Annotated in this window: 406 protein-coding genes, 11 tRNA genes, 3 rRNA genes and 1 riboswitch (2 of these 421 only partly in view); of the genes, 199 read left to right on the top strand and 221 right to left on the bottom strand. The window is 33.0% G+C overall.

Features of this window, described 5'->3' with window-relative positions:
* From H1R17_RS07540 to H1R17_RS07520, 5 genes are all read left to right on the top strand, one after another.
* A protein-coding gene (locus tag H1R17_RS07540; protein ID WP_163430136.1) for a Crp/Fnr family transcriptional regulator crosses the window boundary here: on the top strand, positions 1-155 show its end. It extends 427 nt beyond the left edge of the window; only the last 155 of its 582 coding nucleotides appear in the window; its start codon lies off the left edge, out of view; the stop codon is at positions 153-155.
* Positions 156-270: 115 nt separating this feature from the next.
* Positions 271-987: a pirin family protein gene (locus H1R17_RS07535; protein WP_163430137.1), complete on the top strand. Its 717-nt coding sequence runs from the start codon at positions 271-273 to the stop codon at positions 985-987.
* A gap of 16 nt (positions 988-1003) precedes the next feature.
* Positions 1004-1525 carry a YceI family protein gene (locus tag H1R17_RS07530; protein WP_163430138.1) on the top strand — a complete coding sequence of 174 codons (522 nt, stop codon included), beginning with the start codon at positions 1004-1006 and terminating at the stop codon, positions 1523-1525.
* Between the two features lie 97 nt (positions 1526-1622).
* Positions 1623-3761, top strand: coding sequence for a M3 family metallopeptidase (locus H1R17_RS07525; RefSeq protein ID WP_163430139.1), 2139 nt, complete (start codon positions 1623-1625; stop codon positions 3759-3761).
* 33 nt (positions 3762-3794) lie between these two features.
* On the top strand, positions 3795-4808 hold the full coding sequence (locus H1R17_RS07520) for a DUF4421 family protein (protein WP_370520199.1): 1014 nt from the start codon (positions 3795-3797) through the stop codon (positions 4806-4808).
* Between the two features lie 31 nt (positions 4809-4839).
* Here the strand turns inward: H1R17_RS07520 and H1R17_RS07515 are convergent, their stop codons facing one another.
* The gene (locus tag H1R17_RS07515; RefSeq protein ID WP_163430141.1) at positions 4840-5757 is read right to left on the bottom strand and encodes a pseudouridine synthase; all 918 of its coding nucleotides are present in this window, start codon (positions 5755-5757) and stop codon (positions 4840-4842) included.
* A 70-nt stretch (positions 5758-5827) separates the two neighbouring features.
* Here H1R17_RS07515 and H1R17_RS07510 point away from each other — a divergent pair, with 70 nt between their 5' ends.
* Complete coding sequence (locus H1R17_RS07510) at positions 5828-6298, top strand: hypothetical protein (RefSeq protein ID WP_163430142.1); 471 nt, start codon at positions 5828-5830, stop codon at positions 6296-6298.
* A 34-nt stretch (positions 6299-6332) separates the two neighbouring features.
* Here H1R17_RS07510 and H1R17_RS07505 read toward each other — a convergent pair whose 3' ends face one another.
* From H1R17_RS07505 to H1R17_RS07445, 13 genes are all read right to left on the bottom strand, one after another.
* On the bottom strand, positions 6333-7262 hold the full coding sequence (locus H1R17_RS07505) for a geranylgeranylglycerol-phosphate geranylgeranyltransferase (protein ID WP_163430143.1): 930 nt from the start codon (positions 7260-7262) through the stop codon (positions 6333-6335).
* 1 nt (position 7263) lies between these two features.
* The gene (locus H1R17_RS07500) at positions 7264-8202 is read right to left on the bottom strand and encodes a mevalonate kinase (protein ID WP_163430144.1); all 939 of its coding nucleotides are present in this window, start codon (positions 8200-8202) and stop codon (positions 7264-7266) included.
* Between the two features lie 142 nt (positions 8203-8344).
* On the bottom strand, positions 8345-10333 hold the full coding sequence (locus H1R17_RS07495) for a dynamin family protein (protein WP_163430145.1): 1989 nt from the start codon (positions 10331-10333) through the stop codon (positions 8345-8347).
* 6 nt (positions 10334-10339) lie between these two features.
* The gene (locus H1R17_RS07490; protein ID WP_163430146.1) at positions 10340-10486 is read right to left on the bottom strand and encodes a hypothetical protein; all 147 of its coding nucleotides are present in this window, start codon (positions 10484-10486) and stop codon (positions 10340-10342) included.
* Between the two features lie 90 nt (positions 10487-10576).
* Positions 10577-12097 carry a dynamin family protein gene (locus tag H1R17_RS07485; protein ID WP_163430147.1) on the bottom strand — a complete coding sequence of 507 codons (1521 nt, stop codon included), beginning with the start codon at positions 12095-12097 and terminating at the stop codon, positions 10577-10579.
* Position 12098: 1 nt separating this feature from the next.
* Positions 12099-12494: a hypothetical protein gene (locus tag H1R17_RS07480; RefSeq protein ID WP_163430148.1), complete on the bottom strand. Its 396-nt coding sequence runs from the start codon at positions 12492-12494 to the stop codon at positions 12099-12101.
* A gap of 2 nt (positions 12495-12496) precedes the next feature.
* The gene (locus H1R17_RS07475) at positions 12497-14353 is read right to left on the bottom strand and encodes a dynamin family protein (protein ID WP_163430149.1); all 1857 of its coding nucleotides are present in this window, start codon (positions 14351-14353) and stop codon (positions 12497-12499) included.
* 28 nt (positions 14354-14381) lie between these two features.
* A complete protein-coding gene (locus H1R17_RS07470; protein ID WP_163430150.1) occupies positions 14382-14609 on the bottom strand; it encodes a DUF6140 family protein in 228 nt (75 codons plus the stop codon).
* 170 nt (positions 14610-14779) lie between these two features.
* The gene (locus H1R17_RS07465) at positions 14780-15151 is read right to left on the bottom strand and encodes a hypothetical protein (RefSeq protein ID WP_163430151.1); all 372 of its coding nucleotides are present in this window, start codon (positions 15149-15151) and stop codon (positions 14780-14782) included.
* A gap of 190 nt (positions 15152-15341) precedes the next feature.
* The gene (locus tag H1R17_RS07460; RefSeq protein WP_163430152.1) at positions 15342-18320 is read right to left on the bottom strand and encodes a histidine kinase; all 2979 of its coding nucleotides are present in this window, start codon (positions 18318-18320) and stop codon (positions 15342-15344) included.
* Positions 18317-19033 carry a LytTR family DNA-binding domain-containing protein gene (locus tag H1R17_RS07455; RefSeq protein ID WP_163430153.1) on the bottom strand — a complete coding sequence of 239 codons (717 nt, stop codon included), beginning with the start codon at positions 19031-19033 and terminating at the stop codon, positions 18317-18319. Before H1R17_RS07455 ends, H1R17_RS07460 begins: the two co-directional genes overlap by 4 nt.
* Positions 19034-19060: 27 nt before the next feature.
* Positions 19061-19405, bottom strand: coding sequence for a cysteine-rich CWC family protein (locus H1R17_RS07450; protein WP_163430154.1), 345 nt, complete (start codon positions 19403-19405; stop codon positions 19061-19063).
* Positions 19406-19438: 33 nt separating this feature from the next.
* Positions 19439-20338 (bottom strand): helix-turn-helix domain-containing protein, encoded by a 900-nt coding sequence (locus H1R17_RS07445; RefSeq protein WP_163430155.1) that lies wholly within the window; start codon positions 20336-20338, stop codon positions 19439-19441.
* A gap of 135 nt (positions 20339-20473) precedes the next feature.
* On the opposite strand from H1R17_RS07445, the gene H1R17_RS07440 reads away from it, so the two are divergent.
* Complete coding sequence (locus H1R17_RS07440; RefSeq protein ID WP_163430156.1) at positions 20474-20875, top strand: heme-binding protein; 402 nt, start codon at positions 20474-20476, stop codon at positions 20873-20875.
* Between the two features lie 72 nt (positions 20876-20947).
* Here the strand turns inward: H1R17_RS07440 and H1R17_RS07435 are convergent, their stop codons facing one another.
* Both H1R17_RS07435 and H1R17_RS07430 read right to left on the bottom strand, forming a co-directional pair.
* A complete protein-coding gene (locus tag H1R17_RS07435) occupies positions 20948-22027 on the bottom strand; it encodes a diphosphomevalonate/mevalonate 3,5-bisphosphate decarboxylase family protein (protein WP_163430157.1) in 1080 nt (359 codons plus the stop codon).
* A gap of 3 nt (positions 22028-22030) precedes the next feature.
* Entirely contained in the window at positions 22031-23251 is a 1221-nt protein-coding gene (locus H1R17_RS07430) for an NAD(P)/FAD-dependent oxidoreductase (protein ID WP_163430158.1), read from the bottom strand.
* A 161-nt stretch (positions 23252-23412) separates the two neighbouring features.
* Here H1R17_RS07430 and H1R17_RS07425 point away from each other — a divergent pair, with 161 nt between their 5' ends.
* Complete coding sequence (locus tag H1R17_RS07425) at positions 23413-23946, top strand: hypothetical protein (protein WP_163430159.1); 534 nt, start codon at positions 23413-23415, stop codon at positions 23944-23946.
* A 73-nt stretch (positions 23947-24019) separates the two neighbouring features.
* Here the strand turns inward: H1R17_RS07425 and H1R17_RS07420 are convergent, their stop codons facing one another.
* The 4 genes from H1R17_RS07420 to H1R17_RS07405 form a co-directional block, all read right to left on the bottom strand.
* On the bottom strand, positions 24020-24922 hold the full coding sequence (locus H1R17_RS07420; RefSeq protein ID WP_220458664.1) for a GYDIA family GHMP kinase: 903 nt from the start codon (positions 24920-24922) through the stop codon (positions 24020-24022).
* Positions 24923-24986: 64 nt separating this feature from the next.
* Positions 24987-25241, bottom strand: a complete 255-nt coding sequence (locus H1R17_RS07415) for an immunity 17 family protein (protein ID WP_163430160.1) — start codon at positions 25239-25241, stop codon at positions 24987-24989.
* Positions 25241-25834, bottom strand: coding sequence for a hypothetical protein (locus H1R17_RS07410; RefSeq protein ID WP_163430161.1), 594 nt, complete (start codon positions 25832-25834; stop codon positions 25241-25243). Before H1R17_RS07410 ends, H1R17_RS07415 begins: the two co-directional genes overlap by 1 nt.
* A gap of 57 nt (positions 25835-25891) precedes the next feature.
* Positions 25892-27211 carry a hydroxymethylglutaryl-CoA reductase, degradative gene (locus tag H1R17_RS07405; protein WP_163430354.1) on the bottom strand — a complete coding sequence of 440 codons (1320 nt, stop codon included), beginning with the start codon at positions 27209-27211 and terminating at the stop codon, positions 25892-25894.
* 162 nt (positions 27212-27373) lie between these two features.
* On the opposite strand from H1R17_RS07405, the gene H1R17_RS07400 reads away from it, so the two are divergent.
* Positions 27374-29569 (top strand): S9 family peptidase, encoded by a 2196-nt coding sequence (locus H1R17_RS07400; protein ID WP_163430162.1) that lies wholly within the window; start codon positions 27374-27376, stop codon positions 29567-29569.
* A gap of 55 nt (positions 29570-29624) precedes the next feature.
* Positions 29625-31115, top strand: coding sequence for a peptide MFS transporter (locus H1R17_RS07395; protein WP_163430163.1), 1491 nt, complete (start codon positions 29625-29627; stop codon positions 31113-31115).
* 44 nt (positions 31116-31159) lie between these two features.
* On the opposite strand, the gene clpX is transcribed toward H1R17_RS07395, so the two are convergent.
* From clpX to H1R17_RS07365, 6 genes are all read right to left on the bottom strand, one after another.
* The gene (gene clpX, locus H1R17_RS07390; protein ID WP_163430164.1) at positions 31160-32389 is read right to left on the bottom strand and encodes an ATP-dependent Clp protease ATP-binding subunit ClpX; all 1230 of its coding nucleotides are present in this window, start codon (positions 32387-32389) and stop codon (positions 31160-31162) included.
* Positions 32390-32406: 17 nt separating this feature from the next.
* Entirely contained in the window at positions 32407-33084 is a 678-nt protein-coding gene (gene clpP, locus H1R17_RS07385; RefSeq protein WP_163430165.1) for an ATP-dependent Clp endopeptidase proteolytic subunit ClpP, read from the bottom strand.
* 86 nt (positions 33085-33170) lie between these two features.
* Positions 33171-34493, bottom strand: coding sequence for a trigger factor (gene tig / locus H1R17_RS07380; RefSeq protein WP_163430166.1), 1323 nt, complete (start codon positions 34491-34493; stop codon positions 33171-33173).
* Between the two features lie 100 nt (positions 34494-34593).
* Positions 34594-34941 (bottom strand): phage holin family protein, encoded by a 348-nt coding sequence (locus H1R17_RS07375; protein WP_163430167.1) that lies wholly within the window; start codon positions 34939-34941, stop codon positions 34594-34596.
* A gap of 11 nt (positions 34942-34952) precedes the next feature.
* Positions 34953-35195 carry a hypothetical protein gene (locus H1R17_RS07370; protein WP_181729213.1) on the bottom strand — a complete coding sequence of 81 codons (243 nt, stop codon included), beginning with the start codon at positions 35193-35195 and terminating at the stop codon, positions 34953-34955.
* Between the two features lie 116 nt (positions 35196-35311).
* Positions 35312-35908, bottom strand: a complete 597-nt coding sequence (locus tag H1R17_RS07365) for a hypothetical protein (RefSeq protein WP_240453299.1) — start codon at positions 35906-35908, stop codon at positions 35312-35314.
* 144 nt (positions 35909-36052) lie between these two features.
* On the opposite strand from H1R17_RS07365, the gene H1R17_RS07360 reads away from it, so the two are divergent.
* Positions 36053-37612, top strand: a complete 1560-nt coding sequence (locus H1R17_RS07360; RefSeq protein ID WP_163430317.1) for an AraC family transcriptional regulator — start codon at positions 36053-36055, stop codon at positions 37610-37612.
* A gap of 125 nt (positions 37613-37737) precedes the next feature.
* Here H1R17_RS07360 and H1R17_RS07355 read toward each other — a convergent pair whose 3' ends face one another.
* The 11 genes from H1R17_RS07355 to H1R17_RS07305 all read right to left on the bottom strand — a co-directional run bounded on the left by H1R17_RS07355 (position 37738) and on the right by H1R17_RS07305 (position 47290).
* Entirely contained in the window at positions 37738-38304 is a 567-nt protein-coding gene (locus H1R17_RS07355; RefSeq protein ID WP_163430318.1) for a hypothetical protein, read from the bottom strand.
* A gap of 195 nt (positions 38305-38499) precedes the next feature.
* Entirely contained in the window at positions 38500-38979 is a 480-nt protein-coding gene (locus H1R17_RS07350; RefSeq protein ID WP_163430319.1) for a hypothetical protein, read from the bottom strand.
* A gap of 165 nt (positions 38980-39144) precedes the next feature.
* Positions 39145-39867 carry a hypothetical protein gene (locus H1R17_RS07345; protein ID WP_163430320.1) on the bottom strand — a complete coding sequence of 241 codons (723 nt, stop codon included), beginning with the start codon at positions 39865-39867 and terminating at the stop codon, positions 39145-39147.
* A gap of 219 nt (positions 39868-40086) precedes the next feature.
* A complete protein-coding gene (locus H1R17_RS07340; RefSeq protein WP_163430321.1) occupies positions 40087-40674 on the bottom strand; it encodes a hypothetical protein in 588 nt (195 codons plus the stop codon).
* Between the two features lie 741 nt (positions 40675-41415).
* Complete coding sequence (locus H1R17_RS07335) at positions 41416-42081, bottom strand: hypothetical protein (RefSeq protein WP_163430322.1); 666 nt, start codon at positions 42079-42081, stop codon at positions 41416-41418.
* Between the two features lie 566 nt (positions 42082-42647).
* Positions 42648-43901: a type II toxin-antitoxin system HipA family toxin gene (locus H1R17_RS07330; protein ID WP_163430323.1), complete on the bottom strand. Its 1254-nt coding sequence runs from the start codon at positions 43899-43901 to the stop codon at positions 42648-42650.
* A 1-nt stretch (position 43902) separates the two neighbouring features.
* Positions 43903-44184 (bottom strand): helix-turn-helix domain-containing protein, encoded by a 282-nt coding sequence (locus H1R17_RS07325; protein WP_163430324.1) that lies wholly within the window; start codon positions 44182-44184, stop codon positions 43903-43905.
* Between the two features lie 94 nt (positions 44185-44278).
* Positions 44279-44824, bottom strand: a complete 546-nt coding sequence (locus H1R17_RS07320; protein ID WP_240453300.1) for a hypothetical protein — start codon at positions 44822-44824, stop codon at positions 44279-44281.
* Entirely contained in the window at positions 44808-45353 is a 546-nt protein-coding gene (locus H1R17_RS07315) for a hypothetical protein (RefSeq protein ID WP_163430325.1), read from the bottom strand. The genes H1R17_RS07320 and H1R17_RS07315 overlap by 17 nt, the downstream gene beginning before the upstream one ends.
* A gap of 5 nt (positions 45354-45358) precedes the next feature.
* On the bottom strand, positions 45359-45673 hold the full coding sequence (locus H1R17_RS07310; RefSeq protein ID WP_163430326.1) for a hypothetical protein: 315 nt from the start codon (positions 45671-45673) through the stop codon (positions 45359-45361).
* Between the two features lie 12 nt (positions 45674-45685).
* Positions 45686-47290 carry a hypothetical protein gene (locus tag H1R17_RS07305; protein WP_163430327.1) on the bottom strand — a complete coding sequence of 535 codons (1605 nt, stop codon included), beginning with the start codon at positions 47288-47290 and terminating at the stop codon, positions 45686-45688.
* Positions 47291-47545: 255 nt separating this feature from the next.
* Here H1R17_RS07305 and H1R17_RS07300 point away from each other — a divergent pair, with 255 nt between their 5' ends.
* The 6 genes from H1R17_RS07300 to cas2 all read left to right on the top strand — a co-directional run bounded on the left by H1R17_RS07300 (position 47546) and on the right by cas2 (position 54694).
* Positions 47546-47956 (top strand): helix-turn-helix domain-containing protein, encoded by a 411-nt coding sequence (locus H1R17_RS07300; protein WP_163430329.1) that lies wholly within the window; start codon positions 47546-47548, stop codon positions 47954-47956.
* 353 nt (positions 47957-48309) lie between these two features.
* The gene (locus H1R17_RS07295) at positions 48310-48534 is read left to right on the top strand and encodes a CDGSH iron-sulfur domain-containing protein (protein ID WP_163430330.1); all 225 of its coding nucleotides are present in this window, start codon (positions 48310-48312) and stop codon (positions 48532-48534) included.
* A gap of 377 nt (positions 48535-48911) precedes the next feature.
* A tRNA-Phe gene (locus tag H1R17_RS07290) sits at positions 48912-48986 on the top strand.
* Between the two features lie 175 nt (positions 48987-49161).
* Positions 49162-53460 (top strand): type II CRISPR RNA-guided endonuclease Cas9, encoded by a 4299-nt coding sequence (gene cas9, locus H1R17_RS07285; protein ID WP_163430331.1) that lies wholly within the window; start codon positions 49162-49164, stop codon positions 53458-53460.
* An 11-nt stretch (positions 53461-53471) separates the two neighbouring features.
* Positions 53472-54359, top strand: a complete 888-nt coding sequence (cas1, locus tag H1R17_RS07280; RefSeq protein ID WP_163430332.1) for a type II CRISPR-associated endonuclease Cas1 — start codon at positions 53472-53474, stop codon at positions 54357-54359.
* Positions 54356-54694 carry a CRISPR-associated endonuclease Cas2 gene (gene cas2, locus H1R17_RS07275; RefSeq protein ID WP_163430333.1) on the top strand — a complete coding sequence of 113 codons (339 nt, stop codon included), beginning with the start codon at positions 54356-54358 and terminating at the stop codon, positions 54692-54694. The genes cas1 and cas2 overlap by 4 nt, the downstream gene beginning before the upstream one ends.
* Positions 54695-58009: 3315 nt before the next feature.
* Here cas2 and H1R17_RS07270 read toward each other — a convergent pair.
* From H1R17_RS07270 to H1R17_RS07250, 5 genes are all read right to left on the bottom strand, one after another.
* A complete protein-coding gene (locus H1R17_RS07270) occupies positions 58010-59017 on the bottom strand; it encodes a nucleotidyl transferase AbiEii/AbiGii toxin family protein (RefSeq protein ID WP_163430334.1) in 1008 nt (335 codons plus the stop codon).
* Positions 59018-59021: 4 nt separating this feature from the next.
* Positions 59022-59615, bottom strand: coding sequence for a DUF6088 family protein (locus H1R17_RS07265; RefSeq protein WP_163430335.1), 594 nt, complete (start codon positions 59613-59615; stop codon positions 59022-59024).
* A 253-nt stretch (positions 59616-59868) separates the two neighbouring features.
* Positions 59869-61116, bottom strand: coding sequence for an efflux RND transporter periplasmic adaptor subunit (locus H1R17_RS07260; RefSeq protein ID WP_163430336.1), 1248 nt, complete (start codon positions 61114-61116; stop codon positions 59869-59871).
* A 1-nt stretch (position 61117) separates the two neighbouring features.
* Positions 61118-65479, bottom strand: a complete 4362-nt coding sequence (locus H1R17_RS07255) for a CusA/CzcA family heavy metal efflux RND transporter (RefSeq protein WP_163430337.1) — start codon at positions 65477-65479, stop codon at positions 61118-61120.
* 102 nt (positions 65480-65581) lie between these two features.
* On the bottom strand, positions 65582-65896 hold the full coding sequence (locus H1R17_RS07250) for a DUF6660 family protein (RefSeq protein WP_163430338.1): 315 nt from the start codon (positions 65894-65896) through the stop codon (positions 65582-65584).
* A 621-nt stretch (positions 65897-66517) separates the two neighbouring features.
* Between H1R17_RS07250 and H1R17_RS07245 the strand changes: the two genes are divergently transcribed.
* Positions 66518-67714: an MFS transporter gene (locus H1R17_RS07245; RefSeq protein ID WP_163430339.1), complete on the top strand. Its 1197-nt coding sequence runs from the start codon at positions 66518-66520 to the stop codon at positions 67712-67714.
* A gap of 102 nt (positions 67715-67816) precedes the next feature.
* On the opposite strand, the gene H1R17_RS07240 is transcribed toward H1R17_RS07245, so the two are convergent.
* Both H1R17_RS07240 and H1R17_RS07235 read right to left on the bottom strand, forming a co-directional pair.
* Positions 67817-69742, bottom strand: a complete 1926-nt coding sequence (locus tag H1R17_RS07240) for a hypothetical protein (RefSeq protein WP_163430340.1) — start codon at positions 69740-69742, stop codon at positions 67817-67819.
* An 11-nt stretch (positions 69743-69753) separates the two neighbouring features.
* The gene (locus tag H1R17_RS07235) at positions 69754-70908 is read right to left on the bottom strand and encodes an ATP-binding cassette domain-containing protein (protein ID WP_163430341.1); all 1155 of its coding nucleotides are present in this window, start codon (positions 70906-70908) and stop codon (positions 69754-69756) included.
* 119 nt (positions 70909-71027) lie between these two features.
* Between H1R17_RS07235 and H1R17_RS07230 the strand changes: the two genes are divergently transcribed.
* The 4 genes from H1R17_RS07230 to H1R17_RS07215 are packed head-to-tail and all read left to right on the top strand — an operon-like array spanning position 71028 to position 74942.
* Complete coding sequence (locus tag H1R17_RS07230) at positions 71028-72332, top strand: hypothetical protein (RefSeq protein WP_163430342.1); 1305 nt, start codon at positions 71028-71030, stop codon at positions 72330-72332.
* 2 nt (positions 72333-72334) lie between these two features.
* Positions 72335-73657: a hypothetical protein gene (locus tag H1R17_RS07225; RefSeq protein ID WP_163430343.1), complete on the top strand. Its 1323-nt coding sequence runs from the start codon at positions 72335-72337 to the stop codon at positions 73655-73657.
* A gap of 27 nt (positions 73658-73684) precedes the next feature.
* Positions 73685-74698 carry an SPFH domain-containing protein gene (locus H1R17_RS07220; RefSeq protein WP_163430344.1) on the top strand — a complete coding sequence of 338 codons (1014 nt, stop codon included), beginning with the start codon at positions 73685-73687 and terminating at the stop codon, positions 74696-74698.
* A 4-nt stretch (positions 74699-74702) separates the two neighbouring features.
* Positions 74703-74942, top strand: coding sequence for a hypothetical protein (locus H1R17_RS07215; RefSeq protein ID WP_163430345.1), 240 nt, complete (start codon positions 74703-74705; stop codon positions 74940-74942).
* A 49-nt stretch (positions 74943-74991) separates the two neighbouring features.
* Here the strand turns inward: H1R17_RS07215 and H1R17_RS07210 are convergent, their stop codons facing one another.
* Positions 74992-75573: a TMEM175 family protein gene (locus tag H1R17_RS07210; protein ID WP_163430346.1), complete on the bottom strand. Its 582-nt coding sequence runs from the start codon at positions 75571-75573 to the stop codon at positions 74992-74994.
* A 398-nt stretch (positions 75574-75971) separates the two neighbouring features.
* Between H1R17_RS07210 and H1R17_RS07205 the strand changes: the two genes are divergently transcribed.
* On the top strand, positions 75972-83981 hold the full coding sequence (locus H1R17_RS07205) for a T9SS type A sorting domain-containing protein (protein ID WP_181729212.1): 8010 nt from the start codon (positions 75972-75974) through the stop codon (positions 83979-83981).
* 139 nt (positions 83982-84120) lie between these two features.
* On the opposite strand, the gene H1R17_RS07200 is transcribed toward H1R17_RS07205, so the two are convergent.
* The 3 genes from H1R17_RS07200 to H1R17_RS07190 form a co-directional block, all read right to left on the bottom strand.
* Complete coding sequence (locus H1R17_RS07200; RefSeq protein WP_163430371.1) at positions 84121-87537, bottom strand: methylmalonyl-CoA mutase family protein; 3417 nt, start codon at positions 87535-87537, stop codon at positions 84121-84123.
* Between the two features lie 138 nt (positions 87538-87675).
* A complete protein-coding gene (locus H1R17_RS07195) occupies positions 87676-93090 on the bottom strand; it encodes a T9SS type B sorting domain-containing protein (RefSeq protein WP_163430372.1) in 5415 nt (1804 codons plus the stop codon).
* Between the two features lie 178 nt (positions 93091-93268).
* A complete protein-coding gene (locus tag H1R17_RS07190; RefSeq protein ID WP_163430373.1) occupies positions 93269-98644 on the bottom strand; it encodes a T9SS type B sorting domain-containing protein in 5376 nt (1791 codons plus the stop codon).
* Between the two features lie 258 nt (positions 98645-98902).
* Between H1R17_RS07190 and folE the strand changes: the two genes are divergently transcribed.
* The 5 genes from folE to H1R17_RS07165 all read left to right on the top strand — a co-directional run bounded on the left by folE (position 98903) and on the right by H1R17_RS07165 (position 103244).
* Positions 98903-99574, top strand: a complete 672-nt coding sequence (gene folE, locus H1R17_RS07185; protein ID WP_163430374.1) for a GTP cyclohydrolase I FolE — start codon at positions 98903-98905, stop codon at positions 99572-99574.
* A 13-nt stretch (positions 99575-99587) separates the two neighbouring features.
* A complete protein-coding gene (gene cysS, locus H1R17_RS07180) occupies positions 99588-101069 on the top strand; it encodes a cysteine--tRNA ligase (RefSeq protein WP_163430375.1) in 1482 nt (493 codons plus the stop codon).
* Positions 101070-101121: 52 nt separating this feature from the next.
* On the top strand, positions 101122-101352 hold the full coding sequence (yidD, locus tag H1R17_RS07175; protein ID WP_163430376.1) for a membrane protein insertion efficiency factor YidD: 231 nt from the start codon (positions 101122-101124) through the stop codon (positions 101350-101352).
* A gap of 22 nt (positions 101353-101374) precedes the next feature.
* Positions 101375-102301 carry a prolipoprotein diacylglyceryl transferase gene (lgt, locus tag H1R17_RS07170; RefSeq protein WP_163430377.1) on the top strand — a complete coding sequence of 309 codons (927 nt, stop codon included), beginning with the start codon at positions 101375-101377 and terminating at the stop codon, positions 102299-102301.
* A gap of 79 nt (positions 102302-102380) precedes the next feature.
* Positions 102381-103244, top strand: coding sequence for an OmpA family protein (locus H1R17_RS07165; RefSeq protein WP_163430378.1), 864 nt, complete (start codon positions 102381-102383; stop codon positions 103242-103244).
* A gap of 35 nt (positions 103245-103279) precedes the next feature.
* Here the strand turns inward: H1R17_RS07165 and H1R17_RS07160 are convergent, their stop codons facing one another.
* Positions 103280-103798 (bottom strand): hypothetical protein, encoded by a 519-nt coding sequence (locus H1R17_RS07160; RefSeq protein WP_163430379.1) that lies wholly within the window; start codon positions 103796-103798, stop codon positions 103280-103282.
* Between the two features lie 113 nt (positions 103799-103911).
* Here H1R17_RS07160 and H1R17_RS07155 point away from each other — a divergent pair, with 113 nt between their 5' ends.
* Positions 103912-105012, top strand: coding sequence for an MBL fold metallo-hydrolase (locus tag H1R17_RS07155; protein ID WP_163430380.1), 1101 nt, complete (start codon positions 103912-103914; stop codon positions 105010-105012).
* A 48-nt stretch (positions 105013-105060) separates the two neighbouring features.
* Here H1R17_RS07155 and H1R17_RS07150 read toward each other — a convergent pair whose 3' ends face one another.
* Positions 105061-106170 (bottom strand): inorganic phosphate transporter, encoded by a 1110-nt coding sequence (locus tag H1R17_RS07150; protein ID WP_163430381.1) that lies wholly within the window; start codon positions 106168-106170, stop codon positions 105061-105063.
* A gap of 17 nt (positions 106171-106187) precedes the next feature.
* On the bottom strand, positions 106188-106832 hold the full coding sequence (locus tag H1R17_RS07145) for a DUF47 domain-containing protein (protein ID WP_163430382.1): 645 nt from the start codon (positions 106830-106832) through the stop codon (positions 106188-106190).
* 167 nt (positions 106833-106999) lie between these two features.
* Between H1R17_RS07145 and H1R17_RS07140 the strand changes: the two genes are divergently transcribed.
* The gene (locus H1R17_RS07140) at positions 107000-108643 is read left to right on the top strand and encodes an acyl-CoA carboxylase subunit beta (protein WP_163430383.1); all 1644 of its coding nucleotides are present in this window, start codon (positions 107000-107002) and stop codon (positions 108641-108643) included.
* A gap of 46 nt (positions 108644-108689) precedes the next feature.
* A complete protein-coding gene (locus H1R17_RS07135) occupies positions 108690-110084 on the top strand; it encodes a DHA2 family efflux MFS transporter permease subunit (RefSeq protein WP_163430384.1) in 1395 nt (464 codons plus the stop codon).
* A 4-nt stretch (positions 110085-110088) separates the two neighbouring features.
* On the opposite strand, the gene H1R17_RS07130 is transcribed toward H1R17_RS07135, so the two are convergent.
* The 7 genes from H1R17_RS07130 to H1R17_RS07100 form a co-directional block, all read right to left on the bottom strand.
* Positions 110089-111291, bottom strand: a complete 1203-nt coding sequence (locus H1R17_RS07130) for an ABC transporter permease (RefSeq protein WP_163430385.1) — start codon at positions 111289-111291, stop codon at positions 110089-110091.
* Between the two features lie 3 nt (positions 111292-111294).
* Positions 111295-112251: an HlyD family secretion protein gene (locus tag H1R17_RS07125; RefSeq protein ID WP_163430386.1), complete on the bottom strand. Its 957-nt coding sequence runs from the start codon at positions 112249-112251 to the stop codon at positions 111295-111297.
* 4 nt (positions 112252-112255) lie between these two features.
* Complete coding sequence (locus tag H1R17_RS07120; protein ID WP_163430387.1) at positions 112256-113632, bottom strand: TolC family protein; 1377 nt, start codon at positions 113630-113632, stop codon at positions 112256-112258.
* The gene (locus H1R17_RS07115; protein ID WP_163430388.1) at positions 113629-114084 is read right to left on the bottom strand and encodes a MarR family winged helix-turn-helix transcriptional regulator; all 456 of its coding nucleotides are present in this window, start codon (positions 114082-114084) and stop codon (positions 113629-113631) included. The genes H1R17_RS07120 and H1R17_RS07115 overlap by 4 nt, the downstream gene beginning before the upstream one ends.
* A 75-nt stretch (positions 114085-114159) precedes the next feature.
* Positions 114160-114603: a hypothetical protein gene (locus H1R17_RS07110; protein WP_163430389.1), complete on the bottom strand. Its 444-nt coding sequence runs from the start codon at positions 114601-114603 to the stop codon at positions 114160-114162.
* A 492-nt stretch (positions 114604-115095) separates the two neighbouring features.
* The gene (locus tag H1R17_RS07105) at positions 115096-116568 is read right to left on the bottom strand and encodes an ATP-dependent endonuclease (RefSeq protein ID WP_163430390.1); all 1473 of its coding nucleotides are present in this window, start codon (positions 116566-116568) and stop codon (positions 115096-115098) included.
* 534 nt (positions 116569-117102) lie between these two features.
* Positions 117103-117303, bottom strand: coding sequence for a hypothetical protein (locus H1R17_RS07100; protein WP_181729257.1), 201 nt, complete (start codon positions 117301-117303; stop codon positions 117103-117105).
* Positions 117304-117441: 138 nt separating this feature from the next.
* Between H1R17_RS07100 and H1R17_RS07095 the strand changes: the two genes are divergently transcribed.
* Positions 117442-118056, top strand: a complete 615-nt coding sequence (locus tag H1R17_RS07095) for a hypothetical protein (protein ID WP_163430392.1) — start codon at positions 117442-117444, stop codon at positions 118054-118056.
* A 224-nt stretch (positions 118057-118280) separates the two neighbouring features.
* Here the strand turns inward: H1R17_RS07095 and H1R17_RS07090 are convergent, their stop codons facing one another.
* The 9 genes from H1R17_RS07090 to H1R17_RS07050 all read right to left on the bottom strand — a co-directional run bounded on the left by H1R17_RS07090 (position 118281) and on the right by H1R17_RS07050 (position 128023).
* A complete protein-coding gene (locus H1R17_RS07090) occupies positions 118281-119717 on the bottom strand; it encodes a TolC family protein (protein ID WP_163430393.1) in 1437 nt (478 codons plus the stop codon).
* Entirely contained in the window at positions 119710-122874 is a 3165-nt protein-coding gene (locus H1R17_RS07085; RefSeq protein WP_163430394.1) for an efflux RND transporter permease subunit, read from the bottom strand. The genes H1R17_RS07090 and H1R17_RS07085 overlap by 8 nt, the downstream gene beginning before the upstream one ends.
* Positions 122875-122895: 21 nt before the next feature.
* Positions 122896-123978 (bottom strand): efflux RND transporter periplasmic adaptor subunit, encoded by a 1083-nt coding sequence (locus H1R17_RS07080; RefSeq protein ID WP_163430395.1) that lies wholly within the window; start codon positions 123976-123978, stop codon positions 122896-122898.
* A gap of 101 nt (positions 123979-124079) precedes the next feature.
* A complete protein-coding gene (locus tag H1R17_RS07075) occupies positions 124080-124475 on the bottom strand; it encodes a hypothetical protein (protein WP_163430396.1) in 396 nt (131 codons plus the stop codon).
* Between the two features lie 97 nt (positions 124476-124572).
* Positions 124573-125142 carry an OmpA family protein gene (locus tag H1R17_RS07070; protein WP_163430397.1) on the bottom strand — a complete coding sequence of 190 codons (570 nt, stop codon included), beginning with the start codon at positions 125140-125142 and terminating at the stop codon, positions 124573-124575.
* A gap of 3 nt (positions 125143-125145) precedes the next feature.
* Positions 125146-125679, bottom strand: coding sequence for a hypothetical protein (locus tag H1R17_RS07065; protein ID WP_163430398.1), 534 nt, complete (start codon positions 125677-125679; stop codon positions 125146-125148).
* A gap of 107 nt (positions 125680-125786) precedes the next feature.
* On the bottom strand, positions 125787-126251 hold the full coding sequence (locus H1R17_RS07060; RefSeq protein ID WP_163430399.1) for a hypothetical protein: 465 nt from the start codon (positions 126249-126251) through the stop codon (positions 125787-125789).
* A gap of 186 nt (positions 126252-126437) precedes the next feature.
* Positions 126438-126950 (bottom strand): hypothetical protein, encoded by a 513-nt coding sequence (locus H1R17_RS07055; protein WP_163430400.1) that lies wholly within the window; start codon positions 126948-126950, stop codon positions 126438-126440.
* 14 nt (positions 126951-126964) lie between these two features.
* Positions 126965-128023 (bottom strand): acyl-CoA reductase, encoded by a 1059-nt coding sequence (locus H1R17_RS07050; protein WP_163430401.1) that lies wholly within the window; start codon positions 128021-128023, stop codon positions 126965-126967.
* Positions 128024-128094: 71 nt separating this feature from the next.
* Here H1R17_RS07050 and H1R17_RS07045 point away from each other — a divergent pair, with 71 nt between their 5' ends.
* Together H1R17_RS07045 and H1R17_RS07040 are read left to right on the top strand one after the other, a co-directional pair.
* Positions 128095-128445, top strand: coding sequence for a 4Fe-4S dicluster domain-containing protein (locus tag H1R17_RS07045; RefSeq protein WP_163430402.1), 351 nt, complete (start codon positions 128095-128097; stop codon positions 128443-128445).
* 54 nt (positions 128446-128499) lie between these two features.
* Positions 128500-129255: an META domain-containing protein gene (locus H1R17_RS07040; protein ID WP_163430403.1), complete on the top strand. Its 756-nt coding sequence runs from the start codon at positions 128500-128502 to the stop codon at positions 129253-129255.
* Between the two features lie 144 nt (positions 129256-129399).
* On the opposite strand, the gene H1R17_RS07035 is transcribed toward H1R17_RS07040, so the two are convergent.
* The 4 genes from H1R17_RS07035 to ruvB form a co-directional block, all read right to left on the bottom strand.
* Complete coding sequence (locus H1R17_RS07035) at positions 129400-129999, bottom strand: hypothetical protein (protein WP_163430404.1); 600 nt, start codon at positions 129997-129999, stop codon at positions 129400-129402.
* Between the two features lie 402 nt (positions 130000-130401).
* Positions 130402-131316, bottom strand: a complete 915-nt coding sequence (locus tag H1R17_RS07030; protein WP_163430405.1) for a DMT family transporter — start codon at positions 131314-131316, stop codon at positions 130402-130404.
* A gap of 152 nt (positions 131317-131468) precedes the next feature.
* Positions 131469-132398, bottom strand: a complete 930-nt coding sequence (queG, locus tag H1R17_RS07025) for a tRNA epoxyqueuosine(34) reductase QueG (RefSeq protein WP_163430406.1) — start codon at positions 132396-132398, stop codon at positions 131469-131471.
* Positions 132391-133425, bottom strand: coding sequence for a Holliday junction branch migration DNA helicase RuvB (ruvB, locus tag H1R17_RS07020; protein ID WP_163430407.1), 1035 nt, complete (start codon positions 133423-133425; stop codon positions 132391-132393). Before ruvB ends, queG begins: the two co-directional genes overlap by 8 nt.
* A gap of 85 nt (positions 133426-133510) precedes the next feature.
* On the opposite strand from ruvB, the gene H1R17_RS07015 reads away from it, so the two are divergent.
* The gene (locus H1R17_RS07015; protein WP_163430408.1) at positions 133511-134131 is read left to right on the top strand and encodes a class I SAM-dependent methyltransferase; all 621 of its coding nucleotides are present in this window, start codon (positions 133511-133513) and stop codon (positions 134129-134131) included.
* 31 nt (positions 134132-134162) lie between these two features.
* Here H1R17_RS07015 and H1R17_RS07010 read toward each other — a convergent pair whose 3' ends face one another.
* The 11 genes from H1R17_RS07010 to H1R17_RS06960 form a co-directional block, all read right to left on the bottom strand.
* Entirely contained in the window at positions 134163-134657 is a 495-nt protein-coding gene (locus tag H1R17_RS07010) for a hypothetical protein (RefSeq protein WP_163430409.1), read from the bottom strand.
* Between the two features lie 12 nt (positions 134658-134669).
* On the bottom strand, positions 134670-135140 hold the full coding sequence (locus tag H1R17_RS07005; RefSeq protein ID WP_163430410.1) for a hypothetical protein: 471 nt from the start codon (positions 135138-135140) through the stop codon (positions 134670-134672).
* 53 nt (positions 135141-135193) lie between these two features.
* Positions 135194-136231: a WG repeat-containing protein gene (locus H1R17_RS07000; protein WP_163430411.1), complete on the bottom strand. Its 1038-nt coding sequence runs from the start codon at positions 136229-136231 to the stop codon at positions 135194-135196.
* A 72-nt stretch (positions 136232-136303) separates the two neighbouring features.
* The gene (locus tag H1R17_RS06995) at positions 136304-138103 is read right to left on the bottom strand and encodes a cbb3-type cytochrome c oxidase subunit I (RefSeq protein ID WP_163430412.1); all 1800 of its coding nucleotides are present in this window, start codon (positions 138101-138103) and stop codon (positions 136304-136306) included.
* A gap of 29 nt (positions 138104-138132) precedes the next feature.
* Positions 138133-139323, bottom strand: a complete 1191-nt coding sequence (locus H1R17_RS06990; protein ID WP_163430413.1) for a cytochrome c oxidase subunit II — start codon at positions 139321-139323, stop codon at positions 138133-138135.
* 19 nt (positions 139324-139342) lie between these two features.
* Positions 139343-140707: a quinol:cytochrome C oxidoreductase gene (locus tag H1R17_RS06985; RefSeq protein ID WP_163430414.1), complete on the bottom strand. Its 1365-nt coding sequence runs from the start codon at positions 140705-140707 to the stop codon at positions 139343-139345.
* 27 nt (positions 140708-140734) lie between these two features.
* On the bottom strand, positions 140735-141283 hold the full coding sequence (locus H1R17_RS06980) for a cytochrome c (protein ID WP_163430415.1): 549 nt from the start codon (positions 141281-141283) through the stop codon (positions 140735-140737).
* A 7-nt stretch (positions 141284-141290) separates the two neighbouring features.
* A complete protein-coding gene (locus H1R17_RS06975; protein ID WP_163430416.1) occupies positions 141291-141815 on the bottom strand; it encodes a DUF3341 domain-containing protein in 525 nt (174 codons plus the stop codon).
* 6 nt (positions 141816-141821) lie between these two features.
* Positions 141822-143225, bottom strand: coding sequence for an NrfD/PsrC family molybdoenzyme membrane anchor subunit (nrfD, locus tag H1R17_RS06970; RefSeq protein ID WP_163430417.1), 1404 nt, complete (start codon positions 143223-143225; stop codon positions 141822-141824).
* Positions 143226-143258: 33 nt separating this feature from the next.
* On the bottom strand, positions 143259-146297 hold the full coding sequence (locus H1R17_RS06965; protein WP_163430418.1) for a TAT-variant-translocated molybdopterin oxidoreductase: 3039 nt from the start codon (positions 146295-146297) through the stop codon (positions 143259-143261).
* Positions 146298-146328: 31 nt separating this feature from the next.
* On the bottom strand, positions 146329-147603 hold the full coding sequence (locus H1R17_RS06960; protein WP_163430419.1) for a c-type cytochrome: 1275 nt from the start codon (positions 147601-147603) through the stop codon (positions 146329-146331).
* 220 nt (positions 147604-147823) lie between these two features.
* On the opposite strand from H1R17_RS06960, the gene H1R17_RS06955 reads away from it, so the two are divergent.
* Positions 147824-148213: an SPOR domain-containing protein gene (locus tag H1R17_RS06955; protein ID WP_163430420.1), complete on the top strand. Its 390-nt coding sequence runs from the start codon at positions 147824-147826 to the stop codon at positions 148211-148213.
* Positions 148214-148258: 45 nt separating this feature from the next.
* Here H1R17_RS06955 and H1R17_RS06950 read toward each other — a convergent pair whose 3' ends face one another.
* The 6 genes from H1R17_RS06950 to leuS all read right to left on the bottom strand — a co-directional run bounded on the left by H1R17_RS06950 (position 148259) and on the right by leuS (position 156041).
* Entirely contained in the window at positions 148259-150517 is a 2259-nt protein-coding gene (locus tag H1R17_RS06950) for a cation:proton antiporter (RefSeq protein ID WP_163430421.1), read from the bottom strand.
* Between the two features lie 113 nt (positions 150518-150630).
* Positions 150631-151332 carry a LytTR family DNA-binding domain-containing protein gene (locus H1R17_RS06945; protein WP_163430422.1) on the bottom strand — a complete coding sequence of 234 codons (702 nt, stop codon included), beginning with the start codon at positions 151330-151332 and terminating at the stop codon, positions 150631-150633.
* Positions 151332-152042, bottom strand: coding sequence for a sensor histidine kinase (locus tag H1R17_RS06940; RefSeq protein WP_163430423.1), 711 nt, complete (start codon positions 152040-152042; stop codon positions 151332-151334). The genes H1R17_RS06945 and H1R17_RS06940 overlap by 1 nt, the downstream gene beginning before the upstream one ends.
* Positions 152042-152458 carry a hypothetical protein gene (locus H1R17_RS06935; protein ID WP_163430424.1) on the bottom strand — a complete coding sequence of 139 codons (417 nt, stop codon included), beginning with the start codon at positions 152456-152458 and terminating at the stop codon, positions 152042-152044. The genes H1R17_RS06940 and H1R17_RS06935 overlap by 1 nt, the downstream gene beginning before the upstream one ends.
* Position 152459: 1 nt before the next feature.
* Positions 152460-153098 (bottom strand): hypothetical protein, encoded by a 639-nt coding sequence (locus tag H1R17_RS06930; protein ID WP_163430425.1) that lies wholly within the window; start codon positions 153096-153098, stop codon positions 152460-152462.
* 99 nt (positions 153099-153197) lie between these two features.
* Positions 153198-156041, bottom strand: coding sequence for a leucine--tRNA ligase (gene leuS, locus H1R17_RS06925; RefSeq protein ID WP_163430426.1), 2844 nt, complete (start codon positions 156039-156041; stop codon positions 153198-153200).
* A gap of 212 nt (positions 156042-156253) precedes the next feature.
* Between leuS and H1R17_RS06920 the strand changes: the two genes are divergently transcribed.
* The 13 genes from H1R17_RS06920 (at position 156254) to H1R17_RS06860 (ending at position 168672) form a co-directional block, all read left to right on the top strand.
* The gene (locus H1R17_RS06920) at positions 156254-156535 is read left to right on the top strand and encodes a hypothetical protein (RefSeq protein ID WP_163430427.1); all 282 of its coding nucleotides are present in this window, start codon (positions 156254-156256) and stop codon (positions 156533-156535) included.
* A 142-nt stretch (positions 156536-156677) separates the two neighbouring features.
* Entirely contained in the window at positions 156678-157556 is an 879-nt protein-coding gene (locus tag H1R17_RS06915; RefSeq protein ID WP_163430428.1) for an ABC transporter permease, read from the top strand.
* A 2-nt stretch (positions 157557-157558) separates the two neighbouring features.
* Positions 157559-157801, top strand: a complete 243-nt coding sequence (locus H1R17_RS06910; RefSeq protein WP_163430429.1) for a DUF3098 domain-containing protein — start codon at positions 157559-157561, stop codon at positions 157799-157801.
* 11 nt (positions 157802-157812) lie between these two features.
* Positions 157813-158631: an undecaprenyl-diphosphate phosphatase gene (locus H1R17_RS06905; protein ID WP_163430430.1), complete on the top strand. Its 819-nt coding sequence runs from the start codon at positions 157813-157815 to the stop codon at positions 158629-158631.
* A gap of 3 nt (positions 158632-158634) precedes the next feature.
* Positions 158635-159354, top strand: a complete 720-nt coding sequence (gene truB, locus H1R17_RS06900) for a tRNA pseudouridine(55) synthase TruB (protein WP_163430431.1) — start codon at positions 158635-158637, stop codon at positions 159352-159354.
* Positions 159355-159369: 15 nt separating this feature from the next.
* The gene (locus H1R17_RS06895; protein WP_163430432.1) at positions 159370-159927 is read left to right on the top strand and encodes a hypothetical protein; all 558 of its coding nucleotides are present in this window, start codon (positions 159370-159372) and stop codon (positions 159925-159927) included.
* 6 nt (positions 159928-159933) lie between these two features.
* Entirely contained in the window at positions 159934-160557 is a 624-nt protein-coding gene (locus tag H1R17_RS06890) for a YiiX/YebB-like N1pC/P60 family cysteine hydrolase (protein ID WP_163430433.1), read from the top strand.
* A gap of 129 nt (positions 160558-160686) precedes the next feature.
* Positions 160687-163080, top strand: a complete 2394-nt coding sequence (locus tag H1R17_RS06885; RefSeq protein WP_163430434.1) for a TonB-dependent siderophore receptor — start codon at positions 160687-160689, stop codon at positions 163078-163080.
* Positions 163081-163184: 104 nt separating this feature from the next.
* Positions 163185-163943, top strand: coding sequence for an isocitrate lyase/phosphoenolpyruvate mutase family protein (locus H1R17_RS06880; protein ID WP_163430435.1), 759 nt, complete (start codon positions 163185-163187; stop codon positions 163941-163943).
* Between the two features lie 123 nt (positions 163944-164066).
* Positions 164067-164930, top strand: a complete 864-nt coding sequence (locus tag H1R17_RS06875; protein ID WP_163430436.1) for a cupin-like domain-containing protein — start codon at positions 164067-164069, stop codon at positions 164928-164930.
* A 198-nt stretch (positions 164931-165128) separates the two neighbouring features.
* Positions 165129-165497 (top strand): hypothetical protein, encoded by a 369-nt coding sequence (locus tag H1R17_RS06870; protein ID WP_163430369.1) that lies wholly within the window; start codon positions 165129-165131, stop codon positions 165495-165497.
* A gap of 103 nt (positions 165498-165600) precedes the next feature.
* Entirely contained in the window at positions 165601-166440 is an 840-nt protein-coding gene (locus H1R17_RS06865; RefSeq protein ID WP_163430437.1) for a hypothetical protein, read from the top strand.
* Positions 166441-166668: 228 nt separating this feature from the next.
* Positions 166669-168672, top strand: a complete 2004-nt coding sequence (locus H1R17_RS06860) for a TonB-dependent receptor domain-containing protein (protein WP_163430438.1) — start codon at positions 166669-166671, stop codon at positions 168670-168672.
* Between the two features lie 38 nt (positions 168673-168710).
* On the opposite strand, the gene H1R17_RS06855 is transcribed toward H1R17_RS06860, so the two are convergent.
* Positions 168711-169310, bottom strand: coding sequence for a thioredoxin family protein (locus H1R17_RS06855; protein ID WP_163430439.1), 600 nt, complete (start codon positions 169308-169310; stop codon positions 168711-168713).
* Between the two features lie 46 nt (positions 169311-169356).
* On the opposite strand from H1R17_RS06855, the gene H1R17_RS06850 reads away from it, so the two are divergent.
* The 6 genes from H1R17_RS06850 (at position 169357) to H1R17_RS06825 (ending at position 173457) form a co-directional block, all read left to right on the top strand.
* Positions 169357-170145, top strand: coding sequence for a patatin-like phospholipase family protein (locus tag H1R17_RS06850; RefSeq protein WP_163430440.1), 789 nt, complete (start codon positions 169357-169359; stop codon positions 170143-170145).
* 52 nt (positions 170146-170197) lie between these two features.
* The gene (pyrH, locus tag H1R17_RS06845) at positions 170198-170902 is read left to right on the top strand and encodes a UMP kinase (protein WP_163430441.1); all 705 of its coding nucleotides are present in this window, start codon (positions 170198-170200) and stop codon (positions 170900-170902) included.
* A gap of 15 nt (positions 170903-170917) precedes the next feature.
* Positions 170918-171481 carry a ribosome recycling factor gene (frr, locus tag H1R17_RS06840; RefSeq protein ID WP_163430442.1) on the top strand — a complete coding sequence of 188 codons (564 nt, stop codon included), beginning with the start codon at positions 170918-170920 and terminating at the stop codon, positions 171479-171481.
* A 324-nt stretch (positions 171482-171805) separates the two neighbouring features.
* Complete coding sequence (locus H1R17_RS06835) at positions 171806-172372, top strand: DUF6642 family protein (RefSeq protein WP_163430443.1); 567 nt, start codon at positions 171806-171808, stop codon at positions 172370-172372.
* A gap of 63 nt (positions 172373-172435) precedes the next feature.
* Positions 172436-172813: a DUF3060 domain-containing protein gene (locus H1R17_RS06830; protein WP_163430444.1), complete on the top strand. Its 378-nt coding sequence runs from the start codon at positions 172436-172438 to the stop codon at positions 172811-172813.
* 98 nt (positions 172814-172911) lie between these two features.
* Positions 172912-173457, top strand: coding sequence for a YqiA/YcfP family alpha/beta fold hydrolase (locus tag H1R17_RS06825; protein WP_163430445.1), 546 nt, complete (start codon positions 172912-172914; stop codon positions 173455-173457).
* Positions 173458-173464: 7 nt separating this feature from the next.
* Here the strand turns inward: H1R17_RS06825 and H1R17_RS06820 are convergent, their stop codons facing one another.
* Both H1R17_RS06820 and H1R17_RS06815 read right to left on the bottom strand, forming a co-directional pair.
* Entirely contained in the window at positions 173465-174010 is a 546-nt protein-coding gene (locus H1R17_RS06820; RefSeq protein WP_163430446.1) for a hypothetical protein, read from the bottom strand.
* A 2-nt stretch (positions 174011-174012) separates the two neighbouring features.
* Positions 174013-174342, bottom strand: a complete 330-nt coding sequence (locus H1R17_RS06815) for a multidrug efflux SMR transporter (protein WP_163430447.1) — start codon at positions 174340-174342, stop codon at positions 174013-174015.
* A gap of 135 nt (positions 174343-174477) precedes the next feature.
* On the opposite strand from H1R17_RS06815, the gene asnS reads away from it, so the two are divergent.
* The 3 genes from asnS (at position 174478) to H1R17_RS06800 (ending at position 178106) form a co-directional block, all read left to right on the top strand.
* Positions 174478-175914, top strand: coding sequence for an asparagine--tRNA ligase (asnS, locus tag H1R17_RS06810; protein ID WP_163430448.1), 1437 nt, complete (start codon positions 174478-174480; stop codon positions 175912-175914).
* Between the two features lie 123 nt (positions 175915-176037).
* Complete coding sequence (gene rpoN / locus H1R17_RS06805; protein ID WP_163430449.1) at positions 176038-177501, top strand: RNA polymerase factor sigma-54; 1464 nt, start codon at positions 176038-176040, stop codon at positions 177499-177501.
* Complete coding sequence (locus tag H1R17_RS06800; RefSeq protein WP_163430450.1) at positions 177501-178106, top strand: hypothetical protein; 606 nt, start codon at positions 177501-177503, stop codon at positions 178104-178106. Before rpoN ends, H1R17_RS06800 begins: the two co-directional genes overlap by 1 nt.
* On the opposite strand, the gene H1R17_RS06795 is transcribed toward H1R17_RS06800, so the two are convergent.
* From H1R17_RS06795 to H1R17_RS06785, 3 genes are read right to left on the bottom strand one after another with little or no spacing between them, the layout of a single operon-like run.
* Positions 178094-178789 carry a porin family protein gene (locus tag H1R17_RS06795; protein WP_163430451.1) on the bottom strand — a complete coding sequence of 232 codons (696 nt, stop codon included), beginning with the start codon at positions 178787-178789 and terminating at the stop codon, positions 178094-178096. The genes H1R17_RS06800 and H1R17_RS06795 overlap by 13 nt on opposite strands.
* 4 nt (positions 178790-178793) lie before the next feature.
* Positions 178794-180041 carry a DUF3078 domain-containing protein gene (locus tag H1R17_RS06790; RefSeq protein WP_163430452.1) on the bottom strand — a complete coding sequence of 416 codons (1248 nt, stop codon included), beginning with the start codon at positions 180039-180041 and terminating at the stop codon, positions 178794-178796.
* Entirely contained in the window at positions 180034-181800 is a 1767-nt protein-coding gene (locus tag H1R17_RS06785) for a 1-deoxy-D-xylulose-5-phosphate synthase (RefSeq protein WP_163430453.1), read from the bottom strand. Before H1R17_RS06785 ends, H1R17_RS06790 begins: the two co-directional genes overlap by 8 nt.
* Before the next feature lie 69 nt (positions 181801-181869).
* Between H1R17_RS06785 and H1R17_RS06780 the strand changes: the two genes are divergently transcribed.
* Positions 181870-182304, top strand: coding sequence for a nucleoside deaminase (locus H1R17_RS06780; RefSeq protein ID WP_163430454.1), 435 nt, complete (start codon positions 181870-181872; stop codon positions 182302-182304).
* 46 nt (positions 182305-182350) lie between these two features.
* Here H1R17_RS06780 and H1R17_RS06775 read toward each other — a convergent pair whose 3' ends face one another.
* The 5 genes from H1R17_RS06775 to H1R17_RS06755 form a co-directional block, all read right to left on the bottom strand.
* A complete protein-coding gene (locus tag H1R17_RS06775) occupies positions 182351-184342 on the bottom strand; it encodes a M4 family metallopeptidase (protein WP_163430455.1) in 1992 nt (663 codons plus the stop codon).
* Between the two features lie 78 nt (positions 184343-184420).
* A complete protein-coding gene (locus tag H1R17_RS06770; RefSeq protein ID WP_163430456.1) occupies positions 184421-185014 on the bottom strand; it encodes a porin family protein in 594 nt (197 codons plus the stop codon).
* 149 nt (positions 185015-185163) lie between these two features.
* Positions 185164-185820, bottom strand: a complete 657-nt coding sequence (locus H1R17_RS06765) for a porin family protein (protein WP_163430457.1) — start codon at positions 185818-185820, stop codon at positions 185164-185166.
* Between the two features lie 99 nt (positions 185821-185919).
* Positions 185920-187467, bottom strand: a complete 1548-nt coding sequence (locus tag H1R17_RS06760; protein WP_163430458.1) for an Rne/Rng family ribonuclease — start codon at positions 187465-187467, stop codon at positions 185920-185922.
* Positions 187468-187776: 309 nt separating this feature from the next.
* Positions 187777-188067, bottom strand: a complete 291-nt coding sequence (locus H1R17_RS06755; RefSeq protein ID WP_163430459.1) for an HU family DNA-binding protein — start codon at positions 188065-188067, stop codon at positions 187777-187779.
* Between the two features lie 133 nt (positions 188068-188200).
* On the opposite strand from H1R17_RS06755, the gene mutY reads away from it, so the two are divergent.
* From mutY to gldD, 4 genes are read left to right on the top strand one after another with little or no spacing between them, the layout of a single operon-like run.
* Entirely contained in the window at positions 188201-189241 is a 1041-nt protein-coding gene (mutY, locus tag H1R17_RS06750; protein ID WP_163430460.1) for an A/G-specific adenine glycosylase, read from the top strand.
* Positions 189242-189269: 28 nt separating this feature from the next.
* Complete coding sequence (locus H1R17_RS06745; RefSeq protein WP_163430461.1) at positions 189270-189719, top strand: single-stranded DNA-binding protein; 450 nt, start codon at positions 189270-189272, stop codon at positions 189717-189719.
* Positions 189720-189740: 21 nt separating this feature from the next.
* Complete coding sequence (gldE, locus tag H1R17_RS06740; RefSeq protein ID WP_163430462.1) at positions 189741-191024, top strand: gliding motility-associated protein GldE; 1284 nt, start codon at positions 189741-189743, stop codon at positions 191022-191024.
* The gene (gene gldD, locus H1R17_RS06735; protein WP_163430463.1) at positions 191011-191577 is read left to right on the top strand and encodes a gliding motility lipoprotein GldD; all 567 of its coding nucleotides are present in this window, start codon (positions 191011-191013) and stop codon (positions 191575-191577) included. The genes gldE and gldD overlap by 14 nt, the downstream gene beginning before the upstream one ends.
* Positions 191578-191609: 32 nt before the next feature.
* Here the strand turns inward: gldD and H1R17_RS06730 are convergent, their stop codons facing one another.
* Together H1R17_RS06730 and H1R17_RS06725 are read right to left on the bottom strand one after the other, a co-directional pair.
* Complete coding sequence (locus tag H1R17_RS06730; protein ID WP_163430464.1) at positions 191610-192161, bottom strand: heavy-metal-associated domain-containing protein; 552 nt, start codon at positions 192159-192161, stop codon at positions 191610-191612.
* Between the two features lie 196 nt (positions 192162-192357).
* Positions 192358-197760, bottom strand: a complete 5403-nt coding sequence (locus tag H1R17_RS06725) for a T9SS type A sorting domain-containing protein (RefSeq protein ID WP_181729256.1) — start codon at positions 197758-197760, stop codon at positions 192358-192360.
* Positions 197761-198122: 362 nt separating this feature from the next.
* On the opposite strand from H1R17_RS06725, the gene H1R17_RS06720 reads away from it, so the two are divergent.
* Both H1R17_RS06720 and H1R17_RS06715 read left to right on the top strand, forming a co-directional pair.
* Complete coding sequence (locus tag H1R17_RS06720) at positions 198123-198707, top strand: hypothetical protein (protein WP_163432219.1); 585 nt, start codon at positions 198123-198125, stop codon at positions 198705-198707.
* A 125-nt stretch (positions 198708-198832) separates the two neighbouring features.
* A complete protein-coding gene (locus tag H1R17_RS06715; protein ID WP_163432218.1) occupies positions 198833-201538 on the top strand; it encodes a choice-of-anchor I family protein in 2706 nt (901 codons plus the stop codon).
* A 102-nt stretch (positions 201539-201640) separates the two neighbouring features.
* Here H1R17_RS06715 and H1R17_RS06710 read toward each other — a convergent pair.
* Positions 201641-201722: transfer RNA gene (locus tag H1R17_RS06710), tRNA-Leu, on the bottom strand.
* A gap of 131 nt (positions 201723-201853) precedes the next feature.
* Between H1R17_RS06710 and H1R17_RS06705 the strand changes: the two genes are divergently transcribed.
* The 3 genes from H1R17_RS06705 to H1R17_RS06695 all read left to right on the top strand — a co-directional run bounded on the left by H1R17_RS06705 (position 201854) and on the right by H1R17_RS06695 (position 206936).
* Entirely contained in the window at positions 201854-203242 is a 1389-nt protein-coding gene (locus tag H1R17_RS06705; RefSeq protein ID WP_163432217.1) for a dipeptidase, read from the top strand.
* Positions 203243-203374: 132 nt separating this feature from the next.
* Entirely contained in the window at positions 203375-205711 is a 2337-nt protein-coding gene (locus H1R17_RS06700) for a DUF2339 domain-containing protein (protein ID WP_163432216.1), read from the top strand.
* A complete protein-coding gene (locus H1R17_RS06695; protein ID WP_163432215.1) occupies positions 205695-206936 on the top strand; it encodes a DUF3999 family protein in 1242 nt (413 codons plus the stop codon). Before H1R17_RS06700 ends, H1R17_RS06695 begins: the two co-directional genes overlap by 17 nt.
* Before the next feature lie 52 nt (positions 206937-206988).
* Here H1R17_RS06695 and H1R17_RS06690 read toward each other — a convergent pair whose 3' ends face one another.
* From H1R17_RS06690 to H1R17_RS06680, 3 genes are all read right to left on the bottom strand, one after another.
* Positions 206989-207264 (bottom strand): hypothetical protein, encoded by a 276-nt coding sequence (locus H1R17_RS06690; RefSeq protein ID WP_163432214.1) that lies wholly within the window; start codon positions 207262-207264, stop codon positions 206989-206991.
* Positions 207265-207420: 156 nt separating this feature from the next.
* Complete coding sequence (locus tag H1R17_RS06685) at positions 207421-208701, bottom strand: OmpA family protein (protein WP_163432213.1); 1281 nt, start codon at positions 208699-208701, stop codon at positions 207421-207423.
* A 55-nt stretch (positions 208702-208756) separates the two neighbouring features.
* Positions 208757-209980 (bottom strand): glycosyltransferase, encoded by a 1224-nt coding sequence (locus H1R17_RS06680; RefSeq protein WP_163432212.1) that lies wholly within the window; start codon positions 209978-209980, stop codon positions 208757-208759.
* A 77-nt stretch (positions 209981-210057) separates the two neighbouring features.
* Here H1R17_RS06680 and H1R17_RS06675 point away from each other — a divergent pair, with 77 nt between their 5' ends.
* Positions 210058-210639 carry a tRNA-(ms[2]io[6]A)-hydroxylase gene (locus H1R17_RS06675; RefSeq protein WP_163432211.1) on the top strand — a complete coding sequence of 194 codons (582 nt, stop codon included), beginning with the start codon at positions 210058-210060 and terminating at the stop codon, positions 210637-210639.
* A gap of 9 nt (positions 210640-210648) precedes the next feature.
* Here the strand turns inward: H1R17_RS06675 and H1R17_RS06670 are convergent, their stop codons facing one another.
* The 4 genes from H1R17_RS06670 to H1R17_RS06655 form a co-directional block, all read right to left on the bottom strand.
* The gene (locus H1R17_RS06670) at positions 210649-211035 is read right to left on the bottom strand and encodes a hypothetical protein (protein ID WP_163432210.1); all 387 of its coding nucleotides are present in this window, start codon (positions 211033-211035) and stop codon (positions 210649-210651) included.
* Positions 211036-212637, bottom strand: coding sequence for a M56 family metallopeptidase (locus H1R17_RS06665; RefSeq protein WP_163432209.1), 1602 nt, complete (start codon positions 212635-212637; stop codon positions 211036-211038).
* A gap of 3 nt (positions 212638-212640) precedes the next feature.
* Positions 212641-213006 carry a BlaI/MecI/CopY family transcriptional regulator gene (locus H1R17_RS06660; protein ID WP_163432208.1) on the bottom strand — a complete coding sequence of 122 codons (366 nt, stop codon included), beginning with the start codon at positions 213004-213006 and terminating at the stop codon, positions 212641-212643.
* 75 nt (positions 213007-213081) lie between these two features.
* Entirely contained in the window at positions 213082-213534 is a 453-nt protein-coding gene (locus tag H1R17_RS06655; RefSeq protein WP_163432207.1) for an energy transducer TonB, read from the bottom strand.
* Positions 213535-213630: 96 nt separating this feature from the next.
* On the opposite strand from H1R17_RS06655, the gene H1R17_RS06650 reads away from it, so the two are divergent.
* Positions 213631-214416 (top strand): alpha/beta fold hydrolase, encoded by a 786-nt coding sequence (locus H1R17_RS06650; protein ID WP_163432206.1) that lies wholly within the window; start codon positions 213631-213633, stop codon positions 214414-214416.
* On the opposite strand, the gene H1R17_RS06645 is transcribed toward H1R17_RS06650, so the two are convergent.
* The 4 genes from H1R17_RS06645 to H1R17_RS06630 all read right to left on the bottom strand — a co-directional run bounded on the left by H1R17_RS06645 (position 214413) and on the right by H1R17_RS06630 (position 223123).
* Positions 214413-217160: a PD-(D/E)XK nuclease family protein gene (locus H1R17_RS06645; protein ID WP_163432205.1), complete on the bottom strand. Its 2748-nt coding sequence runs from the start codon at positions 217158-217160 to the stop codon at positions 214413-214415. The two genes, H1R17_RS06650 and H1R17_RS06645, sit on opposite strands and share 4 nt — an antisense overlap.
* A 64-nt stretch (positions 217161-217224) precedes the next feature.
* Positions 217225-218646, bottom strand: coding sequence for an OmpA family protein (locus H1R17_RS06640; RefSeq protein ID WP_163432204.1), 1422 nt, complete (start codon positions 218644-218646; stop codon positions 217225-217227).
* 98 nt (positions 218647-218744) lie between these two features.
* Complete coding sequence (kbl, locus tag H1R17_RS06635) at positions 218745-219941, bottom strand: glycine C-acetyltransferase (RefSeq protein WP_163432203.1); 1197 nt, start codon at positions 219939-219941, stop codon at positions 218745-218747.
* Positions 219942-219976: 35 nt separating this feature from the next.
* Positions 219977-223123 carry an exodeoxyribonuclease V subunit beta gene (locus H1R17_RS06630; RefSeq protein WP_181729260.1) on the bottom strand — a complete coding sequence of 1049 codons (3147 nt, stop codon included), beginning with the start codon at positions 223121-223123 and terminating at the stop codon, positions 219977-219979.
* A 105-nt stretch (positions 223124-223228) separates the two neighbouring features.
* Here H1R17_RS06630 and H1R17_RS06625 point away from each other — a divergent pair, with 105 nt between their 5' ends.
* Complete coding sequence (locus H1R17_RS06625) at positions 223229-223834, top strand: superoxide dismutase (protein ID WP_163432201.1); 606 nt, start codon at positions 223229-223231, stop codon at positions 223832-223834.
* A gap of 119 nt (positions 223835-223953) precedes the next feature.
* Complete coding sequence (locus tag H1R17_RS06620; protein ID WP_163432200.1) at positions 223954-224721, top strand: DUF3050 domain-containing protein; 768 nt, start codon at positions 223954-223956, stop codon at positions 224719-224721.
* 31 nt (positions 224722-224752) lie between these two features.
* Here the strand turns inward: H1R17_RS06620 and H1R17_RS06615 are convergent, their stop codons facing one another.
* Both H1R17_RS06615 and H1R17_RS06610 read right to left on the bottom strand, forming a co-directional pair.
* Positions 224753-225367, bottom strand: coding sequence for a hypothetical protein (locus tag H1R17_RS06615; RefSeq protein WP_163432199.1), 615 nt, complete (start codon positions 225365-225367; stop codon positions 224753-224755).
* Between the two features lie 13 nt (positions 225368-225380).
* Positions 225381-225938 carry a hypothetical protein gene (locus H1R17_RS06610; RefSeq protein WP_163432198.1) on the bottom strand — a complete coding sequence of 186 codons (558 nt, stop codon included), beginning with the start codon at positions 225936-225938 and terminating at the stop codon, positions 225381-225383.
* A gap of 29 nt (positions 225939-225967) precedes the next feature.
* On the opposite strand from H1R17_RS06610, the gene H1R17_RS06605 reads away from it, so the two are divergent.
* The 8 genes from H1R17_RS06605 (at position 225968) to H1R17_RS06570 (ending at position 233871) form a co-directional block, all read left to right on the top strand.
* Entirely contained in the window at positions 225968-226666 is a 699-nt protein-coding gene (locus H1R17_RS06605; RefSeq protein WP_163432197.1) for a pseudouridine synthase, read from the top strand.
* Between the two features lie 9 nt (positions 226667-226675).
* On the top strand, positions 226676-227758 hold the full coding sequence (locus H1R17_RS06600; protein ID WP_163432196.1) for an endonuclease/exonuclease/phosphatase family protein: 1083 nt from the start codon (positions 226676-226678) through the stop codon (positions 227756-227758).
* Between the two features lie 47 nt (positions 227759-227805).
* Positions 227806-228210 carry a hypothetical protein gene (locus H1R17_RS06595; RefSeq protein WP_163432195.1) on the top strand — a complete coding sequence of 135 codons (405 nt, stop codon included), beginning with the start codon at positions 227806-227808 and terminating at the stop codon, positions 228208-228210.
* 176 nt (positions 228211-228386) lie between these two features.
* Positions 228387-230354, top strand: coding sequence for a dihydrofolate reductase (locus H1R17_RS06590; protein ID WP_370520253.1), 1968 nt, complete (start codon positions 228387-228389; stop codon positions 230352-230354).
* A 46-nt stretch (positions 230355-230400) separates the two neighbouring features.
* Positions 230401-231006: a bifunctional nicotinamidase/pyrazinamidase gene (gene pncA / locus H1R17_RS06585; protein ID WP_163432193.1), complete on the top strand. Its 606-nt coding sequence runs from the start codon at positions 230401-230403 to the stop codon at positions 231004-231006.
* Between the two features lie 31 nt (positions 231007-231037).
* Entirely contained in the window at positions 231038-231595 is a 558-nt protein-coding gene (locus tag H1R17_RS06580) for a hypothetical protein (protein ID WP_163432192.1), read from the top strand.
* Positions 231558-231725 (top strand): energy transducer TonB, encoded by a 168-nt coding sequence (locus H1R17_RS06575; RefSeq protein ID WP_163432191.1) that lies wholly within the window; start codon positions 231558-231560, stop codon positions 231723-231725. The genes H1R17_RS06580 and H1R17_RS06575 overlap by 38 nt, the downstream gene beginning before the upstream one ends.
* 76 nt (positions 231726-231801) lie before the next feature.
* The gene (locus H1R17_RS06570) at positions 231802-233871 is read left to right on the top strand and encodes an O-antigen ligase family protein (RefSeq protein WP_163432190.1); all 2070 of its coding nucleotides are present in this window, start codon (positions 231802-231804) and stop codon (positions 233869-233871) included.
* 27 nt (positions 233872-233898) lie between these two features.
* Here the strand turns inward: H1R17_RS06570 and H1R17_RS06565 are convergent, their stop codons facing one another.
* The 4 genes from H1R17_RS06565 to ruvC all read right to left on the bottom strand — a co-directional run bounded on the left by H1R17_RS06565 (position 233899) and on the right by ruvC (position 237139).
* Positions 233899-234264, bottom strand: a complete 366-nt coding sequence (locus H1R17_RS06565) for an MmcQ/YjbR family DNA-binding protein (protein WP_163432189.1) — start codon at positions 234262-234264, stop codon at positions 233899-233901.
* Between the two features lie 7 nt (positions 234265-234271).
* Entirely contained in the window at positions 234272-235039 is a 768-nt protein-coding gene (locus H1R17_RS06560) for a cyclase family protein (RefSeq protein ID WP_163432188.1), read from the bottom strand.
* 418 nt (positions 235040-235457) lie between these two features.
* A complete protein-coding gene (gene hemW / locus H1R17_RS06555) occupies positions 235458-236582 on the bottom strand; it encodes a radical SAM family heme chaperone HemW (protein WP_163432187.1) in 1125 nt (374 codons plus the stop codon).
* The gene (ruvC, locus tag H1R17_RS06550) at positions 236582-237139 is read right to left on the bottom strand and encodes a crossover junction endodeoxyribonuclease RuvC (RefSeq protein WP_163432186.1); all 558 of its coding nucleotides are present in this window, start codon (positions 237137-237139) and stop codon (positions 236582-236584) included. Before ruvC ends, hemW begins: the two co-directional genes overlap by 1 nt.
* Before the next feature lie 55 nt (positions 237140-237194).
* On the opposite strand from ruvC, the gene H1R17_RS06545 reads away from it, so the two are divergent.
* Positions 237195-238163, top strand: a complete 969-nt coding sequence (locus H1R17_RS06545; RefSeq protein WP_163432185.1) for a lysylphosphatidylglycerol synthase domain-containing protein — start codon at positions 237195-237197, stop codon at positions 238161-238163.
* On the opposite strand, the gene H1R17_RS06540 is transcribed toward H1R17_RS06545, so the two are convergent.
* On the bottom strand, positions 238114-238593 hold the full coding sequence (locus H1R17_RS06540) for a hypothetical protein (RefSeq protein WP_163432184.1): 480 nt from the start codon (positions 238591-238593) through the stop codon (positions 238114-238116). The genes H1R17_RS06545 and H1R17_RS06540 overlap by 50 nt on opposite strands.
* Before the next feature lie 47 nt (positions 238594-238640).
* On the opposite strand from H1R17_RS06540, the gene H1R17_RS06535 reads away from it, so the two are divergent.
* Positions 238641-239141 (top strand): DUF456 domain-containing protein, encoded by a 501-nt coding sequence (locus tag H1R17_RS06535; RefSeq protein WP_163432183.1) that lies wholly within the window; start codon positions 238641-238643, stop codon positions 239139-239141.
* On the opposite strand, the gene H1R17_RS06530 is transcribed toward H1R17_RS06535, so the two are convergent.
* The 10 genes from H1R17_RS06530 to H1R17_RS06485 form a co-directional block, all read right to left on the bottom strand.
* Complete coding sequence (locus H1R17_RS06530) at positions 239138-239539, bottom strand: hypothetical protein (protein WP_163432182.1); 402 nt, start codon at positions 239537-239539, stop codon at positions 239138-239140. The two genes, H1R17_RS06535 and H1R17_RS06530, sit on opposite strands and share 4 nt — an antisense overlap.
* A gap of 12 nt (positions 239540-239551) precedes the next feature.
* Complete coding sequence (locus tag H1R17_RS06525; RefSeq protein WP_163432181.1) at positions 239552-240427, bottom strand: energy transducer TonB; 876 nt, start codon at positions 240425-240427, stop codon at positions 239552-239554.
* Positions 240428-240431: 4 nt separating this feature from the next.
* Positions 240432-241286: an energy transducer TonB gene (locus tag H1R17_RS06520; RefSeq protein ID WP_163432180.1), complete on the bottom strand. Its 855-nt coding sequence runs from the start codon at positions 241284-241286 to the stop codon at positions 240432-240434.
* Positions 241287-241290: 4 nt separating this feature from the next.
* Positions 241291-242166 carry an energy transducer TonB gene (locus tag H1R17_RS06515; RefSeq protein ID WP_163432179.1) on the bottom strand — a complete coding sequence of 292 codons (876 nt, stop codon included), beginning with the start codon at positions 242164-242166 and terminating at the stop codon, positions 241291-241293.
* 215 nt (positions 242167-242381) lie between these two features.
* Positions 242382-242455: transfer RNA gene (locus H1R17_RS06510), tRNA-Asp, on the bottom strand.
* A gap of 52 nt (positions 242456-242507) precedes the next feature.
* Positions 242508-242584: transfer RNA gene (locus tag H1R17_RS06505), tRNA-Asp, on the bottom strand.
* 58 nt (positions 242585-242642) lie between these two features.
* Positions 242643-242716 (bottom strand) — tRNA-Asp (locus tag H1R17_RS06500).
* A gap of 194 nt (positions 242717-242910) precedes the next feature.
* Positions 242911-243228, bottom strand: a complete 318-nt coding sequence (trxA, locus tag H1R17_RS06495) for a thioredoxin (RefSeq protein WP_163432178.1) — start codon at positions 243226-243228, stop codon at positions 242911-242913.
* A 102-nt stretch (positions 243229-243330) separates the two neighbouring features.
* A complete protein-coding gene (gene dnaE / locus H1R17_RS06490; protein ID WP_163432177.1) occupies positions 243331-247857 on the bottom strand; it encodes a DNA polymerase III subunit alpha in 4527 nt (1508 codons plus the stop codon).
* A gap of 100 nt (positions 247858-247957) precedes the next feature.
* The gene (locus H1R17_RS06485; protein ID WP_163432176.1) at positions 247958-248476 is read right to left on the bottom strand and encodes a DUF6252 family protein; all 519 of its coding nucleotides are present in this window, start codon (positions 248474-248476) and stop codon (positions 247958-247960) included.
* Positions 248477-248690: 214 nt separating this feature from the next.
* Between H1R17_RS06485 and H1R17_RS06480 the strand changes: the two genes are divergently transcribed.
* From H1R17_RS06480 to H1R17_RS06430, 11 genes are all read left to right on the top strand, one after another.
* The gene (locus H1R17_RS06480; RefSeq protein WP_163432175.1) at positions 248691-249218 is read left to right on the top strand and encodes a 30S ribosomal protein S16; all 528 of its coding nucleotides are present in this window, start codon (positions 248691-248693) and stop codon (positions 249216-249218) included.
* 17 nt (positions 249219-249235) lie between these two features.
* Positions 249236-249760, top strand: coding sequence for a ribosome maturation factor RimM (gene rimM, locus H1R17_RS06475; protein WP_163432174.1), 525 nt, complete (start codon positions 249236-249238; stop codon positions 249758-249760).
* 46 nt (positions 249761-249806) lie between these two features.
* On the top strand, positions 249807-250886 hold the full coding sequence (locus tag H1R17_RS06470) for a hypothetical protein (RefSeq protein WP_163432173.1): 1080 nt from the start codon (positions 249807-249809) through the stop codon (positions 250884-250886).
* A gap of 2 nt (positions 250887-250888) precedes the next feature.
* Positions 250889-251602 (top strand): tRNA1(Val) (adenine(37)-N6)-methyltransferase, encoded by a 714-nt coding sequence (locus tag H1R17_RS06465; RefSeq protein ID WP_163432172.1) that lies wholly within the window; start codon positions 250889-250891, stop codon positions 251600-251602.
* Between the two features lie 358 nt (positions 251603-251960).
* The gene (locus tag H1R17_RS06460; protein WP_163432171.1) at positions 251961-253253 is read left to right on the top strand and encodes an O-acetylhomoserine aminocarboxypropyltransferase/cysteine synthase family protein; all 1293 of its coding nucleotides are present in this window, start codon (positions 251961-251963) and stop codon (positions 253251-253253) included.
* Positions 253254-253255: 2 nt separating this feature from the next.
* The gene (locus tag H1R17_RS06455) at positions 253256-254218 is read left to right on the top strand and encodes an alpha/beta fold hydrolase (protein WP_163432170.1); all 963 of its coding nucleotides are present in this window, start codon (positions 253256-253258) and stop codon (positions 254216-254218) included.
* A gap of 10 nt (positions 254219-254228) precedes the next feature.
* Positions 254229-256631 (top strand): bifunctional aspartate kinase/homoserine dehydrogenase I, encoded by a 2403-nt coding sequence (thrA, locus tag H1R17_RS06450; RefSeq protein ID WP_163432169.1) that lies wholly within the window; start codon positions 254229-254231, stop codon positions 256629-256631.
* 3 nt (positions 256632-256634) lie between these two features.
* A complete protein-coding gene (locus H1R17_RS06445) occupies positions 256635-257792 on the top strand; it encodes a PLP-dependent aspartate aminotransferase family protein (RefSeq protein WP_163432168.1) in 1158 nt (385 codons plus the stop codon).
* Positions 257792-261499 carry a methionine synthase gene (metH, locus tag H1R17_RS06440; RefSeq protein ID WP_163432167.1) on the top strand — a complete coding sequence of 1236 codons (3708 nt, stop codon included), beginning with the start codon at positions 257792-257794 and terminating at the stop codon, positions 261497-261499. The genes H1R17_RS06445 and metH overlap by 1 nt, the downstream gene beginning before the upstream one ends.
* A gap of 142 nt (positions 261500-261641) precedes the next feature.
* On the top strand, positions 261642-262598 hold the full coding sequence (metF, locus tag H1R17_RS06435; protein WP_163432166.1) for a methylenetetrahydrofolate reductase [NAD(P)H]: 957 nt from the start codon (positions 261642-261644) through the stop codon (positions 262596-262598).
* A gap of 56 nt (positions 262599-262654) precedes the next feature.
* Positions 262655-263707 (top strand): PA0069 family radical SAM protein, encoded by a 1053-nt coding sequence (locus H1R17_RS06430; RefSeq protein ID WP_163432165.1) that lies wholly within the window; start codon positions 262655-262657, stop codon positions 263705-263707.
* A gap of 297 nt (positions 263708-264004) precedes the next feature.
* Here H1R17_RS06430 and H1R17_RS06425 read toward each other — a convergent pair whose 3' ends face one another.
* Complete coding sequence (locus tag H1R17_RS06425; RefSeq protein ID WP_163432164.1) at positions 264005-264718, bottom strand: carboxypeptidase-like regulatory domain-containing protein; 714 nt, start codon at positions 264716-264718, stop codon at positions 264005-264007.
* A gap of 174 nt (positions 264719-264892) precedes the next feature.
* Between H1R17_RS06425 and H1R17_RS06420 the strand changes: the two genes are divergently transcribed.
* Complete coding sequence (locus H1R17_RS06420) at positions 264893-266071, top strand: acyl-CoA dehydrogenase family protein (protein WP_163432163.1); 1179 nt, start codon at positions 264893-264895, stop codon at positions 266069-266071.
* Between the two features lie 46 nt (positions 266072-266117).
* Here H1R17_RS06420 and H1R17_RS06415 read toward each other — a convergent pair whose 3' ends face one another.
* The 7 genes from H1R17_RS06415 to H1R17_RS06385 form a co-directional block, all read right to left on the bottom strand.
* The gene (locus H1R17_RS06415; RefSeq protein WP_163432162.1) at positions 266118-266444 is read right to left on the bottom strand and encodes a hypothetical protein; all 327 of its coding nucleotides are present in this window, start codon (positions 266442-266444) and stop codon (positions 266118-266120) included.
* Positions 266445-266749: 305 nt separating this feature from the next.
* A complete protein-coding gene (locus H1R17_RS06410; RefSeq protein WP_163432161.1) occupies positions 266750-267085 on the bottom strand; it encodes a 2Fe-2S iron-sulfur cluster-binding protein in 336 nt (111 codons plus the stop codon).
* 103 nt (positions 267086-267188) lie between these two features.
* Entirely contained in the window at positions 267189-267893 is a 705-nt protein-coding gene (locus H1R17_RS06405; RefSeq protein ID WP_163432160.1) for an ABC transporter ATP-binding protein, read from the bottom strand.
* A gap of 1 nt (position 267894) precedes the next feature.
* The gene (locus H1R17_RS06400) at positions 267895-269355 is read right to left on the bottom strand and encodes a DUF5687 family protein (RefSeq protein ID WP_163432159.1); all 1461 of its coding nucleotides are present in this window, start codon (positions 269353-269355) and stop codon (positions 267895-267897) included.
* A 94-nt stretch (positions 269356-269449) separates the two neighbouring features.
* On the bottom strand, positions 269450-270508 hold the full coding sequence (locus tag H1R17_RS06395; protein WP_163432158.1) for an NAD(P)/FAD-dependent oxidoreductase: 1059 nt from the start codon (positions 270506-270508) through the stop codon (positions 269450-269452).
* Between the two features lie 98 nt (positions 270509-270606).
* Positions 270607-270849 carry a NifU family protein gene (locus H1R17_RS06390; protein WP_163432157.1) on the bottom strand — a complete coding sequence of 81 codons (243 nt, stop codon included), beginning with the start codon at positions 270847-270849 and terminating at the stop codon, positions 270607-270609.
* A gap of 38 nt (positions 270850-270887) precedes the next feature.
* Positions 270888-272015 (bottom strand): Mrp/NBP35 family ATP-binding protein, encoded by a 1128-nt coding sequence (locus H1R17_RS06385; protein WP_163432156.1) that lies wholly within the window; start codon positions 272013-272015, stop codon positions 270888-270890.
* Positions 272016-272232: 217 nt separating this feature from the next.
* Here H1R17_RS06385 and tpx point away from each other — a divergent pair, with 217 nt between their 5' ends.
* Positions 272233-272733 (top strand): thiol peroxidase, encoded by a 501-nt coding sequence (gene tpx / locus H1R17_RS06380; RefSeq protein WP_163432155.1) that lies wholly within the window; start codon positions 272233-272235, stop codon positions 272731-272733.
* A 119-nt stretch (positions 272734-272852) separates the two neighbouring features.
* The gene (locus H1R17_RS06375) at positions 272853-274280 is read left to right on the top strand and encodes a T9SS type A sorting domain-containing protein (protein WP_163432154.1); all 1428 of its coding nucleotides are present in this window, start codon (positions 272853-272855) and stop codon (positions 274278-274280) included.
* A gap of 39 nt (positions 274281-274319) precedes the next feature.
* On the opposite strand, the gene H1R17_RS06370 is transcribed toward H1R17_RS06375, so the two are convergent.
* The 5 genes from H1R17_RS06370 to H1R17_RS06350 form a co-directional block, all read right to left on the bottom strand.
* Positions 274320-274634 (bottom strand): MGMT family protein, encoded by a 315-nt coding sequence (locus H1R17_RS06370; RefSeq protein WP_163432153.1) that lies wholly within the window; start codon positions 274632-274634, stop codon positions 274320-274322.
* Positions 274634-275254 (bottom strand): LysE family transporter, encoded by a 621-nt coding sequence (locus H1R17_RS06365; RefSeq protein WP_163432152.1) that lies wholly within the window; start codon positions 275252-275254, stop codon positions 274634-274636. Before H1R17_RS06365 ends, H1R17_RS06370 begins: the two co-directional genes overlap by 1 nt.
* The gene (gene trmB, locus H1R17_RS06360; RefSeq protein ID WP_163432151.1) at positions 275254-275928 is read right to left on the bottom strand and encodes a tRNA (guanosine(46)-N7)-methyltransferase TrmB; all 675 of its coding nucleotides are present in this window, start codon (positions 275926-275928) and stop codon (positions 275254-275256) included. Before trmB ends, H1R17_RS06365 begins: the two co-directional genes overlap by 1 nt.
* Before the next feature lie 65 nt (positions 275929-275993).
* Positions 275994-277043: a cell wall metabolism sensor histidine kinase WalK gene (locus H1R17_RS06355; RefSeq protein WP_163432150.1), complete on the bottom strand. Its 1050-nt coding sequence runs from the start codon at positions 277041-277043 to the stop codon at positions 275994-275996.
* The gene (locus H1R17_RS06350; protein ID WP_163432149.1) at positions 277043-277726 is read right to left on the bottom strand and encodes a response regulator; all 684 of its coding nucleotides are present in this window, start codon (positions 277724-277726) and stop codon (positions 277043-277045) included. Before H1R17_RS06350 ends, H1R17_RS06355 begins: the two co-directional genes overlap by 1 nt.
* Positions 277727-277907: 181 nt before the next feature.
* Here H1R17_RS06350 and H1R17_RS06345 point away from each other — a divergent pair, with 181 nt between their 5' ends.
* From H1R17_RS06345 to H1R17_RS06325, 5 genes are all read left to right on the top strand, one after another.
* The gene (locus H1R17_RS06345) at positions 277908-280649 is read left to right on the top strand and encodes a TonB-dependent receptor (RefSeq protein WP_163432148.1); all 2742 of its coding nucleotides are present in this window, start codon (positions 277908-277910) and stop codon (positions 280647-280649) included.
* Positions 280650-280818: 169 nt separating this feature from the next.
* The gene (locus tag H1R17_RS06340) at positions 280819-281988 is read left to right on the top strand and encodes a hypothetical protein (protein ID WP_163432147.1); all 1170 of its coding nucleotides are present in this window, start codon (positions 280819-280821) and stop codon (positions 281986-281988) included.
* A gap of 106 nt (positions 281989-282094) precedes the next feature.
* Positions 282095-282445 carry a T9SS type A sorting domain-containing protein gene (locus H1R17_RS06335; protein WP_163432146.1) on the top strand — a complete coding sequence of 117 codons (351 nt, stop codon included), beginning with the start codon at positions 282095-282097 and terminating at the stop codon, positions 282443-282445.
* Positions 282446-282566: 121 nt separating this feature from the next.
* A complete protein-coding gene (locus H1R17_RS06330; protein ID WP_163432145.1) occupies positions 282567-283364 on the top strand; it encodes a T9SS type A sorting domain-containing protein in 798 nt (265 codons plus the stop codon).
* A gap of 89 nt (positions 283365-283453) precedes the next feature.
* Entirely contained in the window at positions 283454-284434 is a 981-nt protein-coding gene (locus H1R17_RS06325; protein ID WP_163432144.1) for an acyl transferase, read from the top strand.
* A 2-nt stretch (positions 284435-284436) separates the two neighbouring features.
* On the opposite strand, the gene H1R17_RS06320 is transcribed toward H1R17_RS06325, so the two are convergent.
* From H1R17_RS06320 to H1R17_RS06300, 5 genes are all read right to left on the bottom strand, one after another.
* Positions 284437-285240, bottom strand: a complete 804-nt coding sequence (locus H1R17_RS06320) for an energy transducer TonB (RefSeq protein ID WP_163432143.1) — start codon at positions 285238-285240, stop codon at positions 284437-284439.
* Positions 285241-285299: 59 nt separating this feature from the next.
* Positions 285300-286592, bottom strand: coding sequence for a tyrosine--tRNA ligase (tyrS, locus tag H1R17_RS06315; RefSeq protein WP_163432142.1), 1293 nt, complete (start codon positions 286590-286592; stop codon positions 285300-285302).
* A 71-nt stretch (positions 286593-286663) separates the two neighbouring features.
* Positions 286664-287065, bottom strand: a complete 402-nt coding sequence (locus H1R17_RS06310; RefSeq protein WP_163432141.1) for a DUF4296 domain-containing protein — start codon at positions 287063-287065, stop codon at positions 286664-286666.
* A gap of 1 nt (position 287066) precedes the next feature.
* A complete protein-coding gene (locus H1R17_RS06305) occupies positions 287067-288404 on the bottom strand; it encodes a dihydroorotase (protein WP_163432140.1) in 1338 nt (445 codons plus the stop codon).
* Positions 288405-289127: a polyprenol monophosphomannose synthase gene (locus tag H1R17_RS06300; protein ID WP_163432139.1), complete on the bottom strand. Its 723-nt coding sequence runs from the start codon at positions 289125-289127 to the stop codon at positions 288405-288407.
* A gap of 98 nt (positions 289128-289225) precedes the next feature.
* Here H1R17_RS06300 and H1R17_RS06295 point away from each other — a divergent pair, with 98 nt between their 5' ends.
* From H1R17_RS06295 to H1R17_RS06280, 4 genes are all read left to right on the top strand, one after another.
* A complete protein-coding gene (locus H1R17_RS06295; protein WP_163432138.1) occupies positions 289226-289894 on the top strand; it encodes a DUF4271 domain-containing protein in 669 nt (222 codons plus the stop codon).
* Between the two features lie 14 nt (positions 289895-289908).
* Complete coding sequence (locus H1R17_RS06290) at positions 289909-290652, top strand: uroporphyrinogen-III synthase (protein WP_163432137.1); 744 nt, start codon at positions 289909-289911, stop codon at positions 290650-290652.
* A 91-nt stretch (positions 290653-290743) separates the two neighbouring features.
* Complete coding sequence (locus H1R17_RS06285; protein ID WP_163432135.1) at positions 290744-291610, top strand: DUF4476 domain-containing protein; 867 nt, start codon at positions 290744-290746, stop codon at positions 291608-291610.
* A gap of 110 nt (positions 291611-291720) precedes the next feature.
* Positions 291721-293322 (top strand): fumarate hydratase, encoded by a 1602-nt coding sequence (locus tag H1R17_RS06280; protein WP_305038445.1) that lies wholly within the window; start codon positions 291721-291723, stop codon positions 293320-293322.
* A gap of 250 nt (positions 293323-293572) precedes the next feature.
* On the opposite strand, the gene H1R17_RS06275 is transcribed toward H1R17_RS06280, so the two are convergent.
* The 3 genes from H1R17_RS06275 to H1R17_RS06265 all read right to left on the bottom strand — a co-directional run bounded on the left by H1R17_RS06275 (position 293573) and on the right by H1R17_RS06265 (position 295241).
* Positions 293573-294082 carry a hypothetical protein gene (locus H1R17_RS06275; protein ID WP_163432131.1) on the bottom strand — a complete coding sequence of 170 codons (510 nt, stop codon included), beginning with the start codon at positions 294080-294082 and terminating at the stop codon, positions 293573-293575.
* Between the two features lie 167 nt (positions 294083-294249).
* Positions 294250-294570: a hypothetical protein gene (locus tag H1R17_RS06270; RefSeq protein ID WP_163432129.1), complete on the bottom strand. Its 321-nt coding sequence runs from the start codon at positions 294568-294570 to the stop codon at positions 294250-294252.
* A gap of 263 nt (positions 294571-294833) precedes the next feature.
* Entirely contained in the window at positions 294834-295241 is a 408-nt protein-coding gene (locus H1R17_RS06265; protein ID WP_163432127.1) for a hypothetical protein, read from the bottom strand.
* 240 nt (positions 295242-295481) lie between these two features.
* Here H1R17_RS06265 and H1R17_RS06260 point away from each other — a divergent pair, with 240 nt between their 5' ends.
* From H1R17_RS06260 to H1R17_RS06220, 9 genes are all read left to right on the top strand, one after another.
* Positions 295482-295877 (top strand): DUF4279 domain-containing protein, encoded by a 396-nt coding sequence (locus tag H1R17_RS06260; RefSeq protein ID WP_163432125.1) that lies wholly within the window; start codon positions 295482-295484, stop codon positions 295875-295877.
* Positions 295878-295880: 3 nt separating this feature from the next.
* The gene (locus tag H1R17_RS06255; protein WP_163432123.1) at positions 295881-296117 is read left to right on the top strand and encodes a hypothetical protein; all 237 of its coding nucleotides are present in this window, start codon (positions 295881-295883) and stop codon (positions 296115-296117) included.
* Positions 296118-296428: 311 nt separating this feature from the next.
* Positions 296429-296923 (top strand): hypothetical protein, encoded by a 495-nt coding sequence (locus H1R17_RS06250; RefSeq protein WP_163432121.1) that lies wholly within the window; start codon positions 296429-296431, stop codon positions 296921-296923.
* Positions 296907-297104 (top strand): helix-turn-helix transcriptional regulator, encoded by a 198-nt coding sequence (locus H1R17_RS06245; RefSeq protein ID WP_163432119.1) that lies wholly within the window; start codon positions 296907-296909, stop codon positions 297102-297104. Before H1R17_RS06250 ends, H1R17_RS06245 begins: the two co-directional genes overlap by 17 nt.
* 35 nt (positions 297105-297139) lie before the next feature.
* The gene (locus tag H1R17_RS06240) at positions 297140-298297 is read left to right on the top strand and encodes a serine hydrolase (protein ID WP_163432117.1); all 1158 of its coding nucleotides are present in this window, start codon (positions 297140-297142) and stop codon (positions 298295-298297) included.
* Positions 298294-299013 carry a 3'-5' exonuclease gene (locus H1R17_RS06235; protein WP_163432114.1) on the top strand — a complete coding sequence of 240 codons (720 nt, stop codon included), beginning with the start codon at positions 298294-298296 and terminating at the stop codon, positions 299011-299013. Before H1R17_RS06240 ends, H1R17_RS06235 begins: the two co-directional genes overlap by 4 nt.
* Positions 299014-299279: 266 nt before the next feature.
* Positions 299280-299705: an OsmC family protein gene (locus H1R17_RS06230; RefSeq protein WP_163432112.1), complete on the top strand. Its 426-nt coding sequence runs from the start codon at positions 299280-299282 to the stop codon at positions 299703-299705.
* Between the two features lie 142 nt (positions 299706-299847).
* Positions 299848-301536: an ABC transporter ATP-binding protein gene (locus H1R17_RS06225; protein ID WP_163432110.1), complete on the top strand. Its 1689-nt coding sequence runs from the start codon at positions 299848-299850 to the stop codon at positions 301534-301536.
* Between the two features lie 52 nt (positions 301537-301588).
* Positions 301589-302941: a TlpA disulfide reductase family protein gene (locus H1R17_RS06220; protein ID WP_163432109.1), complete on the top strand. Its 1353-nt coding sequence runs from the start codon at positions 301589-301591 to the stop codon at positions 302939-302941.
* 43 nt (positions 302942-302984) lie between these two features.
* On the opposite strand, the gene H1R17_RS06215 is transcribed toward H1R17_RS06220, so the two are convergent.
* Positions 302985-304343, bottom strand: coding sequence for a saccharopine dehydrogenase family protein (locus tag H1R17_RS06215; RefSeq protein WP_163432107.1), 1359 nt, complete (start codon positions 304341-304343; stop codon positions 302985-302987).
* Positions 304344-304451: 108 nt separating this feature from the next.
* Between H1R17_RS06215 and H1R17_RS06210 the strand changes: the two genes are divergently transcribed.
* The 9 genes from H1R17_RS06210 (at position 304452) to H1R17_RS06170 (ending at position 313350) form a co-directional block, all read left to right on the top strand.
* The gene (locus H1R17_RS06210; protein WP_163432105.1) at positions 304452-304841 is read left to right on the top strand and encodes a DUF423 domain-containing protein; all 390 of its coding nucleotides are present in this window, start codon (positions 304452-304454) and stop codon (positions 304839-304841) included.
* 33 nt (positions 304842-304874) lie between these two features.
* Positions 304875-306518: a phosphoenolpyruvate carboxykinase (ATP) gene (gene pckA / locus H1R17_RS06205; protein ID WP_370520238.1), complete on the top strand. Its 1644-nt coding sequence runs from the start codon at positions 304875-304877 to the stop codon at positions 306516-306518.
* An 86-nt stretch (positions 306519-306604) separates the two neighbouring features.
* Positions 306605-306982 (top strand): S-adenosylmethionine decarboxylase family protein, encoded by a 378-nt coding sequence (locus H1R17_RS06200; RefSeq protein ID WP_163432103.1) that lies wholly within the window; start codon positions 306605-306607, stop codon positions 306980-306982.
* The gene (locus H1R17_RS06195) at positions 306982-308379 is read left to right on the top strand and encodes a DUF4178 domain-containing protein (RefSeq protein ID WP_163432101.1); all 1398 of its coding nucleotides are present in this window, start codon (positions 306982-306984) and stop codon (positions 308377-308379) included. Before H1R17_RS06200 ends, H1R17_RS06195 begins: the two co-directional genes overlap by 1 nt.
* An 8-nt stretch (positions 308380-308387) precedes the next feature.
* Complete coding sequence (locus H1R17_RS06190; RefSeq protein ID WP_181729255.1) at positions 308388-308600, top strand: DUF350 domain-containing protein; 213 nt, start codon at positions 308388-308390, stop codon at positions 308598-308600.
* Complete coding sequence (locus H1R17_RS06185) at positions 308593-310107, top strand: polyamine aminopropyltransferase (protein ID WP_163432099.1); 1515 nt, start codon at positions 308593-308595, stop codon at positions 310105-310107. The genes H1R17_RS06190 and H1R17_RS06185 overlap by 8 nt, the downstream gene beginning before the upstream one ends.
* Positions 310085-311701, top strand: a complete 1617-nt coding sequence (locus H1R17_RS06180) for an FAD/NAD(P)-binding protein (RefSeq protein WP_163432097.1) — start codon at positions 310085-310087, stop codon at positions 311699-311701. The genes H1R17_RS06185 and H1R17_RS06180 overlap by 23 nt, the downstream gene beginning before the upstream one ends.
* Complete coding sequence (locus H1R17_RS06175) at positions 311679-312710, top strand: hypothetical protein (protein WP_163432095.1); 1032 nt, start codon at positions 311679-311681, stop codon at positions 312708-312710. The genes H1R17_RS06180 and H1R17_RS06175 overlap by 23 nt, the downstream gene beginning before the upstream one ends.
* A gap of 67 nt (positions 312711-312777) precedes the next feature.
* A complete protein-coding gene (locus H1R17_RS06170; protein WP_163432093.1) occupies positions 312778-313350 on the top strand; it encodes a YceI family protein in 573 nt (190 codons plus the stop codon).
* Positions 313351-313416: 66 nt separating this feature from the next.
* Here H1R17_RS06170 and H1R17_RS06165 read toward each other — a convergent pair whose 3' ends face one another.
* Positions 313417-314469 carry a hypothetical protein gene (locus tag H1R17_RS06165; RefSeq protein WP_163432092.1) on the bottom strand — a complete coding sequence of 351 codons (1053 nt, stop codon included), beginning with the start codon at positions 314467-314469 and terminating at the stop codon, positions 313417-313419.
* A 97-nt stretch (positions 314470-314566) separates the two neighbouring features.
* A complete protein-coding gene (lepA, locus tag H1R17_RS06160; RefSeq protein ID WP_163432090.1) occupies positions 314567-316363 on the bottom strand; it encodes a translation elongation factor 4 in 1797 nt (598 codons plus the stop codon).
* A 249-nt stretch (positions 316364-316612) separates the two neighbouring features.
* Here lepA and H1R17_RS06155 point away from each other — a divergent pair, with 249 nt between their 5' ends.
* On the top strand, positions 316613-317314 hold the full coding sequence (locus tag H1R17_RS06155; protein ID WP_163432088.1) for a hypothetical protein: 702 nt from the start codon (positions 316613-316615) through the stop codon (positions 317312-317314).
* 49 nt (positions 317315-317363) lie between these two features.
* On the opposite strand, the gene H1R17_RS06150 is transcribed toward H1R17_RS06155, so the two are convergent.
* The gene (locus H1R17_RS06150; protein WP_163432086.1) at positions 317364-317744 is read right to left on the bottom strand and encodes an OsmC family protein; all 381 of its coding nucleotides are present in this window, start codon (positions 317742-317744) and stop codon (positions 317364-317366) included.
* 2 nt (positions 317745-317746) lie between these two features.
* A complete protein-coding gene (locus H1R17_RS06145) occupies positions 317747-318634 on the bottom strand; it encodes a pirin family protein (RefSeq protein ID WP_163432084.1) in 888 nt (295 codons plus the stop codon).
* Between the two features lie 122 nt (positions 318635-318756).
* Between H1R17_RS06145 and dusB the strand changes: the two genes are divergently transcribed.
* Both dusB and H1R17_RS06135 read left to right on the top strand, forming a co-directional pair.
* Positions 318757-319755 carry a tRNA dihydrouridine synthase DusB gene (dusB, locus tag H1R17_RS06140; RefSeq protein ID WP_163432082.1) on the top strand — a complete coding sequence of 333 codons (999 nt, stop codon included), beginning with the start codon at positions 318757-318759 and terminating at the stop codon, positions 319753-319755.
* Positions 319756-319813: 58 nt separating this feature from the next.
* A complete protein-coding gene (locus H1R17_RS06135; protein WP_240453352.1) occupies positions 319814-321163 on the top strand; it encodes a DEAD/DEAH box helicase in 1350 nt (449 codons plus the stop codon).
* A 35-nt stretch (positions 321164-321198) separates the two neighbouring features.
* Here H1R17_RS06135 and H1R17_RS06130 read toward each other — a convergent pair whose 3' ends face one another.
* The 3 genes from H1R17_RS06130 to H1R17_RS06120 all read right to left on the bottom strand — a co-directional run bounded on the left by H1R17_RS06130 (position 321199) and on the right by H1R17_RS06120 (position 324673).
* Positions 321199-322149: a mechanosensitive ion channel family protein gene (locus tag H1R17_RS06130; RefSeq protein ID WP_240453351.1), complete on the bottom strand. Its 951-nt coding sequence runs from the start codon at positions 322147-322149 to the stop codon at positions 321199-321201.
* A 79-nt stretch (positions 322150-322228) separates the two neighbouring features.
* Entirely contained in the window at positions 322229-323287 is a 1059-nt protein-coding gene (locus H1R17_RS06125) for a M20 family metallo-hydrolase (protein ID WP_163432080.1), read from the bottom strand.
* A gap of 192 nt (positions 323288-323479) precedes the next feature.
* Positions 323480-324673: an aminopeptidase C gene (locus tag H1R17_RS06120; RefSeq protein ID WP_163432078.1), complete on the bottom strand. Its 1194-nt coding sequence runs from the start codon at positions 324671-324673 to the stop codon at positions 323480-323482.
* A gap of 142 nt (positions 324674-324815) precedes the next feature.
* Between H1R17_RS06120 and H1R17_RS06115 the strand changes: the two genes are divergently transcribed.
* The 4 genes from H1R17_RS06115 to H1R17_RS06100 all read left to right on the top strand — a co-directional run bounded on the left by H1R17_RS06115 (position 324816) and on the right by H1R17_RS06100 (position 329423).
* The gene (locus H1R17_RS06115; protein WP_163432076.1) at positions 324816-325994 is read left to right on the top strand and encodes an MFS transporter; all 1179 of its coding nucleotides are present in this window, start codon (positions 324816-324818) and stop codon (positions 325992-325994) included.
* A 53-nt stretch (positions 325995-326047) separates the two neighbouring features.
* Complete coding sequence (locus H1R17_RS06110) at positions 326048-326575, top strand: hypothetical protein (RefSeq protein ID WP_163432075.1); 528 nt, start codon at positions 326048-326050, stop codon at positions 326573-326575.
* Complete coding sequence (locus tag H1R17_RS06105) at positions 326536-328299, top strand: S41 family peptidase (RefSeq protein WP_163432073.1); 1764 nt, start codon at positions 326536-326538, stop codon at positions 328297-328299. Before H1R17_RS06110 ends, H1R17_RS06105 begins: the two co-directional genes overlap by 40 nt.
* Positions 328300-328385: 86 nt before the next feature.
* Positions 328386-329423, top strand: coding sequence for an META domain-containing protein (locus H1R17_RS06100; protein ID WP_163432071.1), 1038 nt, complete (start codon positions 328386-328388; stop codon positions 329421-329423).
* Positions 329424-329436: 13 nt separating this feature from the next.
* Here the strand turns inward: H1R17_RS06100 and H1R17_RS06095 are convergent, their stop codons facing one another.
* Positions 329437-329733, bottom strand: coding sequence for a co-chaperone YbbN (locus H1R17_RS06095; RefSeq protein WP_163432069.1), 297 nt, complete (start codon positions 329731-329733; stop codon positions 329437-329439).
* Positions 329734-329789: 56 nt separating this feature from the next.
* Complete coding sequence (locus H1R17_RS06090; RefSeq protein WP_240453350.1) at positions 329790-331043, bottom strand: metallophosphoesterase; 1254 nt, start codon at positions 331041-331043, stop codon at positions 329790-329792.
* 105 nt (positions 331044-331148) lie between these two features.
* Between H1R17_RS06090 and polA the strand changes: the two genes are divergently transcribed.
* The 9 genes from polA to H1R17_RS06045 all read left to right on the top strand — a co-directional run bounded on the left by polA (position 331149) and on the right by H1R17_RS06045 (position 341728).
* A complete protein-coding gene (gene polA / locus H1R17_RS06085; RefSeq protein ID WP_163432067.1) occupies positions 331149-333962 on the top strand; it encodes a DNA polymerase I in 2814 nt (937 codons plus the stop codon).
* Positions 333963-334121: 159 nt separating this feature from the next.
* Complete coding sequence (gene rplM, locus H1R17_RS06080) at positions 334122-334577, top strand: 50S ribosomal protein L13 (RefSeq protein WP_163432065.1); 456 nt, start codon at positions 334122-334124, stop codon at positions 334575-334577.
* On the top strand, positions 334577-334963 hold the full coding sequence (rpsI, locus tag H1R17_RS06075) for a 30S ribosomal protein S9 (protein ID WP_163432063.1): 387 nt from the start codon (positions 334577-334579) through the stop codon (positions 334961-334963). Before rplM ends, rpsI begins: the two co-directional genes overlap by 1 nt.
* A 139-nt stretch (positions 334964-335102) precedes the next feature.
* Positions 335103-335846, top strand: a complete 744-nt coding sequence (gene rpsB, locus H1R17_RS06070; protein ID WP_163432061.1) for a 30S ribosomal protein S2 — start codon at positions 335103-335105, stop codon at positions 335844-335846.
* Between the two features lie 108 nt (positions 335847-335954).
* Complete coding sequence (gene tsf, locus H1R17_RS06065) at positions 335955-336920, top strand: translation elongation factor Ts (RefSeq protein WP_163432060.1); 966 nt, start codon at positions 335955-335957, stop codon at positions 336918-336920.
* 116 nt (positions 336921-337036) lie between these two features.
* The gene (locus H1R17_RS06060; RefSeq protein WP_163432058.1) at positions 337037-339418 is read left to right on the top strand and encodes a TonB-dependent receptor domain-containing protein; all 2382 of its coding nucleotides are present in this window, start codon (positions 337037-337039) and stop codon (positions 339416-339418) included.
* Positions 339419-339420: 2 nt separating this feature from the next.
* On the top strand, positions 339421-339984 hold the full coding sequence (locus H1R17_RS06055; protein WP_163432055.1) for a DNA-3-methyladenine glycosylase I: 564 nt from the start codon (positions 339421-339423) through the stop codon (positions 339982-339984).
* Between the two features lies 1 nt (position 339985).
* On the top strand, positions 339986-340627 hold the full coding sequence (locus H1R17_RS06050) for a queuosine precursor transporter (protein WP_163432054.1): 642 nt from the start codon (positions 339986-339988) through the stop codon (positions 340625-340627).
* Positions 340628-340681: 54 nt separating this feature from the next.
* Positions 340682-341728, top strand: coding sequence for a hypothetical protein (locus H1R17_RS06045; protein ID WP_163432052.1), 1047 nt, complete (start codon positions 340682-340684; stop codon positions 341726-341728).
* On the opposite strand, the gene aat is transcribed toward H1R17_RS06045, so the two are convergent.
* From aat to H1R17_RS06030, 3 genes are read right to left on the bottom strand one after another with little or no spacing between them, the layout of a single operon-like run.
* Positions 341725-342384 carry a leucyl/phenylalanyl-tRNA--protein transferase gene (gene aat, locus H1R17_RS06040; protein ID WP_163432050.1) on the bottom strand — a complete coding sequence of 220 codons (660 nt, stop codon included), beginning with the start codon at positions 342382-342384 and terminating at the stop codon, positions 341725-341727. The two genes, H1R17_RS06045 and aat, sit on opposite strands and share 4 nt — an antisense overlap.
* 56 nt (positions 342385-342440) lie before the next feature.
* On the bottom strand, positions 342441-342983 hold the full coding sequence (locus H1R17_RS06035; RefSeq protein ID WP_163432048.1) for a DUF3127 domain-containing protein: 543 nt from the start codon (positions 342981-342983) through the stop codon (positions 342441-342443).
* 3 nt (positions 342984-342986) lie between these two features.
* Positions 342987-343859, bottom strand: coding sequence for a flavin reductase family protein (locus H1R17_RS06030; protein ID WP_163432046.1), 873 nt, complete (start codon positions 343857-343859; stop codon positions 342987-342989).
* A gap of 124 nt (positions 343860-343983) precedes the next feature.
* Between H1R17_RS06030 and H1R17_RS06025 the strand changes: the two genes are divergently transcribed.
* On the top strand, positions 343984-345135 hold the full coding sequence (locus H1R17_RS06025; RefSeq protein ID WP_163432044.1) for a PAS domain-containing sensor histidine kinase: 1152 nt from the start codon (positions 343984-343986) through the stop codon (positions 345133-345135).
* Positions 345136-345157: 22 nt separating this feature from the next.
* On the opposite strand, the gene H1R17_RS06020 is transcribed toward H1R17_RS06025, so the two are convergent.
* Both H1R17_RS06020 and greA read right to left on the bottom strand, forming a co-directional pair.
* Positions 345158-345544, bottom strand: a complete 387-nt coding sequence (locus H1R17_RS06020) for an HIT family protein (RefSeq protein ID WP_163432043.1) — start codon at positions 345542-345544, stop codon at positions 345158-345160.
* Positions 345545-345554: 10 nt separating this feature from the next.
* Positions 345555-346031: a transcription elongation factor GreA gene (greA, locus tag H1R17_RS06015; RefSeq protein WP_163432041.1), complete on the bottom strand. Its 477-nt coding sequence runs from the start codon at positions 346029-346031 to the stop codon at positions 345555-345557.
* Positions 346032-346169: 138 nt separating this feature from the next.
* Between greA and H1R17_RS06010 the strand changes: the two genes are divergently transcribed.
* Positions 346170-346595 (top strand): hypothetical protein, encoded by a 426-nt coding sequence (locus H1R17_RS06010; protein ID WP_163432040.1) that lies wholly within the window; start codon positions 346170-346172, stop codon positions 346593-346595.
* Positions 346596-346653: 58 nt separating this feature from the next.
* Here the strand turns inward: H1R17_RS06010 and H1R17_RS06005 are convergent, their stop codons facing one another.
* Together H1R17_RS06005 and H1R17_RS06000 are read right to left on the bottom strand one after the other, a co-directional pair.
* Positions 346654-348831, bottom strand: a complete 2178-nt coding sequence (locus H1R17_RS06005) for a TonB-dependent receptor (protein WP_163432038.1) — start codon at positions 348829-348831, stop codon at positions 346654-346656.
* 92 nt (positions 348832-348923) lie between these two features.
* A riboswitch (TPP riboswitch) is annotated at positions 348924-349012 on the bottom strand.
* 78 nt (positions 349013-349090) lie between these two features.
* Positions 349091-349237 (bottom strand): hypothetical protein, encoded by a 147-nt coding sequence (locus H1R17_RS06000; RefSeq protein WP_163432037.1) that lies wholly within the window; start codon positions 349235-349237, stop codon positions 349091-349093.
* Positions 349238-349528: 291 nt separating this feature from the next.
* Between H1R17_RS06000 and H1R17_RS05995 the strand changes: the two genes are divergently transcribed.
* The gene (locus H1R17_RS05995) at positions 349529-350098 is read left to right on the top strand and encodes a DUF4468 domain-containing protein (protein ID WP_163432035.1); all 570 of its coding nucleotides are present in this window, start codon (positions 349529-349531) and stop codon (positions 350096-350098) included.
* 433 nt (positions 350099-350531) lie between these two features.
* Here H1R17_RS05995 and arfB read toward each other — a convergent pair whose 3' ends face one another.
* Positions 350532-350930, bottom strand: coding sequence for an alternative ribosome rescue aminoacyl-tRNA hydrolase ArfB (gene arfB / locus H1R17_RS05990; RefSeq protein WP_163432034.1), 399 nt, complete (start codon positions 350928-350930; stop codon positions 350532-350534).
* Positions 350931-351118: 188 nt separating this feature from the next.
* On the bottom strand, positions 351119-351754 hold the full coding sequence (locus tag H1R17_RS05985) for a 4'-phosphopantetheinyl transferase superfamily protein (RefSeq protein ID WP_163432032.1): 636 nt from the start codon (positions 351752-351754) through the stop codon (positions 351119-351121).
* A gap of 87 nt (positions 351755-351841) precedes the next feature.
* Here H1R17_RS05985 and ahcY point away from each other — a divergent pair, with 87 nt between their 5' ends.
* Positions 351842-353158: an adenosylhomocysteinase gene (ahcY, locus tag H1R17_RS05980; protein WP_163432031.1), complete on the top strand. Its 1317-nt coding sequence runs from the start codon at positions 351842-351844 to the stop codon at positions 353156-353158.
* A 95-nt stretch (positions 353159-353253) separates the two neighbouring features.
* Here ahcY and H1R17_RS05975 read toward each other — a convergent pair whose 3' ends face one another.
* From H1R17_RS05975 to H1R17_RS05960, 4 genes are read right to left on the bottom strand one after another with little or no spacing between them, the layout of a single operon-like run.
* On the bottom strand, positions 353254-354252 hold the full coding sequence (locus H1R17_RS05975) for an FAD:protein FMN transferase (protein WP_240453349.1): 999 nt from the start codon (positions 354250-354252) through the stop codon (positions 353254-353256).
* Positions 354253-356448 carry a PepSY domain-containing protein gene (locus H1R17_RS05970; RefSeq protein WP_163432029.1) on the bottom strand — a complete coding sequence of 732 codons (2196 nt, stop codon included), beginning with the start codon at positions 356446-356448 and terminating at the stop codon, positions 354253-354255.
* 13 nt (positions 356449-356461) lie between these two features.
* Complete coding sequence (locus H1R17_RS05965; RefSeq protein ID WP_163432027.1) at positions 356462-356941, bottom strand: DUF2271 domain-containing protein; 480 nt, start codon at positions 356939-356941, stop codon at positions 356462-356464.
* A 20-nt stretch (positions 356942-356961) separates the two neighbouring features.
* On the bottom strand, positions 356962-358437 hold the full coding sequence (locus H1R17_RS05960; RefSeq protein WP_163432026.1) for an ankyrin repeat domain-containing protein: 1476 nt from the start codon (positions 358435-358437) through the stop codon (positions 356962-356964).
* A 164-nt stretch (positions 358438-358601) separates the two neighbouring features.
* On the opposite strand from H1R17_RS05960, the gene rpe reads away from it, so the two are divergent.
* A complete protein-coding gene (rpe, locus tag H1R17_RS05955; RefSeq protein ID WP_163432024.1) occupies positions 358602-359264 on the top strand; it encodes a ribulose-phosphate 3-epimerase in 663 nt (220 codons plus the stop codon).
* Between the two features lie 28 nt (positions 359265-359292).
* On the opposite strand, the gene H1R17_RS05950 is transcribed toward rpe, so the two are convergent.
* Together H1R17_RS05950 and H1R17_RS05945 are read right to left on the bottom strand one after the other, a co-directional pair.
* Entirely contained in the window at positions 359293-360570 is a 1278-nt protein-coding gene (locus tag H1R17_RS05950) for a DUF4026 domain-containing protein (protein WP_163432023.1), read from the bottom strand.
* Between the two features lie 91 nt (positions 360571-360661).
* Positions 360662-363982 (bottom strand): DUF2723 domain-containing protein, encoded by a 3321-nt coding sequence (locus H1R17_RS05945; RefSeq protein ID WP_163432021.1) that lies wholly within the window; start codon positions 363980-363982, stop codon positions 360662-360664.
* 429 nt (positions 363983-364411) lie between these two features.
* Between H1R17_RS05945 and H1R17_RS05940 the strand changes: the two genes are divergently transcribed.
* From H1R17_RS05940 to H1R17_RS05915, 6 genes are all read left to right on the top strand, one after another.
* Positions 364412-364482: transfer RNA gene (locus H1R17_RS05940), tRNA-Gln, on the top strand.
* Positions 364483-364512: 30 nt separating this feature from the next.
* Positions 364513-364583: transfer RNA gene (locus H1R17_RS05935), tRNA-Gln, on the top strand.
* A gap of 114 nt (positions 364584-364697) precedes the next feature.
* A complete protein-coding gene (locus H1R17_RS05930) occupies positions 364698-365027 on the top strand; it encodes a hypothetical protein (RefSeq protein WP_163432020.1) in 330 nt (109 codons plus the stop codon).
* Positions 365028-365096: 69 nt separating this feature from the next.
* A complete protein-coding gene (locus H1R17_RS05925; RefSeq protein ID WP_163432019.1) occupies positions 365097-366686 on the top strand; it encodes a SulP family inorganic anion transporter in 1590 nt (529 codons plus the stop codon).
* Between the two features lie 27 nt (positions 366687-366713).
* Positions 366714-367349, top strand: coding sequence for a carbonic anhydrase family protein (locus H1R17_RS05920; RefSeq protein ID WP_163432017.1), 636 nt, complete (start codon positions 366714-366716; stop codon positions 367347-367349).
* A gap of 122 nt (positions 367350-367471) precedes the next feature.
* A complete protein-coding gene (locus H1R17_RS05915; protein WP_205600669.1) occupies positions 367472-368116 on the top strand; it encodes a carbonic anhydrase in 645 nt (214 codons plus the stop codon).
* A 29-nt stretch (positions 368117-368145) separates the two neighbouring features.
* Here the strand turns inward: H1R17_RS05915 and H1R17_RS05910 are convergent, their stop codons facing one another.
* On the bottom strand, positions 368146-368736 hold the full coding sequence (locus tag H1R17_RS05910; protein ID WP_163432016.1) for a riboflavin synthase: 591 nt from the start codon (positions 368734-368736) through the stop codon (positions 368146-368148).
* A 55-nt stretch (positions 368737-368791) separates the two neighbouring features.
* Here H1R17_RS05910 and pdxA point away from each other — a divergent pair, with 55 nt between their 5' ends.
* The 8 genes from pdxA (at position 368792) to H1R17_RS05870 (ending at position 375182) form a co-directional block, all read left to right on the top strand.
* On the top strand, positions 368792-369835 hold the full coding sequence (gene pdxA, locus H1R17_RS05905; protein WP_163432015.1) for a 4-hydroxythreonine-4-phosphate dehydrogenase PdxA: 1044 nt from the start codon (positions 368792-368794) through the stop codon (positions 369833-369835).
* A 71-nt stretch (positions 369836-369906) separates the two neighbouring features.
* A complete protein-coding gene (locus tag H1R17_RS05900) occupies positions 369907-370512 on the top strand; it encodes a DUF177 domain-containing protein (protein ID WP_163432014.1) in 606 nt (201 codons plus the stop codon).
* Between the two features lie 9 nt (positions 370513-370521).
* Positions 370522-370716 (top strand): 50S ribosomal protein L32, encoded by a 195-nt coding sequence (gene rpmF / locus H1R17_RS05895; protein WP_091522482.1) that lies wholly within the window; start codon positions 370522-370524, stop codon positions 370714-370716.
* 172 nt (positions 370717-370888) lie between these two features.
* Positions 370889-371890: a beta-ketoacyl-ACP synthase III gene (locus tag H1R17_RS05890; protein ID WP_163432012.1), complete on the top strand. Its 1002-nt coding sequence runs from the start codon at positions 370889-370891 to the stop codon at positions 371888-371890.
* A 41-nt stretch (positions 371891-371931) separates the two neighbouring features.
* Positions 371932-372417: an acetyl-CoA carboxylase biotin carboxyl carrier protein gene (gene accB, locus H1R17_RS05885; protein WP_163432010.1), complete on the top strand. Its 486-nt coding sequence runs from the start codon at positions 371932-371934 to the stop codon at positions 372415-372417.
* A 47-nt stretch (positions 372418-372464) separates the two neighbouring features.
* Positions 372465-373817 (top strand): acetyl-CoA carboxylase biotin carboxylase subunit, encoded by a 1353-nt coding sequence (accC, locus tag H1R17_RS05880; RefSeq protein ID WP_163432009.1) that lies wholly within the window; start codon positions 372465-372467, stop codon positions 373815-373817.
* A gap of 165 nt (positions 373818-373982) precedes the next feature.
* Positions 373983-374759, top strand: a complete 777-nt coding sequence (locus tag H1R17_RS05875; protein ID WP_163432007.1) for a zinc-dependent peptidase — start codon at positions 373983-373985, stop codon at positions 374757-374759.
* A gap of 228 nt (positions 374760-374987) precedes the next feature.
* Entirely contained in the window at positions 374988-375182 is a 195-nt protein-coding gene (locus H1R17_RS05870) for a cold-shock protein (RefSeq protein ID WP_163432006.1), read from the top strand.
* 228 nt (positions 375183-375410) lie between these two features.
* On the opposite strand, the gene H1R17_RS05865 is transcribed toward H1R17_RS05870, so the two are convergent.
* Positions 375411-377162, bottom strand: a complete 1752-nt coding sequence (locus H1R17_RS05865; protein WP_163432005.1) for a helix-turn-helix domain-containing protein — start codon at positions 377160-377162, stop codon at positions 375411-375413.
* Positions 377163-377442: 280 nt separating this feature from the next.
* On the opposite strand from H1R17_RS05865, the gene H1R17_RS05860 reads away from it, so the two are divergent.
* The 21 genes from H1R17_RS05860 (at position 377443) to H1R17_RS05760 (ending at position 397890) form a co-directional block, all read left to right on the top strand.
* Positions 377443-378033, top strand: a complete 591-nt coding sequence (locus H1R17_RS05860; protein WP_163432004.1) for a hypothetical protein — start codon at positions 377443-377445, stop codon at positions 378031-378033.
* A gap of 280 nt (positions 378034-378313) precedes the next feature.
* Positions 378314-379504, top strand: a complete 1191-nt coding sequence (locus tag H1R17_RS05855) for a hypothetical protein (RefSeq protein ID WP_163432003.1) — start codon at positions 378314-378316, stop codon at positions 379502-379504.
* Between the two features lie 8 nt (positions 379505-379512).
* Positions 379513-379929: a hypothetical protein gene (locus tag H1R17_RS05850; protein WP_163432001.1), complete on the top strand. Its 417-nt coding sequence runs from the start codon at positions 379513-379515 to the stop codon at positions 379927-379929.
* Positions 379930-379983: 54 nt separating this feature from the next.
* Positions 379984-380961 (top strand): T9SS type A sorting domain-containing protein, encoded by a 978-nt coding sequence (locus H1R17_RS05845; RefSeq protein WP_163431999.1) that lies wholly within the window; start codon positions 379984-379986, stop codon positions 380959-380961.
* A 440-nt stretch (positions 380962-381401) separates the two neighbouring features.
* Positions 381402-382142, top strand: coding sequence for a DNA-binding domain-containing protein (locus H1R17_RS05840; protein ID WP_163431998.1), 741 nt, complete (start codon positions 381402-381404; stop codon positions 382140-382142).
* A gap of 392 nt (positions 382143-382534) precedes the next feature.
* Entirely contained in the window at positions 382535-383302 is a 768-nt protein-coding gene (locus H1R17_RS05835; protein WP_163431997.1) for a hypothetical protein, read from the top strand.
* A 572-nt stretch (positions 383303-383874) separates the two neighbouring features.
* A complete protein-coding gene (locus H1R17_RS05830; protein ID WP_163431996.1) occupies positions 383875-384240 on the top strand; it encodes an NADH-quinone oxidoreductase subunit A in 366 nt (121 codons plus the stop codon).
* Between the two features lie 9 nt (positions 384241-384249).
* Positions 384250-384801, top strand: coding sequence for an NADH-quinone oxidoreductase subunit B (locus tag H1R17_RS05825; RefSeq protein ID WP_163431994.1), 552 nt, complete (start codon positions 384250-384252; stop codon positions 384799-384801).
* Position 384802: 1 nt separating this feature from the next.
* Complete coding sequence (locus tag H1R17_RS05820) at positions 384803-385324, top strand: NADH-quinone oxidoreductase subunit C (protein ID WP_163431992.1); 522 nt, start codon at positions 384803-384805, stop codon at positions 385322-385324.
* A 10-nt stretch (positions 385325-385334) separates the two neighbouring features.
* Positions 385335-386570 carry an NADH-quinone oxidoreductase subunit D gene (locus H1R17_RS05815; RefSeq protein ID WP_163431991.1) on the top strand — a complete coding sequence of 412 codons (1236 nt, stop codon included), beginning with the start codon at positions 385335-385337 and terminating at the stop codon, positions 386568-386570.
* Positions 386571-386573: 3 nt separating this feature from the next.
* The gene (gene nuoE, locus H1R17_RS05810; protein ID WP_163431990.1) at positions 386574-387113 is read left to right on the top strand and encodes an NAD(P)H-dependent oxidoreductase subunit E; all 540 of its coding nucleotides are present in this window, start codon (positions 386574-386576) and stop codon (positions 387111-387113) included.
* A gap of 4 nt (positions 387114-387117) precedes the next feature.
* Positions 387118-388482, top strand: coding sequence for an NADH-quinone oxidoreductase subunit NuoF (gene nuoF, locus H1R17_RS05805; RefSeq protein WP_163431988.1), 1365 nt, complete (start codon positions 387118-387120; stop codon positions 388480-388482).
* A gap of 10 nt (positions 388483-388492) precedes the next feature.
* On the top strand, positions 388493-389515 hold the full coding sequence (locus H1R17_RS05800; protein ID WP_163431987.1) for a 2Fe-2S iron-sulfur cluster-binding protein: 1023 nt from the start codon (positions 388493-388495) through the stop codon (positions 389513-389515).
* Between the two features lie 2 nt (positions 389516-389517).
* The gene (gene nuoH / locus H1R17_RS05795; protein ID WP_163431985.1) at positions 389518-390549 is read left to right on the top strand and encodes an NADH-quinone oxidoreductase subunit NuoH; all 1032 of its coding nucleotides are present in this window, start codon (positions 389518-389520) and stop codon (positions 390547-390549) included.
* Between the two features lie 12 nt (positions 390550-390561).
* Complete coding sequence (locus H1R17_RS05790) at positions 390562-391101, top strand: NADH-quinone oxidoreductase subunit I (protein WP_163431984.1); 540 nt, start codon at positions 390562-390564, stop codon at positions 391099-391101.
* A 2-nt stretch (positions 391102-391103) separates the two neighbouring features.
* Complete coding sequence (locus H1R17_RS05785) at positions 391104-391610, top strand: NADH-quinone oxidoreductase subunit J (RefSeq protein WP_163431983.1); 507 nt, start codon at positions 391104-391106, stop codon at positions 391608-391610.
* 1 nt (position 391611) lies between these two features.
* A complete protein-coding gene (gene nuoK / locus H1R17_RS05780; protein WP_163431982.1) occupies positions 391612-391932 on the top strand; it encodes an NADH-quinone oxidoreductase subunit NuoK in 321 nt (106 codons plus the stop codon).
* A 1-nt stretch (position 391933) separates the two neighbouring features.
* Positions 391934-393805 carry an NADH-quinone oxidoreductase subunit L gene (gene nuoL, locus H1R17_RS05775; protein WP_163431980.1) on the top strand — a complete coding sequence of 624 codons (1872 nt, stop codon included), beginning with the start codon at positions 391934-391936 and terminating at the stop codon, positions 393803-393805.
* 10 nt (positions 393806-393815) lie between these two features.
* Positions 393816-395216: a NuoM family protein gene (locus H1R17_RS05770; protein ID WP_163431978.1), complete on the top strand. Its 1401-nt coding sequence runs from the start codon at positions 393816-393818 to the stop codon at positions 395214-395216.
* Between the two features lie 24 nt (positions 395217-395240).
* Entirely contained in the window at positions 395241-396614 is a 1374-nt protein-coding gene (locus H1R17_RS05765; RefSeq protein ID WP_163431976.1) for an NADH-quinone oxidoreductase subunit N, read from the top strand.
* 79 nt (positions 396615-396693) lie between these two features.
* Positions 396694-397890: an oxygenase MpaB family protein gene (locus H1R17_RS05760; RefSeq protein ID WP_163431975.1), complete on the top strand. Its 1197-nt coding sequence runs from the start codon at positions 396694-396696 to the stop codon at positions 397888-397890.
* Between the two features lie 389 nt (positions 397891-398279).
* On the opposite strand, the gene H1R17_RS05755 is transcribed toward H1R17_RS05760, so the two are convergent.
* Positions 398280-399821, bottom strand: coding sequence for a glycine--tRNA ligase (locus tag H1R17_RS05755; RefSeq protein ID WP_163431974.1), 1542 nt, complete (start codon positions 399819-399821; stop codon positions 398280-398282).
* Between the two features lie 107 nt (positions 399822-399928).
* Between H1R17_RS05755 and H1R17_RS05750 the strand changes: the two genes are divergently transcribed.
* Positions 399929-400615, top strand: a complete 687-nt coding sequence (locus H1R17_RS05750) for a ComF family protein (RefSeq protein ID WP_163431973.1) — start codon at positions 399929-399931, stop codon at positions 400613-400615.
* Positions 400616-400660: 45 nt separating this feature from the next.
* Positions 400661-402265 (top strand): Ig-like domain-containing protein, encoded by a 1605-nt coding sequence (locus tag H1R17_RS05745; RefSeq protein WP_163431972.1) that lies wholly within the window; start codon positions 400661-400663, stop codon positions 402263-402265.
* Positions 402266-402288: 23 nt separating this feature from the next.
* On the opposite strand, the gene H1R17_RS05740 is transcribed toward H1R17_RS05745, so the two are convergent.
* The 7 genes from H1R17_RS05740 to H1R17_RS05710 form a co-directional block, all read right to left on the bottom strand.
* Entirely contained in the window at positions 402289-403059 is a 771-nt protein-coding gene (locus tag H1R17_RS05740) for a nitrilase family protein (RefSeq protein WP_163431971.1), read from the bottom strand.
* Between the two features lie 76 nt (positions 403060-403135).
* Complete coding sequence (locus tag H1R17_RS05735) at positions 403136-403879, bottom strand: succinate dehydrogenase/fumarate reductase iron-sulfur subunit (protein WP_163431970.1); 744 nt, start codon at positions 403877-403879, stop codon at positions 403136-403138.
* A 63-nt stretch (positions 403880-403942) separates the two neighbouring features.
* Positions 403943-405943 (bottom strand): fumarate reductase/succinate dehydrogenase flavoprotein subunit, encoded by a 2001-nt coding sequence (locus H1R17_RS05730; protein WP_163431969.1) that lies wholly within the window; start codon positions 405941-405943, stop codon positions 403943-403945.
* Positions 405944-405964: 21 nt separating this feature from the next.
* Positions 405965-406831 (bottom strand): succinate dehydrogenase cytochrome b subunit, encoded by an 867-nt coding sequence (locus H1R17_RS05725; RefSeq protein WP_163431968.1) that lies wholly within the window; start codon positions 406829-406831, stop codon positions 405965-405967.
* A 148-nt stretch (positions 406832-406979) separates the two neighbouring features.
* On the bottom strand, positions 406980-407849 hold the full coding sequence (locus tag H1R17_RS05720) for a ChaN family lipoprotein (protein WP_163431967.1): 870 nt from the start codon (positions 407847-407849) through the stop codon (positions 406980-406982).
* The gene (locus H1R17_RS05715) at positions 407839-408951 is read right to left on the bottom strand and encodes a hypothetical protein (protein WP_163431966.1); all 1113 of its coding nucleotides are present in this window, start codon (positions 408949-408951) and stop codon (positions 407839-407841) included. Before H1R17_RS05715 ends, H1R17_RS05720 begins: the two co-directional genes overlap by 11 nt.
* Complete coding sequence (locus H1R17_RS05710; protein ID WP_163431965.1) at positions 408944-409561, bottom strand: hypothetical protein; 618 nt, start codon at positions 409559-409561, stop codon at positions 408944-408946. Before H1R17_RS05710 ends, H1R17_RS05715 begins: the two co-directional genes overlap by 8 nt.
* 77 nt (positions 409562-409638) lie before the next feature.
* Between H1R17_RS05710 and H1R17_RS05705 the strand changes: the two genes are divergently transcribed.
* Together H1R17_RS05705 and H1R17_RS05700 are read left to right on the top strand one after the other, a co-directional pair.
* The gene (locus tag H1R17_RS05705; protein WP_163431964.1) at positions 409639-410220 is read left to right on the top strand and encodes a Crp/Fnr family transcriptional regulator; all 582 of its coding nucleotides are present in this window, start codon (positions 409639-409641) and stop codon (positions 410218-410220) included.
* A 73-nt stretch (positions 410221-410293) separates the two neighbouring features.
* A complete protein-coding gene (locus H1R17_RS05700) occupies positions 410294-411586 on the top strand; it encodes an aminopeptidase P family protein (RefSeq protein ID WP_163431963.1) in 1293 nt (430 codons plus the stop codon).
* A 13-nt stretch (positions 411587-411599) separates the two neighbouring features.
* Here the strand turns inward: H1R17_RS05700 and H1R17_RS05695 are convergent, their stop codons facing one another.
* From H1R17_RS05695 to rnhA, 7 genes are all read right to left on the bottom strand, one after another.
* Positions 411600-411953, bottom strand: a complete 354-nt coding sequence (locus H1R17_RS05695; RefSeq protein ID WP_163431962.1) for a hypothetical protein — start codon at positions 411951-411953, stop codon at positions 411600-411602.
* 93 nt (positions 411954-412046) lie between these two features.
* Complete coding sequence (locus tag H1R17_RS05690) at positions 412047-412448, bottom strand: hypothetical protein (protein ID WP_163431961.1); 402 nt, start codon at positions 412446-412448, stop codon at positions 412047-412049.
* Between the two features lie 177 nt (positions 412449-412625).
* Positions 412626-414527 carry an amidophosphoribosyltransferase gene (locus H1R17_RS05685; protein ID WP_163431960.1) on the bottom strand — a complete coding sequence of 634 codons (1902 nt, stop codon included), beginning with the start codon at positions 414525-414527 and terminating at the stop codon, positions 412626-412628.
* 60 nt (positions 414528-414587) lie between these two features.
* Positions 414588-415517, bottom strand: coding sequence for a PfkB family carbohydrate kinase (locus H1R17_RS05680; protein ID WP_163431959.1), 930 nt, complete (start codon positions 415515-415517; stop codon positions 414588-414590).
* 100 nt (positions 415518-415617) lie between these two features.
* A complete protein-coding gene (locus H1R17_RS05675; RefSeq protein WP_163431958.1) occupies positions 415618-415908 on the bottom strand; it encodes a hypothetical protein in 291 nt (96 codons plus the stop codon).
* A 92-nt stretch (positions 415909-416000) separates the two neighbouring features.
* Positions 416001-416411, bottom strand: coding sequence for a hypothetical protein (locus tag H1R17_RS05670; protein ID WP_163431957.1), 411 nt, complete (start codon positions 416409-416411; stop codon positions 416001-416003).
* 87 nt (positions 416412-416498) lie between these two features.
* Complete coding sequence (rnhA, locus tag H1R17_RS05665; protein ID WP_163431956.1) at positions 416499-416969, bottom strand: ribonuclease HI; 471 nt, start codon at positions 416967-416969, stop codon at positions 416499-416501.
* A gap of 85 nt (positions 416970-417054) precedes the next feature.
* Here rnhA and H1R17_RS05660 point away from each other — a divergent pair, with 85 nt between their 5' ends.
* Both H1R17_RS05660 and H1R17_RS05655 read left to right on the top strand, forming a co-directional pair.
* Positions 417055-418020, top strand: a complete 966-nt coding sequence (locus H1R17_RS05660) for a hypothetical protein (protein ID WP_163431955.1) — start codon at positions 417055-417057, stop codon at positions 418018-418020.
* A 43-nt stretch (positions 418021-418063) separates the two neighbouring features.
* A complete protein-coding gene (locus H1R17_RS05655; RefSeq protein WP_163431954.1) occupies positions 418064-418480 on the top strand; it encodes a hypothetical protein in 417 nt (138 codons plus the stop codon).
* 104 nt (positions 418481-418584) lie between these two features.
* Here the strand turns inward: H1R17_RS05655 and purN are convergent, their stop codons facing one another.
* Positions 418585-419148 carry a phosphoribosylglycinamide formyltransferase gene (purN, locus tag H1R17_RS05650; RefSeq protein WP_163431953.1) on the bottom strand — a complete coding sequence of 188 codons (564 nt, stop codon included), beginning with the start codon at positions 419146-419148 and terminating at the stop codon, positions 418585-418587.
* A 190-nt stretch (positions 419149-419338) separates the two neighbouring features.
* On the opposite strand from purN, the gene H1R17_RS05645 reads away from it, so the two are divergent.
* The 5 genes from H1R17_RS05645 (at position 419339) to pyk (ending at position 423759) form a co-directional block, all read left to right on the top strand.
* The gene (locus tag H1R17_RS05645; RefSeq protein WP_002988156.1) at positions 419339-419575 is read left to right on the top strand and encodes an acyl carrier protein; all 237 of its coding nucleotides are present in this window, start codon (positions 419339-419341) and stop codon (positions 419573-419575) included.
* 163 nt (positions 419576-419738) lie between these two features.
* Positions 419739-420992, top strand: a complete 1254-nt coding sequence (gene fabF / locus H1R17_RS05640) for a beta-ketoacyl-ACP synthase II (protein WP_163431952.1) — start codon at positions 419739-419741, stop codon at positions 420990-420992.
* Between the two features lie 4 nt (positions 420993-420996).
* The gene (gene rnc / locus H1R17_RS05635) at positions 420997-421749 is read left to right on the top strand and encodes a ribonuclease III (protein WP_163431951.1); all 753 of its coding nucleotides are present in this window, start codon (positions 420997-420999) and stop codon (positions 421747-421749) included.
* A gap of 56 nt (positions 421750-421805) precedes the next feature.
* A complete protein-coding gene (locus H1R17_RS05630; protein ID WP_163431950.1) occupies positions 421806-422327 on the top strand; it encodes an IPExxxVDY family protein in 522 nt (173 codons plus the stop codon).
* Position 422328: 1 nt separating this feature from the next.
* Entirely contained in the window at positions 422329-423759 is a 1431-nt protein-coding gene (gene pyk, locus H1R17_RS05625; protein WP_163431949.1) for a pyruvate kinase, read from the top strand.
* Positions 423760-423969: 210 nt separating this feature from the next.
* Here pyk and H1R17_RS05620 read toward each other — a convergent pair whose 3' ends face one another.
* Both H1R17_RS05620 and H1R17_RS05615 read right to left on the bottom strand, forming a co-directional pair.
* A complete protein-coding gene (locus H1R17_RS05620) occupies positions 423970-424575 on the bottom strand; it encodes a 50S ribosomal protein L25/general stress protein Ctc (RefSeq protein WP_163431948.1) in 606 nt (201 codons plus the stop codon).
* 26 nt (positions 424576-424601) lie between these two features.
* On the bottom strand, positions 424602-425543 hold the full coding sequence (locus tag H1R17_RS05615) for a ribose-phosphate pyrophosphokinase (protein WP_163431947.1): 942 nt from the start codon (positions 425541-425543) through the stop codon (positions 424602-424604).
* 145 nt (positions 425544-425688) lie between these two features.
* Here H1R17_RS05615 and H1R17_RS05610 point away from each other — a divergent pair.
* The 3 genes from H1R17_RS05610 to H1R17_RS05600 all read left to right on the top strand — a co-directional run bounded on the left by H1R17_RS05610 (position 425689) and on the right by H1R17_RS05600 (position 426709).
* A tRNA-Leu gene (locus H1R17_RS05610) sits at positions 425689-425768 on the top strand.
* 163 nt (positions 425769-425931) lie between these two features.
* Positions 425932-426198, top strand: a complete 267-nt coding sequence (locus H1R17_RS05605) for a hypothetical protein (protein ID WP_163431946.1) — start codon at positions 425932-425934, stop codon at positions 426196-426198.
* Positions 426199-426244: 46 nt separating this feature from the next.
* Entirely contained in the window at positions 426245-426709 is a 465-nt protein-coding gene (locus H1R17_RS05600) for a regulatory protein RecX (RefSeq protein ID WP_163431945.1), read from the top strand.
* 127 nt (positions 426710-426836) lie between these two features.
* Here H1R17_RS05600 and rrf read toward each other — a convergent pair.
* The 9 genes from rrf to H1R17_RS05555 all read right to left on the bottom strand — a co-directional run bounded on the left by rrf (position 426837) and on the right by H1R17_RS05555 (position 436808).
* A 5S ribosomal RNA gene (gene rrf / locus H1R17_RS05595) occupies positions 426837-426948 on the bottom strand.
* Positions 426949-427133: 185 nt separating this feature from the next.
* Positions 427134-430014: ribosomal RNA gene (locus H1R17_RS05590) — 23S ribosomal RNA — on the bottom strand.
* A gap of 183 nt (positions 430015-430197) precedes the next feature.
* Positions 430198-430271, bottom strand: a tRNA-Ala gene (locus H1R17_RS05585).
* Positions 430272-430361: 90 nt separating this feature from the next.
* Positions 430362-430435, bottom strand: a tRNA-Ile gene (locus H1R17_RS05580).
* A 69-nt stretch (positions 430436-430504) separates the two neighbouring features.
* Positions 430505-432022 (bottom strand): 16S ribosomal RNA (locus H1R17_RS05575).
* Together the 16S, 23S and 5S rRNA genes with 3 tRNA genes alongside form the textbook arrangement of a ribosomal RNA operon.
* 136 nt (positions 432023-432158) lie before the next feature.
* Positions 432159-432233 (bottom strand) — tRNA-Val (locus tag H1R17_RS05570).
* A 459-nt stretch (positions 432234-432692) separates the two neighbouring features.
* Positions 432693-434459 (bottom strand): 30S ribosomal protein S1, encoded by a 1767-nt coding sequence (gene rpsA, locus H1R17_RS05565; RefSeq protein WP_163432817.1) that lies wholly within the window; start codon positions 434457-434459, stop codon positions 432693-432695.
* Positions 434460-434659: 200 nt separating this feature from the next.
* Complete coding sequence (locus H1R17_RS05560) at positions 434660-436312, bottom strand: DUF6029 family protein (RefSeq protein WP_163432816.1); 1653 nt, start codon at positions 436310-436312, stop codon at positions 434660-434662.
* Positions 436313-436316: 4 nt separating this feature from the next.
* Positions 436317-436808 (bottom strand): TlpA disulfide reductase family protein, encoded by a 492-nt coding sequence (locus H1R17_RS05555; protein ID WP_163432815.1) that lies wholly within the window; start codon positions 436806-436808, stop codon positions 436317-436319.
* A gap of 128 nt (positions 436809-436936) precedes the next feature.
* Here H1R17_RS05555 and H1R17_RS05550 point away from each other — a divergent pair, with 128 nt between their 5' ends.
* A complete protein-coding gene (locus H1R17_RS05550; RefSeq protein WP_163432814.1) occupies positions 436937-437800 on the top strand; it encodes an Omp28-related outer membrane protein in 864 nt (287 codons plus the stop codon).
* A 58-nt stretch (positions 437801-437858) separates the two neighbouring features.
* Here the strand turns inward: H1R17_RS05550 and dinB are convergent, their stop codons facing one another.
* A complete protein-coding gene (gene dinB, locus H1R17_RS05545) occupies positions 437859-438935 on the bottom strand; it encodes a DNA polymerase IV (protein ID WP_163432813.1) in 1077 nt (358 codons plus the stop codon).
* A gap of 11 nt (positions 438936-438946) precedes the next feature.
* The gene (locus H1R17_RS05540) at positions 438947-440995 is read right to left on the bottom strand and encodes a site-specific recombinase (RefSeq protein WP_163432812.1); all 2049 of its coding nucleotides are present in this window, start codon (positions 440993-440995) and stop codon (positions 438947-438949) included.
* A gap of 45 nt (positions 440996-441040) precedes the next feature.
* Between H1R17_RS05540 and H1R17_RS05535 the strand changes: the two genes are divergently transcribed.
* Positions 441041-441514 (top strand): CYTH domain-containing protein, encoded by a 474-nt coding sequence (locus H1R17_RS05535; protein WP_163432811.1) that lies wholly within the window; start codon positions 441041-441043, stop codon positions 441512-441514.
* On the opposite strand, the gene H1R17_RS05530 is transcribed toward H1R17_RS05535, so the two are convergent.
* The 4 genes from H1R17_RS05530 to H1R17_RS05515 form a co-directional block, all read right to left on the bottom strand.
* A complete protein-coding gene (locus tag H1R17_RS05530; RefSeq protein WP_163432810.1) occupies positions 441498-441893 on the bottom strand; it encodes a septal ring lytic transglycosylase RlpA family protein in 396 nt (131 codons plus the stop codon). The two genes, H1R17_RS05535 and H1R17_RS05530, sit on opposite strands and share 17 nt — an antisense overlap.
* Positions 441877-442521: a septal ring lytic transglycosylase RlpA family protein gene (locus H1R17_RS14255; RefSeq protein ID WP_317164271.1), complete on the bottom strand. Its 645-nt coding sequence runs from the start codon at positions 442519-442521 to the stop codon at positions 441877-441879. The genes H1R17_RS05530 and H1R17_RS14255 overlap by 17 nt, the downstream gene beginning before the upstream one ends.
* 79 nt (positions 442522-442600) lie before the next feature.
* Positions 442601-443035 (bottom strand): hypothetical protein, encoded by a 435-nt coding sequence (locus H1R17_RS05520; RefSeq protein ID WP_163432809.1) that lies wholly within the window; start codon positions 443033-443035, stop codon positions 442601-442603.
* Between the two features lie 146 nt (positions 443036-443181).
* Entirely contained in the window at positions 443182-445437 is a 2256-nt protein-coding gene (locus tag H1R17_RS05515; protein ID WP_163432808.1) for a TonB-dependent receptor domain-containing protein, read from the bottom strand.
* A 105-nt stretch (positions 445438-445542) separates the two neighbouring features.
* Here H1R17_RS05515 and H1R17_RS05510 point away from each other — a divergent pair, with 105 nt between their 5' ends.
* Positions 445543-446199, top strand: a complete 657-nt coding sequence (locus H1R17_RS05510) for a metal-dependent transcriptional regulator (RefSeq protein ID WP_163432807.1) — start codon at positions 445543-445545, stop codon at positions 446197-446199.
* A gap of 2 nt (positions 446200-446201) precedes the next feature.
* A complete protein-coding gene (locus H1R17_RS05505; RefSeq protein WP_163432806.1) occupies positions 446202-447032 on the top strand; it encodes a ZIP family metal transporter in 831 nt (276 codons plus the stop codon).
* A gap of 32 nt (positions 447033-447064) precedes the next feature.
* On the opposite strand, the gene H1R17_RS05500 is transcribed toward H1R17_RS05505, so the two are convergent.
* The 4 genes from H1R17_RS05500 to H1R17_RS05485 form a co-directional block, all read right to left on the bottom strand.
* A complete protein-coding gene (locus H1R17_RS05500; RefSeq protein ID WP_255481782.1) occupies positions 447065-447187 on the bottom strand; it encodes a FeoB-associated Cys-rich membrane protein in 123 nt (40 codons plus the stop codon).
* Between the two features lie 6 nt (positions 447188-447193).
* The gene (feoB, locus tag H1R17_RS05495) at positions 447194-449290 is read right to left on the bottom strand and encodes a ferrous iron transport protein B (RefSeq protein ID WP_163432805.1); all 2097 of its coding nucleotides are present in this window, start codon (positions 449288-449290) and stop codon (positions 447194-447196) included.
* Positions 449291-449296: 6 nt separating this feature from the next.
* On the bottom strand, positions 449297-449518 hold the full coding sequence (locus tag H1R17_RS05490) for a FeoA family protein (protein ID WP_163432804.1): 222 nt from the start codon (positions 449516-449518) through the stop codon (positions 449297-449299).
* A gap of 107 nt (positions 449519-449625) precedes the next feature.
* Complete coding sequence (locus H1R17_RS05485; RefSeq protein WP_163432803.1) at positions 449626-450324, bottom strand: SCO family protein; 699 nt, start codon at positions 450322-450324, stop codon at positions 449626-449628.
* Positions 450325-450446: 122 nt separating this feature from the next.
* Here H1R17_RS05485 and H1R17_RS05480 point away from each other — a divergent pair, with 122 nt between their 5' ends.
* Positions 450447-452498, top strand: coding sequence for a M13 family metallopeptidase (locus H1R17_RS05480; RefSeq protein ID WP_163432802.1), 2052 nt, complete (start codon positions 450447-450449; stop codon positions 452496-452498).
* A 75-nt stretch (positions 452499-452573) separates the two neighbouring features.
* The gene (locus H1R17_RS05475; RefSeq protein WP_163432801.1) at positions 452574-454625 is read left to right on the top strand and encodes a M13 family metallopeptidase; all 2052 of its coding nucleotides are present in this window, start codon (positions 452574-452576) and stop codon (positions 454623-454625) included.
* 47 nt (positions 454626-454672) lie between these two features.
* Here H1R17_RS05475 and H1R17_RS05470 read toward each other — a convergent pair whose 3' ends face one another.
* The 6 genes from H1R17_RS05470 to H1R17_RS05445 form a co-directional block, all read right to left on the bottom strand.
* Positions 454673-455971 (bottom strand): NAD-dependent succinate-semialdehyde dehydrogenase, encoded by a 1299-nt coding sequence (locus H1R17_RS05470; RefSeq protein ID WP_163432800.1) that lies wholly within the window; start codon positions 455969-455971, stop codon positions 454673-454675.
* Between the two features lie 70 nt (positions 455972-456041).
* Entirely contained in the window at positions 456042-456800 is a 759-nt protein-coding gene (locus H1R17_RS05465; RefSeq protein WP_163432799.1) for an SH3 domain-containing protein, read from the bottom strand.
* 1 nt (position 456801) lies between these two features.
* On the bottom strand, positions 456802-458634 hold the full coding sequence (locus tag H1R17_RS05460) for a BatD family protein (RefSeq protein ID WP_181729253.1): 1833 nt from the start codon (positions 458632-458634) through the stop codon (positions 456802-456804).
* 1 nt (position 458635) lies between these two features.
* On the bottom strand, positions 458636-459442 hold the full coding sequence (locus H1R17_RS05455) for a tetratricopeptide repeat protein (RefSeq protein ID WP_163432797.1): 807 nt from the start codon (positions 459440-459442) through the stop codon (positions 458636-458638).
* Positions 459443-459444: 2 nt separating this feature from the next.
* Positions 459445-460479: a VWA domain-containing protein gene (locus H1R17_RS05450; RefSeq protein ID WP_163432796.1), complete on the bottom strand. Its 1035-nt coding sequence runs from the start codon at positions 460477-460479 to the stop codon at positions 459445-459447.
* Position 460480: 1 nt separating this feature from the next.
* Positions 460481-461373, bottom strand: partial view of a VWA domain-containing protein gene (locus H1R17_RS05445; RefSeq protein WP_163432795.1) — the 3' portion only. The gene runs 109 nt beyond the window's last position; only the last 893 of its 1002 coding nucleotides appear in the window; its start codon lies beyond the right edge, outside the window; it ends in the stop codon at positions 460481-460483.

The raw sequence follows: 461373 nt of genomic DNA, 5'->3' as shown, positions 1-461373 counted from the left end.
AAATGGCTTTAACGGCTGAAGAACGCTATGAAAAGTTCTCTAAAAAGTACCCTGATATTATAAATTGCTTGCCGCAAAAGTACATTGCATCTTATATTGGAGTAACGCCAGAGTTTTTTAGTAAAATGAAAAGCAAATTCTTAAGAAAAAAATAACACAAACAGCTTAGTAAACATTTCTAAGCTGTTTTTTTATTTCTTAATTTAGATTAACGTTGAATAAACAAAAGCTACATAACTTTGTAATATAAAATTAGAAAAAGATAAAATTATGGCAAAATATATTATTGATACAGCAAATTCTAGAGGACATGCAGATCACGGTTGGTTAAAATCATATCACACCTTTTCGTTTGCAGGATATCAAAACCCAGAACGTATTCATTTTGGAGCTTTACGTGTTTTAAACGATGATTATGTAGCGGCAGGAATGGGTTTTGGAAAACATCCGCATGAAAACATGGAAATAGTTTCCATTCCATTAGAAGGAAAATTAAGTCATGAAGACAGTACGGGCTCTAAAGGAGTTATCGAAAAAGGTGAAATTCAGTTTATGAGTGCAGGTACAGGTGTTGTACACAGCGAAATGAACGGAAGTAGTACAGAAGCAGTAAAGTTTCTTCAGATCTGGATCATTCCTAATAAAATAAACATTACCCCACGTTACGGACAAATGACGTACGAAGTTAACAACAACGAGGTAAAAACGCTGATACAACCAGAAACGCAAGAAGGCACTTTACGTTTGCAACAAAATGCTTGGTTTAAACTAGCTAAGTATGATGCTAACAAGGAGTTTTCATTAGAAGTTGAAGATCCTAAAAACAACGGAATTTATATATTTCTTTTAAATGGATCGATAGAAGTTGATGGCAAAAAATTAGAAACACGCGATGCAATCGGTGTTTGGGAAACCGATAAAGTAAATATTAAAACAAACGATAACAGTGAATTTCTTATCATAGAAGTTCCAATGAATTTAAACTAATTAAAAAAAATTGAAAATGAAAAAATGGAACATTGATCCAACGCACAGCGAAATTGGATTTAAAGTAAAGCACATGATGTTTACAAACGTAAAAGGTAATTTTAATGATTATTCTGCAAACATCGATTTTAACGAAGATTTAAAAGATGCTAATTTAGAGTTTGAAGCTAAAGTAAATTCTATCTTCACAAACAATGCTGATAGAGATAACCATTTAAAAAGCGCAGACTTTTTTGATGTAGAGCAATTTCCTACATTAAACTTTAAATCTACAGAAATTAAAGGTCAAGGCAACGAGTATGAAATTTCAGGTGATTTAACCATTAAAGGTGTTACAAAACCTATTAAATTAAATGCAGAATTCAGTGGTTTAATGACCGATCCTTGGGGTAACACTAAAGTTGGTTTAAACCTTGATGGTAAAATTAATCGTAAAGATTTTGGCTTAACATACAACGCAGCTTTAGAAACGGGTGGTGTTTTAGTAGGCGAAGACATTAAATTAAATGCTGAAATTCAGCTAGTAGAACAAAAATAATCAGTTAATTATAATTGTTTTTGTAAAGTACAATCTTTCAACAGATTGTACTTTTTTTATGCCTTAAGATTTAGTAAATTGCGAAAAATTAAACCATATGAACCGCAAAACCCTTTTAATTTTAACTACAATATTGGGTATTACTACTCAGTCTTGTAAAAAAGAAAATACTGCCATGATTTCTGGAAATGAAAACCCTTTAATTGCCGAGTGGAATACTCCTTTTGAAGTTCCTCCTTTCGATAAAATAAAAAACGAAGATTTTAAACCTGCTATTTTAGAAGGTATTAAAGATCATGAAAAAGATATTAAAGCTATTGTTGATGCAAAAGATGCGCCTACGTTTGAAAATGTTATTGTAGCATTAGATAATTCTGGCGATGTTTTAAGCAAAGTTACTACGGTACTTTATAATTTAACAAGTGCAAACACCAACGATACTTTACAAAAGTTAGCTCAGGAAATGGCACCTACTTTATCAGAGCACAACGATAATATTTATTTAAACGATGCTTTGTTTAAAAAAGTAAAAGCCGTGTATGATCAGTATCAAATTGCCAAACCTGAAACCTTACAATTAACAACAGAGCAGCAAATGCTTTTAAATGAAACATACAAACGTTTTGTAAGAAGCGGCGCTAACTTATCACAAGAAAACAAAGAAAAATTAAAAAAATACAACAGTGAATTATCCGTTCTTTCATTAAAATATGGTGATAATTTATTGAACGAAACAAACAATTACGAATTAGTAATTGATAATAAAGAAAATTTAGCAGGCTTACCGCAAGAGTTAATTGATGCAGCTTCTGCCGATGCAAAAGCAAAAGGTAAAGATGGTAAATGGGTATTTACTTTAAGCAATTCAAGCGTAATGCCTTTTTTACAATATGCCAGCAATAGAAAACTACGCGAAACGATGTTAAACGCGTACCAAATGCGTGGCAACCAAAACAATGGTAATGACAACAAAGAAATCACTTTAAAACTTGTTAATTTACGCATGCTAAAAGCACAATTGTTGGGTTATAAAAACCATGCCGAGTATGTGTTAGAAGAAAGTATGGCTAAAAACCCAGATGCGGTAAACAACATTTTAATGAAATTGTGGACACCAGCATTAGAAAAGGCTAAAAAAGAAGCAACCGATATTCAAGAAATGATGCGCAAAGAAGGCATTAATGAAGATGTTACTCCTGCAGATTGGCGTTATTACACAGAGAAAATTCGTAAAGAGCGTTACAATTTAGATGAACAAGAGCTAAAACCTTACTTTAGCTTAGAAAATGTACGTAAAGGTATTTTTGATGTAACCAATAAACTTTGGGGATTAACCTATAAAGAATTAAAAAACGTTCCTAAATATCATGAAGATGTAACGGTTTGGGAAGTTTTTGATGCCAACAAAAAAACCTTAGGTTTGTTGTATATGGATATGCATCCGCGTGCATCAAAACGTGGTGGCGCTTGGATGACCTCTTTCCGCGATCAACAAATGGAAAACGGCAAACGCAAAGTTCCTGTAATTTCTATTGTATGTAATTTCACAAAACCTACAGCTACCACTCCATCGTTATTAACTTTTGATGAAACCACAACCTTTTTCCATGAATTTGGTCATGCGTTACACGGTTTGTTATCAAACGTAAACTATAAAAGCTTAGCAGGTACTAATGTTCCAAGAGATTTTGTAGAACTTCCATCGCAAGTAATGGAAAACTGGGCGGCAGAACCAGAAGTTTTAAAAATGTATGCAAAACATTATAAAACAGGTGAAGTAATTCCGGATACATTAATCGAAAAAATGAAAGCGGCAGGTACTTTTGATCAAGGTTTTGCAACGACTGAATACTTAGCTGCCTCTTTATTAGATATGCAATACCACACCGCTACAACTGAAATTAAAGACGATATTAATACATTTGAATTGAATGCCATGAAAAAAGTAGGCTTAATTGATGCTATTATACCTCGTTACCGTTCTACTTATTTCAGTCATATTTTTGCAGGCGGATATTCTGCTGGATATTACAGCTACATTTGGAGTGCTGTTTTAGATACAGATGCGTTCCAAGCCTTTAAAGAAACATCGTTATTCAACCCAGAAAAAGCGAAATTGTTCCGTGAAAATGTATTAGAAAAAGGCGGAACCGAAGATCCTGCGGTTTTATACAGAAAATTCCGCGGAGCTGATCCTAAAATTGAACCATTGCTGAAAAAACGTGGTTTAAATTAATAAATCTAAAATCCCAATCAAATTGATTGGGATTTGTTTATCAATATCAATTGTAATAATCGTTTGAAAACATTGGCTTTTTTCCTGCTTTTTTCTTTGTGCTTTTTAAAATCATCAGCACAAATTGATAGTACTTATATAGGAAAATCTAAAAAAATGTATGGCACTAAACTTTATTTTACAAAAGAAAGCTTAACCTTAAATTATACAACCAAAGAACTTAACAATCGGGCTTTTGAACCTAACAAACCTGCAAGTATTGGTCTTGGTTTTTTATGGAAAAATTCAGAATTAAGTTATAGTCAAAGTTTTAATTTTTTAGGCGATCGATCTAGAAGAAGATCCAAAACCTTTGATTTTAAATACAATTATTATGGGGAACGTTTTCTTGTAGATGTGTATTTACAGAAATACAAGTCCTTTTACCTACTTAATGAAAACACAAAAAGTTACGAAGCATTTCCCGATTTACAACTTGGTTTATATGGTGTTTCTGCACATTATGTTTTTAATCACAAAAAATATTCGTTTGCAGCAACCAACTCTTTCAATAAAATTCAATTGAAATCGGCAGGTAGTTTTTTACTAGGAGCCAATATTTTCTATTCAAAAACCAAGAATATTCCTTCTTTTTATTCAGATATTAAAGATTACGATAAACGTTTGGTAAGTTTTGGACCTACCATTGGGTATGGTTATAACTTTGTTTTTTTTAGACATTATTTTACAGGAATATCTGCATTGGTTGGAGTTAACGGAAATTTTGAAAAAAATCTTTTAACTAACGATTCAAAATTTATTTTAACTCCTCAAATACAAAGTAAATTTTCTTTAGGATATTCTGATAATAATTGGACAATTGCCATGGCTACACCTATAAATGCTTTGTTTATGAATTATTCTGATGCGCAACAATCAAATTTATTGAACACCAAAATAATGATTACTGCTACAAAACGTTTTAATTTAAAGAAAGAAATTCCATTTTTAAAGAAAGATTTAACCGATTACTTAATAGATCTCACCAAAAAAAGATATCATCAATAACAAAAAAGCGTTTCAAATTGAAACGCTTTTTTTATTTTAAATTCTTTAAGTTGATTACCTCTTGCTCTGTTAAGAAACGCCAGTTACCACGAGTTACGCCCCATTTGGTTAACCCCGCAAACATTACTCTATCTAACTTAATAACGTTGTAATTTAATTTTTCAAAAACCATACGAACCATTTTTACGTTAGATGATTTTAGTTTAATACCAATTTCACTTTTAGGTTGATTTTCTACATACGAAACTTCTTCTACCCAAACTTTATGATCGTTTACATAAACACCTGCTTGAATTTTCTCTAAATCCTCGTACTTCAAGTTTTTATCTAAAGAAACGTGGTACAATTTAGAAGAATGCTGTGCTGCATTGGTAAATTTCTGAATCATATCGTTATCATTGGTATACAAAACCAAACCAACTGTGGTTTTATCCATACGCCCAACCGGTTTTAAATACGAGGTAGAAGCATTGCGAACCAATTCATAAGCATTTGATAATTCTTCGTCTTCAGAAGCACTAAATCCTTTTGGTTTGTTTAATAAAACGTATACTTTTTTCTCAGGATTTAATAACACACCATCAAAAACAACTTTATCTTTAGGTTTTACTTTATAACCCATTTCTGTAATCACCTCACCGTTTACAGTAACATTACCCGATTGAATATACAAATCGGCATCACGGCGCGAACATACTCCAGAATTGGCAATATATTTATTTAAACGAATGGTATCATCTTTCAAAACAGCAGGCTTATCGGCTTTTACAGGCTTATCCCATTTTTTAAAAGGCTTGTTATCTTCCTTTTTAAATGGTTTATTTTCATCCTTTTTAAAAGGCTTGTTCGTTTTATAGCCTCCTGGTCTGTTTCTATCGTTCGTACCTCCTTTTGAAAAAGATGACTTTTTATTATTTCTGTTGCTGTTATTTCCGCCTCGCGTGTTCATTTCAAAAAAATTTCTACAAAGATAAGAGAATATTTAGCATCTTTACATTACAATTAAAATTTGACTTGCTATGTTAAAAAATAAATGGACTGTTTTAGTACTTATACAAGTAATTATCAGTTTGGTATCGGGTATTTTACTATCAAAAATGTCGTTAATTGGCAGAATTGGTGTTTCTACCGTTTATACCGAATATGGTTTTATGAAACATTGGTACAAAGGTTTTGCTACTGTTTTAGCCATTCAGTTATTGTTGATTGCTATTTTATGGATTGTAAAACGCATCACATCGTACAAAAACTTTAGTTTGGTTAATTTAATTTTAATCATTTTAGGATTGCTTGGGCTGATTTATACTTTTTACGATTTTACTCAAACCAGTCATAAATACATGAACAGTCAGTTTCATGCAGGTGGCTATTTATTTTGGGCGGGATGGTTTATTACGTGTTTGTACTTTTTCTTTGCAAGGGTAAAACCAAAACCAATCACTATTGAAAACACACCAAAAGAGACGATTGAAACTACATCGAACTTATAAAAGAAAATCCTGAATCAAAACGATTCAGGATTTTTTATAAATAAGGAGTTACTAATTTTTTTCCATTGATGATCACATTCGGATCAATCAACACAATAGAAAGTACTCCTAATATAATAATGAGTTTTAGTAGAATGTGCAGTTTTTTAAAATCGGTTTGCGTTTGTGCATCAAACAAAAAAATCACAAAAGCCAGCAACAAGCCGCTACTTACATAAAAATAATACTGCATATACCCTACTTCGTAATACCAAATTAACAAATAAGCAGGTACTAAAGTAAGTAAGGTTAAAAAACTAATGATGTATTTAGATGTTTTTGCGCCAAAACGCACAGGTACCGTTTGATAATTGTTTGCAAAATCGCCTTTAATGTTTTCCAAATCTTTCACAAACTCACGAATCAGTAAAATTAAATACAAGTAAAAAGCGTGCGCAAAAATACCCCAGCTAAAATTAGCAAAGTGCATTAAAATTCCAAAGAAAGGCAACAAAACCAACAATGATGCGGTAATGTTTCCTACAATAGGATAGTTCTTTTTTATTTTATGTGAATAAAACCAAAGCAAGAAAATATACACCGCGTAAAAAGCAACTGCCCGCCACGATACTAACCAAGCCAAACAGGCACTGGTAAAGTTTAAGGCAAAATAGGTACGCAACTGTGTGTTTTTACTTACTAATTTATCTAATTGCGATTTGTTGGGTCGGTTTATTAAATCTTTCTCTGTATCATAAAAATTATTAATGATGTAGCCTGATGCAATAGCCAAAGCACTACTTAAAATAATTAAGAACAGATTAAAATCTTTTAAAACAGTAATGGCCCTCAAATGAGAGCCAAATATGAATATTGCCGAAAAATATTGTGCTAAAATAACAACAATAATGTTGTACCCACGAATTACCGAAAAGAAACTAAATATTTTTAATAATGTTCTTTTAAGCTGTCGCGATGTTGCCATTTTAAAACTTATAAACCAATTCTAATTTGTAATCTTTTAATGCTTCTTTAGCCTTTTCATAATCAGGTGCAAAACCTAAAATATAACCTCCGCCACCAGAACCGCACAATTTTAAGTAATAATCGTTGGTATCAATTCCTTGTTGCCAAACATTGTGAAATTTTTCTGGAATCATTGGTTTAAAATGACTTAAAGCTATTTTAGATAACTCTTTTGTATTGGTATAAAGCGTTTTAAAATCGCCTTTTAAGAAATTCTCAACAGCAGCATCGGTGTATTTAGCAAACTGCGATTTCATCATATTGCGGAAACCTTCGTTTTTTAAATTATCCATAAAAATGCTTACCATTGGAGCTGTTTCGCCTACTATTTCAGAATCAATCAAGAAAACGGCACCTTGCCCCTCTTCTTTCTGAGAAGGAATTCCTGTTGGCTCGATATGATCTTTAGAATTGATTAAAATAGGTAAACTTAAATATGAGTTTAACGGATCTAAACCTGATGAAGTACCGTGAAAAAACGATTCCATTCTTCCAAAAATCTTTTTCAAGGTTAATAACTTCTCACGATTTAAATTCTCTAAAACCGTAATTTTATTGCTGGCATATTTATCGTAAATAGCCGCCACCAAAGCACCGCTACTACCTACTCCGTATCCTTGTGGAATGCTAGAATCAAAGTACATACCTGCATCAACATCGGTATTTAAAGCGTCTAAATCAAACTGTACCAATTCAGGTTCGTTTAAGGTTAGTTCGTTTAAATAGGTAGCAAAAGCTTTTAAACTTTTGTTTGATTTTTGTGCAATTTCACTCGGATTTTCATCAATTTTTAATGCTCCGTTGTAAAAATTATACGGAATAGCCAATCCTTTAGAATCTTTGATGATTCCGTATTCGCCAAACAATAAGATTTTCGAGTAAAATAATGGCCCTTTCATAGCTGTGATTTTAAGACAAATGTACTAATTTATTTAATAGGATATACGGCTGTGTTAAATTAATTGTGTGAGTGTATAATGTGATGAATAGGTTTTATTTATAAAATAAAAAAACCGCAAGCGAAGGGCTTGCGGTTGGGGTTTAAAATATAGATTCTAAAACTTTCATTTCCTCTATTTGCATCTTAATATTATTCTCATTTATATTAATTGCTTCTAGCTTAGCTTCTAAATCTTTAATCTGTAACTCTTTGTTATCTTTGTTTTGAACAAGTTTTTCTATTTTTTCAACTATTATTTCTATGAAATCATCGCTAAACTTCTTTTTGATATTAAACTTTAGATTAACAATAAACTCTATAATCCCTTGTCTCAGAATGTCCAAGTTAAAAGACTCAAAATAATCATCTAATAATCTTTTAATACTTTCCTTAATAAAAAACATTTCCTGAAACCAATTATTAACATCTTTATCAGAGGGTATTATTAGATCATCGTAACTTATATCTATGATTTTTTTTTGAAAATAGATTTTAAAATGTTTTAAATAATCATTATAATCAAAATCTTCTAAATTTTCTTCGACAGCATCTTCTATTTCTTGAATAAAATAATTAATCTCACGCTGTAAATTAGCTTTTAATTTATTGTTCCTTTCATTAAATTTTATTTTAAGTTTAATTTTAAATAAGTTTAATTTATGATCAAATTCATCTACTAGATTTGGATTATAAGCCCATTTTTCATCAATTGCACTTTTAATTTCTCTTTTATTTATAACTAGAAACTCCTCTAATTCATCAATTAAATTTTCTATCTCTTTTTCTACCAATTCATCTATTTCAATTTCTAATATGTTTAATTTTCTATCTATTCTTTTTTTAGCTTTTTTTGTTTTATTTAAAAGCTCATCTAGATCTGTATCTGGTTTATTAAGAATAACCAGTTCGTTAGTAAATTGTGTCTTATTTTTTATCAACTTTTCTAAAAGATCTTCACCAATTTGTTTTATTAAATTAATTGGTTTTTGAATGAGAATTTCTTCTTTAGATTTTGTAATGATTTCATGAATTGCTTCTTCAAATACTGGCATTAAACTTTTTTCGTACATCTGAGCCTGAGTACTGATTTCAAAATTATCTAATGCTTTTTTGTAATAGAAATCCAAATCTTTGTCTTGGCCTATTTTGGCTAAGTCCATTTTAGACATCAATGCCATATTTGCAGAAATCAATAAAGGGTCTTGATCTTTTACTAATGTTGCGATTGAGTTATTACTATGTTCTTCACATGCTTTTAAAAGTTGTTCTTTAACGTTTGCTACCATTTCCGTTTCGGTTTCACCTTGTGCATAGTTGATATCGTATTTATTAACACCTACTAACAATTTACCAACACCCACTGAACGCACTTTATTAAAAATAATATCTTTATCGGTAGCATCAAAAGCTCTTCCTGCGTAAAGTAACATTATTACAACATCGGCTTTTTTCAAAAAATCTTTTGTGCGTTCTTCACGAGAAACTACGGGATCATTAAAACCCGGTGTATCAACAATCTCTACACCTTTTAAATCTTCCATTGGATATTCTATACGTACCGATTTCGTAATAGCAATGTATTTTCCATCAGCACCAACATATTCAATCAGGTTTTCAAAAACATCGTTTTTTTTTGTACCCAACAATAGTGGCAATTCATTTTCTATTATAACTGATTTTGCAATAATTTCTTTAGCCACTTTTATCTTAGATAGTTGGTTGTTATCACCTTCGTAACTTGATTCGTCTAATGATGCGGATTGTTTCAGTTCTGCCCATTCTTGTGAAGTATAAAATTCGGCTTCTAATTTTTTTTCTTCTCCATAGGTCAATACAGAAAGAGATGCTGTCATTGGGGTTGTTGCCGCAGGTAAAACCTCATCTTTAAAAATCAAAGCATTTAAAAAAGTAGATTTTCCAGCTTTCATTTGTCCAATAACTCCAATAACCAATTTATCGTTTTCTATTTTAAAAATAAATTCATCAAATTGTTCTTTGGTTATCCATTGATTATGCAATGCCTTTTGTGCGTATTTTTTAAAATTCATACGCTTATCTTGTATGTCTTTAAGAAAATTATGTTCGTTCATTATATTTTAATTTAAAAGATTGGGATTATAGTCTTTGATTAACTTTTCAAATTCTTTTTTTACTTTATGAAGTTCCGCTAATTGATACTTATTTTCTGCAATGTCATTGTCATTTTTAATTTTATCTTCTATATCATCTGAATAAAATCCCACTTGTTCATTTATTTGAGATGATAGGTCTATTATCCCTCTTATTTTTTCAATGAATCCTTCATAATCTGAGTCAGCAATTTTATAAGTTCCTCAAAAATTTATTTTAACCAATCTTTCTATTGTATCTGCTGAAGAAGATATTTCATTTTTAATAAAATTAAAATTATCATCTCTTATATCAATCGTATCATCAATTTCTTTTCTTTCTTTTCTTAAATCATTTTTTTCTTTTTCTTTCTTTTTAATCCAAGAATTCAATTCATCGAGAATATAACGCATAAGTGGCGGTTGTTCTTCAATTTGAATTTCGTTAATGTATTTCATTAAAACTTCGACTTTTTCGTCTTTATGAAAACTGATAATATCTTTGAATTGAATATCATTATCAAATGCAGTTTTTTTGATATGTTCTTTCATTTTTTCAATATCATCGGGACTCTTACCATCAGTTTTATTGATAATAAAATACAAAGGCACTCCATTCAAATGGTCTTTCATTACTTTGATAGAAGTTTGGTTAAGGTCTCCGGCATTGATATCGATAACCCAAAAAAGAGCGTGCGCTTCTTTTACAACATCGGTTGTTCTTTTAATGATTTCATCACTGTTTGAGCCAAAACCAGGGGTGTCTAAAATACTTATATTGTCTAAATGTTTGTTGTTGTATGACAATACAAAGTATTTTATTAAATGTGAAACATTTACCTTATCTAATACCGATTTGGTAACCATTTCAAAAGTCTCCTTTTTGATGGTTCTTAAATCTCCATCTGGTGAATAAAATTGACAGTTAAAGTCTTTTGATTTAGAAATATAGGTGGGAATGGCTGTGGTTTCTTTACTACTTGTTGGTAATAAAAGTGCGTCAGGATCATCTTGTGAAAGGATTCGATTTACAATAGAAGTTTTTCCAGCTGAAAATTCCCCTACAATAGCAACTACTTTTTTATTTTTAATCCACGTCTTTTTTTCGGTATTTCGCCAGTCCCAAGCATAATATCCTAAATTTTCAGCTTCATCTGTGTGATTTTTAAGACAATCATAAACTGAATTACTGATAAATGAGTATATCTCCCAAGTTTTACGATCTAATTCTTCCATATCTTTATCAGAAGCATTGTTCGCATTTAAAATACTATTGACAAAGGTTAAAGACTTATTATCCTTTTCAGCTTCTCTTACTTTCGTGGCTAATTTTATAGACAAGTCTTCTTTTGTTGTTAATAATTCACGATTCTCTTTTTCAATGTTGTTAAGATTTTCTTCTATTTCGTTTTTTTCAGAGCGAATTTTTTTATTTTTAGCTTCTAAATCATCTATACTATCTTCCATGTCCTCAATTTCATCTTTTAACTTATTAATTTCCTTTAATAAGTCATTAGAATTAGAAGAAGTATCTCCTGATGATTGAATTGTTTTTAAAAGTGATTCATTATCAGCTAGTTTTTTCAGAAGTTTTTGTTTTTCGTTTTCTAAAGTATAAATACTTGATTTTAAAAAACTTACTTCTTGATTATCTGTAGTTGTAACTGAATTATCTTTCGGTTTAGATTTTATAAAAAAAACCATACATGCTCCTATAATTAAACCAACTACAATTGCTATAATCATATTACTTTCCATTTTCTAACTGCTTCTTTAATTCTACAATTTCTTCTTTTCTTGCATTGTATAACATTTCGTATTCATTCAATTCGCATTTCAACTTTTCAATTTCCTTAGCTAAATTTGAATTTGTTTTTTTTAATTTATTCACTTCTAGTTCAAAATCATCGATTTGATCTTCTGAAGAATCTCTTTCAGTTCGCAGTTTTTTTAAATCTGTTTTTGTTTTTTCTAACTCATTAGATGTATCTGAAAGCTCTTCTTTCAGTTTTCTGTTTTGATTAGTAAGAGTATCAATTTCACTATTGTTATTAGTGTTTGTGGCTATAGTACTTTTATTTTGCATATAATATGTTACAGCAGCTCCTGCAACTAAACCTATTCCTAAATATATCATACTCATAATTATTGATTTAAAAGAGTTAAATGATTTTTATAACTTTCGATTTTTGCTTTAAATAATTCGTTGTCTTTTGTAAACAACTCTTTCATTTCTTCTAATTTATTTTCAAAATGACCAATAGTTAATTGTGCTTCATTATTTAAGTTGTTTTGAATATCTTGTAATAAATTATTTGTAATTTGTTTTAAATTAGCTTTAAACTCAGGAAGTAAACTATCTTCTAAATAGTTACTAATCATTTTTCTTCTCTGTGGCTTTCCTAAAACGGAATCGCCTACTTTTCCAACAATGTTTTCAACAAAACCTTGATTTTGATTTGGTGCTACCATCTGTCCAACTTGAGAATTGTAATGATTAACCTCATTCATTCCTTTTTTAAAATTTTCAGAATGTTGTTTAATATTTACAAGACTCGTCATTATTTTTCTATTCTTTCTATTAGACGCAATACTTGCAATATCAGTTGCAGTATCAGCAACACTTGCTACTGTACCAGCTGTACCGATAGCCTTAGCAGCGCCAGCAACAGCACTACCTCCTGCAACAGCAGGAGCAGCTGCCGAAGCTAAACCTGCAGTTGCGACAACAGCACCAATAGCTGCTACCACTTTTATTCCACTAGAAATATTTTTAATTTGCTCTTGACCAGCCGAAGATAAATCTATATCGTAAGACAACGGATTCATTTTTATTTGATCAACATTGATACTTTCTAATGATCGTAAAGGAATACCAAGCTCTGTGTTTTTTCTTTCATTTGCTAAAATGTACAATTTCTTTCTAACTTCATTCTGATAATCACTCATCATTAAATTACAAGTACTATTAATTGCGCTTATAGCTTGTTGATCAGCATCAATTGTGTTTTTAGAAATAATACTATCTAATTTATCCGAAACTACTCTTGAGAAACCTTTAACAATTTCATATTCAATTTCCTCAACTTCAGACCTTGAATCCGAAATTAATCTATTTACAGCATTCAATAGTTTTTCCAACTGCCTTTGTTGTTGTTTTAATTGGGTCTCTATTGATGAGTCTGAAGTTGTATTTTCAATAAGACTTTTAATATGATCTTGTAGATATTCTCTTGTTTTATTTAATCTAAAAGAAAGAACATTGTTAACAATTTCATTTTTACTTTTCTGGATATTTTCAATCAATGAATAAAACTCAGTCAATTCATTTTTTGTAGATGAAATTGCAATCATTCGATCTATAGGAATGTTGATATTTCTAGAAATATAATTTTTCACTTCTTCAATTTCATCAGAAGTTTTTGTATCCGTCTTGGTAATTACTAAATACAAAGGAAGATGGGCTAAATTATTGAACTTAATAAACTCTAACAATGAATTAGTAATTTGCTGATTTACGTCAATACACAAAATTAAGGCATCTGCATTTGGCAAATAGCTACTCAACACTTCCAAATGTTTAGGGTCATTTGATGACAATCCAGGAGTATCTACTAATACTATATTTTTATCAACATTATTTCCTTTATCAAAAATGCGAACACGTTCTACTTCTTCTAAATTAGCATTCTTGATTGTTGAAACATCTTCAATTTCTATAACTTCAGCATTTGATTTAAATAGCTGAGCTCCTTCGTTTTCATTCCCAAATAAAATTTCATAAATCACAGCTGTAGTTGGTTTTGAAGATGTTTCCAACTTTTTACCTTCTGTAATAGCGTTTATCAGCGTTGTTTTTCCTGAACTAAATTCTCCAACAATAGGAATAATAATCTCTGAATTAGTATTACTAAATCTATCTTTAATCACTTGTAATTCAAGAGTAATATCAGAAAGACCTAAGTCCTCTGCTATAGTTTTAAGTATATTCGTATCTCTCATATTTTATAAAATTTAAAAATTAATATTATTATCCAATTTTTTCAACATGCACCATACCAGAATGTAAAGCAAAATTTGCTTTTAAATCAATACCAAAAACGCGTAAGAAAGCATTATTAATAGCTTCGGTTCCTGGCCCGTTTCCATCCCAAGGAAAAACGCCAATGTAGCTGTATTGTAAGGTCATGCCTTTTTCTAAAATGTTACCGTCTGGTAAACGTTCGGTTCTTGTAATAGTTGCTTTAAATAGTGCCATCGTTTTTTGTTTTAAGTTAATTCGTGTTATTACTTGTTAATATTCCGTTCTTGTATTTCTACGAAATTCAATGCTTTTTCAGGAAAACCTGCAGAGTAGTAAAAATATACGAATGGGTATTAGGTAGCAACTACTTTTGGGTGAATGCCTTGTTTTTTTGAGTAAATGCCTTAAACAAACAACAATTGGTTAATTTCTTGATACAAGGGAGAGGAAACATCTTGTGTATCTAAAACTTTTTGGAAGTAATAATGTGCTTTTGGGGTATTGTTAAGAGCTAAATAGCAATTGGCTTTTTGAAAATAACTTGCTATTAACCAACTTTCATTGGCTTTATGGTGTAGAATACGCTCGATATTAAAATCAAGTACTGCCAATGCTTGGGTATGTTTGTCTAAGAAATATAAAACGGTGGCATACACATCATTAAACTCAATGTTTTGATGGTGTTGCGGATGTTGTAATATAAGATGCTCTGCTAATAAAAAAGCTTCTTGATGTACTAACTCGTTTAGTGTTTGTATTATAATTTCGACATTCATATAAAAAAACAAATAAAGCCCTTGCCACAAAAAGTAACTGAAAGTGCACAAACAAATAGGTTTTTATAATGTTTTAAGGGCTTTGTTTCGTAAATGTTTGTAAGGTTTTGGTAATGCAAAAGTAGCTTTTGCCTATTGCCTTCTTAAAACAATTGGGTGAATGCCGTGTTTTTTTTAGTGAATGCGGTTTTTAGTAATTGTTTAGTAAAATAACAACAGTTGTACCTGCCGATGAGGAAGTAATTTGTATAGGTGTACTAAGCGTTTCTTGGGTAAGTTGTAATTGCGTTTGTACAATGGAAATTCCTTTTGATTGATGCGCTGTTGCTTTCTTTTCTTGATAACCAATACCATTGTCTGCTATGGTAATTTGTACCGCATCGCCTATTTTATCAACTAATAATTGAATATGTGGTTGTGTAATACTTGGCGGAAACGCGTGTACAATGGCATTTTCTACAAAAGGTTGCAACAATAACGGCACAATACTTATTTTCTCGGCGTTTAACGTTTGGTCAATGGTGGTTGTAAACAATATAGGATGCTCAGTACGTAAATTTTCAATCTCTATGTATTGTTTTAAGTAGTTGATTTCTTCATAAAGTGTAATCGATTTTTTATCGGAATAATTTAAGGTGGTTCGAATTAATGTTGAAAACTGTTCTAAGTAATACAACGCATTATCAACATCTTTACAAATAATAAAATACTGAATAGAACTTAACACATTGAACAAAAAGTGCGAGTTCATTTGACTTTTTAATGCTTGTAGCTTTACATCGGCTAATTGTTTATCAAAAAGTAATTCTTTTGTTTTTTGATCGTTTTGCAACATCAATAGTTGCATATCTTTTGCCTGTTTTTGCTTTAAATAGTTTATACGCAACTTGTATCCCGCAAAAAAAGCACCTATTACCAAAAGGAAACTTGTTAAAAGAAAAGGCAATGTATAATAAAACGGTTGCTTAACTTTTAAATACAATAAAGTTTGATGTGCAATAGTACCTGTATCTTCATCGGTAATTTGTAATTGCACCGTATAATCATCGCTTTTTAAATAGTTCAGTGCGATTTGATTTTCCGATGTTAACTCTTGCCAAGGCTCTGTTTCTTTTAATCGAAATTTGTATTTTAACTTGTTGGGATATTTTGCTTGCGGTACTGAAAAAAGCAATCGAATGGTGTTTTCATTATAAGGTACCGTCAACGTTTTTACATCAGAAAAATTCGTTCGTTCTGTATTATTAACGTAAACCGTTTCAACAACCACTTTGTTGTTAAAACTTCTTTTGGTGGTAAAATAATTGTTGTTTAAAACAAAATACCCTGCCTTGGTACCTATAAACAATTGGTTGTTAAAAACCTCGGCTTTGGTGCTATTGTAATTGGTAAACCCTTGGTCTTTATCAATAAAATAATAATCATTCCCTTTAAAAACATTAATTCCTAAATTGGTACCAATGTAAAGCACTCCGTTTATTTCGTTCACAAAAAAAGTAGTACTTCCTTTAATTTTTTGATGCGCAATTTGCTGCTTTATTTTCGGAGTTGATGTATGAACATCTAAAACATACACATCGTTAAAATCGGTCACAACCACTAAATTTCCCGAACTTGTGGTACAAATACTTTTTAATTTAAGCTCAGTAAACGATTTATTTTCAGCAAACGATTGAAACAAGCCGTTTTTATACTGATACAAACCACTTAAAGCCGATGCAAAATAAACCGCATCATGGGTTTGTGCTACTGATACAATTTCGGCAGGAATGGAAGGATTATTAAAATCGTGAAAATAATCATACGAAAAAGCATCTACCTCTTTAAAAACACGTACGCCACCATACGGAACGGGCATTACTAATTGATTTTTAAAAAACGTGAAATAATACGTATGTATAGGGTAATATTTTAAAATTCCGCCTTGCAAACTCATTGAAAACATACCGATGTTTGATGCCACCCAAAGTTTATTGTTGTGAATTTGAGAACTGTAAAAAATAATTTTAGAAGCTGTTGTGGTATAATCAATCGGGTAAAAATGATTTTGAATAACTGCTTTTTGCTGAAATTTAGAAGGATGTGTTTCTTGAAATTTTTTAAAAGTGCTTAACGCAACTTCTTTTACGACTTGGTTATTTTCAAGCAAGGTAAATCCTTTATTATGAAACACAAACTGTTGGTTATTTTGCGTATTTAAACAATAAACCATTTTATCTTGCTCATAATTGGCAACAGGTACATTCAGGTTTATCTGCACTAAACCATTATTTTGTGTGCCTACATACAGCATCTGATTTTGCTTGTTATAAGCAATGCTTTTTAAATCGGTATAAGGTAAATTGTAAGTTGTGGTAAGATTTTCTAAATGATTGTTGCCTATTTTATAAAGTCCGCCATCGGTTTCAAAAATACCCGATGATACAAAGTACAAAGAATCATCAACTATTAAAAATTTCCAAATATTACCTATAGGATATTCCTTTTCAACTTTAAAACTTTGTGGATTTAAAACCAGCAATTTATCGTTAGTTGATATATATATTTTGTTGTTAAAAACAATACTTGAAAATGTTTTTTTAAGATCTGATATTTTTTGAACCTTGGTATGAGTTACTTCGTAAATACCATCGTTTAAAGTAGTGGCATACACCTTATTATTCACCGAAAAAAAACTTGCAACTGTAAATAGATAGTCTTTGTTTTGCGTAAACGTTGGGTTGGTAACCGAGAAGTTTTTTGTATTAATAATAGAAATTCCGTTTAAAGTACCTACGTAAATTTCTTCCTTAAAATAAAACAACGTTCGCACCGTGTTATGAGCCAATTTATTTTTAGTGCTGAATAATTTATTGGTATTATCCTTAAAATAAAGCACTCCTTGCCCGTAACCTGCAATCCACTTCCCTTCGTTCGGATCTTCTAAAATATCGTAAATATTGTTAAACTTATATTTTGTTGTTTGCTTGCTGGTTTCAAAAACATTACCATTTCTTACAGCCAAACCTGCACGCGATCCTAAAAGTAAATTACCGTCGTTATCAACAAAAGTTACATGAACGTTGTTTGAAAGCAAGCCATTATTTACATTCAATATCTTGGTATCGGTGTATTGTGCATAAACCGATAACTTGAAAAGAAATAGTATAATAATGTAAAAAAATCTCATAAAAACAACGAGCGTAGGACTTTACGAGAAGATTCGGACACTGGAATATTTTGATCCCAGTCTTCATTAAAATGATTTAACTCTAAGGTATTGTCTTCTTTTGTAAACGATACAATATGATGTGTATTAACTAAAAACGTTCTATGGACTCTTAGAAAATTAGTTTCAGGTAATTCAGCTTCAATGTTTTTTAGCGTTTTACTTAGTACATATTTGCTTTTGCCATCTTTCATAAATAATTCGCAATAATTATTAGAGGCTTTACAAAAAACAATATCGTTTAATTCAATCATTACCCTTTTGTTTTGGGCACTGTTGATAAACTTCAGGTATTTTTTTTCGATGGCTTTTTCTTGGAAACGTTCAAAAATACGCAGTAACTTTTCACGCTCTAAAGGTTTGTACAAATACCCAAAACAACCAATATCATTCACCGATTTTTCCAAATACTGCGAAAAAGCAGTTACAAAAACCACTTCAAAACTATCTTTTTTAACCTTATCAAACAATTCAAAACCGTTGGCTTCTGGCATTTCAATATCCAAAAAAACCAAATCGGGGTAATATTTTTCAATCGCTTCGGCTCCTTCTTTTACCGAATTGCACGAAACATATTCAAACTTATTATCAGGAATTAAAATATTGATGTAGCTTTTTAAAACCTCGCGGGCTTTAGGTTCATCATCAATAATAACAATAACTAAACTGTTCATAAGGGTATGTTGTATTGTTAAAATGTTTTATTTATGAATGCCATACACACAATGACGGCAACCGTTTTTACAGCATCTTCCTTTTAAGAAATGATACATTTCGGTAAAAACAAAAAAACCGTTTTCCATATAAAAATGCAAACCTTCCACCATTTCGGTGGGACGTTTTGGAAACTTATTGGTTTGTGCAAACTTCATCATTTCATCAAACTTCAACAAACAATCATTACACAAACAATCGTGTTGCGTTTTTTCGTACAAAAAAGCAACCGTTTCATCTAACAATTCTATTTTTTGGCAATCGCAATTTTTAATATCATCGGCATTACAAACCAAAGGTTTATGACAATGGGTGCATTTTACTTGTTGCATTAATCTATTTTTTGATTTACTAAAGTGCTATATTTAATGTTTGAATTTTTTAATATAATCACCCGGTGTACAATTATGATACATTTTAAACTGTTTCACAAAATAACTTAAAGAACTAAAGCCTACTTTATAAGCAACCTCAGAAATATTGCAATTAGCTTGTAACAATAAATGTCTGGCGCTATTCATACGCTGTTGTAAAATATAAGCACCTGGCGTTTTACCGCAATAGTTTTCAAACATTCTATGTAAAGTACTTTTACTACAATTTCCAACTTTAGTAAGCTCTTCCGTATTCAAAGTTAAGCTTATATTTTCGCTAATAAACCTTTTTATTTCAAGAAATTTATTATTAATCTCTACACTGTTTTTTTGTATTTGATGCTCTTTTTGTGATTCAATAATTCTAATTAACAATGATTTCAACAACAAATCTGTTAATGCATGATTGGGTTGTTGTTGAATAACAACTTGAAGCAATTCATTAAAAGTACGAACCAATCCTGAATTATTGTTAAAATGGAAATTAGAAAAATCTATAGACCATTGTTCATCGGAAGGATAATTAGTATTAAGAAACTGTAATTGCTGATTAAGAGAATCTTTCGAGATTAATATAGTAGCACATTGTACAGGATTTTTAATATCTGCTTCAGGAAAATCAGCAAATATGGTTTCTTTATCAGCTAAAATCAACGAAGTGCCTGGTTTAAATTTAAAAACTTCACCTTCTTTAGTAAAAACAGTTTTATAACCACGAATCATGCTTGAAACAGACAAACCTTCATAGCAAATTTTAATCTTTGTAGACGATTTAAATGTTTCAAATATGAGCACTTCAAACGCACCACAATGAAAGCGTGTTTGATGCTCTTGACCCTTTCTAAGGTTTTCAGGAGTTTGTATGGCAAGCAAATCAATTCTATTACTCATAAATAAATGCCAGATAATCCTTCTAAGTTAATTTATATTTTGAAACTATAATACTACTTAATGAAACTATAGTACTATCTCTGTGTTTATTTTAAACATACATTTGTTAGAACAAATATATAAACAATTCATACTATGAGTAATATCACTTTAGAATTAGCAAGAAAAGTTATAGATGCGGCTATTAAAAAGTCTGAAGAATTAAATGTAAAAATGAACATTGCAGTAGTTGATGCAGGTACTAATTTAGTAGCTTTTAATAAAATGGATGATGCTTGGTTAGGTTCCATTGATATTTCGCAAAAAAAGGCACGAACTGCCCGTTTTTTTAATATGGATACAGGTGCTATTGGTCAATTATCACAACCAGGTGGTGCTTTATACAATATTGAACATTCTAACAATGGTTTAATTACGTTTCCAGGAGGTGTAGTAATTAAAGATGCTAATGGAACTATTATTGGAGCAGTTGGTGTTAGCGGAAGTACTGTTGAGGATGATCATGCTGTAGCTGTAGCAGGTGCTCAAGTCATCTAATTTTTAATATTATTAAAAAATAAAAGTTCAGGTGCTAACACCTGAACTTTTATTTTTATACTCAACTTAAATTTATAATTGTTGGGTTCCAAAACCCATTTCGTCGTGAATATATTGCTTATTTTGACAATGAACTGCTAGTTGATTCGCAATAAAATCTTGCACTTCGGTTTTGTATTTATTTGGATACAATACATGTACATTTGCACCTGCATCAAGCGTAAAACAAACGGGAACATTAGTTTCTCGACGATAATTCCAAATTTTTTGAATGATTTCTAACGTATTAGGCTTCATTAAAATAAAATACGGCATTGATGTCATCATCATGGCGTGTAAAGTCAATGCTTCACTTTCAACCAAAGCAATGAACTGCTCTAAATTACCCGATTTTAAAATATCTTTTAACTGTGCAATGTTTGTATGCGCTTGTACAAAACGCTGTTCAGCAAACGGATGATTGTGCATTAACTCATGCCCAACTGTACTTGAAACTTGTTTTTCACCTTTATCAACCAATAAAATAGAATCTTGGTAATTTTGAAAGTTTTCGTGTACTTCATAATTAAAAGGAACGCCAAACAAATCGGTACTGTTTTCAATACTGGCTGTTTGTCCCCAAACTACAATATTTCCTTTGATGCTTCTGCAAGCGCTACCTGAACCTAAACGAGCCAATAAAGATGCTTTTTGTTCGTAATACTCTTCGGTTTGTTGGTTGGCAACTAATTTCTCTAAGGCAATGATGTTTACCGATAATGCAGCCATACCCGATGCCGATGATGCAATTCCTGAACTATGCGGAAAGGTATTTTGAGTATCAATGGTAAAATGATAATCTAAAATATATGGACACAAATCTTGAATACGCTCAAAGTATTTCTGAATTTTTGGTCGGAATGATTCTTTTGGTTGTCCTTCAAACAATAAATCAAACGAAATACCTTTTTCTGTCTTTGGTTCAAACTTTAAGGTTGTAATGGTTTTACAGTTATTTAACGTAAAACTCAACGAAGGATTTGCTGGTATTTGATTGTCTTTTTTACCCCAATATTTTACCAAAGCAATATTACTTGGTGCTGAAAAGGTAAACAAACCGTTGTTTTCTAATTTTGAAAACGTTGTGGTTTTAAAAATATCTAAGTTGTTCATAAATTATGCTTTGTTTGTAATGCTTTGTGCAGCTAAAAATCCAGTTGTCCAAGCATTTTGAAAATTAAATCCGCCAGTTATGGCATCAATATTTAAAACTTCGCCTGTAAAATACAAATTTTCAATTAATTTGCTTTCCATCGTTTTAAAATTAATTTCTTTTAATCCAATTCCTCCTGCAGTAACAAACTCTTCTTTAAACGTGCTTTTTCCATTAATTGCAAAAGTACATTGCGTTAATTGTTCAGCTAATTTTACCAATTGTTTCTTTGTAACATCAGCCCAAGTTAGTGTTTCTGAAATATCCGCAGCTTTAACTAATTGTTGCCACAAACGATGTGTAAGGTTGTATTGCGGATATTTAGCGATTGTTTTCTTTGGACTTTCTGTTTTGTTTTCCATTAATTCATCTAAAACCTCATCAAAAACAAAATCGTTCGTCCAGTTTACCACTAATTCAAATTGATAACTTTTATCAAACAATTCACGAGCGCCCCAAGCTGATAATCGTAAAATAGCTGGTCCGCTCAATCCCCAATGCGTTATTAATAAAGGTCCGTTTGCTTTTAAGGTGCTGTTTTTAACTTTTAAGGATACCATTGGCGCCGAAACACCCATTAAGTTTTGCAAGCGATCATCTTTGGTATTAAACGTAAACAAAGAAGGTACGGGTGCTACAATGGAATGCCCGAAAGACGTGCATAAATCCCAAATTTTAGTATTACTTCCGGTAGCCATTACCAAATGTTTGCATGAATAGGCATCTTTAGAAGTTGAAATTTGCCAAACATCATCTGCCTTAACAATATTTTGAACAATTGTTTGTGTACTAATCTTAATATTGGCTTGTTGCGCTTCTTCTAAAAAACAATCAATAATGGTTTGTGAATTATCCGATTCGGGAAAAACCCTACCATCGTCTTCAATTTTTAAAGCTACTCCCCTATCATCAAACCATTGCATTACATCTCCTGTACAAAAAGTACTAAAAGGACCTCTTAGTTCACGCTCGCCACGTGGATAAAACTTGGTTAAAACATTAGGTACAAAACAAGCGTGGGTAACATTACAGCGCCCGCCACCTGAAATTTTTACTTTTGCTAATACTTCTTTTCCTCTTTCTAAAATAGCAATACGCAAATTGGGTCTTTGTTCTGCCAAATTTAACGCTGTAAAAAAACCCGAAGCCCCGCCACCTATAACAATAACATCGAAAATGTGCATATATTTCTACATTAATTTTCTACAAATTGTGGACATCCTTTTGCAACAACTATTTTTTAACCCTTTATTTCTAATACTTTAGCGTATTGGAACGGTTTATGATGTTTTAAAAGCAATTTGAATTTGTAATTTTACAAAGATAACGAACAACTTACTTCACAATGAAATTTATTATAGATAAAAGAATATTGTTTTTGGTAGCTACTTTAATCTTTGTTTCATGTAAAACATCGAAAACAACTAAGGATAATTCTTCTGACAAAAAAGAAGAAAAAAGAGAATTGGTACGAAAAGACAATACCGTTTATTATACTGAACAAGTAAAGAATGATTTTAGAGCTGTTACCGAAAATGCACAGTATAAATTTTTAGAAGCTTATAAAGCTACCGACAAACAATACTCTATTCTATTTTTTACGCAAGGCTTTAATGGAGACGATGTTGTAGTGAAAAACAATGACGAAACTATTTTTAAAGGAAGCGTTTTAACCAACAAAAAAACAGGTTTGGCTAAAAATATGCGTATTAACAATACGGAAGAAACCAGTATTTATGATAAATCAACCAAAAAAACGATTTATATAAAAGGAGATAAAGCACGTAAACACAAGTTTATTTATGTTATGAAAGGTAATGCTGATGAAGACAAACCATACAAAATAACGTATAGCGACAAGTTACGTCCTGAAAAATAAAACCAATCTAACCGTTAATTTTTAACAACAAACAACCTGAAAAAGGCATCAATTTCTTGATGCCTTTTTTATTTTATAAAATCATATCGTTGTACGAAATAATGGTTGCATATCCTTTTGATTTAAAATATTCTGTAGGATCATTTTCAGATGCCACCATTACAAAATCGCCACCCCAACCACCAAGGCTTTTTACCAATCCATTAAAATCAGGGAACAATTGTTCTTGAATGGTAGGTACTTCTAAAATACCACCTAAATTACTTTCGTATTTTTTAAAGAAATTGATAAAATGATTTAAATCGGTAATTGTTAGTAAATCATCTGTCATTTTAGAAACTTCTACAATTTCATTAGTAAGATTTTTTTGTTTCTTTCTAAAATTCGCAATGGCATCTTTGCTATCACGCTTTTGATTTAAATACACAAAATAGATATTTTCTTTAAAAGCTGGATTAAAAAGAACTTCTTGAACAATAACCTTTGAATCTATTTTTTGATACGTAACAGGCGTATTGTGTTGTGCACAAGCAATATCAAAACCACTGCCTCCAAACGATTTATCTAACAATTGAAAAGCATCAATCTGAAACCATTGCGCTATGTTGTTTATTAAGGTAGAAGATGTTCCCAAACCCCAATTGCGCGGAAATGTCAACTTGGTTTCAACCACAAAACCGCCATTACTTAAAACAGTAGAGTTTGCCTGATGCGCTTGGTGTAAAATGTCAATTAAAGTATTGCGCACTTTATCTGTTGAAGTTTGATTGTTACTTAAAACATCGGCAATAACAATATCATCATTATACCACACACTTCCATCAGCATCGTAACTTTTCCAACTCAACACTTTTGATTGAATAGGAAACACGCTTAAATACTGACCAAATTTGGTAGGCAAAGCAAATACTTTAGCACCTTGCAATACATAATATTCGCCCAAAATAAACAATTTACCGTTGCTGTAAAATTCCATAATTATTTTTACTTCTAAAATATGTTCAATGAGATGATTAACGATTTTTACATTTGCGCTGTTATCATTTTAAGATCACAAATACTGATAACACAATAAGTATCATCCCAAATATAAAAACTGTTACCCGAAATGCTGTTCTTCCGTACCAATATCCAATTGGATTTTTCACCGAATTATAAGGTGGATCAAAAACCCAGTTCCAATTACCAATTGCAGAACACACAAAGAAAACACCCAACAATATACAAAACCATTCATAACCATATTCTTGACTGGAAATATAATCTCTTATTTGTTCATAAAAATCCTTTTCCATTAGGTTGCTTTAACTGTATAATAGTTATTAAAACTTGTAAATATGCGGGTTTCTTTTAATTTTCCTTTTTTATATAGTTCTATTTTTGTTTTTTCTGCTGATTTTTTATCAAAATAAATAATTTCTTTCGGCTTTTCTTTAGTGTCAAAAAGTTCAGTTTTATAATGTCTTCCATCAACCATATAAACAACAGATTGCAATTTACCATTGGTTTTATAAGTATAATTTTTAGAATTATAAAAATTCCCTAATTTCTCAGTTGCACCTTCATAAGTATACTCTTCTGTATATTTCCCCTCTAACACCAACTGTTCCTGTAGGTTGTATATAAAGTAATAAGCATTAAGTTTAGGTTGAATTAATTCGTACTTAATAACCATTTCTGGATTGCTACAAGGGCGGTGAAGTATCACTTCTTCTTTACGAAAAATGGCTGTATCATTTTGTAAAACTCGCAAAGTATCTGTTACAAATTGACTTTTCTTGTATTTGACTTCTAAATCATTTACCTTTTTATCTTCTGAAACAGCAATTTTAGAATTGAAATTACAACCAAGTAAATTAAAAAACAGCACTAAATTTATAAGCATCATCTTTATTTCTTTTAACTAATTTACATCTTTTAAAAGAAGCAACACCTGAGCAACAAATTATTTTCGTAAGTTTTCAATAAAATCAACTACCGCGCTGTGCGAAACCGTTTTGTCTTCAAAATGTTTTAAAACCGCTTGTTTTTCTTCGTTGGTTGCCTGAAACTGATTTAAAATATTCATAATGTGCATTTTCATATGCCCTTTTTGAATACCCGTTGTAGTTAACGATTTTACTGCAGCAAAGTTTTGCGCCAAACCAGCCACAGCAATAATCTGCATCAACTCGTTGGCATTTGGTTTTTCTAACAACTCTAACGCAAATTTCACCATAGGATGCAAGTTTGTTAAACCGCCCACTGTTCCTAAAGCCAAAGGTAAATCCATCCAAAAGCGAAACTCATCATTCACAATTTCAGCGTGCGATAACGACGTGTACATTCCTCCTTTTGCAGCAAATGCGTGTACACCTGCTTCAATAGCTCTAAAATCATTACCTGTTGCCAACACCACGGCGTCCACTCCGTTCATAATTCCTTTATTATGGGTAACCGCTCGATACGTTTCAATTTCGGCTATGCGAACTGCTTGCACAAATTTCTCGGCAAATTCTTGCGGATTCTCTATTTCTTTCGATTTTAAATCAGCTACTTTACAAGAAACCTCGGCACGCACCAAACAATTAGGTACGTAATTCGATAAAATAGACATCACCACTTGCAAAGAATCTTTCTCTGCTGTAGTAAAGGCGTCAAAACCATCTACCTCTTCGCGTAACACGTTAGCAAACTCTTCTAAACACGAGTTAATAAAGTTAGCCCCCATACTATCTTTGGTATCAAACGTAGCATGTAGTTGGTAGTAATTTTCAAGTTCGGCAGTTTTATCAACCAACTCAATAGCTAAAATACCACCGCCCCGTTTCTCCATATTTTTGGTAATATCGGCTGTTCGGGCTTTAAAAATAGGTTGTAATTTTTCAATAAAAGTAACCAACGAGGTTTTAGAACCTTGAAACATAAAGTGTACGTTTCCTATTTTTTCGGTAGATAAAACCCTTGCTTTAAAACCGCCACGTTTACTCCAAAACTTAGCCGCATTAGCTGCTGCTGCTACAACCGAGCTTTCCTCGATCACCATTGGCACTGTATACACTTTATCATTAATGATAAAGTTGGGCGCAATACCCATAGGTAAGTAAAAATTGGTAATGGTGTTTTCTATAAACTCATCGTGTAGTTTTTGCAATTTTGCATCGCTGTTCCAATACGATTTTAACAATTGAAGCGTAGCCTCATTGTTACCAAAATAATGTGCAACCAACCAATCGATCTTTTGTTCCTTTGTAAGTTTAGAAAAACCATTAATAATACTCATAATGCAATTTTATTTTTTGCAAAGATAAAACTTTTAGTATTGGGTTTGATTTTTTGATTTGCCATAGATGCGCGGATTTTTTTTATTGGAAAAGATAGAATTGTATATTTGAACAGTATCAAAAAAAAGAGTAATTTGCCTGTCTTTAAATCAGATACTCTTTTTATGAAGAAATTAGTACTTCTTACTGCTTTTGCAGCAACATCAATTGCGCCTATTCAAGCGCAAAAAAACATAGAAGTTGCCGAAATTTGGAACGGCACTTTTAGAACCAAACAATTAAATGCTTTAAATACTTTACATACTAAAAACGAATACAGTGTTTTAAATTTTGATAATATTATAAACGATGCTACCCTTAGTAAGGAAACAGTTTATAAAATTGATGCGTATGATTTTACTACTTTAGAGAAAACAAGAACCTTGTTTGAAAGTAAAGATTTTAAGGAATTAAAGGCTATTGATGATTATACCATTAATCAAACCGATGATAAAATTTTAATTGCTACCAACTCCACTCCTATTTATCGTCATTCGTTTACAGCTGTTTATTATTTGTATGATATTGCATCGAAAACATTAACAAAAGTGAGCGATAAAGCAATTCAGGAGCCTTTATTAACTGCCGATGGAAGTAAAATTGCGTATGTTTTTGAAAACAATATTTATGTTTGGGATGTTAAGCAAAACAAAACTACACAAGTTACTAACGATGGTAAATACAATGCTGTAATTAATGGTATTACCGATTGGGTTTATGAGGAAGAATTTGCTTTTGTGCGTGCTTTTGATTGGAATAAAGATGGAACCGAATTGGCTTTTATTCGTTTTGATGAATCGGAAGTTCCTACTTTTTCAATGGATGTGTACGGAAAGGATTTGTATCCAACACAGCAAGTTTTTAAATATCCAAAAGCAGGCGAAAACAATTCTAAGGTAAGTTTGCACACCTACAATGTGGCATCAAAACAAACCAAAAACATTGCGTTAGATGCTACAAAAGATTATTACATTCCAAGAATTAAGTTTACCAACAATGCAAATTTATTGAGTGTACAAACGTTGAATCGTCATCAAAATCAATTGAATTTGTATTTTGTAGATGTTACCTCAAGTAAAGTAAATACTATTTTAACCGAAAAAGACAAAGCGTATGTTGATGTTACTGATAATTTGACTTTTTTAAACGATAATAGTTTTATTTGGACAAGCGAGAAAGATGGTTACAACCATATTTATCATTACAACGACAAAGGATCGTTAAAAAAACAAGTAACATCGGGCTCTTGGGAGGTAACCAATTATTATGGATACAATAAAAACAATGAAACCATTTATTATCAATCCATTGAAAACGGATCAACCAAGCGTGATGTGTATAGCATCAACTTAAACGGAAAAAACAAAAAGCAATTAAGTTCATTATTGGGCACCAACTCGGCTACTTTTAGTCCCGATTATAAATACTTCATCAACAATCATTCATCAAGTACCAAAGCGCCATCGGTAAGTTTACACGAAACGGCATCGGGTAAAATGGTGAAAGAAATTTTAAATAACAGCGCTTTAGAAGAAAAATTAAAAGCCTACAACTTACCTAAAAAAGAATTTACAACTTTTAAAAATGAGGTAGGAAACGATTTAAACGCCTTTATTTACAAACCAAAAGATTTTGATCCTAACAAAAAATATCCTGTTTTAATGCATCAATATTCGGGTCCGGGTTCACAACAAGTTGCCGACAGATGGTTTGGTTCGGATGATTATTTTCACATGATGTTAACCCAAAAAGGATACATTGTTGTAAGTGTTGATGGGCGCGGAACGGGTTATAAAGGTGCCGAATTTAAAAAAGTAACGCAAAAAGAATTAGGTAAATACGAAGTTGCTGATCAAGTTTTTGTTGCCAAACATTTAGCCAAACAAACCTACGTTGATGCTAACCGAATTGGTATTTGGGGTTGGAGTTTTGGTGGCTTTATGAGCAGTAATTGTTTGTTTCAAGCACCCGATGTTTTTAAAACCGCTGTAGCTGTAGCACCTGTAACGTCGTGGCGTTTTTACGATTCGGTTTATACTGAACGTTTTATGACTACTCCGCAAGAAAACCCAACGGGTTACGATGAAAACTCGCCTATCACTCATGCAAAAAAATTAAAAGGAAACTTCTTGTTAATTCATGGAACAGCCGATGACAATGTGCATGTACAAAACAGTATGTTGTTGATTAATGAATTGGTAAACCAAAACAAAAATTTTGATTGGTTGATTTATCCTGATAAAAACCACGGAATTTATGGCGGAAAAACACGTGAACAATTGTATAATAAAATCACTAACTACATTTTAGAAAAACTGTAATATTTTAGTACATTTGAAACACTTAACACATTTTTAAGAACAAACAATAAAAAATATGACAACAACCGAAGAACAGCAGTTAGACGCTATTCATAATTTTGAAGGAAAATACCCAAAACAACTATGGCATTTGTTTATGGTTGAAATGTGGGAACGTTTCTGTTTTTATGGTATGCGCGGCGTTTTAGCGTTATTTATGGTAGATCAATTAGGATTGAAAGATGCCGAATCGAATTTAAAATACGGAGCCATACAAGCATTTGTGTACGCTTTTACATTTGTAGGAGGTATTTTTGCCGATAAAATTTTAGGTTTTAAAAAATCATTGGTTTTTGGTGGATTGGTTATGATTGCCGGAAATCTTTTAATTGGAATTAATCCACACGACTTTTTCTATTACGGAATTTCGTTAACAATTATTGGTACGGGTTTCTTTAAACCTAATATCTCATCAATGGTTGGTGAATTATATGCCGAAGGCGACCCAAGGCGCGATGCTGGTTTTAGTTTATTCTATTCGGGTATCAACATTGGAGCACTTTTAGGAGGTATTGTTTGTGTTTATTTAGGTAAAAACCATGGGTGGAACTACGCTTTCTTGGCTGCGGCAGCTGTAATGGTTATTGGTGTAATCTTCTTTTTAGCTATTCGCAAAGAATTAGGTCCTATCGGAAACTCGCCTATTGCTCATTTAGAACCTGCTAAAAGAAAATCGCGTGAAATTATGGTGTACATAGGTGCTTTACTTTGTATTCCGCTAATTTTCATTATGATTCACAACACCAAATACACCGACATCTTTATGTTTACCGTTGGGCCTTTGGCTATTTTGTATTACATTGTTCAATTAACAAAAATCAAAGAATCATCAGGTAAGCAAAAATTCATTGCTGCTTTCATTATGATTGCTTTTTCTATTTTGTTCTTCGCTATTTTTGAACAAGCAGGTGGTTCATTAGCCTTATTTGCAAACAGCAACGTTACACCAAGTTTATTTGGTATGAACTTAGATCCTAACATTGTAAACAACAGCGCCAACTCTTTGTATGTAATTGCTTTTGCACCTTTATTAGGATTGGTTTGGATTTGGATGGCTAAAAAGAAAATTGAACCTAATACAGTGGTTAAATTTGGTTTAGCGTTCTTGTTATTAGCAGGCGCTTACTATATTTTCTACTCATTACGTTTCTTTGCAAATGAACAAGGAATGACGTCTTTAGAGATTTTTGCTTTGGCTTATTTTGTAGTAACCATTGCAGAGTTGTGTTTATCGCCAATTGGTTTATCAATGGTAACCAAATTATCGCCTAAACATTTAGCGGGTATGATGATGGGATTATGGTTCTTAGCAAGTGCTTACGGACAGTATTTAGCAGGAATTTTAGGCGCTGGAATGAGCGATCCTAGTCCTGATGCATCTTTAGTTGATAAATTAATGGCTTACACTGATGGATATCAACAATTAGCTATTTACTCATTAGTAGCCGGTGTATTGATCATTTTAATTTCACCTGTTATTCGAAAACTAATGCACGAAGTGAAGTAATTCATTTAAATAAAAAGCCTTCCAAATGGAAGGCTTTTATTTTTTTATACTGTTAAAGCTAAACGCTTCATTAAATTCTTATCTAAAGCGTGTTTAACAAACTCTTTATCAATTTCAAATTCGGTTACATCAGAACCAGGGAAATCATACATAGGATCGGTTAAAACAGCTTCACATAACGATCTTAAACCACGTGCGCCTAACTTGTATTCTAACGCTTTATCAACAATATACCATAAAGCATCTTCTGTAAAAGTTAGCTCTACTCCATCCATTTCAAATAACTTTTGGTATTGCTTTATCAAAGCATTTTTAGGTTCGGTTAAAATTGATCGTAGTGTTTCACGATCTAACGGATCCATGTGTGTTAAAACAGGTAAACGACCAATAATTTCAGGAATCAATCCAAAATCCTTTAAATCTTTTGGTATGATGTACTGTAACAAATTGTTTCTATCAGCTTTTCCTTTATCTTTTGAAGAATCAAAACCTACCGCATGAAAATTCAATCGCTTGGTAATAATACGTTCAATTCCATCAAAAGCACCACCTGCAATAAATAAAATATCTTGTGTATTTACCTCAATAAATTTTTGATCGGGATGTTTTCTACCTCCTTTTGGTGGCACATTGACAATCGATCCTTCTAAAAGCTTTAAAAGTGCCTGTTGAACTCCTTCACCACTCACATCACGAGTAATTGAAGGATTATCGCTTTTACGAGCAATTTTATCAATTTCATCAATAAAAATAATACCTCGTTCCGCTTTTTCTACATCATAATCGGCTGCTTGCAATAATTTAGTTAAAATACCTTCAACATCCTCACCAACATAACCAGCCTCAGTTAAAACAGTTGCATCAACAATTGCTAATGGCACATTTAACATGCGTGCAATTGTTTTAGCCACTAACGTTTTACCGGTACCGGTTTGCCCTACAACAATAATGTTACTTTTTTCTATTTCAACATCGTTCTTTAAATCTTGCTGTAATAAACGTTTGTAATGATTGTATACGGCAACAGACAAAACTTTCTTAGTTTGATCTTGTCCAATTACATATTGATCTAAAAAAACACGAATTTCCATGGGTTTTTTCAACAAAACCTCATCAGACAAACCCGAACCTTTTTGCGATTTTAATTCTTCTAAAACAATACCATGTGCTTGCTCTACACAATGATCACAAATATGTGCATCATGACCTGCAATTAAAATACTGGTTTCTGCTTTTGGGCGTCCGCAAAACGAACAATTGTACCCTTCTTTCATTTTTTCTTCTTCTAAAACTATTCTCTTACTAAAACTTCATCAATCATACCGTATTCTTTAGCTTCATCGGCACGCATCCAATAATCGCGCTCAGAATCTTTAAAAACTTTATCGTATGGTTGTTTTGAATGTTTTGCAATGATTTGATACAATTCTTCTTTTAACTTTAACATTTCTTTCAAGTTAATTTCCATATCGGTTGCAACTCCTTGCGCGCCACCCGATGGCTGATGAATCATAACACGAGAATGTGGTAGAGCAGAACGTTTACCATCGGCACCTGCACATAATAAAACGGCTCCCATTGACGCTGCCATACCTGTACAAATAGTTGCAACATCTGGTTTTACAAACTGCATGGTGTCATAAATACCCAAACCTGCGTAAACGCTTCCTCCTGGAGAATTGATATAAATTGAAATATCTTTAGAAGCATCTACACTTTCTAAAAACAATAATTGTGCTTGAATAATGTTTGCTACATAATCATCAACACCTGTACCTAAAAAGATGATGCGATCCATCATTAAGCGCGAAAAAACGTCCATTGATGCAATATTCATTGGTCGTTCTTCAATAATATAAGGTGTCATGCTGTTACTTGGTGTCATACCTGCAACAATTTTATCGTAGTACATGTTGTTCACCTTATGATGTTTAGTAGCGTATTTTTTAAATTCTTTACCGTAGTTCATAAAAATATTTTTTCTAAAAATTTATAAAAAAATGAGCATCGAAACAAAAAGTTCGATGCTCAAATATACTTAATATTTTGCAGAAATTATTCTCCGTATACTTCTTTAACGAAATCTTTGTATGTAACTTCTTTTGTTTTTGCACTTACTTTATCAGCAAATAATTGCATCATTTTTTCGTTCATTAATTGCTCAGAAATACGTTTTACTTCTTCTTGGTTTGATAAAACGCGAGAAACAATATTTGTTACATCTTCTTCTGAAGGCTCTAATTGACCAAATTGTGCCATTTGATCTTTGATTAAACCTGAAGTATAGTCTTTAATTTCATCGAATTTAATTTGCAAATCATTTTCTGTAATGATTTTTCCTTCGATTAATTGGTAACGTAAACCGCTTTCAGATTTTGTGTATTCTTCTTCAGCTTGTGCAGCAGTTAATTCAGTTTCGCCAGCTGTTTGTAACCATTTTACTAAAAATTCTTTAGGTAAATCAAACTTTGTATTTTCAACTAAAGCTTCAACTGTATCGTTCATGAATTTTTGATCTGCTTGTTGCGCAAATTGCTTTTCAGCATCTTCTTTAATACGACCTTTTAATTCGTCTTCAGAAGTTACTTTACCTTCTCCAAACAATTTATCAAAAAACTCTTGGTTTAATTCTGCTTTTTCTTGTGTAGAAACTTCTTCAATTGTAAAAGTTACTTCAACATCTAAACCATGTGCTTTATCGTGATCAACTTTTAAAACGTCCATTAACTTATGCTCGTCTTCAAATAAACCTTTAGTAGAAATTGCAACTACATCGCCTACTTTTTTACCAATAAATTTCTTTTGGTTTGTTTTAGTACGGATATCGCTAATATTGAACGTTGTTTCGTTTTCAATACCTTCTTCTTCGTTTGCAACTTTTACACGGATATCATCACCTTCTTCTGATTTTTCTTTAGAAACTAATTTACCGTATTGTTTTTGAATATACTCAACTTGCTCGTTGATCATATCTTCATCAGCAACAATTTGATATTTGGTAACATTTTTACCTGCTTTTAAATCTACATTAAATTCAGGTGCTAAACCTAATTCAAAATCAAAGCTTAATGTATCCGCATTCCAATCGATATCTTTAGCAACAGGAAGTGGATTTCCTAAAATATCAATCTTCTCCTCGTTTAAATAGTTATTTAAACTATCTTGCAATAATTTATTAACCTCATCTAACATAACAGCTTGGCCGTATTGTTTTTTTACTAATGCCATTGGCACCTGACCTTTTCTAAAACCAGGAATGTTAGCATTTTTTCTGTAATCTTTAAGAGCGTTTTCTACATTCCCTTCAAAATCAGCTTTTGCTACGTTAACTGTAATAATTGCATTAAGCGCATCTACATTATTTCTTGTGATATTCATTGTAAATTTTGTTTTTGTAACTAAAATTGGCTTGCAAAAATACATTATTTTTACAAGCCAATCAAATTTTTAAATAACTGTTACTTAATTATTAGTAAAATTATTCATCATCTGTCATTAAACCACCAACTATTGATTGTACTATTGATAAAACCAAACTAAATAACAAGGCATACCAAAAGCCATCTACATGGAATTTTGATCCCATTAAATAACTACATAACATAATTATTAAGGCGTTTATTACAAATAAAAACAATCCTAAAGTTAATATTGTAATAGGTATTGATATTATTTGCAGTATTGGTTTAACTAAAAAGTTTAAAATTGCTAATACAATAACTACAATGATGGATGACATAAACCCATCAACAGTTACACCGGGTAAAAAATTGGCCAATAAATATACGATAACGGCCGTTACGATTAGATTTACAATAATTCTCATAGCTTATAATTTTAATTATTTGTTGCTTTAATAGTAACTCCTGGATAATTTCCTGGTACCAATAATGGTAAATTTGCTTTGTAATGTTCGTTAATTTTCTTGATAACTTCATTCGCAATAAAAGCATAACCACGTGGATTAGGATGTACACCGTCTAAAGAAAACATTACTTTGTTGATGTTTTTTCCGTTGAAATAATCTGCTGTATACCATTGTCCGTCTGCAACGCGAATACCTGTTACCAAATATTTCATAGTAGCATTCATGTCAAGGACAGCTAAGTTTTTAGATCCTGCAACAGACCAAATAATATCATTAAACTTTTAAAAAAAGTTAGATGACTGACAACTGATTGCTGATGCCTGCCCGCTTACTTCACTTCTTTGAGTGCTTTATAAAGGTTATCTAAAAATAATTGTTGTTCTTTGCTTTCTTTAAAATACCGTTGATTGTTTACGCCACAACTTTCTACATCTGTAATATTTTCTTTATTAAAACTCCAATCTTCTATATTGGTTACATCAATACCTAATTGATTATCCTCACTTTTCCATAAAGTAGAAAACTTGGTGATTTTATCATCGGTTAAATGATTAAAATCTGCATAAACTGTATATCCTCTCATATCAGAATTAAAGAATTTCACAATCATAGATACAGGAACACCACCCCATTCTACCAGACTTTCTTCAGGAAAAGCAATCATTGTAAGCTTTTTTTCATTCATTAGTTCATCTTGCTGTCCTTCTTTAAAAAAATGCTCTTCGTACACTAATTTTGTTCCTTTAGGTACCAAAATATTCTTTACCATTGTAGGCTTGGTTGTAATATAATACGGATAGTCGGGACCGCGCCCTCCTGTTGGGTTGCCCATACCACTTAAAGCACTAAGTACTACATTTATGCCTATTACTATTAAAATAATAACGGTTAGTGCTATAAAAATAATGTAATATGTTTTTTTCATTTTTAGCGTTGTATTTTGTACTAATGTAGTAAGAATATAGAGGAAAGCTGAATGCTTTGAATTATCTTTTCTTTTTATCATTAAAAAAATTACATTTGCTCAACTACAAACAATCGTTATTTTGTAATAGAAGTCTAAGAAGATATGTACAATAAACTGTTTATTTTCCTGTTTTTTCTGTTTTGCCATGTTGCATTCTGTCAAAATAATGTAGATGCCAAAAAGCAACAAATTTTCAACTCTTTAGATAAAAAGATTTTAACCAATGCTGCCACTATTTATAGCAATGGTGTTAGCATGCTACAATATGCCCAAACAGATAAAGAAAAAAGTAGAGCTTACCATGTAATGGGTGATGGTAAATACAAAGACGGCGATTATTTAACTGCCATAGAAAATCTTGAAAAGGCTAACCAATATGCGTATGCAGCTAAAGCTACCGACATACAAGTTGCCATAAAATCATTATTAGTGTACACGTATAGGTATGCGGGTTTAACAACAGAATCTGACGCTGCTTTAAAAGAAGTTTACAAGCTTTCAAATTTAAACAATGGCACACAACTAAGCCAAGCATTACAAGCTAATGCAACGGCACTTGAAATTGATAAAAAATTCTGCGAAGCCCTTGTATTAAGAAAAAAAGAATTGCTTCTTTATCAAAGTAAAGTTGCTTTTGATAATGAATTCCAAAAAAACAGCATTTTAATTTTTTCAAACATTCATGTTGGCTACCTTAATTTAAAATGCAACAACATTAATGATGCTTTACAAAACATTGAAAAAGCCGATAGTATTTATGCTTTTTTAGGCACTAACAAACCAACGTATTATATAGAACATTATTATTTAGACAAAGCATTAATCTCTTTAATTAACAAGGATTCTATAGCTGCCAAAGATTGGTTTTTAAAATCGTATGAAAGCGTTAAAAAAACCGAAAACAAATTTGCGCTTCAAAAGATTTTAAACGAAATGAAAGAAAGTGGTGTTTTTAATGATCCTACTTCAAAAAATAAAATACTAGAAGAATTGTTATCCATTAACAATTATCAAACCATAAATACAAAAGAAATTACAAAGTATGAAACTGCAAAAAACAATCAAAACTTAAAAGAGCAGCACCATAACAACCTTATTTTATTAATTGGGCTTGGTATTTTGCTTTTAGTACTGTTTCTTATTATTTATTTTTATAAGAAACGAAACAAGTTAATACATGAAAAATACCAAAATATTATAAATGCTATTAACCAAAATAAAGCGATTACTGAAAACAGAGAGATTAAAAATAATCTTGACGATGAAAACACAGAACAACAGCCCAAAGAAGTGATTAAGAATAACGAAACAGAGCATTTAATTCTTAAAAACTTACTTGCGTTTGAAAATGCCAATAAATTTACAACCAAATCTATTTCTGTTTCAAAAATGGCAACGCTACTTAAAACAAATCCTAAATATGTAACGTATATTTTGAAAAAACATCGAAATGCCGATTTTCATACCTACATTAACACTCAAAGAATTAACTATATTATTACGCTTTTACAAAACGATCCTAAAATATTGAATTATAAAATTGCGGTACTTTCTGATATGTGCGGCTACAACACACATAGCCAATTTGCAAGTATCTTTAAAAGCCAAACAGGTATTTCGCCATCACAATTTATTAACGAGGTTAAAAAAAGCCATAAATAAGCAATTGCTTATTTACAGCTTTTTATATAATGGTGTTTTGAACAAGCGTGACGATTGCGCCAGCGTGGAAAACTTTCAATTTCTCCTTTAACAGCTATTTTGGCAAACTGTTATTAGTTGTAGTTTTAATTGTAATACTCCGAAATTTCAATTATTGTTTTCTTATTATCTGTTGAAATTTGAATTCCTTCAGAAATTAAATTATCATCCGGATCCTCATCTTCAAATTCTAAAAATAGTGAAGAGTTGCTTTCAATTATTTCTTTATATTTTCCTTCAGTAAGCTTTTGGCAGTAATTTTCAAATTTAAATTTACACGCTATTTCAGTAATTTTTTTTATCAAAATACTGTCCAATATTTTATTAGGTAAAATGTTGGTTCGTATTTGTACCGAATTTACAAAATGATTACACCCGCCTTTACGTACTATTAAAGTATCGTTATTGTATTTTAAAATTGCTTGCTTATTTTGTTCGTCCCAAACATATTTTTTGAATCCAATTTCATTTAACCATTCTTTTGTTATTTTTTTATAATCATCATCAAATACACAATCAGATTCAGTTTCCGATTCAGTTTTCAGAACGGTATCTGCTTTAATTTTTGTTTCAATAGTACTTTCATGATCTTTCTTCTTTGAACAAGAAAGAGTCAAAATTAATGCGCAAATACTATAAAATACTGTTCTCATATAATTATGACTAACGTTTCAAGGTTTTACAATAACAGCAAAAATTGAAGTGAAAAGTTTCAATTGCAACACGTATTAAAAACCAATTTATTAAATAAATTTATAAAAAAAGGTTTTACAGCATAGATAGCCGAAACTTTTAATTTATCACTTAACCTGCTATTGAGCCAAACCGCCGTTATATGTAGTATTTTTTTAAGCGATTGCTATCTCATTTCCAGAAAAATCATTGAATACTAAATTTCCCGCAATATTTTCAATTTTCCAGTTTACACTTGTAATATTTGATTTGATAGTTTGTACATTCAAGTTTTTAAAATCAATAAAAATTAAATCTGCATTTGGTTCCTTAGTTGAGTTCCATTTTTGTAAATAAATTCCAGAATCAGTTTTGTAGAACCAATCACCATAAATTCCAGTTTCAATATCTTGTATTCTAGGTTCGCTTTTAAAACCCAAGAATATTGGACCCATTCTAATTTCACCAGCGTAAATACTAAATATTTTTAATTCGCTGTTCTCAAAATATATACTATAACTTTCCATAGTTGCTGGCTCATATTCAGGTGAAAATTTTGTTGATGAAAAACAACTTCTAATAATAATATAGAGAGTAATAAATATTGAAAATATTAAAACAAAGGGGTAATATATTATTGTAAAGATTTTTTTCAATTAAGTTTTGTTTAGCATTACAGCTAACATTGTTATCTAGCATAACTAAGATATACAAAAGTTGTATAAAAAGCAAAAAACCGTGTAGTACACGGTTTTTATAGTAGCTTATTATTGCATAGTTACATTTGTACAAGTGTAACGTTTATGCCAATAATGTAGTTTTTATTCTTTTATTCGCTTCCAATCTTTGTCATAAAGAGTTTTCAATTTATCTTTTAAATTACTTGAAAAAACTTCTTTTGGTTTTTCATTCTGATCTAAAATTACTTCAAAAGTAGCAATCTCATCTTTTTCATCAAATGCATTATTTTTATTGCTGTCTTTGTAAGCAGTTAAAATAATTTTATTGTTTGCCTGAATATATTTCCAAGAATGTACACTATAATTACTTGGCGAAAGTTGTCTGAAATTTTTTCCAAATTTATCCGATACAAACAAATATATGGGATCAACTTGATTCAACAGCTTATCTTTATTATAGTCTAACGTTCTTACACTATAAAAAATATGATTTGTTTTCTTTGAAATATTCAATCCTTCTTCACTTCCATACTTATAGTTGTAATCTAGAATTAAAACTTTACTTTCGGTTAAAAGATTGTACTCATTTGTATTACTATTCAAAAATAAAACATTCCAATATCCATTGTAAGGCATTTCTTTATACGTAAAATTTCCTTCCTCGTTTTTATTTTCGCCCATTTCTAACGGAAACATTAAAACACCTGTGGAATCAATTTCAAAAAACTCCTTAGTTTGAATATTCAAATTTTCAATTGTGCTTGGGGTAGCATTAGAACCACTCTCAAATGTACTACCTTCTCTATTCTTATTGCAGGAAACTAGAAAAATTGGAATTACAAAAAACGTTATTAAATATTTCATATGGCTTATTTTGGTATAATTACTAATTGTATAATTTTTTGTAAAACTAAAAATACAAAAGATTTATAAATATAAAAAGCCTTGTAATACATGGCTTTTATAATGGTTTATTATTTTATATGAACGTGGAGATTGCGCCAGCTTGGGGGATAAATATTCCCTTGCTTTCTACTTTACATTTAACTCCGCATTTGTTATTACAATGTTAGCTGTAGCTTTTTAATAACCATCTTCATTGTTTAACTTGTGATATATTGTTTTTTTAGTATTCAAAATTTCATATTCAATTCCAATACTATCATTGTTTTTGGATATAAATTTAGCACTCTGAATATTTGTTTCTTTTTCATTGAGATTAGAGTCCTTAAACATTTCTTGTAAAATTTCAGAATAGTTAGGTCTGCTTATATTTTTTTCTAAAATGCCGAAATATTTTTCATAAATATAAATTCTGGGCAAGGATAGAGCTTGTTGTTTGGTTCTTTCTAATCTAAAATTGTTATTCATCTCTATTTGTTGATAATCACCCTCTTTTGTGAGATAAAAATAAATTCCGAATAATGGTATAGCCATTGGTAGAACGCTTAAGGATAATAAAGCAACTATTGAAAAAAAATAAATTTTTACATATTTTTTCTTCCAAAATATAATGATAAAAAATAGCGTTAAAAAAATCCAAATCCAAGCAATAATTTTATCAGTAAAATATCCAGCTAATTTCCAATCGTTCCAATTCAGAATGATGCTAATTCCAAAAAAAATTGAAAATGAATAGTAAATTAGCTTATAGCTTTTTTTCAACGGCATACTTTGATTAAGTTACAGCTAACGTGCGGCGGCTTTGCGAAGTGCGGGCTAAATATGAGAAAAAGTAATATTTAAACCAGCATTAGCACAAACCATTTTCGTTTGGACTAAATTACTAAAAAAGACCAAACAAAATGGATTTTTGCGGATAAAAAAGACAAAAATATCTATGTTCCATAACCCCGCATTTTGCAAAACCGAGGTTGTACGATGCCGCGACACGTTATTTTGTAGATTCCACACGCTAAAAATCAAAAAGTTCAATGATTACTTCGGTTCTTATGAAAAACAAAATTTTAGCACGCATAATAAAGCTTTGCTATCAAAAACTAGATTACAAAAATTTCTATGATGAGAAATAGTTCTTACAATCTTTTATGAATTTTACAGCGATTAGTTTTCATAAAGTAAGGGCAAATATTCAATCAGAAGTTCTATAGTCAATAAAAGACAAATTGTTTCTCCAATATTAACGCTGGATTGTTAAACTTCACATTGTACATCAAATATTATTTACAAAATTTCTGTAAATTTTTTAAGCGTCAAGAAAGTAAAAAGTGATAAAAAAGACAAATAGTTCTATTGCAAAAAACCTTTGGAGCGGTATCGTACAACATTGTTATTTAGCGAAACTAAATATACAAAAAGCCATGTAATACATAGCTTTTATAATGTTTTTTTGTTTGTTATTTTATATGAACGGGGCGATTGTACCAGCGTGGGTTATATTAGTCGTAGTTTTTATTTAATTAGTCTGAATGATTTACCATCATATTCATATCTTATGTTATTATTCTTAACAATGATGTCGTCGCTTCCTGGTTTTAAAAGTAAAGAATCTGAATCAAAACTAAATATTAATTTATCATTTTCATTTCTAATTTTCAGAATTTCAACAAGATTTGTTTCCATATCATTACTTTCTATATCTATGTTTCCAAGGTACTTAATTTTATTTTTCTCAATTAAAAAAGCTTCCCCTCCAAAAAAATATTCATATGCTAATTGACAAACAATAATGATTCGATCATCAAAACCATTCTTATAAAAATTTGGCTGATAAAGATATACGTCACAAACTCCAAAAGACTTGTATTTAATTTCTTTTTTAGAGTTCACAAATAATAATCTATGTCCATGATCGTTTTCCTTGTCTGGATAACTAATTTTACCATCTATAGATTCATAATAACCCGTTAAAATATAATTATCATTAATTTGAAATGCAGTATTACTAGAAAATCTATTAATTTTTAGGAAAGAACTATCAGGTTTAAATTTTGTAAATTGAATTATCTTTTTCTCATCAGCACTTGCTTTCGTTAGATTAGAAATATTGTTTGATGAATTTATTTCTGTTACTTCACTTTTTTTAGTTTTTCCACAAGATAAAATTAGAAATAACATGATTAGTAAACTTATCCTCATGGTAGTTTGTTAGGTTTTTTTATAAAATTATAGCTAACATCATCTTTAGCGAAACTAAAAATACAAAAGATTTTATAAAAACAAAAAGCCATGTAGTACACGGCTTTTATAATGTTTTTTTTGTTTATTATTTTATATGAGCGTGAAGATTGCGCCAGCGTGGGTATACACAAAAATTATCCTTTTCATACACAATTATTTAAAGGAATTATTGTCCATATAGTGGTTGAACCTATTTATCACATGTCTTTTCGCTAAATGAAATTCCATTTCTATCTTCTAATGACAATATTTGAGAATCCGTAAAAATTGGTTTTTGTCTTACAAACTGTTTAAATCCAGTTGATTTAAAAGTTATTTTACCTTCTTTAAAAACAACTACGTTTGATTATCAGTTATTTATGAGTACATGGTGCAAATTAAGGAACAAAATATGATTATAACTATAGAATAAAGATGCCGTTATCAGCAAATATTACAATAGATTTTAAGTTTTAAATAATAGTTTTTGCCGATGAGAATAAAAGAAATATGAAGTTTATAACTTAAATAAATCTGAAAGCTGCTTGCATTAATTCTTGTTCTGCTCGTGAAATTCCTATTTTATGAGCGATTTCTTTCCATTGTTTTACAGAAGTGAAAACTTCATTCAATATGTTATCCATTTCAGAATGATTTAATCGAAAAAAATCTCCTACGCTCTTAGCTAATTCAAAGTCTAACGCATTGTTGTCCATATCAATATTTAAAGCCAAACCATCTTTATCAATGGAAGGATTTAAATCATAAGCTGGTGATAGCATCCAACCTTCATCTTTCAAAATAAATCCATGATTGCGTAGATGGTCATCTGTATTGGAAACGGTGATATTAAAAACAATTCTTCGCCATAACTGATGTAAATTCTCTTTGATATTACACCCATAATTTTGAATAAATTCTACTATATCTAAATAACTTGTTGGTTGCGTTTTAATCGTTTCTTCATTATTTCCAGTCATCGTCATTGCCGACGAAAAATGAATTCTTTTCTGATTCATTCGATCAAAGCGTTTGGTAAAAAAAGTGTGATAAGTTCCATTCACTTTTTCAATTTTACATTCTGCCATTTCGACTCCTGCATTTATCGCTAATTGGTAGGTTAAATATTCCCAAGCAGCTTTATCAATTGTATCGTTTTTAGAAGGAAATTTTGCAATCCAAAGTTGATTATGGTCATCTAAAATATTAGCTTTGGGTCTTGCACCACCTAAGGAAGAGCCAGGTGCAATTAATACTTTTAGCCATTTATTTATTGCTTCGTTATCCGCATCATTTTCGTAATGAAAAACTGCTTGTTGCAATTCCCGAACCGTTGACCAAGGCGGAGTAGATTTTTCGGAATCATTATCTAAAAAATCTCCGTGAGGATTCAACTTAAATCGAAATGCTCCCATTCTTGTTTCGTCAAAAACTCCCAATAAATAATCAATATCATACAACGTTTTAGGGCTTTCGCCTTTTGTTTTGGCTAACTGAATCTCCCGACGTTTCATCAACGTTCGTCCCCAAGTATCAGGCATACTATCTAAGAAAATTCCGAAATTTTCTTTATTATTAGGAAATTGTTGGCCAGAATAAAATTGAATATCAGGATCAATTAGTCTTTGCTCATTGGTTTTTAACCATTTTTTATCATATTCAAAACTAAAAGCTTTTCGCCCTTTAGCTTGATGTGCAGACAAAATTCCAATTAATGTTGGTTGAGGCAATCCTATCCAGTCCGCATAAACATATATATCTGTTTTGTTTGTTGCCATCTTACAATAAATCTAAATCCTGTAATTTTCTACCTAATTCATCATCGAGTGCTAATTTTAAGAAATCATCTTGTAAGCCTAACACTCTTAAAACATTAAAATAAGCGCCCATTGCCACGCTGCTATCGCCTTTTTCCACTAAATACAAGGTAGAACGAGCAATACCTGCACGCTCGGCAACCTGTATTGCTGTTAATTTTCTACGCTTTCGGGCTAATTTTATGTTCTCGCCCATTTGTTCTAAAAGAGCAGTATGCTTAGGTAATAGAACTTGCTTTTTCATTTTAAATGATTGTTATTTCATACAAACATACATAAAATGACTGAAATAACGAACGTTTTAATCTTAAGTTATCAAATTTTATTTGGTGTAAAATCTATCTATCACTCATTAAACTTCGTAGCTGTATTAGTTTACAAGCTTCAAGTAGTTTATGATATTCAAGTACTGATACACTGCAATCAAAGTCTTTTCCATACGTATCATCAGCCATCGTGGCTAATATTAGATTAAGAAATGATTTACTAACCTTCTCTAAACTATGCTTCTTAAAAATATTTTCGAAAACTAGATATGGATTTTCAATCTCTTTTTTATTTAAAAATTTAATTTCTAACAACAATTTTTCGGATGCTTTATAATCTATAAGATTTCTTTTTTTAAATTCCTCTGGATTTTTAAAAATTTTATACCCTATTTTAAAAATAGATTGAAAAACAATTGCATCATAGATCACCTCTGAAACTCTTCTTTTATCATACATTACATCACTTAAGGAGTACAGACAATAATTATTTAATTGTTGATGAAAATAATCCATACCTGCTTGCTCTTTTAATAAAAGTAAAAGTTCATACGGACATTCTACCTTATCTTTCGTCCAGTAATATGATTCTAAAGTTAACTCACACATTTTCATCATAAATTTCACGATTATAAATTAACCAACAAGCATCTAACAATCTATTGATATTGATAAATGAAATACAAATATCTTCAGATGGACAACTGCCATAACTACCTAAAGTATGTTCCATAATATCTTCTAAATCTAATTCAATTTGTAAAAAGCTTTGTTCATTAAAAACATGTTTAATAATCAGGTATGGATTTAAGTATTGCTCGTAAGTTAATCCCGAAGCATAGGCAGTATACTGGAAGTATAATGTATCATTAGTTTCTCTTTTGTTTTCATATTTATCAATCTTCTTTAAAATTTTAAAACATGCGCGAATTAACGAATTTGTCATAGTGAAAAACTTTAAAGACTCAAAAGGGTTTGTGTAGATTTCATATTTATCATCAAATGCATGTTTTAATAGTTGATTAAAATTTGTCTTTATTTTAGTCATCGATTCTGTTTCAAAAAACACTTGAATTAGTTTATATGGATCTTTAATTTTGTTTCCATGCCAAAGCTCGGCTCTTAGATATAACTTTTCTTTTTTCATGATTTCTAATTTTTAAATTCGTTTGAAGATTGGAGTTGGGAAAATAATGTGGTAACAAACTTATCTATTAAGGCACAGGTGGGATCGTCTAATAGCAATTGTCCTTCTTTTACAACTGTATTTTGAAAACTTTGGGGAAATGTCTTTTCTATTTCTTTTTTATCTTTTACTTTCAACCATAAAATACTGTAATCTGTTCGAGCGGTTTTATCAAACCAAATGGCTTGAATTTCATTAGTACTAATACTTTTTTCTAATTTACAGTTCAGATGATCTGGTAAACGAACTGTTTTACTGAATTTTTTTTCTTGAATACTCATAATTCTATTGTTTTAATTGTTCGTAATCTGTATTTCATTAAATAGCTTTTCGCAAAAACATAATGCCTGAGCAAAAACTTCTTGGTTATTATGAGCACTTACCTGTTCTTTTTGAGGAAGATATATTATAGGTATACTTAACAGTGCTAGTATGTTTCTTACATTGTTTGTAGTTATGCATTTTTGATACACCTCTGGTAAGAAGGCTTTTAACAGTTGCATAAGGTATGTACAGCTAAACATATCGGGTACATAATGCATACGCTGGTATAGCAACGCCAACACTAAATGCTGAAACATGTTCTTTAACAATACTACATGTCCTACTTGGTACACCAAATTGGGCTGTTGAAAAGCTAAAAAGCAAGGTGTAATGTAATTTAGCCGTTCTTGAGAGTAGTTGTTTTTTTGAAGTAAAACATCGGCGTTTCTTTGACTAATAAATACTTTATTGTTATGCACCCAACCTTGCTTTAGGTATATTCTGTTTTTAGATACTAAATAATCGCTTATAAAACCTTGCATGGTTTGTTGGTTCTTTTGTAGCCAATAAGAATTGTGTATTAAACAGCATACTTCTATTTTTCCTTTAAAATGCATTGCCACATGGCGAGCAATAACATCATGTTGCTGTACTTTAACCTTAGTACTTAAAAGCAGTATATTAAAACAACAAGAACCGGGAACCTCTGGGTTACTATTGCTTTTTTTTCCTAATATATATACGGCATCTAACTTTAAGTAATTGGAGAGAAAAAGAGCTAGCTTTTGCAATAAAACAGTATCACTTTCAGGAGCCTCTGCAATAGGCACTTCTAACTTTTGTTGATAAAACACGTTTAGCTTTTTCATAAAATGCGTTTGCAATGCTACTACTCTTTGTATCCACTTATCAAAAGTTAATTCTGGCGACAGTGTAATCAAACAATGAGCATCATTAACAAAATGCGATTTTTTAATTACATCTATACGCTTTAAAGTTCTTGAAAACTGCGGATAGTACTTACTGATTAATTCTCGAAACTGTTGCTCATTAAAATGATAGTGTAGCACCTTTGGCAACAACATATTTTTAAGTACATCTACATGATACGAAAACATATTAAGCAACATTTTATGAGCATTTTCATAATCTTGTTCTGCTGCTAAAGGCTTTACAAAGTTTGTTATAGCTTCTAACACCTTTTCTTGAACTTCTTGAGTATGTTTTTTGAAACGTGCTAGGGCATTTTCTTTTTTTGTAGCGTAATCGTTTTGAAACAAACTGTTCCATCTTTTAGAGTTATCAGCATAAATTACATCTTTGGGGTGCAAATGAAGTTGTAAAAAACTAAAATGAACATATTTTTCTTTACTTAATGTATTACAGGTGTTTATACTAATTAGTGTTTGATACTTTGAAAAAGCGTTTAAGTTGCATACTTCTGCCTGCAAAGCATTCATAACATTTTCATTGGTATCTTTTGCAAGAATCAAGGTTAAAAAGTTTAGTGTACTTTCTTTAACATGTGTATATATTATTAAATGTACCTGTGGATTTTCTATAGCTTTACCAACAAAATTCTTTATAGAGTTAGGTAAATTTTCGGGCAATAATACAATTCTATCACTTTTCATAACTTTTTGATTTACAATTAAACATATCTCAAAATTGCAAAACAGATTTTAGGTACACCACCATAAAACTATGTATTGTACCACCAATACGCGGTAAAATACATTGGTATAAAAAGAGTAGTGAGGTGATGGATGCTTGGTGATAGATGCTTGGTGATAGATGATGGATGTTGGATGATGGGTAATTACATACGGCTGAAATACCTTGTAGTAATTCAAAAAAAGTGTATATTTGAAATACAAAATCTGTGGCATATGGAAACTACCATGAAAAGACATTTAGGGCGTAATATTAGTCGTATAAGAGAAATGAAAGGTATGAAGCAAGAAACCTTAGCAGAGCTTTTGGGTATAAGTCAGCAAAAAATGTCGGTAATTGAAAACACAGAAGAATTAGACGATACCAAATTGGCTCCTATAGCAGCTGCTTTAGAAGTACCAACACAAGCCATTAAAGAATACTCGGATGAACGAATGGTTAATATAATATCTAATAATACATTTCACGAAAGTCCTTTTTACAGTAATACTGTGAATTACCACCCTACCTTTAATCCTTTAGACAAATTGGTAGAGGCTTATGAAGAAAATAAAAAGCTATATGAGCGTTTGCTGGCTGCTGAAAAAGAAAAGCTTGCTTATTTGGAACAACTCCTAAAAAAGTAAGGTATTCATGATATAATTGATTATTAAAAAAAATCGGCTATTCTTTTAAAAGATAGTCGATTTTTCTATTTTTCACTCATTCTCTAGCATGCATTACTCATGCACTATCTATGCCTTTACTATGCTTTATCTATGGAGTATCCTAGTAGTAGCTATTTTAGAATAATTTTCGGTGCCCCTTTTTAGGTAATTCTTTACTTTTTAAATCATTCCTACTCTATTTATATTTTATTCAGAATGGAAATATTGTATGCAAAACAACACTTAAAAGGAACGTTTCTAAATTGCAGTAGTACTATAAAAAACACCTAGTTTATACTTAGTTTTGTTTTTAAACTAAATACCCAACAACTATGGCAACAACAAAATTGACCATTAATGATAATGGATCGGTAAAAATTGAAGGAGATTTTGAAATAGTAGACAAACAAGGCAATGCTTATGGTTTGCAAGGCAGAACGGTTTTATCAATCTGTAGATGTGGATTGTCTAAAAACAAACCTTTTTGCGATGGTGCGCATAAAGGTCATTTTGAGCATAATGCCGTTGCGTTTGATTTACCTCCTAAAAAAGAGTAACAATAAAAGTTACTTAATAACAAAAAAAGACCGTCTGTATTTCTTACAGATGGTCTTTTTTTATTCTAGTCATCAAGCTAAATTAACATGGCTTATGATAAGCTACTAATAATAAGACATAAAAAAGCCCCGAAGATAGTCGAGGCGCTAAATGTTTTCACAACGGAATAATCCTTATTGTGAGTTCCTTTCGGTAACAAATATAGGGATAAAATATTTATATGTTGTTACGGAAACCCTCATTCTTCTCTAAGAATATTATAGTTGTTAATAAAATTATTTTTAAAAATATTTTGATTTATATCTAAAATAGAACTTATAAAACTTATATTTGTCATTATAAAAAAAATAAAGCCATCTCATAATGACTTTATTTAGGGGGTATAGCATAAAGGCTAATGCGTCGGTCTGAAAATTCGTTCATGCGGGTTCGATTCCCGCTACCTCCACCACAAATATAATGATTTATATTATAATATCAAATGTTATATATTGATATAAATCAGTTGTGAGTTCCTGTTCATTTTTGAGAGATTATTTTATAATCTCTCTTTTTTTTATAAAAAATATGGAAAACCGTAATATTACGATTTTTTTTTGATGTAATTTAATACGAAAATTAAAAAAATGGCTAAAAATATACTAGGACTGGATTTGGGAACCAACTCAATTGGTTGGGCTTTTGTAAAAGAAGCTCAGGATAGTACAGAACAATCCTCAATCGAGAAAATTGGTGTTCGTGTCAATCCACTTACAACCGATGAACAAACCAATTTTGAAAAAGGAAAACCTATAACTACCAATGCTGGTCGCACTTTGTCTCGTTCGGCTCGTCGTAATTTACAACGTTTTAAATTGCGTCGTGAGAATTTAATTCAAATTCTGAAAACTCAAAACTGGATTTCTAATGAAAGTATTTTAGCTGAAAATGGTAATAAAACAACTTTTGAAACATTTCGATTACGTGCTTTAGCAGCTGAACAACCCTTAGAATTGCAATATTTAGCTCGTGTACTGTTAATGATTAACAAGAAACGAGGATATAAAAGTTCTCGTAAAGTTAATAATACAGAAGAAGGAACTTTGATTGATGGGATGGATATTGCGAAAAAGTTGTATCACGATAATATTACGCCTGGTCAATTTGTTTTGGATTTATTAAAATCTGGAAAGAAAAAGGTTCCTGATTTTTATCGATCGGATTTACAAGCAGAATTTGATAAAATATGGAATTTTCAAAAATCTTTTTATCCCGAATTATTGACAGATACTTTAAAAGAAGAACTAAACGGAAAAAAAGTTCAAGCAACTTGGGCAGTTTTAAAAGATCCTTTTAATTTGGTGGGAATAAAACGAAATTTGAAACGTGATGAATTAAAGCTAGAAAATTATCAATGGCGAAATGATGCTTTGACAAAGCAAATGAGTTTAGAAGAATTAGCCATCGTTTTGCAAGAAATTAATGGACAATTAACGAGTTCTTCTGGGTATTTAGGTGCAATTTCGGATAGAAGTAAAGAACTATATTTCAATAATCAAACGGTTGGGCAATATCAATATGTTCAATTGCAAAACAATCCACATGCACGATTGAAAAATCAAGTATTTTATCGTCAGGATTATATGGATGAGTTTGAAAAAATTTGGGAGGTCCAAGCCAAAAATCGTGAAGCTGTTTTTACCAATATTTTAAAAGAAGAACTTCGAGACGTCATTATATTTTATCAACGAAAATTAAAATCTCAAAAAGGTTTGATTTCAATTTGTGAGTTTGAACAAAGAGAGATTGTAAAAGATGGTAAAAATAAAACCGTTGGTTTACGTGTTGTTCCGAAATCCTCACCTTTATTTCAAGAATTCAAAATTTGGCAAATTCTCCATAATGTCAAGCTGAAAAATAAAACAACAAAAGAAGTTTTAGCTTTAAATCAAGATGATAAACAATTTTTATTCGATGAATTAAATTTAAAAGGAAATCTATCAGCTGCGGAAGTTTTAAAATTAATAATTGATAAACCAAAAGACTGGGAAATCACTAATTATTCTGAATTGGAAGGAAATCGTACCAATCAGGCACTTTACAATGCTTATTTAACCATTTTGGATAACGAAGGTTATGATGTTCGTGAAGAATTGAAGTTAAAACTGAATAAAGACGATATTACTTTAGCGGATATTGATAAATCGGCTGCTGAAATTAAAGAAATGGTTCGTGCAATTTTTAGTCATTTGGAAATTAAAACTGAAATTTTAGATTTCAATGCAGAGATAGAAGGAAAAGCTTTTGAAGAACAATTATCTTTTCAGTTGTGGCATCTGCTGTACGCGTATGAAGAGGATAATTCACCAACAGGAATGGATACTTTGTATCGATTGTTGGAGGAAAAGTTTGGTTTTAATAAAGAGCAAGCAAAAGTAATTGGAGCAGTTGCTTTTCATAACGATTATGGCAGTTTGAGCTCAAAAGCAATTAGAAAAATCTATCCTTATTTGAAAGAGTTAGAATTTAGTAAAGCTTGTGAATATGTTTCTGCTGAGTTTAATTTACCAAATTATAAACACTCAAAACATTCTTTAACCAAAGAAGAATTAGAAAATCGTGAATTAAAATCTCGTTTAGATATTCTTCCCAAAAATAGTTTGCGCAATCCTGTGGTAGAGAAAATTCTGAATCAAATGGTAAATGTAGTAAATACCTTAATTGATTCAGAAAATGATAAATTAGAGAAAGCAGGAAAAGAAAGGGATTTTCAATTTGACGAAATCCGCATTGAGTTAGCTCGTGAACTAAAAAAGAATGCTAAAGAACGTGAAGAGCTAACAAAAGCTGTTAATCAAGGTAAATTAGAACACGAGAAAATCGTTAAAATTCTTCAATCAGTAGATGGAATCAAGTTTCCTACTCGTAATGATATTATTCGTTATAAATTGTATCAAGAACTAAAAAATAATGGTTACAAAGATTTGTACACCAATCAATATATCGAGCGCAAAGATGTTTTTACTAAGAAATACGATATTGAGCATATTATTCCGCAATCTCGTTTGTTTGACGATAGTTTTTCGAATAAAACATTAGTTCCTCGCCAAATCAATTTAGATAAAGGAAACAAAACAGCCGCTGATTATATTTTTGATACATTCGGACAAGATAAATTAAATGAATTTTTGTTGCGTGTAGAAGCTTTGTTTAATCAAAAAGAAGAAGGGATTTCTAAAGCTAAATACAAAAAACTAACAATGAAAAGTGCCGAAATTGGCGAAGGTTTTATTGAACGTGATTTGCGAGACTCTCAATACATTGCCAAGAAAGCAAAAGAAATTTTGTTTCAAATTACCAAATCGGTGCTTTCTACATCAGGTTCGGTAACAGATCGTTTGCGAGAGGATTGGGATTTGGTTAATGTAATGAAAGAACTGAATTTGGAGAAATATCGTTCAGCAGGATTAACAGAAATGCAAACGACCAAAGATGGAAATCCAAAAGAAGTAATTAAAGATTGGACAAAACGTAACGATCATCGTCATCACGCTATGGATGCTTTAACGGTTGCGTTTACAAAACGTAGTTTTATTCAATATTTAAACAATCTTAATGCGCGTCGAAATGATGAGTATGACAGTATTTCTAATGCTAAAGATAGGAAGTCAATCGATACCAATAGGTTAAAAATTTCTAGTAAAGATGCTTTAGGAATTGAAGAAAAAGAAACGCATAAAGTACACGATAAAAAAGGAAATTATAAACGTGTATTTAATGAGCCAATTCCAAATTTCAGAGAAGTAGCAAAACAACATTTAGAAGGCGTTTTGGTTTCTCATAAAGCGAAGAATAAAGTTGTTACTAGAAATATTAATAAAATAAAAGGAAGCGATAAAGTTCAGATTGCTTTAACGCCTCGTGGACAAATGCATAAGGAAACCGTGTACGGAAAAGTAAAACAATATGCATTTAAAGAAGAGAAAGTATCAGCCAAGTTTGATGAAGCAACAATTGCTATGGTTTCAAATCCTCAATACCGAGCACTTTTATTGCAACGCTTAGTTGAAAATAACAGTGATCCTAAAAAAGCTTTTACGGGTAAAAATACCTTAGCTAAAAATCCAATTTTATTAAAAGATGGAACTGAATTACCTGAAAAGGTAAAATTAATGTGGTTAGAAGATGATTATACCATTCGTAAAGATGTTGGTCCTGATTTAAAAATTGATAAAGTTATTGACGAAGGTGTAAAACGAATTTTACAGACTCGTTTAAATCAATTTAAAGGAGATGCAAAAAAAGCTTTTTCTGATTTGGAACAAAATCCTATTTGGTTGAACGAGGAAAAAGGAATTGCAATAAAACGAGTTACTATTTCTGGAGTTAAAAATGCCGAAGCTCTACATACTAAAAAAGATCATTTAGGAAACGATGTTTTGGATGAAAATGGAAATCAAATTCCAGTTGATTTTGTAAGCACTGGAAACAATCATCATGTAGCTATTTATGAAGATGAAAAAGGCAATTTACAAGAAAAGGTGGTTTCTTTTTATGAAGCTGTAGCTCAAGTAAATGCTGGTTTACCTATTGTAGACAAAGTTTACAATGCACACTTAGGTTGGAAATTTAAATTTACGATGAAACAAAATGAAATGTTTTTGTTTCCATCAGAAGATTTTAATCCAAATGAGATTGATTTATTAGATAGAAAAAATCAAGCTTTAATAAGTAAACATTTATTTAGAGTTCAGAAAATATCTACAAAGAATTATATGTTTACTCATCATTTAGAAACAAAAGCTATTGATGGTGAAATTTTGAAAAATAAAAAATCATTGTTAGGAGTTACTCACTATTTTATTCAATCAACTTCTAATTTAAAAAATATAATAAAAGTCCGCACTAATCATTTGGGAGAAATTATTCATATTGGCGAATATTAAAATGTAAACATATGCTAAAACGTACCATTTACATTGGCAATCCATCTTATTTAAAATTGAAAGACAATCAATTGAAAATAGAAGATGCGACAACTAAAGAAATCAAAGGTTCTGTGCCGATTGAAGATTTAGGTTTTTTGGTGTTGGATCATTATCAAATTACTATTAGTCATCAACTAATTGTGATGTTGCAGCAAAATAATGTGGCAATTATTAGTTGTGATGAAAGTCATATGCCTTTGGGATTGATGTTGCCAATGAGTGGACACGTAGAGCATAGTGAACGATTGAAACATCAAATTAACGTTTCGGAACCTTTGCGAAAGCAATTATGGAAACAAACCGTTGAATCAAAAATTTATCAACAGAAAGAGATATTACGCAAGCAAAATTTACCCTTCGATGCCATGATTACGTATATGAATGATGTAAAATCGGGAGACACCACCAATATGGAAGGAATTGCCGCACAGTATTATTGGAAAACACTTTTTGATGATTTTACAAGAGAACGCAAAGGCGATGCACCCAACAACTTTTTGAATTTTGGATACTCCGTTTTACGAAGTATGGTTGCCAGAGCCTTGGTGAGTTCGGGATTGAATCCAACAATTGGTATTTTTCATCGCAATAAATACAACGCTTATTGCTTGGCTGATGATGTAATGGAACCCTACAGACCTTATATTGACGAGTTGGTTGTTGAATGGATGCAAATACAACAAAGTTACATTTTAGATAAAAGTGCCAAATCGCATTTGTTACAATTAGCTACAAAAGATGTATACATCAACGGGTTACAACGCCCATTAGTGACCGCATTAAGCATTACAACCAGCTCGTTGTGTAAATGCTTCACAGGAGAAAGTAGAGTGATACATTACCCAATGATGGTATGAGTTTTAGTAGGTATAATGCGTATAGAATTATGTGGGTACTTGTTTTTTTTGATTTACCAACCGAAACCAAAAAACAACGCAGCGTTGCCACGCGGTTTCGAAAATCGTTAATTGATGATGGGTTTAATATGTTTCAGTTTTCGATATACTTACGACATTGTCCTAGTAAAGAGAATGCTGAAGTGCATATAAAACGAACAAAGAAAAATTTACCATCTGAAGGAAAAGTAGGCATTTTATGTGTTACTGATAAACAATTTGGACAAATGGAACTATTCTTTGCCAAAAAAGAGACTGATTTACCCAATATACCTCAACAATTAGAATTGTTCTAGAAAAATAAAAATGCTTGATTTGATAAAGCAAGTCAAGCATTTTTTACATTTTTAATTTGAGATTTACACGCTAAACCCCTTTATTTACAAGGGATTATCTGAGGTTGTAATTCTATACTGTAAATCTACAAAAATTTGAAAGGAACTCACAACGGTGATTGCTACATAGTTAGCGGCTGTTGTGTTGTAATTCTATACTGTAAATCTACAAAAATTTGAAAGGAACTCACAACACGGAACGCCTCCAAAAGTAGAGCCTAGAAGTTGTAATTCTATACTGTAAATCTACAAAAATTTGAAAGGAACTCACAACTTACGAGCAGTTTATTGGCTCCGGTTATGAGTTGTAATTCTATACTGTAAATCTACAAAAATTTGAAAGGAACTCACAACTAGTAAAAGAGCTAAACACAAAAAACGAGGGTTGTAATTCTATACTGTAAATCTACAAAAATTTGAAAGGAACTCACAACTTACTTACGTTGTTAGTTTTATTTAGATAAGTTGTAATTCTATACTGTAAATCTACAAAAATTTGAAAGGAACTCACAACCAAATGTAGTTTGCGCCGAAACATTCGGACGTTGTAATTCTATACTGTAAATCTACAAAAATTTGAAAGGAACTCACAACATTGATACTTATGTTAATAAAAATAAATAAGTTGTAATTCTATACTGTAAATCTACAAAAATTTGAAAGGAACTCACAACTATCTGGATTTGCAAGAGCAAAAGGAGTTCGTTGTAATTCTATACTGTAAATCTACAAAAATTTGAAAGGAACTCACAACCAACTACTGCGAATGGTGCAAAAGTGAAATGTTGTAATTCTATACTGTAAATCTACAAAAATTTGAAAGGAACTCACAACATACCCCTGCGTTGAATCGTGAATTTTGTAGTTGTAATTCTATACTGTAAATCTACAAAAATTTGAAAGGAACTCACAACGAGGAACACGGACGAAAAACATACGTTTTAGTTGTAATTCTATACTGTAAATCTACAAAAATTTGAAAGGAACTCACAACCAAAGGGGTTTGCAATCCGATTGTTTTTATGTTGTAATTCTATACTGTAAATCTACAAAAATTTGAAAGGAACTCACAACCCAATTGTTGGGCTGTTTCACTTTCTGCAAGTTGTAATTCTATACTGTAAATCTACAAAAATTTGAAAGGAACTCACAACTTGTTTTACTAAATTCGTGCGAACTCCTCCGTTGTAATTCTATACTGTAAATCTACAAAAATTTGAAAGGAACTCACAACAAGAGGAACCCCGCCCGGAGTTCAACGAGCGTTGTAATTCTATACTGTAAATCTACAAAAATTTGAAAGGAACTCACAACTTTGAGTAATTTGTTTAAAATATTAATTCTGTTGTAATTCTATACTGTAAATCTACAAAAATTTGAAAGGAACTCACAACAACCCATCTACCACATACGGCATTGTGCCTGTTGTAATTCTATACTGTAAATCTACAAAAATTTGAAAGGAACTCACAACTTACAATCTACTGTATTTGGATTTTGCCAGGTTGTAATTCTATACTGTAAATCTACAAAAATTTGAAAGGAACTCACAACCCCCGTTTGTTGAAACGAAGTACGTGGGTTGTTGTAATTCTATACTGTAAATCTACAAAAATTTGAAAGGAACTCACAACCATAAGTCTCTAAAGTCTCCTTGTCAACATGTTGTAATTCTATACTGTAAATCTACAAAAATTTGAAAGGAACTCACAACAGTGGGGAGCATCGGATAAATTTCCTACTAGTTGTAATTCTATACTGTAAATCTACAAAAATTTGAAAGGAACTCACAACTAGAATTAAAGAATTTTGCATCGGTAGATTGTTGTAATTCTATACTGTAAATCTACAAAAATTTGAAAGGAACTCACAACTTTGGGTGCGCGAAACTTGGCATAAAATATGTTGTAATTCTATACTGTAAATCTACAAAAATTTGAAAGGAACTCACAACAAAGGAAGCTTTGTTTTTTGAAACAATGATGTTGTAATTCTATACTGTAAATCTACAAAAATTTGAAAGGAACTCACAACCATGGAATTAACGCGATTTTGAAACCATTTGTTGTAATTCTATACTGTAAATCTACAAAAATTTGAAAGGAACTCACAACCTGTTTCGTCTTTATCAATTTTGCGGGCAAGTTGTAATTCTATACTGTAAATCTACAAAAATTTGAAAGGAACTCACAACCCTTTTTTTGTTTTTAAGAATTGTAAAAGAGTTGTAATTCTATACTGTAAATCTACAAAAATTTGAAAGGAACTCACAACATAAATCGAGCGTGTTTACAAACTGTTTTAGTTGTAATTCTATACTGTAAATCTACAAAAATTTGAAAGGAACTCACAACATGTTACAGTTAGGCCGTATAATAGAGTAGGTTGTAATTCTATACTGTAAATCTACAAAAATTTGAAAGGAACTCACAACACTTTGGTAATTCCTTTGACGGTTGCGTTTGTTGTAATTCTATACTGTAAATCTACAAAAATTTGAAAGGAACTCACAACGGATAGAGCTTTTACTTTATGAACCGATTGGTTGTAATTCTATACTGTAAATCTACAAAAATTTGAAAGGAACTCACAACGTTAGGAAGTAAAGTAAAATCATATGCTTTGTTGTAATTCTATACTGTAAATCTACAAAAATTTGAAAGGAACTCACAACATACCTGTAAGCATGTAGTTTTTAAGCGCAGTTGTAATTCTATACTGTAAATCTACAAAAATTTGAAAGGAACTCACAACCCATTTCCGTTTGTTCTAAAATCTCTATGAGTTGTAATTCTATACTGTAAATCTACAAAAATTTGAAAGGAACTCACAACCACCGCTAGAACTATCAAAAACAACATTATGTTGTAATTCTATACTGTAAATCTACAAAAATTTGAAAGGAACTCACAACTACCAGGAAATTCTAATACTCAACTATCAAGTTGTAATTCTATACTGTAAATCTACAAAAATTTGAAAGGAACTCACAACTACCTGCGTTGTCTTTAAAGTCTAATCTTGGTTGTAATTCTATACTGTAAATCTACAAAAATTTGAAAGGAACTCACAACCTCAAAAGAACCTTGCTTTTTCCATGCAATGTTGTAATTCTATACTGTAAATCTACAAAAATTTGAAAGGAACTCACAACGCGAAGTGCTGAATAGATTGAAAAACCTTCGTTGTAATTCTATACTGTAAATCTACAAAAAATTAAAAACAGTTTACTCCATCAATAACATTGAAAATGTATTAATACTTCACTTTTTCAACTTACTTTTCAGGCTTGATTCGGTTAAATCGGTCTTCAATATTCTTAATCCTTTTCAATAAGTCATCCCAATTGAGACTATCACCTACAATCATGTTTTCTTGCATTGTTTTATAATCTTGCTCCCAATTTTTGATTACTTCTGGTGGTGGAATAATACTTAATCTTCCTTTTTCGTGTTTGTCATAATTGATGCCGCGTAAAGGTGTTATGGTTTTTCTGTGTTGTACGATGATTGCAAACAATTCTTCATCTGCAAGCGCTTTTTCTCCATAATTTGAAGCCATTATTTTGTCCAAATCGTACAAGTGTCTCGTTAGCCGATCGGTTCTAATTTTATCAACTGGCTTGGAAAACTCTTCGTGAAGCAAAAGTGTTTTTTCAATGAAAGTCCGTGTTGGTACAACAACTTGAACATCGAAAGCAGGATCTGTAAAATCCAAATTTGGATAATGTTCGTCAATAAATGATTGTACGGGTTTTGGCTCAGAAGGTTCGGTTAACGATCTTGCTCCCATTTCGAGCAATACACGTTGTTGAATGTATTCATTGGTAATGGGAACAACCGATTCATAGTAAATTTCTAAAGTGTTGGGATCACTTGTATCATCGACATGATCGTTGTATTTGATTTCGTAATCGTCTTTTGGAATTCCTAATAGAGTTAATTGCTCAATTAACTCTTCCCTGAACTCATTAATGATAAACGAACCAGAAGCTTTTCGGAGTTTTTTGATTTTGGAATTTGAATCAAGATCATCAAAACCTAAAAAATGACGATCAATAATTAAATCAATATCCTCTGAAAACCGATTGATTAAATGATAAGCTTTACTCAAAGATGTTCCGCCTTTGAAAATAATAGATTCCTTATATTTTGACTGAAATACAGCTTTCAAAATAATGCACACCCACCAATCTTTTTCAATAACAAAAGCGGGCAATCCCATTGAAGCGCCGACTTGCTCTAAAACCTGAATGCGTTGTTCTGTATTGAGATTTATCCACATGATTTTAGGCTTTATAGATTTTATTTACTTCTTTCTGAATCCAAACTGGAGCATAACGAAGCTGTGTGTCTACAACCGATTTATCCAGCTTCAAAATCGTTGGTTTCAGTTGATTTAGAAAATCATCATTGACTTCCTTTTGACCTTTTTCTTTGAAAGCTTGTACAATTAAGTGCAATAAACCATCTTTTATAGCAAAGCTTTTGGGTGCTGTTTTCTTGAACTTAATGCTTCGATTTCCGATTCTTATTTCTCGCTGCGAACCATCCGTAAGATAAACTGCTTTAAGCGGAATTTGCGTGCTAAGGCCTAATAAGTACAAAGCAAGAACACCAGTTGGTGCAATGCGAGCTTTGTCTCGTTTTGCAATTTCTTTTGCAACTTCTTCGATATTAGGATAAATATTCCCCAACAACGGATCTATTTTAGGTTTTAGGTAAATGCCGTGTGCTAACCGTACTAAAACATCCTCCTTCTCCAACCGAGAAAGCACCTGTCGAATATTCTCAGGCGAACCATATTTTGAAAAGTCATCTGCGAAAAATAATTCGCCACGTGATGATTTTAAAATCTTTGTTTCTATTTGATTTTTAGACATTTTTGTTAAATTACACTTGTTGCTGTTGTCACAAATTTAGTAAATATTTGTGACACAATAGCGTAATTCACAATAAGGATTATTCTGTTGTAATTCTATACTGTAAATCTACAAAAATTTGAAAGGAACTCACAACTAAAAATTGTCCAATGATTTGTCCGACAATTGTCGTAACTCTATGACTATAATTTACTAAAGAACTCTTATAAAAAAAGGATTACTAAAGTAATCCTTTTTTTATGCACTTACGTTATTAGTGTTGGTGTCCGCCCGTATTGCTTAATTTAGCATTTATAAAAAATGCCCCTTTTACAACAATTGGTGTATTGGCGTGTATTTCTTTTACAGGAGTAATAGCGGTATACCCCATATTTGATGTACCTTTTACAATTTCTACCTTTTCAAAATTCACGGTTTTTTCATGTTGATGTTCGGCACCTTTTTCTTCTGTGTGCTCTGCTCCTTCTTCGTGATGGTGTTCACTAGCCGCTTGATTGGTTTTTACAAAAATGTAAAACTTACCATCGGCCTCAACAATAGCTTCGGTAGGTACCGCAGGGGTTTTAATACTGCTTAAACTTACGGCACCTGTAATGTTCATACCGTGTATAAGACCGTCTTTATTGCCCGTAACCTTACTGTGTACGGCTATGGTTTTGCTATCGTTCTCAAAAGTAGAGCCTATACTAAAAACAACCGCCTCGTAAGTTTTACCTGGGTTGTTTGTAATTTCAAACTGAATAACCTGCCCTATTTTCATTTTAGGTACATCTTTTTCAAAAACTTGTAAATCTAAATGAATAGAACTGTTATCAATAATTTCGGCAACGGGTGCCGACACGTCTACATAACTACCTATTTGTGCAATAATTTTACTTACCGTACCACTAATAGGCGCCGTAATAACCATGCCGTTTTTTAAATTTTGATTGCTTACTTTTAATGGATTAATCCCCATCATTTGTAACTGCTTGGCTAATGATGCTTTTTGTGCGTTTAGGTTTTTTAATTCAGCCGAAGCATTTTGATAATTCTTTTTAGCACCGGCATCGTTATCAAACAATTCTTTTTGTCTTTTAAACTCTTGATTGGCATAGGTTATTTTACTTAAAACCGTTAAATACTGCTCTTGTGCTACAACAAACTCTGGGTTTGCAATAGTGGCAATTACTTGTCCTTTTTTTACATAAGCCCCCTCTTGTATAGGCAGTGTTTGTATTACACCACCAAACATAGCTGCTACACTTGCCCTATTGCTATTGGGTACATTTAAAAGTCCGTTTGCTTTTATCATAGCCGTTAACTCTTTTTGCTCAATAGTACCCAATGTTACCCCAACCGCATTTATTTGCTCTTCTGTAAGCGAGGCTATTGTTTGAGGAGCTTCATCATGCAAGGCTTCTTTTTCTTCTGTATGTTGCTCTGTTTTTACTTCTTTTGTACAATTACTCAGAAATACTAGCGCTAAAAGGCTAAGAATGATATTATTTATTTTTTTCATTTTATTGATGGATAATAGCGTTAATAGTAACAACCGTTTGATTGATTTGCTGTATAGATTCTAAATATTTTAATTGAATACTAGTTGCCGTTTGCAAAGCAAAAAGATATTCTACGTACGATATTTCGCCGGTTTTATAACCCAACTGCGCTGCTTTTACAATTTTCTCTGCATTGGGTATTGCCTGATTTACATAATACGTATACTGATCTAAATCTTGCAAGTATTGCGCGGTTTCATTGGCAAGCTGTGTTGTTAATTGCTGTTTTTGATAATTTACGGTTTCTTGCAAGGCTTGTTTATCATAATCTAACGCCTTTATTTTTGCTTTTGTAGCACCAAAGGTAAGCGGAATGGCTATACCCAAATTAACCGAAGTAAATCGATCAAGACCATTGTAATATCTTTCTACTCCGTTTTTTTCGTGCATACCAATCATAGACAAACTGTTAACACCAAAAGAAAACTCTGGCAAACCTTCGGCTTTAAGTACTTGCTTGTTTTGCTCTTTCATTTCTATTTGCTGATACAATGCCTTTATAGTAGGGTTGTTATCAATGGTGTTGTTTTCTAAAATAGTTTGCAACGTTAATGGGGTATAATTGCCTTGCTTTGCAATAACAAAATTTTCATTGGTGTTTAATAATACCTGTAAGCTTTTATAGGCATTGGTTAAATAAACGTTGTTTTGCTTGAGCAATAAATTAATTTCGCCTTGTTGTGTTTCTGCGGTATTAATCTCTATTTTCTTAATATCGCCTGCTTCAAAACGTACAGTTGCAATTCTAATAAAATCTAAATACAAATCATTTAACGCTTGTAGTTGCTCCTGATTGTATTGTAAGTATTGTACTTGATAATAATAGGTACGTACTTGCTTTAGCAACTCGTTTGTTGTAATTTCTTTCTCCATTTTTTTAGCATTGACTTCGGATGCTAAAACAGCCTTTCGATGTTTAAAAAGAGTTGGAAAAGGAATACTTTGCGAAATAGAAAAACCATAATCAAACTTAGGACTGTTGTACTGCCCTAACTCTGTACCAATATTTAATTTAGGCAACTCGTTTGCCGTTTGTTTTAAGGCTTCGCTTGCCGATATACTTAATTGATTTGCTTTTAACAACTTATTATTTTCTATTGCCATTTGTTGCGCCTGCTCAATAGTAATAACTGAGGTTTGCGCATGTGAAAATGTTGTTGTTAAAAACAGTGCTCCTATAAAGAAAGGAAGCGCATTTTTAGGACTCAATTTAACTTTTGAAAATTGGGTATTGAATATTAAATACAGCATAGGTAAAACAAATAAGGTTAAGAAGGTCGCCGTAATCAAACCGCCAATAACTACGGTTGCTAAAGGCTTTTGAACTTCTGCACCCGCGCCTGTTGAAATTGCCATAGGTAAAAACCCTAACGAAGCTACTGTAGCAGTCATTAATACAGGACGTAGTCGTGTTTTTGTTCCTTCAAACACCCGTTTTATAATATCGGTTTCACCTTCTTTTTCTAATTGATTGAATGTTCCAATTAAGACAATTCCATTCAAAACGGCAACACCAAACAACGCAATAAAACCGATGCCGGCACTAATACTAAACGGCATATCACGAATAAGCAATGCGAAAATACCCCCAATGGCACTCATTGGAATTGCAGTGAAGATGAGTATTGCTTGTTTAAAAGATTTAAAGGTAAAATACAGCAACATAAAGATCAACAACAATGCGGCCGGAACGGCGATTAATAATCGTTGACTTGCAGCTTGTAGGTTTTCAAATTGTCCGCCGTAAGTGAAATAATATCCAGAAGGTAATTTGATTTCCTTTTCTAACTGGGTTTGAATGTCTTTCACCACGCTTTCAACATCGCGATCTTTTACATTGAAACCAACTACAATTCTTCGTTTACCTTCTTCACGACTGATTTGGGATGGACCTAATTTATAATCAACATTTGCAACTTGTGACAACGGAATTTGACTTCCCGTTGGAGTTGAAATCATCAGATTATTCACATCATCAATACTGCTTCTATGAAGGCTATCCAAACGAACGACCAAATCAAAACGTCTTTCATTTTCAAAAACTTGTCCTGCCACTTGTCCTGCAAAAGCGGTACTTACTGCAGTGTTTACGTCTTCAATCGTTAATCCGTAATTCGCCATTCGGGTACGATCGTATTCTACGTTGATTTGTGGAAGTCCGCTCACACGCTCCACTTGAGGTGGCGTTGCACCTTCAACTTTCTGAATAACCTTCGCAGTTTTATCTGCATAAATAGCTAAGGAATCTAAATTTTCACCAAAGATTTTTACCGCAACATCTTGACGAACGCCGGTCATCAACTCATTAAATCGCATTTGAATAGGTTGACTTTTCTCAAAGAAAATTCCTGGAATAACTTCTAGTTTCTCTAGTATTTCTTCACCTAATTCATCATACGTTTTATCGGTTTTCCACTCGCTTTTTGGCTTTAAAACAATAATCATATCAGACGCTTCAGGCGGCATTGGATCCGTAGGAACTTCTGCAGAACCTGTTTTACCAACCACCATTTTTACTTCGTCAAACTGTTTGATAATTCGAGAAGCTTGCATGGATGTTTCAATACTTTGAGTTAAAGAACTTCCTTGTGGTAAAATACAATGAAATGCAAAATCGCCTTCTTGCAATTGCGGAATAAATTCGCCACCCATTCTGTTAAAAATCATAACACTAAAAACAAACAAGGCAACCGTTCCACCAACCAGCCAATACTTAATTTTCAAAGCTTTTTCTAAAAGTGGTTGATAGACTTTTTGCAGTTTGTTCATCATCTTATCCGAAATATTCTCTTTATGCGTTGGTTTTTTAGATAAAAACAAAGCACTCATCATGGGAATATAGGTTAAGGAAAGAATCAAGGCACCAAGAATGGCAAAACCTACGGTTTTAGCCATGGGTGTAAACATTTTTCCTTCAACACCAACTAAAGTTAAAATAGGAATGTAAACGATAAGGATAATGATTTCACCAAAAGCGGCGCTATTTCTAATTTTGGATGCAGAAAGAAAAACTTCTTCATCCATTTCAGATTGCGTTAGTCTTTGCTTCGATTTTCGAAGTCCTAAATGATGTAACGTTGCTTCTACAATAATAACGGCGCCATCTACAATCAGCCCGAAATCAATCGCTCCCAAACTCATTAAATTGGCACTTACACCAAAAACATGCATCATTCCTAATGCAAACAATAATGAAAGTGGAATGGCTGACGCGACAATTAGTCCTGCACGTAGGTTTCCAAGGAACAATACCAGTACGAAAATAACGATTAATGCACCTTCAATAAGGTTCTTTTCAACGGTAGCAATGGCTCTGTCAACCAAATTGGTTCTGTCCAAAAAGGGTTCTATCACCACATCATCTGGCAACGATTTTTGAATAGTAGGCAGCTTCTCTTTCACTAAATTCACCACTTCATTAGAATTGGCTCCTTTCAACATCATCACCATTCCGCCCACAGCATCCACTTCGCCGTTATAGGTCATTGCTCCGTATCGAATGGCGTGCCCAAAACGAACATCCGCAACATCCTTAATGAAAATAGGAACACTGCCCGAAACATTTTTCACGGGGATATTTTTTACATCGTCTAAAGATGTTATCATTCCAATTCCACGAATAAAGTAGGCATTTGGCTTTTTGTCGATATAAGCACCACCCGTGTTTTCATTGTTCTTTTCTAGGGAATCAAATATTTCCGAAATACTAACACCCATCGCTCGAAGACGGTTTGGATCTATTGCGACCTCATATTGTTTTACTTCGCCTCCAAAACTATTCACTTCGGCAACGCCTGGCGTTCCATTCAATTGCCTACGAACAATCCAATCTTGCATGGTTCGCAATTCTTGTGTTGAATATTTTTTCTCGCTTCCTTTTTTAGGATGGAGAATGTATTGATACACTTCGCCCAAACCTGTACTAACAGGACCAAGCTCCGGCGTTCCTACGCCTTTGGGTATTTGCTCTTCGGCTTTTTTTAATTGCTCGTTAATTAACTGTCGAGCAAAATAAATATCAACTTTTTCTTTAAAAACAACGGTAATTACGGATAATCCAAAACGAGAAATACTTCTGGTTTCTTCAATATCAGGAATATTAGCGATGCTTTGTTCTATAGGAAAAGTTACTAATTGCTCAACCTCTTGTCCTGCCAAAGTAGGGCAAACCGTAATGATTTGAACTTGATTATTGGTGATGTCGGGAACGGCATCGATAGGTAATTTGGTGGCACTCCACGTACCCCAAATAATGAGCATCAAGGTCATAATACCAATGACAATTTTGTTCTTGATGCTAAATTTGATAATACTATCTAACATAGATTATTTAATTTTTACTGAAAAAAAATGAACATATACCACTATTGGACATAGAAAATATCCTATGCCAATGATGTATTTATAAAAATTTCTTGGTAAAAATTAAATCTTAGGGGGTTGCCAAATTCCATGCACAATACCAAGCTCATTTTGAGGTTGGTAGGTTACTATTTCTGCGTAGGTAGGACTAACATTTGTTTTAAAATGGTATATAGAATAATCGGCAACCATTAAGTGTATTCCGCAACATGCGCAACTACAGAAAGGAGAACAAGTATCTACATGTTCATCTGAAGAATGATTATGAGCTTTGCAATGTGTATGTGCCGTTTCATTTGCATGGTCTGAACCATCGGTACAAGGCATTGTAACGAGGAATGCAAAAAAAAGCGCTAAAAGCATTGTTATAAATCTCATGAAACAAATTTAAGAAAAGTTATGTAAACAATTTGTTATTTTTCTAAAATCACTACTGTTTGCTTTTGCATGCAATAGTATTGGTAGGTGTACTGTAATTATATGCTTACAAGAAAAACGATTTTTACATATAAAAAAAGAGGGTGTTATAAAAACAACCTCTTTTCTCTTTTAATCTTTAAAAAACACATATTTATGAAAACCTATTCCTATTTCACTTTCATGACACACTAAATGTACAACATATTTCTAAATTATTTATAAAATTTTCAAATTATTTAAAAAACAATAAGGGAATTGCAAAAACAATCCTCTTAAATTAACAAATAAAAATAAGTCACTCTAAAAATCACTCCTAGATACGTTAAAAAGAAGAGGTTGCCTTATAAGACAAACACAATACATACTTTTTCTACAATAAAAATACACATTTAGAATAAAACATCGTTTTATATAAAACTATTCGCAATTATTGGTTTTTATTTTACAAAAAGGGCACATGAAGGCCGTATTTAAACTTTAAAACATTCGCATTGAAAAAGCTTATTTTGACCGTTTCATTTTAAAATATTCAACAAAATCAACCTACCTTTGTAAATCAATCAACAAAAAAGTTTATTTATGCTTCAACATACATCAGAAAAACGCAAAAAAATAGCGACTATTATTGCGTTTGCTTCTGTACCCCTTTCTGGTTTCATGACCGATATTTACCTGCCCTCTTTTCCATCTATGGCAAAAGATTTAGCTGTACCTGAGCATGATGTACAGCTTACACTAACTGTTTTTTTATTGAGTTATGGTGTATCGCAACTATTTATAGGCAGTATTTTAGATAGTATTGGTAGGTATAAGCCAAAATTAATTGCTTTAGTTGTTTTAATTCTTTGTAGTATTTTCATTAGTTTAAGTAGTTCTATTACTGCTATATCGCTATTGCGTATGGTACAAGGAGTGGCCATTTCATTAATGGTAGTTGCTAACAGAGCCTTTTTTGTTGACATGTATCAAGGTGAAAAACTAAAAAACTACTTGAGTTATTTTACCATAGTTTGGTCATGCGGACCTATTATTGCCCCTTTTTTAGGTGGCTATTTAGAAAAACTATTTACTTGGCATGCCAACTTTTACTTTTTAGCTATTTATGGAAGTATTTTATTGATATTGGATTTGATTTTTAGTGGGGAAACATTGATGAATAAAAAGAAATTCAATTTAAAAGAAGTTACCGCACTTTACCGAAGTATGCTTGGCAATACGATGTTTATCTTAGGAATTATTACATTAGGAATTGCATACTCTGTTGTAATGGTATTTAATATTACCGGACCTTTTATTATAGAAAATGCATTTCATCAAAACTCGGTTGTTATTGGATATTGCACACTTATTTTAGGTTTTTCGTGGATGATAGGTGGCATTCTAAGTAAAAAACTGGCGCATTATAGCTTTAAGAAGCGCATTCTATTTCCGGCATTACTACAAGTTGTATTGATTGCTATTTTATTAGGTATTGGTTTGGGTTACGAAAACTTGTATTTATTAGTCGGTTTTGCGTTTGCCATACATATATGCTCTGGTTTTTTATATACCATTTTCTTTACCACTAGTATGTTGTATTTTCCTAATAACGCAGGAATTGCAGGAGGATTGCTTGGCGGTTTGGTATATGTAATAACATCAATAACCAGTTATGTCATTTCTAATTTTGGGCATGTAAACACCCAGTTAGATTTAACTTGGCGCTATTTAATCATGTCTGCATTATTGCTTATTGTGGTTTGGTTTTCTTTACAAATTGCTAAGAGAAAAGGATGATTACAATATCCTTCTTCCTGAACTACCTAATAGCAATTTAATAAACACAAAAGCCTTTCTTAACAGAAAGGCTTTTGTGTTTATATAAAAAAGGATGTAATCTTATTCTGGTTGAGCGCGCCACTTTTTAATAATAACGGTGTAGCACAACATAAATAATAAACCAAGAGCAAAAAGTAAATAACTAGTATTTAAATCTAAGAACTCTAAAATAGTTGTGCAATTTGCGTTGTAATTATAATGTATATCATAACAAGCATCGTTTTGGTGCATGCTAATGATTCCTAGAATTAAGAACACATACAAAACAAAACCATTGATACTTATGTTCATTAAAATAGCACCCAATAGTTTAGGTAAAGTTTTAATAGCAAGTATTGGCAGCAGTAATATGAGTGTTGCAACAAATAGTACTAAATAGCCTGCAAAATATTCTTCGTCTACAGAAACACCCATTGTATATAGCAATACACACAAACCAATAGTTAAGCTTAAAACACCAATTGTTACGCCTGTAAAAATAACTGCGCGTAAATTAGTTACTCTAAAACTAAACAACAAAGTAGCTAACGCAAAAGCAATCCATAAATAAAAATGAATTACATTATCAAACACATTGCTGTTTTTCATTAACTCTACACTGTTCAATAAATCTTTTAAATTATTGATTTGATAATAGCTTTTGCTTAAATTTTTTTGGTAGTAATTGTAGTTAGTATCTTCCTTATACTTAGTTGCCACTACGGTTGCCACTTGTTCTGCTGCATTTTGAGCAGCCGCTATTGCCGCAGCATCATCTGTATTAGGTTGCCCTTTAACTGCAGGCTCAGCAATGGTATCATAGGTTGTAGCAGTAGCAACAGTAACAGAATCAATAATAGGTGGTTGCGGCGGATACAACTCAGAATCACCTGTTTCATTTGTATTAATGAATCGCTTCACCTCAAAACCATCTGGATGATATACCATTCGAAACCACTTATCGGTATCTAAATTATGTTTGATTTTGTATTTTTCAGAAACCTCTAAGAAATCGTTCATGATTTTTTTAAACTCTTCTGGATTTTTACGATCTAAAATCTCTGCTAGTTGTTTGTTAAACTCATAATTCTTAGAAACATCTTCATAATCATACACACTTGCCTCAATAGCGGCGTAAGGATAATTACTAGAATATGCATTGTATCTATCATAATAAGCAATATCCTCAAAACTTAATTCATAAAAAACTTTAGAAAAGTTGTAATAAGTTAACGCCGTAGTTTTGACGAATGGCGATACATCAACAACCTCTTTTTTAAAGTAATAATAACAAGTATCTGCATTTATGTATTTATATGCCAAAGGCGTACTGTTTTTGTATTCTTTAGCAGGATATTTAAATTCACGATACTCATCTCGTTCCGTAATTTTTACTAAATAAGTGGTATTGAACTGAAAAATATCATCTTTTAATTTAAAATACTTTTTGTTGTAATCAATTTCGTTATGATCTGTTTCGCAAAATAGTTCCTTAAATTGCTTTGGATACGCACGCTTACTTAACTTATACTCTTGATAATCTAACGACAAAAACGGATATGCCTTGTTAATAATAGCAACATCTTTAATTAATTGATCATCTGGATAGGCATTCTTTATATACAATTGAAAACCTAACATGTACGAAAAATAAAACGTAATAGAAGCAAAAATAATAACGATGTAACTTACAAACTGCCCAAACAATTTTAGGTTACTTGTTGGGTAAAAGTTTTTAAAGGCGTTGTTTTTAAAAAGTAAAACCATCCAGCCTACTAACATTAACAACGATATAATGATGTGTACCATAATCATACCGCTAGAATAATAGTCTTCAAAAACGCGACTATTTTGTAACGATAAAGGATTGCTGTGCGATACATAACCTATTATGAAAAACAAAACATGAACCAGTAAGCTAATGCTTAACATCCACACAATTTTTGTGTTCCAAATAGTTGGATATCTTTCTATAAGATATTTATTTACATTTTTTATAAAGCTCATAAGGATGTTTTTTAGTTAACAAAAAATCTACGGGTTGATGCAGAAATATCGCGTATGTAAATTAGGTTGATTTCTGCTTGACCTAATGCAATAATTACGCTTGAAAAACGAGTACTTGTAGCAAAATACGCTGTGTAAATACCACCATTATACGTTAACTTATCTAACGCATAAGGCGAAAGAATGTTTAACAATACATCGCGATTAGCATCTGTATCAATTTCAATAATCAACGGTTTTTCTTCAGTTTCATCAACCGTATTGGCAGCTTCATTGTATTTACCGTTTTTCAGAAAAATTACTTTGTCTGATATTTTTTCAACCTCATACAATTGCTGTGAGCTTAAAATCAACGCAATAGGATTATTTATAGAATTGGCAATGGCTTTTAAATCTTCTAAAATAATTTGCTGAGCCAAAACATCTAAATTCGCCAAAGGCTCATCTAACAATAAAATTTCAGGCTTACGTAGTAATGTGCGCGCTAACTCAAAACGCATTTTGTAACCTGATGATAATTCGCTCCACTTTAAATGCTTGTAGTTCCAAAGTCCTAACCTTGCTACCATTAACAATACACGCGTTTCAATTTCCTCTGGTTTTTCGCCATAATTAGCTAAAACAAAACGCAAATTATCCATTAAACTACCGTACCATTTATCCGTACGTTGCGGTATGTAAATAAGTTTGGTACGTAAATCATACGTATTGTTTACTTTGTTGGTAAAACTATAATCTAGTGTACCTTGTGTTTGCGCAATTTCTTTGGCTAAAATGCGTAATAACGTAGTTTTACCATTACCGTTTTCGCCTACCAAACCAAATACTTGCCCTTTAGACAAAGTAAGTGAAATAGGTCCTAATGAAAACTTTTGCGATCCGTAGCTTTTGGTAATATCTTTTGCTTGCAAAACAAAGCTAGTATGGTTGTTTTCTGCAACAGCTACTTTACCCACTTTTACTAGTAACTCTTTTGCTTTGGTAATAAAAGCATCGGTTTGTGTTGGGTTTTTCTCTTTCCAATCGGTTAAGGCAATGGCTTCTTGATACAAACTCATATCTTGGGTATCTATAACGCAATCAAGCATTTTACGAAAACCTAACAAAATATCTTTATTGTCAAAAAAGTGCATTACCTCTTGCACCCTTAATTCGTGTTTTGTCATTCTTAGCATTTTTATGTAAATGTAAAAATATCTTTTACATAAGCATTATAAATCAATAAAATATAGATTCATTTATTTTTTGTAAGTTTAAATCGTGAAAAAAAAATCAACTATTTTAAATGAGTAAAAAAATTAAAGCCATTAAATGTCCGCAATGTGGCAGCACCAAACAAAAAGCAATTGACGAAGAACATTTTCAGTGTTTAAACTGTGGTACTGAGTACATTATAGACTCTGAAGATATTAATATTAACCACAATTACAACTACAATAACGCCCCAACACCACCCGTAAATACCAAAGCTTTAGGTTATATTTTTGGTGCCGTTATTGGGGTGCCTTTGCTTATTTTTTTAATTACATCGTTGTTTTCTACGGCCGATAAGACCATAAAAGATGTTGTTGTTAGTAAAAAATACACTTGGGAGAACGCTACAAAATCGAAAGTTTTTGCTGATAAAAACGGAAATCTGAAAATGTTTTTCGCAGGCGATATTGATTATATATCAGGCAATGGACGTGATGCTGATGTTTTAGGTAAATTATATTGGGGCGTGTATGATGTAGCATCGGGAAAAATGGATCAAATCAATCAATTTCCTGATATTCAAACACAAGGCTTTTTTTCTGGTTTAGATTTTGAAATGGAAAAATTTGATGACGGCAATATTTATTATATTGTTAAAGAATCTAAAGTTTTTGTTTACAATACCCAATTAAACTCGTTTACAAACATTACTGACGATTTAGAAAAAAACATTCCACAATTAAGAGCAGGTATTGGTACCATAGAGTTTGAAAATTATTTACATGCTTTATTAATAACATCAAACACAGGTAAAAAAATCACTTACTTTCCTTCCACAAAAATACATCTTCAAGATTTTAAAGTTTATGATGAGCCTACAACCGATTTTAAAGAAGGTACATTGCAAACTTGTTATATTGAAAGTTCATCAAACCCTGGTTATGTTATTAAATACGAAGCTTTAAGAAAAGCAGGATACCCAACATACACACGTCCAACATTTAATGTTTCATTTAATGCAAACGATGAACCTACTAAAGTTAGTTCTCATAATTTAGATCACCATTCCTTTATAAAATCATACAAAATATTAAATACTGAAAACAGACAATACAAATTACAAGTTTTAGACTATAATCAAAACACTGTTTTAACAGCCTTTAAAAACAGTATTCAGGAAGGTGAAAAATACCACTTTCAATTGTTAGATGGTGATGGAAATATTAAATGGAGCTATAAATCAGATTTTAACCATGTGTTTGAAGAAAGTTGTTATCTTTCTCCAAAAAACGAAGCGGTAATAGATGTGAACAGAAGATATTTATGGTTTGATGCTAATGGAAAATTGAAGAAAGATTTAAAAATAGAGGATATTACTTTTGATATAAAAAAATAGTTATGAACAACAACAAAACAGTAGTACAATGCCCCGAATGTGGTTCTAAAAAAGTAAAATATTTAGACGATAATATGTTTCAATGTACAAATTGTGACACCACTTTTTATGTTGAAACCAATCAAACTACCGTAAAACACAAACACACATACAACAATAATCAGCAAACGCCAGTTACGCCAATTAAAACTTCTAAAATTTTACTTATTGTCGGTCTATTAATAGCTGCTTTTAGTTTCATTTTTATTATTCCGTTGTTGTTTAGCTCTAAAAACGATAATGATTATGGTTTTGATGCCAAAGAAAACACAAAAGCAGGCGGCTATACTTTTAATGTAATGGGGTCTGTACCTTTTATTGATGCCAGCAAAAGCTTAAAGGTGTTTGTTTTTGGAAAACCAAATGCCAGCAGTTACGAAAATAAAAAGTACGACAATACCGTTTTCTGGGCTGTTTACGATCCATTAAAAAACACTTACGATCAAATTAATCAATTAAAAGTAGATTACGCTAGCAATTCTATAGCTTTTGGTGGAAGTTGTTTTAGATTTGACGATGGCAATGTGTATCTTATTTACGGCGAAAGTATCCTGTTTAAATACGATGTAACAACTAAAAACGTTCAATCGTTAAACGAAGAAATTATTGCTAATGTAAAAGAATTAAAAAGCGGTATTAAAAAAATTGAACGTTCATCGCACAAATTTTCTGCCTTTGATATCGTTTCAAATACCAATAAAGAAGTAGCGTATTTTCCGATATCAAAAATTACAAATACCAACAATTTTGATGTAACGCGCCAGAAACAAAGCTATCCAAATGACAAACCTGCTACGTTTTTCTTTCAAACAGATAGCGAGCCGTCATTCTTAGTAAAATACAATGCAACCTACAGTATGGGGTATCCGTTTTGTTTTGACCCTAACATTGGTGTTGCTTTTGATGACGATGAAAACTTTGTAAGTGCATCATTCAGCAGTTATTGGGTAACCGCTTCTCGTTTAATTGACATGAAAGTATTAAACACAGAAAACAAGGTATACGATATGACGGTCTTAGATTTTCGAGATGATATTGTAGCCTTGGGCGTTAAAACCAACAACGGTGAAAACGATAAATTTCATTTACAATGGCTTGATTATAACGGCAACTTACTATGGTCTGCCCCATTAGATGCTACAGGTTTATATGATTTAAGTGGTGCCATTAGCAAAGAAAAAGGCGTTTTATTTTCGCCTTGTTGCGAAGATTATTTATATTACAACAACAAAGGAAAATTAGTTAAAAGCTTTAAAATAGACGAAATTCCTTTTAATTTAGATTAACCGTTACCACAATAAAAAACAAATGCTATGTTAAAAAAATTCTTCAATAAGCAGCTGGCCAGCGTTATTGAGTGGAAAAATCCACAAATCAATGCGTTGCTGTATAAATTTCCATCAACCCACGATGAAATTAAAGATGCCAGCAAATTGATTCTTGCGCCAGGGCAAGGATGTGTTTTGGTTTACGAAGGTAGAATTACCGATGTATTAACCGAGTCTAACATCTATAATTTGGCAACAGATAATCATCCGTTTATTACTACTTTACTTAAGATTCGTCAGAACTTTGGGAGTGAGCACAAGCTAAAAATCTATTTCTTTCGTACCGCAGAAGTAGTAAATCAGTACTGGGGCACAGCATCGCCTATCAAATACATCGATGCATCGTACAACCTGCCTATTGAACTAGGTTTAAACGGTAACTTTTCCTATAAAATAAACCAACCGTTGTTTTTGTTTAGCGATGTTATTGGTGCCCAAGACAATTACTCAACAGACCAAATGAAACAGGTAATTACAGAGCGTATGATTAGTAAAATACGCAGCGTGTTTGCCCAACAAAAGTATGCGTATAATGTAATTGATGCCGAACTTACCAACATTGCGCAAGAAGTTGCGCAACAATTAAATATCGATTTTGAAAGTTTAGGCTTGCAAATTACCAACTACAATATTACCGGAACACACTTTGACGATGATACAGTAGAACGCATTGGACGCATTGCTGATATTACAGCCGATACCTCTGCTGCGCAGCAAGCTGGTTTAAGCTACGTAGAAATGGAAAAGCTACGAGCTTTGCGTGATGCTGCTCAAAACGAAGGTGGTTTGGCAGGTATGGGCGCGCAATTGGGTGTTGGTATGGAAATAGGAAAAATGTTTGGACTAGAAAAAAACCAACTAACTACCAAGATAAGCGAAGAAAACAGCGATACTTTTGAAAAATTAAAGAAACTAAAAATCTTGTTAGATGAGCACATCATTACCCAAGAAGAGTTTGATGCTTTAAAAAAACAATTGCTTAACAACCTAAATATATAAGCTTATGAAATATGTAATTGCTTTTATACTAACCCTTTTAGTATTGGTAACCCTAGCCTATTTTGTACTACAAATTTGGGATATTAGCTTATTTACCCCACAATATCTAACCAAAACATATACAACTATTGGTATTTTAGGTGTAGGTGCTGTAGTACTAACCTTAATTATTGCTTTCTTTTTTGGAGGTAATCGTAGCCAGTACAACAAATCGGCTACAGGTGTAGCACAAAAAAAGTTATAAAATAGCTGGTAGATGGTACGTGTAAACAAAACCATCTACCACTATATAATTAGTATTCTTCTTGCATTGATTTTTCAATTCTTCTATCAGGTATTAACCAAACCAACGCTATAATTGCATAAATAGCTATAGCTACTTCGGTTATAAAGAACGATGCTACTATACCCAAAATATAGGCGATACTAGAACATATTTCCTTTACATTTTTGCGCATTGACTGTGCAATAACCGATTCTTTTCCTTCTTGTTTTACTGCTACTTTCTCAATAATAGCAAAAGAAATGCTGCTCATAAAAAGTACAAAACCGTAAAAAGCAACCGGAAAAGTAGCATCATAGTTCTCACCCATCCAACCTGTTGATACGGGTAACAATGACAACCAAAACAACAAATGCAAATTACTCCATAAAATGCCACCGTTTACTTTTTTAATTGCCTGAAACAAATGGTGGTGGTTATTCCAATAAATACCTACATAAATAAAGCTAAACAAATAGTTTAAAAACTTAGGTATGTAAGGTTTTAAACTCATAATATCGTCTCCAAAAGGCACTTTTAAATCAAGCACCATAATGGTTATAATAATGGCTAACACACCATCACTAAAAGCTTCTAATCTACTTGTTGTCATATTCCAAATTTTTAGTAAATGTATTCCTTTTTAGTATGCAAAAATCATAATCTAAAACAATAAATACTACGGTTTTAAACATACAATTCTTCTTTAAAATTAATATCTAATCTCAGATACCTTATAGATAATCTAAAAACTGGTGTATAAAATATAATCTTCTCATAATTCAACACCTAAAAATACATAACAATTAGTTACAAAAATCTAATTTACATTAGTAGTCATCCTTTATACTTCGGTAATTATACCTAGAAAAAAAAACAGGTAAAATTACGCATATTCCATTTCCTTGATTGTAATACATTTACTATGGATTTGTTGTTGATTAACGACAATCTTTATCGTTTTTAACTCAAACACTTAAACTTGTTGTTTATCAAAATTTAGAATACTATATGAAAAAACTTTACTTAATTTTTTATTTGTTGTTAATAGCTACGGGTATTTCACGGGGACAAACTCCTGTGCCCACCAGCAACTACACCACGCAGTTGTTTAGCACGCCAAGTACGGCTACTGTAGTCAATTTGCAGGTAAACGAAAGCAATGTATCGTGGTACACCACTGCTACGGGAGGTACTGCTTTACCAACTAGCACGTTACTCACGGACAATACTACGTATTACGGCCAGCAAACCCTAAACGGTGTTGCAAGTGCTCGTTTGGCACTTTCGGTTAAGTTTATCAGTCCCAATACCCAAACGTTTTGTAGCACTGCTACGGTAAGTAATTTAGCAGCTACGCCAAGTGCAGGTGCTGCAGCTCAGTGGTACAATGTAGCTACAGGCGGTAGCCCACTAGCTGCCAACACCCCTTTAAACTCGGGTACCTATTACGTAACGCTGCCTGATATTACTACTCCTACCATTAGTACATTCATTCCTTCTGTTGGATTGCCTTGGATGATGGAGCGATTAACAGACGGGACGGTTTTGGTACGTAATACTGCTCAAAAATTAGAGCGCTACAGCAACACAGGTACTTTGCTCAACATCTTTTATACTGCGAATGATAGAGTAAAAGGAATCAAACAATTGGCTAACGGTAGTGTTTTAATCGGATTAGAGGGTGGAACCATTATCAAAACGAATGCAGATGGCAGTAATCCTACTACTTTTGCTACTGGTATTTCTGTTCCAAATGACTTTGCAGAACTAGGAAATGGAGATATATTAGTCACAAGTGAAACTGCAGGGAAAGTTGTAAAACTCAATGCCAATGGGAGCATCATTGCTCCAAATTTAGTAACAGGACTGTCTGGCCCTGTAGGTATCAAACAGAGCAGCTCGGGCAAAATATGGATAGCAGAATGGAGCGGAAGTAAAATAACGCAATGCGATGCCGATGGTTCCAACAAAATCACACTGATATCCAATATTGCAAATCCATTGGATATACTGGAATTGCCCAATGGGAAGATCGTGGTTTCCACTACCAATGGATATGTATACCAATACAATGCCGATGGGAGCAATCAAGTTGCCTTAGCTTCCGGTTTGGGATACCTTGGTGGTTTAGTAGCATTAACCCCAAATGAACTCCTAGTTAGCTCTTTAAATCAAAACAAGGTGTACAAACTTACACTCTCTACAAGGTACAACCGCGTACCGGTACAGGTAAATGTATCTAATATTACAGTAACAACTTCACAAACCAATGTCTCTTGCAATGGAGCAAACAATGGTTCGGCTATAGTAACTCCAAATGGTGGAACTTTACCCTATACTTATAATTGGGCCCCAAATGGTGGCACAGCTGCAACTGCTACAGGACTTTCACCAGGTACGTATACAGTAACCATCACCGATGCAAACAGTTGTTCTACAACGAAATCGGTTACCATTACAGAACCATCTCCTTTAGATATTATTCCAACAGGCGCTACTATTTGCTCAAATAATTCGGCCATTTTAACAGCTAGTGGAGCCGATGAATATTATTGGTACAACCAAGTAACTGACCCTACACCAACCTATGTAGGGAATAGCTTTACCACTCCTGCTTTAAATTCCAATACTACGTACTATGTTCAAGGAGGTAAGGCTACACAACCAAGAAATTTACCAACTGTTTTTACTGGCGGAAATAATCATAGAGGTAATATGATGGATATTACTGCTGTAACCAACTTAACGATTACTTCATTTGATGTTTCTCCAATGGGTAATACTACAGTAGCTGTATATTATAAAACAGGATCTTATGTTGGTTATGAATCTAATACCTCTGCTTGGACATTACTAGGAAGTGCTCCCGTTATATTTACTGGTAGTCCTGTTACTATCAATGTAGGAAATTTAGAGATCCCTGCAGGAGCTACATATGGTTTGTATATTACATCAACCAACTCAAGTGTCTCTTTAAATTATACTAATGGGTTAACACCAACCATTTATGCAGATGCTAACATTCAACTTGCAACGGGTATTGGTTTGGATTATCCTTTTACAAATGGCAATCAAATTTATAATGATAGAATTTGGAATGGTAGAGTCAATTATAAAATAATAGATTGTTATAGTCCACGCAAACCTGTTAATGTAAATGTTAGTGCAATAACTTTAACAACATCGCAAAAGAATGTAAGCTGCAATGGAGAATCTAATGGAAGTGCAACTGTAACGCCAACAGGTGGAATAGGATCTTATACCTATTCGTGGACTCCAAGTGGTGGTACAGCTGCTACAGCTAACGGTTTAACTGCAGGCTCTTATACAGTAACAGTAACTGATACTAAAGGTTGTTCAGCAACTGCAACTGTAATTATTACAGAACCTGCTATTGTAGCGGCTCCTGCAATGGTAAGCCCTCAAAACTATTGCGGTAGCACACGTATCCAACAACTGCAAACACCTACCAACTCAAGTATGGTATGGTATGAAACACCTACAGGAGGAACTCCTTTATTAGAGTTTACTGTATTACAAACAAAAAAATACTATGCAGCACAAATTATAAATGGTTGTGAAAATATAGTTAGAACTCCTGTTGATGTTGTAATAGATGTTGTTACACCTCCATCTGTAAATGGAAGTACAACTGTATTCACCGAAGGCAATTTTACAGGATTCAATACAGATGTGGTATACGATGGTATAGATTATACTTCTGTAACAAAAGACTTTGATGGTGTTTTAGGATATTTAATTGCTGATACTGCTAAATTAAATGGATCTCAACCAACACGATATTTACCACAGAATAGAACAATATTAAGTCAAAATATTATTGGCCTAACATACAAGTTACAGCCTTATAACCAAAATAATAGCATGCAACTTACAAGCAGCACTACTAATGGTAGTTTGGTGCTAGCTACTCCGTCTATTAATATTAAGGATATTCATTTGTTAGGTGCTGGCGGTAGTGGTAATACAACATTTAATGCAACCGTACATTTTACAGATAGTACATCTGAAACTTTTTCAAATACAACATTAAATGATTGGTTCCATAGCGCAAATCCTGAAATTGAAGGTGTAGGTAGAATTTGGTCAAATAAAATAGAAAATTTCACAACAAATCCAAGACTTTATAAAGCATCCCTTAGTTTAAGTAAGTCAAATTACAATAAAACTGTGGCTGATATCTCATTTACACATATTTCAGGCGGAATCTTAAATATCATGGCGGTAAGTTTAGAACACGTTGAAGAAATAAGTCTATGTACAACAGCAGCTACACTCGCAGATGCATCTGTAACGGGTGCTAATCTAAAATGGTACGATAGCGTAAACTCAACAACGCAATTACCAAATACTACTTTAGCAACTGATCAAAATATTTATTATGTAAGCCAAACAATAAATGGATGTGAGAGCTTAAAAAGGGCCGTTTTGATTCACCTAAAAAACACACCTGCACCAACAGCCGCAGATCAAGCGTATTGTATTGCTGAAAATAAAACCGTAGCTGATTTAGTTGTAACAGGAACCAATGTCAAATGGTATGCTAACGCAACCATCACAACACCATTGAATCCTACAGATGTATTAACAAACAGTACTTATTATGCTACGCAAACAGTAAACGGATGCGAAAGTGTATCTCGTACGCCAGTTGTAGTAACCATTCACAATACACCTGCACCAACAGCCGCAGATCAAGCGTATTGTATTGCTGAAAATAAAACCGTAGCTGATTTAGTTGTAACAGGAACCAATGTTAAATGGTATGCTAACGCAACCATCACAACACCATTGAATCCTACAGATGTATTAACAAACAGTACTTATTATGCTACGCAAACAGTAAACGGATGCGAAAGTGTATCTCGTACGCCAGTTGTAGTAACCATTCACAATACACCTGCACCAACAGCCGCAGATCAAGCGTATTGTATTGCTGAAAATAAAACCGTAGCTGATTTAGTTGTAACAGGAACCAATGTTAAATGGTATGCTAACGCAACCATCACAACACCATTGAATCCTACAGATGTATTAACAAACAGTACTTATTATGCTACGCAAACAGTAAACGGATGCGAAAGTGTATCTCGTACGCCAGTTGTAGTAACCATTCACAATACAGCTGCACCAACAGCTGCAGATCAAGCGTATTGTATTGCTGAAAATAAAACCGTAGCTGATTTAGTTGTAACAGGAACCAATGTTAAATGGTATGCTAACGCAACCATCACAACACCATTGAATCTTACAGATGTATTAACAAACGGTACTTATTACGCTACGCAAACAGTAAACGGATGCGAAAGTGTATCTCGTACGCCAGTTGTAGTAACTATTCACAATACAGCTGCACCAACAGCTACCGATCAAGCGTATTGTATTGCTGAAAATAAAACCGTAGCTGATTTAGTTGTAACAGGAACCAATGTTAAATGGTATGCTAACGCAACCATCACAACACCATTGAATCCTACAGATGTATTAACAAACAGTACTTATTATGCTACGCAAACAGTAAACGGATGCGAAAGTGTATCTCGTACGCCAGTTGTAGTGACTATTCACAATACACCTGCACCAACAGCTACCGATCAAGCGTATTGTATTGCTGAAAATAAAACCGTAGCTGATTTAGTTGTAACAGGAACCAATGTTACATGGTATGCTAACGCAACCATCACAACACCATTGAATCCTACAGATGTATTAACAAACAGTACTTATTATGCTACGCAAACAGTAAACGGATGCGAAAGTGTATCTCGTACGCCAGTTGTAGTAACCATTCACAATACACCTGCACCAACAGCCGCAGATCAAGCGTATTGTATTGCTGAAAACAAAAAAGTAGCTGATTTAGTTGTAACAGGAACCAATGTTAAATGGTATGCTAACGCAACCATCACAACACCATTGAATCCTACAGATGTATTAACAAACAGTACTTATTATGCTACGCAAACAGTAAACGGATGCGAAAGTGTATTGCGTACGCCAATTGTAGTAACCATTCACAATACAGCGGCTCCAACAGCCGTAGATCAAGCATATTGTATCGCTGAAAACAAAAAAGTAGCTGATTTAGTTGTAACAGGAACCAATGTTAAATGGTATGCTAACGCAACCATCACAACATCATTGAATCCTACCGATGTATTAGTTAGCGGAATTTATTATGCTAGCCAAACTTTAAACGGATGCGAAAGTGTATCTCGTACTCCGGTTGTAGTAACCATTCACAATACAGCGACTCCAACAGCGGTAGATCAAGCGTATTGTATTGCTGAAAACAAAAAAGTAGCCGATTTAGTTGTAACAGGAACCGATGTTAAATGGTACAACAGTGCTACAGCAACTACACCATTAAACGCTACAGATGTATTAGTTAGCGGAATTTATTATGCTAGCCAAACTTTAAACGGATGCGAAAGTGTATCTCGTACGCCAGTTGTAATAACCATTCACAATACACCTGCACCAACAGCCGCAGATCAAGCGTATTGTATTGCTGAAAACAAAAAAGTAGCCGATTTAGTTGTAACAGGAACCAATGTTAAATGGTATGCTAACGCAACCATCACAACACCATTGAATCTTACAGATGTATTAACAAACGGTACTTATTACGCTACGCAAACAGTAAACGGATGCGAAAGTGTATCTCGTACGCCAGTTGTAGTAACTATTCACAATACAGCTGCACCAACAGCCGCAGATCAAGCGTATTGTATTGCTGAAAACAAAAAAGTAGCTGATTTAGTTGTAACAGGAACTGATGTTAAATGGTATGCTAACGCAACCACAACAACACCATTGAATCTTACAGATGTATTAACAAACGGTACTTATTACGCTACGCAAACAGTAAACGGATGCGAAAGTGTATCTCGTACGCCAGTTGTAGTAACCATTCACAATACAGCTGCACCAACAGCTGCAGATCAAGCGTATTGTATTGCTGAAAATAAAACCGTAGCTGATTTAGTTGTAACAGGTACCGATGTTAAATGGTACAACGGTGCTACAGCAACCACACCATTAAATACTACCGATGTATTAGTTAGCGGAACTTACTATGCTAGCCAAACTTTAAACGGATGTGAAAGTGTATTGCGTACTCCGGTTGTAGTGACTATTCACAACACAGCAGCTCCAACAGCGGTAGATCAAGCATATTGTATTGCTGAAAACAAAAAAGTAGCCGATTTAGTTGTAACAGGAACCGATGTTAAATGGTACAACGGTGCTGCAGCAACCACACCATTAAATGCTACCGATGTATTAACAAACGGTACTTACTATGCTAGCCAAACATTAAATGGATGCGAAAGCGTATTGCGTACGCCAATTACAGTAACTATTCACAACACAGTAGCTCCAACAGCCGTAGATCAAGCATTTTGTATTGCTGAAAACAAAAAAGTAGCTGATTTAGTTGTAACAGGAACTAATGTTAAATGGTATGCTAACGCAACCATCACAACACCATTGAATCCTACAGATGTATTAACAAACGGTACTTATTACGCTACACAAATAGTAAACGGATGTGAAAGTGTATTGCGTACACCGATTAAAGTAACCATTTACAACACGTCAGCACCTACAGCAATAGCAACTCAATCATTTTGTGGTAATCAAGTTAATAACGTTAGTAATCTACTTGCACTAGGAACTGCTGTTAAATGGTATAATGCTTCAGTAGGAGGTAGTTTATTAAATGCCACTGATCTATTAACAAACAACACTATCTATTATGCAACACAAACATTGAATGGCTGTGAAAGTATCTTACGTACTGCAGTAAAAGTCGTATTGAATGATGTAATTCCTATCACATCATCAGCAATTACTGTTTGCGCTGGTACTAGTATTGGTCAGGTTAAAATAGATACTTTTAATGCGGGAGAATTAAAATGGTACAGTAGTTTAACCTCACCAAATCCACTAAGCACCACTACAATACTTACTGCAGGTACTTATTATGTTAGTACTTATACTAATAATGGTTGTTTGTCTGATCGAAAACTAGTACAGGTTACCATCATCAATCAAGTACCACCAGTTATTGTAAGCAATCAAACATTTTGTGGTGCAGCTGAAGTGAAAGATTTAGTAGCCCAGACAACAGTTGGTGCCGTAATTAAATGGTATAGCTCGTTTACTTCTACACAACCATTAGCACCGAATACACCATTAGCTAACGGTACATTTTACGTAGAACAACAAGCAGGTATGTGTAGTTCTGTAAGAACAGCTGTAGCAATTAGGGTCATATCACTAACAGCACCTATTATGAATAACGTAGTATTGTGTAATGGTGCAACGGTGAATGATATTCCAGCAAATCAAACATCACCTAGCCAATATATTTGGTACATAAATAATACAACGACAACACCTTTGCAAGGTACCCATGTTTTAAGTAGTGGGGTGTATTATGTAGCCAATAGTCAAAATGGTTGTATATCTAACAGAGCGCAGGTATACATTACCATCAATGCAAAACCAAATATACCAACAGGTAATAGCATACAAACCTTTACGAATAACGCAACAGTTGCCAATTTACAAATGAATGAAACCAATATAATTTGGTTTGATAGCTACGTAAATGCTGTGAATAATGCAAATGCTCTTTCTAAAAATCATATCTTACAAGATGGAGCAACCTATTATGCGGTACAAGTAGGTCCAAATGGATGTTTTAGTGACCCAATAGGTATTAAAGTGGTTATTGTTCTTGGAACAACTGATTTTGATTTAGCTTCATTAACCTATTACCCTAACCCTGTTGATGCTATCTTAACCATACAGTACATCGAGCCAATTCAAAAGATTACTGTATACGATGTGTTAGGAAAGCGCATCATGCAAAAAGAGTTCAACAGCAATGAAATAAAAGTAGATTTTTCGCCTTACAGTATGGGAACTTATATGGTACGAATTGAAACCGTTAAAGGCTCTCAATTTATTAAAATTATTAAAAAGTAAAATTTCACTTTCATTAAAAAGCTCCTTTTTCAAGGAGCTTTTGTATTATCATTTGCAAAAAAAGTAACATACAATGTACATTAAAAACAACAAAGCCTTATCATTTAGATAAGGCTTTGTTTATGTTTATAGTTACTTGTTACATATTTCTGCGGTACTGTCCGCCTACTTCAAACAACGCTGAAGTTATTTGTCCTAATGAGCATACTTTGCTTGCATCCATCAATACTTCAAATATATTCTTGTTGTTCACTGCTGCGGTTTGCACGGCTTCTAAAGCTTTAGCTACAGCATCTGTATTGCGTGCATTAAGGCTTTCTTTTGTGTTTATTTGGAACTGTTTTTCTTCTTCCGTAGCACGTATCACCTCTTTAGGCACCACAGTTGGTGAACCTTTTGATGACAAGAAGGTGTTTACGCCGATAATAGGGAAATCACCATTGTGCTTCAAGGTTTCGTAATACAACGATTCTTCTTGAATTTTAGAACGCTGATACATGGTTTCCATAGCACCCAATACACCGCCACGTTCTGTAATACGGTCAAACTCTGCCAAAACAGCTTCCTCAACCAAGTCGGTCAGTTCTTCAATAATAAACGATCCTTGAATAGGGTTTTCGTTCTTAGCTAAACCTAACTCTTTGTTGATAATCAACTGTATGGCCATGGCTCTACGTACCGATTCCTCTGTTGGCGTAGTAATCGCCTCGTCGTATGCATTTGTGTGCAATGAGTTACAGTTATCGTAAATAGCATACAAGGCTTGTAATGTAGTACGAATGTCATTGAAATCAATCTCTTGCGCGTGTAACGAACGACCCGATGTTTGGATGTGGTACTTCAACATTTGCGCACGTTCATTGGCACCGTACTTATTCTTTAAGGCTTTTGCCCAGATTCTTCTTGCTACACGGCCAATTACTGAGTACTCAGGATCGATACCATTTGAGAAGAAGAACGACAAGTTTGGTCCAAAGGCATTGATGTCCATTCCGCGCGATAAATAATACTCTACGTACGTGAAACCGTTTGCCAAGGTAAACGCCAACTGGGTTACTGGGTTTGCGCCGGCTTCGGCAATGTGATACCCCGATATAGATACCGAATAGAAATTACGCACATTTTGGTTGATGAAGTACTCTTGTACATCACCCATCAAGCGCAATGCAAACTCGGTTGAGAAGATACATGTGTTCTGAGCCTGATCTTCTTTTAGAATATCGGCTTGCACCGTACCACGCACTTGCGCCAACGTGTTCTTTTTAATTTCTGCATATACATCGGCTGGCAACACTTGGTCACCTGTAACGCCTAAAAGCATCAAGCCTAAACCATCGTTTCCTTCAGGTAAATCACCGTTATATCGCGGACGTTCAGCTCCTTTTTCCTTGTAGATGGCTTCGATTTTAGCTTCAACTTCTGCTTCTAATCCATTTTCTTTGATGTATTTTTCGCAGTTTTGATCGATAGCCGCATTCATAAAGAAGCCTAATAACATAGGCGCTGGCCCGTTGATGGTCATCGAAACTGAGGTTGCTGCATGCGATAAATCGAATCCTGAATACAGTTTCTTTGCATCATCTAAACAACAAATAGAAACTCCTGCATTTCCAATTTTTCCGTAAATATCAGGACGATGCCCTGGATCGTTCCCATATAATGTTACCGAATCAAACGCGGTAGACAAACGTTTTGCAGGCATTCCTTTAGAAACGTAGTGGAAACGACGGTTGGTTCTTTCAGGTCCACCCTCTCCTGCAAACATACGTGTTGGGTCTTCACCCTCGCGCTTAAACGGATACAATCCCGATGTAAAAGGAAACTCTCCGGGTACATTTTCTTGCAACACCCAACGCAAAATATCGCCCCAAGCCTCATACTTAGGCAACGCTATCTTAGGAATTTGCAAATGTGAAAGCGACTCTGAATGGGTTTGTATCTTAATTTCCTTATCGCGTACCTTGAAAGCGTACACAGGATTTTTGTATTTGTTTACCTTTTCATCCCAAGTAGTGATTACTTCCCAGTTGAAAGGGTCTAAATTCATCTTTAATTTATCAAACTCGGCCAATAATACTTTGCTTAAATCAGCATTATGAGTACCTGTAATCTCAATTCCATAGGTATTGATGGTTGGCATTTTGCCCGATAAAGTTTCAATGGTTTTAAAGAAACCGTACAGTTTTTGTGCTACCTCTTTTTGTGCAACAGCACGGCTATCATACCCACGATTGTTTTCTGCAATCTCTGATAAATAACGCGTACGTGATGGCGGAATCACAAAAATCTTCTCACTCATTTCTTTCGTGATCTCGAAGTTTGATTTCAAATCAGCCCCTGTTTTCTCCACTACTTTATCCATAATGGATTTGTACAATTGGTTGGTTCCAGGATCGTTGAACTGAGATGCAATGGTGCCAAACACAGGCATTGTTTCCGGGTTTGCATCCCACAAGTTGTGGTTGCGTTGGTATTGTTTTTTCACATCGCGCAAAGCATCCAAAGCTCCGCGTTTGTCAAATTTATTAATAGCTACAATATCAGCAAAATCAAGCATATCAATCTTTTCAAGCTGCGTAGCGGCACCAAATTCAGGTGTCATGATGTATAATGATGCATCCGAATGATCCAAGATTTCAGTATCAGACTGACCAATACCTGAAGTTTCCAAGATGATTAAATCATACTCGGCAGCTTTCAATACCTGAAGTGCTTCTTCCACATATTTGCTCAACGCCAAGTTGGACTGACGTGTTGCCAACGAACGCATATACACACGCGAATTGTTGATAGAGTTCATACGGATACGATCGCCAAGCAAAGCGCCGCCCGTTTTCTTTTTAGAAGGATCTACCGAAACCAGTGCAATGGTCTTTTCTGGGAAATCAATTAAAAAACGACGCACCAACTCATCCACCATTGATGACTTACCTGCACCACCCGTACCGGTAATACCCAACACAGGTGCCGTTTTGTTTGTTACTTTTTCAAAGTCGAAAAGCTTCAAGAAGTCGTCTTCTCTATTTTCAGCCAACGAAATTAAACGCGCAATTGTAGTTACATCTTTATCTTTTAAGGATTGATAAATATCTTTTCCTTGAGGTAATTGTAAATTAGGTGTAGGATAATCTGCTTTCTCCACCATATCATTAATCATACCTTGTAGCCCCATTTCACGACCATCATCCGGTGAATAGATACGCGTGATGCCGTGCTCCATTAAATCCTTAATCTCAGAAGGAAGGATTACACCGCCACCGCCACCAACTATGCGTATGTGGCCCGCACCTTTTTCTTGAAGTAAATCGTACATATATTTGAAATACTCGTTATGACCACCTTGATAAGAGGTCATAGCAATAGCATTTGCATCTTCTTGAATAGCTGTATTCACAACATCTTCAACCGATTTATCGTGACCTAAGTGAATCACCTCACAACCTGTTGCTTGAATAATACGACGCATGATGTTAATAGCTGCATCGTGCCCATCAAACAAAGCTGCTGCTGTAACTATTCTTACTTTATTTTTTGGAGTATAAATATTTTGTTCCATACTGATTTTATTTCAACTGCGCAAGTTACAGCTTTTAGCTTGTATATAAAAGTAGATTGATTTAAATATGAAACTCATTTTTACACAAAAAAACAGGAAGCGTTTGCTTCCTGTTTTTTGTTTTAAAGTTCTAGGCTTTTATCGTTTTAATGAGAAGTGACCTTGTACTTCTTTTTGTAAGCCTGTTTTTGGATCTATGTATTCTGCTTTGAACCAGTAATCGGTTGATGGCATTGGTTTGCCATTAAAGGTTCCATCCCATCCTTCGCCTGCTGGACTAATTTGTTTGATTAGTTTTCCAAAGCGATCAAAGATGTAAATCTTAGCTTTTGGTTGGTTCTTTAATGCCCATATGTTCCATGTATCATTATGTCCGTCGTTGTTTGGGGTAAAGAATTTTGGATAATCCATTGTGGTAATAACTTTACTTGCCTCACATGACAAACCTACTTTGGTACGTACATAAACAATATGCTCACCTGGTGTTACATCTAAAAAGATGTTATTATCTTGCCACGGACCGTTATCTAAACGATACTCTAACTCTATACCTGCACCTGCGTAAGCTAATACTTCTATAGCATTGGCACCTCCAAAACTATCGGTTAACTTAACCTCGTCTATAGTAATACTTGCTGCTTGCTGTACCACTGCACTACGTGTTGTTGTACAACCGTTGGTACCCGTTACAGTTACAGAATAAGTACCAGGTGCTTTTGCAAATAACTTACGTCCTCCATCAACAAGATCGGCTACATTTGGTGTTACCGCACCTCCATTATAAGTCCAATCAAAAGTATAAGCTACATTTAATGGAATACCTGTATCTAAAGTGTGGCCTTTGATAAGTTGATCCCCATCACGGCTCTCATAACAAATAATACCGTCTACTAATGGTTTTACTTCTGGTGCATCTTTTATGTGAACTACAAATTCTACATTAGCTGTACACACAATAGTTGGATCATTATTATAAACTACGGCTCTTAATGTTTCTCCATTTCTTACTTGTACGCTAGTTGCTGGATCTGGAATTTTATCTCCATTGTATCGCTCATAACGTACTAACAATCCTGTTTGTGGTTGTGTTCTTATAACTTGAACATCAAGTGTAGTTAAATCTACTAATGAAATACCATCGTTTACATAATCTGTTTCACAAAACTCTGCATCATCAGGTCTAAATGCATAAACATTTTGTTCAATTTGTAATAAGAAATCTCCAACATTAAAACATTTGGTTTTCTTATTCTCTACGCGTACCCAAATTCTTTGTTGAGTAACTGTTGTATTTGTATAGGTATAAGGTAATGGTTTAACACCACCTTCTGCATCTAATTGGCTTGCATGGTAGGTTACTATAAAATCTGCTGCTGCTTGTTGCGCACCTAATGCTTCTGCATCTTTATCATGTAAATTAAATGTTGTTGTTGGGGCAGGTGTATCCATACAAGCTGCTAATGGCGTCATAGGACCAACAGTTGGCCATGGGTTAACAATTAACTCTAATGGAACTACTACTACACATTGCTGGTCTGTATCTGTAAAGCTGTTTACTACACGTACATAAACGGTTGAACTATTACTTAAATAATTATCTTTTGTAGCAATAGCTCCTGTATTGGTTTGTGCACCAACTGCATCTACAAAGTAACTATAATCGTAATGTGCAAAATTACTTAAATTTGGCTCTGCCTTTGTTAAATCAAATGTTGCAAATCCTGATCCAAATGCATTTTCACACATCTCTAATGGCAATGGTGTCATGTTTGGCTCTGGTAATGGCAATACACGAACTGTTAATGTGATAACACTTCTACAACCGTATTGATTTACTACTGATACATAAATGGTTTGCGGATTAACTGTGTTGTAAAATTGTTTTGGATTTTGGATTTTGCTCCATCCTTTCTCTGCATCCTGCTTAGTAAGGTGGTAGGTAACTACTGCTCCAAAAATTTGACCTCCTAGGATATCACGTTCTCTAATAGTTAAATCTATTTCTCTTTGTCCATCATTTGGTAAACCAGTATCACACATTACTATTGGTAACGGTTGATGTAATACCAATGGTGCTACTACTTCTATTTCAAAACTCATTACTCGTGAACATCCTCCTGGTTTTGAAGTATCTTCTATGCGAACCCAAATTGTTTCTGGATTACTAGAATTTTGATATTGTTTAGGTGTAACAATCCAATTAGTATTGCTATCTGCTAATGCCTTAGTGGTAAAATATCGTATTTGATAGGTTCCTTGAACTGATTGAGCAGCCAATAACGCAGCGTCTTGTTGTGTTAAATCAAATAATGTTGATTGATCTTGTGTATTCCCTAACACATCACACTCTACTAATTTTGGTAAAGTTGCTGGTATCTTTGGTGGAATTACTAATTGGAACGAAATTGGATAAACTGAAAAACATCTTGAAACCGGATCCTCTACTCGTATCCATACTGTTGGATTACCTGGTTTTAAGTTATCATAAGCTACTGGGTTACCAATAAAACCAACATTATTCTCCGCATCTGACTGGGTTTCAAAAAACTGAAAACCATAGTTATGACCTGTAGCATCTACCAAATCTTTTCCATATAAATATAGATTGATTCTACCAAAACCTGAATCGCTACAAATTACATAAGGTGTAGTTGGAACATTGATTACTGGATTGGCTTTTACTTCTAATTTTAATGTACTTACTACAAAACATCCTGTTGTGGCATTGAACACACGTACATAAATGGTTTGAACATTTGGTGATACATTTTGGTATTGATTTGGTAATGGACTAACTCCTGATTGTGCATCAGAATTGGTGTAATGAAAACTTACACTTAATCCTTGTTGAATCCCTACAATACTTGCTCTCATGCTTGCTAAATCAAACACCTCAAATCCATTTCCATCAGTATCACACATATAAGCTGTTGGTAAAGGATTAGCTATTGTTGGCATACTTGCTAATTCTAATTCTACACGTGTTACTGCAAAACAACCTGTTGTTTTATCTACTACACGTACATAAATTACTTTTGACACACTTGTTGAAAAACTTGTTGGGTTACCTATAGCACCTGTACCTGACATTGCTGCACTTATACTAATATGATAAGTTACTGTATAATTGGTAGCATTTAACCCCTGTAGCAACTCTGCTTCTTTACTAGTTAAATTAACAACCTCTACTGCATCATTATTAACATCACAAACTACAATTTTTCCAATTGGATTAATTGGTGGGGTTTTATTAACTTTTAATAATAAAGGAACTGTATTATAACAACTAGAATTAGTAAATCCTACACGTACATAAATGGTTTGTTGGTCTTTTACTTTATTAATATAAGCTCCAGTATTACCAATTGCATTTGCATTTGCATCTGCTTCTCCTTGTGTTTCATGGAATGTAACTACTGCGTTTTGTGGCATTGGATTGCCCGCAATTAGCACACGCGTTGCATCTAAATTAAACTCTCCAAAACCATCATTATTTAAATCACAATAGGTTAATGGCGCTAATGCATTTGCTGTTGGGGTGTTTACAATTTGTAATTGTAATGGAACTACTTTAAAACAATCACCATCTAAATTGCGAACGCGTACATAAATAGTACCTGCAGGTCCCGTATAGTTAGCTGGTAACATTAAGGCTGTATTGCCTAATATTGCATCTTGTTGATTTGTATAGTATTCTAAAGAAACACCAACTGAAGTAAGTGGTATTAAATTATAGGCCATATTTAAATCAAATGTTGCTAATCCACTACTATTTATTTCACAAGATGTTAAAGGTAAAATAGTAGCTTGTGTTAGAGGCAAACGATATCTAAATAAATAAAAAGAGGTAACTCCGTAAGCTTGTGCATTGGTATCATTGGTTACACGAACCCATATGCGCTCTCCATGTGTTCCATTATAAGTAGATAAATTACCTACTGGTATAGCACCTTGACCAGCATCTGCGTCTACCTTACTTATATGATAAGTTACTGTATAACCAGCCGCATTGTTATAAACTACTGGTGTTTGGACAGTTAAATCAAATGTTTGAACAGTATCACCTTCACATAATGTTAAATTTGGTAACTGATTTAAATATAAAGTACAATTTACAAAGCTTAATGTAAATGATGCTATGTAAGGACATGGATTATTTAACTCATAAGCACGCACCCATAGTGTTACTGGAACTGCAGCATTATTAGCTAAGTCATATAAATCTGATATAGAATTCTTATCATCCTCCGCATCTTTCTTATTCGTATAAAATTTGAATAATATATTAGGATTTGTAGTAGTACCAACTACTGCATCTTTTAAATCAAAACGTGTGGTTAACCCTTTGGTTGGACACAACTGTAAATTTTGTGGCGCATTAATACGAACATAATTATAAAACTCTATTCGAACTGGTGCTGATTCCATTACACAACCTGCTACATTAGGTATAAGTGCACGTACATGATAGTCTCCGGTTTCTGTAACCACCAAATTAGCTCCTGTTTGCCCAGGTATCTTTATTCCATCTTTGAACCATTCAAAGGTGAATAAATTTGGATCCATTCCTGATTTTAATGTATGGCTATCTCCTACACACAAACCTTTTCCATCATCAATTAAGATAGGATTCCCTAAATCTAAATTACCAATATCAAAACTTCCTGCTTTAAAATAAGCAGCTGATGTATGCGCTGCATTTGGACAAAAATCCATAACTGCTAGTTTAATACGGTATTTACGGCCAGGAACTACATTAGCAATTCTAGAAACCATAGGTACAGTATGCCCTATAAAATTAATTGGTGCTGATAACGGAGGTACTTGATTTGCTGCTGTTCCGTAATAATTATCAAAAAATTCAGGATTAATTGTTCTACATAAGGTTCCATTAACAGAATGCGATTTATTTAAATCGCTTACAGTATTTATTGATATTGGTGTATTTGTACCTGGCAACTTTGCTAAGTTTTCCCCCACACCTGTAGTAGTATCAATTAACCAAGCTGCAAACATAGCACCATTCTCACATCTCCATGTACAACCACTACTCCAGCTATTACTAGCAAATAAGTATTCAAAATTCACCGTACTCTGCACAGGTATAAAATCAAACTCTAATGTAGTTGAGCGCATATCAGATTGATTTGGCCAACCTCCTGCATCATTAATAGCGTCATTTAAATCTTTATCTCCTGTCCATCTATGAGCATTTCCTGGTCCTATAGGGCCGTTGGCTGGACCTGGAGTAAATTTAGGATCTCCTGTTCCTAAAAGTATAGCCCTATCAAAAGGAAATGAAGATGTATTTTTTTGAACATACCCCAATGTATAAAAGTCTCTAGTTGCAGGAGAACCATCACCATTTTGGTATTTAACATTAGATACTAAATCGCATGATGAATTAACCAATACTTCCTTAACAAGGCGTTCTGGCGTATATGTATCATCTACTTTAACATAACTGTACTGCTGACTATACCCTGTTGAGCAGACAAGTAAAAATAACAAAGAGAAATTACTAATCCTCTTTAAAAAAGTATTCTTCATCATATATAAAGCTAAAAAATCATTATTTAAATTTGAGAACAAAAAACAAACAAGTAAAAACTTTAACCAACCTATTTCTTTTTTGCGCAATATACTTTTTTTTAAGATAATTTTAAAACTTTTTTACATAAAAAAACAGGAAGCGTTTGCTTCCTGTTTTTTGTTTTAAAGTTCTAGGCTTTTATCGTTTTAATGAGAAGTGACCTTGTACTTCTTTTTGTAAGCCTGTTTTTGGATCTATGTATTCTGCTTTGAACCAGTAATCGGTTGATGGCATTGGTTTGCCATTAAAGGTTCCATCCCATCCTTCGCCTGCTGGACTAATTTGTTTGATTAGTTTTCCAAAGCGATCAAAGATGTAAATCTTAGCTTTTGGTTGGTTCTTTAATGCCCATATGTTCCATGTATCATTATGTCCGTCGTTGTTTGGGGTAAAGAATTTTGGATAATCCATTGTGGTAATAACTTTACTTGCCTCACATGACAAACCTACTTTGGTACGTACATAAACAATATGCTCACCTGGTGTTACATCTAAAAAGATGTTATTATCTTGCCACGGACCGTTATCTAAACGATACTCTAACTCTATACCTGCACCTGCGTAAGCTAATACTTCTATAGCATTGGCACCTCCAAAACTATCGGTTAACTTAACCTCGTCTATAGTAATACTTGCTGCTTGCTGTACCACTGCACTACGTGTTGTTGTACAACCGTTGGTACCCGTTACAGTTACAGAATAAGTACCAGGTGCTTTTGCAAATAACTTACGTCCTCCATCAACAAGATCGGCTACATTTGGTGTTACCGCACCTCCATTATAAGTCCAATCAAAAGTATAAGCTACATTTAATGGAATACCTGTATCTAAAGTGTGGCCTTTGATAAGTTGATCCCCATCACGGCTCTCATAACAAATAATACCGTCTACTAATGGTTTTACTTCTGGTGCATCTTTTATGTGAACTACAAATTCTACATTAGCTGTACACACAATAGTTGGATCATTATTATAAACTACGGCTCTTAATGTTTCTCCATTTCTTACTTGTACGCTAGTTGCTGGATCTGGAATTTTATCTCCATTGTATCGCTCATAACGTACTAACAATCCTGTTTGTGGTTGTGTTCTTATAACTTGAACATCAAGTGTAGTTAAATCTACTAATGAAATACCATCGTTTACATAATCTGTTTCACAAAACTCTGCATCATCAGGTCTAAATGCATAAACATTTTGTTCAATTTGTAATAAGAAATCTCCAACATTAAAACATTTGGTTTTCTTATTCTCTACGCGTACCCAAATTCTTTGTTGAGTAACTGTTGTATTTGTATAGGTATAAGGTAATGGTTTAACACCACCTTCTGCATCTAATTGGCTTGCATGGTAGGTTACTATAAAATCTGCTGCTGCTTGTTGCGCACCTAATGCTTCTGCATCTTTATCATGTAAATTAAATGTTGTTGTTGGGGCAGGTGTATCCATACAAGCTGCTAATGGCGTCATAGGACCAACAGTTGGCCATGGGTTAACAATTAACTCTAATGGAACTACTACTACACATTGCTGGTCTGTATCTGTAAAGCTGTTTACTACACGTACATAAACGGTTGAACTATTACTTAAATAATTATCTTTTGTAGCAATAGCTCCTGTATTGGTTTGTGCACCAACTGCATCTACAAAGTAACTATAATCGTAATGTGCAAAATTACTTAAATTTGGCTCTGCCTTTGTTAAATCAAATGTTGCAAATCCTGATCCAAATGCATTTTCACACATCTCTAATGGCAATGGTGTCATGTTTGGCTCTGGTAATGGCAATACACGAACTGTTAATGTGATAACACTTCTACAACCGTATTGATTTACTACTGATACATAAATGGTTTGCGGATTAACTGTGTTGTAAAATTGTTTTGGATTTTGGATTTTGCTCCATCCTTTCTCTGCATCCTGCTTAGTAAGGTGGTAGGTAACTACTGCTCCAAAAATTTGACCTCCTAGGATATCACGTTCTCTAATAGTTAAATCTATTTCTCTTTGTCCATCATTTGGTAAACCAGTATCACACATTACTATTGGTAACGGTTGATGTAATACCAATGGTGCTACTACTTCTATTTCAAAACTCATTACTCGTGAACATCCTCCTGGTTTTGAAGTATCTTCTATGCGAACCCAAATTGTTTCTGGATTACTAGAATTTTGATATTGTTTAGGTGTAACAATCCAATTAGTATTGCTATCTGCTAATGCCTTAGTGGTAAAATATCGTATTTGATAGGTTCCTTGAACTGATTGAGCAGCCAATAACGCAGCGTCTTGTTGTGTTAAATCAAATAATGTTGATTGATCTTGTGTATTCCCTAACACATCACACTCTACTAATTTTGGTAAAGTTGCTGGTATCTTTGGTGGAATTACTAATTGGAACGAAATTGGATAAACTGAAAAACATCTTGAAACCGGATCCTCTACTCGTATCCATACTGTTGGATTACCTGGTTTTAAGTTATCATAAGCTACTGGGTTACCAATAAAACCAACATTATTCTCCGCATCTGACTGGGTTTCAAAAAACTGAAAACCATAGTTATGACCTGTAGCATCTACCAAATCTTTTCCATATAAATATAGATTGATTCTACCAAAACCTGAATCGCTACAAATTACATAAGGTGTAGTTGGAACATTGATTACTGGATTGGCTTTTACTTCTAATTTTAATGTACTTACTACAAAACATCCTGTTGTGGCATTGAACACACGTACATAAATGGTTTGAACATTTGGTGATACATTTTGGTATTGATTTGGTAATGGACTAACTCCTGATTGTGCATCAGAATTGGTGTAATGAAAACTTACACTTAATCCTTGTTGAATCCCTACAATACTTGCTCTCATGCTTGCTAAATCAAACACCTCAAATCCATTTCCATCAGTATCACACATATAAGCTGTTGGTAAAGGATTAGCTATTGTTGGCATACTTGCTAATTCTAATTCTACACGTGTTACTGCAAAACAACCTGTTGTTTTATCTACTACACGTACATAAATTACTTTTGACACACTTGTTGAAAAACTTGTTGGGTTACCTATAGCACCTGTACCTGACATTGCTGCACTTATACTAATATGATAAGTTACTGTATAATTGGTAGCATTTAACCCCTGTAGCAACTCTGCTTCTTTACTAGTTAAATTAACAACCTCTACTGCATCATTATTAACATCACAAACTACAATTTTTCCAATTGGATTAATTGGTGGGGTTTTATTAACTTTTAATAATAAAGGAACTGTATTATAACAACTAGAATTAGTAAATCCTACACGTACATAAATGGTTTGTTGGTCTTTTACTTTATTAATATAAGCTCCAGTATTACCAATTGCATTTGCATTTGCATCTGCTTCTCCTTGTGTTTCATGGAATGTAACTACTGCGTTTTGTGGCATTGGATTGCCCGCAATTAGCACACGCGTTGCATCTAAATTAAACTCTCCAAAACCATCATTATTTAAATCACAATAGGTTAATGGCGCTAATGCATTTGCTGTTGGGGTGTTTACAATTTGTAATTGTAATGGAACTACTTTAAAACAATCACCATCTAAATTGCGAACGCGTACATAAATAGTACCTGCAGGTCCCGTATAGTTAGCTGGTAACATTAAGGCTGTATTGCCTAATATTGCATCTTGTTGATTTGTATAGTATTCTAAAGAAACACCAACTGAAGTAAGTGGTATTAAATTATAGGCCATATTTAAATCAAATGTTGCTAATCCACTACTATTTATTTCACAAGATGTTAAAGGTAAAATAGTAGCTTGTGTTAGAGGCAAACGATATCTAAATAAATAAAAAGAGGTAACTCCGTAAGCTTGTGCATTGGTATCATTGGTTACACGAACCCATATGCGCTCTCCATGTGTTCCATTATAAGTAGATAAATTACCTACTGGTATAGCACCTTGACCAGCATCTGCGTCTACCTTACTTATATGATAAGTTACTGTATAACCAGCCGCATTGTTATAAACTACTGGTGTTTGGACAGTTAAATCAAATGTTTGAACAGTATCACCTTCACATAATGTTAAATTTGGTAACTGATTTAAATATAAAGTACAATTTACAAAGCTTAATGTAAATGATGCTATGTAAGGACATGGATTATTTAACTCATAAGCACGCACCCATAGTGTTACTGGAACTGCAGCATTATTAGCTAAGTCATATAAATCTGATATAGAATTCTTATCATCCTCCGCATCTTTCTTATTCGTATAAAATTTGAATAATATATTAGGATTTGTAGTAGTACCAACTACTGCATCTTTTAAATCAAAACGTGTGGTTAACCCTTTGGTTGGACACAACTGTAAATTTTGTGGCGCATTAATACGAACATAATTATAAAACTCTATTCGAACTGGTGCTGATTCCATTACACAACCTGCTACATTAGGTATAAGTGCACGTACATGATAGTCTCCGGTTTCTGTAACCACCAAATTAGCTCCTGTTTGCCCAGGTATCTTTATTCCATCTTTGAACCATTCAAAGGTGAATAAATTTGGATCCATTCCTGATTTTAATGTATGGCTATCTCCTACACACAAACCTTTTCCATCATCAATTAAGATAGGATTCCCTAAATCTAAATTACCAATATCAAAACTTCCTGCTTTGAAAAAAGCGGCACTACTATGACTGTCATTTGGACAAAAATCCATAACTGCTAGTTTAATACGGTATTTACGACCTACAACTACATTAGCAACAAGAGATTGCATAGGAACAGTACCTCCAACATATGCAAATGGAGCAGACAAAGGAACTCCAGTTCCTGGCGCTCTATAAACCTCCCCCATAAATTGCGCATTAATACTAGCACAGGCTCCACCTGATTTAGAAACATCTCTAACAGTATTAATAGATATAGGATCATTAGTTCCAGGTACTTTAGCCAAATTTTGACCAATCCCTGTAGTGGTATCAATTAACCAAGCTGCAAACATAGCTCCGTTCTCACACCACTCACCACAATTTGTATGATAACTATGAGACGCAAAAAGGTATTCAAAACTAACAGTATTTTGAACAGGTATAAAATCAAACTCTAATTGAGTAGACCTATAAGTAGGTTGTGAACCTCCCCCTGCATCATTAATAGCATCATTTAAATCTTTATCTCCTGCCCATCTATGTCTATTAACCCCTATTGAACCAGTATTTTTCAACGGTCCAGGGATTTCTGAAGATATATCTGTACTTAAAACAACACCATCCTCATAGGCGAATAAAGATCCATTTTTCTGAAAATATCCCAATGTATTTATTGCTTGAGCAGCAGGACTACCATCTCCGTTTTGGTATCTTACATTCGACACCAAATCACATTGAGACCTTACTAAAACATCTTTTATCAACTTATCAGGTGTATAAGTATCATCAACCTTTAAATAACTATATTGCTGACTATACCCTATTAGAGATAATAAAAAAAGCACTATTAAATACTTATTTCTCATATGTATGTTAATTATAATTTATTACTTTATGATATATGTTATAAAAACACATTTCCTTTTAAACAGCGAAATTTACATAAAATTAAGAAACCATTAAGTTTTTTTTTCATAAAAAAAACAAATGCATCAAATTTTAACACTTAGCTCCTTATTATTTATCACAAATAAATCGAATTGTTTTCATATGAATAACTGTTTTGTTCTTTGTATTTCACTATATTTGCACTCTTATAATGTAGTCAAAAAAATATAAAAATTATGTGTAAATCAGACGCGTTTCACGATGAAATTGGAGACGATCACATTTCAACTAACGATCATACACCTTTAAGAGCTGATGCTTTTAATATGGCTGATGATGAAAAAATAGCATTGATAAAAAAAGATGTTGAAAGCATACTAACTACTTTAGGAATGGATTTAACAGACGATAGTCTAAAAGGTACTCCAAACCGTGTAGCTAAAATGTTTGTTAAAGAGATTTTTGGTGGTTTAAACCCTGCAAAAAAACCTTCAGCATCAACCTTTGATAATAAATATAAGTACAACGAAATGTTGGTTGAGAAAAACATCGTAGTTTACTCAACTTGTGAGCATCACTTATTACCTATTGTAGGTAGAGCACACGTGGCTTATATTTCTAATGGAAAAGTAGTTGGTTTATCAAAAATGAACCGTATTGTAGATTTTTACGCAAAACGTCCACAGGTTCAAGAACGTTTAACTATTCAAATTGTTGAAGAATTAAAACGTGTACTAGGAACCGAAGATGTTGCTTGTGTAATTGACGCAAAACACCTTTGTGTAAATTCTCGTGGTATTCGCGATATTGAAAGCTCAACTGTTACAGCAGAATTTGGTGGTGCTTTTAAAAACGAAATCACTCGTAGAGAATTCCTAGATTACATTAAATTAGACACTCAATTTTAAATTTCAATAAAAAATGACGTTTTACCTTAACAACAACCTAAAAATTTACAATTCGCTTACAGGTCAAAAAGAAACCTTCACTCCTATTCACTCAGGTAAAGTAGGTATGTATGTGTGTGGCCCTACTGTTTATAATTTTGTACATTTAGGTAATTGTAGAACGTTTATTTCTTTTGATTTGGTTTTTAGATATCTGAAACATTTAGGATATCAAGTTCGTTATGTGCGTAACATTACCGATGTTGGTCATATTGTTGACGATGCAGATGCAGGCGAAGACAAAATTGCGCAAAAAGCACGTTTAGAACAAATTGAGCCAATGGAAGTTGCGCAAAAATACACCGTTAACTTTCACAATACCCTAAAACAATTCAATAATTTAGAGCCGAGTATTGAACCTACTGCTACAGGACATATTATTGAACAAATTCAGGTGATTCAAAAAATCATTGACAATGGTTATGGATACGAAGTAAACGGATCGGTTTATTTTGATATTGAAAAATTCGATCAAAAATACGATTACGGCGTTTTATCGGGCAGAAACATTGAAGATATGATTGCCAATACGCGTGATTTAGATGGACAATCAGACAAACGAAATCCTTTGGATTTTGCCTTGTGGAAAAAAGCCGAACCTGAACACGTAATGCGTTGGCCTTCTCCTTGGGGCGATGGTTTTCCTGGTTGGCATTTAGAATGTACTGCCATGAGCACGAAATATTTAGGTGATCATTTTGATATTCACGGTGGCGGAATGGATTTAAAATTCCCGCATCATGAATGTGAAATTGCTCAAAACGAAGCTTCATGTGGCAACACGCCCGTTAATTATTGGATGCACGCTAATATGTTAACCTTAAACGGTAAAAAAATGTCAAAATCTACTGGAAACAACATTCTTCCACAAGAATTATTTTCGGGCGACAATAGCATTTTAAGTAAAGCATATCATCCAGCTGTTGTTCGTTTTTTCATATTGCAAGCACATTACCGTAGTATTTTAGATTTTTCTGATGATGCCATTCAAGCATCTGAAAAAGGTTTTGCCAGATTAATGGAAGCTATAGAAAATCTTAAAAACCTAAATACATCGGCAAATACTTCATCGTTTCAAATAGAAAGCTGGAAACAAAAATGTTACGATGCTATGAACGATGATTTTAATAGTCCTATTTTAATTGCGCATTTATTTGATGCAGTTAAAACAATCAATTTAGTAGTTGATGGTAAAGAAACCATTAGCGATGCTGACAAAAACAGTTTATTAGATTTAATGAACGCTTTTGTTTTTGATGTTTTAGGATTGTTTAAAGATGAAACTACATCGGCAGATCATTCAAAATTAGACGATGTTGTGAACCTTTTAATCAACATGCGCAATGAAGCACGTGCCAATAAAGATTTTGCTCAATCAGATGCAATTCGTGATCAATTGGCTGCTGTTGGTATTGTTTTAAAAGACGGCAAAGAAGGCACAACTTTTACCTTATAATATTTTACAAAAAAAGCTACTGAATCAAGTAGCTTTTTTTATCTTTGATTCTATGGAACAACTCAAAAAAATCATCATTTTCCCTTTTGTTGTACTTATACGTTTTTACCAATTATGTATATCGCCTTTTACACCTGCTTCGTGTAGGTTTACACCAACGTGTTCACACTATACCTTAGAAGCATTAAAAAAACACGGCTTGTTTAAAGGTGGTTGGTTGGGTATAAAACGCATTGCAAGTTGTCATCCGTGGGGAAAATCGGGTTATGATCCTGTTCCGTAAATACTAATAAAAACAATTTAACATGATTTGGAATCCATCAGAAGGAATTACAATTGGCGGGTTTACCCTACGCTTTTATAGTTTAATGTTTGTTATAGCCTTTGGTTTAGGCTATTACATCATGAAAAAAGTGTACGAACGCGAAAACAGAACACAAGACGAACTAGATAAACTTTTCTTTTACACCTTTATTGCTACACTTTTGGGTGCGCGTTTAGGGCACGTTTTCTTTTACGATTGGGATTATTACAAAGATCACCTATCAGAAATTTTATTACCATTTAGATTTTCACCAGAGTTTGAATTCACAGGTTTTTCAGGTTTAGCAAGTCATGGTGCTGCTATTGCTATTATTTTAGTAATGTTTTATTACAGCAAAAAAATCATTAAAAAACCTCTTTTATGGATTTTAGACCGTGTGGTTTTATCGGTAACCATTGGTGGTGTTTTTGTACGATTTGGTAACTTTTTCAATTCTGAAATTTACGGTCATATTGTAGACAAAGCATTTCCTTTTGGCGTTAAATTTATTCGCGAAGATGAATTTTGGCAAGCAAACAATTTATTCGGAATTACACAAGTAACTGATAAAAATCAAGCATACAGCTTAATTCAGAACGACCCACGTTTTGCCTCAATTTTAGAAGCCATTCCGTTTCGTCATCCAACCCAATTATATGAAGCATTTGGATACGTAATTTTATTTGCCGTTTTAATGTTGATGTATTGGAAAACCGATGCTCGTAATTATTTAGGAAAGATATTCGGCGTTTTCTTGGTTTTCTTATGGATGATACGTTTTGTTGTAGAATACGTAAAAGAAAGCCAGGGTGGTTTTGAATCATCATTAGGATTATTATCAACAGGTCAATGGTTAAGTATTCCTTTTATTATAGTAGGATTTTATCTTTGGTTTACTGCAAAAAAACGACCTTATACAACAGTATAAATATCAAAACACTCGATTATTCGGGTGTTTTTTTTATTTCAAATTTGTATCTTTATAGCATCACATAAAAAATTAGATTATGAGAAAATTTGTTTTACCAGTAATTTTAGTCGGTACCATGACTTTAGGAAGCTGTGTTTCTAAAAAAGAATATGCTAATTTACAAGCCAATTATTCTAAATTAGAAAAAGACTACAAAGGCTTAGGTCAGAAATTTCACGAATCTGAAGTAGCCTTAAGCTCTTGTACAGCAAAAACAAAAAGTTTAGAAGATATGTTGGCGCAAGAAAAAGCTTCAAACGAAGCTTTGAAAAAAACACTTGAAAGTGTGCAAGGTTCTTTAGATAAAAGCATCACACAAGGTAATGTGAATATTTCTAAATTGGTTGACGAAATTAACTCTAGCAACAAATACATTCAACATTTAGTAAACACAAAGAACAAAAGCGATTCTTTGAATGTGGTTTTAACCAACAATTTAACTCGTTCTTTAAGCAGAGAAGAATTACGCGATGTTGATGTACAAGTTTTAAAAGGTGTGGTTTATATTTCATTGGCTGATAATATGTTATATAAATCAGGTAGTTATGAAATATCAGATCGTGCAGGTGAAACTTTAAGTAAAGTTGCTAAAATCATCAACGATTATAAAGATTACGATGTGTTGATTGAAGGAAACACAGACAATGTGCCTATTACGCGTGAAAACATTCGTAACAACTGGGATTTAAGTTCTTTAAGAGCATCATCTGTTGTACAAGCGTTACAAAATAAATATGGTGTAAACCCAAAACGTTTAACAGCAGGTGGACGTGGTGAGTTTAACCCTATTGCAGACAACAATTCTGAAGCGGGTAAAACCAAAAACCGTAGAACACAAATCATCATTACTCCTAAATTAGATGAATTTATGGAACTGATTGATCAAGCTCCAGAGAAATAATAATTAAAAAAGTCAAGTTTTACAACTTGACTTTTTTAATACGCTTTACTTCCTTTAATAGTTAGTATGTGCGGTGTTTTAATTGATGGACAACAATGACCATCATCTTCAGCATATTCTAACATAGTTACATGAATTTTACCGTTTTTTATAGTATCAAAAGCAAACAAATAATCAGGTTCATAGCCCGCAATTACCTTTACATCATTCCCTATATTTTTATACAAAGTTAGTCCTTGACTCAAAATTGCATTTCCGCCATCTTTAGGAACCAAATTAAAATAAACAGCCACATCCTCTACTCCATCGCCAGTAAAATCACCTGTATGCGAAACTTGTAAATCAATAGCCATATCACCGTTTTCCGTTAAAATAGTTGGCAAATAAGCATCAAACTTCTTCATTGCTAATGCCACAGCTTCATCAGATGAAATTTGTTTTTGTTTGGGTGTAATTTGCTCTTTTACATCCTTATTATCTTCCATCTTTTCTTCGTTTTTTCTAACACAAGCCACAAAAATCATAGCACTCGCAACAATAAATACCTTTTTCATTTTCCTTTTTTTATTAAAGGTACATGTAAGTCTTAAATATTTGGACAGATTTAACAATTGTTTCCAAAAAAAAAATCGACATTCGTTGCATGAAAATTAGAAGAAAAAAAATCATGACAACCATATTCATTGTATTGGGTTTATTCCTTATTGTAACCTTTATTTTTTTGCAACATCCTTTATTTGGTAAACAACCATCGGGCGAGCGTTTAGAGCGAATACAAAAATCGAAATATTACAAAAACGGGCAGTTTCATAACCTTTCAAACACACCTGCTTTTGCTGAAGATGCATCGTATTTTAGTGCTATTAAAGAATTATTATTCTCTAAGGTTGAACACACCAAACCTACTGATAGCATTCCTTATGTAAAAACCAATTTGAATGATTTAGAAATTACAGAAGATTATTTAATTTGGTTTGGACACTCATCTTACCTTATGCAAATTGATGGTAAAAAGCTATTGATTGACCCTGTACTTACTAAAAATGCATCGCCTTTATACAACACCAATGTAGCTTTTAAAGGTGCCGATGTTTATACGTATGATTCTCTTCCAAAAATTGATTACTTGGTTTTAACACACGATCATTACGACCATTTAGATTACACAACCTTTAAAAAAATCCAAGCAAATGTTTCAAAAATAGTTTGTCCTTTAGGTGTTGGCGCTCATTTGGAATATTGGGGTTATCCAAAAGAAAACATTACCGAACTTGATTGGTTTGAAAGCGCTTCGTTAATTGATTCTTTAAGCATTACCGCTACACCTGCACGCCATTTTTCAGGTAGAAGTTTTAAACGAAACACTACATTATGGGCATCGTATGTTTTAAAATCGAATAACTTAAATCTTTATTTAGGTGGCGATAGTGGTTATGACACCCATTTTAAAGAAATTGGCACAAAATACGGTCCTTTTGATTTGGCTATTTTAGAAAACGGACAATACGATCGTAAATGGAAATACATTCACATGATGCCTGAAGAAGTACTAAAAGCAAGTTCTGATTTACAAGCCAAACGCTTTTTTCCGGTGCATAGTTCTAAATTTAAGCTTGCCAACCATCCTTGGAAAGAACCTTTAGAGAAAGTTGCTGCTTATGCCAAAACAAACCCAACTACCAAAATGATTTCGCCCAAAATAGGAGAAATTGTATACCTTAATAATACCAATCAAACATTTGAGGCTTGGTGGGAAAATGTAGAATAAAAAAAACGTCTGACAATGTCAGACGTTTTTTTTCTATAAACTTAACAATTATATAAATAAATGTACTAAATGATATACCCCCATTGCAACTAATGCAGAAACAGGTATGGTTAAAATCCAAGCCCATAATAATGAAATGGTAACTCCCCAACGTACTGCAGAAATACGTTTTGTAATACCTACTCCAATAATAGAACCTGTAATGGTATGTGTTGTAGAAACAGGAATACCCATATGCTCTGTTACATATAATGCTACCGCACCAGCAGTTTCTGCAGCAACCCCTTCTAACGGAGTTACTTTGGTAATTTTAGAACCCATTGTTTTTACAATTTTCCAACCACCACTCATGGTTCCTAAACCAATAAAAATGAAAGAAACTAAAGGTACCCATCCCCAATGATCCACAAAATAAGCAAAACGATCTGCAGTAGCAATTTCTTTGTAAGGATTTAATGCTTCTGGTAAGCCCATGTGAAAACTAATTACAGCTGCACCAATAATACCCATTACTTTTTGCGCATCATTACCACCATGTCCTAAACTAAACAAAGCCGATGATACTAATTGCAACTTTTTAAACCATTTTTCGGCTTTATGAGGGTTTGCTTTTCTACAAATCCACATAATAGCTACTGTTATGAAGTAGGCTAAAATCATTCCTAAGAACGGTGCTCCAAAAATGAATAAAAAGATAGGAATTACTTTTGCGTAAACAATTACATCTTCACCATTTACACTTAAACCGCCTGCGTGTGCAATTGCAGCTCCCATAAATCCACCAATTAAGGTGTGTGATGATGATGAAGGAATTCCTAATTTCCAAGTAGCTAAATTCCATAAAATAGCAGCAACCAATCCAGCAAAAATAACTTCAAGAGTGATGAAGTTTTCATTGACCGATTTTGCTATGGTATTACCAATTTTAAATTCGCCAATAATATAAAGCGATATAAAATAAGCAGCAAAGTTAAAAACTGCAGCCCATAAAACCGCCTGAAAAGGCGTTAAAACGCGTGTTGTTACAATGGTTGCAATTGAGTTTGCAGCATCGTGAAAACCGTTAATGTAATCAAAACCTAAAGCTAATAAGATAATAATCAATAAAAGCCAGCCTCCGTTTACATCAAGGTTGTTTAATAAGTCAAATAACTCCATAATTATACTTTAATAAATTATGCGTATTTAACAGTAATGGTTTCTAATACATTAGCTACACGACGACAACTATCTGTAGCCGTTTCTAATGCGCCCATAATTTCTTTGTATTTAATAATTTCAATAACGTTGGTTTCGTTTTCAAAAATATCAGCAACAGCTTTATCAAAAACTTTATCAGCTTTGCGTTCTAAACGTAAAATTACTTTACATCCTTCAGCAATTTTCTTTAAGTTTTTCATATCCTTTAAATCGTACATACTTTGAGCTACTTGGCTACAAGCTTCTAAGTTAGCTTCGGTTAATTTACGCAAAGGCTTTGTTACTCTATCAATTTGATACAAACGCATACGCGATGCAGCATCACTTAAATTATCCGCAATTTCATCAACAGCTGTAATAAGGTTGTTAATATCTTCACGGTCAAAAGGAGTAATAAAATTTCTTCCTAATTCTACACGAGTAGTTTGAGCAATAGCCTCAATTTCTGATTTTAAAACCTCAACTTCACGTAATAACTTCTCTCTATCGTTTGCAGGTAAGTTTACTGCTTCGTTAAGAGTTTCTGATAATAATTTAATTTTATTAGCAGCTTGTTCAAACAAAGGGTAAAATGTTTTATCCTTTGGAACTAAAAATTGAAAGATTGAATTTAAAGACATGTGTGTGTGCATTAATTTTTTCGCACAGCAAAAGTATTACTCTAATGTTAACTTAACATTAAGTATGTAAATTAATATTAACTTTTTTTAAAAAAATCATTTTTCAATTTTCAACAGAATATTTGTATTTTAGCAACATTCAAAAAATCAAGTGAAATTTTATCAAAATGGATTTAAACTTCAACAAAAACGAAGATCATAATAAATTACTTCTATCTGAATTAAGACAGAAATTTGCAAAAGTTAAATTAGGCGGTGGCGAAAAAAGAATAGCTAAATTACACGAACAAGGCAAAATGACTGCGCGTGAACGTATTGATTATTTATTTGATAAAGATTCAAAATCAATAGAAATTGGTGCTTTTGTTGGCGAAGGTATGTATGCTGAACACGGCGGATGTCCATCAGGTGGTGTAGTTGTAAAAATGGGTTATGTAAAAGGCAAACAAGTTATTGTTGTGGCTAACGATGCTACGGTAAAAGCAGGCGCTTGGTTTCCTATTACAGGAAAAAAGAACTTACGTGCCCAAGAAATTGCCATTGAAAACCGTTTGCCAATCATTTATTTAGTTGATTCTGCTGGAGTATATTTGCCAATGCAAGATGAAATTTTTCCTGATAAAGAAAATTTCGGTCGTATTTTCCGCAATAACGCTATCATGTCGTCTATGGGTATTACCCAAATTGCGGCTGTAATGGGTTCTTGCGTTGCTGGTGGTGCTTATTTACCTATTATGAGTGACGAAGCATTGATTGTTGATAAAACAGGATCGATCTTTTTAGCAGGTTCTTACTTAGTAAAAGCGGCTATTGGCGAATCTATTGATAACGAAACATTAGGTGGCGCTACAACCCATACCGAAATTTCGGGTGTTACCGATTACAAAGCAAAAGACGATAAAGATTGTTTAGATACTATAAAAAATATTGTTGATAAAATGGGTGATTTTGATAAAGCTGGCTACAGCCGTATCGAAGCTAAAAAACCTGCATTAAATCAAGAAGATATTTACGGTATTTTACCAAAATCTCGTGCGGAACAATACGATACTATGGAAATCATTAAACGTTTGGTTGATGATTCTGAGTTTGAAGAATACAAAGCAGGTTACGGACAAACTATCATTACAGGTTACGCACGCATTGATGGCTGGGCAGTAGGTATTGTTGCCAACCAACGTAAAGTAGTGAAAACAACCGGAGCTAAAACCAAGCCAAGCGAAATGCAATTTGGTGGTGTAATTTATTCTGATTCTGCTGATAAAGCTACTCGTTTTATTGCAAACTGTAATCAAAAGAAAATTCCATTGGTTTTCTTACAAGATGTTACCGGTTTTATGGTTGGAAGTAAATCAGAACACGGCGGAATCATTAAAGATGGCGCTAAAATGGTAAATGCAGTAAGTAACTCTGTTGTGCCTAAATTTACTGTAATTATGGGGAATTCTTACGGGGCAGGAAACTATGCTATGTGTGGTAAAGCGTATGACCCAAGATTTTTCCTTGCTTGGCCAAGTGCCGAATTAGCTGTAATGGGTGGTGCGCAAGCTGCAAAAGTATTATTGCAAATTGAAGCATCGTCATTAAAAGCAAAAGGCGAAGAATTAACTCCTGAAAAAGAAGCGGAATTATTTGATAAAATCAAAGCTAAGTATGATGCACAAACATCACCATATTACGCAGCAGCACGTTTATGGACCGATGCTATTATCGATCCGTTAGAAACAAGAACATGGATTTCTATGGGAATTGAAGCTGCTAACCACGCACCCATTGAAAAACCATTTAACTTAGGTGTTATTCAAGTTTAATTTTATACTTTAAAGTCTGCTGTTCAAAGCAGACTTTTTTAATCATATGATAAAAGAAAACCCATCCGTTTACGAAAAATACTTACCCCTGGTAACAGCGGTAGCTATGTTTATGCAATCATTAGATGGTACCATACTCAATACCTCGTTGCCAAGCATAGCATCCGATATGAGCTATTCGCCTTTAGAAATGCAATCGGTTATTGTAAGTTACACCTTAACACTAGCCTTATTCATTCCTTTATCGGGTTGGTTGTCTGATAAATACGGAACCAAGAAAATGTTTATTTTGGCAGTTGCTCTATTTACATTAGGTTCGGTTTTCTGTGCCTTATCTGTTAACTTATTAACGTTAAACTTATCGCGTATATTACAAGCAATTGGTGGATCAATGATGGTACCTATTGCTCGGTTAGCAATTCTGTATCAGTACCCTAGAAGCGAATTGTTAAAAATAATGAATTACATTACCATTCCCGGTTTATTAGGTTTGGTGGTAGGCCCTAGTTTGGGCGGTTTTTTATCAGACAATTTTTCGTGGCATTGGATTTTTTTAGTAAATCTACCCGTAGGTTTTTTAGGAATTGCAATGGCTTGGAAAATTATGCCGAATTACAAAAATACCATTGGCAAATTCGATTTTTTAGGATTGATTTATTTTAGCTTAGCCTTAGTGTTCATTACGTTAGCAATGGAGTTAAGTAGTGTAGGTATTAATCATTACACGGTAGTTTTGGCTTTGGTTTTACTAGCAGGAATTTTATTTGTTTTGTATTACAAACATTTCAAAAAAACAGCAAAACCCATCATCGATTTAAATTTATTTAAAATTCGTACGCTGCGCATTGGTTTAACGGGTAGCTTAATTACACGTTTTGGTATTTCAGGACTTCCTTTTTTGTTACCGTTGATGATGCAAGTAGCTTTTGGATTTTCAGCTTCAAAAGCTGGAATGATGTTATTGCCATCAGCCCTCACAACTATTGCTGTAAAACCTTGGATTGTTAAATTGGTTAAGCACTTTGGTTATCGAAAAATATTAATAAGCAACACCTTATTTTTAGCGGTGATTATTTTTATTTTCAGCTTTATGGAAAAGGAAACGCCGTTAATGTATTATATCTTTTTAATGATTGCTTATGGCGCTTTTACATCGATACAAATGACAGCCATGAACACCATTTCATTAGCCGATTTAACAGACGATCAAGCAAGTGGCGGAAACAGCTTACTAACCATAATGCAGCAACTTTCCATTAGTTTTGGAATATCAATTGCTGCATTAATATTAGCTTTCTTTAAAGATCATATGGATTTTTACCAAGGAGATTTGGTCACCACTTTTCATTATACTTTAATAACGTTAGCTGTTTTAACAGCGTTATCAAGTTTAACTTTTACCAAATTAAAACCTGGAGATGGTGAAAAATTATCGCAATAAAGCATTAGGCTTCTATGTTGATTATTTCTTCTTCTTCTACATCTTCGTTATCCATTGTTTTTAATACTTTTCGTTTCTTAAAATGCAAAGCAATGAAACTTAAAACGGCTCCAATAACGGTGATGATTAACAAGTTTTGAATGTATGGATAGGTTTGCGCAAACGTACCTTCTTCAATAATTAAAATTCTAAAAGCAGGTAAAAAATGTGTTAATGGTATTACTTGTGCTATAGCTTGAACCCACACTGGAGTTTGACTTAAAGGCCAAGTAAAACCAGATAACATAAAACTTGGGGTTGCAACAACCATTAAAATTTCGGTGGCTTTTAACTGATTTGGAATAATGATACTTACCAAAATACCTATAAAACAAACTGCTAAAATAAAGAAACCTGCTACTATAGTTAAAGCCCCTAGGTTTTTATAAAAAGGTATATCAAACCACCATGTAAAGCCCCAATACATTAGCCATACCACAATACTCATTAGTAAATAAGGTATGATTTTCACAAGCATTAAAGTAAATGTTGATTTTGATTTTTTTACTAAATCTTTAAAAGTCCCCATTTCAAACTCTGATGCAAAACTTAACGCCAATCCTAACAACAATACTTGCTGTAATACAGTTGCCAATACACCTGGCCATAAAAAGTACATATAATTGGTACTTCTGTTATTTTTCTTAATAAAAGTTGTTTTAAAAGGCTCGTACTGACTCATAAGTAAGCTTTCTGGTGTTCCTTGTTTGCGTAAAGTTTCTAACTGCGTACCTACTTTCATAGTACCTAAAACCAGTTGTAAAGCACCCGAAGCGTAATTGGCCGTTAAAATATTAGATGTATTTACAATGGTTGTAATTTCAGGATACTGCTTTGTTAAAACATCTTTTTCAAACCCACGCGGAAACATTACCACACAAGCAGCATCTTTCTCAATCATTAAATCTTTGATGTTTTGCTGATCAAACTGTAAGGCAGCAATATACAATACTTCGTTGTCTTGCATCATTTCAATAGCCTTAGCACTCATAGCGCTTCGGTCTTCATCAACTACAATTATTGGTAAATCAGTTACTTTACCTTTGCTGTAAATGTAGCCTATTAAAACTCCATATAATAAGGGCGCTCCAAAAAAGAGAATTTTTAAAACTTTGTTGTTCCAAAACAAATGAAATTCTCTTTTTATCAAATCAAAAAAAGTTTTCATAGTTTAAGGTTTTAGTGTAACGGTTGATTTTGATAAAAGATCTTTAGCCTCGGTTGTAGTTGCAGGTTTTACTGTTAACTCATACAAAGGATCTTGCATATCGTAATCTGGATAGGCCGATGCAATGTTAGCGTATGCCCCAATTTGTTTTACATTTTGCACAACGGCATTAATTGTTGCATTTTTATAAGGAACCGTAACTTGTACCGTTTTTCCTTTTTCATAGCTTTTTACTAAACTTTCAGGAATGGTAAATCTAAAATAAGTTGTTTCTTGTAAACTTCCTTTAAATAAAGTATACCCAGGTAAAGCCAATTCGCCAACTTTTAAAGTAATGGTTTCAATTTGCATATCTTGCGGAGCCAAAATGTAGCGTTCGCTTTCAGCAATAGAAACTTCTTCTAAAGCACCTAAGGCTCTATCTTGCTGCCCCAAAGCCATTGTTTGTTGCTCTAAACGAACTCCGTTTTTTACATCGGCAATTTCAGCATCAACAGCAATCATTTGCGCTTGCGCTCCTTGGTATTTGGCAAAAACCTCATCATATTGTTGTTGCGGAATTAAAGAATCTTTTACCATTGCATCTAAACGACTCAACGATTTTTTTGCAAATTGATACTGCTCTGTTAACGCTGCCTTTTTTGCATTTAATTGTTTTAATTGATTTGATGTTGCTCCATGAACGCTCATTTCGTATTGCGCGGCAGCCGATTTTACTGCTCCTTTTGCCTGTGCTTTTTTTGCTTGTACTTCAGGAATATCTAATATAGCCAAAGTATCGCCTTTTTTAACAAAATCGCCTTCGTGTACTAAAATGCGTTCCATTCTACCTGCAATTTTGCCAACTACAGCCAATTCATCGCGCTCTACTTTTCCTTGAATTACTTGTGCTACTTCTGATTTATTACTACAAGAAGTAAAAAAAACCGCGATTATTAATAGGGAAATATACTTTTTCATAATATTATTGTATTGAAATATAAGAGGTTAAACTACCCGCCGATTGATAAGTTTCAATAGCAGCTTGTCTTTGTTTTATAATGGTTTCTATTTTATTTAATGATTCTTTATAAATGTCGTTCTCTGCAGCTAATCGTTCTGTAACACTGATCAATCCTGCTTTATACTGTTTTTCAGCCATCTCATTATTATTCTGAGCTATTTTTTCGCGCTGTTTGGCAATGTCCATTTGATGTAGCATGCTTTCATACTCCATTTTGTTTTTGGTTAACTGCAATACCAGTTTTTCTTCGGCATCTACTTGCTTGTTCTTAATTTGTTCTGCATTTAATTCTGCTTCTTCAATTTTATGTTTGCGTTCAAAACCACTAAAAAGTTCCCATTTCATTGCAACACCAACCATCCATGTAGGATTAAAAGTCAACGCATCCATTTTTAAATGAGCTGTTTGATTTATTGATTGAAAAGGTACGTTCATTTCTGTATTGAATAAAGAAGTATAGCTATATCCACCAAAAGCTCCGATAGTTGGCAACAACGATCCTTTCTCTTTTTTTACTGCATATTCTGATGCTTTTTGAAAGGCTTGTAATGCTTTATTCTCGTTTTTATTCTCTGTTGATAGCTCTTCTAAAATAACAATTGGTTCTACAGAATGATGTGTATTCAATACATCGTTTACATCTAAACCTGTAATTTGATTGATTTTTAGAGCTAACAATTCTTGTTTGCGTTTTACATCGGTACGTTTTGATTCTAATTCTAACGTTGCTAGTTTAATTTTGTCTCTATCGTACGGAATTGCTAAACCTAATGAAATTGCTTTTTCTACACGCTCTGTTTCTTTTAACAAACGTTTTTCGCTATCGTTGATTAATTGATCGGCAATTTTCAGCATTTGCAACTGATCATAACTTAAGATAACGTCTTTAATAACCGCATCATTCTGCAAATCCATCATATACGAAGTTCCTTCTTTTTTATACTGCAATGCTTTGGCTCCATTCATAATTTGACCGCCACTAAAAAGAACGGTTTTTGCCATTACATTTCCGTGAAATGCTTGTCCTTTTGTAGTGAAATCAGATGCGCCAGAAAACAACTGCATACCCGTAATTGGTAAAGTTACCGTAGGAATATCCAACGAACCTTTGCTGTTTAAATAGCCATAAAGTGCACTTGCCTCAACCTTTGGTATGTACTTGTTTAAAACACTTTTGTGCTCTAAATCGAGCTTTGTTTTTTCAATATTTTGATTTTTTATGGTAACATCTTTTTGTAAAGCCAATTGTATGGCTTGGTTTACATCTGATGAAACAGGTATTTGTGCAAAAGTTGTTGCACTTACCGATAGTAAAATAATTAAAATCGATTTTTTCATTTTACATAGTTTTTAATGTTATTGAAAATCAATTGAAATGCGTTGCGAATTATATCAATTTCTTCTTCATTTAATCCTTCTGTAGACAACATAATGGTTTCATCAACTACTTCCATTACCAACGGTTTTACGTCTTTGCCTTTTTGAGTTAAATAAATTAAGTTGGTTCTACGATCTGTTTCGTGACTTTCTCTTGTTACATAACCTTCTTTAACCAAATTATCAATTAAACGCGTAACACTTGGTTTGTCTCTACTTGTGGTATCGGCAATTAGTTGTTGTGAGCAACCATCGGTTTTCCAAAGCACTGCTAATACCGACCATTGTTCTCTTGTTAACAGCAAACCTTTTGCTTTAAATTGTTGCGATAAAAATCTATTTAATAACAAAGGCACGCGCCCTGCTAATAAGTTAAATTTATTTTCGTTTGTTAATATATTAGCTGTTTTCATATTATAGTTGTTTAAACAACTACAAAGGTAATAAAAATAGTTGCATAAACAACTATTTTTGAAATTATTTTATTTTTAACTAACGCAGGCAATATAATAAATAGGCAGACCATTGATTATTTCAGGTGTTTCATCAATTCCTTCAAAGAAAACATGATCGCCTAATTCTTTATTACTTTGCTGATTATGTGTTTTCATTAAAAACTCTAAAGCTGTAAAATAGGTTTTATTGTCTGCTTTTAAAGTAGCAATAATTTCTACTTGATGTTCCTCTTCATCAGGATACTCTTCAAAAACATCTTCATCATCATCAATTAACACCTCATTTTCTTTTAAATCTTCTAAACTTGTAATCCAAGCCATGTATTGAATTTGAATTTCGGGAGCATTAATAATAACCTCATCGGGTTTCCAAAGAGCACTATTACCATGAATGGCTTCTTGATATTTAATTACTTCTTTATTAAATTCTTGATAATCGGTGTAGTTTTTTATCATTAAAACTCCACGAAATAGCATTTAGTATCATAACTTTTTATTTAAAATTACTCATTTTATTAATGCGATTTGAAAAATTTTTATGTTAAGATAAAAGGTAAAAAAAGACAGACTTACGAATAAGCCTTTTAATGTCAAGTTAATCATATAAACGCATAGTTATACCCGAGCTAAAAGCATCAATTTTAAGCTACTTTAATTTTAGAATTCAGTATACTTTTTAAAAAATAAACCTCGCTTAAAAATTGGGTAAAACAACAAGAAAAACGCAAGTTAAACCATAAAAAAAGCAGTAATTGTAAAATTACTGCTTGTATATTTTAAAGCTACACTTTAATAACTCCATAATACATATAAAGCTACTCCGGTTCCGTTCAACGGGCTTTACTTCATTGTTTATTATTTGTTTTAGTATTCAGTGATTTTCAATTCATCTCGTGCCCTCGGGGCAAGACGACCCGAGGGCTCTGCCCGAACAGAGCGAAGCTAAAGCTTAGTTATTAGCCGCAGTAATTATTGTAATTGCTTAGTGAAAAAGTCAGTGATTTTTTTTATGTTAGAATCATCGTTTTCAAATAAATAATCAACAATCATATTTACTATCTCTTCTCGGGTTTTATTTCTAGCCCTTAATTCATTGTCTATATATTTGTAGAATATTTTTCCATTTTTGTCATTAGTAATATTGTTCTCACTTTTATATTCCTCAATTATATTTTGTAAACTCTTTTGTTGGAAAACATAATCATTTAGGTTTTTGAATATTTCTCTATCAACTTTATTTATAAGGTTTTCCTTTAAATATTTTTCCAAACTTTCTATAGGTAAATAATTTAAAGGAATGTTATTGTTGTATTGTTTTTTTGCAAGATATGCTTTTGATTCTTCTTTGACATCACCATCAAGAACAATCATAATTTTTGATGTTTTACCTACTAAATTACTATTCACTACTTCCTCAGCTAAATCAATTACATTAGAATAGCCTCCACAAGGAAGCACATGGACCAATCTGTTGGAAAGTAAATTTTTCTTTTTTAAAATTTTACTGATAATAGATTTAGCTAAATCATCTTCAACTAAGAAAATATGATCATATCCCGAATGGTCATAAAGAATCCTCGTTGCGTAAGCTGGATAACAAGGATTCAATACTCCAAGAGTATCATCTGGATATCTTTCGATAAAGAAAATATTATCAGGAATTATATTAGAAACTAATTCAATAGAATGTGTAGAAAAATATATTGCATAGTTAAATTGATTAGAAATATCTTTAAGGAAAGCAACTAATCGTTTTAGCGAACTAGGATGTAATGCTAATTCAATTTCATCTAAAAACATTAAACAAGGCTTTGACAAACTAGCTCTATCATTGTTACGTATAAAAATAGAATTTAAGATACTTACCATAAGATTTTCACCAGTAGACATATGAAATTGACTTACTCTTTTATCACCCTTTTTATAGTAAAAAATATCTCTAGTATAATTGGATTTACTATCCACGTCTTTCCATTTTAAAACATAAAGTTTCTCATAGAAATTTTTATTGTTTTGTAATATTATACCAAGGTTTTCTCTTATAAATTCAGGAGCTTCTGTAAGTTTTGTGGTATCAATTGTATCTAATTTTTTTAAAGTTTCGTAGTTAGTATTTCGAAATCTATTACCATAAATTAATGAACCTTCGTAAAAGCCTTTAATGGACATTTTTCCATCGGAATATTTTTTCCATTTACCTGATTCTTTGTACCATGCTCTTTTTGCACCGTTTAATTCAAAATCTATTCTAGAATCTGAATCAGTAACACCAAAATAGTCATTCATTGGTAAAGTAAAGAAAACGCAAGATGAAGCTGTTACTACAGTACTTTTCCCTGAACCATTTTGACCAGTAATTGCGTATAATCCCTTTTCAATTGGTAAATTAATTTCAAGGTTTTGTATAGATTTAATTTTGTTAATTACAACTTTTAATTTCATAGGTATTTTATAGATTATTGCGGCTAACATTGTTATTTAGCGAAACCAAAATACAAAAAATTTCGTGAAAAAACAATTATATACGTATTTTGTTAACCAATCAAGAAAAAGCCTATACGCAAGTAAATTAAACACTTAATATATTTAAAATGTATAGTTAGCGAAACAAACCAACAAATTATCTGTACCAACAACCAAAAGTTTTGTAAAAAACAATTAACACAAAACCCTTAAAATTAGCACTTTAATTAACAATAAAAAATAATTATTTTTAATTATTTAGCATTAATTTTACCATATAAAACATTGCCTATGAAAGCATAACAATTACTTTAAGTGTAGCATTTTTTTAAAGGCTATTTAAGAAAAGGCTACCCATTTGTATTTTTTACAATACAAAGCTTTCTTTGTTATTTTACTACCTTTTCATTGAACATAATGAATCATAAAAAGTAGGTTTTTACGCCTAAAATAAAGTGTTTTAAAAAAAATCACACGTGTAAAAAAAACTTTTTATAACAAAAAAGTAATTCTTTATAGTGATAAAGTAATTCTTTTTGCTGTCGAAGTAATTCTTTTTGCTGTCGAATTAATTCTTTTTGCTGTCAAAGTAATTCTTTTTACTGCCGAAGTAATTCTTTTTACTGTCAAAGTAATTCTTTTTGCTATCAAAGTAATTCTTTTTGCTGTCAAAATAATTCTTTTTGCTGTCAAAATAATTCTTTTTGCTGTCAAAATAATTCTTTTTGCTGTCAAATTAACTCTTTAAAGGTTTCATTATCAATAGCAAAGCATCTATTTACATTTTGCATTATAAAAAATATTCATGCTGTTATAATAAATAAATCAATTGTTTTATTAAAATCAAATTGTATGAAAAAATTTAAACTAATACTTAATTTTATGTACTTTTCAAACATAAAATTATTAGATAAAGCCAAGCATATATTGGCATCGTTATCACCTAGACCAGAATTAGCAGCTTCTATAGAAGTACCTTATTACGATGATTTACAAAATGCTACTACTGCTTTTGAAGAGGCTATGGAAAAAGCAAAAAATGGCGACAGAATTGAAATTGCCAAACGTAATGAAATACGTGTAAATCTTATTGATTATCTTTTAGAGATTAAAGCTTTTTTAGAATCTAAATATGGCAATGATTATGTTGCTTTAATGAGTAGTGGTTATGATATTAGGAAAGAACCTACTCCGTATGGCGAACTACCTATACCAACAAACTTACAGTTATCATCTCCTCAAGAAGGATGTATATTGGTAAACATAAGTGCTGTTAAAGGGGCAAAATCGTATGTATGTGAGTATGGTTTAACTAATGAAACAACAACGCAATTTGCCGTAAATAGTAAAAGTACCTTTAAAATTGCAGGTTTGTTAACTGCTGGTATTTATAGAATGCGTGCTGCCGCTGTAGGTACTAGTGCTACCCATAATTTTACGCAATTTAAAACGGTGGTAGTTAGTTAAAATGCTTTTTATTTTAAACTCAAAAAAAACGCATCAAGTACTTGATGTGTTTTTTATGAGTAGATAGTAAAGTAACGTTTTAATTATCATGCTTATAGAAAAAAAAACAGCTTATTTTTTCATGTCTTAAAAAAAACATTTATGGTTAAGCTAATTAGTAAGAAAAAAAACAGACTTACGAATAAGTCTGTCTTAAAACTAACAAATAAATATAAATCTCACTTTTACTTCCAGCCACCACCTAAGCTTTTGTAAATGTCTACAACGGCACTTAATTGTTCTGCTTTGGCTTCTAAAACTTCTAATTTGGCATCAATAGCATCACGTTGTGTCATTAAAACTTCTAAATAATCTGCTCGAGACGATTTAAACAACTCATTGGCTATGCCTACTGATTGTACTAATGTTTCGGATTCTTTTTTCTTAAATTCAAAAATGCTTTGCATGTTTTTTATTTTAGCCATTTGGTTTGAAACTTCCATATAAGCATTCAAAACCGTTTTATCGTACTCGTACAACATTTGAATTTGCTTTGCATCGGCTCTACTAAACTCCGCTTTTATAGCACTTCTGTTGATTAAAGGCGCTGTTAAATCGCCTACCAAAGAATATAGTATAGATTCGGGCATTTTTACCAAATAAGATGGTTTAAACGCTTGCAATCCAATTCCTGAAACAATATCTAAGGAAGGATAAAACTCTGCACGAGCCACTTTTACATCTAATTGTGCCGCTTGCAATTCCAACTCGGCCTGTTTAATATCTGGACGGTTAGAAAGTAATTGCGCCGGAATTCCCGTTTGTACACTTTGAGGCATCATGTCAATAAAAGCGGTAGCATCGCGCTCAATAGGCTGCGGATAACGCCCAAGCAACTTATTAATGCTGTTTTCTTTTTCTGTAATTTGCTGTTTGATGCGGTATTCTAAACTTTGCGATTTTAATAACTCAGCTTCAAATTTCTTTACTGCTAATTCAGTTCCTCTGGCAGCCTGTTTCTGAATTTTTACAACTTCTAACGCCTTTTTTTGTAAATCGATGTTTTGTATTGTAATATCTAATTGATTATCTAACGAAAGTAACTCGTAATAAGAAGCAGCAACCTCAGCAATTAATTGCGATAGAACAAAATTCTTTCCTTCTACGGTTCCTAAATATCTTTTTACAGCAGCTTCCTTACTATTGCGTAATTTTTTCCAAATATCTACTTCCCAACGGGCATTTAATCCAACGGCAAAATCACCTAATGGTTCGGGCATTTCTTTACCAGGTTCTATTTCGGTAGAGGCGTCGCCAGCTCCTTGACTGGTATAGCGCCCCACCTTTTCAACACCTGCGCCTACTTTAGCAGAAACGGTTGGGGCAATTTTACCTTTGGCGTAAGCTACCTCACTTTTAGCCATTTCAATTTCTTGCAACGTAATTAACAACTCTTGATTATTGGTTAACGCCGTTTCTATCAATTTGCTTAAATATTTATCTGTGAAAAATTGTTTCCACGGAACCAATCCTGAATTTACGGTATCTGTAGTTGTGTTGTATGTTGATGGAACTTCTGTTCTAAAAGGTACATTGGTAGTAGCTTGCGGCGTTTTACAACTCCCCAAGATTACTAAAATCAATGCAACAATACCCCTTTTTATTATTTTTAAATTATTCATCGAATTCTAAATCTTCAGTTAATGGATTTTCATCTTCGTATTTTGTCAATTTTGTTTTTTCTGCTATGGTTGCAAAAATGTAGTACAAGCCGGGTACAATAACCAACCCGAAAACAGTACCAATCAACATTCCGCCAGCCGCTGCTGTACCAATGGTTCGGTTACCAATAGCACCCGGACCAGAAGCTACAACCAAAGGAATTAAACCGGCAATAAATGCAAAAGAGGTCATTAAAATGGGTCTGAAACGAATGGCAGCACCTTCAATAGCCGCTTGTAAAATGGTACTGCCTTGCTGCCTTTTATGCACTGCAAACTCAATAATCAACACTGCGTTTTTACCAAGTAATCCAATGAGCATTACCAAGGCAACTTGTGCATAAATATTATTTTCTAAGCCCATTAATTGCAAGCATAAAAACGCCCCGAAAATACCTGTTGGCAATGATAAAATTACAGGCAATGGCAAAACAAAACTTTCGTATTGCGCTGCTAATATTAAATACACAAAGCCTAAACAAATGGCAAAAATGAAAATGGCTTCGTTGCCACGTGCTACCTCATCTTTCGAAATACCCGCCCAATCAATTCCGTAACCGCGTGGTAATTTTTCCTTGGCAACTTCGTTAATGGCTGCAATGGCTGCACCACTACTATAACCTGGTGCTGGTGCCCCACTAATTTCGGCTGATAAATACATATTATGACGCGTAATTTCAGACAAGCCGTATGTTTTTTCCATCGTCATAAAAGCAGCGTAAGGCACCATTTCGCCAGCTTCATTTTTAACAAATAAATGCATTAAATCTTCTGGTAATGCGCGGTACTGTGGTAATGCTTGAACCATTACTTTATACGGGCGATCGTATTTAATAAAACTGGTTTCGTAATTACTACCAATAAGTGTAGATAAATTTTCCATAGCGTTGGCAATAGTAACTCCTTTTTGCATGGCTTTATCGTTATCAATTTTTAATAAATATTGCGGAAAACTAGCGCTATAAAATGTAAAGACAGAGCTAATTTCTGGTCGTTTGCTTAACTCTTTCACAAAATCTTTACTTACTTGTTCCATTTTTTGATAATCGCCACTACCTGCTTTATCAAGCAAACGTAATTCAAATCCACCTGCAGCACCATAACCAGGAACGGCTGGCGGTTGAAAGAATTCAATATTAGCTCCTGTTAAAGCTTCCGATTTCTTTTCGATTTCTTCAATGATTTCTTGTGACGATTTATCGCGGTCTTCCCAACTTTTTAAATTAATCAAACAAGTACCTGTGTTGGCATTAGTACCTTCTGTTAAGATTTCGTATCCTGCTAAAGAAGAAACCGACTGTACGCCATCAACATCTTCAGCTATTTTTTGCAATTGTTCTGCCACCTGATTGGTTCTTTCTAAAGTAGAACCTGGTGGTGTTTGAATAATAGCGTAAAACATACCTTGATCTTCATTAGGTATAAAACCTGTTGGCAAGCTGTTGTTTAAAAAGTAAATAGCAGCGCAAAAAACAGCTAATATCCCGAAAGTTAAGCTGCGTTTATTAACGATCTTTCCTAATAAACGTTCGTATTTTGAAGCACCTTTTGTAAACAATCCATTAAAAGCATTTAAAAATTTGGTAATAGGTGTTTGTTTGCGTGGTTTGCCGTGGTTGTTTTTCAAAATCATGGCACATAACGCAGGTGTTAGGGTTAATGCCACCAAACCTGATAAAATAATAGCTGTTGCCATGGTAATAGAAAACTGGCGGTAGAAAATACCCACAGGACCTGTCATAAACGCCACTGGAATAAACACTGCAGCCATTACAAAGGTAATTGCCACAATAGCTCCGCTAATTTCATGCATGGCTTCTTGTGTTGCTTTGTAGGGCGAAAGGTGTTTTTCTTCCATTTTAGCATGCACGGCTTCAATAACCACAATAGCATCATCTACCACTACACCAATAGCCATAACCAAGGCAAACAGTGATATTAAGTTTAAGGTAATACCAAAAGCACTCATTAAAGCAAAGGTTCCTACCAATGAAACAGGTACTGCTATGGTGGGGATTAACGTAGAACGTACATCGCCCAAAAATAAATACACTACAATGGATACCAATATAAAAGCCTCAAACAACGTGTGTACTACTTTTTCTATAGAAGCATCTAAAAACTTAGAAACATCGTAACTAATTTCGTAGTGCATGCCTTTCGGAAAGTTTTGTTTTAACTCGGTCATTAACGTTTTTACGTTTTTAATAACATCGCTGGCATTACTGCCAAAGGATTGCTTTACAACGATTGCTGCCGATGGTTTTCCGTTTAAGTTGGAATAAATATCGTACATGGCACTACCAAATTCAACATCGGCAATGTCTTTTAAACGTAGGATTTCTCCTTCTTTGTTCGATCGTACAATGATGTTTCCGTATTGTTCTTCGGTATTGTATCTGCCCGAATATTTCAGCACATACTCAAACGCTTCTGAACGTTTTCCAGAACTTTCACCGGCTCTACCAGGCGAGGCTTCTAAGCTTTGCTCTTCTAACGATTTCATTACATCATCGGCAGAAATATTGTATGCGGTCATACGATCGGGTTTTAGCCAAATACGCATAGCATATTCACGATTTCCTAAAATATCTGCCACACCAACACCATTTACACGTTTTAATTCTGAAAGGATGTTGATGTCTGAATAATTAAATAAGAATTTTTGGTCGGTATGCGGATCATCACTGTAAACGTTGATGTACATTAACATGTTCGACTCTTCGCGCGTAATTTTTACACCTTCACGCACTACCAAAGGCGGTAATTTGTTGATAACTGCCGATACACGATTTTGCACATTTACAGCTGCCAAGTTAGGATCAGTACCTAAATCAAAAACCACTTGAATAGAAGCTTCTCCATCGTTACCAGCATCCGATGTCATGTATTTCATACCCGGAACACCATTTAAAGAACGTTCTAACGGAATGATAACCGATTTAATCATTAACTCGCCATTTGCACCGGGGTATTCTGCTTTAATATTTACCTTAGGTGGTGAAATGGTAGGAAATTGTGTGATGGGTAATTTTAGCAAGGAAAGTACTCCTAAAAAAACAATAATCAATGAGATTACTATCGACAGAACGGGTCTGCGAATAAAACGTTTAAACATACTGTTTCGTTATTAAATTGATTATTCTGCTTTTAAGCGTAAAGCTGCAATTGCTTTTTTAGGATCTACAAATTTGCCTTTTACGTGATCGCCTTCTTTCACCGTTTGGGTACCTTCTAACAAAATGGTTTCGTTGGCTGTAATACCACTTTCAATTACATACAAGTCGGGCATTTCGCTGGCTATTTTTATTTGTTTTGAATGTACATTTCCTTTAGCATCTAACACAAAAACATATTTTTTGTCTTGAATTTCATAAGTCGCTTTTTGAGGAATGATTAAAACATTGGTTAAAGGTACTGTCATACGTACTTTACCGGTTTCACCGTGACGTAACAATTTATCGGGGTTTGGGAATTTAGCTCTAAAAGCAATGTTACCTGTTTCGTTATTAAACTCGCCCTCAATGGTTTGAATTTTTCCTTTTAACGGCAATAATTCATTGTTGGCTAAAACCAAATCAACCACATCGCCGCCATTATTCTTTGTTTTGGTTTGATAGGTTAAGTATTCGCGCTCTGAAACATTAAAATAGGCGTACATATTTGAATTATCGGATAATGACGTAAGCAATTCACCTTCATCAATTAAGCTTCCTAATCGTTTAGGAATACGATCGATGTATCCTGAAAAAGGAGCTCTAATTTCGGTAAACGATAAATGAATTTGCGCCAACTCTTGTTCAGCTTGTGCTCTTTCTAATTTAGCCATTGCTACCGCTTGTTCGTTTTTAGAAACCACATTGTTGTCTGCTAATGTTTTAGCGTTTAGCAACTCAATGCGTGCAGCTTTTACTTCAGCTTGCGCTTTTGATAATTCGGCTTTGTACAATTGTGGCTTTATACGAAACAACAATTGACCTTTTTGAACAAACTGACCTTCATCTACATAAATATTTTGCAGATAGCCTTTTTCTTGTGCACGCAACTCGATATTTTGAATCGACTGAATTTGCGAAACATAATCTTTAGATACAATGGTATCTAAAACAATAGGGTGAGTTACAGGAAAGTCCTTAACTTCTTCTTTTTCTTGCTTGTTTTTGTTACAACTAAACAACAAACAAACCGTACTTAGAGAAACAAATAATGCTGCTCTTTTCATAAAATTGAAATGGTTTAAATACAAATAATGCGTCCGTAAAGTGTAGGACCTTAAAATTTAGTCGTTGAGGTTTTCAACGCATACAAAAGCTGCATTAAAAATCAGATTCTTAATGTGCGTAAAACAATGTATTTGGTACTAAATAAACGAATAAAAGCATCATAAAAGAAGCGATGCTTTTTATACTTTGTATTTAAAAACGATAGAATAAAAGCAAAAACCAAAACTTTAGCCGTAATGGCTACAAAGGTAAAAAGATCAGAAAAGTCGAAATCTTGTGCATCAGCCTCAATGGTTGTAAAACTATTTTGATCTGAAGCATATTTTACCAAACGATGTTCATACGCTTTAATAGAATGTTTGTGCGTATTTACTACTTTATCTACTATTTTTGATGTAGATGTTGTGGGTATTTGCTGACCAATAGCCGTAAGCTTGCTTCCTGCAATTACAAGTAAAAAAAGAAGGGCTAGTATTTGGCTTAGGTACTTTTTCATTTCTACACCAAAGGTATAACTAGAAACGATATGTGAAATGATATTAACATTTTTTTAAAATACAAAAAGCCCAACTTTTAATAGTCGAGCTTTGCTTCTAGATTGATCCTTCGGTTTTTGTTTTAATTTCAACACGACGATTTTGGGCACGTCCTTCTGGGTTATCGCTTCCATCCTCTTTTGTGTTTGGTGCAACTGGATTTTCGGCTCCTTTACCTTCAATAGCCATAATATTTTTTAAACCTTTTGCTACTAACCAATTCTTAACCGTTTCTGCTCTTTTTAAAGACAATTCTTTATTGTATTTATCGGTACCTTTAGCATCGGTATATCCAACTATTTGAAGTTTACTTTCTGTTTTACCATTAATTTGATCAAAAACATGTTGTAATTCAACCTCAGCTTCAGGTTTTAAAACAGCTTTATCAAAATCAAACAGTTGATCTGCTTTAAGGCTAATGTTAACATTCAAATTACTTACACTACCTGTTAAGTTACTTCCTTCTTCATTTTTTAAAGTAGAAGAATTAGTTTGCATTTCTGTAGATGCAGTTTTTTGCTCAGTAGTTTCCATCACCTTCTCAGCAGGCTTTTCTGCATCTTCTTTATTGTTTTTACAACTTATAAAAGCAACCAAAAATACTACCAATAACACATACTTTTTCATAAACTATCTAGTTATATTAATGGCGTCAAAAGATCCAAAATCAGGCATATTTAATGTAATGGTTTTACTTGTTTCTGGCGGAGCAGGAAACCTTAAACTAATTAAAACTTCAGGTTGACTTTCACTAGTTGACATCTGAAGTTTACTTCCTCTTGAAGACTGCAATGGTGAGGCTTGATATTGACCTTCATCGTCTTTCAGGATTTCATGTTTTTTAGCTTCCACATCATCTATATAATTAATTTCTTGAATATTCATTACATATAATGAGGAATCTTCAGTGTTTTTCACAATCAATTCTACGTATAACACCTTCCCTATCACTTTAGCTTTTGTAACTGTTACAACATCATTATTAACAGTTTTAGTACTTAAAGCTGTAGGCGATTCTGCAATGGGGGTTGCTTTCTCTACAGGTGTTTGTTCTTTTAAATTAGTTGTATCAACATTTTGTGTTGTTGTAACTGTTGTTTCTTTTTTTTCATCTTTGCAAGCAAATAAAGCCAACGCAGACATACAAATGATTAACTTTTTCATAGAGCTTAATTTTTAATTGTATTATAACTAATATACAATTTTTTTTACAATTGATTAAAACAACAAAGCTCAACTTTAGTAAGTTGAGCTTTGTTGTTTATATCTTTTTAATTTACTACTTTAAATTTTGATCCAGTAAAAAAACTTTTTGCAGTTTCTTCACTAAACAACTCCATAGCTCCTTCTCCTAATTTTTCAAATATTTTACTTTCTCTTTCACTTAAATCTTTATATGTTTTTCTATTCAATTCTTGTTGTGCTAAAACTCTTCTAAAAAAATTTTCTGCATCATTTAAATTATTAAACGATGTTGTAACTAAATTATCTTTAATCCAACTATTAAATTCTTCTTGAGTTTTAAATTTTTCAAAATACACCTTTGTTTTATCATAAAACTCATCCTTCCACTTTTCTTCAAACAGATGAGCATCAGATTTAAAAAAAGCTTTCTTTAAACTGATTAAATCAAAAAATTCAATAACATCAGGTGTTATTACATCGGATGCTTTTTTTTGAGCGCTTACGGTATTATTAATTAGTACCATTAAGAATATTAAAAATACTTTTTTCATATATAAAATGTTTTTATTTAGTATAATATCAACGATTTAAACCACTATTTTATTTTTAAAAATAGCACTAACATTTTAAATAAAAAAAAATCTCAACGTAATGTTGAGATTTTTGTAAACAATTATTATATTTTTAATAAACGAAAGTCTTTTGTCTTTCATCTATTTTCTCTTATCTAATCAGCATTATTTTTTAAAAAATCCACCTAAAATATCACCTAAACCACCTTTGGTTACTGCGCTAATAGCATCATCAATACCTACTTTACCATCGCCGTTTTGATCTAAAATAGAGCTGCCATTTCCGCCACCTGATAACGATCCTAAAATATCGCCAATGTTAAAATCGCCGCTTTTAGCTTTTCCTAACACCATACTTAAGATTTGTGGAATAATGCTGCTTGCAAAACCACCCGATGTACCTGCATCTAAACCTACATTGCTGCCTAATTTAGAAGTTAACGATTCGATGATGTTTTTTACAATTGGGTTTGATGTTAACGAATTTACATCGGTGCTACCAAACATATTCATTAAACCATCCATATTACCACCTGAAACTGCATTTTGCAATCCTTCCATTAAAGAATTACCCGTTTCTTTAGCTACATTACCTGCTAAATCGTTTGAGATATTTGCGTTACCACCTACTTCTTTTTCGGTTAACTGATTTACAATTTGTTGAATTTGATCGATCATTTTTCTATAATTTTTTATAAAGATAGTAAAAATTCCATTGTATCTACATTATCGGCATAATCCCAAAGTTCCGGATTTTGAGTACTTCCAAACGGAATACTATCTTTTACCAAATTGTTAGAAACCACACACTGAATTTTATCGGCATCGTTAGTTAATTTCTCCTGAACTTCATCCAAAGAATCGTAATATTCATAAAAAGCAGACGAAATTGGTGAAGCGTACGAAGTATCTTCTTTAATGGTAAAGAAACCGTTATCTAACAAATTAAAGTTACTCATTAAAAATACGGCTTTGTTGTAATCGTAATTATTGGTGTATTTATCATCATCTAACACATCTTTAAATACAAACAATCCTTCAAAAAACGGATCAAAAACATAGCCTCTTGGTACAAACAATTTAGACACATTACGGCAACCTAAACCAAAATACCTAAAAACATCTTCGCCCAAAGCCAACATATCTTCTTTTGACTCTTGTCCGTTTAAAACCGCTACCGAATTACGATTTTTTCTAATAATGTTTGGATATTTACCAAAATAATACTCAAAATAACGTGCTGTATTATCGCTACCTGTTGCAATAACAGCATCAAAGTTTTCTAATTTTTCTTTGGTAATTTGGTAACGATTAGCAAAACGAGGTTCTACCGTAGCAACGTATTTTAATATAAACGGAATTAAAAGGGTATCGTTAGATGATAGCTTTATTAACGCTTTGTTACCCGATAATAATACCGACAATACATCGTGAAAGCCCACCATAGGTATGTTGCCCGCTAAAATTAAACCAACCGTTTTTAAAGGTTCTTCTTTCAAATCATACGCTTGCAACCATTTAGCTAAATTTTCGCTTGTTAAGGCTTCGCTCCACGATTGAAAAGTAAACTCTAACTGATTGCGTTTAAACCAGCTGTTACTATCGTGCAAACGGTCAATTAAATAACTAAATTCAAAAAAGAAGTCATTGTTATGCAAAACAGTGCTATTGGTTTTGTAAGGCTGTGCTGTAAACTGTTTTAAGAACAACCCCAACTGTATAAATGCCTTTTTTTTATCTTCTAAAATCATATAGATTTGTTTGTAAATTCTTTATGGTGTATTTTTGTACAAAGTTACATTAATTAAATAAAATCCTTGCTATGGCAATTATAATAACCGACGAATGCATTAATTGCGGTGCCTGTGAGCCAGAGTGCCCAAATACTGCCATTTATGAAGGTGCCGACGATTGGCGCTGGAAAGACGGAACCAAATTAAGTGGAAAAGTTATTTTACCCGATGGTACCGAAGTTGATAGCGATGACGCACAAACACCAATATCAGACGATATATATTACATTGTACCAGGAAAATGTACAGAATGCAAAGGTTTTCATGAAGAACCACAATGCGCTGCTGTTTGCCCTGTTGATTGTTGTGTACCTGATGATGATCATGTAGAAAGCGAAGCCCTTTTATTAGAGCGTCAGTCTTTCTTACATAATGAATAAAACCAAAAAGCTTCGCTAAAACGAAGCTTTTTATTATTTTTAAACAAAAAAGCTATGAAAAAATTCCTTTCAATTGTAACAGCTGCTGTTTTAGTAACCGCTTGTGCTGCCAAAAAAGAAATTAAAGAAGATCAAACTTTATTAAACGGTAATTGGGAACTAGCCAAAGCTAGTTACAGTAAAGATATTGCAAAAGATTACCCAGAAGGCTTGCCTACCCTAACCTTTGATAGCTCAGATAATTTAAGTGTTTTTGGATACGATGGTTGCAACCGCATTAACACCAAAGCTACTTTAAAGAAAGACAATCAAATTGCTATTGCTCAAGAAGTAGCATCAACCATGATGGCTTGTAAAAAGGTAAAAAGTACCGAATATGTAAACGCTTTAACTAACAGTACAACCTATTCGTTAAAAAACAATGTATTGGTTTTAAAAAATGAAAATACTGAGCTTACATTTTATAAAGTAACTTTAAACGGCAACTGGTATTTAGATAAAATATATGTGGGCAAAATAAAAGCAGCCGACTTGTTTCCGTACAAAAAGCCTTTTATTAAAATAGATATCAACCAACCTGTTTTTTCTGGTAACAGTGCATGTAATGCTATTAATGGACAGTTATTGATGTTTCAAAACACCATGAAGTTTAATCATATTACATCAACCAAAATGTTTTGCGATGGCGTGAACGAAAAAGTTTTTACCGATGCTTTAGAAAAAGTAACTCACTACAAACTAGAAGGTGCCCGTTTGATTTTATTAGAAAAAGATAAAAAAATAATGGAGTTAATACAACAATATGAATAACATAAAAGCTGTCTTCACTACAGCTTTTTTTATTTGTGTTAAATATGCTCTAACTTTTGCATAGCGTTCGTATCAGTTGGAGTGTCCTCGTAAAATAATAAAAGTATTGGAGTTTAAAACGTAATTGTCCTAATTTTTTTAGTGTTAGTGGCAGTATTCTAATTTCCAGTTATGAAAATACCTAAACATTTCATCAAATTTTTTACGATGAGTTGTTTCACTAATTGTATTGGGACCAACAGCTAATGATTTTTTTTTATTTTTACTAATAATATCAAAAACTTTCGTCTCAGCATCTGCAATTTGTTCTTTGTTAACATGAGTAACAAAATTTATAGAATCTTGATTTAAACTCCAAAATGAATTAGCATCTGCATAATTAAAGAGTAGTTTTATAGCTTCATTGGATATGTCTTTTTTTAATAATTCAAATTTCCCATTTGCAATACGATCTCTTTTCCAAATTGTAAAAAAAAGTATTTTTTTACCATATCTTATATCTCCATTATATTTATAACAAGACCAAATTCCATTTTTCAAACTTATTAATTCATATTTTTTATTATATCCTCCCCAAAAACCAACATTTGAATACGCAATTACAAAGTCTTTGTTTTTAGAAAATTCAATTAATCTTTTATTGGTATCTCCAACAAAATCAATTGAATCATAATTACTTTCAATTTCAGGAAGAATTATTGATGGGTTTATCTTTCTTGATGAGCATGAAATTATAAATATCAAAAAAAAAGATGCTACAATTGTTTTTATGTTTTGGTTCCCCATATTGCCTTTAACATTGTTTTATTCACATAACTAAAGATACATAAATATCTATGCAAAAAAGTAAGCATCTTAATTGTGTACTACAACATTTTGCAGAAAAGTTAAAGTTTAAACAATTGAATTTGAATGATTAACATACATGCAAAAATTTATACCCATTTTTTATTCGACCCTTTCAGGGTTGCACCTCTAAAAAACACATATTGTTACACATATATAATCCCTTGAGAATTTGTTTAGTTACAGAATAATTTAAGATAATGGTAAGTCATTTCGAATACGTTTCGGAATCTCACTAGAAATAACTTATTAAATGAGAAGCTGACACGATGTCACGGATCACAAATCCGCGCCATCGGTTTAAACATTTACTCTTTCAGTCTTTGTTTTTTTCTCATAACTCAACAAAAAGATAGTCGAAATAATTAATGCACTACCCAACCAATCAATGGGTGTAAAGGGTACATTTAACCAAAGTATGGCCATAATGGTAGCCGAAAGAGGTTCGGCTGATGCAAGCAGACTACTTTTTTGTCCGCCAATAATTTGTACTGCAGTTAGGTATAAATAAAAGGGAATTAGAGTTCCAAATACAACTATGAAAGCGGTGTACATATAGGTTTTATCATCCCAAACACCTTCAATAGACCAAGGTGCTTTCACAAACGAAAAAGCCAATCCACCAATAAGCATACCCCAACCAATCACGGTAGCCGAGTTGTATTTTTGCAATAACGGAATGGGCTGTAAGGTGTAAATAGCCAATGCCACTGCCGATGCTAAACCAAGAAACAATGCCGTTGTTGATATGTTTAAACTATCAACCTTACCGTGTGTTACCAGTAAAAAAGTACCTAACACAGCAAATGAAATGGCAATAAAATCAATCACACGAGGGATTTTTTTATTTTTAAAGGCTAAATAAATAGCGATAAGCACAGGACCTGCATATTGCAATACGGTTGCCGTAGCTGCATTAGAGTGTTTTATGGCAGCAAAATAGGTGTATTGCACCATTAACATACCGGTTATAGAGAACAATAACAGTCGAGCTAAATCTTTCTTGTTATGCCAAACTTCAAAGATGTTGCTTTCTTTTTTACTTGCTGCATACAACAATAAAAGAAAACCTGAAATTAACATACGTACCGTAATTAACCATTCTACATTAATGCTGCGCTGTTGAAACAAAAACTGACCGAATGTTCCAGATATTCCCCATAAAGATGCTGCAATAATGGCAAACAAAAATCCTTTTAGCGTAGCGTTTTTCATTTGTAAAGTAGGTGATAAGTAAATGGTGTTGCAAAAGTATTTATAATAACCCACAATGCCTTACAAAATCAACACAGATGTGTCTTTTATTAAATATAAACAAGCATACTAGAATACTATGTATTTGTTTTTGTACAACAGTGGTACAAAACCTACTTATCTTCATTAAGAAACTGTATATTACGCATTAAACCTGTAAACTTGGTGCGTTTAACGGCCGATTTCTTAAAGATTTCATTGAAAACCTCTAATGTTAAATCGTTCCATTGGTTTTTATCGTAATCAATTAGTGTGGGTTTAGGGTTAAAAAGCAATTCGTTGTGTGGTTTGGAAAACTTATTCCACGGGCAAACATCTTGGCATACATCGCAACCGTACATCCAATCATCCAATTTGCCTTGAAATTCGGTAGGAATGGCGTCTTTTAACTCAATGGTTAAATATGAAATGCATTTACTACCGTTTACAATGTATGGTGATTCTATAGCTTGCGTAGGGCACGCATCAATACACGCTGTACACGAACCACAATGGTTGGTGGTAGCGGTATCGTACATCAATTCTAAATCAATGATTAGCTCAGCTACAAAAAAGAAGCTTCCCTCCTGCTTTCTAATCAAGTTATTGTTTTTGCCAACCCAACCTAAACCTGCTTTGGCTGCCCAAGCTTTATCTAACACGGGAGCCGAATCAACAAAAACACGACCATCAACTTCGCCAATTTCGTCTTGAATAAAATGCAACAAATCTTTTAGCTTGTCTTTTATTACAAAATGATAGTCTTCACCATAAGCGTATTTGGATATTTTATAAGCATCGGCATTTTGTTGTTGGGTAGGAAAGTAATTTAACAACAACGACACCACCGATTTAGCACCAGGCACCAGCAAACGTGGATCTAAACGTTTATCAAAATGGTTTTCCATGTATTGCATTTCACCATGCATGTTGTTCTTTAGCCAAGTCTCTAAGTGTGGTGCTTCTTCTTCTAAAAAAGTAGCCTGCGATACCCCACAATAAGAAAAGCCCAATTGCTGGGCTTTCTGTTTTATAAATTGGGTGTATTGCTCTTTGTTAGTCATGATCGTTAAATAAACCCGATTGTTTACCTACGTTTTGCTTGCCTAAATGTTTATAGGCTTTATCGGTAACTTCACGTCCGCGCGGTGTACGGTAAATAAATCCTTCCTGAATCAAAAAAGGTTCGTACACTTCTTCAATAGTTTCGGCATTTTCTGAAACGGCAGTGGCTAAAGTTGATAAACCTACTGGTCCACCTTTAAATTTATCAATAATGGTGGTTAGTATTTTGTTATCCATTTCGTCTAATCCGCCTTTATCAACATTCAACGCTTTTAAAGCGTAACGTGCAATTTCAATATCAATGCTTCCGTTGCCTTTGATTTGGGCAAAATCGCGCACTCTACGCAACAACGCATTGGCAATACGCGGTGTACCACGGCTACGACCTGCAATTTCTATGGCAGCTTCCATATCAATAGGCACACGTAAAATGGCTGCACTACGCTCTACAATAGTTGATAACAGCTCGATATTGTAATATTGCAAACGACTTTGAATACCAAAACGCGCACGCATAGGCGATGTTAAAAGTCCTGAACGAGTGGTAGCACCTACCAAGGTGAATGGATTTAGATTGATTTGAACCGTACGTGCATTAGGACCTGATTCAATCATGATGTCAATCTTAAAATCTTCCATTGCCGAGTATAGATACTCTTCAACAACAGGCGATAATCGATGGATTTCATCAATAAATAAAATATCGCGTTCTTCTAAGTTAGTTAACAAACCAGCTAAATCGCCAGGCTTATCTAACACTGGACCTGATGTAATTTTGATGCCTACATTTAATTCATTCGCCAAAATATTAGACAAGGTTGTTTTTCCTAATCCCGGAGGTCCATGAAACAGCGTATGATCTAAAGCTTCGCCACGCAAATTGGCTGCCTTTACAAATACTTTTAAATTTTCTAATACTTGGTCTTGACCAGCAAAATCATCAAAAGATAACGGACGTAGTTTTTTCTCTACATCATTTTCTTCATTAGAATAATTTTGATTGCTGGGATTTAAATGCTCATTCATACAACAAAGATACTCTTTTTTGATGTTTGTAAAAGATGATACACAAAAAGTCGTTGTATCTTTATCGATATTAAAATCATACTAAATGAACTGCACGCTTTGCCATACCAAGCTGATTGAAAAGATTGATGCCGAATATTACAACTGTCCTACTTGTGATGCTTATGTAAAAGATGAGTTGTTATGGTTTAATGCTGCTAACGAAAAAAAACATTACGAGCAACACAATAATGATATTAACGATATAGGCTATCAAAACTTTACTGCCCCTGTTACCAATACCATTTTAGATTTGTGTACTATTGATATGTTGGGTTTAGATTATGGTTGTGGCAAAGGTCCTGTTATTACTGAACAATTAAAGAAAAAAGGATACAGTGTTGATTTATACGATCCGTATTTTTATGCTGATGAAAGCTACTTAACCAAACAGTATGATTTTATTTTTAGTTGTGAAGTGTTTGAACACTTTTACACCCCTTTAAAAGAAATACAAAAACTACACGGTATTTTAAAACAAGGCGGTTTCCTTATTATTAAAACACATCTTTTTAACCACCAAACCGATTTTAAGAATTGGTACTACCGTAAAGATTTAACCCACGTATTTATATTCACCTTTAAAACCTTTGCATACATTGCTGCAACTTTTGGTTTTAATGTGATTACATTAGATGAAAAGTTGATTGTTTTAAAGAAATTATAAAGCATAAAAAAATGGTAAATAATACAATTACTTACCATTTTAATGTTCCTCTTTTATTTTTTAGCACAAAAGTAGAATCTGATGTTTGTATAATGTCGTACACCAATTCATTAGGTTTAAAGTTTAGGTGTATTTCATCGCAAATACCTGCTGTTGCAAACGAATCTACTTTAAAAGCCAATTGCTCTGCTCCTATAAAAGAATACTTGCCGTTAGATTCTGGAAAACAATCGTTGCCACATTCTGCAGCATAATCACATGTAAAAGTACCGTTGGTATTAAAATGGATAAAGTTTCCATTAGGAAAAAAATCTTCTGTGTCTTGCTTAGGAATTTTTGTTAAATAGAGCTCTTTATCAACAGTTCCTTCATGTGCAATTATAGTAGATATATGCCAACTAGTTCCTGTTAATTTAAATTGATCTACACCTTTTGCTTGCACCAAAGACGTTGGCTGATTTTCTTTAGATACCTTATTACAACCAACAAACGCCAACATTAAAACAATAAAACAAATTCGGTACATATACATATCGTTTTATTTTGCAGTTAATCCTACCTTTTCAAAATACACTTTCTGCACATCTTGAGTAGTAGTTGCTTGCTGTTCTAAATCTTTAAACTTAGCTGTAATTTGAGCTTTCAAAGCTATTTTAGTATTAGCATCAGTTGCCTCAACATACGAAACAAATAATGGTGCATACTCCTTTTCAATCATATCAAAATACTTTAATACTTCATCGTGAAAGGGTTTAGCATCCTCACTTGGCACTAAATCTTTTGATTCGGTTCTCATTTCTGAAGTATATGTTGCAATGCGTTTGGCATTTTTTAATTCAGTTTCTTTATCGCCATCGTAACTACCACTGTTTAGTCTTTCATAGTTTTCATCTACTTTCTCCATACAATTCAAAAACAAATAACTCATTTTCTCATTATAGGCAAATTCTTTTTTAGAACACGAAACCAATGCTGTAAACAACATCATCATTAAAACATACTTTTTCATAGCTTATTATTTATTAGATTAATATTACAAAAAAAATGGGAATCTATCTATTATTATTTCGAATCTATGCTCCACTCATTATACATTTTGCAAGCATCAAACGTAAACTGACGTTCATAAGTAGGATTTTTATACGCTTCGCAAATATCAGCTAACCTATTAATAATATAGTTATTTATTGGCACCAAGGTTTCATTAGATATATGAAAAGGATATTCTATGTAATAAAAAGATTGCTCTTTTTCATCATATAAAAACGTAAACGAATCTTCTACTCGTTGAAAGCGATATGCTAGAATTTTATAATAAGGGAAGTATTTAGAGGGAGATCGAATGATTTCAAACTGTAAAGATGCTTCTTCTTTAGTTCCATCGGTAGACAAATTAGAAAGTGATATATTGTTAAGCACATTATAATACTTCTTAAAATCTTTTAATATCATTTCTTCCTTTTTGGCGTATTCAAACGGATAAGGTAGAAACTCGGTTTCTGAAATCATATAATCTTTAGGGTGCTTACGATGGGTATAAGGCTTAACTATTTGCCCTTTTTTATTGATGTATCCCGAAAAGGAATGAGCCGATTTAGCAACAACAGACCAATGTTCCTCATCTAGGTATTGCTTTTTCACATCGTTCATTACTTCTGCATATCCATAATTAAAAGGTGCTACAAAATCCCATTCTGGCTTAATTACAATAGTTCCTTCATCATTTCCAAATCCCACCTTTCCTGTATCTAAAGAAACTATTCTTTGTACATTTTCTTGGTAATAATCGCTTCCGTTATCAAGCAGTAACGTATAATACAAAGGTTTGCCTTGTAAGTTGTAAATGGTATTTACAGGTGTTGCAACTTGTTCTTTACTAAAAGGTTTGTTTACAAAACTACCAGGCAATTCAAAAATAGGCGTTGTTATAGGCTCATTAAAATCAATGTAATACGTAATGCGATGTTTTTCTAACGGAACAATTACTTGGTTGCCTTTTTTTACCCCAACATGTACCGAATCTTTAGTTGTAAAATAATACATTTCTTGTGCAGAAACGGTTGATAAACTACAGAGTATTAAAAAAGCAATCCATTTCATATGTGTTGTTGTTTTTGTTGGTGATGTATAAATATAAAAAAAGTCTCACAAATTGCGAGACTTTTCTATTTATTAATGATGTCCTCCATCCTTTTCACCATCTCTCAATGGCACAGTTTGCGGAACAAAATCTTCATCATAACCTGGCTTAGAATAATCATAAGGCCAACGGTGTACTTCTGGAATTTCTCCTGGCCAGTTACCATGGATATGCTCAACTGGTGTAGTCCACTCTAAAGTAGTTGCTTTCCAAGGGTTTTGAGAAGCTTTTTTACCATAGAAAATACTGTAGAAGAAATTGAATAAGAATACTAATTGGAATGCAGCACCTACTAATGCAAATATGGTAATTAAAATGTTCACATCAACCATATCATCAAACATAGGGAATGCAGAGTTAGTATAATAACGACGTGGTAAACCAGCCATACCTATAAAGTGCATTGGGAAGAAAACTCCGTACGCACATACTACTGTTACCCAGAAGTGAATGTATCCTAAGTTTTTATTCATCATACGTCCGTACATTTTAGGGAACCAATGGTAAATACCTGCAAACATACCATAAAGAGCAGAAATACCCATTACTAAGTGGAAGTGTGCAATAACGAAATACGTATCGTGAACGTTGATATCTAAAGTTGAATCTCCTAAAATAATACCTGTTAAACCACCTGTAATAAATGTTGATACGAAACCAATACAGAATAACATAGATGGGTTTAACTGTAAGTTACCTTTCCATAAAGTTGTAATGTAGTTAAACGCTTTTACAGCTGATGGAATTGCAATTAATAATGTTGTAAAGGTAAATACCGATCCTAAGAAAGGATTCATACCTGAAACGAACATGTGGTGACCCCAAACAATTGTTGATAAGAAAGCAATTGCTAAGATTGAAGTAATCATGGCACGGTAACCGAAAATTGGTTTACGAGCGTTAGCTGAAATTACTTCTGATGTAATACCCATAGCAGGTAAAATTACAATGTAAACCTCTGGGTGACCTAAGAACCAGAATAAGTGCTCAAACAATACAGGAGAACCTCCTTGGTAATGTAAAACCTCACCTGCTAAATAAATATCTGATAAGAAGAATGAAGTACCAAAACTTCTATCCATAATTAACAACAATGCTGCTGATAATAATACTGGGAACGATACAATACCAATAATTGCAGTTACCCATAAAGCCCATATTGTTAATGGTAAACGCGTCATTGTCATACCTTTTGTTCTTAAGTTAAGAACAGTAACAACATAGTTTAATGATCCCATTAACGATTGTGCAATGAACAACGCCATAGAAATTAACCATAACGTCATACCTGTACCAGATCCTGGAATTGCTTCTGGAACTGCAGATAATGGTGGATAAATTGTCCATCCTGCTGATGCTGGTCCTGATTCAACAAATAATGAAGAAATCATTACAATACAAGCTATGAAGAAAATCCAGAACGATAACATGTTCATGAATCCTGATGCCATATCGCGTGCACCAATTTGCAATGGAATTAATAAGTTAGAGAACGTACCTGATAAACCTGCTGTTAATACAAAGAATACCATGATGGTTCCGTGAATGGTAACTAATGCTAAATAAATATCGTTACGCATTACACCACCCGGAGCAAAATCATCTCCTAACAATATAGAGAAAATTTTAAAAGACTCTTCTGGCCATGCGATTTGAATACGGAATAATAATGACATTACAATACCAATGATTCCCATAACAATACCTGTAATAAGGAATTGCTTTGCAATCATTTTGTGATCTTGACTAAAGATGTACTTTGTAACAAAGGTTTCTTTATGGTGGTGATCATGTGCATGATCGTGTGTTAACTCGTGTCCTACTGCTGACATACTAATAATTTTTTATTGGTAAAAACAAATTATTTAATTACTTGAGCTACAACTTTTGTAGTATCAACTACAACTTGTGGTTCTTCAGTTGGCTCAGAAGCTTGAGTTGGCTGTGCTTCTACTTTTAGTGCAGCAGCAGCTTTTTCTTCAGCAACTTGTTTTCCTAATGTTGGTTGTGAACCTAACCATTTTTTAAACTCGCTTTCTTTTTCTACAACAACTTTTGCTTGCATGTTGTAGTGTGAGCGACCACAAATTTTGTTACATAATAAAATATAATCAAAAACATATGGTTCTAAACCTGGTTCACCTTTTTCAACTAATTTTTTGCTGTGTTTGTTACGCGCCTCGTTGATTTTATTAACTCGGTTAACAATCTCTTCACGATCTCTCATTTCAGCTGTAGTAACTGTTGGTGTCATAGCAAATTGAGTAACCATACCTGGTACACAGTTCATTTGTGCACGGAAGTGAGGAAAGTAAGCAGAGTGTAATACGTCTTGAGAACGCATTTTTAAAACTACTTTTTTACCTACTGGTAAGTGCAATTCTTTTGCTAAAACGTCATCTTGAGCATTTGGATCGGCCATATCAACACCTACTGCATTAACGCCTTCAATAAAACGTACATTGGCTTTACCTAAAACGTTATCATTACCAGAGTAGCGAATATCCCAACCAAATTGCTTAGCATAAACCTCTACATACAATACTTCTTCTTCATCATCATAATGCATAATGTTGTTCCAAGCATATAATCCGTATAAAATTAAACCTGCTAAAACAATTACCGGAATAATTGTCCAGATGAACTCTAACTTATCGTTATCTGCAAAGAAAACTGCTTTTCTATCTTTATTACCACGGTAAGCAAATGCAAAATAGTGTAATAAAAACTGAGTGATGATTTGAACAAAGAAAATAACAGATAATGAAATAATCATTAAGTTGTCTACATCTTTACCATGTTCAGAAGCTGCGTTGGCTAATAAAGGCATGTATCCCCATTTAGCACAGCTATAAATTGTGAAAATGTAGATGAATGCTAAGAAGCCAAACATTAAATATCCATTGATATTATTGTCTTTGTGAGTAGCCACTTGTGATTTGTACTCTTCGCCAGTAGTATGCTTGCTCTGAGTTAAATCGAATATCTTAGTTAATTGCCAAACAGCAATTCCTAATAATGCTACTATAACTACTATTAATAAACTCGTCATTTGTTTATTACTTTAAATATTAATAATGAAAATGTTTACTCTCCTCTATCATTGGATTATTCTTAGCTAATAATGGTGCTTTAGCAATTGCTGAGAATCCAACAAAAATAAATAATCCACCAAAGAAGAAAACAGATCCAATTTCAGCAGCTCCAATAAACCAAGAAGCTCCAACCGTTCCTGGCATAATCATATTAAAGAAGTCTAAATAGTGACCCACAATAATACAAGTACCTGCCATAACAATAATCCAAGATAAGCGTTTAAAATCTGTATTTACTAATAATAAAATTGGCAATACAAAGTTTAATACTAACATACCAAAGAAAGGTAAGTTATACTCTTCTATTCTAAAAATGAAATAGGTTACCTCTTCTGGAATGTTTGAATACCACATTAACATGAATTGTGAGAACCATAAGTATGTCCAGAAAATAGACAAACCAAACATAAATTTAGCTAAATCGTGTATGTGTGATGTATTTACAAACTCTAACACACCTTTATTTTTTAAATAAAGAGTTGATAATGCAATTACTGTAATAGCTGTTACAAAGAACGATGCAAATACATACCATCCAAATAATGTTGAGTACCAGTGCGCATCAATAGACATGATCCAATCCCATGACATGATAGACTCTGTAACAATAAAGAATACTAAATAAGTAGCTGCTAATTTAAAGTTTCTTTTGTAATAAGTTAAATCACCTGTTTCATCTAAAGCCAATGAGTTTTTGCGAGAAAGCATTCTGAAAATGTTCCATCCTGCTAAAAACACAACAGCTCTAATTAAGAAAGAAGGTATATTTAAATAAGCTGATTTACCTGCAATAATAGCATCATAATTAGCATGACCAGGTTCTGTAACACCATCAGCCATCCATACAAATAAATGGTTTAAGTGCGATGAACTTGCTACTAATAATAAAAAGAATAAGATAGAGCCTGGTAATAAATAAGCTGATAAACCTTCCATTACACGGAATAATACTGGTGACCATCCCGCTGAAGCAGCATATTGAATTTGGTTAAATGTAAATACTCCTAAAGCTACTAACATAGAAAAGATACATCCTATGTAAACAGCAGCCCAAGGTTTATTTTGTAACTGATGTAAAACGTGCTCTAAATGTTTTTGATGTTCTTTGTGCGCTGCATCAGCTTCACCGTGTGCTGGTGTTGCGTGTGCAGTAGCCTCACCATGTGCTGGTGCAGCATGTGCATCGTGCGAACCGTGCCCACCATGGTGTTGCTCGCTTAAAATTACTTCCACCTGCTCTACTGTTTTAGGTGCCGTTAAAAAGCCATAAGCTATTCCCACGATACCCAAAACCATTAAGATAATAGAAAAGGTTTTTAATTTGCCTGAAAATGTGTACATATCTAAACTTTCAAATAAGTTTTACAATTATAATTCCGATTTCAATTTCATCACATAAGATGTAACCAACCATCTTTCGTGTTGTGTTAATTGATTTTTATGTGATCCCATTGCGTTTAAGCCGTAAGTAACTACATGATAAATACCACCTTCTGTTAACTCGCGTTCAGCATAGTTAGGTACCCCAAGGAATTTTTCTCTTTTAACCAAATTACCTTTTCCATCTCCTGCATCGCCATGGCAAATTGCACAATAAATAGTGTACAATCCTTTTGCTTTTTCCATATCGACTTCAGAAATTGTATCTAAAGGTGATTTTAAATTTAATCTTGCTGCTGCTAAACCTTCTGGTGTATCAGGATATTCTTCTGGTTGAAAACCGCGTGGAATTGATCCTTGCGCAGGAACTTGACCTTCTTTTCCGTTTTTAAATGCGTTAGATTCAGAATATGTTTCGTAAGCTACAGATTCGTACATATTAGGAAAAAACTGAACGTTTGGTTTTTCCTTATTAAAACATGATGTAGCTAAAGTTGAAAATCCTGCTAAAGCAACTATTTTATATAAAGTCTTCATTGTACTACTAGTGTTTATCGATTACTTTAACTTCTACTGCACCTGTATTTTTAAAGAACTCAACCGCTTCTTCTTCGTTACCATGTAAAGCAACTTCCATTAAGAAATGATCATCTGTTGTTCTTACATCAGGGTTTTCTGCTTTTTTAAATGGCCATAATCTACTTCTTAAAAAGAAGGTAATTACCATTAAATGGGCTGCAAAGAAAACTGTTAATTCAAACATAATAGGCACAAATGAAGGCATATTTTGAATGTAACTAAAACTTGGTTTTCCACCAATGTCTTGTGGCCAATCTTGAATCATAATGTAATTCATCATATAGGTTGCAAATGATAAACCACATAATCCATAGATAAAAGCGCATATTGCTAAGCGGGTTGGTTTTAAACCCATTGCTTTATCTAAACCGTGTACTGGAAAAGGTGTAAAAACCTCTTCTATGTGATGATGCGCAGCGCGTGTTGCTTTAACTGCATCCATTAAAACATCATCATCATTGTATAATACGTGTATAACTTTTGTACTCATAACTTATTAATGATTGTGTGAATGATGTCCGTTTTCTCTATCTCTTTTGTAATTATCACCAGACGATTTTAAAATTGTTTTAACCTCTGCCTGTGCAATAACTGGGAAGCTTCTAGAGTATAATAAGAATAATACAAAGAAGAAACCAATAGTACCAATGTAAATACCTGCATCAACAAATGTTGGCTGGAACATAGTCCAAGATGATGGTAAGTAATCACGGTGTAATGATGTTACAATGATTACGAAACGCTCAAACCACATACCTATATTTACAATGATTGATATAATGAACGACCCTAAGATAGAAGTACGAATTTTCTTGAACCACATAACTTGCGGAGAAATTACGTTACAAGTCATCATTAACCAGTATGACCACCAGTAAGGACCTGTAGCACGATTTAAGAATGCATATTGTTCATACTCAACTCCAGAATACCATGCAATAACTAACTCAGTAATATACGCTACCCCAACAACAGAACCTGTAATCATTACAATAATGTTCATTAATTCTATGTGTTGAATAGTAATATAGTCTTCTAAGTTTACTACTTTTCTCATGATGATTAACAACGTGTTTACCATGGCAAATCCTGAGAAGATTGCACCCGCAACGAAATACGGAGGTAAGATTGTTGTATGCCATCCTGGAATTACAGACGTAGCAAAGTCAAAAGATACAATGGTGTGTACAGAAAGTACTAAAGGTGTAGCTAAACCAGCTAATACTAATGATACTTCTTCAAAACGTTGCCAATCTTTAGCACGCCCTGACCAACCAAATGATAATGTTGAATAAATTCTTTTTGCAAATGGTGTTACCGCTCTATCGCGTAACATAGCGAAATCTGGTAATAAACCTGTCCACCAGAAAACTAATGATACAGATAAATAAGTAGAGATCGCGAATACGTCCCATAATAAGGGCGAGTTAAAGTTAACCCATAACGACCCAAATTGGTTTGGCATTGGTAATACCCAGTAAGCCAACCATGGACGACCCATGTGAATAATTGGGAATAAACCTGCCTGAACTACAGAGAAAATAGTCATTGCCTCTGCTGAACGGTTAATAGCCATTCTCCATTTTTGACGGAATAATAATAATACAGCCGAAATAAGTGTACCCGCGTGACCGATACCTACCCACCAAACAAAGTTGGTAATATCCCAAGCCCATCCAACGGTTTTATTTAATCCCCAAGTACCAATACCTGTAGAAATGGTATACACCATACAACCTGCTCCCCAAAGGAATGCAATTAAAGCAATTGTGAAAACAGTCCACCATTGTTTATTAGCACGGCCTTCAACAGGTCTAGCAACATCTACCGTTACATCGTGATAAGTTTTATCACCAAGAACTAAAGGTTTTCTAATGGGTGCTTCGTAATGTGACGACATAATCCTTTATAATGTTTCTAATTAATACTATACTTATACATTTCTTACTTTAACGTGGTAGAACACATTTGGTTTTGTTCCTAAATGCTCTAACAAATGATATCTTCTATCATCTTCGTATAACTTAGCTACTTCAGATTCTTTGTCATTTACATCACCAAAAATCATCGATCCAGAGGTACAAGCTGCAGAACAAGCTACTTCAAACTCGTTTGCGTTTACTTTTCTTCCTTCTTTCTTCGCTTTTAAAATAGTAGCTTGTGTCATTTGAATACACATAGAACATTTCTCCATAACCCCACGTGAACGTACGTTAACATCTGGATTTAATACCATACGACCTAAATCATCGTTCATGTGGTAATCAAATGCATTATTGTGGTTGTACAAGAACCAGTTGAAACGACGTACTTTGTAAGGACAGTTGTTTGCACAGTAACGCGTACCAACACAACGGTTATAAGCCATATGGTTTTGACCTTGACGACCGTGAGAGGTAGCTGCCACAGGACAAACTGTTTCACAAGGTGCGTGGTTACAATGCTGACACATTACTGGTTGGAAAACTACTTGTGGGTTATCTGCAGGATGTTCTAATCCGCTAAATACCTCAATACTTCCCATTAAACCACTTGCTGTACCTTTTTTATCAACATCTTTCTCAAATGTATCTTCAGAAGAGTAGTATCTATCAATACGTAACCAGTGCATATCGCGTGATCTTCTTACCTCGTCTTTACCAACAACAGGAACGTTGTTTTCTGCATGACATGCAATAACACATGCACCACAACCAGTACAAGAGTTTAAGTCAATAGATAAGTTGAAGTGATGACCTACTGTACGATCAAAAGATTCCCAAATATCAACAGTTGAAGCTTCAACCGATTGGTGATCTAAAGATACATGAGGTTTTACATTCCACTCTTTAACATCTTTTGTATTGAAGATTTGTAATGTAGTATCTTTAACAATATCACCACGACCCATTAAAGTCCTTTGTAACTGCACACAAGCAAACTCATGATCTCCAGCTCCTAACTCAATTGATACGTTTTGTGTATTATTAAAGTCTTTGTATAATTTGTAAGCGTTAACACCTACTTGCATTTCTTCTTTTAAAGCCGATTTACGTCCGTAACCGAAAGATAAACCTACGGTTCCTTTAGCTTGACCTGGCTGAATGAAAGCTGGTACATTTTCTAAAACAGCATCACCTACTTTTAATGTTACATATGATCCATTTAAACCACCGTTTGCAACATTATAGTTTTTAATACCTAATGTTTCAGCGTCAGCTTTAGAAATGGTTAAATAGTTATCCCAAGATACACGTGAAATAGGATCTGGAAACTCTTGTAACCAAGGGTTATTTGCTTGCTGACCATCACCCATACCAGTTTTAGAATACAATACTAATTCTAAACCAGTTCCTTTTTTAGATGATGCTAATGCTGTTGCAGCACCAGAGAAATCTGCAGTTGCAGTTGCTCCTGTAGCTACTTCGCTAACAGCAAAACCGTCATGTACTAATTGATTCCAAGTTTTTCCGTTTGCAAAACCAGTTCCAACAGCTTTTACATAATCATAATAAGATTCTGTTTTTCCTAACCAAGACATTAAACCTTCTTGGAATTGTTTTGTATTGAATAACGGACGAATAGTTGGTTGTGTAATTGAGTAATGTCCTTTTTTCATTTGAACATCGCCCCAAGCCTCTAAATAATGAGGTGCAGCAGCAGCAATGTTTACTAAAGAAGCTGTTTCATCTTCACGTAATGTGTAAGAAACCGATGTTTTTACTTTCTTTAAACCTTCTGCAAAAGCAGCGCCGTTTGCTAAAGTATAAACTGGGTTAACACCACTCATAATTAAAGTGCTTACTAAACCAGCTTGCATATCTTTAACTAATTGTGCTACTTCTTTATTATTACCACCACGTACATATTTAGGTTGTGCTGGGTTAAAAGCTACCGATCCTAATGCTTGGTTAATAGCAAATACTAATAACTGTGCATTAACATCATCAATACCAGAAACTAAAACTCCGTTAGCTCCGGCTACTTTTAATTGTTGTGCTGCTTTTGTAACTTCAGCATCAGCAGCTGTATTTCCTACTGAAACAGCATTACCTGTAACAACATTGTATAATTTTACTAAGGCTAATTTTTGATCTGCAACTGTTAAAGGAATACGCTTGTCTGCACTTGCTCCTGATAAAGACATATTAGCCTCAAACTGGAAATGTTTAGACATTTTTCCGTTTTTAGGAACACGTCCTTTTGCATAGTTACTATCGTATCCGCCACCTTGCCAATCTCCTAAGAAATCTGCACCAACAGAAACAATTACATCAGCTTTACCAAAATCGTAATCAGCTAAAGCTCTTGTACCGTAAGCTTGTTGATAAGCATCTAAAGCTGCATCGCTACCCACTGCATCATGAATGATGTGTTTTGCAGTTGGATAAGCTGCTTTAAACTCAGCAATTAATTTATCTGTTGATGGAGACGCCATAGTGTTTGTTAATAACACAATTTGACCACCAGCAGTTAAACTAGCTTTTACTTTTTGATCTACATCAGACCAAGAAGCTGCCTTATTATCAATTTTTGGTTGCTTTAAACGTAAACTATCATATAAAGACAATACAGAAGCATGTACACGTGCATTTGCACCTGTAATTGCGTTTTCCATAAAGTTGTTCTCTACTTTAATAGGACGACCTTCGCGTGTTTTAATTAAAACATTTACAAAATCAAAACCATCAGCAACTGTTGTTGCATAATAGTCGGCAACGCCAGGAATAATCTCCTCTGGTTGAAATACATAAGGAATTGACTTTTTAACAGGCCCTTCACAAGCTGCTAAAGAAGCTGCAGCTGTAGAAAAACCAACGTATTTCAAAAAGTCTCTACGAGATGTTGATGAAGAAGACAAAGTGTTTTTATCTCCAAGAAAATCCTCTGTTGGAATTTCTTCAACAAACTCATTGTTTCTTAGCCTCTCAACAATAGAACTATTTTCGTTTAGTTCCTCAACACTTGTCCAGTATTTTTTGTTTGATGCCATTGTATATATATATTAGCTTCTTAAATTATTATTAATAGTGACATTTACCACACTCTAAACCACCTAATTGTGCTGCTGTTAATTTCTCAACACCATACTTTTTAGATAATTCTTCGTGAACTTTAGCGTAGTACTCGTTATCTTTAACGTTTACTTCTGTTTCACGGTGACAGTTCACACACCATCCCATTGTTAATGGAGAATGTTGTTTCATGATTTCCATAGATTCAACAGGTCCGTGACAAGTTTGACATTCTAAACCTGCAACTGAAACGTGTTGTGAGTGGTTAAAGTACACAAAATCTGGTAAATTGTGAATACGTACCCATTTAACTGGTTTTTCTACACCTGTATATGCTTGTTTAGCTGGATCCCAACCTACTGCATCGTAAATTTTCTTAATTTCAGCTGTATAGAATTCTTTGCTGTAATCTACATAAGTAGAATCTGGAGATCCTGTAAACTCAGTAATATTTTTATGACAGTTCATACAAACGTTCATAGAAGGAATACCTGAAGTTTTAGAAGTTCTTGCAGATGAGTGACAGTATTTACAATCAATACCGTTTTCACCAGCGTGAATTTTATGTGAGAAGTGAATTGGCTGAATTGGCTCGTAGTTTTGATCTACACCAATTTGCATCATATATCCAAATGCAAAGTAAGCACCTGTTAACATCAACATAATTACAGCAGTAATTACTAAGAATTGATTTTTAACAAAAGCTTTCCAAATTGGTAAAGATTTTTTCTCATTAACAGTTAAGTTATTTTTATCAGCAACTTTATTTAATACTCTTCTTACAGAGATTAACATTACTACTAACATTGCCAATACAACAACTAACCCACCTAATACTACCATTTGTGAAACACCACCTGAAGCTTCACCTCCAGCTTGTGTTGTTGGACCACCAGGATTCTTCGCTGTTTCTGGTTTTGGCTCTGATGTATATGCGATGATGTTATCGATATCTTCATCAGATAAATTAGGGAATGAGTTCATTGGAACTTTGTTCCATTCATTGAACAATTTTACTGCTGCCGCATCGCCAGATTTTATCAAACCTGAACTATCTTTAATCCATTTATGCAGCCACTCACTTGGATGACGATCTGCTACAGCCCTTAATGAAGGTCCTGTAGAATTTGCATCTAGCTTATGACAAGCCGCACAGTTTGCATTAAACAACTCTTTACCTTTAGCAACATCTTGAGCAAAAGATGCTGAAGAAAATGTTAACACGAATGTTAAACACAAGAAAAGAATCCTTGAAAACGAATTATGGTTACCCACTTTTTTCATAGTTAAAAAAATGATTATCAACTAATTTTGGCATAATTTTTCTCTGTAATAATCACAGATTTCAACTCTACCTTATTTATAAACTCCGACAAAAATACAACATAAGAGTCAGTTAATAAAACCTAATAAAAGGCAAAACTTAATTTATAATAATTCTAAATAAAATCATAAATTTTATTTTATTGAATTATTTTTAATTTTGTCTAAAAATTTCCTCATTATGAATAATTTAAGAAGCCTTAAAGTTTTTATTATATTTATTTTAACAATTTTTGTTTCTGAAAAAGGTTTTTCTCAAACCACAATTTTAGAAAATAAAGACGAAGAAACCATTAATTTGCTTTTAGAACGAAAAATGAGTCAAAATAATCAGTTTTCATTGTATACTAATTATTCGATTCAATTAAAAAATGGTTTGAAAGACGAAGTGGAAACTTTATATAAAAATTTTATAGCAGACTACCCTTCTATTGATGCTACCATTATTTTTGCAAATCCAAAATTTAAATTGGTGGTTGGTAATTACAAAAACAAAATTGAAGCCGAACATTTATTAAAGAAAATTGAAAAAAAATATCCTGATGCTTTTGTAGTAAAGTTGAAGCAATAAAAAAAGACAGCACTTAAATGCTGTCTTTTTTGTTTGTAAAAAATATTAGGGTTTTATTAATAATAAAGAAGTGGTATTTTTTAACCAATTCATTTTTCTATCAATCATTTTACGCCAAGACTTTACGGTTATCAAAATTAAATCGTGTTGTTGGATAAAATCAATATCAACATTGGTTTCGTAAATCACTTTTAAATGATTTGGTTTTACTTGCTCTATTAATCGAATTTCTTCTTTAATAAAGGTATTGTTTTTTAAAAGTCCGTTCATATCCATCAACACCACTTGCGAATCGTTGTTTTGGATAAACTTTAAAATAAAAGGAATTAATTTTTTATCACCTTCATGATAAAAAGGAACAATAATTTTTTGAATATCGTTTAAATCTTTATCAATGAAAATACCAACCGGAATTTTTGCGTTTGTAATTACATGGCGTGTTTGATCATCAAAAGGCGAATAATCAAATAATTTTTCCTTACCAATTACTTTATCAACAATAATTTCAGGATTAATAATACGGGTGGTAAAACCTAAGAACTTTCCTAAAATGGTACCATCGTAAATTGACGCTCCTAATTCAATAAGAACCAAATCGTAATTTCCTTTTTGCGCCACATCAACAATTTCAGCATCGTTGTTTAAAGCCACTTTATATAAGGTAATCAATTTTTGATTTAAGCGTTTGGCTTCATCTTCAATTGGAATAAACAATTTTTCCTCGTATTTCTTGTTCAGAATATCAACATCGCCACTTTTCACCAAATGTAAAGCAGTTACAACCGAATTACCTTGTTGCTTTTTGGTAAAAGTATGGGCAAGCTTTAAAAGATTTTTCCCTGAAGTAATATGATCAAAGTAAAAAAGAATTTTGAATTTGGTTTCGCTTAAAAGTGTGTTGGTTTCATCTTCTTTAGATTTGAATATTTTATTAAAGAGATCTAAAAACGGACCGGTCATAAAAGTGGTAACCAATGCCATAATAACCATCATTGCAAAAACCTCTGGCGTTAAAACACCTAATTCAAAACCAATATTTAAAGCTACCAATTCCATTAGTCCGCGCGTGTTCATTAAAGCACCAATAGTTAAACTATCTTTCCAACTTTGACCAACAAATCGGGCAGCTAAAGCACTACCTATAAATTTCCCAACAACGGCAACCAAAATAATAAAAAAGGTTACTTTCCATAAACTACTATCATTAAGTAAGCCAATTTCGGTTCTTAAACCTGTGTAAACAAAAAACAAAGGCAAGAATAAAATTACAGCAACATCTTCTACTTTTTCAACAAAAAAATGTCTGAACTTATGACTATCGGGCATAATAGCACCCGCCATAAACGCACCAAACAATGCATGAATACCAATAATTTCTGTTAAATAAGACGATAAAATTAAAACCAATAGGAAAAGTGCCACAACAGGCTTGCTTAAAGTAGTATTATTGGCATTTAAATTACCAATATGTCTTAGGAAAGGTCGTACTAATTTCAACATAAAAAGTACATAAATAATAGACAAGCCAATAATGTACAAAGCACTTACAAACGACCCCGCTTTTACAATAGCAATTACCACTGCCAAAATACACCATGCTGTAATATCATCTGCTGCAGCTGCCGTTAAAACAACAGTTCCCAGCTTTGTTTTTTGAATACCACGTTCTTGTACAATGCGCGCTAATACAGGAAAAGCCGTTATACTCATAGCAATACCCATAAAAAGCGAAAAAGATAAAAAGTCAATTCCCGCAGGAGCATATTCTGTATAAATAAAGTAAGCAAGTACCATTCCTAATGCAAAAGGCACCACAATACTAGCATGACTGATTACAACAGCATCTTTTGCTTTACTTTTAAGTACTTTTAGATCGAGTTCCATACCAATTACAAACATGAAAAGTACCAAACCAACCTGACTTAATAATTGTAAATTACCTAAAGATTCTGTAGGAAATAACAAAGCCGATGTTTCTGGAAAATACATTCCAAAAAGCGATGGTCCTAAGGCAATACCCGCTATAATTTCGCCAATAACAGATGGTTGACCAATTTTATTAAAAAGCCATCCAAAAATACGAGCAACAATAACAATGGTGATTATTTGTAATAAAAGTAACGCTAACGGATGGTGTAGATTTTGCAGGAACGAATCTATAAATTGTTCCCAAGTGTTTTTATCAGATGTGCTTATGACTACATCTTTTTCTAAAGATTTGCCTGAAATGTACGAAACGTACATTACTAAAGAAAAAACAACAACAATAATGCTGTAAAATATACTGTTCTTATGTTTCTGCATTGCTAAAAAATTGAATTATTCAGCAAACATCAGAAAATACTTTTTAGCATCTATTCTAATTGTAAACTACAACTTTGAAAATGTAATAAGTATCAAAAAAACTGTAACAAAATTTACAATTGTGCTAAAAAGCTGCTTCTAAAATTAATTCCTATGGTGAAATTTTTAGGTTTACCATCAACCATTATTTTTGAAACAATTTCATCGTGCGAATAATAATTCACACAATTCATGGCAATAATTTCACGTTTGTTAATTCTACAAAATCTGTTTAAAGGCAATAATTCTTGTAGTTTTTCAAAAGAACTGTTTTTAATTAGTAAATGAGAATCGTCTGTAAAATAAATCACTTTGTCTCTACTATCAATTTCTGAAACGGTAATGTAAAAAACATCGTTGGTATTAATAACACTTTTACCTTTTTCAGAATTCAATGTAATAAAATCGGATGTAGGTTTTGTTTCTCTTGTTAGCTTCTCAACTTTTCTAATTGCCTTTTCTAGTCGATCTTTTTGTACGGGTTTTGTAATGTAATCAATCACATCCAAATCAAAAGCATCAACAGCGTATTCCTTATAAGCAGTAGTAAAAATCACTTTTTTATCTGTTAATAAATTAGCAATTTGCAAACCGTTTATTGCAGGCATTTCTATATCTAAAATACAAACATCAAACTGCAAAGTATCTTTTTCTAAAATAAATTTCTCTGGGTTATTAAAAGCCTTAACCACTTCTACCCCTTCAATTTGTTCACACAGTAATTTTAAATATTGTAAAGCCAATAGCTCATCATCTAACAAAACACATTGCAACATTACTTTTCTAATTTAATTTTTAACGAAACACTGTAAATTTTACCTTCAATTGATTTTTGCAACTTGTAACGCTCTTTATAAAGCATTTTTAAACGTTTTTCTAAACTTGAAATACCAATACCGCTGCTTTCTTTTTTTAAAGGAGTTGCAGTTGCTATTTTGTTGGCAATAAACAACGAGAAACATCCATCTTTTAACTCAATAATAATCGAAATAAAAGCATCTTCGCTTTGTGTATCGGCATGTTTAAAGGCATTTTCAATTAAATCAATGGTTACCAAAGGAGCAATTACTTTTTGCTCAAGAAAAACATCGCGTTCATCAATTGAAATCTTGGTTCTTAAATCAAACAAAGGACTTAATTTGATTTTATTAATTTCGATTAAATTTTTTATAAAATTGATTTCATCACGTGGCGTTACCAATTGTTTGGGTGTTTTATACAGCACATAATCTAAAACATTAGACAACTTATCAATGGTATAATACGACTGATATACGTGCGATTGAATGGAATTCAAAATATTCTTGAACAAATGAGGATTTAATCGGGTATCGATGTTTTCTAATTCAATTGTTTCATATTTACGCTCTAAATACCCAGTTGATTTTTGATGATCGCTTATAATTTGCTTGTATTTACGAATTTGAAACCATAAGTAAATAATAGCAACAAGCAATAAAAGAATAAAATAATCTTTAAACCCCATTATTCTTCAGCAACTGATTTAACTGCCGTTTTTTTACTAACATCCATAACAGGTACTAAACCTTCGGCAGGCATGTAAATAATTTGTGGTAAATCGCCTTTATCAGCTAATTTTTCTAAGGTTCTAATAAATAAATACTGATTATAAGTAGTGTTTAACGTACCATTTTCTAACTTCATAGCTTCTGCCATTCCTCTTGCACGTTCAACCTCAGCCTGCGCATTTAACTTTTCGGCTTCTAATCGCGCTTTAGCTTCTTCAATTAATATTTTACGATTTTGTTCAGCCTTTGCCATTTCTGCTTTACCCGCCATTTCTTGTTGCCAAACATTGTACAACGGCAAGCCAAACATCAATATAACGATTAACATACCTATTGATAAAAAAATAATAATGAGCGCCTTAGAATTTTTCATATTACCTTGAAGTTCCTTTAATTGTGAAGCCTAAAGATAGTACATAATTTCTAAAATCGGTAGTCTTGGTAAAATCTCCATTACCTAAAACCAATTGATAACCTGCGTTACCTGTTAAATATAAGCCCGTGTTTGATTCCTTATCAATATTAAACAACTTAACGGCCACATCAACATTGGGTGTTAATGTAAAATACGAATCTCTGTCTAAACGTACAGGCGTTCTAACAACTGTAGTTACACCTGTTTCCTCATCATAATATTCTTCCTCTTTCAATTGGGTTCTATCGCGTAAAGTAGCTGATGCAATACCTGGCGCAAAACCTAAACCCAACTGAAACCTTTCTTTATTTACTACATCAAATTGAATTGGAACCGATATATTTGAGTAATGTACAATGGTTTTTGGTGTTTGATATATAAAACCATGATTGTAGGTATTAAATGTATACTGAAACTTAGCACCTACCGATAATTCGTTGGTAATGTAATATCTAAGAGAAGCTTCGGCTCCTAAACGATAATCATCAAAAACAGGAAGAGCTGTAGCACTTAAACCAAAAGCGATGTCTTCTTGTTGCGATTGAGCAGCCACTAATCCACTTTGAACAAAGGCTAAAATAAGTAGTAGTTTTTTCATGATGATTTTTTTTATAAAGCTTAAATCAAAAGTTAGACCAAAAACAAAACATCCTTTGAAATAATCAAAGGATGTTTAAGAATTGTGTGTTATTTTTTATTAAAACCCAGCTAAATTGATGATTTTTCCAGGAACAATAATTACTTTTTTAGGTGTTGCACCATTTAATTGTGCTTGTGTACGTTCATCAGCCATAATAATAGCTTCTATTTCTTCTGCGGTTAAATCTAAAGGCAATTCAATTTTAAAACGCATTTTTCCGTTGAATGAAACTGGATATTCTTTAGAACTTTCTACCAAATACTTTTCTTCAAAAACAGGGAAAGTTTCTTGCGAAATAGACTCTTTATGTCCTAACAAACTCCATAATTCTTCTGCAATATGTGGTGCGTAAGGCGATACAATTACAGCCAAAGGCTCTAAAATAGCGCGGTGATGGCATTTTTGTTGTTGCAATTCGTTTACACAAATCATGAACTGAGAAACCGATGTATTGAATGAAAAATGCTCGATATCCTCAGTTACTTTTTTAATGGTTTTATGCAACGATTTGTACATTTCTTTGGTGGGTTCTTCGTTGGTAACTACTACACCGTTATCATCTGCATACAATTTCCAAAGCTTTTTCAAGAAACCAAAAACACCTGTAATTCCTGCCGTATTCCATGGTTTTGCTTGCTCTAACGGACCTAAAAACATTTCGTATAAACGCAAAGTATCAGCTCCATATTCATTACAAATATCATCTGGGTTTACTACATTGAAATACGATTTTGACATCTTTTCAACCTCGTGTCCAACAATGTATTTCCCATTATCTTCTAAAATAAATTCAGCATTCGCAAAATCAGGTCGCCAAGCTTTAAATCCATCAATATCTAATTCTGACGAAGCATTAACTAAAGCAACATCTGCATGAATGGGTTGAACATTCTGTCCGTTGATTTTCCCTTTTGAAACAAAAGTATTAGTTCCTTCTAAACGATAAACATAAGCTGATGTACCTAAAATCATTCCTTGGTTGATTAACTTTTGGAACGGTTCTTCGGTTGGTACAAATCCTTTGTCTTTTAAAAACTTGTTCCAAAAACGAGAATACAATAAATGCCCCGTTGCGTGCTCACTACCGCCAATATATAAGTCTACATTTTGCCAATAGTTAATAGCTTCTTGCGTTGCCATTTCACTATCGTTATCGGCATCCATATAACGCAACCAATACCACGAACTACCTGCCCAACCTGGCATTGTATTTAATTCTAACGGAAATATGGTTTCGTTGTTGATCTCGGTATTTGCAACTACTTTATTATTCACAGTATCCCAAGCCCAAACTGGAGCATTTCCTAATGGTGGCTGACCGTCTTCGGTTGGTAAATACTTTTCAACCTCAGGCAATAAAATAGGCAAATGTTTAGCGTCAATCATTTTAGGCAATCCATTCACGTAATACGTTGGGAAAGGCTCGCCCCAATAGCGTTGACGTGAGAAAACAGCATCGCGTAAACGGTAATTTACTTTTGCTTTTCCTTGACCAATATTTTCTAAAGCGTCAATTGCTTTTGCTGTTGCCATTTTATAATCGAATCCGTTTAAGAAATCAGAGTTTAGTAATTCAAAACCTCCTTTTTCGGTATACGCTTCTTCTGAAATATCTTGATTAAAAATATTGATGATCTCTGGCATTCCGTTTGTACCTGCAAAATGTTTTGCAAAGGCATAATCGCGCTCATCGCCACAAGGAACCGCCATTACAGCACCCGTACCGTATCCTGCTAAAACATAATCGCCAATCCAAATAGCAACCGGTTCTTTTGTAAACGGATGCTCGGCATAAGCGCCTGTAAACACCCCCGAAATGGTTTTAACATCGGCCATACGCTCGCGCTCTGAACGTTTAGAAGTTGCTTCAATGTATGCATCAACCGCTTGCTTTTGTTCTGGTGTTGTAATTTTAGCAACCAAATCGTGTTCTGGCGCTAAAGTCATAAAATTCACTCCAAAAATAGTATCAGGTCGAGTAGTGAAAACTTCAATCTGATGAGATTCCTCACTTCCGTTCGGAATGACATTGAATGCTACCGAAGCACCTACCGATTTCCCAATCCAATTACGTTGTGATTCTTTAATAGATTCAGACCAATCAATAGTATCCAAACCTGTCAACAAACGCTCGGCATACGCAGAAATGCGCATACTCCATTGTGTCATTTTTTTACGAACTACTGGGTGACCGCCACGTTCTGAAACACCGTTAATAATTTCATCGTTTGCTAAAACTGTTCCTAATGCAGGGCACCAGTTTACTTCGGTTTCAGCTAAAAACGTTAATCGGTATTTCAACAACATGCGTTCTTGCTCCTCAGTACTCCAAGCATTCCATTGATCTGCGGTAAAAACTTCTATATTCTCATCAGAAACAGCCTTTACATTTGCGTTTCCTTCTTTAGAAAAAGTAGCAGTTAAAGTAGAAATATCCTCCGCTTTATCCGTATTTTTATTGTACCACGAATTAAACAATTGAATAAAAATCCACTGCGTGTGTTTGTAATATTCAGGGTTTGAAGTACGCACTTCTCTACTCCAATCAAAACTAAAACCAATTTTATCTAATTGTTCGCGGTAACGTTTTATATTGGTTTCGGTAGTAATAGCAGGATGCTGCCCTGTTTGAATAGCATATTGCTCTGCTGGCAAACCAAACGAATCGTACCCTTGAGGATGCAACACATTAAAACCCTGATGACGCTTGTAACGTGCGTAAATATCAGATGCAATATATCCTAGCGGATGCCCAACGTGTAAGCCCGCTCCTGATGGATAAGGAAACATGTCTAACACATAATATTTTGGTTTATCGGAATGATTACTCGCTTTAAACGTTTGATTCTTTTCCCAATATTGCTGCCACTTGGCTTCTATTTCGTTTGGATTATATTTCATTTTTATGTACCTATCTTATTAACGGTTACAAAATTACTTTAATTTCTTAACAATACTAGTTTTTTATGAAAGGATGCTTTAAAAGCAAAAAAAGTTAATCTAAATTTATTTATATCAAATAAATTATTCTTACATTTCGAGTTTTATTAAAAAAACTTGACTATTTTTAGTAAAAAGATTTTTCTGAAGTGAAACTATAAAAACATTTTATTATGACAACAACATTTAAACCTATAGAAAAAGAAGCTATTGCCGATTTAATTTTTCCTGTTACAGATGTTTTAACAGATAAACACGAAATTTTACAACGCAAACAAGATTTGGAAAGAGCTATGGTAATTGGAAATACGGAGCACGTAAAAATTGAAATTTTCTTTGAAGACGATAAAGAACAATACGTTACCAATACTACGGTTTGGGCTGTAACACCAGAACATATTGTTTTAAAAAAGGGTGTAACTATTCCTATTAAAAGAATTTATAGAATTATATAACTGTTTGGTTATGATAAAATCCGATGCTAACATCGGATTTTTTTTAAATAAAAAAGTTGGTCTTTCTTTAGTGTATTAACACAATTTGGCTAACCATATATTTAAATTCTTTATTATCTTTACCCACTAAAAAAGTAAAATTATGGCCACATCATACGAAAAATATCAAAAGCGTAGATTACTATCCTCGTACTTTTCTGTTATTTTAAGTATATTTTTAGTATTGTTCTTACTAGGTTCTTTAGGAATGTTTGTAATTAATTATGAGAAAATCTCTAATAACTTCAAAGAAAACATCCCTATGTCTATCTATATTAAGGAAAATACAACTGATGAACAATTAGCAACTTATCAAGCCGATTTAGAAAAACAAAAATTTCTTAAAGATTTAACTTTTGTTCATAAAGATTCTGCTGCAAACGTGCATCAAAAAACAATTGGCGAAGATTTCGTGAAATTTTTAGGCTTTAACCCTTTACAACATTCATACGATTTGCATTTTAATGGCGAATACGTAGAAAAAGATTCTATCAAGAAAATTGAAATTGACATCAAAGAAAACCCTATTGTGGATGAAGTAGTTTATGATGCGCAATTGGTTGATTTGGTTAACAAAAATATTAAAACCATCAGTTTTTGGGTATTAGTAATTAGTGGCGTTTTTGCCTTTATATCTATGTTATTAATCAACAGCTCATTACGTTTATCAATCTACTCAAAACGATTCATTATCAAAACCATGCAAATGGTTGGCGCAACAAAATCGTTTATTAGAAAGCCTTTTATTTGGAACAGTGTAAAATTGGGCATGATAGGTTCTGTTTTAGCTATTATTGGTATTTTAGCATTAACAGCTTATGCTGACAACAAATTACCTACATTAGGTTTAATGAGTGATGTTCAATCTATTGCATTGGTTTGCGCAGCTGTGTTTTTACTAGGTATTGTAATTACGTATATTAGTACTTATTTTGCGACACAACGTTTCTTAAATTTAAAATCAGACGATTTATACCTGTAATTATGGAAAATAAACCTGAAAATACTTTTTTGTTCGAAAAACAAAACTACATTATACTTTTAGCTGGCGTAATTGTTATTGCTTTAGGATTTTTATTAATGTCGGGCGGAAACAGCACCGATCCTAACGTTTTTAACGAAGATGTTTTTAGTTTTCGTAGAATTCGCTTAGCGCCAACTGTTATTTTTATAGGATTTGGAATTTGCATCTATTCTATCTTCAAATCGCCTAAAAAACAATCATAACACCCTTTTAAATGGATTTATTACAAGCCATCATCATTGCAATTGTTGAAGGATTAACCGAATATTTACCCATATCATCTACAGCTCACATGGGCTTTACTGCGGCTCTTCTAGGAATGGAAGAGTCTGAGTTTTTAAAGATGTTTCAAGTTTCGATACAATTCGGAGCCATTTTATCCATCGTAGTTTTATACTGGAAAAAATTCTTCGATTTTAAAAACCTTAACTTCTATTTTAAATTGGCTTTTGCGGTAATTCCTGCATTGGTTTTAGGCTATTTATTTGATGATAAAATTGAAGCCGTTTTAGGAAATCAAATTGCTATTTCATCGGTTTTAGTTATTGGCGGTGTTGTTTTATTGTTTGTAGACAAATGGTTTAAAAACCCTAAAATACACGACGAAAAAGATATTTCTTTTAAAACAGCTATTACCATTGGTTTTTGGCAATGTTTAGCTATGATGCCAGGTACATCGCGCTCTGCAGCATCAATTATTGGCGGAATGACGCAAGGTTTAAGCAGAAAAGCTGCGGCAGAGTTTTCATTCTTTTTAGCAGTTCCTACTATGTTAGCCGTTACGGTTTACTCTATTTTTGTAAAAACGTGGGGAAAAGGAACACCTACCGAAATGAAAGGGTACGAAATGATTTTACAAGACAATCATCATATTACTTTATTCCTAATTGGTAACGTAATTGCTTTTATTACTGCGTTAATTGCAGTAAAAACATTTATTGCTGTTTTAACAAAATACGGTTTTAAATTCTGGGGTTGGTACCGCATTGTAATTGGTATTATTTTATTGATTTACTTTTATACAACAAAATAATTCATGGAGAAATTAACGAAAGAACAATTTCTTGAAGGACAAGTTTTGTTGATTGATAAACCTTTAACATGGAGTTCGTTTCAGGCGGTAAATAAAGTAAAATATGCCTTGCTTAAAAACCTTGATTTACCTAAAAAGTTCAAAATTGGTCATGCAGGTACATTAGATCCTTTAGCATCAGGATTATTGATTATTTGTACAGGAAAATTCACTAAGAAAATCTCCGAATTACAAGGTCAAATTAAAGAATATACAGGTACCATTACAGTGGGAGCTACTACACCATCGTACGATTTAGAAACCGAAATCAACCAAACGTTTCCTATTGATCATATTACCAAGGATTTAATTGAAGAAACAACAAAGCAATTTATTGGAGAAATAGATCAGTTCCCTCCTATTTTTTCTGCTTTAAAGAAAGATGGAAAACGTTTGTACGAACATGCACGTGCAGGTGAAGAAGTTGAAATTGCATCGCGTAAAATAGAAATTACCGAATTTGAAATTACTCGAATTAGTTTACCCGAAATTGATTTTAGAGTGGTTTGCAGTAAAGGAACCTATATTCGTTCATTAGCTTTTGATTTTGGTAAAGCCTTGCAATCTGGCGGACATTTAACTGCGTTAAGAAGAACCAAAATTGGAGATTTTTCTGTTACCAACGGAATAGAACCTCTTGATTTTGAAAAAATATACAACCCAAATTTTAAAGAAGCTGAATAGCTTCTTTTTTTACTTATGAAAAATAGCATCCTTTTAATCCTTACTCTATTAAATATTTCTGCATTTACGCAAGAAACAGAAACCAAACCCTTTAGCACTTACCAAGCGTTGGATTATATGTTGCTTTTTAATCCAAATTCAAACAAAGACAGCTATTTTGATGGTAATACAGGACAAATGGAAAAGCCATCAAAGTTTGTAATTGCAGGTTTAGCAGGTCATTATGAATACGGAATGGCTTACAAAGAATGGATGCGTTTAGGTATTTTAACAGGTATTTATGCTAATTTTTACGACGGTATTTACACCCTTCCTATTGCTGGAGCTGTTACTTTAGCTCCAAAAGTGGGCGAAGAAACACGCATTTATGGTAAATTTGCTTTAGGATGGAATACGGCAATTGGTAAAGGTGACTTAAATGGTATGTTCTCACATTATCACTTTGGAGTAGAATTTGGCGGTGGTTCTCGACTATTTCTATTTGTGAATGATCACGGTTTTCGTTTAAAAAATGAAGTTTACAGAACAGCAGGTATTGGTTTTGGAGGCACTTTATTTAAATCTGAAAAGTAAATCATTATGAAAAACATCCTATTCTTTTTACTATTTTCTATAACCACTTTCGCTCAAAAAAACACTTTAAAAAGTGGCGATTTATTGTTCATCAATATTGATTGTGGCGAAATGTGTGATGCCATAAACGCTGTTACGCAAGGCTATAAAGGCAACGATTTTAACCATATGGGCTTGGTTGTTGCTACAGCAAAAAACGAATATTATGTATACGAAGCTATTGGTAAAGAAGTTGTAAAAACACCTCTTGATACCTTTTTAAGTTATACGCAAAAACCGGTATATGTAGGTAGTTTAAAGAAAAAATATCGTTATTTTTCTGAAAAAGCTATTCAATTTTGTGAAGAACAATTAGGTGTCCCTTATGACAGTGATTTTTTATACGATAATGGCAAATATTATTGCTCCGAATTAATTTACGATGCTTTTAAATTCGCCAATAATAACCAACCCTTTTTTAAGTTATTTCCCATGACCTACAAAGAACCAAATGCCAATACTTTTTTTCCTGTTTGGGTAACTCATTTTAAAAAACAAGGTATTGAAATTCCCGAAGGCAAGCTTGGTTGTAATCCTGGAGGGATGAGTTTAGATAAAAAAATCAAACTACGTCTTTATATAAATAAGTAATCAACTGATTATCAACACAAAAATCATTATAAAAATAATTAATAATAAATCTAAATAAATTTTGTTAAACAAATTTTAACATATACATTTGCGCAGTTATTTTAAATAAATCTTAATAAGAAATATTATATGAGTTCGCAAATCAAATTTATGTTGCTATTTCTTTTCACAACCTTCTGCATGCAAGCGCAAGAAACAGGTGTTGTAAAAGGAAAAATTACATCAAACGATGATTACCCTATTTCTGGCATTACCATTAAAGTAGGTAAAAACACCAACACTACACAAACCAATGAGAATGGCGAGTTTACTTTTGCAGAATTTCCTGTTGGTCAACATACCATCACTTTAGAGGCTGATGGTATTAAAAAACAATCAAAATCAATTGAAGTTTTAGCAAACAAAACCACTTTTGTTGCTTTCAAAATGGAAGAGGAAGCTAGTACTTTAAGCGAAATTGTTATTAGAGTTCAAGATACACCTAACAAGAAAAAAGAAACGGTTTTATCGGGCTTAGATATCAAGGCAATTGATTTACCGCAAAGTATCCAAGTTATTGATAGTAAAACCATTGAACAACAACAAGCACAAAAATTAAGTGATGTTGTGAAAAACGTAAACGGTGTATATGTTGGTTCGGCACGTGGTGCTGCAACAGAATCGTTTGGTTCTCGTGGATACGATATGTCATCAAACAATATGTTTAAAAACGGTTTCCGTTTCAACAATGGTTCTATTCCTGAAGTAGCTTCTTTAGAAAAAGTAGAAGTTTTAAAAGGTAGTGCAGCCTTATTATTTGGTAACGTTGCGCCAGGTGGTATTTTAAATATGGTTACTAAAAAACCTAAATTTGAACAAGGTGGCGAAATTAGCATGCAAATGGGAAGCTACGCTTTCTACAAACCTACAGTTGATATTTACGGACCTATAAACAACAACATTGCGTACCGTTTTATTGGATCGTACCAAAACTCTGAAAGCTTTAGAGATGTAGTTAAAAGAGAACGTTACTACATAAACCCATCGTTTTTATTTAAAGTGTCTGAAAAAACAGATATTGTTTTACAAGCAGATTATTTACATGATAACTGGACACCAGACTTTGGTACTGCTATTATTGGTAAAGAAATTGTTGATTTACCACGCAATACCTATTTAGGTGCTACATGGTCTAACGGACAAACACGCCAAGCGGGTGTTAGTGCTTTAATCAAACATCAAATCAACGAAAACTGGAAATTAAACGTTAATACATCGTTCCAAAATTACGATCGTAAATCAAAAGGAACGGAACGTATTCAACCAAGTGCTGATGGAACATGGGCAAGACCACTAGGTCAAAACCATAACAATGAGCAATTATTAGCAGAACAAATCAACATTCAAGGTACGTTCTATACAGGTAAAGTAAAACATCAGTTATTTACAGGTGTTGATTTTGATAAATCTTACAGCGACGCATACACATTTGTGTTCGAGCCTAAAACATACGGAAGCGGAAACATTTTCGACTTTGGTAATTTTGATCAAGGTGGTGCAATTCCAGATGCAATCAATACTAAAATTGCATCAACAGAAACTACTCGCTTCGGAGCTTACTTTCAAGATTTAGTTTCGTTAACAGATAAATTCAAAGTATTAGCAGGTTTACGTTGGTCTTGGCAAGAAGCACAAGTTACTACCAAAGATTTAACTAAAACACCGGTTGAAATTAAAGAAGACGCTAAACGTGTAGATCAAGCTTTTACGCCTAAAATTGGTTTGGTTTATCAGCCTATTAAAGATATGGCGGTTTTTGCAAGTTACTCTAACTCGTTCTCTCCTAACACAGGTACAACGGTTGATTTAAAAGCTATTGAACCATCAATCATCGATCAATACGAAATTGGTATTAAAAACGATTTCTTAAACGGTAAGTTAAGTACAAACGTTACATACTATCAAATTAAAAACAACAACTTAGCTCAAATGGCAGAGTTTAAAGCGGATGGAACTCCAAATACCGATTCTACCATTAAAGTTTTAAGCGGTGCTACTGAGAGTAAAGGTATTGAGTTTGATGTTACAGCTCGTCCAGTAAACGGATTAAGAATTATGGCTGGTTACAGCTACAACGATATGCGTTACACCAAAACATCTGGTTTAAAAGGTAGTTTTATCGAAGGTGATCGTTTGGTACGTACGCCAGCTAACACAGCTAACTTAAGTTTCTTCTACACCTTACAAGATGGTACTTTAAAAGGATTATCATTTGGTGCTATTGGTAACTATGTTGGTAAACGTGTGGGTGGATGGAACAACACCGTTGATGCAGAAAAACCAAACGGAATTAACGACCGTGAAGTGCCTTTATCTGCTTACACATTGATTGATTTCTCTGTAGGATATGAATGGAGAAACTTCTCAATCTTAGCAAAAGTATCTAATATTACCGATGAGTTAAACTACGATGTACACGAAAATTACAGTGTAAACCCATTAGCTCCTCGTCAATACACAGCTAATTTAAAATATAAATTCTAAAAACAGCATTCGTTATATTGTTAAAAAATCGTTTAGTTATACTAAGCGATTTTTTATTTTTCTAAAAAGCAGTATATTTAAGTGAATTAGAAAACAAAAGTATTATGAGTGTAGCACAATTAAAACAATTGCATCATCAAGAGCAACCCTTAATGATTGCTAATACGTGGGATGCCATAAGTGCCAAAGTAGCAGAAAAAGCAGGTTTACAAGTTATGGGCACATCAAGTCATGCTATTGCCAATATGTTAGGATATGAAGATGGAGAAGTAATTCCGTTTGATGAAATGTTTTTCATCATTAAAAAAATAGCTAAAGCATCTTCTTTATTGGTTTCTTGTGATATGGAAGCAGGTTATAGCGATGATCCCAATCAAGTAGCAAAAAACGTAGAACAGTTAGTAAACATTGGCGTTGTAGGTATTAATTTAGAAGATGGTTTAACGCAAGGTAAAACACGTAGATTAGGCGATGCGTATATTTTAGCTGATAAAATAAAAGCCATTAAACAAACCTTAAACGCAGTAGGAAAAGATGTTTACATAAACGCAAGAATAGATACATATACTACCAAACATCCTAATGCGTTAGAAGAAACCTTAAAACGCATCAAAATTTATGAAGCAGCAGGTGCCGATGGTTTCTTTATACCATTAATTAATGAAGATAAAGATATAGAAGCCGTTTTTGAAACCACCAAACTGCCTTTAAACGTATTTATGAAACAAGGCTTAAAAACCTACCAAGAGTTTGCCGCTTTAGGCGTTCACAGGGTAAGTTCGGGCAACGGTATTCATGCCATAATTACCAATGCTACCAACAGTGCGTTTGATCATTTAAATAAAAACAAAAGCTTAACGTAGAAAAAACATTCACATCCCTTTCCTTTCTTAAGTTAAGGGATTTTTTTTTAGCATTCAAAAAACACATCCTTTTAAATATTTCCGTACCTTTAAACTTCAATTTCTTTTAAAGAATAGCACCTCATGAGTTTTAAATATACAGAAATAGAACGTGTAACAAAGCTTACCAAAAAAGAGTTCATAGAAAACTATTACAAAAAACAAAAACCTGTGGTTATTACCAATCAAATTGAAGATTGGCCTGCCTTTACCAAGTGGAATTTAGAGTTTATCCGTGAAATTGCTGGCGATAAAATGGTACCTCTTTACGATAGTAGAAAAACCGATTACACCAAAAAGGTAAACGAGCCCGATTTTACCATGACCATGGCAGAGTACATTGATATTATGAAAAAAGGCCCTACCGATTTACGTATTTTCTTGTACAATTTAATGAAAGATGCCCCATCAATGAAAGATGATTTTCGTTGGCCCGATATGGGTATTCGCTTGCTTAAAAGCTTGCCGTTGGTGTTTTTTGGTGGCGAAGATGCTAAGGTTTTCATGCATTATGATATTGATTTCCCTAACATCTTTCACTTTCATTTTGATGGAAAAAAGCAATGTGTTTTGGTAGATCCTAAAGAAACCAAATACATGTACCGCCTACCCTACTCTTGGATTTGCCATGAAGATATTGATTTTGACAATCCCGATTTTGAACGTTTCCCTGCGCTTAAAAACATAAACCCGTACATTACCAATTTACAACACGGCGAAATGCTGTACATGCCCGAAGGTTGGTGGCATTATATGAAATACTTAACACCTGGTTTTTCATTAAGCTTACGCTCATTAGCCGGCCGACCAAAAAACCTAATAAAAGGCTTAACCAATGTAGTTTTCAACCGTTATTACGATAACTTCATGCGTAAACGCAAAGGGCAAGAATGGTTAGATTATAAAGATATCGAAGCCATACGCAGAACAAACGCTTTGCTTAAATAATAGAAATGAGTTTACAAAAAAAACGCAGCTTATAAAGCTGCGTTTTGTAATAGTGCTAATATTTCGGTCTTCATAGATATATCTTTTCGTTAAACCACCTTGTTAGTCTCGAAAATGAGCAAACAAATATTTTGCAATTAAAATCATTTTACTTCTTAAAACTTTGATTTCAATATAGAATAAAACTAACTTTGGCATGTGAAAAAACTTGTGATCATATTTTCGTTTTACATGTTGTTAAAACCGTTTGTTCCTATTCTGGAATACGTGGTTAATTACGACTATATTGTAAACGAACTTTGTGTGAACAGAGACAAACCCGAATTAGAGTGTAACGGAAAATGTCACTTGGCAAAACAAATGACTAAAGCTTCGGATACAGACGATGCTAACGATGGGAAACCTGTTTTTTCTGTTGAATCTGCTTTTGCATTTTTTCACGAACCTCTTTTATTTTCTTTCGAACCTGTTTCGGGAGTTTCTTTAAAACAAAAAATCAACGACACCTACCAATCTACTTATTCCTATTTGGGTATGTACGGTGTTTTCCACCCTCCTGTTGTTTAATTTTTAGTTCAACATTTTTATTGTGGTTTAAACAAACCACACGTATCGTTGTATTTATTACTTACGATGCAACTTACTATGTCTAAAAATTAAATAATTCAAAATGAAATCAATCTTAAAAAAAATACCCCTTATCGCAATCTTTTCTGTATTTATTACTTCATGTAACAGCGATGACTCTACTCCTATTATAGAAACCACTCCTTTAGTAAAGATTCAAGAATTACAAAATTCTAATCATACCATCGAGCTTTATTCCGAAAATGGTCGTTTAGAACAAGGTTACAATGCTATTTCTTTAAAAATAAAAGACAAACAAACGAATCAGCTTATCGACAACGCTTCGGTTAACTGGCTGCCTGTAATGCACATGACAAGCATGAAGCATTCGTGCCCTTATTCTGAGGTTCAGAAAACCAGCGGAACATCGTTTTACAAAGGTTACATGGTTTTTCAGATGGCGCAAAACGACACCGAATATTGGGAACTGACTGTTAATTACACAATTAATAAAGTTGAATATTCGGCTACTGATAAAATTCAAGTCTTTCCATCTGCAAAACAACGCGTAACATCATTTTCTGGCGAAGATAAAGTACGTTATATTGTAGCTTTGATCGAGCCTTCTCGTCCGGAAGTTAAAACCAACAACATGACAATGGGCTTGTTTAAAATGGACGATATGATGCATTTTTCGGTTGTAAATGAGTATACGATTAAGATAGATCCAAGAATGTCAAGTATGGGAAATCATGGTTCGCCAAATAATGCGGATTTAACACAAGGAACCGATCGTTTTTACCACGGAAAACTTTCGCTTACCATGACGGGTTATTGGAAAATTAACTTACAAGTTTTAAACAAAGAAAACCAAGTTCTAAAAGGCGAAGAAGTTACAGAAGAACATCCCGCAAGCAGCTTGTATGTAGAAATTGAATTTTAATTTCTTTTACCACCAATTCGCAAATAGTCTAAGTGTTTTAAAAAAAACTCAACGGTCAAGCTAAATTTATTTCAGCTTCTCATAAAGCTAAGTGAATAAAAAGAATGAGATTCCGCCTCGAGTTTGCGAAATGAAATGGAGAGAAGAATCATTTAATTATTTGTATTTAAGACTTTGACTCATTTATGAATTGGTGGTTTATAATCAATTTTAATAAAACTTGGTATTATGAACTATCAAAAAATCACTCTTATAGGCATTTTGTCGTGTATAGGATTAACGAATTATGCCCAAAACAGTAAACAAGACAGTCTTACTAACAACACTACTTTAAACGAAATTGTCATTAATCAATCTGGGCAATCGTTACACAAAAAGCAGTCGAAACCATTAGCCACTTTAGATGAATTTTTAGATTCATCTTCTAAAATCAACATGATTAAAAGAGGAAGTTATGCTTGGGAACCGCTTATTAACGGAATGGCGACGGAACGAACCGTTATTACAATTGACGGAATGCGTATTTTTGGCGCTTGTACCGATAAAATGGATCCCATTACATCATATATTGAAACAAGCAATCTTTCAAAAGCTTCAGTTGTTTCAGGTCAACAAGGCGCAGGTCACGGAAGTACAATTGGCGGAGCTTTAGATCTAAAACGATATTCGATAAAAGATGCGGAAAACGGTTGGCAAGGACGTATTTTAAGCGGATACGAGCATAATAACAAACAAAAAATTATAGGCGGTTCTTTGGGTTTTAAAAGTCCGAAATTCTATGCACAAACCGATGTTACCTATCGCGATGCCGAAAACTATAAAGCAGGAAAAGGAAAGGAAATAGACTATTCGCAATTTACCAAATACAACATTTCAGGAACTTTGGGTTATTTAGCAACCGAACACGATGTTTTAGAAGCTTCGGTTATTTACGACAAAGCTACTAATGTAGGTTATCCGGCACTTCCGATGGATGTTTCGCTTGCCGAAGCTCTTATTTCTTCTGTGAAATATGAAAAGAAACATCTTTCGGATCTTTTTTCAAATTGGGAAACAAAGCTTTACTACAATTCCGTAACGCATATTATGAACGATACGCAGCGTAAAGACATTGCCATTCATATGGATATGCCCGGCGAAACGCAGACTTACGGAATGTATTCTAAACTTACGGGAAACCACCAAAAGCATCATTTTTCGGCTAAATTGAATTCGTTTTACAATCGTTCTATTGCCGAAATGACAATGTATCCGAACGATCCTAACGAGAATTTAATGTTTATGTACACCTGGCCTGATGTACATACTTTTTATGGTGGTTTGTTTTTAGAAGATCATTTTGTTTTAAACGAAACAAACGCTTTACGGTTTTCGTTAAACTTAGCGCATCATGCGAACAAAGTGGCCGATGATTTTGGTCTTTCGAGTTTACAAATCTTTTATCCAAGCATGAAAGCAGACAAAAATCGACTTTTAAAAAGTTTTTCTGCTAATTACATAAAACACCTTCAAGATTGGAACTTCGATTTTGGATTAGGTTACGGCGAACGCGCCCCATCGGTTTCCGAAGGTTACGGTTTCTATTTATACAACAGCAATGATTTTTACGATTATGTAGGAAATCCGAATTTGAAAAACGAAAAATCGTTCGAAATAAACACAACCATTCAATACAAAAAAGAACGCTTCAGCTCTCGTTTTTCGGCTTCTTATTTTCATGTTTTAGATTATATCGTCGGTAAAAAAGATCTTTCGGCTTTACCTATGACCATTGGCGCTTCGGGAATAAAAAGATATACTGCTTTAGATTACGCCACTTTATTTAACACCGATTTAGATTTAACATACGATTTTACAAACACATTAAAAGCGAATGCGCAATTGGCATACAATTATGGTAAAGGAAATGATGGAAATTACCTTCCTTTTATAAGTCCGTTTCGTTATAAATTTGCAATGCAATATTCAAAAAATCAATTTAGAGTAGATTTAATTGCAAACGGAAATTCTAAGCATGCTTCAAACGCAATTGAATATGGCGGAAATCAAACTTCGGCTTATATGATCTTCAGCGTTCATACAGGTTATTCGTTTCAATTCGAAAAAAACTCTTTGGATATTCATGCAGGAATCGATAATATTTTTGATAAATATTATACCACTTTTGCCGATTGGAACAAAATACCACGAACGGGACGAAATATTTTCTTAAATGTAGAATATCGTTTTTAAAATAAAAATCCTCTGTTGTAAAAGCAGAGGATTTTTTTTTATAGGTTTTGTAATAGTGCTAACATTTCGGTTTGCATAGATAAGCCTTTGTCGTTATTGTACCAAACTTGAATACCTTCTTTCACTTTTTCGTTAAAGCCGCCTTGTTCCTCTAGCAAACGTTTTACCTCAATCTGTGCTGTTGCAGGGCGTGGCCCCCAAGTAAACAATTCGGTTTCTAAATCATCGCTTACGGCAATTAACTTAGGTATCGATTTACCACCATTGGTTAAGTACTGTTGCATTAGGGCATCGTTGTCATCGCGCAAAATCAAACGTAAATCAATCAAAGGGTTTAAATCCGCTAACTTTTTTAATACAGGTACGTTTTGGGCTGCATCGCCACACCAACTTTCGGTTAAAACCATCCAAATTTGTTTTTGGGTAATGGCTTGTGTTGCATTTTGTAATTCAGGTGTAATTTCTTGCGTTTTATCCAAACGTTTCATTCGGGCACGATTTAACTTGGTAAAATCGCTTAACATATCGTTTTGTTCATGTCCTGTAGATAAATGTTGCGCTATTTTTTCGTCCATTAACTTTAAATAATCGTTATACAACATAGAATTTTGCAGGGCATTTTGGTAAATGGTTTTCATAATTTGTACTTTTATACAAAATTACGATTTTATACGTTAGTAAACTATGAGTATTAAAACAACCGTTTTTGGATTGGCTTTATCGGGTGGCGGGCACAAAGGCATTGCCCACGCAGGTGTATTGCAGTTTTTAAACGAACAAGGTATCTTTCCGGAGATTATATCGGGCACCAGTGCAGGATCTATTGTAGGGGGCTTGTATGCTAATGGCAAAAAACCAAAGGAGATATTAGCCTTTTTTAAATCGGTAAATTTGTTTAGTTGGAGTCATTTATCGTTTAGAAAAGCAGGCTTTTTAGATGCCGATCAATTTGCACGGTATTTAGAAAAAGAGTTTGGCAAGAAAACCATTCGTGAGTTAGACATTGAACTGTACATATCGGCAACCGAGATTGAGCGCGGTAAACTAAAAATATTTCATAAAAACACGCAAATTGTACCTGCTATTTTAGCGTCGAGTGCTTTTCCAGGAGTGTTTTCGCCTGTTGTCATCAACAATAAAATATACAGTGATGGTGGTATTTTAAACAACTACCCCGTAAATACCATTCAAGGTCGTTGCGATTTTTTGATTGGTAGCAATGTAAACCCTGTGCTTATGTACAACCAAACGCGTTTTACCTCTATAAAATCAATTGCTTTGCGTGCCTTTGAAATTATGATGATGCAAAACACATTTCCACAAAACGAACTGTGCGATTGGCACATACAACCCGAAGCCTTGGCAGAGTACAGCACTTTTGAAACATCAAAAAAACGTATGGACGAAATTTTTGACATTGGTTATAGAGAAGCGAAAGCCAGCTTTGAAAAAATTAAAGATAAAATACAATAACCTTTCAAAGAATAGCAAAATTGGTATATTTGCAAATAAATTTTTCCACAGTATGAAATACAAAAGAATACTTCTAAAATTAAGCGGCGAAGCTTTAATGGGTGATAACCAATACGGAATTGACCCTAACCGTTTGGCTGAATATGCTCAAGAAATTAAAAAAGTAGTAAATTTAGGTGTTGAAGTAGCCATTGTTATTGGTGGAGGAAACATTTTTAGAGGTGTTGCTGGTGCTAGTAAAGGTATGGATCGTGTACAAGGCGATTATATGGGTATGTTGGCAACCGTAATTAACGGTATGGCTTTACAAGGTGCATTGGAAGATGCTGGTATGCTTACCCGTTTGCAAACTGCTTTAAAGATTGAAGCTATTGCCGAGCCTTACATAAAACGTAGAGCAACACGCCACTTAGAAAAAGGTAGAATTGTAATTTTTGGTGCGGGTACAGGTAACCCTTATTTTACAACCGATACTGCTGCTGTTTTACGTGGTATTGAGGTAAATGCAGATGTTATTTTAAAAGGAACACGTGTAGATGGTATTTACACTGCCGACCCAGAGAAAGACCCAACAGCTACCAAATATGAAAACATTACTTTTAACGATGTTCTTGAAAAAGGATTAAACGTAATGGATACCACTGCTTTTACATTAAGCCAAGAAAACAACTTTCCTATTGTTGTTTTTGATATGAACAAAACCGATAATTTATTAAAAGTATGCCAAGGTGAAAACATTGGTACTACAGTAAACTAATTATAAAATAGAACCATGACAGAAGAAATTAACTTTATCATCGACGAGGCAAAAGAATCAATGGAAGGTTCTATTGCACATTTAATAAAAGCCTTATTAAACATACGTGCCGGTAAGGCAAACCCACAAATGTTAGGGGCTGTATTTGTAGATTACTATGGATCGGCTACTGCTTTATCACAAGTTGCTAACATCAATGTTCCAGATCCACGTACCTTAACCGTTACGCCTTGGGAAAAAAACATGTTACAACCTATTGAAAAAGCTATCATGATAGCTAATTTAGGATTGAACCCAATGAACAATGGTGATATGATCATCATTAACATACCTGCGTTAACAGAAGAACGTAGAAAGGATTTATCGAAACAAGCAAAAACCGAAGCCGAAGACGCTAAAATATCTATTCGTAATGCGCGTAAAGATGCCAATACCGATATTAAAAAGCAAGAAAAAGAAGGTACTTCTGAAGATGTTTGTAAAGATGCCGAAGATCGCGTTCAGAAATTAACCGATGCTTACATTAAAAAGATTGATGATATTTTTGTTGAGAAAGAAGCAGAAATCATGAAAGTATAATTCAAAAGCCACTCAAATTGAGTGGCTTTTTCTTTGCTAATTTAGCGTATTAAAGTGTTTGTATTGGTTCTAATATGATGGTGAAATTGTAAGTGTATTTGTTCCACATCAATAAGATGACATGAAAACACTTCTGTAAAAAGATGTAGATGAGAAAGTAATAATTGTTTCATAAATTGTTTTTGGTTATTGCAAACGTAATGGTTATAACGTTAAAAAAATCAAAATAGTATATTAAATTAGACTAAAAATCTACCAATAAAACAAAACAATTAACTAACTTAAAATCAAACAAATCCATAATTTTACATCAAACAAAACCCTATGTATTTACCAGAAGATCAATCAAAACTATTCTGCTTAGAGTGCGTAAGCGATAGTTCTCATGAAAAAGAGTCGGCAATATTTCCGTATTTAGAACAATTGGTAAAAAAATACGCTGTAGTAAATGTCTACAAAGCGGTTGATAGCATTGAAGGTTTTGAGGAAAGTTTAAACGTTTTATTGTATGAGGATCGCAATTTTAAAGATTATGATTTATTGTACTTTATTTGCAAAGGCTCTCAAAATGAAATCGTTATTAATGATTATATGTACTCTTTAGAAGAAATAGCCGAATTGTTTGAAGGGAAATTAAAGGGTAAAATACTGCATTTTGCCAATTCAAAACTATTGGATATCGATACCGAAACATCGCAATATTTCTTAGATGTTACAGGTGCTAAGGCTATTTCGGGTTATGTACACCACCACCCTATTTCCAGCGCTTTACTTGATATGCACTTTTTTGGGTTGTACGCAGAATTTGATGATGTAACCAATTTAGTTGAAAACTTATTTGAAAAACACTACGCTTTGTGTACTCAACTGGGTTTTCAATTGTTTTATTAATTTAACATGCAGTTTATCATTTCTTGGCATTGAAATTGTATCTTTAAATAAAAAAAAGAAAGCATGAAAAAATATCTTTTAATAATAGGCGTTTTAAGTTTAGGCATTATGTCTTTTACCACATACAAAACAGTAACAACAACAAAAACCATGGTTTTACAAGACGAAATTTTGATTGAAGGTGTAGGTATTTCTAGAACTATTGAAGCTACAGGTAAAGAAAACATTCGTATTGAAGGAACCAACAACAAAATCACCATTACGGGTGCTTGTAACAGCATTAAAATTGAAGGAGTTGACAATATTGTAAAGGTTGATGATGTTAAAACAGTAACTGTTGAAGGTACAGGTAATAAGGTAAGTTATAAAAAATCATCGGCAGCAGATGGAAAAGTAAAAACAACTGTTTCTGGTGTAAACAATAAAATTGATAAAATTTAAATAGAATTAGTAAGAAGCATATTTTTTAAATTTAAGTACATTTGATGAATTCCTTGCTTATTAGTAAGGAATTTATTTTTACAAATACATCAACATACATGCAATACGTTTACATACACGGTTTTGGTACTACAGGTGCAGGCAGCACTAAGTTTAAAAAAATCAAGGCTTTTGTAGATAACACAAGCAATACAGCTATTGCATTGGAATGGAATGAGCATCAAACCGATATTATTTCTTGTTTAACAGAGCAACTAAACAACCAAATTAATTGGCAACAACCTATTTGTTTTATAGGATCTAGTACTGGTGGCAACTTTACGTATCAACTTTTGGATGCTTTTAAAGATAAAGAAACGCTTATGTATTTTGTATTGATTAACCCGTTGGTAAATGTAGCGCAACGTAAAATAGAAAATCTTAGTTTTCCTTTAGAATTAGCCCATCAATTAAAAAATCCATCAGACAACATAGCTAATGGATTAATTTTATTAGGTAAAAAAGACGAAGTTCTAGATTACGCATACACCTACAATATCTTTAAAGATAAAAACACTGTAATTGTAAACGATGATTGGAACCATACTTTAAGCAACCTTGACACCGAAGAATTCATTCGTTTTATACAACAAGCACATTTGTAATACTTTTTTATTTTAGGGAATCGTATGGAATATCAGGTAAAATAAATCGATCGACATTACCGAAATCTATATCTTTATTTTTATAAACTTCTTGTCCTTCAAAATAAACAACACTTCTCAATCCTATTTTTCTTCTAGAAAAGTACATTTCTATTAAATAATGAGAAAATGCTTTTAAATCCTTAATTTCATCAAGCTTATCATGACCATAAACAAGTATTCTTTTAAAAGGACTATTAAATTCAAATTGATTTAGACCACCATCTTGTAAGCTCTGCTGATAATACTCTGATTTGTATTTAGTATAATCCAAATTACTTAGAAAAAAATTAATACTATCTTTTTCAATTTCATTTAATAAAAAATAGTAAACCATTTCATGTTTAGGAAAATCCCAAGCAACAAATACTGTATCGTTTTGAAACTTTAAGGAAAGTACACGTTCACTTTTAGTAGTTGTAGTAAAAACAAAATCCTCTTTCAACACCACTTTTTCTTCTTTCTTACAAGAAGTCAAAATAAACAATACAAAAAGAAGAAAACCTGTTTTCATTTTTAATGAGAAGATACAAACTTTAATCCAACAATAGATGCAATTAAGGTAGCAATAAAAAACACTCTCCAAAAAGTTACGGGTTCTTTAAAAACAAAAATGCCCATTAAAACAGTTCCTACAGCTCCAATCCCTGTCCAAACAGCATAAGCGGTTCCTAAAGGCAACGTTTGGGTTGCTTTCATTAACAACAACATTGATATTACTAAAAACCCTAAAAACCCACCGTACCAAGCATACATTTCGGTACCAGTACTTTGTTGCGCTTTACCTAAACATGATGTAAAACCTACTTCGCATAAACCTGCAATAATTAATATAATCCAATTCATGAATACACTCTAATTTTTTGGCAAAGATATAAAAAGCAAACGTTGTGCTTTCTATAAAATAATTCTAAGCTAACTATTAAAAAAATTGTACCTTTGCCCATTAGTTAAATCGACACATAATTATAGCAATATAACATGAAACATACTAAGATTAAAGATCTTTTATCAGGGTCAAGTCTTTTACAAGAAGTAGTAGCAAAAGGTTGGGTACGTAGTTTTAGAAACAACCAATTTATTGCATTAAACGATGGTTCTACCATTCATAACATTCAATGTGTTTTAGAATTAGATGCTTTTCCTGAAGATATCATCAAACGTATTACCACAGGCGCTGCAGTAAGCGTTAAAGGTACATTGGTTGAAAGTCAAGGTAAAGGTCAGAAATACGAAATTCAAGCAAAAACAGTTGAAATTTTAGGAGATTCTGATCCTGAAAAATACCCAATGCAACCTAAAAAACACTCGTTAGAGTTTTTACGTGAAAACGCTCATTTACGTATACGTACCAATATGTTTGGTGCTATTATGCGCGTGCGCAGTACGTTATCTTACGCAGTACACAAGTATTTTCAAGACAACGGTTTTTTCTATGTAAACACACCAATCATCACAGGTTCTGATGCCGAAGGTGCAGGTGAAATGTTTCAAGTTACTTCGTTTCCGTTAGATGGATCGGCTCCTCGTAACGAAGACGGAAGCATTAATTACAAAGAAGATTTCTTTGGTAAACACACCAATTTAACGGTTTCAGGTCAGTTAGAAGGTGAAGCGTATGCTATGGCTTTAGGGTCGATTTATACGTTTGGACCAACATTTCGTGCTGAAAATTCAAACACTTCACGCCACTTAGCCGAGTTTTGGATGATTGAGCCAGAAGTTGCTTTCTTAGATTTAGATGGAAACATGGATTTGGCTGAAGATTTCATCAAATTCGTTATTAAATATACGCTTGAAAAATGTGAAGACGATTTAAAACAATTGGAAGCACGTTTGTTAGACGAAGAAAAATCGAAACCGCAAGCTGAGCGTTCTGAAATGACGTTGATTGAAAAATTACAATTTGTTTTAGAAAACAACTTTAAACGCGTTTCATACACCGAAGCTATTGACATTTTAAAAGATTCTAAACCAAACAAGAAGAAACAATTCAATTACCTTATTGAAGAATGGGGTGCCGATTTACAAAGTGAGCACGAGCGTTTCTTGGTTGAAAAACACTTTAAATCGCCTGTAATTGTTTTTGATTATCCAGCAAACATCAAATCATTCTACATGCGTTTAAATGAGGATGAAAAAACGGTTCGCGCTATGGATATTTTATTCCCAGGTATTGGTGAAATTGTGGGTGGTTCTCAGCGTGAAGAGCGTTACGAAGTGTTAGTTGAAAAAATGAAAGCTTTAAACATACCTGAAGAAGAATTATGGTGGTACTTAGACACCCGTAAATTTGGAACAGCAGTTCACAGTGGTTTTGGTTTAGGTTTTGAACGTTTGGTATTGTTTGTAACAGGTATGAGCAACATTCGCGACGTAATTCCGTTCCCAAGAACACCGCAAAACGCAGAATTTTAAAAAATCTTTCACAGATTTTATAACATATTAAGTTTGATACAACGCTAATTATTTGCTATTTTTGAATAATAAGTTTGTATCAAACTTTTTTTATTAATAAAAGTCCAAAAGGATCAACATAAGATGTTAAAACAGAATTTACAATTAAAATTATCGCAAAAACTATCTCCGCAACAAATTCAATTAATGAAGTTGATTCAATTGCCTACGCTGGCTTTTGAACAACGCTTAAAAGAAGAATTGGTTGAAAATCCTGCTTTAGAATCAGGCAAAGAAGAGGAGTTAAACTCAGATGATTTTCAAGATAATTCTGACGATTATGATGATTACGACAATGAACATATTGATACGGACGACATCAACATTGATGATTATTTAAGTGATGATGAAATTCCTGATTACAAACTAAAAAGCAACAATTACAGCGATGACGATGAAGAGACGTTTTCGCCAATTGAAGCGCAAATTAGTTTTCATCAAAGCTTATTAGAACAGCTAAATACCTTTATTTTAACCGAAGAAGAACGTAACATTGCCGAGTTTTTAATTGGTAGTATGGACGATATGGGGTATATCCGTAGAGATATTCAGGATATTGTAGATGACATGGCGTTTACGCAAGGTATTTATGCATCCGAAGATCAAGTGCACGCTATTTTGGTAAATGTTATTCATGAATTAGAGCCAAGTGGTGTGGGCGCACGCGATTTGCAAGAGTGTTTAATTTTACAACTACGTAATAAAACTCCTAATGAATCGGTTGATTTAGCGAAAGATATTTTAGAAAATCAGTTTGATGCTTTTACCAAAAAGCATTACGACAAACTATTACAAAAATACGGAGTATCGCAATCACAACTAAGAAAGGCATTTGATGAAATTGAAAAGTTAAACCCTAAACCGGGTGGTAGTTTTTCAGGAAGTTCGCGTGCTATTGAACATATCATCCCAGATTTTACGGTAAAAGTAGAAGACGGTGAAATAGAATTGCTTTTAAACGGAAGAAACGCTCCTGAATTGCATGTTTCTAAAGATTATCAAGAAATGTTGCAAACGTATAAAGACACCAACGATAAATCTACAGCACAAAAAGATGCCGTACAATTCATCAAACAAAAATTAGATGGCGCTAAGTGGTTTATTGATGCTATTAAACAGCGCCAGGAGACACTTTTTGTAACCATGAGTGCTATTATTGAATACCAACGAGAATATTTTTTAGATGGAGATGAAACTAAAATTCGTCCTATGATTTTAAAAGATATTGCCGATATGGTTGGGTTGGATATTTCTACTATTTCACGTGTAGCAAACAGCAAATATGTGGATACACCTTATGGAACCAAGTTAATTAAAGAGTTTTTCTCTGAAGCTATGGTTAATGATCAAGGAGAAGAAGTGTCAACCATTGAAATAAAGAAAATACTGCAAAACATTATTGATGATGAGGATAAACAAAAACCTTATCCAGATGATAAATTAGCTGAATTGTTAAAAGAAAAAGGATATCCTATTGCACGAAGAACCATTGCAAAATACCGTGAACAATTAGATATACCTGTTGCACGTATGCGTAAGAAAATTTAATGAAACACTTAGCAAAAATAGCTTCTTATCTTTTTCACCCTGTGCTTATTCCTACAATGGTTACAGGCTGTTTTTATTGGATGAGCTCTAATTTTTTCATCACTTTTGAAACATATATTGCTACTGGACAGGTTTTCTTAATGACGTGTTTGTTGCCTATTTGTATCTACTTATTTTTAAAATCTTTAGGTCTTTTAAAATCAAGCATTATGATTACAAATGTAAGAGAACGCTCTGCGCCTATTTTTTTAAACATTGTGATTATAGCTATTTTGGTTTTTAAAATTTGGCAAGACACTGCTAACACTACCCTAAAATACTTTTTTGTAGCATACGCTATCTCCAACATCATTTTATATTTTAGTGTGCTTTTAAAACGCAAATACAGCATACATGTAGCTTATCTATGTGCTGTAATACCATTGTTTATTAATCCAACTACAACTTACTACATAAATCCGTTTATTGTACTGCCTATTTTATTGGTAATTATTGGCATAGTGGCTTCGGCACGTTTGTACCTAAGTGCTCATACCAATGTAGAAGTAATTTTAGGAGCTTTAATTGGCTTTACACCCGGGTTTATTTTGTTCTACAGTATGTAAAACATCAATCCAACATTAATCATGTTAAGATTACTTTGATTTGTTGTAAGCGTGTTTTTCTTATATAAAGGAGTAAAACCGTAATAAGCGTACAAATTCCAAGTATTAAAACCTGCTGATACATAAACACCAATATTTGATTTAGAAACTAAATCATTGTTACTGTAATTTATTTCGCCAAAAGTACCATTGTATTTTGTGGTAGATCTAAGCAAATAACTATACTTTATACCAGTATAAACACGCCAAAATTTATGCGAATGTACTTTTGAATTACGCCAACGAAATTCAATAGGAACTTCTAAATACATTAGTTTTTGAACATTTTTAGAAAAATTTTGATCAATAGAAAAAGTCCCTTCTTGTACATTAAGCAAAGCCCAATTATGTCGTAAATTATGAAACGCCAAACCAACACCTGGTGCTATAGCAAATGTTCTTTGTTTATTAACGGGAATATCGCGTAAAAAACCAAAATTAGTACCTATAGAAATAGATCGTTGTTTAAAATGCTCTGGTTGTTGCGTTAAAATACTATGCGTTACCCCTAAGTAAAATTGATCCTCACGATAAAAAGGATCAGTTACTTTAATGGTTCTATCTAACTCGGGAATAGTATCTGTAGCCTGCGCAAACATTTGTACAGAAAACAACAAAACAAATATGTTAAATAATAATCTCATCCTTCTAAAAATTATACATCAAACCAACGCTAAGCAACTGTTTAAATTGTACACGAGGTCCTTCGGTTATTTGAGTTCCGTTTACATCTCTTTTATTTTTAATATCATCATCATAAATCAAATGTCCGCCCAAAGTAGCTTTAATTAAGCTATTTACTTTCATTTCTAACAAAAGCTGCCAATCTGCATCTATGTTTCCGAAATTATTCAAATAATCAGTATATAAAGTTACGTTATTTTTTAGGTTAACGTTTTTCATAATGGTTTTATTCCACTCGGTAGTAAATAAAAAACCCAATTCATTTCTTGATTTCTTTCCTGCCTTTATTAAATTTCCGTCAGCATCAAAAACGCCTCCTTCTAAACCAAATTCTCCTTTGTTAGCAAGAGTAGCATCTAAAACCAAAGTAGATTTCAATGTAATAGGCGAAATATAGGCTTTAAAATTGTTCTTGAAATATTCTGAACCAATACCCACAAACAAATACGCTGGCGCAAAAGCTCTAGAAATAGGCACATCTATGTTAGGATATGCGTATCCGTTTGCCATTTGAGTATTCAATGTTAGTTTGGCAGAATAGTACCAATTTGATTTCACCGAAGATTTATAACCAAACGAAGAATTGATACTTAAAACGTCATCGGTTTTTCTTAATTCTACATTTTCTTGCTTGTTTAAACCGTAACGCACTTTTAACTCGTTTAGCCAAACAGTTCTTCCTTTTTCATATTTTCGAGAAAAATCGCCTTTAACAATACCCGAAACAGAGCTATATCCACCCGCACTCCAATTAGAGAAAGTACCTTGATTGATATCTAAACCTAAACTATTTGTTTTTTTCCAAAAACTGATTTCAGAACGAATGGGCGAAAGCTCTTCAAAAGGCAATTGATAATTTGATTTAGGAATTTTATCGTAAACAAACTGTGCTGTTTTGGGAACTAAAAAATACGATAAATCGTTATTTTTATTACGTTTGGTAACTTCAAAAGTAGTCAAAACCACTTGTTGAATTCCTCCTAAACTACTTTGCTTTAAAATAGAATCTTGTAAAACAATTTTAGGTTCTACTACAACAGGTTGTAAATAAAGCGTATCATTTACCTTTATAAGTGTATCAAAAATAGAGAACTCTTTTTTGTAAAAATCGTGTAGACTTTTGTGCTTTTTAGAATAAATAGAGTCGTTTGTTTGCGCAATACTTATTGCGGAAATCAATAAAAATAAAGCTGTAATTTTAAATTTAAACATCACTTACATTTTTAAATACTTTTTGCAAAGATGGCACATCTAAACCACATTGCTGCATTTGTTCTTGCACCGTTGCATGTTCAATAAAAACATCAGGCACACCTAAATTGATTATTTTTTTAGTAACAGAATTCTTTAGTAAAATTGAGTTTATAACACTACCAAAACCGCCTATTATAACGCCTTCTTCAACTGTTATTATTGTTTGGAATGATTGAACTATTTCTAAAATAGCCTCTTCATTTAGTGGTTTGATTTGAATAAAATGATAAACAGCAAAAGAATCAACATCAAAATTCAAAGCTTCTAGTACATTATTCACAATAGTACCTGTTGTAAAAACGGCTACTTTTTTACCTGACTTAATCTTTTGAATTTTAGAAAAATCTATTTTTTTAAACGGCATCTTCCATTCTACCGAAGAAATTGTTCCCCTAGGATATCTAACTGCAACAGGATGTTCCTGATTATTTTGCAAAGTAAACAACGTTTGTCTTAATTCAACCGCATCCTTAGGTGCTAAAATTTGAATATTGGGAATTGCATTTAAATAAGCAATATCAAACACACCTTGATGCGTGGCTCCGTCCTCACCTACCAATCCTGCCCTATCAATACAAAAAACAACCGGTATGTTTTGCAAAGCAACATCGTGAATTAATTGATCATAAGCACGTTGTAAAAATGTAGAATAAATAGCACAAAAAACTGTAAAACCTTCTGTTGCAATACCCGCAGCCAACGTAACAGCATGTTGCTCAGCAATACCAACATCAATAGCTCTTTCAGGAAAAATATCCATCATGTATTTTAGCGAACTACCTGTAGGCATAGCAGGTGTAATAGCAAATATTTTATTATTTTGTTGCGCTAATTCAAGCAAAGTAAGTCCAAAAACGTCTTGGTACTTCACTTTTTTAACTTTATCGTTAACCAATAAATTACCTGTTACTTTATCAAATTTTCCTGGCGCATGATAAACCACTTGGTTTTCTTCGGCTTGTTTTAAACCTTTCCCTTTTGTTGTGATCACATGTAAAAACCGAGGTCCTTCTTTTTCTTTTAAGCGTTGAAACTCATGAATTAAACTTTCTACATCATGACCATCAATAGGACCAACATATTGAAAGTTCAACGATTTTATCATATTGTTTACCTTAGGATTCTTACCTTCTTTAACTTGTGTAAGATATGTTTTAAGCGCACCAACACTTGGATCAATTCCAATAGCGTTATCATTTAAAACAACTATTAAGTTAGCATCGGTAACACCTGCGTGGTTTAAAGCTTCAAAAGCCATACCCGAAGCTATAGATGCATCACCAATTACCGCGATATGATTAACCGAATGATTTTCTTTTAACTTATTGGCAATTGCCATACCTAAAGCCGCTGAAATGGATGTAGAAGAATGACCTACACCAAAAGCATCATAAACACTTTCAGTCATCTTTGGAAATCCACTCAAACCATTTTTTTGACGATTTGTTCCAAAAACACCTTGACGTCCTGTTAAAATTTTATGTACATAGGCTTGATGTCCAACGTCCCAAATTAACTTATCAATAGGTGTATCAAAAACATAATGTAATGCAATGGTTAATTCAACCACACCCAAACTTGCGCCTAAATGCCCACCTTTTTCTGAAACTTCATCAATAATAAATCGACGAATTTCTGCAGCAATCTGAGTTAATTCAGAAATACTTTTAGATTTTAAATCAGCAGGAAATTGTATTGTTGGTAAAATAGGTGTCATTAACTTTGAATTACGTAACAAATTTACAATAATATCTTATTTTTGAACCACTATTTTAAATATATCGGCATGTTACTAAACGATGAATATTATATGCAGTTGGCTTTAACGCAGGCAAAAGAGGCTTTTTCAAAAGACGAAATACCTATTGGTGCTGTAATTATTGCAAATGATAAAGTTATTGCCAAAACGCATAATTTAACCGAGGCTTTAAACGATGTTACCGCTCATGCCGAAATGCAGGCTATAACGGCAGCTGCAAATGCTATTGGAGGCAAATATTTACAAAATTGCACCTTGTATCTCACGGTTGAACCTTGCCAAATGTGTGCAGGTGCTTTGTATTGGAGCCAGATTTCTAAAATTGTAGTGGGAGCTAGAGATAACAAACGTGGTTTTGAAGCAATGGGAGGACAATTACACCCGAAAACCGAAATAATTTACGGAGTTTTAGAAAACGAATGCAAAGCTTTAATGCTTGATTTTTTTAGTAGAAAAAGATGATATAAAATAAAAAAGTCGAAAAGAATTCTTTTCGACTTTTTTATTTTTACTTAATGACTAATTTGTGAGTATACTCTCCTGAGCTTGTTTTAAACTTCAGCAAATAAACACCTGAAGCAAATGTAGAAACATTTATGTTCGATTTTTCTTGAATATTCATTGGACTCATAATTAACTTTCCTTGTAAATCATAAATCGAAACACTTGTCATTTCTTCTAAATTCGACTCAATTGTTACTTCATCACCTAAAACAGGATTAGGGTATACATTTATTTTTGACTTCATTTCAAAATTAGTTGTAGAAGCCGGCGCATTACCAATACCTACTGCATACCAAGCATTTACTACTTGATTCCATTCTTCTGAATTTATGCCATATATTGCTGCTGCTGCTTGTTTTGTTGCATTAAAAGCATCTAAATAAGTAGCCGTATTTGTTAAACCTGTCATTAGGGCTTTATACGCTATTTTCTCTGCTTTTTGAATTGAAATTCCATATACATAATAACGCTTTCCTAAATCGTTATAACCAGTTCCACCAACGCTTAATAAATAAAACCAAAAGTTTCCAACACCGCTATTAATATGCACGCCACCGTAATCATTCCAAGGATCAGGATTGTTTGTTGTAGCCATCCAATGAGTTCCTTTATAAGTATCTGGTTGTGGATATGAGTTATTTATATCTACATAATTAGGATTACCCATATTTCTAAAATAATTTGGCGTAGCATTATTTTTAAACATACCTTCTCCCATTGTCCAATTTGGAGCATCGTTCACATAAAATTCAATTGCCGTACCAAAAATATCTGCAAAAGATTCGTTTAAAGCGCCTGATTCATTTTCATAATCTAAACCTCCGCTACCGTTTCTACTGACTACTAAATGCGAAAATTCATGACCAGCCACATCCAAATTTATAACAGGATGCATATCGGCACTACCTTTACCATAAAACATTCCAATATATTCATCAGTCCCATCTACTTCATCCAAAGCAAAAGCATTTTCATGATCACCAATCATATTACCAATATCATAGTAATTATTTATGTAATGATTATTTCCATCAAAACTATTTCTGTTGTGAATATTTTTATAATAATCGTACGTTTGTTGCATTGCCCAATGAACTTCTACAGCAGGCTTGGTGTTATTTGCTGTGAAATTTGCTGTGGTACTTGTATAATCTTTATAACCAGTAAAAGTACCATCGCTATTTACATCTCCATCTAAATTAACTCCATTAAACGTTCTAATTTTTCGTGCATTATCACGTAATCTAAAACTTCCGTTATAAGAATCAACTATTAACGATTTATTTCCACGATTATAAGTTGCACTTGTACTAGGCGTATCTGCTTTATAAACTTTGTTACGTTGAGAAATCAATGTTCCTGACTGAGCATCAATAATAAAATCATGACTTTTCAAAGGAGCAATTGAAGTTAAATTAACTTTATTTACCAATTTAGGCTGTACTCCTCCTTCTTGATTTTGCTCTTTTAATATATAGGTTTCAATTTTTCCGACCTTAACATTCTTAGTAGTTCCAAAATTATCAAAAGCTACATTCAATAATTTTTCTTCACTAACAGAAGCTTTTGTTGCTATGTCTTTAAATACAATTAACTGACCATTAACCTGTTTTACTTTACTTTCCTTTACATGAAGAAAAATCATGTCTCCGTGTACTTTCACATCTTTATAAAAGTGTTGGTATTTGTAATGAGTAAAACCTGTTTCTTTATCTTGTTGAGTATTTAATAATTCAAAGCGATGATCTTTATCCAATCCAAAATAATCATTTAGACCATTTTGAAACTCGCTAATTGAAATAGATGTAGTATTAAAATCAACTAGAAAAGTTCCTAGTGCATTTTGATATTGAGGTTTTGGCAATTTGCCCGAAATAGCACCATCAATTTGAACAACATTGTTCATAGCAGATGCAGTTGTGGTAAGCCCCAAGGAAAGAAATCCTAACGCAAAACACCCAACTTGCTTCTTAAAACAATTGTAATGAGTTTTCATAAGTTATCATTTAAAACCTTCAAATATAGAACAATTTTAAGATGAACCTTGAAAAGTTTTAATAAAAGTAGTTATTTCTTAAAAACGATATCCTAGAGAAAGTTGCATAACGCGATTTTTCCAATCTACATCTGGATGATCAACCACATTAGTTAAACCTGCATTGTAACGTGCTGAAAGCATTAAATTTAGAGGTAAATTAACACTTAAACCTACATTTACAGAAAAATCAAAATCGTTAAATTTAGGACTATTAGGGTCAAGATCAGAGAACTTCATTTTTGAAGCTGTTAAAAAACCTGCCTGAGGTCCTGCTTCTATAGCAAGCCCATTGGTTATGTAGTACTTTAAGATTAAGGGTACGTTTACATAATGCAAATCAAAATCATGATCAACTACTTTATCGTTTTCAAACATTTTCCATTTACCACCTTCACTAGAATAGTAAACTTCTGGTTGAATAGCAAATTTATTAAAACGCAACTCTGCAAAAACACCTGCATGAAAACCGTTTATTGAATTACCTTCATGAAATTCTCTAAAATTAGCACCTTTTAATTCGGCATTATTATACCCCGCTTTTATACCAAAAGTTAAATCTTGTGCATGTACTTGATTTGAAAAAGCTACTATAAAAATAGCTACTGTAAATACTTTAATAAAATGAGTCATATTAAAACGTTTTGTTGATTTTCAAAGTTACTTGAAAATATCAATTTAAATAAAAACGATTTTTAGACTTTTTTTAGTATGTAACTTTTGTTAATAAAAAAAAGGACGCTTCTTAATGAAACATCCTTTTTTATAAATTGCTTTACTTATTAAAATTTGTACCCAACAGAAACTTGGATTACAGCATTCTTAACATCTTCAGCATCAACTTTTACGCGAACACCATTTACAGTTTCATCATAATCTTTTCCAGTTTTAGCCAAACCTAAGTTATAACGAGCTCCAATAAAAAGACCACTGTCCATATTAAAACTTGCACCAACACCAACACCAAAATCAATTGAATTGGTTTGATCTTTAACATCGGCATCAAATTCTTGTGTAACACCACCAACGGTTCCTTTAGATTCAGCATTTGCAGTAGCTAAAAAGCCTACATATGGACCTGCTTCAATAGCAAAACTAGGTGCAACATAATATTTAGCCATAATTGGCACATTTATGTAGTTAATTTTAGCTTTTCCCTCATAATTAGCTGTTACGCCCATTACAGTTTCACTATACTCAGTTTTAGCACCTTGTGCAGAAAAAACAACCTCAGGTTGCACTGCAAATTTTTCATTAAACTTAATTTCAGCAAAAGCACCAACGTGAAAACCAATTAACATCTTAGCATCCTTGGCATCTTTACCATTTAGTGTAGCAAAGTTAACCCCTGCTTTTGGACCAAATTTTACTTCTTGCTGCGCCAATGCACTTGTAGAGAACGCAACTAAACCTAAAAAGGTTAAGGCAATTTTTTTCATACTATTTTTGTTTTAATTGTTAAACAAATATAACAATTCTATTGAATTAACAACATTTTATAACAAAAAAAGTCGAACCTATAATAGATTCGACTTTTTTTAATCAATTTGATTTCCTTCTTTATCAAAGAAATGATATTCTAAATACGTATAAGCATCTCTAGGTACAATTTTTACCCAGCGCTTGTGTTCAAAAAACCACTTGGTTCTCAATGAAGGAAAACCTTTTGTCATATACGCCGCTATAAACGGATGCGCATTTAAGACCACATTTTTCTGATCTTTAATAATTCGTTCTAGGTCAGCTGATATTTTATCAATAACTAAAATTGGAGCCTCAATTTCCCCTTCTTGATTAAGATTGGGGTTTTCTTCTTTTGTTTTGATAGAAACTTCAGGTCTAACTCTTTGTCTAGTAATTTGAATTAATCCAAATTTACTAGGAGGCAAGATTTTGTGTTTTGCTTTATCATCGCTCATTTCCTCTTTAAGGTAATCGTATAAAACTTTACGATTTTCAGGGTTATTCATGTCAATAAAATCAACAACAATAATTCCTCCCATATCGCGTAATCTTAATTGACGAGCAATTTCAGACGCAGCAATCATGTTTACCTCAAGAGCGGTTTCTTCTTGTGATTGAGCTTTGTTAGAGCGGTTACCACTGTTTACATCAATAACATGCAAAGCTTCGGTGTGTTCTATAATAAGGTAGGCTCCTTTGCTCATAGAAACGGTTTTACCGAAAGAAGTTTTAATTTGTCGTTCTATATGATATTTTTCAAACAACGGCACTTCTTTGTTATTGTAATGCTTTACAATGGAAACTTTTGAAGGAGCTATTTCTTGCAGATAGTCCTTGGTTTGATAATACAAATCTTCATCATCAATATAAATTCCAGTGAAAGTATCGTTAAAAACATCGCGCAATATGCTTGATGCTCTATTAACTTCTCCAAAAATTTTAGATGGATGATGAGCAGTTGTTAATCGTTTACAAAGCAGGGTCCATTTATCCATTAAACTTTGTAAATCTTTTTCTAGTTCTGATACATTTTTGCCTTCGGCTACTGTACGCACAATAACTCCAAAACCTTTAGGTTTAATAGTCTGCATCATTTTCTTTAAACGATCTTTTTCTTCTCTAGAATCAATTTTCTGAGAGATAGAAACGCGTTCCGAAAAAGGTACTAAAACCAAATACCTACCTGCCAACGATAGTTCTGAACTAATACGCGGACCTTTGGTAGAAATAGGTTCTTTAACTATTTGTACTAAAATAGATTGATTGGCACTTAGCACATCGCTAATAATGCCATCTTTATTTATTTCAGGTTCAAAAGGAAACTTCTTAAGAGTAAAATCATTTAATTTACCACTGGTAACCAGTTTGGTAAATTTCATCAATGATTGCAGATTAGGGCCTAAATCATGGTAATGTAAAAAGGCATCTTTTTCAAAGCCAACATTTACAAAAGCTGCATTTAAACCAGGAACGGGTTTGCGTATTTTTGCAATAAAAATATCACCTACCTGAAATCCTTTTTCATCTTCTCTATCACGATGTAATTCTACTAATTTTCCATCTTTTAATAAGGCAAAATCTACTGTATTTGAACCAGACCTAATAATTAACTCTTTGTTCACACGGTACATTTTTATCCATACAATATTTTGTTTCAGGCTTTAAGTTTTATCATTATAAAACATAAAAAACAAACCAAAAAACAGTACAGATGGATTAAACAATAAACGATATTATACTTTTTTAAGTATAAAAATGTTTTTTCAAAGAACTTTTTATTTTTCTAATAAAAGAAAAAAGTAGTATTAAACTACTTTTTCTTTTTATGACGGTTAGCTCTCGCTCTTTTTTTACGTTTGTGCGTAGCTACCTTATGTCTTTTTCTTTTTTTACCACTTGGCATAATCTTGTAGTTTTGAGTTAATACTTATTTATTTTATTTCTGTGTTTGTTTTAACACCTTCTACAAACACTTTAGCTGGTTTGAAAGCTGGAATGTTGTGAGCTGGAATCTTAATAGTTGTGTTTTTAGAGATGTTTCTACCTGTTTTTTCAGCTCTAGTTTTAATAATAAAACTACCAAAACCTCTTAAATATACGTTATCTCCACTTTCTAAAGAAGATTTTACTTCCTCCATAAAAGATTCAACAGTTGCCTGCACGTCACCTTTCTCAAGCCCTAATTTCTCTGAAATTTTCGCTACAATGTCTGCTTTAGTCATTTCTGCTTATAAATTAATTATTGTCTGTTTTTAAAGAGTGCAAATATATTAATTAAAATTCCAAAAATTCAACCTTAAGGCATTAAAATTTAATCATATAATATTATTATTTTTGTTACCTACTTAATCTAAGATGAACTTTACATTAATTTTATTGCATTGGTATAGTAAAAACAAGCGCAATTTACCATGGCGCAACACTACTAATCCTTACTATATTTGGCTGTCTGAAATTATATTACAACAAACCAGAGTTGCCCAAGGATTGCCTTATTACCAAGCTTTTATAGAAAATTTTCCTACTATAAAAGATTTAGCTACAGCACATGAAGATGCTGTTTTAAAATTATGGCAAGGTTTAGGATATTATTCAAGAGCACGAAATTTACATACTACTGCTAAAAAAATTCATTTTTATCTTGATAATAAATTTCCTACAACTTATTCTGAAATTATTGAATTAAAAGGAATTGGTCCTTACACTGCCGCTGCTATAGCATCTTTTGCCTTTAAAGAACCAGTTGGTGTGGTAGATGGTAATGTTTACAGAGTATTGGCTCGTTTTTTTGGTATGTTTGATGATATTTCATTACCTAAAACACGTACTATTTTTCAGGAAATGGTAAATACGCTTATTTCTAAAGAACATCCTGATTTGTTTAATCATGCTTTAATGGATTTTGGCGCAACCGTTTGTACACCAACCAATCCTAATTGTACATCTTGCCCATTGTCTGATGGATGTTATGCTTTTTTGGAACAAAAAATTACCGAATTACCTGTAAAAACAAAAAAATTAAAAGTCAAAAACAGATATTTTCATTATTTACTTATAAAAAACAATAACTCTTTACTTATTCAACAAAGACAAGAAAAGGATATTTGGCAAAAGCTATATCAACCTTTGTTGATAGAAACCAAAGAAAATAACGAGGAAGCTTTTTTAGAACAATTTAATTTGCAATTTCCGCAAAAAAGCATCAAAAAAGTGACTAATAATGATATCAAACATAAATTATCACATCAACAGTTATTTATTAATTTTTACGAAATAGAAGAAAAAACCGAGTATAATGACTCTTTAGAAATACCAATAACCCATTTAGATAAATACGCATATCCTATTGTAATATGGAATTTTTTAAAAGATTATTTTCAGCTAGAAAAAAATTAGTATTTTTGATGTATAAGGCAAAATAAATATGTACGGAACTTTAAACAAAGTAACTTTAATTGGTCATTTAGGCGATGAGGTAAAAATCCATTTTTTTGAAGGCGGTAATAGTATTGCTCGTTTTTCAATTGCAACAAATGAAGTTTACATCAATAAAACAACCAATGAAAAAATCACTTCTACAGAGTGGCATAATTTAGTTTTTAGAAACAAAGCGGCTGAATTATGTGAAAAATATTTAAGCAAAGGCGATAAAATTTATATTGAAGGCAGAATTAGAACACGCCATTGGCAAACCGAAGAAGGTGCAACCAAACACACAACAGAAATTCAAGTAACCGAATTTATTTTTCTATCAACTAAAAAAGACATCGATGCTAAAACAAAAGCAATGAAGCATACCGATGAAGATAAATTAGCTAATTTTGAAGTGCCAAAAATTTCTGATTATGATCAACTAAACGATTTACCTTTTTAACCTTTAACTAAAATTATACACTTGGAGCCCGAGTCCGCCATACCGCCCCTTTTATTTATAACACTTATTAGTGCTAGCTTATTAATTTCTTTATTTTTTGTTGCCCTATTTGCAGCCACAGAAGTAGCCTATTTTTCTACTTCAAAAAACCGATATGAGCAATTAGTAGAATTATTTCCTAAAAAAGCACTATTGTATCAAAAACTATTAGAAAAACCCATAAAATTACAAGCAACCATTAATCTTAGTAATACAGCTTTTAAAGTTTTATTTCTTTGGAGTTTGTTTGTTTTGTACACTCATTTTTTTATTATTACCTTTTGGGGTATTGCCATAACCGTTATTTTAGGAAGTTTTGCTTTGGCTTTTTTTGGCGAAATTTACCCTAGAATGTACAGCTCTAGACAGCTAAACAAAGTTGTGGTACAATCTATTAACACCATTGCATTTTTTACTGCATTGCTTTCTCCTATTACTTGGATTTTTAGAAAGTTGAATCGTTACTTAAATGGAAAAATCGACAAAAAAGACGATTCGTTTTCAATGGAACAACTTTCGCAAGCATTGGAAATGACCGATTATAATCCATCAAACGAAGATGAACAGCGTATTTTAGAAGGCATTGCATCATTTGGATCAACAGATGTTTCGCAAGTAATGACTCCTAGAATTGATATTTTTGCGTTAAGCGATGATGAACTTTTTCACGAAATCATTCCTCAAGTAATAGAAAAAGGATACTCTAGAATTCCCGTTTACAAAGACAGTATTGATCATATTGTTGGAATTTTATATATTAAAGATTTAATTCCGTTTTTAGACAAGAAAGTGTTTCAATGGACCACATTACTACGAGAACCTTATTTTATTCCGGAAGGACAAAAACTAGACGATTTATTAACTGATTTTCAATCAAACAAAAACCATTTGGCTGTTGTTGTTGATGAATTTGGCGAAACCGTTGGTATTATTACCTTAGAAGATATTTTAGAAGAAATTGTTGGCGAAATTGCCGATGAATTAGATGAAGATGATCCTTTGTATCAAAAACTAAACGCAAATGTTTTTATATTTGACGGTAAAATTTCTATTTTAGATTTTTGCAGAATGTTAGATATTGACGAAGAACCTTTTGAAGAAACAAGAAAAGATGCCGAATCTTTAGGAGGTTTTTTATTAGAACAAGTAGAAGATTTTCCTAAAATTGATGACATCATAACTTTTGAGAACTATGTTTTTAAAATTGTAAACATCAACAAACGTCGATTAGAAAAAATTAAAGTCACCATTAATGAAAACACGTAACTTATTATATTTAAGCATAATTCCTGCATTTTTTGTATCATGTAAAGAAGATGCTACACCAAAACCAGACAGTTATTTAAGTTTAGAATATCCCGAAGTTGTATATGAAAAATATCAAGGAGGTGATTGTGGCTTTAATTTCGAAAAAAATAAATTTGCTGTTATACATCCAGAAAAAAATTGCGCCTTCAAAATTGATTATCCCAAAATGAAAGCCAGCATTTATATTAATTACAAACCCGTAGAAAACAATCTTACCAAACTGTTAAAAGATGCTCAGAAATTAACGTACAATCATACTATTAAGGCAGATGATATACAAGAATCTATTTATGAACATCCTGAAAAAAAAGTATATGGTATGTTTTATAGAGTAATTGGTAATGCTGCCACTAACTTGCAATTTTATGCCACAGACAGCACTCGTAATTTTGTTACGGGAACTTTGTACTTTTATGCCAAGCCTAATTTTGACTCTATTTACCCAGCCACAAAATATATTGAAGCAGATATGCAAACCATTTTAGAAACGTTGGAATGGACAAATAAATAAAAAATCTCCCTTTTTTAAGGGAGATTTTTGTTTTAGATAATATTTTTAGTTGTGGTAGTTTTTGTCTTTTTATCTTTACTACAACAACCATCTTTTTTAGTGTCTTTAGATTTTTTATCATCACAAGACGATTTTCCGTCTTTATGAGATGAGCAACATTTTTTATCAGCTTTTTTCTCCTCTTGATCAACCATTGCTAATTCTTTCGCCACTTGCATATTTTGAACTTTGTAAGCTCCTTTAGCAATTTCCTCAACCATTTTCTTAATAGCATCCGGATTTTGTTTAGCATCGTCAAACTCAACAGTTGCTGTTTTAGATTCAAAATCAACTTTTGCTTCCTTAACACCATCCATCTTAGCTAATTTACCTTCAATAACCTTAGCACAACCAACAGCACAAGACATCCCTTCTACCTGAAAAGTAGCTTTTTGCATAACACCCGCAGTTTCAGCAGAGGTAACTTTCTCCGTATTTGTAAGCGAATCTGTATTATTTTCCTTTTGCTCATTAGATGTTTGTTTACAACTTACAAACATTGTTGTTGCTAACAAAAGCATTGCAATACCTTTTATTGTTTTCATAGTTTTCTTTAATTTAATATTTTACAAAGTTATAATTATTTTGTATCAGTATACACATTCTTAATTTTAAATTTTAAAGTAGATTAATAGATAATTTCACAAGTTTTTTATTATAGATATCAATCTTTATATAAAACAACCAAGGCTGCCTTTTAGGGCAGCCTTGGTTTTGGATATTAACTATTGACTATTATAATTATTTTTTCACAATTTTAATAAATTGGCTGTTTTCTTTTGTTTTAACATTCAGCATATAAGTACCTGAACTTAAATCTGAAAAGTTTAACTGAACCGTTTCTTTATCAAATTGCTTGGTTAAAACCAATCTTCCATTTAAATCAAACACCGATACACTTGTTATGTTTTCTACATAACTTATTGTTAACACATCGTTTACTGGGTTTGGATAGTAATTTAATTTACTTAAATCAAAATCATTTACACCTAAAACAATTTGCACTTCTATTGGTGTTGGTAAACTTGGACAGCTGTTTGATCCTATTATAACTGCATAATAAGTTGTTTTATCTACCAATGGCATGTTTTGTGGTAATGGATTTACCCCTTTCATTGCATCGTCATATGTAGCATACCAAACAACATTTGGTTGATTCATTACTAGATTACTTATTTCAGGGAAATCTACATCTTTAAAAATTTGTGGGGTTACTCCTGTTGGGCTGTTTGGACGACTGTTAATCGTTACTTGAACTTGAGTTCTTCCTGATTCACATCCGCCTTGTGAACTGCTCACAAAATAAAAACCACTCTTTAAAACTTCTGTTGGTAATAACTCTGTTGTATTTGTTGCATTTGAGTACCATTTATACGTAGTACCTGTTGGTGCAACTATTGCCAAATTAGCAACCGTTGCCCCCTCACATAAGGTAAATGAACCAACTGATGGCGAACTGGTGTTTATTACACGAACTGCCACTGCTATTTTTACTGATAAACAATTATCTACACGCTGTGCCAAATAATAGGTACCACTAACTAATGGTGTATTTAATGCTAATGGACTTGTTGATGTAGCATTTGAATACCATTCTGCTGTAGCATTTGGTAAAATTTGAGCCACTAATTGCGCCACTGTACCACTACCGCAAATATTTTGAATACCTGCTGTTGGCGCTGGCACACTACCTTGTGCGGTTGCAACTATTTGAACACGTGCAGATTCACATCCATTGATCTTTTGTGACACATAATAGGTACCATTTACAACTGAATTTGTATTTGGTATTGGTGTTTGTGAACTTGCAGATGGATACCATACCAATTCTGAGCCTGGCAACTGATTTAAACTAACGTTTCCATAATTTATACTTCCACAAATAGATATTGTTTGAGCTGTTAATGCCGCTGGTGCACTACCTACACTTACCAATACCGCTACACGTCCTGATTCACATGATCCTAAAACTTGAGCCGCATAATACGTTGTATTATTTACCAAAGCCTGTGTTAATGGCAATGCTGTGGTTGATGTTACTGAACTATACCAGTTTATTTGTGACCCTGAAACACCACTTGCTTTTAAATCTGCTACTGTTCCTGTTCCGCAAGCAAACTGATTAAAAGCTGCTGTTGGTAAAGACAATGTAGTTATAGTAACATTAAATGGTATACGAACCGATTTACAATTATTTAAGACACTTTCTACATAGTAAGTACCCGTTTGTGAAATAGTATTTATTGGTATTTGGGTAGTTGTGTTGTTAAAAAACAACAAACTTCCACCATTAGGAACACCCGTTACAACTACATTACTTGTAGATGTAGCCTGGCAAAACACTTGATCTGCCACAACTGGTGCTGGTACACTAGTTACATTTACTGTTATAGCCTTAGTAGTAGAACAGCCATTTAATCCTGTTAAAACAGCATTATAAACTTGGTTCATATTAGCACTTGAAACTACATATACTTTTGTAGCTGATGATCCAGCTGTATAAGGTATTGTTGCTGCTGCATCTAAATACAAATTACTAGAAGGTGACCAAGTAACTGTTGATTGCCCTAATCCAAATCGTACATTTAATCGACTTGTGGTTGGAACTCCTATAGATGGATTTGCATTAGTAGCACTACTTGCACTCATTCCTACATTTACACCTGCTACAGTATGGTAGTATGTTTGCGCATTATTTCCACTTCCTGCCCCTTCTTGGGTTACCTCTACTAATATATTTGATTGTCCATCCCAATAAAATGGATTATCTAAAACTACCGTTTGTAATCCTTGGAAAATATGGGTATGATTCTCTTTTGAATAAACCGTTGATAAATTTCCTGATATAAAATTATTGGTTCCAAATGATGTATTATTAGTAGCCATCATCTTAATTGTATATCTTGGATTACTTAAACTTGCGCCTGAATCCAAGGTCTCAAATGATAAGTCTTTAATATATCCAGACCCCGTAATTCCTTGCGCCATTAACTCTGCCGCACTATAAATATATTGCTGTTTTGAATAAACCGCACTTTGTACAAATGCAGACACATTACTTGTTCCTGCTGTAGTAGTACGTGCTGTACCTACAGTTACATGAGGTGGTAAAGTCTCTAATACTTTTATCTCCTCTACTACATCTTTACATAAATCTATTGTACTTGGTAAGCTTATTAACGCTTCTGGTTTCTCACTAGCATAAACATAAACTTTCTTCTCAAATTCACAAATACCATTTGACTGGCTTGCTACTAAAGTATATTCTTGCTCTTGTGTTGTACTAAATGTCCAACCATTTACAGCATCGCCATTTACTCCTGTACTAGGACTCCAGGTAAAAGTATCATATCCTCCTAAATTGGTTACTACACGTACAGAACTAGATGCATTTCCATCACATGAACTTACCTTATCTGTTGATAAATCAAATAATGGCTTTGGCGCTACGGTTACTGGAATCTCTATTGCTGGTGATACACAACCTGCATCTCCTACAAATACCGTATTTGGACGACCACTAACTGTAACTGTGTTCCCACTTCCATTCACACCTCCAGTAACAACAGATAGAAAATCTGCAGCAGTTTTATTATCAGCATATGTAACTGTGGTCATACTTGATGAAGAGGAATGATATCTTAGAGCACCACTTCCTCCTGTACTTGACCCCCCAGAATTTACATTACTCCAGTTAGTTTGGACAACTATATTACTTACTCCATCCCAAACAAAAGGAGTTGTAAAAGTAAAAGTCTTCGTACCTACTGCGAATGTCTCTGATGCATTAGAATAAACCTGTGTTAAATTAGCATTAGCAACATGAGTAGTAGTTGCAACACTTTGGGTTGTAGTACCCATTGCTATACTAAAATCATTTCTTGTTGGTGTACCAACTGTAACCACATCAAATTCTAATGCTGTTACTGGGCCTGCTGTTAATCCTTTATCAGTTAATTCAGCGGCTGTAAATATAAACTGATGCTTATATCCTCCATAAGCATGATTAAGAAATGTATGATTACCTGTTGTTGTTAATATACCCTCTCCAATTAATATTGGCGTATTTGGGGATATTCTTTGACTACGTAACCAAAAGCTTCTGTTTTGTGTTACGTCATTTGGAGACACAAAATTAGGTCCTTCATACAAAGACGTCAAATCATCTTTTTTATCAAACCATGCTGCAACAGCGCTTGAATCTGCTAAAACTGCATTTAATTCTGCTTTTTGAGGTCCACATAAATCTAATGATGTAGTATATGATGTAAAATCAGGATAATCACATAAAGTTGTAAAGTCAATTACTTCGCTCCATTTACCATTATCTGATGAACTACAAATTGCACGTACAAAAACAAAATATTCAGTTGATGAAAGCAACCCCGTTACTTGAGCTACTGTAACCCCTGGCCCTGTAATTAAATTAGCTACTGCTCCAGGAGTACCTGGATCTCCAGATGTTCTAACTTCAACTTCGTACTGCACATTCATATTAAAATCATCTGTCCAAGAAAGATCAATACTGTTTTTTGATACTTTGTTAACAATTACATTTTTTTTATAAATAGGCTTACAAGTTGGTGCATCTTCATAATAAACATCATCAATATTAATATCTGAGCTAGCTGTTTCACCACTATACACTAGTCTAAATCCAAAATAATCATCTGTTGTTTTTGGAAAAACAACAGCATATTCCTTATATCCAACATGATCAACTTTTATTGTATCAATGACAGTAAAAGTAGCTACATCTGTATTTCCGTCAGAAGTAAACACTTCCAAATAATTACCATTCTTTGAATTTAATGGTATAACAGAGAATCTAACTTGTTTAACACCCTGTCCGTTACCCAAATTATCTGTTTCTGGAGAAATTAGTGCAACATTCTGTGATGAATTTGCAACATTATTTGTTCTATATAATCGATAAGAATTTCTAGGAGATTGAGCACTTGCTTTTTCAACATAGCCATATCCAGCACTTACAATATCATCTATATAACTCCAACAATGAGGAAAAACGGGGTTTGTTGAACTACCTGCTTCGATATTATCAAAACCTTCATAAAAATTTCCTGTAATAACATCGCATGGGGTTATAAAATCAGTATATTTTTTCCAATCAAAAAAAGGTCCTGTTGCTGAACATGAGTATTTAATATAAACAAAATATAAACTTGATACATTTAAATTATTTATTACAACGCTTGTTTGCCCTGCAGGTATTGTTACAGTAGGCACAGTATTGCCATTTGGCTCTGCCCCTGATGTTATATAAACGTCTATTGGAACACTTGATGGAGTTGTCAAATTAACTGTTGCTGTTGGCGCATTAATATTGGTAACATTTACTGTTCCCACAAATAAACATGAAGGAGGTGTAAAAGTATATGTTAAACCATTACTTGGCATTTTTTGAGTTGATGTAGCAACAGTATTAAATGCTTGTGTACTTGAGTTTGTAGTACCAGCTGTTGATGCATTAAAATTAACAGATGTTGCATTTGTTCTGTTGTTAAAATCAACATTTGTTGCACCACGCAAACCTATCTGAATAGTAGATGTGCTAGCTGTTGTGCCTACAAAAGCACTATTTGGTCCGTAAACTAATTCTATAACATTAGAGGTTTCCTTTAAACGAATTTGAAAATTCATCAAATTAATAGAAGTAGTTGATGTACTATATACTGGTCTTACATTTTTGTACTGCACAACAAAAATTCTATTAGGAGCAGCTCCTAATACTTCCCAACTAACACTGCTTTCAAACGAAGCGTCAAATGCTCCGTTAATATCTCTAGCCCATACTGCAACCGCTCCAGAATATGCAGTGCTAGCAGAGATTGGAGTATTACCAGAACTGGTTGTTGCTCCAAAAACCAAATACCCATTACTGTTTATATTGCATGAATTAACAGTTGATGTTCCAAAAACAAAATTAAAAGGTAAGTTTACATTCCAATTAGCAGTATCAAAACTCCCCACAATAGTATTAGCTGTTGCTGTTGCTAAAACTGTTTTATTACTTGATAATTCTTGATAAGTACTTTGACTTTGCAAAAATGAATATTGAGCAATTTGTCCAAAACCAAAAAAGGAAAATAATAAAGCTAAAAAAACTAAATAATTTCTTTGCATCTAAATAAAAAATTAAATATTAACTAAAATATTTTGTAAAGTTAGTTTTTTTAAATGTTAAAAAAACTAAAAACGGATAAATCAACTGTTTTTAACAAAAAAACAGTTGATTATTCATAAATAAAATTTCAAAAAGAAAAAAGACCTGTCATTTTATATTTTTTACAAAAAAAGCAGAAAAAAAACCGTGAAAATTGAAAAACACCCCAAATTCACAACATTTAATATCAATTATTAAAAAAATTAAACTAATATTTTTATTTATAATTTAAATTAAACTAAATAACATAGTTATTGTCAAAAGTTTAATAGAAATAAATCGTTTTTAATTCAACTTTATTAACTATTTTTAATAGAAAAAAATGAAATCATTGTATTATATTTTTCTTTTTATTGGGTTATCAAGTATGGCTCAAAAAAACAATTCACATGTTTTACTAGAAAAAATCATTTATAAAACAATCAAAGCATATCAAGCACGTGATGAAAAAACGTTAAATACTTTAACCAACAAAGATGTTGGTTTGATTTTTATTTTTAAACGTGGTGCGCATGATAATTTTTCCGACGAAAAGAATATCTCTTTTAAAGATCCTACTCCTGAATATCTACCTTATCCTCCTTTAAGTTACAATGCAACAAAACGTAAAATAAAATTTGAAAAATTACCCGATTTTGATTGCTCTACTGAAACATGGACTAAACCCTCAGGCATTTACTGCAATACTTTATTGCTTGATACTACTTTATCTGAAATTGTAGAAAGTACCCATAAATATCTGTATGAAATTCCAGAGAATAAAAGAAAAGAATACAAAGCGTTAGAACAAAAAAGTCATAAAGTTGTTGTGGTTGATGAAGAAAGTGAATTTGTGTTTTACGTAACATTTATAAAAAACCAATGGTATTTAACCATTATTGATCGATTTGAATCTTGCAGTGCTTAATAATTTTCAAACCAATAACTTTACATTCAAATACAAAAACTAACATTTAGCTAAATATTTGATTATAAATACATAAACTTTTTCTTTAATAGTTTTCGCAGTTTTGTGCAAACAATCAAAAGAAAATGAAAAAAATTACCAAATCTATTTTAGCAGCAGCTTTACTGCTTATTACATCTCAAACAAAAGCGCAAACACTTATACATTATTGGAATTTTAATGATGCAACATCTGTTCAAACCATTACAACTCCCAACACATCATTAGTACCAACAGCATCTATTTCTTATACATTAGCTACAACAACAGAATTAGCATATAACGCTGGAACAGGACAAGATTTTAACTTAAGTAATTTAAATGCACGTAATAGCGATGTTTCTGGAACTCACTTACGTTTTAATAACCCAATTGGAGGTACTTTAACGTTCAACGTACCAACAACGGGTTATGAAAACCCAATTGTAAAATTTACTACACGTCGATCTGGTTCAGGGGCGGGTACTCAAACTTGGTCTTATTCAACTGACGGTGTAACATATACTACTTTTCAAACAATCAACCCTGTTGATGGAGCACCTACTTTACAAACTTTAGATTTTTCGGCTATTACTGCTGCTGATAACAATGCTAATTTTAAAATAAAAGTTGAGTTTTCTCAAGGAACAGGTGGTACTGTTGGAAACAATCGTTTTGATAATTTCACTGTTGAAGGATACACGCCTGGAACTACTCCTGTTGCCACACCAAAAGTAAGCCTTGCAAAAAACTTTTTAGTTGTTAATGAAGATGCTGGTACTGTTACCTTAAACTTAAATGTACAAAATGCAGCAACAAGTACTGTAGATTTAGTAGTTAAACCAGCTCCGTTTAGTACTGCAAATGCAAATGATTTTACCTTACAAACACAAACTTTAACTATTGATGCTACTACAGGTAACACAAAATCAATAACAATTCCTATTATTGACGATACCAACCAAGAACAACAAGCTGAATATTTTGTATTGAGTTTAGAAAATGCAAATGGCTTAACACTTGAAGGTAATACATATGTTACGATATATATTAAAGACAACGATCGTTTAGCGCCTGTTCCAAGTAATGAAATTACATTAGACTACGTTGGAAGCTTTGATCCATCGGGTACAAATAGTAGCTCAACAGAAATTGTAGTACATGATCCGCAAACGCAACGCTTGTTTACAACAAGTGCTATTGCAGGCTTTTTAGATATTGTAGATTTCTCAAATCCACTTGCACCAACTACTATTACATCAATCAATATGGCTCCATATGGTGGTATTACTAGTGTTGCTGTAAAAAATGGTATTGTTGCAGTTGCATCGCCTAATGCAATCGAAACAAATAATGGATCAGTTGTGTTTTTTGATACCAATGGTGTTTATAAAGCACAAGTAACAGTTGGCGCATTACCTGATAATATCGTTTTTTCAAAAGATGGTACTAAAGTATTAACAGCAAATGAAGGTCAACCAAACTCTGATTATTCTGTAGACCCTGAAGGATCAGTATCTATAATTGATGTTAGTGGCGGTTTAAATGCTATTTTACAAACCAATGTTACCACTTTAGGCTTTACTGCTTTTAACAATCAAGAAGCACATTTAATTCAGCAAGGTGTTCGTAAAACAAAAAGTTCAAGCACATTATCACAAGATTTTGAACCAGAATACATCACTGTTAGTAACGATTCGCAAAAAGCATGGGTTACTTTACAAGAAAACAATGCTATTGCAGAAATTAACTTAGCAAACAAAACCATTACATCGGTTTGGGCTTTAGGCACAAAAGATATGAGCATTCCAGGAAATGGTTTTGATGCTTCTGATAACAATGGTGAAATTTTAATTGCTAACTGGCCAGTAGAAGCATATTACATTCCAGATGCTGTGGCTCATTATCAAGCAAACGGAGTAAATTATTTAATCACAGCTAACGAAGGTGATGAAAAAGAATACGATAATTTAGAAGAACGCGTTGCTGTAAACGCTACAACTTATGTGTTAGAACCTCTTTTGTTTCCAAACAGCGATGTTTTAAAACAAGCTCATAATTTAGGACGATTTAGAGCTACTAATTTAAATGGCGATTTAAACAATAACGGAGCTTTTGAAAAAATCAGAGCAGTAGGCACAAGATCGTTTTCTATTTTCAATGCAGATACTAAAGCATTGGTTTACGATAGTGGCGATGATTTTGAAATGTACACAGCAAAAAACTTCCCAACTATTTTTAATGCTGATCATGAATCAAATACTCCTAAAGCTAGAAGCCGTGCAAAAGGTCCAGAACCAGAAGGAGTAACAACAGCCATAATTGGAAACCAAACATTTGCTTTTATTGCTTTAGAACGTATAGGTGGTGTTATGGTTTACAATGTAACCGACCCTAATAATGTAACTTTTGTTGATTACAAAAACAACCGAAGCACATCTGCTTACACGGGCGATTTTGGTGCAGAAAGCATTATATATGTTGCACCACAAGATGCTCCTAACAACAAAGGTTATATTATTGTTGCTAACGAAATAAGCGGAACTCTTACAACATACGAAGTAAATACAACCAATTTATCAGAACCAGAGTTTGAACCAAATGAAGTAAAAACATTCAATGTGTTTCCAAATCCTACAAACGGAGAACTTGTTTACTTTAATAGAGAAGCCGATGTTACAGTTTATGATTTAAATGGTCGTATTATGCATCAAGCTAAAAAAGCTCAAACCTTAAATGTAGCTTCTTACCCTGCAGGAATCTATATTATTAAAACATCAGAAGGTTTGGTTCAAAAATTAGTTAAAAAATAAATATCCCAAAAAGTAAAAGAGGTTTGTAAATTACAAACCTCTTTTTAATATAAAATACCAATAAAAAAACCTTAACTATTTTTGTAGTTAAGGTTTTCTTTGTGCGGGTAAAAGGACTCGAACCTTCACACCTTGCGGCACCAGATCCTAAGTCTGGCGTGTCTACCAATTTCACCATACCCGCGGCACATTGCAAGAACTATCGCTCTTTTAAGACGTTGCAAATATACGAATGGAATTTTATTACACAACAAAAAATCATTAATTTTTTATCGTTATATTTGTTGTAACAACAAGAATTATTTAATTCATACAATGGAAATCATCAAAACTTACGTTCAACAAAATAAGGAACGTTTTATTAATGAGTTAATTGACTTATTAAAAATCCCTTCGGTTAGTGCCGATAGTGCTTATTCTCAGGACGTATTAAATACGGCTGATAAAGTAAAAGAATTTTTAGAAAAAGCAGGTTGCGATACAGTTGAAATTTGCGAAACACCAGGTTATCCTATTGTTTATGCAGAAAAGAACATCAATCCATCACTTCCTACTGTTTTGGTTTACGGTCATTATGACGTGCAACCGGCAGATCCAATTGATTTATGGGATTCACCTCCTTTTGAACCAGTAATTAAGAAAACCGAATTACACCCAGACGGAGCTATTTTTGCTCGTGGAGCTTGTGACGACAAAGGACAAATGTTCATGCACGTAAAAGCATTAGAATTAATGATGCAAACCAACACATTGCCTTGTAATGTTAAATTTATGATTGAAGGTGAAGAAGAAGTGGGTTCATCATCATTAGCATGGTTTGTTGAAAGAAATCAAGAAAAATTAAAAAACGATGTTATTTTAATTTCAGACACAGGCATGATTTCTAACACGCAACCATCAATTACAACTGGTTTACGTGGTTTAAGTTATGTTGAAGTTGAAGTTACAGGTCCAAATCGTGATTTACATTCTGGTTTATATGGCGGTGCTGTAGCAAACCCAATCAATGTACTTACTAAAATGATTGCATCGTTACACGATGAAAATAATAGAGTTACCATTCCTGGTTTTTATGATAAAGTAGAAGAATTATCAAAAGAAGAACGCGATGAAATGGCAAAACGCCCATTTTCTTTAGATGAATACAAAAAAGCTTTGGATATTGAAGATATTTATGGCGAAGCTGGTTATACAACTAATGAGCGTAATTCTATCCGTCCTACTTTAGATGTAAATGGTATTTGGGGTGGTTACACTGGCGAAGGTGCTAAAACAGTGATTGCTTCTAAAGCATTTGCAAAAATATCAATGCGTTTGGTTCCTAACCAAGATTGGGAAGAAATAACGCAACTTTTCAAAAAACACTTTGAGAGCATTGCTCCAAAATCAGTTAAAGTAGTAGTAAAACCACATCATGGTGGTCAAGGATACGTAACTCCAATTGATTCTATTGGCTATCAGGCAGCATCAAAAGCATATTCAGACACTTTTGGTGTAACACCTATTCCTGTTCGTTCAGGAGGAAGTATTCCTATTGTTGCTTTGTTTGAGAAAGAATTAAAATCGAAAACTATTATGATGGGCTTTGGTTTAGATTCTGATGCAATTCACTCACCAAACGAACATTTTGGTATTTTTAACTTCTTAAAAGGAATTGAAACAATACCTTTATTCTATAAGTATTTTACAGAAATGTCTAAATAAAAAAGTTCTTTCCGATTTCAGTAAAAAGCTTACATAAAAAGCCCTCACTAGTTTACAAAAACAGTGAGGGCTTTTCTTTTAATGTAGCAATGATATTTTAATTACATTTGAGAATAATTAAATCCATCTTTTATGGAAAATAACCAAAAAATAGACGAACTGATCAAACGATTAGAAGAACTTTCAAGAAAACAAGAATTCTTTGGAAGAGAAATAAACAATCTTCGTTCGGAAATTCAGTCTTTAAAATTAAATCAATCCAGCACTCAAATAAAAGATCATTCTAAAATAACCGAAGTAAAAACGGAAGTTTCAGAACAAATTATTCCTATTTCAGAATCAAAAATTTTGATTGAGGAACCTATTATTCCAAAGGTTGAAACTCCTAAAAAACCAAAACAACCTTCTGATTTAGAAAAAATAATTGGAGAAAGTTGGCTAAACAAAATTGGTATTTTAGGAATTATTATTGGCGTTACCATTTTAGGAAAATACTCAATTGACAATAATCTAATAAGTCCGCTTACAAGAATTATTTTAGGTTATGTTATGGGAATAGGGCTATTAGGTTTCGCAATAAAACTCAAAGAAAAATTTGAAAGTTACAGTGCGGTTTTAGTAAGTGGTGCTATGGCTATTTTTTACTTTATAACCTATTTTGCCTACTCTTTTTACGGATTAATCCCACAACTCGTTGCTTTTGCGCTGATGGTGATTTTTACGATTTTTACCGTTTTTGCCGCTCTCAAATACAACCGTGTAGTTATCTCAATTATTGGCTTGGTTGGTGCGTATGCTGTTCCTTTTTTACTTTCAAACAATTCAGGAAATGTTAATACGTTATTTACATACATCTCTATTATAAATTTCGGAATTTTAGTTGTTTCCATTAAAAAATACTGGAAATATTTATACTATGTTTCGTTTACTTTTACTTGGATCATTTACGCTTTTTGGTACTTTGATTCGTATTATTTAGATGAACCAAAAATTAAAATCACAGGACTTGTTTTTGCAACCATTTTCTTTTTGATGTTCTATGCAGTTGCTATTACCAACCGAATAATTCAAAAAGAAAAATTAGTAAAACCAGACATTATTCTGTTGCTTTTAAACTCGTTCATCTATTTTGGATTAGGTTACGGAATTTTACAAGAAGGAAACACAGCTGCTTATTTAGGGTTGTTTACGTTAATAAATGCTCTAATACATTTTGGCGTAGGATATATCATTAGAACAAAAAAAATAACCGATCAAAATTTACTTTATCTGGTTATTGGATTGGTTTTTACTTTTATTACAATAGCTATTCCCGTTCAACTAAACGGAAATTGGGTTACGCTTTCCTGGATTGCTTTGTCTGTTTTATTGTTTTGGATTGGAAGAACAAAAAAGGTGGTTACATACGAGAAAATTTCCTATGTAATTATGTTTTTGTCATTTGTTAGTTTAATTCACGATTGGGAAAGTCTTGATTTTCACAAAATAAAACCGTTTTTAAACATCAGTTTTCTAACATCAATTTTAGTAATGCTTGGTTTTGGATATATTGTTTACTTAGACAGAAAAAAAGAATTTTACACATCTGAAAATCAAAACAGAGCAACAAGTGTAATGAATATAACGCTTCCTATTATATTAGTACTTGTAAGCTATTTTACGTTTAGCATTGAAATAAACATGTATTTTGAAAATTGGTTTGCCAACACTTCATTTAAAGGTACAATGCCAGAAAATGGGCATACGGCAAATACAATGTATAATTATAATATTCTTTCATTAAAAACAATTACTCTTATTGGATACTCGGTTTTATTTTTCGCCGTATTATCTTTTCTTAATATTTTAAAAATTAAAAATAAAACACTAGGAGTTACAGCAATTATTTTCACTTTAATTTCTTTTGTTGCAGCTCAAACAGGTGGTTTGTATGTTTTAGGAGAACTTCGTGAAGCTTATATTGACAGAGATTTAAACAAATATTACCAAATTGGTTTTGGTAACGTTTTAATAAGGTATTTACTGTTTGCTATTATCGCCCTTGCAATTTACACGCTGTTTAAATACATTAAACAAGATTTTATGCAATCGCTCAAAAAAAATCTAAAATTTATTGCAGAATTTGCTTTGTATGTTTCGATTTTGTGTTTTTTGAGTAACGAACTTATAACTTGGCTAGATTTAGCAGGAAACAAAAGCGTTTTTAAATTAGGATTGAGTATTTTGTGGGGAGTTTATGCTTTGATTTTGATCTATATTGGAATTTTTAAGCGAAGAAAATATTTAAGAATTGCAGCAATTATACTTTTTGCCATAACGCTTTTAAAACTACTTTTTTACGATGTTGCAGGCATGAATACGCTTTCTAAAATCATTGTTTTTATTAGCTTGGGTATTTTATTGTTGATTATTTCGTTTTTGTACAACAAATTTAAAGACAAAATTACTGAGGATGAAAAAGTTAATTAAATACCTATTTATTGGTTGCTTTGTAGGATTTTCCATTAGCGGATTTTCTCAAGAAGGTTATTCGTATAAACGAAAAATAGAGGTTAAAAAGACTTCAGTAGAATTGAATTCCATCGAAATTCCTGATGAAATGTATGGTAAAATAAAAACCAATTTATCAGACATTCGCATTTTTGGTTTTAAAAACAAGGATACGGTTGAAGTTCGTTATACCCTTCATAAAAATCCTGATTTTGAATTTGACACAAGAAAAGCACTGAAAATAATCAATCAATCTGTTGCTGAAAAAAGAAGTTATTTTACCGTTCAAGCTCCTAACGAAACCATAAATCAGTTAAGCTTACATTTTCAAAATGAAAATTTTGATTGGAAAATTAATTTAGAAGGAAGCAACGATCAAAACCAGTGGTTTACTATTTTGAAAGATTACAGAATTCTTGCTATTCATAATTCTGAAACAAATTATCGTTTTGAAGATTTGTTTTTTACCAATTCAAAATACAAATATTACAGAATTTCTGTTGATACAAAACAGCAACCTCACATTTTAAGCGTACATTCAAATCATTCTCAATCAAAAGACAGTCTTAAATTTAAAACGGTTACGGTTGATCAATTTTCAGCAAAAACAGATAAAAAAAACAAGATTACAACAATTACTGTCTCGTTAAAACAACCTTTACCAGTTTATGCTGTTTCTGTAAACACCAATAAAAAATTTGATTATAACAGAAATGTTACGGTAGAATACCTACAAAACATTACCAAAACCGAAAAAGGAATTATAAAGCATTATTCATATTTTTCATCGGGTATTTTATCATCAGAACATCCTACAGATTTGACTTTCTTGGGTGAAGATTTACAGTTTATCAAAGATTTTAAAATAACAATAAACAATAAAGATAATCAACCTTTGGAAATGCATTCTATTGAATTAAAAACGCTATCATTTAACCTGCTTTTTTCAATTGATGATTACGATTGGGATTATTACTTATATTATGGTAATAAAAATAGTTTTGCCCCTTCTTATGATGCTAATTATTCTAGTAGTGCAACGAAAAATACAGTTTCAATTTCAAAGGAAATTCAAATTAATAAAAAAGAAGAAATACAACAAGAATCTTTATTTGAAAACAAACTTTGGCTTTGGGGAATAATGATTTTAATTATTGGTATTTTAGGATATTTCAGTATGAAAATGATATACAAAAAGGAATAAGAATAAAAAAGCCACTTCAATTGAAGTGGCTTTTTTTATATAACTTAATTAATTATTTTGCAGCTTGTACAGTATCTTTAGCAACAGCAGTTGTATCTGTAGCAACAGTTGTTGCAGCTTTTGCCAATGTATCAACTTTTACAATTGGACGCTCTGAAGTAACCGTTTCTTCTTCAACAATTTGAGTTGTGTTTTTTTGTGGTTCAGCTTGAAAAACTGAATTTTTACAACTTCTGTATAAAAAGAAAATCAACACAATTCCCAACATTAAAGGAATTAAACTAAACTTAAATGAATTTCCGCTTGTGTCTTTACCGTTATTACTCATGATATGTATACTTTTTAATTATCTATTTTAGAAAACGTTGCAAATATACTATCTTTTTTCATCTTAATCATTTCCTTGCTTGTAAATTTTTAATATAAAATCAACAAAAAAGCAGTGCCAAAATTAGCACTGCTTTCATCAATAAGTATTTTTTGTTTAATTTCTAACACTTACTGCAACTTTTCTATCTGTTACACGTAACTCTTCTGATGCGTCTGCTGGGTGTTTTGCAAATTCAGATCCATATCCTTCTGCACCAACAACTTGTTTTCCTAATCCTTTTGATTCTAAGAACTTCTTAACAGCAAGCGCTCTTTCATTAGACAACTTTTTATTATGATCTTCGTTTCCTGTTTTATCGGTATATCCACCAATTTTGATTTTAACTTCAGGAAAAGCAGCCAAAATTTTAGCAATATTATCTAATTGCACTTGTGATTCTGGTAAAACGTTTGCGGTATTAATTTCAAAATTCAAGTTATCAAAATCAAACCAAATTTCTTTTAACTGATCTTCGGTCATTGTTTTGTATTCTCCTTTATTTAAGAAAGTGACCAATTTATCTTCAATACCATCGGTATAAGCATTAAATTTAACCTGATCATTAACAACAACTTCCTTAGTTACACGCGTAGTGGTTGTGGTGGTAGTTGTTGTAGCATCGTTAGGTGTTCCGCTTAATGTATCGGTAGTTGTAACGGTTTCTTTAACTTCTGTTTTCTTGTTACATCCTCTGTACAAAAAGAAAACCAAAACAATACCTAACAATAAAGGAATTAAAAGGTATTTAAACCAACCTCCGCCTCCGTTGTCATTTGAAGGACTGGTATAAGGCGATTCATTTGTTTTAAACTGATCTTTTTCGTTATGATTTACAACTTCGTTAATTTTTGCATCTGCATGTTCACGTTCTTCTCTATGACCAATAATTGGCTCGTTTACAGCTGTACTTATTAAACCTAAAGAGCCTAAACTAGCTGGTAACAATCCTTTTAAAGATCCTAAATTGGTAGTTAATAGGTTTTTTATTGATGAAAAATCTAAATTGAAATCTAGACTTTTGAAATAATCCAAAATACCTAAAAATGCGGTTCTTAAAACAGATGTTGTTGATGTTTCTGAAATATTAGCATAATTAGAAATTGAAGAAACAAATTGTTGTTTATCAGTTCCTAGAAAATTATCTAGAATATCACCAAACTTGTCCAATTTAAAATCATAATCTCCATTGGCATCTTTAAAAACATTTTGAATTTGAGAAAAAACACCTCCTAATAAAGCATCGCTTTTATTGTTCATTTTTAAAAGAAGTGCCGGAATTGCAGCGTCAAAAGCCTTACTAATGTTTGCTTCGGTTTCATTAGTTCCTATTCCTAGATTTGAAATAAAGGTAGGAGAAATGAATTGTTTGATTTGATTTACTAAAGAATTTTCCATAACAATTAAATTTTATGCTACTAAAATTACATTTAATTATTAATATAACAAAGTATTAAGATTTATTATTTTTTTCTTGAATCCACAAACTCATGTATTTAGAGGCTTGAAAACTATTTTGCCACAATATCTTTTGCACAAATAAATCGCTTCTAAAAGCTTGACAATCTTTTAAAATCTGCTGAACTTGTATTCCTAAAACAGTATCCCATTTGTTTTTTGAAAAGTTTTCATTGATAATAGTTCTGCCTTTTTCAACAGAAGCATCCCAAACTTCAGCAGATGTATACAAAGCACAAGCACTTTTAATAAAATCTGTTTCGTTATCTGCAATAAAACCTCCCCAATCATCAACTGCAATACCTTCACTACCCACTGCAAAAGTTACACTAGGCAATTTATTTTTAAAACCGTCTATAAACTTACCCTTTAACCCAGCACCAAAAGGAATTGGCGCAATTAAAACCTTGTATTGTTGCATGGTTACATTTACATTTTCACATTTTCCTTTAATGTAAAAATCTTCTTTGGCATTATGCAGCTGTAAAACTTTTGCAGGCGCATAAGCACCATAAATATGTAGCGCAGCTTTAGGTAATTGCTTTTTTATTTGAGGCCACATTTTTTTTAACTGAAGAACCGTTGCATAGTTTGGCTCGTGAATAAAGTTTCCTATAAACATAAAATGTTCGCGATTAGAAAAAGAAGGTAATTTTTCAAAATCATCAAAACTTAATTCATCCTCAATAAAAGGTACATAAAGTAATTGCTTTTTTGGGATATTAAAATGATGAATCAGCAAATCATATTCCCATTTTGAGATAATAATAGAAAGATCGCATCTATAAATAGCCGACAACTCTCTGTAACAATCAGCTGTATCGTAGTTTACCTCTTCTCCGCTTTTAAAAGATGTTGTTCTTGCTTTGCGCACAAAATGTAAATCTTCGGTATCTAAAACGGTTACAACATCAGGGCACGATTGTTTTACACGCCAACCGTATTGCTCCTCAATCATAAATCGGTCGTACATTACAATTTTAGGTTGTAAAGCTGTTACAAAATCATCAAAAGAAGCATCGTTTAAAACAATAGCATGCTTCTTTACCCCCATTTCTTCTAAAGGATAAGAACTTTCTGATTTTGACGCAGCACAAGCAAAATGTACATCGTTACTTATTAATTGCAATTGCTCTATTAACTGCAACATGCGCCAACCCGCTGCTGATGATGTGGGTTCTGGCCACACTAAACCTATTATTAAAATACGTGGATTCATAATGCAAATGTCTAAGTATTTTTTGTTAGTTTCAAACTCCGTATTATTATTTGTAAATTTGCATAAATTTTTGGTATATGTTAGGACTTAAATTATTAACCGACCCACGTTGGGCAAATATTGCCGAAGGAAATTTAGAGGAAATTTTAACCGATCATGCTTGGTGCGAGCAAAAAGCAGCCACCAATGCAATCACCATAATTACGTATAATTCTGAACACGAAGATTTAGTAACATCAATGACCGAAATTGCCATTGAAGAAATGGAGCATTTTAAAATGGTGCACGATATTATTAAAGAACGTGGCTATACTTTGGGCAGAGAACGTAAAGACGATTACGTAAACCAGTTGTTTAGATTTATGAAGAAAGATGGTTCTAGAAACGATGCTTTTATAGACCGTTTGCTTTTTGCTGCTATGATTGAAGCCAGAAGTTGCGAACGTTTTAGAGTGCTTTCTGAAAACATTAAAGACGAAGAATTAGCTAAGTTTTATAGAGATTTGATGATTTCTGAAGCAGGGCATTATACTACTTTTCTAAAATTTGCAAAAAAGTATTCAGAAAAAGTGAATGTAGACAAACGTTGGAAAGAATGGCTTGATTTTGAAGGGCAATTAATTCAAAATTACGGTACAAAAGAAACCGTTCACGGATAAAAAAACACCTCAATTTTGAGGTGTTTTTGTTTGTTCATAAGTTACAGAATCGGTTAATTGTCCTTTTTCATTAAATGTGTACCAAGTACCGTATTTAGACCATGAATTTTCAGCCGAAATACTTTTACCTACTCTGTTTATTTCTCCATTTTTATGATACAACACATTTACACAGTAAGGGTAATAATACTTTTCTAACCTGTAAATAGTATCGTTATAAAAAAACTTCCAAATACCTATTTCATTACCCTTTTTATCGTATCTCCCTTTTACAACATTCCAGTTTTCATCATCCTTATTTACATACTTCCATTTACCAACTCTAACACCATCTTTTGTTTGATTGATTTTACAGGAAAATAACAGGAACAAGAGAAAAAATAAATAAAACCTCATTTAATTAACTATATCAATCTTACTTGGATTCACTTTAATGGTAATTGGCAAAGTAAAAGTTGATCGAATTATTTTACCTTCATTTTCTGCAGGACTCCAATTAGGCATCGTTTTAAGAGTACGAATTGCTTCTTCTTGTAAAGCTACATAAGATTCATCTGGTTTAAAATATTCTTGAGGAGTAAATATATTACTAAAGCTTCCATCGGTTTCTACTATAAATTTTAAACGCATTTTAATTTCATTAGTATTTATATTTTCTGGTGCTTTAAATTCTTTAGCAAAATTGCTCATAAAAGATGAAAGACCTTCTCTTGGAGTGGCTTTTTTCTCAACAAAACTATGTGCTTCTGCATAAGCTTTTTCTATTTCTTTTCTATCTTGATAATCATTTTGTACTTGTGAAGATTTTTTTAGTTCATCTAAAGTTAATTTCTCCTTTTCTGCTTTAGATACCGCTTTAAGTTCGTATGTGAAATCTTTTTCATTTTGAACAACTCCATATCTATTGTAAATAGATACTTTTAAATTTTCATCTACAACGTAAAAATAAACACTATCATTATAATTAAAGTAGCCGCTACTTTTTTCTCCTTTAATATAAGCCAATATAATAGAATCATTTTTAATCTCATTTTTCGATTCTTCTCTAATTGGCTCTGTAAATACTATTTCATCAGATTGTTTAGCAGATTGCTCAATTATCTTAGTAACCTTAGCTTCTACATTTTTAATTTCTGTAGCCTTGGCTTCAATTCCAACCAAACCAACATATGTTAATGCTAAAGTGAACGAATAGAAAACCGTTTCCCAAACTCTTCCTTTTTTTGTGTTTTTCATCATAATAAATCGTTTTTTTAAATTATTAAAGTGGATTGAACTGCTTAGCGGAACTAAACTTTGTTTATGACTGTAGCAATTCAAAATTAAATGCTGGTAATGCTTAATATTTTTAGTTTTGTTTAAAGAATATTCATCAGCTAAATACTCATGATTTTCTTGAATTAATCGCTTGAAATAATATATAAATGGCTGAAACCATAGAAAAACGCTTAAAAGCTCAAGCAATATAATATCTAAACTATGCTTTTGAATAATGTGTCCTTGTTCATGATACAATATGGCATCATCAATAGTATTACTATTCCAATCGTTTTTGTTTAAATAAATGTACTTGTAAAAAGAAAAAGGAACTTTAATGTTGTTATTTAAAACCAGTTGACCAAATGTAGAATTAACAATAGTTCCTGTTCTTTTTAGTCGATAGAAAGTAAAAGCATGAAATATAAATTTAAAGAATAAAAGCGTGGTAACAGAATAATACACAATCTCGTACCACATGAAACCAACATCGTTATCTTCTTCCTCGATATTAATAATAAATGCTGGTAATTGTTCAACAATAACTTCTTTAGCTTGTAAAACAGTATTACTTTCTACTTTAAAAGAGAAGTTTAGCAAAGGCAATAAAAAACCTAATAGCAAACTAAACAACAAATAAAATCGATTAAATTGAAGCGATTTTTTATTTTCTAAACTCCATTTATAAATAAGTAATAGTACAAGTAATAAAAAACTTGATTTTAACAAATAAAGTATCATAAGCTACTTTTGTTTTAATTCATCATCTATTAAATCGCGAAGTTTTTGTAATTCTTCTTTTGTTAAGGATGCATCTTTAGCAAAAAACGATGCAAATTGCGATGTAGAATTATCAAAAAACTGTTTAATCATACTTTTCATTTGTTTAGAAAAGTAATTTTCCTTCTTTACAACTGCATAATACAAACGTGTATTACCAATTTCATCATAAGCAACAAAACCTTTATCAATTAACTTTTTAATGGTTGTTGCAACTGTGGTTTTAGCAGGTTTTGGCTCGTTATAGCTATCTATTAAATCTTTTAAAATCACTTTATCATGTTGCCAAACAAATTGCATTAGTTGCTCTTCAGCCGATGTTAATTTCATATTCTATTATTTTAGAATTAGTTCTATAAATATAGAACAATATTTTAAATAAAAAACAGATTGCTCTGTTTTTTTTTAATTTATACTGATAACTCCCATATCTTTAAAAGAAGATCCATTAACTAAATTAATGGTAAACTGTACATAAGAACTTACTGGTTTGTTATTATTTCTAGCAGGTATCCATTGGTTTGATTTATAAATAGCGTTTTTAACATCGTTCTCACATAAATCAGAATCTTGTTTTAACACTTTAAAATCAGAAACTTTCGCATCTTTACCCACAACAAACTCAACAATCATTTCAGCATCTTTATTCTTTAATTTTCCTTTTTTACAATTCTTAGTTGCCGCTTCAACTTGCTTTGAGAATACATTATATCCTCCTCTGTAACTCGCCATAACTTCAACATCTCTGTAAATAGTTTCTTCTGTTTTTACATTTGAATTGGTTTCAGCTGCAACCTGAGCGTTTGCAACTACACCAACAAACATAAACATCATTAATAATGTAGATTTTAATTTCATAAGTAGTAGTTTTGAAATTCAAAAATACAAAAAAATCGTTCAAAAGATATCCTTTTAAAAATAACATATGTTTATTATTTTTGTAAAAAAGAACTTTTGAAAGTATTTAATTACAAAAATACAGCTATCCATTACAACGATATTGGCAAAGGAAATGCTATTGTTTTATTACATGGTTTTTTAGAAAATAATACCATGTGGAATTATTTGGGCATTCAATTAAGTCAGCGTTTTAGAGTAATTGCTGTTGATTTACTTGGTCATGGTAAAAGTGAATGCGCGGGATATGTGCATACAATGGAAGATCAGGCGGATATGCTTTTTGCTTTGTTAACCGATTTACGCTTGCGAAAAGTATCTCTTGTTGGTCATTCTATGGGTGGCTATATTGCTTTGGCTTTTGCAGAATTATACCCAGATAACTTGCGTTCTTTGGTTCTTTTAAATTCATCTGCGCTACCCGATTCCGAAGAAAGAAAACGAAACAGAGACAGAGCCATTGATGTTGTAAAGAAAAACAGCACTGCTTTTGTTAGAATGGCAACTCAGAATTTATTTGATCAAAAAGCACACGAAACTTTCCCAAAAGAAATTGAAACCTTTACATCACAAGCAATAAAAACGCCTTTACAAGGAATTATTGCTTCTTTAGAAGGTATGAAAATACGGGTTGACAGAGAAGCCTTGTTGCATTTTAGTCCGTACCCAAAATTAGTTATTGCTAGTGAAAACGATACAATTATACCGTTACAAGAAATAAAAAATCAAGTTGAAAATACAGAAGTTCTCTTTGAAATAGTTTCAGGCGGTCACGTATCAACCATTGAACAAAAAACAAAAATCACCGATATTATTATAAATTTCTTAAAAAAGAATGGTTAAACCACCTTTTCTTCAAAAGCAATTTTTGGATTTAATATAGTTACCAACAAACGCACTAGCTCTTCTTCAAACACATCTAAAATAGCGGTTGTAATAAACTCTTCTACTACTTTTTCTTCTTTTAAACCAAACATTAAATAGCCCGATTTTCTATTTTTAAACGAATAAATTCCAGCTTGTAAAGGCAAATTGGTTTTGTTACGATACATCAATCCATACATTAGTAACTGAATCGCTTTTTCAAATTTTAAATCATTGGTAATATCAACAAGTGTATTAATTTGAACCTGATTTAGATCAACTTTTCCCGTTTTGTAATCAATTATACGCAAAACTCCGTTTCTAATTTCTACTCTATCAGCAATTCCCGATAAATGAACAGGGTAAGGCAATAAATCATTGGTTAAAGTAGCTTCTAGCTTTTCCTCTAAGCCCACAATTACCACATCGTCACCAGAATCAATAGCTTCTTTTTCAAGCATTAAAAAATGATACACGTTACGTTTGGCAACTTCAAAAGCCAATAAGTTTTTACCTTGTTTGTTTACGGTATCAGAGTAATTAATAGCAAACTGATTAACAATTTCAGTCTCGCTTTTAAGCAACATATCAGATATAATATCACTTGTTAGCTTTTGCCCTACATACGGCATGTATAACATTTCTAAAGCCCCATGAATAATAGTACCCAAAGTATTTAAAGCAATATTTTCTTCAACCTCTTCCACTTCTCTAATACCCAAAACACGTTGCATATAAAACTGCATAGGATTGCGCATATAATTACCAATTGCCGAAGGCGAAAAGCCTTTATCCGTTGCAATTTCTTTTAATCGTTCTTGCAAAAGAAGCGATTTTGAAATACTTAAAGCATTATTTACGGTTTCAGGAGATTTGGCAAAATAATTAGACACATTAACAGTATGCTTAGACAACGAATCTAATGTAAGCTGTGTGATAAATCGACTTTTTTCGCCAGCATCTAACCCTTCAGAATCAGAATTGTACAATAAATAAATATTTTTTGCTCTAAGCAGTAAATGATAAAAATGATAGGTATAAATAGCATCTTTTTCTTTATACGTAGGCAAACCTAGTTCCATTTTAACATCATGAGGTATAAAAGAATTACTTGATTTACCCGCAGGAAATTTACCTTCGTTCAAAGAAGTGATAATTACCGTATCAAAATCTAAAACCCGGCTTTCTAAAACTCCCATAACTTGCAAACCTTCTAAAGGTTCACCTTCAAACGAAACTTCAGCTAAATCGGCAATTTGCTTATAAATAGCAAACAATTGTTGCACGTTTCCAATTACCTGATAATTTAATTGATAGTTTTTAACTTGCGTAAGCACTTTATGAAAAGCATATAAAAAAGTTAACGAGACCGCATCGTTATTCTTTTTCAACTCATCTTTTATCAAAAAAACGAGTGTTTCTAGTCGATCCAAAACATCCAAGACATCATCCGTCCAGGGTTTGCAAATTAAGTCAAAACACGCATTATCGTGTTTGATAAAGTCTAATTTCTCAAACTGAAAAAAAGACAAATTTCTTTTGTTGATTTCACTTACAACTGTTTTAGTTTCAGCCAAATGTTCTATTAAAGGATGCGACAATACATCTAAAACTTCTTTGTGGTAAAAACTAGGCTTGCTACCCCTATTTACAGCATTTACGTGCATTTTAAACAACTTTAAAAAGAAAAGCTGCACTGGGTTTGATTTACTATCATAATTCATAGTAACGTTCAAAGCTGTAACCTCATTTGGCAGCGCATACAAAACAGGAATCAAAAGATTTTCTTCAGACAAAACAATAGCTGTTCTCTGTAAATTAGTATTTTCTTGTTGCAATTGATGCACTATACTTCCCACAATTTTAGCTTGCCCAACTGATTTGGGAGTACTAATAATCTCGATTTGTTTGTTTTGATTAAACTCATTTACAAGCCACTCATAAGGATGTGATTTATAATACGACCAATTTTGCTTTATTTTTCGAGCAAAGTAACCTGCTCCATGATCAAAATCATTTAAAAAAGTCTCATCTGTGTCCCAATAAATTTTAGCCGAATTATTCTTCAAAAGTCTTTGAATGATGCTTTCTTCTGCCTGATTCAATGCATTAAAGCCAGCAAAGTAATAGAAAGTCTTGTTATTTTCTAGTAGAAAATCATTCAATTTATCAACTGCCACTCGATAAATTAATCCTTGATAACCACTATTAATTTCCAAAAGATGCTTTTGAAGCGCATGATAATATGTAGGCAATTGACTCCAAAAAGTTAGGTAATTATCTACTAAAGTTGTTCTATCTTCTGTTTTTACAGACCAATGATTGATGTCATCAATATCTTTTAAATAGTCAAAAACGTGTTCTGGCTTTAAAAGATAACGATCAATCTCATTAAAATCCTGCAATAACATTTTTGCCCAATTACTAAATTGCTCAAAATCCTGTTGTACTTGTAAAGGTGTTACTTTTTTATAAACTTCATAAAACTCAAATAACTGCTCAACATTATTTAGAGAATACAGATTTGCTATATCAGCAATTAAATCTTCAATACTAATAATATTAGGTGCAAAAAAAGTAGTTGTTGAAGCTTCCTTAAAAGCCTCTAACAAAAACAAACGTGCACGCTTATTAGGCAATACTATAGTGATATCTGCAAAATTAAACTCGTGATTAGTTATAATTTGTTCTGCTAATTTTGATAAAAAAGTAGGTGTTTTCATAATTATAAAAATAAAAAAACGTCCCGACAAATCGGGACGTTTTACTATTTATTTAAACTGTAAATTATTTTACTAATTTAATTTCTGTACGACGGTTATTAGCACGTCCAGCAACAGTTTTGTTTGTATCAATTGGGTTTTTAGATCCAAAACCTTGAGATGATAAACGACTAGCTGAAATACCTTTAGAGATTAAGTATTCTCTTACTGCATTTGCGCGATCATTAGATAATGGGTCGTTGATTTTATCAGTACCTGTATTATCTGTGTGACCTTCGATAGCAAATTTAGCATTAGGGAATTGGTTCATAACTCTAGCCATGTTATCTAATACTGCGAAAGATTGTTCTTGGAAAGTAGATTTACCAGTGTTGAATAAAATTGTTTTACCATATTCATTCAATTGTTTGATATGCTCTTCTTTCACTTCAGGACATCCTTTGTTAGAAGCAGGACCAGCAACTTCTGGACACTCATCATCTTTATCTAAAACTCCGTCACCATCAGCATCAGGATAAGGACAACCATTGTTATCTTTAGGACCAGCTTCATCTGGACACTCATCATCTTTATCAGCAATTCCGTCTCCGTCTGAATCAGGACAACCGTTTAATGCAGCAACACCAGCTTCGTCTGGACAAGCATCAATATGGTTAGGAATTCCATCACCGTCTGAATCAGGACAACCGTTCATTGCAGCATCACCAAATTCAAATGGACATTGATCTAATTTATCAGGAATACCATCAGCATCAGAATCAGGACAACCATTGAATTGTTTTAGACCTGCTTCTTCTGGACACTCATCATATTTATCCAAAATTCCATCACCATCAGTATCTTTACCTCCAAAACGGAAAGTAACACCCGCTACATGTTGAAAATGAGAAGGAACAGAAACATCTTGTGCTCTTAAAACGTTGTCATCTTCAAATTGTTTTTTATATGTAGATGCTAAGTTTAAACCAATGTTTTCAGAGAACCAAAAAGTAACTCCAACCCCACCATTAACGTTTCCTGAAGATGCTTTACCTAAGAAAGCATAACCACCACCAACGTGAATAGCTGGATCAAACCATTTAGAGCCGATTAATCCACCAAGGCTGTATTTAAACTGACCATCAACACCATAGTACATTAAATCTGTAGCATCAATTCTTCTTTGTCCGTTAAAATCACCATTAGCATCAAAACCATTCTCCATAACCATTTTTTTCACTTTGTTTACAGAACCTGTAACACCAAATGATAAGTTACTACCAATGTAACGAGATACATTTAATACAGAAGCAGATGGTAAAATACTCCAGTTATCTGTTTGGAAATATTGTCCAAAACGATCTGCAAAGTCCATTGCAACACTTGAACGACCTCCGTCAATTGCGTTAACACCCACGGTAACAGCCCATGGTTGGTCAGCAGTTTGAGCTTGAGCAGCCGTACCTGCTAACAATAAAGCAGCAGCAAATACTTTTAATTGTTTCATAACTATTCAATTTTTACTTTACGTAATATTTCACAAAAATAATTTCTTTAATTGAATATACAAAATATTTTCATTAAAGATTTAACATTTTTCTAAGATTATTTTATTATCCCTAATTCTTTACCTACCTCAGCAAAAGCTTTAATTGCCTTATCTAAATGCTCTTGTGCATGAGCTGCTGATAATTGCACACGTATTCTAGCCTTATCTTTTGGAACAACAGGAAAGAAGAAACCAATAACATAAATTCCTTTTTCTAACAGCTTATCCGCCATAATTTGAGATAATTTAGCATCGTACAACATTACAGGTACTATAGCAGAATCGCCATCAATAATATCTAACCCTGCTTCTTTCATTCCTTTTTTAAAGTAGTTGGTATTCCACTCTAATTGATCTCTTAACTTGGTATCTTTCTTTAATAATTCAAATACTTTTAAAGAAGCGCCTACAATTGCTGGAGATAATGAGTTTGAAAACAAATACGGACGAGAACGTTGACGTAAAATTTCGATTATTTCTTTTTTTGCTGTTGTATAACCTCCCATAGCACCACCTAAAGCTTTTCCTAAGGTGCCAGTAATGATATCAACACGACCCATTACGTTTTTAGCTTCTAAAGTTCCTTTACCTGTTGCACCAATGAAACCAGCAGCATGACATTCATCTACCATCACCATAGCATCGTATTTATCTGCTAAATCACAAATTTTATCTAATGGTGCTACTAAGCCATCCATAGAAAAAACACCATCGGTAACAATTAATTTAAAACGACGTCCGTCGGCAACAGCTTGTTGTAATTGCTTTTCTAAATCAGCCATATCGTTATTCTCATAACGGTAACGAGCTGCTTTACACAAACGAACTCCATCAATAATAGATGCGTGGTTTAAACTATCCGAAATAATACAATCTTCGGCACCTAACAAAGGCTCAAAAACGCCACCATTTGCATCAAAAGCAGCTGCGTACAAAATAGTATCTTCTGTACCGTAAAAATCGGCAATTTCTTGTTCTAATTGCTTGTGAATATCTTGAGTTCCGCAAATGAAACGAACCGAAGACATACCAAAACCGTGCGTATCTAAAGCATCTTTTGCAGCTTGTACTACTTCTGGATGCGACGATAATCCTAAATAGTTATTTGCACAAAAGTTTAAAACGGTTTCACCTGTGTTAATCGTAATTTCGGCTCCTTGAGGCGATGTAATAATGCGTTCCTTTTTATACAAACCGTTTTCTTTAATTGCTTCGATTTCGGTTTGTAAAAATTCTTTAATAGATCCGTACATAATTTATGATCGTTTGTTATTATATTTTTGATTTATTACAAATGTATTATTTTTAAATCGTCTTGAATGTACAACAGTACTTTTTTTACCACTTGGTAGCCCATTTCTTCAATTGCTAAAGCATAATCATTTAATTGTTGATGGTATTTTGCTTGTTCTTCGCCTGTTTTGTAATCAATAATAAACGCTTCATTACCTTTAATTGCAACACGATCGGGTTTTATGTTTTGAAATGATTTGTGTAAAATAGGTCGTTCTGAAAAAATAGTATTTTCATCATTAAAAAACGGTTCCAATTCTGTATGATTTACTATCTGCGTAATTTTTGTAACAATTTCCTCTTTTTCATCTAACGAAAACAGTCCTTTAGCAATGGCTTTATTTACAACTCCTTCAACATCGTTCATGGTAATAACTTCCGCTAAAAGCTCGTGAATTAAATTACCTTTTTCAATAGCTTTTTGCTGTGTGGTATCCCACATTAAAGCTTCACGTTTTGCAATTTTAATTACCGACGCATCAATCGCTTTTTCAACCGCTTCTATTTGAATAGGCTTTTGTAAATCATTATCATTAGAAGCGGAAACTTTAACTGCGTTTCCAAAATCATACGACAATTGACTGTCTGAAAAAGCAACCTTATCCTCTAAAAACTTCACAAAAAAACTCGCTAAAGTATTAGGCAACCTACCCTCTTTGGTACGTTTGTAATTGCTAATAATATACAATTGCTCTTCTGCTCTGGTTAAAGCTACGTACAAAACATTGAGATTGTCTAACAATTCTTCTTGCTTTTTTTGATGATACAAACGCTGGGCTGTTTCGCCATACATTTTTACATCGTTTTTTAAATCGACTAATGCTTTAGGAATGGTAAATTGATCGTTATTTTCTAAATCAATCCAAATTTTATCTCTTGATTTCGAAAAATCTTCATCGGCAAAAGGAAAAATAACCACAGGAAACTCTAAACCTTTAGATTTATGGACAGTCATTAAGCGCACTGCATTTTCGTTTTCAGGAGCAGGAATGCTTAGCTTATGATAATTCTGTTCCCAATAACTCAAGAAATCGGCAATAGTTGATTGATTTTTAACGGTACGCTCTAACACCAAATCTAAGAAATACTGTACGTAAGCTTCGGTTTTTTTGGTTGGCATAAAAGCGTTTATCAACAACTCTACCGCTACGTATAAATTGTTTTTCCGCAAATGTTCAAAATCAACTGCAACACCTAAGTCTTTTAAATAATTTTGAAAATAAGCTTCAGTGTTTAGTTCAATTCCTTTCCAAATTACATCGTGTACCTCGTTGGTTTGTAAAATAGTGTTTGCTACATAATAAAGAATCAATGCTTTTGCTTCTTTATCTTCGTTGTTTTTTAAAAACCGCAATAAATTCAACAAAAGCTGTACTTCAGTGGCATTGTTAATCAACAGGGTTTCTGATGATAAAATTCGGACTCCTTTCTCGGTTAAGTAATTGGCAACCTTTACACCGTCTTTACTTTTGCGTGTTAAAACCACGATATCGCCTAACAAAAAACCTTGTGCTACTACTTTATTAATCGTTTCCAGAACTTTTTTTAAGTACAAATCGTCTTTTGTAACCTCATCATTTTCTAACAAGTTGTTATCTAAAAACGACACATTAACAAAACCTCCTTTTTTAGAATTGGTATTTTGATGTGCATAGTTTTGATACAAATTTTGATACGATTCCTCATCAAATTCTGATGCTAAAAACTTAAATACAGCGTTATTAAACTCGATTACTTCTGAATAACTACGATAATTGGTGTCTAAACTAACGGTTGCTTTGGATGGATTTGAAAACGGATTTTCACCATCGCTCAATTTCATAAATTGTTCCGCTTTGCCCCCACGCCAACGATAAATAGCCTGTTTTGGGTCGCCAACAATCATTAATGAGCCTTGCTTACTGTAATCGTCTTCACCTGAAAGTGCATTATCAATTAAAGGAACTAAATTTTGCCATTGCAACTCTGAAGTATCTTGAAATTCATCAATAAAAAAATGTCGGTATTTTTCACCTAAACGCTCGTAAATAAAAGGCGCTGGCTGATTTTTTAATTCTTCGTAAATAATAGAGTTAAACTGCGAAATTGATAAAATTTGCTGCTCATTTTGTATGCGATTGATTTCGTTACTGATAGAATTTAATAACGAAAGCGGCACCAAGTTTTTTAAGAAAGCTTCGTAAAAATAGATTTTTCCGTATAAACTGTATATTTTTTTTGTTGCAACCAACAAATCGGGAATTAAACGCTCAATAACCTCTTTATCTTTTGCAGTTTTATTAAGTTTAATGTCTTCGGGTTCGAAATATTTTTTATTGGTGTTGTGGAAATTACCATCTACAATTCCCAATAAATGTTTTGGAAAATACCCACCACTAAACGATTTTAAATCAACACCGTGATTTTCTAATAACTGTAAAGCTTCTTTTGCTAATGAAACTGTATCTTGTTTTAAATCATCAACCTGTTGGCGTAAACCGTTTTTAAGTGTTAAAAAAGTTTCTAATTCAACATTTTTAAAGGCTTCCAGTTCATGTTTATTGTTTTCGTTTAAAAGTAACCTGCCAATATCCATCAACTCATTGCTAACATCCCAACTTTTATCGTCATCGGCTTTGCTAATTGAAAAATCAATCAACAATTTAGTCAATTCGGAATCAACACCCGCTTTAGAAATTAAAGCATCAACAGCTTCTTGTAACAAAGCTTCGGTATCTAATGACACTTCAAACTGAAAAGGCAAATTCAAATCAAACGCAAAGGAGCGAATTACTTTATGCGTGAATTTATCAATGGTAGAAATATCGAAACCTGCGTAATTATGAATGATATTTTTTAAAATTCGTTTCGATTTTTCTCTAATATATGCTTCGGTAAACGATGTTTCTTGAACAATTTGTTCTAATAATTGATACTCTTTCTTAGGAATATCGGTTAATGTAAAAGCATAAATACACAAAACAATACGCGATTTCATTTCATTAACCGCTTTGTTGGTAAAGGTAATAGCAAGTACATTTCGGTACGCATCGTCTTTGTTAGAATAACCTAAAAGTATTTTAAGATACTCTTTTACAAGCGTATGCGTTTTTCCTGCACCTGCCGATGCGTTGTATATGGTAAAGGCTTTTTTTTCCAAAATAATTTATAAAAAAGTTAACAAAGAAGACACACAATAATTTTTATTGTCGATCGATTTTGTCTAAATTTGAATAAAAATAATACTAATCTTTAAAATATTATAGTTATGGCTTTCGAATTACCAAAATTACCATATGCTTATGACGCTTTAGAGCCTCATATTGACGCAAGAACAATGGAAATTCACTACTCAAAACACCACCAAGCATATACAACAAACTTAAATGCAGCTATTGAAGGAACTGATTTAGCAGGAAAATCAATCGAAGATATTTTAACTTCTTTAGATTTAAACAACAAAGCAGTTCGTAACAACGGAGGTGGTTTTTACAACCACAATTTGTTTTGGGAAGTAATGGCACCTAATGCAGGTGGCGAACCGACAGGTGAATTAGCTACAGCTATTAACGAAGCTTTTGGAAGTTTTGAAGCTTTTAAAGATGCTTTTTCTAAAGCGGGTGCTTCACAATTTGGTTCTGGTTGGGCTTGGTTATGTGTAAAAAATGGTAAATTAGAAGTTTGTTCAACAGCAAACCAAGACAATCCTTTAATGCCAGGTATTGGTTGTGAAGGTACACCAATTTTAGGTTTAGATGTTTGGGAACACGCTTATTACTTAAACTACCAAAACCGTAGACCAGATTACATTAACGCGTTTTTTAATGTAGTTAACTGGGATGTAGTTGCTAAAAAATACGCAGCTGCTAAATAAGAGCTTTTAATTGCAAACTTTATAAAACCGTCTTAAATTGTATTAAGACGGTTTTTTATTATTTATAAGTTTCGTGTTTAAAAGTTTTGTTCTGTACTTTTGCAAAAACAACAACAAACATGCAACATATTAATCACATAAACCAATCAATAAACGTTTACAAACAACAACTACTTCAACACACGCTTTACAAAAAAATTCATACGATAAATGATTTAAAACATTTTTTAGAAGGTCATGTTTACGCTGTTTGGGATTTTATGTCGCTTTTAAAAGCGCTTCAATCTAAATTAACCTGTACAACAAGTCCTTGGTTTGCTTCACCTAACCCAGAGGTGCGTTACCTTATTAATGAAATTGTTTTAGCAGAAGAATCGGATGTAACGTTATACGGCACTCGTTTAAGTCATTTTGAAATGTACCTACAGGCAATGGAAAAGTGTGAGGCAAATACGTTGGCTGTTTCTCATTTTTTAAACGAGGTACAAGCAAAAGGAATTTTTAATGCAATTAACGAAAGTACACTTCACGATAACATTAAAGATTTTTTGACATTTACTTTTGAAACCATCGAAAACGGAAAATCACATGAAATTGCCGCAGCTTTTACTTTTGGAAGAGAAGATTTAATCCCGAACATGTTTACACAAATTTTAAACGAGTTTAAAATAAGTTTTCCTTTGGTAGACTTATCGGAATTGGTTTATTATTTTGAACGACATATTGAATTGGATGCCGATGAACATGGACCAATGGCTTTTGAAATGATTTCGTATTTATGTGGCGAAGATGCTGAAAAGTGGAACGAAGTAGAAGAAATTTCTAAAAAAGCTTTGGAAAAAAGAATTAAACTTTGGGATGCTATTGAAGAATTAATTGAACAATAAGTTAAAAGTAAAATCGCTCAAAAGAGCGATTTTATTGTTTTAAAAGATATGCTAAATTTACTTTTACCTCATTGTAACCATATTCTCCAAAAAAAGCAGCATATTTCTCTTTATTAATTACAACAAAACTACCACAAGGATAATGATAGTTAAAAAATAGGTTTTCAATAAGTGCATTCGGATCTTTTTTCCATACGTGGTCTTTTAACGTTTTAATACCCTCACTATTTTTATAAATTCTTAAAACATTTACATCTGCAATCTTTCTCACCTCTACATCTACTTTTAAATCCCACTCTAACATCTCTTTTCTTTTTGTAAAAACACCACTTGAATTACAAGGATCTTTACCTGGATAGTAATAAATAATCAATGGCTTATTTCTATCAAGCTTTAAATTTAATTTTTCATTTAGCGTATTAATTAAATTACTTGAATCTTCCAAAGAACCTACCTCCATTCGTTCATCAAAATTGATTAATTTAAATCTATTTAAAGAATCATTTTGAACTTCCATATTTTTTTTATTCAACTTTAATTTATCAAAAGTAGCTTTATCAATTTTATTATTATCTACATCATAATACGTTTGTGCGTTTATGGTGTTCTGAACAATCAACAGCAAAATAAATAATATTTTTTTCATAGTGTTTTATTTTTTAGTCATATAATTCATCGCCTTCTTTTACTTTGCCCTTTAGTTTTGTTAAGCTTCCTTTGGTTGATTTTTCTAACCCTTTTAATATGGTTTCTTTGTTTTTTGATTCATCTAAAACCATAATTCCAACATTTGCTTCATCACTTTCAGAAAAATAAGTATCATAAACAACATACTTAATTCCTTTATTGGTAAAAGCCAAATAATACAAGCTCATAGCAGCGTTTTGAACGCCACCACCCCTTTCGTATTCAGAATATTCAAACTTTTTAAAACTTGAAGCATCTTTTTCAGCAGGATATTCTAACTCAATTTTACTTTTTGAACCATAACGATACACCACATATTGCTCCTTTTTATCCATGCAAATTGTCACTTGCTTTCCGTTCTTCATCTTAAGTTGATACAAAACATTTTCATTAGGCAATTGATACGATACATTTTGTTGGATGATTTTATCAGTATCAACAAAAATTGCTTTATTATTGCCCATTTCTTTACTATTTGTAAATAAAAGTATGGGCATGAACATCATTGAATAAAATACAAGCTTTGTCATTTCTTTTTTTATAAATTTAAAAATAATTTATGAACCAACTCGAAATAATTTATCAAGACAGCTATTTAGTTGCTATTAATAAACCACACGATTTATTAGTGCATCAATCGCCTATTGCACGTAATGCCGAAGAATTTGCCGTACAACTTTTACGCGATCAAATCAATCAAAAAGTATATCCCGTACATCGTTTAGACAGAAAAACTTCAGGTGTTTTGCTTTTTGCTTTAGATAAAGACACCAACCGAGCAATGGTACAGCAATTTACTAATAAAACCACCGAAAAAAAATATTGGGCTATTGTACGTGGGTTTGCACCCGATGTTTTAACCATTGATTATGCCTTGTATCGTGAAGATGGCGTTTTGCAAGATGCTGTTACACATATTAAAACGTTAGAAACAGCAGAAATTGATCTTCCGTTTGGAAAACACCTTACATCGCGCTACAGTTTAATTGAAGCCGAACCTGAAACCGGACGCATGCATCAAATTCGTAAGCACATGGCTCATGTTTTACATCCTATAATTGGCGACAGACCTCACGGCTGCAACAAACAAAACAAGCTGTGGTTAGAGAAATTCAATATGAAAAGCATGTTGCTTCACGCGCACTCGTTAACTTTTGAACATCCTGTAACTAAAGAAAAAGTCACTTTAAAAGCAAAGCCATCAAATGTATTTGCTACTGTGTATAATTTACTTAATTTTAAAGCGTTAGATTTATAAAAAACAGTAATGAAAACAACCTATTACATTTTATCGGGTTTGCTTATTATTTCATCATTAATCCCTTTAATACAAAACCAGCATTGGTTTTTTAGGATTTTTGATTTTGGAAAAGTCCAAATTTTTGTATTGCAATTAATTGTTTTGGTTGTGGCTTTTGTTTTTGTTCCGCACACAACAGCATTTTATATTTGTCAAGCTGCATTGGTATGTTGTATGATTTACGAAGTTTATCTTTTGTACCCCTACACGCCTTTTTACAAAATTGAGAAGAAAATTAAAACCGAAAAATCATCCAAAAGCATTAAAATTATTTCTACCAATGTGTATCAATTCAACAAAGAATACAATCGTTTTCTGAATTTCATCCAAAGAGAAAATCCCGATGTTGTTTTAACTATGGAATCGAACAAAGATTGGGAACAAGCCCTACAAGTTCTAAAAAAAGACTATCCTTATTTTTGCGAAATTGGTTTGGAAAACACCTACGGAATTCATTTGTATTCAAAGTTTGAGTTCACAAATTGCAAAGTTCATTATTTTATTGCTGATGATATTCCCAGTATTGAAGCTACTCTAAAAACAACCGATGGCTTTGAGTTTGTGTTTTTTGGAGTGCATCCGCCACCGCCAAGTCCTACCGAAGAAGTTACATCAAAAGAACGTGACGGCGAATTGTTATCGGTTGCTAAAAAAGTAAAAAACAACAACAAACCTACCATTGTTGTAGGCGATTTTAACAACGTGGCTTGGGCAAAATCATCTGTTTTATTCCGAAAAACATCTGGTATGATTGATCCACGAATCGGTCGCGGTTTGATATCAACCTTTCATGCCAAATACAAACTGCTTCGTTTTCCTATCGATCAAATGTTTCACTCAACCGATGTATTTGTGGAAGAATTAAAAGCGATGGAAAATATTGGCTCTGATCATTTGCCTTTGTATTGCCGATTTTTTATCGACAAGCAAAACGATGATCAAGAAGATTTAGTAGAACATTTGGAAAAAGACGATATTGCGGAGGTAAACGAAATGATTGCAGAAGGAAAAGCAGAAGAAAGTGATAGGGAAACTGTTGTAACTGAGTAATATTATTTTAATTATTTCGTTATCTTTACATCTTAAACGGCTAATTAATGAAAGCATACATATCTGTTGATACAGAAACAAGAAAATCGTTAGGAAAAGAAATTATTGCATTAGGCATGGCCATGAGCACTGCCAATGTAGAACAATATATATTTGTTGATAAACATCCGTTTGAAGCAGGGCAAGAAGCCGAATTAATGCAAAAAGCAATGAAAGAAATTGATTCTAGCAATTTTATCATTATTGAAGCTACTACTGTTAATGTTACATCGTGCATAGAATTAGGATACGCCAAAGCCAAACGTAAACCTATAGTGTATTTGCAAAAAGCCGAAGCCGAAACCAATGAGTTGTTATTTGCTTTAAGCAACTTTCATATTTTATATGCCAATCCTAAAGATTTGTTTGATCAATTAACCGAATTTCTAAAAAACGTGTTACCACAAAATTAATAAGCCTTGTTTTTCAAGGCTCTTTTTTTACATCATTTTCAAAAACTTCAACCCTAAAAAATCATTAATTTTAATATATTTGTTTTACAAACAGTACCAAAAATATGAAACTAACTCAATATACTTTTTTAGCATTGGCGGTGGCATCGTTAACCGCATGTAATAAAAACAACAAAATGGATAACGATAAAAAAACAATCGATAGTTTACAGCAAATTCAATTTGAAACCGAACAGTTTGCAGATGTACAGGTATTGAAATACGATATTCCTGGTTGGGAAAAATTAACGTTAAAAGAGAAAAAATTAGTTTACTATTTAGCGCAGGCAGGCTATGCTGGACGCGATATTTTTTGGGATCAAAACTATAAGTACAATTTAAAAATTCGTGCAGCTTTAGAAAACATCTACAAAAATTATCAAGGCGATAAAAATGATGAAAACTGGAAAAAATTCGAGATCTATTTAAAGCGTGTTTGGTTTTCAAACGGAATTCATCATCATTATTCAAACGATAAAATCAAGCCTGGTTTTCCGCAAACCTATCTTCAAAAACTATTAAAAGATACTAAAACAAGTTTAGACGCTAGCATTGTTGAGATTTTATTTAACGATGTGGATGGCAAAAAAGTGAACTTAAACGAAGCGAAAGGTCTGGTACAAGGTTCGGCTGTTAATTTCTATGGCAAGGGATTAAACGCAAAAGATGTTGAGAAATTTTACGGAAGCATGATTCCAGCTGATTCTTTGCGCCCTTTATCTACTGGATTGAATTCTAAATTAGTAAGAACCGAATCAGGAAAAATAGAAGAACGTGTATGGAAAAGTGGCGGTATGTACGGCGCTGCTATCGACAAAATTGTGTATTGGTTAGAAAAAGCAGTTGAAGTTGCCGAAAACAAACCGCAAGCCGATGCTTTAAAAATATTGATTGATTTTTACAAAACAGGCGATTTAAAAAAATGGGACGATTACAACGTGGCTTGGGTTAAAGCTACCGAAGGAAATATTGACTATATCAATGGATTTATCGAGGTTTACAACGATCCATTAGGACATAAAGCATCATATGAATCTACTGTTCAAATCAAAGATTTTGATATGTCTGCCAAAATGGAAGTTATTTCCAAAAACGCGCAATGGTTTGAAGATCATTCGCCTTTAATTGCAGAGCATAAAAAGAAAAATGTAGTAGGTATATCGTACAAAACGGTTATTGTTGCTGCCGAAAGTGGCGATACATCACCAGCTACACCTATTGGAGTTAATTTACCAAACGCCGATTGGATTAGAGCAGAACATGGTTCTAAATCAATTTCGTTAGGAAATATTATTGAAGCTTACAACAAAGTAGGCGGTGGCGATAAGTTAAAAGAGTTTGCTTTTGATGAAAAAGAAGTAGAACTTTCTAAACGTTATAGTGAATTAGCTGATAAATTGCATACCGCATTGCACGAGGTTATTGGGCATGCATCGGGACAATTAAACCCAGGTGTTGGTACACCAAAAGAAACCTTGAAAAGCTATGCTTCAACTTTAGAAGAAGGTCGTGCAGATTTGGTTGCTTTGTATTATTTATACGACCAAAAAGTACAAGATTTAGGTTTGGTTGATGATTGGAAAAGCTTAGGTATGACCGCTTATAACGATTATATTAGAAATGGTTTAATGACACAATTAGTGCGTATTGAACCAGGAAGAGAAATTGAAGAAGCACACATGCGTAACCGCCAATGGATTTCGGCTTGGGTGTTTGAAAAAGGAAAAGAGTTTAATGTAATTGAGAAAGTGGTAAAAGAGGGTAAAACGTACTTTAAAATAAACGATTATGAACGTTTACACGATTTATTTGGACAGTTATTACGTGAAACGCAACGTATAAAATCGGAAGGTGATTACGCTGCTGCAAAAACATTAGTTGAAACCTATGGTGTAAAAGTAGATCAGCAAATTCACAAAGAGGTTTTAGAGCGTAGCAAAAAATTCAACACTTCGCCATATAGAGGTTTTGTAAACCCTGTTTTGGTTCCTGTAACCAATGATAAAGGAGAAATTACCAACATTGTGGTAACTTATCCTAAAACATTTGCAGAACAAATGTTGTATTATTCTAAAAACTACAATTTCTTACCTTTAGAAAATTAACATATAAAGACCACACATGTTGTGGTCTTTTTTTAATAATAAAACCATGAAAGCATTATTAATTATTGATATTCAAAACGATTTTCTTCCTGGTGGTTCATTAGCAGTTACCAATGGTGACAAAATCATTTCAATCGTCAATAAAACTCAAAAACATTTTGATTTGGTTATTGCTACACAAGATTGGCATCCTGCAAATCATAAAAGTTTCGCTTCCAATCATAGTAACAAAGCTATTTTTGAAGTCATTAAATTAAATGGATCCGACCAAGTTTTATGGCCAGATCATTGTATTCAAGGTTCTTTTGGCGCCGATTTTTCAACTGAATTAAACATGCATCAAGTAAGTGCCGTTATTAGAAAAGGAACTAATTTAGAAATAGATAGTTACAGTGGCTTTTTTGACAACAACAAACAAAACAGTACAGGTTTACACGGTTTGTTAAAAGAAAAAAACATTACAGAAGTGTATGTTTGTGGCTTAGCTGCCGATTATTGTGTTTATTATACTGCAAAAGATGCAGCAGAATTAGGCTACAAAACCTTTTTTATAGAAGATGCAACAAAACCTATTTCTGACGAAAATTATGCTTTAGCAAAAGAGGATTTGACTTCATTAGGTGTCATTTTTACTGATAGCTCTAAACTTTAAAAATTGGTTTACATTTGCAAAAAACTAATTCATGAAAAACACTTTACTCTTTCTTTTTCTTATTGCTTTTTCTTTTAAAATAAAAGCGCAAATTATTGAGGCATCCCCAACAATTTCAACAAATGAATACTTTAATTTACTGACAGAAAATTTAATTATACCAGATTCAATTAAACAACAATTTCCTAATCAATATTTAGATCTTACCGTTTTATTAACTATTACCAAAAGTGGTTCCGTTTTTAATCCAAGTATTAAAAATGATTCACTACAGCTAGGTTCAAATTTAAAAAAAGTGATTGAAAAATTACCCAAATGGAATCCTAAGACTGAAAATGGTACTCCCGTAGCTTCGCAAAAAGCAATTAACCTATCTATTTTTATACCTAGTAAAGAAAACACTATTGATAATATCAAAAAAGCCATACCTGAACAAGGAATGCTAAAGTATTATAGCAACGTAATGCGAAAAATAAATATTGAAAAACATGTGGATATTCAAGTAGGTATAACAGAAATTAAAATGATTGCTACATTTATTGTAGAAAAAGATGGTAGCCTTACAGATATTAAAATTAAAAGATTCTAATGAACCTAGCCTAAATAAAGAAGTAATACGTGTTATAAAATCAATGCCTAAATGGAATCCAGCTTTAGAAAACGGTGAGCCAATTCGTTCTGATTTCACTTTGCCTATTAAAATAAAAATCAACAACTAAAAACAGTACTTTTATACAATTTATTAAAATAAAACAATTATTTTATCAAAATTATAACATATAATTAAAAAAATTAATGAAAAAGGGCAAACAAAATAACACTCAAAAAACAAATCCTTTATTGGCTACAAATGAAAATTCAAGCACTGTAAAATATGATGCATCTAATACAGTAAGTCTTCTTTTTTTAGTTTTGTATCTTCTAATACCATTTGTATCATCTAATAAATATCAAGATTTTCAAGGATTACATTGGCTTTTACTTTCTATCTTAAATGGTCTTTTAAGTTTGTATTTATTCTTTGATAAAGATCAAAACATGGAAGCATATCTACCTAAGTTTCTTAAAAGCAAAATTTATATAGCTTATATTATTTTTACCATTATTTCAGGAATTTCAATAATAAACGCCTTTAATGTTGTTGAAAGTTTGGTACAATACTCGCGCTTATTAAACATAGTTATAACCTTTACATTACTGGGATTATTATTTGTAAATCGTAAAAATTTATTTCCAAAAATTGCTTTTATCATTACCATAACATCCTTTTTAGAAACGTTTTTTGTGTTACAAGATTTCTACCAAAACACAAAAAATCTTGAAATGATGTCTTTAATTTTAGACACTCTAAAGTGGACTACTGGTAGTAAAAACATTTTTGTTATTTGTTTGGTTGTTAAACTTCCTTTTATACTCTATACCTTTATTAATAAAAAAGGAGCTTGGAAATACTTTGCCTTACTAACCTTGTTCTTAACTTCACATGTTGTTTATTTATCAATTACAAGAACTGCATTTGTAGGTATGATATTGGTTTTTGTGTCCTTTTTTATTGGATCGTTTTTAGTAAAAAAAATCAATAACAAACATAGTATCATTGCAGTAAGTATTGCAACCGTTGTGTGTATTTTTGGTTGTTTTTTAGGTCAGCTTAAAATTGACAGTTTCTTAAAAAAGATATCTTTAAATAATTCAAATTCGGCTCAAGCTACATCGCAAGTCTTAGCTAAATTAGAAGATTCAGAAGGCAATGTTCGCTTTAAATACTGGGAAGCATCTTTAGATATTATTAAAGAAAACCCCTTATTAGGTGTAGGTTATGGAAACTACAAATTATACACGCCTAAATATGTTAAATTTTTATTGGCTGATGGTAGTTTTTCAAAACATCCCCACAATGATTTTATTTTTGTTGCAAGTGAATCTGGTGTTATAGCTGTTATTCTTTATATTTCAGTATTCTTAATTGCACTGTTTATTTTAGTAAAAAACATATTACAAACAAAAGACAATCAACATAAACTAATAAATTTAACACTTATAACTAGTTTGGGTATTTGTTTGTTAGATGCTCTTTTTAATTTCCCTAAAGAACGTCCTGTAACACAATTATTACTTATACTATTATTTGTTTTTACTATTGCTTTTAATTTGAAAAAGAAAGATACTGAAGCTGAAATAAAACCTAAATCTTTTAATTTAAAATTAATTTCAGGGGTTTCATTAGGTTTTAGTATTGTTATGATTTTTACTAATTATACCATTTTAAATTCAATGCGAGCTCAAGGGTTAATAGACACCGATTTTGTTGACAACACCACTAATGGCAAAGCATTGGTCTACAATTACAAAACAGCCAGTGAAATGCTTCCGTCATACCCTAATATTTCTGAAATGTATGATCCAACCGAAGTTAAATTGGCAAAATATTTACGAGCTGAGGGAAGAAATGATGAAGCCATAAAATTGCTTCAAAATTCAAAAAAAGTTCATCCTTATTATGCTGATACAAACTATACTATTGCCAATATTTATTATCATAGCTTAAAAAATAATGACAGTGCTTACGTTTACAGCTTAAAAGCTTTACAGGATAAACCTAAAAATTTTGATGTTTTTAAACTTGCTGCACACTTAACTTCTTTAAAGGGAAAGTCAAATGAAATAGTGAAACTTTACAATGAGTTTACTAAATACAACGAAGTAACTGAAGAAAATTATTCTTTTTATTGTCAGGTTTTATATGGTGCAAAATATCCTAATAACGATTTAAATAAGATTGTAAAAGAAGGATTAAAGAAGTTTCCTAATTCGGTAGAATTACCAAAACTATCTGCTTATTTAGATACTGTTATAACACAATAAAAAACGGAGCAATGCTCCGTTTTTTATTTAATCAGCTAATATTTCCGCTTGTAGTTTCTTGGTTAAACTTTTAAAAATCAATTCGTATGAATGATCTATCAATTCCAACAACAGTTTTTTAGGAACATCATCGTGAATAGTAACTGTGTTCCAATGTACTTTGTTCATATGCCAACCAGGCTCTACTCCTTGATAACGCTCGCGTAATTCCAAAGCGTATTCTGGGTTACATTTTAAATTGACTGTCGGCTTTCCTATTTCCCATTGTTCTAAAGAGGTTAACAAAAACATCTTTCCTCCTACTTTTAAAACCAACGTATCTTGATCAAAAGGAAAATGTTCGGTTACTCCTTTTTTCGCAACACAATACTCTAAAAACTGTTGAATATCCATATTTCTTTTATTTTATAGCGTACAAAACAGGTTTACTTGGTGATGCATCGTTCTCAAAAGAAGCTATTTGCATGTTGATAATATACGAACCGTCTGGCACATTGTTTTCTACAAAAATTAATTCGGTAATGGTGCAATCAAAACGGGCATCACTATTAACATTTTGCGTGTCTTTTACATTCCAAAAGGCTTTATGCGCTAACAATTTACCTTCGTCTACTTCTTTATCTACACTTGGCAAATCAATCAACAAATGCTGCACACCTATTTCACGAATACAAACAGAGGCTTCTTCTGTTAAATACGCAGGGTTGGTGTTGGAATAATTTTTATGTTTTTTATCCGAATTATTTGGTAAGGTACGAATTACTAATGCTTCAGGAGTAACTCCATTTAACGCTTTTTCTATTTGATTTTTAGTGATGATAAAATCATCTTCAAAAAATTCAGGTTCAATAGAAATCAATTCGGCAACAAACATAAACTGCTTCAATATTTGATTAATAGAATAAAAATCTTTGGTGATATGTCCCAAACATTCGGTATGAGTTCCGTGTCCGTGTGGATTGAACAAAATATTATTAAAATTGGTAGATGACTTTCCCGAAACCACACTTCCAACAAAATCGCCCGTTATTACAGGATTTATTTCGGGCTGATTTAAATACCACGCAATTGGGTTTAAATGGTTGTTTTGTATAGGTAACGAAATATCAATAGGTTGCGCTAAATCAATTTCGTAGTTTTTGTTGTTATGTTGTATGGTTGTTTTCATTTAAATAAAATAATATAAATTATAATAGCTGAAGTAAATATAGCTAATAATAAAGGCGTTAGGGCAACAATAAGCCAAGTCAATGAAATTTTAAAAAAATATTTATTAAAAAAAATCAAAAGCGTATTTGTGAAAGAAAATATTGATGTTAATATTAAACAAACCCAACCAGTCATTTTAATAATTCCGTAAAAATAAATTCCATAAAAATATCGTCCCCTTAAATGTTCAAAATTTCCGAGAAAAAATAGACCTAATATTAATAGTGCAATATTTAATATTGCAAAATATTTTATTTTATTTTGATTGGATACCATATTATTTCAATTTTCAAATTTAAAACAAACAAAATTCATGATATGATTACTTCATCAGTTCGCTTTACGTATACCGAAATGAAGTTCGGATTAACAAAAGGTTAATCTACCCAAAACAATTCGCTTGCTATACCATCGCAAAAGAATTTTCCATTTATAGTGGTTTTTAAAACATCGTTTTCTAATACTAACTGTTGTTTCGTTATAAAAGCCGAAGCTTCTTTTACTAAATAATCTTTATAATGGGTGCCAAATTCTGTTTCAATTCTTTTTAACGAAACGCCCCAAATGGTACGTAAACCTGTCATTACATATTCATTGTAACGGTCTTGAACGGTTAATTTCTCCACTTCATTAGGTAATGTACCTTTTTGTATGGCTTGTATGTACAACGCATTATTAGCAATATTCCACGAACGATGGGTGCCATTAAAACTATGTGCAGACGGACCAATACCTACATACTTTTTGCCTAACCAATACGCCGAATTGTTTTTGGAAAAGTAGTTGGGTTTGCCAAAATTAGACAGTTCATAATGCACAAATCCTGCATTTTCTAACATTTCAACTAAAGCTAAAAAATGTTCATGTGCTTCGCCGTCATTAGGATTGGGAATTTTACCCATCTTCACCAATTTAGCCAACGCCGTTTTGGGTTCAACCGTTAAAGCGTAAGTCGAAATATGATTAATTCCCAAATTCAAAGCTTTTTGCACATTGGCTTTCCATCGATTCATTGATAAATTGGGAATTCCGTAAATTAAATCAATCGAAATATTATCAAAGTATTTTGTTGCTTCAACTAAAGAGTTCCATGCTTCATCAGCATTATGCGCACGATTCATCATTTGCAAATCTTCATCGTAAAACGATTGTACACCAATACTTAAACGATTTATTTTTGATTCTGCTAACTGATGAATTCTTTCTATTTGTAAATCATCTGGATTGGCTTCTAACGTAATTTCGGGATATTCAACTACATCAAACAACGAAAAAACAGACTCTAAAATTTGATCAATTTCTTTATTTGATAGTACACTTGGCGTTCCTCCTCCAAAATAAATAGTTTCAACAGGTTCGGTAATTTCATCTTTTCGTAAATGAATTTCTTGAATTAAAGCATCAATCATTTCATCTTTTTTCTTCATGGATGTTGAAAAATGAAAATCGCAATAATAGCATGCTTGTTTGCAAAACGGAATGTGAATGTAAATACCTGCCATTATTTTTTTGTTACACGATCTTGATTTTGCGACACAAAGGCTTCCCAGCCTGTGTACGATTTTCCGACAACTGTTTTACCTGAATTAAAAAAATGACAAACAGCCGCCGCCAAACCATCGGTAGAATCGAGGTTTTTAGGCAACTCTTTTAAGCCTAACAATTGTTGCAACATTTTAGCCACTTGCTCTTTACTGGCGTTTCCGTTACCCGTAATAGCCATTTTAATTTTTTTGGGTTCGTATTCGGTAATAGGAATTTGGCGCGATAAACCTGCTGCCATTGCCACACCTTGCGCACGACCTAATTTTAACATCGATTGTACGTTTTTACCAAAAAAAGGCGCTTCAATAGCAATTTCATCGGGATGATAGGTATCAATCAATTCAATAGTACGTTCAAAAATACGTTGCAATTTTAAATAATGATCTCCTAATTTTGAAAGATTCAATTCGTTTAACTGCAAGAACATCATTTGATTCTTCACTACTTTTATTAATCCAAACCCCATAACGGTTGTTCCTGGATCTATCCCTAAAATGATTCGTTCCGTTGCCAATTTAATTCGTGTTAATTCGTGTACATGGTACTAAAAAAAGGATTTTCTTTGTATTATGAAATTCCTATCTCCCAAAATTAAGCAATTCCTATCACTTCTATTGAAATTTATCGTAGTTGGTTTGGCTTTTTATTTTATTCAATCGCAACTTAGCGAGAAAGAATGGAATTGGAATATCATTCAGCAACAATGGGAAAAACCCAAGGCTTTTTTTTACATCATAGGTTTAGTAGTACTGACTTTTTTAAATCGATTTATCGAGATTTTAAAATGGAAGAATTTAGCTCAGATTTTAGAACCAATTTCGGTTTGGGAAAGCACTAAACAAGTACTTATTGGAATTACTTTTGGAATTGTTACGCCTAACGGAATTGGTGAATACGCTGGAAAAGCTTGGTTTTACCCGAGAAAAGATGCTGGAAAAGCAATCTTCTTAAATGCAGTTTGCAATGGTATTCAGGTAATTTATTCAGTTGGTTTTGGATTGATTGGTACTTTGTATATTAACCATTTACACCATTTTATACCAACAACGTATATTTATTTGTTTTTTGGTGTATTATTAGCGGTTGTTCTACTTATTTTTTCCATCAAAAACATCAGTATCAAAGGATTTTCGCTACAAGCCATCTTTAAATATTTAGGCGAAATAAAAAAGGAAATTCATATTAAAAACATCGTATTAGCATTTCTTCGTTATGTAGTTTTAATACATCAATACTATTTATTATATCGTTTTTTTGATGTAGATATTGCGTACTTAACTTTGTTAGCTGTTGTGGCAAGCATTTATTTATTAGCTTCATCATTACCAAATTTTCAAGCTGTAGATTTCGCTTTAAAAGGATCGGTAGCTATTTTCTTATTCGGTTTTTTTGGTGTAAATGAATGGGTAATTGCGTTGGTTGCAACAAGTATTTGGTTGTTAAATTTGGTGATTCCTATTACAATAGGATCGATTTTTCTATTACTTTTTAATCCGAAGAAGAAGGAATTTTTAAACCAAGTTGAAATTGAGAAGTAACAGGTACGCCACGCTTTGTTGCTGGTTGGATTTTAGAAAATTGCTTACCATTTTTCATCATGATACTATCTAACATCCATTTTGGTAACAACTTTTCATTAACCATTTCGGTTTTAAACTGTAACTCACTTTTATTGGTTAAAGTAACTGTAAACTGAACAGTATCAATTGTTGATAATTTAACTAAAGAATCGTTTTTTAACAAACGAAGTGTTTCAAAACTTAATCGATCAAAAAAACAATTTTTAGCTTCTTCTTTATCTTTTATAGAATCACACGATGGATAAGACGGATAATCATCCACCTTACTCCAATCAATTGCGTGTAATTCTCTACGCAATAACTCTTGTGAATTAGGCACCTCTTTGGATACAAAATCGCAAGAATAAAGTAAAAGGGATAAAAAAACCAATAACCAGTAGTTCTTCATGAAAAATTAAATCGTAAATTTAGAAAGCAAAAATACAAAAAATAACCATGGAAATTTTAATCCTTATTGTAAGTTTATTGTTTGTTATAGTGGGTATTATAGGAAGTGTGCTACCTGCTTTACCTGGTCCGCCTTTATGTTGGTTGGGTTTACTTATTTTGTACACCTGCCCGGGAATGGAATGGAACTATTGGTTATTAGGAATTACGTTTGTAATTACCCTTATTATTGCCATTTTAGATTATGTAATACCCGCACAAGGAACCAAGCGCTTTGGCGGCAGTAAATATGGGGTTTGGGGTACTAATATTGGACTTATAGTTGGTATTTTGGCTCCTATTCCTTTTGGTTTTATTATTGGTCCGTTTTTAGGCGCTTTTATTGGCGAAATGATATACAACAGTCAAGACTCAAAACGTGCTTTAAAAGCAGCAACAGGATCGTTTATTGGTTTTATAGCATCGTCTTTTATGAAATTTGTTTATGCCATTGTTTTATTTGGAATTTACCTACACGAAGTGTATACGCATTGGAGTATTTGGTTTTAGTCCAAAGCAATTTTAATAGGTAATGTAAAATTACTGCGTACTACTTTTTCATTAAAAACAGCTGGTTCCCAAACAGATTTTTCTTTAATAATTTCAAAAACATCATTAGCAATATTCAGTTTATCATCTAAAACAGTCATATTAGTTAAAGACCCATCTTTTTCTACAACAAATCTAATCTTCACCAATATAAACTTAAGAGTTAGTGGTCTTTGAATTTTATCTCTTAAGGCATCTCTAAGATTTAGCTTTTCTTTAAATTCTTCAAAACCTCCTTTAGGACGCGCATTACTCTTAATGTAGCATGTTATCTTGTTCTGATTATCTGAAGCTTCACTTTGAGCTAATACTTTAAAGCTAGCTAAAAAGAACAATGCAATAAAGATGACTATTTTCATAACATGCCAAACTTAAATTTTTAGCTTGAAGGTTTTAAGTAAATGTTCATAATTAGAATTCATGATTTGTGTATTTGAAGAAATAACGTTCAACCCCACAAAATATTTTCCTTCAATAAAGTAAATTGTTTTATAATAAAAAAGCGTACTACCATCAGAAACAGAAAAGAAAGTTTCAAAAGCTTTTTTATCATTATATTTTACTTCTTTGTAAGTTCCTTTTTGTTTTTCTACTCCTTCTTTTATCCCATTATAAAATGATTCAAGTTTATCTGTGTTGACAGTTTTCAAACCAATTGAATAGAAAACACTATTATCAGAAGCAGCATAAGAAAATTCTTCCATATTAGTAGACTCATGAGTTTTGCTTTGAATCAGATTACAATTACAAAAAAACTCAAAACTATTTGAAATTATTTTGTGAGTTCCTAATGAATCTAAATACTTCGCAACTCCTTCTGTGGTTTTCAAAGAATCTTCATCACTACTTATTTTACTTTTAACTTTAATATTAATTGGTAAGACAAAAGAAGAACGAACCAGTTTTCCATTGTGTTGTGCCGCATTCCAAGCAGGCATTGTTGTTAAAACACGAATAGCTTCATTTTTTACGCCGTTTTTATCATCAATAACTTCAATATTTGAAAAACTTCCGTCTTTTTCAACAACAAATTTCATACGAACTTTAATTTCATTCGTTTCATTGGAAATATCAGCTACTTTAAATTCTGAAATAAAGTTTTCATAAAACTTCTTTACTCCTTCTTTTGGCGAAGCCTTTTGTTGTACTAAAGAATACACCTTATCATCATCAAGAACACTTTCTTCTTGAGCAATAACTTGAAATCCTATAAAAAAAGAGAATATAATTAAAAAAATATTTTTCATGAGCTTAAATTTTTAATCTAAAGGTTTGTTTCAAATCCTCAAAATTGTATTTTGAAACTTGCTTATTAGTTGAAATTACATTGATTTTTATTAAATAATTATTAGCTGCATAAGAAAGTGTATAATTATAATAGGAATTTTCCTTATTATTAATTACAAATTCTGTTTCTAAAGCCTTAAAACCTTTATAAGTTACCTCCTTAATTGCAGCATTTTTTTTGTTAGCATCAATTTTAATTACATCAAAATAATGGTTTAAATCATTTAAATCTATTTCCTTTAAACTAATTGAATAAAAGATATCACTATGTGGCGTATTATATGAAAATTCTTTAACTTTATAATAACCATTTGTACTTTTATTGATTAGCTTACAATTACACTCAAAATCAAAATACTCATTGCTTATTGTTCTTTCTAAAATTGCTTTTTCTAATAATACTTTATCAACATTTCTCATAGGAAATCTTAACTTTATAGGTATTACGTGATATGAGCGGACTATCTTATTATTATTTTCGGCGGGCTTCCAAAAAGATGTTTTTTTTAACACCCTAATAATTTCTTCATAATAAGGATACGCCTCTTGATTATCTATAATTTCAACATTAGAAAACGAACCATTTTTCTCAACAATAAATTTTAACTTAAAAGAAATTTCATCCTGTTTTGGTGGTATAACCAATGAATTAAACTCATTTGAAAAGTTTTGTAAAAAATTCATCATTCCATTTCTAGGTTCAGCAGTTCTTTGTACAAAACTATAAACCTTATCATCTTCATCTACCTGCTTTATTTCTTGAGCAATTACTTGAAGTTTTAAAAAGAGAAAACAAATTATAAGAACAGTACTTTTCATACAACTAAATTTTCAAAATAAACTTCTGTTTTAATTGATTAAATACCAAATCAACAATTTGTTTGTTATATGACACTGCACTTATGGCTACAAAATACGTTTTTTTAGCAACAAAAATGGTTCTGTATTCATTTATAAAATCACCATTTGGCATTTGTAGAATAACTTCCATAGCCTCATGATTATTGAATGTTATTTTATTGTATCTTCCATTCTGATTCTCTACATCTCTAATAATAGCCTCGAAAGGATCGGTTGTATCAGATGCGTCAACTGTACGCAAAACCACATTGTAATATATTTTTTTATCAACCGATTCGTAAAAAAACTCTTCGGTTTTATAGGTATCATTTTTAGAGCTTTTATATAATCCGCAATTACAAGAAAACTCAAAAAAATCATTAGTCATTTTATAGGTTTCTAAAGAATCAACATAACTTTTGATGGCTTTCTTGCTTGTAAGTAATATTTCGTCAGAACTCTCCTCTTCATCTACTTTAACTTTAATAGGTAAAGTAAAAGAAGACCGAACAAATTGCCCTTCGTGTACAGCAGGATTCCAAGAAGGCATCGATTTTAATACCCTTATTGCCTCTTTACCAACATGCTGTTCATCGTCAACTACTTCTATATTTGAAAAAGTCCCATCCTTTTCAACAATAAACTTTAAACGAATAATGATTTCGCTAACTCCTTTTGATAAACGTGGCGATTTAAATTCTTTCGCAAAATTTTCATAAAATTTTTTTAAGCCTTCTTTAGGTGTAGCTTTTTGTTGTACAAAAGAATGTATTTTACTCTCTTCTAAATTATTTTCCTGTGAAAAAACAATTTGATGAGAAATCAAAGTGATGAAAATATAAAAAAGGATTTGTTTCATTATAACAAATTGTAGGTAAAACTGTTTATAAAACTAAGACATTATTTTAGCATTTTTATCAATGCAAAACATTTTCTTTGTCTTTCATTTAAAACAAATATAAAATCAAAAAAGCCCTCCGTTACTGGAAAGCTTTTCATTGGTCTAACTACTAAACCTAGGTACTTACGTACCTAAACAACACAACTACGTTCAAGTTTACTTAGTAAACTAAGCGGTCTGGACGGGACTCGAACCCGCGACCCCATGCGTGACAGGCATGTATTCTAACCAACTGAACTACCAAACCAAAACATTTAAGGGCACAAAAAGCCCCTCGTAACCGAAGGGCTATTGTATCTTGGCGGTCTGGACGGGACTCGAACCCGCGACCCCATGCGTGACAGGCATGTATTCTAACCAACTGAACTACCAAACCAAGAAATGTTTTTATTTTACTATACTATTAAAAGTATAAAAGAACGTGTATTTTGTTGCGGTCTGGACGGGACTCGAACCCGCGACCCCATGCGTGACAGGCATGTATTCTAACCAACTGAACTACCAAACCATTGTTAAGTTAATGTTGCGTTTGCTTCATCATTTCAACGGTGCAAATATACAACCATTTACCAACGATGCAAATATTTTTTCAAAAAAATAAAGCTTTGCTTTTACATTTTTTTTCATCTCGCTTTTTTTCAATATCTTACAAAATAAAAAAAACGGATTAAAAAATCCGTTTTCTATGAAAATAGCACTTAATTATAATAATTTAGTTACTGCTTCTACATAAGTTTGTTTTGGAGCAACTCCAACTTGACGACCAACAACTTCTCCGTTTTGGAAAATTAATACTGTTGGAATGTTACGTACACCATATTGCGAAGCAAAATCTTGGTTAGCATCAACATCTACTTTACCTACCACTACTTTTCCATCAAAATCACCAGCCAATTCTTCAATAGTTGGACCTAACATTTTGCAAGGACCACACCATTCTGCCCAAAAATCAACAATTACTGGTTTGTCTGATTTTAATACCACTTCTTCAAAAGTAGCGTCTGTTATTTCTAATGCCATAATTTTTAGTTTTAAATAATATTGTAATACACAAATTTAGCTTTTTTTTTAAATGTAGCAAGAAAGCTGTAATAAGTAATATCTATTGATTGATAATTATTTTTAATTTAAACGGAACGAAACCTGCATACGCTCTAAATCTTCTAGCAAATCAGACGATATTTCTATACGCATGTTTTTACTTGGCATTTCTAACAGATTTTTTTTCATGTATTGTACTTCAGGAAGCTCTATTTGCACTGGTTTTTCTTCTAATTCATCTGTAGCATCAAGATCCACAACATCTTCGACTAAGTTTTGAACTGCTTCGGTTTGTAACCTTCCTTGTACTTCTTCTAACTCATAAACTTCAAAAACAACCGATTTGGTTCCCGGATTTTTGTCCATTGCCATTCGAATTTTTTCTACTTGCATTTCTTTCAACTGACGCACATCAATTTGAATGATTAATTTCTTGGCAAAGGTTGGTATTACTTCGTTTAATAATTTAAGCTCAACAAACTGTAATCTTGGTTCAGAACGTTCATTGCTATCTTTTTTAACCCAACCTTCTTTTATATAAACTTTAAAATAAACAAAGGTATTTTTTAGCAAAAAGTGGCGGTTTTTTAAATAATCTTCATTAAACATACGCATTTCAATACTTTCATCGTATCCTTCAACCGTAAAAACAGCCCAACCTTTCCCTTTTGAAGATGTTTTGAAATCAACACTTGAAATCATTCCGCCAAAAGTTACCGTTCTTCCTACTAACGATTCTAAATTCTTTAACTGCTCTAATTTTACATTGCAGAAATATTTTAGCTCAAACTTAAAATCATCTAACGGATGCCCCGAAATATAAATACCAACCACTTCTTTCTCTTTAGCCAATTTTTCCATGGTTGTCCACTCTTCTGCGTTTGGAATAACAGGCTCCGGAATTTGCACTTCGCTACTTTCACCGAACAAACTTACTTGTGATGAATTTTCATTATCTTGATATTTAGCACCATATTTCATAGCTTTTTCAAGAAACGTGATGTTATCTATTTCGGTTTGAAAATATTGCGCTCGATGTGTATCAGTAAAGCAATCGAATCCGCCTGCTAAGGCTAAATTTTCAAAGGCTTTTTTGTTTGCAGCACGTAAATCGATTCGTTTAGCCAAATCAAAAATCGATTTGTACTTCCCTTCATTTCTTTGCTCAATTATGGTATTTACAGCGCCTTCTCCTACTCCCTTTATCGCTCCCATTCCAAAACGAATTTGATAATTTTCGTTTACTGCAAATTTATAATGCGATTCATTTACATCAGGTCCCAGAACATCTAAGCCCATACGTTTGCATTCTTCCATGAAAAAAGTAACCGATTTAATATCGTTCATATTATTTGAAAGCACCGCCGCCATATATTCTGCAGGATAATGCGCTTTGAAATAAGCCGTTTGGTACGCAACCCAAGCATAACACGTACTGTGCGATTTGTTAAATGCGTACGAAGCAAATGCTTCCCAGTCTTTCCAAATTTTTTCTAACGTTTTAGCATCATGCCCTTTTTCCGAGGCTTGCGCTACAAACTTAGGCTTCATTTTATCAAGTACATCCTTTTGTTTTTTACCCATGGCTTTACGCAAAACATCGGCTTCACCTTTAGTAAAACCAGCTAATTTTTGCGACAAAAGCATTACTTGTTCTTGGTAAACGGTAATTCCGTAGGTTTCTTTTAAATACTCTTCACAAGCATCTAAATCGTAGGTAATTTCTTCTACACCGTTCTTTCTTCGAACGAAAGAAGGAATATATTCCAACGGACCCGGACGATACAAGGCATTCATGGCAATTAAATCTCCAAAAACGGTTGGTTTTAATTCGCGCATGTATTTTTGCATCCCAGGAGATTCGTACTGAAACACACCAACGGTTTCACCTCTTTGGAACAGCTCATATGTTTTAACATCATCAATCGGAATTTCTTCAGGATCGATAACCAATCCTGTGCGTTGCTTGATAATAGCAACCGTATCTTTAATAAGTGTTAATGTTTTTAAACCTAAAAAGTCCATTTTTAACAGACCTGCACTTTCGGCAACCGAGTTATCAAACTGCGTAACGTATAAATCAGAATCTTTTGCGGTTTGCACAGGCACGAAATTAGTGATATCATCAGGAGTAATAATCACTCCACAAGCGTGAATCCCCGTATTTCGCATAGATCCTTCGATAATTTTTGCTTGCTGAATGGTTTCAGAAAGTAAATCGTTTTGTTGCGCTACTTGAATTAATTCTTTAACAGCATCAAACTCTTCTGAACGCAATACTTTTTTGATTTCATCTTCAGGTTCTGATAAAAATCGACGCAAATTCCATTTTCCTGGCATCATGGTCGGAATCATTTTGGCGATACGCTCTGATTCATACAAAGGCAAATCCAACACACGAGCAGCATCTTTAATAGCCGATTTTGTTGCCATTTTACCATAAGTAATAATTTGCGCCACTTGATTGGCACCATACTTATTGATTACATAATCCATAACACGACCACGACCTTCATCATCAAAATCGATATCGATATCGGGCATAGACACACGATCGGGATTTAAGAAACGCTCAAAAAGCAAATCGTACTTAATAGGATCTAAATTGGTAATTCCTAAACAATACGCCACCGCCGAACCCGCAGCCGACCCACGACCAGGACCTACCGAAACGCCCATTTCACGAGCCGCCGCAATGAAATCTTGTACAATTAAAAAATACCCCGGATAACCAGAATTCTCAATGGTTTTTAATTCGAAATCCAAACGATCAATCACCACATCGTCAACAGTTTCATATCTGCGTTTAGCGCCTTCATACGTTAAAAAACGTAAATAAGCATTTTCACCACGTTTTCCTCCATCTGTATCGTCTTCAACATTTACAAATTCTTGCGGAATATCAAACTTAGGCAATAAAATATCGCGATAAAGCGAGTAAGACTCTACCTTATCTACAATTTCTTGTATGTTTATAATTGCCTGAGGAAGATCTTTAAACAAGGTTTTCATTTCGTCCGTTGTTTTATAAAAATACTCCTGATTTGGCAATCCGTATCGGTAACCACGACCACGACCTATAGGCGTTGCTTGCTTTTCACCATCTTTAACACAAAGCAAAATATCGTGTGCATTGGCATCCGATTTTTCCATGTAATAGGTGTTATTAGTAGCTACTAATTTTACATCGTGCTTTTGAGAAAAAGCAATTAATGTTGCATTTACACGGTCTTCATCCTCCTGATTATGACGCATAATCTCAAGATAAAAATCATCTTTAAAATGCTCTTTCCACCATAACAAAGCTTCTTCTGCTTGCTTTTCACCCACATTTAAAATTTTATTGGGAATTTCTCCTTGAAGATTTCCCGAAAGCACCATAATATCTTCTTTATATTCTAAAAGAACTTTTTTATCGATACGTGGCACGTAATAAAACCCATTAATTGAGGCAATTGAAGCCAACTTGGCTAAATTATGATAGCCCTTTTTATTTTTTGCTAAAAGAACAATTTGATACCCATTGTCTTTCTTAGATTTATCGGTATGATTTTCACAAACAAAAAACTCACAACCTACAATAGGTTTAATTTCCGTTTCGGTAGGTTCTTCGCCATTTTCAAGCGCTGCTTCGTTGGCTTTTTTTACATTTTTATTATGATCTAAAATAGCACTTACAAATTTAAAAGCCCCCATCATGTTACCGTGATCGGTCATGGCAATAGCCGACATTTTTTCCTTTGCCGATTTTTTTATCATCACACCAATATCAATGGTAGATTGCAGCACCGAAAATTGCGTATGATTATGCAAATGGGCAAAAGTTGCTTTTTGATACGCTTGTTTTACATCATCAGAAATGACAACTTTTTTATCTTCTTTAATAACACCCGAAGATTGTAATTGCTGTTTAATTTCTTCGGAAGCCTTTTTTAAATTGATGTGTTTTAAACCAATCAACTGAAAAGGCTGCGGATTTTCTTGCTTAAAAGTTTCTAAAAAACCTGCAGATTGATGTAATTCTTGTTCTGTAAATACATTTTTACGCATTAATTCAAAAAAGCATCGTGTAGTAGCCTCCACATCGGCAGTTGCATTGTGAGCTTCGCCAAAAGGAACATCAAATAAGTATTGATGCAATTCGGTTAACGTAGGTAATTTGAATCGACCACCACGTCCACCAGGAATTTTTAACAAATTTGCTGTAACCTCTGTACAAGTATCTAACAAAGCCATTTCATTTAAAGGCGATTGCATAGAAGCTCTGTAAAACTCAGCCCCCATAATATTTAAATCGAACCCTACATTTTGCCCAACAACAAACTTAGCTTTGCTTAAAGCTGTATTAAACTTTTGTAAGATTTCTAGTATAGGATGTCCTTTTTCTGACGCCAATAAAGTAGAAATACCGTGAATACGCTCAGAATCATACGGAATATCAAATCCATCGGGTTTAATCAAGTAATCTTCATGCTCAATTAAACGCCCCATTTCATCGTGCAATTGCCATGCAATTTGTATACATCTTGGCCAATTATCAACATCAGATATTGGCGCATTCCAATCTTTAGGTAAACCCGTTGTTTCGGTATCAAAAATTATATACATAATTGCATTTATTAAAAACGTAAGTATACAAATTTACAATAAAAAAAGTCGTTCTAAAAAAGAACGACTTCCACAATATGTTAATAATATAACCTAACTTTTATTTAGCTGATTTTGCAGGAGCTGGCGCAGGTGGCGTAGCTTCTTTTAAAGGAATTTGAAAAAACACCCCTTTATTCATATTAACCACTTTTGAATCTTTTATAACAGGGCTTCCCGTATTAGGTAACATTTCTGCAACAAAAGTTCCAGAAATAGTTCCTGGTTTTTGTCTATCAGCAGGTTCTAATTTAACATAACCTTTACCTGTAGTTGATGAAGTACTATATCTGTAAATAGTATCATTTTCAACCTTTGAATAAGTTGCTACATTAACATTAGAATTACCAAATGTATATTCTTTACCTAACTCATAGTTATCTACATATAATGTAAAGTTCTCAGAATCATTTGCACCAACAATAACCAAATCACCATCATTAACAGTTGCAGCCATCTTAGTAGCACGCCAAAACTCATATCCTTTTAAACCTTCAAAAGCAGGTGTATTATCAGTTACATCTTCTTCACATGAAGTTAATGCTAATGTCATCAATGCAAATAAAAAATATTTTTTCATATTCGTTTATGTTCTGTATTCTGTGTTATCAAACAAAAATAGAATTTTTTCTTTATGTTAACTCATTTTTTTTAATAATTATTTAACTTTTTTTAACTTTTAACAAATCATCAAATAATTTTGTAGTCTAAAAGCTTGTAGGAACAAAAAAAATAGTAATTTTGCACCTTAATTATAAACTAAGGTCGGGTACCTTAAACTAAATCACAAGATTATGTCTGTAAAAATTAGATTACAAAGACACGGTAAAAAAGGAAAACCTTTTTACTGGGTAGTAGCTGCTGATGCACGCGCTAAAAGAGATGGTAAATTCTTAGAAAAAATTGGAACTTACAATCCTAACACTAACCCTGCAACAATTGATTTAAACATTGATGCTGCTGCAAAATGGTTATTTAACGGTGCACAACCAACAGATACTGCTAAAGCTATCTTATCTTACAAAGGTGCTTTATTAAAACACCACTTAAACGGAGGTGTTCGTAAAGGTGCTTTAACTCAAGAACAAGCTGATGCTAAATTTGCTGCTTGGTTAGATGAAAAAGCAAACAAAGTTGGCGCTAAAGTTTCTGGATTAGCTGATAACAAAGCTGCTGCGAAAGCTGCTGCTTTAGCTGCTGAAAAAGAAGTGAATGCAAAACGTATTGCTGCTGCTGCTGAAGCTAAAGCTGCTGCTGAAACAGCAAACGCAGAAGAAGCTACGCCAGAAGTAGAAGAAAATACAGAAGAAACTGAAGCATAATTCTTAAGCGATTTTAAATGCGTAAAAAAGATTGTTTTTATTTAGGTAAAATCGCAAAGAAATTTAGTTTCAAAGGCGAAGTTTTGGTGTTTTTGGATACCGACGAGCCTGAATTGTACACAGAATTGGAATCAATGTTCGTTGACATCAACGGACATTTGGTTCCTTTTTTTATTGAAAAAGCATCCCTACATAAGGAAAAATTTCTAAGAACTCAGTTTGAAGACATTGATTCTGAAGATGCTGCTGATGATATAGTTGGTAAAGATGTATATTTACCATTAGCTATGTTGCCAAAACTAGAAGGCAACAAATTTTATTACCACGAAGTGGAAGGTTTTCAAGCAATTGATCAGCGCTTAGGTAACTTTGGAACCATTTTACGTATTGTTGATAATGGCGTTCAAGCCTTATTTGAAATTGAAAACGGCGATGCTATTATTTTAGTACCCGTAATTGATGAGTTCATTATTGAAGTAAATCGTGCTGAAAAATCAATCCTTTTCAATACTCCTAACGGTTTAATAGATTTATATTTATAAACTTTATCTAGTTTCTTTTTTTTAATTTTGAAATAAAATTTCATTGATGAAAAAAAGAATCCTATTCCTTTTTATTGCCTTACCAACAACTTTTTTTGCACAAGAAAAATCTTGTGAAGAAAGAGCAACTTCTTTATTAGTTGAAAAGATAAAAACTTACAAATCAACCGATTTAATTCCTTATTATTCAGAAAAAGATGATAAATGGGGACTATTCCATAAAATAACCAAGAAAAAAGTCACTGAACCTGTTTTGCATGATAGTTATTTTTTTACACCAAATCTTAATTTTTATTACAGTTTAAGTACATCATCAAATGATTACGAGGATGGTTGTCATGGAAAAATAGCGGGTAGTAATGAAGGATATGCAATTATTTCAACGGAAACAAGCCCGCGGACTTTAGAAATGATGCAAGCTCCTTACAATCAAGAAAAAATCAGCAATAAACACAGAGTAAAAGAAAATGTTGCAGGTTTTGAAGTAGATGCAAACGGAAATATATCCAATTTCAATCCTAAATTTTACGATGCAACGCAAGATAACCATTTACTTTTTAATGTTTTCAAGTTTCAAAACAAGTATTATGCAGTTGCTAAAAAAGTACTCAACGGCAAAACGTACTTTAGCATTATAAATCAGCAAGGCGAAGCTTTTCCACATCTCAAAAATCTCGAATTTTTCCCTGATAGAAAGCAAATTTACTCTAAAGACAAAGACGTATGGTTTTTGATTCAACCTACTGAAAATCAATATAATTTTGTATCATTATTAAAAGGTAAGAAATTAAAAGAAACGTTTAATGAATCTTACAATTGGCGTCACAATCAACAAAATTTTGCTTATGCCATTATGAAAACCAACGATGAATTTGGCCTTTTAGATTTAGTTTCGATGAAATGGAAAATAAAACCATCAAAAAAGAATGATTTTGGTTACTTAAAATTCAGTTGCTCGGAACCTTTGGCTATTAATTACGAGAAGGATGAATTTTCGTACAGAGAAAACGTTGTGATTCCTACAGAAATGATTTTAGAAAATAGAAAAAAAGCGTTCATTTATATTGAAAACGATAATCGAAATTATTACGATTTAAAACTAAACCTTTACAAACCCATTGATTAAGAATGTTTTCATTTAAACAATTTACCATAGAACAAGACAAATGCGCCATGAAAGTAGGCACCGATGGTGTTTTATTAGGCGCTTGGGCTCCTATTTTTCATAATCCTTACAACATTTTAGATATTGGTGCGGGCACTGGGCTTATAGCATTAATGTTGGCACAAAGAAGCCATGCGGAACAAATTGATTCGGTAGAAATTGATGAAGATGCGTATGAACAATGTGTTGAAAATTTTGAAAGGAGCAATTGGAATGATCGCTTGTTTTGTTATCATGCATCAATAGATGAATTTACTGAAGAACTTTTTGAAGAGGAAGAAGAATACGATTTAATAGTTTCAAATCCACCCTTTTACTCAGAAAATTATTCGTCTGGAGATGAAAAAAGAGATCAAGCACGTTTTCAAGATGCATTGCCTTTTGATGAATTGATAGAATCGGCTCAAGCCTTATTATCCGAAAACGGAGTTTTAGCAGTTATCATTCCTTATAAAGAAGAAGAAAATTTTAAAGAATTAGCAGCATCAATAGGATTGTTTCCGTTAAAAATTACGCGTGTAAAAGGAAATCCAGAAACAGAAATCAAAAGAAGTTTACTTGCTTTTTCGCGTTTGGAACAAAATCCTATCATTGATGAATTAATTATTGAAACAGATCGACATCAATACACCGAAAATTACATCAATCTCACAAAAGATTTTTATTTAAAAATGTAATTTTTTTATTTCTATATCTTTTCAAAAAGTTAAAAATATTTTAAGTCTATCTTCTTGATAGACTTTTTTTTATTCTACAAATAGTATTTTTATAGAAAATTATTCTATTAAAACTATCAAAATGAATCTTCAAGTAGAATATTTTTCTTTAAATTTTATTGTTTTTAGAAAATCATTTTATACATTTGTCATCAAATAAGATCAAAAAGTAATGAACAATATTGTTAAAAATCAAATGGTAATGGATATGATGATGCGTAAAGCATCGCGATAGCCTATACCTTAAAATTAAATATGATTGATCCTTTAGGTATAGCCTGAAGGATTTTTTTTTGCCAACCAATTAGTAATACAAATTATGAGCACAACAAAATTTTCGACCCAAGCTTTACATGCAGGTCACAATGTTAAAGAAACTTTAGGAACACGTGCTGTTCCAATTTACCAGACAACTTCTTATGTTTTTGAAGACGCAGATGATGCTGCTGCAAAATTTAACTTAACCAAACCAGGATATATATACACTCGATTAAACAACCCAACCAATCAAATTTTAGAAGAACGTTTAGCTGCAATAGAAGGCGGAATTGGTGCAGTGGTAACTTCATCTGGAACTTCTGCCATTGTTACTACTTTGCTTACGTTATTAAAAAGCGGAGATCACATTGTAGCTTCAAGCAGCTTATATGGCGGAACTTACAATTTACTGCATGTTACTTTACCGCGTTTTGGAATTACAACCACTTTCGTTGACCCTGATGATGTAACAAATTTTGAAAACGCCATTCAAGAAAACACGCGTGTTATTTTTGGAGAAAGTCTAGGAAATCCAAAATTAAATGTTTTAGATATTGAAGGAATTGCTGCAATTTCGAAAAAATATCACATCCCTTTTATTGTAGATAATACAGTAGCAACGCCATATTTATTGAACCCGATTGCGTACGGAGCCAATATCGTGATTCACTCGTTAACAAAGTATATCACAGGAAACGGAACATCTTTAGGCGGAGCAATTATTGATGGTGGAAATTTTGATTGGAGCAGTGGAAAATTCCCAGAATTTACAGAACCTTCGCCAGGATATCACGGATTAATTTATCACGAAGCATTAGGAAACGCTGCTTTTATTGCAAAAATAAGAATAGAAGGTTTACGTGATTTGGGTGCTGCTTTAAGTCCTTTTAATGCTTTTCAAACCATTCAAGGTTTAGAAACTTTAGACATCCGCATTCAAAAACACAGCAGTAACGCATTGTTGTTGGCAAAATGGCTACAAAATCAAGAAGAAGTTGCTTGGGTAAACTACCCAGGATTAACAGATCATAAAGATTATGAAAAAGGACAAAAGTATCTTTCTAAGGGGCAAAACGGATTATTGACTTTCGGTTTAAAAGGAGGATTTGAAGCTGCAAAAACAGTTGTAAACAATTCGAAACTTTTTTCATTATTAGCGAATATTGGCGATACTAAATCCTTAATTATTCACCCTGCTTCAACAACACACCAACAATTATCAGAAACCGAACAAATTGCAACAGGTGTTACTCCAGATTTAATTCGAGTTTCGGTAGGTTTAGAAGATATTTCAGATTTACAAAACGATCTAAAAGTTGCCTTTTCAAAATTAACAGCCAATATCAGTATATAATTATGTGTTTGCAATCAATTGTAATTTCACCATCCGAAATAGGTTTTAATTCTTCAAAAGACTTTAATCTCACGTATCAACTATTTGGAAAACCATTAGGTACTGCTCCTATTGTACTAGTGAATCATGCACTTACTGGAAATAGTTTGGTTGCTGGAACTTCGGGTTGGTGGAATCAACTGATTGGAAAAAATTTAACCATTAACACAGAACATTTTACCATTCTAGCTTTTAATATCCCTGGAAATGGTTACGACAATAACATCGAAAATCTAATTACAAACTATCAGTATTTTAGTACCAAAATTATCGCACAATTGTTTTGGAAAGCCTTAGAAAAACTAAACATCACTAAGCTGTATGCAATAATTGGTGGAAGTTTAGGCGGAGCAATTGCTTGGGAAATGGCTTTTTTAAAACCTACAAGTATTGAAATACTGTTGCCAATTGCTTGTAGTTATAAAGCTTCGGATTGGTTAATAGGTAATGTTTTGGTTCAGAATTCTATTTTAAATCATTCATCAAAACCTATAGAAGATGCGCGAATGCACGCCATGTTGTTGTACCGAACACCAGAATCTATTCAGGAAAAATTTCAAAATAAGCGCGATGAATCAAATCAATCTTATCAAATAGAAAGCTGGTTAAAATATCATGGAAAAACTTTAAAAGATCGGTTTAAACTTGATTCGTATAAATTGATGAATCATCTTTTAAAAACCATTGGCGAAAATATAACCGAAGATGATTTTAATGATTTTTTAGACAAAACAACAACAAAAATCCACATCATATCAGTTGATAGCGATTATATGTTTACCGAAAAAGAACAGTTAAACACCTTTCTTTTCATCAAAAAAAAGTATTCAAAAGTGTACTACAATAAAATAGAATCTATTCACGGGCACGATGCTTTTTTAATAGAATACAAGCAATTACATAATTTATTACAACCTTATTTTTAAAAAAATTAAAATGAAAATAGTAAAATTTGGAGGAAAATCATTAGCGTTTGATGGGGCATTTCATCAAGTGGTTGATATCATAAAAAATAAAGCAGCAAAAGAACAACTTACGGTTGTAGTTTCGGCAATTGGCAATACAACTGATGTTTTAGAAAACATTTTAGAAACAGCAAAAAACAGTGCAGAATATATACCTCTTTTTCAAAAATTCAAGCAAGAACCTCAACACCAAACAACCGATTTAAACGAAGAGTTTCAATTGCTTCAAAAGATATTAGAAGGTGTAAATTTATTGGGCGATTACAGTTTAAAAATTAAAGATAATGTATTGGCACAAGGTGAAATTATTTCAGCTAAAGTACTAACGCATCGCTTAAAAGAAGAAAACATCAACGCCAACTTTACAGACAGTCGTACTATAATTGTAACCGATGCTAATTTTGGCAATGCACAACCAATTGAAGCTTTATCAAAAGCAAAAACCCAGCAACATTTTAGTCAATTTAATAACAACGTAACGCATATAGTAACCGGTTTTATTGGCGCAACAAACAACAACGAAACTACCACTTTGGGCAGAAACGGCAGTAATTATTCTGCATCATTATTGGCTAGTTATTTAAATGCCGAAGAATTGCAAAATTACACCCACGTTGATGGTATTTTTACAGCAAATCCGGAATGGGTAAAAAATGCTAAAAAAATTGATGCGTTGCATTTTAATGAAGCTAACGAATTAGCCAACTTTGGTGCATCTATTTTACACGCAAAAACCATTATTCCGCTTTTAGAGCAAAACATTCCTTTGCGTATTTTAAATACTTTTAAACCAAATGATGCAGGTACTTTAATATCTGCAGTACCTACACAAGAAGGTATTAAATCATTATCCGTTTTATCAGAAGTAGCTTTAATCAACTTTGAAGGTCGTGGTTTATTAGGAAAAGTGGGGGTTGATGCACGAGTTTTTAATGCGTTATCAGAAAAAAACATCAGTGTAAGCGTTATTTCACAAGGCTCATCAGAGCGTGGTTTAGGATTTATTGTTGATAAAAACAAAGCAACACAGGCTGTAATTGCTTTAGAACAAGAGTTTGAAAACGATTTTTACACCAAAGATGTAAATAGAATTTCTGTTAATGATGACATTGCGGTTATTTCAATAATTGGTCAAGATTTAAGCTCGTTTCACAAACCGTACAATGCGCTTATTCAAAACAACATTGTTCCTATTTTGTTCAACAACACGGTTACAGGTAAAAACGTGAGTATTGTTGTTAAAAAAAGTGAAACCAAACGTGCTTTAAACGTAATTCACGGTCAAATTTTTGGTGTAAACAAAAAAGTAAACATTGCCATTGTTGGTTTTGGTACGGTTGGTAGTGTTTTGATTAATCAAATTGTAAACTCAAAAAAACAGATTGCCAAACGCAAAAACATCGATTTAAACATTTTTGCCATTGCCAATTCAACATCAGTTTATTTTAATGCAGATGGATTTGGTGAAGAATGGAAAGTTGTTGCTACACAACAAAACCCTAACGGCTTAACATCAATCATTAATTTTGCTAAAGACAATCACTTAGAAAACTTAATTTTAATTGATAATACAGCGGCAACATCGCTTCCTAACCGTTATATTGAGTTTATAGAAAATGGTTTTGATGTGGTTTCATCAAATAAAATTGCCAACACTTTATCGTTTGATTTTTACAAAAACATCCGTCAAACATTAGCGAAAAACCAAAAAGAATATTTATACGAAACCAATGTTGGTGCAGGTTTACCATTAATAGACACCATTAAATTATTACATTTATCAGGCGAAAACATTACCAAAATAAAAGGTGTTTTTTCAGGAACGTTAAGCTACTTGTTCAATCATTTTTCGGTGGAAGACCGTCCGTTTTCAGAAGTTTTAAAAGAAACCATTTCAAAAGGATTTACAGAGCCTGATCCTCGCGAAGATTTATCGGGGCAAGATGTAGGCAGAAAACTATTGATTTTAGCCCGCGAATTAGAATTAGAAAACGAATTTGATGAAATTAAAATTCAAAATTTAATTCCAGAAGCATTTCAATCGCTATCAGTTCCCGAATTTCTAAATCAATTAGAAGGCTTAGATGCTTATTATCAGGAAATCAAACAAAACTTAAAACCAAACGAAGTTTTACGTTACATAGGAGAATTATCGGGCGATTTACAACAAAACAAAGGCGTTTTAGAAACCAAATTAATTGCGGTTTCAGCCAATTCTTCTTTAGGTCAGTTATCAGGATCCGATTCTATTTTTGAAATATATACAGAATCTTACGGAAACAATCCTATTGTAATTCAAGGAGCCGGAGCCGGAGCTCAAGTTACCGCTCGTGGCGTTTTTGGCGATATTTTACGTTTAGCAGAAAAAAAATAAATCATGAGAAAAGAAACCTTAGCCATACGAAACCAAATAGATCGCACGCAGTATTCAGAGCACAGCGCTCCCCTATTCTTAACATCAAGCTTTGTTTTTGATGATGCCGAAGATATGCGTGCCTCATTTGCCGAAGAAAAAGAGAAAAACATTTATTCGCGTTTTAGCAACCCCAATGTTTCTGAATTTATTCAAAAGATAGCTTTGTTAGAAAATGCCGAAGACGGTGTTGCTTTTGCTACGGGTATGGCTGCCGTTTATAACACTTTGGTTACTTTTTTAGCGAGTGGCGATCATATTGTATCTGCAAGCAGCGTTTTTGGTTCTACACATACGTTGTTCACAAAATATTTACCTAAATGGAACATTGAAACCACCTACTTTAATATTTCTGAACCCGAAACCATTGAAGCGAAAATAAAACCCAGCACCAAAATATTATTTGTAGAAACACCTACAAACCCAGGCGTTGAAATCATTGATTTAGCATTTTTAGGTGCCTTAGCAAAAAAACATAATTTATTATTAATTGTAGACAATACATTTGCTACACCTTATATACAAAATCCTATTGATTATGGTGCTCATCTGGTAATTCACTCAGCAACAAAGTTAATTGATGGTCAAGGTCGAGTTTTAGGAGGTGTAACTGTTGGAAACAAAGATTTAATACGAGAAATTTATTTATTTTCTCGAAATACAGGTCCTTCTTTACCACCTTTTAATGCATGGATATTCTCTAAAAGCCTTGAAACCTTAGCGCTTCGTGTAGAAAAACACAGCGAAAACGCCTTAAAGGTAGCTCAGTTTTTAGAAAGTCACCCTGCAGTTTCAAATGTAAAATATCCATTTTTAAAATCACATCCACAATACGAAATTGCTAGAAAGCAAATGAAATTAGGCGGAAACATCATCGCTTTTGAGTTGAAAGGCGGAAAAGAAGCAGGACGAAAATTCATTGATAGCATTCAACTATTCTCAATTTCGGCAAATTTAGGAGATACAAGAACTATAGTAACGCATCCTGCAACATCAACACACAGCAAATTAAACGCCGAAGAATTAAAAGAAGCCAATTTAACCGAAGGATTAATTAGAATTTCCGTTGGATTGGAACATATAGAAGATATTATTTCAGAATTAAATCAAGCCTTTTTATAATGGAAACAGTTTGTAAAGCAACATCGCAAAACATCACCGAAATTATTAAACACAAAACTTTAGTGCTTGATGGCGCTATGGGAACAATGCTTCAGCAATATCAATTTTCTGAAGAAGATTTTCGTGGTGATTTGTTTAAAAATTTTCCGCATCCTTTAAAAGGAAATAACGATTTGCTTTCCATTACACAACCTGAGGCTGTTAAAGAGGTTCATAGAAAATACTTACAAGCTGGTGCAGATATTATTGAAACCAATACCTTTTCTAGCACAACTGTTGGTATGGCCGATTATCATTTGGAAGATTACGTTTATCAGTTAAACTACGAATCGGCAAAAATAGCGCGTGCTGTTTGTCACGAGTTTTTAACAATCACACCGAACAAACCTCGTTTTGTTGCAGGAGCCATTGGTCCAACAAATCGCACGGCTTCTATGTCGCCCGATGTTAACAACCCTGGTTACCGTGCCATTACTTTTGAAGATTTACGTATTGCTTATAAACAACAAGTTGAAGCGTTGCTTGATGGTGGTTGCGATATACTTTTGGTAGAAACCATTTTTGATACCTTAAATGCAAAAGCCGCTTTATTTGCCATACAAGAAATTAAAGAAGAGCGAGCAATTGACGTGCCTATTATGGTTTCGGGAACCATTACCGACGCTTCTGGAAGAACATTATCTGGGCAAACTGTTGATGCTTTCTTAATTTCAATTTCACATATTCCGTTGTTAAGTATTGGTTTTAACTGCGCTTTGGGTGCAGAACAATTAAAACCTTATTTAAAACAATTGGCTTTGCATACATCGGTAAGTATTTCGGCGCATCCAAATGCGGGCTTACCAAATGCGTTTGGTGAATACGATCAATCGCCAGAAGAAATGCAACAATTAATTGCCGATTATTTAAAAGAAGATTTGGTGCAAATTATTGGGGGCTGTTGTGGTACCAATCCTAATCATATCCAATTAATTGCCGATATCGTTACCCAGCAAAACGCTTTGCGCACTAACGATAATAGTACAACCAAAACTCCTGAACCGCTGTTAACACTGTCTGGTTTAGAGCCGTTGTTTGTTACCAAAGAATCTAATTTCATCAATATTGGCGAACGAACAAATGTTACAGGTTCGCGAAAATTTCTTCGCTTAATTAAAGAAGAAAAGTTTGACGAAGCCTTAGATATAGCTCGACTTCAAGTTGAAAACGGCGCACAAATCATCGATATTAATATGGATGAAGGAATGTTAGATGGAAAAGAAGCTATGGTTAATTTCTTAAACCTTATTGCTTCAGAACCTGACATTGCGCGTGTGCCTATTATGATTGATAGTTCAAAGTGGGAAATTATTGAAGCAGGCTTGCAAACCATTCAAGGAAAAGGAATTGTAAATTCGATAAGTTTAAAAGAAGGAGAAGCGTTGTTTTTAGAGCACGCAAAAAAAATAAAACGTTACGGAGCTGCGGTTGTGGTGATGGCTTTTGACGAAGAAGGACAGGCAGATACTTTACAACGAAGAATTGATATTTGTAAACGATCGTATGATATTTTAGTGAACAAAATTCAATTTGCCCCGCAAGATATTATTTTCGATCCAAACATTTTCCCTGTAGCTACAGGTATGGATGAACACAACAACAATGCACTTGACTTTTTTTTGGCAACAAAATGGATTAGAGAAAATCTTCCATACGCCAACGTTTCAGGTGGTGTAAGCAATGTATCGTTTTCGTTTAGAGGTAATGATAAAGTTCGTGAGGCTATGCACTCAGCATTTCTATACCACGCCATTCAACACGGCATGAATATGGGAATTGTAAATCCTGAACTATTAGAAATTTACGATGAAATTGATGCTGATTTATTAATATATGTAGAAGATGTTCTTTTAAACAGACGTGATGATGCAACAGAACGTTTATTAGATTTTGCCGAACATTTAAAAGGGGAAACCAAAACTACAGAAAAAAAAGTATTAGAGTGGCGTTCAGCATCGCTTCAAGATCGATTAACACACTCGTTGGTTAAAGGAGTAGAAGAATTTATTACAGAAGATGTTGAAGAAGCACGTTTATCAGTAAACCGACCAATTGAAGTCATTGAACAACACTTAATGAACGGAATGAATGTGGTGGGTGATTTATTTGGATCAGGTAAAATGTTTTTACCCCAAGTAGTTAAATCGGCTCGAGTGATGAAAAAAGCAGTAGCTTATTTACTTCCTTTTATTGAGGAAGAGAAAGCGAAAAGTGGCACTACACAAAGCAATTCAGCAGGAAAAGTGTTAATGGCAACCGTTCGCGGAGATGTACACGATATTGGCAAAAACATTGTAGCAGTAGTATTGGCTTGCAACAATTTTGAAATTATAGATTTAGGTGTAATGGTGCCTCCTGAAAAAATCATCGAAACAGCTATTAAAGAGCAGGTAGATGTTATTGGGTTAAGTGGTTTAATAACGCCCTCGCTTGATGAAATGGTACATTTAGCCAAAGAGTTAGAAAAAGTGGGTAGTAAAATTCCTATTATGATTGGCGGCGCAACTACATCAAGAGCACATACAGCGGTAAAAATTGCCCCAGAATACAACAATGCAGTGGTACACGTAAACGATGCATCGCGTGCAGTTACCGTAATTAACAATTTATTACAACCCGATAAAAACAAAATCTATAAAGAAGAAATTCGTGCCGAATACGATAAATTACGATACGATTTTTTAACAAGAGCCCGTGATAAAAATTATTTATCGATAGCAGATGCTCGTAAAAACAAGTTTAAGATAAATTGGGTAGAAGAAAATATTGCAAAGCCCAATTTTATTGGTAAAAAACAAATTAGTGTGGAACTTGCAACATTAGTTCCTTATATAGATTGGACACCCTTTTTTCGTTCTTGGCAATTGTTTGGTAAATATCCCGAGATTTTAAAAGATGAAATTGTAGGCGAACAAGCAACCATTTTATTTGAAGAAGCTCAACAAATGCTACAAAAAATCATTTCAGAAAAATGGTTTACAGCAAAAGGTATTTTAGGTATTTTTCCTGCGAATCAAGTAAATGATGACGACATTGAATTGATAGATTCAGAAAAAAAACATCATTTATTAACCTTGCGTCAACAATCACAAAAAACCGCAACAGTACCAAACATTGCTTTAGCCGATTTTGTTGCTCCTAAAGAAAGCGGATTACAAGATTATGTAGGCTTATTTTGTGTATCGACAGGTTTTGGTGTTGAAGAAAAAGCAAAAGAATACGAAGACACACAAGATGATTACAATGCTATTTTAGTAAAAGCCTTAGGCGATCGTTTTGCCGAAGCATTTGCAGAATATTTACACGAATGTGTTCGTAAAGAAATTTGGGGATATGCTGCAGAAGAAAACCTTGCCAACGAAGCCTTAATTAAAGAAGCTTATGAAGGTATTCGTCCGGCACCAGGTTATCCGGCTTGTCCTGATCATTTAGAAAAAAACACCATTTGGAATGTTTTGGATGTAGCAAACGAAATTGGAGTTACGCTTACCGAAAGTTTGGCTATGTGGCCCGCTTCATCGGTTTCGGGGTATTATTTTGGCAACAAAAACAGCAAGTATTTTGGTGTAGGAAAAATCAAAAACGACCAGGTGGAAGATTACGCCAAACGAAGAAATATAAGTATTGAAGAAGCTACCAAATGGTTGGGACCAAACATTAATGAATAACATCAACTAAACTGCGTTAGGGATTACTTTCAGTCAGTTCGGCTGAAGCCTCGGGTGCAATGAAAAGCCTTTTGTGAAATGTAATGAAACAAAAGCTTGTAATGTAAAGCCCGACCCGAAGGGAAACGCCCAAAAAATATATATGAAAGTTACAGAACATATTGAAAAAGCGAACGGAAAAACGTTGTTTTCGTTTGAAATTTTACCGCCTTTGAAAGGTCAAAACATTCAAAGTATTTTTGATGCTATTGATCCATTAATAGAATTTCAACCTCCTTTTATTGATGTTACCTATCATCGCGAAGAATACACGTACAAAGAAGTTGCCAACGGTTTGTTAGAGAAAAAAGTGGTAAAAAAACGACCTGGAACAGTGGGAATTTGCGCTGCTATTCAAAACAAATATAAGGTAGATGCTATTCCGCATATTTTGTGTGGTGGTTTTACGAAGGAAGATACCGAAAACTTCTTAATTGATTTAGATTTTTTAGGAATTGAAAACGTTGTGGCTTTACGTGGCGATGCGGTTAAAAGTGAAATTTATTTTAAAGCCGAGAAGAACGGTCATAGATACGCATCTGATTTAGTAACGCAAATTACCGAATTAAACAAGGGCGTTTATTTAGATGATGAATTGCTAAACACATCGCAAACAAATTTTTGCATTGGTGTGGCGGGTTATCCTGAAAAGCATATGGAAGCGCCTAATTTTGATACCGATTTAAACTTTTTAAAGCAAAAAATTGACAATGGTGCCGATTATATTGTCACCCAAATGTTTTTTGATAATGCTAAGTTTTTTGAATTTGTTGAAAAATGCAGAAAAGCAGATATCAATGTACCTATTATTCCAGGTATAAAACCTTTAACAACTAAAAGTCAGTTAAATATGATTCCGCATCGTTTTAAAGTCGATTTACCTGATCAGTTGGTTTTAGATGCCATAAAAGCTAGTGATAACAACGCTGTTAAACAAATTGGTATTGAATGGTGTATTCAACAAAGTAAAGAATTAAAAGCGGCTGGCGTACCTATTATTCATTATTACAGCATGGGAAAAGCCGATACCATAAAAACAATCGCTCAAGCAGTTTTTTAAAAACGTCGTTTTTTGACTTGCTTGTCTTGTACTTTTATGATTCTAAAAAAAGAGGTATGCAGAAGAATATCATAAAAGGGCAAGGCGCTACAGAAAACATACACAATCGTTTTTTCAAACAACGATATGAAACCTCTATTTATCAAGACGATTACGAAGAAGAAATTGCTAAAACGCAAATTTTAGAAGTTTTTCCAAAAACAATTGTCAATAAAATAAAGGGCAACAGTTTGCCTTTTATGTATTCTATCAATCCGTATCAAGGGTGCGAGCATGGGTGTGCGTATTGCTATGCACGCCCTACACATCAATATTGGGGTTATAGTGCTGGCGTAGATTTTGAACGAATTATTTTAGTAAAGAAAAACGCACCCGAACTTTTAGAACAATTCTTTTTAAAGCGAGGATACAAAGCATCTACACTTCAATTATCAGGAAACACCGATTGCTACCAACCTTTAGAACGAAAATTAGAAATTACACGTAAGATATTACAATTGTGTTTAGATTATCGTCATCCTGTAAGCATCATTACAAAAAATGCTTTAGTACTTCGTGATTTAGATATCTTAAAACCATTAGCAGAAAAGAATCTAGTAAACGTTTCTTTAAGCATACCTACCATAAACGAGCATTTACGCAGAGTCTTAGAACCTCGCACCTCATCAGTAAAAACAAAATTACAAGCACTAAAAACATTAGCCGAAAACGACATTCCCACGCATGTAATGGTTGCCCCTATTATTCCTGGTTTAAATAGTTCTGAAATTTTGTCTATCCTAAAAACCATATCAGAACACGGTGCAATCACTTTTGGGTACACATTAGTAGGTTTGAACGACGAAGTAGAACCTGTTTTTAAAGATTGGTTAGAAACCCATTTTCCTGATAGAAAGGATAAAGTTTTAAACCAAATAGCTTCGTTACACAACGGCAATCTTGCAGAGCGTAACATTGCCAAACGAAACACAGGCAATGGTAATTTTGCTGATATGATTCATAAAACCTTTGAAATTGGTAGAAAAAAATATTTTAATCAAGCGAAATTCCCAAAATTATCAAGCGATTTATTTGACGGAACCAAAGGCGAGCAGTTGCGGTTGTTTTAAAAGAACTTACTGATAATCCATCCAAAAAAAGTAAATAACAGTAAAACTATAAATATATTTCTGCTCCAATTTTCTTGTGATTGTTCTTTAACTAAATCTGTTTTAGTAAATCGTACAAACAGCCACCAAATAAAACCACCAAAGTCGGATAAATCAGCAAAACGCATATAATAAAATTAAGATAGATCGAAATTTTTAACATAAAAGGCATTGTCGGTTCGAGCTTGTCGAGAACTTCTCGATACACTTCACTCCGTTGCGCTACTCGAAGCGACGGCTGTTAATATAAATAGAGATTTATCGTACGTTTAACGATATTCTACTTTGGTTTTCTTTGTTTCCAAAACGCGCATTGTAAACATCGGTATGCTTGTAAATATCCACGCTTTCAACATCATTTTGATTTAACATTCGAAATGTTTCTTCGCTAACTTGAACACCATCTACAACATACGTATAATTACCGTTTCGGGATAAACTCTCTACATCTTTTAAAATAGTTTCGGGATTTCTGTAAACTTCTGATGGTCTAGGTTCTACACTAAAAGCTAATGGATATCCAACATCTACAATATGACTTTCATTAAGTTCAATTCTTTCAACACTGGCTGTATCAATAGTACAGCCTATTGATGAATGACAATTGAAAGAAATTATAACATCATGCAAGTCAACATCATCTTCTTTCATCTTAACATTCAAAATATTACTCTTGCGAACAATTGCTGTACTTGTTTTAAATCCTCTATAAACAAACTGAATTTTATCACCTTTTTTTACATTAAACGTATACTTTCCTTCAGCATTAGTTTCTGTTTCTATATTAGTTCCTCTTAACCTTACAATAGCTCCAGCAATCGGGTCTCCATCCTCAGTTTTAACAATACCTGTTATTTCTAATTTTTGAGTAGCAATTGTAGATGTCGTTTTTTGTGCCCACGACAAACTCGAAAAAAACATTAAAGTAAATACAATAATTACACTCCTACAAACACCAAATATTTTTCCCATCTTTTTTAATTTATTTGTATTACCAACTTCGTAACCAAAAACATTATAACAAGTTACTACTTTATCTTCAAATAAAATCAGTAAAACGCATACAATTTAAAGTTAAGTTATTTTATAAAAGTTGCAATTTAAGTAAATATCGTTATTTTTGTTTCTCAACTATTTAATCAAATTATGAAACCAGATTTATTTCAGGCACCTGACTATTATTTATTAGACGATTTACTTACAGAAGAACATAAATTAGTACGCGACTCAGCAAGAGCTTGGGTTAAGAAAGAAGTTTCTCCTATTATTGAAGAATATGCTCAAAGAGCAGAATTTCCACATCAAATTGTAAAAGGTTTGGGCGAAATTGGCGGATTTGGACCTTATATTCCTGTTGAATATGGCGGTGCAGGTTTAGATCAAATTTCGTACGGATTAATTATGCAAGAAATTGAACGTGGTGATTCTGGCGTTCGTTCTACTTCATCTGTACAATCATCTTTGGTTATGTACCCAATTTGGAAATATGGAAACGAAGAACAACGTATGAAATATCTTCCAAAATTAGCTACGGGTGAAATGATTGGATGTTTTGGTTTAACAGAACCTGATTATGGATCAAACCCTGGTGGAATGGTAACGAACTTTAAAGACATGGGCGACCATTATTTATTGAACGGAGCTAAAATGTGGATTTCTAATGCACCTTTTGCAGATATTGCAGTTGTTTGGGCAAAGAATGAAGAAGGACGTATTCATGGATTAGTTGTTGAACGTGGCATGGAAGGATTTACAACTCCGGAAACACACAATAAATGGTCGTTAAGAGCATCTGCAACGGGAGAATTGATTTTTGACAACGTAAAAGTTCCTAAAGAAAATTTATTACCCAACAAATCGGGCTTAGGCGCACCACTTGGATGTTTAGATTCGGCTCGTTATGGAATTGCATGGGGAGCTATTGGTGCTGCTATGGATTGTTATGACACTGCATTACGTTATTCTAAAGAGCGCATTCAGTTTGATAGACCTATTGGAGGTTTTCAATTACAACAAAAGAAATTAGCTGAGATGATTACCGAAATTACCAAAGCACAATTATTAACTTGGCGTTTAGGTGTTTTACGTAACGAAGGTAAAGCAACATCGGCACAAATTTCTATGGCAAAACGTAACAATGTTGATATGGCTTTAACCATTGCTCGTGATGCACGCCAAATGTTAGGTGGTATGGGTATTACAGGCGAATATTCTATTATGCGCCACATGATGAACTTAGAATCGGTTGTAACATATGAAGGTACGCATGATGTTCACTTACTAATTACAGGTATGGATGTTACTGGCTTGAATGCTTTTAAATAAAATTTTAATGATAAAAAAAATCCCGAAGATGTCTTCGGGATTTTTTTTATCGTAAATTATTTTCTTTATCGTGGTTTAAATAACTGTTCATGTATTTTTTATACCAAATCCACAAACCAATTACACTTAAAAAGACAACTAGTAAAGTTTGATCAATTTTTTTCCATCTGTCATACAAATTACTGCTCCAAATAATAAAAAGGACACTTAACGAAACAATTACATGCAGCACCTGAATAACCATGTAAATTTTATATTCTTCGTTCCAATAAAATGCTTTTTCATGTAAAACAATAATTAAAACAAGGTAAACTATTAACAATAAAGTTAATACAATTAAAGGCCATTTTATAAATTGTAGCAGCGCTTTCATATTCATCAGTTAGAATCGCACAAAATTAATCTTTTTTTTGTTTTGATGTACTTTTTCTAAAAAATTTAGATTTTTTAAGTCAAAATCTCAATAAGCACTTTAGATACATTCTTCAAAAAAACAGATTGAAAAAAACAACAACCTCATTATTAAAAAGAGAAAAACGAAACAAATGTTTCGTTTTTCAACTAAAATAAAATAAATCCACAAAATAAGGTGATTTCAATTTCAAGGAAATTTTTTCACCATATTTCTATAAAGGTATGTAATTTTTTAAAACAAAATACATTTAATTCTTAAAAAAATTAACTTTCTGGTGCTAATTCAATTTTTAAACCTTCAATCTCAGGTGTAATTGCAATTTGGCATCCTAAACGGCTATTATCTTTTACATTAAAGGCTTCCCAAAGCATCGCCTCTTCATCAGGATTTTTTTCAGGTAATGTTACTTCATCTTCATTTAACACATAACATTGGCAAGATGCGCACATAGCCATACCACCGCAAATACCTATAGTACCCTCTTCTGCTAATTCATAAGCGCGTACTAATTCCATAATATTCATGTTCATATCAGTAGGCGCATCAACAGTATGTTCCATACAGTTTCTATCTATAATTGTAATTTTTATATCGCTCATTTATATTTTTTTTGCAAAGATACTGATTATAAAAACTGAGTACTAAATATTGGTATTTAATATATTCATAAAACAAAAAAGTCAGCTCAATGAGCTGATTTTTTTACGCTTCAACCACATCAAAAAAGGCGGTTAATTCTTCAAACGAATATTCTTTTGTATCGATATCTTTAATAATTTGTCCGCGTTCAAAACATACAATTCTGTCCGAAATTTCAAAAGTATGATTCAAATCGTGACTAGAAACCAATAAAGTTGTTTGCTTTGTATCGGCGATATTTCTTAAAATCTTTTTTAAACGAATTTGAGTTGTTGGATCTAAATTAGCAAAAGGCTCATCTAACACAATTACTTTAGGATTTCCTAACAAAGCCCCTATAATGCCCACCTTTTTTTGATTTCCTTTAGATAAATCGCGAATGTATTTGTTTTTCCCTAAGATTTCGTTGTTAAAAAACTCAGCATAACCATGTAAAAAAGCATCTACTTGTTCTTTGGTTTGGTTACGTAATTCGCCAAGAAAATAAAAATATTCTTCGCAGGTTAAATAGCCTATCAAAAAAGTTTCATCCAAAAAAGCAGTTGTAAAGCTCTTCCAATCTTCGCTTTTATTGACAATAACTCCATTATTTTCAATGTTACCTTGCGTAGGATCAATTAAATCTAACAGCAAACTAAAAAAAGTAGTTTTACCTGCACCGTTGTTCCCTACCAATCCAAAACTTTGACCTAATGGAATTGTAAATCCAGGTAAATCTAAAACAGTATTACCGTCGTATATTTTTTTAAGATTATTTACTTGTATCATATTATTTATAAGCTTTTATGGTTTTATATTTTTGCGATTTATATAAATTTTCTATTAAATTAAACATAAATGGTTTTACTAACACACCTATTAATCCTATAACTACAAAGGCAATCATTGCCATGTTAAACTCAAAAATAAAGGTTAATAAGAAATACAAAGCTACAGGAATTGCTATTGTTGGAATACTTAATAAAAGTGTTTGAATATTGAACGCTTTAGAATCGGCAAACGCATTTTTATTACTTGTTAAATCGATTTTTGATTGAATAAAAGCCCCAGTAATTAAAGACATATAACAGTTCCATCCAATATTATAACAACCAACTGCTACAATAACCAAATAGGTATTTAAACCAAAGAACAAATAAAAACTTGCCAAAAGAATAGATACTATTGTTGCCAAAACCATAATTAACCATTTTGACTCTAAGTAAGTACGGTAAGGAATGTTTTGCGTCATCATTAAAGGATAATAACTACTGTCCCAACTTGGCACGTATTGTCCAAACATTAACATAAACCCGCCCGTTATCATAATAGCTGATAAAATGATAAAGAAATTGTTGCCTTTGTACGTATCCATTGTAAAAAATAACAAGCCATACAATAAAAACAAAGCACTCATGAATAAAACAGTACGCGTACGTTTATTGCGAGTTAACAATTTAATATCTAACTTTAAAAAGGGAGCCAACTTTCCAAAACGATTTAAGAAGTTTAATTCGTAATAGGTATAGGTTTCTTTCTTAACTACAATAGCGCTATCCAACGATAAATTAGCCTTATAAAAACGATAACAAAACACCACCAACATTATTAAGTAGGCAGCTATTACAACTACTAAAAACGGGTAGTTATAAAAACCTTCAAAAAAGTATTTTGTGTATGAGGTAACATCAATATATTTATAAAAATCTAAGGCTAACACCCCCCCAAACATTATTAAAAAAGGTAATGCAAATTTTGATACATGATTTAACAATTGCACCAAAAAACAATTAGCTAACAAAAACAAGGTAAATGATAACGCAAAAAGCAAGCTGTTAATAACAGGAAAATCCATACTTATCATACCAGCAGCTAGCACAATACCCATTAAAATGTTGACAAAGTTAAAAAACGACAGTGCCGATTTTGTTAAGCAATATTTTACAATAGTACTTTTACGAATGTTCTGAATTAACAATGGTTTTACTAAGGTTGTAGGCATTTTTTGAAAAAAGTAACGTATTACTAAATCGCCCATCCATAGATAAATGGCGTATTTAAAGTAACCTTGCAACGGATCTAAACCTTGCTCTTCGGCAAACTTAAACAAGCCAAAGCTCATAGCAACCATAAATACTAAGTAACACAAACCAAAGTAGCCTTTTCCTAATGTCATTAAAACACGCTGAGCAACTGCACCTTTACGTGTAGTACCCTTCCATTCTAATTGAGCCAATTGTTTAAACATCATATTGTTTTTATTTAGTAAGTAATGATTTTTAACAATATGTTACAAAAAAGCTCGATTTTTTTAAATCGAGCTTTAATTTATCAAAAAACAGATGTTATTCTATTGCCTTCACAACTGCTTTTTCGGCTTCTTTGCGTGTTCCATCAAATCCATCAATGCCCGAAACCGTTGTGTATTTTAACACATACTTTTTACCTGGATTGATACGATTGTAAACCGATTGACACATTAAAGTAGCTTCGTGAAATCCGCATAAAATCAACTTTAATTTACCAGGATAGGTATTGATATCGCCAATGGCATACACCCCTTCTATATTGGTTTGATAATCTAATGCGTTGTTTACTTTAATAGCATTTTTTTCGATTTCTAAGCCCCAATTACCAATAGGACCTAATTTTGGTGTTAAACCAAATAACGGAATAAAATAATCGGTTGCGATTTTTCTAGTCGAAGCTCCGCCATCAAACTCTAATGTAACAGCTTCTACATGTTCACTTCCGTGAATTTCTGTAACTTCGGCAGGTGTAATTAAATTAATTTTCCCTTGCTTTTTAAGCTCTTGTACTTTTTCAACAGAGTCTAATGCACCTCTAAATTCATTGCGTCTGTGAACCAAAGTAACCGATTTTGCAACATCTGCTAAAAAGATACTCCAGTCTAAAGCAGAATCACCACCACCGCTAATCACCACGTTTTTATCTCTAAACTGTTCCGGATTTTTTACAAAATACTCAACCCCTTTATCCTCATAAAAAGCCAAACCTTCTATAATTGGTTTTCGTGGCTCAAAACTTCCTAATCCACCCGCAATAGCAACTGCTTTAGCGTGATGTTTAGTACCTTTATTTGTGGTTACAATAAAGGTATCGTCTTCTAATTTTTCAATTGTTTCAGCAACCTCATTTAAGGTAAACCCTGGTTCAAATTGCTTAATTTGTTCCATTAAATTATCAATTAGTTCAGCCGCACCAACCGAAGGGTAACCAGGAATATCAAAAATAGGTTTTTTTGGATATAGTTCGGTTAACTGTCCACCGGGTTGTGGCAAACCATCAATAATATGGCAACGTAATTTTAATAATCCCGCTTCAAACACAGCAAACAATCCTGTAGGCCCAGCGCCAATTATTAATATATCTGTTTCAATCATAATAGTTAAAAATTTATATAAAGTTAAATACCCCCAAATACACAAACAGTGATAAATATCATGTACTTATCACCATTTTATGCATTTTGAAATCTTTATTAAGCGCTAATATTTTCTACCGTTTCTATTTCGGGAGCGTATTTTTTAATGGTGGTTTCTACACCAGCTCTCAAAGTCATTTGGTTAATTTTACAAGATGTACAAGCACCTTCTAAACGCACTTTTACATGCTTATTATCTTCGATAGAAATTAAAGTAATATCTCCTCCATCCGATTTTAAAAACGGACGAATTTCTTCTAGTGCTTTTTCAACGTTTTGTTTTATAGTTTCTGAATCCATATTTTAATACTTGATATCGAAACAATCGATGTTGGTTATTATTTTTTTACAGCAGAACAACCTGCCATTGTAGTAATTTTTACAGCTTCTGTTGGTGGTAATGATTCGTTACGTTTTACCACTTGTTCTACTGCATTACGCGCAATATTCACAAAAGCTTCGGCAACAAGAGAGCCTTCTTGTAGTGCAGCAGGACGACCATAATCACCAGCTTCACGAATACTTTGTACAATAGGCACTTCTCCTAAAAACGGGACTTCTAAATCTGAAGCTAAATTTTTAGCACCTTCTTGTCCAAAAATATAGTATTTGTTTTCAGGTAATTCTTCAGGTGTAAAATACGCCATGTTTTCAATAATACCTAAAACGGGTACATTAATGCTTTCTGCCATAAACATCGACACTCCTTTTTTAGCATCAGCCAAAGCAACTGCCTGTGGTGTACTAACTACAACTGCGCCTGTAATAGGCAATGATTGTAATAAAGAAAGATGAATATCGCCTGTACCTGGAGGTAAATCTAACAATAAGAAATCCAATTCGCCCCAATCGGCGTCAAAAATCATTTGATTTAAAGCTTTAGAAGCCATTGGTCCTCGCCAAATAACTGCCTGATCTGGAGATGTAAAGAAACCAATCGACAATAGCTCAACGCCATAACTTACAATAGGTTTCATTTTTGATTTACCATCAACATCAACCGAAATAGGTTTTGATTTTTCTACATCAAACATAATAGGCATTGATGGTCCGTAAATATCGGCATCTAACACACCAACTTTAAAGCCCATATTAGCTAAAGTTACGGCTAAATTTGCTGTAACTGTTGATTTACCAACGCCCCCTTTACCAGATGAAACCGCAATAATATTACTAATTCCAGGAATTGATTTTCCTTTAATTTCAGGTTTTTCAGGCGTTTCCACTCTAATATTTACTTTCACTTTTGCCTTTTCGTAAATTTTCTCATGAATAACTTTCATTATATCTACTTCGGCACGTTTCTTAATGTGTAAAGCGGGCGTATGTAAGGTAATATCAACCACTACCTCATCACCAAAAGTCATTACATTTTGTACAGCACCACTCTCAACCATATTTTTTCCTTCGCCAGCTACCGAAATAGTTTCTAGTACAGCTAAGATTTCTTTTCTATCTAATTTCATTGAATGTATCTTAAAAATTGTTGTTTAAAAAACTGTATCTAAACAACTTATATAGAATTATTTTAAATTACAAAGATACTACGAAAATATGATACTTTAAAGTTAATCATTTGGTAATTACATCAAATTTTACGTTGATTTGATTTTTTTAAAACAATGATTTTTACTGTTTATTCTGTAAAATTTCGTACTTTTATAAAAAGATAAAATTAAAATTATGGCACAAATAACTTTTAAAGGAAGTCCAATAAACACAGAAGGTAACTTACCAGAAGTAGGTTCTACAGCACCCAATTTTAAATTAACTGCAAGTGATTTAAGCGAAAAATCGTTAAGTGATTACGCTGGTAAAAATGTAGTTTTAAATATTTTTCCAAGTGTTGATACAGGAGTATGCGCACAATCTGTTCGTACATTTAACAAAGAAGTTTCCTCTGTAGATAACACCGTGGTTTTATGTATTTCTAAGGATTTACCATTTGCTTTGAACCGTTTTTGCGCTGCCGAAGGTTTAAACAATGTAGCAACTTTATCAGATTTTAAAAACAATGATTTTGATAAAGCGTATGGCGTTAAAATGACTGATGGTCCTTTAAATGGATTATTAAGTAGAGCGGTTGTGGTTATTAACCCAGAAGGAAAAGTGGTTTACAACGAACAAGTTCCTGAAATTACACAAGAGCCTGATTACAATCATGCTATTAATGCATTGAAGTGAAAATAATAATTTTTTAATAATTAATACCGCCAAAGCTCAACGCTTTGGCTTTTTTATTAAACATACATTAGCTTATATAAAAAATTAGTATATTTATAGCAAACTAAAAAACAATAATTATGCAGAAAAAATTACTATTCTTTTTTATTACATTATTAGGTTTTAATGCATATTGTCAGTATTGTGTGGAAGAAGTTTCTGTAGGAGGATCTGTTGTTTCAATTCTTACTAAAGACAACAAAAGAGTTTCGTTTGGTGAAAATAGTCATCGAGGACAAATAGGCGATGGCACTAAAAATAATTATTCCCTTTCAGCCCCACATATAGAAAGTAATGCAAACTGGAAAATGATACGTCAGGGACACTTTCATACTTTAGCCATTAAAAATGATGGAACTTTGTGGAGTTGGGGCAGTAATGACACTGGGAAATTAGGTAACGGTACCATGACAGATCATTATATACCTACACAAGTAGGAACAGATAATGATTGGGTAATGATTGCTTTAGGTAATTGGCACTCTATTGCATTAAAATCTAACGGAACATTGTGGGGATGGGGAAATACAAGAACTCATAGTTTAGGTTACTTTCATTGGAATCTACCACCAGACCAGACAACTCCTATACAATTAAATAACGATACCGATTGGAGTTATATAAATGCTGATGAGCATACAACATTCGCTATAAAAAATAACGGTGAACTATATGGCACAGGTGCTGTAAGTTTAGGCGCACCTAACCCCGGGGTTAGTAATGCTATTCGACTACCGTTAGGTGCCCAATTTGAATCTAACGGTTTTTATAAATTGAGTAATGATACTGATTGGAAAAAAATTATGATGAGTCCCGCCTTTTTCTATGTAATGCTCAAGAATGACAACACTTTATGGGGAGTATCATATAACGGTATTAATACTAGCGGATTAGGCACAGGAAGTAGCACTAACGGTATGGATTATTTCACTGATTATATACAACTTGGGACTGACACTTGGAAAGATGTAAGTATAACAGGATCTAATTTTTTAGGAATACAAGCCGACGGTTCACTATGGTATTCTGGTGCTGGTTTATTTGGAGGACCATATACTTACATGAATACAAACATTCGTACACAAATAGGCGCCGATAAAGATTGGAAAAGTGTTTCTGGATCGTTAAGCCTTTTTAAGGGGTACTGGCTTACAAAAAATGACAATTCATTATGGTATTTCGGTACAAATGCTAATTTGCATTCTCAAATTTCGCCGGCTACTATACCTAAACAGGTTTATTATTGTGGGAAAGCTTCTACACCCGAATACGAAAATGATATTATCATTAATTTATATCCAAATCCAACTACCGATAAACTTTTTTGGTCAGAAAAAGATATCATAATTAAAAAAGTAATAATTTATAACATTAATGGAAAAAAGATAGTAGAACAAAATGTTTCAGACAACAGTATAAATGTTTCGCATCTTGCAAATGGTACTTATATAGTAAAATTAAAATCTAATAATGAAATTAATTATCATTCAAAATTCATAAAAAAATAAGCTTATAAAAAAGCCGTTTCAAATTTGAAGCGGCTTTTTTTATGGTTCCCAAAAATGTTCCTTAAAATTTTGAACGGTATTGTCTTTCACTTTTATTCCTTCGCTTTCTAATAGTTGCTGCATTAAATTAGTTCCTTGAAAGTGATGTTTACCTGTTAACAATCCTTTACGGTTTACTACTCTGTGCGCAGGAACATCATCTTGCCTACCAGAAGCATTTAAAGCATAACCTACCATTCTTGCCGATTTTGGCGCACCAATTTTCTTTGCAATAGCACCATAAGTAGTAATTTTTCCATACGGAATTTGCTTAACTACATCATACACTCGGCTAAAAAAATCGGTATTTGTCATTAACGCACCAGTTTATATAAATTAACAATAGCAATTACTGCTGTTATGGTACCTATTATTTTATTAATATTTTTTAAGAAAAAATTGTCTTGAATATTAGCTTGCTTAAACAAATTAATATAAAACATGAAAGCCGAAAAAGTACCTAGTAAAACCCCTACTGTTAATAAAATATTGTTAACATAATTTATGGCGTACCAATCATTATTAATAGCCGTTATACTAATAAAAACATAGTAAAAAACAGGAAAAATATTAAGCAAAGCAAAGCATAAGCCTTGATAAAAACTTTTGCGTTTTGCTTGAACACTAAACTTAGATTTGAATTTTGATTTTGGCTTGGCAATAAAAAAATACAGCGTTAAAATAAAAAACGCCACAAAACCAATCTCTCGCAAAATATTGGTTACAACAATACTGTTTTCAATTACTTTGGCAAAAAAAACAGCCAAATACGTTTGCAATGCAATAATTACAAACGTACCTGCCATAAAACTGTATGCATGTTTCATTCCTTCTTCTTTAGAAATCCTCACCACCGTAGCATTTAAAATACCCGGAAGTAAAGTTCCTAGAATTGAAGCAAAAAAGCCCGTAAAAAAAGGAATTACATGATGCATTATTTCAAGCGAAATTTAATATAAGTAATAGGTTTGTTTTGTTCTAAATATTGCGATTCGTAAAAAGTTTGAATTGCTGTAACCACTTCAGGCGCTCCTTCATTTCTATAAACATGATGATTAGCGTACAACACTTCATGCCCCGCACCATGCAGCAACCCTAAAGTATAACCGTGCATAAATTCACTATCGGTCTTAAGATTGATGACTCCTTCTGGCTTTAAAATATTTTTGTATCGAGCCAAAAACTCTTCGTTTGTTAAACGATGTTTGGTACGCTTGTATTTAATTTGAGGATCTGGGAACGTAATCCAAATTTCAGTTACTTCATTAGCTGCAAAACAGCTTTCAATCAATTCAATTTGAGTACGTAAAAACGCCACATTAGGTAAATTTTCTTCAACCGCTGTTTTTGCACCACGCCAAAAACGAGAACCTTTAATATCAATACCTATAAAATTGGTATTTGGAAAACGACGCGCTAATTCTACAGAATATTCACCTTTTCCGCATCCTAATTCTAAAACAATTGGATTGTTATTTTTAAAAACTTCTTTATTCCAGTTTCCTTTTAAAGCAAAGGTATTTCCTACAACTTCTTCTCTACTTGGTTGATATACATTTGAAAACGTTTCGTTTTCTCTAAACCTTTTCAGTTTATTTTTACTTCCCACTTTACTAAAATTTGGGCAAAAATACAATTAAATTAGGTTTGTAGAAAATAAACAAAAAAAAGCAGTTATTTTTTAACTGCTTTTTCTATAGTGAATGAAAATTCGGATCCTACGCCTACCTGACTTTCAACGTAAATATGTTCGTTATGGGCTTCTAAAATATGTTTTACAATAGATAAACCTAAACCAGAACCACCAATTTCTCGAGATCTGCTTGAATCGGTTCGATAAAAACGTTCAAATAAACGACCAATATGTTTTTTTTCGATACCAAAACCATTGTCTGTTATGCGTACCAATAATTTTTTATCGGTTAAACTTTCTATCGAAACCTCTGTTGTTCCATTATCTCTACCATATTTAATAGAATTATCAACCAAATTCAAAATCACTTGATTCATTTTTTCGCGATCGCCATTTACAAAAATCGATCTATAATGGTCTTTATCAAACATTAAAGTAATATCCTTTTTATCAGCTTTCATTTCAAGTAAATCAAAAACATTTTGAAAAAGCTCAATAATATCAAAGGTTTGTATGTTTAACTTAAGCTCATTACTTTCTAGCTTGGTAATCATATCCAAATCGCTCACAATATCAATTAAACGATCAATACCATGATCTGCACGTTCTAAATATTTTTTACGAATGGCTTTATCTTTTACTCCGCCATCAATCAATGTAGAAATATAACCCTGTACAGTAAACAGTGGCGTTTTTAACTCATGCGCAACATTGCCAATAAATTCTCTGCGGTATTCTTCTTGTACTTTTAATAATTCAATCTCTACTTTTTTATCGGTAGCAAACTTATTCACCTCGTACATTAAGGTTTGCATATCGGTTGTAATAGGTTGATTTCTTAGAACCGATTCATCTAAAATACTTACCTCTTTGTATATTTTTTGAATACGGCGATAAATAAACCGTTCTACACGATATTGCAATACAAAAAAACTAAAAGCAAAAAACAGTAACGTAAAAGTTACTGTAAAAAGTGCGTTTATATGAAAAAACAAATGTTGCAAACTTACCAAAAGTACTACTGCAAATAAAGTTATTACAGCAGCTGATTTTATTGCAAATTTGTATGATTTACGGTATTTTAAACCCATTAAATTTCTAATTTATAACCTACGCCTTTGATGGTTTTAAACAAATCATCGCCAATTTTTTCACGTAGTTTTCTTATGTGTACATCAATTGTTCTACCTCCAACAATTACTTCATTACCCCAAACTTTGTCAAGAATTTCTTCACGCTTAAACACTTTTCCAGGTTTTGACGCTAATAAATAAAACAATTCAAACTCTTTTCGTGGTAAAATAATCTCTTGTGTATCTTTAACAATCTTGTATTCCTCACGATTAATTTGAATGTTGCCAATTTTTAAGATATCCTCTACATTACTATCTTCTTTTACTCTGCGCAAAAGTGCTTTTACCTTACTAACCAATAATTTTGGTTTAATAGGCTTTGTAATATAATCATCGGCACCTACATCAAAACCAGCCACTTGCGAATAATCTTCGCCACGCGCCGTTAAAAATGTAATAATAGTACTTTGTAATTCTGGTAATTTGCGCATAGTTTCACATGCTTCAATACCATCCATTTCAGGCATCATTACATCTAAAATCACCAAATTAGGATGCTCTTTTTTAGCAATAGTTATTGCTTCTTTCCCATTGTTTGCCTTTAAAACCTGATATCCTTCAGCTTCTAAATTAAAACCTACAATCTCTAAAATATCAGCATCGTCATCTACCAATAATACTTTGATGTCTTTGTTTTTCATCTTTTTTTGCGTTGTTTTCGATTGTAAAATTAAAGATAAATAAAAAACAAACACGCACTTAACAATTATTTAATGTGGTAACGTTTTATTTACATAAACCCAACTTATTGATAAAATTTGAGTAACAATGCAGTAACGTAAACATAGTTCCTTTGCCTCGAAAAATTACAACACACACAAAATGAAATTAAATTTTTTGGCAGCAGCATTATTATTTGGAGCTGTGACTTATGCACAAGAATCGCAAACTATTAAAGGATATGTTTATGACTCTGCAAACAACAACACCCCTTTAGCTTACGCAACTGTAATGTTACAAAACACTGAATTTGGTGCAAATACAGATGAAAGTGGTTATTTTGAAATACAGTGTAATGAAGGTTCTTACATGTTAGAGGCATCTTATGTAGGTTACCAAACATATGTAATGCCTTATGCAACTACAGAACCTAAAGATGTATCAATTAACTTGGTTGCTGAAGATGCTAACTTAGACGAAGTAGTAATTACAGTTAATAATAAAAAATCAACTGAATCTGCTTTATTAAATGATCAACGTAAATCATTAGAAATAAAACAACAAATTGGCGCGCAAGAACTTTCAAGAAAAGGAGTTAGTGATGTAGCTGCAGCCGTAACCAAAACATCTGGTGTTACCAAACAAGAAAGTACAGGTGGTATTTTTGTACGTGGTTTAGGAGACCGTTACAACAGTACTACTATGAATGGATTACCAGTTGTATCAAACGATCCTGAAAAAAAGAACATTGAACTAGATTTATTTTCTACAGATATTGTTGATTACATCTCAATTGATAAAACATATGTTGTTAGAAACTCTGGAGATTTTGCTGGTGGTAACGTAGACATCAACTCTAAAAAACATACAGGCAAACCAACTTTTGGCGTTTCTTTAGGCGCTAGTGGCAACACAAACGCTTTAGGTGTAAAAGATTTTACTTTACAAGAAGGTCGTAACAAATTAGGCTTCAACAAAAACAACACCATTCCAAACAATCCGTTAGGTGCTTATAACTTTACAACGCCATTAAAAACATATAATGCGGTTCCGTTTGGATCAAACATTGCAGTAAATGGTGGTGGTTCTGTTTTAATAGGAAACGAAGGAAAATTAAACTTATTTGCTACCGCTTCTTTTGAAAACGATTATGGTTTCCGTGAAGGAATTGACAAACAAATAAGTGCAGAAGGAGCTAAATTAAAAGATTTATACCACAAACGTTTTAGCTACGATACCAAGACAACAGGTATGTTTAATGCAAATTACGATATAAATGCTAAAAACAGTGTAGATTATAATTTCCTATTTGTAAACTCTTCAAACCAATCACATGATGATTACCGTGGATATTTACGCGATATTTCTGACGAAGCTATTTTAACAAGAAATAGTTATGTTGAAAATCGTTTAATGACGCACCAATTATTAGGTAAACACGATGTTGCCGATAACCAAACTTTTACTTGGGGAATTTCACATAACACCATTAAAAGTTTTATGCCAGATAGAACCCAAACTATTTTAGGATATCGTGAAACTGTAAATGGATACACAATTGCAGGACAAACAGATTCTGATAACCACCGTTACTTTCATGATTTAAATGAAAATGAATTAGCAATTAATGCAGCATACGATTATAAATTTAATGCTACTGAAGATGGTTTATACAAAGGTAAGTTCACAGTAGGATATAACGGTAAAATGAAAAAACGTGAGTTTGAAGCACGTCAATTCAACTTAGATGTTACCGATGAGCAAAAGCAAATCTTGCGTGATGCTAACCCAAACAACTTAGACAACTTTTTCAACCAACAAAATTTTGAAGCTGGTTATTTTAATATTGCAACATTCCGCGGTAGCAACAACGCTTTAGAGCCACAATTTTACAACGGAGATTTAGATGTACATGCAGGTTTTGCAAATGTTGAATATCAATTATCATCAAAATTATTCGCAGTTCTTGGATTACGTTTTGAAAGAATTAGTCAAAATGTTGAATGGAAAACGCAGTTAGATAATACAGGCGACAGTAATTTATTTGAAAAGAATGCCTTTTTACCTAGTTTAAATTTAAAATACGAACTAACAGGTAACCAAAATTTACGTTTTGCAGCTTCTAAAACATATACAATGCCACAATTTAAAGAGCGTGCACCGTTTATTTACGAAGATGTAACCGAAATTAAATTTGGTAACCCTTATTTATATGCTTCAGACAATTACAATGTAGATCTTAAATGGGAAATTTTCCCTAAAAATGATGAGTTAATTTCAGCAACTATTTTTGGTAAATACATTCAAAACCCAATTAACGAAACCAACATTGCTTCTTCATCAAACGATATTTCGTACGCAAACACAGGAGATTATGGTTATGCAGCTGGTTTAGAAGTAGAATTACGCAAAAACATTTTTTACTTTAATGATGACGACAATAATAAATTATCATTCGGTATAAATGCTGCGTATATGAAAACAGATCAAGAGTTAGATTCTGAAAAAATTAAAGCAGAAACCAATGGTGAAAAAAACGTAACATTTACAAATACAAAATCTAGCTTTACAGGTGCATCAGAATTTTTAGGTAATGCAGATATTACTTACTTTAAAGCTTGGAACGATAAAAACATCATGGCAACTTTAGCTTATAACTACAATTCTGATAAACTTTATGCTGTTGGAGTTGAGAAAAAAGGTGATTTAGTTGACAAAGGTTTTGGAATGTTAGATTTTATCTTCAAAACTAAATTCAGTGAAAAATTTGGAATGGGCGTTTCTGCTAAAAATCTTTTAAACCCAAGTATTGATCGAGTTCAAGAAAATTTAGATAAAGATGTGTTGGTACGTTCATACAAATTAGGATCAACTTTCAGCATCTCATTAAATTACAACTTTTAATAATAAAAAAACACAGCAACACCAGCTGTGTTTTTTTTATCGCATAACATTAAAGTAACAAATATTTAAAATTAACAATCATTTAAATAACAATGCGTTAACGTTTAAAAAACAACAGTTACGCAACTTTGTATCAAATAAAAAAGTGAAATAAATTAGTAAAGAAATTATGAAAAAATCAATCAAAACTTTATTCGGTGTTCTATTAATGTCATCTTTAGTATTAGGAACTGTTAGCTGTGATGATAAAGAAGATCCAAAAGTAGACCAACCAACTAACACAAGTGATTTTAAAGTTGATGTAAATAAATTTGAAGGAACTATTACAAACGGTACAGTTACTTTAGATGCTTCAAAAGAACATAAATTAACAGGAAAATTAATTGTTGCAAATGGCGCAAAATTAGTAATACCAGCAGGAACTGTTATTGTAGGTACAGGTGGTACATCAGCTTACATTGCAGTTGCACAAGGAGGTAAAATTGAAGTAAACGGTACAGCTACTAACCCTGTAGTAATGACATCGGCAGAAAAAGCGCCAGGAAAATGGGGTGGTTTGGTAATTTGTGGTAAAGCACCTATTAACAAAGGAGCTACTGCAACAGCTGAGGTTTCTGACTTAACTTACGGTGGTACTGAAGCAAATGATAATTCAGGTTCTATTAAATATTTAAGAATTGAATACGCTGGAGCTAACTTTAGTTCTGAAAAAGAATTTAACGGTTTATCATTATTTGGTGTAGGTAGTGGTACAACTATTGAATACGTACAATTAACAAAAGGTTCTGATGATGGTATTGAATTCTTTGGTGGTACAGTTAACACAAAATACATTGTTTCTTCTTACAACGAAGATGATATGTTTGACTGGACTGAAGGATGGAACGGAACAAACGAAAATTGGTACGGTGTACAAGATGCTTCTACAGGAAACAGAGGTATTGAGGCAGATAACAACTCAAACAACCACAGTGCAGCACCTATATCTTTCCCAACTATCAAAAACCTTACATTAATTGGTCGTGGTACAGCAAGTACAGAACCACAAGGTATGAAATTAAGAGTGGGTACTTTTGTATCAATTGACAACGTTGTGTTGAAAAATTTCGCAACTGGAATTGATGTAGAACACGATGAAACTTTAGCTGCTATTGCAACAGGAAAATTAAAAGTAACAAATGTTAAATTTGACACAGTTACTACTAAGTCTAAAGGCAAGAAAACAGATGGTACAAGTGCAGACGCAAGTGCAGTTTTCACAGAAAACGCTAATGCTTCTGGTGCAGGAAACGGCACTTCTGTTCCAACTTGGGCTCAAGGATGGACAACAGGATTGTAATAAATTTCTTAATATTTTCACAAATAACCTCAAAATTACTTTGAGGTTATTTTTTTGGTATTTTATTTGATATTATTTTGTATATTTACGTATTAAAACAAAATTGATGAAAGAAAAATACTTATATATATTCTTATTATTTATAACCATTAGCTTTTCAACGCAAGCGCAAACAGCTAAAAATAGTGGAATAGCAGAAAACATAAAAACCGAAAATACTTTAGACAAGGTTCAAATTTATCCGAACCCAGTTACAAGTGGAAAAATTTATGTAAACACAGAGTCAAACTCAAACAAAGAAATTGAGCTGTATGATATGTTAGGAAAAAGAGTTCTATCAACTGAGATGAACACCTACCAAAAAGAATTAAATGTTACCAATTTAAAAGCGGGAGTTTACATTTTGAAAATCACCGAGAAAAGTAACAGTATTACTAGAAAAATAATTATTAAATAGATTATAAAGTCCGTTGCATTGCACGGACTTTTTTATTGTAAACAATTTAGTAACATCATTTTGTTTTTTGCTTACAACAATTTACCGTAAATTTGCATTATAATTTAAAACTCACATTGATATGAAAAAAATTTACTCTTTAATTACAATTTTAGCTGCTTCTTTTGCAGTAAATGCGCAAACTGCATTGAACACTAATGGAAGTTTAGAAAGTTGGACTGATGGTACAACCCAAGCTGCAGGTTGGTTCATGAACACTGCCAACCTTACAAGCGGTATCATTACAAAACAAACAGGTGCAAATGCTCAAGATGGTACAGTTTATGTAACTTTACAAGCTAAATCAGGAACAAGCGGTAACAACCAAGTTGGTTTAGCAGATATTACTGTAACTCCAGGAGAAGAATATACAATTACTTATTGGGTTAAAGGTGCATCAGCTACTTCAAACTTTAAACATTGGGGGCAATGGAGAGATAGTTCTGCTGCAATTTCTGGTGTAACTGATGATTTTCAACCTGCAAATCCTGTTACAACAGGTACTACATGGACAAAAGTTACTGCAACTGCAACTGCTCCTGCAACTGCAACTATTCTAAGATTTACATTTAGAAACTACACAGCTAGTAGTGATATGGATATTGACAACGTTGTTGTATTTGAAACAAACGCTGCTTCAGTTAAAGAAAATAACATCTTAGGTTTAAACATATTTCCTAATCCTGCAACTGATATCATCAACATTACTTCAAACAGTAATTTAGAGAAAAACGTACAGTTGTTTGATTTAACAGGTAAAAAAGTATTAGATACTACAGTAGTTTCTGAAATGAATGTATCTTCATTAAACGCAGGTATTTACGTTGCTAAAATTACCGAAGCTGGTAAAACAGCTACTCGTAAAATTGTTATTAAATAATTTAGTTAGTTAATTATATTTTTTAAAAAGCATCTCTTTTTTTGAGATGCTTTTTTATTTGTAAATTTGCTTTTTTAAAACGAAGCATTGTGTTTACACCTCAAGATATCATCTCCATTCAAACAACCAAAGAATTTCATAAAACTGCTATGAAAATCTTTCGTTATCAATTTGAACACAACGAAGTATATCAAAAGTACTGTTTGCTTTTAAAAAAGAGCCCTGCAAACGTAAAACACATTACCGAAGTTCCCTTTTTGCCTATAGAATTCTTTAAATCAAAAGACATTCTTAGCACTACAAATCCAATCCAAACCACCTTTACAAGTAGTGGTACTACAGGCACAATAACATCTAAACACCATGTAACTGATATTGCTTTTTACGAAGCAAGCTTTCGCAGTGCCTTTTCTAAATTTTACGGAAATATTGAAGATTATGTCGTTTTAGCCTTACTTCCCTCCTATTTAGAACGCGATGGTTCTTCTTTAATTTATATGGTAAATGATTTAATTGAAGGCTCCAACCATCCCGATTCTGACTTTTATTTAAATAATTACCAAGAATTAGCCAACAAGTTAATTCAGTTGGATAACGAAGGACAAAATGTACTACTTATTGGCGTTACCTATGCTTTGTTGGATTTAATTGAATTGCAGAAATTCAACCTTAAAAACACCATTATTATGGAAACGGGTGGTATGAAAGGTAAACGAAAGGAAATGATTCGCGAAGAATTACATAGTATTTTAACCGAAGGTTTTGGCGTGGAAAAAATACATTCTGAATACGGTATGACTGAGTTGCTTTCTCAGGCTTATTCGTTTGGCGATGGTATTTTTGAGTGTCCGTCGTGGATGGATGTTATGATTCGCGATACCGAAGATCCTTTAACTTTGTTAAATGAAGGAAAAACAGGCGGTATTAATGTAATTGATTTAGCAAACATTAACTCGTGTAGTTTTATTGCTACACAAGATTTAGGAAAGAAATACGAAAACTTTTCTTTTGAAGTTTTAGGTAGATTTGATAATTCTGATATTCGCGGTTGTAATTTAATGGTTTATTAAACCTAATTCTTTGTTACAAAATCAAGTCTATTTAAAGTTAAGTAGGCAAGCTGTCTGTTTTCTGATGTAATTTTAATAGTACCAAAAAATGTTTCGTTTTCAAAAAACATATGTCTTGAAAAGTAATTCATTTCGTTGTGTGGTACTTCTAACCATTTAAGGTAATACCCTTTTGTAACATTATTTTTTTCAACAGCTGCTTCAGTAGATTTATTTTCGGTTGTATTTTTTCTTTGTACTGATACGCTATATGATATTAACTTATCTTTAGATTCATAATAATACACCTGCTCTTTAGCATCAAAATTAACCAGCTCACAATTACACTTAAACTCAAAATTTGACTGCTGAACCGTAATGTTATCTAATGATTTTACAAAAGCGTCAATTTCTTCGTTTGATACATAATAAGGCTTATCGTTTTTGGTTTCATCTTTTCTTACATAAAAATCCATACCCATAATAAAAGCATACCCAACATCCTCTCCATTTAGCTTGGCAGGTTGCCATTTGCCCATTTGCAGCAACACACGTTTTGCCTCATTGCTTATACCGTATTTATCGTTTCCTACTTGTATATTGGTTAATGACCCGTCTTTTTCAACATTAAACTTAAGTTTCAGGTTAATTTCAGTTACATTTTCTGGCAAAAAAGAAGTATTGAATACTTTTTTAAACTGAGAATAGAACGCAGGCAATCCTTCTTTGGGTGCTGGTTTCTTATCTACCATTTTAGGAAAATCATTTTGAGCAACCAAAACTTGCTGAAAAAATAAAATAAGAATAATAAAAACGGTTCTTTTCATAGATTGAATTTAACATTCTAATATAAACAAAAAAACCTCAGTTTTCACTGAGGTTTTTACTATTGTACATTTAAAACAAAGTAATTTTTCTTTCCGCGTTGCAACAAAACAAACTGATTGTTGATTAAATCGGCTGTGGTTAAATTAAAACCTTCTTGCACTTTTTCACGATTTACCGAAATAGAATTCTCGGTTAACGCGCGGCGTGCTTCTCCATTTGATTTCATAAAGCCCGATTTAGCATTTAATACCTCAACAATATCAATTCCTGCTTTTAAATCGTCCATCGAAATTTCAGCTTGCGGAACACCGTCAAAAACATCTAAAAATGTTTTAGCATCTAACGATTTTAAATCGTCTGCCGAAGCATTTCCAAATAAAATTCCCGATGCTTTTACAGCGTTTTCAAAATCTTCACGCGAGTGAACCATTACCGTTACTTCTTCGGCTAAACGTTTTTGAAGCGGACGTAAATGCGGTGCCTCATTATGTTCTGCAACTAATTTTTCAATATCTTCTTTTGATAAAAAAGTAAAGATTTTAATGTATTTTTCAGCATCAGCATCCGATGTATTTAACCAATATTGGTAAAATTTGTAAGGCGATGTACGTTCTGCATCTAACCAAATGTTTCCTCCTTCTGATTTTCCGAATTTTGTTCCATCTGCTTTTGTAATTAAAGGACACGTTAAAGCATAAGCCTTTCCTTGCTCTTTTCTACGGATTAACTCGGTACCTGTGGTAATATTTCCCCATTGATCCGATCCTCCCATTTGCAACGTACAACTTTTCTGGTTGTATAAATGCAAGAAATCGTATCCTTGAACCAATTGATAGGTAAATTCTGTAAACGACATACCATCGGCAGTTTCGCCTGTTAAACGTTTTTTTACCGAATCTTTTGCCATCATGTAATTTACGGTAATGTGTTTACCTACATCGCGAATAAATCCTAAGAACGAAAATTCTTTCATCCAATCGTAATTATTCACCATTTCGGCAGCATTTGCAGCATTCGATTCAAAATCTAAAAATTTAGACAATTGATTTTTAATTGCGTTTTGGTTGTGTAGCAAAGCAGCTTCGTCTAACAAATTACGCTCGTTTGATTTTCCAGACGGATCACCAATCATACCTGTTGCACCACCAACTAACGCTAAAGGTTTGTGGCCAGCAGTTTGAAAATGCTTTAACAACATTACACCCACTAAATGACCTATATGCAATGAATCGGCAGTTGGATCAATTCCCACATACGCAACACGCATTTGCTCCATCAAATGTTCTTCTGTGCCTGGCATTACGTCGTGGAGCATACCTCTCCAAGTCACTTCTTCAATAAAATTTTTCATCGTAAAAAATATGTTTTTGCAAATATAACACTTTCAAAAAGAAAGAAAGTCCAAATTAATGGACTTTCCTATTATTCGATACCTCGTACAAAGGGAATATCTTTTATTTTAATTACTTTAATTTCGTCATCTTCTCCTTTTTCTGGTGGTAAAGCTCTGGTTTCATCTAATTTCTTTTGTAATCTTTTTTGAACCGAATCATAAATAACCTCATACAACTCAGGGTTTTTTTGATAGCTGTTCTGCGCTTCAATGAATTTTAAACTATCTAAACCATGTTTTTTTAGAATGCTTTGATACGTTACCAAATACTGCACAGAATCGCGCTTACTTGTAACCGAACGAATACTTGATGCAATAGTTAAATCGGTTAAAACATCAACCATTTTTTCTTGAGAAACACTGTAATTTGGCTTCTTAGAACATCCCAAAAGCAATCCAAAAACTAAAATTATAGAAAATAGCTGTTTCATTTTATCTATTAAAAAGTAAGCGCTTTCCAAAACGATTTTCACTAATAACTCCGTTTTCCATAACAACATTTCCGTTTAAAACCGTAGAAATCACTTTAGTTTTAAACTCTTTCCCTTCAAAAGGAGACCAGCCGCACTTTGCCAACACGTTTTCTTTGGTAACTGTCCAAGCATCGCTGTTTAAATCAACCAAAGCTAAATCGGCAAAAAAGCCTTCTTTTACAAACCCGCGCTTTTCAATTTTAAAAAGAGTTGCAGGATTGTGCATCATTTTTTGAGCTACTTTTTCTAAAGAAATTTTTCCTTGTTTAGCAAACTCTATCATTGTAATTAACGAATGTTGTACTAACGGACCGCCCGATGGTGCTTGTAAATATTTTTGTGATTTTTCTTCTAATGTATGAGGTGCGTGATCGGTTGCAATTACATCTATACGGTCATCTAATAAAGCTTCCCAAATTTTTTCACGATCAGCAGCCGATTTTACCGCAGGATTCCATTTAATAAAATTACCTTTTGTTGCATAATCTTCATCTGAAAAATACAAATGGTGCACACAAACTTCGGCAGTAATCATTTTTTCTTCCAACGGAATATCGTTTCTAAATAAATCGGTTTCTTTTCCTGTACTAATATGAAAAATATGCAAACGCGCGCCCGTTTTCTTTGCCAGTTCAATAGCTTTTGATGATGATTTATAACACGCTTCGGCACTGCGAATTACAGGATGTTGCGAAACTGGAATATCGTCTCCAAACTGTTCTTTCGCTTTCTCTAAGTTTTCGCGAATGGTTTGTTCGTATTCACAATGTACCGCAATTAACATTTTGGTAGATGAAAATATTTTCTCTAAAACAGCTTCATTATCAACCAACATATTTCCTGTTGATGATCCTAAAAACAATTTAATACCTGCAACATTACGGGGATTTGTTTTTAAAACCTCTTCTAAATTATCATTGGTTCCGCCCATCATAAACGAATAGTTAGCATACGATGTTTGGGCTGCGGTTTGGTATTTTTCTTCTAAAATTTCTTGAGTAACCGCATTAGGCACTGTGTTGGGTTGTTCTATGAACGATGTAACTCCGCCCGCAATAGCGGCTTTAGATTCTGTGGCAATGGTACCTTTATGTGTTAAACCTGGCTCACGAAAATGCACTTGATCGTCAATTACACCTGGAAAAATATGCAGACCTTCAGCATCAATTATTTTATCTGCTGGTTGGTTTATTTCTTCTGCAATTTTTGAAATGATTTCGTTTTCAATGAAAATATCACTCTTAAAAATTGTTCCTTCGTTAACAATGGTTCCGTTTTTTATTAATAGCGTACTCATTTATAATTTATTAAATAGTTTTTTAAAACGTAATTGTAAAACTCCTAAAACAGCTTCTTTAATGATGCCGCCCGACATTTTTGATTTTCCTTTAGTGCGATCGGTAAAAATAATAGGCACTTCTACCAATTTAAAGGTACGAGAAAATGCGCGATATTTCATCTCGATTTGAAAAGCATATCCCACAAATTTTATTCGCTCTAAATTTATTTGCTCTAAAACCTTTCTGTTGTAGCAAATAAAACCTGCTGTGGTATCCATTACTTTCATTCCTGTAATAAAACGCACGTAAACCGATGCAAAATAAGACAACAACACTCTGCTTAATGGCCAGTTTACCACATTAACTCCTTTTACGTAACGCGAACCTATAGCTACATCAGCACCGTTTTCACAAGCTTGCAGCAATAAAGGTAAATCGTTTGGATTGTGCGAAAAATCGGCATCCATTTCAAAAATATAAGTGTAGTTATTTTTTAATGCCCAATTAAACCCCGCAACATAAGCAGTTCCCAATCCATTTTTCTTCATTCTTTTCTTAAGAAAAATTCTGTTAGGATATTCCTTTGCTATTTGCAAAACTTTATCAGCTGTACCATCTGGTGAATTATCATCTACCACCAAAACATCCATTGGCGTAGTTACATTCATAACGGCAATTAAAATATCTTCAATATTTTCTATTTCGTTAAAAGTAGGTATTACAACTAAGTTTTGCTTCATAGTAAAATTATTGGCAAATGTAACTTTTTTTAAAAGTAGTTTTCTTAATAAAAATAGAAGATTTTTTTCGGCATAAAATTACTACTTTTACAACGTTTATGGAAATAGATTTTTTAAATAGGAATGATTTTTCGGTTGATTGGGCAACACTTTTGTTTGTTGTTACTTTTGCCGCTATTGTTATTACTCGAAATGCCTTTCCTAATCGTTTTGAAGATTTTACCAAATTAGCGTTTTCAAATAAATATCTTTCTACCTACCGCGATACCAACAACATGAAAAGTACTTTTAACATAAGTATGTTTTTTGTACAAATGGTATCAATTAGTTTATTCATACATTACATTATTAGTTTAGCTAATTTTTCTGAGCTTAATAGTTTTAGATCGTATGTAAGAATATTAAGTGTATTGTTATTTTTTGTTTTGGTAAAGTACTTTATTGAAAAAATTATTGCGCTTTGTTTTGATATGGAAGACTTTGCAGAGCAATACAACCTTGTAAAAGTTACCTACCGTTCTTACTTAGGTTTGCTTTTGTTTCCTATTATATGTATTCTGTTTTACAACAACATACAATTTGATTATTTTTTATGGATTGTATTGGGCTTATTTTTACTATCAAACGCTATTTTGTTTTTTTTACTTTTAAAAAACTATCAAAAGTTATTTACTAAGTTTATTTTCTATTTTATTTTGTATCTTTGCACCTTTGAAATAGCTCCCTATTTTATTTTATATCATTGGTTTGTTGTTTCTAAGACATAAAGAAAAAAATTATCATGAAAGTGAAATCAATTTTGGTGTCACAGCCAGAACCTAAAGTAGAAAACTCACCGTATTTTGACATTCAGCAGAAATACAAAGTAAAAATTGACTTTAGACCTTTCATTCACGTTGAGGGTGTAAATGCCAAAGAGGTACGTCAACAAAAAATTGACTTAAACAACTACACATCCATCATTCTTACCAGTAAAAACTCTGTAGATCATTACTTTAGAGTTGCAGAAGAAATGCGCTTTAAAGTTCCTGAAACCATGAAGTATTTTTGCCAATCAGAAGCTATTGCTTATTATTTACAGAAATATGTGGTTTATCGTAAACGTAAAATTTATGTAGGACAGAAAGATTTTGCTGATATGGCTCCGCTTATTAAAAAGTTTAAAGACGATAAGTTTTTATTACCAGCATCAGACAAATTAAACGATGACGTTCCACAAACTTTAAATGAATTAGGCGTAAACTGGAAACAAGGCATCTTTTTCTTAACTGCCATGAGTGATTTATCGGATTTAAAAGATGTAAAATACGATGTTTTATGTTTCTTTAGTCCAACCGGAATTAACTCTTTGTTCAAAAACTTTCCAGATTTTGTACAAGGCGAAACAAGAATTGGTGTTTTTGGTAGTACCACTAAAAAAGAAGCCGAAGAGCATGGATTGCGTGTAGATATTATGGCGCCTACTCCTGAAGCCCCTTCAATGACCATGGCTATTGACAAATACATTGCAAAAGTGAATAAATAATATACAAATCCTCTTCAAATGAAGAGGATTTTTTTGTTACTTTAATCGCTTTGGCACGATTCATGAAATGCCTATTAAAAAACCAATAATTATGAGAAAAATAATTACTCTTAGTGCGCTTTTCATAAGCATTATATCGTTTGCACAAGAAGCAGGTAAAAAAGGAGAACTTCTAAAAAATGAAGCTTCTGCTAAAGAAATGCAAACCATACAAACCAACAGCACATCGCGTAGCATGGTTCGTTCAGACCAATCAAGAAGTAGAAATACATCAAGAGGTAACGACAGAAATACCAATACTCGTTATTACTGGAATCAAAACTCGGGCTATTCTGAAGTTTTTTTACGCATTCCTGAATATGGTTATTTCACGGTTGAAATAGACGATCAAGCTATTAGCTCGTCTTCTGGAAAATATCGTTTTTTCGATTTAAAATCAGGCAGAATGTCGTTGGCAATCTATCAAGATGGTTACTTAATGTATCGTACCCAACTAAATGTGCGCAACAACACGCGTATGGTGTTAGATTATTTCAGTAATTACGGGCTTTATTTGTTAGATTCGTACAAAGTACAAGGGCAAATGTATGGTTTTAACGAATGGGATGATGTTTGGAACAATCCATACCAAAACAACCAACCAGGTTATGATAATTCTAGAGATCGTGCTATGGATAATCGTTCGTTTGATAGTTTTCTTCAAACATTAAAAAGAAATGTCAACTTTGATAAAGATCGATTAAAATACATTGAACAACAAACCCGATCATCGTTTTTTACATCGCAACAAATTAAAACATTATTGACCGATTTTAGTTTTGACGAGACCCGTTTACAAGCAGGAAAATTGTTATACGATTACTGTGTAGACCGCTCTAACTTCCATATAGTCTACGATGCTTTTGATTTTGAGCGAAACAAAAAAGATTTAATGAATTACATATCTAAAAAAAGATAAGAGAAGGAAACTTCTCTTTTTTTATGTTTAAAATCCACCTAAATTTAGAGTGAATCTAAAATCATATTTCAGTAAATTTACAAAGCTAAATAACAATTAATATCAAAATGATTGATTTTATATACCAGGACTCTTTTCCTGTACAAAAAGATGATACTCAGTATCGTAAAATTACCTCAGATTACGTTAAAGTAGAAAAATTAGGCAATCGTGAAATACTAACGGTGGATCCTAAAGGCTTGGAATTACTAGCCGAAACTGCTATGACCGATGTTTCTTTTATGTTGCGTACAGCGCACTTAGAAAAACTAAAAAACATTATTGACGATCCTGAAGCTACAGATAACGATCGTTTTGTTGCCTATAACTTATTGCAAAATGCAGCTGTTGCGGTGAATGGTGAATTACCATCGTGCCAAGATACAGGTACGGCGATTGTAATGGCAAAAAAGGGAGAGAATGTGTATACAGGTTCTGATGATACGGAAGCTTTATCGAAAGGAATTTTCAATACCTATATCAATAAAAACCTACGTTATTCTCAAATCGTGCCTATTTCAATGTTCGAAGAGAAAAATTCGGGATCAAACTTACCTGCTCAAATTGATATCTATGCTAAAAAAGGCAATTCGTACGAGTTTTTATTTTTAGCAAAAGGCGGTGGATCAGCAAACAAAACGTTTTTGTACCAACAAACCAAATCGTTATTAAATGATAAATCGTTAGAAACCTTTGTGAAAGCTAAAATTATGGATTTAGGTACAGCAGCGTGTCCACCGTATCACTTGGCTTTGGTAATTGGGGGTACTTCTGCCGAAGCTACTTTGGCTACCGTGAAAAAAGCATCGGCTGGGTATTATGACAACTTACCTACCTCAGGAAACATGGCTGGGCAAGCATTTCGCGATTTGGAATGGGAAGAACGTGTGAAGAAAATTTGTCAGGAATCAGGAGTAGGAGCGCAATTTGGTGGAAAATACTTGGTGCATGATGTACGTGTGATTCGTTTACCTCGTCACGCAGCTTCTTGTCCTGTTGGTTTAGGTGTTTCATGTTCTGCGGACAGAAACATCAAAGGAAAAATTACAGCTGAAGGTATTTTTGTAGAGCAATTAGAAACAAATCCGGCACGTTTATTACCAGAAACAGCTCCGCATTTGGAAGCTCCGGTTTCTATTGATTTAGATCAGCCAATGGAAAACATTTTGGCAGAATTAACGAAGCATCCAATCAAAACTCGATTGATGTTAAACGGAACTGTGATTGTGGCGCGCGATATTGCACACGCTAAAATCAAAGAAATGTTAGATAACGGACAACCAATGCCTGACTATTTTAAAAATCATCCTGTGTATTACGCAGGTCCTGCAAAAACACCTGAAGGAATGGCTTCGGGTTCTTTCGGACCAACAACGGCAGGGCGTATGGATAGTTATGTAGATCAATTTCAAGCAGCAGGTGGATCGATGATTATGTTGGCGAAAGGAAACCGATCGCAACAAGTTACCGATGCTTGTGCAAAACATGGTGGTTTCTATTTAGGATCGATCGGTGGACCAGCAGCTATCTTGGCTCAAGATAATATTTTGAAAGTTGAAGTGGTGGATTTTCCAGAATTAGGTATGGAAGCTGTTCGTAAAATTACAGTGAAAGATTTCCCTGCTTTTATTATTACAGACGATAAAGGAAACGACTTTTTTCAGAATTTATAAGCTGTACTTAGCTTTTCGTTAATAAAAAAGCCCTGTAAGGTAGTAACTTTACAGGGCTTTTTATGTTTGGTTGTTTGCTTTTAGAGTAATGAATGTAAGAAACTTAAAATCCCAGTCATCCTCAACTTGTTTCAGGATCTCGCAAATGCTTTTCTACTTTATGCTATTCCAAATCAAGTTTGGAATGACGAAGGTGCAATTAAATTTTGTAAATATTAACACTCAAAAAATCAAAAAATAATTTAGAATTTTAATAAATATAAGGATCTAAATATTCACCACTTTCAACTTGCTTATTTTTAATTAAAACTGATTCTTCATCTATATTCCAAGGCGTTTTATCTCTATACATTTCGTGTTTTTTTATTCCTAATGTATCAAATAAGTAAAGAGTATCTCTATTAATTATCTTTACAACAAAAACATCTTTACAATTTAGAATTATTGTTGAGTCATTTTTTATTTCCCATTGATTACATAACCCTATAAGATTTGGTTTTGGTCCCAAAAACTCTATAAATCTATTACCATCTCTAGATTTTGCAAATTTATCACAAACAAAATTGCTATAAATAAGATAGCTTTTATAATAGTGATGATAATACGACGTATCCTTTAATTCTACAAAATTTTTCATTGTAATATCCCACATCGCCATACTGTCGTTGGTAAGATATTGCTTTAATTCTTCTTTTTTTGTTTTGTTGCAGCTTATTAAGCAGAAAAAAATCACGAAAACTATAGCAACATTAATTATCAAATTACTTTTTTTTATCATATCTAATCAAGACAAATGAATATAACTCAATTATTCTAAAACCCCAATCATCCTGAACTTGTTTCAGGATTTTACAAATACTTTTCTACTTTAAACGATTCCAAATCAAGTTTGGAATGACGGACTGTATGTTATTTTAATAAGAATTTTCAAAAGTAAAAATGAATACTTGTTTTATATTCTAAAGCTAATTCAAACATTTTTATAAAGTCAGCTAATTTAAACGGATACCTTTTTAATTCATCTAAAATTAAGCGTATAAAAGTTAAATTTGTTATATGCTCTTCTTCATAGTCATCAATAATAGTACCTGCTATTTTATTAATTAAGTCAAAAACACCATTATTCCATAAATCATCAAATTGTTTTTCTGTTAATATTAATTCTACCAATTGATTAGGCAATGCGTTATCATAATCTAATAAGTATTCTGCCTCTTTATCTTTAGGTACTACTATTATTTTTGCCATATTTATATTATCTAAAACAGTATCATAAGCCTACTATAAACAAAATACGGATAACTATTAAAAATTAATCCCCTTCAATTCATTTTAGCTAAACGCCAGTCATCCTGAACTTGTTTCAGGATCTCACAAGTGTTTTTCTACTTTAAACGATTCCAAATCAAGTTTGGAATGATGGGCTGTGTGTTATTTAGCTTTTAATAATAAATTCTTTTTACCTTAGTTTCTATAAATGATTTAAAAAATGTATCTGTAATTTAATAACACTAGTGACTAATTTTTAATTCCCCTTCTTCATTAGCTTCTAAAGTTAATCCAAAATTACTAGCATCGCCAATACTAGCATTTTCAATTTTATATTTTGTATTAGGTTGTATAGTAAAATCATCAAGTTTCTTGTTTTCTAACCAATCTTTAAAATATATAAAATTAACGGTATCCATTTTATTTAATGAAAGCAAATACTTTTTGTGTTTCATTTTGCTTTTAACAATAACAATATCACTTGTTTTTAAATTCTCAATAATGATCTTACTTATATTACATTCAGAGATAATTACTTGTTTTTTTTCATCAAAACTAATTGTATTACTACCACAAGAATATATAAATAGTAGAATTGATATACATAAAACATTTCTAAAATTAATTCCCTTTATATTTTTGATACTCATAATTAAATTCATTAAGTACATCAATAAAACCCACATCCATCCTTAACTTGTTCAGTATCTCACAAGTATTTTCCTTCTTTATGTGATTCCAAAACAAGTTTTGAATGATAGGCTTTATGTTATTTATTCAATAATATTAAATTCTTTTCTTTTAGTTGTTTTAATTAATTTAGATAACAACATTATAAATCTAATAAATTAAAACCATACTCATTTAGTTATATTTGATCAAACAAAAAAATGGACACAAAAGGTAAAATATATTTAGCAATTAAAACTGATAACCCTAATTACACGATAGATTGGTTCCATAAAAACATTTCATTACATCCTACCGAGTTTAATCTAATGTTTGAAAGAGGTAATGTACCAAAAAGTACAAGTTGGATATTTTCTACTGGAGAATTAATCAATGCAGATTACTCAGAGGAATTAATTGATTTGATTAACAAATTGAGTATTTATGAAAATCAATTAATAAAGTTAAAAAACACTTATTCAGATATAAATTTTACTTTACAAATTGTAATATTTTTAGGCTCTAATAATCCTTCTTTAAATTTTAATCCATTTGTTATTTCTTTTATTAATAAACTTAGTGCAAATATTGACTGCGACATTTATAATAATTTATAAAAAATGAAACATTTAACAATAAAACATTTCCTTACTATATATACTGATAGATTAAAGATGCAAGAAGAAGGTATAACTAATCCTACATCAGAAATGATAATTTTTACTAAAAAAATTATTGCATTATTATCAACTTTACCCGAAGATGATATTGTTAAATTAACAGAGATGAACTTAATTGATGAGAATGGTACAGTACTAATTAATTTTACTACTAAAAAAGTATTTAAAAAACAGTAAACAAAGAAAACCCAACAACTCACTTTAAAAATTTCAATCCATTTTAACTAAACCTCAGTCATCCTGAACTTGTTTTACTTCATACTGTTCGCAAGCTCGGGTCAGGATATCACAAATATTTTTCTACTTTAAACGATCAAAAATCAAGTTTTAAACGACTAAAATCATACTCCATTTTAGTTATACCCATATCTATTTTTAAAATGCCCAATTTCAATTTGTAAAACATTTAACTCATTTTGTAAAATATTTTTTACATAATATAAAATTTTTATTACATTTACTTCAATCAATTTCAAAACTTTTATATTATGAAAAGCATTTATCTATTTCCAAACAAATTAAAAATCCCTGCATTAGTGGTTTTTATTATTTCTTGTATTTTAATATCACTTCAATTCTTTGAATCGAGCTTAACTGATAATTTAGAACTAAATATGAAAGTGTTTGCTATTATTAGCAATCCATTTTTAGACAGTGAAAATACAGGCAACTTTAGATGGATAGAAAACAACATGTTTGAAGAACTAATTGAAACTTTATTCTTTATAAGTGGAATAATATTGGTTTTCTCGAAACAGAAAATAGAAGATGAAATGATAGGTTTAATTCGTAGCAAAGCACTAACATATACAACATATCTAATTTTTACTCTGTTAATAATAAGTGAGTTTTTAATTTACGGTATGGCATTTGGATATGTAATTATGTTTTTTTACTATGCTTTTATTCTATTCTTAAACCTTTTTTACTACACCAAATTATATATGTACAACAAACAATTTAGTTATGAAAACGAAGATTAAAGTATTTCGGGCAATGCAAAACATAACACAGGCCGATTTGGCAGAAAAACTAAATGTTACCAGACAAACCATTAATGCTATTGAAGCAGGTAAATATGCGCCATCGGTAGAATTGGCCCTTCGAATGTCAAAACTATTTGGCGTATCAGTAAACGAAATATTTCAGTTAGATGATGAATAATTTTTTTATCTTTAATCAAACCAAAACATCAAAATATGAAAATAGTTTTTAAAATACTTAAGTGGTTTCTTATTGTTTTTGTAGCACTTATTGCCCTACTCTACATTTTTGGCTACGGTTATTTAGTACGCGCGGTAAGGGTAACGTATTTAACGGGGCACAAAACGGCTTTTTTAGAAGATTACTCGTATTTTGATAACCGAACCATTAAAAAAGGAACGGCGCAACCTTGGAATGTTTCTAAAAACTACAATAAAGTTGCGGCTACTAATAAGTTAAACCAAACACATAAAGAGCTACAAACAACGGCATTCTTAATTATTAAAAACGATAGTATTTGGCACGAATGTTATTTTGATGTTGGATCAAAAGACAGCAAAACCAACTCGTTTTCTATGGCAAAAAGCATTGTAACCGCTGCCTTAGGAAAAGCGATTGATTTAGGTATGATTCAAAGCTTAGAAACAAAAGTAATTGATTTTTTACCCGAACTTACAGGTGCTTTTGCCAAAGAGGTTACTGTAGGCGATTTAGCTAGTATGGCATCGGGTCAACATTGGGATGAAAATTATTACGGACCAACATCGGTTACCACACAAGCCTATTTTAAAACCGATTTACGTGCTTTAATGCTGAGTTTACCTATTGATAAAAAGCCAGGACAACAGTTTATTTATCAAAGTGGTGATACGCAATTGCTTGCCATGGTTTTAGAAAAAGCAACTAAAATGCATTTAGCCGATTTTGTTTCTCAATATTTTTGGCAACCTATGGGTATGGAAAACGATGCTCTTTGGCAGATTGATCATGCCAATGACGGCGTAGAAAAAGCCTATTGTTGTATTGCAAGTAATGCGCGTGATTTTGCAAAATTTGGTAAACTTTACAAACAAAATGGTGCGTGGAACGGTCAGCAAATACTATCAACAGCATATGTATTTAAATCCATCAATCCTCGTTTTGCAAATAGTCCGCAATATGGTTACGGTTGGTGGCTATCCAACTATAAAAATAAACACATATACTATATGCGCGGGCATTTGGGTCAGTTTGTTATTGTAATTCCTGAAGATGATTTAATTATTGTGCGTTTGGGTCATTTAAAAGGATTGCAAACCACAACCGATCCTAACAGCAACGATTTTTATGTATATATTGATGAAGCGTATCACATGTTAAATCAAAAACCATGATTGATAAAATTGTATTGCCTAATATTTTGTTTTTTGATATTGAAACGGTACCTCAACAAGAGTTTTTTAGCGATTTGCCTGAAGAAACGCAGCAATTGTATGCCGATAAAACCCAATACCAACGCAAAGACGATGTAACGGCTGAAGAATTTTACGAACGTGCAGGTATTTGGGCCGAGTTTGGTAAAATAGTGTGTATATCGGTAGGATTTTTCACGATAAAAAATGCCGAGCGCCAGTTTAGAACCAAATCCATTATAGGCGATGAGAAAAATTTGTTAATGGAGTTCAATCAGCTTATTCAAACACATTTTTCCAATCCAGCGTATGTGTTTTGCGGGCATAACATTAAAGAATTTGATATTCCGTATGTGTGCCGACGCATGTTGATTCACGGTTTACCCATTCCCGAAAAATTACAGCTTTTTGGAAGAAAACCTTGGGAAATTCCACATTTAGACACCTTAGAATTATGGAAATTTGGCGATTATAAACATTACACCTCGCTTAAATTATTAACAAGCGTGTTAGGCATACCATCGCCCAAAGAAGATATAGACGGTAGCGAAGTACGCAATGTATATTACAACGAAAAAAACATCAATCGCATTTCAAAATACTGCGAACGCGATGTAGTAGCCGTAGCTCAGGTATTTTTGCGTTTAAGAGGTGATGAAATACTAAACGAAACAGAAATTTTATCTACTACAAATTAACAAATGTTAAAATTTAAAATATTTTACTTATTTAAAATAAAAATTTAGATATTTGTTCCGAAATAAAAAAAAGACAATAAAGCAAAACATGCAACAAGTTATTAAACATACATGCAATTTTAAGATGTGGAAAATATCCCGCAGAGGCTTTGTATGTTCAAATTTGTAAATGTTTTACAATATATATCCCAAAGAAATCCTCTGCTGCAAAGTAGAGGATTTTTTTTATGCCTAAAATTAATATCAATCTCAAAAACCAAAATATCATGAGCCAAGAACAAATTTCATTATTAAGTTTTGCTAACCAAAGTCAATTAAACATTAAAATCAACGAGTTACAGTTTTCTATCAATCAAACCGATATGAAAAAGAATTCGCACGCTCACTTAGAATATTTATTGGCAGGCTTTGTAGCTTGTGTTAATGTAGTTGGGCATCAGGTAGCAAATGATTTAGATATGGATTTAAAATCAATTCAGATAGAAATGAAGGGGGTTTTGAACAATCAAAATGATCGCAGCGGATTTGAGAGCATTAATTTGGTGATTAAACCTGTAACCACCGCCGATTTAACTACACTTAAGTTTTGGATGGATGAAATTAAAGAGCGTTGCCCTATTTACGATAATCTTTTAAACAGTACGCCAATTAATTTAGTAGTTACAAAAGATTACACACAAAATGTGGCTTAATGTTGGATGCTGGGTATTAGATGCTGGGTGTAAATTCAGAAGTTGAAACATCAGACATCCATCATCAAACACCACACATTTAAAATAATTGTTTAGTTTGTTTTTGCTACCTTTAGTTTTTATAATTGAAGGTAGCTTTTTTATGACCCAACCTATTTTACAAGTAAGCGATTTAAGTATTTCTTTTTTGCAAGAAAAAAAATGGCGTGAAGTAATTCATCACATTTCCTTTGAACTATATCCGAATGAAATTTTGGGTATTGTGGGTGAATCGGGTTCTGGAAAATCGGTATCCAGTTTGGCAGTAATGGGTTTACTACCTAAAAAAGTATCGGATATTAATTCGGGATCTATTGTTTATCTCAACAAAAATATCACCCAATTAACCGATAAAGAATTTCAAAACATTCGCGGAAATGAACTGTCTATGATTTTTCAGGAACCAATGAGTTCGTTAAATCCATCGATTAAATGCGGTGAACAAGTAGCCGAAATTTTGGCAACACATACCCAATTATCATCCAAAGAAATTAAAAACGAGGTATTGCGTTTGTTTGCACAGGTAAAACTACCCGACCCAGAAACGTTGTACAACAAATACCCGCATCAAATATCGGGCGGACAAAAACAACGGGTAATGATTGCCATGGCAATTGCCTGTAAACCAAAAGTATTAATTGCCGATGAACCTACCACTGCATTAGATGTAACTGTACAAAAAGAAATTATTGAACTGCTGAAAAATTTACAGCAAGAAACAGGTATGAGTGTTATTTTTATATCGCACGACTTGGCTTTGATTTCCGAAATTTGTCATCGTGTTTTGGTGATGTATAAAGGCGAAATTGTAGAGCAAGGCAATGCGCAACAAATATTTCACAACCCGCAACATATTTATACGCAGGCATTAATTGGTTCGCGCCCTTCGTTAGATATTCGTTTAAAACGCTTGCCTACCATTCAAGATTTTTTGGATAAAAAAGAACATGCCGAAGTTGTTACAACAGCTGTTAGAGAAGAACATTTAAAAGTACTTTACAGTAAAAAACCTTTGTTGCGCGTGGTAAATGTTGAAAAAGAATATTTACTTAAAACCAATATTTTTAAGCCAAACCAGTATTTCAAAGCAGTAAATGATGTAAGTTTAGAAGTATATGAAGGCGAAACATTAGGTTTGGTTGGTGAAAGTGGTTGTGGTAAATCGACTTTAGGAAATGCTATTTTACAATTAGATCCTGCTACAAAAGGACAGATTTTTTATCGAGATCAAGATATTACCCAACTTTCTAAAGCCGATTTAAAGGCTTTACGCAAAGAAATTCAGATTATTTTTCAAGATCCGTTTGCTTCTTTAAATCCTAAAATAACAGTTGGCGAGGCTATTTTAGAGCCTATGAAAGTGCATAAACTATACGCCAATGATAAAGAACGTAAAGAAAAAGTTTTAGATCTTTTAAATAAAGTTGGTTTGTTGCCAGAACATTACGATCGTTATCCGCATGAATTTTCAGGTGGTCAGCGCCAGCGTATAGGTATTGCACGAACCATTGCAGTGAACCCCAAACTAATTATTTGCGATGAATCGGTTTCAGCATTAGATATTTCGGTGCAAGCACAAGTGTTGAATTTATTAAACGATTTAAAAGATAATTTTGGTTTTACGTATATATTTATTTCACACGATTTAGCTGTGGTTAAATACATATCAGATCAAATTGTGGTGATGAACAAAGGACAAATTGAAGAAAAAAACGAAGCCGATGCTTTAATTGCTCATCCTGAAAAACCATACACTCAAAAACTGATTGATGCTATTCCGAAAGGCATCTAACACATTTATTAAAAAATAGTTATCTTTAGTTATCAAACACAAAAAATAAACTATGAAAAAAATCATCACCATTGCTTTAACTTTTGTTCTTTTTGCATGCGCTAAAGAAGAAAAAACAACATATACCATTGTTTCTGGTAAACTAACAGGTACACCCGAAAATAAATTTACCATTCGCGGAAATTCTTTCAAAAAAGAAATTAATGTAAAAGAAGATGGTAGTTTTACCGATACACTTTACTTGCAATACAACGGTGCTTATGAAATTGGCAAGCAAACCATTTATTTACATCAAGGTAAAAATCTTTCGTTTACTGGCGATGTTCAAAAATTAAACGAAATAACTTTTACTGGCGATTTATCAAACGAGAACAATTATCTTTCTAAAAAATCGGCGCTTTCGAAAGAGATTTTAGGAGAAGATCCTAAAACACTTTTCTCTGTTGATGAAACTGCTTTCTTAGCAAAAATTAATGAGTTGAGTAAAAAAAGCAACGAACTTCTTAATACAGCCACTTTTACAATTCCAGATTTTAAAGAAAAAGAAACAAAAAACATTACTTTTAACACTGCTTATTTACAAGAAATATATCCTGATTATCATGGATTTTTCTTGAAGAAAGATGATTTTAAAGTTTCTGAAAGTTTTCCTAAACTTGATACAACCATTGATCTTGATAATGAAGAAAGCTTTAACTTTTCTAAATCGTACCGCTCTTTAGTTGATTTAAATTTCAACAAAAAAACACAAGAAGAAACTAAAAACGGGCAAACGTATCAAGATGTTTTCTTACCAAAATTAAAAGCAATTAAAAGTCAAAACATTAAAAACAGCTTAGCTCAATCTCTTTCTTATGAAGTTTCGTTAGCTAACGAAAAAATGGAAGCTCTTTACAAAGACCTTTTATCAATATCAACTGATGAAAATTTCAAAAAAGAGTTAACCGAAAAATACAATACTTTAAAAGCGTTGGTAAAAGGAAAACCTTCGCCTAAATTTAATTATGAAAATCATAAAGGAGGAACTACTTCTCTTGACGATTTAAAAGGAAAATATGTTTATGTAGATGTTTGGGCTACTTGGTGCGGACCGTGTGTTGCAGAAATTCCTTTTATGAAAGAAGTTGAAAAGAAATATCATGGCAAAAGCATTGAATTTGTAAGTATTTCTATTGATGAGAAAAAAGATCATGATAAATGGAAAAAGTTTGTAACCGATAAACAAATGGGTGGCATACAACTTTATGCAGACAATGCTTTTAAATCGAAATTTGTAACTGATTATGCGATTGATGGTATCCCTAGATTCATTTTAATTGACCCTAACGGAAATATCGTTTCTGGAGATGCACCAAGACCTTCAGATGAGAAACTTATTGCTTTATTTACTGAATTAGGCATCTAAAAACAAAAACGCCCAATTTAATTAAATTGGGCGTTTTGCTTTTTTATATTCCTCCATCATAAGGAACTTCTTTTTCATTGAAAACAATGCCAAAAGTTTCTAATTCTTTTAAAACAGGTTCGTAAACCTCTTTTGTTAAAGGCATTTGTACACCTGGAGTTGTAATTTCTCCTGTTAATATTTTTAATGTAATAATTCCTACTGGTAAACCAACCGTTTTTGCCATTCCAGTATGTAAAGAATCATCACCAATACAAACCATTGTTGCATCAATCTGTAATGTTTCCTCAACACCCGGCATGGTGTATCCAAATTTATGATACATTACAATCATGTCTTTATCTGTTGGTTTTAATGTCCATTTTTCAGATAATATTTTTTCTAAAATTTGTGCTGGAGTGGCATTTTTTAATCCTACTTTCTTATCTTCATTAAAGAAATCTAAAGCAACAAACTTATCCCAAATAGTATCATCTTGCTCAATATTTAAAGTCAATCGAAACTTTACTTCAACAGAATCGGTTGGGTGATAATATAAGAATGAATTAATAAATTCACGATACGTCATGTTTTCAGAATCTTCAATTGTATAAGTATCATCAGTAACTCCTAATTGAATCAACATATTCCAAGCACGTGAATACCCTACTCTACGCATAGTACCACGGTAAATAGTATGTGCTTTTTCTAATCCGTAAGCTTCTCTGTAACTTAATGAATCTCGATTCGCATAGGCTTCAAACCTACCATAACCATCAATTTCTAAGAACTCGGTACGCTTAAAAACACGTTGATAAGGAATATATTTATAGGTACCTTGTTGTAAAAACTTAGCTGCACCACCTTGCCCAGCAACCACTACGTTACGCGGATTCCAAGAGAATTTATAGTTCCACTCGTTATCATCCGATTCTGGTGCTACCAAACCGCCACAAAAGCTTTCAAAATGGACTGGATTTCCACCCTTTTCTCGAATTTCATCCAATACTTTCATAGCACTCATGTGATCGATACCAGGATCTAATCCGCATTCGTTCATAAAAATCAAACCTTTTGCTTTTACTTCAGCATCCATTTCTTTTAAATCGTTAGAAATATAAGACGCTGTTACCAAGTGTTTACCAAACTCTAAGCAATCTTGCGCTATAATTGGGTGTAGAAAAGCTGGCATCATAGAAATAACAATATCTGCATTTTGAATTAACTTTCTACGTTCATCGTTATTGTGTATATCTAATGTAAAAGCAAATGCGTTGGGATTATTTTCTACTTTTTCTTGTATTGAAGTTATAGATTGATCTGCAATATAAAGTTGAAATTGATGTGACTCTGTTCGATCTAATAGATATTTGATTAAAGAAGAAGTAGATCTTCCTGAACCAAATAATAAGACATTTTTCATTACTTATTGGTTTCTTGTTGTTGGGCTTAAATATACTAAAAAATTAAATGCTCAAAAAAATGTATTTTAATAATTACAAATAAAGTGTACATTTGAAAAAAATTTATCATGGCTAAAAAACTAGTAGCATTGGCAGCTTTTTTTGGATTTATTGCCATTATTTTAGGCGCTTTTGGGGCACATGCACTAAAAAAAGTATTAACAGTAGAACAATTAATAAGTTTTGAAACCGGAGTAAGATACCAAATGTATCATGCTTTGTTTTTGCTATTAATTTCGCAGCTAAATATACTAACCGAAAAAAACAAGCGCACTATTGGCATCTTAACAACCATAGGCGTTTTCTTGTTTTCAGGCTCTATTTTTTTATTAGCCACACAAGATTTAAGTGGTATTAATTTTAAATTTTTAGGTCCAATTACACCTGTAGGCGGTTTATTTTTAATACTTAGTTGGTTTTTCACTGCCTTTTACGCATTGAAACAAAATAATAATTAACAAAAAAAATAATAAATTTATTAGTAAGTTTGTATGCAAATTAACACAATAGAAGATTTAAACATGAAGGGTTCAAAATCAATATCTTTAGATAAATACGGAATTAATAATGTAACAGAAATCATTTATAATCCTTCGTATGATGAATTATTTAAAGCTGAAACAGATGCTAGTTTGCAAGGGTTTGAGCGTGGACAAATATCTGAACTTGGTGCTGTAAACGTAATGACTGGCGATTTTACAGGTCGTTCTCCTAAAGACAAATACATTGTAAAAGATGCTGTAACAGAAAACACTATTTGGTGGACATCTGACCAAGCTAAAAACGACAATAAACCTATTTCTCAAGATACTTGGGAAGCTTTAAAACAAAATACTGCCTCAGAATTATCGGGTAAAAAATTATACGTTGTTGATGCATTTTGTGGTGCTAACGAGGATACTCGTTTAAAAGTACGCTTTATTATGGAAGTGGCTTGGCAAGCACATTTTGTAAAAAACATGTTTATTCGCCCTACTGAAGCTGAATTAGAAAACTTTGGCGAGCCAGATTTCGTGGTAATAAACGGATCTAAAGCATCGTTTAAAGATTACAAATCTCACGGATTAAACTCTGAAGTATACATTGCATTTAACTTAACCGAAAAAATGCAATTAATTGGCGGTACTTGGTACGGTGGCGAAATGAAAAAAGGAATGTTCTCTATGATGAACTACTACTTGCCATTACAAGGAATTGCGTCAATGCACTGTTCTGCAAACAAAGGTAAAGAGGGTGATGTAGCTGTTTTCTTTGGTTTATCAGGTACTGGAAAAACAACTTTATCAACCGATCCTAAACGTGAATTAATTGGAGACGATGAGCACGGATGGGATAACGATGGTGTTTTTAACTTTGAAGGTGGTTGCTACGCAAAAACGATTGATTTAAGTAAAGAACACGAGCCAGAAATTTTTGGAGCTATTCGTCGTGATGCATTATTAGAAAACGTTACAGTTGATGCAGATGGTAAAATTGATTTTAAAGATGGATCTGTAACTCAAAACACACGCGTTTCATATCCTATTGAATTCATTGAAAACATTGTAAAACCAGTATCTAAAGCAGGTCATGCTAAAAAAGTAATTTTCTTAACAGCTGATGCTTTTGGTGTAATGCCTCCTGTTTCTAAATTAACACCAGAACAAACAAAATACTATTTCTTATCTGGCTTTACAGCTAAATTAGCGGGTACAGAACGCGGTGTTACAAAACCAGAACCTACATTCTCTGCTTGTTTTGGAAAAGCTTTCTTAAGCTTACACCCAACAAAATACGGTGAAGAATTGGTTAAGAAAATGGAAGAGCATAACGCTACTGCATACATGGTTAACACAGGATGGAACGGTACAGGAAAACGTATTTCTATTAAAGATACACGTGCAATTATCGATCGTATTTTAGATGGATCTATTGAAAATGCTGAAACTCAAATTGTACCTTTATTCAACTTAGCTGTTCCAACAGCGTTAGAAGGTGTTGATACCAACATTTTAGATCCTAGAAACACGTACGCAGCTGCTTCTGAATGGGAAACTAAAGCAACAGATTTAGCGAAGTTATTTATTGAAAACTTTGCACATTACACTGATAACGAAGAAGGAAAATCATTAGTTGCGGCTGGTCCACAATTATAATATTTTTTAAATCATATAAAAAAGCTCGACAATTGTCGAGCTTTTTTGTTGATAGTTTTACTGTTTTTATATATTTGTAAACACTTATGAAAACAAACATTTCTTTGGCGCACAAATACAATCCTGGTTTGCATAAACTTTTAACTTTAGAAGTTTTAGAGAATAATTTACTTATTGATATTTCTTCTTTTAAAAATTTTAGTATTGATTTAATACGCAAACATCAATTAGAAATTGTTGGCATCTCTGAACACGTTTTTTTAGAAGGTGGCTTTACTATGGCTATTTGTTTAAAAGAATCGCATATTTGTATACATACATGGCCTGAGTTTAACCAATTAACCTTAGACATTTATTTATGTAATTATTTAAAAGACAATAGTGAAAAAGTAACTTTAATTGGTAATTGTTTTAAAGAATATTTTAAAGCCAATGTGTTGAACGAAACAAATGTTTACAGATAATGAATACACGTTCATACCTTTGTTCTGAATGTGGTACAGAAACAAATTTACCTTTTACTCAGTTAAATCCACAAACATTTACTTGTCCAAGTTGTAAATCTATTTTTGACATAAAACTAGATCGCACATTACATTTTAAAGGAAAATTTATAGGCGATTTTTACAATAATTTTGCTCAATTAGGTGAAATTATCAACTATAAAAACAAAAAATATCATGTTGTAGGAATCTCTACTAAGAAAGAAAAAAATGGCTCTGAAAAATGGAATGAATATATTGTTGTTGACCAAACAGGTGATTTATTTTTCTTATCGCACGGAAATGACTTCTTTTCATTCTTACAAGAAATTGATTTTAAACAAATTGAAAACGATTTAGTCTCTTCAAAACCAATAAACTTCCTAAGAAAAAATTACGATTATAAATTTGAATCTACAGCAGAAACTTTTTGCGCATCAGGCTTATTTTTTAATGACATTTTTGACAATGTTAGAGCTTTAACCTTTGAAGATCGTTATGAAGGTTCCGATTTTATTTCGGTTGAATATTATACCAATAAAACAGAAGCTTTTAAAGGCATTTATTTAGATGAAAGTTCTTTTAAAAGATTGTTTGCTACTCAGCGCGAAATTAATTATACCAAATCAAATGTTTCTAAAAACATAGCCTTATTATTTGCCTTTATAGGTTTAATACTTGTTATTTTACAATACGTTTTAAACAGTAACCATACCTCATCTACCACTTTTACTGGTATGCTTGTAAAAGAACCTAATCATCATGAGTTTGTAAAAAGTGGCTCCTATAAAGTAGAAAAAGACAATCAAAAAGTTACGGTTGAGTTTGTTTCTGAAACCCAAAATAGTAATACATCGTTAAATGTAGCATTAGTTAACGAAAAAACAAATGAAACGCATTTAATTCAAGGTGTAAAGCACTTTTTTAATTCTAAAAACTATGCTTCAAGTAATAAAGTGCAATTTTGCGGTATTAATAAAGGATCATATCATTTAGTATTTGCATCGAATTTATCTGATCAAACGCAAAACAATATCGATATCGATTACAAAATTCAAATTGGAGGCACTTCTTTAACTTGGTTGTATATTTCCTTAGCACTAGTAATTGCAATTGGTTTTATTTATAATTACACTATTGTTGAAAACACCGATTTAACAAGAATTCAAAAATTTTCAGACTTTATAAATCATAAGAAAAAACAACCCTTAATTATTGTATTGCTAATTATTGGGGCGTTTATTGCGGGTAATTATATGTTTGTATCAAACCAAAATTGTTCAAACAACATTAATACCTCCGAGTTAGAAAACGCAAGCTATACAGGCAGTCGCAATCATTACGTTCACAGAATTTATTCATCAGGATCACACAAATAAACATTTATATGGAAGTTATTTTAAACGGTATCACAAACTCAATTGTATATTCAGTAATTGGAATTGCCATTTTATTAATCACTTATTTAATTATTGAAAAACTAACGCCTGAAAACTCGTGGAAAGAGATTGTAGAAAATAAAAACATGGCATTAGCTATTGTTTTTGCAGCCTTTATTATTGGTATCGCTTTGATTATCAGTGCCGCTTTACATGGATAAAAACAGACAATTTCAATTATTTTTACTTGTTTCGGTTTTCATTGTAGCCACTTGTGGTTTAATTTATGAATTAGTAGCAGGCGCCTTAGCAAGTTACCTTTTAGGCGATTCGGTAAAACAATTTTCATTTATTATTGGCACCTATTTATTTTCTATGGGTGTTGGTGCTTTTTTTGCTAAATTCATTAAAAAAGATTTAATTAATCGTTTCATCGAAATTGAACTTTTAATTGGATTAATCGGTGGAATGAGCGCTGTAATTTTATTTTTACTGTTTCAAAAAGCCGTTCATTTTCAAATATTCTTATATCTTTTTGTGTTTTTAACAGGATGTTTAACCGGAATGGAGATTCCTATTTTAATGAACATTCTAAAAAACAAAGTTTCGTTCCGAAATTTAGTTTCCGATGTTTTTACCTTTGATTATATTGGCGCTTTAATTGCATCGGTTTTGTTTCCTACGTTGCTGCTTCCAAAACTTGGGGTAATGGGCACTTCTTTATTATTTGGACTAATCAATATTTTAGTAGGAATTAGCTTGTGTATTTATTTACACAAAGAAATTAAAAACCCACGACAACTGCATGTAAAAGCATTTCTTAGCTTGGCTATTGTGCTAACTGCTTTTTATTTTTCGAATGATATTTTAAAATTTACCGAAAGTAATTTGTATCAATCAAATGTAATTTACAAACACAGTACACCATACCAACGCATTATTTTAACCGAAGATCAAAATAATTATCAACTGTATTTAAACAACAATTTACAGTTTAACACGAAAGACGAATACCGTTACCACGATTTACTTGTTCATCCGGCAATGGCGGCGGCACCAAATGTTTCAAAAGTATTAGTTTTAGGTGGTGGTGACGGTTTAGCTGTTCGCGAAATTTTAAAATACAACGAGGTAAAAGAAGTAGTTTTGGTTGATTTAGACAAAGGCATGACCGATTTATTTCGTACCAATGAAATTTTACGTAAACATAATAATAATTCACTAAATAATAAAAAAGTTACAATTGTAAATGACGATGCTTTTATTTGGGCAAAAAATAATCAACAGAAATTTGATGTCATCATTATTGATTTCCCTGACCCTTCTAATTACAGTTTAGGTAAATTGTATTCAAGTTTTTTTTATAAAACACTTTATCAAAGCATGACCAACAATGCAGTGGTAACCGTGCAAAGTACATCGCCTTATTTTGCGCCTAAATCATTTTGGTGTATTCATAAAACGGTTGAATACACTTATGCAAACATTGTTCCTTACCACGTTTATGTTCCTTCGTTTGGTGAATGGGGATTTTCTATTTTTTCTCCAAACCCTACAATACATCTAAATAAAGTAAATCGCAGAGTAGATCATTTAAAATTTTACAAATACGATTTAAACAGTTACACCGATTTTCCTGAGGATATGAAAGCAGAAAACTTAGAGTTAAATCGTTTAGATAATCAATCTTTAGTTCGATATTTTGATGAAGAATGGTCAAAAATATAATTTTTCGCGTCGAAGTTTCCTTAAAACAATTGCAGCTGGTTTTATTGCAAGCACATTTGTTCAATCGTGTAAACAAAAAGCAGAACGGTTATTATTTAAAGTTACGGGTACCAACCATATTTTAGGGCATCGTTTACGAACAATGGATTTTCCCGAACCAACCGAAACTATTCACGAAAATATTGTTATTGTTGGCAGTGGTATTTCAGGTTTATCAGCAGCACGTTGGCTAACATTAAACAATGAAACCAATTTTAAAATGTTGGAACTTGAAACCAAGATGGGCGGAAATGCGGCATTTGGCGAAGACAAACACAGCAAATATCCTATTGCGGCACATTATCTTCCGTTACCAAATGAAAACAATGACGACTTAATTGATTTTTTACATCAAGAAAAAATAATTTCAAGTTTTAATAAAGATCAACAGCCTGTATATGCCGAAGAACATTTATGTTATGATCCGCACGAGCGGTTGTTTATTTACAATTATTGGCAAGAAGGGTTAATTCCGTTATTTGGATTATCTTCAACAGACATCGATATCTTTAAACAATTTGATAAACATGTTGTTCATTTTAAAGAAGCAAAAGGTATTGATGGCAAATTTGCGTTTGATATTCCTTTGCGAAAATCATCAACCGATGAAACTTTTACTAAGCTTGATAAACTAACATTTAAAGATTGGTTGTTGCAAAACAATTTAAACAATCAACATTTATTTAACCATTTAAACTACTGCAGTAAAGACGATTACGGAATAGGCATTGATAAAGTAAGTGCTTGGGCAGGCTTGCATTATTTTTGTGCACGAAAAAACACTAATCATCAAGTACTTACATGGCCAGAAGGAAATGGTTTTTTAATGAACTTATTAGGAAAATACGTTAAAAATAAAATCAACTATGAACAATTGGTTTATCGCGTTGAAATCATCAACAACAAAGCGGTACTGTTTGTTTATAATCAACAGGTAAAAAAATCTTATAAAATTGTTGCAAACAAAGCAATAATGGCTACACCGCAATTTGTAAATGGCTATTTGTTTAAAGAACGTAAACAACTTACTAAAAATTTTCAGTACGCTCCTTGGCTTACAGCCACTTTAACAGTAAATAAGTTCCCTATGGGCGAAGGCGCTGATTTAGCTTGGGATAATGTAATTTACAATGGTTTTGGCTTGGGGTATATATACAACCAACACCAAACACTATCGTCGCAACCAAGTATTCCTTTTAGTATAACCTATTACGCTGCCTTGTGCGAAAAAAATTTGATTACAGAGCGTAAACAGTTGTTTAGCTGGAGCGATGAAAAGTGGAAAACTATTGTTTTAAATGATTTAGAAAAGGCGCATTATAAACTTTCTGATGAAGTTTCGGAAATTGAACTACATAAAAAAGGACATGGAATGATTAGTCCTTTTCCTGATTTTATTTTTTCAGAAGCCTTAACAGAAGCCAGAAAACCTATTGCTAATAAAATTTTCTTTGCACATTCTGATTTAAGCGGAATATCTATTTTTGAAGAAGCGTTTGATCAAGGAATTAATGCAGCAAAACAGATTTTAAATGACACAACCTTGGATACATAAACGCACAACAGATTTGTTGTTTATTTTGTTGCCCCCGTTTTTTATAACGGTTGTTATGTTGTTTTTTCATAATAAAATGGAAAGTATTCAAAACAACTATTCTTTTTTTACTTGGTTATTTTTAATTGTAGGTATTGATGTAGCGCATGTATATGCTTCGCTTTTTAAAACCTATTTAAACAAAACAAACTTTAAGCAAAACAAACATTTATTTTTATTGATTCCTTTGGTTTGTTTTTTTGTAAGTGTTGGAGCCTACATGATTGGTGCCACCTTTTTTTGGTCGTTTTTAGCATACATTGCCGTTTATCACTTTGTTAGACAACAATATGGCTTTATGCGATTATACAGTAGAAATGAATCAAAAACAACAAAAAATATTTTGTTTGACAATTTAATTATTTACAACGCTACATTGTTTCCTATGTTGTATTGGTTTTTAACCCCTAACCGAACTTTTAATTGGTTTGTTGATCACGAATTTTTACAATTCCATGCGCCAAAAATTGTCGAAATTTTACATATCCTCTATTTTACTATTTTAGGTGTCTATGTTTTAATTACCTTTTATACAGCTGTAAAAAAGAAGTATTTCAATACCCCTAAACACCTTTTAATCATAGGCACTTACTTGTCGTGGTATTTAGGTATTGTATATTACAACAATGAACTCATTTTCACTACTTTTAATGTAATATCACACGGTGTTCCTTATATGGCTTTAATCTTCTTTAAGGAAGTAAATCCTTCTAATATCACACACGGAAAACTTCAGAAATACCTAAACAAACAAATGTTTATTACTTTTGTTTTACTGTTACTACTTATTGCTTTTGTTGAAGAATACATTTGGGAAGTAACCGTTTGGGAAGAACATTTTTCATTAAATCCGTCTTTTTATTTTCCAGAAGCATGGCATTTTATTTGGATACCTCTTTTAGCTTTGCCACAACTTACACACTATATTTTGGATGGTTTTATCTGGAAAACAAAAAAAACACGTTCTTAACATAGATTAAGTAATTCTCATCTATCTAATGGTACCTTTGAAAAAGTAAAATCACAAACAAGATATCATGAAAAAAATAGCTTTATTATTTGTTGCCACTTTATTTTCAGTAGCATCATTTGCTCAAACAAAATACAATGTAGATACATACCATTCGTTTTTAAACTTTTCAGTTGGTCATATGGGAATATCATTTGTAGATGGTAAAATGGACAAATACGAAGGTTCTTTAGAATTAGATGGCGAAAACATTACTACAGCAAAATTCAATTTTAAAATTGATGTAAATTCAGTTAACACAGGAATTGAAATGCGAGATAAACATTTACTAGCGGCAGATTTTTTTGATGCAGCAAATCATAAAGACATTACGTTTGTATCAACTTCTGTAAAGAAAAATGGCAAAGCTTATAAATTAAATGGGAATTTAACTATAAAAGGAATTACAAAATCAGTTACGTTTGATTTAGTTTACGGAGGTTTATTAAAAGATGATGGACAAGGTAATCAAAAAGTAGGTTTTCAAGCAACAACTACAGTAGATCGTACTGCTTTTGGAATTAATTACGACCCAACAGGTGCTGGAATTGCAAAAGATGTAAAATTTACCGTGAATTTAGAATTCACCAAAACAAAATAATTTTTTCATAGTTTAGTAAACAACAAACAACCGAAAAAACGCATCAAGTAATTTGATGCGTTTTTTTTATTTTTTCTTAGGCACTCCATCAATTTTAGATAGTGTAACGTTAAAATCGCCTACACTTATTTCGTGTTTTTTACCATTCTTCCAAATAAGTCCTTTAGAATTTTGACTTCCAACCGCATATACATCTCCATTATTTACATACAAATCATACAGACTACAACCTTTGTCTGTATCATATTCTAAGGGAATACTTACGCCATTTTTAAAAATAAAAGGCGACGTATTTCCATCTTTAGGTTGCATAGTAGCACTAATATAAACATCAGAATTTTCAACAAACAAACTATGTGCATGTCCAAAAGTATAGTTGTCACCAATAGTGGTTCTAACTCCATTTTTCCATAAAGTTATTTTATATCCATTTTTAATAACTGTACCCAAAACATAGACATCGCTTCCTATTACCTTAATATCTCCTCCGTAGGCTAGCTCATCTGGTCCTGAAACAGCATGTTCTACTCCGTTTTTCCAGTATTTAATTACATGATTGCTTTTTCCTTCTGGTTGTGTATCACCTAAAATGTACACATCGTTTCCTACAACATCCATTGCATATACTTTTGTAAACAAATTAGCATTAGCCCACTTATTTAAAACTCCATTTTTCCAATAAGCAACTTGCTTTCTATTTATTACCCCCGCTGTATGTACAACATTATTGGTTACTTTCATTGCTGCCACCGTTACCCAATCGTTTTCGGTAGCTTTTAAATTTTGTATTAAAGTTCCATTCTTCCAAACAGCACCGTTTAAAGGTATACCAGATGTTCCTTCAATTCTTTGAAAATAACCTGCTAAATATACATCGTTATTTTGTACTGAAATTTCGGCAGGCACTACCATTTCTGGTGTTGAAACATGAACAATAGAGTCGTTTTTCCAATATTTAAACTCATAAACACCCGCGTTGTTTCTAACCAAACCTGAATAATATAAATCTACATTGGCAAATAATGACGGATCTACACCTGGATTATCTTTAATATCATCATCCGATTTACAAGATAATAACATCAATACACTACTACATAAAATTGTGATTTTTTTCATTGCTTTTCTTTTTCAAATTACAAGTTAGTAAAAAAATATCTATACAAAAAATCCCACTCTTAAACGAAGTGGGATTTTTATATTTTAAAACTAATAATTAGTCATTCAATTTTAATACAGCCATAAACGCCGATTGTGGAATTTCAACATTTCCTACCTGGCGCATACGTTTTTTACCTGCTTTTTGTTTTTCTAATAACTTACGTTTACGCGAAATATCACCTCCATAACATTTTGCAGTAACATCTTTACGCAACGCTTTAATGGTTTCACGAGCAATGATTTTTGCACCAATTGCCGCCTGAATAGGAATATCGAATTGTTGACGTGGGATTAACTCACGTAATTTTTCACACATTTTTTTACCAATATAGTAGGCATTATCTTCGTGAATCAATGCTGATAATGCATCTACGTTTTGACCGTTTAATAATACATCTAAACGCACTAATTTTGATTGACGCATACCTATTGGGTGGTAATCAAACGAAGCGTATCCTTTAGAAACTGTTTTTAATCGATCGTAAAAATCAAATACAATCTCAGCCAAAGGCATATCAAAGTTTAATTCTACTCTACTTTCTGTTAAATAGGTTTGGTTGGTAATTTGTCCGCGTTTTTCAATACACAAACTCATTACTTGTCCTACGAAATCAGACTTTGTAATAATGGTAGCTTTAATAAAAGGTTCTTCAACACGGTCTAATTTTGATGGCTCTGGTAAATCAGATGGATTGTTTACAATAAACGCTGTATCAGGCTCTTTTTTGGTATATGCAAAGTACGACACGTTGGGAACCGTAGTAATTACCGTCATGTTAAACTCACGTTCTAAACGTTCTTGAATAATTTCCATGTGCAACATTCCTAAGAATCCACAACGGAAACCAAAACCTAAAGCAGCCGAGCTTTCAGCAGCAAATACCAACGACGCATCGTTTAACTGCAATTTCTCCATTGAAGCACGTAAATCTTCATAATCTTCTGTATCAACAGGGTAAATACCTGCAAAAACCATTGGTTTTACATCCTCAAAACCAGAAATCATATTGGTGGTTGGTTTTACAGCATCGGTAAGGGTATCACCCACCTTTACTTCTTTTGCTTCTTTAATTCCTGAAATTAAATATCCTACATCGCCCGCAGAAATTTTCTGTTTAGGCACTTGATTTAATTTCAACGTACCAATTTCATCCGCATAATATTCATTGCCAGTAGCCATGAACTTTATTTTCTGACCTTTTTTGATTTCTCCATTCAACACTCGGAAAATAACCTCGATACCACGGAAAGGATTGTATACCGAATCAAAAATTAATGCTTGCAAAGGCTCTTCAGCATTACCTTTTGGCGCAGGAATACGCTCAATAATAGCTTCTAAAATTTTATCAACTCCAAAACCCGTTTTACCTGAAGCATGAATAATATCTTCATGTTTACATCCTAATAAATCAACAATATCATCGCTTACTTCTTCTGGGTTTGCAGATGGTAAATCGACTTTATTTAAAACCGGAATAATTTCCAAATCGTTTTCTAACGCTAAATACAGGTTAGAAATAGTTTGCGCTTGAATACTTTGCGCAGCATCAACAATTAACAAAGCGCCTTCACAAGCAGCAATAGAACGAGAAACTTCATACGAAAAATCTACGTGCCCTGGGGTATCAATCAAATTTAAAACAAACTGTTCTCCTTTGTAATTGAAATCCATTTGAATGGCATGCGATTTAATCGTGATACCACGTTCGCGCTCTAAATCCATACTGTCTAACAACTGCGCTTGCGCTTCACGAGCGGTAACTGTTTGTGTCGCATCCAATAAACGATCGGCCAAGGTACTTTTACCGTGGTCAATATGTGCGATAATACAAAAGTTTCTAATATTTTTCATTGGCGTAAAATGTCAAAAAAAATGATTCTATTTTGGGCGTGCCCTTTCAGGTCGGGCTATTTGCTACAAGTCCTCATTCTTGAGGGCTTTTCGCTTCTATCCCTCACGCATTAAGGCTTCATTACCTCTAATTTGCAAATATAAGTTATTTTTATTTTGTTTAAATCAATAAATCTTGATTATAGTTTTTTGTTCATTTTTTTTTCACTATATTTATAGCATTAGTTATCAATAAACAATGTACAATTTATGAAAAAAATAGCATTTATCTTTTTTATACTAGAGTTTTTATTAATAAATAGTATTCACTCTCAAGCAGGTGCCTTAGGATTAGCACCTACCAATGACTCTTTTAAAAATGAATCTGGTTTAACAGCTACTTTAGTTAACATAACTACACGTGAAAAGATTCTTACGACCGGATCTGAATATGTAAACGCATCATTTAGTGAGGCTACCGTTGATAATGGCTCTAAACTTTTTGATCTTCGTTATAATAACTATACAGGTTTTTTCGAATATAAAAAATCATCTAATGAAACAATATCGATTTCAAAAGAGCAAAACAAGGAGATTAGTTTTAAAGATGGTAGAAATTATTTTCTTAAGAACTATAAAATTAACAAATCAAAAAAAGAAGAATATTTACTTCTTCTAGGGATTAGAGATTCTAAAGTTAAAATTTACAAATTAGAAAGCATTGAATTTATTCCTTATAAAGAGGCTCTAAACAACTATCAAGAGCAAAAATTACCTGAATATAAATTAAAAAAGCCTTTGTTTTTTATTGAACATGAAAACAATGTTGTGCCTATTGAAAAAAGTAAAGATCTAGAAAAAGCTTTTCCTAGTAAAAGTAAAGAGATAAGACAATTTTTAAAACAAAATAAAATTGATTTTGCTTCTGATGAATTTCTTATTGTTCAGCGGTTTTTAGATTCAATTTTATAAAGAATAATTAGTTATTATAAAAAAAACTCGGTTTAAAACCGAGTTTTTTTTATTCCATCACAGTAGGATTTTGTAATAATTTATAAATAGGGCATTTCATAGCAATAACATGTAACCTCTTTAATTGCTCTTCTGTTAAATCACCTTTAAAATCAACTTTTTTTCTAAAGATGGATGTTCCTGGAGTGGTTTCTGTATCTAATTCAACCTCAACAAAAACTTCTTCTAACGGCCATTTGCTTCTATCGGCATACATTCTAACGGTCATGGCAATGCAACTGGCTAAAGCAGATGCTAGCAATTCTTTTGGTTTTACGCCTAAACTAGCCCCGCCTTCACCTTCGGGCATATCCGAAATGAATTCTTTTGTAGAGGTGGTAATGGTTGTTTTATACTTTTCTTTTCCTATATGTGCTTTTACAAATTCCATAATTAATCTTTTTTAAACGGGTTTTCGGGCAATGGTACAAATTCTGTTTCGCCAGGAACTTTAGGAAATTCTTGTTTTCTCCATTTATCTTTAGCCTCTTCAATGGTTTCACGTGATGTAGATACAAAGTTCCAAAAAATAAAATGCTCTTCTGGAAAAGGTTCACCACCAAACAAATAAATGGTTGAACCAGCTTTCATATCAAACGTACACAAATGCGCATCTTTGGTAATTAAGATTTGCTTTGGTCCAAAAGCAGTTCCTGCATTAGAAACTTCACCCTCTAAAATGTACAAACCACTTTCGCCGTACAAACGATCATGCATATTTATCGCTACATCTTCGTTCGCTTTAATTTCAATCATGTACAACTTACTGTATACAGGTACACCCGATTTTTTGTCTTCAAATTCACCCGCAATCAATTTAAAATCGGTTGAACCTTCTTTCCAAACAGGTAATTTATCTGCTTCAATATGCACAAAATTAGGCTCCATATTTTCTAATGCTTTGGGCAAAGCAATCCAAATTTGTAAACCGTGCATTGTTTTTTCTACATTACGTAAATGTTCAGGAGTGCGCTCAGAATGCACCACACCTTTACCAGCCGTCATCCAATTTACCGCACCAGGTTCAATTGTAATATTGTTTCCTAAACTATCTCTGTGCTGCACCGCACCTTCAAACAAAAAAGTTAAGGTTGACAACCCAATATGTGGATGCGGAGCTACATCTAAATTTTCGCCCGCTTTCATGTGTGCAGGTCCCATATGATCAATAAACACAAAGGGTCCAATGCTTCTTTTTTGTTTAAAAGGCAATAATCGCCCTACCAAAAAGTTACCAATATCAGCGGCTTTCTCTTCAAAAATATAATCTATATTCGACATTTTTTTCTTTTTAATAAAGATACAATAATTATTCTTTCAATAAACTTAACCTAAAACAAGAAGTAGGTACATAATAATATTAATGAAAAAAAAATACCTAATTTTGCATAAAATATCTTTTCATGATTAAAATTGGCAAAATAGAATTACCTAATCATCCGCTGTTGTTAGCACCAATGGAAGATGTAAGTGATCCACCTTTTCGACGTTTGTGTAAAATGCACGGCGCTGATATGATGTATTCTGAATTTATTTCTTCAGAAGGATTGATTCGTGATGCTATGAAAAGCAAAATGAAATTGGATATTTTTGATTATGAGCGTCCTGTTGGCATTCAGATTTTTGGTGGCGATGAGGAAGCGATGGCTTTATCTGCTAAAATTGTAGAAGCTGTTCAGCCAGATTTAGTGGATATTAACTTTGGATGTCCTGTTAAAAAAGTAGTTTGCAAAGGTGCTGGCGCTGGTGTTTTAAAAGACATTGATTTAATGGTGCGTTTAACAAAAGCGGTTGTAAACAGCACACATTTGCCTGTTACAGTTAAAACACGTTTAGGCTGGGACGATGAATCAATTAATATTGATGAAGTTGCTGAACGTTTACAGGATGTAGGCGTACAAGCCTTAACGGTTCACGCACGTACACGAGCGCAAATGTACAAAGGACATAGCGATTGGACGCATATTGAACGCATACATAAAAACCCGCGATTAAGCATTCCTATTTTTGGAAACGGCGATATTGATTCTCCTCAAAAAGCGAAGGAATACAAAGAGCGCTTTGGTTTAGACGGAATGATGATTGGACGCGCCGCTATTGGCTATCCTTGGATTTTTAATGAAATTAAACATTACTTAGCAACAGGCGAATTTTTAGCTCCCCCAACTATGGCGGATCGATTAGAAGCTGCTAAAAATCATTTAATTTGGTCGATGGAATGGAAAGGCGAACGTTTAGGAATTGTAGAAATGCGTCGCCATTACACCAATTATTTTAAAGGAATTCATGGTTTTAAAGCACATCGCCAACGTTTGGTTACCGAAGATGATCCTTTAAACTTAATGCGCATCTTTGATGAAATTGAAGATTTTTACAAAGATTACGTTATTGAACAACTTTAAATAAGGAACTCGAACCTTAAGGTTCGAGTTTTTATTTTCTCTACAAAACACCTCTATCATGCATCACACAAAATCAACCAACATATTATTGAATTTAGGTATTGAAAACCTAAACGAAATGCAACAAACTGCCAACGAAACTATTTTAAACGATACAGAAACTCTATTGTTATCGCCCACAGGCTCTGGTAAAACATTGGCTTTTTTATATCCTTTATATCAATTGATTGACGACGACGCAAAAGGCATTCAGGCATTAATTCTGGTTCCATCAAGAGAATTAGGTTTGCAAATTGAACAAGTATGGAAAAAAATGGGTACTACTTACAAAGTAAACATTTGCTATGGCGGGCATAATATTGATACGGAACTGAAAAATTTATCGAATCCACCGGCGCTGTTAATAGGTACTCCTGGTAGAATTGTAGATCATATTGAAAGAGCATCTATTGATTTATCAACCATTAAAACATTGATTTTAGATGAATTTGACAAATCGTTACAATTAGGTTTTCATGAACAAATGTCGTTCATCATATCTCGTTTAAAGAATGTGAATAAACGCGTTTTGGTATCGGCTACCAATGCCATCGAAATACCAAAATACACCAAAATAACGCGTCCTACAAAGTTAGATTTCATTCCTAAAGACGAACAAAGTGTTTCATTATTAGAAGTAAGAAAAGTGGTTTCTCCTGAAAAAGACAAATTGAATACCTTGTTTCATTTAATTTGTAATTTAAACTCAGAATCAGGTATTGTTTTTTGTAATCACAGAGATGCCGTTGAGCGTATTTCGGATACGTTAAATGAGCGTGGTATTGTGTCAACTCACTATCATGGTGGAATGGATCAGGATGAACGTGAGCGCGCTTTAATTCAATTTAGAAACGGAAGCGTGCCTTATTTGGTTACAACCGATTTGGCTGCACGTGGTTTGGATATTCCTGATATTAAGCACGTAATTCATTATCATTTACCTTTTAAAGAGGAAGAATTTACCCACAGAAACGGTCGTACGGCACGTATGGAAACAACAGGAACGGCTTATTTAATTTTACATGAAGATGAAAAAAAGCTGGATTATGTTGATTACGCAATGGATGTTTTTACGGTCGATCTAAATGCTCCCGTTCCTAACAAGCCAGAATTTGTAACTTTATACATTAGCGGTGGCAAGAAAAATAAAATCAATAAAATTGATATTGTAGGCTTTTTATCTCAGAAAGGTTCTTTAGAAAAAGGCGATTTAGGTTTGATTGAAGTGAAAGACTTTGTATCGTTTGCTGCTGTAAAAAGCACAAAAGCACAGACATTATTACACGCTATAAAAGATGAAAAAATGAAAGGCAAAAAGTATAAAATACAAATTGCCCGAAATGTTATTAAAAAAGACGATCGTTTATAAATAAAACTAAAAAGCCACTCAATGAGTGGCTTTTATTATTCTGATTTTGGTGTATCATTTATAATATGAATTGGCGCTGCAGCGTATGGATTTTTAAATCCACCTTCATAAACAAGGTTTTTAATTTCGTTTTGCAAGGTTTCGCTTATTTCAACATAATTTTGTTTTTCTGCCCAAGCACGCACTGTTAAAACAACTCCAGCAGGCGTTAACTCTTTTACAAAAATTTCAGGTTTTGGTGTTTGCAATATTTTACTGTTAGATGCTAATTTAGCTTCAATTACCTTTTGTACCTCTTGAATATTATCACCATAACTAATGGTTAACATAAAATCGACTCTACGTTTGGTGATTTTAGAGAAGTTACGAATAACCGAGTTTGCCAATGTACCGTTAGGGCTAAACACTTTAATACCTTGCCCGTTTGTTAAACTAGTGTATAACAAATCAATTTTATCAACAGTACCTTCGGTTCCAGCACTGTTTTCAATATAATCGCCTACTTCAAACGGGCGAAACAATAATATCAACACACCACCTGCAAAGTTTGATAATGAACCTTGCAAAGCCAGACCAGCAGCTAATACTAAACCTGATAAGGCACCTAAAATAACTGTTATTTCAAAACCTAAATTTCCAGCAACCAATAAAGCAAGAATTGCATACAAAATAAATTTAATTATAGAATATAGAAATCCTCTTAATGATAAATCTACATTTCGTTTTTCAAATCTATTTTTTACAAGTTTTAAAACAGTTCTTATTATAAACAAACCAACAATTAAAAAAATCATTGCTTTAATTACAGCAGGAATAGCATCAATTGCCATAGCAATAAACTTTTCCATATAATTTGAAACTTCTGATACAGAACCTACAATACCATCTTTCACGTTTTCAGGTTTAACTGCATTTATAAGTTCTTCTTTTTGCCCTGCAAGAGTAATGGTATCTTTTACGGCTACTTTTAACGAATCTTCTTTCATATTTTTTTATTTAAACATTGATAACAATGTTTGTTTATTTGCATCAAAGTTAATGGTTTGTTCTTTTCTCTTCAAAAAATCACAATACAATTTGATCTAACATTTTTATGTACAAAGGCACGCCTTCTTCAATTTCTTTCACATAGATAAACTCATCAGCTGTGTGCGATCGAGCCGAATCTCCAGGTCCTAATTTTACTGAAGGAATTTTTAACAATGCCTGATCACTTGTTGTAGGAGAACCATAAGTAGTGCGCCCTAAAGCAATACCCGCTTGAACAATGGGATGCTGTATATCAATACACGATGGTTTTAAACGAGTTGATCGCGGGTGAATATCGCTTATTGTATGCTCATGAATAATATCTAAAACTTCTTCATTGGTATACGCATCGGTAATGCGAACATCTACAACAAAATCACAACTTGAAGGCACAACATTGTGCTGTGTACCTGCATGAATCATAGTTACCGACATTTTTATGAATCCAAACATTTCTGATTTCTTAGGAAATTGATACGATTGAAACCACAAAATATCTTTAATAGCATTGTATATTGCATTCTCACCTTCTTCACGCGCTGCATGCCCCGATTTTCCAGGTGCTTTACATTCCAAAACCATGAGTCCTTTTTCTGCAATAGCCAAATGCATTTGAGTTGGTTCGCCTACAATTGCAAAATCTAAAGCACCTAATTTAGGTACAATCCATTCTATACCATGCAAACCTGAAATTTCTTCTTCGGCAGTTGCAGCAATAACAAAGTTGTATTTTAAATTTGGTTGATTGTAATAATGTAAAAAAGTAGCAATTAAAGAAACCAAACATCCACCAGCATCATTACTTCCTAAACCATATAACTTGCCCTCTATAATCTCTGCCTGAAAAGGATCACGTGTATAATCTTTATTGGGATGAACAGTATCGTGATGTGAGTTTAATAAAACAGTAGGTTTTGATGCATCATAATACTTATTAAAAGCCCACACATTGTTTAAATCTTGATGTGTAGCAACACCATAACTTTGTAAATAGCTATTAATTATTGCTGCAGTTTGATCTTCTTCTTTGCTATATGATTGGGTACGGATTAAATCCATTAACAAACCAATACTACCTTGTATTAACTTTTCCATGTGTTTGTATTAGGAACACTATTGTGCTTACGCTGAAATTTGTTTCAAAAATACTAAAATATCATCAATTGCATCATTATTAATGGTTTTGATGTATTTTTTACTTTTTTCATTAAAAGTGATTCGCTTTTAACTACAATAAACAAAAAAGAGAGGTTAAACAACCTCTCTTTTGTATCATTTATGATTTAATTACAAAGCTAATTTCTTAGCAATACCTTTTGGCAACGCATTTTTGTGTACCATAATATCGGTTGCTTTGTATTTCATGAACTCTTTTGTCATGTACATATACCCTTTGTAATCGTTTGTTAAACCCCAAGAGTTTTTCACAATATAGTATTCTTTACCATTTTGATCTTTAGCAATACCTACAATGTGCATACCATGATCATCAGTAGTTTCATAGTTATCAAATGCTTTTTGACGATCAGCATCTGTTACTTTTTTCTCTGGTTTTGGTCCTTTAAACATATCTGCTTTTTGTTCTGCTGTCATGTTAGCAAAATCAATTTCAGGAATGTATGCTACACCGTTTTTCCAGCTAAATCCTTTTTCAGAAACGTCTCCACCCCAAGCAACAGTATATCCGTTCTTTAAAGCATTGTCAACAATCTCTACTAACTCGTCTTGTTTTACGTTCCATACTTGGTCAAACGCCCAGTTGTCTGGCACTAATAAAGTAAACTTAGTATACCAAGGATATTCTTGAAACGATGAAACCTCAACATAATCATCCGGATTAATTCCTACAACCTGATCAGCAAACGTTTTTGGTGTGTATTTTTTACCTTCGTATGTAAACTCTTTTGGAGCCTCACCTAAATACGTGTCAATTACATTTGTATACGCTTTTTCCCAGTTAGCCGAAAGTTTTTCGTTTTTAATTACTGAACCTAATACCGCTTCTAACATAGACGACATTTCTGCCATATTGTTACGCGTTTGTCCTTCTTGTAAACCTGTATAAGCTGTTCTTGGCACAGTACCGTATTTTTTGTACATATTCATAACATCATGAAAAGCACCACCTTCGCCTAAAGTTACTGCACCGTGCATGCGAACATACATTTTTCCTTTTTCGATGTATGAGTTACGTGCTGTGAATATTTGCGCTAATTCAACCGGTTTTTTACCCATACGGATCATTTCTGATTCGATGAACGAGTTACCTGAATAACTCCAACAAGTACCCGATGAACCTTGATCTTTAATAGATGTATTTTCTAAATTAATTACATCGGTAAACGTAAAATGATCTTTACTATTAGCACTTTGATTTGCTTTTACTTTATTCATTAAATCATCTTGTGCCGATGCATTCGATGTTGCAGCCAAAGCAATAATTACTGCTGCTAATAATGGTTTTAATTTTAAACGAAACATATTGTTATTTGAATATTTTTAATTGTAAGTACGAATTTACATTATTTGTTACATTTTAAATGCAACATATTGCATAAATATTTCTTGTAAACAGCCTCTTATTTCAAATTACGCTACTTTTGCAGTTGGATTATTGTACATTATGACGCATTCTAAACCTGTATTAACCAAACCTATTTTATGGTTTTTAACCATTACAACGGGGCTTATTGTTGCCAACATTTATTACAACCAACCCTTATTGGGTTTAATTGCCAAAGATTTTAACGTAGCCGAAAGCAATGTAAGCAAAATAGCCATGCTTACCCAAATTGGTTATGCGGTAGGTTTGTTTTTAATTATTCCTTTGGGCGATAAAGTGTCTCGCAAAAAATTAATACTCTTAAGCATGTGTCTTACCATTTTTTTATTAATAGGTATTGCCACAGCTACCCAACTGACCGTTTTGTGTGGTTTTAGTTTTGTTTTAGGTATTGTATCGGTAATTCCTCAACTGTTTGTACCTATGGTTGCCGAGTTATCGCCCGATAACAAACGTACCCAAAACATAGGCATGGTAATGTCGGGCTTATTAATAGGTATTTTAGCATCGCGCATGCTTAGTGGTGTTGTAGGCGATGCTTTTGGATGGCGCACCATGTTTTACATTGCAAGTGTCTTAATGCTTGTAACTACTTTGTGTATTTACGCCTTTTTACCTACAACACAACCTAACTTTACCGGAACGTATAAATCCTTACTACAATCGGTGGTTCATTTTGCTAAAACCGAACCTATATTGCAATTAGCATCGTTTAGAGGGGCTATGGGATTTGCAGCTTTATCGGCCATCTTTACCAATTTAGTGTTTCATTTAGAAGAAGCTCCTTTTTATGCCGATGCCAGTATAGCAGGTATGTTTGGTTTGGCAGGTGCTGTAGGCGCCATTGCAGCAGCATCGGTTGGTAAATTAGCAACATACTTCTCTAAAAACAACATCATTACCGCTGCTATTGGCATTATTCTGATGAGTTGGCTGTTTACTTTAGGTGCAGGATATACCTATTGGGGCCTAGCTGTTGGTTTTATATTAATTGATTTTGGTTTGCAATCTACACACATTATGAACCAAAGTGTGTTTTTTGCCATTAACTTAAAAGCAAGCAGCCGATTAAATACCGTTTATATGGTATCGTACTTTACAGGCGGATCGTTAGGAACTTTCTTAGGTGCTATTGCTTGGGAACATTACAAATGGACAGGCGTTTGCACCGTTGGTATATTATTTACACTTTGTGCTTTATTAGCGCATGTGTTGTTTGCAAAAAGAACGGTTGATTAGCGTTTAATTCTTTATAAAAAGAACAAAATAGATATTATCAAAAAACACAGTACATGAAAAACATATACGTTATAAAAACAGTTTTGTTGTTGTTTTTGGCGTTTTGCAATCAAACAATGCACTGCCAAACAACAGAAGAAATTAAAAACTTAGAAGACTTTGCTAAATTGTATGGGTATGTAAAGTATTTTCATCCATCCGATGAAGCTTCAACAATCAACTGGCAATCTTTTGCTACTCATGGTGTTCATAATATTTTAAATAATAGTAACAGTAATACATCACAAACTACTTTACAAAAGTTGTTTGTACCTATTGCTCCTACTATTTCGTTTAATAATGAACTGTACACTTTTAGTAATAATGCAAAATATCCGGTGTATTGGGTACATAACGGTTTGGGAATTGATAATACTTTTCCTAATTTTTACAGTTACCGATACAACAAAAGCAAAAGCATCTTTCATAAAAAGTCGGCTAGTTTGTTTCTTCCTTATACCATCTCAAAAGCAAAAGCATCTTTCATAAAAAGTCGGCTAGTTTGTTTCTTCCTTATACCATCTCAAAAGCAAAAGCATTGAAATTAAATTATGTTGCAAAGGTATCAACCAATGGTAAAGCTATCGCGCTATTAAAAGTATTCGACGCAAATAATAAAAGCATACAATCGGTAACATCTTCTAATAATGCTATAACATCAGACCAATGGAAACATCAATCGTTATTGGTAGAAGATGTAACAAATGTTCATGAAATTTTAATTGGTTTGTTTGCCGAAGGAAGCGATGGTAGTTTTAAAGATGTTACTTTACAAGTACAAAATGAAAACGGTGTTTGGGAAAACATTTCGTTGCCTAATTTTGACGATAACTTGTGGTTTGCCGAACCTAAAGATGATTATTTGGTACGAGAAAACAACAGTATTACCCTAAAAACCATTATACCTGCAAAGCAATTACACAATACGGTTATTGATTCACTAATAAAACCACATGCCTATTTAAAATTACACAATGCTTTTGCTATTATTCCTACTATAGTGTATGCCAATGAAAAAGGAACGTTGCCCGAAACCAACCCTACCAACTTACAACATTTCATTAATGAAATGGAAGCAAGTAATAGTGGTTCTTTTACTAAAGAAACATCGTTGACAAATGCAATTATTTTATGGAATGCTTTTAGACATTTTTATGTGTATCAAGAAGATTTAAATATAAAATGGGATGCTTTACTACATCAATTATTAAAAGATGCTTACCATGCCCACACTATAGAAAACCATATATTGGTATTAGAAAAGTTTTTAACACATTTTAAAGATGGTCATATTCGTATTAATCACAATACTTTAATTCCATCGTACGAAAACACCTACTGCACACCCATTAACTTTGCTTTTGTAAACAATACTTTAGTGGTAAAGGATACGAAAGATACTTTTAAAGGAAACATAAAAAAAGGAACTATTATTACAGAAATAAACAACACGCCTACTCATGTTTTTGTTGATAGTGTTTCGCAATACGTATCGGGTAGTGAACAATTTAAAAGAGTAAAAGTTTTAAGAAGGATAAACGAAGGGAAGCTAAACTCGACTTTAAAAATTAAAACAAATGATGATATTGAAATTCAACTTCTTAGAAACACATCTTACAAAGAAAACGAAGACTTTTATAAAAGCAATCTTCATGAAAAACACAAAGAAGTAACAAAGGATATTTATTACATCAACCTATCTAAAATAGATGATCAAGAAATAGATGCTTTAATACCTACCATTAACCAATACAGAGGTTTGATTATTGATAATAGAAACTATCCTAAAGATACCAGACATCGACTTTTTAGCTATTTTACTGTTAACGATACTGCCAAATGGTTAGGCAATACTGTTGTTTTAAATCCTGATTATAAAGGAGTAAAACAGACCTTTAACAGTTACGCTCTAAATAAGAAAAAAGCCAACATTATGCTTACCACAAAAAATGTTATGCTTATTAATGAAAATACTATTAGCAACGGCGAACTTTTAGCACAACTATTTAAACATTATCATTTAGCAACCATTATAGGCAAGCCAAGTGCGGGCACAAATGGCAACATAAACGATTTAAAACTATTACATAATTTCTCTATTATATTTACAGGTTTAAAAGTACAGAATCCAAACGAAACTGTTTTTCATGCTGTAGGTGTGTATCCTGATATAGAAGTATATGAAACAGTAAATGACATTAAAAACAATAAAGATGTTTACTTACAAGATGGAATTGAGTTTTTAAATAACACTTTAAATAAGTGATTGTTGATTTTACAAATCGATAAAAATTCACAAAACTTGTACGTTATTGGCACACTCATTGCATAGTGTAATGAAAATAAGTAAGAATGAAATCATTAAAACTAGTAATGCTGTTCTTCAGCATATCAAGCCTGACATTTGCGCAGGAAATTATTAAAATGCAAATAAAGGAAAATACAGTACCTTGTACAGGTGTTGCTCCAATGGATTGCATGCAGGTAAAAATAGGGAAAGATAAAAACTGGACTAATTTTTACAATAACATAGAAGGCTTTAATTACCAACCGGGATATACATATAATCTTAAGGTTATTAAAACTAAGAAAACGGGAAAGCTTCCTGCTGATGTTTCTGCATATGATTACAAATTAAAAAAAGTAGTTTGTAAAAAGAAAGTGAAGAATAAAGAGACAACAACAACACAATCAACAGCGTTTTTAAACAAAAAAATGGTTCTTACCAAGTTAAAAGGAAAAGAAATAACAAATGGTAAGGTATACGCAACTTTTAATAGTACTAATAATAGTGTATATGGTAAAAGCGGCTGTAATAATTTTAGTGCTTCGTTTTCTTTGAACAGTGATAAGGTTTCTTTGCAATCAGGAATATCAACTCAAATGGCTTGTGACCCCGAAAGTATGCAATTAGAAAATGATTTTCTAGAAATGCTTCATTCAAAAAAATATACTGTTGCAGTTATTAATGATAGAGTGCAGTTTACAGATGTTGCAAAGAAAGAAGTGACAATTGAATTTACAATTCCAACGGCAAAAGATATCTGGACTTTTATTGATGGAAAAAAATGGAAGTTATTTCAAATGAATCATGTGGGTAAGGATTTCGGTAATGCTTTTATTTCATTTGATGTAGCTGGTAAAAAGGTAATGGGAAACACAGGATGTAACAATTTTTCAGGAACGTTTGCAACGGTTGATGAAGAAATTGTGTTTTCGCCTTTAAGAACAACAAGAATGGCATGTGGCGATGAAGAAAAAGCAAAAACAGAAAGTGAAATAATAACCAATATTGGCGAACAAAAAGTAAGATTTGATGTGGCAGAACAAACACTCAATTTTTATAAAGACAATAAATTGGTAATGATGTGGGGATGGGTACAAGAATAGTACCCATCTTTTTTTAATTAAAAGCCTTAGCTATCATTACTAAAGAGTTTTTATCTGTAATGCCAGATTGGCGCCAAACCATAACACCGTTTTTATAAACCATAAGGGTGGGTGCTGTTTTAATACGCAAAGCCTCTACCAATTCTTTGTTTTTCTGAATGTCGATTTTTATGATGGTTAATTTTTCTGCCATCTCTAAAGCAACTTCTTCAATTGTTTGTTGCATTTGTTCACATTCTGCATTATGTGGTGCAGTAAATTGTATGAGAACAGGGGTTGTTGAATTTATTAAATCACCAAATTTTGACATGTGCAATCTTTTTTCTATCCCTACAAAATTAAAATTTTTCAATTAGTAAGCATTTATTATTTGCTTTTTTTTAATTCTAAAACAGTAATTTCAGGCCAAATACCTACACGACCTGAATAGGCATGAAAGCCAAAGCCTCTGTTTACATAAATATACTGATGCCCTTTGTTGTATAATCCACCCCACTCAGGGTAAATGTATTCTGCAGGACTCCATTCAACAATATTAGGAATATTAAAACCAAATTGCATACCGTGGGTATGTCCAGATAATGTTAATTGATATTTTTGTTTGTGACCAACAATCTCCGCATCCCAATGCGATGGATCGTGTGTCATTACTATTTTAAAACTATTTTCAGGAACATTTGTAGAAGTAAGTGCTAAATCGCCTGCTTTCTTAAAATTCAATCCCCAATTTTCAACACCTAATAAATAAATAGTATCGTTGTTTTTTGTTAACGGAATGTTTTCATTAAGTAAAAGTTGAAAACCACTTTTTTTTATATTCTCTTTAATGTCAACAAAATTAGCTTCTTTTGCCGCTTCCGATGGCCATTTTACATATTCGCCATAATCGTGGTTTCCTAGAACAGCGTATTTACCGTATTTAGGAGTTTTTATTTTTTGTAAAAATTCAATCCATGGGTCAGCCTCAGTTGCAAGTGTGTTTACAAAATCGCCTGTAAAAAGTAAAATATCGTAATCTTGCGCATTAATCATTTCTATGCCTTTTTCAATTGCATCTTTATTATCCCAGCTTCCAACGTGTAAATCGGATATTTGTAAAATTCGTAAGCCATCAAATTCTTTAGGTAAATCGTTAAAAACAATAGTTTGTGTACGGGTTTTAAAATTGTATTTGCCAACTACAACACCATATATTATGGACACCGACAACAAACCAGCAGCTATTAAAACAATACGAGTTAACAAAGAACTGCGAGAGTTTTGTATTATTTTTTTGTAAATAAACTTGTTGCTTGTCCATCGTGAAAACCTAAAAAGATCTTCTATTAACAAAGGAATACTAATGAGTATTTTGGGTAGTAAAAACAATAGAATAAGCGCCATTATGTGCATGCTTTCGGCGGTTTGCCCCTTGGTTTTATCGGCCCCGTTGTAGTAAAGTACAATACTAACAATTATGGTAATAAGTAAAATTAAGTAGGCGTAAACGGCTGTTCTTTTTTTTGTAAACTTATATAGTAAATGGCACGTATAAACTTCGCCTAAAATAATGAATAGTAGTAAAATAGGAAATACTTTTGCAATCATTGGTGGTTTTCTAAAATCAAAGCAAAAATACATAAAGCTATTGGTTATTAGCGGTTTGTTTTTATTACTTTAACACATTTGGCTGTGCTTTTTTTTCAAATACATTTATTGTACTTTTGAAGTCATTGAACAAATAGTATGAGTCAGAAACGATTATTTTTATTAGATGCCTACGCACTTATTTTTCGTGGGTATTATGCCTTTATAAAAAATCCGCGCATTAATTCTAAAGGTTTAGATACTTCAGCCATTATGGGATTTATGAATTCTTTAATGGATGTTATCAAACGAGAAAAGCCTGAATATTTAGCTGTAGCTTTTGATAAAGGAGGTAGCCAAGCGCGTTGCGAAATTTTTCCAGAATACAAAGCTAATCGAGATGAAACACCCGAGGCTATAAAAATAGCGGTGCCTTATATTCAAGAAATCCTTAAAGCCATGCATATTCCTATTATTGAAGTTGCAGGTATTGAAGCTGATGATTTAATTGGTACGCTTTCTAAAAAAGCAGAGAAAGAAGGTTTTCAGGTTTTTATGGTAACGCCAGATAAAGATTATGCTCAGTTGGTTTCTGATAATATTTTTATGTATCGCCCAGCACGTATGGGCAACGGTATTGAAATTTGGGGTGTTGATGAAGTAAAAGAGAAATTTGAAGTAGAACATCCGTTACAAGTAATTGATTTTTTAGGAATGATGGGCGATGCTGTAGATAATATTCCTGGATTGCCTGGAGTAGGCGAAAAAACAGCTAAGAAATTATTGGCTGAGTACGGCTCTATGGAAAACCTTTTAGAAAATACACATGAGTTAAAAGGGAAAATGAAGGAGAAAATAGAAGCGTCTAAAGAACTAGGAATGCTTTCTAAAGAATTGGCTCGTATTATGTTAGATTGCCCTGTTGAGTTTGATGAAGAATCGTTTCACTTAGATAAACCCGATGTAGAAAAAACCGATGCTCTTTTTCAAGAATTAGAGTTTCGTAGAATGAAAGAGCAGTTTGATAAGTTGTTTTCTGATGAACAAGTTATGGTTCAGGCCACACCTATTGGTAAACAAACGGTAAAACAAGACGATCAGTTTTCTTTGTTTGAAGTGGGCGATAGCGAAATTAAAATTACCGATGAAGGGTATTATAAAACCTTACAAAATACAACACATTTTTATCAAATTGTAGACGGGGTGTTTCCTTTGCAATTGCTTGTAAAAACATTAGTTCAACAAACAGAAGTATGTTTTGATACCGAAACTACCAATATTGATGCTAATCAAGCCTTGTTGGTAGGTATGTCTTTTTCGTTTGCAAAAGGACAGGCATATTACATACCATTTCCTGAAAAACAAGAAGAAGCACAAGAATTAATTGAAGTGCTGCGACCGTTTTTCGAAAATGAACAAATTGTTAAAATCGGTCAAAATTTAAAATACGACATCAAAGTTTTAAAAAATTACGATGTTGAAGTGAAAGGATTTTTGTTTGATACCATGATTGCGCATTACTTAATCAATCCAGATATGCGTCATAATATGGATGTTTTGGCAGAAACCTATTTACAATATCAACCTAAATCTATAGAAGATTTAATCGGCAAAAAAGGCAAAGGGCAAAAATCAATGCGCGATGTTGCTTTAGAAGATATTAAAGAATACGCTGCAGAAGATGCAGACATTACCTATCAATTAAAAGAAGTTTTTGCGCCAAAATTAGAGCAATCGAAAACAAGAGAGTTATTCGATAAAATTGAAAGTCCGTTGGTTTCTGTTTTAGCTGATATGGAAGCAGAAGGTATCCGTTTAGATGTTCCTTATTTAAAGCAATTATCAACCGAATTGTTAAGTGAATCTCAAGCATTACAAGCAAAGATTTTCGAGGTTGCGGGAGAAGAATTCAATTTAGCATCTCCAAAGCAATTAGGCGTCATTTTGTTTGATAAATTAAAAATAGGATCAGGTAAAATAAAGAAAACCAAAACCGGACAATATGCTACGGGTGAAGAAGTTTTAAGTGAATTAGCAAAAGACAATGAAATTGTGCGCGATATTTTAGAATGGCGCCAAATTGTGAAGTTACAAAACACGTATGTTGATGCTTTGCCTACGCAAATCAATCCAAAAACGGGTCGTGTGCATACCGATTATATGCAAGCCGTTGCAGCAACAGGGCGTTTAAGTTCTAACAATCCAAACTTACAAAACATACCTGTGCGTACCGAGCGTGGACAAAAAGTTAGAAAAGCTTTTGTTGCCAGAGATGAAAATCATGTATTGTTATCTGCCGATTATTCTCAAATTGAATTACGAATTATTGCTGCTTTGAGTGGTGAACCAACCATGATAGAATCGTTTCAAAAGAATCTAGATATTCACAAAGCTACCGCTGCAAAAGTTTTTAATGTAGATTTAAATGAGGTAACGCGTGAGCAAAGAAGTAATGCAAAAACAGTAAACTTTGGAATTATTTACGGAGTTTCGGCTTTTGGATTGAGTCAGCAAACTAGTTTAACTCGTGCAGAAAGTAAAGAATTAATTGATACGTATTATGCAACTTACCCAAAACTACGTGATTATATTGATGATCAAATTGCTTTTGCACGTGAGTATGGTTATGTGCAAACGGTTTCAGGTCGCCGCAGGTATTTAAAAGATATTAATTCGCAAAATGCTGTTGTACGTGGTGCCGCAGAACGAAATGCTGTGAATGCACCTATACAAGGATCGGCTGCTGATATCATAAAAATAGCAATGATTAATATTCATAACAGATTGCTAAACGAAAAGTTTGAAACTAAAATGTTACTACAAGTACACGATGAGTTAGTGTTTGATGTTCCTAAACACGAAGTGGAAAAAGTAACACCTATTATTAAGCAAGAAATGGAACAAGCGTTTAAATTAATAGTTCCGTTAGAAGTAGAAGTAGGATTGGGCGATAATTGGTTAGAAGCACATTAATATTTAGAAATAATGAGAATAGGTTTTTATTACACTTAAATAGTTTTTTAAAGTGTTATTTATAAAAAAGAAGAAAAACCTACTTGCATACTAAAATAAAATGTTTAATTTTGCACTCCCTTTATTGGGAATGGAATGTTTAATTAAAAATAATTTATTGTGGAAAGTTTAAGCTACAAGACAGTATCAGCTAACAAAGCAACCGTTCAAAAAGAATGGATTGTTGTAGACGCTGAAGGTCATAACTTAGGTCGCTTAGCTTCTAAAGTAGCTATGTTACTTAGAGGTAAGTACAAACCAAGTTATACACCTCATGTGGACTGTGGAGATAACGTAATTGTTATCAACTCAGAAAAGATCAACTTAACAGGTAACAAATTGAATGACAAAACGTACATTCGTCACACAGGTTACCCAGGTGGTCAAAGAGAATTAACAGCTAAAGTAATGCAACAAAAAAATCCTGCATTATTAATTGAAAAAGCTGTAAAAGGAATGTTACCTAAAAACAAATTAGGTGCACAATTATTCCGTAATTTAGATGTAAATGTAGGTTCAGAGCACAAACATGCTGCACAAAAACCTAAAACCGTTAATTTAAACGATCTTAAGTAATGGGAGTTATTCACAAAATCGGTAGAAGAAAAACCGCAGTTGCTCGTGTTTATGTTACAGAAGGTTCTGGTAACATCACAGTAAACAAAAAAGAATTCGCAACTTATTTCCCAACGGCAACTTTACAATACAAAGTTTTACAACCACTTTCTATGACAGAAAATGCTGAAAACTTTGACGTAAAAGTAAATGTTTACGGTGGTGGAACTACAGGGCAAGCAGAAGCTGTACGTATGGCTATTGCACGTGCAATGTGTGAAGTTGACGCTGAAAACAGAGCAATCTTAAAACCAGAAGGTTTATTAACGCGTGACCCACGTATGGTTGAGCGTAAGAAATTTGGTCAGAAGAAAGCTCGTAAGAGATTCCAGTTCTCTAAACGTTAATATTTATTATTATTTATTAAAAAAATCTAAGTTTTTGTTGCTCGCTAGCTGAGGCTAGAAGTAGTTTAGCATCTAAATGAAGCCTAGAGCAAATGCTTAAGGGAACATTGCTAACACAAGAACGTAAACTATTACAAAAATGGCAAACAAAGTAGACGTAAAAGAATTACTAGAAGCAGGTGTACATTTTGGACACATGACTAGAAAATGGGACCCAAACATGGCTCCTTACATCTATATGGAGCGTAATGGTATCCACATTATCAATCTATATAAAACAGCAGCTAAAATTGAAGAAGCTAATGAAGCTTTGAAAAAAATCGCTGCATCAGGTCGTAAAGTATTATTCGTAGCGACTAAAAAACAAGCAAAAGATATCGTTGCTGAAAAAGCAGCAGCAGCTAACATGCCTTACATTACTGAGCGTTGGCCAGGTGGTATGTTAACTAACTTCGTAACTATCCGTAAAGCTGTTAAAAAAATGGCTTCTATTGATCGTATGAAAAAAGACGGTACATTCATGACTCTTTCTAAAAAAGAGCGTTTACAAGTAGACCGTTTACGTGCTAAATTAGAAAAGAACTTAGGTTCTATTGCTGATATGACACGTTTACCAGCTGCATTATTTGTAGTTGATATCAAAGCTGAACACATCGCAGTAAAAGAAGCTCAAAAATTAAACATTCCAGTTTTTGCAATGGTTGATACAAACTCTGATCCTCGTGAAGTAGATTATGTAATCCCAGCAAATGACGATGCTTCTAAATCAATCGATAAAGTATTATCTTTAGTAACTAGCGCTATCATTGACGGTAATTCTGAAAGAAAAACTGAAAAAGAAGAAGTAGCTAAAACTGAAGCACAACCTACTGCTCAAGAGTAATCTTAACAGTTCCTTAAAGTCGTTATGCTGATGGTTTCATATCTTTGAATCTATCAAATAACGACTTTTTTCTATTTAAAAATAACTAATTATTTAATTCTCAATACAATGGCAAATATTACTGCTGCAGACGTAAATAAATTAAGACAAGTTACAGGTGCCGGAATGATGGACTGTAAAAAAGCTTTAGTGGAAGCTGAAGGAGATTTCGATAAAGCAATCGAAGTGTTACGTAAAAAAGGTCAAAAAGTGGCTGCTAACCGTTCAGACCGTGAGTCTGCTGAAGGTGCTGCTGTTTCTTTTGTAAACGCTGATAACACTAAAGGTGCTATTATCACTTTAAACTGTGAAACTGATTTTGTTGGTAAAAACGAAGCTTTCGTTGCATTAGCTAAAGAATTAGTTGAAAAAGCAATTAACTTTAACTCTAAAGAAGAATTCTTAGCATCTGCTTACAATGATTCTATGACTGTTGCTGAAAAATTAATTGAGCAAACAGGTGTAATTGGTGAGAAAGTTGAAATCGGTGGTTTTGAAATTTTAGAAGGATCATTCGTAGGAACTTATGTTCACGGTAACAAAATTGCTGCTTTAACAGCATTGTCTTCTAAAATTGATAGCGCAGAAGCTTTAACAAAAGATATCTCTATGCAAGTTGCTTCTATGGGTGCTGATACATTATCTTACAAAGATTTTGATCCTGCATTTGTAGCTGCTGAAACTGAGGCTCGTATTGCTGTTATTGTTAAAGATAACGAAGAATTAGCACGTTTAGGTAAAACATTGAAAAATGTACCTCAATATATTTCTTATGCACAACTTTCTGATGCTGTTTTAGCACAAGCAGAAGAAGATGCTAAAGCTGAATTAAGAGCAGAAGGTAAACCAGAGCAAATTTGGGATAAAATTTTACCAGGTAAAATTGCTCGTTTTATTTCTGATAACACTACTTTAGATCAAGAGCGTGCTTTATTAGATCAAAACTTTATTAAAGATGATTCTAAAAAAGTAGCTGATTATGTTAAAGGATTTAATGTTGAAATCGCTGGTTTCAAACGTGTAACTTTAGGATAATCATCTTTTAAAGATATAAAAACCCCAAATTTTTCAATTTGGGGTTTTTTGTTTGTAATTTTTAAAAGTTAATGTAACAGTATGGTACTTATTGTTACTAACATAAAAAAAGCGCCATGAAAAACACCCTACTTATTTTATCAATTTTATTTTTTAATTTAATAAACGCGCAAACTGCTACAATACAAGGAGTGGTAACTTTTGAAAGCGAACCTATTTCAGAAGTGTTTATAACCATTAAAGCAGATAAGGTTTACAACGCAACTACCAACGAAGAAGGTTTTTTTAATGTTGAAGTATCTGATAATATAACAAAGTACACAATTACATACGAGCATGTGCAGTTTAAACCACAAACTAAAACATTTACCTATGTAGATGGACAAATGCTTGATCTAACGTTTACAGAGGAACAAGACGAGCTTTTAGAAGCTATTGTAATCGACCAAACAAATAAAAATATTAGACGCTTTGCAGACAAAACGGTTATTAATATAGAAAATGTTACGGTTTTAAATTCGGGTTCTGTTTTTGAAGCGGTGAATAAATTACCTGGAGTTTTGGTAACATCAAACGGTCAAATTGCGCACAATGGTAAGTTAGCTACCATTTTTTTAGATGGCGAACCTACAGGTATGAGTGGTGATCAATTGACCAATTTTCTTAAAAATTTACCAGCAAATTCTGTAAAAGATATCGAAATTATTGATAATCCTGGAGCTAAATATTCAGCTACTTTTAGTGGTACTATCATCAATATCATTACAAAATCGGCAAAAATATCGGGTTTAAGCGGAAGTGTTATGCAAGAAAATCGCATCAACAGCAAAGTTAAATCTACTACTTCAGCCCAATTAATGTTCAAGAAAAATAAGTTTACTTGGAACATGACAACAGGTTATACGCATCACGAAGGAAACACAACAAGCAATAATAATTTTAGTTTTAGCAATGGTGCCAATCAAATTAAAGCGAACGAAGATTATTGGGCGAATAATTGGTATCAAAGTTATTTTTTACGCAACAATTGGCAGTATAAAGTAAATGATAAAACCAATGTTGCCTTAAAATACAACTACAATCATTTGTACAGCAAACCTAAAACATATGGTGCTATGCAAAATTCGTTAAATGATGTAACTACTGCTTACAATCAATTGGCTGTTGCAAACGCTAAAAGTAATAATCATGAAGTGCAATTACTGTATAATCAAAAGTTAGATACTTTAGGCACCAACTTTTCCATCACATCAACCACACAATGGCAGTTTAATAACAATAATAATCAGTTGGTTGTAAAAGATGCGTTGGTTTCTAAAATTTTGTCTGATAATGAATTTATGTACAGCGAAACAAAAGCCGATTTTGAAACACCTATTAAGCAAATAAACGGAACTTTATCTTTAGGAGCGCATTATACACATTCAGTTTCTGGAAATGATGGTGCTTACATTTGGAACCAAGCACGTTCTTATATTCCGTATGATTTTAAATACACCAACAAAGCCGCTTATGCAAGTGTATCGAGTAACTTAAAATCATTGATGATTTCTGCTGGATTGCGTTTTGAAGATTTAACATATGAAACCGCAACAGTGGTTGATTCGTTAAATAGAAAATCGCTTTACAATAACTTTTTTCCAACGGTAACATTAAAATATCCTTTGATGTCTGGTGTTTACCTTACTGCAGGATATAATAAGCGAATGAATTTGCCAGGTGCACAAGCATTTAATCCAAACATTACTTCGCAAAACAGTTTACTGGTTTCTAACTCGGGAAATCCAGATTTAAAACCTGAAATCAGTCATAATGCTAATCTTACGCTTACGGTGTTTGATTACATTTACTTTAGTTACAATATTTCTAAAAGACCCAACCAAAATGTTATTTTTTACGAAGTAACGCCAAATGGAACTTTGGAATCGAAATACCATAATATTGAAAACGGATTTTCGCAAAGTTTTAATATGGGCTTGCCTATTCCGTACGGTGTTTTTTCGAAAGGAATTAAAGGGATGATTGAAGATAGAAACGGTTTAAATGTTGATGAAATGAATTTCACCTATTTAAATGCGGGGTATTTTAAAACAAAGTACGATGATGTTATTCCTGAAAAATTTCAGCGTGGGGCGTTCTATATTTTTACGTATTCGCAGTTTTATTTAGGAAACGATACTCGTTTTTACGTAATGTATTACAATATGTTTAAAGGGGTGATGAATTTGTACGAGTTAAATAAGCCTGCTCAAAATTTAAATGTATCTTTAAACAAGAAGTTTTTTAATAAAAAATTAGTGTTAAACTTAGGTGTTGATAATGTTTTAAACAACGATGGTTACAATGTAAATGTTTTTGGTAAAGGCTTGCAAATGCAAACCCAAACGTGGAATGAACGCCGTATGTTTAAAGTAGGACTAACCTTTAATTTTGGTGGATTTAAAGATCAAAGTCAAAATGCTTTTCCTCAAGGAACACCACCTTTTAAAACAAATTAATTATGAGTCAAACAAGATGTGATTGGGTTTCAACTGATGAATTATATGTAAAATACCACGATGAAGAATGGGGAAAACCTGTTTATGATGATGAAACTATTTTTGAGTTTTTAGTGCTAGAATCGTTTCAGGCGGGGTTAAGTTGGATCACCGTTTTAAAAAAGCGCGAAAATTTTCGAGAAGCTTTTGATCAGTTCAACTACAAAAAAATTGTTCAATATACCGATGATAAAGTTGAAGAGTTGATGCAAAATGCAGGCATTATTCGCAATCGTTTAAAAATTCTGGCAACTATTAATAATGCTCAACGTTTTCAAGAAGTTCAAAAAGAATTTGGTTCTTTCTCTAAATATATTTGGGGCTTTGTAAATAATAAACCGCTAGTAAATAATTTTAAAACCATTAAAGAAGTTCCTGCTACAACCGATATTTCAGACGCTTTAGCAAAAGATTTGAAAAAACGCGGTTTTAAATTTTTAGGATCAACTGTTGTGTACGCGCACATGCAAGCAACCGGAATGGTGAATGATCATATTTTAAACTGTATTTGCAGAAACAATAAATAATATGCAACTCACCAAAAAGCAAATTGTTTTTATACTGTTAGGCGGTATTTTTGTTACCAACGCTATTGTGGCCGAATTAATTGGAGGAAAACTAATTAATGTAGGTCCGTTTATATTAAGTGTTGGTATTTTGCCTTGGCCTGTTGTGTTTGTTGCAACCGATTTAATCAACGAATATTTTGGTAAAGAAGGTGTTAAAAAGCTTACGTTTTTAACAACAGGCTTAATATTATATACTTTTTTAATGCTTGTTGGTGCAATGATGATTCCGGCATCTTCTGCTTCTGCTGTTACGGATGATGCTTTTCATCAAGTATTTGGGCAAGGTATGTGGATTATTGTTGCCAGTATTATTGCGTTTGTACTTTCTCAGCTTTTAGATGCTACTTTGTTTGCTATGTTTAAGAAAAAAACAGGCGATAAAATGATTTGGTTACGCAGTACAGGATCAACTGTTATTTCGCAATTATTTGATAGTTTTATTGTAACCGGAATCGCTTTTTGGTTAACAGGTAAATTGTCTACCAAAGATTATATCAATATGGCAGCAACGGGTTATACTTTTAAATTAGGATTAGCCATTTGCCTTACGCCGCTTATTTATTTGGGGCATTACATCATTTCAAAATACCTGAAAGATTAAAATGTTTTTGTAGATAAAAAATGAATACCTTTAATCTATTCTAATGCGTTAAGAATGAATAACAAGAAATATATTTTTTTTATCATTACAGCCTTAATTGTTGTTACAGGCGGTTTGTTTTTCTATTTTAAGGACACTCTTTTTTCTATCGATTCAAGTAAGAATACAAATATTGCAACAGAGAATAGTAATGAAAGTATCGAAGTAAACACAAATCAAGAAGTTGTTTTTACAGGCGATCAAGGATATTTATTAAAAGGTAAGTTGCTAAAACCTGCATTTGAAAAAGAGTATAAAACACTTCCAGATACGCTATATAATTTAGAATTTAATGACCGACTTTTTTTAGTGAATAATGTTGATGGTGCACAAAAAACATATTCTTTGGTAGCTGAAAACACATTAGATAACTTAAATAGCTATCAAGGTACTTGGGAACAGAAAGAGTTAATTACGTACTTAAAATTGGCAAGTCAGGGTGCAGTTGAATTTCCTTCTTATTTAGGAGCGATGCATATTGATTACAGTTTAATTTCAACAGATGAATTTAACAATAAGTATCAAGATTATTTCATAGAAACAGTTGATAATTATGGTATGTCACAATTGCCTTATGATGTTAAAAACAAAATAATTGATTTTTATCAGTCAAAAGAAGGTGCAAGCTACCGTTACAAACTTAAAGGAAAACAAACCAGTGCTGATTTAATTTGGCGTGGTGCATTAACAGGTAAAGATAAAGAAGAAGTAGCCATTCTTTTAAATAGTACCGAGAATAGTTTAGATGACAAGTACATTCTGTTGGTCTACGCTTGTAAAAGTAATCCTAAAGATTCATATCAAGAGTATTATTTGGTGTATAATGAAACGTTTTACAACAGAGTTTTATTAGATCGTTTAAAAACTACGGCTGATGGTGAAGAATATATACGCGATATTTACATGAATAGTAACGACTTGAAAAGAACCGAATTTGATGGTGTTGTAATAAAGCAATTTAATGCCACAGATGAAGTTTTAGTGTATTCTAAAGATTACGATAAGTTGATTAAATACCACCAAACTCCTTTGCGTAAAATTGAGGAGGAAGAAGAATATTAATCTTCATAAACCACTTTTACTTCCTTTTTTAAAATTTGCATAAACAAATCGCGTGGAATTTCCTCACAGCCTAATTGTGCTAAATAATCATTATAAACCTGACAATCGATTAATTGATAGTTTTTGGTTTTTAACTTTTCAGCTAAATGAATAAACGCAATTTTTGAAGCATTCGATACTTTAGAAAACATACTTTCGCCACAAAAAATGTGTCCTAAATCAATACCGTACAAACCACCAACCAATTCATCATCTTGCCAAACTTCAACCGATTTTGCATAACCTAATTCGTGCAGTTTTGTATAAGCTTCTAACATATCATCGGTAATCCAAGTACCTAATTGCCCGCTGCGTTTAATTTCTTGGCAATTTTTTATTACCTCGTGAAAAGCTTCGTTGTAAGTAACTTTAAAAATACTTCGATTTAAGATATTACGAGTCGATTTTGATATACGCACCTCATTCAAAAACAAAACCATGCGTTCTTCTGGGGCAAACCAAGTAATGGCTTCGCCGTCTTCAAACCAAGGGAAAATTCCGCTTTTATAAGCTAAAAGTAAACGTTCGGTTGATAAATCACCTCCAAAAGCAACAATGCCCGATGAATGTGCAGTTTCTACTTGTGGAAAATAATGTTCTTTGGTAAGTTGGTACATAAAAAAATCCTGAGGTGTGTGGCTTCAGGATTCAAATTTATTAATTTATAAAGATATTAGAAAGGCAAATCGTCTTCTAATTCTTCGTTTTGATTAAAGTTAGGTGCTGGTGGAAAGCCGCCGTTATTGTTTGCATAACCACTACCTTGGTTTTCAAACGGATTTTGATTTGGTTGTCCGTAACCTTGCCCTTGCTGCGGTTGTTGGTTAAAACCTTGTTGTGGCTGTCCGTATCCACCACCTTGAGGTTGCCCGTAGCCTTGTCCTTGCTGTGGCTGACCATATCCTTGAGGTTGCCCATAACCTTGTTGTGGATGTTGCATTTGTTGTGGACGATCGATTCTCCAACCTTGAATTGAGTTAAAATAACGTGTTTCACCTTGTGGGTTTGTCCACTCTCTACCTCTTAAATTAATTCCAACACGTACTTGATCGCCTGGTTGAAACTGGTTTAACAAATCACATTTGTCTTGTGTAAATTCAATTAAAATATGTTGCGGATATTGCTCTTCGGTTGTAACAACCAATTCTCTTTTTCTAAACGTTGGACTTACATCTTGTATGTTTCCAACCATTTTAATTCTTCCTAAAACTTCCATTTTTTACTTTATTGTTGCTAAAATTGTTTTCCATGCCGATGTAACATCTTGTGCATCTAAAAACATTTTTGCTTTTTTAAACATTAATTCGTTGTTCTCTTTTATTTCGTTTATTGAAGTATTTTCTGCTAAAAACTGATTGATTTCTTCCGTTGTTGGCAAAACTTCAACATTTCCTAAAATACCTAAATCGTTTCCTACAAAGATACCACTTTTTTTGGCTTCTTCGGGTATGGCATCAACGCCAATTCCCAAGGTAGTTAATGGCTTTTCAACCTCAAACATTCCTGGTGTAGCGCGTGTGTACCAGTTGCCGCCCATACGTGCTATTAAATCAATTTTGTGTTGATCAATACCGCCTTTGTCGTCTAAAATATGTTCTGCAATATGAATTTGCACTACTTCACAGATAATTAAATTTCCTGCACCACCTTGATCTCCTAAAGCAATAATATCATTTACTTTACACTCTAATTGAACCGGACTTTCGGCTACACGAAAAGGTTTTATTTTGTTTGACGCTACTTTGGTAAAGCCCGCTTTTACAAACTCATCTACACCATCGCCATATTCGGTTGATGCTAATGAAAGCTGCTGTACCATATCGTAATTAGCAATGTTAATAACTACTTCTTTGGTAGCTTCGCAATTTAATAAGGTGTGTTTAACGGTGTTGTTTCGAACCCTACGCGATGGAGAAAAAACCAAAATAGGTGGGTTAGAACTAAACAAGTTAAAAAAGCTGAATGGAGAAAGGTTTGGATTTCCGTTTTCATCAACTGTACTTGCAAAGGCAATGGGTCTTGGACCAACAGCACCTTGTAAATAAGCTTGTGTTTGTACAGGGTTTAGATCTTTAGGATCAATAGTTAACATAATGCAATAGGTTTGTAACAAATATAAGTATATGCGTATTTAGTTTTGATGCATTTTGCAAAATATTATCAACAAAATAACGTTTAAAGCAGTATCTTGTCAACCGCAATTAAAACAATACTGCATGTCTATAGTTAAAAAAAGTTTGTATACCCGTTGGTTTATTTTACTTTTTTCGTTGGGAATTTTAATTTTAATTCTTTGGAATACCTATTTGCTTTTTCAAACATTTAAGCACGAAGAACGTGTGAAAATGGAAATTTGGGCAGAAGCAAATAAAAAAATTAGTGATGTTTCTGATTTAGATGCTGATATTGAACTTCCTTCTAATATTTTAATTAAGAATACAACTATTCCTGTGGTTTTAACCACCAATAATGACAGTATTATAACGGTTTCTAATGTGCCTGAGGAAGCCTTTGAAAACAAGGTGCTACAATATAAAATACTTGCCGATTTACAAAAGCAAAACCAACCAATAGAAATCAAACATCCAAGTGGAAATCAGTTGGTTTACTACGGAAACTCTTCTTTAATTACCAAGTTAAAATATTATCCTATTGCTTTGGTGGCTATTTTGGTATTGTTTGGTTTGTTGGTTTACAGTTATTTTCGTGCCAGTAAAATGTCGTCTGAAAATAAATTATGGGCAGGTATGGCTAAAGAAACAGCGCATCAAATTGGTACGCCTTTGTCATCGTTAATGGGGTGGATTGAATTGATGAAGTTGGATAATGTAGACGAGAATATTGTAACCGAGGTTCAGAAAGATGTGGATCGTTTGCAAACCATTGCTGATCGTTTTTCTAAGATTGGTAGCGAACCTAATTTAGAAGTTTTGAATGTGGTAGATGAAACCAAAAAATCATTCGATTACTTGCAATCACGTAGTTCTAAACAAATCGATTTTGAATTTGAAAGCAATGCAGATATCGTTAATTTATTAATCAATCCAACCTTACATAGCTGGACGATTGAAAATTTAGTAAAAAACGCCATTGATGCTATTAAAGGTAAAGGAAAAATTAAGGTTGAATTAAAAAATACTGAAAGCACTATTCAAATTTTAGTAAGTGATACGGGTAAAGGTATTCCTAAAAATCAGTTTCGTAAAGTATTTGAACCTGGCTTTTCTACCAAGAAACGCGGCTGGGGCCTGGGTTTGTCTTTAACCCAACGTATTGTAGAAAAATATCATAAAGGTTCTATTAAAGTGCTAAAATCTGAAATAGGTAAGGGTACTACTTTTTCGGTACAATATAAAAAATCCCTTTAGTTTGTCTAAAGGGATTTTTTTATTATAACTGTTTTGCTATGCTTTGTGCGGTTTCTTCAAACTCTTCTTTCGTTAACGTTGCTTTGCGTTGAAAGCGCATATCGTCCATATCTTGTAACGGAATTAAATGTACATGTACGTGTGGTACTTCTAAACCAACAACGGCAACACCTACACGTTTACAAGGAACGGCTTTTTCTATGGCTTTGGCAACATCATACGCGAAAGACATTAAACGAGTGTAAACATCTTTGTCTAAATCAAAAATTTTATCAACCTCTTGCTTCGGTACACATAAGGTGTGTCCTTTGGCGTTAGGGTTAATGTCTAAAAAAGCAATAAACTCATCGTTTTCGGCTACCTTATACGAAGGAATTTCACCTGTAATGATTTTTGTAAATACACTCATAGCAATTGTTTTAGTCTCTTGTTATTTCTAGGATCTCAAATTTCAATGTTCCGTTTGGTACACTAATATCAGCAATTTCGCCAACTTGTTTACCTAACAAACCTTTACCAATTGGAGATGTAACCGAAATTTTACCCGATTTTAAATCAGCTTCGCTTTCGGCAACTAACTTGTAGGTTAATTCCATACCATTGGTTTGGTTTTTAATACGCACAGTTGATAAAACCAAAACTTTTGAAGTATCTAATTGCGATTCATCGATTAAACGAGCGTTTGCTAAAACCTCATCCATCTTGGCAATTTTAAGTTCTAATAAACCTTGTGCTTCTTTAGCTGCATCGTACTCAGCATTTTCAGATAAATCTCCTTTATCACGTGCATCAGCAATTGCCTGCGACGCTTTTGGGCGTTCAACACTTTTTAAGTGATCAATTTCATCTCTTAATTTCTTTAAACCTTCGGCTGTATAATAGGATACGTTACTCATCTTAATTCAATTTATAAAATAGAAAAAATCCCACTACAAACGGGATTTTACTTTCTAATACGTTTATTATGTTAATATTGTTCTCTTTTTATTTATGTCAAAGTTAAATAATTAAATTTGTTTTTCAAATGTTTTACAATGAAAAAACTTTTAGTATTGTTTTTGTGTTTAAGTGCGTTCTTGGTTTCTTGTTCTAAAGACGAATGGGATAACAGAAATCCTTATTTACCTGAAATAGCGGTTAATGTACCTATAAATACTACATTAGGTTTGTATAATAAATTGCAATATGCGGGTAATGCTGTGTACATATCGGGTTACGGTATTAACGGTTTTTTTGTTATTAATACAGGGACTGGTTTTCGCGCGTTTGAGGCTACTTGTGCCAATCATGAAATTAGTTCTTGTTCTAGGCTTACTTTAGATGGTGTAGAAGCAAAATGTAGTTGTACCGATGGTTTGGTTTACAATTTGTTTTTAGGGTTACCAACTACCGATGCGCAATATCCTTTAAAAGAATACCGAGTTACCCAAAACGGTAGCATGTTGACTGTATATAATTAAAAAAACGAGCATCATTACGATGCTCGTTTTTGGTTATTGATTATTAAGATTGATTAGATTAAAAAATCAAAGATACACCTGCTAAAATATTAAACTGCGCTTGTGGATAATAACCTGCACCTTCAATAGTGGTGGTTACGTCTGGTGTAGTCCAATTGTCATCATAGGTGTAATAAAATCCGTTTGAAATGTATTTAACATCAAAGATATTGTTCAGCATTACATTGAAGTTGATGCTTTGAAACCATTTTTTGGTTTTTAATGCATAACTGAAGTGAATATCGTTTGTCCAATAAGAATCTAGTTTTGAGAAATCAGAATCGGTATTGCCCATAAACTGTTCGCCAACAAACTTGGTTAACAAACTAACGGATATGTTTTCTTTTGGTAAAAACGTAAACGCGTTTGAAGCGACTACATTGGGCGAAAAAGCAATATTGGTGTTGCCAAGGTTTTGAATGCTCCCGTCGATATGAGCTTTAAAGTCGATATTTTTATTGGTGCTTATGCTAATACTTGGGCTCCAAATAAACTTTTTGTGTAAAGCAACGGCTCCATCTATTTCTAAACCTAAACGGTAACTATCGCCACTGTTTTCTCTAATAGCCGATCCTACATCATTCAATGCACCCGTTAAAACCAACTGATCTTTATAACGCATATAATATCCGTTCACATTTACTTTTAATTTATCGGTGTTTAACTTCCAACCCAGCTCAAAATCGTTTAATTGTTCGGGTTTTGGGCTACCTGCTTCGTAATCGGTTCTGTTAGGTTCGCGGTGCGCACGTGCATATGAGAAATAACCCTGCTGCTCATCGTTAATTAAATAAGTAACACCTGCCTTAGGATTGAAAAAGTTGAAACGATCATCAACCAAGCCTGTATCATCTCCGTTTGCTTTGTAGGTAACATTACGCAATTGTAAATCGCCGTATAAAACCCATTGATCTTTTAACGTATAGGTAGCTTTTACAAAGGCATTAGCATCGGTTTTAGTTGATTGATCAAAATAATATTGTTGATTGTAATTATAAGCAACAGGTTGGCTTACCCATAGTATTTTACCATAATGATCGCCTTCATACTTATTAGCAGCACCCCCAAAAATAACATCTAACTGATCTTTTTTATAGTTGGAAGAAAAGGTAAAACCATAGAAATTGTTTTTAAGAAATTTTTGACGAATGATGTCTGCCTTTTTAATTTCCTCATTGTTCACCATGATTGACTTTAAACCGTAATCGGCTAATTTCTGGTTTACCTTATAGTTCTCGTAATAGCCAATACCAGTGGTTAAATGTAAGGCAAAGTTGGTGTTCCAATAGGTATTCCAACGTTGGTTCCAATGCAATTGATAATGGTTTTGATTGTAATTGTCGGTTTCGTTATCATAATAGCGTACCACACCATTTGCATCGATATATTCGCCAGAAGGGTTATAGGTACGATTGTTTTTTAGTATTTCTTTATCCTCAATACCATTCCAAGCTTGATATGTTTTTTCGTTTCCACCAAAAGCCAATGCTTTAATCAATGTTTTACCATCAACAAAAGTACCTTGTAAAAAGTACGACTTCAAATCAGATTCGGCTCTGTCAATATATCCATCCGAATGAATGTTCGATAACCTACCCGATAACTCAAAAGCATCGTTCATCAATCCTGTTGAAAACTTAACCGTGTGTTTGCGCGTATTGTAACTACCAAAGGAATTGGATATTTCGCCCGAGCTTTTATCTGAATACGCATTGGTTAACAAGTTTAAACTGGCGCCAAACGCACCCGAGCCGTTGGTTGAGGTACCTACGCCACGTTGCAACTGAAGGTTTTCTAATGACGAAGCAAAATCGGGCATGTTTACCCAAAACGATCCGTGCGATTCGGCATCGTTATACGGTATACCATTTAGGGTTACGTTTACACGCGTACCATCGCTACCACGCACACGAATACCTGTGTAGCCTACGCCGTTACCAGCATCGGTTGTAGTAACTACCGATGACATAAAGTTCATTAACACCGGTATATCTTGCCCTAAGTTCTTCTTGGCAATTTCTTCTTTGGTTAAGTTAGAAAAAGCCATGGGCGTTTTTTTGTTGGCACGTACCGCTTGTATTAAAACTTCGTCTAAAGTTTCATCGCTTATTGTGTCTTTAGGTTGTGTTATTTGTGCCTGTACAGTAGCCGATAGCAATGTGCTGGCAATAGGTAATAACAAATAATGAATTTTCATTCGTAAAAAATATTTTACAAATAAAAGGGGGCATTTATTTTGTTTAGATTAATAAAAAATGATGATACGAACAGCAACCAATGCGTGCACTCATATAGTGTTTGTTCATTTCCCTTGGCAGCATTACCTGCCCAGGTTCTTTGGGTATGATCTCAGCCGTAGGGCACCCCTTTGAGACGATGCAAATATAATTGTTTTTTTGAGATGAAAGAGAAAAGATAATAGAAAATAGATGATAGACGAAAGATGTTGCCTTGAATTAAAAGCTACTACCTTGAAATCCTTTTTTCATGCGTTTAAAGTTTTCTTTTTCTTGTTTTAAAGCTATTTGCTTTTCTTCGTAGGTTAATTGCTCGTTGTTATTAATAGCAGTTACAGCAATGTCATACTGTGTTTGCAACCGCATTAAGGCTTGTTCTTGTGCTTTAGAATGAATGTGCTTAACTATAAAGATAGAAAAAACAACTTACCAGTTTAGAGTTGTATATATAGGCACTATAGATAGCCGTAAATACAGCAACATTGTTACTAGTAACATATTGTAAATAGTAAAACCGCAAGTATAAAGCTTGCGGTTTTGTTTTTTGTTTATATTTAAGCACAAGTAAGATGTTTGTGTTAGTTGAGATTGCATTTTTTTTAAATGCTAAATAAATATTTTTTTATATTTTGCGTCATTATTTAAAATACTACGATTATGAAAAAATTTTTACTTACAGTTCTTTTTTTAAATGCATTTATGAATAACTCTTACGGACAAGAGAAAGAATTTGTATTTTCAAAAGAAAGATTAACAGATTTTGTTGTAACAGATTTTGAAGGAAAAAGTCAATCAGAATTATTCAGAAAGACTTTGGATTGGGTTGCAATAACTTATAAAAATCCAAAAGAAGTAATTAAGGCACAAATTGAAAATGAATATATTCGTATAGAGGGTTCAAGTGATGATATATTTTGTATTAAAGCTTTAGGTCAAGTTGGCTGTCAAGAAGGAATTTACCAAATTGAAATATCATTCAAAGATAATAAGTATAAGTTTGATATAATTGAACTTAAAAGGTATATTGTACCAAGTCAGTATGTTAATGGTGGTTGGTCTAATTTTGACTTAAATTCTAATGAAGAATATTATAATAAAAAAGGCGAAATTAGAAATACATATAAACTCTTCGCAGAAAGAATACCTAACTATTTTAATAATTTGAATAGTTCATTAAAAGAATTTGTATTAAACGACAATATACCAAGTAAAAGTAGTGATTGGTAATAAATATTTCCAAGATTATACGAGCATCTTGCTCATACAAAAACTAATCTGAGACTCTGAGACAAGCTTAGGGTGACAATAGGTGTGAGTATGTTTGTTTGTGGTAAATAAAAATCCTGAAAGGATTTCATATTTATAGCAAAGCGTGTTTCGTAGGTACAACCCTGAAAAAGTCACATACAATAAAAACAATACAGTACTTTAAATATATGAATCCTACAAATTCATTGTTTAACAAAGTACAGCAAGTTATGTTATGAATATCAACGGGTTAAAATCCGTTGAAAAGGCTTTAGCCACAAAGTTTTACCTTTGGCTAAAGCCTTTTTTTGTTTATCATAGAAACATCGGACTAAAGCTTAATGTTATTGATAAGGTTGCTCAGTGTATTTGTGGAAAAAACACAAGAAGTACACAAGAAGTACACAAAAACCTAAAACCGAAACTTTCTATTTTCCTTTTTATCGGCGTTGCGTTGTTTATCGTCTAAACGTTTTTTAATAACAGCTTTGGGTATTTTAGTAGCAATACGTTTTTTGTCTTTCTTTAATGCGCTTTCTAGTAATAAAAACAAACGTTGCACACACAATTCTTTATTCTTTAACTGGCTGCGGGTTTCATCGCACTCTACCCGAATGCTGCCTTCTTTAGATAAACGGTTGGCAAGTTTTTCGGTTAATGTCGCTTTTTCATCAGCGGTTAACCCCATCGATGTTTCGGGTACAAAAACAATTTGTACTTTGGTAGCTACTTTATTTACATTTTGTCCACCAGCGCCTGAACTGCGTACGGCTTTGTATTGTAATTCGGTTTGTATAATTTCTTTATTCATTGTTTTATGTTTTTACCACAGATGCACAGATTCAATCCATAAATAATAATTAAATTAAATTATCTTTTTTTTTGTCACTCTGAACTCGTTTCAGAGTCGCATTCATGAGTTTTTTGTGAGATCCTGACCCGAGCTTGCGAACGGAACGAAGTTAAACAAGTTCAGGATGACAATAAGTGTGTTTAACATTATTCATGTTCTAATGCGTAAACTAGGGTGTAATTCTCAAAACTTTCAAAGTGAAAGGTAAATTGGCTTGCAAAATCTAACTCTTTACAATCAACCAAGGCTTTGCCTGTATCATCTATCAAAGAAAAAGGCTGTATGTGCATATCTTGCTTAAAGCTTAAACTACGTGAGTTACACATTTTGTACAAAGCTTCTTTTGCGCCCCAAATTACACTTAATTGTTCTATGTATTGGTGGTTGGTATCTAAAAAATCAAACTCGGTTTCTATGAATTTATGCGCAATCTTTATCATCTTTTCGCGTTTCATTTCTAAATCAATCCCTACATTTTTAGTCGAGATGATAATCGCCGAAAATTCGTATGAATGTGTAATCGATATATGCTTGCCGTCACTTAAATGTGGCTTTCCATTGGCGTCGTACGTTAAATCTTCATCTTCGTAACCTGCCGCTTGCAACAATTTACGCACGCTTAAAAAACCTTTGCGGTGTTGTTCAGACAGCATTCCATCTAATCTAGCTTGATGTTTTTCTTTTAAAACAACAGTTTCTTTTAACTCAGATTCTAATTCGGTAATCTTCCAAATAAAAACTTGAGTATCAATATCGTGAGAAATAACTTTATATAGAGGCATAAATGTGTGCTTTATGATTTCGTTTGCAAAGATTTAAAATGAAATCCGTAAATTTGCAAAAATTTGATACACAAATATAAAAAATACATGAGTACACAAACAATACCTTATGTGCCTTTTAAAGTGAAAGATATTTCATTAGCGGCTTGGGGAAGAAAAGAAATTGAATTAGCTGAAGCTGAAATGCCAGGTTTGATGGCTTTAAGAGCTGAATATAAAGACGAACAACCTTTAAAAGGTGCGCGTATTGCAGGATGTTTACACATGACCATACAAACAGCGGTTTTAATTGAAACATTAAAAGCGTTGGGTGCTGAGGTTACGTGGAGTTCTTGTAATATTTTCTCTACACAAGATCAGGCGGCAGCTGCAATTGCCGAAGCAGGTATTCAAGTGTATGCTTGGAAAGGTTTAGATGAAGAATCGTTTGACTGGTGTATTGAGCAAACGTTGTTCTTTGGTGAAGATCGCCAGCCATTAAACATGATTTTAGATGATGGTGGTGATTTAACCAATATGGTAATTGATCGTTACCCACATTTAGTAGCAGGTATTAAAGGTTTATCTGAAGAAACTACTACGGGGGTTCATCGTTTATATGAGCGTGTAAAAGCAGGAACATTGCCAATGCCAGCTATTAACGTGAATGATTCGGTTACAAAATCAAAATTTGATAACAAATACGGATGTAAAGAATCGGCAGTTGATGCTATTCGTCGTGCTACCGATTTAATGTTGGCAGGTAAACGCGTGGTTGTATGTGGATACGGTGATGTTGGTAAAGGTACAGCAGCATCTTTCCGTGGTGCGGGTTCTATTGTTACTGTTACAGAAATTGATCCTATTTGTGCGTTACAAGCAGCAATGGACGGTTACGAAGTAAAGAAATTAGACACAGTTGTTGGTAATGCAGATATCATTATTACTACTACCGGAAATAAAGACATCGTGGTTGGTCGTCATTTCGAAAAAATGAAAGATAAAACGGTTGTTTGTAACATCGGACATTTTGATAACGAAATTGATATGGCTTGGTTAAACGCAACGTACGGAGCTTCGAAAAAAGAAGTAAAACCACAAGTTGATATTTATAATGTAAACGGAAACGATATCATTATTTTAGCTGAAGGACGTTTAGTAAACTTAGGTTGCGCTACAGGTCATCCATCTTTTGTAATGAGTAATTCATTCACCAACCAAACATTGGCTCAAATTGAATTATGGAAAAATTCAGCAAACTATGAGAACGATGTGTATATGTTGCCAAAACATTTAGATGAAAAGGTTGCTGCTTTACACTTAGCTAAATTAGGCGTTGAGTTAGAAACTTTATCTCAAGGACAAGCAGAATACATTGGTGTTGAGGTTCAAGGTCCGTTTAAACCAGAATATTACAGATACTAATCAGTATATAAATTAGAGAAAGCCTTCCTTTTTAAAGGGAGGCTTTTTTATTTACAAAAAAGATATTTTCTTAATACAACCAATAAAAAATAAATTTACCTAACAATTTCATCAAAATTCTTTGTTTTATAAACTGTACCCTTATTAGTTAAAATTAAACATGCATACTGAGGATATTGAGAAAGAAGTTCAAAACCTTTCTCTTTTCCTAAAAGCATTATAGAGGTACTAAAACCATTGGCCATTTCAGCATTTGGACCTATAACGGTTACACTAGTTAAACCTGTTGATGGCATACCTGTTTTGGGATTGATAATATGAGCATAACGAATTCCGTTAAATTCTATATATTTTTCATAATCTCCAGATGTAGTTATAGCAATTCTATTAACTTTCAAAACTTTAATCCATTTATTTTTTTTGAAGGGATTATTGATGCCTATTAGCCATTTCGACCCATTAGGTTGATTGCCCCAAGTGGCCATATCACCAGATGCATTTACAATTCCAGCTTTAATTCCTAAATTTTCCATTAATGCACGACCTTTATCAGCTGCGTAGCCTTTTCCTGTAGACCCAAAGCCAATTTTCATACCTTGCTTTGTTAAAAAAATAGAGTAATCCTCTTCATTTAAAATAATGTTCTTGTACCCTACCCTTTCAATGGCTTTAGCAATTATTTCTTGAGAAGGTAATGCATCCATCGATCCATCAAATTTCCAAATTTTATCCATTGCGGCAATGCTAATATCAAAAGCACCATTGGTAATTTCAGAAAAAAACAAAGCCCGTTTTGTTAATTCAAAAACCTCTTTATCTACTTTTACAGGCTTGATTCCAGCATTTCTATTAACTTTCGATATTTGTGATATTGGTTTCCATTCAGATATTAAATTTTCAATTCTAATGATTTCTTCAATAACTAAATTAATGTTTTTTTCAGCTTGTAAAGAATCATCAGCAACAATACTAATATCAAATTTACTGCCCATTAAAACAGTATCGCGTTTACTTAATACTTGCGCAAAAAAATTGTTTGTAAGCAAAAAGCAAACAAACAACCAAGAAAATTTATTTTTTTTAAGGTATATCATTTAATAACAATCAGTAAGAATTTGCTTATTTTCTTTGTAAAAATCTAAAGGTTTTCCATTAACATCCTTACAGATTGTATCTAAAACAGCTTCAACATCTTTTTGCATATTCAATGCGCCGCATATCATAATAACGCCTTTGTTTTCTAGTACTTGCGCAAATAATTGAGCTTGGGTTTGAATTAAATGCATTACATAACACGCATTTTCTTCACGTGAGTAAGCAAAATTAAAAGATGTTAACCTTTGCTCCTCTTTTTGTTGTTGAGCAAAATTTTGATAGCCTTGTGTAGTATTGTTTTGATATCTAAAACCAGCAAATAAATGAATTTCTGTTTTGGTTCTATTTTCTTCAATCATACCTAAAAAAGGAGCAATTCCCGTTCCGTTAGCAATCATAATAACCGAAGGCGCTTTTTTAGGAAAATGAAATGATTTATTTTGAATAATACGTGCTTGTAATGGTGTGCTTTTTTGTAAATGATACAAAAATTGTGATCCCAAACCATTTTCATGCAACTTTACAATTAAATGGATGTTATTGTTTCTTTTAGTAATAGAATACAAGCGTTCACGACCATCGTTACCAGGGTAAATAGCTAATAAATCTCCTGATTGAAAGCTAACTTTGGATTGATTGTTAATGATTAAACTAAAAATAGGATCGTTTGAAGAAACAGTCGTTTTTTCAAGCACATTAAATGATGCTAATTTTGGCGTTTTTTGTTGATATAAGGCTGGTGTTGTACCTATTTCAACCGAAGAACTGTTTTTCCATGCCTTTGCCCATTCAACAAACTCAGTTACCGATTTATCATTAACAGTAAAAACAGGTAACAATTGTTTTGCCCAAGATTGCTGTTGTAACCACTGATCTACTTCAATTGCAAACGCACAATAATCTTTGTACGCTTTTGATCCAAAACCAATAACAGAAAAAGAAGCATTAGCATTTTGAGGATACTTATTGACTAGCTTTTTAAATTGATTTGCGTTTGACGGTGCATCGCCTAAACCATAAGTTGATGTACAAACAATTAAATGCTTGGCTTTTTCAAAAGTAGTGTATTGGTTTAAAGTGGTTAGATAAACCGATTGATTTGACGCAATAAGTTGTTCGTAAATTTTATTAGCAAACGTTAAGGTAGAACCATTTTCAGATCCTACTAAAACAATATATTCAGCATTATTTAGCTTGAATTTGTTTTTAATTTTAACCGATTTGCGTTTCAATGTAATGACAAAACCCGAATAAATAAAAAACAAAATATTAAGCGAAGCAATACCAAGAATAATAGCCCAAATAATATGCGTACGCCCTGTATGCAGATTTAAACTTAATGTTTCTAACTTTTTTTCGGTAGAATACTGCGTCTCAGAAACAACATTTCCTGTTATTTGGTTTATCTGAAGTTCTTTATCATGTAACTTAATTTTAAAAAAATCTTCAGGATCATCAGCAAAAGGAAATTCAATTTTTTCTACATCAGCTAGTTTAACTTCATTAAACGCACTAAAATCTTTCCATTTTTTTTCAGAAGTGTCTTTAGCAGAAACCATTTCCTTGGTAACTTCTTCAGGTTTTGAAACAAACTCAAAACGTATCATAAAAAGATACGTTCCGGTTAAAGCAATAATTAAGATAGGTATAAGCAACAACCTACCTGCTACCACATGAAAATATTGAGCAAAGAAATCGCGATGAATTTTAGAAAAGAAATGTTTTATTCCTTGTTGACGTTTGATGATTAAAATAGTTCCTGTAATGGTAATCAACATCAACAAAAATGAAACAACACCTACTATAAATCGTCCTGTTTCATGTAAAAACAATGATCTATGTAAGGAAGTTATCCATTGAATAAAAGCCGATTTTTCGACAGGTTTTCCTAATTTCTCTCCTGTTAAAGGATTAATGATTACTTTAAAATCATCTCCATTATCATCAAATCCTTCTAAAGTAACAAATTGATTATGATCGACTTGTAATTCTAAAATTTCGGTATACTTAGCTTGTAAGTTTGGTAACGATTGCGCTAGAGTAACATCATTGAAGGATTCTATTTTGTAGGGTGGTGTTTTTTCATTAACTGCATCAACAGCCAATATAACACCTGTAATAGCAGCTACAAAAACAAAAGCACACGATATTAATGCCAATGCTAAGTGCGCAAAACGCCAAACCGAACTAATCATGAACGCGATTGTTTTATTGTACTTTGTTTAATTTTACGTAACGAATGTATCCTTTTCCTTCTGTTTTCTTTGTTAATGCATCTGTAGTAAAAGGAATTTCAACATCACTAACATGATATTTTTGATCTTCTACAGCTGTTTCAAAGCGCAATTTATAACCTTTATTCATTTTAGATTCATCAAGCGTAAAAGTAGCACTAGTACGGTCACCTGCTGCAACCGAAGCACCTGTTACAGCACTAATTTTCTCTTTTTTCTTAGATAAATTCTTAAACCATTCTTTAAAACCATTATACCATTGCTTATCATCGCCCATCATGTAAACAGTTTTCTCGTATTTTCCTTGCGGATCAATAAGAGAAACCACCACATAAGCTTCTAAGCCTTTGTAGTTGGTCATTTGCAACATGCATTTATACTTTGCATTTTGAGCAAAAGAAAGGGTTGAAAAAAGTAAAAAAACGGCAATTATATATTTGTTAATCGTATTCATTATAAATGTATTTTTTAATTTTATTGTAAGAAATCAATAGAAATGTTATTCTCTTTTAAAGATTCATTTTCATTAGCTAAATCATAAACCGTTTCATCAAAATCAGTTATAGCATCTTTTTTAGCACCTTTAGCAATTAAATATTTTAAAACAACATCATCTTTTGCAATTAAGGCTGCTTTGTGTAAAGCTGTAATTCCTTCGCTATTTTTAGTATTAATATCGATATTTAAACCTTCTAAATTGTTTAATAATTGTACATCATTCTTAACAACAGCTAAATGATACAAAGTATTACCATCTTTTTGAGGTGTAACAAAATCTACATGATTGTTTTTTAATAACTCCATCTTTTGATTGAACTCATTTTTTTGACCATCACGCGTTGGTTTGTACGATTGTATCAAATAATAAGCCAGATTATTTCCGCTTTTATCAACAACTTTCGTATCAGCTTTATTTTCTAACAATTTTGAAACTACATCAGCAGATCCTGTGTTAACCGCAATTGCCAAAGCAGTTTCTCCTTTTGCATTTACTTGATTGATGTTTTTAGTTTTAGAAAGTATTGATTGTAAAACATCTGCATTTGTACCTTTGGCAGCTTCCATTAAAACTGTATTTCCTTCTTTATTTGCCTGATTTATATCAACCCCTTTTTGTAAGAAATAAGCAATGATTTCATTTTGATCTTTTTTACGAACTAAATTATGTAAAACATTTTCGTTTTGATCTCCAACAACATTAGGTTTAATTTTTACCTCATCAATTAAATATTGGTATGCTTCTAAGCCACTTGATTGAGATCTTGTACCTTGAGAAGCAAAAATCAAAGCTTTATTTGTATGTTTCACTCCTTTTTGAGCTATTTTCTTTAAAAGTTCTACGTTACCAGAACGAGATGCATAATCGAAAGCTGTATTTTTAAAATCATCTACATCACTCCATGATAATCCTTTAGAAATAAAGTAATCTGCAAGTTTTAAATCAGCATCATTAGCAATAGATAATAATAATAATGAAGCTCCGTTTTGAAACTTTTGCTTAGGATTGTTGCCTGCTTTAAAAAGTAAATCGTAAACGGTTGTATTGGTTTGACCATTACTAGCAGCAAAAGAAATTGGAATTGCTCCTTTATCATCTGTACGGTTAATATCAGAACCTTTTTCAAGCAAATATTTTACCAAATCTGCATTGCCACGGCTAGCTGCCCAATGCAAATAGGTTCTTCCATCGTGGGTATTCTTAGAAACACTGTTACCTTCTTGACCAATTAAATAAATAATAGTTTCTAAAGGGGCATTGTTATTTATAGCGATACTTACAACATCATGATTTCCTCTGTTAGCTTCAGATGGATTATTTCCTTTTTGAATTTCGGCTTTTACTATTTCTACATTAGGTGCTTTTTTCCAAAAATCTGCATTTAATAATGTATTTTGCGCCTGACCAAAATAACTAAACAACAAAAAAGCTGCAATGGTAAGTTTTCTCATAATATAGTACTTTTATAAAAATGTAATTTAGACTTAATAAATATTAAGTGCGAAAGTACGGATTATTTAGCAAGTACTCAAAATTTTATGAAGTTGTTTTCACAGTTATGTTCAGCAATTTTTAAACAAATAAAATTGTACATTTGTAAAAACAATTCAATAAAATGAAAAATACATTGATTGCGCCATCGGTTTTGGCTGCTGATTTTGCTAATTTACAACGAGATGTTGAAATGATTAATAACAGTGTGGCTGATTGGTTTCATATTGATATTATGGATGGTGTTTTCGTTCCAAATATTTCGTTTGGTATGCCTGTTTTAGATGTTATTAACAAACATGCCAAAAAGACAATTGATGTACATTTAATGATTGTTGATCCTGATAGATATATTGATACTTTTAAAAAGTTAGGAGCTGATGTTTTAACGGTACATTATGAGGCTTGTACACATTTACACAGAACTTTACAGGCTATTAAAGCGGCTGGAATGAAAGCTGGTGTAGCGTTAAATCCTCATACAAGTGTCGCTTTGTTAGAAGATGTAATTAAGGATATTGACTTGGTTTGTATAATGAGTGTGAATCCTGGTTTTGGAGGGCAATCGTTTATTGAAAATACTTACAAGAAAGTAAAGCAGCTTAAAGAACTAATTGTTAAAAATAATGCTGCTACTTTGATTGAAATTGATGGAGGCGTTACAGATAAAAATGCAGCTGCCTTGGTTGAAGCTGGTGCTGACGTTTTAGTAGCAGGAAGCTTTGTTTTTAATGCTCAAGATCCAATTGCGACCATTCAAAATTTGAAAACTATTACTACTATATAAAAAAAGCGTTCTTTTAGGAACGCTTTTTTTATGCAAACAATTCAAAGATATTGTCTGGAGTGTAATTCTTTTCAGGACCATAAATTAGCCAATCTGTTAAATGATGCAATGGTAATGTTAAGGCATCGTTTACATGGTATTTCTCAATTTGATAAGGCTCATTTAGTAAAATAACATCTAAAGTGTTGTCATCATTTATTTTTGTAACATCAAACCATAAATGTTCATTGCTGTCTCCTGCATCAATAGGTAATCCTAGTTTAACAATAAATCGCCAATCTTCATCAGTGGCATGTTCTTTAAATGCTTTTTCTAAATATTGAAATTGTTCATAAGCAAGAGCTGACATGCGTTCTGTTTCCTCATCTTTTATAAAATAAACGGGATTTTCTTTTAATTCTTCAGCTAAAACATCAGGTGGATAAATTTCATCATTTTCTAATAAGTAAACGATACCTGATGGACCATAATTTTGCTTTTCTGGTGTACGTTCTTGTAAACCTCCTGGAATTTCTGAGGGATATTTCTCTACCATATCTTCCCAACGAATCCAAACAAAGTTTAAATCATAACCAATGTAACCCATATTAAAAGGTTCATTTTCTTCTGCAGGATCATATATAAAACGCGAAACCATTGCATCTAATAAACCGTTAAGTTCACTAACTCCGTTTTTAATGTCAATCAATTCTAATTCTACTGTTCCACATCTGTGTAAACCATGGGTATGCAACCAATAGTTTTTTTCTCCATTAATTTCATCATACACGCCATGAATGGTATAAATATACCTTGGCGAAGGCGGAGTAAGTAATTTAGATGCAAAAGCAGCCCATTGACCCGATAATAATCTTAGAGGCATGAAATCGATTAGTACAGTTGGTTGTGGAACTAAAGCATTTAGTACTTTTACCTGAAGATGAAAGCTGTCTAAAATGTTTTGAGAGAAATAAAGAGAAGATTCTAAATAAAAGGATTCTTTTTTTGCTAGTTCTAACTCACTTTCTAAAACAGGATCAATTTGTGCATAAGAATCTAAATTAATATGAGTAGTTTCTACAACAAATAAATCAATTTCATATGTAATTTGTTTGTATAGAATGTTAAGTGAAAATTTCTTAGAAACTGTAGGATTTTCATCTAACAGAAAAATTTCTTCAAATTCAACTACCTCAAAATCTTTTGCATTTGATAAGTTTGTTTTTAATGATTGAAAAGTAAAATGGTTGCTATTGTTTCTACCAAAAACTCCCATTTCTGATGGTAAACGTATTCCTTCTTCTGCAATTTGTTCGTATAAACTCATAAAACTATTTTTAATGATATTCTAAATTTACAAAAAATAGCTTTATCTAAAAACAATAAAAGACCCCAATTGGGATCTTTTATTGTTTTAATTATTGTTGATTTACCGAATCTTGTGTTGTTGCAGCAGAATCTTCCATCATTTGTTGTTCTCTCTGCATCATCTTTAATTCTTCTTCTTTTCTTTGCTTGTACATTTTTAAGTACCTGTCAAAATACTTTTCAAAAGGAGCAATACGTTTGTTTAAAGCAGCAACTGTTGCAGCATCGCCTTGTGATTTACAAGTATCTATAATACGATATGCTGTATTAAAAGTTTCAATAATATCATATGTGTATTGTTGCTGTTCTGTTACACCCATGCCTTTAAAGAAATTCAACTCTTCTTCAGATTTTGTATACAATTTTGTAGCAATTTCACTTGCTTTCTTAGTTTCTCCCACTTTATAATACAATTCTGAAAAAGGCTCAACAAAGAAATATTTCAATCTACTATCATAAGGTATATAATAATCAATTGGGAAATTGGTCATGGCTAAATCTAACACTTTCTTAGCTTTATCCTTTTTACCTTCATTAATTAATTGATCTGCTAAACGAGTAAAATTCACTAAATATTGACGTGCTTCTTTACGAGTTTGCGGATCGTGATAAATATTTGGGCTTCCAAAGTTACCCCAATACCAACCCGTGATGTTCTTGTACATTTTTTCTGTATCAATAGAACCAATATTTAAAGGATTAACATCGTACTGACGTTCTGCTTTTATAGGCACTAATTGATATACCAAACCATTTAACTGCACATAATCTTTTAACCAAAGGAATGCTTCATTGGTAATATCACCAGCTGTAAAATAAATTGGTCTATCCCAATTGTTGTTTGCAATAATATCATACATCATAATACGCATACGGTACAAACTACTTGTATTTACATCAATAGGAATTTCTGATACAATTTGATCTGCAAGTTCAGGTGAAACGGTTCCATTTTTAAGCACCTTAGCTTTATCAACAGGTATTTTAAATTTGTTGGTTGGTATACGCACTACTTCCATTCCATTATTTACTGTCATTTTGGTTTCAGGTCTATCACTTGCAAGAAAATCCATAATGGTATTCAAATCAAAACGCTCGTCAACTGTAGGCGTAATAGCAGCAAAATACAATTTATCACCTGCATATTGCTTGTGATTGAAACGTATTTTTAATGGTTCAGAATCATACGCTTTTACTTTTAACTGATCTACATACCACTCTGCTTGCATTAAAGTTGTACATACTACGCGTACATCGGTCCTATAACCTTCTACCTCTTGTAAATACCAAAGTGGAAAAGTATCGTTATCGCCAATGGTAAAAATAATAGCATTTGGTTCTAACGAATCTAAATAGGCACGACCGACCGCTAAAGCTGTGTATTTATCTGAACGATCATGATCGTCCCAATTTTCACTCGCCATTAACACAGGCGATGCTAAAAAGGTAGTGGCTAAAACTACTGGTAAAGCTATTTTAGCATTTACTTTAGATGCTATAAATTCATAAATAGCATAGACACCATAACCTACCCAAATGGCAAAAACCATAAACGAACCTACTACAGCGTAATCACGTTCACGTGGCTCGAACGGACGTTCATTTAAGAAGATTTTTAAAGCAAAACTTGTGAATAAAAACAATGCTAATAAAACATAAAATGTTTTAGGATCTTTACGATAATGGAAAATAAAACCTAATAAACCTAACACAAACGGTATCATAAAATAAACGTTGCGCGCTTTGTTATTTAACATATCGCTGGTTAAATTATTTTGCGATCCTAAACGAAACTCATCAATAAATTTAATACCAGTTATCCAGTTTCCATCCATACGATCATTAGATCCTTGAATATCGTTTTGACGACCAGAAAAATTCCACATTAAATAACGCATGTACATATATCCAAACTGATAATTAAACATAAAGCTCATGTTATCAGAAAAACTTGGCTTTTGTACATCGATATATTCACCCATTTGCGATAAATAGCTGTCATATTCTCTTGTAGACATTTGATTAGAGTGAACGGCAGCCTTTAATTGCCCCGCCATTTCCATCAATTTTGGATCTGATGCATACTCTGGCTTTAAAGTGAACTCTACTGGTTTGGTATAACTCATGTAATTTGCCGCCATGTCTGGTTCCCACAAACGAGGTAAGAAACTTTTAAAACGACTAGAATAATTAGGTTCAGAGTTTTTATTTTCGTTGATAATTTTATACTTTCCGCTTACATAATCACGCTCATAATCGATTTTACCATCTTTATAAGGTTGATTTTCATTTAATTCTCTTCCGTATTTGATAGTAAACGAGGTATCGTAAAACAAAGAACGCTCACCATACTGCTTACGATTGTAATAATCTAAAAGCTCTGAAGCATCTGATGGTTTGTTTTCATTGATAGGAATTTGCGTGTTAGAACGAATTGGTAACATCAACCAACAAGAAAACCCTATAAAAACAAACAAAACACTCAAAACAAGTGTGTTAGCAAAATATTTTTGCTTAGAACGTGTATATTTTAAACCAAAAACAAAAAGTGCTACAACTACTGCAAATGCAATGATGGTTCCTGAATTAAAAGGCAATCCTATTGAATTAACAAAGAAAATTTCCGATTTTCCAAAGAAAATCATAGTATACGGAAGTAAAAATCCAAAGACAACTAATAAAACAGCTACTACAGCAATATTCGCAATAATGAAATTTTTAATGGTAACATTTGGATATTTTTTAAAATAATACAAATATCCTATAGACGGAATAGCTAGTAAAGCCATAAAGTGTACCCCAAAAGACATACCAATAACCAATGCAATTAATAACAGCCATTTGTTACCGCGCGCATTGTCTATATCATCAACCCAACGTAACCCAAGCCATAAAAGCAATGCTAACATAAATGTAGCAGCTGCATAAACTTCGGTTTCAACTGCACTAAACCAGAAAGTATCTGAAAAAGTGAAGGTTAAGGCACCAATTAAAGAACTTCCAAGTATAGCAATAGCTATATTGTTGGTAACTGTTTCGGTACCTATTTTAATCATTTTCATTAAAATATTAGTAGCAGACCAAAACATAAACAAAATAGCAAAAGCACTAGATAAGGCTGATACCATATTTACCATTGCAGCCACTTTTTCTGGTGATGAAGCAAACATGGCGGTAAAAGCACCTAACATTTGGAAAAGCGGCGCACCTGGCGGATGTCCTACTTCTAACTTTGCCGATGTAGCAATATATTCACCAGCATCCCAAAAACTAACTGTTGGTTCTAGTGTTATAATATAAACTGTAAGTGCAATTAAAAACGCAAGCCATCCTGTGATGGTATTCCATTTTTTAAAATTCATTGTCAACATAATAGCTATTTTTGTCTTATTTTTTATAAGAACTACAAAGAAAACGTTTTTTTTCTAAATTCCTAAAAAATGAATTCAACATATTTTGTTAACTATTTTGAAATGTATTATTTTAAGTATTGCTTTAAAATATCAAACACATAAAATCTACATGAAAAATATGATACACCTTCTTTTTAACCATAATTAAATTTTCATCAATACTATTAAAACATTTCAGGGTATCAATTCACTAATTCAATTATTTTTGAAAAATTAAAATTTGCTAAAGCACACTTTATCAATACAACTAACTAAAAAAACAACTATTCAAACATACTTTTTTAAAAATAATTCTTTCAAACTCTTGCAATTTTCTTTTTTTGTACTACATTTGCACTCGCATTAGTTAACCAACTGCTTACAGTTATCATCTAATGTTGCTTTTATTGGTCCATGGTGTAATGGTAACACTACTGTTTTTGGTGCAGTCATTCAAGGTTCGAGTCCTTGTGGACCAACTAATAAAGCTTAATTACAAAACATACAATTGGTCTATGGTGTAATGGTAACACTACTGTTTTTGGTGCAGTCATTCAAGGTTCGAGTCCTTGTGGACCAACAAAAAACCACTTTCTCAAGTGGTTTTTTTATTTTCTTTCTATTCTGATTTAACAAAAATTTTACACTGTATTGGCTAAATATTTTAAAAACTTTAAAGTAAATTTGCCATGTTATGCTAAAGATATTCAACATATCCACTTTATTGTTATTTGTGTGCTTTTTATTTGCACCAACAATATCTTATGCATTAAACTCTGATGTAGACACGTATTCTTTAATTATTAGTGAAGAAGAAGAAACGCATTCAAAAAACAAATCAAAATCAAACAATACTGTAAACGAAGAAGAAGAGAAAGAAATTCATTATTATACTTTTGAAAAGTACAAGAATTATCTTTCACAGCAACCTATCTTTGTTGTTGATTCTGACTTTAATAATAGTATTTTTAAAGATAATTTAGTCTTTAAAATTCCATCTCCCCCTCCAGAACGCAATCTATAATTTCAAACAGTTGGTATGTTTTTGTACATATTCAACACTTTTACATGTTTATTAATTATAGATTTTTTTATGAAAACAAAAAATAAAGCAGAGTTTTCTCAAAACTTTGCCTCAGGTTTGGTTGTGTTTTTAGTAGCACTTCCACTATGTTTAGGTATTGCATTAGCTTCTGGTGCGCCACCATTATCAGGAATTATTGCAGGTGTTATTGGCGGTATTGTTGTAGGTTTTATTAGCAACTCCAACATATCAGTTTCTGGCCCTGCGGCTGGTTTAACAGCTATTGTTTTAACCGCTATAACCGATTTAGGGGCCTTTGAATTATTTCTTTGCGCGGGTATTATTGCAGGCCTTTTCCAATTAGTTTTAGGCTTTGTACGTGCTGGTAGTATTTCTAATTATTTCCCCAACAATGTAATTGAAGGAATGTTAGCAGGTATTGGTATTATCATTGTTTTAAAACAAATTCCGCATGCTTTAGGATTTGACGGTGATAATATGAGTAATGAAACTCTTTTTGACAATGGTATTAACCTAAATTATTTCAACGATCTTTTTGCAGCAATACATCCAGGTGCAATAGTAATTACACTTATATCTATGGGTATTCTTTTAGCTTGGGATAAAATTCCTTCATTAAAAAAGCTAAAAATGTTACCAGGTGCTTTAGTGGCAGTAATATCAGGTATTTTATTAAATCAATTATTTTTAGCAACAGGCAGCTCATTAGGTATTAGCGCAGAACATTTGGTTACTTTGCCTGTACCCCAAACTGCCGATGATTTTAAAAACCTAATTACACTACCTAGTTTAAATGGTTTTACAAATCCGCAAGTTTGGATTGTTGGTGCAACCATTGCTGTAGTAGCATCAATTGAAACATTACTTTGTATTGAAGCATCGGATAGATTAGATTCTAAAAGACGAATTACCGACACCAACTTAGAGTTAAAAGCACAAGGAGTAGGCAATTTTTTAAGCTCTTTAATAGGCGGTTTACCAATGACATCAGTAGTAGTTCGTAGTTCTGCTAACGCAAATGCGGGAGCAACATCAAAATCATCAGCTATTATACACGGTGTTTTATTATTGGTTTGCGTTTTATCTATTCCGTTCATTCTAAACTTAATTCCGCTTGCAACATTAGCAGCCGTATTAATTTTAGTAGGATATAAATTAGCAAAACCAGCAACATTTAAGCATTTTTGGCATAATGGTAAATATCAATTCATACCATTTTTAGCAACTGTTTTGGCTGTTGTTTTTACCGATTTATTAAAAGGAGTTGGAATTGGATTGTTAATATCGGTTTTCTACATTTTACAAGGAAACATGAAGCGTGCTTATTATTTAAGTCGTGAAAAACTGAATGATACAGATGATTTCACTATCAAATTAGCCGAAGAAGTTTCATTCTTAAACAAAGCGGCTATTAAAAAAACATTGAAAAATGTAAAACCAGGCTCTAATGTAACAATTGATGCACGTTCAACATCGTACATCACAACCGATGTTTTGGAAATGATTCAAGATTTTGCAAACGTACGCGCTAAAGAAGACGAAATTCAAGTGCATTTAATTGGTTTCAAAAAATCGTACAAAGAATATGAATCCGATGAAGATTCGCACATATTAGTTACCCACCGCAGAGCAATGTAATAAACAAATTTAAAGAAAGTAAGAAAAATGAAAGCACATACATTAGAAACACAAGCAACCATTACACCTGAAAAAGCATTAGAAATTTTAAAAGAAGGCAACACACGATTTGTAAATAACTTAAAAGCAAATCGCGATTTGTTAGCACAAGTAAACGACACAAGAGCAGGGCAATGGCCTTTTGCTGTAGTTTTAAGTTGCATAGACAGCCGTACATCAGCAGAATTAATTTTTGATCAAGGTTTAGGCGATATTTTCAGTGTAAGAATTGCAGGTAATTTTGTAAATCAAGATATTTTAGGATCAATGGAATTTGGTTGTAACGTAGCAGGTTCTAAATTAGTAGTAGTATTAGGACATACAAAATGCGGCGCTTTAAAAGGTGGCTTAGATGCAGCAGCTATTGAAGGTCTTGGCATGGATAATTTAAACCATTTAGTTGGTCATTTCGATCCAATTATTAAGAATATCATGAAAGATGGCGAAGAGCGCAATTCTAAAAACACCGATCTTTTAGAAAGATTAAATCATCACAATATTTTAAATGCCATAGAACATATTCGCAAAGAAAGCTCAACCCTTAGGAAAATGGAAGAAGAAGGGAAAATTAAAATTGTAGGAGCAAATTACGATGTTGAAACAGGAAGCGTTGTATTCTTGTAAAACGATAATCCTACAAAAATCAAGAATAGAAAGTCGGCAATTTGTCGACTTTTTTTATTTAAAAATCACCAAAAAATAAATTCATTAGTCGTAATTTTGCCTTAAATCTAACAGAAAAAATTATGTGTAAAGATTTAAAAGAAAGCTTCAATAAAATTATTGATGGAAACAAAGAATGGATGGAGTTTGTAAAAAACGACACCTCGGGCAGATTTGAGCAATTAGCCAAAGGACAAAATCCTGAAATTTTATGGATTGGCTGTGCCGATAGCCGCGTACCTGCCAACGAATTAACAGGCACCAAACCAGGTGAAGTCTTTGTACACAGAAACATTGCAAACGTTTGTGTTCACTCAGACATGAACATGCTATCTGTTTTAGATTATGCTGTAAATGTTTTAAAAGTAAAGCACATTATTGTTGCAGGTCATTATGGTTGTGGTGGTGTTGCTGCATCGTTAAGTAGTTCTCAATATGGTATTATTGATAACTGGCTATCACATATTAAAGATGTATATCGTTTACACGCTACTGAAATTGACGCTATAAACAATCAACATGAAAAAGAAAATCGTTTGGTTGAATTAAATGTTCAAGAACAGGTTTTAAATTTATGCAGAACATCTATTGTTCAAAACGCTTGGAAAAACCAACAACCATTAGCAGTACATGGCATGGTAATTAACATTGGCTCTGGGCAGTTAATTGATTTAAACCATACACACACCAATAACGATAGTCTTACTAAAGTATTTAAATTTGATTAAAAATAAAAAAAAGCCCAATGGGCTTTTTTTTATTTTTCTAACTGTAACAACTTGGTTACATATTTTCCAATTACATCAAATTCTAAATTTACTTTTGTACCCACTTTATAGGTTTTAAACAAAGTATGCTCTAATGTATAAGGAATAATAGCCACGCTAAAGGTATTAATACCCGAATTCACGACTGTTAAACTGGTTCCATCAACCGTAATAGATCCTTTTTCAATAGTTACATATTTTGATTTTTTATCGTATTCAAAACTAAAATAAGTACTTCCTCCCACCTCTTCAATCTTAGTCACCACAGCTGTTTCATCAACATGTCCTTGTACAATGTGTCCATCTAAACGTGTATTTAAAAACATCCCTCTTTCTAAATTTACCACATCGCCAACGTTCCAATTTCCAATAGTAGTAACATCTATCGTTTCCTTTATAGCTGTAACTTTAAAAATGGTATCATTAATTTCTACCACGGTTAAACACACACCATTATGCGCTACACTTTGATCAATTTTTAATTCGTTTGTAAAAGAACTTTCTATAAATAGATGCACATTTGTTTGTTCATGCTCTATTTTATTTATAACTCCAAGAGTTTCAATAATACCAGTAAACATAAGTAGAATAATTTTACTAAATTTGTAACAAAATTAGCAATAATTAATACAACGCATGTTTAAAAAAGGCGAAAATATTGTTTTAGGAATATCAATTGGCGATATGAATGGTGTGGGCCCAGAAGTAATTTTAAAAACTTTTGAAGACCCACGTATGATGGAACTTTGTACCCCTGTGGTTTTTGGTAACGTTAAATTATTATCATTCCTTAAAAAAAATATTAATTGTACAACCGTTATTCACGGAATTGATTCTCTTGACCAAATTCAATTAGGTAAATTCAACGTTTTAAACCTTTGGAAAGAAGGTGTGAATTTAGACTTTGGTGTTTTAGATGACAATGTAGGCAAATATGCCATTAAATCTTTTGCAGCGGCAACGCAAGCATTAAAAGATGATTTAATTGATGCTTTGGTTACAGCACCTATTAATAAATACAACATACAATCAGACGATTTTAAATTTCCTGGTCATACCGATTATTTAAATCAAGAACTAGAAGGAAACGCTTTAATGTTTATGATTAGTGATGATTTAAAAGTAGGTTTATTAACCGATCATGTGCCATTACAAGAAGTTTCTGCCGCATTAAACCCAGAGCTTATTAAACAAAAAGTACGCACCATCAACAAATCATTAATTCAAGATTTTAATGCAGTAAAACCACGCATTGCCTTGTTAGGATTAAACCCTCATAGTGGCGATAACGGAATTATTGGTACAGAAGAACAATCATTTATTACGCAAACCGTTAAAGAATTGTTTGATGAAAACATCATTATTTACGGTCCTTATTCTGCCGATGCTTTTTTTGGAGCAGAGCAGTACAAAAATTTTGATGCCGTTGTTGCATGTTATCATGACCAAGGATTAATTCCTTTTAAAGCATTAAATTTTGGAAACGGCGTAAATTTCACTGCCGGATTAAACAAAATTCGCACATCGCCAGATCATGGAACCGCTTATGATATTGCCGGAAAAGGCATTGCCGATTTTACATCGTTTAAAAATGCAGTTTACGCTGCTTTAGATATTTATAAAAATAAAAACGAGTATTTACAAAGCATAAAAAATCCATTAAAAGTTTCTAGTAATTAACATTAAAAAATTATCAATAAAAGCTTTTAATAAAATTATTTTTATATCTTTGCACGCTCAAATAGATGGTTATGGTAACTGAAAAAGATTTTTTAGTACAGTTCTCTGGACTAAAATTAGGAGAACATCAATTTGAATACATAATTGAAAACGATTTTTTCAATATGTTTGATTACGCTGAATTCAACAGCACTAACATTAAAGTTGATTTAACTTTGTTAAAGAAAACCACCATGTTAGAACTAGAATTCCACCACAAAGGAACCGTAAACGTACCTTGTGACCAAACAAACGAAGATTTTGATTTACCTATTGAAGGAACTTTGAAATTATTCGTCAAATTTGGAGAAGAGTTCAATGATGACAGTGAAGATTTGTTAATTTTGCCTTTCGCAGAATTTCAATTAAACGTAAAGCAATATATATATGAAATGATTGCTTTATCGGTTCCGTACAAACGCGTTCATCCTAGCGTTGCTGAAGAGTACAGTTTAGATGATGAAGACGATTTTGAAGGTTTGGATTTTTTAGATGATGATGATTTAGAAATGATCAACCAAGAAGAAAGTACAGAAGAAGAAACAGATAATACACCGTCTGAAGATAATTCAGACAACAACAATAAAGATACAGACCCACGTTGGGATAAATTAAAACAACTATTAACGGATAAATAATACGGTAAAATGGCACATCCTAAAAGAAAAACCTCGAAAACAAGAAGAGATAAAAGAAGAACTCATTACAAAGCAGTAGCTCCAACAATTGGAACTTGCGCTGTAACTGGTGAAGCACATTTAATGCACAGAGCTTATTGGCACGAAGGTAAATTATACTACAGAGGTCAAGTTTTAGTAGACAAAACTGAGGCTGTAGCTTAATTTTATCAAAAATAAAATAAAAAGCCCCCGCTATGCGAGGGCTTTTTCACATTTGCAAAAAATCAAATAAATTCAAAAAACATCATTTTTAGACAAAAATTGATGCTAATTGCTATTTTTTTTGTAATTTTCAACACTTTTTGAACTTTTTTGAACGTAAAGATAGTCCCTTATGACAAAGATTACAGCAGCCATTACAGCAGTAGGTAAATATGTACCTGATTTTGTTTTATCTAATCAAGTATTAGAAACAATGGTTGACACTAACGATGAATGGATCACATCAAGAACAGGCATCAAAGAACGTCGTATTTTAAAAGATACAGACAAAGGTACATCTTACATGGCAATTAAAGCCGCTGAAGATTTACTTGCAAAAACAGGTCTTGACCCAAAAGAAATTGACTTGGTATTAATGGCTACAACCACACCAGACATGCCCGTTGCTTCAACAGGCGTTTATGTAGCTACACAAATTGGCGCAACAAACGCTTTCTCTTATGATTTGCAAGCAGCATGTTCTAGCTTTTTATATGGTTTGTCAACAGCTACTTCATATATAGAATCAGGTAGATACAAAAAAGTATTATTAATTGGTGCCGATAAAATGTCTTCAATAATTGATTATACTGATCGTGCTACTTGTATTATTTTTGGAGATGGTGCAGGTGCTGTATTAGTTGAACCAAATACAGAAGGCTTAGGTTTTCAAGACGAAATTTTAAAAAGCGATGGTGTTGGTCGTGAATTTTTAAAAATTGAAGCAGGTGGTTCTTTACTTCCACCATCAGAAGAAACAGTAAAAAACAAACAACATTTTGTTCATCAAGACGGAAAAACAGTATTTAAATATGCTGTTTCAGGAATGGCTGATGTAAGTGAACAAATTATGCAACGCAACAACTTAACTCATAGCGATGTTAATTGGTTAGTACCACACCAGGCAAACAAACGTATTATTGATGCTACTGCAAACCGTATGGGTTTAAACGAAGATAAAGTTTTAGTTAACATACACAAATACGGCAACACAACCTCTGCAACCCTACCCCTACTTTTAAATGATTTTGAAAAAGATTTAAAAAAAGGCGATAATTTAATTATTGCTTCATTTGGTGGTGGTTTTACATGGGGAGCCATTTATTTAAAATGGGCATATAACACAGAAAAATAAACTAAATAAATAATTGAATAACAAAATTTTAGAATTATATTATGGATATTAAAGAAATTCAAAATCTAATTAAATTTGTAGCAAAATCAGGTGCTACTGAGGTAAAATTAGAAATGGATGATTTTAAAATCACCATTAAAACTACTACAGAAGCTGCTGCTGCTGAAAACGTACCTTACATGCAACAAATGCCAGTAGGCATGCCGCAAGTTCAAATTGCTGCGCCAGTTGCAACTGTAGAAACTGCTGCGCCTGCGCAAGCTGCTTCTACAGATGATGATGCTAAATACATCACAATAAAATCGCCAATTATTGGAACTTTTTACCGTAAACCATCTCCAGACAAACCAGCTTTTGTTGAAGTAGGTTCTACTATTAAAACAGGTGATGTTTTATGTGTTATTGAGGCAATGAAATTATTCAATGAAATTGAATCTGAAATCAGTGGAAAAATTGTTAAGGTTTTAGTTGATGATTCATCTCCTGTAGAGTTTGATCAACCATTATTCTTGGTAGATCCATCTTAATAAACATAGGTTTTACAACACATTGTTTCATTTAAACTAAAAACCATATGTTTAAAAAAATATTAATTGCAAACCGTGGTGAAATTGCTTTACGCATTATTAGAACGTGTAGAGAAATGGGTATTAAAACGGTAGCTGTTTATTCTACTGCAGATGCAGATAGTTTACATGTACGTTTTGCAGACGAAGCTGTATGTATTGGACCTGCACCAAGTGCGCAATCGTACTTAAAAATGTCTAATATTATTGCTGCTGCAGAAATTACAAATGCAGATGCTATTCATCCTGGATACGGATTTTTATCTGAAAACGCTAAATTTTCAGAATTATGCCAAAAGCACAACATTAAATTTATTGGTGCGTCTCCAAGCATGATCGAGAAAATGGGTGATAAAGCTACTGCTAAAGAAACCATGAAAGCAGCTGGTGTACCATGTGTACCTGGATCTGACGGTTTACTTGAATCTTTAGAGCACGCTAGAAAAGTTGCCAAAGAAATTGGTTTTCCTGTAATGATGAAAGCTACTGCAGGTGGTGGTGGTAAAGGAATGCGCGAAATCTGGAAAGAAGACGAGCTTGAAAAAGCTTGGGAAAGCGCACGCCAAGAAGCTGCTGCATCATTTGGTAATGATGGCATGTACATGGAAAAATTAATTGTTGATCCACGTCATATCGAAATTCAAGTAGTGGGTGATGCTTACGGAAAAGCATGTCACTTATCTGAGCGCGATTGTTCAATTCAACGTCGTCATCAAAAATTAACAGAAGAAACGCCTTCTCCATTCATGACAGATGAATTAAGAGAAAAAATGGGTAAAGCAGCAGTAAAAGCAGCAGAATTCATTAAATACGAAGGTGCGGGAACTATTGAATTTTTAGTTGATAAAGACCGTAATTTCTACTTTATGGAAATGAACACGCGTATCCAAGTAGAACATCCTATTACAGAACAAGTTATTGATTACGATTTAATTCGTGAGCAAATTTTAGTAGCTGCTGGTGTGCCAATTTCGGGTAAAAACTATTTACCAGAATTACACTCAATTGAATGCCGTATCAATGCTGAAGATCCGTTTAACGATTTTCGTCCATCACCAGGTCGTATCACAACATTACACGCACCAGGAGGTCATGGAGTTCGTTTAGACACACATGTTTACTCAGGATACACCATTCCGCCAAATTACGATTCAATGATTGCGAAATTAATTACTACTGCACAAACACGTGAAGAAGCAATTAGCAAAATGAAACGTGCTTTAGATGAGTTTGTAATTGAAGGTATTAAAACTACCATTCCTTTTCACAGACAATTAATGGATAATCCGGATTATGTAGCAGGTAATTATACTACTGCATTTATGGAAACATTTAAAATACAAAAACCTATTGAAGGTTAATTTAATAAAGTTGAGTAAAAAACTCAACTTTATTTTTTTATAACCCTACCTGTTATATTGAAAACTACTTAATAATGTTAAACATTTAAAGTAAAAAAACTCCAACGCTTTCTTCTTTTCACTATTGCGACACTCATAGAATTTTAGTATCTTAAACAAAAAATTATGTTTTTTTCAGGATCTCGACTTTTTTATGACCAATATCGTTTAGATGCACCCAAAGGCAATTTTGAATTAAAATTAACTCCAGAACAGTTAATATATCAATACGCAGATAGCATCGCAAAAGTTTTTCCTCTTTTTAATCAACTGCCGCATAGATTTAAATTAAATTTCAACAATCGTATTTTAAGTTTTCTAAAACAGTATGCTTTTGCACCTCAACAAAACGCACCTTTAACCAATGCACATAAAATTGAAATTGCTGCTAGTTATGTAAAACTTACGTTGGGTTACAATCAATTTTTAATCAATAGTTTTGATAAAATTGTAGTCTACCCTACCGCACAATACTTTTCACACTTAAACGAAACTCACACGGGACATTTCAACCCTAAAATGAAGGTAGTTATGTTGGCTTTAGACGAATTTGAACACGACATCAAAAATAATCAAGACGGTAAAGATTTAGCATTGCATGAATTTACGCACGCTTTGTGTTTTGAGATGATGCAACCTTATGCTAAACATCCTGATTCTGATTCATTTAGAAAAGGTTTTCGACTCATTCATCAATGGATGGAAGCACCAGAAAACACATCTAAAATTAATCAAATCAATTTTTTACGTTCGTATGCTTTTACCAGTCGTTTAGAATTAATTTCTGTTTTAATTGAATTATTTTTTGAAAAAGAAACTTTGTTTAAAACACATTTTCCAGATTTATATAGCTACACAGGCAATATGATTAAGCATCCTAAAACAAAATCAATCGCAAAATAGTTTGTGTGCAAATGATCTAAATCATTATCATTAAAAAACACTCGTTCCTATTTACAAACTATCGTTTTTTAACAATATTTATTAACATAACGCACATAACCAATGATTACACAAAATGTAAATCAATTTAAAGCACGTTAATTTTTTTATAAATAAACCAAATAAAAACTTTGAAAACAGTATAAAAAGTTTATCTTTACCGCATTATTAATTATTTATCATTATCAAATGAGAACAGGTACAGTAAAGTTCTTCAATGAATCAAAAGGATTCGGATTTATTACAGACGAAGAAACAGGACAAGACATTTTTGTTCACATCTCAGGACTTAAGTCGAGAGAATTAAAAGATGGAGATGTAGTTAACTACGTTGAATCTGATGGAAAAAAAGGAAAAATCGCAACTGACGTTGTTGTTTTATAATATACGTTAGATAATATATATTACTTAATTCCATAAGCCACTGCATTAAATGCAGTGGCTTTTTTTATTGCTTAATAATCTAAATTTCTCCTTTATCCTGTGCTGAGCTTGTTGAAACATCAAAATAACAAACTACTAAAAACAGGTTTTATGACACATTATAATCATTCATAATACTTAAAATAGCTACAATAAAAAATGCAATCTTCGGAAAGATTGCATTTTTTATTATTCCGTATCCAAACGTTCTATAAAAGAAGAAGGACTTTCGCCTGTTATTACCCTAAACAAACTAGCAAATGTTTTGGGATGTAAATCACCATAAATTGCTGCCAAATCTTTAATCGGTTTTTTTCGTAGTTCTTTATCTGCTTTTAAATCGGCAACTACTTGTTGTATACGTAAGCTATTAATATAGGTACTAAAACCCTTTTTATGTTCATTTAAAAAAGGCGAAAGCGTACTACGGGTTGTATTTAATTTTTTAGCTAAATCGTCTAAGGTAGTAGGTGCTAAAAAGCCTTTTTCTTTTTCAAAACACTCTAAACCTTCACCCAAACGTAGGTCGGTTGGAGATGGCACAGCAGCCTTTGTCTCTGGTTGCTTTAGTTGTTGCGCCTCTGGTATTTCTGTTGTTATTTCAGAAACGTTCTCTGTTACCCCAACTTCAGTAGTTACAGTGTTGGCTATAGCTGTTGTTTGGGTAACCGTATCTTTTTTACTTACGCTTTTTTTATGAAGCTGTTGTTTTTTATATCGTTTATAAAATACATACCCCCCTATCAGCAACAAAACACCCCCTAAAATACTAATGCCTATAGTAGATTTCTGTAACAACTTTTGCAAGTGTACTTCGTTGTTTTTTAATTTTTTGGTATCTAACTCTTCATGTAAAATACTGGTAATACTTTGTTGTTCTTTTTCAAACTGCTGGTTTAAAGCCATTAGGCTTTCTGTAGCCTTGTTTTGCAAAGCCGTTTGCCCTGTTTCTTTGTAATAGGCAATTAAATAATCATACGTTGCACGCAACTCATAATTTAAAAACGTTTTTTGGTGAAAAAGGCTGTCTATTTTGGTAAAATAAGCAACTGCTGTTTCTTTTTGGTTTTGTTGCCAGGCTATTTTACCCAAATACAAATAAATAACATGCTCATTGGAAAAATCTCCGTTTTGCTGTATGGCAGGCAATGCTTTTGTAAAATAACTTTGAGCCGTAGCATTGTTTTTCTGTAAAAAAGCCAAGCCCCCGTTTAGGTAGGCTATATAAGCGGTTTCTAATTGTTTGTCTTTAGGTTTTAATAGTTTAATTGCTTGTTCACTTTCCTGTATAGTAATATTCAGTTTATCAATATCTTGTAACTGCCAATAGGTTTTACTCAGACAATATAAAGTAACAATATAACTTCGTAAGTTGTTGTAATCTTTTTGGGTTTGGTAGTAGTCTTTTGCTTGGGTATAATAAGCAACGGCTTTATCATAATACCTTGTATGACTGTAAATATTACCAATATCTATGCGTACCGCATTTAAGTTGTATAAATTATTTATTTCTTCGTTAAACGCTTCTGATGCTATAGCATAGTATAATGCATTTTTAAAATCGCGGTTGTCGTAATAAAATACTGTGCTTCTATTTAAAAACCTTCCTTTAATACTGTCGTTCTCCATTTTTTGTACCAAAGGGTGCATTTGGTGCAACAACAAAGCTGCATTGGCAAAAGGTACTAAAAAAGATTTTTTTTCTAATGCTTTGTATTGTTCTAATGAGTTGTTTTCTTTACGCGCTTTTTGATAATACACCTCTAAATACGCTGTTTTTTTTGCATTAGAAACGGTATCGTTTTGAATAACATCCCAAAGGTTTTTGTATGAATCTGCCGTTGTTTGCCCAAACAAGCCAAACGGCAACAGAAAAATAATCCAGCAAAGGAATAAATGATTCAGTATAGGGAATAAATTGTCCAATTTTTTAAAAAACATACTTCATTTTTTTCTAACTGCACAAAAATACAAAAAAATAACAAACAGCACTCTTGTTTTATATAACACACTGTTTTTCAAAACAATACAACTAAACAACAAAGTAGTAATGAATGGAAAAATAATCCATAGAGGGGAATAAATTGTCCAAAACAAGGCATGAATTATCCCGTTCTTTAACTATGGATAATTTGTTCGCTTGTTGTTTTAAAAACCGTTCATATTTGTAATCGAAACAAAAAGCTACCCGGGCAGCGTTATTAAAAAACTCCGAAAAACAATGAAACGATTTTTTTTATATGCTGTAGCAATTACTGCTTTATGCAGCGCATGCGAAACAGAAAACGAAGTATTCGCAACAGAGACAAAAGAACAATCTAATACTTTGCATCAGGCAAAAGGTGTTAAGACAAATGATTACCAAACCTATCAAAGCATTATGAACAGCTTTGTATACAACAAAAGCCAAACGTATGAAAAAAACCTGCTGTTGTTTGAAGAACATGTAAACCAGCAAATACTTAATTACGTAAAGCAAGAAACCTATAGTTACGAAAAAATAAACCAAGAACAACTATTGGTTTTAAAAAGAGCAGATGCAACTTTTATAGAACAACTGGCTTATACTAAAGAAGCCAAGCAAGCCATTCAAACTATTTTAAGCAACCGTTTTACTAGTGATGCTATGCAATTAATTATCAACGAAGATGAGCAAAATTTAATAGCAACCCTATTTGCATTGCAGGGTAACGGGAATGATGATGATTTATTGAATGGTAAAAGAAGAATTGCATTTGCTTATGGTGCGCAATACAGCTTTACACAAGCGGTATTGTATGCTGGGGCTATAGAACTATTAGCGAAATACTAATAAGTCTTAAAGTCGAATGTCCGTCAGTTCGAGCTTGTCGAGAACAGTAGCCTTTCAAAAAGCACAATTAAACTAAAGTCGATAAGTCAAAAGAGACATACAATTACAAAAATAAAAAACTGAAAAAGAATTATTTACCTATTTGTTTCGGAGGCCGGTAGTCGCGAATACCGGTTCATAAACAAATAAGAAACAACCAATTACAGTGGTATACCTGTAAAAACTATTTTTAACCGCAGTTTATAAAACAATAAAAACAAAACTGCATAAACAATTTTAAATGAAAAACTTTAGAAAATTTACAATTGGAGTAATTGGAGCTGCTTTATTAAGCTTGGGTCTGTATTCTTGTGACAATGAAGATGCAATATCTTCAACATCGCAAACAGAAGAAACAAAAACCTTAGCTGCCAGAGAAGCAGGTGAAGTAGCTATACCAGAAGTTCAACAATATTATAATAATCTTAAAACGATTATATTTGCAACTGAACTTAATAAGTTAGATGTTGTAAGAAGTCTTGCAGATAAAGAAATACCAATGGTTGAAAAAATCACAACCTTAGATCTTGTTGATGAAGCTGACAAACCTATGACCTTTTTTGATTTTGAAAGTGAAGAGCAACAAATTGAGTTCATAGATCAATATTTAGATGAGGAAGCCCTTTCAGTTTCAGATAAAATTACAATGGAACCAGAATTAATTGAAAACTTTAAGCAGGAAAATTTAGTTATTGAAAAGATATTAGAAGAAAACAACATAAAAGGTTATGCTACTAAAATTTCTGATAAAGTTTCATTTTTTGATCGTTTAAAAGGAGAAATTGGATCAATATATCTTCCTATAAATCCTACTCCAATAGAAGGAATGCCAATACCTATTGAAATTCCAACAAAAGCACAGTTACTTAGAAATAAGTTAGCAAAAATGAATCCGCAAACTGGTGATTTCTTTGTAGCTTTACCTACACACGGAGTTCCTTTTCAATTAATCGATCTTTTTAATAAAAGATTCAAAGTGGGGCATGCTGGTATTGTAACAAAAAATATAACATCTTCAACTTTACCTACAGAAAATGTTTTAATTGAAGCTTGGAGTACTGTACAATATAAACAGATAGAGGATTGGGTTGATGCTAAGTTTTATGTTATGGAGTTCAAAAAGAAAAAAACGCGTATAATAATAAAATGGTTTAAAGTAAAAATTGAAACATCGTACCACAATGTTAACAAACAAGCAATAGCTAATTATGCAATGAGTAAATTTGGTAAATCATATGTAAAAAATTTATTCGAATTTGGTGCTATGAAAGCTACTGCAAAAAATTTAGACAGATACACTTGTACAACATTAGTATGGCGTTCTTCAGATGTTGCTGTAGATATTAAACCTTCTCCATGGTTATCACCTATAGTTACACCAACTGATTTATATACTGATGGAGAAACATTTGTAAAAGGACAAGTTAATTAATTACAAACATGAAAAAAAGAATTTTGTTACAAACCATTAGTCTGTTTGCAGTGGTTATACTATCGGTACTAAATACATCATGCGATAAAGACGATGACCGCATTGATTTTTACAAAAGTCAAAACCGTTCCGAAGAACTAAAAGGATGGTGGAAAAGAATCAGTAATGAAGAACATCCTGATTACATGGTTTTTGAAGAATTTACTTATAAAAATGTAACCTATTCAGAAAATCAAGGGTATTATAATCCTTCTGAAGGAGATTATTGGTATAACAACAATTCTCATATTTTTTCATTATCTGTTGGTAATTTTAAATCAAATGGTGTTGAAAATCAAATACCATATAAAATGAACATTACAAAAGACACCTTACAACTTTATAATGAGGCTACTGGCTATTATGTAAAAGCTACACAACCTTAAAATTAACAACCTAAAGAGCATTTATTACAAATGCTCTTTTAAACTTTAAAAATTATGAAAACAAAAATTACCTTAATAATTACCTTATTTGTTAGTATGTTAACAAATGCTCAGCCCTTTTACACTTTTAATAAGTTAACCGCTACCTATACCGATGTAGTAAACCCAATAAGCATTAACAATAACCTACCATGGCAAAAACACAACGTAAATAATGCCATGTACTGGGACTACACCTTGCCTTTTAACTTTAAAATAAACGGTGTTAATTATAAGTTCATCACTTTTGACGGAGCCAATATTTCTTTACTTAGTATGAGTACCAGCGAAGTTGAACTTTATGGAACAGGCATTGGTATTGCCGATAAAAGTGCTGCAACTGCAACCACTTCTGTTTCGCCTATTGGTTACAAAGTAGAAGGCACAACAGGCAGTCGTATTTTTAAAATGCAATTTAAAAATGTAGGCTCAGCTACTGAAAGATACTTTTATTTTGCAAATACGTACTATTTAAATCTACAAATATGGTTGTACGAAGGCACCAACGTAATAGAATACCATATTGGCAATCATAATTTAAGTACGTACAATTATCCTAATGAAGAGCCTATTACCAATTTTGGTTTTGGTGGCGAACCATCATCAGGTCAGTTTGTTTGTATGTTATATGATAACCCGCAAACCCCATTATTAGGAGAATACACAGATGAAAGCCAAGTAACCCTTACTAATTATGGTTTTGAAGGCTACCCTAACAGCAATACCGTTTACCGTTTTACACCCGTTACAAGTGCCAGTATTGGCGAAAATTTGTTTGATACTGTTAAAGTATACCCTAACCCAACAACAAATTACTTAATATTGGAAAATTTAAATCAAGCTAAAGAATATGCTATTTATGATTTAAAGGGATCATTAGTAAAAAAAGGAACATTAAGTGCTGAAGATAACAGCATTGATGTATCAACAATAGCAACAGCTGTATACATTTTACAAATAGATCAGTCAACCTATAAATTTATAAAACAATAAAGTTTAAACTAAAAAAGATATTTTAACCCCAAATGTCACGCTTGTGTTTAACTTAGGTTGTTTATTTAATAAAATAAGCAAGGTATTTGGTTAGGCTCAGCAAAAATACTTGCACTACTAGACAATTTTAAACAATGCAACTACTAAAAAAATACCTACCCCATACATTAGTTATTTCAGGTATCATTTTAATTGTATTAGGATTAGCACTTTAAAGAAAATAATCCTTTTTATCAGATACTTGGTTTATTCTAAACAAACTTTATCATGTACTGGCTTAGGCCAGCAACTATAAGATGTTAAAACGCTATGTTGTTTTAAACATCAAATCTTCATGTTCTTTCAACAGCAATACACATTCTATTTAACAACCAACATACCACAGATGCATCAAGCGGTGCATCTGTGGCTAACAATACTATTAACTTAAAAACAATATTATGGCAGTATTACACAAAATTAAGGCGTATTTATACGACAACGTTTTAACCAAAGACAACCCCAACGATTTTATTGCACGTACGGTAAGCGAACGTTCATTAAATGTAAAACAAATTTGCGAAGCAGCAGTAACCCGTGGTGGTGCCGATGTTTCGGCAGCCGCTATGGAACACGCTACCGAATTGTTTTTAAAAGAAATGGGGTACCAACTGTGCGATGGTTTCTCGGTAAACACAGGGTATTTTACTGCAAGTACTCAAATTAGAGGCGTTTTTGACAGCCCTACCGAAACCTTTAACCCACAAAAACACAACATACTGTTTCAGTTTAACCAAGGCGAAAAATTACGAAGCCAAATTGCTACCATCGAAATTGCTATTTTAGGTGTAGCCGAAGCTGGTGCTGCCATTTTACAGGTGAAAGATGTAAAAAGCGGTACCGTAAACGATTTGCTTACACCCAACCGTAACCTTAAAATAGCAGGTAGCAAAATAAAAGTAGTGGGCGATAACCCTGCGGTAGGTATTTATTTTACCAATACCGATACAGGCATGCGTACCGCAGTTGATGCAACAGATATAGTGGTAAACAACCCATCAGAATTAATTGTGATAACCCCTGATTTAGAAGCAGGTATGTACACCATAGAAGTGGTAACTCAATATACCGTAGGCACTTTGCTAAAAGAACCACGTACTGCAACTTTTGATAAACCATTAACCGTAATAGGTATTCAATAGGTACTCTTATGTTGCAGTCAAAACCCCTTTGACTATACAATCAAAAGACCTTTGATAGTACAGACAAAGGGGCTTTGATAACGCGGTCAACAATACTTTGACTGGGCGTACAAAGCCTCTTTGAGTTAGCTGTCTACTTACAGATGTAAGTACAATATGCTTTACAAATTATACATCTGTTTAAACAGACTAAGGCGCAATTTCTATAAGTATATCAAGAATAAAGACAAGAATAACCAAAATTAAATAACCTATGTGTTTCGGAGGCTGGTAGGCGCGAATACCAGTTAACAAACAAATTAAGAATCCGATTACAGCGGGGTACCTGTAAACTTATTTTTTTAACCGCAGTTTATAAACAATAAAAACAAACTGCATAACTACTTTAACAAATGAAGAAAATTAAAAATTTAACATTAGGAATCTTAGGAGCAACTATTTTATCAGTGGGTTTGTATGCTTGTAGCAATGATAATGAAGCTACAACAAGTAACAATACCACAACAGAACAATCCACTATAGCTGCTAAAGAAGCTTTAGATGAGAATTTAACAACTATATATTCAAATCTTACAAAAAAAGCTTTTGGAACATATTTAATTCAAAATGGGGTTTTAGATGTAAAAATAAAAGAAGAAATTGATAATGGTTTTATATTTACATTTGAAACTGAAAAGAATTTTGGTTTTAGTACACAAAGTTTTAACTTAGCTAATTATAACTTTAAGATAAGTAATAATAAATTATCTCTAAATAATTATTCAATTCAAAAAGTTAAATCAGAGTATATATTTTACAAAAATAACAATGTAATTGAGGTTGAAAATAAAGACGAAATTCTAAAAGATTTTGATTTTATCATCTTGGGTATTGTATATGACGAATTATCTAAAGATTCATTAATAACATATCAAGAACATATAAAAAACTATTCAAATCAATCATCAAGTTCTACAGTACCTTGTCCATGGTGGAATACTAAAACAATTACAGGTATAGGTTGGACAAGTGGATCAGCTAAATCTGATTTACATTTTGCAACTATTCAGAATGCAAATGAAGGAGATTTAGTTGGATGTAGATCTTTAGGAGGAGTTGAAGTTAATAGTAAATTAGACGGATTATATTTTACTGCTGTTCAATCATTCTGTTGCCCATAATATTTATATAAGGAAATGAAAAAGATAAGATTATTAATGTTAATTAGTTTAGTATTATTCCTAATAATAACTTTTTTCACTAACCTTATAGTGTTAAAAAATGTATTTGGGTATTTTACTTTGATGTTATTAATAGTGATCATAATAAAAAATATTAAGAACTATTATCTAAAATAATAATCTTTTAAAATTTAGTGTAATACATTTTAATTAGATTGTTAAAATTTCTTTGCTTACAAATAATATCTCGCATATTAATGCAAGCATTACACTTGTATATAACTTAAATCACATGCTTTACCAGTTCATCAAGTAGGTATTGGCTCAACTTAAAAACAAAAAAATCCATCTGATATAAAGATGGATTTTTTGTTATTGCTTCATTATCAAATTCGTTATTTGTTTTTAAAAAGTGCATAGCTTGGTATTAAACGCAAGTGTTCTTTCTATTTAAAATCATTATAAATTAAAGTTTAAAACCCGTTAAGCCGTAAGAATTAAAACGATAACTTTTTTAATCCGCTTGTAAAATTCTATATTTGAAAATTCATTTATTTTATAAAATTATAAACATGCAATCTACCCAATTAGATTTAGTCCCAATCCTTATGCAGCTTGGGCTTGCAGCTGGTTTTGTATTTGTAACTATTTTAGTTTCGGGATTTTTAGGTCCTAAAAAAGCCTCTAAAAATAAAGACATCAACTTTGAATGTGGTATCGAATCTTTTGGTAACGCCCGTGTTCCCTTTAATGTACGTTACTTTTTGGTAGCTATTTTATTTGTTTTATTTGATGTTGAAGTAATTTTCATGTATCCTTGGGCTGTAAATTTCTTAGAACTTGGATGGGAAGGTTTAGCAAAAATGGGCATTTTTATGTTCTTGTTAATCGTAGGTTTATTATACGAGTTCAAGAAAAAAGGGTTAGAATTTGAATAAAAAGTAACTATGAGTAATTCATCAAACATAAAACAAGTTCCTGCACCAGATGGTTTTTCTGGCGAAGGATTTTTTGCAACAAAATTAAGTGAAGTGGTAGGTTTAGCTCGCGCTAATTCTATGTGGCCATTGCCTTTTGCGACCTCTTGTTGTGGAATTGAGTATATGGCAACTATGGCTGCAACGTACGATATTGGTAGATTTGGTTCTGAGCGTATGAGTTTCTCTCCTCGCCAAGCCGATATGCTATTGGTTATGGGCACCATTGCTAAAAAAATGGCGCCTATTTTACGCCAAGTATATGAACAAATGGCAGAGCCTAAATGGGTTATTGCGGTTGGTGCTTGTGCTAGTACAGGTGGTGTTTTTGACACTTATTCTGTTTTACAAGGTATTGATAAAGTAATTCCTGTGGATGTTTACGTTCCGGGATGCCCGCCAAGACCTGAACAAATTTTAGATGGAATTTTAGAATTGCAAAACATCGTGAAAAACGAATCGGTTCGCCGTAGAAGTAGCGATGAATATAAAGATTTATTAAACTCATACAACATCAAATAAAATGAGCTTAACAAACGAAATCATTCAACAAACGTTGAGTCAGAAATTTACACCAAAGGTTGAAAATTTTCATATCCTACACGATATGTTGGCTTTTGAAGTAAAAAAAGAATCGCTTTTTGAAATCATTCAATTTTTAAAAGAAGATCCTTCCATGAACTTCAACTTCTTAACCGATGTTTGTGGTGTTCATTACCCTGATTACGATCAAGACCGCCAATTTTGTGTAGTGTATCATTTACACAATTGGTTCGAAAATATAAGAATTCGCGTTAAAGTATTCTTACCTGCTTCAAATCCCGAAGTAGAAACCATTACACCGCTTTACGCTGGTGCTAACTGGCAAGAGCGCGAAACGTATGATTTCTACGGAATCATTTTCAAAAATCATCCGCAATTAAAACGTATCTTAAATATGGATGAAATGGAATCTTTTCCACTTAGAAAAGAATTTCCTTTAGAAGATCAAGGTAGAACCGATAAAGACGACCGTTTCTTTGGTAGAATTGGTCCTAATTGCTAAACCAAATACTATGTCAGATTTATTATTAGTGCCCGAAAAACGATTTGAAAAACAAATCAAGGCAACAAGAGAAAAAGATGGTGTAGAATTATCTATATTAAATCTAGGTCCTACGCACCCTGCAACTCACGGTATTTTCCAGAACATTTTATTAATGGATGGAGAGAAAATTATTGATGGCGAAGGAACTGTAGGATACATTCACCGTGCATTTGAAAAAATTGCAGAAAACCGTCCGTTTTACCAAATCAACGTATTAACAGATCGCTTAAACTATTGTTCATCGCCTATTAACAATACAGGTTGGTGGATGACGGTTGAAAAAATGTTAGGTATAGAAATTCCAAAGCGTGTACAATACATGCGCGTTATTATTATGGAATTAGCACGTATTGCCGATCACATTATTTGTAGTTCGGTTATGGGGGTTGATACTGGTGCTTTAACAGGTTTTCTTTACGTGATGCAGTACCGTGAAAAAATTTACGAAATCTACGAAGAAATTTGTGGCGCACGTTTAACAACCAACATGGGACGTATTGGTGGTTTTGAACGTGAATGGAGCGATACGGCTTGGAGAAAAATTGATGAATTTTTAGCAGAATTCCCAGCTGTTTGGACTGAGTTTGAAAACATGCTTTCGCGTAACCGTATTTTTATGGACCGTACCATTGGTGCTGGTGCTATTGATGCAGACCGAGCTGTAAGCTATGGTTTTACAGGACCAAATTTACGTGCTGCCGGTGTTGATTATGACATTCGTATTGCAAGTCCTTATTGTTCTTACGAAGATTTTGAATTTGATGTTCCTGTTGGGCAAAATGGCGATTGCTACGATCGTTTTTGTGTGCGTAATGCAGAAGTTTGGGAAAGTATGAAAATTATTCGCCAAGCTTTAGAGAAAATGCCCGAAGGTCCTTATCACGCAGATGTTCCTGAATATTATCTTCCTCCAAAAGAAGAAGTTTACAACAATATGGAAGCTTTAATTTACCACTTTAAAATTGTTATGGGTGAAATTCCTGTTCCAAACACAGAGGTTTATCATTCTGTTGAAGGTGGTAACGGTGAATTAGGTTTCTACTTAATTACTAACGGAAGCCGCGTACCTTATCGCCTACACTTCCGCAGACCTTGTTTTATTTACTATCAAGCGTATAACGAAATTGTAAAAGGTCGCAGTTTATCTGACGCCATTATTACCCTTTCAAGTTTAAACGTTATTGCAGGAGAATTAGATTGCTAATTTATGGAAACAGTACAAAACAAAATATATCATCAAGACATCAACATCACTCCTGAATTAATGCAACGCATACAGGAATTGATTAGTCATTATCCAGAAGGAAAACAAAAATCGGCACTTTTACCTGTATTGCACGAATTACAAGACGCGCACAACAATTGGTTAAGTGTTGAATTACAAAATAAAGCTGCAGAATTATTAAACATTACCCCTATTGAGGTTTACGAAGTGGTTACGTTTTATACCATGTTTAACCAAAAACCAGTTGGTAAGTATATGTTAGAATTTTGTGTAACATCTTGCTGTGCGATTAATAAAGCTGAAGATGTTATGGATTACACCTGCGAAAAATTAGGTGTAAAACCAGGACAAGTAACCGAAGACGGACTATTTTCTGTTGTTGGTGTACAATGTTTAGGTGCTTGTGGTTACGCGCCCATGTTACAATTAGGCGATTTTTACCACGAACATTTAACAACAGCAAAAGTAGATCAATTGATTAACGATTGTAAAGAAGGAAAAATAACCTTACACGATAAATAATACCATGGGACAAAAAATATTATTTGAAAAAATCCATATTCCGGGTATCAAAACATACGATGTTTATCGCGAAAATGGTGGTTATGCTTCAGTAGAAAAAGCCTTAAAAATGGATCCGGATGCGATTACCGAAGAAGTAAAAACTTCAGGTTTACGTGGTCGTGGTGGTGCTGGTTTCCCAGTAGGTTTAAAATGGAGCTTTATCGATAAAAAATCAGGTAATCCACGTCATTTGGTTTGTAATGCCGATGAATCGGAGCCTGGTACGTTTAAAGACCGTTATTTAATGGAATACATACCGCACTTATTAATTGAAGGAATGATTGCGTCATCTTTCGCTTTAGGTGCCAATTTATCATACATCTACATTCGTGGCGAATACATGTGGGTTTTCAAAACCTTAGAACGCGCCATTAAAGAAGCATACGCTGCGGGGTGGTTAGGTAAAAACATTAAAGGTTCGGGTTACGATTTAGATTTACATGTACACTGTGGTGGTGGTGCTTACATTTGTGGTGAAGAAACCGCTTTAATTGAGTCGTTAGAAGGCAAACGTGGAAACCCACGTATCAAACCACCGTTCCCTGCTGTAAAAGGTTTATGGCAAAACCCAACTGTTGTAAATAACGTAGAATCTATCGCATCTATTCCTTGGATTATTATGAATTCAGGTGAAGATTATTCTAAAATTGGTTTAGGACGATCAACCGGAACAAAATTATTCTCGGTTTCTGGACACGTTAAGAAACCAGGTGTTTATGAAATTGAAATGGGAATGACTGTTGATGAATTCATGAATTCTGATGAATATTGTGGTGGAATGATTGATGATCGCCCATTAAAAGGATTAATTCCTGGAGGTTCATCGGTGCCTATTCTTCCAAATAATTTAATCTTTAAAACAGCAAACGGCGAAGATCGTTTAATGACTTACGAATCGTTAGCTGATGGAGGTTTTGCAACCGGATCATCATTAGGTTCAGGAGGTTTTATTGTGTATAACGATACCGCTTGTATCGTTCGAAATACTTGGAATTTCTCTCGTTTCTATCACCATGAAAGTTGCGGACAATGTTCGCCTTGTAGAGAAGGAACAGGTTGGATGGAAAAAATATTATGGCGTATTGAAAACGGTCAAGGTACCGAAGAAGATATCGATTTACTGTGGAGCATTCAAGCAAAAATTGAAGGTAACACTATTTGTCCTTTAGGTGATGCTGCTGCGTGGCCAGTTGCTGCTGCAATTCGTCACTTTAGAGATGAGTTTGAATACCACGTTCGTTTCCCAGAAAAAATTAAAAACAGAGATCATTTTGTAAATGAGCCTTTTGAAAAAGTGAAACATTTACTAACAAATGCTACCGTTTAAAATATAGATTATGAAAGTTACTATAGACGGATTTGAATTAGAAGTAGAACCAGGTACAACCGTACTTCAAGCTGCACGTATGTTGGGCAGCGATGTTGCACCACCTGCTATGTGCTACTATTCTAAACTGAAAGATACAGGAGGAAATTGCCGTGCTTGTTTGGTAGAAATATCAAAAGGAAGCGAAGCAGATCCTCGCCCAATGCCTAAAATGATGCCTTCTTGTAAAACAGGTGTTATGGATGGTATGGAAGTAAAAGTAAAAACTTCGGACCGAGCTATGGACGCTCGTAAAGCAGTTACCGAGTTTTTATTGATCAATCACCCATTAGATTGCCCTGTTTGTGACCAAGCTGGTGAGTGTGATTTACAAAACCTTTCGTTTAAACACGGATTAGAAAAAACGCGTTTTAAGGAAGAGAAAAGAACTTTTGAACCAGAAAATATTGGTGATAAAATTCAATTACACATGAACCGCTGTATTTTATGTTACCGTTGCGTACATACGGCAGAACAAGTTTGTGGATCAAGAAATCACGGTGTTTTAAATCGTGGCGATCATGCACAAATTTCAACGTATGTTGCCGCTTCAATAGATCATGAAATGTCGGGTAATATGATTGATGTTTGCCCAGTTGGTGCGTTAACTGATAAAACCTTCCGTTTTAAATCACGTGTTTGGTTTAACAAACCATTCAATGCGCATAGGAATTGTGACAAATGTTGTGGAAAAACAACGTTGTGGATGTTTGGTAACGAAATTCAACGTGTAACGGCTCGTAAAGATGAGTTTCATGAAGTAGAAGAATTCATTTGTAATTCTTGTCGTTTTGATCATAAAGAAGTTTCGGATTGGGTTATTGAAGGACCTCGTAAATTCGAGAAAAACTCGGTAATCAATCAAAACAATTACACGCGTAAAATGGACAAAGTAACCATTGCAACTGAGAAACAAATCTTAGAAGGTCGTGACCAAGATCGTGTAAAAATTAGTATGAAAGAAGTTCCATATAAAACCGATAAAAACAGTTAATTATGGAAGAAGCAATCATTATAGAAAAAAGCATCATTATTGTAGCAGTATTTGCTATTACGATGCTTTTTGCCATGTACTGTACATTAGCCGAGCGTAAAATTGCTGCATGGATACAGGATCGCAGAGGTCCAAACCGTGCAGGACCAGGTGGTATGTTACAACCTTTAGCCGATGGTTTAAAACTTTTTGCTAAAGAAGAATTCATGCCTAACACACCAAACACTTTTTTGTTTGTATTAGGACCATTCATTTCTATGACCATGGCGTTAATGACCTCAGCGGTTATTCCGTGGGGCAAAACATTAGAAATTGCAGGTAGAAAAGTAATCTTACAAGCTGCGGATATTAACGTAGCTATGTTGTATGTTTTCGCTGTACTTTCGGTAAGTGTTTACGGTATTATGATTGGTGGCTGGGCATCAAACAACAAATATTCCTTAATTAGTGCCATGCGTGTAGCTTCTCAGATGATTTCTTATGAAATTGCTATGGGATTGTCTATTGTAGCTATTTTAATGATGCACAGTTCTATGAGCTTAAGCGATATTGCGGCTGGGCAACATGAAATGCATTGGAATATTTTCTATCAACCTTTAGGATTCTTTATTTTCTTAATATGTTCATTCGCAGAAACCAATAGAACGCCGTTTGATTTAGCAGAATGTGAACAAGAGTTAATTGGTGGTTACCACACAGAGTATTCATCAATGCGTATGGGATTCTTCTTATTCGCTGAATATGCTGCTATGTTCATTTCATCTACTTTATTAGCAGTTCTATATTTAGGAGCTTACAATTACCCTGGAATGACATGGGCTGCAGAAAATTGGGGAGAAAACACTGCAAACATTATTGGTATTGCCGTATTGTTTATTAAAATTTGTTTCTTCATTTTCTTGTATATGTGGGTTCGTTGGACGATTCCTCGTTTCCGTTACGATCAATTAATGAATTTAGGTTGGAAAACATTAATCCCTTTAGCTATTTTAAATATTGTAGTTACTGCGGTAGTGTTATTATTAAATCGATAAAAAATAGAAATTATGTCTATTCAAAATACATCCTTATCAGGTAGAAAGAAGCAGGTTTCTAATAAAGAAATGACCTTAGGCGAGCGCTTGTACATTGGTGCTATTGCTGGTGGTATGGCAACTACTTTAAAACATATGTTTAAAAAGAAAGTTACCATTAGTTATCCTGAAGAAACGCGTCCGTTTAGTCCTGTATATCGCGGACAACATATGTTAATGCGCGATGAAGAAGGTAGAGAACGTTGTACCGCTTGTGGTTTATGTGCGTTGTCTTGTCCTGCAGAAGCCATTACTATGAAAGCGGCAGAACGTACACCTGAAGAAAAACATTTGTACCGCGAAGAAAAATACGCCGAAATATATGAAATTAATATGTTGCGTTGTATTTACTGTGGTTTGTGCGAAGAAGCTTGTCCTAAACAAGCCATCTATCTAACAACATCAAAAAAAATAGTAAAAGCAGATACTTCTCGTGAGCATTTTATTTTTGGTAAAGAACAATTGGTAATGCCTTTAGAACAAGCAATACGTAACACTGCAAAATCAGAATAAAAATGGTAGAGATTTTATTTTATATTCTTTCGGCAGTTACTTTAGGAAGCGCGTTCTTAACCATTCTTTCTAAAAACCCAATACATAGTGCTATTTGGTTAGTGGTATGTTTCTTTAGCATTGCAGGACATTATGCTTTATTAAATTCGCAATTTTTAGCCATGGTACACATTATTGTGTATTCGGGTGCTATTATGATTTTAATGTTGTTTACCATCATGTTAATGAACTTGAACATAAGCGATGAAATATCAAAACCTGTGGTTACCAAAATCATTGCAACGGTTTGTTTTTGCTTAATTGGTTTCTTCTTGGTAAGTGCTTTAGCACAAACAGCACCGGCATTAGAAACCTACGCAGATACAGGTGTAGATTTCCAATCAATTCAAGTATTAGGAAAAGTATTGTTAAACGAATTTGTAGTTCCTTTTGAAATGGCAGCGGTATTACTACTAATGGCTATGATTGGAGCTGTATTAATTTCTAAAAAAGATAAAAAAACAGCATAGTATGGAACATGTTTTACAACAAATAGGCATAGACCAATACATTTACTTAAGTATTATTCTTTTTAGTATTGGTGCATTTGGTATTTTATATCGCAGAAACGCTATTGTTATGTTTATGTCGATTGAAATTATGCTAAACGCAGCTAACTTATTATTGGTTGCTTTTTCAACATATCACGAAGATGCCAACGGGCAAGTATTTGTATTCTTTACAATGGCTGTTGCCGCTGCCGAAGTTGCTATTGGTTTAGCCATTTTAGTAGCCATTTACAGAAACATTGGATCAATTGATATTGATAAACTTAAAAATTTAAAAGGATAGCATGAGCACAACTATATTATTACTTACGCTGATTTTCCCTTTAGTTGGTACATTAATCAACGGATTTTGGGGCAAACACTTAAGCAAAAAAGTATCGGGTGCTATTGCAACGTTAGCTATTGCAGCATCGTTTGTAACATCATGTATCTTTTTTGCCTACATACAAGGTTCGCTAGAGCCTGTTAAAGTGGTTTTATTTGAATGGATGAAATTCACTTATTTTTCAGTTGATTTTGGATTTTACTTTGATCAATTAGCTGCATTATGGTTGTTGTTTATAACAGGTATTGGTACGTTGATACACTTGTACTCAACAAGCTACATGCACGATGATGAGAATTTCTCAAAATTCTTTACCTACCTAAACTTCTTTGTTTTCTTTATGTTGATTTTAGTAACAGGAAGCAACTTAGCCATGATGTTTATTGGTTGGGAAGGTGTAGGATTATGCTCGTACTTATTAATTGGGTTCTGGTATAAAAATCAAGATTATAACAATGCAGCTAAGAAAGCCTTTATTATGAACCGTATTGGTGATTTAGGTTTCTTAATTGGTATTTTTGTTACAGGTTATTTATTCCACACCTTAGATTTTGTAGCCTTACAAGAGCAAAGTTATTTAGCGCCTACTTTAGGTATTGCTACTATGGCGTTCTTTATTGCGGCAACAGGTAAAAGTGCGCAATTACCATTGTACACTTGGTTACCAGACGCAATGGCAGGACCAACACCTGTATCGGCTTTAATTCACGCGGCTACCATGGTTACTGCAGGTATCTTTATGATTACCCGTTTAAACTTTTTGTTCGATTTAACTCCAAATGTACAACACATTATTGCAGTAATAGGTGCTGTTACAGCGCTTATGGCAGCAACCATTGCTTTGGTACAAAACGATATTAAAAAAGTATTAGCATATTCAACCGTATCGCAATTAGGTTTAATGTTTTTAGCATTAGGTTTAGGCGCATATGAAATAGCTGTTTTTCATGTAATAACACACGCGTTCTTTAAAGCTTGTTTATTCTTAGGTTCAGGATCTGTTATTCACGCAATTGGTGGCGAACAAGATATGCGACACATGGGTGGTTTAAAATCGCACATGAAAATAACATACTTAACGTTTTTCATATCAACCTTAGCTATTTCAGGCTTTCCGCCGTTATCAGGTTTCTTTTCTAAAGATGAAATCTTATTAACTGCTTTCCATAACAATATTGTATTATGGGTTGTTGCAAGTTTAGCATCTATCTTAACAGCTTTTTATATGTTTAGATTGTTGTTCTTAACCTTCTTCAATAAATTTAGAGGCACTAAAGAACAAGAGAGTCATTTACACGAGAGTCCAAGTGCTATGACATTACCATTAATTATTTTAGCTGTTTTAGCAGCAGTTGGTGGTATTATTAGCATTCCTGGTAACAGTTGGTTAAACGAGTTTTTAAAACCAGTAATTAAGAACAACGCAGCATCGCATCCTCATACATTAGGTACTACCGAATATATGTTAATGGGCTTAGCTGTTGTAGGTGCCTTAATTGGTTTATTCATAGCATACGCAAAATACATTAAAAACAAACAAGTACCTGTTAACGATAACAATGTATCAGGTTTACAAAAATTGTTTGTAAACAAATATTATTTAGACGATATCTATCAATTTTTAATTATACAGCCATTAAACTTCTTTGGATCGTTCTTTAAAAATCAGATTGATGCCTTAATAAATGGTGTTGTTCTTTCTTTTGGTCGTATTCCATCAGAACTATCTTATCAAGGTAAAAAAGCACAAAACGGTAACATTGGCTTGTATTTATTTGCCTTTGTAATTGGTGTTTGTGGCTTGTTGTATTATTTATTTATGTGTTACTAAACTTATGGCGATGAATTGTATTATTATTTTACTTATTTATATTTTAGGAGCTGGTGCTACATTGGCATCTAATGCTAAAAACGCTGGCAAAATTGCTTTAGTAACCAGTTTAATTAACGCTGTTATTGCTTTAATTTTAACGTTTGATTACTTAAACGGAAGCAATATTTCTTTTGTACAGCAATGGATTTCGAACCCAAACATATCATTATCGTTTGTGGTTGATGGTTTAAGTTTAACCATGTTGTTATTAACTACGTTGCTTTTGCCTATTATTATATTAGCATCGTTCAATACGTTGTATTCAAAAGCGAATCAATTATATGCTTTGGTGTTGTTTATGGCGTTTGCTATGGCAGGAACTTTCTTAGCACAAGATGGTTTGGTATACTATATTTTCTGGGAGTTGGCTTTATTACCTATTTTCTTTATTGGATTGTTATGGGGAAGCGACGAATGGATAGTGCGTAAACGTGTGATGATTACCTTCTTTATTTACACTTTTGCTGGCTCGTTGTTTATGTTAGCTGCCTTTGCGTACTTATATACTAAAACAGGAAGCTTTGCTTGGGCCGATTTATCTAAAGCTATGCTTACAACCAAAGAGGCTAACTATATTTTCTTAGCTTTCTTTTTGGCGTATGGTATTAAAATACCCGTGTTTCCTTTACATACTTGGCAGGCAAATACGTACGAAAAAGCACCAACTATTGGCACTATGTTACTTTCGGGTATCATGTTAAAAATGGGAGTTTACTCTATCTTACGTTGGCAAATGCCTATTGCAGGTAATGTATCGCAAAGTATTATGAATACCATTATTGTATTGTGTATTATTGGCATTATATATGCGTCGTTAATTGCATTACGTTCTGATAACTTAAAGCGTTTATTAGCGTATTCATCAATGGCACACGTTGGTTTAATTGCTGCGGGTGCTTATATTGGCAACGCTACAGGTTACCAAGGTGCTATTATACAAATGGTAGCACACGGGTTTGTTGTGGTTGGTTTGTTTTACTTAGCTGATATTATTCACAACCGATACGATACGTATATGATTAAAGACATGGGCGGTATTCGTTCACAAGCTCCTAAGTTTACTACGTTCTTCTTAATCATTTTGTTTGCATCTATTGGTTTACCAGGAACATTTGGATTCATTGGTGAGTTCACTTTATTGTTTGCTTTATCAGAAAAAGAGCTTTTATATGCTTTGTTTGCAGGTACATCCATCATTCTTGGAGCTTACTACATGTTAAAGATGTTTCAAAATGCAGTGTTAGGCACGCCTTCAACCAAAGTGTTTTCTGAAGTAACTACAAAAGAGTATGTAGTTTTAGGAATTATATGTGTGGTTTTAATTGGTTTGGGTATCTATCCTAAATTATTAACCGATTTATTCATTTAATAAAGAACAGAGAAAATTTAAACTATGAGTACATTAATAGCTTTAGCTTCATTAGCAGTTCTTATATTAGTCTTAGAAATTATTAACCTAAGAAAAGGCATTGTTCCGTTAACTTTAATTGGTTTAATGGTTGCTTTTGGATTGAATTGGCTTGATTTAGACACTACACAATCTTTCTACAACAACATGATTGTTGTAAACAAAACAACCGTACTTTTTAATGCCTTGTTTATTGTACTAACCTACTTTATTGTAGCTTTAGGACAAGCTTTTTATAAAGAACACTACGACAAAATATCAGACTATACCTCATTAAAGATCTTTTTACTAATTGGCGCCTATTGCATGGTATCTTTTGGTAACATGGTAATGTTCTTTATGGGCTTAGAAATCTTATCAATTACCTTATATGTTTTAGCAGGTAGTGATAGAACCAATATCAAAAGTAACGAATCGGGTATGAAGTATTTCCTTATGGGATCATTCGCATCAGGATTCATCTTATTCGGTATTGCTTTAATCTACGGCGCAACAGCATCGTTTGATATCGATCAAATTGTATTAGCAAGCACACAGTTGGCCATGCCAAAATGGTTTATGGTTGGGTTTGTAATGCTATTGGTAGGTTTGTTGTTTAAGATAGCAGCATTTCCTTTCCACTTTTGGGCTCCTGATGTATACCAAGGCGCACCATTGCTTACAACAACTACCATGAGTACCCTTGCAAAGGTGGCTGCTGTTGGTGCATTCTACAAAATAAGCTTGGTATTCTTCCCATCAATGCCAGCTAACTTTAGCAACCTAATTGCCTTTTTAATTGTTATTACCCTAATTGTAGGTAACGTAATGGCATTAAAACAAAACAATATTAAACGTTTAATGGCTTACTCTGGTATATCACATGCTGGTTTTATGTTAATGGCTATTTTATTAGGTAAAAATGCTGAAGCACATTTGTTTTACTACATGCTTGCTTATGCTATTTCTGGTATAGCTGCGTTTAGTGTAATACTGTATGTGTGCCAAGACAAACAAGAAGAGTTAATTATGCACTTCCGCGGTTTTGCAAAACACAAACCAGTATTGGCAGTAACCTTATCATTAGCTTTATTATCTATGGCAGGTATACCTATACTTGCAGGGTTCTTTGGTAAATTGTTCTTGTTTACAGAAGCATTAAACCAAGGCTACTATGTAATGGTTATTATAGCTGTTATAACATCAATTATTAGTATTTACTATTACTTTAAGGTAATTATTACCATGTTTACATATAAAACAAGCGATGCCAAAACGGTATATCCGCAAAACCATATGTACACTGTAGTGGCAATTACCGCTATTGTTATTAATTTAATTATTGGATTTTGCCCATCCATCATTATAGATTTATTTTAATTTTAGTTAATCATTTTTTTATTGTTAATGATGAAAGTCGACTTGGAATTCAAGTCGACTTTTTTTGTACCTTAGATACATGAACATTCCAGCACGTCACATACAAAACGCCAACAACGCATTTACTAGTTATTGGGAAAAACAACCCAACAATTTACTACCTCACCTCTTGCCTACCCAACCAAACATTGCTGATAGCAACCAATGGATACCTTATTATTTTGAAGTAGACACCTTAGGCGATGCCGTTGCTACAGAATACCTACTACCAAATGGTTTACAAAAAGGCATACAGTTGCTAATGACACACTATCATAATTACCCACAAAATGCCAACACATTAAGTAAAGAAACCATTACCTTGTTTGCCATGTTTACCAATGTACCTAATTGGGTGCAGTTTGATGTTATTAATGCAGGCGCAGCTTATTGTAATCGTTGTGGTACATCAGCATTATCGGTCTTACGTAACTACTGTTTAATGGGTGGTTATGAATCATCGGCCATTAACAAGCCTTTAATTTTTACCGAAGCTTTAAAAAAAGGGGCTGTTAAACGTTTGGCTGATACGGTAGACTTTTGGATGTATGTGACCGAAATTGATGGATTGAAACCGACTAAAAATGGACTTGTAAGTGTTTTACTAACGCGCATTATACACTCGTTTTCTAGAATATCCATCGAAAAAACAACACAATGGGATGAAAACTTATGGGGCAAACCTATTAACATTTGGGATATGGTAGCAACCAATTTAGGTTTTTCTATTGCCTTTATGGATGGATTAGCTAAACTACAGCTTGCTCCTACCCAAGAAGAAACCAAAGGTACCTTACATTTATGGAAATACGTGGGGTACTTGCTAGGTATACCTATAGAATTATTGCCTGATACCGCTGAAGATGCTGCTTATAGTTTGTATTTATGGAGCAAAACCCAAAAAGGTATTGACGATGATTCTAAAGCGCTTGCTTATGCTTTGTATCAAGAACCCTTAAAGGTGCAGTTTACAAAAAACACTTTTATGAAATGGTTTGTACAAAAAACCAATTTAGGGTATAATGAAGTACTACTTGGCACAAAAAGTAGAGCCGCTTTAGGACTACCCTACAGCAAAGCTAAGTATTGGATTAAACTTTTGAACCAACTTAACAAAACACTTGATAAAAAAGCAAAGCGCAAAGCAAACTTTTATACCAAAATGGTTACCAAAGGCAGAAAAGAACAGGTAAATGTGTGGCACTTATATCAATCAGAGAAAAAGAAATCTTCTTAAAAAATTCTTTTTTATGGTGCATCATGTACGCATATGATGTGCAACTTTAACTCATATATTGAACAACATAGATACATATGCTTATAAACTTATATATGTATGTTTACAAACTTAGATACATATGTTTATAAACCTAGACACACATGTTTATAAACTTAGACCTATATGTTACACAACATTGATACTAAAGTTGACAACTTTACTAGATAAGTTTATCAACTTAAACATATATATTGAACAACTTTCTGTGTTAAAACCAACATCTTTTACGCAAAACATAAAACATAGTTACCAATAAAGTACACAAAAGTAGTAGTACAAATGGTTGCAAAAAAACAAAAAAAGGCTGAACTTTCGCTCAACCTTTTAACATTCAATATTTTATATCATTACATCTTCATTAACCAATTACGCATTGAAACTTCATTGTTAATAATATTTCTTAACTCAGAAATAGCAACACGGTCTTGTTGCATGGTGTCTCTATAACGAATGGTAACTGTTTTATCTTCTAATGTTTGATGATCAACGGTGATGCAGAATGGAGTACCCAACGCATCTTGACGGCGATAACGACGCCCAACCGCATCTTTTTCATCATAAGCTACATTGAAATCCCACTTTAAATCGTCCATAATTTCTTTAGCAACTTCTGGTAAACCATCTTTCTTAACCAATGGCAAAATAGCCGCTTTTGTAGGCGCTAATACTGATGGTAATTGCAATACGGTTCTGGTTGATCCGTCTTCTAATGTTTCTTCTTTTAAAGAGTTTGAGAAAACGGCTAAAAACATACGATCTAAACCTACCGATGTTTCTACTACATAAGGAACATACGATGAATTGGTTTCGTTATCAAAAAACTGTAGTTTTTTACCCGAATGTTGTTCATGTGCTTTTAAATCGAAATCGGTTCTTGAGTGAATCCCTTCTAATTCTTTAAATCCAAATGGGAAATTAAACTCGATATCAGCTGCTGCATTTGCATAATGTGCTAATTTCTCGTGATCGTGAAAACGATAATTTTCTTTTCCTAAACCTAACGATAAATGCCAATTTAAACGAGTGGTTTTCCAATACTCGTAATATTTCATTTCTTCGCCTGGTTTTACAAAAAATTGCATTTCCATTTGCTCAAACTCACGCATACGGAAAATAAACTGACGCGCCACAATTTCATTACGGAATGCTTTACCCGTTTGTGCAATTCCGAAAGGAATTTTCATACGACCCGTTTTTTGAACGTTTAAGAAGTTAACAAAAATACCTTGCGCTGTTTCAGGACGTAAATACAAATCCATAGCAGAATCGGCAGAAGCTCCTAATTTAGTACCAAACATTAAGTTGAACTGACGTACATCGGTCCAGTTTTTAGAACCTGTATCAGGATCAGCAATACCTAATTCTTCAATCAGTAATTTAACATCAGCCAAATCACCAGTATCCAAACCACGAGCCATACGTTCTAAGATTTCTTTCTTTTTTGAAAGATATTCTACAACACGCGGATTGGTTGTGATAAATTCCTGCTCGTTAAAAGCATCTCCAAAACGTCCTTTTGCTTTTTCGATTTCTTTTTGCGCTTTTTGCCACAATTTTTCGCAATAATCTTCAATTAAAACGTCGGCTCTATATCTTTTCTTAGAATCTTTATTATCAATCAATGGATCGTTAAAAGCATCAACGTGCCCAGAAGCTTTCCATGTGGTTGGATGCATGAAAATAGAAGAATCAATTCCTACAATATTTTCGTGCATTTGCACCATTGCTTTCCACCAATATTCTCGAATATTTTTCTTTAACTCTACACCATTTTGTGCATAATCGTAAACAGCACTTAAACCATCATAAATTTCACTCGACGGAAAAATGTATCCGTATTCTTTTGCGTGTGAAATAACATTTTTAAAAATATCTTCTTGCTTTGCCATAACTGCAAACTTTTAAATTGCTTTAGTTAAAAAATTATTATTTAAAATGAACAACGATGCCCTTTTTTTTGTAAATTAACGCAAAGGTACATAAAGTTGTGGTTTATATGCAGTGGATTAAGAACGTATTTCAATTATTTTACCCTAATTTGTGTTATGGATGCGATGCACCTTTGCTAAAACAAGAAAATGTTTTGTGCGAAGATTGTTTGTTTGCTTTAAACTTTATACCAAAACCTATTGGTAACGATACCGAAATGAAAAGAAGGTTTTATGGGAAACTTTTAACGGAGTATTGTTTGGCTACTTTTTACTATTCTGAAAATGAAATTGTACAAAAACTACTTCATAATTTAAAATACAAAAAACAAAAGAGTATTTCTGAATTTATAGGCGTTCTTACCTTGCAAAGCTTGCAACATCACGATCTTTTTAATTGGGCTAATTGCATTGTTCCTATTCCTTTACATAGTTCTAAAGAAAGGAAAAGAGGTTATAACCAACTTGATGGTTTTGCAAAGTACTTAAGCAAAGAATTGAACATACCTTATTACAAAGATTTTTTAATTAAGAAGAAAAAAACAAGTACCCAAACGCACAAAAACATTATTGACCGTGCTTATAAAGAACAAAATTTTCACATCAATCCAAAATACAAAGACATAAATACGACTAATATTTTACTGATTGATGATGTAATGACAACTGGTTCTACTCTTGAAATGGCCGGCAATTGCATTCTTAAAAACAGTCCTCATAAAATTAGTATATTAACTATGGCATATACCTGTTAATAAATTAAAATAAAAATAGTTACTTTGCATTGTAAAAGTAAGTTGATGAAATTTTTAAGATACGTTAGTTTTTTTGCTGTATTAACTTTATTGTTGTTTACCAACTGTGCTAAAAGAGGCACCATAAATGGTGGTCCGCAAGACTCATTACCGCCAATCATTTTATCAAGTTCGCCTGAAAATTTCAGCACTCATTTTAATGCTAAAACCATTCAAATTAATTTTGATGAGTACATCAAACTCAACAAGGTAAATCAACAATTGATAATTTCGCCTCCTATGGAAACGCAGCCCGAGATTATCCCAATGGGTTATCCTAGTAAATTTATTAAAATTAAGATTTTTGACACCTTAAAACCGAATACAACTTACAGTTTTAATTTTGGCGAAAGCATTCAAGATAACAACGAAGGCAATCCTTACACTGGTTTTAAATACGTTTTCTCTACTGGTGATTATATTGATTCTTTAAAATTGGCAACAACTTTTGAAGATAGTTATAGTAAAGAAAAATTGGGCCGAGTAAATGTAATGTTGTATGAAGCCGAAGGTTTTACTGATTCTACCATTTACAAGAAAAAACCGTTGTACATAACAACATCGTTAGATAGTTTAAACAATGCTTCTTTTGAAAATTTAAAAAAGGGAGACTTTTATTTAATTGCTTTGCAAGAAAAATCAAGCAACTATAAATTTGATCCTAAAAGTGATAAAATTGGCTTTTATCCTCAAAAAATCACAATCCCAACAGATAGCACTTTCAATTTAAAACTATTTAAAGAAGAAAAATCACCTAATGCATACCGACCAACAATGGTGAGCCAAAACAAGTGGTTAGTACCTTATGAAGGCGATGTAAAAAAACTTAAAGTAAACGTTTCTGCTAATAACAAGCCTATACCTACTGCTTTTATTAAAGTTCCAGAGAAGGACTCTATTTTTGTATTTACCCCTTTAGAAAAATATGATTCGTTACAATTTTCCTTTAAAGAAGGTGCTTATGAAAAAACACAATCAGTAACACATAGAACCATCAAAACAATTGATACTTTAAACATTAAGTTTACAAAAAACGGAAACTTTAGTTTTAGAGACACTTTGGCTTTTACCACAAATACGCCTTTAAAAAACATCAATAAAGAGCTTATTCGTTTTTATGGAAAAGATTCTATTCAAATTCCTTTTTCAACACAAATTGATAGCATTAATAACTTAGTTAAAATTCAGTTTGATAAAAAAGAGAATGAAAAATACACCTTTGTTTTACAACCCAATAGTATTATTGATTTTTATGATGCATCATTGAAAAGTGAAATCAAACAGGTTTTCACAACAGGCAAATACAGCGATTTTGGAACGATAACTTTTACACTTTCTGGCAACGTGAGTTACCCCATTATTTTTGAATTATTGACAAAAGATGAAAAAGTGTACGATTATGTTTACATAAAAGAACCTAGTGAAATTGAGTTTTCTCAGATGGATCCAAATAAATATTTTGTTCGCATTATTGAAGATAGTAATGGTAATAAAAAATGGGACACAGGTAGTTATTTACAAAAGCGCCAACCAGAAAAGGTGATTCAATTCCCTAAAGAACTTGATGTACGAGCCAATTGGGACATTAAAGAAACATTAGTAATACCCTAAAAAATAAGCTTTCAAATGGAAGCTTATTTTTTTAATTCAAATTCATCAGCATCATTTAAAAAGGCAAATTTTGCTCTTGCTTTTTCTAATGATTCTTTGTCAATCTCAACTATTTTAATCTCCTCGTTTAAAAAAGGTTCTTGAATATAAGCTCCCATAAAGTCGATAGCTTGCGAATGTCCTGAATAATACACATCATTAGGATCAGTACCACAACGATTCACCGCCACAACGTAGCTCATATTTTCAATAGCACGCGCTTTTAACAAACTGTCCCACGCAAAAATGCGTCTATCAGGCCATGATGCTACATAAATCAGCAAGTCGTAATTTTCCTTTTCAATTCTTGAATATACGGGAAAGCGTAAATCATAACACACCAACGGGCAAATGTTCCAACCTTTATAAGAAACAATTAGTTTTTCATTTCCTGCCGTGTACACTTTTTCTTCGCCAGCCAACGTAAACAAGTGTCTTTTGTTATAGGTTTGATAAGATCCATCAGGAAACACAAAATACAAGCGATTATAGAACAAATCATCTTCCTTAGTGATCCAACTGCCCGTAATAGCTAATTGTTGTTTAATAGCTAAATTTTGAAGTGTTTTTAAGGTATGATCGTTTTCAATTTCTGCTATCAAATTAGGAGTCATTGAAAAACCAGTGGTAAACATTTCGGGCAACACAACCAAATCAATATCATTAGCTAATGTTTGCATTTTATCAGCAACATTTGCAAGATTGCTTTCTTTGTTTTCCCAAAGGGTATCAAATTGTAATAAGGCTATTTTCATAGTTCTAATTTACATTAATTTCAACAAAAAATCCCGAACAAATGCTCGGGATTTTATTATTATTTAGTATCAGAGACTATTTAATAGAAGCTGATAAATATTCACGGTTCATACGTGCAATGTTTTCTAAAGAAATTCCTTTAGGACATTCTACTTCACAAGCACCAGTATTAGTACAGTTACCAAAACCTTCGTTATCCATAGCTTCTACCATGTTTAAAACACGCTCTGTAGCTTCAACACGACCTTGTGGTAACAAAGCAAATTGAGATACTTTAGCTGAAACGAATAACATTGCCGAAGAGTTTTTACAAGTTGCAACGCAAGCACCACAACCAATACAAGTAGCAGCATCAAACGCTTTATCAGCATTGTCTTTACGAATAGGTAAAGCATTTGCGTCTTGTGTATTACCCGAAGTATTTACAGAAATAAAACCACCAGCATGTTGAATACGGTCAAAAGAACCACGATCAACAACTAAGTCTTTAATTACAGGAAATGCTTTTGCACGGAAAGGCTCAATATAAATAGTATCACCATCTTTGAATTTACGCATGTGTAACTGACAAGTAGTTACGCCGCGATCTGGTCCGTGTGCTTCACCATTGATGAATAAAGAACACATACCACAAATTCCTTCACGACAATCGTGATCGAATGCTACTGGATCATCTCCTTTTTCAACTAATTCGTTATTTAAAACGTCTAACATTTCAAGGAATGACATATCTGGTTCAATACCGCTGATTTTATAATCAACCATTTGACCTTTATCTTTTGCGTTTTTTTGACGCCAAATTTTTAATGTAAGATTCATTTGATTCGAATTTTTACAAAAGAGTAAGATGAAAAACCTGAGCCTTTCATCTTAGCTCCAATATTATTTATAACTACGAGTTACCATTTTAATGTTTTCATATACTAAAGGCTCTTTGTGAAGAACTGCTTCACTAGGTTTTCCTTTGTATTCCCAAGCTGCAACATAAGAGAAATTTGCATCATCACGTTTTGCTTCTCCTTCTTCTGTTTGGTGCTCTTCACGGAAGTGACCTCCACAAGATTCTTCACGGTGTAAAGCATCTTTAGCAAATAACTCACCTAACTCTAAGAAATCGGCTACGCGCAATGCTTTTTCTAACTCTTGATTGAATGATTCTGCAGAACCAGAAACTTTTACGTTGTTGTAGAAATCTTCGCGTAAAGCTGCAATTTCTTCCATTGCTTCGTTTAATCCTTTTTCATTACGAGCCATACCTACTTTATCCCACATAATTTTTCCTAATTTTTTGTGGAAGTAGTCAACTGAATGTGCTCCTTTGTTGTTCATGAAATGATCAATCATAGAACGTACATTGTTTTCAGCCTCTACGAACTCAGGTAAATCAGTAGAAATGGTTCCTGTACGGATATCGTCTGCTAAATAGTTACCAATAGTGTAAGGTAATACAAAATAACCATCTGCCAAACCTTGCATTAAAGCAGAAGCTCCTAAACGGTTTGCACCGTGATCAGAGAAGTTTGCTTCACCAATACAGTAACATCCTTCAACAGTAGTCATTAAATCGTAATCAACCCAAACACCACCCATTGTGTAGTGTACTGCAGGGTAAATCATCATTGGGGTTTTGTACGGATCCTCGTCAACAATTTTGTAGTACATCTGGAATAAGTTTCCGTATTTGTTTTCTACTACTTTTTGACCTAAATCGTATACTAATTTTGCATCGTTTTCATTTAAATGGTGAATACGTGCTTGCTCTTTACCATAACGCTCAATTGCAGCAGCAAAATCTAAATAAACTGCTTCACCAGTTGCGTTTACACCAAAACCAGCATCACAACGTTCTTTAGCAGCACGCGACGCAACGTCACGAGGTACTAAGTTACCAAATGATGGGTAACGGCGCTCTAAGTAATAATCTCTATCTTCTTCAGCTAAATCGGTAGGTTTCTTTTTACCTTCACGAATTGCTTGTGCATCTTCTAATTTTTTAGGAACCCAAATACGTCCATCGTTACGTAATGATTCAGACATCAATGTTAATTTTGATTGATGCTCTCCTGTAACTGGAATACATGTTGGGTGAATTTGTGTATAACAAGGGTTAGCAAAGTAAGCTCCACGTTTGTGTGCTTTCCAAGCTGCTGTAACGTTAGAACCCATTGCGTTGGTAGATAAGAAGAATACGTTACCATAACCACCTGTAGCAATAACTACTGCGTGAGCTGAGTGACGCTCAATTTCACCAGTAATTAAGTTACGTGCAATAATACCACGAGCCTTACCATCAACAATCACTAAATCTAACATTTCGTGACGGTTATACATTTTGATTTTTCCACGTCCAATTTGGCGGTTCATTGCAGAGTAAGCACCTAATAATAATTGCTGCCCTGTTTGACCTTTAGCGTAGAAAGTACGTGACACTTGTGTACCACCAAAAGAACGGTTATCTAATAAACCACCATATTCACGAGCTAATGGCACCCCTTGAGCAACACATTGGTCAATGATGTTTACAGAAACCTCAGCTAAACGGTGAACGTTTGCTTCACGCGCACGGTAGTCACCACCTTTTACTGTATCGTAAAATAAACGATATACAGAGTCACCATCACCTGCATAATTTTTAGCAGCGTTAATACCTCCTTGAGCTGCAATAGAGTGCGCTCTACGAGGAGAATCTTGGTAACAAAAAGCTTTTACGCTGTATCCTAATTCTGCTAACGTTGCTGCTGCAGAACCACCTGCTAAACCAGTACCTACGATAATTACATCGATATTACGTTTGTTTGCAGGGTTTACTAATTTAATATGATCTTTATAATCAGTCCATTTCGATGAAATAGAACCATGTGGAATTTTATTATCTAATGCCATAATCAATCTACTCTTTAATGATTATTTAGTGAAATAAATGTAAAGTGGAATAAGTGCAAACAATGCAGGAACTACAATTGCAAATAATTTACCAACACATTTAATTAATCCGTTATATTTAGGATTGTTAGCTCCTAAAGATTGAAATGCACTTGCAAAACCATGCATTAAGTGAAATGCTAACACACACATTGAAAATACGTAAAAGATTGTAAAAATCAAACCGTATTGAGGATCTCTAAAGAACTCAACTGTTATTTTGTACAAATCTTTGTATCCTTCAGCAACTTTAATATCAGTTCCTTTTGCATAGAATTCTTTGTTGTTACGTACATCTAACTCGCCTTCTACTTTATCAAAATAAACCGTTTTTCCTTCTTGATCAATTTGATAAACCATTCCGCCGTTGGTTGTATTAACACCTTGAGCCTTAAGCTCCATTCCTGGCATTGGTTGAATCTTTACTTCTTGCTGTTGCAATGGCATTTCTGCAAAATGCATTTTTGCCCAAAAGTTAACCATGTGTGTTGCAATGAACACTAATAATAAAGTACCTAAAACCGCCATGTTTCTAGACTGCCAAGTACTGTTTGATGCTGCATTGTTTTTAACGTAACCAATTGGACGCGCTTTTTTGTTTTGGATTGTTAATAGGATACCATCAACAGCGTGAAATAAAATTGAGAAATACGTTAAGTACGATAAAATTTTTACCGCTGGGTTAGAGGTCATAAAGTAAGCATATTGATTGAACTGTAAATCAGTTCCAAAAATCAATTGCAAGTTACCTGCTAAGTGACCTACTAAAAACACGCATAAAAATAACCCCGTAAGTGCCATCCAGTACTTTTTACCGATTGACGACTTTAATAGTGCAGATTTTGCCATAATGTAATGTTAATAGTTTTCTTCTTAAAAAATCACACAAAAATACGGCTAATTATAAAAACAAAAAAAATGTTAATTGGTTTATTTTGCTATTTATAATCAGTTTAAACAAAGTTTTTAAATTATTTATATTCAATAATTTAACAAGTTACTCAAAACTTTTGGGCATATCGGCATCTACAACAATTATAAAATCAGCCTTACCTAAATGTTCTTTTTCTACGTTTTTAACACTTGCTTGCTCTACAACTGTAATTGTTTTTACTAAAATATCTTTTTGATACTGATTGATGTACCATGCAATACCCTCATGATTATCACTGTGATAAGAACCATTTAAATGTAAAAACAAACTATTAGGTTGTGTGTTTTGTAGCAGGAAATAAGCCATGGTTGCATCTTTAATAGCCTGCGATTTTGGAAAGTTTTCGTTTGCATGATCGCTGTCTTTAAACATATCCATCATTTTTACATAACACGGCAAATTTTTATCATAAGGAAATGGTAATGGCGCAATCCACGATTTTTCTTCAACCGAAAGCGTATCTAAAGCCCCAATCCCCTTTTTATAAAGCAAACTTGCATAGCGGCGCGGTACATTGGTTGCTACATAATTAATTTTGTGCTCTTTTGCAAAATTCAACAACGGTTTGTAATCGGTTTTGTAATTATTCCAAAGACGCATTTGCTTTTCAAATTCTTTCTCGTCTAAATTTCCTTTTACATAATTTTGAAGGATTTCTGCCTGATCACGCTCAAACATTTCAGCTCCAATTACCAGTTTTTTATCTTTATTCTCGTATAATGTTTTAGCTACTTTTACTTGAAAATAATGCGCAATAGCGTTATTATGCAATTCGCCAAACAAAACAACATCAGACTGTTTAAGGTCCTTCGTCATTTTTTCAAAAGATACCTCTTTTCCTTTGCTAGTAAATAATTTATAAGGTTGCACTTGCGCGTTTGCAATAGACACAACCAAAACAGTGGCAATTAAAACGATTTTTTTAAGGGACATAATCTATAAATAAATGATTTTTATGTGTAAAAACAGGTAGCTTTTCAACAGATATTGTTTTGAAAGTATAGCTACAACCTTCATTATCTAAAACTATCGTGTTTTTATCTTTATATTTAACAACAAAAGTAGTGATATTCTGTCTTTTTTCTAGTCTTAATACTTCATCAAATTTTACAATTTTATAATCGATCATTTGTTCCTTTGCATTTTCAAAAACTACATAACCTTGCTTTAAAACATACATTCGCTTAAAATTTAAAGCAGCAATTTTAGGATTACAAGTTGTAGTTTGCAGTTCATAAGCAACAGAAAAAATATTGTTATGTTCCATCGAAGAAAAATAAGGAATCAACAATACACTTATAAATGAAAGCATCACAAACGACTTAGCTGCTAACTGTATTGGTTTTGATTGTTTTGCGCTTTTTTCAAACAAAACATAACTTAGCTTTTTTAATTTATCTCGATAAAAATACAATTGAAAAACCGTGATTAACAGCAACAGAAAACTAAAGATTTTTACTGAAATATCAAACGAAATATTAACAATAAAAATGTAACTAAACGATACAAAAGCAAGCAATAAACCAAACAGTCTGGTTTTTCTAAAAAACAATAAAAAAGCTGTTAGGCATTCTAAGAAACCTATTAAAAATGTATAAGTTGGCGCTAAACCTAAGACACTCCAGTAGAGAATATCTTTTTGCAGCATGCCAAAATTAGTATACAAAATATTGCTTTCGGGTTCAGGAAACTGTTCTAAGAACAATTTATTAAAACCATACACAAGAAGTACAAATATTAAATAATAGCCAGAAATTATTTGAACAATGTGGTTGAATTTTTCGCTTTTCTTGAAAAAAAAAGCAACCAAACTAATTGCAAAGAGCACGTAAAGTAAAATAGCTAAGGAAACCGAATCAGAATCAAAATCCACTCCTATCATTTTAATTTTAAAAAAATTCGACAGGAATTTCACAAGATCTTGAAATAAAAACTGTGTAATGTGTACATTAAAATCTAAATGCGAAGTCGGTAACGGAACAAAAACAATGGCTAATAGTAAAAATACCGACACTACATTTACAATTCTATACATAACGAATATGCTTGTTGCGTTTAGTAAAAAAGAAATACACACCTAAAGCAACTAAAAAACTTAATCCTAAAGACATTCCATATAACAAAAATGGGTTATTGGTATCCTTGTTTTTGCCTTTGGTATTTACAATAATGGGCGGCACAAATTGTTTTTTCTTCTTCTTTGATAGTTTCTTTTGGTTGTCATATCCTACAAAAACAACTTTTTCAATATCGTTCCTAAAGTTATATTCTGTTTTTAAAACCTTTTTAATACTATCTAATTGATGTTTTTTTGAAAACAAAACATGATTGTAAACCGTATCTTTACCAGCACGCCAAAATGAAATACTATCTTTTGTATTGCGTTTAAAATTTTCTCTACAATATTCACTTGTAACCATCACCGCTTTTTCGTTATCAATAAAAATTACCGAATCTAACTGGGCATTTCGAATTCGAGCTGTTGGGGCAATTCCAAAATTAGAATCTTTAATATCAGCTGTATTATTTTTTAAAGCGTAAGCAAAATCATTTCCACTATGACGTTTATGTGCAATTAATTTTGTTTGAGAAAACAGCAATTGTCCCCACAAAAACAGACCAAAAACAAATACCAACTTTCTCATACAGAATATATTTTTAAAACACAAAGGTATTCTTTATCTTTATCTAGTTTCTATTTATTTTAATTTGATTAAATAAAATGCACCCTAATTCTAACTTATTTTTTAATGAACCATTCGGATTTTCTTCTGAAAATTTAAGAGCTATTTTAAAACCTTTTAAATCGTCCTTCAAAGAAATTGTTTTAAAAAAAAACGATTTCTTAGTTAAACAAGGTGAAATTTGTCTTTATTTTTGTTTTATTGATGAAGGCGTTTTGCGACATACAATTGAAATTGATGGACAGGACAAAACAACCTATTTAGGCATACAAAACACAGTAACTGTTGCTTTAAACAGTTTTTTACTTAAACAACCATCGCGCAAAAGCATCAAAGCACTTTTTGACTGTAGATTATGGGTAATGAATCTTGATGATTTTTTAGAACTGCGTAAAACAAATTCTGATTTTCAAAAATTTTACAACAATCTCATCGAAAAACAATTGTGTTTGATTGATGAATACCGCTTGGATTTGCTTACACTTTCACCAGAAGAACGTTATCAGAAATTATTAGAGAACGAACCAAAATTTATTCACGATATTCCGTTACATTACTTGTCTTCTCTTTTAGGAATTTCTGACCGCCACATGAGTCGAATTCGAAAAAACATAAAATAATGCCATTTGGCTGATTATCGCTAATTAGCATTTGCTTAATTTTGATAAACAATAATTGTAAAAACTTAAAACCATGAAATACCATCAAATAGATCGAAATCTTTTTATAAAAAACCGTGCAAAATTTACAGCACAAATGGCTCCACAAAGTTTAGCCGTATTTAATTCAAACGATATTTACCCAGTTTCTGCCGATTCCACCTTGCCTTTTGCACAACATCGCGATATTTTTTACTTATCAGGTGTTGATCAGGAAGAATCTATTTTAGTATTGTTTCCTGATGCTTTTGAAGAAAAACACCGCGAAGTTTTGTTTTTACGTGAAACCAATGAGCATATTGCTGTTTGGGAAGGCGAAAAGCTAACCAAAGAACGTGCTTTTGAAGTTTCGGGCATTAAAACGGTTTATTGGCTTTCCGATTTTCCTACAATTTTTAGAAAAATGATGTGCGAAGCCGAAAATGTATACATCAACAACAATGAACATTATCGTGCATCGGTTGAAACAGAAACACGTGAAGATCGTTTTATTAAAAAAGTAAAACAAGACTATCCAGGGCATCAATATTTACGTTCAAACCCAATTTTGCAACGTTTACGCTCGGTTAAAGAGCCACAGGAAATTGCTTTAATTCAGCAAGCTTGCAATATTACCGAAAAAGGTTTTCGTAGAATTTTAGGTTTTGTAAAACCAGGTGTTTGGGAATATGAAATTGAAGCGGAGTTTGCACACGAATTTTTACGCAACCGTTCTAAAGGTTTTGCGTACACGCCAATTATTGCAAGTGGCAACAACGCCAACGTGTTGCATTATATTGAAAACAACCAACAATGTAAAGATGGTGATTTAATTTTGTTTGATGTTGCGGCAGAATATGCCAATTACGCATCCGATTTGTCAAGAACCATTCCTGTAAACGGTCGTTATTCTGCACGCCAACGCGAAGTGTACGATGCGGTTTTACGTTGTAAAAAAGCGGCTGAAACATTGTTAATTGCAGGAAACAATTGGTACGATTACCACAAAGAAATGGGTAAAATTTATACTTCGGAATTACTAGGCTTAGGCTTATTAGACAAAGCCGATGTACAAAACGAAAACCCTGATTGGCCGGCTTATAAAAAATACATGATGCACGGAACATCGCACCACATGGGATTAGACACCCACGATTACGGAATTTTAACCGATACTTTTGTAGAAGGCATGGTGTTTACCAACGAACCAGGTTTTTACATTCCGGCAGAAGGTTTTGGTATTCGTTTAGAAGACGATTATGTGATTCAAAACCAAGGATTGCCATTAAACTTAATGAAAAACATTCCGTTAGGGGCTTCAGAAATTGAAGATTTAATGAATAGATAATAAAAAGAGAACCTTAAAGGTTCTCTTTTTTTATGCCCGTTTTTTCTTTTTTATTTAATTCTTCATAAGAAGTCCATACTGAGTCAAAAGCAGTGATATTTAAACCCAGAGCTTCATATTCATCGCAAACTTCATCAACATATTCCATAGCTCCAATTGCTGTTACATTGTCTTTAGTATATGCTGGCAATAAAACTTCTTTATCATCATTTATACAAATACTTAAACTGAATTTAACAAATCCCATTTTTTTGTCGCGTCCAAAAACTTCCTTAGAACTTTCTTCCTTTTTATTATTATGATTGACTTGCGAATATGTAAGACTTGTAACACCTAAAAACAACGTTATTAGCAGTATATATCTCATAAGTAATGATTTTTGTTTATCTAAAGATATAAAAAAATCCGATAGCTATTCTTAATAGTATCGGATTTTCACGTAAAGTAAAATATAGTTAGATTATGACCAACGCTTGTTTCCATAAGTCTCATATTGGTATGCATAAATTCTATTCCATTTTTCGTATTGAGAACGACTCAATAAGTTTTGAATAGCGCGGTCGTATTCACGATCTAGCATACGCAATTTTTGCTCTGGGTTTCTGTATTTTTTAAGAATGTAACGTTCGTCGTTTTGTTTGTCTTTTAATAAATCTACCAATTGACGCTCTTGACGGTTTGTTAAATCTAAACGAGTAAAACTGTATTTTCCGTTTTGATATCTGTAATCGTTTTTACCATAACGATCGTTTTGTTGATATCTACTTTCAGAACGATAATCGTCTTGTTTTACTAATTGTCTTTGCTGTGCAAATGCTCCTACTGATAGAGCCACCATTGCTATTGTAAAAATTCTTTTCATAATATTTAAATTTTAAATGTTTTAAACTTTGTTGTTTGATTAGGTATTTTCAATAGCTGTGCCAAAGTTTAAAAAAATAGCTTTTGATGTAAAATTTAGGGTAAATCGATACAATTTAGAGGTAAACAAAAAAAGCACCGAGAAATCTCGATGCTTTTTATCCGTATAATCTATTATTTAATAAGCTCTTGCGTCTTTACCTTCAACAAAGTTCATAAACGCGCGGTTTACTACTCTGTTACCACCTGCTGTTGGGTAATTTCCTGTAAAATACCAATCGCCCAAATTATCAGGGCAAGAAATATGTAAATTCTCAACCGTTTGGAACATAATTTTTAAATCGGCTTTTACTGTTTCTGGATGTAACATCTCAGAAATTTTATCAGAAATTTGCTCATCCGTAAAAGGAGCATAAATTTCTTTTACATAATTTACTACTTCAGCATCTGGCAAATTCTCTTGCGCTTTACATTTTAAATATACATCGTTTATTAAATGATACATATTGTTATCTTTTAATAATTCTAATGTTGCATTGAAAGCAATTAAAGTTTCCATTTTAGCCATATCAATACCATAGCAATCAGGATAACGAATTTGTGGAGCCGATGAAACTACGATAATTTTCTTAGGATTTAATCGATCTAACATTTTTACAATCGATTTTTTCAACGTGGTACCACGTACAATACTATCATCAATAACCACTAACGTATCAGTAGGTTTTACTACGCCATACGTAACATCGTACACGTGCTCTACCATATCGTCGCGGTTGCTGTCATCGGTAATAAACGTACGAAGTTTAGCGTCTTTAATTGTAATTTTTTCTGAACGAATGGTTTTAGATAATATTTCTTGTAACTTTTCTGGTGTTAAATTGTCTTTTTCAGCTAAAATACGTTCTTGTTTTTGCTTGTTTAAGATGTCTTGCGCACCTTCAACCATACCAAAATAAGAAACTTCGGCTGTATTAGGAATATACGAGAAAACAGTATTTTCTAAATCGTGGTCTAACTCATCCAAAATCATTGGCATCATGGTTCTACCCAATTGCTTGCGCTCTTGATAAATACCTGCGTCGTTTCCTCTTGAAAAATAAATACGCTCAAAAGAACATGCTTTTCTTTCTAAAGGTTCTAAAATTTGCTCAAAAGAAACCGAACCGTTTTTCTTAATAATGATGGCTTTACCAGGATCTAACTCTTTAATATCTTCAAAAGGTACATTTAAAGCCGTTTGAATAACAGGGCGTTCTGATGCTACTACAACAATTTCATCGTCTTCATAGTAAAATGCCGGACGAATACCTGCTGGATCGCGCAATACAAAAGCATCGCCGTGACCTAACATACCTGCCATTGCAAAACCACCGTCCCAGTTTTTAGAAGCGCGACGTAAAATACGTGCAAGATCAATACGTTCACCAATTACTGGCGAAGCATCTTTTTTAGATAATCCTTCTTTATCGCGTAATTCAAAATATAAGTTTTCTACTTCATCATCTAAAAAATGACCTATTTTTTCCATTACGGTAACGGTATCAGCCATTTCTTTAGGATGTTGCCCTAAACGAACCAAATCATCAAATAGAACTTTTACGTTGGTAAGGTTAAAGTTACCTGCAACAATTAAGTTACGATGCATCCAATTGTTTTGACGTAAAAACGGATGTACACTTTCAATATTGTTTTTACCAAAAGTACCGTAACGCACGTGCCCCAAATATACTTCGCCAATATAAGGCAGTTGCTTTTTTTGTGCATCGATATCGTTTACCAAACTAGGATTTTCAATTAACTGTTCATTAATTCTACCATTAATTTGAGTAAAAATATCTTGAATTGGCGATGTTTTATTAGAACGTACACGACTAATATAACGCTCACCTGGTTCCATATCTAACTTAATACTTGCCAAACCTGCACCGTCTTGTCCGCGATTATGCTGCTTTTCAAGCAACAAGTACATTTTTTGAATAGCATAGAAACTTGATCCATACTTTTCTTTGTAAAAAGATAAAGGTTTCTTTAATCTTAAAAGTGCAATACCACATTCGTGTTTTAAAGCGTCGCTCATTTTGTATTAGTGTGTGTTGTTAAACCAAAAAAAGCCCCATGACGAGGCTTTCCTATTTTTTTATTGCGCAAGTTCGATATCGAACTGAGTTAGCATTTTAAATTGTTGTAAACGTGCGTTTACTTCTTCGTATTTTAAATTTTCCATTCGCTCTGTTCCAAACTTTTCAACGCAAAACGATGCTAAATTAGAACCGTGAATAATAGCGTTCTTCATATTATGGAACGAAACATTTTGCTGCTGTGCTAAATATCCAGAAAAACCACCTGCAAAGGTATCGCCTGCCCCTGTAGGATCAAACACTTCTTTTAAAGGTAAAGCTGGTGCAAAGAAAACTTGCGATTCGTTAAACAACAACGCCCCGTGTTCTCCTTTTTTAATCACAACATATTTTGGACCCATTGTATGGATAATTTCGGCAGCTTTTACTAACGAATATTCACCTGATAACTGACGAGCTTCTTCATCATTAATGGTAATCACATCAACGCGTTTTAAAACCTCTTTTAATTCTGGCAAAGCACAATCCATCCAAAAATTCATGGTATCTAAAACAACTAATTTGGGTTTTGCTGTTAATTGATCTAAAACACTGATTTGCGTGTTAGGATGTAAGTTTCCTAACATAATTACTTCGGCATCTTTAAAATTTGCAGGAACAACCGGGTTAAAATCGGCCAATACATTTAATTGTGTATCTAACGTATCGCGAGAATTTAAATCGTTATGGTAACGTCCGCTCCAAAAAAAGGTTTTGCCACCTGCTACTTTTTCTATTCCCGAAATATCTATGTTTTTACTTGATAATAAATCTAAATATTCTTGAGAAAAATCGTCGCCTACAACCGAAACTATAGCCGCATCTACGTTAAAATGCGTTGCCGCCAAACCAATATAAGTTGCAGCACCACCTAAGATTTTATCGGTTTTACCAAAAGGTGTTTCAATAGCATCAAAAGCAACCGTGCCTACAATTAATAACTTGCTCATATAGTTATTTATAAATGAAGACGCAAAGATAATAGGAAAGCAAATAATATACAAGCACGTTTTTTATTCCTTAACATAGATTAATTATCTCTTTAGCCAATTAATTTTGATTTGCTGTATACAAAAAGGGAAAAAAAATCATTACTAAAATAGTAATCAAATTAATAATTAATGGCAAAATGTATTTTTTGCGTTCTAAAACACTGCTTTTCATTAAAAACACAAGGGTAACAATAGGCAAAACAAAAGTTGCTAACAAAACAATAAGCGATGTTAACTCATATACTGCCCCAAAAACGGGATGTAAAGCATAAAGATCAACTACTTTAGTAACCAACCAATAACACAAAAGAATGGTTGATAAAACTGCCAACACTTTAACTTTATTCATACAATTTGCTTTTTAATGACTGCATAAATATAACCAAAAAAATTACGCTTTGCTTACTTTGGAGTTTTCTTAACGAGGAAACGCAAATGTTTCTATTTCAAAACTTCGCCATTAGGAAAAATGATTTCGCCGTTGCTTGAACTTACATTGAAAAAACCAACATGATGCTTTATTGCCAATTCTTTCATTGTTTCAAAGGCTTCCTCAGCCAACGACCAAGCAAATGCAGCGTATATCACTTCTTTACCTACAGAATAATCAGTAACATAGGAATCGTTTTCCATATTGTCTAATTCATCATCACTAGGAGCATACGGTCCATTCATTTGAGGAAATTTAGTAATCATATCCATAAACCAATTCCTCAAATCAGCAGACGAAACTACTGGATCGTCATAATTATGTTCTTCTTCCCATTCTGTTTGTTTATCATACCATTCCATAAACTCTTTCTTGCTTTTTGGAGCAGCTGTTTTTTCAAAAACCATCAAATCGTAACTCATAGCTTATTTGTTTTATGCCTTTTTAAGCAAATCTAAGATTAGTGCTTTGTGGCGATTTAAACTTCAGTATAAATATAATAAAAAAAGTTAAGCTTCGTTTTTTTCGTACCACTCATCAATTAAAAGCTTGGCATTTTTTGAAGCTTCTACAGCCAGTACGTCACAACGTTCGTTCATCGGATGGTTGTTATGCCCTTTAATCCATTGAAATTTCACTTGGTGTTTTCTATAAATCTTTAAAAAACGTTGCCATAAATCGGGATTTTTTTTCCCTGCAAATCCTTTTTTCTCCCAACCAAAAACCCAGCCTTTAGAAACAGAATCTACTACGTATTTTGAATCAGACACCACCAAAACAGTTAAATTATCTTTTGTTAACGCTTCTAACCCTACAATTACGGCTAACAATTCCATTCGATTATTAGTTGTTTTACGATATCCCTTTGATAATTCTTTAAAATGTTTGGTATTATTTAAGTGAAGTATCACTCCATAACCTCCCGGTCCAGGATTACCACGAGAAGATCCATCGGTATATAAAAGAATTTCGGGTTGCATAAAGTTTAATTTAAGCAAAAATACAATTCTATTTTGGCATTTTTTTTTATTAGTTTTGAATACTTATAAAATAAAAAGATTAGAAATGAAAAAAATAATACCATTGCTATTTTGCACATTTACATTTTATTCACATGCACAAGAAATTGATTGTAAAAAATTCGTACAAACTGAAATTATTAATAAAATTAAAAACTATCCTCCAACAGATTTAGTACCATATTCTACTGACGGTAAAAAATGGAGTTTGATGGATGTTAAATCTAAAAAGATCATTACAAATCCATTCATGGAATCGAGATCAACATTTCACCCTAGTCTTTTAGTTTATCCAAATAACAACTGTACAAGTATTGAAGTTGCTAATAATTTTAATATTCAAGAGGTAAATTTTATTGACAGAGAAAGCCCAAGTAGGGCATCTCTTCCAACAATTGAAGGTCTTGGTTTTGAAGTTGACGAAAACGGAACAATGACAGCCTACTCAAAAAAATACAAACACAACTCTGACGACATGTCAAATATTTCAAAAGCCATAAAACACAACAACGAATATTTTGCTATAATACGGAGAATAGGAGAAAATCTAATCGGTGAACATGTACTAATTAATCAAAAAGGGCAAGCACAAAGTGGCTTTGTTTTTAAAGATATTAAACTTTTACCTTATCTTTATGAAAATGAAAATTTATTATATATTGAAGATTTTAATGGTAAGCAAGGATTTATAACACTTCGAGGAGAGCATTTTTTTTATGGTGAATTAATTAGATACCCTTTTAATAATTCTTTTGGATATTCTGTTCAAAACAATATTACTGAAAACAAGGAAAATATAACCAACTCAGGGGTAATAGACTTAACTACTTTACAATGGCTGATTAAACCACAAGAAAAATATAAAATATACGACATTGTTTATACTTCATCTGAAGAAATTAGCACAAGTAATCCAAAAAACAGAAATAAGGCAAATATTTATTTTCTTGCTACACAAAACGGTGAACATTTTGTATTAGATATTAATGGCAACGCAATAAAACCGAACTAATATTTTGGCATTTATTTTGTAATTATTATAAAAAACAATTATTATGCTAAAACAAATACTACCTACTTTTATAATTTTACTAATGTGCTTAACAACTAACGCGCAAAATGTTTCTTACAACTACGATTATAATTATGTGAACAAAATAGCACGATTATGGATTGATTTTGACATTATAGCAGAGTACGATTTTTTAGAAAACAAAACCCTACACAAGGATTTCACTTTACAAGATGGCTATATTTTTAGTAACGTAAACGATTCGAGTAAGGAAATTGGCTTTTTTAACAACGAACAACTTATTGTGAACAAAGAAACGTATGAAATGAAAATTCCTGCGGTAGGCAAAATAGCTGTTCGTAAAAAAGGTGATAAAAAATGGATACGTGTTAAACAAACAAAAAACAGTTTATTTTTTATAGAAAACGCAGCGCAATTACCAGAAATAGTACAATTTTAGGCTTTTGCATTTACCTTACAACGCGATATTTTTTACAAAGAAAAACGTTTATATGAAAATGCCTCAACCGGTATAAACGTTGAGGCATCTGTATCTTTTTAAGGTTATTCGTTCAAAAGCTGCTCTATTACTATAGGAAAATGCTTGTATTCTAAAGCGTGTACTTTTGCAGCTACATCGTCTGCTGAATCGTTCTCATCAACTTTTGTTTTTGCCTGAAAAATAATAGCTCCCTCATCATATTGCTCGCTTACATAATGAATGGTAATGCCTGTTTCGGTTTCTTTATTTGCCACAACAGCCTCGTGTACATAATTTCCGTACATCCCTTTACCTCCAAATTTAGGTAACAAAGCTGGGTGAATGTTAATAATTCTGTTCGGAAATTGTTGAACAATCTCTGCAGGAAACAGCAATAAATAACCCGCCAGTACAATTAAATCGGGTTTTAATTCTTGTAATCTATTGTACAAAACACCTTCATCGTTTTGCTTTTTAGTAATAACCTCTGCTGGAACATTCATTTTTTTGGCTCTCTCTAAAACAAAAGCATCTTTTTTATTGGTGATGATGTAAAATTGACAAGGATATTCTTTATCTTTAAAATACTGAATAATATTTTCCGCGTTACTTCCCGATCCAGAAGCTAGTAAAACAATGTTTTTCATACAATTAGCTCAAAATTATAGTGACCTATAAAAATCTTAATGAATATTTAATGCCACAAAATTCGAAAAAAATATCCATTTAAAAATTATTTTTTTAACTTCGCATTTACAAAAACAATTAAATAGGTGGTAATATGGGAAAGTTTCCTATTTTTGCCACAACAATTAAACTTAAAAAATAGAAAAAACTATGTCAGACATTGCATCAAGAGTAAAAGCAATTATCGTTGACAAATTAGGAGTTGACGAGAACGAAGTTGTAGCAGAAGCAAGCTTCACAAATGATTTAGGAGCTGATTCATTAGACACTGTTGAGTTGATCATGGAGTTTGAAAAAGAATTTGACATTCAAATCCCAGACGATCAAGCTGAAAACATTGCTACAGTTGGTCAAGCTATCTCTTACATCGAAGAGGCTAAAAAATAATAACTTAATACATCCTACGCAGTTTTAAATTGCGTAGGTGTTATTATTTATTTTCTTTTTAAGTTAAGAATTTAGATTACAAAATCTATTAAATTATAGCAACCCAATGTTTCCCTTTTCATGAAACTTGGGTTTTGTTTTTTTAATTAATACATAAATTATTATGAATTTAAAGCGAGTTGTTGTTACTGGATTAGGCGCCTTAACTCCTATTGGAAATAATATTTCAGAATTTTGGAATGGTCTTATGAACGGAGTAAGTGGTGCTGCGCCAATAACTTATTTTGACGCTACTAACTTTAAAACACAATTTGCTTGTGAGGTTAAAGGTTTTAATGTAGAAGATTTTATCGACAGAAAAGAAGCTCGAAAAATGGATAAATACACTCAGTATGCAATGGTTACTGCTACTGAGGCTATGGAAGATGCTAAATTTAACTTTGACACTTTGAATTTAGACCGTGCAGGTGTTATTTGGGGTTCAGGAATTGGTGGTTTACAAACATTTCAAGACGAGGTTACTAATTTTAACCAAGGAAATGGTGTACCAAAATTCAACCCATTCTTTATTCCTAAAATGATTGCTGACATTGCAGGTGGATTAATTTCTATGAAATACGGCTTACGTGGCCCAAACTTTACAACAGTTTCGGCTTGTGCTTCGTCAACCAATGCAATTATTGATGCTTTTAACTACATTCGTTTAGGGCAAGCTGATGTTATTGTTACAGGTGGATCTGAAGCTGCTGTTACCATTGCAGGTATTGGTGGTTTTAACGCAATGCATGCTTTATCTACAAGAAACGACGATCCTGCAACTGCTTCTAGACCTACTGACAAAGACCGTGATGGTTTTGTTTTAGGCGAAGGTGCCGGTGCTTTGGTTTTAGAAGAATACGAACATGCGGTAGCGCGTGGCGCAAAAATATACTGCGAAATAGGTGGCGGTGGTATGTCTGCAGATGCACATCATATTACAGCTCCACACCCAGAAGGTTTAGGTGCTAAAAACGTAATGTTAAACTGTTTAAGAGATGCTGGTTTAAAACCAACAGACGTTGACGGTGTTAACATGCACGGTACATCTACTCCACTTGGAGATATTGCAGAATCAAAAGCTATTTTAGAAGTTTTTGGTGAGCATGCGTATACTATGAATTTGAATTCAACCAAATCAATGACAGGGCATTTATTAGGTGCTACTGGTGCTATTGAAGCAATTTCATGTATTTTAGCATTACAACACGGTATGATTCCGCCAACCATCAATCATTTTACAGATGATGAAAATATTGATCCTAAGTTAAACTTTACCTTCAACAAAGCGCAAAAACGCGATGCTAAAGTACTTATGAGTAACACTTTTGGCTTTGGTGGTCATAACGCCTGTGTTTTGGTAAAAAAATTAGAAGCCTAATTAAATGAAATGGTTTCGTAACATATGGCATAAAAAATCCCCTATAAATAATAGCGGGATTTTTTATTCTACTATTACACAAATCATTTCGTATAAGCCTAGAAATATTGTTTATTTTGAAACAGCATTCACGCATCGATCGTTAAATAAACTCAATGAGAATAAGCAACCTATCAACTATGAACGATTAGAGTTTTTAGGCGATGCCATTTTAGGATCTGTAATTGCAGCTTATCTGTATAAAAATGCTCCAAAAGGAGACGAGGGTTACTTAACCCAAATGCGTTCTAAGTTAGTTAGCAGATCACACTTAAACAGTATTGGCAAAAAACTTCAATTAACCAATTGGGTACAAACCAAAGCAGCTATATCGCAATTTGGCGATAACATCAATGGTAATTTACTAGAAGCCTTAATTGGCGCCATTTATATGGACAAAGGTTTTACGGCTTGTGAAAAGTTTATCTATAAAAATATTCTTATTGAAATTAAGGATTTAGATTACTTAGAAAACAAAATTGCCAGCTACAAAAGTTTGTTTATTGAATATTGCCAGAAACATAAAAAAACGTTTAAGTTTGATACACAAGACGATAACGGCAAAGACAATATTAAGCATTTTTATGTAAAATTGTACTTCAATGAAAGTGTTATTGCAAGAGCACGCGCCACAAGCAAAAAGAAAGCCGAAGAAAAAGCAGCACAACGCGCTTTTTTTGCACTGCAATCACAAATGCAAAGCCACATTAAAAAATAATTAAATATTCATTTTCAGCGCATAATGCGCTTTTATTTTTGTATTTTTGATGATAGATGGTACCAATTAAGAAAAATACAAACGAAATCCTTCATAAATTAGATTATGATGATACTGATTATGAAGAAATCCTTTTAATTGCTATCCAATCTAACATGCCCGATTACAAAATGGCATATCATCTAAACAAAAATCTAAACATTCAATTTCAAAAAGTTCATCCAGAAATTACCTTAACTTCTGAAAACGGAGTAACTTATTTGAGGCATTTTTTATATGAAGATTGTAAAAATCATCTTAATTGGAGGCTTATTGAAAACAAGTCAAATTATTCCATTAGTCAGTTAGATAAAAAAGAATCTTTATTTGTTGATCCTAACGATTTATTCTCAACAACAGAATATTTAGTACCTGAGTGGAAAACCATCGATTATTTTCTTCAAATTGAAAATGCGGATGATTTTTTTCAGATGGATGAAATTGAAAATCAATTAAATAAAATTAAAAACATCTCAATGTATTTTGTAGTAGATATTGAATCGTTGAGTGCAAAATCAAAAAAAAATATACTATTTTAATATGTTACCAAGAAAAAAAACAAAGATAGTCGCAACTTTAGGTCCGGCTTGTAGCACCAAAGAAATAATTAAACAAATGATTGAAGCTGGTGTGAATGTTTTTAGAATTAACTTTTCACATGCTGATTATTTTGACATTGAAGACAAAGTAAAAATAATACGCGAACTTAATGCCGAATTTAAGTACAACACCTCTATTTTAGCCGATTTACAAGGCCCTAAATTACGCGTAGGTGTTATGAAGGATGAAGTAGTTTTAAAGAAAGGCGATGTTATTACATTTTCTACCAAAGAAGAATTTTTAGGAACAGCAGAAAAAGTGTACATGACGTACAAAAGCTTTCCAAGAGACGTAAATCCTGGAGAATCGATATTATTAGATGATGGTAAATTGATTTTTAATGTACTTGAAACTGATGGTGAACACGAGGTAAAAGCGGTTGTAGTACAAGGCGGTCCTTTAAAATCTAAAAAAGGAGTTAACTTACCTAACACCAAAGTGTCTTTACCTGCTTTAACAGAAAAAGATATTAAAGATGCTAAGTTTGCCATTGCTTTAGATGTAGATTGGATTGCTTTATCGTTTGTAAGAACACCCGAAGATTTAGAAGATTTACGTTTGTTAATTGAAGAACACGGAACTCATAAAATTCCGATTATTGCAAAAATTGAAAAACCTGAAGCGGTTGCAAACATCAATAAAATTGTATCGCATTGCGATGGTTTAATGGTGGCTCGTGGTGATTTGGGAGTAGAAATTCCAGCGCAGGAAGTTCCTTTAATTCAAAAACAATTAGTACACAAAGCTAAATACGCGCGTATTCCTGTAATTATTGCTACCCAAATGATGGAAACCATGATTACAAGCTTAACGCCTACTAGAGCTGAAGTAAACGACGTTGCTAACTCTGTAATGGATGGTGCCGATGCGGTAATGCTTTCTGGTGAAACATCAGTAGGGAATTATCCTGTACAAGTTATTGAAAAAATGACACAGATTATCACTAGTGTTGAAGATTCTGATTTAATAAAATTACCTGTAAACGATCCTAAAATTAAAACCAAACGTTTTATTACAAAATCAATTTGTTATCACGCAGCTACTATGGCTAATGATATCGAAGCAAAAGTAATTAATACGTTAACCAATTCAGGATATACAGCTTTTCAAATATCAGCATGGCGACCTAATGCTCACATTTTGGCATACACTTCAAACAAACACATGCTTACGCAGTTAAGTTTATTGTGGGGCGTTACTGCTTTTTGGTATGATAAATACGAAAGTACCGATGTTACTATTGAAGACATTAATGAAATTGCCAAAAACAACAATTATGTACAAGCTGGCGATTATACGATTAACTTAGCATCGATGCCTTTAAATGAAAAAGGGATGGTAAATACCGTTAGGGTTTCTGAAATTGAATAACTAACTTAAAATAATACTTCAAAAAAGTCATTCTTAACTTGGAATGGCTTTTTTTATGCAAAAGGGATTGAAGCCTTGTGAAGCTCTTTTGCTTTTTTCAAAGCAAAAAGCGACGGCGTAAAGCCCGACCCGAAGGGATTTGCCCAAATAAAAACAAACCATAAAAAAAGCCTCGAATAAATCGAGGCTTTTCTGTATAAAATAATGAAATTATTTTTTCTTTTTTGCTCCACCTTTTTCTGCTTTTGCAGCTTCTTGAGCAGCTTTCATTGCAGCACGAGAGATACGTACTTGTGCAACTACAGTGTTTTCTGGTTGTAACAATCTAAAATTGTTTGTAGGAATTTTAGTAATGTACAATTTGTTACCCATTTCTAAGTCTGTAATATCAGCTTCTACGAAATCAGGTAAGTTAGCTGGTAAAGCACGTACTTTTAATTTACGTTGGTTTAAACGTAAAACACCACCTGCCATAACACCTTTAGAGTTACCGATAACTTTTACAGGAACTTCCATTGTAATTTCTTTATCAGCGTGTAATTGGTAGAAATCGATGTGTAAGATTTTATCTGATACTGGATCAAACTGAATATCTTGTAAAATAGCATCAACTTTTTTACCACCTAAATCAATAGCAACAGTGTGTACGTTTGGAGTATACACTAAGCTTTTGAATGCTTTTTCTTCAGCTGTAAAATGTACTGGTTGTTCTCCTCCGTAAACTACGCAAGGAACCAATCCAGCATTACGTGCAGTTTTAGTAGCTACTTTACCCACGCTTTCTCTTTCTTGTCCTTTAATTGAAATTGACTTCATTTTAAATATTTAAAAATTAATAATAATTACATAATAAATTTATCACTAATCGATGTGTTGTTCTGAACCATGTGCATAACATCAGCAAATAATTCAGTACATGTTAACACTTTGATTTTTGAACTTTCTTGTTTCAACGGAATAGAATCAGTAACGATTAATTCTGTTAAAGATGAATTTTCGATCTTCTCATAAGCACCACCCGACAAAATAGCGTGTGTACAAATAGCACGTACGCTTAAAGCACCACGCTCTATCATTACATCAGCCGCCTTAGCAAGTGTACCACCAGTATCGATCATATCATCTACTAAAATAACATTTCTACCTTTTACATCACCAATCAATTCCATGGTATCAATTACATTAGCCTTCTTACGTTGCTTGTAACAAACCACAACCTCTGATCCTAAAAATTTAGCATATGCATATGCACGTTTAGAACCACCCATATCTGGCGAAGCAATAGTTAAGTTATCTAAATTTAACGACTGTACATAAGGAACAAAAATAGTTGATGCATACAAATGATCTACTGGTTTTTCAAAGAATCCTTGAATTTGATCTGCATGCAAATCCATTGTCATAACACGCGTTGCACCAGCAGCTTCTAACATTTTAGCTACTAATTTAGCACCTATTGGCACACGTGGCTTGTCTTTACGATCTTGACGTGCCCATCCAAAATAAGGAATTACAGCTGTAATATGTCTTGCCGATGCACGCTTTGCTGCATCAATCATCAACAACAATTCCATTAAATTATCGGCGCTTGGAAATGTAGAACATACCAAAAACACACGTAACCCACGAATAGACTCTTCGAATGAAGGTTGAAACTCACCATCACTGTAATGTGATAAGGTGACCTTTCCTAGTTCAATACCATAGTGCTTAGCAATTTTCTCTGCTAACACTTCACTTTTAGAACAAGCAAAAATTTTTGCTTCTGGTTCAAAGTAAGTCATTGTTTTTTAATTTAGTAGTTATGTTGTCTTTCTATTTCAGGATGCAAATTTAGAAATAATTTTGTAAGCAATCATATTTTTATACAATTTTATTTGATTTAATTAATTTTGTGTTTACATTTGCAATCACAATTTCAAGCAAGAAGCCTGAGTGGCGGAATTGGTAGACGCGCACGACTCAAACTCGTGTTCTTCGGAGTGTGGGTTCGATTCCCACCTCAGGTACAAATCCTTAACTTCATTAGTTAAGGATTTTTTTATTATCCTAAAATATCTTCCCAAAAAATAGTTCTCATCTAAATCTTAATCTATAAAACAAAACTTAACATTACTTACAAGAAAATCACAACTATTTTAACTACTTTTATACAATTCAAAAAGTATCATCATGAAAAAAGACCAGTTAAAAAAGAAACTAAAAGAGCAAAATGGCTTAATTAAAAAACAAAAATCGGTTATTAAGTCGTACAAAAAACTTTTAGGTGAGTATGATGACTTATCTAAGCGTTTAAAAAAGAACATCAAAAAATTTGAATCTTTACTTGAAGATGTTGAAATGGAAGAAGAGTTAACAGAGGCTGAAATTGATCAAATAATTAGTCAATTTGAACAAGATGACACAGAAGAGAATGATCAATCTGAAAATACAAAATAATTACTTAAATCCTCTATTTTAGAGGATTTACTTTTTACATTAAATTATGTCTGAAAACGGATTATCTGTCAACGAAGCCATCAAAAAACTAGAATACTACTGCTCATATCAAGATCGTTGTTACAAAGAAGTCATTACCAAGTTAAAATCATTAGGTATGTTTCAAACTGCTATTGACCACATTTTAGATCATTTAGTAACAAATAATTTTTTAAACGAAGAACGATTTGCTAAGAGTTTTGCAAGAGGAAAACATAAATTCAAGTTCTGGGGAAAACGAAGAATTGAACAAGAACTTAAGTTTAGAGATATTTCTTCTTTCAATATTAAAATAGCCTTAAAAGAAATTGAAGCAGACTATTTAAGCAACTTTTACACTTTAGCCGAAAAGAAGTGGCTTACTATAAACGAAGACTCCTTAGAAAAGAAAAAACGTAAATGGGTTGATTATTTAATGCGTAAAGGGTATGAGTCACAATTAATCTTTGATTACCTTAAAGAACTGCAATAACTCTATTTGCATTTATCATACAAATATTATTATCCCCATCATTTACTTCGTCCATTCGCTGCGCTCGTGTATAATAAGGATTATCCAAAACAAAAAAACCCTTCACTTTCGTGAAGGGGTTTCTAAAAAAAGGCGGTGACATACTCTCCCACATTAATATGCAGTACCATCTGCGCAATTGGGCTTAACTTCTCTGTTCGAGATGGGAAGAGGTGAGCCCCAACGCTATAACCACCCTAAGTTTTTGTTTAAGGTTTCACGTTTTTTTTGTTTAAGGTTTGCAACCTTTAACTTTAAACTTGGAACTTTAAACGCAGCTTTGCTGCAATATTGTTAACATATTTTTGATACTATTCTGTAGCTATTTTAGTCTTAATACTTAATTCTAAAATCTTAATACTATAATTTATAAAGCAATCCCTAGAGCACATAAGCTTACGGGCTATTAGTATTACTTGACTATGACATTACTGCCTTTACATCTGTAACCTATCAACGTAGTCATCTTCTACGACCCTTTAAAGAAATCTCATCTTGTGGTGGGTTTCGCGCTTATATGCTTTCAGCGCTTATCCCTTCCCAACGTAGCTACTCAGCAATGCACCTGGCGGCACAACTGATACACCAGAGGTTAGTCCAATTCGGTCCTCTCGTACTAGAATCAGATCCACTCAAATTTCTAACGCCCACAGTAGATAGAGACCGAACTGTCTCACGACGTTCTGAACCCAGCTCGCGTGCCACTTTAATGGGCGAACAGCCCAACCCTTGGGACCTTCTCCAGCCCCAGGATGTGACGAGCCGACATCGAGGTGCCAAACCCCCCCGTCGATATGAGCTCTTGGGGGAGATCAGCCTGTTATCCCCGGCGTACCTTTTATCCTTTGAGCGATGGCCCTTCCATGCGGAACCACCGGATCACTATGCTCTACTTTCGTACCTGATCGACTTGTTGGTCTCTCAGTCAAGCTCCCTTTTGCCATTGCACTCTACGCACGGTTACCAAGCGTGCTGAGGGAACCTTTAGAAGCCTCCGTTACTCTTTTGGAGGCGACCACCCCAGTCAAACTACCCACCAAGCAATGTCCTCAACGTCGTCGAGTTAGATCTCAGATAAGCAAAGGGTGGTATTTCAACAATGACTAACCTACGCCTGGCGACGCAGGATCGAAGTCTCCCACCTATCCTACACATCACTTATCCAAGAACAATACTAAGCTATAGTAAAGGTGCACAGGGTCTTTTCGTCCCACTGCGGGTAATCGGCATCTTCACCGATACTACAATTTCACCGAGCTCATGGCTGAGACAGTGTCCAGATCGTTACACCATTCGTGCAGGTCGGAACTTACCCGACAAGGAATTTCGCTACCTTAGGACCGTTATAGTTACGGCCGCCGTTTACTGGGGCTTCAATTCAATGCTTCTCCGAAGATAACATCTCCTCTTAACCTTCCAGCACCGGGCAGGTGTCAGGCCCTATACTTCATCTTACGATTTGGCAGAGCCCTGTGTTTTTGATAAACAGTCGCCTGGACCTTTTCACTGCGGCCAGCATTGCTGCTGGCGACCTTTCTCCCGAAGTTACAGGTCTATTTTGCCTAATTCCTTAGCCATGAATCTCTCGAGCACCTGAGGATACTCTCCTCGACCACCTGTGTCGGTTTGCGGTACGGGTTGTAATAATCTAAGTTTAGAAGCTTTTCTTGACAGCCTTTAGGTACACTATCACTTTGCCCGAAGGCTCCGTGTACTATCGCATTTCTCCAAATCCTACGCATTTTACTATAAGATCTATAGGTACGTGCTTTAACGAACTATTCCGTCAGTTCGCGGTACTTTCACCACTGTGTCACTCCATCACAACTATTACAAGTACGGGAATATTAACCCGTTGGCCATCGACGTCCCCCTTCGGGTGTGCCTTAGGTCCCGACTAACCCACAGCTGATTAGCATAGCTGTGGAAACCTTGGTCTTACGGTGTGCGGGTTTCTCGCCCGCATTATCGTTACTTATGCCTACATTTTCTTTTCTAAACAGTCCAGCAATTCTCACAAATCACCTTCTACCCAGTTTAGAATGCTCCCCTACCACTTGTATATAATACAAATCCATAGCTTCGGTAGTATACTTATGCCCGATTATTATCCATGCTCGATCGCTCGACTAGTGAGCTGTTACGCACTCTTTAAATGAATGGCTGCTTCCAAGCCAACATCCTAGCTGTCGGGGCAATCAAACCGCGTTTGTTCAACTTAGCATACATTTGGGGACCTTAGCTGATGGTCTGGGTTCTTTCCCTCTCGGACATGGACCTTAGCACCCATGCCCTCACTACTAGTAATCATTTATTAGCATTCGGAGTTTGTCAGGAATTGGTAGGCGGTGAAGCCCCCGCATCCAATCAGTAGCTCTACCTCTAATAAACTATAATAGCGCTGCACCTAAATGCATTTCGGGGAGTACGAGCTATTTCCGAGTTTGATTGGCCTTTCACCCCTACCCACAGATCATCCCAAGACTTTTCAACGTCAACGGGTTCGGTCCTCCATTTGGTGTTACCCAAACTTCAACCTGTCCATGGGTAGATCACACGGTTTCGCGTCTACCATTACTGACTAATGCGCCCTATTCAGACTCGCTTTCGCTTCGGCTGCGTACCTGAAGTACTTAACCTTGCCAGCAACGGTAACTCGTAGGCTCATTATGCAAAAGGCACGCCGTCACCCAACGAATGGGCTCCGACCGCTTGTAGGCGTATGGTTTCAGGATCTTTTTCACTCCGTTATTCACGGTTCTTTTCACCTTTCCCTCACGGTACTGGTTCACTATCGGTCTCTCAGGAGTATTTAGCCTTAGCGGATGGTCCCGCCAGTTTCAATCAAGGTTTCACGTGCCCCGACCTACTCAGGATACCACTATGCATTACATTGCTTACCAATACGGGACTATCACCCTCTGCGGTTCATCTTTCCAGATGATTCTTATTCGCTTTGCATACAATGTCGTGGTCCTACAACCCCAAAATTGCCGTAACAACTTTGGTTTGGGCTATTCCGCGTTCGCTCGCCACTACTTACGGAATCACTTTTGTTTTCTTCTCCTCCGCCTACTTAGATGTTTCAGTTCAGCGGGTTTGCTCATCTATCGATGTGACATGTCTTCAACATGCCGGGTTGCCCCATTCGGATATCTACGGATCAATTCGTGTGTGCCAATCCCCGTAGCTTTTCGCAGCTTATCACGTCCTTCTTCGCCTCTGAGAGCCTAGGCATTCCCCATACGCCCTTATTTTGCTTATTGTGCTCTACTTTTTAATCTCAAAAGATTAAAAATGTGCTTTATATTATTTTACTATAATATTTTTCTACTTTTTAAATGTATCTCAATATGTCAATGAACTTTTCCTTTAGATAATAGAGTATAGATGATAGATAACAGACTAAGTCTATTTTCTCTTTTCTATTCTCTATCTTCTTAAGATAGTGGAGAATATCGGAGTCGAACCGATGACCTCCTGCGTGCAAGGCAGGCGCTCTAGCCAGCTGAGCTAATCCCCCGTGTTTTTAGCTTGCAGTTATCAGCCGTTAGCTTTCAGCGGATTGTTGATAACTCAACTTCTAAAATTTCCTTTTAAATAACTTAAATAGTAGTCCCGGGCAGACTCGAACTGCCGACCCCTACATTATCAGTGTAGTACTCTAACCAGCTGAGCTACGAGACTCTGTATTTTAATTATTCTTGTTTTTTGAACCAACAGTTAAAGAGTAAAAGATGCTTGAACCATCTCTAGAAAGGAGGTGTTCCAGCCGCACCTTCCGGTACGGCTACCTTGTTACGACTTAGCCCTAGTTACTAGTTTTACCCTAGGCAGCTCCTTGCGGTCACCGACTTCAGGTACCCCCAGCTTCCATGGCTTGACGGGCGGTGTGTACAAGGCCCGGGAACGTATTCACCGGATCATGGCTGATATCCGATTACTAGCGATTCCAGCTTCACGGAGTCGAGTTGCAGACTCCGATCCGAACTGTGACCGGCTTTATAGATTCGCTCCTTATCGCTAAGTGGCTGCTCTCTGTACCGGCCATTGTAGCACGTGTGTGGCCCAGGACGTAAGGGCCGTGATGATTTGACGTCATCCCCACCTTCCTCACAGTTTACACTGGCAGTCTTGCTAGAGTTCCCACCATTACGTGCTGGCAACTAACAACAGGGGTTGCGCTCGTTATAGGACTTAACCTGACACCTCACGGCACGAGCTGACGACAACCATGCAGCACCTTGTAATTTGTCCGAAGAAAAATCTGTTTCCAAATCTGTCAAACTACATTTAAGCCCTGGTAAGGTTCCTCGCGTATCATCGAATTAAACCACATGCTCCACCGCTTGTGCGGGCCCCCGTCAATTCCTTTGAGTTTCAGTCTTGCGACCGTACTCCCCAGGTGGGATACTTATCACTTTCGCTTAGCCACTCAAACCGAAGTCCAAACAGCTAGTATCCATCGTTTACGGCGTGGACTACCAGGGTATCTAATCCTGTTCGCTACCCACGCTTTCGTCCATCAGCGTCAATAAATTGTTAGTAACCTGCCTTCGCAATTGGTATTCCATGTAATATCTAAGCATTTCACCGCTACACTACATATTCTAGTTACTTCACAATCATTCAAGAATACCAGTATCAACGGCAATTTTTCAGTTAAGCTGAAAACTTTCACCGCTGACTTAATACCCCGCCTACGGACCCTTTAAACCCAATGATTCCGGATAACGCTTGGATCCTCCGTATTACCGCGGCTGCTGGCACGGAGTTAGCCGATCCTTATTCTTACAGTACCGTCAATAAGCTACACGTAACTCTTTTTCTTCCTGTACAAAAGCAGTTTACAATCCATAGGACCGTCATCCTGCACGCGGCATGGCTGGTTCAGAGTTGCCTCCATTGACCAATATTCCTCACTGCTGCCTCCCGTAGGAGTCTGGTCCGTGTCTCAGTACCAGTGTGGGGGATCTCCCTCTCAGGACCCCTACCCATCATCGTCTTGGTAAGCCGTTACCTTACCAACTAACTAATGGGACGCATGCTCATCTTATACCAATAAATCTTTATAATAAAATCGATGCCAATTCTATTAACCATAAGGTATTAATCCAAATTTCTCTGGGCTATCCCTTAGTATAAGGTAGATTGCATACGCGTTACGCACCCGTGCGCCGGTCTCAAAGCAGCAAGCTGCCTCTACCCCTCGACTTGCATGTGTTAGGCCTGCCGCTAGCGTTCATCCTGAGCCAGGATCAAACTCTTCATCGTATATTTTTTATATTTTTGATGTGTTGTTCAAGACCTCTTAGTTACCTAAAAGCTCTTACTCTTTATTCTCTGTTAATCCAATATGTCTATGAACGTGTCTTAAATTACTTTAAAAGTAAACTAAGAAAAAGTTTTGTGGGCGATGAGGGGTTCGAACCCCCGACCCCCTCGGTGTAAACGAGGTGCTCTGAACCAGCTGAGCTAATCGCCCTTTTTCTTATTTGAACGGACTGCAAAGATACGTGATTATTTTAATACAATCCAAATTTATTTCTAAATTATTTTTCTTTATCTTTACTGTTTGTCTATGAACGTTGTTGTTTTCAACGGTGCAAATATACAAACACTAATTCTGTTCTTGCAAGCTTTTTTTTAAGTTTTTTAAACTTATTTTTTAACAAGCTGTTTTTAAGTGATTTAATTTTCAAAAAAAATCATCTTTCTTTTTCAATCTCTTGGTTTATCTACAAAATCAAATATTATTTATACCCTAAATATTTAGTAAAACTCTCATTTGCGTTAGGGATTGAGCGTTTGTTTGAGCTATTTTACGGAGCAAAGCGCAGGAAAAAGCGAGCAGCGAAAGCCCGACCCGAAGGGGAACGCCCAAAAAAAGCATAAAAAAAACCCGCTAGACATGCTAACGGGTTTGTTATTTTAAAAACTTAAATTAGTTTTTACCTTCCATTTTAGCTTTTAATTCAGCTAAAGCGTCGATATCACCTAATGTAGTTTTTTCGTTTGCTGTAGTGTTAGCAGATGCTTTTTCTTCAGCAGCTTTAAAGTTTTTCTCTTCCTCTTCACGGAAAGTAGCGGTATGAGAAGCTACAACTCTTTTGAATTCTTTGTTAAACTCGATAACTTTGAAATCAGCTGTATCTCCTTTTTTCAATTTTTTACCGTCTTCTTTCTCTAAGTGACGTGTTGGGATAAAAGCAACTACATCTTCTTCGAAGTTAATTGTAGCACCTTTATCGTTTAAGTCCGCAATTGTACCATTATGAACAGTACCTACACCGTAAGCTGCTTCGTGAGCATCCCATGGGTTATCTGTAGTTTGTTTGTGACCTAAAGATAATTTACGACCTTCAACATCTAATTCTAAAACAACAACATCTAATTTGTCACCTACGTTAACAAATTCTGATGGGTGTTTGATTTTCTTAGTCCAAGATAAGTCAGAAATGTAAACTAAACCGTCAATACCTTCTTCTAATTCAACGAATACACCGAAGTTAGTGAAGTTACGAACTGTACCTGTGTGTTTAGAACCTACTGGGTATTTAGCTGTAATATCAGTCCAAGGATCGTTTGTTAATTGTTTGATACCTAAAGACATTTTACGCTCATCGCGATCTAATGTTAAGATAACTGCTTCTACTTCATCACCGATTTTTACGAAATCTTGAGCTGAACGTAAATGCGTTGACCATGACATTTCAGAAACGTGAATTAAACCTTCAACACCTTCTGCAACTTCGATGAATGCACCGTAATCAGCTAAAACAACTACTTTACCTTTTACTTTATCACCAACGTTTAAGTTAGCATCTAAAGCATCCCATGGATGAGCGTTTAATTGTTTTAAACCTAATTGGATACGTGTTTTCTCGTCATCGAAATCTAAGATTACAACGTTTAATTTTTGATCTAATTCTAATACCTCAGATGGGTGGTTGATACGAGACCAAGATAAGTCAGTAATATGGATTAAACCGTCAACACCTCCTAAATCGATGAATACACCGTAAGAAGTAATGTTTTTAACGATACCTTCTAATACTTGACCTTTTTCTAATTGACCGATGATTTCTTTTTTCTGAACTTCGATATCAGCTTCAATTAATGCTTTATGAGAAACTACTACGTTTTTGAATTCGTGGTTGATTTTAACAACTTTAAACTCCATAGTTTTGTTTACATATTGATCGTAATCACGGATAGGTTTCACATCAATTTGAGAACCTGGTAAGAAAGCTTCAATTCCGAAAACGTCAACGATCATACCACCTTTAGTTCTACATTTAACGAAACCATTAACGATTTCACCAGAATCATGAGCAGCAATAACGCGATCCCATGCTTTGATTGTACGAGCTTTACGATGAGATAATACTAATTGACCGTTTTTATCTTCGCGAACGTCGATTAAAACTTCAACTTTATCACCTACTTTTAAACCTGGATTGTAACGGAACTCGTTTAAAGAAATAACTCCTTCAGATTTAGCATTGATATCAACAATAGCATCTCTGTCAGTGATTCTTACAACAACACCTTCAACAACCTCTTCAGCATCTGTAGAGATAAATGTTTTTTCTACTAAGTCTTCGAATTCTTTTAAGTTTGAAGCATCTACTGCATCAATACCGTTTTCATAACTTTCCCAGTTGAAAGTATCTAAGAATTCTTTTGAGTTTTGTGTTTGTTCAGACATGTCTGATAATAAATTTGTATTCTGCTTTTTTTAGGATTGTAAGAAAGTTAAAAACAGAAGATGTTATAGTTTATGTTTCAACCTTTTAGCCCAACCCATTTCTTCCGCTAAAAGTTTTGCAAATTTAGAACTATTTTTTCTATTTACCTAATATTCAATAAAAAAAGCCCGAATTGAAATTCGGGCTTTTTTTATATCCTTTAAAAATTAGTTGTTAAGTTTAAAGTTATACCGTTAGATTCTGGCACATATCTACAAACACCACCAACACACATTAGACCTCCACGTTGACGACCATAATTTACAGCTATACGTGTTGCACCTTTTGAAAAGCTTCCTCCAACACTGTAATAATGAACTCGACTTTCAGGATGTGTGTTTCCGTAATTATACATATCAGTAACATAAATACTAAACATAGAATTAGGAACAAACTCTAATAATCCTGCAGCCCAATCACGTTTATCTGTTTTTGCCCACATATGTTGCAACTGCAATCTTACAGAACTAGTTTCGGTAAAATTGTACAACCCTTCAAAACTAGCAATATTAGTTTTTATTTCTTCGAATTTAGACTCTAACATTGGCGCATTGTAATATTGATTCATATACATTGTAATTGTCTGAAAACTGGAAGTCCAATTCTTCCTAACTTCTACAGCAATATCAGAATAATATTTTTGTCCAAATTTCAAGAATTCATTATCTACAGTATTATTATTAAAATCATATGTTGATTTCAAACCAGACCAATAAGAACCATTTACAGCTAAATGCATACCATGCTTACCGCCCAAAGCACTACCTTCTGCAAAATCATAAAACAAATCATATTGACCACCTATTTCACCAGATTTTCTTGCCTGAAAAAAATCTAAATGTGGCTGTGCTTGATACACATAGATATTTTGTAAAGAAAAATCATACTGTTTTGTTAAAGCAGGCACATAATTAACAACACCTTTATTGTATACGTTTCCAGTAAAACTACGTTCAGAATAGAAAGACATGTTTTCCATACGACGAAGATTAACACTTGATCCAAAATTACCTTCATTATATCCTAAGTTTATCAATAAAGCATTACCATCTTTAAAGATCCCATCCATATAATCACCAATCTCTACTAATATATCTTTTTGCTTATGTACATATTCTCCCCCTAAATTAAACCCACCAGTACCAAAATTAAATCTTCCAGAAACCACATTAGTTAAATCATGTACCCCTTGGTATTCAACTTCGGCTTTTTGATCTAATCTTCCAACATAACTTGCACCAAAACGTAAATCGGTTTTCTCAAGATTTAAAGCTCCTGCTGCATTGAATTCAAGATTCGTTCCCATAATATAGCTGTCAGAAAAATCAAACCCCATACCTACGCGTTGTTTTCCTGTTAAAGCTGTTAAATCTAAATTATTAGCTAATCTTAATTTGGCGTTCATACCAAAAATTGCATTATTAACACCTAATGCTCTATCTTCCCATGAACGTAAAATTAAACCACTACCAAACTGCTCATAAAAATGCCCTAAGGTAATATTAACACCATTATCTATATCATTATAACGAGCGTATATAGTTCCTATATTTACATCTTTAAGATCCGGACTATAATTAATGATTGCTTTAGGATAATAAGACTCCACCTGAAGACCAAACTCCCATTTATTTTTAAAATAGTCTAACTTAACATAAGTATTAGATCTAAATCTATCTTCTGCTTCTTTTTCATCTATCTTAATTTTATTATCATCAAGATAGTATTGATTATTAGATTCAATCCCTACGCGAACTTGCGCATAAAAGAAAGACGACGTTAACAACGTCGTCAAAAGAAGAATTCTTTTCATTTAATTATTTTTTTACAATCTTAGCTAATTCTTGTTCCATTTTAGTCTCAATACCTGGTGTATAGTTTGAGTGCGTAAACACAACTTTTCCTTTATATAAAATCATTGTATAAGGAACATTTACAACATTTAAAGCTCTTTTTAAATCTTGATTTGTATCTAAAAGAACATTATACTTCCAACCTTTTGAAGTAACCATTGGCTTTACACGATTAATTGTTTTAGAATCATCAATAGAAATTGCAACTAATTCTACACCATAATCTTTCTGCCATTGCGCATACTTCCCTTTAATAGCTTCTAACTCTTTAATACAAGGACCACACCAAGTAGCCCAAAAGCTAACAATAACAAGCTTAGATGAATTATTGTAACTTGATACATTAATAGATTTATTATCTAAATTCTTTAATGATACATTTGGTAATTTATTTTGACCAATTGCAAATGTTACAAATAACAAGCAAATAGTTACTAATGACAAACGTAATTTCATGATTTTTTGAAAGATATTTAAAAATTTGAAATCAAAATTAATAATAAAATAAATATCAAATTATTTTTTTTTTACTTATTTTATATTTTATTTTACATTTCAATAACTTAACAATAACAAAATAAATTATGTTTACAAAAAAATTATTACCTATTTTAATGCTTGGTATTGTATCACTAAACTTTACTGCATGTTCTGATTCTGACGAACCAAAAGAAAATGAAGACCCTTCTGTTTTAATTAAAGGTAGTGGTGAAAAATTTAAGCATCGTGTTGCAGCTGAAGACTTTACGGGAGCTTGGTGCGTTTATTGCCCTCGTGTTTCCTATGCTATTGATGAATCAGAAAAAGTAAATGGCGATAAATTTGTAGCTTCGGGATTACATATTGGAGACTTATCTGCTAGTAGCCAATATCATGATCCATATAACTATTCGCCTGTTACTGCTTTGGAAAAGGCTTTAAAAGTAACAGGATATCCAACAGCTTACATAAACCGTGACAAAAAATGGAAAGGTCCTGAAAACAACAACATTAACTACCCATTAGAACTTTACAAAACAACTTCTAGTGTAGGTATTAAAGTAGAATCTACTTTGGGAGCTTCTAGTGGTACTGCAAAAGTATCATTAAAATTTGGAGAAGACATAAAACAACAATTAAAATATGTTGTGTATGTTCAAGAAGATGGTTTAGTTTACAGACAAGCTAATGGTACATCTTTATATGGTAATGATACAGGAAAAGGTAGATGGGAAATGAATTTTGTACATAACAATGTTGTACGAGCTGGAACTGAGATTATGGGTACCGATATTGCTAAAGACAAAGTTACTAATAGTGAAATTAATTTAGATAATTTATCATTCAACTATACCTCTGTTGATGCTTCAAAACTTGAAATAACTGTTTTGGTTTTAGACGCTGACGGTAAAGTTATTAATGCAAGAACAGTAAAAGGTAATTCTGCTAGTGATTACGAAAAAATGTAATATCTCAATGCAGTAAAATAAAAAAATGGGGACCGATGTTTCTATTTATCTATTTACATTAAAACTTAAATTTAAGCTGGATATATTCCAGCTTTTTTTGATTTATATTCAAATTACTTAATTGAACACCTATTAGTCTAACAGATGTTTTAAGAGTGCATTGCTCTAGTAACTCTAATGCAGTATCTAAAAGTAAATCATAACTACTAATGTAGTAAGGAAGACTTATACTTTTTGTTTGTAATGTAAAATCGCTGTATTTTATCTTAAGTGTAATGGTTTTTCCTGAAAGATCTCTCTTTCTTAATCGGGTAGAAACTTCTTCACAAACATCCTGCAACTTATCTTGCAAAGGAATTATGGAGGTAAAGTTTTCATGAAAAGTACGTTCTGCACCAATAGATTTAGGCAATCTATTAGGTATTACTTGAGAATTACTAATACCACGTGCCAATTGAAAAAAATGAGGCCCTGAATTTCCAAAATGCTCTTCAAGAAATTCCAACGATTTTGAGCGAAGATCAGCTCCTGTAAAAATTCCTAAATGATACATTCTATCACATGTTTTCTTTCCAACGCCAAAAAAACGTCGAACTTCCAATCCATCTAAAAAGGGAATAATTTCATGTGGCTCAATTGTTTTTTGTCCGTTTGGTTTATTATAATCGCTAGCTATTTTTGCTAGAAACTTGTTAACCGAAATTCCTGCCGATGCTGTTAAACCCGTGGTATCATATATTTTTCTGCGTATTTCTTCTGCAATTAACGTAGCGCTTTTTAAGTTTTTCTTGTTAATAGTAACATCTAAAAAAGCCTCGTCTAAAGACAACGGTTCAACCAGATCGGTATATTCTAAAAAAATGGATCTGATTTGTTTGGAAACTTGCTTGTATCTTTCAAAGTTGGGTTTTACGAAAATAAGTTCTGGGCACTTTTTTAAAGCCAGTTTTCCGCTCATAGCACTTTTTACACCAAATTTTCGAGCTTCATAACTTGCAGCAGAAATCACTCCTCTACTCTCTGAACCACCTACCGCAACAGGTTTATTTCTAATTTCTGGATTATCTAATTGTTCAACCGATGCATAAAATGCATCCATATCAATATGAATAATCTTTCGATTAGCAGTTTCCATAAGTCACAAAATTATTCTTGTACTTCTGTCTTTTTCTTTCTTGAAGGAAAAAAGAATTGCAACGGATGCTTTTTAAAATGCTTCCATACCGATTTTTGTAGTGAAAAAATCTCAATTAAAGGAATACTTCTAGATCTAAGTGCTAATCCTAATGACAAACCAAAGCTGACAATAAAATTCATAAATCCAACAAAAAACAGGCCTAACAAAGACCATATCCACGTCATCAATGTTAATTGAAAATCGGCACCATAAGCACCTAAAGCAATATTTCCACTAACAAAAGTAATGTGTCTAATATCTAAATTCACCCCTAAAAAGATACCTATTGAGTGGGTACTACCCATAAAAACACCAAACCAAAAATTAGAAACAATACCAGGCCATTTTTTTTCTAACCAAGAAGCTAACTTACTTGCCTTATTGGTGCCTAAGGCTGTTTTTAAAAAAGGATTTTCTTGAATACGGTAATATACCTGATTGTGTTTATTTTTATTAGACACGTTTCCTGAAATAATACCAGACAAGAACAGGAAAATACCTGCAATACCTGCATGAAATATAGCCATAGAGTGTATTGGGCTTGCATCTTTAAGCAGTGAATGCCATTTAGTATCGGTAAGATTAATACCCGTAGTATAATCAATAAGAAAAATTAATAGTAAAGCAACCGCAAAAGCCATAATTACGTTACCCACAAAAGCAATGAATTGCGACCTGAATAAACGTGCAAATAAATTAGCAAATGCACTGTGTTTTTCAGCTGTATTGGTATGGTTTTTAATTCCTTCCTCAATTGCTTTAACAATAGTAGTTGCTGTCATTGCGGGTTGTTTGGTAGCCAAAGCAAATCCACATAGGTAAATAACAATGAAACCAAAAGCATAGTTCATACTATATAAAAAAGCAAAACCAAAATCACTGGTATCTACTTTTGATAATAACACTTTAAAAATACACAAAAAACCCACTACCAAACCAGCTCCTAATGCCGCTTTAAACATTTTAAAATACTCTTTAGCAGAGTCTGTTATATAATGCTCACCCGTTTTTGCAGTGTATTGCGTTATTTCATAAGACACCACTTGCGTACTTTCATCAAGTAATTTGCTGATGTTATTTTTGTAACAATTATATTCAATTAGTTTTAAAGATAATTGTATGGTATTTTCTACACGATCTTTTGGTGCATCAACCACTAAGAAATCGAGTAAAATATGAATACGATCTAATTGTTGGCGAATTCTAAGTAAACTTTGATTTACTTTTAGGGTAATTCCGAGTTTAGAACTGTTTTTAAAGGCATGATTAATTAAATCGACACATTGTTTGTGTAAAATAACTAATTGTTTGTAGTTTAAATCGTTTTTATCAACAAACTGAATTTCACCTTTACGAAGTCTGTTTTCAATTTCAAACAATTCGTTTTCAAAACCCAGAAACGGACTTGCCAAATGATTGTACTTAGGAATCATTTTTAAAATTGCCGTTTCCATAGAGCGCCCACTCATACGTTGTGTAAGCAACCCCATTGAATACAGAATTTCAGACATAGCGCCACTTTCTGCCTTATCAAATTGATAAATATCTTGTAGTTGTAAAGTTTCAAAAAGCTCTATCAGCTCATCAAAAGGAATTTTATGAATCCAAACAAAATCGTTTTCCTTATAAAAAACCTGATTTAAAACATATTCAAGCGTATCTTTTTGGGGTTGATAAGGTAAAATTTTTGCCGAAATTCGTTTTCTAATCTCAAATAAAAAGTCAGAATCTTGCAAAATCCCTGCATCAGAAACCATTAAATTAAAGGTTCTGCCCGAAATAACTTGCTGTAAATAAAACTGTAAAATTTTGCGGTCTTTATCAAACTCAATTAAATAGTCTAACAACTCACGTAGTGTGATATTGGCAACCGCTTTTGGCTTTTTAGGTCTAAAATAAGCCACCAAATCATATAAAAAGAACAAACTTTCACCTAAAACAAGCTCATCGTTTACAATATATTTAGCAAATATTTCATCGATACTTTTATAGGAAATTTGTTTTTTTATTAAATTCATAAAATCTTTTTTTACGATATTTGAGTTTGTAAACTAAAAAATATCATGTTAGAAATTGAACGAAAATTCAGGGTTAAAAATACTACATTTTTAAGTAATATTAAAGAAAGCTACAAGATAACTCAGGGATATTTAAATTCAAGCGAAGATCGTACAGTTAGAGTTCGCATTAAAGGCAACCAAGGTTTCTTAACTATTAAAGGAAAAAGCTCTGAAAACGGCTTGAGTAGATTTGAATGGGAAAAAGAAATTTCGGTACTAGAAGCTACAGAACTTTTAAAACTGTGCGAGGATTTTGTGATTAGTAAAACAAGACACCTATTTCCTTTTAACGATGTTGTATTTGAGGTAGATGTTTTTGAAGGGGCAAACGAAGGTTTGATTGTTGCCGAAGTAGAATTAAATTCAGAAAACCAAACATTTGAAAAACCCGATTGGTTAGGTGATGAATTAACAGGCGATTTACAATATTATAATTCGTACTTAAGCAATCATCCGTATACTACTTGGAATCGATAATTTCTAGTTTCACCAACAATTTACCTGCTTTTTCATCATGAGAAATAGCATCGAATGCTTTTTTAGACAAATCAATCTCTAAACCTTTTGTAAATGGTCCACGATCTGTAATGGTAACAACAACACTTTTATTGTTTTCAATATTGGTTACTTTAATTTGAGTACCAAAATCAAGGGTTTTATGAGCAGCTGTTAGTTTACTATTTGAAAAAACAGTACCACTGGCCGTTTTTCTACCATTAAATTTATTGTGATAGTAACAAGCAAAAACCTCATTCTTATAAAATGAGGTTTTTGTATTGTTAGTATTGCTTGCTGTTTTACAACTTGCAAAACTTATCATTAAAATAAGGATTAAAATTCTATAAAGAGAACTCATTTAAGTCTAAATTTTCTGGAACTGAAGCAATTACACTTAACTCATCTGTTAACTCATTTTTCTTTTCTTCGTAATCTTCAGGTAAAACCTCAACCATTACATTTAAAGTACCACGACCTTTGTGATGAGCTAAATCCATAAATGCAGATTTGCTTAAATCTAATTTACGACCTTTTGTAAATGGTCCGCGATCGTTAATTTCTACAATAACAGTTTCGTCATTAGATAAATTAGTTACACGTACTTTAGTACCAAAAGGCAATGTTTTGTGAGCCGCAGTGTATTTTTTATTACTAAAAACATCACCGTTAGCTGTTTTTTTACCGTTAAATTTATCGTGATAATAAGAGGCTTGCACATTTTCATGCACTACTTCTACTTCCTCTTCAAGTGCTTTAAGTTCGTCGTTTAATTTTACAATTTCGCTATCTACTGTTTCTGCTTTTTCATTTATTTTAGAAGAATCTTTACTAAAATTACTAGCTGTTGCTATTTCTGCGTAAGCTAACTCCTTTCCTACAACCTTACTGTTGTTATCCGTTTCATTGTTTTCTGACATAACACTAAAACCTGTTACAGCTGTTAATGTTACTAATCCTGCTAAAATTAAATAAAAATGCTTCTTCATAAATCGTACTTTAATTAAACTTCTTTTTTTCTTGTAAAGACAAGAGGATTTTAATTCAAATGAGAATAAAAATCGAATTTTACAACCAATTGCTCCAAGGTATTCTTGATAAAATCAAGATGGTTCCTAAAGCGTACATAATTGCAATTGATTTGAATTTAGCTTTATCTGTTGTTGCTTTTTTGTGTTTAGAAAAGCCAATTGTAATTAAAACTACTGCAATAATGTTGATTAATGGATGTTCAACTGCATATAATCTTAAATTAGCATCTTTCATTACTTCTCCCATTGGCATATTGAAAATTTGTACCATTGGTGATTGAAAATACAATATAAGACCAACTAATAGTTGAATGTGTGTAAAAATTAATGCAAACAATGCAATTTTTCTATCGCCATCTTTAAAACTTTTGTTTGATGTCATTCCAATTATTGCGTTTAATGACGCAACAATTAATAGAATTAATGCTGCATAAGCAACAAAAGAATGGGCATGTTGTAATCCTGTATACATAACTTATTTTATTATTGTTTACGGGCAAAGATAGACTTTTTTTGCTTCAAAAATCACTCTTTAAAATTTTACACAAAAGCAAATATATTGAATTACAACAACATAGAAAAACTTTTAGGAAACTTTATGTTTTTTTAACACTTTTTTTAGATGCTAAAACGTACTCCAAAAAAGGTTCTTATGCCCTGATTTGGAGCGTATATATAGGTAGGATCAAACACTAAACCATACGGATTTTCGCTTGTTGGCATTGCATTTCCATTAGCATCAAATTGTACTTTTTTATTAAAAGGATCATTGGTTCTTGCAATAATAAATGGATTGTTTTTATTAGGTGTCCAATTCAAAATATTCTTAACGCCACCATAAAATTCAAAATGCTTTAATCCTTTATATGTTATTTGAATATTTTGCAAACTGTAGGTTTTAGATTTTGGCAAACGCGGATCAAGATCGCTAACCAAAGGCAAACGCATAGACCCATACAACGACCCCGAATAATCAATGGTTGTGCTTAAGGAATTAATGGTATACGAGACTGCCCAAGTTCCCGAAAAACGCTCGGTTAGCATTTGTTGTGTTTTTACACCATCTTCCACTTTATTTACATCTTGAAAAGTAGCACCCATCATTATTTTAAGGTTATTAGCGTAAACGCCATCAATATTTACACTTAACCCCTTTGTTTCGGCATATCCTTTTAAATTTTTATAGATGATTTGGTTAGGATTGGTATCATAATCTGGAATAATGGAATTGGTAAAATAGGTGTACCAGGCAGATGTTTCGGCCTGAAGGATGAAATTATTAGACAACATCCACGTTTTTAAATAATTTAGATTTACGTTGTATGATTTCTCGGGGTTTAAATTTTCTAAAACCACCACATCACGCGCACCTGTCAACGCAGCGTGTTCTTCTGTAAACAAATTAACCACCCTAAAACCAGTACCCGCATTTAAACGGATAATATCGCTTTTTTTAGATTCATACCTAAAAGCCAATCTGGGCGTAAAAATACTTTTGTGCTTTTTATGATAATCGTATCTAAGACCACCCAAAACACTAAATCGATCATTAAACTCATATGAATCTTGTAAAAAAACGCTTGGTATTGTGGTGTTATCAGCTGTTTTTGTAGCTACACTATTATCATCATAGTATTGATATCTTGCAGCAGTTCCTAATAAAAGATCATGCTTGCCAATAGATTTATCCCAATACAACTGAGCAAAAGCAATGGTTTGTTGCGCTAAAAAAGGGGTGTTTCCGTAAACCGAATTTTGATCGTGTGATGTAAACGAAAACTGACTGGTAATTTTCTCGGTAAAAGGCAACTCATACAATCCTAAAACTTCCCATCGATTGGTGTAAATTGATTCTCCATACACCTCCTCACCTCCTCTAAATTGCTTTTTCCAATTCATTTCGCCTCCCCAACGATCTTCATAAAAATAACGTGTAGCAACAGAAAATTGCTTTTTAGATTTTCGATCAAACGTAAACTTATTAAAGAATGATATACGATCTTGTAAAGTTACATCGGTAAAATTGTCTTTGTTTTTGTCAATCGGATTTGAATAATTAAAATAATTTACCCCCAATAACCAATGCACTTTTTTTGAAATAGGTACAGACAAACCAACATCGGTATTAACCTCGCCCCAAGAAGTGCCAAAAACATCTACACTGTATTTAGAAGCGTACAAAGGATTTTTAGTGATGATATTAATGAGTCCACCAACCGCCTCACTTCCGTACAAAGATGAAGCAGGTCCTTTCACAATTTCAACCTTTTCAATCAACGAATTAGGAATACCCGACAAACCATAAACCGTAGAAAGTCCACTAACAATAGGCATTCCGTCAATCAAAACAAATGTATAAGGTCCTTCTAAACCATTAATATGAATATCACCTGTGTTGCAAACGCTGCAATTTACCTGCGGTTTTACACCATTAACAATTTGCAAGGCTTCAAATATATTTGCCGTAGGATTTTTCTTAAAAAAAGTAGGCGTGTAAACCTCAACAGGCACCAAACTTTCCGATCGTAACACAGGTTTTAAGGTGCCCGAAATAACAACTTCATCTAAAACATCGGATGTATTTTCTACAGGCAACTCAAAAACTAGCTGTTTTGTTTCTGATGTTATCTCAAATTCAAAATCCACAAAATTGCCCGATGAAGCCACAACTTTAAAATGATATACACCCTCATTGTTAACATCAAAAGTAAACAATCCCTCTTCATTTGTATTAAACTCTTGATCTAACTCGGCAACATAAACTATTGTTTGTTGCGGATTTTTTGAAGCATCATACACTTTTCCTTCAACAGAAATTTGAGAATACGACCAAAAAGAAATTATCAAAAAGCAAAAAAGATATATATGTTTCATATAATTTTATTTTTAGACAAAGCTAAAATTATATTTTGAATAAAGTAAACTAAAAATTAGATATTTTTCAATCAATTATTTACCTTTGATTTTTATCTGAAAAAGATGTTAACACAAGCTGAAGAAAATTACCTAAAAGTGATCTATCATTTATCATTAACAGAAGATGAAGGAATCTCTACAAATGCTATTGCTCAGAAAATTGACACAAAAGCATCGTCTGTTACCGATATGATTAAAAAATTAAACGATAAAAACCTTATTCGTCACGAAAAATACAAAGGTGTTTTTATGACTGCTGAAGGTTTGTACAAAGCTAAAATGATTATTAGAAAACATCGTTTATGGGAGGTTTTTTTAGTAGAAAAACTAGAGTTTAATTGGGACGAGGTGCATGATGTAGCAGAAGAATTAGAACATATAAAATCGGAAAAATTAATTAATGCTTTAGATGCTTTTTTAGGTTTTCCTAAAGAAGATCCGCACGGCGATCCTATTCCAAATGCTGTAGGAGAAATTCCTTACCGTCAAAAAGAACTTCTTTCTGAAACCGAAATAAATCAAGAATATATGTGCGTGGGTGTAAAAGATACTTCATCGTCTTTCTTACAATATCTTGATAGGCAAAAAATTGCGTTAGGAAGTACTTTTAAAGTGGTAAAACATGAAAGTTTTGATCATTCCATCACCATTTTGTTTCAAAACTTGGAACTTACATTATCAAAAGTGGTAACTCAGAATATTTACGTTAAAAAAGTTTAGGTATGTTTAATGAATTAGTTTCTTATTTTGAGTCTATCAACCCAGTATGGGCGGCATTATACGCAGGACTTTTTACATGGTTTTTAACAGCATTAGGAGCAGCTTCTGTTTTTGTTTTTCGAAATCCAAATAAAAAATTATTAGATGGCATGCTTGGTTTTACAGGCGGTGTTATGGTTGCAGCCAGTTTTTGGAGTTTGTTAGCTCCTGCAATCGAAATGAGTTCAGGTGAAGGTTTTACAAAAGTAATTCCAGCATCGGTAGGATTTGCTTTAGGTGCCTTATTTCTCTTTGGGCTTGATAAAATATTACCTCATTTGCACTTAAATCATCCTATTTCAAAAACCGAAGGGGTGAAAACAAAAACGCCTTGGCAAAAAACCACTTTGCTTGTTTTAGCCATTACATTACATAATATTCCCGAAGGTTTGGCTGTTGGGGTGTTGTTTGGTGGCGTTGCGGCAGGTATACCAGAAGCAACCATTGCAGGCGCTTTAACATTAGCCATTGGTATTGGTTTGCAGAATATGCCCGAAGGTTTGGCGGTTTCTTTTCCGCTACGAAGAATGGGGATGAGTAAATCTAAAAGTTTTATGTACGGGCAAAGTTCTGCTTTGGTAGAACCTGTTTCGGCAGTAATTGGTGCTTTGGCTGTTGGTTTTTTTACACCTGTACTACCGTATGCCTTAGCATTTGCGGCTGGAGCAATGATTTTTGTTGTGATTGAAGAAGTAGTACCCGAAACCCAACAAGGTGATAATACCGATATTGCCACTTTAGGATTTGTAGGTGGTTTTATAATAATGATGATGCTAGATGTAGCATTGGGATAAAAAAAAAGAACTCAAAATTGAGTTCTTTTTTTTTATCCACATTTACAGTTTGTATCATCGCCGCAATTACCTTTTTTTTTACCTTTAAAAACAAATTTTTTAAGTAAAAAAGCAACGGCTATAAACAATACAACATATACTATAATTTCTTGCATCATTATTTATTTTAAAGTTTGATAAGCAATTAACGCAGCAATATAGGCAAAGCCTGTCATAAAAATCATTTGAAAAGCAGTCCATTTCCAAGAATTGGTTTCCTTCTTAGTTACCCCAACGGTTGATAAACACTGCATGGCAAAAGCATAAAAAAGCAATAACGAAACGCCAGTAGCAAAATCAAACATAACCGATCCATCTTCGCGTTTCTCACTTGCCATTCGCTCAACAATTCGTTGATCATCCTCAGCAACATCTTCTCCTAAATTGTATAAAGTGGCAAGATTTCCAACAAAAACCTCACGCGCCGCAAACGATGTTAACACAGCAATACTCATTTTCCAATCGTATCCTAAAGGTCTAAAAACAGGTTCAATAGTTGTACCAATCATTCCAATATAAGACGATTCTAATTGATATCCTGAAATTTCATTAGCCAATTCTTCTTTTGTTAAACCATCATTTTTATGTTTCTCAGTAATAATTTCTTCTGCCTTTCCAAAAGTAGATGATGGTCCGTGTGACCCTAAAAACCAAATTACCACTGATAACGCCAAAATAATTTTACCCGCACCTACAATATACGAAACTACTTTCTCGTACATATTTAAGAAAACGTTCTTTAAAATAGGCTTTTTGTATGTAGGCATCTCAATAATAAAGTAGGCTTTCCTATCCATTTTAATATACTTACTTAAAATCCATCCAGCACCTAAAGCGCCCAAAAATCCTAAAATGTACATAAAAGTCATAACCAAAGCTTGCAACGGTATAAAACCTAGTACATATGTTTTGGGAATGATTAACGATATAATAATGATATACACCGGAATACGTGCAGAACAAGTTGTAAAAGGCGTTACCAACATGGTTATTAAGCGCTCTTTTGGATTTTCGATATTACGTGCCGCCATAATCGCCGGAATAGCACAAGCCGTTCCTGAAACCAATGGCACAACCGATTTTCCACTTAAACCAAACGGACGCATCAATCGATCCATTAAGAAAACCACACGACTCATATAGCCTGTTTCTTCTAAAATCGAAATTAAAAAGAACAAAATAGCAATTTGCGGCACAAACATCATTACACCGCCTAAACCAGGCACAATACCATTGGCTATTAATTCGGTTAATTTTCCTGCGGGTAAGTTTTCACTGATCCAAGTAGATAAATCTGAGAACAAACCATCCACAAATTCCATAGGATAAGAAGCTAATTCAAAAATAGATCCGTAAATAAGTAGTAAAACGAATAAGAAAATGACATATCCCCACACTTTATGCGTTAAAATACGGTCAAATCGCATACGAATATCGGTTGCTTTTGATGTATCAATGGTGTAATTATCTTTTAAAACAGCATTGATGAACTGATAACGCTTAATGGTTTCACGATGTTGTAATTTCTTAACATCATTTTCTGATTTTTGAAACGAAGCATCACTTGAAACAATTGTACTTTTTATAAAAGGATATACTTTGGTTTGCGACAACCAAATTTTATACAACGATTCATTAGGAGATAAATTCGACAACAACTCAAAATAATCGTTATCAACCGTTTTTAAATTGAATATCGAATTTTTATTAAGATTTTCGTAAGAAAGTATCGCTTCTTTTAAATTCTCGATTCCTTCTTTTTTACGAGCCGAAAGCAATACAATTTTAGTTTGCAATGCTTCTTCTAATCCTTTAACATCAACAGAAATTCCTTTTTTCTCCATTTGATCGGCCATATTTAAGGCTAAAATGGTTGGAAATCCTAAATCTTTAATTTGCGTAAATAATAATAGGTTGCGTTTTAAATTTTCAACTTCTGCAATCACAACCACTACATCCGGATAATCTTTATTTTCGACATCAAACAAAGCGCTCAATGCAATTTCTTCGTCTTTAGAACTAGGATTTATCGAATAAACGCCGGGTAAATCAACAATATTTGCTTTTACCTCTTTTGATAAAATACTAGTACCTGCTTTGCGTTCAACCGTAATTCCTGGATAATTTCCTACGTGCTGATTTAAACCTGTTAAAGCGTTAAAAACCGAGGTTTTACCTACATTTGGATTACCAATTAACGCTACTTTTAAATGTTTCATTAAATGTTATATAAGTTCCACTTCAATTTGTTGTGCTAATTCTTTTCTAATACTAATAAACGAATCGTTTACTTTTAAGTAAATAGGATCTTGTAAAGGCGCAATTTGCAACACTTCAATTTCATTTCCTGGCAAACAGCCCATTTCAATTAGTTTTAAAGGAACTTCGTCCATATTCATGGATTTGATAATTCCTCTTTGGCTCTTTTTTAAGTAATTAAGAGTCATATCTTTTTATTTAGATTGAATTTAGATTGCAAATCTAGGCATTTAAAAAGGATATCCGAAACTTTAGCAGACATCCCTTTACATTTAGGTAACAATTTATAAATAAATTAACTTTTGCTACGCAGCCATTTTACATCTTCTAATAGTTGTGTAACATTTTTAGTATCGTCACCTTTATTTTCTTTTAAATTGGTGCCATCATAAAACCCGCGAATACGTCCTTTTTTATCAACCAAAATAAAATTTTCGGTATGTACCATATCATATAACTCACCAATAGTTCCTGTTTTTACTGCTAAAAACGATTGTCTTGCTAAGTAATAAATATCTTTTTGATTGCCTGTAACCATATTCCATTTAGCATCGATCACGCCTTTTTCGTCAGCATATTTTCTTAAAACTTCGGGTGTATCAATATCGGGTGTAACAGAAAATGATAATAATTTAACATCGGGCATATCTTTAATTTGTTCTTGCAACCACATCATATTATCGGTCATAATTGGGCAAATAGTTGGGCAAGTTGTAAAAAAGAAATCGGCTACATAAATAACATCTTTATAATCGTTTTGCGTAATGGTTTTATTATTTTGATTTTGAAACGAAAAATCGGCAATTTTATGCTTCATTTTATTGTTCTGATGTTGTACCAAACTATCAACCAATTCTGGGTTTACCATTGCAGGTGTGTAAATAGGCAATTGTTTTTCGGGCTTTAAAGCATTATAAAACAATGTTAATATCACCGCAGAAATTACGCCCATTGTTATAAATAAGTAACGGTAACGGTAGAAAAGATCTTTCATGAGAAAAAATTTCCGCAAAATTACCAAATGTTTTCTGCTAAAGGGTTAAATATGTTATAAAACTACGCTGCAAACGTATAAGTTGCTATTTTTGTAACTATACACAGATAATTAAACAAAAGATGAATAAAAAATTTATGTTTTTGCCTGTTACGTTATTGATGATTTGCTCATCGATGAATGCTCAGGCTCCTTCAAAAGAAAACCATGGTATTAATTTAGAATACATGGACAAAAACGTGAAACCGGGTGATGACTTTTTTAGATTTGTAAATGGTGAATGGTTTGATAAAACCGAAATTCCTGCAGACAGAACGCGTTGGGGAAGCTTTGATGAGCTACGTCAAAACACCGATATTGATGCTTTGGCTATTTTAAAAGAAGCAGTAAACAATAAAAAATTAGATCCAAAATCGGATCAAATGAAAGCGGTTAACGTTTTTAAAACCTATTTAGATTTAGACACACGTAATAAATTAGGCATTAAACCTATTCAATCTGTTTTAGATGATGTTAATAAGGTTAAAAATGTAAACGATGTGGTTGCTTTACTAACCAAACAAATGCCCGAAGGTGGTTTAGGATTTTTTGGTATGTATGTATATGCTGATGCCATGGATTCTAACAAAAACGTAGTAAACATCTCTCCTGGAAGCATAGGTTTACCAGACCGTGATTATTATGTTTCACAAGATGCCGATTCTAAAGAGAAAAAGCAAAAATACGAAGCACACGTGGCGCGTATGCTACAATTTTTAGGCATTAACGCTACCGATGCTCAAAAACAGGCGACACAAGTGGTTGCTTTAGAAACCAAAATGGCTGAGGCACGTTTAGACCGTGTAGAGCGCCGTGATCGTAGAAAAACCTACAATCCAATGTCAGTTGCCGAGTTACAAAAATTGACTCCTTCTGTAAATTGGAACAATTACTTAACTGCCGCTGGTTTAAAAAGCGTTGATAATGTAGTGGTTTCAATGCCAAAATACATGGAAACATTAGAAAACATTTTTAAAACTGCTAGTATCGATGAGTTAAAAGCGTACTTACGTTGGACGTTAATCAACAAAAACACAGGCGTTTTAACAACAGCTATTGATGAAGCAAACTTCGATTTTTACAGCAAAACCTTAACAGGTGCTATTGCGCAACGTCCTATTGAAGAGCGCGCTTTACAAGTAGTAAACGGAACAGTTGGCGAAGCTTTAGGTAAATTATATGTAGAGAAAAAATTTCCACCAGAAGCTAAAGCCAAAGCCAAAGAAATGATTGATTATGTGTTTTTAGCTTTTGAAAATCGCATCAACAATTTACCATGGATGACACCTGCTACACGTAAAGGTGCCGTTGAAAAATTACGTAAATCAACTGTAAAAATCGGTTATCCTGATAAATGGGAAGATTATTCTAAGTTAGATATTAAAGCACCTGAAAACGGTGGTACCTATTACGAAAACATGAAAAACGTGGCACGTTGGGGCTTTGCTAAAAATATTGCAGAGTACGGCAAACCGGTTGATAAAACCAAATGGGGTATGTCGCCACAAACGGTAAACGCATATTTTAACCCAACCAACAACGAAATTGTGTTTCCAGCTGCTATTTTACAACCTCCTTTCTATGATTATAAAGCAGATGAAGCGGTTAATTATGGTGGAATTGGAGCTGTAATTGGTCACGAAATTTCTCATGGTTTCGATGATTCTGGTTCTCGTTACAATGCCGATGGTAACTTGGTAAATTGGTGGACAGAAGACGATTTAAAGCAATTTACAGGTTTAGGCGGTTCATTGGCTGATCAATATTCTGCTTTAGAACCACTTCCTAATACTTTTGTTGATGGTAAATTTACCTTAGGCGAAAACATTGGCGATTTAGGTGGTGTAAACGCTGCTTATGATGGTTTGCAATTGTTTATGAAAGATAAAGGTCGCCCAGCATTGATTGATGGTTACACACCAGAACAACGTTTCTTTATTTCGTGGGGAACCATTTGGAGAACCAAAATGCGTGATGAAGCCATTAAAAATCAAGTAAAAACCGATCCGCATGCACCGGGAATGTACCGTTCATACGTACCATTGCAAAACGTAGATTCATGGTACAAAGCCTTTGATATTAAACCAGGCGATAAATTATATGTTGCTCCTGAAAAACGAGTTAAGATTTGGTAATAAAAAAGAAAAAGTCGTAATGTAACAATTACGACTTTTTTATTACTAATTTAGTTCAAAATCAATCTAAAAAGAATGAAAAAAATAGCACAATTAAGTTTATTGTCTGTTTTAGCTTTAGCTTCTTGTAAAAAAGACAAGGCAGATGCAGATAATCAACCACACGGTTTGGCCATACAATATATGGATACTACTGTAAATCCGGGTGATGATTTTTACCGATATGTAAACGGCGTTTGGTTTGATAAAACCGAAATTCCTGCTGATAAATCAACTTGGGGAAGTTTTGACGAGCTAGCTAAAAACACCGATTTAGATGTGTTAAACATGTTAAAAGAAGCAGCTAACAACAAAGATTTAAAGTCGAGTTCTGATGAAGGCAAAGCAGTAAACGTATACAAAACATATTTAGATACGGTTTCGCGTACCAATTTAGGCATTAAACCTATTGAAGGAAATTTAGCAAAAATAGCTTCTATTAAAACCATTGCTGATGTAAATACTTTAATTCAATCAACTATTTTTGAAGGTGGAACAGGTTTATTTGGTACTTATGTAAGTGCCGATGCTATCAATTCAAACAAAAATGTCATTTACATTTACGGTACAACTACTGGTTTAGGTGAGCGCGATTATTATTTATTAAAAGATGCCGAAACAACAGAAATACGTAACAAATACGAAAAACATGTAGCTAGAATGTTACAAGCTGTTGGATCAACCGAAGCCGATGCAAAAGCAAAAGCTGCGAAAATTTTAGCTTTCGAAACAAAAATTTCTGAAGCAGAATTAACGCGTGTTGAAATGCGCGACGATCGTAAAACATACAACCCAATGCCTGTTAGTAAATTAAAAACAATTGCTACAACAATTGATTGGGACGCTTATTTTGCTAAAACAGGTTTAAAAAATATTGATTCTGTAGTGGTTTCGCAACCAAAAGCTTTAGCACGCATGAACGATTTATTAAAACAAACACCTATAGAAGATGTAAAAGCGTATTTAACTTGGAACTTAATCAATGGTTCGGCTTCGGTTTTATCGCCTGCATTAGAAAAAGCAAATTGGGAGTTTTTTGGTAAAGTTTTATCGGGTGCACAAAAACAACGTCCTATAGAAGAACGCGCGGTTGGTATTGTTAACAATACGTTAGGCGAAGCTTTAGGGAAGATATATGTAGAAAAAAGATTTCCTGCTGAAGCAAAACAGAAAGCTAAGGAAATGATTGAAAATGTGGTGAAAGCTTACGAAAATCGTATCAAGAAATTACCTTGGATGGCACCTGCAACACGTCAGGGAGCTTTGGATAAATTAGCTAAATTGAGCATTAAAATTGGATATCCTGATAAGTGGGAAGATTACTCAAAATTAACCATTAAGAGTCCTGAAGAAAAAGGTACATATTACGATAATATGAAAGCTGTAACGGCTTGGGGAATTCAAAAGAATTTCGACGATTACGGAAAACCTGTTGATAAAACCAAATGGGGTATGCCACCACAAATGGTAAATGCGTATTACAACCCATCGTACAACGAAATTGTTTTCCCAGCAGCTATTTTACAACCACCTTTCTATGATTACAAAGCTGATGAAGCGGTTAATTATGGTGGAATTGGTGCCGTTATTGGTCACGAAATTTCACATGGTTTTGATGATTCTGGAGCGCGTTACAATGCCGAAGGAAATTTAGTTGATTGGTGGCAAGCAAGCGATTTAACGCAGTTTACAAAACTAGGAAAATCGTTGGCAGCGCAGTATAGCGCCTTACAACCTTTTAGCGGTATTTATGTTGATGGAGATTTTACTTTAGGTGAAAACATTGGCGATTTAGGTGGAATTACTGCTGCTTATGACGGTTTACAGTTATATTTAGCGAAACATCCACAAGAAAAAATTGATGGATTTACACCAGAACAACGCTTCTTTATTTCATGGGCAACCGTTTGGAGAACAAAATCGCGTGATGAATACGTAAAGAATCAAGTAAAAACTGATCCTCATGCTCCAGGAATTTATCGTTCGTATGTTCCGTTGCAAAACTTAGACGCTTGGTACGAAGCTTTTAATGTTAAACCAGAAAACAAGTTATACATTAAACCAGAAAATCGAGTTAAGATTTGGTAATAGAAAAATCCCGAACCATTACAGTTCGGGATTTTTCTATTTCATCACTATTTGATAACCACTGATTGCACATTGGCAAATTCATACAAGGCAAAATGAGACAATTCACGTCCGTAACCTGAATTTTTAATTCCTCCAAAAGGTACATGAGGATCTGAAATGACCATTTCGTTTATAAACAAAGCGCCTTCTTCAAACAAATGCAAATAACTTTGTAATTGTGTAACATCATTGGTAAAAATACTAGCTCCTAAACCAAAGTTACTATTATTGCTTAAAGCAATGGCGTCATCAATGGTTTTAAAAGGTAGTACAGCAGCTAAAGGTCCGAATGTTTCTTCTTTAAAAATGGGCATATCTACCGTTACATTGGTAAGAATTGTAGGTTCAAAAAAGGCCCCTCTTCTTTTTCCACCAATTTCAATAACAGCTCCCATTTGAATGCTTTTGTTCATTTGTTCTTCTAACTCTAGTGCTAAATCTTCACGAGCCATAGCGCCAAAAGTAACTTTATCATCAAACTTATCGCCTGTAACAAGTGTTGCTATCTTTTGTTTGAATAACGCAACAAACTGTTCATAAACATCCTCTTGAATTAAAAAACGTTTACCTGCAATACAACTTTGCCCCGCATTTTGCATGCGTGCAGTAACTGCTTTGGTGGCAGCATATTCCAAATCGGCATCGTTTAAAACAATAAACGCATTACTTCCGCCTAACTCTAACACACATTTTTTTAGATGTTTTCCCGCATTTTCGGCAACCGATCTTCCAGCACCTTCACTTCCTGTTAACGAAACCGCTTTTACTATTGGATTCGCAATTACCTCAGCAACTTCACTACTTTTAATAGCTAAATTTTTGTAAACAGGAAAATCAATCGATAGCACGTTAAAAACATCTTCTAACGCTTTAGCACTTAAAGGCACATTGCTTGCGTGTTTTACCACAAACGTATTACCAACCATTAAACTAGGAATTACAAATCGAAACACCTGCCAAAAAGGGAAATTCCAAGGCATTACACCTAATAAAACACCTAAAGGTTGGAAAGTGATGTAACTCTTACTCCAAGCTGTTTTTACTTCTTGTTCCTTTAGAAAAACAGCTGCATTCTCAATATAATAATCACACAAATAGGCACATTTTTCAACCTCGGCTATAGCTTGTTTTATAGGCTTGTTCATATCGGTTGTTATAGCATGGGCGTATTCGTGTTTGTTTGCTAACAATCGATTTTTAATATCTTTTAGAATGGAAATTCGATCAGTTAAAGAAAAATCTTTCCATTTCATAAACGATGTTTGTACTGTTTCTAATATCAATTGCGTGCTGTCTTGTATCATGATTTCTTCTTTTTATAAATTTAAAACAAAAAAAGGATTCGATTTTCATCTTATCCTTTTTACTATTTCTTTAAAATGTTTGTACTTTGTTTTTTTCAACCCAACCTAAAGTATCATTTGGTAACTGTACTTTAATCCACTGATTGGTTTCTTCTTTAATAAGTGCTTTTTCGCCTTCTTCAATTGTTGAGATAATTTTTGAAATCGCTCTTGGCTCTTCCATTAAACTAACCTGAGGATCACTCACAATTACATACTGACTTTTTAGTAAATAATTAGATTGATTTTTAGAGATGAAATAACAACTTACGCTTAAAACCAAAGTGAATATACCCGTACCAAACAGTATTTTTTTTGCTGAACTATTATTATTAAACCCAAATATTAACCATAATACAACCGATAAAAAGGTAAAACCAATAGCCATATATGCCCATGTATTGGGTTTTAAAAAGTGAAAAACACTATACAACATTTGTTGTTGCGGTATTGGCAAATTGCCTTTTATGGTTTTGGTTTTTAACTTTTCTGCAAAATTTAGATTAATCCGGGCTGCTTCATTATCGGGTTGTAATTTTAAACTTTTTTCTAAGTGGTAAATACTTAAACCTGTTTTTTGCAAACGCAAATAAGAAGTTCCTAAATTATAATGCAAGGTTGCGTTTAACGAATCTTTCTTAACCAATTCATTAAAAATAGTTGCAGATGTTTGGTAATCTTTACTTGCAAACGCATTTAAGCCTTTATTAAAAAGAGCATCGTTGTTTTCTTGCGCTGTTGCAACGCTAAAAAAACAGAAACTTAAAAAAAGTAGCACTAACTGTTTCATATTACTTTTTTAATTGTTTATCGATTGAATTGATTAATTGAACTGCTAAATTATAATCGTTTTGCATGGTTTGGATATCCATTTGAGCATATCGCGCCATTTCGCAAGTAGTTTTAATGCTTATAAAGGTAGCAATATCTTCTTGTTTAATTTCGTTTGAAAGAAGCAATTCGGTAATGGTATCGTTACTCATTTCAGAGGTTTCAATTTTTAACTTCGCTTTTAAATAATTATGTAAACATCGTTCTAAAGCTTCATAAAATGCTTCCTTATTACCTATTTGATCTTTAGCTGTAGACAAGTACTTTTTAGCCAACTTATTATTGGCTTTTAATTTATTACCAGCTACATCATTAGCTTTTTTATCATTTCTACTTTTAGCAACAATTACAACGGGTAAAATTAATAACGGAGCCAACCACCAAACATAAAATGATTTATTCTGTGTTATGAAATTACCATTAAACCATTCTACTTTCTTATGTAATGGCTGCATTTCTAACTTATTAACTACTTCTATTTTATTGTTTAATGTATCGTTGGTAGGTAATTCTGGTCCTTCGGTTACTTCAATAGTAATAGAATCGGATGTTATTTGTTTGTACGCTTTAGTGGCAACATCAAAATACGAAAAAGTAATTGGCGCAATGGTATATGTGCCTTTGTATTGTGGTACCACAATGTATTTTTCTGCTTTAGTACCTTCCATCCCCGACGAGATATTTTTGGTTACCTTGTCTATTTTTTCAGGATCATACAACTCTAAAGCATTAGGTGCAACTGGTTTTGGTAAGGTTAATAAATCTAAATTCCCTTTTCCTTGAACCGTTAATGTTAATTCTAAAGGTTCGTTAGCTTTCACTGATGTTTTATTAGCCTTAGCGGTAAAAGTATAGCTACCTACTGCGCCTGTAAAACCTTCGGGTTGTTTATCTAATGGCAATGATTTTACTTGAATGGTTTTAGCACCAGATGAATATACTTTTTTGCGAATACCAATTTCGGGTCTACCAAAAACATCTGTTCTACCTGTCATGTATTGCTCATCTAATTCAATTTCTAAAGGATCTATCTTTAAATTCCCTTCCTTCTGAGGCAATAAAACTGCTTTTTGCAATGCAATATATCGGTAGTTTTTTCCATTTAAATTAGCACGTGTTACTTGGATTTCTTTTTGTTCAATCATATGATTCCAAAAACTCTCATACTTTGGTGCGTTCTTAACATTCATTGTGTTAAAACCTGCCCTATCACTCACATACAAACCATACTCAACCGTAATAGGCTCATTTAAATAAGCACTACTTTTAGAAACTTTGGCAACTAAGTGAATACCTTCGCCCATATTTTTAGGCAATTGCTGTTGTTGCTGACGTTGACGATTGTAATAATCTTCTTCTTCCTCAAAAAATGCAGCAAATGGGTCGCGATTTCTTTGTTGTTGACGTGGTTGTTCTTGAACGGCATCGCCTACTTTTATGGTAATAGGTTGCGTTTTGTACACTTTATCTTCAAACTCAATAGTAGCAGCACCAATGAATAAAGTTCCCTTCTTTTTTGGTTGGATAAAGAAAGAAAAACTCTTAGTCATACTGTTTTTTCCGTTTACCGAAACATAACTTACACTTGGGTTAGGACCACCTAAAATAGTGAAATTATCAAACGTTGGTCGTTTAAAATTATCACCATCGCCGTTCATTGAAAAACGAACTTCGATTACTTGATTAATCCCCATATTTTGTCCACTAACCTCGGCTTTAAACTGAAACTGTGCCAAAGAAAGCAAACTTGTACAAAGTGCTATTATTGTAAATATGAAATGTTTATTGAACATATTACCAATCTTTTGTTGTTGGGGTTGTAACAGGCTTGCCTTTTTGTTCACGACCTTGAATACGCTCACGTACGCCTTGCTCATGATTATCTAATGCCTTCAACATGTTTTCCATTTGTTGCTTAGACTGATTTTGTTTTTGCTGTTGCGGATTTGGCTTAGGCTGTTCTTTATCCTTATCGCCTTTATCATCCTTATTTTGATCTTGCTGATCTTTTTTATCCTGATCTCCTTTATCGTCTTTAGGATCTTTCTTATCCTGGTCTTTTTTGTCTTGATCCTTATTTTGATCGTTTTTATCTTTCTGATCTTTGTTTTGATCCTTATTCTGATCTTTTTTGTCTTTATTATCCTTGTTATCTTTATTTTGATCCGGATTTTCTTTTTGCATTTTCTTCGCTAACGCATAATTATAACGTGTTTGCTCGTCATTTGGGTTGTTGCGCAATGCATTCTTATAAGCTTCTACTGCACCACTATAATTTTTTTGTTTCATAAAGGCATTGCCCATATTATGAAAAATTTGATGCTTTTCTTCTTTGGTTTTCGCATTTTTTAAAGCTGTTTGATACGACGAAACTGCTTCGTTCATCGATTGCATTTTGTAAATACTATTTGCCTTGTTGTACAAAGAAGCTGTATTAACTTTATCTTTTGCCGATGCTTTGCGATAGGTTTGTTCTGCCTTGGTGTAATTTTTTACTCCAAAACTTTGATTACCGTTTGCTAACGTTGATTTATACGATTGTGCCTGAACAGCATTTAGCATAACGATTTGTAAAACGATGATATACCAAAAGTGTTTCATTACTATTTTTCGTTAAATAAGTTAATTTTTTTCATCCAAGCGGTTCTGCGTTCTAACACAAAACTATCAATAATTAAAAGCAATAATGCCAAACCAATGAACCATTGAAATTGCGATTGAAAATCGGCTATTTGTTGCGATTCAAAATCCGTTTTTTCAATTTTTTGTAAGGTTTGATCTACCAATTTTAAAACCTCATCGGTTTTAGCGCCGTACATAAAGACACCACCTGTATTTTTGGGAATATCTTTTAAAGTAGCGTCGTTTAATTTGGTCACAACAACGCTTCCGTCAGTATCCTTTTTATAATCGATTACTTTGCCGTTTTGTTTGATTGGAATTTGACCACCAGCAGGCGTTCCTACTCCAATTGTAATAATCTTAATACCCTTATCCTTTGCCATAGCAACTGCATCGCTAATTCCGTCGCCGTGATCTTCACCATCCGAAATTAAAATCATTACTTTGCTTGTTTTAGGATCATCAAAATAATTACTTCCTACTTCAATAGCTTGGCGCAACGCCGTTCCCATACTAGAAACCATATCGGTATGCATATCGTTAATATACATTTTCGCCATGCTGTAATCTGTTGTAATGGGTAACATTGGAAAAGCCGAACCTGCATAACCTACAATTCCGATACGATCGGATGCTAAGTTGTTAATGATTTGCGTTGCCAATTGTTTTGATTTTCCCAAACGCGATGGCGCAATATCTTCGGCCATCATACTTTTAGAAACATCAATTGCAAAAACAATATCAACACCTTGGCGCTTTACGGTTTCTATTTTTGTTCCGAATTTTGGATTTACTAACGCAATAACCAATGCAAAAACGGTTACTGCAAGCAAAATCATTTTAATAAATGGTTTACTTGTTGTTGATGCTTCGGGTGCTAATCGCTTTAAATAAGTACCCGAACCAAATTCTGCTATTTTTTTACGTTTCCATGCGGTATTCCATAGATATACTACTACAACTAATGCAATTAGCGCAAGTAAGTAAAAATAATTTGGTGTATCTAATCCCCACATTTTATACGAATCCTTTAAATAATGTTTTTCTTGAAATAAACTCGGCTAACAATAAAAATAGTGCTAGCAAAACCAATGCACGAAACAATTCGGTACGTTGTACAAACTTTTGCTCATCGACTTTTGTTTTTTCTAATTGATTAATTTCGTCGTAAATATTTTCTAAACGTTTGGTATCTGTTGCTCTAAAATATTTACCGCCTGTTTTTTGGGCGATACTTTTCATTAAAGCTTCATCAATTTCCACTTTCATACGCTTGTATTGCAAATCACCATTAGCATTAATAGCCACAGGCGTTTCTGCCATTCCGTTAGTACCAATACCAATAGTGTATACTTTTACTTTGTATTCTTTGGCGATATCGGCAGCCATTTGTGGATCAATTAAGCCTGAATTATTGACACCATCGGTCATTAAAATAATCACTTTACTTTTGGCTTGACTGTCTTTTAAACGATTAACCGCTGTAGCCAGACCAACACCAATACCGGTTCCGTCTTGAATGATACGATCGTATTTAATATCAGCCAATTGATTTAACAACATATCTTTATCACTTGTAACGGGCGCTTTGGTATATGCTTCGGCTGCGTAGACCACAATTCCTAGACGGTCATCAACACGTTCTTTAATGAAATCGGCAGCTACTTTTTTCAAAGCTTCTAAACGATTGGGTTTTAAATCGCGCGATAACATCGACCCCGAAACATCGGTTGCTAAAACAATATCAACTCCGTTTGTAATTTTAGATTTGGTGCTTTTATCAACCGTTTGCGGTCTTGCCAATGCTACTATTAATGCAACAAAAGCAACAGCTCTTAATAAAAAAAGTAACGGATATAGCTTTGTTAGCAAGGTTTCTTTGCTTTTAAAACCTTCTATTGAACTAATTT

The organism is Flavobacterium sp. xlx-214, assembly GCF_013874595.1.
Lineage (GTDB): Bacteria > Bacteroidota > Bacteroidia > Flavobacteriales > Flavobacteriaceae > Flavobacterium.
Note: the sequence above shows the minus strand (reverse complement) of the source record. Positions and strands in the feature narration are given on the sequence as shown.

Excerpts from the sequence above, each read along its gene's own strand:
- cas9 (WP_163430331.1), top strand. The coding sequence starts at position 49,162 with ATGGCTAAAAATATACTAGGACTGGATTTGGGAACCAACTCAATTGGT.
- H1R17_RS06910 (WP_163430429.1), top strand. The coding sequence starts at position 157,559 with ATGGAAAATAAACCTGAAAATACTTTTTTGTTCGAAAAACAAAACTAC.
- cysS (WP_163430375.1), top strand. The coding sequence starts at position 99,588 with ATGACGTTTTACCTTAACAACAACCTAAAAATTTACAATTCGCTTACA.
- H1R17_RS06950 (WP_163430421.1), bottom strand. The coding sequence starts at position 150,517 with ATGCAGAAACATAAGAACAGTATATTTTACAGCATTATTGTTGTTGTT.
- tpx (WP_163432155.1), top strand. The coding sequence starts at position 272,233 with ATGGCACAAATAACTTTTAAAGGAAGTCCAATAAACACAGAAGGTAAC.
- H1R17_RS05450 (WP_163432796.1), bottom strand. The coding sequence starts at position 460,479 with ATGTGGGGATTAGATACACCAAATTATTTTTACTTACTTGCGCTAATT.
- H1R17_RS05730 (WP_163431969.1), bottom strand. The coding sequence starts at position 405,943 with ATGGCATTAGATAATAAAATTCCACATGGTTCTATTTCATCGAAATGG.
- H1R17_RS07240 (WP_163430340.1), bottom strand. The coding sequence starts at position 69,742 with ATGAGCTTTATAAAAAATGTAAATAAATATCTTATAGAAAGATATCCA.
- nuoF (WP_163431988.1), top strand. The coding sequence starts at position 387,118 with ATGGGACAAAAAATATTATTTGAAAAAATCCATATTCCGGGTATCAAA.
- rnhA (WP_163431956.1), bottom strand. The coding sequence starts at position 416,969 with ATGCAACCCGAAATTCTTTTATATACCGATGGATCTTCTCGTGGTAAT.
- H1R17_RS07000 (WP_163430411.1), bottom strand. The coding sequence starts at position 136,231 with ATGAAATGGATTGCTTTTTTAATACTCTGTAGTTTATCAACCGTTTCT.
- H1R17_RS07425 (WP_163430159.1), top strand. The coding sequence starts at position 23,413 with ATGAAATTTATTATAGATAAAAGAATATTGTTTTTGGTAGCTACTTTA.
- H1R17_RS05860 (WP_163432004.1), top strand. The coding sequence starts at position 377,443 with ATGAAACGATTTTTTTTATATGCTGTAGCAATTACTGCTTTATGCAGC.
- H1R17_RS06825 (WP_163430445.1), top strand. The coding sequence starts at position 172,912 with ATGCAATACGTTTACATACACGGTTTTGGTACTACAGGTGCAGGCAGC.
- H1R17_RS06780 (WP_163430454.1), top strand. The coding sequence starts at position 181,870 with ATGTTACTAAACGATGAATATTATATGCAGTTGGCTTTAACGCAGGCA.
- H1R17_RS07145 (WP_163430382.1), bottom strand. The coding sequence starts at position 106,832 with ATGTCTTTAAATTCAATCTTTCAATTTTTAGTTCCAAAGGATAAAACA.
- H1R17_RS06415 (WP_163432162.1), bottom strand. The coding sequence starts at position 266,444 with ATGAAAGCGCTGCTACAATTTATAAAATGGCCTTTAATTGTATTAACT.
- H1R17_RS06595 (WP_163432195.1), top strand. The coding sequence starts at position 227,806 with ATGAAAGCATACATATCTGTTGATACAGAAACAAGAAAATCGTTAGGA.
- H1R17_RS05845 (WP_163431999.1), top strand. The coding sequence starts at position 379,984 with ATGAAAACAAAAATTACCTTAATAATTACCTTATTTGTTAGTATGTTA.
- rpoN (WP_163430449.1), top strand. The coding sequence starts at position 176,038 with ATGTTAAAACAGAATTTACAATTAAAATTATCGCAAAAACTATCTCCG.
- H1R17_RS05720 (WP_163431967.1), bottom strand. The coding sequence starts at position 407,849 with ATGTCCCTTAAAAAAATCGTTTTAATTGCCACTGTTTTGGTTGTGTCT.
- H1R17_RS06230 (WP_163432112.1), top strand. The coding sequence starts at position 299,280 with ATGAGCCAAGAACAAATTTCATTATTAAGTTTTGCTAACCAAAGTCAA.
- H1R17_RS06875 (WP_163430436.1), top strand. The coding sequence starts at position 164,067 with ATGAGTTTTAAATATACAGAAATAGAACGTGTAACAAAGCTTACCAAA.
- H1R17_RS07155 (WP_163430380.1), top strand. The coding sequence starts at position 103,912 with ATGACAACCATATTCATTGTATTGGGTTTATTCCTTATTGTAACCTTT.
- H1R17_RS07365 (WP_240453299.1), bottom strand. The coding sequence starts at position 35,908 with ATGAAAAAAACATATTACATTATTTTTATAGCACTAACCGTTATTATT.
- H1R17_RS05910 (WP_163432016.1), bottom strand. The coding sequence starts at position 368,736 with ATGTTTACTGGTATTATTGAAACTCTTGGAGTTATAAATAAAATAGAG.
- H1R17_RS06615 (WP_163432199.1), bottom strand. The coding sequence starts at position 225,367 with ATGAAAAAAATATTATTTATTTTGCTGTTGATTGTTCAGAACACCATA.
- H1R17_RS07065 (WP_163430398.1), bottom strand. The coding sequence starts at position 125,679 with ATGAAAAAGTTAATCATTTGTATGTCTGCGTTGGCTTTATTTGCTTGC.
- hemW (WP_163432187.1), bottom strand. The coding sequence starts at position 236,582 with ATGGCAGGTATTTACATTCACATTCCGTTTTGCAAACAAGCATGCTAT.
- H1R17_RS06695 (WP_163432215.1), top strand. The coding sequence starts at position 205,695 with ATGAAAAAGTTAATTAAATACCTATTTATTGGTTGCTTTGTAGGATTT.
- H1R17_RS05500 (WP_255481782.1), bottom strand. The coding sequence starts at position 447,187 with ATGCAAGAAATTATAGTATATGTTGTATTGTTTATAGCCGTTGCTTTT.
- H1R17_RS07255 (WP_163430337.1), bottom strand. The coding sequence starts at position 65,479 with ATGTTAGATAGTATTATCAAATTTAGCATCAAGAACAAAATTGTCATT.
- thrA (WP_163432169.1), top strand. The coding sequence starts at position 254,229 with ATGAAAATAGTAAAATTTGGAGGAAAATCATTAGCGTTTGATGGGGCA.
- H1R17_RS06530 (WP_163432182.1), bottom strand. The coding sequence starts at position 239,539 with ATGAAAATAGTCATCTTTATTGCATTGTTCTTTTTAGCTAGCTTTAAA.
- H1R17_RS05460 (WP_181729253.1), bottom strand. The coding sequence starts at position 458,634 with ATGTTCAATAAACATTTCATATTTACAATAATAGCACTTTGTACAAGT.
- H1R17_RS06640 (WP_163432204.1), bottom strand. The coding sequence starts at position 218,646 with ATGAAACAATTAAAAGTATTTGCTGCTGCTTTATTGTTAGCAGGTACG.
- H1R17_RS06240 (WP_163432117.1), top strand. The coding sequence starts at position 297,140 with ATGAAAATAGTTTTTAAAATACTTAAGTGGTTTCTTATTGTTTTTGTA.
- H1R17_RS06025 (WP_163432044.1), top strand. The coding sequence starts at position 343,984 with ATGTCTATAGTTAAAAAAAGTTTGTATACCCGTTGGTTTATTTTACTT.
- H1R17_RS06345 (WP_163432148.1), top strand. The coding sequence starts at position 277,908 with ATGAAATTAAATTTTTTGGCAGCAGCATTATTATTTGGAGCTGTGACT.
- H1R17_RS06830 (WP_163430444.1), top strand. The coding sequence starts at position 172,436 with ATGAAAAAATATCTTTTAATAATAGGCGTTTTAAGTTTAGGCATTATG.
- H1R17_RS05915 (WP_205600669.1), top strand. The coding sequence starts at position 367,472 with ATGTGTAAAGATTTAAAAGAAAGCTTCAATAAAATTATTGATGGAAAC.
- H1R17_RS06125 (WP_163432080.1), bottom strand. The coding sequence starts at position 323,287 with ATGGAAAAGTTAATACAAGGTAGTATTGGTTTGTTAATGGATTTAATC.
- H1R17_RS07530 (WP_163430138.1), top strand. The coding sequence starts at position 1,004 with ATGAAAAAATGGAACATTGATCCAACGCACAGCGAAATTGGATTTAAA.
- H1R17_RS06880 (WP_163430435.1), top strand. The coding sequence starts at position 163,185 with ATGAGTGTAGCACAATTAAAACAATTGCATCATCAAGAGCAACCCTTA.
- H1R17_RS05735 (WP_163431970.1), bottom strand. The coding sequence starts at position 403,879 with ATGAATCTTACATTAAAAATTTGGCGTCAAAAAAACGCAAAAGATAAA.
- H1R17_RS07050 (WP_163430401.1), bottom strand. The coding sequence starts at position 128,023 with ATGATTTTAGAAGATAAAAAAAAGGCATTTATACAGTTGGGGTTGTTC.
- rimM (WP_163432174.1), top strand. The coding sequence starts at position 249,236 with ATGCGTAAAAAAGATTGTTTTTATTTAGGTAAAATCGCAAAGAAATTT.
- H1R17_RS06995 (WP_163430412.1), bottom strand. The coding sequence starts at position 138,103 with ATGTCAGCAGTAGGACACGAGTTAACACACGATCATGCACATGATCAC.
- H1R17_RS06255 (WP_163432123.1), top strand. The coding sequence starts at position 295,881 with ATGAAACATTTAACAATAAAACATTTCCTTACTATATATACTGATAGA.
- H1R17_RS06920 (WP_163430427.1), top strand. The coding sequence starts at position 156,254 with ATGACAACAACATTTAAACCTATAGAAAAAGAAGCTATTGCCGATTTA.
- H1R17_RS07135 (WP_163430384.1), top strand. The coding sequence starts at position 108,690 with ATGATAAAAGAAAACCCATCCGTTTACGAAAAATACTTACCCCTGGTA.
- H1R17_RS07005 (WP_163430410.1), bottom strand. The coding sequence starts at position 135,140 with ATGAAAAAGTATGTTTTAATGATGATGTTGTTTACAGCATTGGTTTCG.
- H1R17_RS06720 (WP_163432219.1), top strand. The coding sequence starts at position 198,123 with ATGAAATCATTGTATTATATTTTTCTTTTTATTGGGTTATCAAGTATG.
- H1R17_RS07265 (WP_163430335.1), bottom strand. The coding sequence starts at position 59,615 with ATGTCTAAAAATCAAATAGAAACAAAGATTTTAAAATCATCACGTGGC.
- H1R17_RS06180 (WP_163432097.1), top strand. The coding sequence starts at position 310,085 with ATGAAGAATGGTCAAAAATATAATTTTTCGCGTCGAAGTTTCCTTAAA.
- H1R17_RS05645 (WP_002988156.1), top strand. The coding sequence starts at position 419,339 with ATGTCAGACATTGCATCAAGAGTAAAAGCAATTATCGTTGACAAATTA.
- H1R17_RS06645 (WP_163432205.1), bottom strand. The coding sequence starts at position 217,160 with ATGAAAACACCTACTTTTTTATCAAAATTAGCAGAACAAATTATAACT.
- lepA (WP_163432090.1), bottom strand. The coding sequence starts at position 316,363 with ATGAAAAATATTAGAAACTTTTGTATTATCGCACATATTGACCACGGT.
- H1R17_RS06485 (WP_163432176.1), bottom strand. The coding sequence starts at position 248,476 with ATGAAAAAATATTTTTTATTTGCATTGATGACATTAGCATTAACTTCA.
- H1R17_RS06620 (WP_163432200.1), top strand. The coding sequence starts at position 223,954 with ATGCAACATATTAATCACATAAACCAATCAATAAACGTTTACAAACAA.
- H1R17_RS06815 (WP_163430447.1), bottom strand. The coding sequence starts at position 174,342 with ATGAATTGGATTATATTAATTATTGCAGGTTTATGCGAAGTAGGTTTT.
- H1R17_RS07140 (WP_163430383.1), top strand. The coding sequence starts at position 107,000 with ATGGATTTAAACTTCAACAAAAACGAAGATCATAATAAATTACTTCTA.
- H1R17_RS05890 (WP_163432012.1), top strand. The coding sequence starts at position 370,889 with ATGACAAAGATTACAGCAGCCATTACAGCAGTAGGTAAATATGTACCT.
- H1R17_RS06540 (WP_163432184.1), bottom strand. The coding sequence starts at position 238,593 with ATGAAGAACTACTGGTTATTGGTTTTTTTATCCCTTTTACTTTATTCT.
- H1R17_RS07310 (WP_163430326.1), bottom strand. The coding sequence starts at position 45,673 with ATGAGTATTCAAGAAAAAAAATTCAGTAAAACAGTTCGTTTACCAGAT.
- H1R17_RS06895 (WP_163430432.1), top strand. The coding sequence starts at position 159,370 with ATGAAAAATAGCATCCTTTTAATCCTTACTCTATTAAATATTTCTGCA.
- H1R17_RS07060 (WP_163430399.1), bottom strand. The coding sequence starts at position 126,251 with ATGAAAAAAGTATTTTTAATATTCTTAATGGTACTAATTAATAATACC.
- H1R17_RS07190 (WP_163430373.1), bottom strand. The coding sequence starts at position 98,644 with ATGAGAAATAAGTATTTAATAGTGCTTTTTTTATTATCTCTAATAGGG.
- H1R17_RS06945 (WP_163430422.1), bottom strand. The coding sequence starts at position 151,332 with ATGTTGCAATGTGTTTTGTTAGATGATGAGCTATTGGCTTTACAATAT.
- H1R17_RS05755 (WP_163431974.1), bottom strand. The coding sequence starts at position 399,821 with ATGGCAAAGCAAGAAGATATTTTTAAAAATGTTATTTCACACGCAAAA.
- H1R17_RS07315 (WP_163430325.1), bottom strand. The coding sequence starts at position 45,353 with ATGAAAAAAGAAAAGTTATATCTAAGAGCCGAGCTTTGGCATGGAAAC.
- H1R17_RS06855 (WP_163430439.1), bottom strand. The coding sequence starts at position 169,310 with ATGAAAACCATTTACCAAAATGCCCTGCAAAATTCTATGTTGTATAAC.
- H1R17_RS06460 (WP_163432171.1), top strand. The coding sequence starts at position 251,961 with ATGAGCACAACAAAATTTTCGACCCAAGCTTTACATGCAGGTCACAAT.
- H1R17_RS06820 (WP_163430446.1), bottom strand. The coding sequence starts at position 174,010 with ATGAAAACAGGTTTTCTTCTTTTTGTATTGTTTATTTTGACTTCTTGT.
- pncA (WP_163432193.1), top strand. The coding sequence starts at position 230,401 with ATGAAAGCATTATTAATTATTGATATTCAAAACGATTTTCTTCCTGGT.
- H1R17_RS05600 (WP_163431945.1), top strand. The coding sequence starts at position 426,245 with ATGTCTGAAAACGGATTATCTGTCAACGAAGCCATCAAAAAACTAGAA.
- yidD (WP_163430376.1), top strand. The coding sequence starts at position 101,122 with ATGGAACAACTCAAAAAAATCATCATTTTCCCTTTTGTTGTACTTATA.
- mutY (WP_163430460.1), top strand. The coding sequence starts at position 188,201 with ATGAACTTTACATTAATTTTATTGCATTGGTATAGTAAAAACAAGCGC.
- H1R17_RS06340 (WP_163432147.1), top strand. The coding sequence starts at position 280,819 with ATGAAAAAATCAATCAAAACTTTATTCGGTGTTCTATTAATGTCATCT.
- H1R17_RS07270 (WP_163430334.1), bottom strand. The coding sequence starts at position 59,017 with ATGTGGATAAATCTCAATACAGAACAACGCATTCAGGTTTTAGAGCAA.
- H1R17_RS07040 (WP_163430403.1), top strand. The coding sequence starts at position 128,500 with ATGAAAAAATTCCTTTCAATTGTAACAGCTGCTGTTTTAGTAACCGCT.
- H1R17_RS06525 (WP_163432181.1), bottom strand. The coding sequence starts at position 240,427 with ATGAAAAATATTTTTTTAATTATATTCTCTTTTTTTATAGGATTTCAA.
- H1R17_RS07105 (WP_163430390.1), bottom strand. The coding sequence starts at position 116,568 with ATGAAATTAAAAGTTGTAATTAACAAAATTAAATCTATACAAAACCTT.
- H1R17_RS07465 (WP_163430151.1), bottom strand. The coding sequence starts at position 15,151 with ATGAATGTCGAAATTATAATACAAACACTAAACGAGTTAGTACATCAA.
- H1R17_RS06940 (WP_163430423.1), bottom strand. The coding sequence starts at position 152,042 with ATGGGGTTTAAAGATTATTTTATTCTTTTATTGCTTGTTGCTATTATT.
- H1R17_RS06290 (WP_163432137.1), top strand. The coding sequence starts at position 289,909 with ATGAAAGTGAAATCAATTTTGGTGTCACAGCCAGAACCTAAAGTAGAA.
- H1R17_RS06120 (WP_163432078.1), bottom strand. The coding sequence starts at position 324,673 with ATGTTTCGTTTAAAATTAAAACCATTATTAGCAGCAGTAATTATTGCT.
- H1R17_RS06545 (WP_163432185.1), top strand. The coding sequence starts at position 237,195 with ATGAAATTCCTATCTCCCAAAATTAAGCAATTCCTATCACTTCTATTG.
- H1R17_RS07260 (WP_163430336.1), bottom strand. The coding sequence starts at position 61,116 with ATGAAAAAAATAAATAATATCATTCTTAGCCTTTTAGCGCTAGTATTT.
- H1R17_RS05790 (WP_163431984.1), top strand. The coding sequence starts at position 390,562 with ATGTCTATTCAAAATACATCCTTATCAGGTAGAAAGAAGCAGGTTTCT.
- H1R17_RS05995 (WP_163432035.1), top strand. The coding sequence starts at position 349,529 with ATGAAAAAATTTTTACTTACAGTTCTTTTTTTAAATGCATTTATGAAT.
- H1R17_RS06410 (WP_163432161.1), bottom strand. The coding sequence starts at position 267,085 with ATGAGCGATATAAAAATTACAATTATAGATAGAAACTGTATGGAACAT.
- H1R17_RS06685 (WP_163432213.1), bottom strand. The coding sequence starts at position 208,701 with ATGGAAAATTCTTTAGTAAATCAAATCAAACAATTCATTTCTCCTACC.
- H1R17_RS07070 (WP_163430397.1), bottom strand. The coding sequence starts at position 125,142 with ATGAAAAAGTATGTGTTATTGGTAGTATTTTTGGTTGCTTTTATAAGT.
- H1R17_RS07500 (WP_163430144.1), bottom strand. The coding sequence starts at position 8,202 with ATGAAAGGGCCATTATTTTACTCGAAAATCTTATTGTTTGGCGAATAC.
- H1R17_RS06190 (WP_181729255.1), top strand. The coding sequence starts at position 308,388 with ATGGAAGTTATTTTAAACGGTATCACAAACTCAATTGTATATTCAGTA.
- H1R17_RS05855 (WP_163432003.1), top strand. The coding sequence starts at position 378,314 with ATGAAAAACTTTAGAAAATTTACAATTGGAGTAATTGGAGCTGCTTTA.
- greA (WP_163432041.1), bottom strand. The coding sequence starts at position 346,031 with ATGAGTAACGTATCCTATTATACAGCCGAAGGTTTAAAGAAATTAAGA.
- accB (WP_163432010.1), top strand. The coding sequence starts at position 371,932 with ATGGATATTAAAGAAATTCAAAATCTAATTAAATTTGTAGCAAAATCA.
- H1R17_RS06310 (WP_163432141.1), bottom strand. The coding sequence starts at position 287,065 with ATGAAACAGCTATTTTCTATAATTTTAGTTTTTGGATTGCTTTTGGGA.
- H1R17_RS07160 (WP_163430379.1), bottom strand. The coding sequence starts at position 103,798 with ATGAAAAAGGTATTTATTGTTGCGAGTGCTATGATTTTTGTGGCTTGT.
- asnS (WP_163430448.1), top strand. The coding sequence starts at position 174,478 with ATGAAACATACTAAGATTAAAGATCTTTTATCAGGGTCAAGTCTTTTA.
- H1R17_RS06790 (WP_163430452.1), bottom strand. The coding sequence starts at position 180,041 with ATGTTTAAATTTAAAATTACAGCTTTATTTTTATTGATTTCCGCAATA.
- H1R17_RS07480 (WP_163430148.1), bottom strand. The coding sequence starts at position 12,494 with ATGAGTATGATATATTTAGGAATAGGTTTAGTTGCAGGAGCTGCTGTA.
- H1R17_RS06295 (WP_163432138.1), top strand. The coding sequence starts at position 289,226 with ATGGAAATAGATTTTTTAAATAGGAATGATTTTTCGGTTGATTGGGCA.
- H1R17_RS07305 (WP_163430327.1), bottom strand. The coding sequence starts at position 47,290 with ATGAAAAGTGATAGAATTGTATTATTGCCCGAAAATTTACCTAACTCT.
- H1R17_RS05605 (WP_163431946.1), top strand. The coding sequence starts at position 425,932 with ATGAAAAAAGACCAGTTAAAAAAGAAACTAAAAGAGCAAAATGGCTTA.
- H1R17_RS05830 (WP_163431996.1), top strand. The coding sequence starts at position 383,875 with ATGCAATCTACCCAATTAGATTTAGTCCCAATCCTTATGCAGCTTGGG.
- H1R17_RS06955 (WP_163430420.1), top strand. The coding sequence starts at position 147,824 with ATGAATAATTTAAGAAGCCTTAAAGTTTTTATTATATTTATTTTAACA.
- H1R17_RS07400 (WP_163430162.1), top strand. The coding sequence starts at position 27,374 with ATGAAGAAATTAGTACTTCTTACTGCTTTTGCAGCAACATCAATTGCG.
- H1R17_RS05770 (WP_163431978.1), top strand. The coding sequence starts at position 393,816 with ATGAATTGTATTATTATTTTACTTATTTATATTTTAGGAGCTGGTGCT.
- H1R17_RS06195 (WP_163432101.1), top strand. The coding sequence starts at position 306,982 with ATGAATACACGTTCATACCTTTGTTCTGAATGTGGTACAGAAACAAAT.
- H1R17_RS05470 (WP_163432800.1), bottom strand. The coding sequence starts at position 455,971 with ATGATACAAGACAGCACGCAATTGATATTAGAAACAGTACAAACATCG.
- H1R17_RS07395 (WP_163430163.1), top strand. The coding sequence starts at position 29,625 with ATGACAACAACCGAAGAACAGCAGTTAGACGCTATTCATAATTTTGAA.
- H1R17_RS07355 (WP_163430318.1), bottom strand. The coding sequence starts at position 38,304 with ATGAGAACAGTATTTTATAGTATTTGCGCATTAATTTTGACTCTTTCT.
- H1R17_RS05680 (WP_163431959.1), bottom strand. The coding sequence starts at position 415,517 with ATGAGCAAGTTATTAATTGTAGGCACGGTTGCTTTTGATGCTATTGAA.
- H1R17_RS06670 (WP_163432210.1), bottom strand. The coding sequence starts at position 211,035 with ATGAGGTTTTATTTATTTTTTCTCTTGTTCCTGTTATTTTCCTGTAAA.
- H1R17_RS05850 (WP_163432001.1), top strand. The coding sequence starts at position 379,513 with ATGAAAAAAAGAATTTTGTTACAAACCATTAGTCTGTTTGCAGTGGTT.
- H1R17_RS05970 (WP_163432029.1), bottom strand. The coding sequence starts at position 356,448 with ATGATTAGTTCGGTTTGGCGTTTTGCGCACTTAGCATTGGCATTAATA.
- H1R17_RS06350 (WP_163432149.1), bottom strand. The coding sequence starts at position 277,726 with ATGAAAAACAAAGACATCAAAGTATTATTGGTAGATGACGATGCTGAT.
- H1R17_RS06565 (WP_163432189.1), bottom strand. The coding sequence starts at position 234,264 with ATGGATATTCAACAGTTTTTAGAGTATTGTGTTGCGAAAAAAGGAGTA.
- H1R17_RS06375 (WP_163432154.1), top strand. The coding sequence starts at position 272,853 with ATGCAGAAAAAATTACTATTCTTTTTTATTACATTATTAGGTTTTAAT.
- H1R17_RS07130 (WP_163430385.1), bottom strand. The coding sequence starts at position 111,291 with ATGAAAACTTTTTTTGATTTGATAAAAAGAGAATTTCATTTGTTTTGG.
- H1R17_RS06605 (WP_163432197.1), top strand. The coding sequence starts at position 225,968 with ATGAACCAACTCGAAATAATTTATCAAGACAGCTATTTAGTTGCTATT.
- H1R17_RS05760 (WP_163431975.1), top strand. The coding sequence starts at position 396,694 with ATGAACATTCCAGCACGTCACATACAAAACGCCAACAACGCATTTACT.
- H1R17_RS06935 (WP_163430424.1), bottom strand. The coding sequence starts at position 152,458 with ATGAAAAATTCTAAGGCGCTCATTATTATTTTTTTATCAATAGGTATG.
- nrfD (WP_163430417.1), bottom strand. The coding sequence starts at position 143,225 with ATGTCGTCACATTACGAAGCACCCATTAGAAAACCTTTAGTTCTTGGT.
- H1R17_RS07470 (WP_163430150.1), bottom strand. The coding sequence starts at position 14,609 with ATGGCACTATTTAAAGCAACTATTACAAGAACCGAACGTTTACCAGAC.
- pyk (WP_163431949.1), top strand. The coding sequence starts at position 422,329 with ATGTTACCAAGAAAAAAAACAAAGATAGTCGCAACTTTAGGTCCGGCT.
- H1R17_RS05480 (WP_163432802.1), top strand. The coding sequence starts at position 450,447 with ATGAATAAAAAATTTATGTTTTTGCCTGTTACGTTATTGATGATTTGC.
- H1R17_RS07430 (WP_163430158.1), bottom strand. The coding sequence starts at position 23,251 with ATGCACATTTTCGATGTTATTGTTATAGGTGGCGGGGCTTCGGGTTTT.
- H1R17_RS06850 (WP_163430440.1), top strand. The coding sequence starts at position 169,357 with ATGAGTATTAAAACAACCGTTTTTGGATTGGCTTTATCGGGTGGCGGG.
- H1R17_RS07110 (WP_163430389.1), bottom strand. The coding sequence starts at position 114,603 with ATGCTATTTCGTGGAGTTTTAATGATAAAAAACTACACCGATTATCAA.
- H1R17_RS05560 (WP_163432816.1), bottom strand. The coding sequence starts at position 436,312 with ATGAAAAGAATTCTTCTTTTGACGACGTTGTTAACGTCGTCTTTCTTT.
- H1R17_RS06580 (WP_163432192.1), top strand. The coding sequence starts at position 231,038 with ATGAAAAACACTTTACTCTTTCTTTTTCTTATTGCTTTTTCTTTTAAA.
- H1R17_RS06795 (WP_163430451.1), bottom strand. The coding sequence starts at position 178,789 with ATGAGATTATTATTTAACATATTTGTTTTGTTGTTTTCTGTACAAATG.
- H1R17_RS06655 (WP_163432207.1), bottom strand. The coding sequence starts at position 213,534 with ATGAAATTAAAATCTACATTATTAATGATGTTTATGTTTGTTGGTGTA.
- H1R17_RS05670 (WP_163431957.1), bottom strand. The coding sequence starts at position 416,411 with ATGAGTTACGATTTGATGGTTTTTGAAAAAACAGCTGCTCCAAAAAGC.
- H1R17_RS05825 (WP_163431994.1), top strand. The coding sequence starts at position 384,250 with ATGAGTAATTCATCAAACATAAAACAAGTTCCTGCACCAGATGGTTTT.
- H1R17_RS06610 (WP_163432198.1), bottom strand. The coding sequence starts at position 225,938 with ATGACAAAGCTTGTATTTTATTCAATGATGTTCATGCCCATACTTTTA.
- nuoL (WP_163431980.1), top strand. The coding sequence starts at position 391,934 with ATGAGCACAACTATATTATTACTTACGCTGATTTTCCCTTTAGTTGGT.
- H1R17_RS05750 (WP_163431973.1), top strand. The coding sequence starts at position 399,929 with ATGCAGTGGATTAAGAACGTATTTCAATTATTTTACCCTAATTTGTGT.
- H1R17_RS06385 (WP_163432156.1), bottom strand. The coding sequence starts at position 272,015 with ATGAAATTAGATAGAAAAGAAATCTTAGCTGTACTAGAAACTATTTCG.
- pckA (WP_370520238.1), top strand. The coding sequence starts at position 304,875 with ATGCAAATTAACACAATAGAAGATTTAAACATGAAGGGTTCAAAATCA.
- H1R17_RS05705 (WP_163431964.1), top strand. The coding sequence starts at position 409,639 with ATGCACCCTAATTCTAACTTATTTTTTAATGAACCATTCGGATTTTCT.
- kbl (WP_163432203.1), bottom strand. The coding sequence starts at position 219,941 with ATGTACGGATCTATTAAAGAATTTTTACAAACCGAAATCGAAGCAATT.
- H1R17_RS06745 (WP_163430461.1), top strand. The coding sequence starts at position 189,270 with ATGTACGGAACTTTAAACAAAGTAACTTTAATTGGTCATTTAGGCGAT.
- H1R17_RS06975 (WP_163430416.1), bottom strand. The coding sequence starts at position 141,815 with ATGAGTACAAAAGTTATACACGTATTATACAATGATGATGATGTTTTA.
- H1R17_RS07010 (WP_163430409.1), bottom strand. The coding sequence starts at position 134,657 with ATGTACCGAATTTGTTTTATTGTTTTAATGTTGGCGTTTGTTGGTTGT.
- H1R17_RS06300 (WP_163432139.1), bottom strand. The coding sequence starts at position 289,127 with ATGAAGCAAAACTTAGTTGTAATACCTACTTTTAACGAAATAGAAAAT.
- H1R17_RS06170 (WP_163432093.1), top strand. The coding sequence starts at position 312,778 with ATGAAAAAAATAGCTTTATTATTTGTTGCCACTTTATTTTCAGTAGCA.
- H1R17_RS06430 (WP_163432165.1), top strand. The coding sequence starts at position 262,655 with ATGCAGAAGAATATCATAAAAGGGCAAGGCGCTACAGAAAACATACAC.
- H1R17_RS06885 (WP_163430434.1), top strand. The coding sequence starts at position 160,687 with ATGAGTTCGCAAATCAAATTTATGTTGCTATTTCTTTTCACAACCTTC.
- H1R17_RS06770 (WP_163430456.1), bottom strand. The coding sequence starts at position 185,014 with ATGACTCATTTTATTAAAGTATTTACAGTAGCTATTTTTATAGTAGCT.
- H1R17_RS07415 (WP_163430160.1), bottom strand. The coding sequence starts at position 25,241 with ATGGAAAAGGATTTTTATGAACAAATAAGAGATTATATTTCCAGTCAA.
- H1R17_RS07370 (WP_181729213.1), bottom strand. The coding sequence starts at position 35,195 with ATGAAATATTTGGTAACAGGTATTCGCGTTGCAGACGGACAATGGTAT.
- H1R17_RS05925 (WP_163432019.1), top strand. The coding sequence starts at position 365,097 with ATGAAAACAAAAAATAAAGCAGAGTTTTCTCAAAACTTTGCCTCAGGT.
- tig (WP_163430166.1), bottom strand. The coding sequence starts at position 34,493 with ATGAATATCACAAGAAATAATGTAGATGCGCTTAATGCAATTATTACA.
- H1R17_RS07340 (WP_163430321.1), bottom strand. The coding sequence starts at position 40,674 with ATGCCGTTGAAAAAAAGCTATAAGCTAATTTACTATTCATTTTCAATT.
- H1R17_RS07325 (WP_163430324.1), bottom strand. The coding sequence starts at position 44,184 with ATGAAAAAGCAAGTTCTATTACCTAAGCATACTGCTCTTTTAGAACAA.
- H1R17_RS06270 (WP_163432129.1), bottom strand. The coding sequence starts at position 294,570 with ATGGCAAAAATAATAGTAGTACCTAAAGATAAAGAGGCAGAATACTTA.
- H1R17_RS06600 (WP_163432196.1), top strand. The coding sequence starts at position 226,676 with ATGAAAACAACCTATTACATTTTATCGGGTTTGCTTATTATTTCATCA.
- H1R17_RS06110 (WP_163432075.1), top strand. The coding sequence starts at position 326,048 with ATGAAAAACATATACGTTATAAAAACAGTTTTGTTGTTGTTTTTGGCG.
- H1R17_RS05695 (WP_163431962.1), bottom strand. The coding sequence starts at position 411,953 with ATGAGATATATACTGCTAATAACGTTGTTTTTAGGTGTTACAAGTCTT.
- pyrH (WP_163430441.1), top strand. The coding sequence starts at position 170,198 with ATGAAATACAAAAGAATACTTCTAAAATTAAGCGGCGAAGCTTTAATG.
- H1R17_RS07055 (WP_163430400.1), bottom strand. The coding sequence starts at position 126,950 with ATGATCGATCAAATTCAACAAATTGTAAATCAGTTAACCGAAAAAGAA.
- H1R17_RS07510 (WP_163430142.1), top strand. The coding sequence starts at position 5,828 with ATGTTAAAAAATAAATGGACTGTTTTAGTACTTATACAAGTAATTATC.
- purN (WP_163431953.1), bottom strand. The coding sequence starts at position 419,148 with ATGAAAAACATTGTTTTACTAGCTTCTGGATCGGGAAGTAACGCGGAA.
- H1R17_RS07420 (WP_220458664.1), bottom strand. The coding sequence starts at position 24,922 with ATGGAATTTTACAGCAACGGTAAATTGTTTATTTTGGGCGAATATTAT.
- H1R17_RS06235 (WP_163432114.1), top strand. The coding sequence starts at position 298,294 with ATGATTGATAAAATTGTATTGCCTAATATTTTGTTTTTTGATATTGAA.
- H1R17_RS06175 (WP_163432095.1), top strand. The coding sequence starts at position 311,679 with ATGACACAACCTTGGATACATAAACGCACAACAGATTTGTTGTTTATT.
- H1R17_RS06050 (WP_163432054.1), top strand. The coding sequence starts at position 339,986 with ATGCAACTCACCAAAAAGCAAATTGTTTTTATACTGTTAGGCGGTATT.
- H1R17_RS05950 (WP_163432023.1), bottom strand. The coding sequence starts at position 360,570 with ATGAGTTTATACGAACAAATTGCAGAAGAAGGAATACGTTTACCATCA.
- H1R17_RS06445 (WP_163432168.1), top strand. The coding sequence starts at position 256,635 with ATGAGAAAAGAAACCTTAGCCATACGAAACCAAATAGATCGCACGCAG.
- polA (WP_163432067.1), top strand. The coding sequence starts at position 331,149 with ATGAGTCAGAAACGATTATTTTTATTAGATGCCTACGCACTTATTTTT.
- H1R17_RS07090 (WP_163430393.1), bottom strand. The coding sequence starts at position 119,717 with ATGAATAATTTAAAAATAATAAAAAGGGGTATTGTTGCATTGATTTTA.
- H1R17_RS07495 (WP_163430145.1), bottom strand. The coding sequence starts at position 10,333 with ATGAACGAACATAATTTTCTTAAAGACATACAAGATAAGCGTATGAAT.
- H1R17_RS06755 (WP_163430459.1), bottom strand. The coding sequence starts at position 188,067 with ATGACTAAAGCAGACATTGTAGCGAAAATTTCAGAGAAATTAGGGCTT.
- H1R17_RS05475 (WP_163432801.1), top strand. The coding sequence starts at position 452,574 with ATGAAAAAAATAGCACAATTAAGTTTATTGTCTGTTTTAGCTTTAGCT.
- H1R17_RS05520 (WP_163432809.1), bottom strand. The coding sequence starts at position 443,035 with ATGTATACAGGATTACAACATGCCCATTCTTTTGTTGCTTATGCAGCA.
- H1R17_RS07455 (WP_163430153.1), bottom strand. The coding sequence starts at position 19,033 with ATGAACAGTTTAGTTATTGTTATTATTGATGATGAACCTAAAGCCCGC.
- accC (WP_163432009.1), top strand. The coding sequence starts at position 372,465 with ATGTTTAAAAAAATATTAATTGCAAACCGTGGTGAAATTGCTTTACGC.
- H1R17_RS05820 (WP_163431992.1), top strand. The coding sequence starts at position 384,803 with ATGAGCTTAACAAACGAAATCATTCAACAAACGTTGAGTCAGAAATTT.
- H1R17_RS05515 (WP_163432808.1), bottom strand. The coding sequence starts at position 445,437 with ATGAAACATATATATCTTTTTTGCTTTTTGATAATTTCTTTTTGGTCG.
- H1R17_RS06700 (WP_163432216.1), top strand. The coding sequence starts at position 203,375 with ATGGAAAATAACCAAAAAATAGACGAACTGATCAAACGATTAGAAGAA.
- clpP (WP_163430165.1), bottom strand. The coding sequence starts at position 33,084 with ATGAACTACGGTAAAGAATTTAAAAAATACGCTACTAAACATCATAAG.
- H1R17_RS06625 (WP_163432201.1), top strand. The coding sequence starts at position 223,229 with ATGGCTTTCGAATTACCAAAATTACCATATGCTTATGACGCTTTAGAG.
- H1R17_RS05685 (WP_163431960.1), bottom strand. The coding sequence starts at position 414,527 with ATGAGCGACGCTTTAAAACACGAATGTGGTATTGCACTTTTAAGATTA.
- H1R17_RS05485 (WP_163432803.1), bottom strand. The coding sequence starts at position 450,324 with ATGAAAGATCTTTTCTACCGTTACCGTTACTTATTTATAACAATGGGC.
- H1R17_RS06560 (WP_163432188.1), bottom strand. The coding sequence starts at position 235,039 with ATGAAAACAACCATACAACATAACAACAAAAACTACGAAATTGATTTA.
- H1R17_RS05715 (WP_163431966.1), bottom strand. The coding sequence starts at position 408,951 with ATGTATAGAATTGTAAATGTAGTGTCGGTATTTTTACTATTAGCCATT.
- H1R17_RS06200 (WP_163432103.1), top strand. The coding sequence starts at position 306,605 with ATGAAAACAAACATTTCTTTGGCGCACAAATACAATCCTGGTTTGCAT.
- H1R17_RS06535 (WP_163432183.1), top strand. The coding sequence starts at position 238,641 with ATGGAAATTTTAATCCTTATTGTAAGTTTATTGTTTGTTATAGTGGGT.
- H1R17_RS07030 (WP_163430405.1), bottom strand. The coding sequence starts at position 131,316 with ATGAAAAACGCTACGCTAAAAGGATTTTTGTTTGCCATTATTGCAGCA.
- H1R17_RS06365 (WP_163432152.1), bottom strand. The coding sequence starts at position 275,254 with ATGCATCATGTAATTCCTTTTTTTACGGGCTTTTTTGCTTCAATTCTA.
- H1R17_RS06725 (WP_181729256.1), bottom strand. The coding sequence starts at position 197,760 with ATGCAAAGAAATTATTTAGTTTTTTTAGCTTTATTATTTTCCTTTTTT.
- H1R17_RS06930 (WP_163430425.1), bottom strand. The coding sequence starts at position 153,098 with ATGAAAAAACTACTACTTATTTTAGCCTTTGTTCAAAGTGGATTAGTG.
- H1R17_RS06335 (WP_163432146.1), top strand. The coding sequence starts at position 282,095 with ATGAAAGAAAAATACTTATATATATTCTTATTATTTATAACCATTAGC.
- H1R17_RS05555 (WP_163432815.1), bottom strand. The coding sequence starts at position 436,808 with ATGAAATTACGTTTGTCATTAGTAACTATTTGCTTGTTATTTGTAACA.
- H1R17_RS06005 (WP_163432038.1), bottom strand. The coding sequence starts at position 348,831 with ATGAAAATTCATTATTTGTTATTACCTATTGCCAGCACATTGCTATCG.
- H1R17_RS06470 (WP_163432173.1), top strand. The coding sequence starts at position 249,807 with ATGAAAAAAAGAATCCTATTCCTTTTTATTGCCTTACCAACAACTTTT.
- H1R17_RS05985 (WP_163432032.1), bottom strand. The coding sequence starts at position 351,754 with ATGCCTCTATATAAAGTTATTTCTCACGATATTGATACTCAAGTTTTT.
- H1R17_RS06060 (WP_163432058.1), top strand. The coding sequence starts at position 337,037 with ATGAAAAACACCCTACTTATTTTATCAATTTTATTTTTTAATTTAATA.
- H1R17_RS06980 (WP_163430415.1), bottom strand. The coding sequence starts at position 141,283 with ATGAAGACTTTATATAAAATAGTTGCTTTAGCAGGATTTTCAACTTTA.
- H1R17_RS07485 (WP_163430147.1), bottom strand. The coding sequence starts at position 12,097 with ATGATTATAGCAATTGTAGTTGGTTTAATTATAGGAGCATGTATGGTT.
- H1R17_RS07115 (WP_163430388.1), bottom strand. The coding sequence starts at position 114,084 with ATGAAAACAGCTAATATATTAACAAACGAAAATAAATTTAACTTATTA.
- H1R17_RS05900 (WP_163432014.1), top strand. The coding sequence starts at position 369,907 with ATGGTAACTGAAAAAGATTTTTTAGTACAGTTCTCTGGACTAAAATTA.
- H1R17_RS07125 (WP_163430386.1), bottom strand. The coding sequence starts at position 112,251 with ATGAAAAAGTATATTTCCCTATTAATAATCGCGGTTTTTTTTACTTCT.
- H1R17_RS06775 (WP_163430455.1), bottom strand. The coding sequence starts at position 184,342 with ATGAAAACTCATTACAATTGTTTTAAGAAGCAAGTTGGGTGTTTTGCG.
- queG (WP_163430406.1), bottom strand. The coding sequence starts at position 132,398 with ATGACTAACAAAGAGCAATACACCCAATTTATAAAACAGAAAGCCCAG.
- H1R17_RS07330 (WP_163430323.1), bottom strand. The coding sequence starts at position 43,901 with ATGGCAACAAACAAAACAGATATATATGTTTATGCGGACTGGATAGGA.
- H1R17_RS07515 (WP_163430141.1), bottom strand. The coding sequence starts at position 5,757 with ATGAACACGCGAGGCGGAAATAACAGCAACAGAAATAATAAAAAGTCA.
- H1R17_RS05510 (WP_163432807.1), top strand. The coding sequence starts at position 445,543 with ATGTTAACACAAGCTGAAGAAAATTACCTAAAAGTGATCTATCATTTA.
- H1R17_RS07215 (WP_163430345.1), top strand. The coding sequence starts at position 74,703 with ATGAAATATGTAATTGCTTTTATACTAACCCTTTTAGTATTGGTAACC.
- H1R17_RS06145 (WP_163432084.1), bottom strand. The coding sequence starts at position 318,634 with ATGTCGAATATAGATTATATTTTTGAAGAGAAAGCCGCTGATATTGGT.
- H1R17_RS05655 (WP_163431954.1), top strand. The coding sequence starts at position 418,064 with ATGCTAAAACAAATACTACCTACTTTTATAATTTTACTAATGTGCTTA.
- H1R17_RS05835 (WP_163431997.1), top strand. The coding sequence starts at position 382,535 with ATGAAGAAAATTAAAAATTTAACATTAGGAATCTTAGGAGCAACTATT.
- H1R17_RS06095 (WP_163432069.1), bottom strand. The coding sequence starts at position 329,733 with ATGTCAAAATTTGGTGATTTAATAAATTCAACAACCCCTGTTCTCATA.
- H1R17_RS06960 (WP_163430419.1), bottom strand. The coding sequence starts at position 147,603 with ATGAAAAAAGTGGGTAACCATAATTCGTTTTCAAGGATTCTTTTCTTG.
- H1R17_RS06800 (WP_163430450.1), top strand. The coding sequence starts at position 177,501 with ATGAAACACTTAGCAAAAATAGCTTCTTATCTTTTTCACCCTGTGCTT.
- H1R17_RS06715 (WP_163432218.1), top strand. The coding sequence starts at position 198,833 with ATGAAAAAAATTACCAAATCTATTTTAGCAGCAGCTTTACTGCTTATT.
- H1R17_RS05530 (WP_163432810.1), bottom strand. The coding sequence starts at position 441,893 with ATGAGTTCTCTTTATAGAATTTTAATCCTTATTTTAATGATAAGTTTT.
- dinB (WP_163432813.1), bottom strand. The coding sequence starts at position 438,935 with ATGGAAACTGCTAATCGAAAGATTATTCATATTGATATGGATGCATTT.
- H1R17_RS05875 (WP_163432007.1), top strand. The coding sequence starts at position 373,983 with ATGTTTTTTTCAGGATCTCGACTTTTTTATGACCAATATCGTTTAGAT.
- H1R17_RS07505 (WP_163430143.1), bottom strand. The coding sequence starts at position 7,262 with ATGGCAACATCGCGACAGCTTAAAAGAACATTATTAAAAATATTTAGT.
- ahcY (WP_163432031.1), top strand. The coding sequence starts at position 351,842 with ATGAGTACACAAACAATACCTTATGTGCCTTTTAAAGTGAAAGATATT.
- H1R17_RS07375 (WP_163430167.1), bottom strand. The coding sequence starts at position 34,941 with ATGAGAATTATTGTAAATCTAATCGTAACGGCCGTTATCGTATATTTA.
- H1R17_RS05540 (WP_163432812.1), bottom strand. The coding sequence starts at position 440,995 with ATGAATTTAATAAAAAAACAAATTTCCTATAAAAGTATCGATGAAATA.
- H1R17_RS06115 (WP_163432076.1), top strand. The coding sequence starts at position 324,816 with ATGACGCATTCTAAACCTGTATTAACCAAACCTATTTTATGGTTTTTA.
- H1R17_RS06090 (WP_240453350.1), bottom strand. The coding sequence starts at position 331,043 with ATGTATTTTTGCTTTGATTTTAGAAAACCACCAATGATTGCAAAAGTA.
- H1R17_RS05865 (WP_163432005.1), bottom strand. The coding sequence starts at position 377,162 with ATGTTTTTTAAAAAATTGGACAATTTATTCCCTATACTGAATCATTTA.
- H1R17_RS07095 (WP_163430392.1), top strand. The coding sequence starts at position 117,442 with ATGAAAAAATTTAAACTAATACTTAATTTTATGTACTTTTCAAACATA.
- H1R17_RS05840 (WP_163431998.1), top strand. The coding sequence starts at position 381,402 with ATGGCAGTATTACACAAAATTAAGGCGTATTTATACGACAACGTTTTA.
- rpmF (WP_091522482.1), top strand. The coding sequence starts at position 370,522 with ATGGCACATCCTAAAAGAAAAACCTCGAAAACAAGAAGAGATAAAAGA.
- H1R17_RS07085 (WP_163430394.1), bottom strand. The coding sequence starts at position 122,874 with ATGTTTAAACGTTTTATTCGCAGACCCGTTCTGTCGATAGTAATCTCA.
- H1R17_RS06515 (WP_163432179.1), bottom strand. The coding sequence starts at position 242,166 with ATGAAACAAATCCTTTTTTATATTTTCATCACTTTGATTTCTCATCAA.
- H1R17_RS05710 (WP_163431965.1), bottom strand. The coding sequence starts at position 409,561 with ATGAGAAAGTTGGTATTTGTTTTTGGTCTGTTTTTGTGGGGACAATTG.
- H1R17_RS06330 (WP_163432145.1), top strand. The coding sequence starts at position 282,567 with ATGAAAAAAATTTACTCTTTAATTACAATTTTAGCTGCTTCTTTTGCA.
- aat (WP_163432050.1), bottom strand. The coding sequence starts at position 342,384 with ATGTACCAACTTACCAAAGAACATTATTTTCCACAAGTAGAAACTGCA.
- H1R17_RS06705 (WP_163432217.1), top strand. The coding sequence starts at position 201,854 with ATGGAAATCATCAAAACTTACGTTCAACAAAATAAGGAACGTTTTATT.
- nuoK (WP_163431982.1), top strand. The coding sequence starts at position 391,612 with ATGGAACATGTTTTACAACAAATAGGCATAGACCAATACATTTACTTA.
- H1R17_RS07210 (WP_163430346.1), bottom strand. The coding sequence starts at position 75,573 with ATGACAACAAGTAGATTAGAAGCTTTTAGTGATGGTGTGTTAGCCATT.
- H1R17_RS06890 (WP_163430433.1), top strand. The coding sequence starts at position 159,934 with ATGAAAAACATCCTATTCTTTTTACTATTTTCTATAACCACTTTCGCT.
- rpsB (WP_163432061.1), top strand. The coding sequence starts at position 335,103 with ATGGCAAACAAAGTAGACGTAAAAGAATTACTAGAAGCAGGTGTACAT.
- gldD (WP_163430463.1), top strand. The coding sequence starts at position 191,011 with ATGAAAACACGTAACTTATTATATTTAAGCATAATTCCTGCATTTTTT.
- H1R17_RS06000 (WP_163432037.1), bottom strand. The coding sequence starts at position 349,237 with ATGCGGTTGCAAACACAGTATGACATTGCTGTAACTGCTATTAATAAC.
- H1R17_RS06185 (WP_163432099.1), top strand. The coding sequence starts at position 308,593 with ATGGATAAAAACAGACAATTTCAATTATTTTTACTTGTTTCGGTTTTC.
- H1R17_RS05535 (WP_163432811.1), top strand. The coding sequence starts at position 441,041 with ATGTTAGAAATTGAACGAAAATTCAGGGTTAAAAATACTACATTTTTA.
- H1R17_RS07345 (WP_163430320.1), bottom strand. The coding sequence starts at position 39,867 with ATGAAATATTTAATAACGTTTTTTGTAATTCCAATTTTTCTAGTTTCC.
- H1R17_RS05490 (WP_163432804.1), bottom strand. The coding sequence starts at position 449,518 with ATGACTCTTAATTACTTAAAAAAGAGCCAAAGAGGAATTATCAAATCC.
- H1R17_RS07245 (WP_163430339.1), top strand. The coding sequence starts at position 66,518 with ATGCTTCAACATACATCAGAAAAACGCAAAAAAATAGCGACTATTATT.
- tsf (WP_163432060.1), top strand. The coding sequence starts at position 335,955 with ATGGCAAATATTACTGCTGCAGACGTAAATAAATTAAGACAAGTTACA.
- H1R17_RS07200 (WP_163430371.1), bottom strand. The coding sequence starts at position 87,537 with ATGGAACAAAATATTTATACTCCAAAAAATAAAGTAAGAATAGTTACA.
- H1R17_RS06660 (WP_163432208.1), bottom strand. The coding sequence starts at position 213,006 with ATGAAATTAACATCGGCTGAAGAGCAACTAATGCAATTTGTTTGGCAA.
- H1R17_RS07235 (WP_163430341.1), bottom strand. The coding sequence starts at position 70,908 with ATGACAAAACACGAATTAAGGGTGCAAGAGGTAATGCACTTTTTTGAC.
- H1R17_RS05630 (WP_163431950.1), top strand. The coding sequence starts at position 421,806 with ATGGTACCAATTAAGAAAAATACAAACGAAATCCTTCATAAATTAGAT.
- H1R17_RS06260 (WP_163432125.1), top strand. The coding sequence starts at position 295,482 with ATGGACACAAAAGGTAAAATATATTTAGCAATTAAAACTGATAACCCT.
- H1R17_RS06225 (WP_163432110.1), top strand. The coding sequence starts at position 299,848 with ATGACCCAACCTATTTTACAAGTAAGCGATTTAAGTATTTCTTTTTTG.
- feoB (WP_163432805.1), bottom strand. The coding sequence starts at position 449,290 with ATGAAACATTTAAAAGTAGCGTTAATTGGTAATCCAAATGTAGGTAAA.
- H1R17_RS05615 (WP_163431947.1), bottom strand. The coding sequence starts at position 425,543 with ATGACTTACTTTGAACCAGAAGCAAAAATTTTTGCTTGTTCTAAAAGT.
- H1R17_RS06520 (WP_163432180.1), bottom strand. The coding sequence starts at position 241,286 with ATGAAAAGTACTGTTCTTATAATTTGTTTTCTCTTTTTAAAACTTCAA.
- H1R17_RS06590 (WP_370520253.1), top strand. The coding sequence starts at position 228,387 with ATGGATAACGATAAAAAAACAATCGATAGTTTACAGCAAATTCAATTT.
- H1R17_RS05740 (WP_163431971.1), bottom strand. The coding sequence starts at position 403,059 with ATGAAAATAGCCTTATTACAATTTGATACCCTTTGGGAAAACAAAGAA.
- truB (WP_163430431.1), top strand. The coding sequence starts at position 158,635 with ATGGAGAAATTAACGAAAGAACAATTTCTTGAAGGACAAGTTTTGTTG.
- H1R17_RS07435 (WP_163430157.1), bottom strand. The coding sequence starts at position 22,027 with ATGAACAACTTAGATATTTTTAAAACCACAACGTTTTCAAAATTAGAA.
- H1R17_RS07440 (WP_163430156.1), top strand. The coding sequence starts at position 20,474 with ATGAGTAATATCACTTTAGAATTAGCAAGAAAAGTTATAGATGCGGCT.
- nuoH (WP_163431985.1), top strand. The coding sequence starts at position 389,518 with ATGGAAGAAGCAATCATTATAGAAAAAAGCATCATTATTGTAGCAGTA.
- H1R17_RS06370 (WP_163432153.1), bottom strand. The coding sequence starts at position 274,634 with ATGACAAATACCGATTTTTTTAGCCGAGTGTATGATGTAGTTAAGCAA.
- H1R17_RS05945 (WP_163432021.1), bottom strand. The coding sequence starts at position 363,982 with ATGTTGACAATGAATTTTAAAAAATGGAATACCATCACAGGATGGCTT.
- H1R17_RS07045 (WP_163430402.1), top strand. The coding sequence starts at position 128,095 with ATGGCAATTATAATAACCGACGAATGCATTAATTGCGGTGCCTGTGAG.
- ruvB (WP_163430407.1), bottom strand. The coding sequence starts at position 133,425 with ATGAATGAGCATTTAAATCCCAGCAATCAAAATTATTCTAATGAAGAA.
- H1R17_RS06305 (WP_163432140.1), bottom strand. The coding sequence starts at position 288,404 with ATGAGTACGCTATTAATAAAAAACGGAACCATTGTTAACGAAGGAACA.
- H1R17_RS06570 (WP_163432190.1), top strand. The coding sequence starts at position 231,802 with ATGAAAAAGGGCAAACAAAATAACACTCAAAAAACAAATCCTTTATTG.
- H1R17_RS06730 (WP_163430464.1), bottom strand. The coding sequence starts at position 192,161 with ATGAAAACAATAAAAGGTATTGCAATGCTTTTGTTAGCAACAACAATG.
- H1R17_RS06425 (WP_163432164.1), bottom strand. The coding sequence starts at position 264,718 with ATGGGAAAAATATTTGGTGTTTGTAGGAGTGTAATTATTGTATTTACT.
- leuS (WP_163430426.1), bottom strand. The coding sequence starts at position 156,041 with ATGAAATATAATCCAAACGAAATAGAAGCCAAGTGGCAGCAATATTGG.
- H1R17_RS07295 (WP_163430330.1), top strand. The coding sequence starts at position 48,310 with ATGGCAACAACAAAATTGACCATTAATGATAATGGATCGGTAAAAATT.
- H1R17_RS05455 (WP_163432797.1), bottom strand. The coding sequence starts at position 459,442 with ATGAAACACTTTTGGTATATCATCGTTTTACAAATCGTTATGCTAAAT.
- H1R17_RS07525 (WP_163430139.1), top strand. The coding sequence starts at position 1,623 with ATGAACCGCAAAACCCTTTTAATTTTAACTACAATATTGGGTATTACT.
- H1R17_RS05785 (WP_163431983.1), top strand. The coding sequence starts at position 391,104 with ATGGTAGAGATTTTATTTTATATTCTTTCGGCAGTTACTTTAGGAAGC.
- H1R17_RS07080 (WP_163430395.1), bottom strand. The coding sequence starts at position 123,978 with ATGAAAAGAGCAGCATTATTTGTTTCTCTAAGTACGGTTTGTTTGTTG.
- H1R17_RS06785 (WP_163430453.1), bottom strand. The coding sequence starts at position 181,800 with ATGACACCTATTTTACCAACAATACAATTTCCTGCTGATTTAAAATCT.
- folE (WP_163430374.1), top strand. The coding sequence starts at position 98,903 with ATGTGTAAATCAGACGCGTTTCACGATGAAATTGGAGACGATCACATT.
- frr (WP_163430442.1), top strand. The coding sequence starts at position 170,918 with ATGACAGAAGAAATTAACTTTATCATCGACGAGGCAAAAGAATCAATG.
- H1R17_RS06220 (WP_163432109.1), top strand. The coding sequence starts at position 301,589 with ATGAAAAAAATCATCACCATTGCTTTAACTTTTGTTCTTTTTGCATGC.
- trxA (WP_163432178.1), bottom strand. The coding sequence starts at position 243,228 with ATGGCATTAGAAATAACAGACGCTACTTTTGAAGAAGTGGTATTAAAA.
- H1R17_RS06480 (WP_163432175.1), top strand. The coding sequence starts at position 248,691 with ATGTCTGTAAAAATTAGATTACAAAGACACGGTAAAAAAGGAAAACCT.
- H1R17_RS06135 (WP_240453352.1), top strand. The coding sequence starts at position 319,814 with ATGCATCACACAAAATCAACCAACATATTATTGAATTTAGGTATTGAA.
- H1R17_RS07225 (WP_163430343.1), top strand. The coding sequence starts at position 72,335 with ATGAACAACAACAAAACAGTAGTACAATGCCCCGAATGTGGTTCTAAA.
- H1R17_RS07195 (WP_163430372.1), bottom strand. The coding sequence starts at position 93,090 with ATGATGAAGAATACTTTTTTAAAGAGGATTAGTAATTTCTCTTTGTTA.
- H1R17_RS05660 (WP_163431955.1), top strand. The coding sequence starts at position 417,055 with ATGAAAAAAATAATACCATTGCTATTTTGCACATTTACATTTTATTCA.
- H1R17_RS06285 (WP_163432135.1), top strand. The coding sequence starts at position 290,744 with ATGAGAAAAATAATTACTCTTAGTGCGCTTTTCATAAGCATTATATCG.
- H1R17_RS06035 (WP_163432048.1), bottom strand. The coding sequence starts at position 342,983 with ATGGAAGTTTTAGGAAGAATTAAAATGGTTGGAAACATACAAGATGTA.
- H1R17_RS06045 (WP_163432052.1), top strand. The coding sequence starts at position 340,682 with ATGAATAACAAGAAATATATTTTTTTTATCATTACAGCCTTAATTGTT.
- H1R17_RS07250 (WP_163430338.1), bottom strand. The coding sequence starts at position 65,896 with ATGAGATTTATAACAATGCTTTTAGCGCTTTTTTTTGCATTCCTCGTT.
- H1R17_RS05675 (WP_163431958.1), bottom strand. The coding sequence starts at position 415,908 with ATGAATAAAGTTAAAGTGTTGGCAGTTTTATCAACCATTCTTTTGTGT.
- rpe (WP_163432024.1), top strand. The coding sequence starts at position 358,602 with ATGAAAAATACATTGATTGCGCCATCGGTTTTGGCTGCTGATTTTGCT.
- H1R17_RS06965 (WP_163430418.1), bottom strand. The coding sequence starts at position 146,297 with ATGGCATCAAACAAAAAATACTGGACAAGTGTTGAGGAACTAAACGAA.
- H1R17_RS06455 (WP_163432170.1), top strand. The coding sequence starts at position 253,256 with ATGTGTTTGCAATCAATTGTAATTTCACCATCCGAAATAGGTTTTAAT.
- nuoE (WP_163431990.1), top strand. The coding sequence starts at position 386,574 with ATGGAAACAGTACAAAACAAAATATATCATCAAGACATCAACATCACT.
- fabF (WP_163431952.1), top strand. The coding sequence starts at position 419,739 with ATGAATTTAAAGCGAGTTGTTGTTACTGGATTAGGCGCCTTAACTCCT.
- H1R17_RS07535 (WP_163430137.1), top strand. The coding sequence starts at position 271 with ATGGCAAAATATATTATTGATACAGCAAATTCTAGAGGACATGCAGAT.
- H1R17_RS06100 (WP_163432071.1), top strand. The coding sequence starts at position 328,386 with ATGAAATCATTAAAACTAGTAATGCTGTTCTTCAGCATATCAAGCCTG.
- H1R17_RS07075 (WP_163430396.1), bottom strand. The coding sequence starts at position 124,475 with ATGAAAAAGTACCTAAGCCAAATACTAGCCCTTCTTTTTTTACTTGTA.
- H1R17_RS14255 (WP_317164271.1), bottom strand. The coding sequence starts at position 442,521 with ATGAAGAAGCATTTTTATTTAATTTTAGCAGGATTAGTAACATTAACA.
- H1R17_RS05745 (WP_163431972.1), top strand. The coding sequence starts at position 400,661 with ATGAAATTTTTAAGATACGTTAGTTTTTTTGCTGTATTAACTTTATTG.
- H1R17_RS06680 (WP_163432212.1), bottom strand. The coding sequence starts at position 209,980 with ATGAATCCACGTATTTTAATAATAGGTTTAGTGTGGCCAGAACCCACA.
- H1R17_RS05620 (WP_163431948.1), bottom strand. The coding sequence starts at position 424,575 with ATGAAGTCAATTTCAATTAAAGGACAAGAAAGAGAAAGCGTGGGTAAA.
- H1R17_RS05960 (WP_163432026.1), bottom strand. The coding sequence starts at position 358,437 with ATGAGAAAACTTACCATTGCAGCTTTTTTGTTGTTTAGTTATTTTGGT.
- H1R17_RS05930 (WP_163432020.1), top strand. The coding sequence starts at position 364,698 with ATGCTAAAGATATTCAACATATCCACTTTATTGTTATTTGTGTGCTTT.
- H1R17_RS06465 (WP_163432172.1), top strand. The coding sequence starts at position 250,889 with ATGTTTTCATTTAAACAATTTACCATAGAACAAGACAAATGCGCCATG.
- H1R17_RS05725 (WP_163431968.1), bottom strand. The coding sequence starts at position 406,831 with ATGGCAAAATCTGCACTATTAAAGTCGTCAATCGGTAAAAAGTACTGG.
- H1R17_RS05765 (WP_163431976.1), top strand. The coding sequence starts at position 395,241 with ATGAGTACATTAATAGCTTTAGCTTCATTAGCAGTTCTTATATTAGTC.
- H1R17_RS06020 (WP_163432043.1), bottom strand. The coding sequence starts at position 345,544 with ATGAGTGTATTTACAAAAATCATTACAGGTGAAATTCCTTCGTATAAG.
- rpsA (WP_163432817.1), bottom strand. The coding sequence starts at position 434,459 with ATGTCTGAACAAACACAAAACTCAAAAGAATTCTTAGATACTTTCAAC.
- H1R17_RS06575 (WP_163432191.1), top strand. The coding sequence starts at position 231,558 with ATGGTAGCCTTACAGATATTAAAATTAAAAGATTCTAATGAACCTAGC.
- rpsI (WP_163432063.1), top strand. The coding sequence starts at position 334,577 with ATGGGAGTTATTCACAAAATCGGTAGAAGAAAAACCGCAGTTGCTCGT.
- H1R17_RS05870 (WP_163432006.1), top strand. The coding sequence starts at position 374,988 with ATGAGAACAGGTACAGTAAAGTTCTTCAATGAATCAAAAGGATTCGGA.
- dnaE (WP_163432177.1), bottom strand. The coding sequence starts at position 247,857 with ATGTATATAATTTTTGATACCGAAACAACGGGTTTACCTAAAGATTGG.
- H1R17_RS07460 (WP_163430152.1), bottom strand. The coding sequence starts at position 18,320 with ATGAGATTTTTTTACATTATTATACTATTTCTTTTCAAGTTATCGGTT.
- H1R17_RS06320 (WP_163432143.1), bottom strand. The coding sequence starts at position 285,240 with ATGAAAAGAACCGTTTTTATTATTCTTATTTTATTTTTTCAGCAAGTT.
- metF (WP_163432166.1), top strand. The coding sequence starts at position 261,642 with ATGAAAGTTACAGAACATATTGAAAAAGCGAACGGAAAAACGTTGTTT.
- H1R17_RS07445 (WP_163430155.1), bottom strand. The coding sequence starts at position 20,338 with ATGAGTAATAGAATTGATTTGCTTGCCATACAAACTCCTGAAAACCTT.
- H1R17_RS06860 (WP_163430438.1), top strand. The coding sequence starts at position 166,669 with ATGAACTATCAAAAAATCACTCTTATAGGCATTTTGTCGTGTATAGGA.
- H1R17_RS06865 (WP_163430437.1), top strand. The coding sequence starts at position 165,601 with ATGAAATCAATCTTAAAAAAAATACCCCTTATCGCAATCTTTTCTGTA.
- H1R17_RS06215 (WP_163432107.1), bottom strand. The coding sequence starts at position 304,343 with ATGAAAAATGTCTTATTATTTGGTTCAGGAAGATCTACTTCTTCTTTA.
- H1R17_RS05975 (WP_240453349.1), bottom strand. The coding sequence starts at position 354,252 with ATGATATACCTTAAAAAAAATAAATTTTCTTGGTTGTTTGTTTGCTTT.
- arfB (WP_163432034.1), bottom strand. The coding sequence starts at position 350,930 with ATGAATAAAGAAATTATACAAACCGAATTACAATACAAAGCCGTACGC.
- H1R17_RS05700 (WP_163431963.1), top strand. The coding sequence starts at position 410,294 with ATGAAATACCATCAAATAGATCGAAATCTTTTTATAAAAAACCGTGCA.
- H1R17_RS06355 (WP_163432150.1), bottom strand. The coding sequence starts at position 277,043 with ATGGGTTTAAAATACCGTAAATCATACAAATTTGCAATAAAATCAGCT.
- H1R17_RS06665 (WP_163432209.1), bottom strand. The coding sequence starts at position 212,637 with ATGATACTTTATTTGTTAAAATCAAGTTTTTTATTACTTGTACTATTA.
- H1R17_RS05815 (WP_163431991.1), top strand. The coding sequence starts at position 385,335 with ATGTCAGATTTATTATTAGTGCCCGAAAAACGATTTGAAAAACAAATC.
- H1R17_RS07360 (WP_163430317.1), top strand. The coding sequence starts at position 36,053 with ATGTACAATAAACTGTTTATTTTCCTGTTTTTTCTGTTTTGCCATGTT.
- H1R17_RS06055 (WP_163432055.1), top strand. The coding sequence starts at position 339,421 with ATGAGTCAAACAAGATGTGATTGGGTTTCAACTGATGAATTATATGTA.
- dusB (WP_163432082.1), top strand. The coding sequence starts at position 318,757 with ATGATTAAAATTGGCAAAATAGAATTACCTAATCATCCGCTGTTGTTA.
- H1R17_RS07150 (WP_163430381.1), bottom strand. The coding sequence starts at position 106,170 with ATGGAGTTATTTGACTTATTAAACAACCTTGATGTAAACGGAGGCTGG.
- H1R17_RS06420 (WP_163432163.1), top strand. The coding sequence starts at position 264,893 with ATGAAACCAGATTTATTTCAGGCACCTGACTATTATTTATTAGACGAT.
- H1R17_RS05505 (WP_163432806.1), top strand. The coding sequence starts at position 446,202 with ATGTTTAATGAATTAGTTTCTTATTTTGAGTCTATCAACCCAGTATGG.
- H1R17_RS05920 (WP_163432017.1), top strand. The coding sequence starts at position 366,714 with ATGAAAGCACATACATTAGAAACACAAGCAACCATTACACCTGAAAAA.
- H1R17_RS06390 (WP_163432157.1), bottom strand. The coding sequence starts at position 270,849 with ATGGATTCAGAAACTATAAAACAAAACGTTGAAAAAGCACTAGAAGAA.
- H1R17_RS06150 (WP_163432086.1), bottom strand. The coding sequence starts at position 317,744 with ATGGAATTTGTAAAAGCACATATAGGAAAAGAAAAGTATAAAACAACC.
- H1R17_RS06690 (WP_163432214.1), bottom strand. The coding sequence starts at position 207,264 with ATGAGTAATAACGGTAAAGACACAAGCGGAAATTCATTTAAGTTTAGT.
- H1R17_RS07300 (WP_163430329.1), top strand. The coding sequence starts at position 47,546 with ATGGAAACTACCATGAAAAGACATTTAGGGCGTAATATTAGTCGTATA.
- H1R17_RS06030 (WP_163432046.1), bottom strand. The coding sequence starts at position 343,859 with ATGTTAACTATTGATCCTAAAGATCTAAACCCTGTACAAACACAAGCT.
- metH (WP_163432167.1), top strand. The coding sequence starts at position 257,792 with ATGGAAACAGTTTGTAAAGCAACATCGCAAAACATCACCGAAATTATT.
- H1R17_RS06405 (WP_163432160.1), bottom strand. The coding sequence starts at position 267,893 with ATGATACAAGTAAATAATCTTAAAAAAATATACGACGGTAATACTGTT.
- pdxA (WP_163432015.1), top strand. The coding sequence starts at position 368,792 with ATGTTTAAAAAAGGCGAAAATATTGTTTTAGGAATATCAATTGGCGAT.
- H1R17_RS06835 (WP_163430443.1), top strand. The coding sequence starts at position 171,806 with ATGTATTTACCAGAAGATCAATCAAAACTATTCTGCTTAGAGTGCGTA.
- clpX (WP_163430164.1), bottom strand. The coding sequence starts at position 32,389 with ATGAAAGAAGGGTACAATTGTTCGTTTTGCGGACGCCCAAAAGCAGAA.
- H1R17_RS07410 (WP_163430161.1), bottom strand. The coding sequence starts at position 25,834 with ATGATGCTTATAAATTTAGTGCTGTTTTTTAATTTACTTGGTTGTAAT.
- H1R17_RS06210 (WP_163432105.1), top strand. The coding sequence starts at position 304,452 with ATGGCTAAAAAACTAGTAGCATTGGCAGCTTTTTTTGGATTTATTGCC.
- H1R17_RS06985 (WP_163430414.1), bottom strand. The coding sequence starts at position 140,707 with ATGTACACATTTTCAGGCAAATTAAAAACCTTTTCTATTATCTTAATG.
- lgt (WP_163430377.1), top strand. The coding sequence starts at position 101,375 with ATGATTTGGAATCCATCAGAAGGAATTACAATTGGCGGGTTTACCCTA.
- H1R17_RS06155 (WP_163432088.1), top strand. The coding sequence starts at position 316,613 with ATGAAAAAAATAGCATTTATCTTTTTTATACTAGAGTTTTTATTAATA.
- H1R17_RS07205 (WP_181729212.1), top strand. The coding sequence starts at position 75,972 with ATGAAAAAACTTTACTTAATTTTTTATTTGTTGTTAATAGCTACGGGT.
- cas1 (WP_163430332.1), top strand. The coding sequence starts at position 53,472 with ATGCTAAAACGTACCATTTACATTGGCAATCCATCTTATTTAAAATTG.
- H1R17_RS06245 (WP_163432119.1), top strand. The coding sequence starts at position 296,907 with ATGAAAACGAAGATTAAAGTATTTCGGGCAATGCAAAACATAACACAG.
- H1R17_RS05550 (WP_163432814.1), top strand. The coding sequence starts at position 436,937 with ATGTTTACAAAAAAATTATTACCTATTTTAATGCTTGGTATTGTATCA.
- H1R17_RS06915 (WP_163430428.1), top strand. The coding sequence starts at position 156,678 with ATGGCCACATCATACGAAAAATATCAAAAGCGTAGATTACTATCCTCG.
- H1R17_RS07015 (WP_163430408.1), top strand. The coding sequence starts at position 133,511 with ATGAACTGCACGCTTTGCCATACCAAGCTGATTGAAAAGATTGATGCC.
- H1R17_RS05465 (WP_163432799.1), bottom strand. The coding sequence starts at position 456,800 with ATGAAACAGTTAGTGCTACTTTTTTTAAGTTTCTGTTTTTTTAGCGTT.
- H1R17_RS07450 (WP_163430154.1), bottom strand. The coding sequence starts at position 19,405 with ATGCAACAAGTAAAATGCACCCATTGTCATAAACCTTTGGTTTGTAAT.
- H1R17_RS06905 (WP_163430430.1), top strand. The coding sequence starts at position 157,813 with ATGGATTTATTACAAGCCATCATCATTGCAATTGTTGAAGGATTAACC.
- H1R17_RS06265 (WP_163432127.1), bottom strand. The coding sequence starts at position 295,241 with ATGAGTATCAAAAATATAAAGGGAATTAATTTTAGAAATGTTTTATGT.
- H1R17_RS06250 (WP_163432121.1), top strand. The coding sequence starts at position 296,429 with ATGAAAAGCATTTATCTATTTCCAAACAAATTAAAAATCCCTGCATTA.
- H1R17_RS06765 (WP_163430457.1), bottom strand. The coding sequence starts at position 185,820 with ATGAAAAAAATTGCCTTAACCTTTTTAGGTTTAGTTGCGTTCTCTACA.
- H1R17_RS07475 (WP_163430149.1), bottom strand. The coding sequence starts at position 14,353 with ATGAGAGATACGAATATACTTAAAACTATAGCAGAGGACTTAGGTCTT.
- H1R17_RS07120 (WP_163430387.1), bottom strand. The coding sequence starts at position 113,632 with ATGAAAAAATCGATTTTAATTATTTTACTATCGGTAAGTGCAACAACT.
- H1R17_RS05690 (WP_163431961.1), bottom strand. The coding sequence starts at position 412,448 with ATGAAAAGAATTTTTACAATAGCAATGGTGGCTCTATCAGTAGGAGCA.
- rnc (WP_163431951.1), top strand. The coding sequence starts at position 420,997 with ATGAAATGGTTTCGTAACATATGGCATAAAAAATCCCCTATAAATAAT.
- H1R17_RS06395 (WP_163432158.1), bottom strand. The coding sequence starts at position 270,508 with ATGATTGAAACAGATATATTAATAATTGGCGCTGGGCCTACAGGATTG.
- H1R17_RS06990 (WP_163430413.1), bottom strand. The coding sequence starts at position 139,323 with ATGACGAGTTTATTAATAGTAGTTATAGTAGCATTATTAGGAATTGCT.
- H1R17_RS07230 (WP_163430342.1), top strand. The coding sequence starts at position 71,028 with ATGAGTAAAAAAATTAAAGCCATTAAATGTCCGCAATGTGGCAGCACC.
- tyrS (WP_163432142.1), bottom strand. The coding sequence starts at position 286,592 with ATGAAAAATTTTATTGAAGAAGTGACTTGGAGAGGTATGCTCCACGAC.
- H1R17_RS06010 (WP_163432040.1), top strand. The coding sequence starts at position 346,170 with ATGAAAAAACTTTTAGTATTGTTTTTGTGTTTAAGTGCGTTCTTGGTT.
- H1R17_RS07320 (WP_240453300.1), bottom strand. The coding sequence starts at position 44,824 with ATGATGAAAATGTGTGAGTTAACTTTAGAATCATATTACTGGACGAAA.
- H1R17_RS06130 (WP_240453351.1), bottom strand. The coding sequence starts at position 322,149 with ATGAAAGAAGATTCGTTAAAAGTAGCCGTAAAAGATACCATTACTCTT.
- H1R17_RS07220 (WP_163430344.1), top strand. The coding sequence starts at position 73,685 with ATGTTAAAAAAATTCTTCAATAAGCAGCTGGCCAGCGTTATTGAGTGG.
- H1R17_RS05800 (WP_163431987.1), top strand. The coding sequence starts at position 388,493 with ATGAAAGTTACTATAGACGGATTTGAATTAGAAGTAGAACCAGGTACA.
- H1R17_RS06400 (WP_163432159.1), bottom strand. The coding sequence starts at position 269,355 with ATGATGTTTAAACAATTGGCTCAATTAGAATGGAAGGGTACTACACGT.
- H1R17_RS07165 (WP_163430378.1), top strand. The coding sequence starts at position 102,381 with ATGAGAAAATTTGTTTTACCAGTAATTTTAGTCGGTACCATGACTTTA.
- H1R17_RS07335 (WP_163430322.1), bottom strand. The coding sequence starts at position 42,081 with ATGTTATTTCTAATTTTATCTTGTGGAAAAACTAAAAAAAGTGAAGTA.
- H1R17_RS06675 (WP_163432211.1), top strand. The coding sequence starts at position 210,058 with ATGTTAGGACTTAAATTATTAACCGACCCACGTTGGGCAAATATTGCC.
- H1R17_RS06165 (WP_163432092.1), bottom strand. The coding sequence starts at position 314,469 with ATGAAAAAAATCACAATTTTATGTAGTAGTGTATTGATGTTATTATCT.
- H1R17_RS05965 (WP_163432027.1), bottom strand. The coding sequence starts at position 356,941 with ATGAATACGATTAACAAATATATAATTGCCGTTTTTTTACTTTTTTCA.
- cas2 (WP_163430333.1), top strand. The coding sequence starts at position 54,356 with ATGAGTTTTAGTAGGTATAATGCGTATAGAATTATGTGGGTACTTGTT.